The sequence below is a fragment of the Clostridium sp. DMHC 10 genome (assembly GCF_001270375.1).
Classification (GTDB): Bacteria; Bacillota; Clostridia; order Clostridiales; family Clostridiaceae; genus Clostridium_S; species Clostridium_S guangxiense.
Genome location: NZ_LGVB01000016.1, coordinates 1 through 381,259 on the forward strand (window position 1 = coordinate 1; position 381,259 = coordinate 381,259).

At 31.0% G+C, this 381,259-nt stretch carries 350 protein-coding genes, 21 tRNA genes, 3 rRNA genes, 1 other RNA gene, 44 pseudogenes, 2 riboswitches and 9 other annotated features; of the genes and pseudogenes, 195 read left to right on the forward strand and 224 right to left on the reverse strand.

All coding sequences use genetic code 11. The features are described 5' to 3' along the window. Positions 1 to 13 precede the first annotated feature (13 nt). Positions 14 to 151, forward strand: coding sequence for a DUF2127 domain-containing protein (locus AGR56_RS20500; protein ID WP_347460566.1), 138 nt, complete (start codon positions 14 to 16; stop codon positions 149 to 151). 100 nt (positions 152 to 251) lie between these two features. Here the strand turns inward: AGR56_RS20500 and AGR56_RS17315 are convergent, their stop codons facing one another. After that, positions 252 to 1,364, reverse strand: coding sequence for a Ger(x)C family spore germination protein (locus AGR56_RS17315; protein ID WP_053243364.1), 1,113 nt, complete (start codon positions 1,362 to 1,364; stop codon positions 252 to 254). Further along, positions 1,361 to 2,764 (reverse strand): spore germination protein, encoded by a 1,404-nt coding sequence (locus AGR56_RS17320; RefSeq protein WP_053243365.1) that lies wholly within the window; start codon positions 2,762 to 2,764, stop codon positions 1,361 to 1,363. Before AGR56_RS17320 ends, AGR56_RS17315 begins: the two co-directional genes overlap by 4 nt. A 104-nt stretch (positions 2,765 to 2,868) precedes the next feature. Here AGR56_RS17320 and AGR56_RS17325 point away from each other — a divergent pair, with 104 nt between their 5' ends. Continuing rightward, on the forward strand, positions 2,869 to 3,984 hold the full coding sequence (locus AGR56_RS17325) for an endospore germination permease (protein ID WP_053243366.1): 1,116 nt from the start codon (positions 2,869 to 2,871) through the stop codon (positions 3,982 to 3,984). On the opposite strand, the pseudogene AGR56_RS17330 reads toward AGR56_RS17325, so the two are convergent. Continuing rightward, a pseudogene (locus tag AGR56_RS17330) lies at positions 3,975 to 4,752 on the reverse strand (GTP pyrophosphokinase family protein). The gene AGR56_RS17325 and the pseudogene AGR56_RS17330 sit on opposite strands and share 10 nt — an antisense overlap. Before the next feature lie 314 nt (positions 4,753 to 5,066). Here AGR56_RS17330 and AGR56_RS17335 point away from each other — a divergent pair. Continuing rightward, entirely contained in the window at positions 5,067 to 5,723 is a 657-nt protein-coding gene (locus tag AGR56_RS17335; RefSeq protein ID WP_053243367.1) for a hypothetical protein, read from the forward strand. A 258-nt stretch (positions 5,724 to 5,981) separates the two neighbouring features. On the opposite strand, the gene AGR56_RS23610 is transcribed toward AGR56_RS17335, so the two are convergent. The 7 genes from AGR56_RS23610 to AGR56_RS17360 form a co-directional block, all read right to left on the reverse strand. Continuing rightward, positions 5,982 to 6,575, reverse strand: a complete 594-nt coding sequence (locus AGR56_RS23610; protein WP_347460551.1) for an aminotransferase class I/II-fold pyridoxal phosphate-dependent enzyme — start codon at positions 6,573 to 6,575, stop codon at positions 5,982 to 5,984. Then, positions 6,559 to 7,146 carry an aminotransferase class I/II-fold pyridoxal phosphate-dependent enzyme gene (locus tag AGR56_RS23615; RefSeq protein ID WP_347460552.1) on the reverse strand — a complete coding sequence of 196 codons (588 nt, stop codon included), beginning with the start codon at positions 7,144 to 7,146 and terminating at the stop codon, positions 6,559 to 6,561. Before AGR56_RS23615 ends, AGR56_RS23610 begins: the two co-directional genes overlap by 17 nt. Positions 7,147 to 7,174: 28 nt before the next feature. Further along, positions 7,175 to 7,423: a hypothetical protein gene (locus AGR56_RS23620; protein WP_347460567.1), complete on the reverse strand. Its 249-nt coding sequence runs from the start codon at positions 7,421 to 7,423 to the stop codon at positions 7,175 to 7,177. A 13-nt stretch (positions 7,424 to 7,436) separates the two neighbouring features. Next, complete coding sequence (locus AGR56_RS17345) at positions 7,437 to 10,526, reverse strand: ABC transporter permease (protein ID WP_242851586.1); 3,090 nt, start codon at positions 10,524 to 10,526, stop codon at positions 7,437 to 7,439. 2 nt (positions 10,527 to 10,528) lie between these two features. Next, complete coding sequence (locus tag AGR56_RS17350; RefSeq protein ID WP_053243368.1) at positions 10,529 to 11,233, reverse strand: ABC transporter ATP-binding protein; 705 nt, start codon at positions 11,231 to 11,233, stop codon at positions 10,529 to 10,531. Between the two features lie 139 nt (positions 11,234 to 11,372). Beyond that, the gene (locus tag AGR56_RS17355) at positions 11,373 to 11,975 is read right to left on the reverse strand and encodes a TetR/AcrR family transcriptional regulator (RefSeq protein ID WP_053243369.1); all 603 of its coding nucleotides are present in this window, start codon (positions 11,973 to 11,975) and stop codon (positions 11,373 to 11,375) included. Positions 11,976 to 12,093: 118 nt separating this feature from the next. Further along, the gene (locus tag AGR56_RS17360) at positions 12,094 to 12,942 is read right to left on the reverse strand and encodes a putative ABC transporter permease (protein WP_053243370.1); all 849 of its coding nucleotides are present in this window, start codon (positions 12,940 to 12,942) and stop codon (positions 12,094 to 12,096) included. Positions 12,943 to 13,711: 769 nt separating this feature from the next. On the opposite strand from AGR56_RS17360, the gene AGR56_RS17365 reads away from it, so the two are divergent. From AGR56_RS17365 to AGR56_RS17410, 13 genes and pseudogenes are all read left to right on the forward strand, one after another. After that, the gene (locus AGR56_RS17365) at positions 13,712 to 14,773 is read left to right on the forward strand and encodes a phosphodiester glycosidase family protein (RefSeq protein ID WP_053243371.1); all 1,062 of its coding nucleotides are present in this window, start codon (positions 13,712 to 13,714) and stop codon (positions 14,771 to 14,773) included. A gap of 84 nt (positions 14,774 to 14,857) precedes the next feature. Then, positions 14,858 to 15,466 (forward strand): hypothetical protein, encoded by a 609-nt coding sequence (locus tag AGR56_RS17370; RefSeq protein ID WP_157055829.1) that lies wholly within the window; start codon positions 14,858 to 14,860, stop codon positions 15,464 to 15,466. 149 nt (positions 15,467 to 15,615) lie between these two features. Next, complete coding sequence (locus AGR56_RS17375) at positions 15,616 to 15,831, forward strand: hypothetical protein (protein WP_053243373.1); 216 nt, start codon at positions 15,616 to 15,618, stop codon at positions 15,829 to 15,831. A gap of 215 nt (positions 15,832 to 16,046) precedes the next feature. After that, a complete protein-coding gene (locus AGR56_RS23075) occupies positions 16,047 to 16,175 on the forward strand; it encodes a hypothetical protein (protein WP_278279722.1) in 129 nt (42 codons plus the stop codon). Beyond that, positions 16,168 to 16,353 carry a hypothetical protein gene (locus tag AGR56_RS17380; protein WP_053243374.1) on the forward strand — a complete coding sequence of 62 codons (186 nt, stop codon included), beginning with the start codon at positions 16,168 to 16,170 and terminating at the stop codon, positions 16,351 to 16,353. Before AGR56_RS23075 ends, AGR56_RS17380 begins: the two co-directional genes overlap by 8 nt. Further along, on the forward strand, positions 16,316 to 16,639 hold the full coding sequence (locus AGR56_RS23080; protein ID WP_278279723.1) for a L,D-transpeptidase: 324 nt from the start codon (positions 16,316 to 16,318) through the stop codon (positions 16,637 to 16,639). Before AGR56_RS17380 ends, AGR56_RS23080 begins: the two co-directional genes overlap by 38 nt. After that, positions 16,605 to 16,730: a L,D-transpeptidase gene (locus AGR56_RS23085; RefSeq protein WP_278279724.1), complete on the forward strand. Its 126-nt coding sequence runs from the start codon at positions 16,605 to 16,607 to the stop codon at positions 16,728 to 16,730. Before AGR56_RS23080 ends, AGR56_RS23085 begins: the two co-directional genes overlap by 35 nt. A 22-nt stretch (positions 16,731 to 16,752) precedes the next feature. Beyond that, positions 16,753 to 16,911 carry a hypothetical protein gene (locus AGR56_RS22330; RefSeq protein ID WP_242851587.1) on the forward strand — a complete coding sequence of 53 codons (159 nt, stop codon included), beginning with the start codon at positions 16,753 to 16,755 and terminating at the stop codon, positions 16,909 to 16,911. Between the two features lie 355 nt (positions 16,912 to 17,266). Continuing rightward, positions 17,267 to 17,799 (forward strand): annotated as a pseudogene (locus AGR56_RS22335) (phosphodiester glycosidase family protein). A 15-nt stretch (positions 17,800 to 17,814) separates the two neighbouring features. Continuing rightward, positions 17,815 to 18,978 (forward strand): hypothetical protein, encoded by a 1,164-nt coding sequence (locus AGR56_RS17395; protein ID WP_053243375.1) that lies wholly within the window; start codon positions 17,815 to 17,817, stop codon positions 18,976 to 18,978. A 220-nt stretch (positions 18,979 to 19,198) separates the two neighbouring features. Continuing rightward, positions 19,199 to 19,813 (forward strand): site-2 protease family protein, encoded by a 615-nt coding sequence (locus tag AGR56_RS17400; protein WP_157055851.1) that lies wholly within the window; start codon positions 19,199 to 19,201, stop codon positions 19,811 to 19,813. Between the two features lie 188 nt (positions 19,814 to 20,001). Further along, positions 20,002 to 20,637, forward strand: a complete 636-nt coding sequence (gene trmB / locus AGR56_RS17405) for a tRNA (guanosine(46)-N7)-methyltransferase TrmB (RefSeq protein ID WP_053243377.1) — start codon at positions 20,002 to 20,004, stop codon at positions 20,635 to 20,637. Between the two features lie 30 nt (positions 20,638 to 20,667). After that, positions 20,668 to 21,418: pseudogene (locus AGR56_RS17410) on the forward strand (SDR family oxidoreductase). 564 nt (positions 21,419 to 21,982) lie between these two features. Here AGR56_RS17410 and AGR56_RS17415 read toward each other — a convergent pair. Then, a complete protein-coding gene (locus AGR56_RS17415) occupies positions 21,983 to 22,522 on the reverse strand; it encodes a superoxide dismutase family protein (protein ID WP_053243378.1) in 540 nt (179 codons plus the stop codon). 152 nt (positions 22,523 to 22,674) lie between these two features. Between AGR56_RS17415 and AGR56_RS17420 the strand changes: the two genes are divergently transcribed. Further along, positions 22,675 to 22,881 carry an alpha/beta-type small acid-soluble spore protein gene (locus AGR56_RS17420; RefSeq protein ID WP_053243379.1) on the forward strand — a complete coding sequence of 69 codons (207 nt, stop codon included), beginning with the start codon at positions 22,675 to 22,677 and terminating at the stop codon, positions 22,879 to 22,881. Positions 22,882 to 23,284: 403 nt separating this feature from the next. Here AGR56_RS17420 and AGR56_RS17425 read toward each other — a convergent pair whose 3' ends face one another. The 3 genes from AGR56_RS17425 to AGR56_RS17430 all read right to left on the reverse strand — a co-directional run bounded on the left by AGR56_RS17425 (position 23,285) and on the right by AGR56_RS17430 (position 26,497). Beyond that, positions 23,285 to 24,898 (reverse strand): hypothetical protein, encoded by a 1,614-nt coding sequence (locus AGR56_RS17425; protein WP_053243380.1) that lies wholly within the window; start codon positions 24,896 to 24,898, stop codon positions 23,285 to 23,287. Positions 24,899 to 24,939: 41 nt separating this feature from the next. Next, positions 24,940 to 25,068 carry a hypothetical protein gene (locus AGR56_RS23090; RefSeq protein WP_278279726.1) on the reverse strand — a complete coding sequence of 43 codons (129 nt, stop codon included), beginning with the start codon at positions 25,066 to 25,068 and terminating at the stop codon, positions 24,940 to 24,942. 1,033 nt (positions 25,069 to 26,101) lie between these two features. Further along, the gene (locus tag AGR56_RS17430; protein ID WP_053243381.1) at positions 26,102 to 26,497 is read right to left on the reverse strand and encodes a pyridoxamine 5'-phosphate oxidase family protein; all 396 of its coding nucleotides are present in this window, start codon (positions 26,495 to 26,497) and stop codon (positions 26,102 to 26,104) included. A 394-nt stretch (positions 26,498 to 26,891) separates the two neighbouring features. On the opposite strand from AGR56_RS17430, the gene AGR56_RS17435 reads away from it, so the two are divergent. Continuing rightward, positions 26,892 to 27,248, forward strand: a complete 357-nt coding sequence (locus AGR56_RS17435) for a helix-turn-helix domain-containing protein (protein ID WP_053243382.1) — start codon at positions 26,892 to 26,894, stop codon at positions 27,246 to 27,248. Here AGR56_RS17435 and AGR56_RS17440 read toward each other — a convergent pair. The 3 genes from AGR56_RS17440 to AGR56_RS17450 form a co-directional block, all read right to left on the reverse strand. After that, positions 27,243 to 27,800: a nitroreductase family protein gene (locus AGR56_RS17440; RefSeq protein ID WP_053243383.1), complete on the reverse strand. Its 558-nt coding sequence runs from the start codon at positions 27,798 to 27,800 to the stop codon at positions 27,243 to 27,245. The genes AGR56_RS17435 and AGR56_RS17440 overlap by 6 nt on opposite strands. A 520-nt stretch (positions 27,801 to 28,320) precedes the next feature. Beyond that, positions 28,321 to 29,607, reverse strand: a complete 1,287-nt coding sequence (hisS, locus tag AGR56_RS17445) for a histidine--tRNA ligase (RefSeq protein ID WP_053243384.1) — start codon at positions 29,605 to 29,607, stop codon at positions 28,321 to 28,323. A 447-nt stretch (positions 29,608 to 30,054) separates the two neighbouring features. Continuing rightward, positions 30,055 to 30,381 carry a hypothetical protein gene (locus AGR56_RS17450; RefSeq protein ID WP_084757201.1) on the reverse strand — a complete coding sequence of 109 codons (327 nt, stop codon included), beginning with the start codon at positions 30,379 to 30,381 and terminating at the stop codon, positions 30,055 to 30,057. Between AGR56_RS17450 and AGR56_RS20505 the strand changes: the two genes are divergently transcribed. Both AGR56_RS20505 and AGR56_RS17460 read left to right on the forward strand, forming a co-directional pair. Beyond that, complete coding sequence (locus tag AGR56_RS20505; protein ID WP_053243386.1) at positions 30,372 to 30,605, forward strand: hypothetical protein; 234 nt, start codon at positions 30,372 to 30,374, stop codon at positions 30,603 to 30,605. The two genes, AGR56_RS17450 and AGR56_RS20505, sit on opposite strands and share 10 nt — an antisense overlap. Positions 30,606 to 30,670: 65 nt before the next feature. After that, on the forward strand, positions 30,671 to 30,898 hold the full coding sequence (locus AGR56_RS17460) for a transposase (protein WP_053243387.1): 228 nt from the start codon (positions 30,671 to 30,673) through the stop codon (positions 30,896 to 30,898). Between the two features lie 273 nt (positions 30,899 to 31,171). Here the strand turns inward: AGR56_RS17460 and AGR56_RS17465 are convergent, their stop codons facing one another. Then, complete coding sequence (locus AGR56_RS17465) at positions 31,172 to 32,329, reverse strand: pyridoxal phosphate-dependent aminotransferase (RefSeq protein ID WP_053243388.1); 1,158 nt, start codon at positions 32,327 to 32,329, stop codon at positions 31,172 to 31,174. Positions 32,330 to 32,690: 361 nt separating this feature from the next. On the opposite strand from AGR56_RS17465, the gene AGR56_RS20510 reads away from it, so the two are divergent. Continuing rightward, positions 32,691 to 32,846 (forward strand): hypothetical protein, encoded by a 156-nt coding sequence (locus tag AGR56_RS20510; RefSeq protein ID WP_157055830.1) that lies wholly within the window; start codon positions 32,691 to 32,693, stop codon positions 32,844 to 32,846. Positions 32,847 to 33,044: 198 nt separating this feature from the next. Here AGR56_RS20510 and putP read toward each other — a convergent pair. From putP to AGR56_RS17485, 4 genes and pseudogenes are all read right to left on the reverse strand, one after another. Beyond that, a pseudogene (putP, locus tag AGR56_RS17470) lies at positions 33,045 to 34,513 on the reverse strand (sodium/proline symporter PutP). Between the two features lie 254 nt (positions 34,514 to 34,767). After that, positions 34,768 to 35,076, reverse strand: coding sequence for a helix-turn-helix domain-containing protein (locus AGR56_RS17475; RefSeq protein WP_053243389.1), 309 nt, complete (start codon positions 35,074 to 35,076; stop codon positions 34,768 to 34,770). A gap of 238 nt (positions 35,077 to 35,314) precedes the next feature. Beyond that, positions 35,315 to 36,682, reverse strand: coding sequence for an MATE family efflux transporter (locus AGR56_RS17480; RefSeq protein WP_053243390.1), 1,368 nt, complete (start codon positions 36,680 to 36,682; stop codon positions 35,315 to 35,317). A gap of 223 nt (positions 36,683 to 36,905) precedes the next feature. After that, a pseudogene (locus AGR56_RS17485) lies at positions 36,906 to 37,799 on the reverse strand (ketose-bisphosphate aldolase). Between the two features lie 244 nt (positions 37,800 to 38,043). On the opposite strand from AGR56_RS17485, the gene AGR56_RS20515 reads away from it, so the two are divergent. Next, positions 38,044 to 38,181: a nickel-dependent hydrogenase large subunit gene (locus AGR56_RS20515; RefSeq protein ID WP_157055831.1), complete on the forward strand. Its 138-nt coding sequence runs from the start codon at positions 38,044 to 38,046 to the stop codon at positions 38,179 to 38,181. A 33-nt stretch (positions 38,182 to 38,214) separates the two neighbouring features. Here the strand turns inward: AGR56_RS20515 and brnQ are convergent, their stop codons facing one another. Further along, positions 38,215 to 39,567 carry a branched-chain amino acid transport system II carrier protein gene (gene brnQ, locus AGR56_RS17490; RefSeq protein ID WP_053243391.1) on the reverse strand — a complete coding sequence of 451 codons (1,353 nt, stop codon included), beginning with the start codon at positions 39,565 to 39,567 and terminating at the stop codon, positions 38,215 to 38,217. 274 nt (positions 39,568 to 39,841) lie between these two features. Between brnQ and AGR56_RS17495 the strand changes: the two are divergent. From AGR56_RS17495 to AGR56_RS17505, 3 genes and pseudogenes are all read left to right on the forward strand, one after another. Further along, positions 39,842 to 40,292: pseudogene (locus AGR56_RS17495) on the forward strand (YsnF/AvaK domain-containing protein). Between the two features lie 73 nt (positions 40,293 to 40,365). Then, positions 40,366 to 40,878, forward strand: a complete 513-nt coding sequence (locus AGR56_RS17500; protein WP_084757203.1) for a YsnF/AvaK domain-containing protein — start codon at positions 40,366 to 40,368, stop codon at positions 40,876 to 40,878. A 57-nt stretch (positions 40,879 to 40,935) separates the two neighbouring features. Beyond that, positions 40,936 to 41,574: a TetR/AcrR family transcriptional regulator gene (locus tag AGR56_RS17505; RefSeq protein ID WP_053243392.1), complete on the forward strand. Its 639-nt coding sequence runs from the start codon at positions 40,936 to 40,938 to the stop codon at positions 41,572 to 41,574. Positions 41,575 to 41,755: 181 nt separating this feature from the next. On the opposite strand, the gene AGR56_RS22340 is transcribed toward AGR56_RS17505, so the two are convergent. The 6 genes from AGR56_RS22340 to AGR56_RS17530 form a co-directional block, all read right to left on the reverse strand. After that, positions 41,756 to 41,998, reverse strand: coding sequence for a hypothetical protein (locus AGR56_RS22340; RefSeq protein ID WP_242851588.1), 243 nt, complete (start codon positions 41,996 to 41,998; stop codon positions 41,756 to 41,758). Continuing rightward, the gene (locus AGR56_RS17510; protein ID WP_242851589.1) at positions 41,991 to 42,482 is read right to left on the reverse strand and encodes a flavodoxin family protein; all 492 of its coding nucleotides are present in this window, start codon (positions 42,480 to 42,482) and stop codon (positions 41,991 to 41,993) included. Before AGR56_RS17510 ends, AGR56_RS22340 begins: the two co-directional genes overlap by 8 nt. Before the next feature lie 112 nt (positions 42,483 to 42,594). Continuing rightward, complete coding sequence (locus AGR56_RS17515; RefSeq protein ID WP_053243393.1) at positions 42,595 to 43,425, reverse strand: alpha/beta hydrolase; 831 nt, start codon at positions 43,423 to 43,425, stop codon at positions 42,595 to 42,597. 73 nt (positions 43,426 to 43,498) lie between these two features. Further along, positions 43,499 to 43,921, reverse strand: coding sequence for a MarR family winged helix-turn-helix transcriptional regulator (locus AGR56_RS17520; RefSeq protein ID WP_053243394.1), 423 nt, complete (start codon positions 43,919 to 43,921; stop codon positions 43,499 to 43,501). A gap of 148 nt (positions 43,922 to 44,069) precedes the next feature. Continuing rightward, positions 44,070 to 44,489 carry a pyridoxamine 5'-phosphate oxidase family protein gene (locus AGR56_RS17525; protein WP_053243395.1) on the reverse strand — a complete coding sequence of 140 codons (420 nt, stop codon included), beginning with the start codon at positions 44,487 to 44,489 and terminating at the stop codon, positions 44,070 to 44,072. 87 nt (positions 44,490 to 44,576) lie between these two features. Further along, entirely contained in the window at positions 44,577 to 44,933 is a 357-nt protein-coding gene (locus AGR56_RS17530; RefSeq protein WP_053243396.1) for a helix-turn-helix domain-containing protein, read from the reverse strand. Positions 44,934 to 45,111: 178 nt separating this feature from the next. Between AGR56_RS17530 and AGR56_RS17535 the strand changes: the two genes are divergently transcribed. Then, the gene (locus tag AGR56_RS17535) at positions 45,112 to 45,990 is read left to right on the forward strand and encodes a DMT family transporter (RefSeq protein ID WP_053243397.1); all 879 of its coding nucleotides are present in this window, start codon (positions 45,112 to 45,114) and stop codon (positions 45,988 to 45,990) included. Positions 45,991 to 46,486: 496 nt separating this feature from the next. Here AGR56_RS17535 and AGR56_RS17540 read toward each other — a convergent pair. The 17 genes and pseudogenes from AGR56_RS17540 to AGR56_RS17610 all read right to left on the reverse strand — a co-directional run bounded on the left by AGR56_RS17540 (position 46,487) and on the right by AGR56_RS17610 (position 61,710). After that, a pseudogene (locus tag AGR56_RS17540) lies at positions 46,487 to 47,331 on the reverse strand (YitT family protein). A 361-nt stretch (positions 47,332 to 47,692) separates the two neighbouring features. Next, complete coding sequence (locus AGR56_RS17545) at positions 47,693 to 48,055, reverse strand: type II toxin-antitoxin system PemK/MazF family toxin (RefSeq protein ID WP_053243398.1); 363 nt, start codon at positions 48,053 to 48,055, stop codon at positions 47,693 to 47,695. Continuing rightward, positions 48,012 to 48,335: a hypothetical protein gene (locus tag AGR56_RS17550; RefSeq protein ID WP_053243399.1), complete on the reverse strand. Its 324-nt coding sequence runs from the start codon at positions 48,333 to 48,335 to the stop codon at positions 48,012 to 48,014. Before AGR56_RS17550 ends, AGR56_RS17545 begins: the two co-directional genes overlap by 44 nt. A 119-nt stretch (positions 48,336 to 48,454) precedes the next feature. Further along, the gene (gene alr, locus AGR56_RS17555) at positions 48,455 to 49,615 is read right to left on the reverse strand and encodes an alanine racemase (protein ID WP_053243400.1); all 1,161 of its coding nucleotides are present in this window, start codon (positions 49,613 to 49,615) and stop codon (positions 48,455 to 48,457) included. Between the two features lie 123 nt (positions 49,616 to 49,738). Next, a complete protein-coding gene (locus AGR56_RS17560; protein WP_053243401.1) occupies positions 49,739 to 50,377 on the reverse strand; it encodes a germination lipoprotein GerS-related protein in 639 nt (212 codons plus the stop codon). Between the two features lie 51 nt (positions 50,378 to 50,428). Further along, positions 50,429 to 51,924: pseudogene (locus AGR56_RS17565) on the reverse strand (NAD(P)H-hydrate dehydratase). Between the two features lies 1 nt (position 51,925). Then, positions 51,926 to 52,300 (reverse strand): holo-ACP synthase, encoded by a 375-nt coding sequence (acpS, locus tag AGR56_RS17570; RefSeq protein ID WP_053243402.1) that lies wholly within the window; start codon positions 52,298 to 52,300, stop codon positions 51,926 to 51,928. A gap of 443 nt (positions 52,301 to 52,743) precedes the next feature. Beyond that, on the reverse strand, positions 52,744 to 53,097 hold the full coding sequence (locus tag AGR56_RS17575; RefSeq protein ID WP_053243645.1) for a DUF6514 family protein: 354 nt from the start codon (positions 53,095 to 53,097) through the stop codon (positions 52,744 to 52,746). Between the two features lie 271 nt (positions 53,098 to 53,368). Beyond that, positions 53,369 to 53,899, reverse strand: a complete 531-nt coding sequence (locus AGR56_RS17580; protein WP_053243403.1) for a hypothetical protein — start codon at positions 53,897 to 53,899, stop codon at positions 53,369 to 53,371. 750 nt (positions 53,900 to 54,649) lie between these two features. Continuing rightward, positions 54,650 to 56,302, reverse strand: a complete 1,653-nt coding sequence (locus tag AGR56_RS17585; protein ID WP_053243404.1) for a putative ABC exporter domain-containing protein — start codon at positions 56,300 to 56,302, stop codon at positions 54,650 to 54,652. Then, positions 56,289 to 57,023 (reverse strand): ABC transporter ATP-binding protein, encoded by a 735-nt coding sequence (locus AGR56_RS17590; protein WP_053243405.1) that lies wholly within the window; start codon positions 57,021 to 57,023, stop codon positions 56,289 to 56,291. Before AGR56_RS17590 ends, AGR56_RS17585 begins: the two co-directional genes overlap by 14 nt. A 180-nt stretch (positions 57,024 to 57,203) precedes the next feature. Beyond that, positions 57,204 to 57,620, reverse strand: a complete 417-nt coding sequence (locus tag AGR56_RS22345) for an HlyD family efflux transporter periplasmic adaptor subunit (RefSeq protein ID WP_242851613.1) — start codon at positions 57,618 to 57,620, stop codon at positions 57,204 to 57,206. A gap of 71 nt (positions 57,621 to 57,691) precedes the next feature. Next, entirely contained in the window at positions 57,692 to 58,009 is a 318-nt protein-coding gene (locus tag AGR56_RS22350) for a biotin/lipoyl-binding protein (protein ID WP_242851590.1), read from the reverse strand. Further along, the gene (locus tag AGR56_RS17600; RefSeq protein WP_053243406.1) at positions 58,006 to 58,722 is read right to left on the reverse strand and encodes an ABC transporter ATP-binding protein; all 717 of its coding nucleotides are present in this window, start codon (positions 58,720 to 58,722) and stop codon (positions 58,006 to 58,008) included. The genes AGR56_RS22350 and AGR56_RS17600 overlap by 4 nt, the downstream gene beginning before the upstream one ends. An 18-nt stretch (positions 58,723 to 58,740) precedes the next feature. Then, a complete protein-coding gene (locus tag AGR56_RS22355) occupies positions 58,741 to 59,511 on the reverse strand; it encodes an FtsX-like permease family protein (protein ID WP_242851591.1) in 771 nt (256 codons plus the stop codon). Position 59,512: 1 nt separating this feature from the next. After that, positions 59,513 to 61,270, reverse strand: a complete 1,758-nt coding sequence (locus AGR56_RS17605) for an FtsX-like permease family protein (RefSeq protein ID WP_242851592.1) — start codon at positions 61,268 to 61,270, stop codon at positions 59,513 to 59,515. A 209-nt stretch (positions 61,271 to 61,479) separates the two neighbouring features. Next, complete coding sequence (locus AGR56_RS17610) at positions 61,480 to 61,710, reverse strand: DUF3892 domain-containing protein (protein WP_053243407.1); 231 nt, start codon at positions 61,708 to 61,710, stop codon at positions 61,480 to 61,482. A gap of 174 nt (positions 61,711 to 61,884) precedes the next feature. Here AGR56_RS17610 and AGR56_RS17615 point away from each other — a divergent pair, with 174 nt between their 5' ends. Continuing rightward, positions 61,885 to 62,322, forward strand: coding sequence for a MarR family transcriptional regulator (locus tag AGR56_RS17615; protein ID WP_053243408.1), 438 nt, complete (start codon positions 61,885 to 61,887; stop codon positions 62,320 to 62,322). A 378-nt stretch (positions 62,323 to 62,700) separates the two neighbouring features. On the opposite strand, the gene AGR56_RS17620 is transcribed toward AGR56_RS17615, so the two are convergent. The 7 genes from AGR56_RS17620 to AGR56_RS17640 all read right to left on the reverse strand — a co-directional run bounded on the left by AGR56_RS17620 (position 62,701) and on the right by AGR56_RS17640 (position 67,276). Further along, positions 62,701 to 62,955 carry a pro-sigmaK processing inhibitor BofA family protein gene (locus AGR56_RS17620; protein ID WP_053243409.1) on the reverse strand — a complete coding sequence of 85 codons (255 nt, stop codon included), beginning with the start codon at positions 62,953 to 62,955 and terminating at the stop codon, positions 62,701 to 62,703. Positions 62,956 to 63,356: 401 nt separating this feature from the next. Next, positions 63,357 to 63,575 carry a DUF2508 family protein gene (locus AGR56_RS22360; RefSeq protein WP_157055852.1) on the reverse strand — a complete coding sequence of 73 codons (219 nt, stop codon included), beginning with the start codon at positions 63,573 to 63,575 and terminating at the stop codon, positions 63,357 to 63,359. Positions 63,576 to 63,651: 76 nt separating this feature from the next. After that, positions 63,652 to 64,248 carry a recombination mediator RecR gene (gene recR / locus AGR56_RS17625; protein ID WP_053243410.1) on the reverse strand — a complete coding sequence of 199 codons (597 nt, stop codon included), beginning with the start codon at positions 64,246 to 64,248 and terminating at the stop codon, positions 63,652 to 63,654. Positions 64,249 to 64,436: 188 nt separating this feature from the next. Then, positions 64,437 to 64,778, reverse strand: coding sequence for a YbaB/EbfC family nucleoid-associated protein (locus AGR56_RS17630; RefSeq protein ID WP_053243411.1), 342 nt, complete (start codon positions 64,776 to 64,778; stop codon positions 64,437 to 64,439). Between the two features lie 70 nt (positions 64,779 to 64,848). Beyond that, complete coding sequence (gene dnaX, locus AGR56_RS17635) at positions 64,849 to 66,486, reverse strand: DNA polymerase III subunit gamma/tau (protein WP_053243412.1); 1,638 nt, start codon at positions 66,484 to 66,486, stop codon at positions 64,849 to 64,851. A gap of 422 nt (positions 66,487 to 66,908) precedes the next feature. Further along, an RNA gene (gene ffs / locus AGR56_RS19810) (signal recognition particle sRNA large type) lies at positions 66,909 to 67,175 on the reverse strand. 11 nt (positions 67,176 to 67,186) lie between these two features. Further along, a tRNA-Ser gene (locus AGR56_RS17640) sits at positions 67,187 to 67,276 on the reverse strand. A 601-nt stretch (positions 67,277 to 67,877) separates the two neighbouring features. On the opposite strand from AGR56_RS17640, the gene AGR56_RS17645 reads away from it, so the two are divergent. Next, positions 67,878 to 68,564 (forward strand): TIGR00266 family protein, encoded by a 687-nt coding sequence (locus AGR56_RS17645; protein ID WP_053243413.1) that lies wholly within the window; start codon positions 67,878 to 67,880, stop codon positions 68,562 to 68,564. A gap of 212 nt (positions 68,565 to 68,776) precedes the next feature. Here the strand turns inward: AGR56_RS17645 and AGR56_RS17650 are convergent, their stop codons facing one another. The 6 genes from AGR56_RS17650 to AGR56_RS23625 all read right to left on the reverse strand — a co-directional run bounded on the left by AGR56_RS17650 (position 68,777) and on the right by AGR56_RS23625 (position 73,149). Then, on the reverse strand, positions 68,777 to 69,637 hold the full coding sequence (locus AGR56_RS17650; RefSeq protein WP_053243414.1) for an EamA family transporter: 861 nt from the start codon (positions 69,635 to 69,637) through the stop codon (positions 68,777 to 68,779). Between the two features lie 2 nt (positions 69,638 to 69,639). Then, positions 69,640 to 70,062 (reverse strand): helix-turn-helix domain-containing protein, encoded by a 423-nt coding sequence (locus AGR56_RS17655; RefSeq protein ID WP_053243415.1) that lies wholly within the window; start codon positions 70,060 to 70,062, stop codon positions 69,640 to 69,642. A gap of 533 nt (positions 70,063 to 70,595) precedes the next feature. Continuing rightward, positions 70,596 to 71,372, reverse strand: a complete 777-nt coding sequence (locus tag AGR56_RS17660; RefSeq protein ID WP_053243416.1) for an ABC-2 family transporter protein — start codon at positions 71,370 to 71,372, stop codon at positions 70,596 to 70,598. Between the two features lies 1 nt (position 71,373). Next, the gene (locus AGR56_RS17665; RefSeq protein WP_231016962.1) at positions 71,374 to 72,075 is read right to left on the reverse strand and encodes an ABC transporter permease; all 702 of its coding nucleotides are present in this window, start codon (positions 72,073 to 72,075) and stop codon (positions 71,374 to 71,376) included. A gap of 98 nt (positions 72,076 to 72,173) precedes the next feature. After that, positions 72,174 to 72,947, reverse strand: coding sequence for an ATP-binding cassette domain-containing protein (locus AGR56_RS17670; protein WP_347460553.1), 774 nt, complete (start codon positions 72,945 to 72,947; stop codon positions 72,174 to 72,176). Continuing rightward, the gene (locus AGR56_RS23625; protein WP_347460554.1) at positions 72,922 to 73,149 is read right to left on the reverse strand and encodes a hypothetical protein; all 228 of its coding nucleotides are present in this window, start codon (positions 73,147 to 73,149) and stop codon (positions 72,922 to 72,924) included. Before AGR56_RS23625 ends, AGR56_RS17670 begins: the two co-directional genes overlap by 26 nt. A gap of 411 nt (positions 73,150 to 73,560) precedes the next feature. Here AGR56_RS23625 and AGR56_RS17675 point away from each other — a divergent pair, with 411 nt between their 5' ends. Next, on the forward strand, positions 73,561 to 76,056 hold the full coding sequence (locus AGR56_RS17675) for an MBL fold metallo-hydrolase (RefSeq protein WP_157055832.1): 2,496 nt from the start codon (positions 73,561 to 73,563) through the stop codon (positions 76,054 to 76,056). 76 nt (positions 76,057 to 76,132) lie between these two features. Continuing rightward, on the forward strand, positions 76,133 to 77,344 hold the full coding sequence (locus AGR56_RS17680) for a DUF5050 domain-containing protein (protein WP_053243418.1): 1,212 nt from the start codon (positions 76,133 to 76,135) through the stop codon (positions 77,342 to 77,344). Positions 77,345 to 77,472: 128 nt separating this feature from the next. Here the strand turns inward: AGR56_RS17680 and AGR56_RS17685 are convergent, their stop codons facing one another. The 3 genes from AGR56_RS17685 to AGR56_RS17695 form a co-directional block, all read right to left on the reverse strand. Continuing rightward, entirely contained in the window at positions 77,473 to 77,676 is a 204-nt protein-coding gene (locus AGR56_RS17685) for a hypothetical protein (protein WP_053243419.1), read from the reverse strand. A gap of 767 nt (positions 77,677 to 78,443) precedes the next feature. Beyond that, entirely contained in the window at positions 78,444 to 79,022 is a 579-nt protein-coding gene (locus AGR56_RS17690; RefSeq protein ID WP_331000754.1) for a hypothetical protein, read from the reverse strand. Positions 79,023 to 79,204: 182 nt separating this feature from the next. Further along, complete coding sequence (locus tag AGR56_RS17695) at positions 79,205 to 79,696, reverse strand: flavodoxin (RefSeq protein WP_053243421.1); 492 nt, start codon at positions 79,694 to 79,696, stop codon at positions 79,205 to 79,207. Positions 79,697 to 79,859: 163 nt separating this feature from the next. Between AGR56_RS17695 and ytaF the strand changes: the two genes are divergently transcribed. The 4 genes from ytaF (at position 79,860) to AGR56_RS23635 (ending at position 82,691) form a co-directional block, all read left to right on the forward strand. Continuing rightward, complete coding sequence (gene ytaF / locus AGR56_RS17700; protein WP_053243422.1) at positions 79,860 to 80,474, forward strand: sporulation membrane protein YtaF; 615 nt, start codon at positions 79,860 to 79,862, stop codon at positions 80,472 to 80,474. A 131-nt stretch (positions 80,475 to 80,605) separates the two neighbouring features. Beyond that, entirely contained in the window at positions 80,606 to 81,190 is a 585-nt protein-coding gene (locus AGR56_RS17705) for a TetR/AcrR family transcriptional regulator (RefSeq protein WP_053243423.1), read from the forward strand. Between the two features lie 69 nt (positions 81,191 to 81,259). Continuing rightward, positions 81,260 to 81,874 carry an MFS transporter gene (locus AGR56_RS23630; RefSeq protein ID WP_347460555.1) on the forward strand — a complete coding sequence of 205 codons (615 nt, stop codon included), beginning with the start codon at positions 81,260 to 81,262 and terminating at the stop codon, positions 81,872 to 81,874. Beyond that, the gene (locus AGR56_RS23635) at positions 81,825 to 82,691 is read left to right on the forward strand and encodes an MFS transporter (protein WP_347460556.1); all 867 of its coding nucleotides are present in this window, start codon (positions 81,825 to 81,827) and stop codon (positions 82,689 to 82,691) included. The genes AGR56_RS23630 and AGR56_RS23635 overlap by 50 nt, the downstream gene beginning before the upstream one ends. 10 nt (positions 82,692 to 82,701) lie before the next feature. Here AGR56_RS23635 and AGR56_RS17715 read toward each other — a convergent pair. The 5 genes and pseudogenes from AGR56_RS17715 to AGR56_RS22370 all read right to left on the reverse strand — a co-directional run bounded on the left by AGR56_RS17715 (position 82,702) and on the right by AGR56_RS22370 (position 85,852). Next, positions 82,702 to 83,954 (reverse strand): annotated as a pseudogene (locus tag AGR56_RS17715) (4Fe-4S dicluster domain-containing protein). A gap of 59 nt (positions 83,955 to 84,013) precedes the next feature. Beyond that, positions 84,014 to 84,139, reverse strand: coding sequence for a hypothetical protein (locus AGR56_RS23095; protein WP_269144152.1), 126 nt, complete (start codon positions 84,137 to 84,139; stop codon positions 84,014 to 84,016). Between the two features lie 97 nt (positions 84,140 to 84,236). Continuing rightward, on the reverse strand, positions 84,237 to 84,530 hold the full coding sequence (locus AGR56_RS17720) for a CD3324 family protein (protein WP_053243424.1): 294 nt from the start codon (positions 84,528 to 84,530) through the stop codon (positions 84,237 to 84,239). Between the two features lie 211 nt (positions 84,531 to 84,741). Further along, entirely contained in the window at positions 84,742 to 85,245 is a 504-nt protein-coding gene (locus tag AGR56_RS22365; RefSeq protein WP_242851593.1) for a hypothetical protein, read from the reverse strand. Next, complete coding sequence (locus AGR56_RS22370; RefSeq protein ID WP_242851594.1) at positions 85,220 to 85,852, reverse strand: metallophosphoesterase; 633 nt, start codon at positions 85,850 to 85,852, stop codon at positions 85,220 to 85,222. Before AGR56_RS22370 ends, AGR56_RS22365 begins: the two co-directional genes overlap by 26 nt. A gap of 868 nt (positions 85,853 to 86,720) precedes the next feature. Here AGR56_RS22370 and AGR56_RS17730 point away from each other — a divergent pair. The 5 genes and pseudogenes from AGR56_RS17730 (at position 86,721) to AGR56_RS17750 (ending at position 90,426) form a co-directional block, all read left to right on the forward strand. After that, positions 86,721 to 87,109 (forward strand): annotated as a pseudogene (locus AGR56_RS17730) (MarR family transcriptional regulator). A 65-nt stretch (positions 87,110 to 87,174) separates the two neighbouring features. Then, positions 87,175 to 87,570, forward strand: coding sequence for a methyltransferase domain-containing protein (locus AGR56_RS17735; protein ID WP_053243425.1), 396 nt, complete (start codon positions 87,175 to 87,177; stop codon positions 87,568 to 87,570). 2 nt (positions 87,571 to 87,572) lie between these two features. Then, positions 87,573 to 88,073 (forward strand): GNAT family N-acetyltransferase, encoded by a 501-nt coding sequence (locus AGR56_RS17740; RefSeq protein WP_053243426.1) that lies wholly within the window; start codon positions 87,573 to 87,575, stop codon positions 88,071 to 88,073. 694 nt (positions 88,074 to 88,767) lie between these two features. Beyond that, complete coding sequence (locus tag AGR56_RS17745) at positions 88,768 to 89,241, forward strand: MarR family transcriptional regulator (protein WP_198150103.1); 474 nt, start codon at positions 88,768 to 88,770, stop codon at positions 89,239 to 89,241. Between the two features lie 132 nt (positions 89,242 to 89,373). Further along, the gene (locus tag AGR56_RS17750; RefSeq protein ID WP_053243427.1) at positions 89,374 to 90,426 is read left to right on the forward strand and encodes a permease; all 1,053 of its coding nucleotides are present in this window, start codon (positions 89,374 to 89,376) and stop codon (positions 90,424 to 90,426) included. 62 nt (positions 90,427 to 90,488) lie between these two features. On the opposite strand, the gene AGR56_RS17755 is transcribed toward AGR56_RS17750, so the two are convergent. After that, entirely contained in the window at positions 90,489 to 91,706 is a 1,218-nt protein-coding gene (locus tag AGR56_RS17755) for an acetylornithine/succinylornithine family transaminase (protein WP_053243428.1), read from the reverse strand. 343 nt (positions 91,707 to 92,049) lie between these two features. On the opposite strand from AGR56_RS17755, the gene AGR56_RS17760 reads away from it, so the two are divergent. After that, entirely contained in the window at positions 92,050 to 93,807 is a 1,758-nt protein-coding gene (locus AGR56_RS17760) for a DEAD/DEAH box helicase (RefSeq protein WP_053243429.1), read from the forward strand. Between the two features lie 898 nt (positions 93,808 to 94,705). On the opposite strand, the gene AGR56_RS17765 is transcribed toward AGR56_RS17760, so the two are convergent. From AGR56_RS17765 to AGR56_RS17775, 3 genes are all read right to left on the reverse strand, one after another. Next, positions 94,706 to 96,703: a glucose PTS transporter subunit IIA gene (locus AGR56_RS17765; RefSeq protein ID WP_053243430.1), complete on the reverse strand. Its 1,998-nt coding sequence runs from the start codon at positions 96,701 to 96,703 to the stop codon at positions 94,706 to 94,708. Between the two features lie 285 nt (positions 96,704 to 96,988). Beyond that, the gene (locus AGR56_RS17770) at positions 96,989 to 97,789 is read right to left on the reverse strand and encodes a PRD domain-containing protein (protein WP_053243431.1); all 801 of its coding nucleotides are present in this window, start codon (positions 97,787 to 97,789) and stop codon (positions 96,989 to 96,991) included. A gap of 53 nt (positions 97,790 to 97,842) precedes the next feature. Then, on the reverse strand, positions 97,843 to 98,646 hold the full coding sequence (locus tag AGR56_RS17775) for an MBL fold metallo-hydrolase (RefSeq protein WP_053243432.1): 804 nt from the start codon (positions 98,644 to 98,646) through the stop codon (positions 97,843 to 97,845). A 219-nt stretch (positions 98,647 to 98,865) separates the two neighbouring features. Here AGR56_RS17775 and asd point away from each other — a divergent pair, with 219 nt between their 5' ends. The 3 genes from asd (at position 98,866) to AGR56_RS17790 (ending at position 101,019) form a co-directional block, all read left to right on the forward strand. Then, positions 98,866 to 99,945 carry an aspartate-semialdehyde dehydrogenase gene (asd, locus tag AGR56_RS17780; protein WP_053243433.1) on the forward strand — a complete coding sequence of 360 codons (1,080 nt, stop codon included), beginning with the start codon at positions 98,866 to 98,868 and terminating at the stop codon, positions 99,943 to 99,945. A gap of 218 nt (positions 99,946 to 100,163) precedes the next feature. Continuing rightward, positions 100,164 to 100,835, forward strand: coding sequence for a DNRLRE domain-containing protein (locus tag AGR56_RS17785; protein ID WP_053243434.1), 672 nt, complete (start codon positions 100,164 to 100,166; stop codon positions 100,833 to 100,835). After that, complete coding sequence (locus AGR56_RS17790) at positions 100,825 to 101,019, forward strand: hypothetical protein (RefSeq protein WP_053243435.1); 195 nt, start codon at positions 100,825 to 100,827, stop codon at positions 101,017 to 101,019. Before AGR56_RS17785 ends, AGR56_RS17790 begins: the two co-directional genes overlap by 11 nt. A 198-nt stretch (positions 101,020 to 101,217) precedes the next feature. Here AGR56_RS17790 and AGR56_RS20520 read toward each other — a convergent pair whose 3' ends face one another. Further along, positions 101,218 to 101,505 carry a DUF4097 family beta strand repeat-containing protein gene (locus AGR56_RS20520; RefSeq protein WP_157055834.1) on the reverse strand — a complete coding sequence of 96 codons (288 nt, stop codon included), beginning with the start codon at positions 101,503 to 101,505 and terminating at the stop codon, positions 101,218 to 101,220. Between the two features lie 59 nt (positions 101,506 to 101,564). Between AGR56_RS20520 and AGR56_RS17795 the strand changes: the two genes are divergently transcribed. The 9 genes and pseudogenes from AGR56_RS17795 to AGR56_RS17835 all read left to right on the forward strand — a co-directional run bounded on the left by AGR56_RS17795 (position 101,565) and on the right by AGR56_RS17835 (position 109,216). Further along, a complete protein-coding gene (locus tag AGR56_RS17795) occupies positions 101,565 to 101,762 on the forward strand; it encodes a hypothetical protein (RefSeq protein ID WP_053243436.1) in 198 nt (65 codons plus the stop codon). Between the two features lie 298 nt (positions 101,763 to 102,060). Then, complete coding sequence (locus AGR56_RS17800; RefSeq protein WP_053243437.1) at positions 102,061 to 102,252, forward strand: PspC domain-containing protein; 192 nt, start codon at positions 102,061 to 102,063, stop codon at positions 102,250 to 102,252. Between the two features lie 637 nt (positions 102,253 to 102,889). Beyond that, complete coding sequence (locus AGR56_RS17805) at positions 102,890 to 103,435, forward strand: GNAT family N-acetyltransferase (protein ID WP_053243438.1); 546 nt, start codon at positions 102,890 to 102,892, stop codon at positions 103,433 to 103,435. A 113-nt stretch (positions 103,436 to 103,548) separates the two neighbouring features. After that, the gene (locus tag AGR56_RS17810) at positions 103,549 to 104,019 is read left to right on the forward strand and encodes a hypothetical protein (RefSeq protein ID WP_053243439.1); all 471 of its coding nucleotides are present in this window, start codon (positions 103,549 to 103,551) and stop codon (positions 104,017 to 104,019) included. Positions 104,020 to 104,178: 159 nt separating this feature from the next. Continuing rightward, positions 104,179 to 104,970 carry a DUF692 family multinuclear iron-containing protein gene (locus tag AGR56_RS17815; RefSeq protein WP_053243440.1) on the forward strand — a complete coding sequence of 264 codons (792 nt, stop codon included), beginning with the start codon at positions 104,179 to 104,181 and terminating at the stop codon, positions 104,968 to 104,970. 397 nt (positions 104,971 to 105,367) lie between these two features. Further along, positions 105,368 to 106,288 carry an ABC transporter permease gene (locus tag AGR56_RS17820; RefSeq protein WP_053243441.1) on the forward strand — a complete coding sequence of 307 codons (921 nt, stop codon included), beginning with the start codon at positions 105,368 to 105,370 and terminating at the stop codon, positions 106,286 to 106,288. A gap of 11 nt (positions 106,289 to 106,299) precedes the next feature. Then, positions 106,300 to 107,213: pseudogene (locus tag AGR56_RS17825) on the forward strand (ABC transporter permease). Positions 107,214 to 107,223: 10 nt separating this feature from the next. Beyond that, positions 107,224 to 108,234: an ABC transporter ATP-binding protein gene (locus AGR56_RS17830; protein ID WP_053243442.1), complete on the forward strand. Its 1,011-nt coding sequence runs from the start codon at positions 107,224 to 107,226 to the stop codon at positions 108,232 to 108,234. Then, positions 108,234 to 109,216, forward strand: a pseudogene (locus AGR56_RS17835) (dipeptide ABC transporter ATP-binding protein). Before AGR56_RS17830 ends, AGR56_RS17835 begins: the two are co-directional and overlap by 1 nt. A gap of 145 nt (positions 109,217 to 109,361) precedes the next feature. On the opposite strand, the gene AGR56_RS23100 reads toward AGR56_RS17835, so the two are convergent. The 3 genes and pseudogenes from AGR56_RS23100 to AGR56_RS17845 form a co-directional block, all read right to left on the reverse strand. Then, the gene (locus AGR56_RS23100) at positions 109,362 to 109,484 is read right to left on the reverse strand and encodes a hypothetical protein (RefSeq protein WP_278279728.1); all 123 of its coding nucleotides are present in this window, start codon (positions 109,482 to 109,484) and stop codon (positions 109,362 to 109,364) included. 203 nt (positions 109,485 to 109,687) lie between these two features. Beyond that, positions 109,688 to 110,146: a hypothetical protein gene (locus AGR56_RS17840; protein WP_053243443.1), complete on the reverse strand. Its 459-nt coding sequence runs from the start codon at positions 110,144 to 110,146 to the stop codon at positions 109,688 to 109,690. A gap of 27 nt (positions 110,147 to 110,173) precedes the next feature. Next, a pseudogene (locus tag AGR56_RS17845) lies at positions 110,174 to 110,908 on the reverse strand (RHS repeat-associated core domain-containing protein); the annotation flags it as partial. Between the two features lie 680 nt (positions 110,909 to 111,588). On the opposite strand from AGR56_RS17845, the gene AGR56_RS17850 reads away from it, so the two are divergent. Further along, complete coding sequence (locus AGR56_RS17850; RefSeq protein ID WP_053243445.1) at positions 111,589 to 112,107, forward strand: transposase; 519 nt, start codon at positions 111,589 to 111,591, stop codon at positions 112,105 to 112,107. Between the two features lie 867 nt (positions 112,108 to 112,974). On the opposite strand, the gene AGR56_RS17855 is transcribed toward AGR56_RS17850, so the two are convergent. From AGR56_RS17855 to AGR56_RS17905, 11 genes are all read right to left on the reverse strand, one after another. Further along, positions 112,975 to 113,376, reverse strand: coding sequence for a hypothetical protein (locus AGR56_RS17855; RefSeq protein WP_207642184.1), 402 nt, complete (start codon positions 113,374 to 113,376; stop codon positions 112,975 to 112,977). Positions 113,377 to 113,670: 294 nt separating this feature from the next. Then, positions 113,671 to 114,015 (reverse strand): hypothetical protein, encoded by a 345-nt coding sequence (locus tag AGR56_RS17860; protein WP_053243447.1) that lies wholly within the window; start codon positions 114,013 to 114,015, stop codon positions 113,671 to 113,673. 95 nt (positions 114,016 to 114,110) lie between these two features. Next, complete coding sequence (locus AGR56_RS17865) at positions 114,111 to 114,662, reverse strand: hypothetical protein (protein WP_157055835.1); 552 nt, start codon at positions 114,660 to 114,662, stop codon at positions 114,111 to 114,113. Between the two features lie 310 nt (positions 114,663 to 114,972). Continuing rightward, positions 114,973 to 115,428: a hypothetical protein gene (locus AGR56_RS17870; protein WP_053243449.1), complete on the reverse strand. Its 456-nt coding sequence runs from the start codon at positions 115,426 to 115,428 to the stop codon at positions 114,973 to 114,975. A 31-nt stretch (positions 115,429 to 115,459) separates the two neighbouring features. Then, positions 115,460 to 116,365, reverse strand: coding sequence for an RHS repeat-associated core domain-containing protein (locus AGR56_RS17875; protein ID WP_053243450.1), 906 nt, complete (start codon positions 116,363 to 116,365; stop codon positions 115,460 to 115,462). Positions 116,366 to 116,433: 68 nt separating this feature from the next. Further along, the gene (locus AGR56_RS17880) at positions 116,434 to 116,799 is read right to left on the reverse strand and encodes a hypothetical protein (RefSeq protein ID WP_053243451.1); all 366 of its coding nucleotides are present in this window, start codon (positions 116,797 to 116,799) and stop codon (positions 116,434 to 116,436) included. Between the two features lie 558 nt (positions 116,800 to 117,357). Then, the gene (locus AGR56_RS17885; protein ID WP_053243452.1) at positions 117,358 to 118,104 is read right to left on the reverse strand and encodes an acyl-ACP thioesterase domain-containing protein; all 747 of its coding nucleotides are present in this window, start codon (positions 118,102 to 118,104) and stop codon (positions 117,358 to 117,360) included. A 104-nt stretch (positions 118,105 to 118,208) separates the two neighbouring features. After that, positions 118,209 to 118,403: a DUF1858 domain-containing protein gene (locus AGR56_RS17890; protein WP_053243453.1), complete on the reverse strand. Its 195-nt coding sequence runs from the start codon at positions 118,401 to 118,403 to the stop codon at positions 118,209 to 118,211. A 150-nt stretch (positions 118,404 to 118,553) separates the two neighbouring features. Then, the gene (locus AGR56_RS17895; protein WP_053243454.1) at positions 118,554 to 119,840 is read right to left on the reverse strand and encodes an adenylosuccinate synthase; all 1,287 of its coding nucleotides are present in this window, start codon (positions 119,838 to 119,840) and stop codon (positions 118,554 to 118,556) included. A gap of 119 nt (positions 119,841 to 119,959) precedes the next feature. Beyond that, positions 119,960 to 121,156, reverse strand: a complete 1,197-nt coding sequence (locus tag AGR56_RS17900) for a glycosyltransferase family 4 protein (RefSeq protein WP_053243455.1) — start codon at positions 121,154 to 121,156, stop codon at positions 119,960 to 119,962. Positions 121,157 to 121,411: 255 nt separating this feature from the next. Next, positions 121,412 to 122,785, reverse strand: a complete 1,374-nt coding sequence (locus AGR56_RS17905) for an NAD(P)/FAD-dependent oxidoreductase (RefSeq protein WP_053243456.1) — start codon at positions 122,783 to 122,785, stop codon at positions 121,412 to 121,414. 324 nt (positions 122,786 to 123,109) lie between these two features. Between AGR56_RS17905 and AGR56_RS17910 the strand changes: the two genes are divergently transcribed. Then, on the forward strand, positions 123,110 to 123,622 hold the full coding sequence (locus tag AGR56_RS17910; RefSeq protein WP_053243457.1) for a CDP-alcohol phosphatidyltransferase family protein: 513 nt from the start codon (positions 123,110 to 123,112) through the stop codon (positions 123,620 to 123,622). Between the two features lie 225 nt (positions 123,623 to 123,847). Here AGR56_RS17910 and AGR56_RS17915 read toward each other — a convergent pair whose 3' ends face one another. Next, positions 123,848 to 124,393 (reverse strand): NADH peroxidase, encoded by a 546-nt coding sequence (locus tag AGR56_RS17915; protein ID WP_053243458.1) that lies wholly within the window; start codon positions 124,391 to 124,393, stop codon positions 123,848 to 123,850. Positions 124,394 to 124,657: 264 nt separating this feature from the next. Beyond that, the gene (locus AGR56_RS17920; RefSeq protein ID WP_053243459.1) at positions 124,658 to 125,266 is read right to left on the reverse strand and encodes a TetR/AcrR family transcriptional regulator; all 609 of its coding nucleotides are present in this window, start codon (positions 125,264 to 125,266) and stop codon (positions 124,658 to 124,660) included. A 199-nt stretch (positions 125,267 to 125,465) separates the two neighbouring features. Between AGR56_RS17920 and AGR56_RS17925 the strand changes: the two genes are divergently transcribed. Continuing rightward, a complete protein-coding gene (locus AGR56_RS17925) occupies positions 125,466 to 128,132 on the forward strand; it encodes an MDR family MFS transporter (RefSeq protein ID WP_053243460.1) in 2,667 nt (888 codons plus the stop codon). 208 nt (positions 128,133 to 128,340) lie between these two features. Beyond that, positions 128,341 to 129,618, forward strand: coding sequence for a serine--tRNA ligase (gene serS / locus AGR56_RS17930; RefSeq protein WP_053243461.1), 1,278 nt, complete (start codon positions 128,341 to 128,343; stop codon positions 129,616 to 129,618). A 112-nt stretch (positions 129,619 to 129,730) separates the two neighbouring features. On the opposite strand, the gene AGR56_RS17935 is transcribed toward serS, so the two are convergent. Then, entirely contained in the window at positions 129,731 to 130,441 is a 711-nt protein-coding gene (locus AGR56_RS17935; protein ID WP_053243462.1) for an HAD family hydrolase, read from the reverse strand. Between the two features lie 210 nt (positions 130,442 to 130,651). On the opposite strand from AGR56_RS17935, the gene AGR56_RS17940 reads away from it, so the two are divergent. The 13 genes from AGR56_RS17940 to AGR56_RS18000 all read left to right on the forward strand — a co-directional run bounded on the left by AGR56_RS17940 (position 130,652) and on the right by AGR56_RS18000 (position 138,158). After that, positions 130,652 to 130,741, forward strand: a tRNA-Ser gene (locus AGR56_RS17940). Between the two features lie 35 nt (positions 130,742 to 130,776). Then, a tRNA-Ser gene (locus AGR56_RS17945) sits at positions 130,777 to 130,867 on the forward strand. 102 nt (positions 130,868 to 130,969) lie between these two features. Beyond that, positions 130,970 to 131,060 (forward strand) — tRNA-Ser (locus tag AGR56_RS17950). Between the two features lie 33 nt (positions 131,061 to 131,093). Beyond that, positions 131,094 to 131,184 (forward strand) — tRNA-Ser (locus AGR56_RS17955). A 96-nt stretch (positions 131,185 to 131,280) separates the two neighbouring features. After that, a tRNA-Arg gene (locus AGR56_RS17960) sits at positions 131,281 to 131,354 on the forward strand. Positions 131,355 to 131,874: 520 nt separating this feature from the next. Then, a complete protein-coding gene (locus AGR56_RS17965; RefSeq protein WP_053243463.1) occupies positions 131,875 to 132,738 on the forward strand; it encodes an ARMT1-like domain-containing protein in 864 nt (287 codons plus the stop codon). Positions 132,739 to 132,784: 46 nt separating this feature from the next. After that, positions 132,785 to 133,228, forward strand: a complete 444-nt coding sequence (locus AGR56_RS17970; RefSeq protein ID WP_053243464.1) for a hypothetical protein — start codon at positions 132,785 to 132,787, stop codon at positions 133,226 to 133,228. Positions 133,229 to 133,286: 58 nt separating this feature from the next. Further along, positions 133,287 to 134,585: a hypothetical protein gene (locus tag AGR56_RS17975; RefSeq protein WP_053243465.1), complete on the forward strand. Its 1,299-nt coding sequence runs from the start codon at positions 133,287 to 133,289 to the stop codon at positions 134,583 to 134,585. 12 nt (positions 134,586 to 134,597) lie between these two features. Then, complete coding sequence (locus tag AGR56_RS17980) at positions 134,598 to 134,954, forward strand: DUF1232 domain-containing protein (RefSeq protein ID WP_053243466.1); 357 nt, start codon at positions 134,598 to 134,600, stop codon at positions 134,952 to 134,954. A gap of 144 nt (positions 134,955 to 135,098) precedes the next feature. Next, on the forward strand, positions 135,099 to 135,548 hold the full coding sequence (locus AGR56_RS17985) for a GNAT family N-acetyltransferase (protein WP_053243467.1): 450 nt from the start codon (positions 135,099 to 135,101) through the stop codon (positions 135,546 to 135,548). Positions 135,549 to 135,917: 369 nt separating this feature from the next. Further along, entirely contained in the window at positions 135,918 to 136,820 is a 903-nt protein-coding gene (locus AGR56_RS17990) for an NAD-dependent epimerase/dehydratase family protein (RefSeq protein ID WP_053243468.1), read from the forward strand. Between the two features lie 43 nt (positions 136,821 to 136,863). Next, the gene (locus AGR56_RS17995) at positions 136,864 to 137,658 is read left to right on the forward strand and encodes a class I SAM-dependent methyltransferase (protein WP_053243648.1); all 795 of its coding nucleotides are present in this window, start codon (positions 136,864 to 136,866) and stop codon (positions 137,656 to 137,658) included. Positions 137,659 to 137,993: 335 nt separating this feature from the next. Further along, positions 137,994 to 138,158, forward strand: coding sequence for a hypothetical protein (locus AGR56_RS18000; protein ID WP_198150106.1), 165 nt, complete (start codon positions 137,994 to 137,996; stop codon positions 138,156 to 138,158). Between the two features lie 515 nt (positions 138,159 to 138,673). On the opposite strand, the pseudogene argJ reads toward AGR56_RS18000, so the two are convergent. Continuing rightward, positions 138,674 to 139,889 (reverse strand): annotated as a pseudogene (gene argJ / locus AGR56_RS18005) (bifunctional glutamate N-acetyltransferase/amino-acid acetyltransferase ArgJ). Between the two features lie 70 nt (positions 139,890 to 139,959). Beyond that, positions 139,960 to 141,000 (reverse strand): N-acetyl-gamma-glutamyl-phosphate reductase, encoded by a 1,041-nt coding sequence (argC, locus tag AGR56_RS18010; protein ID WP_053243470.1) that lies wholly within the window; start codon positions 140,998 to 141,000, stop codon positions 139,960 to 139,962. A gap of 242 nt (positions 141,001 to 141,242) precedes the next feature. Here argC and argB point away from each other — a divergent pair. Together argB and AGR56_RS18020 are read left to right on the forward strand one after the other, a co-directional pair. Then, positions 141,243 to 142,036, forward strand: a pseudogene (argB, locus tag AGR56_RS18015) (acetylglutamate kinase). After that, a complete protein-coding gene (locus AGR56_RS18020) occupies positions 142,018 to 143,178 on the forward strand; it encodes an aspartate aminotransferase family protein (RefSeq protein ID WP_053243471.1) in 1,161 nt (386 codons plus the stop codon). Before argB ends, AGR56_RS18020 begins: the two are co-directional and overlap by 19 nt. 162 nt (positions 143,179 to 143,340) lie before the next feature. Here the strand turns inward: AGR56_RS18020 and AGR56_RS18025 are convergent, their stop codons facing one another. Then, the gene (locus AGR56_RS18025; RefSeq protein ID WP_053243472.1) at positions 143,341 to 143,580 is read right to left on the reverse strand and encodes a TIGR03905 family TSCPD domain-containing protein; all 240 of its coding nucleotides are present in this window, start codon (positions 143,578 to 143,580) and stop codon (positions 143,341 to 143,343) included. A 165-nt stretch (positions 143,581 to 143,745) separates the two neighbouring features. Here AGR56_RS18025 and AGR56_RS18030 point away from each other — a divergent pair, with 165 nt between their 5' ends. Next, a complete protein-coding gene (locus AGR56_RS18030; protein WP_242851595.1) occupies positions 143,746 to 144,609 on the forward strand; it encodes a YncE family protein in 864 nt (287 codons plus the stop codon). A gap of 37 nt (positions 144,610 to 144,646) precedes the next feature. Here AGR56_RS18030 and AGR56_RS19825 read toward each other — a convergent pair whose 3' ends face one another. Then, positions 144,647 to 144,910: a DUF4364 family protein gene (locus AGR56_RS19825; protein WP_347460568.1), complete on the reverse strand. Its 264-nt coding sequence runs from the start codon at positions 144,908 to 144,910 to the stop codon at positions 144,647 to 144,649. Here AGR56_RS19825 and AGR56_RS23105 point away from each other — a divergent pair. Then, a complete protein-coding gene (locus AGR56_RS23105; protein WP_278279729.1) occupies positions 144,858 to 144,980 on the forward strand; it encodes a hypothetical protein in 123 nt (40 codons plus the stop codon). The two genes, AGR56_RS19825 and AGR56_RS23105, sit on opposite strands and share 53 nt — an antisense overlap. A 239-nt stretch (positions 144,981 to 145,219) precedes the next feature. On the opposite strand, the gene AGR56_RS18035 is transcribed toward AGR56_RS23105, so the two are convergent. Continuing rightward, on the reverse strand, positions 145,220 to 146,785 hold the full coding sequence (locus AGR56_RS18035; protein WP_053243473.1) for an ABC transporter substrate-binding protein: 1,566 nt from the start codon (positions 146,783 to 146,785) through the stop codon (positions 145,220 to 145,222). A 417-nt stretch (positions 146,786 to 147,202) separates the two neighbouring features. Continuing rightward, positions 147,203 to 147,304, forward strand: a riboswitch (SAM riboswitch). A gap of 143 nt (positions 147,305 to 147,447) precedes the next feature. Between AGR56_RS18035 and AGR56_RS19830 the strand changes: the two are divergent. Then, positions 147,448 to 147,904: pseudogene (locus AGR56_RS19830) on the forward strand (PLP-dependent transferase); the annotation flags it as partial. A gap of 201 nt (positions 147,905 to 148,105) precedes the next feature. On the opposite strand, the gene AGR56_RS18050 reads toward AGR56_RS19830, so the two are convergent. The 9 genes from AGR56_RS18050 to AGR56_RS18090 all read right to left on the reverse strand — a co-directional run bounded on the left by AGR56_RS18050 (position 148,106) and on the right by AGR56_RS18090 (position 155,841). Further along, positions 148,106 to 148,372: a hypothetical protein gene (locus tag AGR56_RS18050; RefSeq protein WP_242851596.1), complete on the reverse strand. Its 267-nt coding sequence runs from the start codon at positions 148,370 to 148,372 to the stop codon at positions 148,106 to 148,108. Positions 148,373 to 148,390: 18 nt separating this feature from the next. Then, positions 148,391 to 149,224 carry a PTS system mannose/fructose/sorbose family transporter subunit IID gene (locus tag AGR56_RS18055; protein WP_053243476.1) on the reverse strand — a complete coding sequence of 278 codons (834 nt, stop codon included), beginning with the start codon at positions 149,222 to 149,224 and terminating at the stop codon, positions 148,391 to 148,393. A gap of 1 nt (position 149,225) precedes the next feature. Beyond that, entirely contained in the window at positions 149,226 to 150,071 is an 846-nt protein-coding gene (locus AGR56_RS18060) for a PTS sugar transporter subunit IIC (protein WP_053243477.1), read from the reverse strand. A gap of 39 nt (positions 150,072 to 150,110) precedes the next feature. Beyond that, positions 150,111 to 150,605, reverse strand: a complete 495-nt coding sequence (locus AGR56_RS18065) for a PTS sugar transporter subunit IIB (protein ID WP_053243478.1) — start codon at positions 150,603 to 150,605, stop codon at positions 150,111 to 150,113. Positions 150,606 to 150,616: 11 nt separating this feature from the next. Continuing rightward, entirely contained in the window at positions 150,617 to 151,045 is a 429-nt protein-coding gene (locus AGR56_RS18070) for a PTS sugar transporter subunit IIA (RefSeq protein WP_053243479.1), read from the reverse strand. Positions 151,046 to 151,850: 805 nt separating this feature from the next. Continuing rightward, positions 151,851 to 152,576, reverse strand: coding sequence for an ABC transporter ATP-binding protein (locus AGR56_RS18075; protein ID WP_053243480.1), 726 nt, complete (start codon positions 152,574 to 152,576; stop codon positions 151,851 to 151,853). Between the two features lie 117 nt (positions 152,577 to 152,693). Then, on the reverse strand, positions 152,694 to 153,491 hold the full coding sequence (locus AGR56_RS18080) for an energy-coupling factor transporter transmembrane component T (RefSeq protein WP_053243481.1): 798 nt from the start codon (positions 153,489 to 153,491) through the stop codon (positions 152,694 to 152,696). Further along, positions 153,488 to 154,471 (reverse strand): cobalt transporter CbiM, encoded by a 984-nt coding sequence (gene cbiM, locus AGR56_RS18085; RefSeq protein WP_053243482.1) that lies wholly within the window; start codon positions 154,469 to 154,471, stop codon positions 153,488 to 153,490. The genes AGR56_RS18080 and cbiM overlap by 4 nt, the downstream gene beginning before the upstream one ends. A gap of 209 nt (positions 154,472 to 154,680) precedes the next feature. Then, positions 154,681 to 155,841, reverse strand: a complete 1,161-nt coding sequence (locus AGR56_RS18090) for an aldo/keto reductase (protein ID WP_053243483.1) — start codon at positions 155,839 to 155,841, stop codon at positions 154,681 to 154,683. Between the two features lie 391 nt (positions 155,842 to 156,232). On the opposite strand from AGR56_RS18090, the gene nagZ reads away from it, so the two are divergent. Beyond that, a complete protein-coding gene (gene nagZ / locus AGR56_RS18095) occupies positions 156,233 to 157,462 on the forward strand; it encodes a beta-N-acetylhexosaminidase (RefSeq protein WP_053243484.1) in 1,230 nt (409 codons plus the stop codon). A 490-nt stretch (positions 157,463 to 157,952) separates the two neighbouring features. On the opposite strand, the gene AGR56_RS20935 is transcribed toward nagZ, so the two are convergent. Beyond that, positions 157,953 to 158,240: an aminoglycoside phosphotransferase family protein gene (locus tag AGR56_RS20935; protein WP_053243485.1), complete on the reverse strand. Its 288-nt coding sequence runs from the start codon at positions 158,238 to 158,240 to the stop codon at positions 157,953 to 157,955. 529 nt (positions 158,241 to 158,769) lie between these two features. Continuing rightward, complete coding sequence (locus AGR56_RS18105; protein ID WP_053243486.1) at positions 158,770 to 159,789, reverse strand: LacI family DNA-binding transcriptional regulator; 1,020 nt, start codon at positions 159,787 to 159,789, stop codon at positions 158,770 to 158,772. Positions 159,790 to 159,927: 138 nt separating this feature from the next. Here AGR56_RS18105 and AGR56_RS23640 point away from each other — a divergent pair, with 138 nt between their 5' ends. From AGR56_RS23640 to AGR56_RS18115, 3 genes and pseudogenes are all read left to right on the forward strand, one after another. Beyond that, positions 159,928 to 160,071, forward strand: a complete 144-nt coding sequence (locus AGR56_RS23640; protein WP_347460557.1) for a hypothetical protein — start codon at positions 159,928 to 159,930, stop codon at positions 160,069 to 160,071. Positions 160,072 to 160,106: 35 nt separating this feature from the next. After that, positions 160,107 to 160,886: pseudogene (locus AGR56_RS18110) on the forward strand (L-lactate dehydrogenase); the annotation flags it as partial. 98 nt (positions 160,887 to 160,984) lie between these two features. Further along, positions 160,985 to 161,560, forward strand: coding sequence for a cupin domain-containing protein (locus tag AGR56_RS18115; RefSeq protein WP_053243487.1), 576 nt, complete (start codon positions 160,985 to 160,987; stop codon positions 161,558 to 161,560). A 308-nt stretch (positions 161,561 to 161,868) separates the two neighbouring features. Here the strand turns inward: AGR56_RS18115 and AGR56_RS18120 are convergent, their stop codons facing one another. Together AGR56_RS18120 and AGR56_RS18125 are read right to left on the reverse strand one after the other, a co-directional pair. Next, the gene (locus AGR56_RS18120; protein WP_231017269.1) at positions 161,869 to 162,048 is read right to left on the reverse strand and encodes a hypothetical protein; all 180 of its coding nucleotides are present in this window, start codon (positions 162,046 to 162,048) and stop codon (positions 161,869 to 161,871) included. 15 nt (positions 162,049 to 162,063) lie between these two features. Further along, the gene (locus tag AGR56_RS18125) at positions 162,064 to 162,291 is read right to left on the reverse strand and encodes a hypothetical protein (protein WP_053243488.1); all 228 of its coding nucleotides are present in this window, start codon (positions 162,289 to 162,291) and stop codon (positions 162,064 to 162,066) included. Positions 162,292 to 162,640: 349 nt separating this feature from the next. Here AGR56_RS18125 and AGR56_RS18130 point away from each other — a divergent pair, with 349 nt between their 5' ends. Further along, entirely contained in the window at positions 162,641 to 163,558 is a 918-nt protein-coding gene (locus AGR56_RS18130; protein ID WP_053243489.1) for a type II CAAX endopeptidase family protein, read from the forward strand. A gap of 171 nt (positions 163,559 to 163,729) precedes the next feature. Then, positions 163,730 to 164,383: pseudogene (locus AGR56_RS18135) on the forward strand (DUF4317 family protein); the annotation flags it as partial. Between the two features lie 295 nt (positions 164,384 to 164,678). On the opposite strand, the pseudogene AGR56_RS19840 reads toward AGR56_RS18135, so the two are convergent. Together AGR56_RS19840 and AGR56_RS18145 are read right to left on the reverse strand one after the other, a co-directional pair. Beyond that, a pseudogene (locus AGR56_RS19840) lies at positions 164,679 to 164,906 on the reverse strand (class I SAM-dependent methyltransferase); the annotation flags it as partial. A gap of 116 nt (positions 164,907 to 165,022) precedes the next feature. Continuing rightward, positions 165,023 to 165,765, reverse strand: a pseudogene (locus AGR56_RS18145) (3'-5' exonuclease). Positions 165,766 to 165,934: 169 nt separating this feature from the next. On the opposite strand from AGR56_RS18145, the gene AGR56_RS23645 reads away from it, so the two are divergent. The 5 genes from AGR56_RS23645 (at position 165,935) to AGR56_RS18165 (ending at position 169,400) form a co-directional block, all read left to right on the forward strand. After that, the gene (locus AGR56_RS23645; RefSeq protein ID WP_331000771.1) at positions 165,935 to 166,195 is read left to right on the forward strand and encodes a GIY-YIG nuclease family protein; all 261 of its coding nucleotides are present in this window, start codon (positions 165,935 to 165,937) and stop codon (positions 166,193 to 166,195) included. Positions 166,196 to 166,281: 86 nt separating this feature from the next. After that, positions 166,282 to 166,740 carry a hypothetical protein gene (locus tag AGR56_RS23650; RefSeq protein WP_347460558.1) on the forward strand — a complete coding sequence of 153 codons (459 nt, stop codon included), beginning with the start codon at positions 166,282 to 166,284 and terminating at the stop codon, positions 166,738 to 166,740. A 243-nt stretch (positions 166,741 to 166,983) separates the two neighbouring features. Beyond that, positions 166,984 to 168,501 carry a BglG family transcription antiterminator gene (locus AGR56_RS18155; protein ID WP_157055837.1) on the forward strand — a complete coding sequence of 506 codons (1,518 nt, stop codon included), beginning with the start codon at positions 166,984 to 166,986 and terminating at the stop codon, positions 168,499 to 168,501. Beyond that, complete coding sequence (locus AGR56_RS18160) at positions 168,458 to 169,009, forward strand: PTS sugar transporter subunit IIA (protein ID WP_053243493.1); 552 nt, start codon at positions 168,458 to 168,460, stop codon at positions 169,007 to 169,009. Before AGR56_RS18155 ends, AGR56_RS18160 begins: the two co-directional genes overlap by 44 nt. Positions 169,010 to 169,082: 73 nt before the next feature. Then, a complete protein-coding gene (locus AGR56_RS18165; RefSeq protein ID WP_053243494.1) occupies positions 169,083 to 169,400 on the forward strand; it encodes a PTS fructose-like transporter subunit IIB in 318 nt (105 codons plus the stop codon). Positions 169,401 to 169,772: 372 nt separating this feature from the next. Here AGR56_RS18165 and AGR56_RS18170 read toward each other — a convergent pair whose 3' ends face one another. The 15 genes and pseudogenes from AGR56_RS18170 to AGR56_RS18245 all read right to left on the reverse strand — a co-directional run bounded on the left by AGR56_RS18170 (position 169,773) and on the right by AGR56_RS18245 (position 181,008). Further along, entirely contained in the window at positions 169,773 to 170,129 is a 357-nt protein-coding gene (locus tag AGR56_RS18170; RefSeq protein WP_347460559.1) for a transcriptional repressor, read from the reverse strand. A gap of 17 nt (positions 170,130 to 170,146) precedes the next feature. Further along, on the reverse strand, positions 170,147 to 170,503 hold the full coding sequence (locus tag AGR56_RS18175; RefSeq protein ID WP_053243495.1) for a NifB/NifX family molybdenum-iron cluster-binding protein: 357 nt from the start codon (positions 170,501 to 170,503) through the stop codon (positions 170,147 to 170,149). A gap of 38 nt (positions 170,504 to 170,541) precedes the next feature. Next, positions 170,542 to 170,894 (reverse strand): annotated as a pseudogene (locus AGR56_RS18180) (C-GCAxxG-C-C family (seleno)protein). Positions 170,895 to 170,922: 28 nt separating this feature from the next. After that, positions 170,923 to 171,771 carry an ATP-binding protein gene (locus tag AGR56_RS18185; protein WP_053243496.1) on the reverse strand — a complete coding sequence of 283 codons (849 nt, stop codon included), beginning with the start codon at positions 171,769 to 171,771 and terminating at the stop codon, positions 170,923 to 170,925. Beyond that, positions 171,762 to 172,592 carry an ATP-binding protein gene (locus tag AGR56_RS18190; RefSeq protein ID WP_053243497.1) on the reverse strand — a complete coding sequence of 277 codons (831 nt, stop codon included), beginning with the start codon at positions 172,590 to 172,592 and terminating at the stop codon, positions 171,762 to 171,764. The genes AGR56_RS18185 and AGR56_RS18190 overlap by 10 nt, the downstream gene beginning before the upstream one ends. A gap of 18 nt (positions 172,593 to 172,610) precedes the next feature. Further along, on the reverse strand, positions 172,611 to 172,976 hold the full coding sequence (locus AGR56_RS18195; protein WP_053243498.1) for a NifB/NifX family molybdenum-iron cluster-binding protein: 366 nt from the start codon (positions 172,974 to 172,976) through the stop codon (positions 172,611 to 172,613). Positions 172,977 to 172,998: 22 nt separating this feature from the next. Then, positions 172,999 to 174,351, reverse strand: coding sequence for an FAD-dependent oxidoreductase (locus AGR56_RS18200; protein ID WP_053243499.1), 1,353 nt, complete (start codon positions 174,349 to 174,351; stop codon positions 172,999 to 173,001). Between the two features lie 2 nt (positions 174,352 to 174,353). Continuing rightward, positions 174,354 to 175,184, reverse strand: coding sequence for an Mrp/NBP35 family ATP-binding protein (locus AGR56_RS18205; RefSeq protein ID WP_053243500.1), 831 nt, complete (start codon positions 175,182 to 175,184; stop codon positions 174,354 to 174,356). A gap of 367 nt (positions 175,185 to 175,551) precedes the next feature. Next, a complete protein-coding gene (locus tag AGR56_RS18215) occupies positions 175,552 to 177,099 on the reverse strand; it encodes an ATP-dependent helicase (protein ID WP_053243502.1) in 1,548 nt (515 codons plus the stop codon). A gap of 102 nt (positions 177,100 to 177,201) precedes the next feature. Further along, positions 177,202 to 177,396, reverse strand: a complete 195-nt coding sequence (locus tag AGR56_RS18220; protein WP_053243503.1) for a hypothetical protein — start codon at positions 177,394 to 177,396, stop codon at positions 177,202 to 177,204. A gap of 35 nt (positions 177,397 to 177,431) precedes the next feature. After that, positions 177,432 to 177,668 carry a hypothetical protein gene (locus tag AGR56_RS18225; protein WP_053243504.1) on the reverse strand — a complete coding sequence of 79 codons (237 nt, stop codon included), beginning with the start codon at positions 177,666 to 177,668 and terminating at the stop codon, positions 177,432 to 177,434. A gap of 45 nt (positions 177,669 to 177,713) precedes the next feature. Continuing rightward, entirely contained in the window at positions 177,714 to 178,499 is a 786-nt protein-coding gene (locus tag AGR56_RS18230; protein ID WP_053243505.1) for a hypothetical protein, read from the reverse strand. A 275-nt stretch (positions 178,500 to 178,774) separates the two neighbouring features. Further along, entirely contained in the window at positions 178,775 to 179,203 is a 429-nt protein-coding gene (locus tag AGR56_RS18235; RefSeq protein WP_053243506.1) for a hypothetical protein, read from the reverse strand. Between the two features lie 374 nt (positions 179,204 to 179,577). Then, complete coding sequence (locus tag AGR56_RS18240) at positions 179,578 to 180,000, reverse strand: hypothetical protein (RefSeq protein ID WP_053243507.1); 423 nt, start codon at positions 179,998 to 180,000, stop codon at positions 179,578 to 179,580. 201 nt (positions 180,001 to 180,201) lie between these two features. After that, positions 180,202 to 181,008 carry a S1 RNA-binding domain-containing protein gene (locus tag AGR56_RS18245; RefSeq protein ID WP_231017702.1) on the reverse strand — a complete coding sequence of 269 codons (807 nt, stop codon included), beginning with the start codon at positions 181,006 to 181,008 and terminating at the stop codon, positions 180,202 to 180,204. Positions 181,009 to 181,146: 138 nt separating this feature from the next. Between AGR56_RS18245 and AGR56_RS18250 the strand changes: the two genes are divergently transcribed. Both AGR56_RS18250 and AGR56_RS18255 read left to right on the forward strand, forming a co-directional pair. After that, positions 181,147 to 181,223 (forward strand) — tRNA-Asp (locus AGR56_RS18250). Between the two features lie 23 nt (positions 181,224 to 181,246). Then, positions 181,247 to 181,322: transfer RNA gene (locus AGR56_RS18255), tRNA-Thr, on the forward strand. 235 nt (positions 181,323 to 181,557) lie between these two features. Here the strand turns inward: AGR56_RS18255 and AGR56_RS18260 are convergent. Then, positions 181,558 to 182,544 (reverse strand): ATP-binding protein, encoded by a 987-nt coding sequence (locus AGR56_RS18260; protein ID WP_053243508.1) that lies wholly within the window; start codon positions 182,542 to 182,544, stop codon positions 181,558 to 181,560. Next, positions 182,537 to 183,517 carry a DnaD domain protein gene (locus AGR56_RS18265; protein WP_053243509.1) on the reverse strand — a complete coding sequence of 327 codons (981 nt, stop codon included), beginning with the start codon at positions 183,515 to 183,517 and terminating at the stop codon, positions 182,537 to 182,539. Before AGR56_RS18265 ends, AGR56_RS18260 begins: the two co-directional genes overlap by 8 nt. A gap of 167 nt (positions 183,518 to 183,684) precedes the next feature. Between AGR56_RS18265 and AGR56_RS18270 the strand changes: the two genes are divergently transcribed. The 3 genes from AGR56_RS18270 (at position 183,685) to AGR56_RS22380 (ending at position 186,494) form a co-directional block, all read left to right on the forward strand. Further along, entirely contained in the window at positions 183,685 to 184,917 is a 1,233-nt protein-coding gene (locus AGR56_RS18270; protein ID WP_053243510.1) for a competence/damage-inducible protein A, read from the forward strand. A gap of 589 nt (positions 184,918 to 185,506) precedes the next feature. Further along, positions 185,507 to 186,160: a LacI family DNA-binding transcriptional regulator gene (locus AGR56_RS18275; RefSeq protein ID WP_242851597.1), complete on the forward strand. Its 654-nt coding sequence runs from the start codon at positions 185,507 to 185,509 to the stop codon at positions 186,158 to 186,160. Between the two features lie 22 nt (positions 186,161 to 186,182). Beyond that, a complete protein-coding gene (locus AGR56_RS22380) occupies positions 186,183 to 186,494 on the forward strand; it encodes a substrate-binding domain-containing protein (protein WP_242851598.1) in 312 nt (103 codons plus the stop codon). A gap of 524 nt (positions 186,495 to 187,018) precedes the next feature. Here AGR56_RS22380 and AGR56_RS23655 read toward each other — a convergent pair. The 4 genes from AGR56_RS23655 to AGR56_RS18285 are packed head-to-tail and all read right to left on the reverse strand — an operon-like array spanning position 187,019 to position 189,385. Then, positions 187,019 to 187,828, reverse strand: coding sequence for a carboxypeptidase M32 (locus AGR56_RS23655; RefSeq protein ID WP_347460560.1), 810 nt, complete (start codon positions 187,826 to 187,828; stop codon positions 187,019 to 187,021). A gap of 40 nt (positions 187,829 to 187,868) precedes the next feature. Beyond that, entirely contained in the window at positions 187,869 to 188,492 is a 624-nt protein-coding gene (locus AGR56_RS23660; protein WP_347460561.1) for a hypothetical protein, read from the reverse strand. Positions 188,493 to 188,507: 15 nt separating this feature from the next. Next, complete coding sequence (locus AGR56_RS20530; protein ID WP_157055839.1) at positions 188,508 to 188,669, reverse strand: hypothetical protein; 162 nt, start codon at positions 188,667 to 188,669, stop codon at positions 188,508 to 188,510. A 29-nt stretch (positions 188,670 to 188,698) separates the two neighbouring features. Further along, the gene (locus AGR56_RS18285; protein WP_053243511.1) at positions 188,699 to 189,385 is read right to left on the reverse strand and encodes a hydrolase; all 687 of its coding nucleotides are present in this window, start codon (positions 189,383 to 189,385) and stop codon (positions 188,699 to 188,701) included. A 542-nt stretch (positions 189,386 to 189,927) separates the two neighbouring features. Here AGR56_RS18285 and AGR56_RS18290 point away from each other — a divergent pair. Together AGR56_RS18290 and AGR56_RS18295 are read left to right on the forward strand one after the other, a co-directional pair. Beyond that, a complete protein-coding gene (locus AGR56_RS18290; RefSeq protein ID WP_053243512.1) occupies positions 189,928 to 190,872 on the forward strand; it encodes an ABC transporter ATP-binding protein in 945 nt (314 codons plus the stop codon). A 99-nt stretch (positions 190,873 to 190,971) separates the two neighbouring features. Continuing rightward, positions 190,972 to 192,060: an ABC transporter permease subunit gene (locus AGR56_RS18295; protein ID WP_242851599.1), complete on the forward strand. Its 1,089-nt coding sequence runs from the start codon at positions 190,972 to 190,974 to the stop codon at positions 192,058 to 192,060. Positions 192,061 to 192,404: 344 nt separating this feature from the next. On the opposite strand, the gene AGR56_RS18300 is transcribed toward AGR56_RS18295, so the two are convergent. Then, on the reverse strand, positions 192,405 to 193,346 hold the full coding sequence (locus AGR56_RS18300; RefSeq protein ID WP_053243513.1) for an L-lactate dehydrogenase: 942 nt from the start codon (positions 193,344 to 193,346) through the stop codon (positions 192,405 to 192,407). 259 nt (positions 193,347 to 193,605) lie between these two features. On the opposite strand from AGR56_RS18300, the gene AGR56_RS18305 reads away from it, so the two are divergent. Both AGR56_RS18305 and AGR56_RS18310 read left to right on the forward strand, forming a co-directional pair. Beyond that, positions 193,606 to 194,424: a DL-endopeptidase inhibitor IseA family protein gene (locus AGR56_RS18305; RefSeq protein WP_053243514.1), complete on the forward strand. Its 819-nt coding sequence runs from the start codon at positions 193,606 to 193,608 to the stop codon at positions 194,422 to 194,424. Positions 194,425 to 194,509: 85 nt separating this feature from the next. Then, positions 194,510 to 195,163 carry a PAS domain-containing protein gene (locus AGR56_RS18310; protein WP_053243515.1) on the forward strand — a complete coding sequence of 218 codons (654 nt, stop codon included), beginning with the start codon at positions 194,510 to 194,512 and terminating at the stop codon, positions 195,161 to 195,163. A 288-nt stretch (positions 195,164 to 195,451) separates the two neighbouring features. Here the strand turns inward: AGR56_RS18310 and AGR56_RS18315 are convergent, their stop codons facing one another. From AGR56_RS18315 to AGR56_RS18325, 3 genes are all read right to left on the reverse strand, one after another. After that, positions 195,452 to 195,928, reverse strand: coding sequence for a hypothetical protein (locus AGR56_RS18315; protein WP_053243516.1), 477 nt, complete (start codon positions 195,926 to 195,928; stop codon positions 195,452 to 195,454). Positions 195,929 to 196,172: 244 nt separating this feature from the next. Further along, a complete protein-coding gene (locus tag AGR56_RS18320) occupies positions 196,173 to 196,649 on the reverse strand; it encodes a hypothetical protein (RefSeq protein ID WP_053243517.1) in 477 nt (158 codons plus the stop codon). 31 nt (positions 196,650 to 196,680) lie between these two features. Further along, positions 196,681 to 197,292: an RHS repeat-associated core domain-containing protein gene (locus tag AGR56_RS18325; protein ID WP_084757214.1), complete on the reverse strand. Its 612-nt coding sequence runs from the start codon at positions 197,290 to 197,292 to the stop codon at positions 196,681 to 196,683. 95 nt (positions 197,293 to 197,387) lie between these two features. Here AGR56_RS18325 and AGR56_RS18330 point away from each other — a divergent pair, with 95 nt between their 5' ends. Then, the gene (locus AGR56_RS18330) at positions 197,388 to 197,843 is read left to right on the forward strand and encodes a MarR family winged helix-turn-helix transcriptional regulator (RefSeq protein WP_053243519.1); all 456 of its coding nucleotides are present in this window, start codon (positions 197,388 to 197,390) and stop codon (positions 197,841 to 197,843) included. A 1-nt stretch (position 197,844) separates the two neighbouring features. After that, a complete protein-coding gene (locus AGR56_RS18335; RefSeq protein ID WP_053243520.1) occupies positions 197,845 to 199,317 on the forward strand; it encodes an MFS transporter in 1,473 nt (490 codons plus the stop codon). A gap of 430 nt (positions 199,318 to 199,747) precedes the next feature. Here AGR56_RS18335 and AGR56_RS18340 read toward each other — a convergent pair whose 3' ends face one another. Then, a complete protein-coding gene (locus AGR56_RS18340) occupies positions 199,748 to 200,137 on the reverse strand; it encodes an MATE family efflux transporter (RefSeq protein WP_053243521.1) in 390 nt (129 codons plus the stop codon). A gap of 101 nt (positions 200,138 to 200,238) precedes the next feature. Here AGR56_RS18340 and AGR56_RS18345 point away from each other — a divergent pair, with 101 nt between their 5' ends. From AGR56_RS18345 to AGR56_RS20535, 5 genes are all read left to right on the forward strand, one after another. Then, the gene (locus AGR56_RS18345; RefSeq protein WP_157055840.1) at positions 200,239 to 201,225 is read left to right on the forward strand and encodes a PLP-dependent aminotransferase family protein; all 987 of its coding nucleotides are present in this window, start codon (positions 200,239 to 200,241) and stop codon (positions 201,223 to 201,225) included. A gap of 217 nt (positions 201,226 to 201,442) precedes the next feature. After that, entirely contained in the window at positions 201,443 to 202,048 is a 606-nt protein-coding gene (locus tag AGR56_RS18350) for a DUF4878 domain-containing protein (RefSeq protein ID WP_053243523.1), read from the forward strand. Between the two features lie 380 nt (positions 202,049 to 202,428). Continuing rightward, entirely contained in the window at positions 202,429 to 206,655 is a 4,227-nt protein-coding gene (locus tag AGR56_RS18355) for a hypothetical protein (RefSeq protein WP_053243524.1), read from the forward strand. Beyond that, a complete protein-coding gene (locus AGR56_RS18360) occupies positions 206,639 to 206,977 on the forward strand; it encodes a hypothetical protein (RefSeq protein WP_053243525.1) in 339 nt (112 codons plus the stop codon). Before AGR56_RS18355 ends, AGR56_RS18360 begins: the two co-directional genes overlap by 17 nt. A gap of 11 nt (positions 206,978 to 206,988) precedes the next feature. Continuing rightward, a complete protein-coding gene (locus AGR56_RS20535) occupies positions 206,989 to 207,126 on the forward strand; it encodes a hypothetical protein (RefSeq protein ID WP_157055842.1) in 138 nt (45 codons plus the stop codon). Positions 207,127 to 207,455: 329 nt separating this feature from the next. Here the strand turns inward: AGR56_RS20535 and AGR56_RS18365 are convergent. Further along, a pseudogene (locus tag AGR56_RS18365) lies at positions 207,456 to 208,323 on the reverse strand (LysR family transcriptional regulator). A 136-nt stretch (positions 208,324 to 208,459) separates the two neighbouring features. On the opposite strand from AGR56_RS18365, the pseudogene AGR56_RS18370 reads away from it, so the two are divergent. Together AGR56_RS18370 and AGR56_RS18375 are read left to right on the forward strand one after the other, a co-directional pair. Beyond that, positions 208,460 to 210,190, forward strand: a pseudogene (locus tag AGR56_RS18370) (ABC transporter ATP-binding protein). Beyond that, positions 210,191 to 211,933, forward strand: coding sequence for an ABC transporter ATP-binding protein (locus AGR56_RS18375; RefSeq protein ID WP_053243526.1), 1,743 nt, complete (start codon positions 210,191 to 210,193; stop codon positions 211,931 to 211,933). Between the two features lie 286 nt (positions 211,934 to 212,219). Here the strand turns inward: AGR56_RS18375 and AGR56_RS18380 are convergent. From AGR56_RS18380 to AGR56_RS18395, 4 genes and pseudogenes are all read right to left on the reverse strand, one after another. Continuing rightward, positions 212,220 to 213,913 (reverse strand): annotated as a pseudogene (locus tag AGR56_RS18380) (M3 family oligoendopeptidase). Positions 213,914 to 213,949: 36 nt separating this feature from the next. Further along, a complete protein-coding gene (locus AGR56_RS18385; protein ID WP_053243527.1) occupies positions 213,950 to 214,804 on the reverse strand; it encodes a L,D-transpeptidase family protein in 855 nt (284 codons plus the stop codon). A 104-nt stretch (positions 214,805 to 214,908) separates the two neighbouring features. Continuing rightward, positions 214,909 to 216,339 carry an adenylosuccinate lyase gene (gene purB, locus AGR56_RS18390; protein WP_053243528.1) on the reverse strand — a complete coding sequence of 477 codons (1,431 nt, stop codon included), beginning with the start codon at positions 216,337 to 216,339 and terminating at the stop codon, positions 214,909 to 214,911. Between the two features lie 158 nt (positions 216,340 to 216,497). Further along, positions 216,498 to 216,758 carry an HPr family phosphocarrier protein gene (locus AGR56_RS18395; RefSeq protein WP_053243529.1) on the reverse strand — a complete coding sequence of 87 codons (261 nt, stop codon included), beginning with the start codon at positions 216,756 to 216,758 and terminating at the stop codon, positions 216,498 to 216,500. A gap of 641 nt (positions 216,759 to 217,399) precedes the next feature. Between AGR56_RS18395 and AGR56_RS18400 the strand changes: the two genes are divergently transcribed. The 3 genes from AGR56_RS18400 to leuA all read left to right on the forward strand — a co-directional run bounded on the left by AGR56_RS18400 (position 217,400) and on the right by leuA (position 220,755). Beyond that, positions 217,400 to 217,861 carry a MarR family transcriptional regulator gene (locus tag AGR56_RS18400; RefSeq protein ID WP_053243530.1) on the forward strand — a complete coding sequence of 154 codons (462 nt, stop codon included), beginning with the start codon at positions 217,400 to 217,402 and terminating at the stop codon, positions 217,859 to 217,861. 21 nt (positions 217,862 to 217,882) lie between these two features. After that, a complete protein-coding gene (locus AGR56_RS18405) occupies positions 217,883 to 218,494 on the forward strand; it encodes an O-methyltransferase (protein ID WP_231017689.1) in 612 nt (203 codons plus the stop codon). A gap of 118 nt (positions 218,495 to 218,612) precedes the next feature. Beyond that, positions 218,613 to 218,862: a binding site (T-box leader), on the forward strand. A 225-nt stretch (positions 218,863 to 219,087) separates the two neighbouring features. Then, complete coding sequence (leuA, locus tag AGR56_RS18410; RefSeq protein ID WP_053243532.1) at positions 219,088 to 220,755, forward strand: 2-isopropylmalate synthase; 1,668 nt, start codon at positions 219,088 to 219,090, stop codon at positions 220,753 to 220,755. Between the two features lie 1,327 nt (positions 220,756 to 222,082). On the opposite strand, the gene queC is transcribed toward leuA, so the two are convergent. The 3 genes and pseudogenes from queC to AGR56_RS20940 all read right to left on the reverse strand — a co-directional run. Then, positions 222,083 to 222,751, reverse strand: coding sequence for a 7-cyano-7-deazaguanine synthase QueC (queC, locus tag AGR56_RS18415; protein WP_053243533.1), 669 nt, complete (start codon positions 222,749 to 222,751; stop codon positions 222,083 to 222,085). 20 nt (positions 222,752 to 222,771) lie between these two features. Further along, positions 222,772 to 223,359, reverse strand: a complete 588-nt coding sequence (folE, locus tag AGR56_RS18420) for a GTP cyclohydrolase I FolE (protein WP_053243534.1) — start codon at positions 223,357 to 223,359, stop codon at positions 222,772 to 222,774. A gap of 3 nt (positions 223,360 to 223,362) precedes the next feature. Then, a pseudogene (locus AGR56_RS20940) lies at positions 223,363 to 223,476 on the reverse strand (7-carboxy-7-deazaguanine synthase QueE); the annotation flags it as partial. A 409-nt stretch (positions 223,477 to 223,885) separates the two neighbouring features. On the opposite strand from AGR56_RS20940, the pseudogene AGR56_RS18425 reads away from it, so the two are divergent. Together AGR56_RS18425 and AGR56_RS18430 are read left to right on the forward strand one after the other, a co-directional pair. Then, a pseudogene (locus tag AGR56_RS18425) lies at positions 223,886 to 224,835 on the forward strand (MraY family glycosyltransferase). A 33-nt stretch (positions 224,836 to 224,868) separates the two neighbouring features. Further along, positions 224,869 to 225,792 carry a ribonuclease Z gene (locus AGR56_RS18430; protein ID WP_053243535.1) on the forward strand — a complete coding sequence of 308 codons (924 nt, stop codon included), beginning with the start codon at positions 224,869 to 224,871 and terminating at the stop codon, positions 225,790 to 225,792. Positions 225,793 to 225,856: 64 nt separating this feature from the next. Here the strand turns inward: AGR56_RS18430 and AGR56_RS18435 are convergent, their stop codons facing one another. Then, complete coding sequence (locus tag AGR56_RS18435; RefSeq protein WP_053243536.1) at positions 225,857 to 226,102, reverse strand: AbrB/MazE/SpoVT family DNA-binding domain-containing protein; 246 nt, start codon at positions 226,100 to 226,102, stop codon at positions 225,857 to 225,859. 389 nt (positions 226,103 to 226,491) lie between these two features. On the opposite strand from AGR56_RS18435, the gene AGR56_RS18440 reads away from it, so the two are divergent. Both AGR56_RS18440 and AGR56_RS18445 read left to right on the forward strand, forming a co-directional pair. After that, positions 226,492 to 227,742, forward strand: a complete 1,251-nt coding sequence (locus AGR56_RS18440) for a siderophore synthetase (protein ID WP_053243537.1) — start codon at positions 226,492 to 226,494, stop codon at positions 227,740 to 227,742. After that, positions 227,726 to 228,826 (forward strand): acyltransferase family protein, encoded by a 1,101-nt coding sequence (locus AGR56_RS18445; RefSeq protein WP_053243538.1) that lies wholly within the window; start codon positions 227,726 to 227,728, stop codon positions 228,824 to 228,826. The genes AGR56_RS18440 and AGR56_RS18445 overlap by 17 nt, the downstream gene beginning before the upstream one ends. A 6-nt stretch (positions 228,827 to 228,832) precedes the next feature. Here AGR56_RS18445 and AGR56_RS18450 read toward each other — a convergent pair whose 3' ends face one another. Then, positions 228,833 to 229,348, reverse strand: coding sequence for a GyrI-like domain-containing protein (locus tag AGR56_RS18450; protein ID WP_053243539.1), 516 nt, complete (start codon positions 229,346 to 229,348; stop codon positions 228,833 to 228,835). A gap of 380 nt (positions 229,349 to 229,728) precedes the next feature. Continuing rightward, complete coding sequence (locus AGR56_RS18455) at positions 229,729 to 229,914, reverse strand: (2Fe-2S)-binding protein (RefSeq protein WP_053243540.1); 186 nt, start codon at positions 229,912 to 229,914, stop codon at positions 229,729 to 229,731. Positions 229,915 to 230,159: 245 nt separating this feature from the next. Here AGR56_RS18455 and AGR56_RS18460 point away from each other — a divergent pair, with 245 nt between their 5' ends. The 5 genes from AGR56_RS18460 (at position 230,160) to AGR56_RS18480 (ending at position 235,096) form a co-directional block, all read left to right on the forward strand. Continuing rightward, positions 230,160 to 230,675, forward strand: coding sequence for a nitroreductase family protein (locus AGR56_RS18460; protein ID WP_053243541.1), 516 nt, complete (start codon positions 230,160 to 230,162; stop codon positions 230,673 to 230,675). Between the two features lie 237 nt (positions 230,676 to 230,912). After that, positions 230,913 to 231,025, forward strand: a riboswitch (SAM riboswitch). Between the two features lie 108 nt (positions 231,026 to 231,133). Then, positions 231,134 to 232,192, forward strand: coding sequence for a methionine ABC transporter ATP-binding protein (locus AGR56_RS18465; protein WP_053243542.1), 1,059 nt, complete (start codon positions 231,134 to 231,136; stop codon positions 232,190 to 232,192). After that, the gene (locus tag AGR56_RS18470) at positions 232,161 to 232,841 is read left to right on the forward strand and encodes a methionine ABC transporter permease (protein WP_053243543.1); all 681 of its coding nucleotides are present in this window, start codon (positions 232,161 to 232,163) and stop codon (positions 232,839 to 232,841) included. The genes AGR56_RS18465 and AGR56_RS18470 overlap by 32 nt, the downstream gene beginning before the upstream one ends. A gap of 32 nt (positions 232,842 to 232,873) precedes the next feature. Continuing rightward, the gene (locus tag AGR56_RS18475) at positions 232,874 to 233,701 is read left to right on the forward strand and encodes a MetQ/NlpA family ABC transporter substrate-binding protein (protein WP_231017548.1); all 828 of its coding nucleotides are present in this window, start codon (positions 232,874 to 232,876) and stop codon (positions 233,699 to 233,701) included. A 732-nt stretch (positions 233,702 to 234,433) separates the two neighbouring features. Then, positions 234,434 to 235,096, forward strand: a complete 663-nt coding sequence (locus AGR56_RS18480) for a membrane protein (protein ID WP_053243544.1) — start codon at positions 234,434 to 234,436, stop codon at positions 235,094 to 235,096. Between the two features lie 980 nt (positions 235,097 to 236,076). Here the strand turns inward: AGR56_RS18480 and AGR56_RS18485 are convergent. From AGR56_RS18485 to AGR56_RS18500, 4 genes are all read right to left on the reverse strand, one after another. After that, positions 236,077 to 237,270, reverse strand: coding sequence for a DNA polymerase IV (locus tag AGR56_RS18485; RefSeq protein WP_053243545.1), 1,194 nt, complete (start codon positions 237,268 to 237,270; stop codon positions 236,077 to 236,079). 102 nt (positions 237,271 to 237,372) lie between these two features. Next, positions 237,373 to 238,110: an NAD-dependent protein deacylase gene (locus tag AGR56_RS18490; RefSeq protein ID WP_053243546.1), complete on the reverse strand. Its 738-nt coding sequence runs from the start codon at positions 238,108 to 238,110 to the stop codon at positions 237,373 to 237,375. Positions 238,111 to 238,373: 263 nt separating this feature from the next. Further along, complete coding sequence (locus AGR56_RS18495; RefSeq protein WP_053243547.1) at positions 238,374 to 239,771, reverse strand: aspartate ammonia-lyase; 1,398 nt, start codon at positions 239,769 to 239,771, stop codon at positions 238,374 to 238,376. Positions 239,772 to 240,119: 348 nt separating this feature from the next. Continuing rightward, complete coding sequence (locus AGR56_RS18500; RefSeq protein WP_053243548.1) at positions 240,120 to 242,057, reverse strand: transglutaminase domain-containing protein; 1,938 nt, start codon at positions 242,055 to 242,057, stop codon at positions 240,120 to 240,122. A gap of 185 nt (positions 242,058 to 242,242) precedes the next feature. Here AGR56_RS18500 and AGR56_RS20540 point away from each other — a divergent pair, with 185 nt between their 5' ends. From AGR56_RS20540 to AGR56_RS18510, 3 genes are all read left to right on the forward strand, one after another. After that, complete coding sequence (locus AGR56_RS20540; protein WP_157055843.1) at positions 242,243 to 242,398, forward strand: hypothetical protein; 156 nt, start codon at positions 242,243 to 242,245, stop codon at positions 242,396 to 242,398. After that, complete coding sequence (locus tag AGR56_RS18505; protein ID WP_157055844.1) at positions 242,395 to 243,273, forward strand: DUF5050 domain-containing protein; 879 nt, start codon at positions 242,395 to 242,397, stop codon at positions 243,271 to 243,273. The genes AGR56_RS20540 and AGR56_RS18505 overlap by 4 nt, the downstream gene beginning before the upstream one ends. Positions 243,274 to 243,404: 131 nt before the next feature. Further along, positions 243,405 to 244,274 carry a polysaccharide deacetylase family protein gene (locus AGR56_RS18510; protein WP_084757217.1) on the forward strand — a complete coding sequence of 290 codons (870 nt, stop codon included), beginning with the start codon at positions 243,405 to 243,407 and terminating at the stop codon, positions 244,272 to 244,274. Positions 244,275 to 244,330: 56 nt separating this feature from the next. Here the strand turns inward: AGR56_RS18510 and AGR56_RS19845 are convergent. The 3 genes and pseudogenes from AGR56_RS19845 to AGR56_RS18520 all read right to left on the reverse strand — a co-directional run. Next, positions 244,331 to 244,420, reverse strand: a pseudogene (locus AGR56_RS19845) (IS3 family transposase); the annotation flags it as partial. Positions 244,421 to 244,558: 138 nt separating this feature from the next. Continuing rightward, positions 244,559 to 245,215 (reverse strand): TIGR03915 family putative DNA repair protein, encoded by a 657-nt coding sequence (locus AGR56_RS18515; RefSeq protein WP_347460569.1) that lies wholly within the window; start codon positions 245,213 to 245,215, stop codon positions 244,559 to 244,561. A 70-nt stretch (positions 245,216 to 245,285) separates the two neighbouring features. Next, complete coding sequence (locus AGR56_RS18520; RefSeq protein ID WP_053243550.1) at positions 245,286 to 246,608, reverse strand: putative DNA modification/repair radical SAM protein; 1,323 nt, start codon at positions 246,606 to 246,608, stop codon at positions 245,286 to 245,288. Between the two features lie 445 nt (positions 246,609 to 247,053). Between AGR56_RS18520 and AGR56_RS18525 the strand changes: the two genes are divergently transcribed. Further along, positions 247,054 to 247,557 (forward strand): GNAT family N-acetyltransferase, encoded by a 504-nt coding sequence (locus AGR56_RS18525; RefSeq protein WP_053243551.1) that lies wholly within the window; start codon positions 247,054 to 247,056, stop codon positions 247,555 to 247,557. Between the two features lie 126 nt (positions 247,558 to 247,683). Next, positions 247,684 to 247,941 carry a hypothetical protein gene (locus AGR56_RS18530; protein WP_053243552.1) on the forward strand — a complete coding sequence of 86 codons (258 nt, stop codon included), beginning with the start codon at positions 247,684 to 247,686 and terminating at the stop codon, positions 247,939 to 247,941. 927 nt (positions 247,942 to 248,868) lie between these two features. On the opposite strand, the gene AGR56_RS22385 is transcribed toward AGR56_RS18530, so the two are convergent. Beyond that, positions 248,869 to 249,375: a phosphotransferase gene (locus AGR56_RS22385; RefSeq protein ID WP_347460570.1), complete on the reverse strand. Its 507-nt coding sequence runs from the start codon at positions 249,373 to 249,375 to the stop codon at positions 248,869 to 248,871. Continuing rightward, complete coding sequence (locus AGR56_RS22390; RefSeq protein ID WP_242851600.1) at positions 249,344 to 249,793, reverse strand: hypothetical protein; 450 nt, start codon at positions 249,791 to 249,793, stop codon at positions 249,344 to 249,346. The genes AGR56_RS22385 and AGR56_RS22390 overlap by 32 nt, the downstream gene beginning before the upstream one ends. A gap of 307 nt (positions 249,794 to 250,100) precedes the next feature. On the opposite strand from AGR56_RS22390, the pseudogene dnaG reads away from it, so the two are divergent. Beyond that, positions 250,101 to 251,870, forward strand: a pseudogene (gene dnaG, locus AGR56_RS18540) (DNA primase). Between the two features lie 22 nt (positions 251,871 to 251,892). Beyond that, positions 251,893 to 253,002: an RNA polymerase sigma factor RpoD gene (gene rpoD / locus AGR56_RS18545; RefSeq protein ID WP_053243553.1), complete on the forward strand. Its 1,110-nt coding sequence runs from the start codon at positions 251,893 to 251,895 to the stop codon at positions 253,000 to 253,002. Between the two features lie 376 nt (positions 253,003 to 253,378). Here the strand turns inward: rpoD and AGR56_RS18550 are convergent, their stop codons facing one another. Then, positions 253,379 to 254,017, reverse strand: coding sequence for a hypothetical protein (locus tag AGR56_RS18550; protein WP_053243554.1), 639 nt, complete (start codon positions 254,015 to 254,017; stop codon positions 253,379 to 253,381). Positions 254,018 to 254,128: 111 nt separating this feature from the next. Beyond that, positions 254,129 to 254,914 (reverse strand): Cof-type HAD-IIB family hydrolase, encoded by a 786-nt coding sequence (locus tag AGR56_RS18555; RefSeq protein ID WP_053243555.1) that lies wholly within the window; start codon positions 254,912 to 254,914, stop codon positions 254,129 to 254,131. A gap of 161 nt (positions 254,915 to 255,075) precedes the next feature. On the opposite strand from AGR56_RS18555, the pseudogene AGR56_RS18560 reads away from it, so the two are divergent. Then, positions 255,076 to 255,840, forward strand: a pseudogene (locus tag AGR56_RS18560) (DeoR/GlpR family DNA-binding transcription regulator). Between the two features lie 149 nt (positions 255,841 to 255,989). Here the strand turns inward: AGR56_RS18560 and AGR56_RS20545 are convergent. From AGR56_RS20545 to AGR56_RS18575, 5 genes are all read right to left on the reverse strand, one after another. After that, complete coding sequence (locus tag AGR56_RS20545; RefSeq protein WP_157055845.1) at positions 255,990 to 256,166, reverse strand: hypothetical protein; 177 nt, start codon at positions 256,164 to 256,166, stop codon at positions 255,990 to 255,992. 366 nt (positions 256,167 to 256,532) lie between these two features. After that, positions 256,533 to 256,682, reverse strand: coding sequence for a hypothetical protein (locus tag AGR56_RS20965; protein WP_157055846.1), 150 nt, complete (start codon positions 256,680 to 256,682; stop codon positions 256,533 to 256,535). A 126-nt stretch (positions 256,683 to 256,808) separates the two neighbouring features. Continuing rightward, complete coding sequence (locus AGR56_RS18565) at positions 256,809 to 257,159, reverse strand: DUF2200 domain-containing protein (RefSeq protein WP_053243556.1); 351 nt, start codon at positions 257,157 to 257,159, stop codon at positions 256,809 to 256,811. 447 nt (positions 257,160 to 257,606) lie between these two features. Next, a complete protein-coding gene (locus AGR56_RS18570) occupies positions 257,607 to 258,809 on the reverse strand; it encodes an MFS transporter (protein WP_053243557.1) in 1,203 nt (400 codons plus the stop codon). A gap of 753 nt (positions 258,810 to 259,562) precedes the next feature. After that, positions 259,563 to 260,585 carry an SH3 domain-containing protein gene (locus AGR56_RS18575; protein ID WP_242851601.1) on the reverse strand — a complete coding sequence of 341 codons (1,023 nt, stop codon included), beginning with the start codon at positions 260,583 to 260,585 and terminating at the stop codon, positions 259,563 to 259,565. A 285-nt stretch (positions 260,586 to 260,870) separates the two neighbouring features. Between AGR56_RS18575 and AGR56_RS18580 the strand changes: the two are divergent. Beyond that, positions 260,871 to 261,173, forward strand: a pseudogene (locus AGR56_RS18580) (ECF transporter S component); the annotation flags it as partial. 900 nt (positions 261,174 to 262,073) lie between these two features. Here AGR56_RS18580 and AGR56_RS18585 read toward each other — a convergent pair. Both AGR56_RS18585 and AGR56_RS18590 read right to left on the reverse strand, forming a co-directional pair. Beyond that, entirely contained in the window at positions 262,074 to 263,441 is a 1,368-nt protein-coding gene (locus AGR56_RS18585; protein WP_198150107.1) for a M20 family metallopeptidase, read from the reverse strand. Positions 263,442 to 263,530: 89 nt separating this feature from the next. Then, positions 263,531 to 264,949 (reverse strand): M20 family metallopeptidase, encoded by a 1,419-nt coding sequence (locus AGR56_RS18590; RefSeq protein ID WP_053243560.1) that lies wholly within the window; start codon positions 264,947 to 264,949, stop codon positions 263,531 to 263,533. 540 nt (positions 264,950 to 265,489) lie between these two features. Between AGR56_RS18590 and AGR56_RS18595 the strand changes: the two genes are divergently transcribed. From AGR56_RS18595 to AGR56_RS18615, 5 genes are all read left to right on the forward strand, one after another. Beyond that, positions 265,490 to 265,885 (forward strand): 3'-5' exonuclease, encoded by a 396-nt coding sequence (locus AGR56_RS18595; RefSeq protein WP_278279735.1) that lies wholly within the window; start codon positions 265,490 to 265,492, stop codon positions 265,883 to 265,885. Between the two features lie 234 nt (positions 265,886 to 266,119). Then, the gene (locus AGR56_RS18600; protein ID WP_053243562.1) at positions 266,120 to 266,431 is read left to right on the forward strand and encodes a hypothetical protein; all 312 of its coding nucleotides are present in this window, start codon (positions 266,120 to 266,122) and stop codon (positions 266,429 to 266,431) included. Between the two features lie 214 nt (positions 266,432 to 266,645). Further along, complete coding sequence (locus tag AGR56_RS18605) at positions 266,646 to 267,491, forward strand: tyrosine-type recombinase/integrase (RefSeq protein ID WP_331000778.1); 846 nt, start codon at positions 266,646 to 266,648, stop codon at positions 267,489 to 267,491. 170 nt (positions 267,492 to 267,661) lie between these two features. Further along, on the forward strand, positions 267,662 to 267,841 hold the full coding sequence (locus AGR56_RS20970) for a hypothetical protein (protein ID WP_053243564.1): 180 nt from the start codon (positions 267,662 to 267,664) through the stop codon (positions 267,839 to 267,841). A 170-nt stretch (positions 267,842 to 268,011) separates the two neighbouring features. Further along, positions 268,012 to 268,581 (forward strand): hypothetical protein, encoded by a 570-nt coding sequence (locus AGR56_RS18615; RefSeq protein WP_053243565.1) that lies wholly within the window; start codon positions 268,012 to 268,014, stop codon positions 268,579 to 268,581. 59 nt (positions 268,582 to 268,640) lie between these two features. Here AGR56_RS18615 and AGR56_RS18620 read toward each other — a convergent pair whose 3' ends face one another. Next, positions 268,641 to 268,895: a hypothetical protein gene (locus AGR56_RS18620; RefSeq protein WP_053243566.1), complete on the reverse strand. Its 255-nt coding sequence runs from the start codon at positions 268,893 to 268,895 to the stop codon at positions 268,641 to 268,643. A gap of 237 nt (positions 268,896 to 269,132) precedes the next feature. Here AGR56_RS18620 and AGR56_RS18625 point away from each other — a divergent pair, with 237 nt between their 5' ends. From AGR56_RS18625 to AGR56_RS18635, 3 genes are all read left to right on the forward strand, one after another. Next, positions 269,133 to 269,498, forward strand: a complete 366-nt coding sequence (locus AGR56_RS18625) for a hypothetical protein (RefSeq protein ID WP_053243567.1) — start codon at positions 269,133 to 269,135, stop codon at positions 269,496 to 269,498. Further along, positions 269,491 to 270,090 (forward strand): DedA family protein, encoded by a 600-nt coding sequence (locus tag AGR56_RS18630; protein WP_053243568.1) that lies wholly within the window; start codon positions 269,491 to 269,493, stop codon positions 270,088 to 270,090. The genes AGR56_RS18625 and AGR56_RS18630 overlap by 8 nt, the downstream gene beginning before the upstream one ends. A gap of 115 nt (positions 270,091 to 270,205) precedes the next feature. Continuing rightward, positions 270,206 to 270,685 (forward strand): S-ribosylhomocysteine lyase, encoded by a 480-nt coding sequence (locus AGR56_RS18635; protein ID WP_053243569.1) that lies wholly within the window; start codon positions 270,206 to 270,208, stop codon positions 270,683 to 270,685. A gap of 84 nt (positions 270,686 to 270,769) precedes the next feature. Here the strand turns inward: AGR56_RS18635 and AGR56_RS18640 are convergent, their stop codons facing one another. Further along, on the reverse strand, positions 270,770 to 271,021 hold the full coding sequence (locus AGR56_RS18640) for a hypothetical protein (RefSeq protein WP_053243570.1): 252 nt from the start codon (positions 271,019 to 271,021) through the stop codon (positions 270,770 to 270,772). A 35-nt stretch (positions 271,022 to 271,056) separates the two neighbouring features. Here AGR56_RS18640 and AGR56_RS18645 point away from each other — a divergent pair, with 35 nt between their 5' ends. The 3 genes from AGR56_RS18645 to AGR56_RS18655 all read left to right on the forward strand — a co-directional run bounded on the left by AGR56_RS18645 (position 271,057) and on the right by AGR56_RS18655 (position 272,730). Continuing rightward, positions 271,057 to 271,323, forward strand: coding sequence for a CD3324 family protein (locus AGR56_RS18645; protein ID WP_053243571.1), 267 nt, complete (start codon positions 271,057 to 271,059; stop codon positions 271,321 to 271,323). Positions 271,324 to 271,415: 92 nt separating this feature from the next. After that, a complete protein-coding gene (locus tag AGR56_RS18650) occupies positions 271,416 to 272,057 on the forward strand; it encodes an RNA polymerase sigma factor (protein ID WP_053243572.1) in 642 nt (213 codons plus the stop codon). Positions 272,058 to 272,133: 76 nt separating this feature from the next. Continuing rightward, a complete protein-coding gene (locus AGR56_RS18655) occupies positions 272,134 to 272,730 on the forward strand; it encodes a hypothetical protein (RefSeq protein ID WP_053243573.1) in 597 nt (198 codons plus the stop codon). A 334-nt stretch (positions 272,731 to 273,064) separates the two neighbouring features. On the opposite strand, the gene AGR56_RS18660 is transcribed toward AGR56_RS18655, so the two are convergent. The 4 genes and pseudogenes from AGR56_RS18660 to AGR56_RS18670 all read right to left on the reverse strand — a co-directional run bounded on the left by AGR56_RS18660 (position 273,065) and on the right by AGR56_RS18670 (position 275,170). Beyond that, positions 273,065 to 273,322: a DUF6483 family protein gene (locus AGR56_RS18660; RefSeq protein ID WP_242851602.1), complete on the reverse strand. Its 258-nt coding sequence runs from the start codon at positions 273,320 to 273,322 to the stop codon at positions 273,065 to 273,067. Between the two features lie 25 nt (positions 273,323 to 273,347). Then, the gene (locus AGR56_RS22395; protein ID WP_242851603.1) at positions 273,348 to 273,566 is read right to left on the reverse strand and encodes a hypothetical protein; all 219 of its coding nucleotides are present in this window, start codon (positions 273,564 to 273,566) and stop codon (positions 273,348 to 273,350) included. A gap of 56 nt (positions 273,567 to 273,622) precedes the next feature. Then, positions 273,623 to 274,482, reverse strand: a pseudogene (locus tag AGR56_RS18665) (transposase). A gap of 142 nt (positions 274,483 to 274,624) precedes the next feature. Further along, complete coding sequence (locus AGR56_RS18670) at positions 274,625 to 275,170, reverse strand: lysoplasmalogenase family protein (RefSeq protein WP_347460571.1); 546 nt, start codon at positions 275,168 to 275,170, stop codon at positions 274,625 to 274,627. A 255-nt stretch (positions 275,171 to 275,425) separates the two neighbouring features. On the opposite strand from AGR56_RS18670, the gene AGR56_RS18675 reads away from it, so the two are divergent. Beyond that, a complete protein-coding gene (locus AGR56_RS18675; RefSeq protein ID WP_084757223.1) occupies positions 275,426 to 275,788 on the forward strand; it encodes a Uma2 family endonuclease in 363 nt (120 codons plus the stop codon). Between the two features lie 546 nt (positions 275,789 to 276,334). Here the strand turns inward: AGR56_RS18675 and AGR56_RS22400 are convergent. Next, a complete protein-coding gene (locus tag AGR56_RS22400; protein WP_231016883.1) occupies positions 276,335 to 276,763 on the reverse strand; it encodes a hypothetical protein in 429 nt (142 codons plus the stop codon). A 187-nt stretch (positions 276,764 to 276,950) separates the two neighbouring features. Here AGR56_RS22400 and AGR56_RS18685 point away from each other — a divergent pair. The 10 genes and pseudogenes from AGR56_RS18685 (at position 276,951) to AGR56_RS18720 (ending at position 282,493) form a co-directional block, all read left to right on the forward strand. Next, a pseudogene (locus AGR56_RS18685) lies at positions 276,951 to 277,717 on the forward strand (histidinol phosphate phosphatase). A 63-nt stretch (positions 277,718 to 277,780) separates the two neighbouring features. Beyond that, on the forward strand, positions 277,781 to 278,143 hold the full coding sequence (locus AGR56_RS22405) for a hypothetical protein (RefSeq protein WP_242851604.1): 363 nt from the start codon (positions 277,781 to 277,783) through the stop codon (positions 278,141 to 278,143). After that, the gene (locus tag AGR56_RS22410; RefSeq protein WP_242851605.1) at positions 278,106 to 278,528 is read left to right on the forward strand and encodes an alpha/beta hydrolase; all 423 of its coding nucleotides are present in this window, start codon (positions 278,106 to 278,108) and stop codon (positions 278,526 to 278,528) included. The genes AGR56_RS22405 and AGR56_RS22410 overlap by 38 nt, the downstream gene beginning before the upstream one ends. Then, on the forward strand, positions 278,498 to 278,776 hold the full coding sequence (locus AGR56_RS22415; protein ID WP_242851606.1) for an alpha/beta hydrolase: 279 nt from the start codon (positions 278,498 to 278,500) through the stop codon (positions 278,774 to 278,776). The genes AGR56_RS22410 and AGR56_RS22415 overlap by 31 nt, the downstream gene beginning before the upstream one ends. An 11-nt stretch (positions 278,777 to 278,787) precedes the next feature. After that, positions 278,788 to 279,264, forward strand: coding sequence for a hypothetical protein (locus tag AGR56_RS18695; protein WP_053243575.1), 477 nt, complete (start codon positions 278,788 to 278,790; stop codon positions 279,262 to 279,264). 429 nt (positions 279,265 to 279,693) lie between these two features. After that, a complete protein-coding gene (locus AGR56_RS18700) occupies positions 279,694 to 279,927 on the forward strand; it encodes a hypothetical protein (RefSeq protein ID WP_053243576.1) in 234 nt (77 codons plus the stop codon). A 495-nt stretch (positions 279,928 to 280,422) separates the two neighbouring features. Beyond that, entirely contained in the window at positions 280,423 to 280,887 is a 465-nt protein-coding gene (locus tag AGR56_RS18705) for a hypothetical protein (RefSeq protein WP_053243577.1), read from the forward strand. Between the two features lie 58 nt (positions 280,888 to 280,945). After that, complete coding sequence (locus tag AGR56_RS18710; RefSeq protein WP_053243578.1) at positions 280,946 to 281,332, forward strand: hypothetical protein; 387 nt, start codon at positions 280,946 to 280,948, stop codon at positions 281,330 to 281,332. Between the two features lie 280 nt (positions 281,333 to 281,612). Next, positions 281,613 to 281,897: a transposase gene (locus AGR56_RS18715; RefSeq protein ID WP_053243579.1), complete on the forward strand. Its 285-nt coding sequence runs from the start codon at positions 281,613 to 281,615 to the stop codon at positions 281,895 to 281,897. Between the two features lie 209 nt (positions 281,898 to 282,106). Further along, positions 282,107 to 282,493: a hypothetical protein gene (locus AGR56_RS18720; RefSeq protein ID WP_053243580.1), complete on the forward strand. Its 387-nt coding sequence runs from the start codon at positions 282,107 to 282,109 to the stop codon at positions 282,491 to 282,493. Positions 282,494 to 283,129: 636 nt separating this feature from the next. Here the strand turns inward: AGR56_RS18720 and AGR56_RS23665 are convergent. After that, positions 283,130 to 283,609, reverse strand: a complete 480-nt coding sequence (locus tag AGR56_RS23665; RefSeq protein WP_347460562.1) for a GNAT family protein — start codon at positions 283,607 to 283,609, stop codon at positions 283,130 to 283,132. 154 nt (positions 283,610 to 283,763) lie between these two features. Further along, positions 283,764 to 284,075, reverse strand: a complete 312-nt coding sequence (locus tag AGR56_RS23670; RefSeq protein ID WP_347460563.1) for a hypothetical protein — start codon at positions 284,073 to 284,075, stop codon at positions 283,764 to 283,766. 361 nt (positions 284,076 to 284,436) lie between these two features. On the opposite strand from AGR56_RS23670, the gene AGR56_RS18730 reads away from it, so the two are divergent. From AGR56_RS18730 to AGR56_RS18755, 6 genes and pseudogenes are all read left to right on the forward strand, one after another. Further along, positions 284,437 to 284,877 carry a DUF4230 domain-containing protein gene (locus AGR56_RS18730; protein WP_242851620.1) on the forward strand — a complete coding sequence of 147 codons (441 nt, stop codon included), beginning with the start codon at positions 284,437 to 284,439 and terminating at the stop codon, positions 284,875 to 284,877. A gap of 1,218 nt (positions 284,878 to 286,095) precedes the next feature. After that, positions 286,096 to 286,899, forward strand: a complete 804-nt coding sequence (locus tag AGR56_RS19855; protein ID WP_084757225.1) for an RHS repeat-associated core domain-containing protein — start codon at positions 286,096 to 286,098, stop codon at positions 286,897 to 286,899. Positions 286,900 to 287,171: 272 nt separating this feature from the next. Continuing rightward, entirely contained in the window at positions 287,172 to 287,660 is a 489-nt protein-coding gene (locus tag AGR56_RS18740; RefSeq protein WP_053243581.1) for a hypothetical protein, read from the forward strand. A 1,276-nt stretch (positions 287,661 to 288,936) separates the two neighbouring features. Further along, positions 288,937 to 289,290 (forward strand): annotated as a pseudogene (locus AGR56_RS23675) (RHS repeat-associated core domain-containing protein); the annotation flags it as partial. Between the two features lie 37 nt (positions 289,291 to 289,327). Beyond that, complete coding sequence (locus tag AGR56_RS18750; protein WP_053243583.1) at positions 289,328 to 290,362, forward strand: ATP-binding protein; 1,035 nt, start codon at positions 289,328 to 289,330, stop codon at positions 290,360 to 290,362. A 122-nt stretch (positions 290,363 to 290,484) separates the two neighbouring features. After that, the gene (locus tag AGR56_RS18755; RefSeq protein ID WP_053243584.1) at positions 290,485 to 291,135 is read left to right on the forward strand and encodes an RloB family protein; all 651 of its coding nucleotides are present in this window, start codon (positions 290,485 to 290,487) and stop codon (positions 291,133 to 291,135) included. 69 nt (positions 291,136 to 291,204) lie between these two features. Here the strand turns inward: AGR56_RS18755 and AGR56_RS23680 are convergent, their stop codons facing one another. After that, positions 291,205 to 291,543, reverse strand: coding sequence for an HAD-IIB family hydrolase (locus tag AGR56_RS23680; RefSeq protein ID WP_347460564.1), 339 nt, complete (start codon positions 291,541 to 291,543; stop codon positions 291,205 to 291,207). Next, positions 291,536 to 292,015 (reverse strand): HAD-IIB family hydrolase, encoded by a 480-nt coding sequence (locus tag AGR56_RS23685; protein WP_347460565.1) that lies wholly within the window; start codon positions 292,013 to 292,015, stop codon positions 291,536 to 291,538. The genes AGR56_RS23680 and AGR56_RS23685 overlap by 8 nt, the downstream gene beginning before the upstream one ends. Before the next feature lie 682 nt (positions 292,016 to 292,697). Between AGR56_RS23685 and AGR56_RS22425 the strand changes: the two genes are divergently transcribed. The 4 genes from AGR56_RS22425 to AGR56_RS18780 are packed head-to-tail and all read left to right on the forward strand — an operon-like array spanning position 292,698 to position 295,104. Then, entirely contained in the window at positions 292,698 to 293,285 is a 588-nt protein-coding gene (locus AGR56_RS22425) for a LytS/YhcK type 5TM receptor domain-containing protein (RefSeq protein WP_053243585.1), read from the forward strand. Then, the gene (locus AGR56_RS23110; protein WP_053243586.1) at positions 293,264 to 293,869 is read left to right on the forward strand and encodes a histidine kinase; all 606 of its coding nucleotides are present in this window, start codon (positions 293,264 to 293,266) and stop codon (positions 293,867 to 293,869) included. The genes AGR56_RS22425 and AGR56_RS23110 overlap by 22 nt, the downstream gene beginning before the upstream one ends. Then, on the forward strand, positions 293,847 to 294,338 hold the full coding sequence (locus tag AGR56_RS22430) for an ATP-binding protein (RefSeq protein ID WP_053243587.1): 492 nt from the start codon (positions 293,847 to 293,849) through the stop codon (positions 294,336 to 294,338). The genes AGR56_RS23110 and AGR56_RS22430 overlap by 23 nt, the downstream gene beginning before the upstream one ends. Further along, on the forward strand, positions 294,331 to 295,104 hold the full coding sequence (locus tag AGR56_RS18780) for a LytTR family DNA-binding domain-containing protein (RefSeq protein WP_053243588.1): 774 nt from the start codon (positions 294,331 to 294,333) through the stop codon (positions 295,102 to 295,104). The genes AGR56_RS22430 and AGR56_RS18780 overlap by 8 nt, the downstream gene beginning before the upstream one ends. A gap of 270 nt (positions 295,105 to 295,374) precedes the next feature. On the opposite strand, the gene AGR56_RS18785 is transcribed toward AGR56_RS18780, so the two are convergent. The 5 genes from AGR56_RS18785 to rlmB all read right to left on the reverse strand — a co-directional run bounded on the left by AGR56_RS18785 (position 295,375) and on the right by rlmB (position 297,604). After that, positions 295,375 to 295,450, reverse strand: a tRNA-Thr gene (locus AGR56_RS18785). Between the two features lie 10 nt (positions 295,451 to 295,460). Further along, a tRNA-Gly gene (locus AGR56_RS18790) sits at positions 295,461 to 295,535 on the reverse strand. An 86-nt stretch (positions 295,536 to 295,621) separates the two neighbouring features. Beyond that, positions 295,622 to 296,263, reverse strand: coding sequence for an RNA polymerase sporulation sigma factor SigH (gene sigH / locus AGR56_RS18795; protein ID WP_053243589.1), 642 nt, complete (start codon positions 296,261 to 296,263; stop codon positions 295,622 to 295,624). A gap of 62 nt (positions 296,264 to 296,325) precedes the next feature. Then, positions 296,326 to 296,853: an NYN domain-containing protein gene (locus tag AGR56_RS18800; protein ID WP_053243590.1), complete on the reverse strand. Its 528-nt coding sequence runs from the start codon at positions 296,851 to 296,853 to the stop codon at positions 296,326 to 296,328. Positions 296,854 to 296,857: 4 nt separating this feature from the next. After that, complete coding sequence (gene rlmB, locus AGR56_RS18805; RefSeq protein ID WP_053243591.1) at positions 296,858 to 297,604, reverse strand: 23S rRNA (guanosine(2251)-2'-O)-methyltransferase RlmB; 747 nt, start codon at positions 297,602 to 297,604, stop codon at positions 296,858 to 296,860. Positions 297,605 to 298,146: 542 nt separating this feature from the next. On the opposite strand from rlmB, the gene AGR56_RS18810 reads away from it, so the two are divergent. Further along, complete coding sequence (locus tag AGR56_RS18810) at positions 298,147 to 298,854, forward strand: hypothetical protein (RefSeq protein WP_157055847.1); 708 nt, start codon at positions 298,147 to 298,149, stop codon at positions 298,852 to 298,854. Positions 298,855 to 299,049: 195 nt separating this feature from the next. Here the strand turns inward: AGR56_RS18810 and AGR56_RS20555 are convergent, their stop codons facing one another. Next, entirely contained in the window at positions 299,050 to 299,199 is a 150-nt protein-coding gene (locus AGR56_RS20555) for a hypothetical protein (RefSeq protein WP_198150108.1), read from the reverse strand. 548 nt (positions 299,200 to 299,747) lie between these two features. On the opposite strand from AGR56_RS20555, the pseudogene AGR56_RS18815 reads away from it, so the two are divergent. The 3 genes and pseudogenes from AGR56_RS18815 to AGR56_RS18825 all read left to right on the forward strand — a co-directional run bounded on the left by AGR56_RS18815 (position 299,748) and on the right by AGR56_RS18825 (position 302,612). Continuing rightward, positions 299,748 to 300,442 (forward strand): annotated as a pseudogene (locus tag AGR56_RS18815) (DeoR/GlpR family DNA-binding transcription regulator). A gap of 678 nt (positions 300,443 to 301,120) precedes the next feature. Beyond that, positions 301,121 to 301,815 (forward strand): annotated as a pseudogene (gene pdaB / locus AGR56_RS18820) (polysaccharide deacetylase family sporulation protein PdaB). Between the two features lie 113 nt (positions 301,816 to 301,928). Then, positions 301,929 to 302,612 (forward strand): single-stranded DNA-binding protein, encoded by a 684-nt coding sequence (locus AGR56_RS18825; protein WP_053243593.1) that lies wholly within the window; start codon positions 301,929 to 301,931, stop codon positions 302,610 to 302,612. Between the two features lie 79 nt (positions 302,613 to 302,691). Here AGR56_RS18825 and dapD read toward each other — a convergent pair. Together dapD and AGR56_RS18835 are read right to left on the reverse strand one after the other, a co-directional pair. Then, a pseudogene (gene dapD, locus AGR56_RS18830) lies at positions 302,692 to 303,401 on the reverse strand (2,3,4,5-tetrahydropyridine-2,6-dicarboxylate N-acetyltransferase). Between the two features lie 410 nt (positions 303,402 to 303,811). Continuing rightward, a pseudogene (locus tag AGR56_RS18835) lies at positions 303,812 to 304,232 on the reverse strand (hypothetical protein). A gap of 189 nt (positions 304,233 to 304,421) precedes the next feature. Here AGR56_RS18835 and AGR56_RS18840 point away from each other — a divergent pair. Further along, positions 304,422 to 305,280 (forward strand): annotated as a pseudogene (locus tag AGR56_RS18840) (ROK family protein). Positions 305,281 to 305,585: 305 nt separating this feature from the next. After that, positions 305,586 to 306,047, forward strand: a pseudogene (locus tag AGR56_RS18845) (N-acetylmuramic acid 6-phosphate etherase); the annotation flags it as partial. A gap of 265 nt (positions 306,048 to 306,312) precedes the next feature. Here the strand turns inward: AGR56_RS18845 and AGR56_RS18850 are convergent. The 4 genes from AGR56_RS18850 to AGR56_RS18865 all read right to left on the reverse strand — a co-directional run bounded on the left by AGR56_RS18850 (position 306,313) and on the right by AGR56_RS18865 (position 308,521). After that, a complete protein-coding gene (locus AGR56_RS18850) occupies positions 306,313 to 306,693 on the reverse strand; it encodes a hypothetical protein (RefSeq protein ID WP_053243595.1) in 381 nt (126 codons plus the stop codon). A gap of 13 nt (positions 306,694 to 306,706) precedes the next feature. After that, a complete protein-coding gene (locus AGR56_RS18855) occupies positions 306,707 to 307,000 on the reverse strand; it encodes a hypothetical protein (protein ID WP_053243596.1) in 294 nt (97 codons plus the stop codon). A 333-nt stretch (positions 307,001 to 307,333) separates the two neighbouring features. After that, positions 307,334 to 307,843, reverse strand: a complete 510-nt coding sequence (locus AGR56_RS18860) for a hypothetical protein (protein ID WP_053243597.1) — start codon at positions 307,841 to 307,843, stop codon at positions 307,334 to 307,336. 21 nt (positions 307,844 to 307,864) lie between these two features. Continuing rightward, the gene (locus AGR56_RS18865; protein WP_084757246.1) at positions 307,865 to 308,521 is read right to left on the reverse strand and encodes an RHS repeat-associated core domain-containing protein; all 657 of its coding nucleotides are present in this window, start codon (positions 308,519 to 308,521) and stop codon (positions 307,865 to 307,867) included. A gap of 59 nt (positions 308,522 to 308,580) precedes the next feature. Between AGR56_RS18865 and AGR56_RS18870 the strand changes: the two are divergent. Together AGR56_RS18870 and AGR56_RS18875 are read left to right on the forward strand one after the other, a co-directional pair. Next, positions 308,581 to 309,115 (forward strand): annotated as a pseudogene (locus AGR56_RS18870) (RNA pseudouridine synthase); the annotation flags it as partial. Between the two features lie 12 nt (positions 309,116 to 309,127). After that, positions 309,128 to 310,741 (forward strand): polysaccharide biosynthesis protein, encoded by a 1,614-nt coding sequence (locus AGR56_RS18875; RefSeq protein ID WP_053243598.1) that lies wholly within the window; start codon positions 309,128 to 309,130, stop codon positions 310,739 to 310,741. A gap of 450 nt (positions 310,742 to 311,191) precedes the next feature. Here the strand turns inward: AGR56_RS18875 and AGR56_RS18880 are convergent, their stop codons facing one another. The 3 genes from AGR56_RS18880 to rrf (AGR56_RS18890) all read right to left on the reverse strand — a co-directional run bounded on the left by AGR56_RS18880 (position 311,192) and on the right by rrf (AGR56_RS18890) (position 313,381). Further along, positions 311,192 to 312,571: a sugar porter family MFS transporter gene (locus tag AGR56_RS18880; protein ID WP_053243599.1), complete on the reverse strand. Its 1,380-nt coding sequence runs from the start codon at positions 312,569 to 312,571 to the stop codon at positions 311,192 to 311,194. A gap of 608 nt (positions 312,572 to 313,179) precedes the next feature. Continuing rightward, positions 313,180 to 313,253 (reverse strand) — tRNA-Cys (locus tag AGR56_RS18885). Between the two features lie 12 nt (positions 313,254 to 313,265). After that, positions 313,266 to 313,381, reverse strand: a 5S ribosomal RNA gene (gene rrf / locus AGR56_RS18890). Between the two features lie 435 nt (positions 313,382 to 313,816). Here rrf (AGR56_RS18890) and AGR56_RS18895 point away from each other — a divergent pair. Genes AGR56_RS18895 through AGR56_RS22440 form a run of 3 tightly spaced genes read left to right on the forward strand, consistent with a single transcriptional unit; the run spans position 313,817 to position 315,593 of the window. Further along, positions 313,817 to 314,227, forward strand: coding sequence for a ribonuclease III domain-containing protein (locus tag AGR56_RS18895; protein ID WP_053243600.1), 411 nt, complete (start codon positions 313,817 to 313,819; stop codon positions 314,225 to 314,227). A gap of 44 nt (positions 314,228 to 314,271) precedes the next feature. After that, positions 314,272 to 314,898, forward strand: coding sequence for an FAD-dependent thymidylate synthase (locus AGR56_RS22435; RefSeq protein WP_242851607.1), 627 nt, complete (start codon positions 314,272 to 314,274; stop codon positions 314,896 to 314,898). Positions 314,899 to 314,912: 14 nt separating this feature from the next. Further along, complete coding sequence (locus tag AGR56_RS22440; protein ID WP_242851608.1) at positions 314,913 to 315,593, forward strand: FAD-dependent thymidylate synthase; 681 nt, start codon at positions 314,913 to 314,915, stop codon at positions 315,591 to 315,593. A gap of 558 nt (positions 315,594 to 316,151) precedes the next feature. Here the strand turns inward: AGR56_RS22440 and AGR56_RS18905 are convergent. The 3 genes from AGR56_RS18905 to AGR56_RS18915 form a co-directional block, all read right to left on the reverse strand. Continuing rightward, entirely contained in the window at positions 316,152 to 317,774 is a 1,623-nt protein-coding gene (locus tag AGR56_RS18905) for an IS66 family transposase (protein WP_053243601.1), read from the reverse strand. 89 nt (positions 317,775 to 317,863) lie between these two features. Further along, positions 317,864 to 318,214, reverse strand: coding sequence for an IS66 family insertion sequence element accessory protein TnpB (gene tnpB, locus AGR56_RS18910; RefSeq protein WP_053243602.1), 351 nt, complete (start codon positions 318,212 to 318,214; stop codon positions 317,864 to 317,866). Then, positions 318,208 to 318,447: a hypothetical protein gene (locus AGR56_RS18915; protein WP_053243603.1), complete on the reverse strand. Its 240-nt coding sequence runs from the start codon at positions 318,445 to 318,447 to the stop codon at positions 318,208 to 318,210. Before AGR56_RS18915 ends, tnpB begins: the two co-directional genes overlap by 7 nt. Positions 318,448 to 318,563: 116 nt before the next feature. Here AGR56_RS18915 and AGR56_RS18920 point away from each other — a divergent pair, with 116 nt between their 5' ends. The 7 genes from AGR56_RS18920 to AGR56_RS22445 all read left to right on the forward strand — a co-directional run bounded on the left by AGR56_RS18920 (position 318,564) and on the right by AGR56_RS22445 (position 321,102). Further along, the gene (locus AGR56_RS18920; protein ID WP_157055849.1) at positions 318,564 to 319,199 is read left to right on the forward strand and encodes a hypothetical protein; all 636 of its coding nucleotides are present in this window, start codon (positions 318,564 to 318,566) and stop codon (positions 319,197 to 319,199) included. Positions 319,200 to 319,211: 12 nt separating this feature from the next. After that, positions 319,212 to 319,559 (forward strand): DUF6711 family protein, encoded by a 348-nt coding sequence (locus AGR56_RS18925; protein WP_053243605.1) that lies wholly within the window; start codon positions 319,212 to 319,214, stop codon positions 319,557 to 319,559. Positions 319,560 to 319,610: 51 nt separating this feature from the next. Further along, positions 319,611 to 319,877 (forward strand): hypothetical protein, encoded by a 267-nt coding sequence (locus AGR56_RS18930; protein WP_053243606.1) that lies wholly within the window; start codon positions 319,611 to 319,613, stop codon positions 319,875 to 319,877. Positions 319,878 to 319,895: 18 nt separating this feature from the next. Beyond that, positions 319,896 to 320,039 (forward strand): hypothetical protein, encoded by a 144-nt coding sequence (locus AGR56_RS20560; RefSeq protein WP_157055850.1) that lies wholly within the window; start codon positions 319,896 to 319,898, stop codon positions 320,037 to 320,039. 56 nt (positions 320,040 to 320,095) lie between these two features. Further along, on the forward strand, positions 320,096 to 320,386 hold the full coding sequence (locus AGR56_RS18935; protein WP_053243607.1) for a hypothetical protein: 291 nt from the start codon (positions 320,096 to 320,098) through the stop codon (positions 320,384 to 320,386). Between the two features lie 71 nt (positions 320,387 to 320,457). After that, positions 320,458 to 320,841, forward strand: coding sequence for a DUF1617 family protein (locus AGR56_RS18940; protein WP_053243608.1), 384 nt, complete (start codon positions 320,458 to 320,460; stop codon positions 320,839 to 320,841). A 24-nt stretch (positions 320,842 to 320,865) separates the two neighbouring features. Further along, positions 320,866 to 321,102 carry a hypothetical protein gene (locus AGR56_RS22445; protein WP_242851609.1) on the forward strand — a complete coding sequence of 79 codons (237 nt, stop codon included), beginning with the start codon at positions 320,866 to 320,868 and terminating at the stop codon, positions 321,100 to 321,102. Between the two features lie 83 nt (positions 321,103 to 321,185). Here the strand turns inward: AGR56_RS22445 and AGR56_RS22450 are convergent. The 5 genes and pseudogenes from AGR56_RS22450 to AGR56_RS18965 all read right to left on the reverse strand — a co-directional run. Beyond that, positions 321,186 to 321,501, reverse strand: a pseudogene (locus AGR56_RS22450) (RHS repeat-associated core domain-containing protein); the annotation flags it as partial. Between the two features lie 121 nt (positions 321,502 to 321,622). Then, entirely contained in the window at positions 321,623 to 322,708 is a 1,086-nt protein-coding gene (locus AGR56_RS18950; RefSeq protein WP_053243610.1) for a tetratricopeptide repeat protein, read from the reverse strand. A 20-nt stretch (positions 322,709 to 322,728) separates the two neighbouring features. After that, a pseudogene (locus tag AGR56_RS18955) lies at positions 322,729 to 323,292 on the reverse strand (RHS repeat-associated core domain-containing protein); the annotation flags it as partial. Between the two features lie 210 nt (positions 323,293 to 323,502). After that, on the reverse strand, positions 323,503 to 325,287 hold the full coding sequence (locus AGR56_RS18960; protein ID WP_053243612.1) for a carbon starvation protein A: 1,785 nt from the start codon (positions 325,285 to 325,287) through the stop codon (positions 323,503 to 323,505). A gap of 415 nt (positions 325,288 to 325,702) precedes the next feature. Beyond that, positions 325,703 to 326,131: a PTS fructose transporter subunit IIA gene (locus AGR56_RS18965; protein WP_053243613.1), complete on the reverse strand. Its 429-nt coding sequence runs from the start codon at positions 326,129 to 326,131 to the stop codon at positions 325,703 to 325,705. A 258-nt stretch (positions 326,132 to 326,389) separates the two neighbouring features. On the opposite strand from AGR56_RS18965, the gene AGR56_RS18970 reads away from it, so the two are divergent. From AGR56_RS18970 to ftsX, 3 genes are all read left to right on the forward strand, one after another. Next, complete coding sequence (locus AGR56_RS18970) at positions 326,390 to 327,688, forward strand: hemolysin family protein (RefSeq protein ID WP_053243614.1); 1,299 nt, start codon at positions 326,390 to 326,392, stop codon at positions 327,686 to 327,688. Between the two features lie 672 nt (positions 327,689 to 328,360). After that, a complete protein-coding gene (ftsE, locus tag AGR56_RS18975; RefSeq protein WP_053243615.1) occupies positions 328,361 to 329,047 on the forward strand; it encodes a cell division ATP-binding protein FtsE in 687 nt (228 codons plus the stop codon). Further along, positions 329,037 to 329,939 carry a permease-like cell division protein FtsX gene (ftsX, locus tag AGR56_RS18980; RefSeq protein WP_053243616.1) on the forward strand — a complete coding sequence of 301 codons (903 nt, stop codon included), beginning with the start codon at positions 329,037 to 329,039 and terminating at the stop codon, positions 329,937 to 329,939. The genes ftsE and ftsX overlap by 11 nt, the downstream gene beginning before the upstream one ends. Before the next feature lie 121 nt (positions 329,940 to 330,060). Here ftsX and AGR56_RS18985 read toward each other — a convergent pair whose 3' ends face one another. The 4 genes from AGR56_RS18985 to AGR56_RS19000 all read right to left on the reverse strand — a co-directional run bounded on the left by AGR56_RS18985 (position 330,061) and on the right by AGR56_RS19000 (position 333,657). Next, entirely contained in the window at positions 330,061 to 330,393 is a 333-nt protein-coding gene (locus tag AGR56_RS18985; RefSeq protein WP_198150109.1) for a hypothetical protein, read from the reverse strand. 84 nt (positions 330,394 to 330,477) lie between these two features. Next, positions 330,478 to 331,341: an ankyrin repeat domain-containing protein gene (locus tag AGR56_RS18990; RefSeq protein ID WP_053243618.1), complete on the reverse strand. Its 864-nt coding sequence runs from the start codon at positions 331,339 to 331,341 to the stop codon at positions 330,478 to 330,480. Between the two features lie 15 nt (positions 331,342 to 331,356). After that, entirely contained in the window at positions 331,357 to 332,073 is a 717-nt protein-coding gene (locus tag AGR56_RS18995) for an RHS repeat-associated core domain-containing protein (protein ID WP_053243619.1), read from the reverse strand. A 243-nt stretch (positions 332,074 to 332,316) separates the two neighbouring features. Then, positions 332,317 to 333,657, reverse strand: coding sequence for an MFS transporter (locus tag AGR56_RS19000; protein ID WP_053243620.1), 1,341 nt, complete (start codon positions 333,655 to 333,657; stop codon positions 332,317 to 332,319). Between the two features lie 100 nt (positions 333,658 to 333,757). Continuing rightward, positions 333,758 to 333,951, reverse strand: a binding site (T-box leader). A 1,323-nt stretch (positions 333,952 to 335,274) separates the two neighbouring features. On the opposite strand from AGR56_RS19000, the gene AGR56_RS19005 reads away from it, so the two are divergent. Further along, positions 335,275 to 335,463 (forward strand): hypothetical protein, encoded by a 189-nt coding sequence (locus AGR56_RS19005; protein ID WP_053243621.1) that lies wholly within the window; start codon positions 335,275 to 335,277, stop codon positions 335,461 to 335,463. A gap of 788 nt (positions 335,464 to 336,251) precedes the next feature. Here the strand turns inward: AGR56_RS19005 and AGR56_RS19010 are convergent. From AGR56_RS19010 to AGR56_RS19025, 4 genes are all read right to left on the reverse strand, one after another. After that, positions 336,252 to 337,619 carry an MATE family efflux transporter gene (locus AGR56_RS19010; RefSeq protein WP_053243622.1) on the reverse strand — a complete coding sequence of 456 codons (1,368 nt, stop codon included), beginning with the start codon at positions 337,617 to 337,619 and terminating at the stop codon, positions 336,252 to 336,254. Between the two features lie 546 nt (positions 337,620 to 338,165). Continuing rightward, positions 338,166 to 339,458 (reverse strand): group II intron reverse transcriptase/maturase, encoded by a 1,293-nt coding sequence (ltrA, locus tag AGR56_RS19015; protein WP_053243623.1) that lies wholly within the window; start codon positions 339,456 to 339,458, stop codon positions 338,166 to 338,168. 649 nt (positions 339,459 to 340,107) lie between these two features. Beyond that, a complete protein-coding gene (locus tag AGR56_RS19020) occupies positions 340,108 to 341,406 on the reverse strand; it encodes an IS110 family transposase (protein ID WP_053243624.1) in 1,299 nt (432 codons plus the stop codon). A gap of 535 nt (positions 341,407 to 341,941) precedes the next feature. Further along, positions 341,942 to 343,231, reverse strand: a complete 1,290-nt coding sequence (locus AGR56_RS19025; protein ID WP_053243625.1) for an IS110 family transposase — start codon at positions 343,229 to 343,231, stop codon at positions 341,942 to 341,944. A gap of 780 nt (positions 343,232 to 344,011) precedes the next feature. Here AGR56_RS19025 and AGR56_RS19030 point away from each other — a divergent pair. Beyond that, the gene (locus AGR56_RS19030; RefSeq protein WP_053243626.1) at positions 344,012 to 345,319 is read left to right on the forward strand and encodes an IS110 family transposase; all 1,308 of its coding nucleotides are present in this window, start codon (positions 344,012 to 344,014) and stop codon (positions 345,317 to 345,319) included. A gap of 256 nt (positions 345,320 to 345,575) precedes the next feature. Next, the gene (locus AGR56_RS19035) at positions 345,576 to 346,730 is read left to right on the forward strand and encodes a M20 family metallopeptidase (RefSeq protein ID WP_053243627.1); all 1,155 of its coding nucleotides are present in this window, start codon (positions 345,576 to 345,578) and stop codon (positions 346,728 to 346,730) included. A gap of 823 nt (positions 346,731 to 347,553) precedes the next feature. Here the strand turns inward: AGR56_RS19035 and AGR56_RS19040 are convergent. Both AGR56_RS19040 and AGR56_RS22455 read right to left on the reverse strand, forming a co-directional pair. Then, entirely contained in the window at positions 347,554 to 348,402 is an 849-nt protein-coding gene (locus tag AGR56_RS19040; RefSeq protein ID WP_242851610.1) for a transposase, read from the reverse strand. After that, positions 348,356 to 348,610, reverse strand: a complete 255-nt coding sequence (locus AGR56_RS22455) for an IS110 family transposase (protein WP_242851611.1) — start codon at positions 348,608 to 348,610, stop codon at positions 348,356 to 348,358. Before AGR56_RS22455 ends, AGR56_RS19040 begins: the two co-directional genes overlap by 47 nt. Positions 348,611 to 349,344: 734 nt before the next feature. Here AGR56_RS22455 and lepB point away from each other — a divergent pair. Both lepB and AGR56_RS19050 read left to right on the forward strand, forming a co-directional pair. Beyond that, positions 349,345 to 349,899, forward strand: coding sequence for a signal peptidase I (lepB, locus tag AGR56_RS19045; RefSeq protein ID WP_053243628.1), 555 nt, complete (start codon positions 349,345 to 349,347; stop codon positions 349,897 to 349,899). A 483-nt stretch (positions 349,900 to 350,382) separates the two neighbouring features. After that, positions 350,383 to 350,787 (forward strand): annotated as a pseudogene (locus AGR56_RS19050) (carbamoyl-phosphate synthase domain-containing protein); the annotation flags it as partial. A 289-nt stretch (positions 350,788 to 351,076) separates the two neighbouring features. On the opposite strand, the gene AGR56_RS19055 reads toward AGR56_RS19050, so the two are convergent. Continuing rightward, entirely contained in the window at positions 351,077 to 352,105 is a 1,029-nt protein-coding gene (locus AGR56_RS19055; RefSeq protein ID WP_053243629.1) for an ATP-grasp domain-containing protein, read from the reverse strand. 607 nt (positions 352,106 to 352,712) lie between these two features. Next, a complete protein-coding gene (locus AGR56_RS19060; protein ID WP_031587700.1) occupies positions 352,713 to 353,975 on the reverse strand; it encodes an IS1380-like element ISEnca1 family transposase in 1,263 nt (420 codons plus the stop codon). A gap of 314 nt (positions 353,976 to 354,289) precedes the next feature. Between AGR56_RS19060 and AGR56_RS19065 the strand changes: the two genes are divergently transcribed. From AGR56_RS19065 to AGR56_RS19090, 5 genes and pseudogenes are all read left to right on the forward strand, one after another. Continuing rightward, on the forward strand, positions 354,290 to 355,663 hold the full coding sequence (locus tag AGR56_RS19065; RefSeq protein WP_053243630.1) for an ISNCY family transposase: 1,374 nt from the start codon (positions 354,290 to 354,292) through the stop codon (positions 355,661 to 355,663). A 120-nt stretch (positions 355,664 to 355,783) separates the two neighbouring features. Next, complete coding sequence (locus AGR56_RS19070; RefSeq protein ID WP_053243631.1) at positions 355,784 to 357,202, forward strand: IS4 family transposase; 1,419 nt, start codon at positions 355,784 to 355,786, stop codon at positions 357,200 to 357,202. A gap of 146 nt (positions 357,203 to 357,348) precedes the next feature. After that, positions 357,349 to 358,683 carry an IS4 family transposase gene (locus AGR56_RS19075; protein ID WP_053243632.1) on the forward strand — a complete coding sequence of 445 codons (1,335 nt, stop codon included), beginning with the start codon at positions 357,349 to 357,351 and terminating at the stop codon, positions 358,681 to 358,683. 190 nt (positions 358,684 to 358,873) lie between these two features. Further along, positions 358,874 to 360,210 (forward strand): annotated as a pseudogene (locus tag AGR56_RS19865) (IS3 family transposase). 180 nt (positions 360,211 to 360,390) lie between these two features. After that, positions 360,391 to 361,542, forward strand: coding sequence for an IS110 family transposase (locus AGR56_RS19090; RefSeq protein WP_053243634.1), 1,152 nt, complete (start codon positions 360,391 to 360,393; stop codon positions 361,540 to 361,542). Here the strand turns inward: AGR56_RS19090 and tuf are convergent. Both tuf and nifH read right to left on the reverse strand, forming a co-directional pair. Further along, positions 361,529 to 362,722 carry an elongation factor Tu gene (gene tuf / locus AGR56_RS19095; RefSeq protein WP_053243635.1) on the reverse strand — a complete coding sequence of 398 codons (1,194 nt, stop codon included), beginning with the start codon at positions 362,720 to 362,722 and terminating at the stop codon, positions 361,529 to 361,531. The two genes, AGR56_RS19090 and tuf, sit on opposite strands and share 14 nt — an antisense overlap. 290 nt (positions 362,723 to 363,012) lie before the next feature. Next, positions 363,013 to 363,840 (reverse strand): nitrogenase iron protein, encoded by an 828-nt coding sequence (gene nifH / locus AGR56_RS19100; protein ID WP_053243636.1) that lies wholly within the window; start codon positions 363,838 to 363,840, stop codon positions 363,013 to 363,015. 230 nt (positions 363,841 to 364,070) lie between these two features. On the opposite strand from nifH, the gene AGR56_RS19105 reads away from it, so the two are divergent. Continuing rightward, on the forward strand, positions 364,071 to 364,589 hold the full coding sequence (locus AGR56_RS19105) for a peptidylprolyl isomerase (RefSeq protein WP_053243637.1): 519 nt from the start codon (positions 364,071 to 364,073) through the stop codon (positions 364,587 to 364,589). A 93-nt stretch (positions 364,590 to 364,682) separates the two neighbouring features. Here the strand turns inward: AGR56_RS19105 and AGR56_RS19110 are convergent, their stop codons facing one another. After that, positions 364,683 to 364,886 carry a cold-shock protein gene (locus tag AGR56_RS19110; RefSeq protein ID WP_053243638.1) on the reverse strand — a complete coding sequence of 68 codons (204 nt, stop codon included), beginning with the start codon at positions 364,884 to 364,886 and terminating at the stop codon, positions 364,683 to 364,685. A gap of 380 nt (positions 364,887 to 365,266) precedes the next feature. Between AGR56_RS19110 and AGR56_RS19115 the strand changes: the two genes are divergently transcribed. The 5 genes from AGR56_RS19115 (at position 365,267) to AGR56_RS19135 (ending at position 366,792) form a co-directional block, all read left to right on the forward strand. Beyond that, positions 365,267 to 366,085, forward strand: coding sequence for a DUF2225 domain-containing protein (locus tag AGR56_RS19115; RefSeq protein WP_053243639.1), 819 nt, complete (start codon positions 365,267 to 365,269; stop codon positions 366,083 to 366,085). A gap of 64 nt (positions 366,086 to 366,149) precedes the next feature. Next, a 5S ribosomal RNA gene (gene rrf, locus AGR56_RS19120) occupies positions 366,150 to 366,266 on the forward strand. Positions 366,267 to 366,271: 5 nt separating this feature from the next. Continuing rightward, a tRNA-Ile gene (locus tag AGR56_RS19125) sits at positions 366,272 to 366,348 on the forward strand. Positions 366,349 to 366,351: 3 nt separating this feature from the next. Then, positions 366,352 to 366,427, forward strand: a tRNA-Ala gene (locus AGR56_RS19130). Between the two features lie 155 nt (positions 366,428 to 366,582). After that, the gene (locus AGR56_RS19135) at positions 366,583 to 366,792 is read left to right on the forward strand and encodes an ATP-binding protein (RefSeq protein WP_053243640.1); all 210 of its coding nucleotides are present in this window, start codon (positions 366,583 to 366,585) and stop codon (positions 366,790 to 366,792) included. Positions 366,793 to 367,268: 476 nt separating this feature from the next. Here AGR56_RS19135 and AGR56_RS19140 read toward each other — a convergent pair whose 3' ends face one another. The 11 genes from AGR56_RS19140 to AGR56_RS19190 all read right to left on the reverse strand — a co-directional run bounded on the left by AGR56_RS19140 (position 367,269) and on the right by AGR56_RS19190 (position 371,615). Further along, positions 367,269 to 367,844 carry an IS630 family transposase gene (locus AGR56_RS19140; RefSeq protein WP_053243641.1) on the reverse strand — a complete coding sequence of 192 codons (576 nt, stop codon included), beginning with the start codon at positions 367,842 to 367,844 and terminating at the stop codon, positions 367,269 to 367,271. Then, positions 367,807 to 368,247 (reverse strand): winged helix-turn-helix domain-containing protein, encoded by a 441-nt coding sequence (locus AGR56_RS19145; protein ID WP_053243642.1) that lies wholly within the window; start codon positions 368,245 to 368,247, stop codon positions 367,807 to 367,809. The genes AGR56_RS19140 and AGR56_RS19145 overlap by 38 nt, the downstream gene beginning before the upstream one ends. 476 nt (positions 368,248 to 368,723) lie before the next feature. Further along, on the reverse strand, positions 368,724 to 368,939 hold the full coding sequence (locus AGR56_RS22460) for a hypothetical protein (protein WP_242851612.1): 216 nt from the start codon (positions 368,937 to 368,939) through the stop codon (positions 368,724 to 368,726). A gap of 1,221 nt (positions 368,940 to 370,160) precedes the next feature. Then, complete coding sequence (locus tag AGR56_RS19155; RefSeq protein ID WP_084757237.1) at positions 370,161 to 370,772, reverse strand: IS3 family transposase; 612 nt, start codon at positions 370,770 to 370,772, stop codon at positions 370,161 to 370,163. A 233-nt stretch (positions 370,773 to 371,005) separates the two neighbouring features. Beyond that, positions 371,006 to 371,082: transfer RNA gene (locus AGR56_RS19160), tRNA-Arg, on the reverse strand. Between the two features lie 5 nt (positions 371,083 to 371,087). Next, positions 371,088 to 371,161: transfer RNA gene (locus AGR56_RS19165), tRNA-Gly, on the reverse strand. Between the two features lie 15 nt (positions 371,162 to 371,176). Then, a tRNA-Pro gene (locus tag AGR56_RS19170) sits at positions 371,177 to 371,252 on the reverse strand. A gap of 14 nt (positions 371,253 to 371,266) precedes the next feature. Beyond that, positions 371,267 to 371,342 (reverse strand) — tRNA-Lys (locus AGR56_RS19175). Between the two features lie 5 nt (positions 371,343 to 371,347). Beyond that, a tRNA-Gly gene (locus tag AGR56_RS19180) sits at positions 371,348 to 371,421 on the reverse strand. Positions 371,422 to 371,458: 37 nt separating this feature from the next. Then, positions 371,459 to 371,535, reverse strand: a tRNA-Arg gene (locus AGR56_RS19185). Between the two features lie 5 nt (positions 371,536 to 371,540). After that, positions 371,541 to 371,615: transfer RNA gene (locus tag AGR56_RS19190), tRNA-Gly, on the reverse strand. Between the two features lie 679 nt (positions 371,616 to 372,294). Between AGR56_RS19190 and AGR56_RS19195 the strand changes: the two genes are divergently transcribed. Both AGR56_RS19195 and AGR56_RS23690 read left to right on the forward strand, forming a co-directional pair. Further along, positions 372,295 to 372,370 (forward strand) — tRNA-Phe (locus AGR56_RS19195). 471 nt (positions 372,371 to 372,841) lie between these two features. Further along, positions 372,842 to 373,267, reverse strand: a sequence feature (23S ribosomal RNA rRNA prediction is too short). A gap of 318 nt (positions 373,268 to 373,585) precedes the next feature. Then, positions 373,586 to 374,000 (forward strand) — a sequence feature (23S ribosomal RNA rRNA prediction is too short). A 401-nt stretch (positions 374,001 to 374,401) separates the two neighbouring features. Then, positions 374,402 to 376,740, reverse strand: a sequence feature (most likely nonfunctional fraction of RNA operon). A gap of 592 nt (positions 376,741 to 377,332) precedes the next feature. Beyond that, positions 377,333 to 378,274: a sequence feature (23S ribosomal RNA rRNA prediction is too short), on the reverse strand. Positions 378,275 to 379,120: 846 nt separating this feature from the next. Then, positions 379,121 to 379,397, forward strand: a sequence feature (16S ribosomal RNA rRNA prediction is too short). Between the two features lie 11 nt (positions 379,398 to 379,408). After that, positions 379,409 to 379,541: a sequence feature (16S ribosomal RNA rRNA prediction is too short), on the forward strand. A 449-nt stretch (positions 379,542 to 379,990) separates the two neighbouring features. Further along, positions 379,991 to 381,259, forward strand: a 23S ribosomal RNA gene (locus AGR56_RS23690); the annotation flags it as partial. After that, positions 380,426 to 381,259 (reverse strand) — a sequence feature (mutual gap in cmsearch alignment for this rRNA model is longer than 100). Its footprint overlaps the rRNA gene before it by 834 nt.

A 381,259-nucleotide genomic window follows, 5' to 3' on the forward strand; every position in this document is an offset into this window, starting at 1 on the left:
TATAATATCATTAATTATGTTTATAATATATCAAATTTATAGATATATACTAAATCCTTCTATTGGGCTACTAATACTAACTATTTTTGATGTTATAATGATAATATTAACCTTTATAGAATATAGAAGAATAAAAAGCGCTTTTATCTAATCAGAAGAAGCTATTGATGATAACTTAAAGTGGATAAAATTTAAAGATTTTACCCACTTTTGTCTCGTCATGTGTTTTGCTGGTAATATTCATCGTATTCCTAATAGAATGATGCTGATTTTCCACCTCCCTCAATTGTAACTACTGGTTCAATATTAAGCTGTGTTTTTTGTATCAAATTTTTCCTTCTAATTTTATATTTGTTTTCGAAATCATCCTCAATATTAAATATATCTATACCCTTTTTCTTAAATTTATTAAAAATCTTATTAGCATTATTAATTAAATTTTTATCAGCATTTATTTCTATTTTTTTAATATTTTCTTTACTTAAATTTATCTCTTGCTGACTTTCAGCTATAGATGCCCTTACATTCATTTTCTTAGTTAAGTACACCTTATTTTTATCATAACTTATATCTGTTTTAGTATTATTCCTAAGTACTTCAAGTGAGATAAATTTACTTTTGTTTGTCGGACTTATAACTTCCATTACTCCTGAACTAATTCTGTTAACAATAAAGTTATATGCTTCTGTTTCCGATTTTTCGATAACATCAATCATTTTATCATTTACAAAAACAGCTCCACCATTAAGTTCAACAGAATTTTTATATTTATTTTTCCCATGACTTATGACAGTCATTATACTTGCCCTATCAAGTTCAGTTCTTTGATTTAAAAAATCTGCATATTGAATTCTTACTGCTCTCGCTGAAACTCTTACATTTTTCATCAAGTCATTTATTAGAATACCTACATACTGTTCTTCTTTAAAACCACCTTGTAAAATTTCTTCAACATTTCCTGTATAAACAGCCATATATGGCTTTAAATAAAATTGAGGATTTCTTGTCAAAACATCTATAAATTGCTTAATTCCGGCTCTTGCTGCCTTTTCAGAAAATATTATAGCCTTAATTTGAGTATAATTTATTTCATATCCAGATTGTAAACTTATATCCCTTATTGCCTCAAATACAGTCTTTCCTCTTCCTCTAAATATCAATCTTTGAGACTTTTCACTGCCTTTAGTTAAAGTTCTTTGTGATTCGAATGCCTCTAAATAAACCAAAACATTATTGTCTGGATCTATATCATATACTAAAGCAGTGGCAAAAACAATTTTATCAATATCTCTATAATTAAAACATCCCGTAAACGTAGTAATATAAATTAAAATTAAAAATATAGATAAATATCTTTTCTTCATATGTTATCATCCTTTTTCAATGATTGATTACTTATTTCATCAAGATCACCTCTTAACACTTGATCATCATTTCTAACATCCCTCATTGTTTTTATTGGATATATATAAGGATAGCCCATTGTTTTAAGAGAACCTACATGTGAAATAAATACAAAAAAACCAACATAAAGCCCAGGAAGTCCACAAAATCCCGCAAGTAATGTTATTAATAATGACCAAATAGAAATAGCTCCATATAGTTTTGGAATCAAAAATGATGATATAGAACTAAGTGCTACAACTATGATTGTTATTTCTGATGCTAAGCCTGCACCAACTGCGGATTCACCTAAGATTAAAGCACCAACTATGCTCATTGCCTGACCAACAGGCTGCGGAAGTCTTATTCCGGCTTCTCTTAATATTTGAAAAAACAATGCCATCATAAGTATTTCAACTATTGTAGGAAATGGAACTCCTGCCCTTGAAAGAGACAATCTAAAAATAAATAATGATGGAATCAAAGAAAAATGATAAGTCGTAATTGCAATATACAGTGCCGGCAATAGTAAAGTTATCATAAATGCAACCCACCTTAAAACTCTTGTGCAATTAACAACATATTTATTGAGATAATAATCATCTGCTGCTTGAAAGTTCTCATAAAAAAAATACGGTGCAGTTATTACAAATGGTGTTCCATCAACTATTACTCCAACCTTTCCTTTTAGAATTTTAGCTGCTGCTATATCTGCCTTCTCTGTATAACCAACCGTATCAAATACTGTGCCTCTACTTTTTAGCTTATCTTCTATATAGTTAGTATCAAGAATATACTCTGTACTAATTTGCTTAATTTTATTTTTCACATCATTTACAAGTCCTTCTGGAGCAGTACCTTTTAAATATGCTACAACCACTACTGTCTGTGACTTATCTCCAACCATAACACTTTCAAATTTTAAATTTCCATCTCTTATTTTTCTTCTTATAAGTGAAATGTTATCTACAAAAGCTTCTGTAAATCCTTCTCTTGGTCCTTTTAGAACATTCTCTGTTATTGGTATACTTACAGATCTTCTTACGAATCCTTTAGCCTCACAGAACATCATTCCTTCACAAAAATCACATATTATAACCACATCACCAAGTAATATATGAAGGATTGCATCCCCTTTATCCTTAACATCACCTATAGAAAATGCAAAAAGTGAATTATTTTTAATATCCTCCAAACTCTTAATATTATCTTTATATTCAAGTATTGGAGCTACTATATATTCACTTATAAAATGTGAATCACAAAGATTATCTATAAAAATCATAGTTATAGTTCCATTTTCAGATTCAATAATTCTATACTTTACATCTACATTTCCCTTGAATTTTTCCTTTATATATTTGAGTTTATCTTCATTCATATTTACCACCCAAACTTATTATCCTCTAGAAATTTGAATAATATTCATTGGGTTAGAAAATAATAAATCCATACTGAATTTTTATTGAAAGGAACGTTTCAAATATGAAAAGCCTTAACAAAAATTATCTTATACCAATTATTATAGCGGTCCCAATGCTTTCAATGAAAACATATCCGACAATTATGACAGCACTAGGTGGAAGAGATACTTGGATAGCTGTTATTGTTGCGACAATGCTTTTACTATTATTTTGCTTATTAGTAATAAAAGCATTTAAATGTAATAATCATGATGATGACTTAAAAGCTATATATTGCACTTCTTTAGGAAAACCATTAGGTGTGCTTTTTCTTACGCTATTTGCAATATGTCTAATTTTAACCTTAATCGAATGTTCGTCGGTTGAAGCAAACCTTTTACATGTTAATATCTTATTTGAAACGCCTCAGTGGTATTTTGTCATATTTTTTATACTTCCAACATTATATACTGTCTATAAGGGGGAAGGAGCAATATTATCAGTAACTTTAATTGGAATTCCTCTTATAATGTTATCAGGAATAAACTTATCTTCATTGCTTATAAAATACAGGCATGCTAGGTATCTCTTTCCAATTTTAAAAAATGGATTTGATAAAAATTTGCTTATGTGCTCCTTAAAAGGTTTTGCAATGTATTCAGGATTCGGAATAATATTTCCTATAATAAATAAAATTAAAACAAAAAATAAATTGGCTAAACCTATCTTGATAGGCTTAACCATACTCGCAGAAATTCAAATTTTTACATCTATAGGCCTTTTAATGACATTTTCAGAGAAAAGATTAACTAACATGTATTATCCAAGACTTATACAAACACAACTTATAAATTATTTTGATTTTATTGAAAGCGGTGAATTTTATGTTCTCTTTCAAGTAGTTGGAGGTTGGTTTATAAAATATATATTAACTTTTTATTCGCTGCTAATACTGCTAAAAGGCACCAAACTCGATGGTAAATATACTGTATATATCATAAGTGCCATTGTCTTTGTTTTTTCTTGTATTCTAAGCCAAAATACAGTTACACTTTTTAAGATACTAAATTACTACACATACATATCATTTGCAAATTTCATACTGCTTCCAGCTATAGTATTTATAATTTACATTTCGAAAAGTAAAAAAGTGGCAAACCAAAAACGCTTTCTAAATAGCACAAAGATTTATTTGTGAAGCAATTTTTCAGTATCCTTTAATAAATTATTTAGCTCATTTACCTCTCCTTTTTCAATGAGTAAATTAAGCTTATTTCTAAATCTTGAAGCATCCTTAGCCTTGCCTGTAGATGAAATGAGTGAAATATTATTTATAATGTTAGAAATGAGACTTGATTTTATTTCAAATAATTTTTGAGCATCCATAATTTCATCTTTTATTTCAAGCATTTGCTCATCTAACTGAAAAGCAGCATCTGCAGCCATTTTTAATTTTCCCTTTATATTTTCAGGAATATCTTGTTTATATTTATAATTCAACGAATGTTCTATAGTTGCCCAAAAGTTCATAGCCAAAGTTCTTATTTGTAATTCTGCAAGTATTTCTTTTGGTCCATCTGCCATATTTATTGGATATTTTATAACCATATGATAGCTTCTATATCCACTTTTTTTTTACATTAGCAACATAATCCTTCTCATACATTATCTGCATATCTTTTCTTCCACGTATTATATTAACAACTTTATTTATATCATCAACAAATTGGCACATTATCCTTATGCCAGTTATATCCTCCATTTCATATCCAATTCTATCCATAGGAATATTAAATTTATTGGCCTTTTCAAGTATACTAGAAATTTCCTTTACCCTTCCTGTTACAAATTCTATTGGTGAATACTCGTTTCTCCTCCTATATTCTTTTCTTATGCTTTTAAACTTAACTTTTAGCTCTTCTACTGCCTGCTCATAAGGTATTAAAAAATGCCTTCCACTCAAAATTTTGTCATACAGCTTTCTCCCTCTTAAACAAATATTTTAAATAAATACTAAGTATTTCTACTACGCTTGGTGGTTTGTTACAAGACTTCTTGGCAATTACCTTGACTGGACTTTCACCAGTTAGTATAGTCCAGCTTAGCTGGACGCACAAGCATATGTGCCGCGAGTAAACTTGACATTCTTATAAATGATTGGAACACAGCTGAAGATGAATTAAAAAAATTTCAAGAGCAAGAAATAGAGATTATTGTTGTAGAAAAAAATAATATTTTTATCAAAGTGTAAGAAAAAATGTTTAATATTGGAGGCATTTTATGGAACAATATATTATAAAGGGTGGAAAAGCTCTTCAAGGTAATGTAAAAATTAGTGGAAGCAAAAATGCAGCAAAAGGAAATGTACTAATAAAAAATGTTATTCCAAAGCATTTAGAAGCTATCTCAGCTAAACTAATTGAAATAGGAGTTAATGTTACGGAATTTGATAATTCAATCCATATTAGTGTAGATGGTCAATTAAAACATGCAAATGTAAAAACTTTACCATACCCCGGATTTACAACTGATTTTCAGCCACAAATTACGACTTTATTAGCTATATCTTTAGGTAACAGTACTGTTACTGAAACGATTTTTGAGAGTCGTTTTGGATATGTTAAATATTTAACTTGCATGGGTGCAAATATTAAAGTAGAAAATGGTACAACAGCCATAATTGATGGTGTTCAAAAATTAACTGGTGCTCAAGTATGTGCTTTAGATTTACGTGCTGGTGTTGCAATGATAATTGCAGGATTAGTAGCAGACGGATATACTACTATTCGTCAGATTGACTACATTGAACGTGGATATGAAGGCATTGTTAATAAATTATGCTCTTTAGGTGCAAACATTGATAAAATTCCATTAAATGATAAAAGAGCAATTCAAAAATTTAATTGGTTACAAAGATTCACACCTAAAATTCCGTAGGTACGGAGGAATTTTTTCCTTGCACTACTGTGAGAGTTAAGTAACAATGCTGAAGGAACGATTTAAAAAAGTCCTAATAAATCTTGGTTGAAAAATTGTAAAATGCTTAGATATTTCAATTGTCTGAACATTTTTTCAGCGAGTATAAACATATACGGGGCTTGGGCTTTGCCCATTATCCTTCTTGAACTCAAAGCAAGAACTATTTTAAAATAGCCACCAAGATTTATAGGACTTTTTTAACGCGACGAAGCATTGTTACTTCACAATATCGCTATTTTTTATGTTTTCAATGGCTTTTAAGATGTGCTCTTCATCTTGAACAAGAGCCATTCTTACAAAGCCTTCTCCTTCATCTCCAAAACTGCTTCCTGGAACGACAATAACTCCTGTCTTTTCCATTAAATCTAATGTAAACTTAATAGAAGATTGATACTTTGAAGGAATTCTTGCCCATACAAACATGCTACCTGCTGTCATATCTATATTCCATCCTATTTTATTTAGCCCGTTTATAAGTAAATTTCTTCTGGTTTCATAAGTATTTCTAACAGTATCTATGTACTCCCTTGAACCTGAAAGTGCTTTTGCTGCTACTTTTTGAAAAGGTAAAAACATGCCATAATCCACATGAGATTTTAGTGTTTTAAGCTGCTTTATCATATATTTATTTCCTATAGCAAATGCAATTCTGCAGCCTGGTATACTGTATGTTTTTGAAAAAGAATTAAACTCTATTCCAACTTCTTTTGCACCTTCAATCTCAAGAAAACTGCCGCCAATATTTCCGTCAAATACAAGTTCACTGTATGCATTATCGTGAAGTACAGCTATATCATATTTTTTTTGCAAAATCGACAAGTTCCTCATAAAACTCTCTAGGCGCTATTGACGCAGTTGGATTATTAGGATATGATACAACCATCATTTTAGCCTTTTTAGCCACTTCTTCATCTATTGCATCAAAGTCTATTAAAAAATTATTTTTCTTAAGCAGTGGCATTTTATGTATCTCTGCGCCTGCAAGATATGGTCCAACAGAAAAAATAGGGTATCCAGGATCTTGGGTTAAAACCACATCACCTGGATCAATCATCGATAAAGCAACTTCTGCGAATCCACTTTGAGATCCCAAAAGAGAAGTCACCTCATCTTTTTCAATCTTAACATTGTACCTATTTTTATACCAATCAATAACAGCTAAAATTAGCTCTTCACTATCACTTATAGCATATCTGTAATTCTCAATTTTTCCAGTTTCATATTGAAGTTCTTCTACAACATGTTTATCCGGAGGTATATCTGGAGTTCCAATACTAAAATCAATAACTTCTTTACCACTTGAAATAAGCTCAAGTTTTTTATCATTAAGTTTCGTAAATATAGCAGAAGACAATGCTTCCATTTTTTTAGAACAATACATTTTGTTCTCCCCCATGTATTCCTTAAATTTATTCTGCACTCTTAAGTGATTCTACCATATCTATTTTATCAAATCTATTGTACATTGCCAAATTTACAATAATGGAAAATAACATTGTAAGTAAAATAGAATATACAAAATATATAGGGCTAATTGTTCTCAAAAACATCATCACATCAGTTTCTGCTGTTACAATAACAAAATTCTGAAGAAATATTCCAAAGAATATACCTACTATACTTCCAATAGCCGTAAGTATTATGTTTTCTCTGTATATATAAGCCGCAAGTTCATTGTTGTAGAAACCTAAAAAGTTTTATGGTAGCAAGTTCTCTTCTTCTTTCATTTATATTTATATTTGTCAAATTGTATATTACTACAAAGGCAAGAACTCCAGCAGCCGCTATTAATATAAGTACAACTGAATTTATACTCTTCATGCTCTTGTTGGAATCAAATTGTACATTATTCTTAAAACTTACTGAACCTACATCTTTAATTTTTGATAGAATTTTAGAGGTATTATTTTGTGAATTTGTAGAAGTACTTTTTAGCAGCCCATAAAAGCCATTAAATTTAGCTTTTTCACCTGATATTTTTTTATAGTACTTAGGACTTACATAAATATAATGTTGTATATAATGTTCTGTCACAGCGGATATTTTAACTTTCATGGTCTTACCATTAACCATTACATCAAAAACATCTCCAACCTTTTTTCCTGTAAGTTTCGAAAGCTTTTCTGTAACAATTACCCCATCATCAGAAAGTTCCAGAGCCTTATTTTTTTTGTTAAGTCCTATATACTTGTTTAGTTCATCTTTGTTTTCTGGCACAACCATATACGCATCCATATTGCTTGAATTCTTATTTTTTACAGTTACATTTTTAGAATAAGTGAATAACTCTGATTTTATGTTCGAATCTTCTTTTAATTCGCTTTTTATTTTTTCTTTTTTTGCGTAATCAATTTCATTTTTTAAATTAGTCTGAATATCATATTTATAAATATTAGTGAATTGTTTTTCTACTGCACCTCTTATTCCGCTTTTAAGTTCAAAACCTGTTATCATAAGCCCAGTGCATGCTGCAATTCCTATAACCGTCATAAAAAGCCTTTGTTTGTATCTAAATATATTCCTTGCTGTAACTTTTCTTGTAAATTTTAATCTATTCCATATAAATGTAATTCTCTCAAGCAATATTAACTTTCCTGCTTTAGGCGGCTTTGGTCTCATAAGAGATGCTGGAACCTCTCTTAATTCCTCCATTGTTGATGCTACTGCTGCAACTGTAGTGAAAAATATGGCTATAATAGATGCTTCAACAGCAAGAATTACATTAAATGGTGTTATAGCCTTTGGTATTGCATAAAGAGAACCATATGCATTAATTATAAGCGGTGGAAATAATCTAAATCCAAAAGAAATACCTATTAAACTTCCAATCAAGCTTGCTAATAGTGCATATATAAGATAGTGAGATATTATTGTTCCTTTAGAATATCCCAAAGCTTTAAAAGTTCCAATTTCTATTCTATTTTCTTGAACCATTCTCGTCATAGTTGTAAGACTTACTAATGCTGCAACAAGAAAAAATATTAAAGGAAATGCCTTTCCAATATTGTCTATTCTATTGCTGTCCTGTCTATAGCTCTCATAACCAATATTTTGACTTCTTCCAAGCACATAAAAATCGGGACTTTTAATATCTTTAAGCTTATCCTTATTGTCAGCAATATCTTCTTCAGCATCTTTAAATTTTTTATTTGCTTTAGCTTCTTCTTCCTTTAAATTTTTAGTATTATCATCAATTTCTTTTTGTCCGGCTTCAATTTTATTTTTAGCCTCATCAAGCTTTTCCTGACCTTCCTTTTTTGAAGTTTCAAGCTGAGCCTCAGCATTTGATATTTTTAGTTTATTTGTTTCAAGCTCTTTTTTTCCTTCTTCTAATTTAGCTTCACCATCATAAATTACTGCTTCATTAGCCGCAATTTGCTGTTTTCCTTGACTTAATTTGGCTTCGCCTGCATTAAAATTATTTTTAAGCCCTTCAATATCAAAATAACTGCTTATCTGAGACAGTGACCCATCATTTTTTAATGCATTATATATATCATCAAAGGTTTTTCCATTTATATCATTTTCATAAATTCTATTTAACACGTTATATTGGTATATATATGCTGTATTAGTGGGGTCGCTTTCCAGCTGCTTTTTAGCACCTTCAACCTTTTCTTTAATTGCACTATTTATTGAGTTTGCAGCTTGAGCTTTTCCTTCACTTAATTGTGCCTCTCCATAACTTATCTGCTTTTTAGCTGCTTCAAAACTAACTTTACCATTTTCTATATCTTTTGACTTTAAATTTATTTCCGCCTCTGCGGCTTCAATTTGTTTTTGACCATCTGATATTTGCTTTTGTCCATCTGCAATTTTATTATTAAAAAGTGCTTCATTTTTATTAAGCTCATTCTTCCCATTATAGATATTTTGCTGTGCATCTGAAAGTTTTTTATATCCTTCCTTAAATTGATTATCTGCTTCTTTCTCAGCTTTTTTCAGCTTATCTTCAGCATCTTTTATTTTATTATTTGCGTCATCATATACTTCCTTATATCTTTCTTTATTTAATTTCTTTCCAAGGTTTTTAAGGTCCTTTTCTATATAATTGTTAGCTTCCTTATATTCATCATTGTGCATAAGACTATTCTTTGTTTCATCTTTATCTGTAGTAACATAAACTTCCGTATAAACTTCACTTTTAAAAACCTCTGGAAGTATATAAATAAATCCCTTTACAGAACCATCTCCCACAGAACTAAGCTGCCTTTGAGTTGAAAAATACAGTGGTGATTTTGCCGTTCCTACTATCTTAAATTTATCTTCCTTTAAGCTATCCTTTATATTTGTATCATTTCCAGACTTAATTGTTATTTTATCTCCTATTTTAAATTTATTTTCTTTTAAAAATCTCTCCTCTACAACTACTTCTTTATCATTATTAGGTTTTCTTCCGCTAGTTAACAATAATTTATTCATATTATTTTCTGGAAGAGAATTAATATTTACAACAAGAGAATGTTTATTTTTAACTACTATTTCATCTATTGATTTTGAACCATAAATATCTTTTATCCCACTTACTTTTTTTATTTCAGATATATTATTTTTTGTTATTCCAAGTGTAGAAATAAGTTTAAAATCCATAAAATTAGTTTTATCAAAATAGTAATCTCCAGACTTTTTCATATCAGGACTTGTTGCTCTTACCCCTGCGTAAAAAGCCACGCCAACTGCTATAATTATAACTATAGATAAAAATCTAGAAAATGTTTTATATATGTCTCTAAATAAGTTTTTTAAAAATGTCTTCTTCATAATTACCACTCAATACTTTCTATAGGAACTGGATTATGATTCTTCTTTACACTTTCTACTTTTCCACTTTTTACAGTTATTATTTTATCTGCAATTGGAGCTATTGCAGAATTGTGAGTTATAACTATTACTGTCATATTGTATTCTCTTGATGTGTCTGAAAGAAGTTTCAATATGGATTTTCCAGTGTTATAATCAAGTGCACCTGTTGGCTCATCACACAAAAGAAGTTTAGGTTTTTTAGCCAAAGCCCTAGCTATAGATACTCTTTGCTGTTCTCCTCCTGAAAGTTGTGCGGGGAAATTTTTCATTCTATCTTCAAGCCCAACATTTTTAAGAACTTCTTCAGGCTTAATTGAATCCTTACATATTTCTACTGCTAATTCAACATTTTCAACTGCATTTAAATTTTGAACTAAATTATAAAATTGAAATACAAAGCCAATATCTTCACGTCTGTATTTTGTGAGCATTTTTTTATTGTATTTGCTTATTTCACTGCCATCCACATGTATGCTTCCACTAGTAACTTGGTCCATTCCACCTAGAAGATTTAATATTGTGGATTTTCCTGCACCACTAGCGCCAAGTACAATAACAAATTCTCCTCTATCGATTGAAAAAGAAACATCGTCTACTGCTTTAATTACAACTTCGCCCATAGTATAGGTCTTTTTTACATTCTTTAATTCTATAAAACTATTCATATCTCGCCTCCATCTTGTGAACCATGGTTCTCTTTTAATTGAAATAATAAAGTTTTGTTTTAAATAATAAGTATTGATTTTTACACTTATTTAAAACAAAGCGTCTATAAGTACATATAGATATATTTAAAATAAAAAATTACACCTCCTCACTTTCAACTTTATTTATGATATCACTATAAAAAATTTCAACAAGGTTAAGAATATATTTTCTTACTTCTTCTCCTTCTTTTTTTTCTTCCACAATTACAGCGACACCTTCTATAAGACTCCAAGAAAGGATATATATAATAAAATTATCTTTAAGCCTTTTTTTATTTAGTCCTAATTGATATTCTATGTTTTTAGTAACCGTATTAGTTACATAATCCACAAATGTAGTTTTACAATTCTCATATTTAGACCCTAAACTTTTATTTATAAGCACTGAAATTTCCACGCTGTTATTCTTCATCATATTAACCATTTTATCAATAAGCCAATAACAAATATTTTCTGTGTTATCATCAAATTTAACTTTATCAAACTTCTCCAAATATCCTATAAGATCATAATACACGGATCCTATGAGTTTTTCGTATAGATCATCTTTACTTTGAAAATACTTATAAAAATTTCCTACTGACGTGGATGCATTTCTAACTATATTTCTTATAGACGCTCCTTCATATCCACTTTTGTCAAATTCCTTTAAAGCCTCTTTAAGTATTTTTTCTCTAACCTCATCCTTTAAATACTGCATTAGAAAACCTCCGTTCTCTTTTATATTGTAACGCACTCAAATCGCAGTGTCAATGAATACACAACTTGAAACTTAAATCAGTGCACAATTCACAATGAAGTATGAATTGTGAACCGAATTAAATTTTCTTCTTTAATTCCTCAAGTGCTCCAAAGTATCTTTTTGATTTTATATTTGGAAAAGCCTTAAGAATTCTTCTTTGAAGTATGTGCTTTCTCTCTGTAAGCTTATTGTAGTTGTACCTAAGTTCTCTAATTTCTGCCTTATATTTATTTTTAACTTCAACTATATTGTTTTCATATTTCTGCTTAAATTCAACTGAATTTTCATTATACCTTTTCTTCAATTCTATCGTATTTCTTGCTATTTCTTCTGCTAAAGCATCTGACCTATTTTTCATTTTTATTGATACTTCATCGATTTTTCTAATTCTAACATTCAATTTAAGTACAGTTTCAACTGCCGATACAATATCTACTATAAAACAAATTATCACTATTATTATAAGTATAATTCCCACTAACTCCGGAATAAAATTTACTAAATCATAAACCAATGGATGTACAATTTTAATGACAAAAACACTTGCAATTCCCCAACCCAGCGAAAATTTAAGGCATATGTATCCCTTGAGGTTAAATGGCATATCAGAATAATCCCACCATCTATTATGAAATATCCTTTCTAAAATAAATCCTGTTATATATTCAATAAATGATGTTATAAAAATAGCTCCAATAAATAGCATAATAACATTATTTTTAATGGAACTAAGTAAGATTATGATAAAAACAACTCCAAAGCCATATATAGGACAAACAGGTCCATTTAAAAAGCCTCTATTTACAAACTTTCCAGTATTTAATGCCGCATATGCAACTTCAAGACACCATCCCAAGAAAGCATAAATTGCAAAATAAAATATAAAATTATAAAATGACAAATTAAAAATAATTACACTCCTCATTTGCATCACCTCTTATATAGTGGAAACATTGCGAAACTTAAACTATTTATGTACCAAAATACCAACCTTCAAAGGATTATAGTGCATATATAGTTTGTATTTGAGCTAGTTTCACTATAGATAAACAAGCTAAAATATTTAAATTACCAATACCAAATTTATCCTTACAAACTGGAATTTGTCGAGCTGAGTGAAGGGTTTTAATTCGCCCTGCTCATTAAAAAACTAACTTTTTCACTTATGTGAAAAGTGAAGGGTTTGACATAGCTTTGCTTGTCAAAGGTGAAGGTTTTTGCCACGGCAAAAGGTTAAGGAATATTTTTCTCATTTCTAGCAATGAGGTTTATTATACTATAAATTTTGTTTTTGAGGACATAATCAAATGTGGTACACTAAGACATTATCACTTTTCAATCATATATTATAGCACTTTTTTTTTTATATATAAGTTGATTTATTTTAAAAATATGATAAAATATATCTTGATAGTGTTAATTATTTAACAATCAATTAATCCATGTTTATTTTTATTTTATAGTTATTCTATTTATTATTAAGGTTTTTGAATTTATATATTAAAAAACTTTTAACTATAAATGGAGCTTATCTTTATAAGAGCAGGTTAAAACTGTTCTTTTTTTTATTAAAAAGTTTAAATAAAGGCCTATTAAAAAATTTTAATGGGAATTTATAAAAAAATGCTGTAAAATATAAATTGTATTATATTACTAAAGATGTGAATTAAAATAGAACTACAAGGAGGATACATATGTCTTTAAGCAAATCATCATCATATAGTGGAAATAAAAATTTAAAAAGAAGAAATTCAAAAAAGAAAATAAGCAAAGCTAAATTTATTGCATATTTTTTTATTTTTCAAATATTATTTGGATTCTTAACAGCACCATGGATAGTATACTATGGTCCTTTTAATAACTTAAAAAAAAATATAGTTGGTACTGCAATGAGTACTTTTTCACATCAATTTTTGGCAACAATGTTTTTATCTGATACTAAAATACAAAAAATTTTAAACGGTGATAGTGTAGGAGTTGCTAATTATCAAAATGAAGATTTAAATCAAATTAATGTAAATAAATATGATAGCAAAATAGATTATAAAACCGTTAAGTCAACGGGATTTACAGGCCATGTACTTATAATACATAATCCAACTAAAGTAAAAATAGGGTATTCCTCCAAGCTAGGAATCCAGGGAGAAAAAACCAGTCAAATTGCTAAAAATAATAATGCGATGGCTGCTATAAATGGTGGTGGGTTTCAAGATAAGGGAGCTAATTCAACAAAGTTATGGACTGGAACAGGGGCATTCCCAATAGGTATAATAATAAGCAAAGGTAAAGTTGTATATCCTAAAAGTGCAAATGAAAATCAAAAGTACTATGGGATATCTGGAATAACTAAAAATGGAGTTTTAGTTGTGGGAAATTATACAATAGCTGAACTAAAGCAAAAGGGCATAATTGAAGCTATTAATTTTGGACCAAATTTAATTATTAATGGAGTAGTTCAAAATAGGGATACAAATGGAAATAATATAGATAGCCAGGGATTACAACCAAGAACTGCTATAGGGCAAAGAAAAGATGGTGCTATTATTTTGCTTGTAGTTGATGGAAGGCAGGGTATTCAGCTTGGAGCTTCTATAAAGGATGTGCAAAAAATAATGGTAGAGGAACATGCATATAATGCAGTAAATATGGATGGTGGCGCATCAACTACAATGTATTTTGATGGGCATTTAATAAACAATCCATGCGATAAATTTGGAGAAAGGACAATATCAACAGCAATATATGTTGAAGACTAGAGGTAATCAGAATGAAAGCATCTAAAATATTTATTAAATGGATTATAATATCACTTGTTTTTCAGTTTTGCTCTTTATTTATATTTGGATAGATTTTATTTTTCAAGTGGAGATAATTTAAAAGTAACTGAGGCTAAGAGTGTATATAAGGCAAAGCAAATAAAACCAAATGTAACTATTCCACACGGTGCTGATAATATAAGTCTTTCATCTGACTGCAGATATACAGCTTATTTTGATAATGGAATAATAAAGGTGGTGGATACTAATACAGGCAAGGGCAGAAAATTATCATTTGGTGGAGGAGTTCAATGTTTATCATATAAATGGATTTCAGATAGCAATAGAATGATAATAGCAGAAAAAATAAAGTCTAGTGTCAGTAGGAGTATAAGATTTTATTCATATGATGCCGAAAATCAGCTTAAGGAGGAGATAAAAGACTATAATACTGAAAAAGTAGATTCGATACCGGTTGGTGTGGGTGAAAATCAAGTATCTATGGCAATGTCAACTTTAACTGGTGTTATGTATGCAAAAATTTCATATGCAAATGGATTATCGAGTATTTATAGAATAGATGCAAATGAGACTATGACAAAAATTAATACTGTAGTTAAGAAAATAGGAAAAATAGGAGTGGCATCAAGGATGATCAACTTGTTTATGAAGATGCTACTAATTCTAGAGTAAGAACAAACACAAGTTGTAGAGTTATAGATATTAATGGCAATCTTCAATTTAGTCTTTTAGGAACAGATGATGATAACAACATATATGTAGGAAATAAAATTGGGAAAATAAATAAGATTTGTTATGGTAAACTTGCAGAATCTCAAAATTTGTGGAAGATAGTTAACCTTAATTCTTCATATGATGCCGAAAATCTTAAAATTATTGGTGATGGAAAAATATATTTTGTAGATGAAAATCATGGAAGAATTACAAATGTAAGAAATGAAAATTACTGTACCTATGATGGAAATTTTATAGGAATATACGATGGAAAAATTGCTTCAGTAAGTGATTCGAAATTATTGTTAAAAAATATAAATTAACTTTTATATGAATGTTTCATTTTTGTAACAAGATACATCTAATCTTGACTTAAGTGAGTTTTATAGTTATTATTATATTAATTGTCTGGTATTGTAATAAGTATAATATTTTTTGTATTTTTTTATGAGAAAAATAAATATTTTGTATTTCTTAAGCATATTCATTTATGCTTTGCATATTCATATGTATTACAGGGTTAGGGGGAGTTAATAAATTGGTTAACGAAGCTGATAATAAATACAAGGTAAAAGGAAAAAAAGTATTTATCATACTAAGCGGGATAGTTTTAGTTTCAATTGTATATGTTTCATCTTATTTTTTGGGCAGAACGTTTAATGGTTAATGATAGGTATGTAAGTAAGAATATAAAAGCTAAAACTAATGGCACATATAAAAGTACTGAGGTTGATATTCAAAAGGACAAAAATGTAAAAATAAAAGATATTAAACAGGTTGAGAACGATGGTGTAAATAAAGAAACTGATGATAAAAAAAAGTTTAATTGCTTTAGGACAAGCTGAAAAACCGCTTAAAGTTCAAGTTGACCTAAGCAAGCAAAGGGTTTATGTTTACGATGCAAAAAGTAGAATGGTAGAGGATTTTATATGTTCTTCAGGTCTTGAAGGGTATGATACTCCAAAAGGTGAGTATAGGGTAAAAGAACGAGGATATTCTTTTTATAGCGAAAAATATAAAGAAGGAGCATATTACTGGGTACAATTTATGGGAAATTATCTATTTCACAGTATTCCTTTTGATAAAAATCAGGTGATTGAAAAAGAAGAATCAAAAAAAACTTGGCACTAAAGCTTCTCACGGCTGTGTAAGATTATCTATAGAAGATGCTAAATGGATGTATGATAATATACCAAGAGATACATTGGTTAATATAAAATAGGATTAATTAGAGAGGAAATATAATGGATAAGAAACAAGAAAAAAGGAAAACAGGTAAAAAATCCAAAAAAAAGAAGAAAAGTTTCTTTAAAACGTTTATATTTTTTATAATATTTGAGATTATATTTACTGGACTTACAATTTTGCCATATGGGTTTTACGGACCATTTAAAAATTTTTAGAAACAATGTCGTTTCTATTTTGATGGGAACAGGAACAAAACAATATATAGCTAAACTGTTTTTTAGTGATGCAGAGATAGCACAAATACTAAAGGAACAAAGTAAGGTTACTGCTACTAATGTGAAGAATGTTAAGACTAAGGTTATAAATGTTGATGTGGATAAGAAGACTGGTGTTACATTGATAACAGATATTAAACCAGTATCTGGTGGTAATTATACCAATGCTTATGCACTTATAATATCAGATCCTAAAAGAGTAAAAGTTGGAGTTACAAGTAATTTAGGATATGTTGGACAAACTACTCATGACATGGCAAGAAAATATAATGCTGTTGCCGCTATAAATGGTGGTATGTTTCAGGATACCACAGGAAATGGAACAGGTGGAGTTCCGTCTAATGTTGTTATTTCTAATGGTAAAATTGTTTATCCAACAGATTCTACTAAGCTAGATGATGAAATGAATGACGTTGTAAGTATAGATAAAGATGGAAACATGAAAGTTGGAACAAAGGAATCTCCAAATGAACTTATAGCAAGGGGAGTTACTGAAGCTGTATCTTCAGATTCATATTTAATTAAAGATGGAAAAAATTACATTGAAGAAGGAACTAATATGGTAGGGGCACAACCAAGAACAATTATAGGTCAAAGAGCAGATAAAAGTATAATTTTTTGGTTATAGATGGAAGGCATGGTTTTATGAAAATGGGAGCTACTCTTCAAGAAGCACAGCAGCTTATGAAAGAACTTCAAGCTGTTAACGCTGTTTGCATGGATGGAGGAGGATCTTCAACTATATATTATAATGGTGAAGTAATCAATAAACCATCTAGTGCTACAGGTGAGAGAGCAGTTCCGGACATATTTTATGTAGCACCATAGAAAAGGAGATTTCATATGAGAAAACTTAGAAATTTGATTATATGGATAATTGTTTCTATAATTGTCCAAACTGGTGTACTGTATTATTTTGATAAATACCATTTTAGGAATGCTGGAGATGTTACTTATAAAGTTGTAAAAAGTACTGAAAAAAAGGATGAGGTTATTTCTGTATCTATTCCTAAGGATGCTAAAAATATAACAACTTCATATACAGGTAAATATGCATATTATTATTCTGGAAGTTCTATTTATGTTGTGAATATGTTAACTGGAAAAAGTAATGCAATAAAATTGGGAGTGGATATTGATAATGTATGTATTGATTGGAGCAGTACTAGCGACTCTCTTTTAATGCTTGAACTTGATCCGGATAATTTATTTTTTAAAGTTTATACATATTATCCAGATACAAATAACAAAGAAGAAAATCAGGATGCTGAAAATAAAGCTAGAAAATATTATTTGGGCAAAAATTCAATATTAAACATGAAGCAAAACAATCTTACTACTCTTATTTATATTAAATCTGCTTATAGTAAAAGTTCAACTAAAAGATATATGAGTTCTTTGGACATTACAAATGGAATAAATCAACTGGATTTACCAATAAAAAATATAGGAGATTATTATATTTTTAAGGCCGAAGACAAACTTGCATATGAGGATGAGATTGATAAAAAAGTTTATATTAGTAAGCAACAGAGTAAAGGTGATGTAGAAACTCAAAAGGTACAGATAAGTGGAGTAGACAATTATAAGCTCATATCGGTTTATGATAAGTATATATATGTTGGAAACTTAGTTGATGGCAAAATTGATACTATTTATTATGCGTCTATTGCTTCTCAAAATTTAGGAAGTGATAATCAAAGTAGTAATAGTAAGTATTCAAATATAAAGAGCAGTGATATTTTACCAAATAGAGGAAACAAAAGCGATGATTTTACGGCAGATTGGCAGGAAATTAAGCTAAGGAAACCTATAGATCCAAAGTTTATTAGTATTTCTACAAATACTGGAGATATGCATATTATAGATAATCTTAGAGGTACAGTAGAAAATATCAAAACTAAAAAGAAAACTCAATTTGATGGTCAATATGTAGGGATGTCTGACGATGACGTTGTTAGTTTTAATTCAGATAAAGGTAAACTTATAGAAACAAAACTTAAATAATAGTCTATGTTAATAGGGGCTGTCCAACTAAAAAATTGCGAAGCAATTATAATAGTGAAGGCTTTTAACGAGCAAAATGAAGTTAAAATCCTTCACTTTAATTAGTTCGCAATTTTTTATTTAATCTGATATAATTAATTACATGTATTTTTATATTCAAGCGAGAATGGAGTGATTTGATTTGGATACGTTAAGGCAGATAGCGATTGCAAAGTTACTTATGATGCCAGCAATACTTATAGCTTTTACATTTCATGAGTATGCTCATGCTGTTGTAGCCGATAAATTAGGAGATAAAACACCTAAATTTCAAGGTAGGATAACACTTAATCCATTAGCTCATATTGATTTGATTGGATTTATAATGATAGTATTTGTCGGTTTTGGCTGGGCTAAGCCTGTTGAAACTAACCCTAATGCATATAAAAATTATTATAAGGATGATTTAAAGGTATCAATAGCAGGTCCTTTGGCTAATCTTTTAGTTGCATTTATTTTTGCATTAATAACAGGAGCAATTAATAAGTTTTTACCTTTTAATGAAATTATTATTATAATTTACTTGATGGCCAAATATACAGTTTCAATAAATTGCATGTTTTTTTTGTTTAATTTAATTCCTATACCAGGGTTAGATGGCTTTCATGTTTTAAGAGATTTATTTCCAAAAGCTTTTTATAATATAGCAGATTCGTTATATAGATACCAAATGTTAATATTAATTGCACTAGTTATGCCTATCTTTGGAGGTAATTCATCACTGGCAACCTTTATTATAGGTATACCATCTGAGCATATAGCTAATCTGTTTTTAAGGATAGGAGCACTAATATAGGAGGTTGTGAAAAAAAGGTATTCTATAGGTTTTACTACATCGCACATAAAGCCTTATGAGCGGCCCGTAAAAAAGAATACCTACATTTTTACATCATCCTATAGATTATGTTACCTAAAATTCAAAAGTTACAGATAGTATATTTATATTAGTATTTTAGGCATTAAATATAATAAGGAGAATGATAGATGAGACTTAGAAAAAAAAGATGGGCAAGACCGGAGATGGAAGAAAGCCCATTATGTATAACTAATCCAAGTGAGTACAAAGGAAGATGGAAAGAAGTTTTTAAGAATAATAATGATGTATATCTTGAGCTTGGCTGTGGGCGTGGAGAGTTTGTTTCTAAAATTGCAGCTAGAAATCCAGATAAAAATTTTATAGCTATAGATCTTAAGGATGAGGTTTTAGTTCTTGCACTTAGAAAAGTAGTTGAAAGTGAAATAACTAATGCTATAATAGTGCCTCTTCAAATAGCGTTTATAAATGATGTGTTTGATAAGGGTGAAATAAGCAGGGTATATATAAATTTTTGTAATCCATGGCCTAAGGATAGGCATAAGAAAAGAAGATTAACTCATACCAAATTTTTAACTAAATATAAAGAATTCTTGAGGGAAAGCAGCGAAATTTGGTTTAAAACGGATGATGATGAACTATTTACAGAATCTCTAGATTACTTTTCAGAATGTGGTTTTGAAATAAAATATATTACTTATGATTTACATAAAAGTGATTTTAAAGGAAATATAGAAACTGAATATGAAAAGAAATTTTCAAGCCAAGGAATAAAAATAAAATTTTTGATAGCAAAACTTTTGTAATAAATTTGTAGTTGAAGGATATGATTTCATATGTATGAAGATTTAAAGGGAAAAGTTGCACTTATTACAGGTGCATCAAGAGGAATAGGGAGAAGTATAGCTGTAGAATTATCAAAACATGGGGCTATTGTTATTATAAATTATAAAGATGATGAAAAAGGTGCAAATCAAACGTTAGAGGAAGTAAAACAAAGTGGTGGAAATGGAAGTTTATTTAGATGTGATATAAGTATAAATAGCGAAGTTAAAAGTATGATTGAAGATATTGTGAATGACTTTGGAAAAATAGATATACTTATAAATAACTCTGGAATATCTAAAATAGGACTTTTTATAGATATGGCTGAAAAAGACTATGATGAAATAATGAATGTAAATTTTAAAGGCGTTTATAATTGCACAAGCTATACGGTAAAAGACATGATTAAAAGAAAGTCAGGTTCTATAGTAAATATATCATCAATATGGGGAAGTGTAGGCGCTTCATGTGAAGTTTTATATTCTTCCTCAAAAGGTGCAATTGATTCATTTACAAAAGCACTAGGAAAAGAACTAGCTCTATCAGGCATAAGGGTCAATGCCATTTCTCCTGGAGTTATAGATACAAGCATGAATGAAAATTTTTTTTCTAAAGGAAAAAAAAGACGAACTCATAAATGAAATACCAATGATGAGGTTTGGTAAGACAGAAGAAATTGCAAAGTCAGTAGTGTTTTTAGCAAGCAATGAGGCTTCATATGTAACATCACAGGTTTTAACTGTTGATGGAGGAAGAATATAACGCGCGGGTTTTGTTTTAGCTCATTATGCTTCCAGGGCTAAGATTAACCACTTCTTTGATAGAGAATTTTAGACTTTCAGGTAATACAACGTATATATAGATAGACAACTTGAAACTTTAAAATTGCAATCTCCAAATTTATCCTGATAAACTGGAATTTGTCGAGCTGAGTGAAGGGTTTTAATTCGCCCTGCTCATTAAAAAACTAACTTTTTCACTTATGTGAAAAAGTGAAGGGTTTGACATAGCTTTGCTTGTCAAACCTAAATTAAACTATTAATAATGTTTTTCCAATTTAACTGTCTTGAATTTTTTTCCATTATTCGGTTGCTTTAATGGTTTGTTTGCTATACACTTTTTTATTTTAAAAATATTTCTAACTTTTTTTCTTTAAACTATTGACTATTACTAGCTGGTCTTTCGCATAGCGAAAAACCTTAGTCTTTTAACAAACGAAGTGAGTTAAAACCCTTCACTATAGTGCTCGACAAATTCCAATTTGTAAGGATAAATTTGGTATTGGTAATTTAAATATTTCAGCTTGTTTATCTATATCTATAGAAATTATCTTGCTGCCTGAATAACGCCACATGCTAGTCTTCTACCAGAATTTCCTGCTGGCTGCGTTCTATAATCATCAGGGCTTTCATGTATTATTACTGTCCTTCCTATAATTTGTGGAACCGTAAACTTATTTGTAAAAAATGTCATTCTTGCATAACCATTATTAGAAAAAAGAACTGGAAAATCTCCTGCATGATTTCCATGAGGTTGATTAGTTGGATTCCAGTGTTCTCCCGTACTTGAAAATGGTTGTTGACTATTTCCTACTCTACAGCTCCCACCTTCATGTATGTGAAAGCCAAAAGGTCCAACTTGAGGTCTTCCACCTCCTCCACGTCTATATGGAGGAAGTCCATTAACTTCAACAGAAACTTCAGTTCCTCCACGTACACCCGTAAATGTTACAGTACCTCTAATATTAGGTGCTAGTGGCCCTCCTGTTATATTAGCAACAGCTCTCCTAGGTCTATTACTAATATTCATCTCGCTTCTATATCCATGGTAATTAAAAAAAGGACATTGATATTCAGAAAAATGCATAGTTACCTCCAATTTAATATTACAATTTATATTTTATGTAATTTTAAAAAAAATTGTTACAATTCTAATATTTAAGGTGATACAGCTATACATTACCAAGTATACAATTTCGCAAAAAATCTAAAACTATTATTGATATGGAGGTGTTTTTAATGAGTCACAGACCACTCGTTCCAGGTGCAAGAGGAAAACTTGAAAAATTAAAAGAAGAAACAGCAAACGAAATTGGTATTAGATTTAATGAAGGTTATGGTGGCAATGTAGCTTCAAAAACCAATGGATATGTTGGAGGTCCAGTTGGTGGTTTAATGACTAAAAAAATGGTAGAGGATTTTGAAAAGAAGCTAGCGAAGAAATAATGCTTCGTCGCATTAAAAAAATCCTATAAATCTAAGTGGTGAATTTAAGCGAGTACCTGCTCAGGGTATAGAAGAATAATGGGCAAAGCCCATGCCCCGTGCATGTTTACTCGCTGAGAAAATGCCTAAAAATTTTGTCCATCCACTTATTACTACTCATTTTTGTTCGTTACGCGGAAGCTAATTATAGTTCTAACCTGCTTAATCGAATATCCATAATAAGCAATGGGTGATAGTTTGAGCTACGGAAGTTAAATTCCAACAAATTGAATCATCAGCCCATTTCTTATTATAATAAAAATAAGTGCAGATTACTTAATCAAATGAGATTAAGTGTCTACACTTATAGTACAAAACAATTGAAATATCTAAGTATTTTACGATTTTGGGTGATACAGCCTCATTATTCCTCCTTCAAAGCCATTCCTTCTACATGATGTTTGCCCATAAGCTTATTCTTTTTTCTGTATTCCTTACTTTTAAATATAATATCAAAGTCATAATTCTCAGGATACAATTCCTTTTTATCAATGTAAAGTGATAGCCTCTTTCTGTTTATTTTAATCTTTCTGTTCATTACCATAACTCCATACTCACCTCTGCTGTTTTCTTCCTCACAAATTATTCCCGTTCGTTTCATAAAAGAAATATATACTGAATCACCTATTTTAAAGTCAGGTTCTTTTTTAGCAAGCTTCCTTTCTTCCTCTTTTTTTATTGATGCTTTAAATTCACGGACCTGCTGTTTATGAGCTTCCTTTTCCTCTACATTGATTGCCGCTTTATGAGGTTTTAAATCTGCGTAGCTTTTCTCTTCCTTGTAGGTTACAAAATGTGCTCTCTCAATTATTTTTTTATCCATTCCAAGCCTTAAAGCTATAAGAAAAGCATTGCTTTCCCCAGCTCTTCCTATAGTTAATTTATAAAGCGGTTTTAAAGTGTTTATATCAAATCCCATTGAACCATTTATAAATCCTTCATGCTTCTCTGCAAAACCTTTTATTTCACTGTAATGAGTTGTGGCACATATAGTTGCTCCTTTATCATATAGTTCCTCCAATACTGCAACTGCTATTCCCATGCCCTCTCCTGGATCTGTTCCCGAACCAAGTTCATCTATAATAACCAGATCATTTCTACCTGCGCAGGCTAAAATTGAAATAATATTATTTATATGAGAAGAAAAAGTGCTTAAACTCTGTTCTATACTTTGACCATCTACAATATCCACAAAAACATCCTGAAAGATAGCCAGTTCACTGCCCTCCCCTGCTGGCACATGAAGTCCCGCTTGAGCCATCATTGTAAGCAGTCCAATTGTTTTTAAGGTAACTGTCTTACCACCCGTATTTGGTCCTGTTATAACAAGCCCTCTATAGTCCTCACCTATAACAAAATCCAGCGGCACTGCTTTATCCCCTAAAAGAGGATGCCTTCCTTGCTTTAAATTTATATAATTTCTAGTGTTAAGCTCTACGCTTCTTCCAGATATAACTTTACTGTACTTCCCCTTTGCAAATATAAAATCATAATTTGCCATAGTCTCAATGTTTATTTTAATTTCTCCTTCCATGTAATGCTTATATTGACTTTTTACTGGTATAGCATATCTCCCATCTCTTTGGCTTACCACTGCCTCCTGAATATATGATTTATATTTATCACTTCTTAAAATACTGTCTAATTTACTTTTGATTCTATCCTCTAATATATAAATTTTCTTTCTTATTTTCTGCAATTTACTAGAAGCCTTATCATCTACTGCACCATGAACTATGCATCTTTCAATTTCCTGTCTTATACCATCTAATTCGCAGATAGAATAAGCATAGCCAGATATTGTTGGGGCCGCATATTCTTTATCTTTCATGAATCTTTTAATTTTTGATGTATCACGAAGCAAGTCGGCTACAGCTTCAAGCTCTTCTGGTATTAGAACCCCATCTTTTTCAAGCTTTGATACAATTCTACCCATATCCTTAAGGCTGTTAAGCGGCACACTTGAAGATATATCCACGATATTTCTCGCCTCTGTAGTTTCCTTTAAAGAAAGTCTTATTATTCCCTCCTGAAGTTTAGGCTCAAGCTTTTCAATTCTTTCTTTTGCAATATCCGATAAAGCAAACTTTTTTTTAATTCCTCTGTTATTTTATAAAATTCTAATATTTCTTTTGACTTATTATTCAATTTCTTTTTCCTCCAATTCACTGGTTGAAGGACCTTTTAAGAGTAACCCATTAAAATTCACAGTTCACAATGCACAGTTCACAGTTTATGGTGATTTTCTTCCGCTTTACTACAGAAAATCTAAAACTTATTGCTGCCGCCATTTCAAGATAATGCATTATTATGTTCGCTTTGCCAACGAAGCATCATACCAGTTTTCTATATAATTTTAGATTTATCTGACGAGAGGAAGATAAATCATCCTTCACTGTGAATTGTGAACTAAAAAAGGCTATAAGTAAAGAATTCTTCACTTATAGCCTAGATCTACTATAACCTAAATAAACCTATAAATTTATATAAGCATTTATATGTGAATTTCTTTTAACTAAGTTCATCTTAAAAAATCCATCAACAAATAAACCTAACTAAATAGGCATTTTTTTGAAATTTTTTAAGAATTCAATTTTAATTTACTTAGTTAAAAACCACACTCACAAAAATGCACTTCCTTTTTTTTGAATATAAACTACATTAAATTTAAAATGGTTCATTTATAATTTGATTTTATAATAATTTTTTATAAATTGCAACTTTTAAAACCAAGACTATGTTTTAAATAATTGTGTTTTGTATATTTCTCATTAAAGTATGACATAATATAAGGTGAGTGGATTGCAAAGTTTGTAATCGGCTTAATTATTGTAAATTGTAGATTGTTTACTTAACAAGTGGTTTTGCAGAACTACTTGTTATTTTCTTTTTTGTTTCTTTTTTTATTATCTACGTACAATGCTAATTCAGTGGAAATTCCATCCTTATTAACATTTGTCTATTTCTCATAGCAATGCTTTTCTCCCGCTTATAACAAAAAGCAAGGAGCATTGCAACAATAGATAAAGGTGGGTGTCATACTAAAAAATTGCGAAGCAATCATAATAGTGAAGTTAAAACCCTTCATTTTAATTAGTTCGCAATTTTTTATATTTAGTACGACAGCCCCTGTATCAAACTTATTTATAAGTCATACAAAGACTTTAATTTTAGCTAAATCTTAGAATTTAACTGTATTTGGTCCACCTTTCATACTTGCAAATGTTGCTGTAGCATCCTTTAAATAAAGAACTTCAAATATACCATCATCTACTGAATACATATTTTTTAATCCTGGATTATCTGAAAGCATCTTCTCTTTTGCTTCTTTTCTTTCATCAGCAAAGCAATTTGCTTCTACACGAAGCCATCTTCCATCCTTGCCCATTGCACAAATTTCAACTTTAGGATTCTTTTCAATTTGCTTAAATACCTTTTTAGTGTTATTAGTACAAATATATAGTTTTCCTTCAAACTCAGCTACTGCTCCAAATGGACGAACTCTTGGCTGATCCTCTTCTTCTGTTGCTAAATAAAATACTGGATTATCCTTTAAAAACTTTAATACTTCTTCCACTTTACTTACCCCTTTTCTTTCATGTATGATATAATTTAATCATACATATATTATATTTTGTTACATCAATTTTTAAAAGTACGATTTTTTTGAATACTTAGTATCCTATGAAATACTATAGATAAACAAACTGGAAGTTGACTCAGTTCACAATGAATGATGATTTTTCTCAGCTATGCTTCGAAAAATCTAGAAGCTTAATGTGCGCAAAGCGCTTAAAATATAGTGTTCAGCGCAGCTGACACTATTAAGTTTTAAGGTTTACCTGAGAGTAACGAAAGGTAAATCTACCTTCATTGTGCATTGTGCATTGAGCTAAATTCCAGTTTGCAGGGATAAACTTTGAATTTATACTTTACAAGTTCTAAGTTGTTTATATACGAAAGGAGATCTCATGTTAACACAAGAAGAATTATTTGGAAAATGCCCATATGCAACTGCTCAAAAAATTCTATCTGGAAAATGGGCATTAATTATTTTACACCATTTAAGCGAAGGCACTCTTAGATTTAATCAGCTTCAAAAACTGCTACCAGATATTACACAGGCAACACTTACAAAGCAGCTTCGTACCTTAGAAGAATACGGAATGGTAATTAGAACTGTTTATCCAGAAGTTCCTCCAAGGGTAGAATATAAACTAAGTGACATTGGAAAGGACTTTTCTGTAGTTTTAGATAGCCTTAAACTATGGGGAGAAAAGTACATAAAAGCAGTTAGTATCCAAGCAAGCGGAAGGAAATCATCATAAACTTGTTGAACCTATTCCTAAACTTTGAGCATATAAAGCCATATTATAGAGTGCATATTGAGAACTTAATTCTGTGTGAGATATGCGCTTGTCGGCAACCAAAATCATGATGACTGGTGCATCTTGAAAAATATTACTTCTTTTCAAAGTTCTCTCCATCTTTATTTTGTCTGTTGAATTCATTGCTGGTGTGATTTTCTTCATAAAATTAAAAATTATTTTATGCTTGTAGAATACATTGTACGTCCTTTGAATAAATTTTATACATTCCGTTTCAAGTTCATTAATTAAAGATTGGTCATCAACTATTATTACATCGATGTTATAATTATTCGTTGGGGCATATTTGCTCATTATAGCAATATCCTCCAATATATTTCTCTTAATTGGCTTGTCTTTAAATTTTCTTATTGACCTTCTTGCTTTTAAAAACTCTTTAATTTGTTCTGGCTTTGGCAGTATATCAGCATTAATTTTTTTAGACTCTATATTATCCCATGAAAGTGCCTGTACTGGACAAATTGCAATACATTGAGTACATGTGCTACACAAAAGATTATCTATCGAGACACCTCATTCTGTAACTTTTATACTGTGCGTATGACAGATGCCTTCACATTGTCTGCATCCAATACACTTCTCCTTATTCACAACAACCATATTTTTCACCCTCAATGTTTTACAAAATATCTTACCCAAAACGGAGATAAGCATATTATTGTAACAACCCATATAACATAAAACAAAAACGAATACGAATCAAATAAACCATATAGAAGTTTTTGAAATAATAAAGGATAATTTACCTTTCGCTTTGCTTAGGTAAATCTTGAACTTAGTAGTGCCAGCTGCGCTGATCCATATATTTTGCCCCATGCGTAAGCATCAAGTTTTAGATTTTTCGAAGCATAGCAGAGAAAAATCATCCTTCACTGTACTCTGTACTCCCTACTTTCTACTCTGATTTACAACTTCCAGTTTTTAAGATTAAACTTGGAATTTATTATTTTCCAGTTTCAAGCTGTTCATCTGCATTATGTTCTCAAATTTATTTAATGTTTCAGGAATACAATTATTTCATTTTTATTTTTTCTTGTTCCCCTGTTGCCATATCTTTTACAACAATTTCTCCACTTTTAACTTCATCTTCACCGATAATTATAACTTTCTTTATATTAAGCTTATTTGCATAAGACATCTTCTTTTTAAGCTTGTCATCTTCTAAATATATTTCTGCTTTAGCTCCCTTTTCTTGAAGCATCTTGCATACTTTAGCACAATAAGTAATTGTGTCTCCAATAGGAATTATTAGATATTCTATTGATGAATTGTGTTCATATTTATCTATAAAACCTATTTCCTTTAATACAAAGAATAATCTTGTTATGCCTATTGACATGCCTACTCCTGGAAGTACGCTATCTGTATAGTTTTGTGCTAAGTTATCATATCTACCACCAGAGCAAATTGAACCATAAGACTCATTCCCTTGTAATATTGTTTCAAATACAGTTCCAGTATAATAATCAAGTCCTCTTATGATTTTAAGATCTATTGCAAATTCACTATCCTCTACACCAAATATATTTAAGTAAGTTTTAACTTCTTCTATTTCTTCTACACCTTTATTAAATAACTCACTGCTTACATTAAGTGCTTTAAGCTGAGAAATAATTTCATCGTTAGAACCTTGTATTCCCATTATGTTATTTATAGCTTCACTGTTATCTTTTCCAACGAGCTTTTCTAGTTCGGATAAAAACTCTTCTCTTGTGATTTTTTCATATTTATCTATAAGTATCATAACATCCTGCATGTTTGTAACGCCAAGTGAAGTCAAAAATCCGCTTAATATTTTTCTGTTGCTTATTTGAAGCTTATATGTAGTTAATCCTATTTTCTTGAGAGCTCTTGATGCCATAGCAACTACAAGTGCATCATTTTTTATGCTAAGTTTACCATTTCCAACTATATCAACGTCACACTGATAAAATTCTCTATAACGTCCCTTTTGATTTCTTTCTCCTCTATATACCTTTCCAAGCTGATATCTTTTAAAAGGAAAAGTTAAATCATTCATGTATTGTGCTGCAAATCTAGCAAAAGGAACTGTAAGATCAAATCTTAAAGCTAAATTTTTGTCACCCTTTGTAAGTCTATAAACTTGCTTTTCAGTTTCACCTGCTGATTTTGCAAGAAGTACTTCTTCTTTTTCAATTATTGGGGTATCCATAGGCAAAAAACCATTTTCCTCGTAAACTCCTGTTATTTTTGAAACTATATCATTAAATATTAATTGTTCATTTGGAAGTAGTTCCATAAACCCTGGTAAAATTGAAGGTTTTATTTTATTACCCATTTTTAACACTCCTCTGCTTCAACTTCTAATTTATTTTTTCCTTTAACACAAAAACCATGCAGGCTTATACGTACCTGCATGGTTAACTAAATTATGATTTCATTCTCACAATCACCAGGTAGATACAAGCCTTTAACGTTTATTAAACTTGTATCTACAATTATTTTCGAGACACAAGTCTTCCTAGTGATGATGATGTATTAAAGTTACTACTCTAATCTTAAATGAAACCATAATAATCCTCCTTGTATAATGTAGTCATAACATTCGATAGAAAACTATCATGATTCCTAACGAACATTAAAACTCATATCTTTTAATATATTCGAATAGTTACAAATTATTAAGGCTGAAAGCCTTACAAAGAAGAATATCGGAAAGCCGTGTGCGAGAAAACCGCATGCACGGTTTGATGAGGAGAAGGTGGCGATTCGCCACCGACTTACTCTACATAATCGATTCAAATCCTATTTTTTCGGTAGGATACAATCCGACGGAACATTTTGAACTATTAATAACTGCATTAACAAATTCAACATGATTACTTCGCTGTATAGATAAACCAAATTCAGCAGATATACTAGCTGAAGTTAAGAAGGCTTTATCAAAACGCATTCTTTTAATAGTTTCTATAGTAAATGGATCATAGCAATTTCCCTTACCATCCATTTCGCCGCCTGTAATAATGATGCGAATATTATCTTGTTTTCTTAATTCATCAGCAATGATTATAGAATTTGTAACAACTGTAATAAAAATATCTTTTGGCTTCAAATTTAGCTAATTTTGCAAAAGGCAAAGCAGCAGATTTTGCAGAAAAATACTGGCACTATGATAATATTAAGAAGCTCAGTGAAAAAAAAAGTTTGCTGAAAGCTATGAAAAATGGTGCAAAAAAGAAGGATACCAATTTAGTGAGAAGAAATCAAATGAAATATATCTTCTCGCTAAAAATAGTATCACAACTATGTCCTCTGAGATGCCAACCACCAAAATGATTATCTCAGAAACGGTAAAAGGTATCCATTCGGTTGGAATATCTTTGAACTTAATATTAACATAAATGAAGGAACTTGCAAAGTCACTGCCAGAATATAATGTTGTATCTAATATGAACGGTGTAGGAGAAAAATTAGCGCCAAGAATTATAGCAGAAGTAGGAGACGTAAGGAAATACTATAATCACAATGCGCTTGTTGCATATGCAGGAATAGATCCTCCGCCTTATCAGTCAGGTAATTTTTATGGGACAGAGGATCAAGATATCTTAGAAAAACAGGTTATGAGATAATGAAAAGCATAAAGTGCAGAGTTCCAACCAAAGATACATCAGTGTATGATTATATCATAAAAAAAGAGCGAGAAGGCAAAGCAAAAAACAAGCTAAGATAGTAGATTTGAGCGATAGCGAGTTATTGAAATATCTTAGTATTCTATAATTTTTTTACCTTAGATTTATAGGATTTATTATTAAAAGTGCTTTTATATTGTTCTAGAAGGATAATGGGCTTACGCCCAAACCCAGCGTATGTGTATGCGACGCAGCATTGTTATTTTGCATTATTTATTTTGTTTCTACAAACTCACGGATTCTTTTTACTGCTTCTTTTAGGTTCTCGTCTGAGTTGGCAAAGGAAAGTCTCATATATCCTTCTCCAGATTCACCGAAGGCAGAGCCTGGAACACAAACTACTTTTGCTTTTAAAAGAAGTTCTGTGCAAAATTGTTCTGAAGTTTGTCCAAAGGCTGTTATATCAGCAAAAGCGTAAAAAGTAGATGTTGATTTAAAACATTTTATACCTTTAATAGAATTAAGACCATCTATTAATATATCTCTTCTTCTATAATAATCTTCAACCATTTTTTCACTGCTTTCCATAGGGCTTTCAAGTGCTGTTATTGCGGCATTTTGTATAAAAGTAGGAACACAGGATACGACGCCTCCTTGGAGTTTAGATGCTGCAGCAGCAATTTCTTTATTGGCAATGAGAAAACCTATTCTCCAGCCAGTCATAGCAAAGGTTTTTGAAAAGCTGTTTACAATAATAGTTTGTTCTCGCATCTCTTCAAGATGAGCAGGACTAAAAAATTTATTTTCATCAAACATTATGTGGTCATAAACCTCATCAGATAGTATTATTATATTGTGCTTTTTAGCTATTTCACATATTTTTTTTATGTCATTGTCCTCGATAAAACGCCCCAGTGGATTATTTGGAGAATTGAGTATTATTACTTTTGTTTTTGGTGTTATTGCTTTCTCTATGTCATAAGGATTAAGCTTAAAATCATTATTTTTATCAAGGTGAACAAATACTATTTTTCCATGACTTAGTGCTATTGGGCCTTCGTAATTTGGATAATAAGGCTCTGGAATTATGACTTCATCATCAATATTTAAAGTAGCTGCTAAGGATAGAAAAAGTGCTTCAGATGCACCAATAGTTATAATAACATTTTCATAAGTGTAGCTTGCACCAAGCTGTTTGTTGTACTTTTGAGCTATAACTTCTCTGAGCTCTTTTAAACCAGCATTAGGACAATAATGAGTGCAGCCTTCATTAAGAGCTTTTTTCGCTGCATCTCTAATATGTATTGGTGTTTCAAAGTTAGGTTCTCCAACTGATAAGTTTATAAGGTTGTCATATTTTTGTGCTAGTTCAAACATTTTTCTAATTCCTGATGATGGAAAGTTTTTTGCTGTATCTGATAGATAATTCATTGAATAGTCCCCCTCTAATTGGATAAGTATTTGCGCAATATTAAATGCATGTGGATAATTATGAATGTGAAAAATAATTGTGATTTTATAATTATAATTATATAAAACAGCTAATAAAATGCACATATATTAATTAAATTAATATTTTAAGTAAATTGTATAATGTAAAAAATTAATTGTCAAGCAAATAATTTTTTATTACCAAATACCTTTACTTAGGATTTTTGCACCATCTTGTATATATTCTAGTTTTATAACCGGTAAAACCAATGAATGTGACAATGGACGCATCTAAAGATGGCTTAATCAAACTTATATAAGTTGCCTCTACTTTAATATTTTATTGATATTGGAGGATGATTTGGAATGCCGTATAGAAAGGCAAGCCAGTGAAAGGAGACTCGATTTAGAGTGTTCTGGCAAACAAATTGATAGATTAATATTTAAAGTCATTGATACAGGGACATATGGGTGTGTAAGGAGTTTAAATTATAGAAATAGATTAAAGACTCATTGAAATTTTAATAAAAGAAAATGGAAAGAGTAGATTATAGGAAGACGGATACTTTTGAAAAATTATTAAAAAGGGTAATGGCTACGCCAAAACCCCGTGTATATTTCTGTAGCAATAAACCAAATTTTGGTGACATAATAAAAACAGAAGTTAATTAAGGTTCTAGAAGGATAATGGCTTTCGCCCAAACCCCGCGTAGGTTTACTTTGCTAACCTTTCTTCCATAAGTTTAAATTCGCTGTCAATATCAATAGCAGATTTATGAGTTAAATTGCTTACAATTATTATTGATACAAGTGAAAAAGTAAATCCTGGTATCATCTCATATAAGTATGCGGATAGACCAGAAACAATCCATATTATAACTGTAAGTCCACCAACAATCATACCAGATAAAGCTCCCCACTTGGTCATTTTTTCCAATAAAGGCTGATTAGAAGAACAGGACCAAAGGCAGATCCAAATCCAGCCCAAGCTTGACCAACTATATTTAAAATTGTCTTGTTTGGTAAGTAAGCAAAAACTGTTGCAACAGCAGCAACTCCAACTACGGCAAGCCTGCTAATAATTACTTGTTTTTTCTGAGAAGCCTCTTTATTAAAAAATGTAATATAGAAATCTTTTGTTATGGAACTTGAGCATACTAAAAGTTGAGAAGAAAGTGTACTCATAATTGCAGCTAAAACTGCTGACAGTATAATTCCAGTTATAAAGGGATGAAATAAAATTGCTCCTAAGCGAAGAAATACTGTTTCAGGGTCTTTAAGAGTTATTTTATTTTGAGTAAAGTATACTAAACCTATAAGTCCGCTTGAGATCGCTCCAAGTAAACCTATTGCCATCCAACTTATGCCAATCCTTCTTGCAGATTTCAATTCTTTTGCTGATTTAATTGCCATAAATCGTACAATAATATGAGGCTGACCGAAGTAACCAAGTCCCCAAGCTAGAAAACCTATAATTGATGCGACGCTTGTTCCCTTAAATAGATCAAACAGAGAAGGATCTATATGCTTTACCTTTGCTACGAAAGTTTCAGGACTTATACCTAAATTTAAATATGTTACCATAGGAACCATGATTAATACAACAAACATGAGTGAACCTTGGAAGAAGTCTGTAAGACTTACTGCTAAAAAACCTCCAAAGTATGTATAGATTACAACTATAGAAAGGGTAACTATAACACCAGTTGTGTATGTGAGTCCAAACATATTTTTAAATAATTTTCCGCCGGCTACGACACCTGAAGAAACATACAATGTAAAGAAAACCAAGATTATAATTCCAGATACAAGTCTCAACATATTTGATTTATCTTTAAAGCGGTTTTCAAGAAAGTCAGGAATTGTTACAGAATCATTAGCTAGTTCAGTGTAAACTCTAAAACGCGGAGCTAACAAAAGATAATTAAAATATGCTCCAATTGTTAAGCCAACACCAAGCCATAAACTTGATAGACCTGTTGAGTAAACTGCTCCTGGAAGCCCCATAAGCATCCATCCGCTCATATCACTTGCACCGGCTGATAAAGCTGTTACCATAGGTCCAAGGCTTCGAGCACCAAGAACATAATCTGAAATATCATTTGTTCTTTTGTAGGAATAATAGCCTATTGTGAGTAGAATAATTAAATATAATACAATAGCACTAAATGAAAAGTAATTCATGTGAAATCTCCTTTTTGTCAGTATTAATAAATTTGCATATATATGAATAGTTTATCATATTGAAAATAAAAGAACAAATGTATTTTGTAGAAAAACACCATGTAAGAATATATAATATAAGCAATGTTATATAATGAAATTTTGAAAACCATTAGAATATTCAATATGCTTAATTGGCAATGGAAATTAAATTTTCTTATGGTTTTCAGAATTTTAAGTTTAGATTTTATTTAATGTTCAAAAATATTATTATTTTATGTCCACTTCTCAGCCCATTTTTGAATTTCATCCATAGCTTTTTTAAGATCCTTACCTTTCTCAGTAAGTTCATATTCAATGCGTACAGGCATTTCAGGATATACTTTTCTTATAATTATTCCATGTTCCTCTAATTCTTTAAATCGTTCTGTAAGCATTCTAGCACTTAGAGATGGAATTATTTCTTGTATATCGGAAAATCTTTTAGCACCACTTAATAAAGAACGTATAATTAATCCTGTCCAGCGTTTGCCAAGAATTTCAAATGCAGCTTCAAAATGAGGACATAGATGAATTTTATCCATTAACATCATCCTCCTGTAATTATTTTACCATATTTACTTGACAAAAGTAAGTAAATTATTATATTATACGCCTTTCTAAGATATTATGAATATGGGACTTTAAGTTATATATGTATTGAATTTTAAAATGAAGCAGGCCTTAGTTTTTATTAATAATATAAAATTTATTAATGTTTGTTACAGAGAAAGAAATTGTTTGCGATCTTAGAAGGGTAAGGGGTTAAACCCAAAACCCAGTTTATGTTTCCTTCCCAACTAAATTATTAATCCATTTTTTTGAGGGAATTCTAGGAAGACCAACTATTAATTTCGATACTTCTTCCATAAACACAAAGATATAAACCTGTCCTATAGGAAGGTGCCAGTATAATCCTGCGATGGCCACTAAAGGAACTCCAACAAGCCACATTCCTCCCATATCTAAAAATAAGCAAAACTTTGTGTCGCCTCCACTTCTCAGAATTCCAACTACATTGGTATAATTAAATACTTTAACCCATAAAAATATGCCTATTACATGAAGAATTTGTTTTGAGTACTCATGCACATTTGGTGAAACATTATAAGCATTTAGTAGTATTGGAGCTCCTGTGTAAATGATTACTCCAACAAGTACGCCTATAATTGGATTTATAATTATAAATCTTTTTGCGTATAGAAATGCTTCTTTTTCTTTCTTTTCTCCTATTTTGTTTCCTATCATTATTGCAGCAGCATTACCAAAACCGAAAAAAACCACCATGGAAAGTCTATCTATGGTAGCTGCTATATTTGTGGCAGCTATTACGTCAGTTCCCATGTGTGCATATATTGCAGCATAAACTGTAACGCCTAAGGCCCATATACTTTCGTTTAAAATAACCGGTATAGCTATTTTGAAGAATCTTTTTATAAAGGCAAGTGATAGATCGAACAACTCACTAAAGGAACCTGCAATAGGAAACTTTAATTTGTATACTGTACAAAGCATCATTGAAAATTCAATAAAGCGAGCTATTAAGGTAGCTATGGCTGAGCCATATACTCCTATTCCATGAAAAGCCCCTATTCCATAAACTAAAGAAAAGTTTAGAAATGTATTTATCCCAAGAGCAATTATGCTTACAATCATTGGAGCTTTTACTTGTCCAATACTCCTCAAAATAACAGAATAAGTAAATGAAATACCTGTGACTATGTAACTAAAACATATTATTTTAAGATAATTTCCACCAATATGTACTACAGTTTTGTCTCTAGAAAAAATACCTATTATGTAGTTTGGAATAAGAAGTGCACCCAGCATAAATATACCAGAAACGATTACAGAAGTTATTATACAAAGCCCGAGCACTCTTTTTATGTTAGTTGTATCTCTTTTTCCCCAGTATTGTGAGGTGAAAATTGATGCACCACTTATTACACCAAACAGCACAAGATTTAAAAGGAAGAAATATTGGTTAGCGAGTCCAACACTTGCTATGGAAGTATCACCAAGTCCACCAATAATTATGTTGTCAACTAAGTTAAGAGAAGACAAAATAAAGTTTTGTAGAGCTATTGGAAGTGCCAAAGTTATAGCGGATTTAAAAAATTTCTTATCGAAAAATAAGGAAAGCAAGTTCATATTGGTAACCTCCTCTAAAATATAGACACGTATATCATTATATATAAAAATTAAACAAAAGAATAGTGAATATAAAAAATAATTAGAGATGTTAATATACCAATTTAAACTTTTAGGTGGTTTATCTTTAAATAGGAAAAAAGCTTCTAATTTAAATGTGCTTAGAATATAGAAAAGGAAAGGATAATAATTATCCTTTCCTTGCAATTATATATGATGTTAATTAAGCTCTGTTTACCGAACCAAACAATTCCATTTTTTCTTTAACTTTAGCTTTAATAGCTTCAAAGCCAGGAGCTAATAATTTACGTGGGTCAAAGCCTTTTCCTTGTTTGTCTTTTCCAGCTTCAATGTATTTACGAGTAGCCTCTGCAAATACTAATTGGCATTCAGTATTAACATTTATTTTTGCAACTCCAAGTGATATAGCTTTTTTAATCATATCATCAGGAATTCCAGTACCACCGTGTAAAACTAATGGCATTTCGCTACAGTTTTTTCTATTTCAGCTAAAACTTCGAAGTTTAAGCCTTTCCAGTTTGCTGGGTATACACCATGTATATTTCCAATTCCAGCTGCAAGTATGTCAACTCCTAAATCAGCAATTTTTTTTGCATTCAGCAGGATCTGCAACTTCACCGCCGCCGATAACTCCATCTTCTTCACCGCCAATTGCACCAACTTCTGCTTCAACAGAAAGTCCTTTTGCATTAGCAGCTTTTATAACTTCTTTTGTCTTTTCGATGTTTTCATCTATAGGATAGTGAGAACCATCGAACATTACTGAAGAAAATCCAGCTTCGATTACTTTGAAAGCACCTTCGTAGCTGCCGTGATCTAAGTGTAATGCTACTGGAACAGTTATATTTAAATCTTTAATTAAACCATTAACCATTCCAACAACAGCATGATAACCACCCATATATTTTCCTGCACCTTCGGAAACACCTAAGATTACAGGGGAATTATTTTCTTGAGCTGTTAATAGTATTGCTTTAGTCCATTCTAAGTTGTTAATGTTAAATTGACCAACAGCGTATTTACCTTCTCTAGCTTTTTTTACCATTTCTTTTACTGATACTAACATATATATACCTCCAAAATTATATATTTTCATATATATTTTTTTGAGAAAATACTATATTGAATGAATTTCTCTTTATAGGCTTATTATAATCCAAAATTGTTAAAAAGAAAACAAAAATTTTTGAAATTGGAATAGAATATTACAATATATTAAGTAAAATTCACTATAATGCATATAATTCCTAGGAAAATTTTAAATTTAAAATGATAGTATAATTAAAAATTTAACACATTTACATATTGAAGTAGACAATATAAACTAAAAAATATGGAAGATGAGTCCAAAGGATGAAAAAGGCAGATTTGGAGTTGGAGAGAAAGCCTTAATTGGAACAAAAATAAAAGATATAAAAGAGCCTGTGGAAGTTGGAAGACGAAGTAACAGTTTCCAAACACTGTTACTTCGCCTATAGGATTTTTTATTATATTAGAAAAAATGTCAATTTTTATAAACTTCTTTTTCTGTGGACACCACAAATTATTACTCCTATAAAAAAGCCACAAAAAGCTGGCAATATCCATCCAAATCCATAATCAAAGCCTGGCAAATATAAATGAGCAAAATTGACAACATGCATTATTACCACATTTTTTTCAATAGACTGTGGCAGTGCTTTGCATAAATCAAAAAACGCTGCGATAATTGTTAATCCAGTTGTCCATTTATAAATATCATGCTGTTTATGTATAACTGGAGTTAATAAAGACAATACAATTAAAGTTATTGCCAAAGGATATAAAAACATAAGTACTGGTAAAGAAAATTTAATTATGTTGTTTAATCCAAAATTAGCAATTATAAATGAAAATGCTGTAAATAAAATAGCATAATTTTTATATGGAATTGATTTTGGAAACATTTCGCTGAACATCTCTGAGCAAGAAGTAATTAACCCAATAGCTGTCTTTACACATGCAATTGCTACAATAGCTGCTAGTAATACTGCACCAATAAGACCTAAATAATGCTCACTTACCATGGATAAAATACTTCCTCCATTATCAGCGCGCTTTACGCTTCCTAAACTTGCAGCTCCCATATAAGCTAATGATGCATAAATAATGGACATAAGAACAACACTAACCAAACCTGATTTACATGTTTCAATAGCAACTAAGCTAGAATTTTTAATATCCATCTTTTGTATATTAGAAATAATAATTATAGCAAAAGCTAGAGATGCTAAAGCATCCATAGTATTATATCCATCTAATAGACCAGTAGTTAATGGTTGGGTTATATATTTACCCTGAGCAGCATAGTTGTTTACTTGTCCCATTGGCTTTATAAAAGCAGCAATTAATAAAATTGATAGAAGTATTAAAAAAATAGGAGTAAGATATTTACCTACCCAATCTAAAATTCTTCCTGGTCTTAGCGAAAAATAAATAGTAAAAATAAAAAATATAGATGAAAAAATAAATAATCCCAACTTTAAATATTGGTTAGAAATAAATGGATGAATTCCAACCTCAAATGCAACTGTAGCAGTACGTGGAATTGCAAATAATGGACCAATCGTTAAATATAATAAACAGGTAAATATTTTTGAATAACGTGAGCCAACTGGACTAGTCATATCAAGTAGGCTTCCGCTTTTTGAAATTGCCGATGCGACAATTCCAACTATCGGCAATCCTACACCTGTAATTAAAAATCCGATGGTAGCTGCAAAAGTGTGACTTCCAGCTTCTTGTCCCATCTGTACCGGAAAAATTAAATTACCAGCACCAAAAAATAACCCAAAAAGCAGCGAACCTATTAACAAATTTTGCTTGAAACTTAGTTTTTCTTTCATAAAATAGCCCCCTAAAATGCTTTAATAACATATTTATTCCATACATTATAATACACTTATATAATTTAGTGAAATTCTTTTTTCATTATACAAATATATATAAACCATTTCAACTTCATACGTTTTAGTATAACATCCATTTCATAATTATTAATATATAATTACAGTATGCTAAACCAATCTTGTACACAAAACCCAATTTTAAATAGGATAATATACTTCTTAAGAGGGAAATATATAAAGGAAAGAATTATTGACTTATGGAGGTGTTATTATGAGTATATTAGGAGATATATTTGGAAATGGTGATGATAATAAAAAGGAATCTGACGATGATGATAAAAAAACTTCGTCTTCACAAAGAAGAACTTGACATTGCAAAAAATAACGTTAAAAAAGGTGAAGTAGAACTCGGTAAAGAAATTATAGAAGAACACAAAGCCGTTGATGTTCCTGTAAAACATGAAGAAGTAGTAATTGAACGAAAATCCTTAAACAATGAAGCAAGTGATACACCTATAGGTGACAGCGAAGCTATTAAAATTCCTGTCAGTGAAGAAAAGGTTGATGTAGGTAAGCATACTGTAGTAACTGGAGAAGTTTCGGCTCATAAGCGTGCCATAGAAGATACGGAGCACATAGACGAAACTCTTAAACATGAAGAAGCTCGTATAAATACGGTTGGTGATCCTAACGTAGTGGATGAAGGAACCGATCAACAATAATTACTAAAGAAAAACACCTCTCAATCCAATTTATGATTTGTGAGGTGTTTTTAAACAAATGGAGGGTAAGAGCATGGGGAAAAATTTAGCATCTCAAAATAAAACAACACTTCAAATTAAAGAAGAGCAGCTTGATATAGCTAAAAAATGGATACAAACAGGAGATGTAAAGATTCATAAAGAAGTTTTTTCTGAAGAAAAGAACTTTACTATACCTATTCAACGTGAAGAACTTGTAATAGAGAAAAAATCCATTGCACCAGATACTTCAAAGAGTAAAGCTGCAGAAACACAAGTTATACGAATACCTCTAAATGAAGAACAAGTAGAGTTTTCAAAACACAAAGTTATTTTAGAAGATATCTCAATATATAAGCAGCAAATAGAAGATATTGAACATATTGAGGAAACCTTAAAAAAAGAAAAACCTAAAGTTAAAATTTCTGGTTCTCCAAAACGTCATAAACAAATTAAGTTAAAAATAAAAAATAGCAGCTTTAACTTACTGCTATTCTTTCTATTGATCAGAATCCTCCTTAAATTTCTTGACATAAATCAAAATATAATATACGATTATTTTACATAATGTAACCTTAGTATACAATATGTGTATTATGTCTGTTATTATAGGAGATGCAAGCTAATGAACACTATATATAGAAGAGAACGAGAAAAACAAACAAGAGAAGAAGCTATAATAAATGCAGCAGAAAAAATATTCATCGAAAAAAGTTATAGCGAAGCTTCAATGGAAGCGATAGCAAAAGAATGCGAGTTTACTAGGAAAACTCTTTACCAATATTTCGCTAACAAGGAAGATTTATATTATACAGTTGTAATAAGAGGTTTTACTAGACTTTTAGATTACTTTCAAAAAGAAATCAAAAATGCGAATACTGGCTTTAAAAAACTTGAAAATTTGGGCTTCGCTTATTATAAATTTTATAAAGATTTTCCTGGTACTCTTAACCTTATGAACTATATTGGATATGTTAAATCAAAGAAAGAAAACATGTATAAACGCGAGGAATTTAATAAAATAACAGACTTAGTAGCACAAACTATTGCCAAAATTATTGATGAAGGTAAATCAGATGGTAGTATTCGTACAGATATTGATACCATGAGTGCAACTCTATCTTCTGAATTTTTAACAACTGGCTTTTTTAACATGCTTTCTGTATCTGGTAACACATTTATGAGTCACTTTTCACTTAATGAAGATGACTTTATACGTTTTAATATGACTTTACTCTCAGGTATTTTCCGCAATAAAAAATGATGCAGTTTTGAGGTTTCAAGTGGTTTATTTAAAGCTGCATTGCCTCCCATTTGTGACCCCTTTCTACAGGCATTCCATGTGATGGGAATACCGACTTATTATGTAAGTATACGCTCCCTTTGTAGCATCTAGTGCATAAACATTATCCGTTATTTTCATTTATTTTTATACCCCCATTATTTTATAATAATCCTCTTTTTGAAAGACTTTCATACGTAGCATGTTCTTCCCTATCCTTACATATCAATATTTTCCTTTTAAATATAGGTCTTAAATATAATGCAACCATTAATCTAATAATTAAATTCTGAAAGGGATATTCATTATTATCTTTTATGTCCTTTGTAATTTTGACGCCTAAATCATGTGCCTTTTTTAGTGCTTCTTCATTTTTACAGGTTTTCGTCTCTTGTCCTTCAAACATAGTGCCAACTCCTAAATATCCTGATGCATAAGATCTTTGAAATATTGCAAAACCAAAAGTATCGGCAAGTTTTTTTGCAACTTTTTTTTTTTGCTGCTCCTTCCCCATATGCTGTTGATATTCCTGCACCATACTTTCCCCCAAGTAAAGAAGCATACAGGGTATAAGGTCCTAGACGTTCAATAAAGCATTTCATTATTGCATTGTATTCTGTGGCATATGTTGGAGAACCTAAAATAATTCCATCTGCTTCATAAATAATTTTCCTAATTTCCTCAAAATCATCTGGCAAAGGACACTTTCCTTTAGCTGTGCAATTTAAACAACCTGTACAAAAATTAAGCTTATGCTGAGCTAAAAAAATTTCTTTCACTGATGCTCCCTCTTCTTCTGCACCCTTAAGCGCTTCTCTAACAAGAGTTGCAGTGTTTCCCCTCACTTTTGAACTACTTATTACTCCAACAATTTTAATATTCTTTTTCACTTTACATCTCTTCTTTCCATTAATTCTTATTCTCAAATAAAATAACACACATTGTATATTTACGTTACATATTGTAACCCAAATACACAATGTGTGCAACTACAATTGCTTTTTATTCTTTTAAAAACTTATCAAAATACTTATAAAATTCTTCTTTATTTGCTAAATGAACATTGTGATCTGGATGTGACATTTCACAAGCAATACAATTTGGAAGTAAGGCTTTCATTTTTTCAAACTCTTCATCTGGTATTCCCTCATGACTGCTCGCTCTTATCAACATTGCTGGACATTTTATATCTGGTAATAAGTAGAACCACTCTTTACTATATGCACCATTAGCTGCCATCGCCTGAGAACTAAACATCATCTCGTATCCATCCACAGTTTCAATCAAACTATTCATAAAATATTGATATTCCAAATTTGAACTCGAAGCTTGTTTAATAAAATTCTTTGCTTCGTTTAGAGTTGCAAATGGCATAGGCCAATCTTTTGTAAAAGGATCTATAAGTTTGCTTTCATCCAATGGCAATTCACTTGTTTGGGGACGTCCTGCTGCAGACACATCAAGTATAGCTATAGCCTTTACATACTCAGGATATGTAGCTGCCAAATATCCTGCTACTGCTCCACCCATTGAATGTCCTACTAAAATAATTGAATGTATTCCTAAAAAATCTAGCAATTCAATTATGTCTTCTGCCATTTCTTCAGAAGTATATTTTGATATAGGCTTACTACTAAGTCCATGTCCTCTTTGATCTGGTGCAATAATTCTATATTGTTTCCCATAGTGATTAATAAAATCTTCCCATACCTCTGCTCTTCCCCATCTTCCATGAAGACAGACAATTACTGGTTCCTGTGTTTTTGTATCAAAATAAAACATATCAATATTTTTTAGCTTAGCAATGTTCCTATATATTTTTACTTCTTTCATACTATTCGCTCCATTCATCTTAATTTGATTTTATATCCAACAGTTTTATATCAAATTATTTATTCAAAAAAAATTAAAAATTATTTTTTATTTTTTCTAAAGTTTTAAGTAACTCCTCTCTTTCATCTTGAGAAATATTTCTATACACCGTAGACAATAAATCTTCTGATACTTTATTAAACATAGGCTCTAATTTTCTTCCCTTTTCGGTTAAAGTCACAAACACTACTCTATTATCTTCAGTATCTCTGGTTTTTTGAACATAACCTTGATTTATTAATTTATTTACAAGTGCAGTTATTGTCGACTTATCTTTACCTATTTTCCTTGCAAGTTCATTCATTGTCATTTTCTCATTTTTTAAAAGTGCAAAAATAATGTCACCATGAGATGGTGCGAGTCCTTTTACTCCCCAGCTATTCATTTCATTTACAATAAACCTATTTGCACTGTCCCTTATTTTTGAAATTAGCGATATTATATCTGTTGTTTTCATAAATCATATTATAGTTTTATATCAAACTATTGTCAATATTTATATATAATGAAACTAGCTCAACTACAAACTACATATGCACCATAATCCCTTGTAAATTGGTATTTTGGAACATAATAGTTTAAGTTTCGCAATAGTTTCACTGTAACTATAAAACATCAAAATTTTCCGATTTAAAATTGCTATAAAATCTACCGCTTTGTGCTGTAAACTTCAAAACACAATAATCCGGATCTGTAACACCCTTAGGGTAATACATTTCATCTCCATCGTTCCAAATCATTTCCTTTGACGTTTTATCCTGTAATACTTCCATTGCGCCCTTTAACATTACTCCTCTAAAAAAACGTTTATCAAAAAAATATATACAGGCTTTTGAATTTTTCGTATATTCACTTACTCTCATCGAAGATGTATTAGTAGTAAAATAAAATTCTTTTATACCTTCCCTTTTTCTTGGTTTCAGCATTGCTTTAGTGTTTGGAAAACCTTCCTCATCTACTGAACTAATAATGGAAACTCCAACTTTGTCAATCATATTACCTACAGTTTTTTCTACATTTCTCATTTTTACAACTACCCCCAGCTTTAATGCCTTAATTATATTTTCATATAGCCAGAAAGTAAATTACCCACTTTTTTGTGGGTACCATACTTAGATAAATCCTTTTTTCTTTAACTCATCTTCCATTCCACTTTCCTTCATAAGCTCAATACCTACCTGCTGCATAATTGTTAATGCATCAAGTATTCTTATACCATGCTCCGTAAGAAAATATTCTACTTTTAATGGATAACCATCAAATGTTTTTTTATCAACCATTCCAAATTCCATAAGTTCCTTTAGCTGCTCCAAAAGCATTTTTTGACTTATCCCGTTTATTTCCTTTTCAAGTGAGGATAATGATTTATTTTGACTTTTAAGTTGCCACAGTATAATTGGCTTCCATTTACCACGTGTAATATCGTGAGTAAGTTCTAAAGGACAAGTATATTGTTTTCTAATTTTCATAATAATCGCCCCAATGTTTTTAATATTTATTCTAATTAATTATATAATTTATTTTTGCCATGTACCATAAAATGTAATTATAATTTAATAAAATACAAATATAACGGCTTTAAATTTATGCTATAATATGTTGGGCTTTTTAGAAGCTTCTTATTGCATTCAAAGGGGGACAAGCATTGTGAATAAATACAAAGGAATAGCTTATGCGCTTTTATCATCAACAGCATTTGGAGTTATGCCTATTTTAGCTAGGATCGCATATACTAATGGCTCTAATCCAACTACTGTATTAATGTTTAGATTTTTAATTTCAACCTTAATATTATACATATATTTAAAATTTAGTCATATTAATATCAACTTAAAAAAAGAGCAGACATTATTACTGATATTCATCGGCATTACCGGATATACTATAACAACTCAAGCTTTATTTATGTCCTATAATTATTTAGGTGCAGGTCTTGCAACAACTTTACATTTTATATATCCTGTTGTTGTGTGTATAGCAAGCTTTATATTCTTCAAAAATAAACTCAGTAATAAAAAAATTATATCCTTAATACTTGCTGCAATAGGTGTATATTCATTAGTTGCTTTAAAAAATAGCACTGTAAATATATTAGGAATTTCACTAGCTTTATTTTCTGGTATAGCCTATGGACTTACTCTTATTGCCCTTAACCTAAAATCTATTAGAGCTTTGGACAACAGAATAACTACTATGTATCTTTGCTTGGGTTCAACCATAGGAATGATTCTATGCGGAATATTTAATAACTCTATAACTTTGAATTTTAATTTTAAAATTGTAAGTTGTTATTTAGGAATATCCATAATTTCAACTATACTATCAATAATTTTACTTCTTAAATCCATAGAAATAATAGGCGTATCCTCTTCATCCATACTAGGAACCTTTGAACCTATAGTAAGCGTGTTTTTAGGAATAATATTTCTCAATGAGGAATTATCATTTGCATTATTAATAGGAAGTGCATTTATACTAATTTCTACAGTTATATTAGCAAAAGATAAATCTCCAAGTTCCAATTAACTATATACAAAAGGGGCTGTCGCACTAAATATATTAAGTCATAATTTATAAAAATTGTGAAGCAATAACTAATTTTTTTCGCCTAAAAAGAAGGCGAAAAAGCTAAGGGTGAAGGGTTTTAACTTGCGCTGCTTGTTAAAAGGTGAACTTTTTTACCTTCAGTAAAAAGCTAATCATGACCACCGGCTAAGCCGGTGGTTTGCTCAGCCCTGTAAGGGCATATTACTGGCTGGGCTAAAAGCCCTCTGAATGGTCCGCCACCCGCATACTTTTCCGTGCAGTCGCTAAAGCGACTATTTTTTGTTCTTCTTTACTAAACTCTAGATTAACAACACTACTTCTATTTTAGTTTTCTTAACATCGTCATGTATTTTGTTTTTTGAAGTCAAATGCGCTCTCGCGCAAACTCTAGATTAACAACACTACTTCTATTTTAGTTTTCTTAACATCGTCATGTATTTTGTTTTTTGAAGTCAAATGCGCTCTCGCGCAAACTCTAGATGTGTATATCTTTAAATCCGTTGCCTAGGACCTCTCGGGTATCACTTACGGTTATAAAGGCTTTGGAGTCTGTTTCTTTTATAAATTGCTTGAGTTTTATGAATTCACTTCGGCTGAGTACACAATATAATATGTATGTGTCATTAAGGTATATCCACCTTTTCCTGCAATTACGGTGCAGCCCCTGTCGAGTTCTTCCATTATAAACTTCGATATTTCTTTATTTTTAGGACTTATTACCATAACCTGTTTACATACGTTGAGTCCTTCAATGACAAAATCAATCATAAAACCATTTATTATTACAGAAAGAAGTGAGTACATTCCTATATCTGCTCCCATTGTTACACCAGCAAATAAAGTTACTATAAAATCCACAAGCAGCAGTGACTTCCCTATATCTATATGTAAAAATTTGTTTATTATTTTGGCAATTATATCTGTTCCACCAGTAGAAGCATTTTGATTGAATATGATTCCCATTCCTATAGCTGAAAGAAATGTACCAAAAACTGCCGCGAGAAGTAAGTTTTTGGTTAAAGGTCCATATGGAATAAGTTTATCCATTAAAATTAAGGAACCACTCAGACAAAAACTTGCATATAGAGTTTTAAATCCAAACTTACTTCCTATGACTATCATGGCCATAATAAATAATATTGAATCCATAGCTATCATGAGTACCCCAACAGGAATAAACTTAAAAAAATTATTTATTATTATGGCTATACCAGAAGTTCCACCCGCTGCTATTTTATTAGGTTGAAGAAAAAACTTTATTGACATAGCCACTAATATATCTCCCAAGGTTATAAGTACGAATTCTTTAAACTTTTTCATTAAATCACCTCGTAATATGTGTATATTAAAATTGGCTGAAATATTTAAATTACTTTTATAAAGACTTTCAAGTAATGTTTTTTCAGTGCACAATTCACAATGCACAGTTCACAGTTATGGTTGATTTATCTTTCCTACGTCAGATAAATCTGCAATTTTAAATTCAGCTTCGCTAAATAATTTTTCTATAATTACTCCACCATCATGTTTTAAGATTTTCTGTAGTAAAATGGAAGAAAATCATCCTTAACTGTGCATTGTGAACTGTGCATTGTGCACTGATTTAATTCCATACAAAAGCACTACCCTTATAAAGAATAGTGCTCAAACTATACAAATTTATACTAAAAACAAGCTTAATTTATTCATTTTTTGATAATCCTATACTGACTTCAAGAGCATAATCCACTTTTTCCATATCGCTATCTGTCATATGACCTATTTTTTCCTTGAGCCGTCTTTTATCTAACGTCCTTATCTGTTCAAGTAAGACTACTGAGTCTTTATTAAGTCCATACTCCTCTGACGATATCTCAACATGTGTTGGGAGCTTTGCCTTATTTATCTGAGAAGTAATAGCTGCAACTATTACAGTCGGACTATATTTATTACCAACATCGTTTTGAATTATAATAACGGGACGTATGCCACCTTGTTCTGATCCAACTACGGGACTTAGATCAGCATAAAATATATCTCCTCTTTTCACTATCATTATCGTCATTAGGAAAATCACTCTCCGATAGTATCACTTCATATTGATCTAATTCTTCTAAATAAGAGGATACACCAAACTCAGACATTTCAATATTCATTTTACCCATTTCAATATATCCTCTTTTAATGTCTTCAGCCTGATCAAGCTTTTTCTTCTTCTCTATATATAATATTATTGCTTCTCTAATAAATTCACTTCTTTTTTTTCTATCTTCTTTAAGCGCCTTATCAAACTCACTACAAAGCTTTTCTGAGATGTTTATCACTAATCTCTTCGAATTTGACATACAAAAATTAATACCTCCTAAAAAACATCACAAATATATGTATTTAACTTATTATAATTCAATAATTGTCAATATGTCAAAGGATTTGTTAAACTTTCGTGTACTCCAATATATAGCACTTATATATAGTTCCTTATTTTTACAACCTTCTCATTACTTACATATACTCTTGGAACTCTTTTACTTATCATGCAAATAACTTCATAGTTTATAGTTCCAAGCATTCCAGCTATGTCATCTGCTGTAATAGATTTTCCATTAGACTCTCCCATAAGTATAACTTCATCCCCAACTTTTACATCTGGAATGTCAGTTATATCAACCATACATTGATCCATGCATATTCTACCTACGATATTAGCAAATTCTCCATTAATTATGACTTTATCCTTATTGGAGAGCATTCTTGTAAATCCATCTGCATAGCCTACAGGAAGAGTTGCAATTAAGCTTTTTCTCTTACACTGAAATTTTCTACCATAACTTATGAACTCACCATTTTTCATTTCCTTTATGTGAACCACGTTAGTTTTTAACTCCATAGCAGGTTTTAAACTCAACCTATTTTTATCTACCTCTTCTGATGGATAATATCCATAAATTATTATACCAGGCCTTACAGCTTCAAAATGTGTTTCCGGAAGTTCCATTATGGCAGCACTGTTTGCAATATGTCTTATATTCACCCTTACACCTTTTTTAATAAGTTTATCATAAAACCATTTAAATCTTTCAAATTGAAGATAAGTATACTCTTTGTTTTCTTCATCTGCCGTTGAAAAATGTGAAAATAGTCCCTCAATTTTTATTTTAGGTAACCTGCTTATTTCATATACCTCTTCAACACTTTTTTCATCCGGTATAAATCCAATTCTACCCATTCCTGTATCAAGTGCTATGTGGATTTTTACATCAACATTTCTTTCCTGAGCCATTTTAGATAATTCTTTAGCATAACTTACTGAAAATACTGTTTGCTCTATATTATATTTAAATATATCGTCTCCTATACTAAGAGGTGTATATCCAAGTATCATTATAGGACAATCAATCTTAGATTTTCTAAGTTCAACGGCTTCACTTAAAACCGCAACTGCTAGTCTATTTGCACCATTCTTAAGAATAACTGGTGCCACATCGACTGCTCCATGTCCATAAGCATCTGCCTTCACTATACCTATTATATCTTTACTTCTTGAGCATTCTCTTATTCTCTGCATATTATATGCAATATTATCTAAATTTATTTCTGCCCACACTGGCCTTATATGCCTAAACATTTACCTTCACCATCCTAAAAGCTGCTAATTTTGTACACAAATTTAATGATAACTCAAAGTAATATACATTACAAGAACCACCCATAATTGTATATTTCATTGTATTGGTACTTACAGAGCGTATCACAGCTTAGGAGTTTCAAATAACTTAGTGTTTATGTTATTATTAAGAATAAAATTACTATATCCAATTTCCATCTTTTCTTTATTATTTTCATCGCATATAATCAGCTTGTATGGTTCACTGCTTTTCTCATTTACATACATAACAGCGTATTTTGCATTTCTATTTTGATTTGGTATATCAATTTTAATAAGAGCATATTCAATTCCATTTATTTTCCTTATTGAACAGTTTATATTTTGATTAGTATAAAGCATTCCAATATATTCTCCTATAAAACTAAGTTTATATATATCATCAGTTTCATCATTTTTAACGTAGGCTTTATTATTTTCTTTATCAAAAACATATACCCTGTTCTCTTTATAAACCATGTTTCTCTCTTTATTTATCTCTAATCTGTAGCCATTGCCATATGAATAATATTGTTTGCAAGCATATTCAACATTTTGTTTATCATTCTTAACTGTTATCTTCATATCGCAACTATAGCTTTTAAGTTCTTTAAGATGGTCTATAACATTTTTATCCTTAGAATTTATTGCCCTCAAAAGACAATATGTACTCAATATTGCAGCAGCAACAATTATAATGCATCCACATAAAAACATTTTAAACAGCTTTGTTTTTTCTTTCACCAATACTCCTTATTCAACATTTCTATTACTAAATTCATATTCGCTACAAATCTAATTTATGAATGTTTTTATTGCATATGGTATTTCATTTAATACATCTGAAGCCGTAACACTGAACATTTTTTGAGAAAGATTTTCTCCACAATATCCATGAATATAAGCTGCCATGCAAGCTGCTTTAAGAGGGTGATACTGCTGTCCTATAAACGATGCTATCATTCCTGTTAAACAGTCCCCCATACCTCCAGAAGCCATAGCACTATTGCCAGTAGAATTTATTGCTGTATATTTTCCATCAGTTATAACCGTATTATAGCCTTTAAGCAGGACTATAACATCATATTTACGTGCAAAATTTTGGGCTATTTCTATTCTATTATTTTTTATCCCTTCAACAGATATATTGGTAAGCCTGGACATTTCTCCAAGATGCGGTGTGATCACAATAGGTACTTTTTTGTTTGCGAGCAGAGAAATATTGTCCTTAAGTACATTTATTCCATCCGCATCAATAACAATTGGCACTTTTGATGTACAAATTATTTTCTTTAGCATATCAAGAGTAAATTTATTATTTCCCATTCCAGGACCTATAGCAATTACACTACTCTTCTCTATAGCATTATTAATTCTTTCCTCTTCATCATAAGATATAGTCATTGCTTCAACTAACTTTTCACTTAATATATTTTGAATTTGTTTATATGTACATAGGGTAACAAGTCCAGAACCCGTTTTAACTGCCGCCTGTGTTGAAATATATGCTGCTCCAGAATATCCTGTTGACCCTGCAAAAATCGTAACCTTTCCATAATTACCTTTATGAGAATACTTGTTTCTCCTTACTATACCATTTTTAATTATACTCTCATCTAGTATAAATTTATTGTCACAAAATTTTTCTAATACAAATTCGGGAATACCTATATCTTCTATAACTACCTCTCCAATGTATACGTCATTCCCATATTGTAAAAAACCAACCTTATAAGCTTCAAATGAAACAGTTTTGTTTGCCCTTATACAATTTCCCATTATCAAACCATTATCACTATTTAAACCAGAAGGCGCATCAATAGATAAAATATATTTTTGCTATCATTAATTTTAGAAATCACTTCACTAAATATGCCTTCTATCTTTCTATTAAGCCCTGTACCAAAAATAGCATCTATGATAAGTTCTGATTTTTTAATTGCTTCTTTTAAAATGAATATATCTTCGCTGTTTTTTATATTAATAATATTTAATTTCATATTCTTTAATATATTATAATTGACTTTACAATCACTACTCATTTTTTCAATATTGCCAATCAAAAACACAGTAATATTCTTATTCTTTTTAAAAAGCTGCCTGGCAACTGCTAATCCATCTCCTCCGTTATTTCCAGTTCCGCACACGATGACTATATCTTTCATATCCTTGCCTACATTTCCAGCTACCTTAAATGCAGCATTCTCCATAAGAACTACACTTGGTATCTTTAGTTCATCAATGCACCATTCATCTACTTTTCTCATAGTATTAGCATCTGTAATTCTCAAACTAAAGCACCTCCAAAACTGCATATGCAACAGCGCTGTGCCTATCATGTGAGATGCTTACATGCATTCTGTAATCACCATTTTTTTCTGCAATTTGTCTGGCCTTACCTCTTAAAGTTACAATTGGTTTCCCTAGTGAATTTCTATCAATTTCTATATCCTTTAAGTTAAACCCTCTAAAGCCTGTACCTAAAGCTTTAGAAACTGCTTCCTTTGCCGCAAATCTACCTGCTATATATTCTGCCCTTAAGTTTCTTGTTTTTAAGTATTCAATTTCATTTTTACTAAATAATTTTTCAATAAAATTTGAGTTTAATTCCACTGCTTCCATTATTCTAGCTATTTCTATTATATCTGTTCCAATTCCTAAAATCATAACCTTCACCCCTTAATTGTTTTATTCTGAAGCCGTCAATTAATATAGATAAACAAGCTGAAATATTAAAATTACCAATACCAAATTTATCCCTACAAACTGAAATTTAACTCAGAGTACAGAGTAGAGAGTACAGTGAATGTAGATTTACCTTTCGCTACTCTCAGGTAAATCTTAGAACTTAATAGTGTCAGCTGCGCTGAACACTATGCTTTACGCCATGCGTGAGCATTAAGTTTTAGATTTTTCGAAGCATAGCGGAGAAAAATCATCCTTCACTGTACTCTGTACTCCCTACTCTCTACTCTAATTTAAAATCTATGCACTATACATAATTATAAATAAATTATATATACCAGTTGGCAAAGAGTAAAGTTTTGTAAACATTTACATGAAAATAATTTCAGAATTTCACAATATAAAAAAGGGGAGTAAATTACCCCCTAGCAACTCAAAATATCATTATATACTCTATCGTAATCTGATGTGTATTCATCAATACATTCGCCAATAATTTCTACAAAATTAATTGGTGAAACTATATTTTCATACAAAATCTTAAGAAGATTATGTACCTTGTATCTATCGGAGCTTATATTCTTCACTCCATCATGATCAATATTTACAAGATTTCCATTGATAAAATCTCTTCTTTCAACCTCTATGCCATAAGATTGAATATTCATAATTTCACTAGAATAACTTAAAGACACTTCCCCCTTAGTAAGCATATATTCATACTTACACGTTTTGTCACCTACTTGAATTTCCTTTATCATAGATTCAACTATCTCCATATATCCAACCTCCCTATACTTATGATCAAATATTAACATAAGCGTTTCAAAAATTCTGTCACTTGATGATAGTTGAACCTTTTTTTCATTCATATTATTTTGACACTAATTTTCCTTTAAATTATTTTATTACATTATATTTAATATTTTTCAATGTCCAAAAAACGTTTTTCACCATATATATCCAATTATGCGCATAAAAAATGTCGATTCATTAGTTCATATGTCTTAAATTTCTTTGTAACATTCTATTAACAAACTGTTTCTTATCTTAAAAAAATTTGCACATATCTTCTAATATCAAAATTACCAATACCATCAATGGAGTTTTTTTCTCTTTCAATTCTCTCAAATTATAGTATTTTTCATATTTACAAAATATACTTTTGTTACATTTTATAGTTTTAAACATTTCATTAAATATATTGTAAAATACATTAATAGAATTAATTATAAATCTTCTTTTTTCAGCATCATTTTCACTATGCATGTAATTTAAAATAGTCTGCAAATCTTTGGTTTTATAATATTTGCTCATATAAACAGAATACAAATCCGCAGCAAAATTTCCAATTATTAAAGAATCAATTAAAGATATTTCTTTATCAACATTAAAGATTATACTAAATTCTATGTCTGGATTGCCTTTTCTTATTTCCTCCATAACTTCAATTAACCTTTTATTAAACTCTTTTGTAAAATTTGAATCTATTACATAACAATCTATTTCATTTGAAATTGCTGTTTCCATAAATTCCATAAATTCCTTATTTAAATTTTCTACGTAATTTATATTTTCCATCTTATTTATTTGCGTTCAATAACTAGTAATAATTAATACGCTTTCTCCTTTCGCTTAATAATTTAAGTGAATTATTCCTATAATATTAAATATTTTTGCCATTAAATGCGTTTTATATGCATGAAAAATTCACCTTCTACATATTTTATTTTATACCATTTTATGTTAAATAAAAACATTTGTTTTCCACAATAAATGTTTAAATTAAAGTCTTATATAAATTTTATAATATCATCTCTTTAAATTCTTAACTAATTATCTTTATTTCTTTCTATTCAAAAGTTTCCTAATTTTTGAATGAATTTTATTTACAATATAAAATTAATTTACTACTAATTATAATATTACTAAAGATAAACCATCTGAAAACTTGAAACTTTAAAATTGCAATCTCAAAATTTATCCTTACAAACTGGAATTTGTCGAGCTGAGTGAAGGGTTTTAATTCGCCCTGCTCATTAAAAAACTAACTTTTTCACTTATGTGAAAAGTGAAGGGTTTGACATAGCTTTGCTTGTCAAAGGTGAAGGTTTTTGCCACGGCAAAAGGTTAAGGAATATTTTTTTTTACTGAAGGTAAAAAAGTTCACCTTTTAGCGAGCAGAGCAAGTTAAAACCCTTCACCCTTAGCTTTTTTCGCCTTCTTTTTAGGCGAAAAAAATTAGTTATTACTTCGCAATATTTATAAATCACGATTGAATTAATTTTTGGTGAAACAATCCATTTCAACATAATACTTTATTGTAGCAGCTTACCTCATTTCTATTGCACCAAATAGGCTTTGCATAAAAACGCAATAAACTGCTCCAGTGGCAATTATTCCAATGCAATATACAAGCAATCCCCAAACTATACTGTGAAATAGGAAATATCCTGCAAGTGCTGCAGCTCCACCAGCTGGTGCAAAAACGAGTACATCAAATACTATCATTAAAAAGCCATTTTTTCCATCATCAAAGGAAGGCATAATTAAATTTATCAAAAGTTTATTAAATACTGTAACTATATAGGTTCCCCATAATCCAAGAAGTAAGAATAACACTCCAAATAAATTAGCCTTTCTATTCATAATTACAATAGGAAGTACAATACAAAGGTTTAACACAAAATTCCTTATAAAATCAAAGAAATGAAGTGCGATCATCTTTTCCCATGCCTTACCTGGTATTATAAATAAATACTGCTTTGTTCTTTCATATTTTAATGGAGATATACCCATTCCTCCTGAAGCTACCATGCTAAATGCAACTATAAGATATTCACTTAAAATTTTATCTGAGCTTAAGCTTCTTTCAAAATATGCTACAATCATAGAAACTACAAATGCTAAAACCCAAAATATATACATAATTACATTACTAGAAGTTCTATGATTCACAATACGTGCTTTCCATACAAATGCCCAGGCGCCCTTATATTCAAATTTATCTTTTACCGCCTTTACTTCTTTATTTTTCTCTTTTTTACTTGCCATATCTTGAATATCATCAGCGTTTTGTGATTTTATTGCTTTCTTATTTCGCTCCATAATTTCAATGGTTCCAACCGCTTCTTCATAATAATCTGTAGCAAAATAAACAGCTAAAAAGAAAAAGACAGAGGCAACAATAAATAAAGCTATGACTTTGTATAATGGATTATATTGTGGGAAAAATGGTGAAATCAAAGCATCTTTTGTCCACCCCAGTATTGGAACATTACTGATTACATTGCTATTAATGCTGAAAAATAATCCTTTTAAAATGTCACGTTTATATATGATTGACCCAATCACATATATTCCTGATGCCGCCATACATAAATACACAAAAATTTTAATTAATTTACCTATTTTAAATTTCATGCACATGGAATATATAAAAAACGAAAGTGACTTTAGAAACAGCACTAAAAATAATAATCCAAAAGCAACATAACCAAAGTTGGGTAAATTTAGTTTAAAATATCTGTATCCATACAAAAAATATACAAGCATAAAAAACAAAATCGTTCCAAAACTATTAATAATACTCCTTAACATAGTCCATAAGTATATTGTTCTTGGTTCAATTGGAGACGAGAAAAGATAATTTGCATCAGATATACTAAACTGACTTGGTCTATATTGATTTGCTGCAGAATATATACAATAAAGCAAGACAATTAAAAGTATCAAAGTTACAATTAATAAAATTATGTTGAGCGTGAAATTATTTTTAATTGAAATATCAATAATTTTTCTTTTAACTGATTTCTTATTCGTAAACAAGGGCATCGCAAATATTATTATTGGAAATATATAAGCCCAAGCAGATTTTATTGCTGTAAGAGGATTTGTCATAGTAACTTTTATATAGTTTTTTAATTTTAAAAATTCTATATATGATAAATTTATACAATCACGTACAGGATTATTTCTCTTCATCCTCAGTTACCTCCAAAAATAAATCCTCTAAGGAAGAATCCTCTCCGGCATTAACTTTAAGCCTCAAATCCTCTATAGTCCCCTCCAAAATAAGAGTTCCCTTCTTTAAGACAACTATTCTATCGCAAAGTCCTTCAGCAGTATCAAGCATATGGGTACTAATAAGAAGTGATTTGCCTTCAGCCCTTAATGCCTTAAAAGCATCTTTAAGCTCTCTTATAGCTTTAGGGTCAAGTCCTATTAAAGGCTCGTCTACTAAAAACACATCCGGTTTATGCAAAAGAGCACAGCAAATTGAAAGTTTTTGTTTCATTCCTTTAGATAGATCTCTTCCAAGGATATTTTTCTTATCGTAAAGATCAAATCTCTTTAATATTTCATTTCCATATTCCTGCCAATCATCTATATAATAAGCAAGTGCAATAAATTTCAAATGTTCCCACACAGTAAGCATAGGATATATATCAGGTGTTTCTGGTATATAAGCAAGTTTATATTTTGATTCCTGTTTTATGCTATCTATACCATCTACAAGAACTTTTCCCTTCGTTTTTCTAAGAAGTCCAAGTATGCATTTTATAGTTGTAGTTTTTCCCGCTCCATTAGGTCCCGTAAGTCCAACTATTTCTCCTGCATTAAGATGAAAAGATATACCATCCACCGCTTTGTTTCCTTTATAGTATTTTTTCAAACTTATTACTTCTAATACTTTTCTCTCCATAATTCATTTACTCCTTAAAAAGATATTTTTAAAAAAATCCCGATTGGGCAATATCGGGATTTTAGGGGAGATTGGGAACACAAATAACATTCCCAAGTACATTTTTAATATAGATAAAATTATTTCTGTAAGATAAGTATCGTAAAATCTAAAATTTCTTTATAGGGTAAATAAAAAATTTTATTTCTGTATCTGTACGTCTACATTGTAATTTGGTAAAAGTTTGCCATCGCTGTTATCTATAGATATTTCTACAGGTATATTTGTTTCTCCATTTTGTTCTGTAACTGCTGCATTTGATATGCTAACTACTTTTCCTGTATACTTTGCTGAAGGATTTGAAGTAGGAATTATAGTAACTGCTTTTCCTGCCTGAACATCCTTTATAAATTCTTCTCCAACCTTTGCATCTATATATAAGCTGCCTAAATCTTGAAGGCTAAGTATTTTTTGTTGTGCTGAAACCACATCACCTTTTTTATATCCAAGGTCAGTAACAACAGCATTATCCATATCAGAAACTACATTACTTCCATTCAAATAACCTTTATTTAAAAGGGACTTAAGTGCATCAACTTCTGCTTGTTCAGCAGCTATTTTTGCATCCTGTGCATTTTTTTGATTATTCGTTTGATTTTGGGCATCATTTTTTAAGTCCTTGTCTGCTTCTACGGCCTTCTCTTTAGCGTTATTTGATAATTAAGTTGAGATAAATCTAACTCTAAAAGTTTATCCCCCTTTTTAACTTTTTGTCCCTCTTTGACATTAATGGAATTCACCTTTATAACAGCTTGGGCACCACCATCTATAACTATATTTTCAGTATTGTGGGATTTTATAACACCTGATGCTTCTACATAATTATTGGCAACCTTTTTTGTAGTTTCCTTTGTACCTTGTGTGTTAGATTTTGAACTTCCACATCCAACAGCTGTAACAAGTGTTCCTATAATTATCGCCGTGAGTATTATCTTTGATTTTTTCATCTACTTTCTACCACCTTTCCATCTCTCACATATATTATCCTTTGACCATACTTTGCCGCTTCCTCAGAGTGAGTAACTTGAACTATGGTTTTCCCCTTTTCAAGGTTTATCTCTCTTAAAAGTTCCATTACTCCCGTTCCAGTTTTACTATCAAGGTTTCCAATAGGTTCATCTGCAAGTATTACATCCGGATCATTTATAAGTGCCCTTGCAATGGCAACCCTCTGCTGCTGCCCACCTGAAAGTTCTCTTGGGGTGTGCTTTCTTCTATCCTCTAGACCAACTATTTTTAGTATATCATCAAGCTTATCCCTATAACTTTTAAGTTTTTTTCCGTCTAGTAATATTGGAAGCATTACATTTTCCTCAACATTAAGATTAGGTATTAGATTATAAAATTGAAATACAAAACCAACATCTCTTCTTCTCATTATGCTCTGCTTTTTATCATTCATACTTGAAAGTTCCTTACCGGCTATCTTAACACTTCCTGTAGTTGGTTTATCAAGTCCTCCAAGAAGGTACAAAAGAGTACTTTTGCCAGAACCAGAAGGACCCATTATAGATACAAATTCGCCTTCTTTTATAACAAGATTAATATCTTTTAGAATTTCTACATTCTCATTACCAAGTTTAAAGGATTTATTTAAATTAGTGGTTTCTATAACTGGCTTACCAAGTTTAGGTTGAACTTTTTCTTCTAAAACTTCCATTCTATGCCTCCTATATCTTTATTCATATTTTATAGCTTCTATAATGTTCAATTTAGATGACTTAAGTGATGGAACAATTGCAGCTACAACAGTTATTAAAACTCCAAGTAAAATGCTTGTTCCAAAAACACTACTTGAATAATTCAATTCCATAGGAAAGTTTGCCAAATCAAACATAAATGGCATTATATAAATCATAAGCATTCCACCAGCAATTCCACATAAGCTCCCTATAAGCCCTATTAAAAGTGACTCTACAAATAACATTTTTCTCGTCTGATGTCTACTCATGCCAACAGAAGCATAAACAGCAAGTGATCTTTTTCTTTCTATGAAACTTATAACAAAGTTATTTATTACGCCAAAAGCTCCTATTATAAGTGCCATTATAGGAAATGCCTTAATTATTAGAAGCATTCCGTCATTTTGCTTTTTATTTTCTTCTTCTTGATGTGCTACAGTCTCAATTGTCAACCGCCTAGTTTTAAACCTTTTAGAAAGAACATTTTTCATTTCTTCGGGATCTTTATATGTCTTAATATCTAAAGAAGAACATTGATATAGTTTGAAATCTCCTTTAGCATACTTTTTAGGTACCAACGCCATATTTCCATCTTCCATCATTGTATCAAAGGAACCAACTATTTTGTAATCCTTATTTCCTCTGGTTGTCTTTATGGTAATATAATTTCCAATTTGCTTGTTATATCTTTTCATATTGCTTTTAGTAAGTATTATAGTTCTGCCATCATTGTAATTTTTAAATACCTCATTCTTATCTTGAAGCATTTTAACTTTTGCAAAAATTATCTATTTCATAAGTATTCATAAATCTAATTTGAGTAATAGGTTCTTTATTTCCAATAACCTCAATATTTTGAGATGAATAATCTTCATCAACTTCCTTTATTCCCACTGTATTTTTTACATCACTGATGGTTGAATTGTCTAGTGAGTTGCCATCATCATTATTTACATATAGATCATAGTTAAAAAAGTCATAAGCCTTAACAAGTACCGTTCCTGCACTAGAGCTAACAACATTAATCATAAACAATGTTGATATGCCTATTGCTAGAAGTGAAATATTATTTATCAAGCTTTTATTCTTTCTTAGATTTTTTGCAGCCAAACTGCCCTCATTTCCAAATATAATATTGTATAATTTACTTAGTATTATTACCAAAAGTTCAGTGACATATGGGATAATTATTACAATACCTATAACCGAAAGCACCATGCATACTACAAGTATCATTAAAGATGTGCTGCTATTTAATGAACTTCCTTTTATAGCATTTGGAGTACTAAATGCACCTGCTACAAACACCAATCCTAAAATTAACTTCCATAGTTTTTCTTTTTCAGCATTATCTATAGTATTAAGTACAACATCCTTAACTGACAATCTTGATGATTTGGCTATAGGAACAATAGAACTTAAAAATGAAATAATTATCGAAAATATAAATGCACTTAATAATTGTCCAAAATTATAGCTAACAGAAGGAGCTATAGTTATTCCTTGTGCCATTTGAGATGCAATAAGTTTCATGAGTACCTTTAGTATGCCAATTCCAGCAAGATTTCCTAATATTCCGCCTATTATGCCGTATATTATGCTCTCTCCTACAAGAACCAAACTAGTAGATATCTTTGTGGCACCAATACTTCTGAAGGTTCCTATTACTGGAAGCCTTTCTGTAACTATTACCTTAAACACCGTATATATTATAAATGCACTCATCATTAAAACCACAATCATCATCATTCTAAATGCCATAGTTATTTGTCCAAGTGATTCATCTATCTGTTTCTCATCGATTATTTTTCTTACAGTATAGTGGTTATATGCAGGTGTAAGTTCATCTACAATTTGCTTTATATCATTGGAGTTTGATGCTTTTATATATATTAATGAGACTTCTCCCTTTATGTTATTTATATTCTCAGCTTGCTGCCTTGGAATTATAGCCATCATATTTTCATCGCTTTCCATTCCAAACATGCCCTTATTATCCGCTATGCCAACTATGGTATATTTGTGACTTATGGAGTCTTTACCTACTTTTATAGGAATTTTATCTCCTACAGAAAATCCATATTCATCAGCAGATTTTTTGCTTATTATTACTTTTTCCCCGCTAAATGGCGTAACAGAACCCTTACTATTAAAATCAAATAAGTCCATAAGTTTTATGTCATCATAATTAAAACCTCTTAACATTATATTTCTGTCCTTATCACCATGAGTGTATACTCCATTTGCATCCATTTCTCCAATTGCATAATCAGTTTTACTTTTTACTGTATCAGTTCTTTCCATGCTTAAATATGGTGTTGGAGATTTACTATTTGAATGTATTTCTATATCCGCATTTCCATAATACTGTCTTATAATATCTACATAAGTCTGTTTTATACTAGTGCTCATTCCACTTGATGCAAAAAACAACGCTGTTGATGCCATTATTGAAAAAACCACAAGAAAAGTTCTTAATTTCTTTTCTTTTATATTTCTTAGCATAAATTTAAGAATTATTCCCATTGATTCACCCCATTCCTATTTTATAATTTGTTTTAAATACATGTAATACTTTAATAGTATACTATGCTATAAATAGAATCAATACAATGTCTTTATTATATTAAAAAAGATTGTACTTTCATACTGACTTAAGTAATAAAAATTTATGACTAATGTCACAAAATATAAAAAAAGGATATGCTGTATCTGCATATCCTTTCCCTTTATGCTTAAAAAATTGGCTTATTATCTAGATTATCTCCCTCATTACCATTAGGGTTACTTCTCAAATACTCTCTACCATTCTTTGCCTTACCAACGTTTACACCCTCTATTAAATCATCCTTTGCCATTGTTATTGCTTCGTCTATTGAATATACATTTCCATTATCAAGCATTACGTCAGTTATATCTCCCTGAGGGTTTTTCTTTACTTTTATAACCTTAGATTTATCACTCATGCTAACACCTCACTTATTTTTTTATATTATTTGCATCATGGTTATATATTATTCATTTATAAAATTTTAGACTTTGTTTAAAAAACTTCAATTGACATATTTAATTTTATAATATATAGTTGTATGTACAAACAATACTATTTTTAAAATAAAACTGTGTGGAGAGAAAAAATAATGTCAAATATAAATGAAGTATTATGTGATTGCTTATATTTCTCATGTAATAAGTTATCTAGAACATTAGGAAAAATGGCAGATGAGGAGTTTAGAATTACTGGATTATCTTCTACTTATGCATTTTTAATTAGTATCGTACATGAAAATGAAGGTATAGGCCAAAAAGAAATAGGGCAAATTCTTCATATTACACCATCTACAACAACTAGATTCATTGATAAGCTCGAAAATAAAGGTCTCTTAAACAGAAAAAGTGAGGGTAAAAACTCGTTTATATATTTAACAGATAAAGGACTAGAACTTCAAGCTCAAATTAATAAAGCATGGGAAAATCTTCATTTAAGATGTTTAAATGCCTTAGGTGAAAATGAATATAAAAGCCTCACCAAAATAATTAACAATACATGCAACAAAATAGACTCCTACGAGAAGTAACAATCTTCTCTTTCAAAGTAATGGAATGTATTATTTAGATAAACTGGAAGTTGTGAAGTAATAATGCTTCGTCGCGTTAAAAAAATCCTATAAATCTAAGTGGTTATTTAAAAAAAGTGGTTGCTTTGGGTTCAAGAAGTTTAACAATTTGCCACTAAGATTTATAAAATTTTATTTAAACTATTCCTTCAATACTGTTACTTCGCTAAACCGGAAATGCAAGGTAAATTTTTCTCCGGTTCCCTACGAAAAATACCCTATAATCACCGTTAATCAATAAATGAGTGGACAAGTTCACACCCAAAATTCCGTAGGTACGGAGGAATTTTTTTAATGTTGCAAAGCAGTATTACTTCGCAATATTTATATATTGCTGTTCTAAAAAAACAATTTAAAAATAATTAGAAATATTACTCCAGGAACGCCAAGCACTCCTGCTATAAGTGCAGTAACTATATTTATACCAATTTGAAAGCCAAAATAACTTCCAAATATATTTACAATGAATAACAAAATCGCACCTAAGACACCGTTAATAATTAACTTTATCAAAATCTTAAGAGGCCAAGACAACAGCTTAACTACAATTAAAATGAGTATAATTGCAACAACAAAATAACCTATATACTCCATTCCTCATCCCCCATTATCAAATTATATCTATCTTTTAAATTAGCTAAAATACCTTTAATAGGATTTAACTTATAAAAAATAAGTGCACAATGCACAGTCATAGTTGATTTTCCTCCGCTTAGCTACAGAAAATCTTAAAACTTAAATACTGGTACTAAATTTATAAAATTGCTTATTTATTTCATTAAGCAAAACGGAACATCATTAAGTTTTAAGATTTATCCAACGCAGGAGGAATAAATCATCCTTAACTGTGAAATGTCATTGTGAATTGTGCACTAAAAAAATATCACTTGTATAATCTTGACACTTGCATTTTCAAAATTTCAAATAGTTTATCCCTATAGATTACGTAAGCGTTTAATTAGAGTTTACTTCCCTTAAATATTCGTCGTATCCATTTATTTTAATATCCATTTTTTTGCCTGCATTAACAAATATATATATCTTGATTTGGCTGCCGCTTCTTTATATATAGCATAATCTATAAGTTTTGGATCACTTACTACATCAAAATACTCCGAACACTGCTTCCATTCATGCCTGGCCTCTTCTATAGCTAAAAGTAATTTTTTTTGTTCTACGCTTAAGCTGCTTTTCTTACCAGGTATTTTTTTTATTCATAATAAAAACCTCCCAATTTATATCCTATTAAAATTATAGACATAAATTGGGAATAGTATTCCTATAGTTTATCTAAATTTCTCTTCTTCCTTCAAGAGCTTTTGATAAAGTTATTTCATCTGCATACTCCAAATCTCCTCCAACAGGTATACCGTGAGCGATTCTAGTAACTTTAACTCCAAGTGGTTTCAATATTTTTGATATATACATGGCAGTAGCTTCACCATCTACATTAGGATTTGTCGCCACTATTACTTCCTTTACACTTCCATTCATTCTGCTTATGAGTTCTCGTAATTTTATGGAATCAGGTCCCTTTCCAGACATTGGAGATATTGCTCCATGAAGAACGTGATAAACTCCGTTGTATTCCCTTACCTTTTCCATTGCAATTACATCTTTAGGCTCTTCTACAACACATATCGTGCCCTTATCTCTATTGGGATTTGAGCAAATAGCGCAAGGATCAGTGTCTGTGTAATTTCCACATACAGAACAATATTTAATAGTTCCCCTTGCCTTTATAAGGGCATTGGCAAATCCATCTACTTCGTCCCTAGGTAAATTTAAGACGTATAGTGTAAGTCTTTGTGCAGTTTTATATCCTATTCCCGGAAGTTTTGCGAATTCTTCTATTAACTTTTCAATTGCTACGGGGTAAAGCTCCATAATGCCACTTGCCTTTCTAACTTTAATATGTCAAAACTATAATCATCGCTTTTATAAGTTCAAAGATTTATCCTACGCAAGGAAGATAAATCCTCATTCACTCTACTCTTTATCCTTATTTTTAATATTACTTGTAATTTCTTAGCAAATACGGTTTAAAACTTTCTGGTAATTCCTAAATTTATATATTAGAACATTCCTGGTAAATTCATTCCGCCTGTTAATTTTTTCATTTCTCCTGAAGTTTCTTCTTCTGCTTTATTAAGAGCTTCATTGCATGCAGTTAATATTAAATCTTGAAGCATCTCTACATCATCAGGATCAACAACTTCTGGTTTTATTTTTATATCTGTTATGACTTTCTTTCCATTAACAGTTGCACTTACAGCTCCGCCTCCAACTGTAGCTGTAAATTCTTTATCTTCAAGGTCCTTTTGCATATCTTCCATTTGCTTTTGAAACTTTTGTGCCTGCTTTATAAGATTATTCATATTTCCTCCGCCCATTCCTGGGAATCCACCTCTTGCCATAATTAAAAAACCTCCTATGTTAACTTCAATTATTTTTGTATCAATATTTTATATTTTAACATTTACAAGTTCATTCATCAATAATATCAACATTATCTTCACCAAAAGTTTTCTTTATTATGTCTTCTGCATTTTCAGGACTTGCATTTTTTATATCATCATTACCTTGGGAAGAATATACAACCTTAACTCTGCCATGCAGCATGTTTGAGAATACCTCTTCTACTTTTTTGTTATTTTGAACTTTTTCAAGATGCTGTTTACTAAAGTTATACTGTTTATCAAATCCTATCTGTATAACTCCATTATTACATGCCACAGGATTACCATTACTTAAATGCACACCCATGACCATGTTTCTGTTTGCTCTAAACATTTCTATTGCATCTTTCCAAATTTTTTTAACATCATCTAAGGTTACATCCGTTTTTATTGCAGTATCCTCATCAGCATCATCAGAAGCTTGAATAGGCACCTGCATTTCATTATTAACTTTATTTTGAACCTTAGGTGCTGGTGTTTTTTCATTACCACTATTGTTATTTACTACAATATTTCCACTTTTTATTAATCTTTCAAGTTTGTTAAGTCTTGATAATATAATTTCATTAGATGTATCATATTCAACTTTGCACATTTTTATTATAGCAAGCTCAAGATATATTCTGCTATTACTGCTTTTTCTCGCCTGCTCGTCTGCTTCCTGAAGTATACCTATATAACGCATAGTTTCTTCTATTCTTACTTTCTTTGACTGTTCCTTAACTATGCTTAAATTTTCAGAAGACATATCTAAAACTTCTTCAGGATTTTTACTTACCTTAATCATCATTAAATTTCTTACATGTTCTATTAAGTCCTTTATAAAAATACCTATTTCCTTACCTGAAAAAACAATTTCATCTATAGTTCGTATGCAAGCCTCAACATTCTTATCTATAATACAATCCATAAGTTTAAATATATACTCATTAGTAACAAGTCCAAGCATGTCTAGTACTTTTTCATATTCTATTTTTCCATTTCCTACTGAAATTGCTTGATCAAGAATACTTACTGCATCACGAGCTGCACCATCAGACATCCTAGCTATAAGATTAAGACTTTTATCATCTGCAAAAACCCCTTGAGCTGTAACTATTTCCCTAAGCCTATTAACCATTGCATCTTTTTTTATTCTTTTAAAATCAAATCTTTGGCACCTTGATAAAATGGTTATAGGAAGCTTATGTGGATCCGTAGTTGCAAGTATAAACACAACATTTTGAGGTGGCTCTTCAAGAGTTTTTAAAAAGGCATTAACTGCACCCTGAGAGAGCATATGGACTTCATCTATTATATAAACTTTATATTTAGCCTCGTGGGGTGGATATTGAACATCATCTATTATGTTTCTTATATCGTCTACACTATTATTTGATGCTGCATCAAGTTCCGTAACATCTATAGCCATACCTTCGTTTATTTTTTTGCACATCTCACATTCATTGCATGGTTCACCATCTTTAGGATTAAGACAATTTACTGCTTTTGATAAAATCTTTGCTGTAGTAGTCTTTCCTGTTCCCCTAGTTCCGCAAAGTAAATATGCATGTGCTATTCTATTATTTTTAACCTGATTTCTCAATGTAACAGTAACATGTTCTTGACCTACAACTTCACTAAAGTTTTTGGGCCTCCATTCTCTGTATAAAGCAGTATATGCCACATTTTCACCTTCTATCTATACTATATAATTTAACCGCATAAAATTTTTAAGATACACTTATCAAAGTTTTTCAAATAATTTTTATAAATACTAAGAGTAAAGAGTAGAGAGTATAGTGAATGTAGATTTACCTTTCGCTTCTCTCAGGTAAATCTTAGAACTTGATAGTGTCAGCTGCGCTGAGCACTATATTTTAAGCGCTTTGCGCACATCAAGTTCTTAGATTTTTCAAAGCGCAGCGGAGAAAAATCATCCTTCATTGTACTCTGCTTTACACCTTCCAGTTTGTCAGGGCCAATTTAATATTAGTCATTTCAACCTTTCAAGTTTTTTATCTGTATTTCTTAAGTTTATAATACTACAAAAAAAGATGCCTAGTAAAGCATCTTATGTTATATACAATAAAATTCAATTATTAAATGCTGTGCACCTCGAACTCGACATTAATTTATGAGCGTTACCTTTAAAGTTGGCTCAAATCAGGTTAATCCACGGCACACGAAAAGTTTCACTTACCGCTGCTTCCTTCCGGATCTGACGGGGTTCATGATTTTTCATTGCGTGGGACCCAATTATCAACACCAGCATTTAAAGGGCAGACCCCACAAATCAAAGCCTTATTCAAGGAATTAGACCCTGCTATAGCGGATTGCAGGTACAAGGCACCGCTAACTCCCCGTTTAGCACAGCAAAGATTAAATGGCGGAGAAAGAGGGATTCGAACCCTCGGTAGAGTTTCCCCTACACACGCGTTCCAGGCGTGCTCCTTAAACCACTCGGACATCTCTCCATATATGATTTAATCCTTTATATATTGTATTTTTGCAGAACAATCATATTATACTATTAAAAGAACGCAATTTCAACTATAATAATCTTTTTTTATATGGAAATTATGTAATATAATGAAGCTGATGCGAAACTTCAACTATTTATGTACCAAAGTACCAATCTTTAATGGATTATGGTTCACATATAATTTGTAGTTGAGCTAGTTTCACTATGTATATCAAAATAGAATCAAAATATGTATAAAAAAATTTTTACCTAAAAAAATAGGCTCCTAAACTTAGAGCCATTAAACAAAAATAGGTATAGTTCATTAATATTCATTTTATATCTCTCACCCATAAACTCTCATAAATTCTCATACACTTTTGATAGTTTTAATTCTCTCTCATAAATTCTACATATCATAAATTCTCAAAATAAATGAATTATTAAATTTAAACTATACCTTTTAGTATATAATACCATTATTTCGTAATATTTTCAACCTTCTTTATTATTTTTTATTTAATTTAGCTCAAACTAATATTAAATAATTAAAATCTGGAAATGCATTTATTTTAATCCGTAATTGTATATAATATAACTAAGGAGGGATTTTAATGAGATATGAAATTAAAGGAGATAATTTACCTATTGTAATATGCAAGCTTAATCCTGGTGAAACCCTTGTATCTGAATCAGGTGCTATGGGGTGGATGAGTGATAACATAAAAATGGATACAAATATGAAAGGCGGTCTTTTAGGTGGAATTTCAAGAACAATTTCTGGAGAATCAATATTCCTCAATACATTTACTTGCAAAAAAGACATGGGTATGGTGGCTTTCCCTTCATCATTTCCTGGTAAGATAATTGAAAGACATTTACTATCAGGTGAAAGTATAATATGCCAGAAAAAAAGCTTTCTTGCCGCTGAATCTTCAGTTAAATTAAGTATATTTTTAAAGAAAAAATTATCTACAGGTTTATTTGGCGGAGAAGGATTCATACTTCAAAAAATAACTGGTCCAGGAATAGTATTTCTTGAATTCGATGGCCATGTAGAGGACTATTCTCTTTTAAATAATGACATCCTTAAAGTTGACACTGGCCATGTTGCAATGTTTGATTCTACAGTAAGCTTTGACATTTCTATGGTTAAAGGTGTCAAAAACATGCTTTTCGGTGGAGAAGGATTATTTTTAGGAACTTTAAAAGGACCAGGAAAAGTATACCTTCAAACAATGCCTATTGAAAACCTTGCAGCTAAAATTGGGCAATTTTACAACTTCAAAGACAACAAATAAAAAAACCAGTGATAAATTTAGGATGGTTTTCTTATGCTCACTCCCATATAGGAGAATCAGCTCAACTATTAAATTATAGATATACATGTTCTCTTATAAAAATGAAACAAAATTAAGTTCAAAAGTTATTCATAGCAAAAGCAGAAAAAACTTACCTTAACTTATCACTCATTTTATATTCTATGCTTGTTTAATAAAATAATGCAACTGCATTAAATCAATAAAAGCATTGTTCCAGATATAACTAGCACCAAACCAATAAATGCTTTTCCGGAAAGTCTTTCTTTGAGAAAAACTCGTGAAAATACAATTGAAACAACAATACTCAATTTATCGATAGGTACTACCATACTAGCTTTACCAGTTTGCAATGCGTGATAATAACATAACCATGAAAGGCCTGTTGCAAGACCAGAAAGTGCTATAAACACCCAGCTTTTCCTATCTATATCCTTTATCATGACATGTTTCTTCTGAAGAAAAACAATTACCCAGGCCATAATAAGTACCACAATAGTGCGAATTGCTGTTCCTAAATTTGATTCCACGCCTTGTATTCCTACTTTACCAAGTATAGAAGTTAATGCAGCAAATATAGAAGAAAGAACTGCATAAAAAAGCCATGATTTACCATTAATATCATGCGATTCTAATTCTTTTTTTTGTATCATAAGATAAGTTCCAGCAGCAAACACAACAACACCCAATCCCATAAACAGCGTAGGAGTTTCCCCTAAAAACAGAAAAGCCAGAATAATAGTTAAAATAGTGCTGCTCTTATCAATAGGAGTGATTTTATTTACATCCCCAAGTTGTAGAGCCTTAAAATAGCATAACCAAGATGCACCAGTAGCACATCCAGATAATATTAAGAATACAAGAGTATAATTAGAAATAGCATTAATTGTATGCTGTGAACCCACGACAAATACCATAAGCCATGAAAATATAAGTACAATAATTGTACGAAGCGCTGTAGCTAAATTAGAATCTGTATTTTTTATCCCAATTTTCGCTAAAATAGCCGTCATTCCTGCAAACAATGCTGAACCAAATGCATATAAAATCCACATTTTTACCCCTTCCTTAAATCCCAAAAAATTTTAAACTCCAATTTTTCAACTTCTCTTTGCTGTTTGTAACTAATACGAAGCGAAGCATTCTCAGGAATAGTGATATCCTTCTCAAGGTCTTTTAGTATAATCTTAATATTATTGCCATTTTCCTTTACAGCAGTTATGGTTTCTTCGATTTTATCAAATAAAACTGCAGACTTACCAACAGTATCCTTAGAAACCATGTATAGTTCATTCTGATTTATGTAATTAGTTGAATCTCCAGCTGCAAGCCAATTAATTAAGGCCTCCCTACTAAATCGCCATTCACGACCAATTTTACGAGCAGGGATGTGTTCCTCTCGGAGTAACTTAATTAGGGTTTTTTCACTAACTCCCAAAAATTCTATTGCTTGTTCAAGGTTCAAAATATCATCGTTCATGAAATGAAACTCCCTTCTAATCTTAAGAAGATTATACCGCTAAGCATCATGAAATTCAATAATAACAGAAATAAATTGTGTTTTAGCAGTATATAACATCCATTTAACATTAAATGCCCGATTTTTGTTTTTTAATGAAACTAAAAAATTTTTAACACAAAGGTAACGCGGAAATTTTAATTGATGGTATCATTAAATTCTCTGTGGAAATAAAAAAAGGGGCTGTTGCACTAAAAAAAATTGCGAAGGAATCATAATAGTGAAGTTAAAACCCTTCACTCGTATAATATAGTTGTACCCACCAATAAAGATTAGACCAAATCTACTAACGGATGTTTATAATAATATTTTTACTATTATTCGTATTTACCTAATTCTATTAAGTTCTAAGATTTACCTGAGAGAAACGAAAGGTAAATCCACCTTCACTGTACTCTGCACTTTGTACTCTGTGCTCTGAATCAACTTCCAGTTTGCAGGGATAGATTAGGTATTAGCAATTCAATCTTTCAGCTTGGTTATCTATATTTTTTCTATGATCCTGTTGACTTATATCTACTTAATCCAAATCTAAAAAATCCATAACTGGGAATTAAGAATAGCAAGGATATTATTGGTGAAAACATAAAAAGGATATTTCGGTTTATGTCCAATAAATACAATAGAGGATAATATTGAATCAAGGCCAGTGGAACTATAAATGTTAGAAATTTTAAAATACCATTTCCATACACGGAAAGTGGGTATCGACCAAATTGACGTGCACCATAAGTGAAGATGTTCAAAAACTCCAAGCTTTCCATTGTAAAAAGTGAGCATGCAGCGTTAATGAGAAATAAACCAAAAAACAAAACTCCTCCGCAAAGTATCATAAGACATAGTGTGATAATCTTTTCAAAAGTCCATGTAATAGCACTCATAGGTATTGTATAGAATAGTACGAGTGCAGCCTGCAATAATAAACCAAGTCGCGAAAAATCCATATTAGGCATCAGCACTTGCAATATAATGCTTCTTGGCCTTATAAGGGCGCGGTCAAACTCACCATTGCTAAGCATACGGGGAAATGAAGCTAATCCTCCTCCAAACATTTCTCCAAGTGAAAAAGCCATCATTGTAACGGAAAAGCATAGAAGTACTTGCTGGTAGGTGAAGTTATCTACCGCCTTAATTCGTGAAAAAATAAAATATAAGCCAAAGAACGATGTAAATGATGTTATGAACTGTCCTAATGTAGTTAAAAAGAAAGATACTTTATATTGCATCTGGCTTTTTAGGTTCAAGGCTATAAAATTTAAATATAGTTTCATATTAACCTCCCTGTACAATTACTTTTTTTAGGGTGCGCCGCATAATAAACTGTCCAATGACAAACAGTACTACAAGCCAAAATAATTGAAAGGCAACACCTTTCAAAGTAGCTGTACCTTTAACAGTTCCACTGTATATAATAAGTGGCATATTTTGCATTGCCGCAAAGGGAAGCAGTTTAACAATTGCAAGAATGGGTGCAGGAAAAAATGGTAAAGGTATTATGCCTCCAGATAAAAATGATGTAAAAGCAGTAACTATGATTTTTATACCTCTCTGAGACAGTATATAAAACATTGAAATATACATAAGCATAGCAAATGAAACAACTACGCACAATGCAAGTACTGTTGATAGTAAAAACAGAAGGAATTGTGCCATACCAAGCGGCATGCACATTCTGTACGGCTTTGGCATGATAAGTGCTAAAAGCAGTGAAGGTAGACAGTTAAGTATTGTAAAAGTAATGCGGTTGGCAGCGGACTCACAAAACCAACGGCCATATAAGTTCATTGGGCGGACGAGTTCATAGGCAATGGAACCACTTTCAATGGTAGAATAAATTTCACCGTCTGAAAAAACCACTGCGAAAAGTACTATTAATGTTTGTTGCATCCATATATAAGAAATCGTCTGTGAAAGTTTCATTGGAAAAGTGTTATTGCCAGTGTGATAAAGTGCTGAATATGCAAGTACTTCCATAAGGACCCATAAAAACCTTGTAAGAATTGCTCCAAATGATACAGCACGATATTGTAAGTTGTTTATAAAACGTATCCGGAATACTGATATATACATATTCATATGCTATATTCCTTATAAAGAGAGGCAACCATTTCTTCAGTAGTTATGTCAGAGACTGAAACGTCAAGTAATTCCGTCTGCGTGGCAAAATATCCAATTGCATCTGAGACCTGCACTGCTGATGGATCAAGGGAAATTACAAGCTGTCCTTCACTAGCTTCAGTAATTGTCATTCCTGCACAAATTTTAGGTGCTTTCCCGCGGTATTTTATCACAAGTGTTTTGCGCTCGGATGCATGTTTTTTTAGCTCATCTAGACTTCCATTGAGTAGTATCTTGCCTTTTCCAATTAATAGTATACGATTGGTTAATGCCTCAATATCTTGCATATCATGGGTTGTAAGTATGACAGTTGTGCCCCTTTCAGCGTTAAGCCTCTTAATAAAATTACGCACAGCTATTTTGGAGACTGCATCAAGTCCTATAGTTGGTTCATCTAGAAACAATGTTTTTGGATTGTGCAGCAGAGAAGCAGCAATTTCACAGCGCATACGTTGGCCAAGACTTAAGTTTCGTGCTGGCGTTTTTAATAATTCCCCTAAATCAAGAAGCTCGGAAAGCTCATCCAAATTGGCTTTAAAAAGTTTTTCATTAATCTTGTACATATCACGTATTAATTCAAAGCTGTCAATAACAGGTACATCCCACCAGAGTTGGCTCCTTTGGCCAAATACGACTCCAATTTCACGTACATGAGCTATACGGTTTTTCCAAGGGGTACGTCCATTTATAATACATTCACCACTATCGGGAGTGAGAACGCCGCACATAATCTTGATAGTGGTACTTTTTTCCAGCACCGTTTGGTCCTATATAGCCAACCATTTCACCATCATTAATTGTAAAGGATATATTTTCAAGAGCTTTTACTACTTCATATTCTCTATTGAATAGAGCTTTAAAAGCATTACCGAGTCCAGCATTTCGCTTGGAAACTTTAAAGGATTTAGAAATTTCTTTTAATTCAATCACTTAAACACCACCTTTGTACTCTGATTTCTGTGCTTATTAATTATATAGATAAACAGGCTTTAACGAAAGTTTGCATTTAAGTCTTATTTTATACTACAATAGGTGCCAAAGTAATCTTAATAATTTTTCTAGGTTTTTCATATAATATCTAAATTTTAGTTGACAGACTTGCATTTTTACTATAAGATATAAGTATAAAATAACAGTAAAATAATTAAACTATTGACCAACATGCCAAAAATGGCTAACATAATATGGAAATGCGCCCTTATCCAGCTTGGATAGGGGCTTTTTATATACTTACATGTATTGATTTCAGTGCACAATTTATGTAAGTTAAATGTATCAAAAAGATTTTTAACTAATTTAAAATTTGAAATTAGTAAATAATATATAGGTTAAGGATTGGAAGTGGAAAATTTGAAAATATCATTTTTAGGTGGAGCAAGAGAAGTTGGTGCTAGCTGTATGCTTGCGAGGCTTATGGATAAGAACATTCTTCTAGATTGTGGAATAAGGCAGGGAGCGGCTAAAGATATACTGCCAGACTTTAGTACCATTCAAGAAAATGGTGGTGCAGATATAATCATAATAAGCCATGCACACATGGATCACATAGGGGCACTGCCTTTAATAAGTAAGGAGTATCCCAATGCCAGAATTTATATGAACAACATGACAAAGGATCTTACGAAGGTGCTTCTTTATGACAGCTTAAAAATTATGAACAGCAGAGAAGCTGAAATACCACTTTATGCAGAAAAAGATGTAGAAAATATGATGGGCAAGATTTTTACAATTAATTATCAAGTTGAATTTGAAATTGCAGCTGGTATAAAATTGAGTTTTTATCAGGCTGGTCACATTGCAGGGGCAGCAGGAGTGTATATAACCTCAAAAGAAGGAAGTCTTTTCTATTCGGGAGATTTTTCTATATTTAAGCAGAGGTCTATTGAAGGAGCAAAAATACCTAAGCTTAGACCGGATGCAGCTATATTTGAATCAACCTATGGAAATAAACTTCACAGCAACAGAGAAATAGAAGAAGATAGGCTAATAGATGTAATAAGTGATTGTATTAAAAATAACGGTAAAATGCTAATTCCGGCCTTTGCACTAGGCAGGGCACAGGAAGTTTTACTAATTATAAAAAGTGCCATTAATAAAGGTAAGCTTCCCAAAGTTAAAGTTTATGTTGACGGAATGATAAAAAACATAAATAGGGTATATAAAAATAACCCACTTTATTTAAAAGGGAGCCTTGGCAAGAAAATATTAAGGGGAACGGAACCTTTTTATGATGACAATATTTCTCCTGTAGAGAATAAAGAGGAAAGAGAAAAGCTTCTAGATTCCGAGGAAACAGTAATTATTATATCAAGCTCTGGAATGATGACAGGAGGACCTAGCCAATATTACGGAGAAAGAATAGCAGGAATGGAAAACGGGTATATTGTTATAACAGGATATCAGGATGAGGAAGCTCCGGGCAGAAAACTTTTGAACCTCATAGAACTTCCTAAAGAAGAGAGAACTATGGATATAAACGGAAAAAGTATTCCTGTAAAATGCAGCATAGAGAAGGTTGGACTTTCGGCTCATAGTGATAAGAATGAGATAAAAGCACTGGCTGAGCAGCTTAGCTCAAGAAATATATTTCTTGTTCATGGAGAAGAAAGCGTTATTGAAGGTCTTGCAAGTGAAATAGCTAGTGATGTGATGGGGAGAGTATATGTGCCTAAAGATGGAGAAACAATAGAGGTAAATATAAGAGTTCCTAGAAAGCAGCTAAAAAGACAGCTTGAACATTTATTAAGCCGTAAGGATGAGATTAGTGAAGAAAATGTAGAGGAGCTTTGGAAATTTGTACGTGAAAACTATAATGAAAGACTATTTACTATAGAAGAACTTCTTGTTATATGGAAGGGAAATGCTGTTTTTAATTCTGTGGAATTTGAAAGCATGAAAAACGTTCTTTTAAATTCACCATACTTTGAAAATGATGTTAGAAGATTTTTTATGTTTAAAGCAAGGTCAAAAGAAGATGTAGAAGAGGATCTTAAGCCTAAAGAATTAAAACCAAATGAAATAAATGATTTAATTAGAGAACATTTTAATGGATATGCTTTTAAAAAGATAAGCATTAAATTGGGAGAAAAGAAAGTAATACTTGTTTTTGATTTTCCAAGAGCAGTAAATAAGGATATAAGTAATATTATATCTGATTTTGAAGGTGAATTTGAATGGAAGGTTGAAATCAATAAGGAAACAAATAATAATGCTTTAGAAAATTTAATAAGAACTCTATTTTTAAATTTAACTATAAAGAAAATATCATTTTTGCTTAATGAAAACAAAGTTTTAGTGTTAACTGATGATAAAGTAGAGGGGTTTGAAGCTGAGAAAGAAGAATTTAAGAAGAAAACTGGCTTTGATATAGTTCTTCAAGGCAGTAATAATATAAAAAGCACAATTAATGATAGCTGCGTAATGTCAGCGGGAAACTCACCTATGATGGAGCAAAATGAAGCATTAAAATATATAGATACCTGTTTTCAAGGTGAAAAGCATAAACCTTATAAGAAAAGCATTAAATCTAAAGGAAACCTAGAGCTTAGTTTTATTTCACCTATAATAGGAAGAAAATATGCAGAAAAAATAGGGTCTATTGCAAAAGACATAGGATGGAACATGTCTATATCAAATTCTGTAAACCAAAATGAAGTTATTAATATTGTAGTAAGACTTTGTGTGAAAGAAGGGATAAAGCTAAAGAAGAATCCATCTTTTAATCTTGGCACTATGGAGGTTACTTTGAGTTTAGAAGATGGAAGCAAAGAAGTGTTAGAAAAAATTAAAAGTGAATTTGAGGGAAGTACAGGATGTTATTTAAATACAGCTTTATAAAAATATTTAATATTTTATTACATTTGTAGTATAATAGTAAATGGAAAAAATTTGAATTTGAGGGGGTATAAGTGTTATGAGTAAGATTTCTAAGGTAGCGATGGCTGTTTTTTGTTTAGTATTTTTGAAATCATTAACAGTTCATGCTCAAATAGTAGATAATCAGGTTGTTGGTAAGTATAAGACATGGACTATAAAATTTAGTAAGGCAGTTAAATTTGATGATAAAGTCAAAAATAAAGTTCATGTATTTGATAATAAGCAGGATGATATTAAAGTCAGTGTAAGCAAAGGAAATAGTGACAATGAGATTTTAGTTAGTCCACCAAGTGAAGGATATAGTTTGGGAGAAAAATATACTTTAAATGTACAAAAGGATATTTATTCAACTGATAATAAAAATTTAAGTAATGATGTGAAAATGAATTTTAGTATAAATCAAGATGTAAGTAGTAACGCCAATTTAGTTAACGGTGGGGAGATTGCATCGGATGGAGAATGGCTTTATTATAGTGCCACTGATGGACTTTACAAAATTAAAAGCGATGGAACTGGTAATTTTAAGTTAAGTAAAGATACTGCAAAATATATAAGCGTAAATAATGGCTGGATTTATTTTGTCAATAATGATGACAGAAAAATATACAAAGTAAAATCAGATGGTACAGGACCATATAAAGTATCAGATGTAGAGGTTAAGGAAATTTATGTACAAGGAGATTATATATACTATCATAATTATAATGGACTAGGTGAATATGTTTCTAAAATGAAAGTTGATGGTACTGGTGCCGAGGAGATAGGAAAGAGTGACATATTTGAAGGAGAATTTGCACTAGACGGAAATTATATTTACTGCAATAATGGTGGAACCGTAAGTAAAATTAAGGCAGATGCTGTTTCAGGAGATACGGGTACTACTATTATTAGCAAAGTAAGAGGACCACTGTATATATATGATGGCATGATTTATTATGGAACTAATAGTTCAGATTATATATCAAAATTTAACTTAGGTAGAGCAAATGAGGATGGAACTGGAGCATTAAATTTGAATGTAAAAAACTTAAATTGTGTTAATTTTGCAGGTAACAGTATGTATTATAGTGCAGATGAAAATAGTATATTATATAAGGCAAATTTGGATGGAAGTAATCCAGTTAAAATAGGTCAAGATATTAATAATTTTTATATTTTAGAAAATCAAATTTATTATATAAATAGCAGCGATAATTCATGGTATAAAATGAATTTGGATGGAAGTAATCATATAACACTTGGAAATTAACAAGTTCATTTTTAAACAACGAGCAGCATATTATCATATTATAGTTTAATACAAATTTATTTATATCTGATGTAGTCATTCTAAGTGTATCTACGGAATAAGACATAGGTACGATATTGTTAATTACCCTATAAAATGCTGGTGCAGTTTCTATTGGAAAAGTTCCTCCAGAATAAGCTAACTGCAGCATTAATATTTAATATTTCAATAACACCAAAACTTAAAATTATTGCCTGTAAAGCTACAAGTGCTGAGCCTAGTGTGAATTTTTCAAAAAAACTGTTCAAAAACTTGGACATATCCTCGGAACTAAATTTAAGTTTATTATCCATATTATTGTATCCATTATTTAAAGCATTGTTAAGCTGACCTGTTCCTTGGTTAACGGTCTACAAACCATTCATTAAAGAATTAGAACAGGCATTTAATACCTTTAAACCATCTGTTAGGGTACCTATCTTATCGGCTGCAGTATGTAGTCCCTTTTCTAAGGTTATACTTCCATTATTAGTTGTTTGTAAGCCATTTACTAAAAGTTTTGAATTATTATTTAATGTTCCAATTCCGTTTGTAAGAGTTCCAAGCTTATCAGTGATAGTAGGGAAATGGCAACTATTATCACTAAAGCGATTAAAAATATAGCTGATAATTTATAGACTTGACGCATTTTTGTTTATGAATTAAGTAAGAGGTTGCGTGAGTAAAAGGAATAATGTATTCTTGAACCATAGTAAAAACTTGAGGAGGAAGTAAGTATGATACCAACTAATTGCTAATATTAATTAACCAAAATTAATATGGATTTTCATATTGAGTTTTAAAAGCCTAGTTTTATATAGGCCTATTTATGGATAGACAATATGGAAGGTTGAAAATGATAATGCCAAGTTTATCCTATTAAACTGGAAGTTGATTCAGAGCACAGAGTACAAAGTACAGAGTACAGTGAAGGTGGATTTACCTTTCGTTTCTCTCAGGTAAATCTTAGAACTTAATCGCGTTCTTGATTTCTTCTTGCTTTTTATTTTGCCTGTTGCTTAAACAGTGCTTGCTTTTAGTTCTAGAAGGATAATGGGCTCCGCCCAAACCCCGCGTAGGATTACATTTCTTCACTATTGGAGCAGCTATATTGAAATTGAGGTTGTGTTTGAATATAGTAACCCTCTCTTACATGCCCAACCCAATTTTGAAAAATTGATTTCCAGTCAGTTTTCTTAAAAAATGTTTCAATTGGATTTGCTGCATTAGAATTCCATTCCAATATCAAAAAAGGCCCTGCTCCCACAAACCAAATGCCACTATTTTCAACCTCTACTTCCCTTATTAAAAGCAACGGCAGCCCATATTGATAAGCCATTGCAGGTTCAATTTGTGCATATGGACTTCCTTCCCAAACTATCTGTCCATCAGGATTATTAAGATTGTTTTGAATAACCCTAACCTGTCTCTGTTTTAAATTGAGAGATACCATTCCATAACTAGATAAAATCATCCGACGAATATTAGTTAATGGTGTTTCTGGATATTGCTCTGTAACTGGTAAAGTTCTTGGAAAAAGCAGTGCCTTTCTAATCTGCCTTATTATTTCATCAACAAACTGCTGCTGCACCGTGTTAAGTCTACTTGGATGACTCAAAAACACTGGAATTTTAAACATTAAGTTTGCTGATTCTTTCATTAGTTGTGTAAATTCTGCGGCTTTTTTTACCGTAGCTTTATTTTCGTTTATTGCTTGTGGGTTTACGTTTTTTTTCACTTTATATTTAACGATATCACTATTCATTAATCTCCACCCCTCGTTACATACTATGAAGAAAAAATGAATAGTTTACAAAATCCCTTTTGCTAATACTATATTCATCAATTCAACTTTGGAATTATTACATCATTAATCCATTTTTTAATTTCACTTTTCTTCTCTTCATCATCATTTTTAGGGTCTACAAAATCAATTGCTCCAACTATATTATTATCCTTTAAAACATCTTGCAATTTCATAAAACATTTTTTTGCACCGCCACCTCCATGGGAAGCAAAAAAAGCAATGTTCTTTTGTTTTATTTCATTATCAGAAATAAAAGTATTTATCGGTGGTGCATACGTACCTGCCCAAATAGGTGTGCCAATGAATATTGTGTCGTATTGCTCTAGGTTAGGAATTTTATTTTTCAAGCTCGGCTTTTCCTTAAATATTGCACTTTTTCCACCCCAAAAGAACTTTCTAAATCCTGTTTTAGGAATTTCTTTTTGTGGCTGCAATTCAAGCAAATCACATTTTAATTCTCCTGCAATAAGATTAGCAATAAATTTTGTATGACCCTCCAATGAATAAAAAACTACTAAACTTTTCATTTGATCACCTCATATTAGAAATAACTTTTTTTAAATACATATTATCATTGTAAATAAATTAATCAATATAAATTATACTTTATGTGGTATATTTTTAGCTATATGAACCATAAAAATCAAATATCATATATTATAATGTAACCAATTAATAAGGAAGTAATCTATGATATTAATTTTATCTGCACTGCTATTTAGTTTATCTTCCAATCTAGATAACCTAGTTATAGGCATTGCTTACGGAGTAAAAAACATAAAAATAGGAACATTTGCAAATCTTTTAATAGCTATTGTTACATCCATAGGAACATTTTTATCTATGTCAATTGGAAAATATATTTCAAAACTTTTACCTCACTATGTAGCTAACTCCTTAGGTGCCATAATAATCATTATTCTAGGCATATATTTTATAATACAAAGTATCATAAAGCTTATGAATAATACTAAACAAAAAGAACTTTCTTTAAAGGATATTACTGATATGCTTGAATATGCTGAAACCTCTGATTTAGATAAATCCGGTGACATAAATATCAAGGAAGCTTCATTCGTGGCACTTGGACTAACTTTTAATAATCTTGGTACAGGAATAGCTGCAAGTATAACTGGAGTAAATATCACCTTTACAGTTGCTTTTACCTTTATATTCAGTATTATTACAATTATAATTGGAGAAGTCTTCGGTACTCATGTACTTGGAAAAGTTTTGGGTAAATATGCACCTCTAATTTCAGGCATACTTCTTATAATACTTGGTATTGTCGAATTTATTAATTAGCAATTCTTTATTTTTTAAGAGTCGATACAAGGCTATGAGCATTGTATTAGCTCTTGACATATGTAAAAAAATTTAAGTATACTGTATATAGACCAGTCATTATAATTGCTTTATGAAAGGACTTATATTTTATGAATAGTAAAACTAATTCAAAAGAAAAGATACTTTTAACAGCATCAAAGCTTTTTCAAGTCAAAGGTTACAATGCTACAGGCTTGAACGAAATTCTAAAAGAAAGCGGCACACCTAAAGGTTCTCTATATTATTACTTCCCTAATGGAAAAGAAGAATTAGCGTTAGAAGCTATTAAACTTGCAAATGAAGCCATCACAAATAGATTAAAATTTACATTAGATAAATATAAAAATCCTATTGATTCTATTCAACATCTTATAAAAAATATAATAAATGATTTAAAAAAGGATATGAAGCTTCAGGATTTATCTATAAGCCTAATAGCATTAGAAACTTATTTATCGAGTGAACCCCTAAGAAAAGCCTGCAGTGAAGCTTTTATGGTTTTAGGGACTATGTATGCTAAAAAACTAATTGAAAGTGGTTTTTCTAAGGAAATTGCAGAGGAATTAGGTAACTTTATTCAAATTACAATTGAAGGTGCCATCACAGTAGCAGTTACTGAACAAGATTCTACAGCCCTTTTAACAGTTAGCAATCAAATTGAAATTCTATTAAATAATTATTTAAAAAATAAATAGCTTATTTGTAAGCTATTTTGCAGTTATTATAACAACTGGTCTATATAATTAAAAAAGGAGAATTTATTTATGAGTGAAGAAAAAATCGAAGTTGAAGAAAGAGAAGCCGCGCACTATAATGCAAAAGCTATTATGTTTGTACTTCTCTTAGGAAGTTTCATATCTTTATTTAATGAAACTATATTAAATGTAGCGTTTCCAAAGCTTATGGTAGAAATGCATGTTTCAGCTACCACAGTTCAGTGGCTTACGACCGGATATGTATTGGTAGTTGGAATTCTTGTACCAGTTACAGCTTTTCTTATGCATACCTTTACTACAAAACAACTATATGTAGGCGCAATGTTATTATTTTTACTTGGAACAATATGTGCTGTACTCTCTAATTCGTTTATAACCTTATTAATTTCAAGATTAATTCAAGCATTGGGTACCGGAATGTTAATACCTATAATGATGAATTCAGCGTTAGTTATAACTCCACCTGAAAGACACGGTTCAATAATGGGCTTATGTGTTTCTGTCCTTACTTTAGGTCCTGCACTTGGTCCAACTGTTTCTGGATTACTACTGCAATCTTTTTCTTGGCATTCACTATTTATTTTGTTGATTCCTATTTTAGTTATTTGCATAATTGGCGGTCTTATGTTTTTGCAAAAATACTTCTTCAATAACAAAGCCTAAAATTGATTACTTATCTATAGCATTATCCTCAATAGGTTTTGCAGGGATTATATATGCAGTAAGTTCTGCAGGAACCACAAATATCAGATTTACTGTAATTATTTTTGCAGTTGGACTAATAGCATTAATCTGCTATGAAAAACGCCAATTATCCTTAAAGCAGCCAATACTAGAAATAAGAACTTTCAAACATCCAGTATTCTCAATAAGTATAATTCTAATTATGATAATACAGATGTTCCAATTTTCAATAAACATAATAATACCTTTACTCATGCAAACCGGGCTAAAAACATCGTCTTTCACATCGGCTCTTGTTTTATTACCTGCAATTCTTATTGGTGCTGTGCTAACTCCACTTACTGGCAATATTTATGATAAAGTAGGTGGTAAAATATTAATTCCAGCTGGTTTTACAATTATATTTGCCTTTACCTTCCTATTATCACGAGCCACACCATCAACTTCGATATTGCAAATTACTATTATGTACTGCTTTATAATGGTAGGACAATCTATGACTATGTCACCTACCCAAACAACTGCACTTAGTCAGTTACCACCTAAAAGTAACCCAGATGGTGTTGCAATTGTTAATACTGCTATGCAAATAGCTGGTGCTTTAGGTTCAGCATTATTTGTTGGTATTATGACAGCTTTTCAAAATAGTTATTTAAATACTTCACATAATGAAGTAATGGCTATTTTTAATGGTTTTGAGCATTCTATTGCGATTGCTACTCTACTTATGGCAGTTGGTCTTGTATTATCATTAATGCTAATTTCAAGAAACAAAGCCCAAAAAACTAATAAATAAAATTCATAGTTTAGTCTGATTTACTTAAAAGTTTATCCAAGTATACCGACTTCATTTGTTTACTTGCCATAGCCTTTTTTACAGGTGGAAGCTTCAGTATTGCGGATAAAACTGCCGCCATAGCTCTGTGGCTAGAAAGCGCTTTATTATCAAAAATAAGCTCTTGAAGCTTCCCCTTTTCAATAGCCTGAAGTACAATTCTATGAGTTGTATTAGCTGGAGTTATTATCTGCTTTTCTCTATTTTTAAGATATATAGCCTTCTTAGGGCAATTTCTAACGCAAACACCACAGCCAAGACATATATCCTCATCATTTTTAGCCTTATGCGTTACAGCATCAACCTTCATAGCATCAATAGGACATGCTTTTGCACATTTACCGCATCCAACACAGTTTTCTTCAATAATCTTTGGAATAAATGCAGTAGTTTGAATAGCATTAAGTAGCCAAATTTTTTAATTGCCTGCATCCCCTCACAGCAGCAGCCACAGCAGTTGCAAAGAAAAACTCCACCACTCCTGACATTCTCTCCACATTGAACTAAATTATAATCATATGCCATGTTTAATATATCCAAAGCCTCTGATGCCTCTATTGCCCTACCATACCCATGTTTACTTAAGGTATAAGCACTATTTCCAAAGGTCAGGCAAGTTTCCATAGGTGCGTAACAATCCTTACCTAGATGGTGCATCTTATGCCTACAAAAGCACATACTTACCGTAATAAACCTAGCTTCCTTTATTACATTGCTGGCTCTGTCATAATCCATTATCTCTAGTTCATTTTGCCTTGAAAGAACCCCTTCCTGTACAAAAGCTTTTCCAAACCTAGTTTCCGTTCCTAAAAACAAATCCTTAATAAAATCTTCTTCCACATTTAAATACTGAAAATAAAGCTCTGATAAAGCCTTTTGGTCAATGTCATTCCTAGTTCTCATAAGAGAAAACTCAAAAAATCCTATCATTGGAGGTGGAAGACAGTACTCCTTTTTTTCATCATAATCAATATCCATAAGAATAGCCTTTGAAGCAAGCTTTTGAAGTATATTTTCAGCTTGAACCTCAGTCATTTTCCAAATGTCACTTGCAGTTTTCACAGTAAATGGCTTAATCGGCAGCATAGCTACAAGTCCTGCCTCTTTTTCATTAAAAAGCATACTGAGTATTTTATACAGTGTTTTGGAGGGAGGTGCCCCTTGAGGAAATCTATTAATTCTTTCTTCTAATCTTTTATAGGCCTCTTTGTTTGAAATGTGCATAACTTTACAACCTTTCCTGACACTTTTTATTTATTATACCATTTAAACAAAAACTACAACTATTTTATTCCAAAAACAATTGCAGCACTTCCCTTCTTCCATTTCAATTCTATTTTTTTAAACTCTGAATAACGAAAATCTTCAAATTCTTGATTTTTAGCTATATAATCAGCTTCAATATACATTCCACCCTCGGTTAAGCTGTCATAAATTTTACCATACAGCTTAATATAGCCACTCTACTACTTAATTCATAAATAAAAAAGCTCCATCTAACAAAAATTAGATAGAACCTTCAGTATTCTCATATTTTCTTTTTTTAGAAATAATTTTTTGTATAGTTTTTGGTGATAAATAATAATTTTTCGAAAGACTTTGTACTGATATTCCTTCTAAATAATCTTTATATATTCTATCATTTCTAACCTTAAGTTCTTCTTTACTTTTGGTTAATTCACCCCAGGCCATTTTATTTTCTTCCTTCCTAGGTATATAAATATATTCACCATCTACATATTTTTGAATTATTTCTAATACTTCGTTAGGCAAAATGTCCCTAGCGTTTGCATAGCTCATCTCAATGCTCCTCCTAAATATAATTTTTATTTTAGGATTGAGCAAAGGCTATCTCTTAACTTTAATTTTTATTCATTATGCAATAGCCTCTGCTATGCATAAATAACATGCCCTCCCATAAAAGCACTCCTCCTTCATCTGCACTAAATAAGCTTTGATCTATATATATGATTATAATGCATATTACTAACAAATGTCTAATACCTTTAACCTATATAACATTTCTCCATATATTACTAAGTTTTTTCCCATTTTCCTCGTAATATATATATGCCGACTGCCAATAAGTTCCTATATATTCACGCTGACGAGTATTTACTTCCACAAGTAATTTGTTAACTTTATCTGTTTTAGTCATTCTTATTATATTATATCTTTCTGGAACGCCAGGAATTAAACCACTCTGTCCAACACTTAAAGCTCCTGCCCCAATCATAATCATGTTAGGATTTACATTTTGAGGATTTAAGTAATCCAAGCTTATAATTCTGTGGACATGTCCGTGCATATAAATCTTGAAGTTCTCATTTTGCATGGCATTTGCAAAAGGGATATCATCTCCATAGCTGCCTGCAAGATTCACAGGATGATGTCCTACTGCTATCTTTATTATATCCTCTTTGGGAAGCTGCCTTGAAGCCTTTATTAAACCTTGCGTATCAAAATAGGTTACCTCACGATTAAACTGATCAATTTGTGACGCAGTGTTTAACATAAAAAAATGCTATTTTTTTGTTATCGATAAAATCTCCCATTATAACTTTAAGCTGATCCTTAGGATTCTCAGGAAAAGGAACTCCATACAACCTTTCATATAAATACTTGCTGTAATTTGCAAACTTTTTGTACCACTGTGCATCATCTCTTTTCAAATAATACAAGTCATTTCCAATGTTTGTAACCACCTTATCATTTGGTCCAGGAGTCCCCATAGTTAAATGATAGCTTGCCATAGTAATGTCCCAGCTTAAATCGTGATTCCCGGGTACTATAATTATCTTTCCATATGGTATACCCAGCCTTTTACTGAGCATATCTATAAAATGAAATGCCTTTTCAAAAGACGCTTCTGAATTACCTCGTTCAACAAAGTCTCCGCTGATAACCATATAATCAATATCCCTTAAACTTAAAGTATTTTTAGGATCATCAAAGTAAATTTTATTTAAATCTTTAGTTAAAAGATATACCTCATTTTTTTCATCAATCTCTGTTGTATAATGCAAATCACTTAGATCTAGTATTATTCCTTCATTTTTAGGTGTATTAACACTCTGTTCTTGCATCTGAGCTTTTGTTTTTGTTCTTAATTCATTAACCATATTCTCATCCCCAGTTTTCTTTTATCTGCTCCTTTTCATATTATGTAGAAATGTTTACTATGTTGCTTCAATTATATATAGGTAGACAACTTGAAACTTTAAAATTGCAATCTCCAAATTTATCCTGACCAACTGGAATTTGTCGAACACTATAGTGAAGGGTTTTAACTCACTTCGTTTGTTAAAAGACTAAGGTTTTCGCTATGCGAAAAGGTGAATTTTTTTATCTTCAATAAAAAGCTAAGGTTGATTTTCCTCCGTTTCCCTACGGAAAATCTTTAACGTATTTAAATTATTTATTTTTCGTAGAGAAACGGATATGGAAAAATTCAATCTCAACATAGCTCAAATCAAATCTATTGCTTATGGTAAAAATTACTATTACTAATTTTTACTTTTCAACTTGTTTATCTATATAGATAAACAAGCTAAAAGTTTGAAAATGTAAGTACCAAGATTATACAAGCAATATATCTATAGGAGGCTGTAAAAAAAGGTGTTTTATAGGTTTTACTACACCACGCATAAAGCATTATGAGCGGCCCGTAAAAAAGATCAGTTCTAAAAGAATTAGCTTCTCTAGTAAAAACTAATTTAAGAAGCACATGTAATATAATTTTAGGTGAAGAAAAGCGAAAAATGAGAATAGTAGATATGGTGCTTTTGTTTATTGTTTTTATTATTTCAACGGCGTTTAGATACTGTAAACCATATAATTTACACTTGTCGCACAAGATATCGTAAGGTCCAATCTTGATATATGTTGAGACATATTTCCAACATTCAAAGTTCTGTTTCTAACCTCAGGTATAAAACAGTTGTTGCAAAACACAACTGTTTTATATTACAATTGAATTGAGGTGGTTTTATGGAAAAAGAAGAAAGTAATTATTTACGTGAATTAATTAGAGTATTAGTAAGAGACCTTGGTATTTTAGAAAAATCTGATTCAAATTGTCACGGAGTTACCATGTCTCAGTGCCATGCTATTGTAGAAATTGGTAGAGCAAAGGAAATTTCTTTAAATGGACTTGCTAAGATTTTGAACTTAGATAAAAGCACGATGAGCAGGACTATAAATAAATTAGTAGATGATGATTTGGTAGTTAGAGAAGCACATCCAGAGGATAGACGCTATATTGTTATAAAGCTTACTGATAAGGGCATAAAGGTATTTAAAACAATAGAAGAAAACATGAATAACTACTATAAAAAAATATTTGTGTCTATTCCACAAGATAAAAGAAGAACAAGTAACTAGATAGCTTAAAGATACTTATTGACGTTATACATGGAAATAAATGTTGTTAGGAGATGGTTTTATGAAAGGTGATGTTAAAAAAGAGGTTAAAGAATATTACGGAAAGATAGCAAGTAAAGTCATTAAACAAACAAGTGGAAATTGTGGGTGCACTACATCTTGCTGCTCATATGTAACTAATAATTCGAAGGTGTATACAAAAGATTTCATTGATGGGTTACCTGATGAAGCTGTAAATGCATCGCTTGGGTGTGCTAATCCAGTGGCACTTGGTAATCCGCAAAAAGGGGAGGTTATATTAGATTTAGGAAGCGGAGGAGGAATAGATGTATTTATTTCATCCAAATATGTAGGTGATACTGGAAAAGTATATGGGCTTGATATGACTGATGAAATGCTTGAACTCGCCAATAAGAATAAAGAAAAAATGGAAGTCAAATTAGAAAGGATTGATTAAGAATGGATTATAGTATTCAAGAAATGAAATCTGAAAATTGGGAAGCTGTAGCTAAAATATACATGGAAGGAATTAATACAGGGAAAGCTACTTTTCAGTCAGAGCTTCCAAGTTTTGAAGATTGGGACAAAGGACATATGAAGGTGTGTAGATTAGTTGCTTATGATGGTAAAAATGTACTTGGCTGGGCAGCACTAAGTCCTACTTCAAGTAGATGCGTTTATAAAGGTGTTGCAGAAGTTAGCATATATATAGGAGGAGCTTATAGGGGTAAAGGGGTAGGAAAAAGCATATTAAGCAATTTAATAAAGTTATCAGAGAAAAATGGAATTTGGTCTTTATACTCCGCAATTATAAGAGAAAATAGTTCAAGCATAGCGCTGCATAAAAGCTGTGGTTTTAGGGAGATAGGAATAAGAGAGAAAGTTGCAAAAATGTCGAATGGTATATGGCATGACACAGTTTTAATGGAACATAGAAGTAAGGTAGTAGGGATTGAATAAAGATAAGCAACATGGAAGGTTGAAATTGATTATATCAAGTTTATCACTACAAACTGGAAGTTGTGAAGTAACAATGCTTCGTCGCGTTAAAAAAGCCCTATAAATCTAAGTGGTTATTTAAAAAAAGTAGTTGCTTTGGGTTCTAGAAGGATAACGATCATATACGGGGTTTGGGATGTAATCCCATTATCCTTCTTTAACTTGTATTACGCATATATATTAGCCCAAACCACGCGTATGTTTATACTCGCTATCGCTCAAACAGATTGAAAAATCTAAGTATTTTACAATTTTTGAATCAAGATTTATTAGAATTTTTTTAAACCGTTCCTTCAGCATTGTTACTTCATTCCCACAGTAGTGCAAGGAAAAAATTCCTCCGTACCTACTGAATTTTAGCATAAATCTTTGTATACATTATTTAAGCAATTTATAATCATTTTCATTGTTAAATCTTGTTAACAGTGTATTTTTCGTAGAGAAACGGAGAAAAATACTCCTTGCTTTTCGGGCATAGTGAAGTAATATTGATTCGGAATGGTTTAAATAAAGCTTTATAAATCTTAGATAAACTAGGATTTTGTAATTTTAAGGCTCCAAGTTGCCTATCTACAAAATACTTGTATCATACAAATAAATGTGGTATAGTTATTTTAAAGTAATTAAATCGATATGAATATTGGAAGTGAAAAATATGAAATGTACAAAGTGTAATGAGGTCAGCAATAACTGCTGCATTGATGAAGTTGGAGAAATGATACAAAAGCTTGTAAGGGTGTTTCAACTGTTTGAAAGAGATCAAATAAAAATACATGGCTTTACAACTACTCAATGTTATACATTATTGGAGATAAGTAAATTTGGAAGTCTTTCTATGAATGAAATAAGTGAAAAGATGAACTTAAATTCAAGTACAATGACTAGAATTTTAGATAAGCTTGTGAGAGATGAGTATATTTCAAGATCCAAGGATGATAATGATAAAAGGATCGTTATTGTAAGTCTTAGGGAAAAAGGTATTGAGGCAGCTTCTAAATTAAGTGATTCAGTTAAGGCATATTATAAAAAAATAATTGAAAATATACCTGAAGGCCAAGTTGAGGAAATATTAAAGTCAGTTAATATACTTCAAAAAGCATTTGAGAAAGCTAATCCTAATTGCTGCTAGGATTTAGCTGGATTTTACAATATATTATTTGTATGATACAAATAATATATTTCCAATAAATATAAATTATAAGAATTAATATTACAAAATACTTGTATAATACAAACATTTTGTTTGAGGAGGAATAAAAAAATGTTTAATTTAATTAAAGATACTGCTTTTTATGTACTGCATACTCTTTTACATGATTCTGTCCCATTAGCTTTTGGAATAATAGTTGCATGTGTTCTCAATGTATATGTTGATCCTGAAAAATTTAAGGCATTACTCATGAAACGTAAAAAGGCATCTATTCTGGGAAGTGTAGCTTTTGGAGCATTTACACCGTTATGTTCCTGTGGTACCATGGCTGTTATTGTTTCAATGCTTACCACTATACTTCCTTGGGGACCGATAATGGCCTTTATTACTTCATCACCACTTATGAGTCCAGATTTATTTGTAATGTTATCAGGAATAATAAGTGTAAAATTCGCTGTAGCTTTAACTGCTTCATCCATAATTATTGGAATAGCTGCAGGTAATATTAGTTATTATTTAGAAAAGAATACAAGCTTCTTTGATGATCAAGTGAGGTTCTCTAATAATGAAGCTGCAATCTGTTCTTGTTCAAAGCAAACTAAAAAGATTACTAGAACTAAAATTTTAAAACCAGTTAACCTAAAGAGTTCATGCTGCTCCAAAAATGCAACTAAAGAATATTTGAATGAGACATGCTGCTCAAAAAGTGATAATAAAAATTCAAGCAAATTTATTAAAAAATACAAATTAGATAAGTTATTAAGTGTATTTTTTAATTTGGGAGTTAAAAAAATTTTAGTATACTTTTCTGTTTTTGCTGCAATTGGATATTTGATCAATAAATTTGTACCTACTTCAATAATCGTGTCATTATTTGGAGCAAAAAATATATTTTCTGTTCCACTAGCTGCATTAATAGGCGTTCCTTTGTATGTAAGTGATGCTAGTGCTATTCCATTAATAAAAACATTGATGAATGCTGGTGGCGGTGGTGGAGCAGTTCTTGCATTTATGATTACAGGACCAGGAACAAGCATTGGAGCAATAACTGGAAGTTTAACTATAATGAAAAAGAAAGCTGTATTCTTTTATGTAAGTATTTTACTCATTAGTGCCATATTACTTGGATATTTATATAATTTTTTAATATTTATAGGTTTGTAATTAAAATGGAAAAAGGAAGACTATAATAAGTCTTCCTTTAATTTTGTATTTATAATATAGAATTAATTGATATTAAGTTTTTCATCTAAAACTTTGCAAAGAATTGATATCATATTATCAGTATCTTTTTCAGTTACTATTAAAGGTGGCATTAATCTAATTATTGATGGTCTTGGAGAATTTATTAACAAACCTTCCTTTAAGCATTCACTTACAATTTCACTTCCATTTTCAGTTGGTAAGTCAAAGGCTATAAGAAGACCTTTACCTCTAATATTTTTAAGTTTGTATTTAGAGCTTATTTCTTCTAGTTTAGAAGTTAAATATTCACCTTGAAGCTTAGCATTTTTTGATAAGTTTTTGCTTATGATTTCTTTTACGACGGCTGATCCAACAGCCATTCCAAGTGGTTGAGCTGAGTAAGTTCCACCTTGATCACCTGCTTCAAATATATTTAGTTTTTCCTTGGCCAATAATGCAGATAGAGGATATCCACCACCTATGCCCTTTGCTAGTGTCATAATATCTGGTTCAATACCATAGTATTCATACGCAAACATCTTTCCTGTTCTTCCAAGCCCAGTTTGTACTTCATCAACAATTAGTAGAAGGTTGTTTTCATCACATAAATGCTTTATAGCTTTAAAATAATCAGTGCTTGCTTCATTTACACCGCCTTCTCCTTGAATAGGTTCTAGCATTATTGCGCATGTTTTTGGAGTTATGGCTTGTTTTAATGCGTCTATATCATTTAAAGGAACATGTTTAAAACCAGGAACTTTTGGTTCATATAATTTATCCCATATCTTTTTACCAGTGGCAGACATTGTGGCAAGAGTTCTTCCATGAAAACTATTTATGGTAGTAATTATTTCATATGCTCCATTTAAATACTTTTCACCGTATTTTCTAGCAAGTTTGATTGCTCCTTCGTTTGCTTCAGAACCACTATTAATAAAAAACACTCTATCAAAGCAAGAAATATTTGTAAGTAGTTTTGCAAACTCAAGCATTGGCTTATTGTAATATGCGGGACTAGCATTGATAAGTGTATTAGATTGATTAGTGAGGGCGGTTTTTATTACATCTGGACAATGACCAAGGGAAGTTACAGCCCATCCACCCATAAAATCAAGATAGCATTTATTAGATGTATCCCATAAATACATACCTTTACCGTGTTCCATTATTACATTAGGACGATTTGTTGTAAATAATATTGAATCCTTTGCTTCAGTTAGAAGCTTGGGTACAGAATTTATTTCTTTAGATAAGGACATGAACAACAACACCTTTAAAAAATTATATTAAATGATAAACAATGGCAAAGTTATTATAATGCATAATTATACAATACATTAAATTAATATTCAACACGTAAACTAAATATAACTAATAAATAACCAAAAAAGGGTTGCAAATTTTACTTAAGCGTCATATGATTATAATTCAATATACTTATATGATAGATGAAAGTAATGAATTTGCTATAAAATGAATCACAACACAATTGAAAATAATGAGATTAAATTATAGAAAGAGAATAAAATGTATAATTATAAATATCATAGAATAGGAGAACATAATATTGATATATTAAATGTTTTACATGGAGGAAGATAAATGAAAAAGAATGGGGCACAAAGGGAATTTAAAAAGTTAAAGAGTCAAATTAATCAAATTGAAGAGATTGTATATCACTCGAAACCAGGAGCGCTTATAGAACAAGAAGTTTCCATAAGAAAAAAGTTAAGAAAGCTAAAGGAAATGGAAAGGGAAGGCTTTAGGGATTTTAGGGATGTATATGATAGGTATGAAGAGCTTTTAGAGGAAACATCAAAAAGAATGCTGGAGTATTATAATAAGAAAAATGGTACGGATTTTGATTTTTATGACGTGTTAAGAGGAAATTATAATGCTTTTTTAAACTCAGGATTTATGACAGTACTTACTAAGCATCATATACCAAAGTTAATTGCTAAAGAGTTTGAAGAAAGGTTCCCAGATAATCCTAAAGACGAATATATTGAGACTAGACACATGAAAAGAAAAATTTATATTCATTTAGGTGAGACAAATACAGGCAAAACTTACAATGCTGTAGAACGCCTTAAAACAGCAAAAAAGGGAATATACTTATCTCCTCTTAGAATCTTAGCTTTAGAGAATTTTGAGAAGTTAAATAACGAAGGAGTAGTTTGTGATTTGTTAACTGGTGAAGAAGAAGTATTAAGACCAGGTTCAACTCATGTTTCCTGCACAATAGAAAAGCTTAACTTAATGGAACATTATGATATTGCTGTTATTGATGAAATTCAAATGATTAGCGATGAGCGCAGGGGAATGGCATGGAGTAGGGCACTTCTTGGCTTAAAGTGTGATGAAATTCATATATGTGGAGCAGCTAATGCAAGGAACATATTAGAAACAATTATAAATGACTGTAGGGATGAGTATGAAATAAAGGAATATACAAGAGCAATTCCGCTGGAGGTTGAAAATAAAAGCTTTAATTATAAAGATGTTAAAGCGGGCGATGCTGTTGTAGTGTTTTCTAAAAAGAGAGTGCTGGAGATAGCACAAAATTATTCTAGCAAAGGTATAAAAGTCAGTGTGATATATGGAGATTTGCCTCCAGAAGTTAGAAAAATGCAGTATGAAGAGTTTGTAAATAAAAAAACAAAAGTTTTAGTAACTACGGACGCAATTGGAATGGGAGTTAATCTTCCTATTAGAAGAATTATTTTTGTAAATATAAGAAAGTTCGATGGTGAAGAAATACGAGAATTAACTTCACAAGAAGTGAAGCAGATAGCTGGCCGTGCAGGACGAATTGGTATATATGATGTGGGATATGTAGCTAGCTTGGGAGATACTCAAGATTTTATAAGAGAGAGGCTTGAGACTGCAGATAAAAATATAGAAAGAGCAGTTATTGGACCATCAGATGCAATACTTAAGATTAAAGGATTGCCCTTAAGTGAAAAATTAGCTTTATGGAGTACTAGGGAAGAAAAGCTGAATTATTATACTAAAATGGATATCAGCGAATATATAATAATTTTAGATAGAATAAAGAAATATAAGTTAAGAGAAGAAATACAGTGGAATTTACTAAAGGTCCCCTTTGATGTATCTAGAGAAGAATTAATGAACACATTTTTAGGATATGTAGATGAATTATTTATAAGCAAGCATGATAGCTTATTTAAACCTCAGTGCTTCGAAGGCAATTTGAGTGATTTGGAAATATATTATCAAAAAATAAATATGTATTATTCATTCTCTAAAATATTTAATTTAGAATTTGATGTAGAATGGGTTTATAACAAAAGAAAAGAGGTAAGCGAAGCCATAAATGAGATATTAGTTAGAATGTAGCTATAGATAGACAACTTGAAACTTTAAAATTGCAATCTCCAAATTTATCCTGATAAACTGGAAGTTGATTCAGAGCACAGAGTACAAAGTACAGAGTACAGTGAAGGTGGATTTACCTTTCGTTTCTCTCAGGTAAATCTTAGAACTTAATAGTGTCAGCTACGCTGAGCACTATATTTTAAGCGCTTTGTTTCTCTACGAAAAATGCACTGTTAACGAGATTTTACAATAAAATAAATGCTAAATTGTTTAAATAAAGGATTATAAAGATTCACGTCAAAATTCCGTAGGTACGGAGGAATTTTTTCCTTGCACTACCGTGGGGGTGAAGTAACAATGCTGAAGGAACGGTTTAAAAAAATTCTAATAAATCTTGGTTTAAAAATTGTAAAATGCTTAGATATTTCAATCTGTTTGAGCGTATGCGAGTTATTGAAATTTCTTAGTATTTTACAATTTTTAAGCCTTAGATTTATAGGGTTTTTTTAACGCGACGAAGCATTATTACTTCACAACTTCCAGTTTAGCAGAATAAATTTAGTATTAGTCGTTTCAATCTTTCAACTTGTTTATCTATACAAAGATTCACGCCAAAATTCCGTAGGTACGGAGGAATTTTTTCCTTGTACTACCGTGGGAGCGAATTAACAATGCTGAAGGAACAGTTTAAAAAAGCTCTAATAAATCTTGATAAAAAAATCCTAAAACCCTTAGATATTTCAATCTGTTTGAGCCAAAAGCAAGTTATTGAAACATCTTAGGATTTTAGGATTTTTTATCTTAGATTTATAGAACTTTTTTATTAAAAGTGCTTTTATATTGTTCTAGAAGGATAATAGGCTTACGCCCAAACTCCATGTATGTGTATGCGACGAAGCATTGTTAATTCGCATTCTTTCTACTTAATTGTAACTTCTGCTGCTGTGTTTCCTTGTGATGTCTTTCCTTCTTTTATTTTAATGCCTTCAACAATATTCATGTTAGTAACAATAACAGGTGTAATAGTATTTTTACCTTTTGCCTCTATTGCTGCTTTGTCTATAGTAATAACTTTATCACCTTTTTTAACTTTGTCACCTTGCTTTACATGTGCTATAAATCCCTCACCATTAAGTTCAACAGTATCTATTCCTATGTGAACTAAAAGTTCAAGTCCACTAGTTGTTGTAACTGCAAAAGCATGTTTTGTTGGGAACAATACAGTAATTTCTCCATCTGCCGGTGAGTGTATTTCATTACCAGAAAGTTCTACTGCAAATCCATCTCCTAAAGTTTTTTCAGCAAAAACTGCATCAGGAACTTTTTCAAGAGGAACAATTTCTCCATCTGCAGGACTTACAAGTTCATGAACTCCACTTGATACTTTTTTATCTTCTTCTATTGCTGCTTCATTCTCTGAAGAATCTTCTACAATTCCACCATTTTCAATTATTGCTTTTATACTATCCTTAATACTTTCTGCCTGAGTTCCAAAAACAACCTGAACACTATCACCTGATTTCATAATTCCTGCTGCTCCAAGTGCTCTTAATGTTTTTTCATCTACTGCTGATGGGTCATTTAAGTTAAGTCTAAGTCTAGTAATACATGCATCTAAAACCTTTATGTTATCTTTTCCACCTATAGCTTCAAGGACTTTAGCTGCTTTTGCATTTCCTTTAACATTTATAGGTTTTATCCCCTCTGCATCGTCATCTTCTCTTCCTGGAGTTTTTATATTCATTGCTCTTATTGTGAAGTAGAATACCACAAAGTACAGCGCAAAGAAGGCAATTCCAACTGGCCATATAAGCCATGGGTGACCAGCATATTTAAAGCCCAATACATAATCAATAAAGGATGCTGAAAATGTATACCCAAGTCTTATATTAAGTAAACTTGTAATAACACCTGCTGCAAAAGCTGCAAGCACATGGAATACAAACAAAATAGGTGCAACAAATATGAATGAGAATTCAATCGGTTCTGTTATACCTGTTACGAAAGCTACAAATGCCGCTGAAATCATCATACCCGCTATTTGCTTTCTTTTTTCTTTTTTAGCTGTTGCAATCATTGCTAATGCTGCGCCAGGAAGACCAAACATCAAAATTGGATATTCAGAAGCCATAAAGTGTCCCGCGTTAGGGTCCCCATGGAAATATCTTGCTGTATCTCCAATATAAGTTACACCATTAGAAACAAAATGCCCAAATTGATATAAGAATACTGGATAATAAATATGATGAAGTCCAAGTGGTATTAAAAGTCTTTTTCCAGCTGCATACATTCCTGGTCCAACAGGTGAGCTACTTGCAAAACTTGCAAAATCATTTATCCAACCTTGAACTGGAAGCCATATATTAACTCCAATTATAGCAATGATAACTGCTGCTACGGATGTAATTATTGGAACAAATCTCTTTCCTCCAAAGAAACCGAGCACCTGTGGAACTTTGATATCATGAAATTTATTATATAAAAGTGCAGCTACTAAACCTATTATTATTCCACCAAATACGCTCATGTTTACTGAAGTTCTCGTAACTATGTTACTATATTCTTGAGTAGCCTTAAATGCAGCAAGTGTCATATGTTTAGCCGCTGCAGCAGCCTGAGCTTGACTCGCTGCTGCAGTTGTACTCGCTAAGGTTTCAATTGCCTGTAAAATTAATTGTCCTACTACCGCTGCAAGTGCTGCGACAGCTTCTCCTCCTGAAAATCCTATAGCAACTCCAACTGCAAAAATCATTGGAAGATTACTAAAAATAGCATTACCTGCTTCTGCAATATACGGAATATTAAGAAGGTCTGGCTGACCAATTCTAAGAAGTATTCCTGCTGCTGGTAAAACAGATACTGGAAGCATAAGTGACTTACCTATTCTCTGAAGTACTGCAAAAGTCTTTCCTTTCATATGTTCTCCTCCTATTTTTTAATAAATATTAATTACACATATAAGACACAAATTCTACTATATTTTGTTTTTTAAATTTAACATACGTATATTTAAAAAAAAAAATAATCTAAGAACTTTAATGTATTATATATTTTTAATAATAGTGTTAGTTTTTAGTATTTAAACTATACACTCCTGAGACTTGCATATCTATAAAGTCCAAAAAAATAAAGCACGAGCATAGTCATAATATAATCTTACATTATGAACAAAGCTCGTGCCTAATTTAATAGTAACACTACTTTATAAATCTTCTAATCTTTTAAGATGTAAAGCCAAATAGCCTATTTCATCTTCTGGTACTTTTATAGAAAACAAATCTTCAATTTTCATAGCAACCTTAATTGCTAAATCGTACTCATTATATAATTCTTCTTTTATATTGTCAAGCAAATCATTTCTAATAGTTTTTTTATTAATTACCCTATCTAAAACAAAACTTATATGGGTAACAGTTCTTACATAAGCTAGTGAATCTTTATCTAGTTTCTTTTTTAAAAGTTTTAATATAAGTTCCATTATGTTTCCTATCTTTTTCGTGTATGCAAGTGTATCACTTACTCCCCTTTGCTTTATTGCTGCATTTATATGCATGCATATAAAACCTATTTCATCCTCTGGAAGATTTACCTCAAATCTACTATTTATCATATCTAGCGCTTTTTTAGCCAGCCTATATTCCTTAGGATATAAGGCTGAAATTTCATAAAGAAACGGATTTTCAATTTTAATCCCCTTCTCAATTCTATGAAATGCAAAATTTATATGGTCAGGAAGAGATACATGTATAGCCTCACTAAACTTTACATTAAACTCTTTTTCGCACATTGAAATTATTTCCTCACAAATTCCTATAACTTTACCATCTATATTTTCAATAACTTCATCAAAATTTGTTTTCTTTAAGGACTGTTTAATAAACATGCTTTCAATTCTGTCGTTTGAAATTTTACTACCCTTTTTGGCATTAAAACCTATTGCTTTTCCAACAAGTACAAAATCACTATTCTTGCTTGTAGCTATAACAACATTGTTATTTAACACTTTTTTTTATTATATATTCTTTCATATTTTTTCTCCCTGAAACACTTAACAACTTAAAGATATATTTCTTCAAGATCATCAGGCACTATAATATTTCCATTAAAATAATTTTTTCCTTCTTCTGAATACAAAACTTTTCTATTATCTAAGTTTTCATCTTCAGTGTGAATTAAGACGACATTTTTAACTTCTAATTTTGATGCATTAGTACATGCATCTTTAACCGTCGAGTGATGCTTTTCATATGGTTTAAATTTTTCTCTTTGAGAATACAGACAAAATGCTTCATGCATCAAATAATCACATTTATAAGCATAATTAGTCAAATCTTCGTTAAGTGGTTCATCTCCAAGAAAAACAAGATTTTTTCCACTATTAAAGTTAATTTTAAAACCAAATTGAAGAAGCTTAGTGCTTTTTATATCAAAAAATTCTACCTTCCAATTAAGTACTTCCATATAACTTTCATCCTCTATAGGAACAAATTTAACTCTATCTCCTATGTATTTTGTGAATTTATTTTGCAAAAGCAAATTACTTATAGTTTTTATTATTTCTATATTTTTATTATGACTATATATGTATAAATTATCCTCATATTTTCCGTCTATAATTTTTTGACAAACAGCTCTTATAATCCATACAATTCCCATAATATGATCATTATGTGCATGGGAAATAAACACATTATGAATTTTACTTATTTCAATATTCTTTTTTTCAAGGTTAGAAAGTATAGTATTTCCACCACCCGTATCAACTAAAAAATATTCATCAGAATCTAATATTGCAAAACAAGTATTATAGCACTTTGTTACCATTGCACATCCATTTCCAAGCATAATTATCTTTTCCATTATTATTCACCCCTTGTATATACAATAGCAAAATTAAAGACATAATACAATTTTTTTGATAAATGAAAGCCTAAATGTATCTTTATTTCATATACAAGTTTACAATTATCTATTATAATATAAAAAGATGTGTAAATATAAAGCTGTGTTTTAAATAAGTGTAAAGAATAGCACTTACTTAAGACAAAGTCAAATAAATAAACGTGGAGGGATTCATAAATGAGTACAAAACTAAGAGTGGGTATACTTGGGGCTACTGGTCTTGTTGGTCAAAGATTTGTAACTCTCCTTGAAAATCACCCATATTTTGAAGTTAAATGTATTGCTGCAAGCAAACGTTCCGCTGGAAAAACTTACTATGAAAATGTAAAGGATAGATGGAAGTTAAGCAAACCAGTTCCTGAATACATTAAGAATTTAGTCGTAAAAGACATTTATGAAATAGATGAAATTTGCAGTCAAGTTGATTTCGTATTTTGCGCAGTAAATATGCCAAAAGATGAAATTAAAAAAATAGAAGAAGAATATGCTAAGCATGAAGTGCCTGTTGTATCAAACAACTCAGCACATCGCTTTACTCCTGATGTACCTGTTATTATACCAGAAGTAAATTCTGATCACTTTCAAATAATTGAAAAACAAAAAGAGAGATTAGGAACTAAAAAAGGCTTTATAGTTGCAAAGCCAAATTGCTCAATCCAAAGTTATGTACCTGCTATAAGCGCACTTCTTGATTTTAAGCCAACTAAAATACTTGTTTGCACTTATCAAGCAATATCCGGCAGTGGAAAAACATTTAAAGAATTTCCAGACATAGTTGATAATACAATTCCTTATATACCTGGAGAAGAGCAAAAAAGCGAAGATGAACCACTTAAAGTTTGGGGCCATATAGAAGGAAATAAAATTGTTTCTGTGTCAAATCCAACTATAACTTCTCAGTGTATAAGAGTCGCTGTATCAGACGGTCATCTTGCTGCTGTATTTGTTTCCTTTGAAAACAAGCCTTCAAAAGAAGAAATAATTGAGCGTTTCAAAAACTTTAAGGGTAAACCTCAACTTTTAAATCTTCCAACAGCTCCAGAACATTTCTTAACTTATTTTGAAGATGATTTTAGACCACAGCCAAAACTAGATAGAGATTTGGAAAAAGGCATGGGAATTAGTATAGGGCGACTCAGAGAAGATTCTCTATTTGACTATAAATTTGTAGGTCTTTCACACAATGCACTTCGTGGTGCTGCTGGTGGTGCACTTCTTACTGCCGAACTTTTATATAAAGAAGGATATTTAAAATAGCTAATATTTCATATGGTGGTGTCGCACTAAAAAAATTGCGATCATAATAGTGAAGGGTTTTAATGAGCAAAGAGAAGTTAAAACCTTTCACTTTAATTAGTTCGGAATTTTTTATATTTAGTGTGGCAACCCTTATTTTAACTTTCTGCAATTAATGGCATATAATATATTGAGCAACAAAATTTACTTTTATTTTGTAATTGGGAAGTGTTTTAATTATGCCAATATTGACATTTCAGTCGACTGGTACTACTTTTCTTTCTCAAAGCAATCCAGCAGTAAATCATAGTACAAGTCCTTTGATATATGTAGGTCAATTTTCAGGAGATACAGATAATTATAGAAGTATAATCCAATTTAATATTAGCAACATTCCATTTGGTTATTCTATAAATTCTGCAAATTTATCACTTTATATAGCAAGAAATGATGTTCCTGCATTATCAAAGCAAATAAATGTTTACAGAATTTTAGAAAACTATGATATTAATACTGTAAACTGGAATAATCAACCTCAAATCTACCCCATTGCTGAAGCTTCAACCACAATAACAAATGAAATCGGCACTGTGATCTCCATCAATGTTACAACATCCGTAAAAAATTGGTATAACGGTATCTCTAAGAATTATGGATTTCTGTTAAAAGGTGATGAAACCCAAACTTCCTTAGTTGGTTTTACAAGTGCAAACTACCCAATTAACACTTTTGCTCCTGTTCTCACTATAAACACAAGTAAAGGCACTATAACTCAATATCCTTCAGAGACAATTAACACAACGAACACTCTAACAGGTTCAACCTCTATTCCTCTTGGAACTAATTTCGGAACGTTTTGCTATGCAAAATACTGGAACCTCAAACAACGGTTATGTTACTTTGCAGCTTAGTGCAGATAATACAATTTGGATAGATGATTTGTCACCTGTTATGACTCTCCCTTCTCTTGAACCGGGTCAAAGCATTATCCTAAACACTAGAGGTCATATGGCTTATGTACGTGCAGCAGTTCAATCTGTAACTGCTGGTCAATCAGCCGAAATTACTATTACGCCTAACATTTGGAGTATCTAATATAAAACTATGGGTGTATGTAAAAAACAAACTTTTTTACATGCACCTTTTAAAATGAACTTATTTCATAATATCTATATTGCCAGAACTTACTTTTGTATTTATCTTCTTATAAGGTTTATCTCCAACTTTCGCCCACGCTCTCTTTCCACCTTCATTCTTATTCATGTCAAAATTAGATTTTATATTCCCAGATAATCAGCTTCCATTAAACTCAAAATTCAAATAACTTGGTACACTTAACTTTACATTTCCCGAACTAGAACCTATATTATATTTTAATTTATTTAATTTTATATCAGATAAAAATCTAGTATTTCCAGAGGACTGCTCCACATTTAAATCTTTGTCGTAATCCCTAGGAATATACACATATACTTTTTCATTGAACTTAAAGTTAAACAAATGAAAGTTTACATTTTGAGAATTGAGTTTTATATTTATTATAGATAAACAAGCTGAAATATTAAAATTAAAAAGATGAATTTTTCTAGTATTTTCTACTTAAACTATAGTTAATAAAAAACTAAGGAGAAGATAACTTTATGAGTAGGAAAATGGTTTCAGTAGAAAATTTACATGGGTATACAATGGATGAATTAATTGAATTAAAAAACAAATATAAAGATGTATACTCTTACACAATGCTTTCAGTAGTCATAAATAGATATCAAGGCTTAACAACAAACGAATTATCAAATATATATGATCGGAGAAAAATTTACCTTGCATTTCCGGTTTAGCGAAGTAACAGTATTGAAGGAATAGTTTAAATAAAATTTTATAAATCTTAGTGGCAAATTGTTAAAAGCTTTAGAGATTTCGATTTGTTTGAACGATTAGTGAGTAAACATACCCGGGGTTTGGGCTCTGCCAATTATCCTTCTAGAACTCAAAGCAACCACTTTTTTTAAATAACCACTTAGATTTATTAATTTTATTTAATATTCCAAGATGCTGTTACTTCGCAATATTTATGTATTGAGAAGCAGTTACATATACGTCGGAACTGAATAATATAAATATATTGGTGGTGGTTTTATGACTAAGAAGCTGTATTTATCTAATGATGATAAGAAAATTTGCGGTGTGTGTGGTGGAATTGCAGAGTACTTTGATGTAGATTCTACTATTGTGAGAGTATTATGGATACTTTTTATTATGGCTGGAGGCAGTGGAATAATAGGATACATTATCTGTGCCTTAGTTATTCCGAAAAACAGGTATTATTAGCAGTAAATTGTAAAAGTGAGTTTTCAGAACTAAAAAGCTACATTATTTTTAGTTCTTTTTTATACATAATAATTAAATATATAGTGAAAATAGATTTAAGTTTCACTATATATTATACAAGATTTAATGGTGATGTATAGATAGACAACTTGAAACTTTAAAATTGCAATCTCCAAATTTATCCTGATAAACTGGAATTTGTCGAGCTGAGTGAAGGGTTTTTAATTCGCCCTGCTCATTAAAAAACTAACTTTTTTCACTTATGTGAAAAGTGAAGGGTTTGACATAGCTTTGCTTGTCAAAGGTGAAGGTTTTTTGCCACGGCAAAAGGTTAAGGAATATTTTTTCTCCGTTTCTCTACGAAAAATAAATAATTTAAATACGTTAAAGATTTTCCGTAGGGAAACGGAGGAAAATCAACCTTAGCTTTTTATTGAAGATAAAAAAGTTCACCTTTTTACGTGCATAGCACCGTAAAACCCTTCACCTTTCGCATAGCGAAAACCTTAGTCTTTTAACAAACGAAGTGAGTTAAAACCCTTCACTATAGCGCTCGACAAATTCCAGTTTATCGGGATGAGTTTATATTAGCAATTTAAATATTTCAGCTTATTTATCCATGCATTGGAGGGGTATAATGATATTTTGTAAAACAGAAAGATTAATAATTCGAAGTTTAGAAGAACGAGATAAAAGTCTCATAGTTAAATGGCTATCTGATGACAAGGTTCTTAAGTATTATGAGGGAAGAGATAACCACTTTGATGAGAAAATGGTTGAAGATAAATTTTATGCTAAGGATAGTGATGTAACAAGATGTATAATTGAATTCTCTAATATTCCTATAGGATACATACAATTTTATATTATTGATGAAGATGAACGTAGGGAATATGGATATGAAGAGGTTAAAGATGATATATTTGGTACAGATCAATTTATAGGAGAAACTAGATGTTGGGGACAAGGCATGGGAAAAGAATTAATGAAGGCAATGATTAATTTTTTAATAAAAGAGAAAGCTGCGAGCAAAATAGTGCTAGATCCTCAAGCCTGGAATGAGAGAGCCATTAAATGTTATGAGAAAAGCGGATTTGTAAAAGTAAAAATACTTCCAGAGCATGAATTACATGAAGGGGAATTAAAGGACTGTTGGCTTATGGAATACAAAGTAATGAGATAAGGTTTGTTATAGCTAATAATAAAATTTTTATAAAAAAACTATTAAAATGTACAAATTGGAAAATTGAAAGAGTACAATTAAAGTAATAAAATACGAAGGAGGAATGGATAAACATGTCAGTAGATGCAGTAGCTCAGCTTATGCAGCAAAATGCATTACAAAATTTATATGGTACGAATAGCGGTAGTAATTCAGGTAATGATATTGATTTTTCTACATTGCTTGGGGATGTTATGCAAACTTCAGCTAAAGAGAACTCTACAAGTGCAACAAAAGTGAATGGAAGTACAAAAGTTGATAGTGCTGATACATCATCACAAACGAGTAAGCTGGATGAATTAGAAAAATTACTTCAATTGCAAAGTTTGCAAAGCATGTCAGGTGCATATAATACAGCTGATAGCTTAGGGAGTATTGATGATAGTGATGACGATAGCAGTAGTAGTTTAGGGGTAGGCAATAGTGGTGACTACGGCAATGAAATGATGAATTCTATATTTCAACTTTTAAGTCAAAATCAAGCCAGCAATAGTAGTAATGTAAATGAAACTACAAATGATGCTTTAGCAAGTAATTTAATTTAGAGTTTAAATACAAGGTAAGTTTTATACCTTGTATTTTTTATATATGGAATAGTATAATAATAACATGTTTTGATGCTTGTACAATATTAGGAAAAATGTGTTTTCAATATTTAATAGCATAGAAGCGTAGATATTTTAAGAAGGTAGGTGAATTAAGTTATGTATATAGGATGTAATTGGTCAAAAGAGTTAAGAATGCTTTTAGAAAAGAATGCTGTTAAAGTTGATTATGTTAAATCAGGCGCATTTGGAAACTTTGATAAAGAATTTGAAACTATGCGCTCAATGCGTCCAGTTTTGCTGCATGGATTAGGTTACTTTGAAAATACCGGAATGAAAAATATAGAAGTTATAGATTTTAACCGTGCAAATAACCTTATTGAAAAATGCAATTCATTTCATTATGGAGTTCATCTTGCAATCAGAAATATAGACATGGGTAAGGGGATGAGCGATGTAGCTATATATGAACATTTATCTAAAAATATTAAAATTTTTAAAGATAATTTAAATGTACCACTTCTTATAGAAAATTCTCCAGATACCACTATAGAGCGCAAGAAATACGATTTCTATCCATATTTCACGCCTCAGAGGATTTCAGAACTTAGCGTGAATAATGATGTCTATTTTCTACTTGATATAGCACATGCAAAAATTACGGCAAAAGATCATGGATTAGATGTCTATGATTATATTAAAAAACTTCCACTTGATCGCATTAAAGAAATTCATCTAGCTGGATCAGGTTATAATAAAGATGGTTTTCCAATAGATACTCATCAAGCTATGAAAGATGAAGACTATAAATTATTAGATTGGGTACTTAATTATTCAAAACCTGATGTGGTTACATTAGAATACAATGGAATAAGTGGAGAGAACGAAGAGTTAATTACAAAGAACCTAGAAGAACAACTAAACAAAATAAATAGAATATGTAGAAATTAAGTTTAAAAAGTATAATATGATAAATAGAATGTATTATTAAAAAATAAGTAAAACTAAATATTTAAAAAAATGTGGGTTTATATTATGTATGGATAATAAACCCACATTTTTTAAATATAAAATTGTAAAAAAACCCAGTTGTTGAAAATCATTAATGTGATGGAAATAAGACCATATTGAGAAAAGTATAAAATAATAGTAGGATATAAACGTAACTAATAAATGATTGTTTGTTTTGAATTATTATTAACAAATTAATAACAATTTATTAATAATATTATTAATTGAAAGACAAAAAACACAGATAATAGTTTTTAATTTAAATAAAATTCTGTGTGTACAATATAACTTTTAAATTACAAAATAATACAAAACAATAAATATTTGGAGGGACAAAATGCTCAAATATATTTTAAAAAGACTAGTTTCAAGCATTATTACAATTTGGTTTGTAATAACAGTAACATTTTTTTTAATGCATGCTATTCCAGGAGGTCCATTTACTGGAGATAGAAAGTTACCACCAGCTGTAGAGCAGAATTTGAATATAAAATATGGACTAAATAAACCATTAGGAGTTCAATATGAAAAATATTTAACTGATTTGTTGCATGGGGATTTAGGACCATCTATGACTACGGAGGGACTTACAGTTAATCAAGTTATAGGAAACTCATTTCCATCATCACTAAAGGTTGGAATTTGTGCTATTTTATTTGCACTTTCAGCCGGGCTAATTCTTGGAATAATTGCGGCACTTAAACAAGGTAAATTTTTAGATAATTTATGCATGATGATATCTACTGTAGGGGTTGCCGTTCCAAGTATGATATTAGCACCTGTTTTAATATATGTTTTTGCCGTAAAATTTGGCATTTTGCCAGCAGTAGGATTGGACAAACCTTCAAATTATATAATGCCAGCAATAGCACTTGGATTATACTATATGGCGTTTATTGCAAGATTAATACGTTCTAGTTTAGTTGAAGTTATAAGAACAGATTATGTAAAAGTTGCAAGGGCCAAGGGATTGTCAAAGGGAAAAATAATTTTAAAACACGTGCTTAGAAATTCATTAATTCCATTAGTGACATACCTTGGACCAATTACAGCAGGTTTACTTACTGGAAGTTTCGTAATTGAAAGTGTATTTGGAATTCCTGGAATTGGAAGAGAATTTGTACAAAGTATATCTAATAGAGATTATACAACAACCTTAGGTGTAACTGTATTTTTCTGTGCATTTTTAATAGTTGCAAATTTAATAGTGGATTTATTATACGTTGTTATTGATCCAAGAATTAAACTACATGATTAGGAGGAATATACATGGAATTTTCTAAAGATATGTTTGAAGTTGTACCTAAGGAAGAGAAAAATTCTCAAAAAGTTGAAAGACCCAGTTTGAGCTATTGGCAAGATGTGGTGAGAAGACTTAGAAAAGATAAATTAGCAATGCTTGGTTTGAGTTTTATAATATTAATAACATTAGCTGCAATATTTGGACCGATGCTATCAAAATATAATTATACATCTCAGGATTTGGCTTCGGCTGATCTGGGACCAAGTTTATCACACTGGTTCGGTACAGATAAATTTGGAAGAGATTTATTTGTAAGAGTTCTAGAAGGTGCTAGAGTATCACTTATTATAGGACTTGTTGCAAGTATATTAAGCATTTTCATTGGTGTAATATATGGTGGAATATCAGGATATTTTGGTGGAATTGTCGACAATATCATGATGAGAATTGTTGAGGCAATATACGCTATACCAATGACTATATATGTAATACTTATAATGGTTGTTTTGAAGCCTGGTTTAAAAAGTATAATAATAGCACTTACAATTTCCTTTTGGGTGACTATGGCGAGGATAGTTAGAGGACAAATTATGTCTTTAAGGCAGCAGGAATTTGTTCTTGCAGCAAAGACAATAGGAGCTTCTAACATGAGAATAATTTTGAAACACCTTATACCAAATTGTTTAGGACAAATAATTGTTACATTAACACTTTCAATACCAGATGCAATATTTCAAGAGGCATTTTTAAGTTTTATTGGTCTTGGAATTGCACCACCACTTGCATCCTGGGGAAGCTTGGCATCTGATGCTTGGGAGGATATCAATTGTATCCATATCAATTATTCTTTCCAGCTTTAGCAATTTGTCTAACAATGCTTGCATTTAACTTATTAGGGGATGGACTAACATATGCATTAGATCCAAAAATGAGAAAGTAGGAGGAAGAGTATGGAAAAGCTACTTCAAATTAATAATATACACACATCGTTTCATACACATTTGGGTGAAGTGCAATCTGTAAGAGGAGTTACTATTGATTTATATAAAGGCGAAGCAATAGGAATCGTTGGTGAATCTGGAAGTGGAAAAAGTATAACTATGATGACAGTTATGCAGCTTTTAGACAGCAATGGTGAAATAAAAGAGGGAGAAATTTTATTCGAGGGAAATGATTTAACCAAGCTTTCAGAAAAGGATATGGAGAAAATTAGAGGAAATGCTATAGGAATGATATTTCAAGATCCTATGACCTCTTTAAATCCAGTGCTTACAATTGGAGATCAGCTTAGTGAATCTTTGATTAAGCATAAAAAGATGAATAAAAGTGAAGCTAGAAAAAAAGTTATAGAAATGCTTGGTTTAGTTGGTATACCTAGTCCGGAAAAGAGAATAAAACAATATCCACATGAGTTCTCTGGCGGAATGAGGCAGAGAGTAATGATAGCTATGGCTCTTATTTGTGGTCCTAAACTGTTAATTGCAGATGAACCAACTACAGCACTTGATGTTACAATTCAGGCTCAGATATTGGAACTTATGAAAGATCTTAAGGAAAAATTAAATATGTCAATTATACTTATAACGCATGACTTAGGTGTTGTAGCAGATGTATGTTCGAGGATAAATGTTATGTATGGTGGCGTTGTAGTTGAAAGTGGAAGCTCAAAGGACATTTTCTATAATGCAAATCATCCATATACTTGGGGCCTCTTAAGAAGTATTCCAAATCCAAAATTGGACACAAAGGAAAGACTTAAGCCAATTGAAGGAACGCCGCCAGATTTATTAGCGCCTCCAAAAGGATGTCCATTCGCGGCAAGATGTGATTATGCTATGAAAATATGTTTTGAGAACAAGCCTGAACAATACAAAATTAATGAAGGACATTATTCTAGCTGCTGGCTTAATCATCCTAATGCACCAAAAGTTGAACGTAATATTAAAAGGAGTGAAGGCTAATGGAAAAAAGCAATAATCTTATTGAGATAAAAAATCTCACTAAGTTTTTTAGCATTAATAAAGGTATTCTTTCAACTAAAAAAAGCTATGTAAAAGCAGTAGATGATGTTTCTTTTAATATAAAAAAGGGTGAAACTTTAGGACTCGTTGGCGAATCTGGATGTGGAAAGACTACAACAGGAAGAACTATATTAAAGCTTTATGAACCAACAAGTGGACAAATTATCTATGATGCAAAGATATAGCCAAGCTTAAAAACAAGGAAATGCTTTCATATAGAAGAAAGATGCAAATGATATTTCAAGATCCGTATGCTTCTTTAAATTCTAGAATGACGGTTGGAGACATAATAGGGGAACCAATAGAAATTCATAAGCTAATGGGTAAGAAAGAAAAGCATGAAAGAGTTCAATACTTATTAAATAGAGTTGGATTAAATCCAGACCATGCAAATAGATACCCTCATGAATTTTCAGGGGGACAAAGGCAGAGAATTGGTATAGCAAGAGCACTCGCCGTTGAACCAGAATTTATTGTATGCGATGAGCCTATTTCAGCACTTGATGTATCAATACAAGCACAGGTTGTAAACATGCTTGAAGATTTACAGTCTGATTTGGGACTTACTTACCTATTTATAGCACATGATTTATCTATGGTAAAACATATATCAAATAAAATAGGTGTTATGTATTTAGGAAAGTTGGTTGAAATAGGGGAGAGCAGTGAGCTTTATAAAAATCCATTGCATCCATATACTAAGGCACTTCTTTCAGCTATACCAATTCCAGATCCAGATATGGCAGAAAAGAATAAAAGAATAGTGTTAGAAGGTGAAATACCATCACCAATAGATCCTCCAAAAGGCTGCAGATTTAGTGGAAGATGCAAATATGCTAAACCTGAATGCATGGAAGGTGATTTGGAGCTTAAGGATGTTGGTGGCGGTCACAGGGTTGCATGTAATTTGTATTATAGATAGACAACTTGAAACTTTAAAATTGCAATCTCCAAATTTATCCTGATAAACTGGAAGTTGATTCAGAGCACAGAGTACAAAGTGCAGAGTACAGTGAAGGTGGATTTACCTTTCGTTTCTCTCAGGTAAATCTTAGAACTTAATAGTGTCAGCTACGCTGAGCACTATATTTTAAGCGCTTTGATCCCAGAAAGCTGTCTTCCCTGCTGCCAGGTATAAGTGTAAGAAAGCTGTCTTCCCTGCTGCCAGGTATAAGTGTAGGTTCCATCATTTAGTGGATTTCCTATGGCATCATAGGTTATATTTTTCCATTGTAACTTGTCAGCTTATCCTTCCAGTTTGTATCGCCACAACCGTAGGTTATTTTTTTAGTCAAAAAAACGTCAACAGATACATTTTTATCTACTGACGTTTTATTCTTGTTTTAAAATTAGTACTATATTAAGTTTTTCAGAATTGTCCTCAATTTATAGTCTATGCAAATATAAAAACTACCATATATAAAATTAAAATTAAAGTAATTACTATTAATATAATTTTCATTTTAGCAATTCTTTCTTTGTCTCTTGATTTCTTTACATACATATACCCTGTAATGAAAAAAGACTCAAGTAATATTGGAAATATTATTCCAAAAACATCGAAGTTCATTCCCTTTGACTGCAAATAATACACTATAATTATAGCAATTGACATTATCATCACAATAAAATAAATCAATGTTTTTACAATGTTTTCACGCTTTAAAATTGACATAATTGTGTAAATTAACATTATCAATCCAGCTATTATTCCAAATATAATTACGTATTTGGGCTTACAGTTTCTAATTAAAAATGTTACTACCACAAAAATTGCAATAAATATAAATGGACTTATTTCATCTGATGGTTTATTTATAATATCTATAATTTTTCTAATAAATTCTTTCAATTTTCTCCTCCTAGTAGTTACATTTTACTAATTAACACCTAATTTCTTTTTAAGTTTATAACTTGCAATTCCTGTGACAATCGCAACTGTCCCCATAGCTACCATTGCTGGTACAAGTGTAAGCCCAAGCATCCCAATTCCTATTCCTGAAACAATTCCTATTCCAAATCCCCCTACATCAACAGCCATTGATTTTGCAATATCCCATCCATTATTACTTTGATAATCACTATATAACGAATATCCTGTTGCAGCAATACTAAATACTCCTAATTTTGATTCAATAAATTTAGTTGGACCAACCCAACCTCTATATATTCCGCCTTGCATTTCAAATCCTGGTGCAAATTTTTGACAAGTTACAATCATATTTTTGATTCTAGGTATCTTACTTGTAATCTTATAGCCAGCTGCTTGGTCTGATATTGAGGCAACAGTACCTGTTAAAATGCCACCTACGAAACCACTTGAATTTGATGATGTGCTTTTTGATCCAGGCCTTCTTATCGTACCAGTATTATAATCATATCTATTATTCATTATTGCTAAAGATACTTCCAAATCCTCACCTGTATCATGTCCAGTACCTGAAAATTCTGGCCTATTCCCATCGGCATCTGACATATTTACAGCATTATTTTTGCAATACGAAAACATATTATGTCCCAATAGTTCTCCAGTTTGTCCAACTATTGAATCGGTATTAATAAACCTTCCCCACTCCGGATTATAGCGCCTTGATTGCAAATAATACAGTCCAGTCTCCGTATCATACCTTTACCGAACATACTTTTTTAGGGATTTTTAACTATTAATTCTAACCTGTAAACTATTGATATTACTGAATTTATTCAACTGACTACAGTACATCATTGTTTCAAATCATGAATTTAGCACTGGATGTTTCAAAGGTTTACCTTAAAACAGCTTATTTGCAACAATGATTAAATAAGCTTGTAGCATCATTAGTTTTTCATTCTTCTTAGGATTTTCAAGGGTTTGAGCCTTATTATCTATATTTTTCATTGGTTTTTCTAATGATAATATAATGCTTTTTTACCTATTTAACTCAACTAATTTTATAGGTAAATTATATCATGTTTTCAATACTAGTAACTATTCAGCCATTAACAAAATAAAAGATTACTGATACCATAAATTATAATTCAGCTCTTTACACATACATTAGTTCTATAGTATTATAAACAAGCAAATCTTTTAAACTAATAAAATAGTGGTGACATGTTGCGAGCGAAAAGGAAATATTTAAAGTTTATGCAGAAGGTATTATTTCAGTAGTAAACCTCCATCATCAGATTGACTTAAAAAGAAAACTAAAAGTCTAAGAAAACCTTCAGGTAAAAAGCCTGGTGGTCAACCTGGACATAAATTTTCTACTCTTAAGCAAGTAGAAAAATCCTGATGAAATAATTGAGCATAAAATGGGCGAATGTAGTATATGCAATGCATCCTTAAAGAATGTACTTGTAGAGAGATACATTGTTCGTCAAGTTATAGATTTACCAGAGATAAAAGTTAAAGTTACAGAACATAGAGCAGAAGTTAAAAAATGTGTATGTGGGCACATAAACAAAGCAAAATTTCCAGAAGAAATTACTCAACCTGTTCAATATGGATCAAGAATTAAAACCACTTCGATTTATTTAAACCAATATCAGTTTATACCATATGATAGGCAGGAAGAATTTTTTGAGGATTTCTTTCATCATCACATCAGCAAAGGAACGTTAGTTTCAATAGATAAAACTTGCCATGATGCTTTAGAATCCATTGAATCAAATATTAAAGAGATTCTAAAAAATGATGAAGGAGCAGTTCATTTCGATGAAACTGGTATTTTTGTAAATAAGAAACTAAAGTGGCTTCATGTGGCATCAAATGAGCAATACATAATTATCCTATTCATGATAATAGAGGAAGCAACGCAACTGATGACATAGAAATCCTTCCAGAATTTGAAGGCACTGCTGTTCATGATTCTTGGCGTAGTTATAATAAATATACTAACTGCGACCACGCTCTATGTTGTGCTCATATATTAAGAGAATTAAATAGTATAACAGATTTAGAAAAGCAAAGTTCGGCTGCATCTACTTATGATTGATTTTGGGGGTGGAGTATTTTGAAAAATTTTTTTATTTGTTTTTCATTGAATTCTTTACAGAAATTTTTTTAGTTTACTTTCCCCCTCCCTATTGCCCCTTTGCCCCCAAGTTTGAAAAATTGATAGTATTTTATTTTTTTCTTTCTGCTGCTTTGCCATCTTTGCCCTCTTTTTTTAACTATAGTATTAGTTTCACGTATTATTACGGGATTTAGTTCTGCTATTGAAAAAACGTCAACAAGTATTATTTGTACTTGTTGACGTTCTGTTGTTAGCTTGAATTAACCATTATATCGAGTTTTCATTATCTGTCTTATGTTTTCCTAAATTAGTACTCTAGTTCCTCCTTCTTGGTGTACATTTCGAGGTTCTAGGGCATATCCTATAGCGGAAGGCTTGGACTTACTGTATTATTTAGATTATGCAGTATTTTATGAAATCAACTTTAATTGACAGTTAATTAAAGTGCAAATCCACTTACCTAACCCTATTCTTATGAAGTAAGTAAACTAGTATTTTGCAGCTATTTTTTAATTGATTTAGTTACCACTTGTAACTCCAAGAAATCTTTAATATCTTCACTAAACTCAACTCTGCTTATTCTTTTGATAAGCAAATTATTGAGGTTAAACCCCTTTATAAGCGAAAAATATTATTACCACTATCGCAATCAACGTAAAATATACCATACCAACTATCAACATTATTTTTCTCTTTTTTCAATTCCTTTATTCATAATAAAAATCACTCCAATTATATCAATTAGCAATGCCATAACACCAATAATAATCTTTATTACAATAGCTAACATAACTTTATTATTTTCATGACTGTACATATCCCCAATGTAAATCATATAAGTTATAAACATTCCAAATAACGTTCCTAATACATAGTATAATATCTTTTTTACATTTCTGTCCTTTCTTAAAATTTGAACTAAAGAACCTATTGATAAAATAACTGTTATACAAATAAATAAGTAAATTGTTACATCATCACTAAATAACTTTACTATAAGACTTGTAATTAAAGCTACGCAAATGTTTACCTGCACAGAAAGTTTTGGATTTGTATAGTCATAAATGCTTATTAATTTTTCCATAATTTTATTTCTCATTTTTTCTCCTTATTTTATTGTTTAGGATCATTAAAAATATATCCTTTATTCTATTTCCGCACCATGCTAATGCTCCTGCGCCAATCATACATATTTCTACGGCAAATACGCCTATATCTACAGCTTTTCTTGCATAGCCATACTTAACAATTTATAAAGTTGTCCCACACTTCTATGCCAAATCTTGCTATTACAGGTAAACCAGTAAATCCTATCCAAAAATACATTTCCCATTGAAGCACAATAAAGAAACGGATGATACTTTTACACGGAATATATTTAAAAACCCTTAGATGCGAAAAATAATATTGTAACTATTGCAACAAAAGTAATATATACCATACAAACTGCTAGTATAATTTTTTTCTTTTCTTCATTTTTATTGTTCATTATAAAAAAGAATCCAATAATATCAAGCAATAGTGCTATAACAGAAATAGATATCTTTATTAAATTATCCATAAGCATTTCATTGTTATTATTTCTATATATATTCATAAAATACATCACAAAAGTTGCAAATAATAAAAATAGAGTTCCAACTATATAAGATACTATCATTTTTATATTCCTATCTTTTCTAAAAATTTGTACTACTAATCCCAATGATAAAATAGCTGTCATACACGTCATTATAGAAATTATTACGCTTCCACCAAATACCTTTACTATAAAACAAGTTAATAATACTATAAAAATATTAAATAATATAGAAATTTTTAAGTTTCTATATTCAAAATAGAAATTAATTTTTCAAAAAATTCATCTTTCATTTTTACACTCCTTGTTTTATAAGGATTCAATATTCCTACTGTATCCTTTAAGCTTCCACCTATTGATATAAGTTTACCCAAAGTATCATAAGTATAGCTTACTACCTGCGTTCCTGTACTGTCAATAAGTCCTATTATATCTCCTTGTGCATTTCTTATATAATAGTAATTGTTACCATTAAGATTCATTTTCAAAACATTATTTGAAGTACCATACTGATAATATATAGTGTTTGTTCCATCACTTTCAGAAGCTACTTCATCACCATTTAGGGTATAATTTGTAGTAACTCCATTTACTGTTTTTTGTGTCCTTATACCATCCTCATTATATTTATAGTTTATTGTTTTGCCATTTCCAGACATTCCAGAAAGCTGTCTTCCCTGCTGCCAGGTATAAGTGTACAACCCATCATTTAATAGATTTCCTATGTCATCATAGGTTATATTTTTCCCATTATAACTTGTCAGCTTATCCTTCCAAATTTGCGTCGCCATAGACATAGTTTATTTTTTAGTTAAAAAGAAACGCCAACAAGTAATTTTAATACCTGTTGACATTTATCGCTAATTTTAATTAGTTATCATATAGGAGGATGTGATTAACTATAATTTTACAGTTTATAAAGCCTTATATATCAATAATTACATGCTTCGCTTTTCCATATTTTGATGTATAAAATGGACTTTATCACATTCTCCTATAGAGTTCCCACAAGATACTTTTTAATATATTCCATTGTCCTCACTACAATACACTAATTGACAGTTAATATAATTTATATTAACTATTTATTACAATTTTAAGTTATGCCGGTATTATACCAAGTTTTTTTAATATAATTAAAAGAATCACCGCAATTACACCTATTATGATAATTAATATCATAATTATCATAGTAATGCTTTGTCTCTTATTTGCTTTTTTAAAATAGTTTACACAAGCAACACTGAACATTATTATAACTACTAATGATTCAAATAAAAGAAGGTAATTATCCCAAACATTGTACTGTATAAATTTATTCTGAATAAGGTAATGCAACATCAAACCAATAAATAAAAGAAAAGCAAGTATACTCATAGCAATATGAACTCTTCCATAGTTATTCATTATACTCTCTGCTAAGTACACTATTACACTTAAAATTGCAATAACAAAAAAAATCACTTTAAATTCTATTGGTAAAAAGCTTAAACAAACATATCCTAATATTCCAACAAAAATCAATATTTTTTTCATTAGTTCTTTTTTTTCATTCATCTACACCATATGCTCCTTTCATAAATCAATACTATTTTTTTCCTCTAAAAAATGTATCTTTTATTTTACCTGTAGCCCAATTAACAATTCCACCTATTCCAATTGATACTGCTGTTGCTGCTGCAAAGCCTGCAAGTGTAGGTGCCCATATTTCTGATGTTGCTCCTGCAACTGCCACTATTCCAACATAGCCTATTCCATCCACAATAATCCTTCCTGTAACATCCCATCCATTATAATGAACCCAGTCATATCTTAAATTTAAGAGCAACGATATAGAATTAACAATCCCATACTTTCCAATTGATCCACTAACAGTTACAATTTTAGGAGTTGAGAAAAGAAAATCAATAGGTTTAGTTGCCTTAGATATGACTATTGATGCAGTTTTTCCAACTCCAGAATCTCCGATACAACTTATTGCATTCCCTAATGTACTTCCTAGTGCGTTTGTAACTTTATCAATAGTACTCGTTATACTTTTAGACACAGGTCTGATTATAGTCCCAGTACTATAATCATATCTATTATTCATTATTGCTAGAGATACTTCCAAATCCTCACCTGTATCATGTCCAGTACCTGAAAATTCAGGTCTATTTCCATCGTCATCTGACATATTTACAGCATTATTTTTGCAATATGAAAACATATTATGTCCCAATAGTTCTCCAGTTTGTCCAACTATTGAATCGGTATTAATAAATCTTCCCCACTCAGGGTTATAGTAATTTCCGTAGTCGGATTCTAAAAGATCATCTCCATTTTGCTCATAGATATTAGTTATTAGCTTTTGATTTCCTACACTAACCTCTGTATTTCTTCCTATAGAATCGTACAAAAAGCTGTAGTTAAAGCCATTATGCCATATAGTATCTTGATGTCCATTTATATATTGTAAGGCATATTTTATTGTGATATACTTTGAACTTACCACATTATTTAGATTATACGGTATAATATAGTACCTTGCTACTTATTTATAAATGCCAATCATCTAATTTACTATTTTTTATTACTCATAATAGCCCAAATAAATACAAATATTGTAAGTAAAATAAATAAAATTATAAATATAGGTATAATAATAGGCTTAGTAATTGTCAAATATTGTGGATATTTATATTGTATTAAATACATAATCATTCCATTCGTTAAAAATGCAATTAATAGGTATGCAAATACATGAAAATATATATCTTTATTTTGCCCTTTTTTACTTATACTTATTTTAAAAATAAAATAAGTCATTACAAATAAAAATATTATAAAAATACCCAAAGGTGGTATATGCTCTACTCCAACATATCTTATTATTAATACAACAAATACCCCTACTACTATTTTTAATATTGCATCTTTATTATTCATAATTTTTATACCGTCCCCTTAGTCATATAAATTCAATCATTATCTAATCCTTTTTCCAAATATAGTTTTTAGCTACTTCGCTTGCTACTGTTACACCTGCAACCGCCGTTATCATCCCAGCTAAACCTATCGGAGTAAATGCTAATCCTATTAAAAATGCAGAACCTATTACATCAATTGCACTTCTTCCAAAGGCCTCTGAAGAACTATATCCACTATGGTAATTATCCCATACACAGACACCTGTTAATGCAATTCCGAGGTTGATTTTTCCTCCGTTTCCCTACGGAAAATCTTTAACGTATTTAAATTATTTATTTTTCGTAGAGAAACGGAGAAAAATATTCCTTAACCTTTTTTGCCGTGGCAAAAACCTTCACCTTTTGACAAGCAAAGCTATGTCAAACCCTTCACTTTTTCACATAAGTGAAAAAGTTTAGTTTTTTAATGAGCAGGGCGAATTAAAACCCTTCACTCAGCTCGACAAATTCCAGTTTGTTAGGATAAACTTGGAATTTAGAATTTTTAGATTCTAGGTTGTTCATCCTTATTACTCCTTTAGGCCTTTAAAAATTCGGTCTTTATTAAAGTAAGCTTTTCACCTTCACTATTTTTAATAACATGATCAAAAATATATTTATCTTCTATTTCCTTCATTTGAGTTTGTACAGTTATAGTTTCTCCATAAGAAGTTTCTTTCTCATAAATAACCCTTATGCTGGAAACAGAGCAATTTTTAACAACATCAAGTGGTATGTTTTCAAGCGCCCATGACACATACTTTACATTGTTAACATGTTTATTGGTATCTATATCACTGTATCTTACATCAAAGCTTTTCTCACTGCTTATTTCTGAAGGTAATAAGAGCTTTTCAAATTCAAGCTGCTGGTCATCTTCTACCCTAAGTCCATAAGCTCTATAGATGTCCTCTGGCACCCTACAAGGCCTTCTTCTCTCCGTATTGATTAGAAACCACAGTGAAGTAGCTTCCCCTATTTTCTCACCTTTATTGAAAATCTCAAACTTTCTATATGCATAAAACTTTCTTATAGAATATGGAATTGTTGTTACAGTTATAGTGTCATTATATTCAGGATATTTGTCCATATGTACATTCCACTTGTATACTACCCATGCCATTTTATTCCTCATTAAGTAATCTATTCCTACGCCAAGTTCTTCGCTCTGATATGTAGCCAAATCTCCCAAATAACTCATTATAGAAGTAATATCGGCTTTTTTATCATAATTGACCTCATAAAAATGAATATTATAATCTTTTTTACTAATAATTTTATCCATACAACCACTCCAATATAAAAAATAAGCATTATCAATGCCTTCTAGATAAATTACTTCAACCAGCAAAGTTTATCTTTAATTATAGCATTGATAATGCTTATTTACTATACGGTTTCTTTATTTAATTCTTGCATTATTTCATTTACATCTAGTCCATGAACCATAGCAGCTTCTTCTATAGTTTCTCCTTGAGCTGATGGACAAGCAATACAACCCATTCCAAAACTCATCAATATACGAGCTGCATCTGGATATATTCTTAAAGCTTCGCCAATTGTCATATCCTTAGTTAACTTCATGATACATCTACCTCTTTTCTTTTATTGATGATTATATTATACCCAAGTTTTTTAAGTTGTCAAAATTTATTTTATGGCTTTGCTTTAAATAAGTGTTAATTTTTACAGTTATTTAAAGCAAAGCTTCCTTTACTACGTTTAGCTATCTTTTTATATATCACTTATTTTTATTGTCTGGTCTCTTTTTGCTCCAACGGAAACAATTGATATTTTAGTTTTAGTAAGTTCTTCTATTCTCTTTAAGTATTTCTTTGCATTTTCAGGCAGTTTATCATAACTTCTAGCTTCTGCAACTTCTTCGCCCCAGCCATCAAATTCTTCATATACAGGTTTGCAAAGTGCTAAATCTTCTAAGCTTGCTGGTATATAATCTATAACTTCTCCATTGAAATCATATCCTACGCATACTTTTACTTTATCAATTCCAGCCAAAGTATCTATCTTAGTTATAGCAAAACTTGTTAAACCTGAAACTCTTGCTGCCTGTTTTAATATAACTGCATCAAGCCATCCACATCTTCTTGCTCTTCCTGTTGTAACCCCATACTCGTGTCCAGCTTCTCTTATATGATCTCCCATTTTATCAAATAATTCAGTAGGAAAAGGTCCTTTTCCAACTCTAGTTGTATAAGCCTTTGCAATACCAACAGCACTATCTATCATTCCAGGTCCTATTCCAGTTCCAGGACATACGCCTCCACCTATAGTATTTGATGATGTAACATAAGGATAAGTTCCATAATCTATATCTAAAAGGTTACCTTGTGCTCCTTCAAAAAGCACACTCTTACCTTTTTTAATTTCATCATAAACAATAACAGAAGTATCTTTAACATATGATTTCATTCTTTCTCCATAAGCAAGATACTCTTCACACATTTTTTCATAGTCAAATCCTTCAATACCATATACTTTTGTTAATATAGCATTTTTTATTTCCAGATTTGATTTTAACTTTTCTTTGAATACTTCAGGATGCATAAGATCACAAACTCTCAAACCAGATCTCTCTGCCTTATCTGTATAACAAGGTCCTATTCCCTTTCCTGTAGTTCCAATATCTTTTTTTCCTCTTAACTTTTCACTTGCACCATCTAATGCTCTATGATAAGGCATTATAAGATGTGCTCTATCACTTATAACCAATTTTTCAGGAGTAACTTCAACTCCCATTTTATTTAAATATTCAATTTCCTCGAATAAAGACTTTGGATCTATAACCACTCCATTGCCTATAATATTTAATTTATCATTATATAATATTCCAGATGGTATTAAGTGCAATTTATACTGTTTATCTCCTACTTCAACAGTATGACCTGCATTATTTCCACCTTGAGATCTAGCAACAACGTCAGCTCCTTCTGCAAGATAATCTGTCATCTTACCCTTTCCTTCGTCTCCCCATTGGGCACCTAAAACAATAAATGCTGACATAACAATTCCTCACTTTCATAACAAAAGATTATTTTATTGAAAACTTACCAAAGATAAATATAACATAAAAAATTTATTTTGTCTTTAGTTTTGAATAAAAAATCGAATATTTATTCTCCCTATCCAAATATTGTTCGTAACAAGTGAGAATTGTGGTTGTCGTCTTTTTTTTCATTAAGAACTTCACCATAGATTTCAAAAACTTTCTTTCCAAAGTTCTCTGTAGAATATAATTGAGCCATTTTTTTAGCTCCCATACTCATATGATTTCTAAGCTCTTTATTTGATATAATTGCCTTTATATGTTCAACAAATTCATCCTCGTTTGTATAGGTATATCCAGTTTCTCCATTTATAATAAGGTTTTTTATACATAAATCCCATTTGCACACAACGGGACATCCGCTAGCAACTGCCTCCAGATAAGTAAGTCCCTGAGATTCACTTTTAGATGCTGTAACAAATGCTAATCCAAGCCTGTAGTATTTTTGAACCTCATCAACGTCTATCATGCCAGTGAACTTAACACTTTCTTCTATATTAAGTTCCTTAACCATGTTTTGGAGTTTTATAAGGTATGGTCCTCCCCCTACAATAAGGAGCTTTATATTTGGCATATTTTTTAACACACAGTTAAATAAATTAATGATTTCATCTATATTTTTTTCCTCCGCAATTCTTCCCACATACACTAATATATCATCAGAACTGCTTAAGCCATATTTTTTGAGTAGCTTGCACTTCTCTTCCTTAGATACATTCTTACCAAATTTTCCAATATCTATTCCTGTTGGAATTATCTCTATATCCGTTGATACATCATAACTTATTAGCGCTTCTTTAACTTTTTCCGTAGGCGCTATTATTTCATCGAAAGTGTTACACAATAACCTTATTATTTTCGCCATTGTATTTTTGCGTATTACTTTTCCTTTTAAAAAATACTTTAAATAATCCTCATACATAGTATGATATGTATGGATTTGAGGTATATTTAATTTTCGTTTTATATATTTTGCTACTATCATAGTGGAAAACTCAGTTTGAGAGTGTATTATATCTGGCGACCATTCTACTATATCTCTTATAATTTTATTTCCAAACGGCCGTATAACTTTAGCCTCAGGATATACCCTTACAAATCTGGAATTTAAATAGTATATATCTCCCTCAACATGCTGCTTACCATCATAAGACAAGGTAAGTATTCTAACGTCATTCCCCAATCTTTTAAGCTGCTTATATAAATTATTAACAGAAATTACAACTCCATTTATCATTGGATAGTACGTATCTGTTGTTATTAAAATTTTCATCTTACCCTCCATATTTTTAATTTTATAAATATGGAAACTTCATTAAAATAGCTGCTTAATTTTCCATATATAAATAAAATAAATCACTTTACCTAATAAAATTTATTTGTACCATAATACCTAAAAGCATAGCACTGCGGCACAAATAAATTTCACATTTCAAGTAATTTATCCTCAACAAAATAATTTCACAAAAATAGTATATACCATAATTCTTATATTCATTTAATATATATCTTAAAAATTTCTTAAATATTAATTCTGTTTTCCCGCAAGTAATCTTGCAACATATATTCCACTTGCAGATGCCTGTGATAATGAATGTGTAACACCAGATCCATCTCCAAGTATATATAATCCTTTAATTTTAGTCTCAAGATTATTGTCAACCTCAACTTTAGAATTATAGAACTTAACCTCTACGCCGTAAAGCAGAGTATCTTCATTGGCAGTTCCAGGTGCTATATTATTTAATGCATAAATCATTTCTATTATATCATCAAGTTGTCTTTTAGGTATTACAAGGCTTAAATCACCAGGAGTTGCTTTCAAAGTTGGTATAGTGAAGCTTTTTTCCATTCTTCTTTCATTAGTTCTTCTTCCATTAACTAAGTCACCAAATCTTTGAACTATGACTCCTCCACCAAGCATATTGCTAAGTCTAGCTATAGATTCTCCATATTCATTACTGTTTTTAAAAGGCTCAGTAAAACGGTTTGACACAAGAAGCGCAAAATTAGTGTTACTAGTATGAAGCTTTGGATTTGAATAACTGTGACCATTTACAGTTATTATACCATTTGTATTTTCATTTACAACTTCTCCATGAGGATTCATACAAAAAGTTCTAACCATATCCCCATACTTCTTTGTTTTATAAACTATCTTGCTTTCATATACTTTATCAGTTATATGTTCAAATACCTCTGCTGGAAGCTCTACACGTACTCCAATGTCTACTCTATTGCTTTCAGTTTTTATCTCTAATTTTGAGCATATCTCTGAAATCCACTTTGATCCAGAACGCCCTGTTGCCAATATCAATTTTTTTGATTTAAATGTGCTCTTATCCGTTATTACTTCAAACTCATCATTTTCATTAACTATATCTTTTACTTCAGTATCAAAAAGTATCTCTATTTTTTCATTTAAGTATTTAAAGATATTTCCCATTATAACTACATTTCTATCTGTTCCCAAATGTCTTACCTTTGCATCAAGCAGGTGTAAATCATGCTGAAGTGCTTTACTTTTAAGATCAGAATTATTTGTTGAATAAAGCTTAGCATCTTCTCCCCCCATGCTGCATAAAACCTTATCAACATAATTCATTAATTCCAATGCTTCATTGTATCCTAAATACTTATACAATTCTCCACCGAAATTATTTGTTATATTATATTTACCATCTGATAAACTTCCTGCTCCACCATATCCATTCATTATATTGCAAACCGGACATTGAATACATGTTTTTATCTTCTTACCATCTATGGGACATTTCCTTCTATCTAAGCTGTGTCCCTTTTCTATCATTAGCACCTTTAAATCAGGGTTAATTTTTACAAGTTCGTATGCAGCAAAAATACCACTAGCTCCTGCACCGACAATAATTATATCATAATTCATAAAAAGCCCTCCTAAATATGTTATGCACTACAGTATTAAATTTTAAAATTTTGTACTATACTCGAAAACCAACCTTAACTGTATCCTGTCAATTGTATTCTGTCAACTGATATAATTTCCATAATAACCAGTACACTACAAACTTAATTTTAGTCAAATCCAATCTTCTAAATACTATACTATATAGTGTTATACCTCTAACCATATTATCAAAGCTGAACAATACAGTCAACATTATTTACCAATTCTTAATAGACTTTACTTTTAATATTTTATTAAATATATGTAAATAATATAGACATAAAACAACAAGAGGTGACGATAATGAATGCAGCCAATATTATTACTATTTTTAGATTTATTTTCATTCCATACTTTATAATTGTGTTTTTCTCTAATTCTCCAAACAACATATATTTTTCTGTAATCATCTTTTTTGTTGCAGGTTTTACAGATATACTTGATGGCTATATAGCAAGAAACTTTAATATGATAACCAAACTTGGAACTGTACTTGACCCTTTAGCAGATAAGCTCATGCTAATTACCGTGTTAACTTGCTTTACTATAAAAAATTATATACCTATGTTTATAATAGTAATATTATTAGTCAAAGAATTGTCCATGATTCTTACAGGAATAATTCTCTACGAACAAAACATAGTTATACCCGCTAACGCATTTGGCAAAGTCTCCACATTTTTATTTTATATTTCTATACTTCTTGTTGTTTTTAATAAAACCTTGGGAACAATTTTGTTATATTCTGCTTTACTAAGCACCTTAATAGCCTACGTAAATTACTTTTTTATATTCATGAAGAGAAAACAGATGTAATCATACACGAGGTTTGGGCGAAGCCCATTATCCTTCTTGAACATGATGTTATGCTCTTTCAATCATACACGAGGTTTGGGCGAAGCCCATTATCCTTCTTGAACATAATGTTATGTCTTCTTAAACATCTGGGGGGCTTGTTCAAGTTTTCAACAAAACAAAAAAACGACCGTATCAAAATTCGATATGGTCGTTTTTTAGCATCTTACTAGAGCACCTCATTTTTTATTTAAAGTATCTATTTAACAATCCCTTAAACATTGATCCATGTCTAGCTTCATCTTTGCACATTTCATGTACTGTATCATGAATTGCATCATAGTTAAGTTGTTTTGCGAGTGTTGCTAATTCTTTCTTTCCTTCGCAAGCTCCTTTTTCTGCATCTACTCTTGCAGCAAGATTTTTCTTTGTATCTGCTTCAAGAACTTCTCCAAGTAGTTCTGCAAATTTTGATGCATGCTCAGCTTCTTCAAATGCTGCTCTTTTGTATGCTTCTGCAACTTCTGGGTATCCTTCTCTATCAGCCTGTCTTGCCATAGCTAAGTACATTCCAACTTCTGTGCACTCTCCAGTAAAGTTAGCTCTCAATCCATCTACTACTTTTTGATCAACACCTTTTGCTATGCCAATTTTATGCTCATCAGCCCAACCTTCTGCCTCTTCTTTAACTTCTACAAACTTATCTGAACCAGCTCCACATACTGGGCACTTTTCTGGTGCTGCATCTCCTGTATAAATATAACCACAGACTGTACATTTAAATTTTTTCATTTTAAAATTCCTCCCTTTATCTCTCAATCAAATTTACTTTTTATTTTTACATTTTCCTCTAGATCTATTTCTACAATACTGCTATCATCAAAACTGGTATCTCTAACTGTTACACTGCCTTTAAATTGTCTACCATTCTGCTTTACCCGGGGTTTGGGCTCTGCCCATTATCCTTCTAGAACTCAAAGCAACCACTTTTTTTAAATAACCACTTAGATTTATTAATTTTATTTAATATTCCAAGATACTGTTACTTCGCAATATTTATAAAACCTGTATCATTGCAACAATGACACGTGCACATTCATCTATAAGAACTTCTTTATTCAAATCTGGATTTATATCAAAAACAAGCTCATCTTCAATATTTTCAATAAGAGAATACATCAAAAATGATTGCTCTTTTTCATGTTTTAGTTCAATTCCTGATTTTTTAAGCTGAGCAACAACAGCATCCATCATTATGTTTTTAATACGCTGAAAATACTTCATTACATCATTATCTGTATATACTAGAGACATAAGCTCATCATGATATTTTTTAGGATAAGTAGTATGAAGTTGTATAAAAATATTAAGAATATTCTTTATGGTATTAAAAAGATCTTTGTTTTCCGAAAAATTACCTAGTTCATCAACAATCTGTCCTATATACTCTTGACCATTTTTGTAAAGACATTCAAGAAGTATATTTTTTTTATCTTTAAAATATGCATAAACTGTACCTGTTGAAAGTCCAGCAGTTTTTGCTATTTCCGCTGTGGTTATATTAAAATAACCCTTTTCTATAAAAAGATTGTTGGCTGCTGATATTATTCTTTCTTTTTTCTCTATTGAACGTTTTTGTTTAGGCTCACGGACTGCCTTATCCAACTTTTTCACCTCTAATAGTTTTATAGTTATTTACGTTTTGATTTAATCAACATTTTTAAAATATAGCTTTATTTTAATACAAGAAAAATATGTTGTCAATGAAATATGAAAGTGACTTCATATTTATATTGACATTTAGGAAACATAAAACTATAATATGAACATGAACTAGGTTTCATATTTTGGAGGTGGATATAAAATGAACAAAAAAACTGGTTATATTGGATTTATTGGAATACTTATAGCTGCTTTTCTTGGAGTAATTGATAGTACAATTGTTAATATTGCTCTTCCAAGTATAACGGATTATTTTAAGGTAAGTTTGAATGATACTAGTTGGATAAGTACAATTTATGCTTTAGCATTAGCAGTTTTTATGATTACTGCATCTAAACTTGCAGATCAATTTGGAAGAAAAAAACTAATGGTTATTGGCCTTTTAATTTTTGGAATTAGCTCTGTACTCTGCGGATTTTCTAATTCGTTATTATTTCTTATTGTGATGAGATTTATACAAGGTATTGGAGGAGCTATTATTACACCAATAGTACTTCCAATGGGAATCGAAATTTTTGGAAAAGAAAAGATGCAGATAGTTGTTGGAGCATCTGGTGCTGTAGTTGGTTTGGCAGCTGCAAGTGGACCACCAGTTGGAGGAATTTTAATAAAATATGCGAATTGGCAGTCTGTTTTCTTTGTTAATGTGCCACTTACTGTTATTGCATTAATTTTAATAATGGTTTTTGCAGAAGAATCTTATGATAACACAGTTTCTAAAAATATAGATTGGGTCGGAATGATAATGATAACTGTAAGCCTATTTTGTCTTACTTTTGCACTACTTAAAGGAAAGGATTATGGTTGGAACTCACCTACTATAATAGCTTTGTTTGCAATTTTTGCGGTTTCTCTAATTGTATTTGTTATAGTCGAACTTAAGATTTCTGCACCGATGGTAGAATTTAGTCTTTTTAAAGAACCAACCTTTACAGCATCAAATATATGTTACTTAATAACAGGTTTTGGAATTATGTGTCCTCTTCTTATTTTTAATTATTACCTCCAGAATGTACTTGAATATGATACTCTTAAGGCTGCTTTTATTATGATGAGTGTTTCACTTACAACTATGTTCGCAACGCCAATTGGAAGTATTTTAAGTAAGAAAATTGGTACAAGAATTGTAAATTTTCTTGGTATATTAATTCTTGGAATTGCCACATTTAAACTATCCTATGTGAACGCAGATATGACTAAAGGAACAATGATATTGGATTTAATTATATGTGGAATAGGACTTGGTTTTTCGGTTCAAGCACTTTCTTCATCTGTTAAATTTATTCCTAAAGAAAAAAGCGGAATGGGTTCTGGAATTATAAATGCTGCTAGACAAATAGGAAGTTGTATTGGTATTGCAATACTTGTAAGTATATTAAATAGCAATGTATCTACTGCAAAGGATAATATCAAAAATAATGTGATTTCGTATATAAGCAATAAAAATGAGATAATCAAACCTGTCAGAACAGAACTTATAAAGGTAGTAAATGACAACTTTAAAAATACGGATAGCAATAGAAATACTATATCGCAGAGTTCAATTGAAAAGTCGGTAGAAGATATAATAAAGAATAATAAAAGCTTGTTTTCTAAGAATGCATCCTTTTATAACAATGATACCTTGAAGAAATTATACGATGGAACAAGCATAATTAGAGATGGAGCATCAAAGGCAGCGAATGGTCAGAGTTCTTTAAATAGTGGAATGAAAAATTTAGATAATGGGCTGGATGGAATTTATAATGGCAGTGTTTCATTAAATTATGGATTAGGCACTTTTAATGATGGAATTAGTAAATTAGCAGCAGGAAGTCAAAAACTAGCAGATGGAAGTCAAGGTATAACTGCATTAGTTAATGGAATAACTTGCTTAGATTCTGGCTCACAAAAGCTTATAGGACAGTTTTCATCAAGTGGTGATACAAGTAAACCAAGCTTATATGATGGCATTACTTCTGTTAGTGATGGAACGCAGAAAGTTTCTAGCGGGGTTAACAATTATGTGGCTGCTGTAAATAGTACATTATATATGCTTGTAAAAAACAATGCAGATGCAGCTAAGGTACTTGATGAGTATAGAACTAATCTTAGTAAGTTAGAAAATGATAAATCACAGGATATACAGCAAATAAAAATGCTTTCAAATATGGTAAGCATTTATACCGCGGCAATATCATCTGCAAATGAAAGTGAGTTTGAAAGTAAACTAGCAGCTTCACAAAATGTTGTTTCATCAGGCCAAACTCTTAAAGCTGGAGCAGATAATCTTCAAAATGGAGCTTCTAAAGTTGAAGCACAGTTTAAGGACAGGGGAGCCTTTAAAAGTGGAGTTGCACAACTTGCAGCTGGAGCTCATAAGCTTTCTAGTGCAGCTGCATCACTTACAAAACTTCAAGAAGGAATAGGTACTATTAATACTTCAATTTCAAAGTTAAGTAATGGTTCTTCAAAATTATATGATGGCTCGTCAAATCTAAAAAATGGCATGTATAAGGCTAAAGTTGGAAATGATAAACTTGAAGATGGTTCTAGTAAACTTGTAGATGCATCTTATAAAATAAAGGATGGAACTGAAACAGTAGTAACAAGTATAGGAATGGCTGGGCAAAAAGGTGCGATCCAAAGTGTTATGAATAAGGTTAAAAGTGAAAAGGATGATAAGTTATCGACTGCTTTTAGCAAAACATTTTTAATTTCGTCAATAATAGTAATGATATCTTCGATATTTGGACTATTTACAGATAAAAATGTAAAAATAGAAGATAAGAGTGAGGAATATGATGATAAAGCTTTAAGTAATTTATAAAGGGATATACTGATGGCTTGTTTTATTGCGCAGTTTCAATTGAATTTTTCTGGTATTAGTGATAAACTACTTTATGTATGTAAATATGAGTATTTAGAATGTTTAGTCTTATTACGAAAATATAATATGTCATCAATTTAAGATGGCATATGCATATATAGATGTGGGAGGAGGAAACTATTGAATATGATGTTCAATAGAAATAAGTATGTTAGATTTAAAGAAAATAAGAAGCAATCCTGAAGAGGTAAAAAAATCTCTTTTAAATAGAGGGGAAGATTTTGACGTTTCTGTAATTGACAGAGTTGTAAAACTTGATGAACAAAGAAGAAAAAAATTAGTTGAAGTTGAAAACTTAAAAAGCAAGAGAAATAAGGACTCAGGTGAAATACCAAAGCTAAAAAAAGCTGGCCAAAATACAGATGCATTAATGGCAGAGATGAAAAAACTTTCAGATGATATTAAAAACATTGATGCTGAAGTTTCAAAGATAGACGAAGAAATAGAGTACATAATGCTTAGAATTCCTAATATACCTCATCCAAGTGTTCCAGAAGGTAAGTCAGATGAAGATAATGTTGAAATAAGAAAATGGGGCGAACCTAGAAAATTTGATTTTGAATTTAAAGCTCACTGGGATGTTGGAACAGATTTAAACATACTTGATTTTGAGAGAGCTGGTAAGGTAGCTGGTTCAAGATTCACTTTTTACAAAGGTCTTGGTGCAAGACTTGAAAGATCTGTAATAAACTTCTTCTTAGACACACATGTAGAAAAACATGGATATACAGAAGTACTTCCACCATACATGGTAAATAGAAGCAGTATGACAGGAACTGGTCAGCTTCCAAAGTTCGAAGAAGATGCTTTTAAGGTAGAAAATAATGGATTTTTCTTGATTCCTACAGCAGAAGTTCCAGTTACAAATTTGCATAGAGACGAAATGCTTAAGGGTGAAGATTTACCTGTAAAATATGCTGCATATAGTGCATGCTTTAGATCAGAAGCTGGTTCTGCTGGAAGAGATACTAGAGGGCTTGTTCGTCAGCACCAGTTTAATAAAGTTGAACTTGTAAAATTTGCAAAGCCAGAAGAATCATATGATGAACTTGAAAAATTAACTCATGATGCTGAAGAAGTTCTTCAGATGTTAGGTCTTCCATATAGAGTTGTTAGAATATGTAAAGGTGATTTAGGATTTACAGCTGCATTAAAATACGATATAGAAGTTTGGATGCCAAGTTACAATAGATATGTTGAAATATCAAGCTGCAGTAACTTTGAAGATTTCCAGGCAAGACGTGCAAATATTAAATTTAAAAGAGATCCTAAGGCAAAACCAGAGTTCGTTCATACATTAAACGGATCTGGAGTTGCTATTGGAAGAACTGTAGCAGCTATACTTGAAAATTATCAAAATGAAGATGGAAGTGTAACTGTTCCAGAAGTTTTAAGACAATACATGGGAAAAGATGTAATCCTATAAGAGGTTTGGGCGAAGCCCATTATCCTTCTAGAACTATATTAAACCACAGATAGCTTGGTGAAAAAATATATAAGAAACGACTGCTTTATGTATACAGCAGTCGTTTTTGTTATTAAGAAATTATCTTTAAAATTTTAGTTATGTCTCCATCCCAAATTGCATATTTGCTTGTTACTTCATTGATTTTTCTAGAAAGGTTGCTATGGATATAAATACAATCTAAAAAAGCAGCTTTTGATCCTTCAACATCACACACATCATCATTTCCGACAAAAATACTTTCCTCTTTATTTAAATGTTCATTTTCTATAAGGTAATTAAAAAAAGCTTTATCTGGTTTGCAAATTTCTATATCGGAAGAACTATATAAGCCATCAAAGTAATCATGTATACCCAAATATTTCAGTTCTGGAACTGTAAATTCTCTTTGTCCATTTGATAGCATATATATTTTTTTATTTCTAGACTTTAGTTCATTTAAAAGAGATTTAACCCCTAGATAAAGTCCTATGTATTCTGTAGATAAACTTCTAAATAGCCTCATAGAATAACTAACTAATTCCTTGTCCACATTTACCCTTTTATCTGCATATAATTCTCTAAAAACTAATGGAAGATTTATATCAGGATATTTAGTTTTTGTATTTTCATCAGTTTTATTTTTTACTTTAGTCAAATAAGCTTTTTTCAGTTCATTAGGTTTATAATTAGCTCCATTGTAGCTGTAGAAAAGTGAAAGCTTTTTCCAGAGGTTACTTTTGTTTTCATTGGTATGTATATTTACTAAGGTTCCATATAAATCGAATATAATATTTTTGTACATATAAAACTCTCCTTCGTATTTTCATATATATATAATATCATTATTTAATTTTTATATTAAGAGATTTTGTGAAAACCTTTAAAATTACATTAAAAAGTTTTTAATATAGAATAGATAAATTGATTAGCAAGTATAAATTAATATAAAAAAGTATAAAAATATATTGACAGTATTCATGACAGATGATATAATATAACCTGTCGTGGTCGTGGAAAGATGGTCGAGTTGGTTTAAGGCACCGGTCTTGAAAACCGGCGTGCGGGTGACCGCACCTAGGTTCGAATCCCTATCTTTCCGCCATTATTTTATATAAAAAATTATAAAGTAAAGCACATGGAGAAGTACTCAAGTGGTTGAAGAGGTGCCCTTGCTAAGGGTATAGATCGGGTGACCGGTGCGAGGGTTCGAAACCCTCCTTCTCCGCCATAAAGGAACATATTTATTTATGTTCCTTTATTTTTCGGTTATATAACGAAATAGTATTGACAGTTTTTTTAATTATTGATATAATTCTTATGTTGTTTGTGTGGAAAGATGGTCGAGTTGGTTTAAGGCACCGGTCTTGAAAACCGGCGTGCGGGTGACCGCACCTAGGGTTCGAATCCCTATCTTTCCGCCATATTTTATATAAAAAATACAAAGTAAAGCACATGGAGAAGTACTCAAGTGGTTGAAGAGGTGCCCTTGCTAAGGGTATAGATCGGGTGACCGGTGCGAGGGTTCGAAACCCTCCTTCTCCGCCATAAAACGCCTTTAGTTAGGTGTTTTATTTTTTAATGGAATTTGATTTTTATGCACTATTATGGTAATATAATGGTGTTCGTTAATTTAGCTACTATGCGATAGTACCTCAACTGGATAGAGGACTCGGCTACGAACCGAGGCGCTGCGGGTTCAAGTCCTGCCTGTCGCACTATATCGAATGTTTATAACGATATTGAACGTTCCGTGAATAGGAGTAACCGAAAGGTTGCTCCTATTTTCGTTGTGTAACGAAGAAAACCACTTGCTAGGCAAGTGGAATATGCCGTTGAACAGAAAAAAACTCCTATGTTAAAATAGATGCAAGCATAGACAACCGCAAATATAAAAACATAGACCAGCTAGTAAAAGTCAATAAGCTTTTATAAAAAAATTATTAATAAAAATAGGTATCATAAAAAATCCATTGAAAAATACGAACAATGGAAAATAATTCCTAATTATTTTAGCTGTTAAGCTACTTGCTATATTTTAAGCGCTTTGCGTGCATTAAGTTTAAGATTTTTTGTAGCGACAGCGGAGAAAAATCATCCTTCACTGTACTCTGTCCTCTGTACTTTGTACCCTGAGTTAAATTCCAGTTTAGTGAGATGAATTTGGTATTAGCAATTTTAAACTTTCAGCTTGTCTATTTATAGAAGTAAGTTGTTAGATTTTAGGAGGTTTGGAATTTGAAAATACATGATAAATGCTTGCCATGTGTGGTTAATCAAGCTATTAAAGTGGCGGATATTACGGGAACTCATAAAAAGGAAGAATTACTAAGGGAAGTTTTTACCTATCTAAGTAAAATGGATTTTGAGGTAACGACACCAGAAATTATAGGAGAAATTTTTGACATAATAAAAAAATATATTAATAATCCAGATCCATATAAAGAAACTAGAAATTATTATAATACATTGCTTTTAAAAATGTTACCCAAATTTGAAAGAAAGCTTAAGCAAGCTGAAAATTCATTTCAATTAGCGGTGCGATATGCTATTATTGGTAATATAATAGATTTTAATCCTATTCACAATACACTATTGGAGGATATTTTTGATTATTTCGAAAAAATGGAAGAGGCAAAGCTAGCTATAGATGATTCTAAGGTACTAATGCAAGATATTTTGAATGCAAAGACATTATTGTACTTAGGCGATAATTGTGGAGAAATCTGCATGGACAAGCTTTTTATAAAGAAAATAAAAGAACTGAATTCACATGTTAGAATATTTTTTGGAGTACGTGGTAAACCTGTTGTAAATGATTCTATAGCTGAAGATGCATATGCTGTAGGAATTGATGAATATGCAGAAGTTATAGATAACGGCGATGGCTCTCTTGGAACTGTGCTTAATCGAACAAGTACTGAGTTTAAAGAAGTTTATAAAAAGTCAGATGTAGTAATTGCTAAGGGGCAAGCCAATTATGAATGTTTGAGCGAAGAAAACAAAAATATCTATTTCTTATTAATGACAAAATGTGATGTAATTGCAGAGGACATTGGTGTTGAGGAAAAGAAAATGATTTGCATGAAAAACAGGGTTTAAATAAGAAGTTCAGCGGCTATACAGTAATTAATAGAGGGTGAAAACAATGGAGAGTATCACAGAATTAATTGAAAGCTTATTTTCTAAAGATAATAAAGTTGCATACCAAGCATTACAGATGTTAGAAACTGAAAGTGAAAAATCTAATGCTGTCTATAAGTTTTTTGATAGGTTTGCTGAAATGATTGAAAATAACAATTCGTATATAAGAAGTAGGGGCATTATTTTAATATCTGCTAATGCTAAATGGGATACGGAAAACAAAATTGATGAAATTATAGAGAATTATTTAAAACATATTTTAGATGAAAAACCAATTACAGCAAGACAATGTATTAAGTCATTACCGAATATTGCAAAATATAAATCAAGTTTAGTAGAATATATACAAGAAACTTTATTGAAAGCAGATGTTACAATATATAGTGATAGTATGCAAGCCTTGGTATACAAAGATATTTTATCTACACTAAGACAAATTAAACGCTAAATTTAGAGTTACATAAAAGGCAAAAATTCATTTATAATAAGGAAAGAGGTGGAGGACTATGGAAAACGAAAGATGCAAATTACCTAATAATACTAAGAAGATGATTCTGCCAAATCGCGCAGCTAGTGCAATATACTATGCGTCAAACAAGCGTGATCCGCAGACCATAAGAATTATGATTGTTATGAAAGATATAGTTGATGGTGATATGCTTATACATAGTGTTAAAAAAGCAATGGAGAGATACCCATATTATCATATTGCTGTTGTTCAAAATGACGGTAAATATATTAATATACATAACAGTGGACCTATCGTAGTAAAGCATACTGATAAACCAGCAAACCTTGGCAGCGCGGAAGTAAATTATCATATGATAGCTTGGTCATACAGTGAAAAAAACATCTATTTAGATGCTTCACATGGACTTCTTGATGGAATTTCTATGCTGGAAGTTTTGAAAACAGTACTTTTCTTTTATTGTAGTGAGAAATATGCTATAAAATTATCGCCAGATGGCATTACAACAATGGAAAACAGCATTGAGGATGAGGAATGGCAGGAACCATTTACAGATGACCTAATTTTACCAAACGATGATATTGGCGATTCTTATGAAGCTTATCAGCTGCCCGAAGTTTGGAAAGGAAGTGCCACAAGAATATCATTTCTACTACCACAGGAGGAGTTTATGAATTATGTAAAAAAGTATCATGGAACTCCTGGAATAGTGATAACAACCTTTTTTTCTGAAGTTATTAGGCGGCTATGTGCCGTTGAAAACCTGCCAATTGTTACTACAATGTATGTGAACAGCAGACCTATGCTTGATAGGGATAAAGCGGGAGGATGCTTGGTTACATCGGTAGAACTTCCCCTTACAAAAGAGATGAAAAAATTAGAACTTGGCAAGCGGACCTATGAGTATCGTAAAATGCAGAAAGAAAAAACTTCTAAAGAGCAGATATTAAAGAAAGTAAGCAGACAGGTCAGAGAGTATATAAGTAATGACAGAATTGAAGGACTTCAAGAAAAGCTTGATAAACTTGGAAAAGCAGATTCGGTGTTTCAGGTTGGAACATTTTCAGTAAGCTCAACAGGCAGAGACCCATTTGGTTCAGTTAGCCAGTATATTCGTGAGATTCATAACATAGTTATTCCTACTACTTACCTTATAGAGATGAATTGCGTTAATAATATGTTTACTATTGATTTTCTTCAGAGTTTTGCTTCAACGAGGTACGTAGATGAATTTGAGAAAATTCTTAAGGAAGAAGGAATACCATATATTCGTCAGAAAGCAGAAATTTATAATACTGCCAGTGTTATTTATGACCAGATTGATAAAAGTGTGTAGGAGATTTGAAGGGTGAATTTAAAACATAGAGCACGAAAATTAAAATCAGATATACCTGCTGTATTCATTGCTTTAAGGAAGAAGGAAACACCTGTAATAGCAAAAATTTTTGCAGGTATTACAATTGGATATGCGTTGTCGCCTATTGATTTTATACCTGATTTTATACCAGTTATAGGTTTATTAGATGACTTGATTTTGCTTCCAATATTTATATCAATAACAATAAAATTTATTCCACCCCAAATATTCGATCAATGTAGAATTGAAGCAGAAAATTTATGGGGCAATGGAAAACCTAAAAAGTGGTATTTTGCAATACCAATTATATTAGTATGGATAGCATTAATATTCCTTATTATCAAATAAGTTATATTATAATCAATAAATTTGAAAATAAGATGATGATTGACTGAAGTTGGCAGTATTGTCACCATTGATAGCATACAAATTAATGCTTTGAAGTTTTTAGAGGAAGATCTAGATTCACGTGAATGGAGGATATAATTAATTATGAGAATTATAGAAACACAGCCGAATACACAAGATGCTATTGATTTGATGGAAGAACTATCTAAAAGTTTAAAACTTATAACAGGTGACAGTGGAAAAAGTTCTTTTAATCCAAATGATGTTTGTGTTCCGCGTTCCTTATTTGTAGTAGCATATGATGAAGCTGGTGAAGCCGTAGGTTGTGGAGCAATACGCCCTATAAATGAAGATGTTGCTGAGGTTAAAAGAATGTTTGCTAAGACTAAGGAGCTTGGAGTTGGAAGTAAAATTTTGAGTTACTTAGAAAAGCAAGCACAAAAGCTGGGTTACTCTACTCTTTGGCTTGAGACACGATTGGTAAATAAAAGAGCAGTAGCATTCTACGAAAAAAGAGGCTATTATCGTATTCCTAATTATGGCAAGTATATAAATAGACCTGAAGCGGTTTGTTTTGCAAAGGCTGTGCTTTAAAATAATGCTGATGAGCTTGATGTAGATATTGACTATCCTAAAATTCCTGGAATTAGAGAAGGTTTGCATCAGTATTACGAGATTGAAGAAACCACTGATTTGTGGTCGATGAACTCGGGTCGCGTACAGGCGAAGATTGGGTTTAACATGGAGGAAAAAGATTTATCTATACCATTACTATGATAAAGCAATAGTACAATTTCTAAATCTTTCTGATATACCAATAAAAGAAGCAAAAGCAATATTACAAGACATAAAGATCACTAAACCTAATGCTCAATGTACCAAAAGGTAACCAGAATATATGGGAAGAATTATATAACAAGGCTAAAGAGAAGTAATATAAATAATAATTTCAAGGAGGCTTTTATGAAACGTATATTAGTTACAGGTGGAACCGTATTTGTCAGTAAATATGTAGCAAAATATTTTAAAGCAAAGAATTATGAAGTGTATGTTTTAAACAGAGGCACTAGACAACAAGTAGAAAATGTTAATTTAATATGTGCAGATAGAAATAATTTAAAAGCTTGTCTAGTAAACTATTCTTTTGATGCCGTAATAGACGTATGTGCATATAATCAAAAGGATATTACAAATATATTAGATGCATTAGGCGAGTTTAAAGACTATATATTTATTAGTTCATCTGCCGTTTATCCAGAAACAAATGAGCAGCCATTTTCTGAAGATCAAAAGATTGGTTTGAATTCTATCTGGGGTAAATATGGAGCTGACAAGGTTGAAGCAGAAGAATATTTACTTTCAAGAGTTCCTAATGCATATATTTTAAGACCTCCTTATTTATATGGACCAATGCAAAACCTATATAGAGAGCCATTTGTGTTTGAATGTGCTTTAAAAAATAGAAAATTTTATATTCCTAACGATGGAAAGATGAAATTACAATTTTTTCATGTAGAGGATTTATGTAAAGTTATTGAAAAGATTCTAGAAAAACATCCCAAGGATCATATATTAAATGTTGGCAATGCGGAAGCAGTGGATATAAACACATTTGTTGAATTATGCTATGAAGCGGTTGGAGCTCCTTTAGAAAAAGTATATGTAACTAATCATGATAATCAAAGGGATTATTTTAGTTTTTATAATTATGAATATATACTTGATGTTTCAAGACAAAATGAGTTATTACCAAAACAAAAAAATTTATTTGATGGGCTAAAGGAATCTTATGAATGGTACAAGGATAATTCTTATGAAGTTGCGAGAAAGGGATATATGGAATTTATTAAGCAAAATTTTGAGTAATATAAAGATGAAATTCAGTAATTTAAAGGGGATTGATTTTTATATGGATAAAAAATATACGGAAATAAACTCTCATTTTTTTGACAAATGGGTTGATAAAGGTTGGAAATGGGGACAGCCTGTTAGCCATGAAGTTTTTGAAAAAGCAAAAAATAATGATTGGTCTATGCTGTTAACACCTACTAAACCCGTACCAAAAGAATGGTTTTGTGAAATTAAGAACGCTGAAATATTGGGCTTGGCATCCGGAGGGGGTCAACAAATGCCTATATTTACTGCATTGGGTGCAAAGTGTACAGTACTAGATTATTCAGAAAAACAACTGTTAAGTGAGAAAGAGGTAGCGAAAAGGGAAAATTATGATATAAAAATAGTTAGAGCAGACATGACTAAACCTCTGCCTTTTGAAGATGAATCCTTCGATTTGATTTTTCATCCAGTTTCTAATTGTTATATTGAGGAGGTTGTTCCTGTTTGGAAGGAATGTTATAGGATACTGAAAAAAGGAGGAATTTTATTAGCAGGTTTAGATAACGGAATTAATTATATTTTTAATGATGAAGAGACAATGATAATAAATAAGTTGCCATTTAATCCTTTAAAGAATAAAAAACTATACGAAGATTCAATTAAAAATGATTGGGGAATTCAATTTTCACATACCATTGAGGAACAAATTGGTGGACAATTACAAGCAGGTTTTGTGCTTACGAATATATACCAGGATACAAATGGTATAGGTAGACTTCATGAATTTAATGTTCCGTCTTTTTATGCCACAAGGGCAATTAAAAAAAATGAGATTAGAAAAGTAGGAGATGGATTTATTGGAGTATGAATTTAATTTTATTCTTGACGAAGATGGGTACAAGCAAGCAATTAAAGAAACGCATGAAGTGACAAAAAAATAAAAAAAATAAAGCTATTAAAAATAATATAATTGTTGTATTTATTGAATTAATTGTTTCTATAATAGTTTTTTACTTCTTATCTGGATTTGATTTAGATAAAACTTGCATATATATACTATTACTAATTATAATATTATTTTTATTCTATAGATTAGGGAGAAAAAATAAAATATATTTTTTAAAACAACAAGAGTATATAAATGGTAATCACCACTTGATTATTAATGAAAAATTTATAAAAAGGGAATTAAAATATTGCAGTTTGGAGTATAAATGGCCATTAATTAAAGATGTAGTAATTACAAGTAATTATATTTCTGTAGTAACCTTTGAAGACAAAGTTATGTTTATACCTAGAAATGCATTTAAGGATTATGTTGAATTTAAACAATTTTATAGATTTGTAAAACAGAATATTAATAATTAAAATTATGAGAAATATATATAGACAACTTGAAAGGTTAAAATGACTAATGCCAAATTAATGCTGTTAAACTGGAAGTTGATTCAGAGCACAGAGTACAAAGTACAGAGTACAGTGAAGGTGGATTTACCTTTCGTTTCTCTCAGGTAAATCTTAGAACTTAATAGTGTCAGCTACGCTGAGCACTATATTTTAAGCGCTTTGTCTCCGGTTCCCTACGAAAAATACCCTATAATCACCGTTAATCAATAAATGAGTGGACAAGTTCACACCCAAAATTCCGTAGGTACGGAGGAATTTTTTCCTTGCACTACCGTGGGAGTGAAGTAATACTGCTGAAGAAACGATTTAAAAAAAATTCTAATAAATCTTGGTAAAAAAATCATAAAATACTTAGATATTTTAATTTGTCTGAGCGCAGAGCGAGTTATTGAAATATCTTAGGATTTTATGATTTTTTTACCTTAGACTTATAGAATTTTTTTAATGTTGCAAAGCAGTATTACTTCGCAATCTTTTTAAGTTGTATAACATCCGTTTATTTTAACATATTCGTACGTTAAATCGCATCCCCAGGCAGTAGCACTATAATTTCCATCATGTAAGTCGATTGTTATAGTTGTAGCAGGTTCATTTAAAATTTCAACAGCAAGTTCTTTATCAAATTCTAAAGCAGCTCCTTTGCTGCAGGTTTGCACAGAACCTTTTGAATTAGAAAAGAATATGTCAACATTTTCTGGATTTATATTTGCACCGCTGTAACCAAGGGCACATATTATTCTTCCCCAGTTTGGATCGCTTCCGAAAATGGCTGCTTTTACTAGGCTTGATTTTATAACAGCTTTAGAGCTTATTTTTGCATCTTCTTTAGAAGGTGCATTAAGTACTTTTGTTTCAATTAATTTAGTAGCTCCTTCTCCATCTTTTGCAATCATCTTTGCAATTTCTATATTTAAACTGTGAAGAGCTCTTTTAAAGGAAATATAATCTTCATTTTCTTCATTTATAATAGGATTTTCAAGAGAACCATTTGCAAGTATTATTACAGTATCATTGGTACTTGTATCTCCGTCTACTGAAATCATATTATAAGAATCTTCAACACTTTCCTTTAAAGCTTTGCTTAGCATGTTCTTATCTATGTTCACATTTGTTGCTATGAAACTAAGCATAGTTCCCATATTAGGATGAATCATACCAGAACCTTTTGCCATAGCAGATATTATCGCTTTTTTTTCTCCAAGATAAAATTCAACAGCAACTTTTTTTTTCTATGGTGTCCGTAGTCATTATTGCCTTTGCAGCTTCATTGCCACCCTCACAGGACAATTTACTGCAGGTTTCTTTTATTCCAGGTAAAACTATATCCATTGGCAGCGGTACTCCGATAACTCCTGTGGAACAAACGAGAACTTCTTCTGTCTTTATATTAAGACATTCAGCTATAGTTTTAGCCATGGATAATGCATTTTTGTAGCCGGCACTACCATTGCAAGCATTAGCATTTCCACTATTAATTACAACTGCGTAAGTTTTATCATTCTTTATATGTTTCATATCTAAAAGAACAGGAGCAGCTTTAACTTTATTAGTAGTAAAAGTTGCGGCGGAAACACATGGTTTTTCACTGTAAATTACACATAAATCATTTTTCTTTTTTTTAAGCCCGCTGTGTATTCCAGCAGCTTTAAAATAAGGCACATTGGTTAGAGATTTATCATAAAAAAATTTCATTATCATTCCTTCTTTCAATTTAATAATTATCATTACTTTAAATAAGTGCAAAACTTCATTTCGTAATATTCTATGGGAACATAGGAACTATCTCAAGTCCTGTTTTTTCATTAAGGCCGTACATTATGTTCATGTTTTGTACAGCTTGACCGGCAGCGCCTTTCATAAGGTTATCTATAGCTGATAATACTACAATTTTATTTGTTCTATTATCTATTCTTATTGCAATATCACAATAATTTGAACCTTTAACCCATCTTGTTTCAGGCAATTCATCTATGATTCGTACGAAAGGTTCATTTTTATAAAAATCCTTATATAAATCATATATATCATTAAGTGCTATTTTTTTTCTCAAATTTCCATAACAAGTTGCTAGGATTCCTCTGTCCATTGGAATTAGGTGAGGAGTAAATATTAAATTTATATTGTCTTTTGCAATATATGAAAGGGTTTGCTCTATTTCAGGTGTATGTCTATGAGTTGTGACACCATAAGCTTTTATATTTTCATTACATTCAACATATAAATTGTTTATAGATGCTTTTCTGCCAGAACCAGTTACGCCAGACTTTGCATCAATTATTATGGAACTTTTTTCTACTAAATCATATTTTAATAGAGGAATAAGTGCAAGAGAAGAAGCAGTTGGATAGCAACCTGGGTTTGCAATCAAATTTGAAGACTTAATTTTATCTTTTTCTATTTCAGGCAAGCCATATACAGCTTTAGTTAACAAGTTACTGCAAGGATGATCTATTTTATACCACTGTTCATATGATTCTTTTGATTTTAATCTGTAATCTGCACCTAAATCTATAACTTTTACACCTTTATTAATTGCTTTTGGTACTACTGAAAAAGTTTTACCAGAAGGTAAGGCAGTGAAGAGTACATCTATTTTATCTAAATAGTTTTCTCCTACATCATCGCTGTCTATACACGAAATTTCAGTTATATTTTTGAAATTCCTATATATAGAATAGAATTTGTTGTTGGCATAACTATGAGAAGCCAAAAAAACTATTTTTACATTGGGATGATTTATTAGTAGTTTAGTTAAAACAGCTCCAGCATAGCCTGTAGAGCCAATTATGCCTATTTTAATCATTTTTATCATCACTCCAGTTTTTTTATTTTAAATTGATTATACATAAAAATGATTAATTATTCAATAAATTTTATTAAAAATATTGCATATGAATTTAAAATTATGTATAATTATACATGTTCAATAAATATAAGGTTGGTGTTGTAATGTGAAAAAACGTTGAAAATGAATTAGAAGACCCTTTAGGAAAATTAGAAGAATTTAAAGGCAAAACATTTGTAATTAAATATGGCGGAAGTATAATGAAAAATGAAAACTCAGAAAAGGCTTTTATAGAAGACGTAAAAATATTGAGAAATATGGGTATCAACCTAGTAATAGTTCACGGAGGTGGGCCGGAAATTTCAAAATGGCTTCAAATTTCTGGTGTTAAGAGTGAGTTTGTTGAAGGATTAAGAGTAACTGATGAAAGAGTTATGGAAGTAGTTCAAATGGTTTTGTCGGGTAAAATAAATAAGGACTTATCTCTTAAATTAAATATGAATGATGTTAAATCCGTTGGGTTAAGCGGAGTTGATAATAAAATAATACAAGCACAAAAAAGTATATATACAAAGATGGCAAGAAAATAGATATAGGATATGTTGGAGAAGTTGTAAATATAAATGAAACCTTTATTTTAAATTTAATTAAAAATGGTCAGGTTCCTGTGATTTCACCTATAGGGTGTGATGATGAAGGGAATATATACAATATAAATGCTGATTATGCTGCTTCTTTTATAAGTTCAGCTTTAAATGCTGAAAAGCTTATAGTTCTTACTGATGTAGAAGGTGTATATAAGGATATAAATGATAAAGATAGCCTTATAAAAAATTTACCAATAGATGATATACAATATTATATAGAAGAGGGAGTAATATCAGGTGGAATGATTCCTAAAATGCAGTGCTGCATGAATGCAATTTTAGGTGGAACTAAAAATGTACATCTTATTGATGGAAGAAACAAGCATTGTATAATTAATGATATTGTAAACTATAAGGGCACAGTTATATGCGGTAAGGAGGAAGTAGAATGTCAAAAAGTTATTTAATGAATACTTATGGAAGATTTGATGTTGTTTTTGAAAAGGGCAATGGAACAAAGCTCATTGATTCAAAGGGTGAGGAATACCTTGATTTTGTATCAGGTGTTGCTGTAAATTGCTTGGGGCATTGTAATCCTGTAGTGGTTAATGCGATAAAGAATCAGAGCGAAAAGCTTATGCATATATCAAACTATTATTGGAATGAAAATGCCATGAAGCTCACAGAACTTTTATGTAAAAATTGTGATCATGACAAGGTTTTTTTATGTAATAGTGGTACTGAAGCTATAGAAGCCGGATTAAAGCTTGCAAGAAAATATGGGCTTATACATGGTGGAGAAGGTAAAAAAGAAATTATATATATGAATAATTCTTTTCATGGAAGAACTATGGGAGCACTTTCAGTTACAGGTCAAACTAAGTATCAAGAGAGTTTTAAACCTCTTATAGGTGATGTTACAAGTGTTGACTTTAATGATGAAGAAGACATAAAAAAGAAAATAAGTGAAAAAACTTGTGCGGTTATAATTGAGCCTGTTCAAGGTGAAGGTGGCATTGTGCCTGCAAAAAAAGAATATTTAAAGCTTTTAAGAGAATTATGCGATAAAAATAATGCTGTTTTAATCTTTGATGAAGTTCAATGCGGTATGGGCAGAACCGGAAGTCTTTTTGCATATAAAAAGTTTGGAGTTGTGCCAGATATTGTATGCATAGCTAAAGCTTTAGCTGGAGGTTTTCCTATAGGAGCAATGCTTGCTAAGGATGCGGTAGCGAAAGCCTTTGTCCCTGGCGATCATGGAAATACGTTTGGTGGAAATCCGCTTGCAGCTGGAGTAGCATTGGCTGTAGTAAATGAACTTGTAAATAACGGTGTACTAGATAATGTTGAAGAAAAGAGCCAATATATGTTTGGTAAACTTAATAAGCTTAAAGAAAAATATGATGTTATAAAAGATGTAAGAGGTATGGGACTCTTGATAGGTGTAAGCTTAAAGTGTGATTTAAAGACTGTTATAAATAAATGTTTTTTTAATAAACTTCTTTTGATTACAGCAGGTAAAGATGTTGTAAGGTTTTTACCACCTTTAAATGTAAGTTTTGAAGAAATTGATAACGCTTTAGAAATATTTGAGAAAGCAATCATATAAGAGGTTTGGGCGGAGCCCATTATCCTTCTAGAACTAGATACTTGCTAGAACAGTATAAAAATTATAGATATAATTTTATTTGTTAATGATAATAAAATTAAGGGCAGTAAGTAGTTGTGCACAAAACTACTTACTGCCTGTACTTTTTATATATAATTATTTCTATTTTGCTTCTTCAAGTGCTTTTGCAAGTTGATCAGGACATGAAGTCCCTTTGCCTTTGCAGTCTACTCCTTTAAGTCTTTTTATAACTTCATCTACTGGCATTCCTTCTACTAATTTTGATAAACCTAAGGTATTTCCAGCACACCCTCCAACAAAAGTTAAATTTGTAACTTTGTTGTCCAATATATCAAAATGAATTTCACTTGAACATGTACCATGAGTTTTGTATACGTGCATATGTTATCATCCTCTCGATTAAAAGTATTGCTATAGGCTTTGATTTAAATAAATGTTGATTTTTACACTTATTTAAAATCAAAGCCCTTTTATAAAATATACATTAAAAAAATAGATATTGTCAAGATTACAATAGCAATAGATGTGAGAAATTCATATTATATTATGGTGGAAGGCGGTGAGAAAATTGTGAGTTTTGTTTATATATGTAATTCCGGATCTGATGACGTATCAGTAATTGATCCAGATAGTTTATTGGAAATACGAAGAATAAATCTTAAACAAGGATTGGGGAGGGTAGGCCCTCATGCTGCGTGTAAATACATGAAGGGTATAGTTGTGGCAAATGCGTATAGCAATACTTTAACTTTGATAGACTTTAGTGAAGAAAAAGTTCATAAAGACTATTTTATAGGAATGAGATGCTCTGATGTAAAAATATTTAATAATAATGCATATGTTGCATGCAGCGATTCTAATACTATAATTAGATATGATTTAAAGAATGAAATGATGGAAGAGGCAATTCCATGCGGAGTTTTACCACATAGCATTGATTTCAATGCTAAAAATAAGATGTTTGTGACATCAAATATGTTGAGTTCAGATATTACAACTTTTTATAGTGAAGATACAAATGAAGTAAATAATATCAGAGTAGGAGAGTATCCTACAAAAGCTATTTTTACACATGATGGAGAAAATATTATTGTTAGTGAAAGCAATATAGGTACTGATCATGTTGGAAGTATTAACATAATTTCAGTAAGAAATAAATTATCTGTGTCAAAAATAAAAGTTGGAAAATGGCCGGTAGATATATGGTGCAGCGACAAGTTACTTTTTGCAGTTAATTTTGGTGATGGAACTGTAAGTATAATTAATTTAAAAAATTTTAAAGAAATAAAAAGAATATATTTGGGAGGAATGCTTAGAGGAATAATACAATATAAGAATAAGTTATTAGTAAATGATAATTACAATAATGTGTTAATTGGTTTTGATATACTAAAAAACAAAAAAAAATAGTACCAATAGGTAAAGAGCCTACTGGCATTATAATTTTTTAGTCTTGCGTAAGTAAATTTATGATTTTTGTATATAAATCGGAAGAAGAATTTTTCCATTTTGTGCATAAATCCCTTGCTTGCTTATTTGAAACAACGTTTAATTTAACTTCTATAAGAGTTATATCGCTTTCAATAGCTTTTAAGGTTACAACATAGCTATTTTTGTTTTCGATTGTATAATCAGCAGTAACGCTTATTGCATTCTTTATGTTGTTTAAATTGAGTTTTATGGGTGGACTTCCAGGAAGAGCTATGAGTATTGTTAGTAGTATAGGAAGGTCAATTATAGGTGGTTTTAACAGTGCAATAAGTTTTATAACTTTCGCATAGCGAAAACCTTAGTCTTTTAACAAACGAAGTGAGTTAAAACCCTTCACTATAGTGCTCAACAAATTCCAGTTTGTAAGGATAAATTTGGTATTGGTAATTTAAATATTTCAGCTTGTTTATCTATATAGATAAACCGCTTCAACTATTAAAATTCATGTGCACCATAATGCCCAGAAGATGGCATTTTGGTACAAATAAATTTTAAGTTTCACGGTGGTTTATCTTTATTACTCTCATACTTATTTGTAATAAAGCTTTGACATATCTTCAAATGTATATACTGGAACTAATCCTGCCTCTTTAATTCCACCAATTCTCTTATCAATAACAAGAACTCTGTTATTGCTTAAAATTGGATAGAATACAGCATCATCTTGCATTATTTTTTGTATTTGATTATAAATTTCTTTTCTCTTAGCCTCATCTATTTCAACTCTTCCTTCATTGAAAAGTCTATCTATTTCGGAATTTTTATAATGCATATAGTTTACTTCACTATTCGATGTAAACAATGAGTTAAATGTATCAGGATCAATTCCCATTATATATCCACCAAATACTAAATCGAAATCTGTTTGAACCTTTCTCATCTTTTCACTTAACGCTGTAGAATCCATTCCTAAAAGTTCAACATCGATACCAACTGCCTTTAATTCCTGCTGCACTATAGCTGCTTGCTTTTGCTGCGCCACATTGTTGTTTGTGTAAGCAAGTTTTAACTTCAAACCCTTTACTCCTGCTTTTTGGAGAAGTTCTTTAGCCTTAGTCATATTATAGTCATATTTTTCAGTATCACTAGATTTATATTTACTTTCATTTGGTAAGAAGGTATATACAGGCTGTGCATATTTTTCTGAAACATAAGCTGCATCTATTATTTCTTTTCTATTTAATGCATACAGTATAGCTTTTCTCACATCTTTATTTTGAACTAGCTTAGAGCTTAAATTAAAGTCCATATATGCAACTCTACCCTCACCATATGGTATAACATCTAAATTTTTATTTGATTTTTGTATTTTACTTATATCTGCTGGTTGAACTACAAGTGCATTTAACTCACCTTTTTGGAGAGCAAGTTGTGCAGTATTAGCATCTTCAATTATTCTATATACAACATTTTTAATTTTAGGTTTTCCTAGGAAATAATTATCATTTGCCACAAGTTTCACATATTGCCCTGCCTTATATTCTGCTAACTTATATGGACCAGTACCAACTGGTTTAGCATTCTTAGAGCTTTTTTCTATATTTGCTTCCCCATCATAAATATGTTTAGGCATTATAAATATATCTCCAAGAAGTTCCATTGCTGCTGAACTTACTGTAGGCAATGTAAATTTAACAGTATAATTATCAACTTTTTCAACTTTAACTGGCTTACCATCAAATATTAACTGGCTATATGCCCAGCCCCCATTTGACTCTTTAAGCATTTGATCATATGTAAATACAACATCATCTGCTGTAAATGGCTTTCCATCACTCCACTTTACATTTTTTCTAAGCTTTGCAGTATAACTTAAGTGATCAGCAGAAGGAGTCATGCTTTCAGCTAAAAAATATTGAACTTTATCAGCATTATACATATATAATGGTGAATACAATGCTTTTATTTCTGTAAGTCCATATCTATCGCTTGTAGTAATTACGTTAACTGAATTTCCTGGGTCTCCATCAATACCATAAGTAAAAGTATCAGGTTTTGCTTGTGATGTGCTATTGTTACTTGTTCCGCATCCGCTTAATACTGTTGTTGCAATAAGTAATGCTGAAACAATAGCAGTAATTCTTTTTAGTTTCATTTGTGTTCCCCCTCTTGTAAAAATTCTATCTATTTAATTAAATATTATTTTTCATATTTATTTAATATGAATTGATATAAAAAAAATTTATTTCATACAATTCTAATATGATTAATAATTTATTTACGAGTTAAATTATAACATGTTTTCATCTCATGTCAATTAATTAATTGTTTTTAAATGTTTTTTATAAATATCACTGTATCTTTTGATAAAATTTAAATATTCATTTAATCTTATTTTCCTAGTAATCAAATATGAAATATCAGTTTAGCTCATGGATAAATTATAACATTGTTTCTAATTATGTCAATACAATTTTCAACAAAAAGTTTATTTAATTTACTAGTATTGACATAACTAATTTTAAATTATATAATAGCTTCAACAAATTGTGTTTGAAAATTTAATAATAATTTCTTATCAAGAGTGATGGAGGGACTGGCCCAATGAAATCCAGCAGCATCCTTAATTTTAGGAATGTGCTAAATCCTGCAGTATTATCCTGAAAGATGAGATAAATTTATAAAACTGCTGTTTGCCTTTTTAGATGAAAAGCAGTTTTTAAATTAAGCTAAAAATTGGAGGATATTTTATGGAATTAGATTGCAGAAACTTTTGAGACAAAAGCAGTTCATGGAAGCAGTAATTTTGAAAACCGAACAAATCCTCTTATGAAGATAACAGATATAAGAAAAGTCTCAAAAATAACCAAAAAAAATGATATTTTACTTATAGTAGATAACACATTTATGACACCATATTATCAAAAGCCCCTCAATCTTGGTGCCGATGTTGTCCTTCACAGCGGAACAAAATTTCTTGGTGGACACAATGATACTTTAGCAGGCTTCAGGTTTTGGTTCTATGATATCCTTTTATATAGACAGTAAAGCTACAGTTGAAAAAATACTAGAAAAGGTAAAAATAATTATTTTTGCAGAAAGCCTTGGAGGCGTAGAAAGTCTAATAACTTATCCTGACACACAGGCACATGCTGACGTTCCTCATGAAGTCAAACAGAAACTTGGAGTAACAGACAAACTTTTAAGACTTTCAGTAGGAATTGAAAATGTAAATGATTTGATAAAAGATTTAAGCAATGCTTTATCTGGCTAAAGCAACTATCAGCAGGATTTTCTGACATCTATTTTTCCGGTAAATGCTTTCCTTATTTTATTATATATTTTTGTGATTGCAATTTAATTTACTTTTTAGCAAAAGCTGCCACACTAATTTTTTAGTGTGACAGCCCCTTTACTTTAAGCAGTCATAATTATTCTTTAATCTTATAATATATTAACCTTACTTATTTGTTAATCAACTCCAAAATATGATTAACATTTTTTTGCCATTCCTTATTGCCAAATTAATTATAAGGCATGCTATAACAGAAATTACAGCAATTAAAATGCCAAAAATTCCAAAAGCAAATTTGATTCCAGAATGTGATAATCCATAGTAAGCTATTACAACACCTATACTAGATAAACCCATAACATTTATAGACCATTTAGATAATTTTTTTAATAGTTTACTTTGCATCTCAGCTTCATAAATCATTTGTTTTTTCTTTTCATCTATCATACTAATTCCCCATGTCAATTAATAAGTTAATCCTGGATTAAAGAATCCTACAAGTACTCCAAGAAAAGCTATTATCAAAAATATTAGCATTACTATTGTAGGAGATATTTTCTTCTTTGACATAAGCCACCATGCAAGGATTACAGCGCCTGCTGAAAGAATTTTAGGGAAAACACCATCAAGAGTCTTTTGTAAATCTATAATTACTCCACCACGAGAATTGTACATTTTCAAAGATGTATTAATATTTACCCAAGTAGCAGCAACTGCACCAATTACTATAGTTCCAACCATTATTACAGATTCACGTACGGCAGTAGCTTTTTCTCCAACAACCATCTCAACAGCTTTACCACCCAGCTCATATCCTTTATAATAAGCCCATCTCATTCCAAAAATCATTAAAGCATTCCAAACTATAATATAAAATATTGCTCCTAAAGGAGAACCGCCTGTTGAAAGTCCTAAACCTATACCTAAAAGTATTGGTATCAAAGTACCTACTATTAATGAATCTCCAATACCTGCTAAAGGTCCCATAAGTCCAGCACGAATACCATTTATCATTTCACCATCAATATTTTCATGATTAGCTCTTGCTTCTTCAAGACCAGCTGTCATACCAACAACTAATGTTCCAATCTGAGGTTCTGTATTAAAAAATGCTTTATAAGTTTCCATAGCTTCTTTTTGTTCTTCTTTTGTTTCGTATAAATCTTTAACGATTGGAAGCATTGCACAAAGATAACCAAAAGTTTGCATATGTTCTTGAGAAAAACAAGTTAAATTTCCATAAAACCAATTTCTAAAAGATTTGCTTAAAGCTTTTTTAGATATTTTTTTCTTTTCCATATTATATGTCCTCCTCATCATCATCGTTACCCGTCGCTTTAGCTACAGCCGGTTTTTGCAATTGAAGCATTCTTATTCTATAATTAATTAATGCAAAGAAGATACCTATTATTGCTGCTCCAATTAAGTTAACTTTCATAACTGCTGCCAAAGTGAAGCCTAAAAAGAAGGTTATAAAATCACTTGGTTTTAATACAACCTGTTTTAGTAATATTGCAATTCCTACTGCTGGAAGTAAGCTTCCTACTGTAAATAAAGTTTTCATTGGTATACCATTCATTGGCAATGCTACCTTCATAACTTTAACCATACTAGCACCCATTCTTGTAATAATAAGTGCTGGGATAAAACTACAAATAATGTGAGAAATCCATGGTAATCCCATATCAACTAAATAAAGCTTTTCAAAATCACCCTTATCTACTGCTTTCCATCCTATATGCTGCCATACCAAGTTTATAGTTGCTGTTCCATAAAATAAAACAGTTCCTAAAGTTCCAACTGCTGCACCTAATGCAGTTGCCATTTGAGTTGCCTGCGTAGAACTTGGATTTAAACCCATTCCTTTAATTGCTACTACAGCTAGCGGAATACCAATATAACTGATTGCACGTACATCTGCAGATACAGTTCCACCTGGAGTAACTAACGCAATATACACAACTTGAATTGCCGCACCAACTATAATACCAGTTTGTACATCTCCTAAAATAATTCCAACAACTAAACCTGCTACTAAAGGTCTTCCTAAAGTATAGTTACCAAAAGTAGTACCACCCATACCAGGCATACTTGACAGACATGCGAATAATCCAAATAATGCCGCCTGAATCCAATTTATCTCCATCGTTATTTTTCCCCCTTATTAAATTAAATTTATTAAAAACTATTTAAATCCAAATTGACCCCTAAACTTTTTCCAATTTCCTATTGCTTCTTCTTTAAGGAGAGCAAATTCTACATTATAGCCAGCCTGCATAATACGTTCAAAAGCTTCTGCTTCCTTTTGATTTATAGATTGATTATTTCCTAATTTTACTGTTCCTGGTCTATCGTTGCAGGGTCCTACAATAACCTCTTTAATACCAGGATCAAATTTATCATCCACCAAAATCCTAGACATAAGAATAGGTTCTTTTGTAATTAAAAAATACCTAGTACTGCTTTCCAAAACCTTATCGCATTTTAATTTCCAATGTTCATATGTCCATACAAATGTTTTTTTGCCGCTGGCACTTTTGTAAGCTGCCTTCAATACAGAATTGTTAGCAGCAGCATCATTAACAGCTATTATGCCATCACATGGATACTCTAAAGCCCATCTTGTACATGTTTGTCCGTGTATCATCCTATCATCTACTCTTAAAAATGAAACTGACATTTTTAACCCTCCTAAATATCGTCCTCTTGTTCTGTATCTACCAATTTAAATTCTTTTATTGACTCTGCTGCTGTTTCAAATAACGTTTTCTTTAGCTCTTCCATATTCATAGAATCTTTCATCAAAATTGTTGTTAATACAATAGGCAAGTTCATTCCCCCAATTATAAATGCTTTCGATAACATTTCTTTACCAGCTAATATATTTACAGCTGTAGTCAAAGGAGAACCTCCAATAATATCTCCAAAAAGAATAATTTCGTCTTGATTAGTAACGTTTTCAATAACTGTCTTAAATTTTTCTCCAAATTTATCAGTACTCATTCCATCTTCTAAGCCCTGAAATAATACATCTTTTCTGTCTTTACCCGCAAGCATTGTTAATGCGTTATAAAGTCCTGCTGCAAATTGTCCATGACTTACTAATATTACATATCTCATCTTTTCCCCCCTAACTTAAATATAATTAAGCAATAACTTATATGCATAATTTTAAATTTAACTAAACTCACCAGCGCCAATGAACTTTTACATTTTTAATTTTAATAATATTTTGACTTATAAACACCTATAATTTGTCATCAATATATCATTACAAATGTAATGTCTTATATGACATTTGTAATTGTTTTCACAAAATTGCAGCACAAAAACAGGGTAAAGAGTAAAGTAATAATGCTGAAGGAACGATTTAAAAAAGTCCTATAAATCTTGGTTCAAAAATTGTAAAATACTTAGATATTTCAATTGTCTTGTACTATAAGTGTAGACACTTAATCTCATTTGATTAAGTAATCTGCACTTATTTTTATTATAATAAGAAATGGGCTGATGATTCAATTTGTTGGAATTTAACTTCCGTAGCTCAAACTATCACCCATTGCTTATTATGGATATTCGATTAAGCAGGTTGGAACTATAATTAACCTGCATCTATTTTAACATAGGAGTTTTTTTCTGCTCAACGGCATAAGCCTTTTTTCTTCCACTTGCTTAGCAAGTGGTTTCCTTCGTTACACAATGATGATTTTTCCTACGTTTCTCTACGGAAAATCTTTAATTTAAATCAATAATTTTTCAGCAGCGGAGCGGAAGAAAAATCACCTTAACTTTTGGCTTTAGCCGAAAAATTCACCTTTGACGTGCAAAGCATCGTCAAACCCTTCACTTTTACCAAAGGTAAAAAGTTAAGTCTTTTAACTAGCAAAGCGAGTTAAAACCTTTCACTATAGTTGCTTCGCAATCTTTATATAATATTACAATTTCTTAAAAATTCCTCATCCCTTATAATACTTTCATATTTACCATCTCTGACAATTCTATGGTCCTCAGAAAAGACAATAGCCCTATTGAAAACTCCCTTTATATACTCAAAATCGTGAGTGGCACATATTATAGTTTTACCGCTTTTATTTAAATCATGAAGCAGCTCTCTTATAAATCTCTTTCCTTTCGGATCTATTCCATTCATGGGCTCGTCCAAAGTTATTACTTCTGGGTTCATAGCCAAAACACTAGCAATTGCAACTCTTTTCTTTTCTCCACCACTTAAATTATACGGATGTTCTTCCTTTAATTTATATATGTTAAGGAGCTCAAGGCAATCGCCTACTCTTTTATTTATTTCATTCTCTGGCAAACCCATTTGCATAAGTCCAAAAGCCACCTCCTCAAAAACAGTGGAACAAAAAAGTTGAGCATCAGAATTTTGAAAAACAAAACCCACCCTCTTATGAAATAGCTTTAAGTACTTAGTGTCTTTTAAAGCATTTTCATTTATTTCTGTCTTATCAAATGTGTACTTTCCCTTACTCGGAAAAATAATACCATTTAACAGCTTTAAAAAAGTGGATTTTCCGCTTCCGTTTGGCCCTATTACAGCTACAGCCTCCCCTTCTCTTATATTGACACCTACACTGTCGAGGGCCGTCTTATTTTTATATGTGAACGAAACATTTTCTAGCTTTATCATCAATATTCTTTAGCAAAGAATTAAAAAATTCTTACTAAAACTCACCTCATTTTTTATTCATTTTTCAGGCGCAATCATAAATTTTATCAATATTCCTTTAAAACATAACCCTCTATCTTAACGTTTTAAACAATATATAAATAAACCAACTAATGTCAGTGTTATTATCAAATAAAAACAATCTAATTTTCTAAATTTTAAATTAACTTTTGTGGTATATTCCCCCACAAATCCTCTGCATTCCATGGCTTGAAACATCTCTTCGCTCATCTTATAAGCTTTTATAAACAAATTCCCCATAATACCTGTAAGGTAATTATATTTGCTTGGAGCTTTACCAACAGATCTAAGCTTTAATGCATATAATAAATCAATTGAGTGCTCTCCAAGTAAAACTATGTACTTTATGGTTATATCCATTATCCATATGAATATATCTGGTACAAATAATAATTTTAAAGACTTACTAACTTCACTCCACTTAGTGGTATGTGACATTAGATTCATAAGCAGTATGGTTACTATTATTTTTTGAAACAGCATTAAACTGTTATAAATATTGCCATAAAGCATAGATGGTATTAAAGCAATCAAAGTTATAATAGGAAATATTAAGCTTCTACATAGTATCATTTTTATGATTTTCTTTTCCATGAATAAAAGGTTTGCTAAAGCATACATATCAATTACTAATAAATAGACCTGACTTCTTGAAAGTGATATACATATTATTAATACTATGGTGCTTAGAACCTTTAAAGTTGGATTTAATGAATATATTAACTTATCCCTACTTTTGCTTTGTCTGATAATTGAAAGTGTTTTTATCAAAGAAAAAATACTCTTTTCTATATATGTGCTTTTTTCTTCCTTGGGAACATAAGTATCCTTTACTGAAAGCCATTCTGGAATCATTTATTCTCCTTTTGTTTCCTATTAAAAATTATTTTTGCTAAAACTCTTATAACTGCTAGTATTAATACTACTCCTATTATTGCCGATGCTATATAACCGAAATACTCTCTCATATTTTGAATGCTGTAAGCTGCCATTGGTGAATTAAACTTCACTCCATTTTTCATCCCTTTAGGTACAAATCCCATTAATTTTTGAATTTCATCTGTTCCCCATTCTCCCCAAGCTGTTCCCTTTGCTAAAAGACCCAGTGGAGTTGCTAAAACAAGAATTCCTATTATAATATACAGTGCCTTTGCACTTTTAATTTTTTCATTATATATTATTTCTGGGGAAAACTTTTTTATATAACTATATGCTCCAACAGTTATTATTCCTTCTAAAATTCCAACTACCAATAAATGCGGCACCATCATAGCTGGAATAGATATATTTAGTCCATATGGACTGTACAGCGGTCTTCCAAGAGAATCTTTAAAAAGCAACGGCTGAACACCAAATTCAATTGCTGCAAATAAAGCTGCTGCATTAACAGAAATGTATGCTGCTAAAAAAGCGCCAAGGAATTCGCTCTTTTTGCTTTTAAATAGCCTTTTTATAATTTTAAATAAATAAAAAGCTGTGAAGGGCATTATAAAAGCCATATTAAAGCAATTTACCCCTATTGCTAAAATTCCTCCATCTCCAAAAAACAATGCTTGAATTACAAGAGCTATTGTAACTGCAAAGGTTGCTGAGTATGGTCCTAGTAGAATAGCTACAAGCGCTCCTCCAATAGCATGTCCTGTGGTTCCACCCGGAAGCGGTACATTGAACATCATAATCAAAAATGAAAAAGCTGCTGCCACCCCAAGAAGAGGCATCTTTTGTCTAGTCATTTCTTCTTTGACCTTTATGCTTGCTCTTCTCCATACTGGTACCATTACTGCTCCAAAAACCACACAAGTAGATGGACTTAAATAATTGTCTGGTATATGCACTTACTTAGCCCCCAATCAAAAGAAATTGCATAAAATTTTTAAATTAATAATATTACAAAACTTACAAGTGATTTTTGACAGGAGTAGAGAGTACAGTGAAGGTTGATTTTCCTCCTCTTTGCTGCTAAAAATCTATTACCTTGAAAAATTTTTCGTAGTTCTAATTGAGAAAATACCTTCGCTCTACTTTCTCCTCCTTACCTTTTACTCTATTTAATAAATAAAGCTTTAACGTTTTCTAATTCTTCACGAATTTTAATGCCTTGTGGACAAGCTTTTTCACACTTACCGCATTTTAAGCACTTATCCGCTCTTTCTGATGCAGCTACCCCATTATATATTCTCTTGAGTTCCACTTCCGTTTCTGGAGTAACAAACGTACTGTACTCATTATAGCAAGAAAAGTTCTTAGGAATGTTAACTCCTCCTGGACAAGGCATACAGTATTCACAGCCTGTACAGTTAACTTTTATTCTTTCTTTAAATGCATCTTTAACCTCATTAATTATTTTAAGTTCCTTTTCTGTTAGCGAATTAGGTGCAGCATCACTTGCAGTTTTTATGTTTTCTTCAACATTTTCTTTAATACCCATACCACTTAAAACTACAGATACTTCTGGATGATTCCATACCCACCTAAGTCCCCATTCTGCTGGAGATCGCTTAACATCTGCTTTATCAAAAGCATTTTTAGCCTTTTCTGGAAGGTTTGCAGCTATTCTACCACCTCTAAGTGGTTCCATGATAACAACGCCCAAGCCTTTACTTGCTGCATACCTAAGTCCTTCTGTTCCTGCTTGATTATTTTCATCTAAGTAATTGTATTGAATTTGGCAGAAAGACCAATTATATGAATCAACTATTTCCTTGAATGCATCCACTTTATCGTGGAAGGAAAATCCTGCATATCTTATTCTTCCATCTTTTATTGCTGAATCTAAAAATTCAGTTACTCCTAATTTTTTTAAATTTGCCCAGCGCTCTGCGCTTAAAGCATGTAATAAATAAAAATCTATTCTGTCAGTTTGAAGACGTTCTAATTGCCTATTTAGATATTTGTCCATATCTTCTCTAGTTTTAATTAACCAGCTAGGAAGTTTTGTAGCCAAATTAACTTTTTCTCTATATCCGTCCTTTAGAACTCTACCTACAAATGGTTCGCTTTGTCCTCCTTCTTCTCCTCCAGTACCATGATAAGGATATGCTGTGTCTATATAATTAACCCCTTCATCAATCGCATTACGAATAATTTCTGTAGCTTTTTTCTCATCAATTTTGGTACCATCCCCATCGATAACAGGAAGTCTCATGCAACCAAAACCTAATTCTGAAACTTTTTCATTTGTTTTTCCCAAAGTTCTATACAACATAGTAATTCCTCCCTAAATATTAAATAATCGTTTATACTTTTACTAATATATTAAATTTAAACCTTATAGTATGTCAACTAAATAATTAATCAGATTAAAATCCCTCCTTATTATAATTACTTTTTTTATTTCAATTTACAGTATAATTATCAGTATAATTATTAACAAGAATGCACTTTATTGATACATGGTATCATTTATGATACTAAAGAAATATTTTACTTGTATTAATTTATAATTATCATTATAATTAGCACTAATATAGGAGGTTGTGAAAAAAGGTATTCTATAGGTTTTACTACACCACGCATAAAGCACTATGGGCGGCCCGTAAAAAAGAATACCTACATTTTCACATCCTGCTATAGCTACCTAACAAGAGGTGAATTTGATGAAGATAAAAAGAATATCATTGTTTGCACTAATCTTAACTTTGCTATTTACGTTCGGCTGCAGCAAAAGCATAACTCTAAAAAAAAATAATCAAAACCGAGCTAATAATATCCATAAGCAGCCAATAGATCCAGTTAAGCAAAAATTAAATAACATGACTCTTGATGAAAAAATAGGTCAATTGATTATAGCGGGCATAGATGACTATACAAATAACGAACATTCAAAAGCCTTAATAAATAGTTATCATGTAGGAGGGTTTATTTTATTTGGTCGAAACATTAAAAATGCTGATCAACTATTAGAGCTAATTAATTCCTTAAAAGAAATCAATTCATCAAATAATAAAATTCCTATACTCCTTGGAGTTGATGAGGAAGGCGGCAGAGTTTCAAGAATGCCTTCAGAATTTGTAAGGCTACCATCCAATGGAGCTATTGGTCAGGTTAATAATTCAAACTTTTCTTATAAAATTGGAGAAATACTAGGTCAAGAAATTAAATCCTTTGGACTAAATGTGGATTTTGCTCCTGTTCTGGATGTGAACAGTAACCCTAAAAATCCTGTTATAGGTGATAGGTCCTTTGGCTCTAGTCCTTCTTTAGTTTCTAAATTAGGACTACAAACAATGAAAGGAATACAATCACAAAACATTATACCTGTAGTAAAGCATTTTCCGGGACATGGAGATACCTCAATTGATTCACATGTTGGACTTCCTATAGTATACAATGATATGAAAAGATTGAACAGTTTAGAACTTATCCCATTTTCTGATGCAATCCAAAATGGAGCAGACATGGTAATGGTAGCTCATATACTTCTACCTAAAATTGATTCTAATAATCCTGCTTCATTTTCAAAAACCATTATTACGGATATACTTAGAAAAAGCATGAATTTTAATGGTGTTGTAATTACTGATGACATGACAATGGGAGCAATTGTCAAAAATTACAACATAGGAGAAGCTTCTGTAAACTCACTTAATGCTGGTTCAGATATTATTTTGGTTTGTCACGACTTTGATAAAGAAGTTACTGTTTTAAATGCCATAAAAAATTCAGTTGCCAAGGGTACTCTTTCTGAGGAATCTATTAATGAAAAAGTATATAGAATTTTAAAACTTAAGGAAAAATACAATTTAAAAGATACTAAAACAGCCTCCATTAATGTACAGGAGATTAATAATAAGATAAATAATTTGCTAGGCAATTATATGAAATGAGGCACGGGGTTGGAATTCAATCCTATTATCCTTCCATAACTAAATAAATGAGCCCCGCGTTCTTGATTTCTTCTTGCTTTTTATTTTGCCTGTTGCTTAAACAGTGCTTGCTTTTAGTTCTAGAAGGATAATGGGCTCCGCCCAAACCCCGCGTTCTTGATTTCTTCTTGCTTTTTATTTTGCCTGTTGCTTAAACAGTGCTTGCTTTTAGTTCTAGAAGGATAATGGGCTCCGCCCAAACCCCGGCAGGGCGAATTAAAACCCTTCACTCAGCTCGACAAATTCCAGTTTATCAGGATAAATTTGGAGATTGCAATTTTAAAGTTTCAAGTTGTCTATCTATAAAGATAAACCACCTTGAAACTTGAAATTTGCTTGTAACAAAATGCCGTCTTCTGGGCATTATGGTGCACATAAATTTCAATAGTTGAAGCGGTTTATCTATAGTTCACTAGTTACGAAACTTAATAAAGCTTTTTTCTAAAGAGATCTATAAGCTTTTTTCAATGAGAGATTTTCCAGGAACATTACCGAATTTAAGCATTACTGATGTTCGTGCCACATCTGCCAGTGGGTTTCCTTTTGCTGCAGTCATCCAGTCAATTATTATTGCGTTATCTTTTGTTATTAATATGTTGTCTGGGTGAAAATCTCCATGGCATAATATATTATCATCTGGAAGAGTATCAATATAGTTATATAACTTTTCTTTTATATCATCAGATAATAAATCTACTTTTGATATACTTGACTTAAGCCTATCTGTATACTTAGGCAATTGAAAATCAATTTTTTGCTGAATTGATTTATGTAACTTTGTTAATCTGTGAGCTTCTTTTGATAGTTTCCAGGGGTTAGTTGATAGTACCTTCAGTATTGTTGTTCCATTAATTCGCTCATGGATGATACCGTTTCTATTATCTATTTCAATAAAATCGTAAACTTTAGGACTTGAATTTATCTTTTTATTAATTTCTGAACTACTAGCACTTAGAGGATGGACAGCTTCTAAATTAGCACGAGAAATAAATATAGATGCATTAAGAAAACACGTAGAGCTGATGTCACTTCAAACAATTCCTATTACAAATTATAATTACGAAGAAAATTTAGAGGATATTGTAAATAAAAATGGTTATATATTTTCATTAATGAAGGTACAGCAGATTGGTTGAAAAATATGCTTAGGTTACTTAAAATTAATCCAAACTATCAGCTTGCAATATTAGATAAAATACCTTTTGGAAAAAAACATTCATTAAATTGTGTTTGATGAGGAAATAGCTTTTAATTGTACTGAAAAACTATTACTTCACCTTGCATGAGTCTCTCATTATTAAGGGACCGTCAAATAAAATGGAAGTAGGACTTTCAAGTTTTTGATTGAGCAGGTTAGAAATAAGTTCAATACACTTTCCAGCCATCTTTTCAATGGGTATATCAACTATAGTAATAGGCGGCGTACTAAACTCCGTGTGTTCAGAATCATTCATGCCAATTGCAATTATTTCTATATCTTCCGGCACTTTAATTCCTTTCTTATTAAATATATGAAGAGCGCCTAAAGCTATGCTGTCCGAATTGCAAAACAAAGCCTTTGGCATATTTGTCAGCTTTAAAAGTTTTTTGGCAACCTTTACTCCACCTGCTATTGAATTGTCAGCTTCCAAGATGTATTCAGGTGAAATTTCAATACTATTTTTATAACAGGTTTCAATAAATCCCTTATTTCTATTATCCATTGCAGTATTCAATGATTTAGTAAGTATAGCAGAGGCTTTTTTATGACCTTTTTTAGTAAATAAATTGGCTGCTTTTTCTCCCATTTTGTAGTTGTCAACATTTACTGAGGAGTATTTATCAGATAAACGGTTGAACAAAATTATAGGAAGCTCTGGCGTAGTTGCGTTTAAGTATTCCATGTCTGTAGTAGATATATTAGCTATAATTGCTGCATTAAATATATTATTAGTGTTAATTCCCTTTTCAAGGTGAATAAAGTCAGTTTTATATGGGCAAATTACAATATCAAAGTTATAATTTGATTTAATGATTTCATCCTGTAATCCTCTTAAAAATCTAGATATTATATTAACACGAATATCGGAAGACCAATATAATGCTATTGTAGGGTTGCTTGGTGCATTTTGATTTCTAAGTTTTCTTGCAGAAATATTCGGATGGTAATTAAGCTCTTTGATGGCATTCATAACTTTTTTTTGAGTTTTCTCTGATATTTTTCTCTTAGCTGAATTGCCATTTAAAATTATTGAAACAGTGCTTGGAGAAACACCGGATAATTTTGCGACATCTTTTATGGTAGCCATTTTAATCACTCGTTTCAAATAGAATTAATATATTTATTTTTACATACTTTAAGACAAAAGTAAATAATATTGACTTGGGTACAACGTTGTACTAAAATGAATATAACGTTGTGCGTAAAATATCGATGAGGTGATACCATGAATTTTGTTAAAAATAAACTTGTTGTAGTAGGAGCCGGTATGGTTGGATCAGCTGTACTAAACTCTGTTCTTTCACTTAATCTTTTGTCAGAAGTCGTTATAGTAGATATAAATGAAAAAAAGCATGTGGTGAAGCGTTAGATGCAAGTCATACAACATCCTTTGCATATAGTCCTAATGTAAATGTTAGAGCAGGAAGTTATGAAGATTGCAAGGATTCTCAAATAGTTGTAATAACAGCAGGACCAAGCTTAAAAATAGGTGGCAAGATGGATAGATTGGTTCTTGCAGATACAAATATAAAAGTTATGAAATCAATTATGGAAAACATAACTAAATATACTAAGGATGCTATTATAATTGTAGTAACAAATCCAGTTGATATAGCAACTTATTATTGCCAGCAGTATTTTGGATATCCTAAGAACAAGATTATTGGAACAGGAACACTTCTTGATACTGCACGTATGAGAAAGATTATAGGTAAAAAATTTAATGTGGATAGTAAAAATGTCCATGGTTATGTTCTTGGAGAGCATGGAGGAACTTCATTTACTGCTTGGAGTGGTGTTAATATTGCCGGAATTCCTTTTGATGAACTCGATGCAACTTTTGGTGAGAATAACAACATTGGTAAAGATGAAGTAGACAAAGAAGTTAGAGATGCGGGTATAGAGGTTTTAAAGCTTAAAGGCTATACGAGTGCTGGTATTGCAATGAGCGTAAGTAGACTTGTAAAAGCAATGCTTTTAAATGAAGAAAGTATTTTACCAGTATCATCAACTCTTGAGGGTGAATATGGAATTAGTGATGTAGCTTTAAGTATACCATGTGTTATAACTAATAAAGGAATAGAAAAAAAGCTTCAGGTTCCTCTTAAACAGAATGAAGTTGAAGAACTTAAGCATAGTGCAGAAAGCTTAAAAACAATTATTAATGGATTGAAACTTGGATGAAGTAATATTGTGAAGTAACATTTTTAAGTTGTAGCCTTAACATTTCTAAGCCTTATTGCATATTATGGTTTTGTAACATTATAAAAGGAAGGAACAATATGCATAATAACCACAGGACATATGCGTGCCCTTTTTTCAGTAATGCATCAAGGTATGACGAGGACAGTTTGTATGATGGGTATAGAACCTATCAGTGTCCATATATTCCTTTTGAGGATGAACTGGATGATTATTCAAGATCCAATAGTCCACAAATGCAAAATTGCAATGAAGGACCAATTGCATTAAAAGATTATGGGCCACGGCCTTACGTAGTTAATATTAATGAAGCTACTATACAAAACAAAAATTTTCGTACAGCTTTATGGACAGGAGAACATTTGCAGGTTACCTTAATGAGCATCAATGTGGGCGATGATATAGGGCTGGAGATCCATCCAGATGTTGATCAGTTCATACGTGTTGAACAAGGTCAAGGAATGGTTAAGATGGGGAAAAATAAAAACAGATTAGATTTTCAAGCAATGGTTCAAGATGAGTATGCAATTATGATACCAGCAGGTACTTGGCATAACATTATGAACACAGGTAATGAACCGCTTAAAGTATACTCTATTTATGCACCACCTCATCATCCGCGTGGTACAGTTCAAGTAACTAAGCCAGCTGAGTGAAGAAGTGGATGAAGTAATAGTATTTTGAAACATTAAATAAACTCCATAAATCTAAGATTGAAATTCTCAAAATCCTAAGAACTTTCAATAACTCACTATCGTTCAGACAGATTGAAGGTTCTAAGTATTTTAAGAATTTCAATCAAGATTTATTGGAGTTTATTTAAATTGTTTCTTCAATACTATTGCTTCATTTACAAGCTGGTTTAAGGAAGATTTTCCTCCATTTTATTACGGAAAAGGGGATATACATTTAAAATTAAGTAGGTACAGAGAGACTTTTTACTTGAATCTATAGGATTGCGAATCTAGGCGTAAGCACCTGTAGTTACCAATTTATTTTCTGTGATATTTTTATCTATTTTTGATATAATAACTGCTTGTACCCATAAAATAATTAATATAATTCCAATAATAGTTAATAGAAATGTTTTTAGTACATAAACAGAACCAACTCTAAAGTATGACATGTGGCTTGAATCTTTCATTGGACAACCTCCTTCCTATTTAAAAAACTTCAAATGAACAATTTTATTATTAAAGCAATTTTTAAAGGCTTGAATTAGAGCTGGAGTGACCATCCAGTGCCATCTATCTTTATGGTAATTGAAATAATTCCATTCTTCAATAAATTTAATTTTACTATTATAACTTTTCATTTCTTTTCCGTTTGCTATGCCCCAGTTAAATTTAACTCCAAGTTTGCTTGCAGTATCATGATACTTGCTCATTTTGATAATCGTAGGTGTATAATATAATTTTATAACTGAGATAATTATTACAACGATATTTTTAGCTCCACCATCATATAAATATATTACGATGTGTGGATTGACTTTGTATTTCTAATTATAGCTTTCGTTGCAATACTTATGAGTGGTTTGTAAAAAAGAATACCTATATTTTTCACATGCTCCTATATATTATACTTTTTTATTGTTATAATATTTAAAAACAGATTTATTATAGAAGGCATGTTTGAAACTGTAATTTTTATAATAAGTGTTTTATCATTAATATGGGGGTGGAAGGCTTTAAAAAATCAGGATATATAAATTTTATCTTAGGGAGGAAAGCGTTTTGAAGAAACCAATAAGAGTAAATATATTTTTTCTTATACTTATTTTATTGCAAATTTACGGTGGATATTTATTGAAACCAATTGCTAAAGTTATCAAATTTAATACGGCAAGTCTTTTATTAACAACTCAAATCCTGTTTTTAATAGTGCCAGTTATAATTTATTTAATAGTAACCAGACAATCTATAAAGGAAACACTTAGATTTAATAGATTAAAAATAAGAAGCGCTTCTTTAATTGTTGTAATGGGATTTTTATTTATACCTGTAGCGATGTTCCTTTCTCAAATAACAAGTTTTTTCTTTTACAATAATGTTCAAGATGTCTTTAAGAAACTTCAAAATTTACCTTTGGGATTGATGATTGGACTAGTAGCTCTTACACCAGCTTTGTGTGAAGAAATTACAATGAGGGGTGTAGTGCTTTCAGGATATAATGGCAGCAAAATTTGGAAAGCAGCTCTCATAAATGGATTTCTTTTTGGTATACTTCATCTTAATCCGCCACAATTTTTATATGCTTTTGTTTTAGGAGTGATGCTTGCTTATGTAGTGAGAATTACAAATTCTATTTTTGCATCAATGATTATACACTTTATATTTAATGGGACTAACACTGCAATGAGTTGGGTAGTTATGAGGATGTCTTCTGATGTACTTAAGAAAAGCCAGCAAAATGCAAATAATGTGACTGTGAAAATTATGTCAGTAGTATTTTTAGGTGTGATTTCTGCTATAGCTGTAGTTGCAATAATAACTTTAATGAAAGAACTTATTAAAGATAACAAAGGGAATAATATAAATTTAAGATTAGAAGGTTCATCAGAAGTAATGCTAGTTAAGGATAAAATTATAGCAGCAGTGCCTATTATAATTTCAGTAGTAATATACTTTTTACTTGTGATGAAGAAAATATAAAGCAAAGTAACAATGCCTTGTCGCATTAAAAAAGCCCTATAAATCTAAAATGTACCCTTTGTCAAGGACAATTAAAAAAAAGTCTATACTACATTAATAAGATGATTTCTGTATTGAACAGGAGTCATCTTTTTTAAATTCCACTGATATCTATAGTTATTATAATAGATTAATAATATTGTTCGTAAGGCAGTGAGTGGTGATGATGAAAAAGCTGAGCATTTACTAGGAGAAATTCAAGAAACTCTTAATAATGTGGTAGACGAGCATAATACTGTTAATGGTAAGGATGCTGAACCTTTAAATTTGACTAATGATAATATTCAAGATATTTTAGCTGAAAGCGGAATTCCTGAGGAAATAACGGCAAAAATTGAAAAGGAATATACAGAAGAATTTGGAGATACTCCTCCAGCAGCGGAACACCTAATCGATAAAAAAGTAATTGAAGCAAATAAACAAAAGAAAAAGGAAGAAAGGCTTCAAAAAAAGGTACAGGCATTAGAAGAAGAACTTGAAAAAACAAAGCAAGATGATGTACAAGACTCAGAAAAGGAAACAGCTTTAGAAGTAGAGAATGATTCTACAGTAGAAGTAGATTCTGATTCTAATTTGGAGCAAAACTCTGATGTTGAAGAGGAAGTTAAGAAAGACAGTAGTGAAAATGAAGAAGCTGCTGCTCCGAACTACGATGTTGTAGTTCATGTAAAACCTGAAAAAGTTGATCAAATAAAATCACAAATAATTGACGGAAAGAAATGTATTATTATTCCTATAGATGATGATGAACAAGCTAAAGTAAATGGAGTAGAAACTTTGATCTAATACAGATTAGAGAGTAGAGTGAATGATGATTTTCTGCTTTTGCAGAAAATCTAGAATTTATTGCTGATGTCATTTTAAGATAATACCTTATTATGTTTTTATATAATTATATAGATTTATCTGACGAGAGGAAGATCAACATATACGAGGTTTGGACAGAGTCCATTGTCCTTCTAAAACTATATATTTGTAATCTTTTTTATACCATCACTCTACTCTTTACTCCCTACTCTCTGCTCTAGTTTTTAATTATATCCTTAATCCAATCTTCAGCATGATCCATTGACCATTGTAAATCATCGATGCAATATGCGACTAAGATAAAGCCATTGGTCTTGGCTACTCTTTTTGCTTTCTTTAATGCTTGAATTTTGTCTTCAAAGGTATATAAATGATACATTGGACCAAATACTAAAGTCATGTCAAAAGTATTATCCGAAAATCTCGATAAATCTAAGGCTGTTCCTTGATATGCTTTGACTGTACTACCTTTTGCTTTTAAAGTACATAGATTGTGCTTTACTACATTTTTTTATATTCTAACAAGTATTATACTACAACGGAATATAAAGATTCATGCCAAAATTCCATAGGAACGGAGGAACTTTTTCCTTGCACTATCGTGGAAGTGAAGCATTATTACTTCACAAATTGTCTAGTTTTCCCCATAATATATGCAAGCTTTATTATGGATTTCTCTTCTTCTGACATTTCTCTATTATACATTTTCTCAAACTGGTTTATTAATGCAGCAGTATCGATTTTTTCTTTAGGCTGCGTAACTCTTTTATGAAAATTAGATTCGTAGATACTAGGTTTTATAGCATCATCATAAATATGCTTAAAAACTTCTGCAGTATAATAAGCGTCATTAAAAGCATCATGAAATTCAGCATTATCTTGTATGTTCAAAAGTTCTACAGCTGTTTTTAAACCAACTCTAGATTTATTTGGGGTATTAAGATATTTTGAAGCATACTTTTGAATATCAATGCAGAGTTTAGGAATTGATGAAGTTGATAAATTATAAAAATTTATATTTCTTAGAAGTTCTTTAATATCACCTGTTCCCCAAACACATAATATTGTCTCATCTTTATCAATAAACTTTAAAAAATCTTCATAAACAGGCACAAAGCTTTTGCATGAACTAACTTTATCATTATTTATTTTAGTTAGGCTTTCTACATAAGGATGAATGCTAGGATAAACAGTGGGTTTAATGAGAGCATTAAATTTAGAGACTGTTTCAAAGTTTTCATTAAGCTTTAATGCTCCAATTTGAATAATTTCAAAAGGCAAGTTTAAAGAGTTACTAGATTGAACTTCAGTGGAATCTAGATATTTTGATTAAATTCCAAATCATATATTATATAATTCATGTTTACTCCCACCTTAAAAGAATTAATATATATTATAACTCAACGTTATGTTCATGTCAGTATTTTAAATTATTCTTTGCCCGCTGTTTCAAATTCTTTTAATTATGCGTGTGAAAGGCGTATTCCTATAATAAAATGTAATCAACATTTACCTTTAGGAGGGTGCAGCTTGGAGTTAAAAGAAAAAATTAAAAAATTGCCTTTTTCACCAGGAGTATATTTTATGAAAGATTCGTTAGATACTATTATTTATGTAGGAAAATCTAAAAATTCAAGAAGTAGAGTTGGATCTTACTTTGTAAATTCAAAATCACATTCTTCAAAGGTAATAAAATTGGTGAAAAATATCCAAGCTTTGAAGTTTGCAATGAGCCTAATGATTCTAATGGAAAACTTTACTTTGAACCTTATACTAGCAAAAATACTGTAGAAAAGGCACTATATGGCATAAAAAAACATAGCAAAATCTTGTGTACTAATAGTTCAAAAAAGGCTTCAGGCTGTTTAAAATATTCTATGGATTTGTGTACTGGAATGTGCACAGGGAAGCTTTCCTCCGAGTATTATCTTGCTTTAATGGGAAGAATTACAAAATTAATTGATGGTACTGATTTAACTATTCTTGAAGAAATGGAACAAAAAATGAATATTGCTTTGATAGAGTTTCTAGACAATAAAGAAATTAAATTATTTTTAACAAGGTATAATAAACTAATTTTTAGTGAAAGATATAAGCTTAACGATTTTAATATTGATGAGATAAAGTGTAAAATCAAAAGCAATATTATATCTAGTTTTAGAAGTGTTTTAAAAGAAGTAATTAATATTGGAAAAGATGAAATAGATGAGGTTCATATAATATACAATTACTTAAAAAGTAAGGAAAGTATCTGCAAATATATATCTATTAAAGAACAATGGATTAATGATATAGATAGTTTAAGCATTGATAAAGCTGTTAATAAATTATTTTAGGCAAATTGAAATATAGAGAAAGCTAAAGGTTTAAGTTTGAAAGCATATCAGACACAAAGTTCTAGATTAAATAATATTTTAAATAATTTATAGTAAAATGGGCAAAATTATATTACATTTTTTCCCTATTATTGTGGAAAAAAATTTGAACATTTAGATATAGAATCTTATGTTTAGACGTGTTAATATAATAGCAGACAGAATAATAAAAATAATAAAAAATAGAACTGACCAATATTGGAAGTGATTAAGATTAGCAATAAGGAAAATGTGAAAAAAGTATTGCTTTCTGAATTGATAAGGAGAAAAGAACCAGTTACTGTAACTGAATTATCAAAGATAATAAATAAAACAGGTAGAACAGTTAGAAATTATCTAGACGAGTTAGAAGATGAATACCGAGATAGGAATTTGCAAATTATTAGAAAAACCAACGTAGGTGTATATGTGAATATGGATGAAAAAACTAGAAAAAAATTTAAGAATCTTCTTGATAAAAAAGATACAAAGTTTGTGGAGTATGATAAGTTTTCATCTAAATTTAGAAGGTTGTATATATTAAAAATTTTATTCGAAGATTCTGTGCCATACACCATTCAATTATTTGCAGATGATTTATATTGCAGTAAAGGTACTATTGTAAATGACTTGATTTATGTAGAAAATTGGCTTAAAAAGCGCAATCTTGTTTTAAGAAAGAAGCAAAATCAAGGATTATGGATTGAAGGAAAAGAAAAGGATTACAGAAGGGCTCTTAAGGATTTACTTTCACAAATGCAAGAAGGAAAATACCTGGGTGGAGAAATAGACGAAATTTTAGAAAAACTAGATTATAGAATTGACTTTGTAAATTATAAGAATATAAAGGAAATGTTTCCTAAGTTAGATTTGTTATATATACAAGATATTATACAGCATGCCGAAAAAGAATTGGGATTTTATTTTACAGATCAAGCATTTTTAAACTTAATTACACATGTTGCTATTACTATAGAAAGAATAATTAATAACAGAGCTGTATCGGTTAATAGAGAATTTTTGGAAAGCTTAAGGAAAGAAAGAGAATTTAATGTAGCTGGCTGGGTGGTGAAGCAGTTAAGTGAGAAATTTCACATAAGTTTTCCAGAAGAAGAGATAGGTTATATAGCAATGCATATGTTAGGTGCAAAAATTCAGGAAGACTATAATTCAGATGACTATAATACTTTGCTTGAAAATCAAGATGAAGAATATGTTGATATTGCCGAAGATATAATTTCCGTATCCTCGGAAGTTTTGAATATTGACTTGGCAAAGGATAAAAATCTTTTAACTAGATTAGTATTGCATTTAAGGCCAACTGTAATGAGGTTGAAATATGGTCTTAGACTTACAAATCCCATATTAGAAAGGATAAAGGAAGAATACACCAGCATATTTGGGGCAGCATGGGCTTGTAGCAGCATTTTTGAAAATAAGCTTGGAGTTTCAATTAATGAAGATGAAGTTGGATATATTGCACTGCATTTAGCACTGGCTGTTGAAAATATGAAAAGGAAAATAAGAGCAGTAGTAGTTTGCTCAAGTGGTATAGGCACGTCTCAATTGGTAGCTTTAAGATTAGGAAAAAGTTTTGAAAATTTAGAGATAACTCATATTCTTCCTATAAGTTTACTTACTGATGATATAATTCGGGAATCGGATATAGTAATAACTACAGTTAGAAACATACAGAAGAATGAAAAAAGTTGTTTATATATCTACTCTTGTTACAGAGAGTGATTTAGAAAAAGTAGAAAGTACTTTAAAAAAGCTTAAAAATTCTACGAGAAAGTCATCAGTAAGAAATAATCTTAAGGAAGAAGAACTGGATATTTTCGATGAAAAATTATGCTTTTTAAATAGTGAATTCACAGATTTCAAAGAAGCTATATATCATTATGGAAGTATTATGGAAGAAATGGGTTATGCTAAAAAAGGGTTTTGTAAAAGTATTCTTGAAAGGGAAGAAAAAGGGTCAACTTATGTTGGAAAAGGTATTGCCATTCCGCATGGAGAAAGTGTGTATGTTAATCAATCTAAGGTATGCATTGTTAAATTTAAAGAACCTATAAGTTGGGAGGATAATGATTTAGAATTTATTATTATACTGTGTTTAAATTTTGAAAATATTAGTACTACTAAGAATTTCTTTAAGAATTTTTATACTGTATTAGAGAGTGATAAAACCATGTTGGACATAAAAAATGCCAAAAGTGCGGAAGAAATAATTAATGCTTTTAAAAATTAATGATAGAGCATCAAGGATATAAATTAAATCAATGAGTAGGAAAAGAAAAATAATAAAATAGGAGATGTTTTAAATGAAAATATTAGCAGTAACAGCTTGCCCTTCAGGAGTTGCACATACTTATATGGCAGCAGAAGCACTAGAAAGAGCAGCAAAAGATAAAGGAATAGAAATAAAAGTTGAAACACAGGGTTCAATAGGTATAGAAAATAGAATTACTATGGATGATGTAAAAGATGCTGATGTAGTTATATTAACTAAAGACATTGGTATAAAAGAAACAGAAAGATTTAGTGGATTACCAATTGTTAAGGTTGGGATTAGTGATGTAGTAAAAAAATCAAATCAAATAATTGATAAAGTTGAAGCATATGTAAATAGTAAAAAATAAGATTATTTAGTCATTTAAAATTAACAATGGGGCTGTCACACTAAATATAAAAAAATTACGAACTTAATTAAAGCGAAAGGTTTGTAATTTTTTTAGTGCGACAGCTCATTAACTTAATAAAGGATAATAATTTAAATAATGACAAGCAATAGCAAATAATAAAAAGTAAGTTGAAAAAATCTAATAAATCTTGGTAAAAAAATCGTAAAATACTTAGATAATTTAATTTGTCTGAGCATCTTCTCAGCGAGTAAACATACACGAGGCTTGGGACTTTGCCCATTTTAATTCCTCCCTGCATTTACTGCATAATCCTTTCGAACATAATATTTGAATCATATTATTACTTATGTTATTTTCTTCTTCCACTTTTTATTTAACTTTAGATAAGTCAAAGTTTAAACTTTGACTATCTAAATCAATTATACTATTACATTTAAAACATTTAAAATGAATATGCAGGGGTTTACCACTAAATATTTTCATTTCATAATAACTTATACCATTAATATTTATTTCTTTTACTATTCCGAGTTTATTAAATACCTTTATAGCTCTATAAACCGTAGCAAGTCCTATTTGGTATTCTTTTATTCTCTCGTATATTTCTTTTACATTTAAATGAGTTTTACTATCTAAAATAGTTTTTAACACTATCCTCTTACCCATTGTAAATTTATATCCATTTTTCTCCAAGAGCTTTTTAAAAGATATCAAATCATCTTTCATAAAATCATCCTTTATAATTATTCATTGCAATGTCCTTCATGTTCATGTTCTCTGCAAACACTGCCTGTTGATTCTAATTCACCATTTACATATTTTTGCACTATATCATCGCATGAACCTTCAGCACCAACAACTACTTCAATTCCATTTTCATTAAATAACTGTTGTGCTGTTTCTCCCATGCCTCCTGCAATAATTACATTTACGGCTAATTCCTTTAGGAATACTGGAAGATAACCAGGTCTATGTCCTGGATTAGGAGTAAAATTCTTAATTAATGATTTACCTTCCTCTACCTCATATATTGTAAAACCCTCACAATGTCCAAAATGTCCACTTACATATTTTCCTTCACTTGCAACTGCTATTTTCATTTAAAATTCCTCCTTATATTTTTATTTAAATTTTTATTTTATACTTCTTTTAAAATATCATAGGTATATTCTATTATTTCACTACAAGATACACCTTTTTTCTTTAACTCTAAACATTCAAATGTACCATATTTTTCTTTTACCTTATTCATTATTTCTTTTGTATACTTCTTGATTCATTCTTATTTGCTGCTTCTTCTCTTCCTTTTAATGCTCCTAATGCTATAAGTGATCCTGTAATTGCTCCACAAGTACTTCCTATAGTCATACCTGTACCGAAAGGGCTAGCAATTTGAACAGGAATATTCAATTCTCTTTCTTCATTAAATGCTTTTATAACCGATTCTGCACAATTATATCCTTGCTTATGATATTCTAATACTTTTGTCATTTATACTAACTCCACATCTCGTTTTAATTTAATGCAAACACATCTGCATATTATTCCACATATTTTCAATAGCCTTTTCTGCTATACTATCTTTATAAAAAGTTATTGGCTTTAATTCATTTATAGATTTCATTACGGTATCATCAAATGGAATTTTTCCTACTAAAACCAATTCTTTTTCATTAATGAATTTTTCTATTTCTTTGCTCATATCCTCATTTATGTCGTATTTGTTTATACAAACCATAGTAAAAACTCCAAAGTGTTCACATAAAGCTCCTACTCTCATTAAATCCTCAAGCCCTGATTTTGTAGGTTCTGTAACAACTAAAACTGCATCTGCTCCTGTTATTGATGATATAACAGCACATCCAATACCTGGTGAACCATCTATTATAGTTAGTTTCTCATCTTTATTAAATCTTCTTCCGTTTTTTCTTAAATAAGTTATTAATTTTCCTGAACCGTCACTGCCTATTCCCATTTCTGCTCTAGAAATTATTCCATTATCTAATTCAGTAATAAAGGTATCTGCTGTTTTCTCATCTTCTAGTTTTATAGCACTTTGTGGACACACTAATGTGCATGCCCCGCACCCCTCGCAGATAAATGGATTTATAATAAAGTTTTCTACAGCATGAAACTTACATACACTCTCACATTTTCCGCACTTAGTACAAAGAGCTTCATCTATTATTGCTTTTTTACTACCTGTAAATTCGCTTTTTTCAATATCCTTACCCTCATAGAACAAATAAAGATTTGGAGCATCTACATCACAATCTATTCTTATTACATCTTTAGCAAGTTCAGATAATGCTGTGGCAATGGTAGTTTTTCCAGTACCACCCTTCCCACTTAAAACTGCTAATTCCAATATAGCACCTCCTTTGCAGCTATAGATAAGTGATCAAATATTCTTTTGTGATGCAAATCATCATATAGTATTTCTCCCTTAGAATAAATTACTGCTGTATCTTTACTATAAGGAATTGTACCTATCAATGAAATTTTTTCTTCTCTGCAAAACTTTTTAACTATATTATCACTGCCATCATCTTTATTTATAACTATTCCAAAAGGTATATTATACATTTTCACAAGTTCTACAGCCATTTTTAAATCATGAAGTCCAAATTCAGAAGGCTCTGTAACAAGTATTGCTGAATCGGCATATTTCAAAGCATTTACTACATTACAAGAAGTTCCAGGAGGACAATCAATCAGGTTAATTCCATCTGATAAATTTTTAAGAAGTTTCCTTATAACTGGTACTGCCATAGGTTCACTTATATTTAAAATTCCTCTTTTGCACTTTATATCTCTTGCTGTAGCTTTTTCGATTTTACCTATTTCTCTTTTGTCATAGGTTAAAGCATTATATTTGCATACAATCTGGCACGCTCCGCACCCATGACATAGCTTTTGAAAAAGCATGATATCATCCTTAACTTTTGCAAGAGCATTGAACTGACATACGTTAACGCAAGCTCCACAAGAAACACATTTATTATCATCTATTACAGGATATTCAACCATAACATTTTCTGTTTTATCTACTATAGGCTTTAAAAACAAGAAACCATTTGGTTCTTCTACATCACAATCTATATAATTTGCCTTTAATGCAAGAGCTAGATTAGTTGAAACTGTAGTTTTCCCTGTTCCACCTTTCCCACTAAGTACTGCTATGTTCACTATATACTCATCTCCAATCTAGTGGCTTCCTCCATGATGTGCAGGTCCAGACATTTTTATTTCTTCTAGTTCACCGTTTTTATATTTTTCAAGCACTGAACTTATAGTTATATTCCCACACTTATATGCTTTAATTCCTGCTTTTTCAATAAGCTCAAAAGCATTTGGCCCAAGATTACCTGTAATTATAACCTCTGCTTTTTCATCTATTAATTGATTAGATGCAGCTATTCCTGCTCCACCACTAGCGTTTTGTCCTTCGTTATCTAAAATTTTAATTTCTCCACTTTCAGTATCATGAATTTGGAAATATTCACATCTTCCAAATCTCATATCAAGCAGATTTTCAATAGTTTTTCCTGTTGCTGAAATTGCTATTTTCATTACTATACCTCATTTCTTTATTTTATTTTTTTAAATCCTTTGTTAAAGCATCTAATGCAGCTGCATTTATAGGATATGCAATAGGTGAAGCTGTAAGAAGCGGATGAGTAGCAACCTGGAAAGTATTTAGTTCATTTGCAGTTAATCCTTTCTGTATTGCCAAACTCAATATATTAATCATCTCACCAACGCTTTCCCCTCCAGATATTTGTGCTCCTATAAGTACTCCAGAAGTTTTTATAAATATTAAAGTCAATTCTAATTTACTTGTTTCTGGAAGAGAACCGGGATGTTTATCCATAGTTGCAAACTTTCCTATATTTATTTCAAAGCCCTCTTCTTTTGCTCTTCTTTCTGTAAGTCCAGCAGCTGCAAATGATTTATTAAATAATTTTGTTGAAAATGCACTAATTGTTCCTTTATTTTCTCTTACATACTTTAATCCATATAAATTAGATGCTGCTACTTTTGCTTCCATAGCCGCTGTGGAAGCAAGTAATATTGGAATATTTTTGTTAGTAAAGAAGCATCTCTTTTCAGCACAATCGCCTACTGCAAAAATATCTTTTTCACTAGTTCTCATATATTCATCTACAACTATTGCACCTTTTTCATTGACCATTATACTTGCTTCTTTTGCAATACTTGAATTAGGAACAACTCCCATACCTAAAATAACTGCATCAGCTTTTATTTTTTCTCCATTTTCAAGTTCAACTTCTTCAACTTTATCATTTCCTAATATGCTTTTCACTCTAATACCGGTCTTAACATCTATGTTATTATCTTTCATCTCTTGTTCAGCAGCATCACATATATCATTATCAAATGCCTGCCATAAGCACTTTTCTGCCACTTCAATAATGGTTACATTTTTATTATCTTTTTTTAATTGCTCTGCAAATTCTACTCCAATAAATCCCCCACCTATGACTACTATATTTTGCATATTTCCCAATTTATTTAATATATCATTTAGATAATCTTCATCTTTTATAATTGGAAACACATTATTTAAATTATACCCATTTATAAACTTTGGTATTATTGGAAGTGAACCTGTTGCTATTACAAGCTTATCGTATTTTATCTCTTCATTCTCTGATAAAATTGCAATCTTGTTTTCTTTATCAATTTTTATAACTTCATCTATTAGGAGCTCAACTCCTGCGTTTATAAGCATTGCATCTGGTATTCTATTTTTACTTGCATCCTTTAATGTTCCAAAAACATATGGTATTCCACAAGGAACCATTACTGTTTTATTCTTTCTTACAAGTACTACTCTTTTATCTCCATATACTTTTTTAGCTGTTGTAGCAGTAAGTATTCCTCCTGCACTACCTCCGATTACTAAGATATCTGTGTTAATCATTACTAATCCTCCAAGTCTTTTATTATATTTTTTACTATAGGGTTAAAAATCAATTCAAGACTTTCATTTACGCTTTCATACCAGTGCTCACTTAAATTGCTTATACTATTTAGCATAGGAAGTTCTCCTAATAATTTTAAATCCATTTCCTTTAAAAATTGCTCTGTGCTTTCGCTATTAAAAAGTTTTATTTTTTTACCACAGTCAGGACAAGTTATATAGCTCATATTTTCTATAACACCTAAAATGTTAATATCCATCTTTCTTGCCATATTTACAGCCTTTGATACTATCATAGAAACAAGATCTTGTGGCACAGATACCATAACCACTCCATTAATTGGAATAGATTGCATTGCTGTTAATGCAACGTCACCTGTTCCTGGAGGCATATCAATTATTAAATAGTCAAGTTCTCCCCAAAGAACATTTGTCCAAAATTGTTCAACTACACCCGCAATCATTGGTCCTCTCCATATTACAGGATCATCTTCCTTATCTATTAGGAAATTTAGTGACATGACCTTTATTCCATCATAGTTTTCAACAGGTATCATCATTTCTTCAGTAACCTCAGCTCTTTTACCTCTTAATCCAAGCAGCCTTGGAATACTTGGTCCTGTTATATCGGCATCTAATATGCCCACACTATACCCAAGCTGTTTTAAATGCTTTGCAATGAGTACAGATATTGAAGACTTACCTACTCCTCCTTTTCCACTCATAACACCAATTACATTTTTTACACTGTTTAAAGGATTATTTTTAACCATACAATTATCTTTATCCTTTGAACATCCTTCACTTGATGGACATGTACTGCATTCTCCCATGAAATCATCTCCTAAACAAAATCTAATATTAGCATTTGCCAGTTTCATATTAACTCTTTTTTTAGTTATTGTCAAATGCCAATTATAAAAAAGCATAAAAATGCTTAAAAAACATTCTTATGCTTATCTATAAGTAAGCGTAAAAAATTAAGCACCTAGATAACCTTTCTATCCATTGATAAAATTAAGAAAAATAAATATCAATGGGAGGATAACTATGTCAAAAAAATTAGATAATGTAACCTGGGAAGAATATATTAATAAATTTGAGGATTGTAAAAACCAGATAACTTTAAAGGATTTTTGTTTGGAAAATAAGCTTAAATCTTCTATGAAACTATCTATTGTTATATATTCCTCTGCCATTTCAATAAATTTTTTGTACATCGCTTATTCTGTTGTCAATACTATCATTGTCATATTCCTCATATAAGTAATCTTGATAAAATTGATTGAAGATATACTCTATTTTTTTAGCCGGAGAGGGTATTTTACTAACTTCATCCATAATATAAAAGATATTTTCAATATAGTCTTTTGATTTCTTAGGTTTTTTGATAAGCTGAACTGAATCATAGTTAAAGTTGTAAAATTTGAAAGCCTCATATATGCCTTCGGCTGTTTTAGGTCCTACACCATTGGCCATAGTTATAATTCTAATAAATGATATCCTATTCTTGTTATTATATTCAAACTTTAAAAAAGCAAAAATATCCTTGATATGAGCTTTTTCATAGAATGGTGTGCCTCCATCAACTTTATATTTTATGTGTTTTTTCCTAAAAGCAAATTCTAAATCCCTCATAAGTCTATTGTTTCTCACAAGTACTGATGTTTCTTTTAAATTGTATTTACTATTTATTATCTTATCAGCAATGGCCTCGCCCTGTTGCAGCTCATCCAAAAATCCTTTAATCACTGGTATTACCTTCTGTTTTTGAAAAGGTATCATAATCTTTTTATTTTCTTCTTTTTTTACATTTAGATTTATAGCATTTTCAGCAAGCTTTACAATGCCCGAAGCACTCCTGTAATTGTAACGGATAGTATATATTAAGGCATTTTTATGGTTTTCCTTAAAGCTTAATATATAGTTTATATTGCTTCCACGCCATCCATAGATAGATTGTCCTTCATCTCCAACAACCATCTGATTATTGTTTATATCAATCATATCTATTATGTCTTTCTGGATATAATTCACATCCTGGTATTCATCGCACAAGATATATGGATAAGCAGAATGTATTGTTTCTCGCACTTTTGTACAGCTTACAAGCAGCTTTCTGAAATAAATGATTAGATCATCGAAATCCAGTGAGATAGATTCTTTCTTGAAATCTTCGTATTCCTTAATTATTTTCTCTGTAAGATCTCTACTCCTAGGTAAAACCTTATTATTTCTTAAGAATATATCAAATGACATATCCTTGCTGAATTTATTCCTGTAAAAAGAATATTTTGATAATAATTTAGGAGCTGTAGGAAAATCATTCGGTATTTCATTTTTAGGAATTTCTGATAGTATTTCTTTACGTGTTCTGCCCATAATAGCCTCTGCATCAGACTGATCAAGTATGCTGAACTTATTGTCTATTCCTATTGCTTTAGAGTATCTTCTTAGAAACACACAAGCCATGTGATGAAAGGTTCCTGATATTATTCTAGTATTAATATTATTTCCTACTAGCTTTTGAACTCTTTCTGTCATTTCTTTTGCTGCTTTATTAGTAAAGGTTAGAAGCATGATACCACTAACATTTTTTAATGTCAGGTATGCAACTCTTGAAGAAAGTACTCTGGTTTTTCCACTTCCGGCATTTGCTCTTACACATGCTGATCTATTCAATGGAGCTGTTACCGCTGCTCTTTGGTCTATGTCCAATTCACTTAATAATTTTTCTTCACTAATCATTAATTTTCCCCCATTCTCATATTAAAAATTCTTCGTAAAATACAAAGAAGACTAACTTATAAAGGTTAATCCTCTTTTATTACGATGTAGTTGAAATGCGAACTAAACTTCTTTAACCGTAACAATCTTTTTTACATCCAATATTTCTATAGTTTCTCCACTTGGGAATGTATACTTGTTTCCAACTTTAAAATTTTTATTGTAGTCAGTACCACCAACAATAGTTCCATCTTCTGTTACATTTAAAACCTTTAATCTATTTAGATCATATCCATATGGATTCTTTAAACCAAACATTACTATCCCTCCAATCTTTGAAATGCGTAATAATCTTATTCTTGAAATTTGGCTGTTACAATAACTTTATTCTTACTTCTTGTAACTATAGTTATATCCTCTTTTGTTTCCTTAATATCGAGTTCTAATGCCATACAAGCACCCATTAATGTACCTTTTGTATAAGTGTATGCTTCAGCATTTTCCCTTTGAAAAACAATATTTTTGTATTTTTCTATTACATAATTTTGGACTAATGCTTGTATTAAGTCATTTCTTTCTAAGGCTGTCATCTTATCACCAACTTAACAATATATTCACTGTATTTGAATTGCGAACTACGATAGAAAACAGCCACAGCCTCCAACATCTATTAATTCATAAAAATCTAACTGCTTTCCGCTTTCTAATTCTAGTCTCAAATCCTTTAATGTTAAGTTAATCTTTTCGCCATTTCGTGTTCTCCTTAAAATACTTACGTCTTTGCCTAAATAGGCCCTCATTTCCTGCTCTTTATTTTCATGGAACAAATATAATTTTCTGTTTTTCTCCAGTAAATTCTTAAAATGTCCTATGCCAGCTCTAAAGCAAAAACCCCCGCAGTTGTTATGTGCAAAACCCTTGGTATAAAGCCTAGGTCTTCTTATATAATCTTCCTTCTCTAATATATCCAGCATTTGTGGCTTTGTTAGATAAGGTTCTTCACACATAGGAAATCTAACTTCATATGGCAAATAATTTTTTACTGGTGCAGATCTTCTATGCTCTTCCGTCCAATCTATACCTAAATATAAAATGCAATCTTCTGGCTTGAAATTATCTTTTATCCATGTATTAGCCATTTTCTGCTTTAATAGATGGCTACACTGTGCAATTCTACTATTAGGTAGAAATCTTACGTCTTTAGCAACATCCCAAGGTGTCCTTCCATCTGCCAATTTGACTAATCTTGCACCTAGTTTTTTACTTGTTTCATCTATAAATCTATATAAATCTTCATCTTCCATTTTTGTGTCTGTAAAAAGAAGTATTACATTCTCTTTGCCTTCTTTTTTTACAACTCTTCTAGCTGTAAAGTAACTTCCAATACCGCCAGAATAAAATATTATATGTTTCCTTTCCACATAATCGACCTTCTAAATGCTTTTGCACATTTAGCAAGGTCATTTCCCCAGGCTACCCAAGGATTTATTTTAACTTTTAAATCCGCAACTAATAGGGAAATTTATGCTTAAACTAAACACCTTAGCGGAGCTATTCATATAGGATTGTTAATCTATTGCCCTGTGTAGGCTCACTCCTTGCAACCTGGTTTACCAGGATTGAAAACGTGGAATCTTATTTTTACATTTCATATACTTTTTCCTCCCGAAGGTTCACAATATACTCATAGCAATTATTAAGCCAATCCTCTTGCCTTGTATTGTTTTAAAACATCTTCATACCTTGGAGCATCTTTTTTCAAAAATCCTATTTCTTTACCCTTGGTAACAACCTTTGCCATTCCTTCTGCTGTATATCCCCAATGCGGGCAATATAAACCGCCATAGCCATTATTACCATTTGAAAGTTTTCCTGTTATTATCCACTCTCTAAAATCATTTACCAATCCCCATAATGTACCGCCATGACTAAACTTTTTTCTTCCACTATAATACGGATATACTTTCTCACCTGTATATTCATCAATATAAAATAGCTTCTTGCCTTCAATAAATTTTCCTGTCCTATCTTTGCTTTTCGAATAGAAAAATCTTCTATCTACACTGGCTATAACTTCTATAAGTTCATTTATTTTATTCATTCTCTCTATTTGCTCAGTCTTCATTATTTCATTCTCCTTTCATACTCTAGGTTCACAATATATTCAATATCTATACCTACATGTATAGAATGTAAGCATATTCATACTTTAACTTTGTTGATATATAAGCAAGGTATATAACTATTTGCCTTCCAGATAGTATATTTGATATGCAACCATAAATATCAATGATATACAAAGCGTGTAGTCACGTCATTGACATTTATGAGCATATCAGATTTAAAGTTTTTAGGGCAAATAGCACCCTTATACAAATGCTTTGTATACTTTAAATAATTAGTATAGTTATCATGTCTACAATGCATTATTTACACCTATTTTAATATCATTAAATACTATGAATACTACTATTTTTTTAGGTATAGTTAATATTCAGATTACGTATTCTCATTTTTTGCTATCTTGAGAGCTACTTGCCAATAAGCTTCTAGCAAGTTTTTAGTATTAGTTTGATATTCTTTAAAACCAAACATAGGTGTTCCCTCTAGTTGATAATTTCCTAATGTTATTAAATAATCCCTATTTCCTTCAAGACTTAACATTGAACTTATTTTTTTCTTTGTATTATCTTCAATAAATCTTCTAAGCTGATTTTCTGACATTAATTGAACTAGTTCATCACCAAAGCATTCAAAATCTACATATTTAACTATTTGTGGAAACTTATTTTTATATGATGGATCTTTCCCTGTATAGTCAAACAGATCTATATCCTCCATATTGTCATTTTCCCATTCATTAAATATTCTCTGTATCTCTTTGGGCTGTTTTAAAAATTCTTCTTTGCTTATACAATCCATTTTTATAATTCCACCTTTCATTTCTTGAATTTAGATATAAAAAAAACTGCATATAAGCAGAAAATGCCTACACACAGTTTTGTTAGCCAATTTGACCTAAAATAATTGTTACTAAAAATAGTAAAATAAAAAACTCTTTCTATTACTCTTATATGTTATTTTGATGAATTTATCGGAGGAATTTATAAATTTATAGTTTAATTATCTATTTTGATTTATAGCTCTCATAATGTTCCCATCAATCTTTTTATTCTTGTGATCAATTGCTTTTATTTTAACTACATATCTTTCACCTATATTAGGAGAAAAGTTTGTCCAATTAGGAAAAGGACACAGGCAGGACACTCCATTTATTATATTGAAAAACACACCATATTCCTGAATACCAGTTACAGTACAAAGATATTCTCCACCTTTTGTAAGAGAACCTATTAGATGCCCGTATGGATCTTCTTTTGCATCCTTGATTGAAACTTTAATAATATTTTTTCCCAAGTCTAATTCCTTAATTACGGCTAGTACCTTATCCCCTATCTGAACGTGTTTACTTATATCGTCAATATATCCATAGTCTATTTCATCTATAGGCACTTTGGTTTCTAAGCCATAGCAATCTACCCTGCAATTATCTCTACCAATAGATGTAACCCTAACTTGAATTTTATTACCAACCTTATGCTTTTTTAATTCCAGTGATTTTCTGAGTTCCATAGCTTCCGTTCGTGAAGCAGCTGCTATTTTGTGAGTTTCATCAATCTCTTTAACAATAAAGTCAATTTCTGCCCCTATCATGCTCCTTACAACCCTTTTATCTTCTCTCGATATATTCATATTCTTAAGAGGTATAAGCACCTTAAATACGTCATAGAAGACTACAGCACAATCATGTTCTACACCATCAGCATTTTTGTAAGTTTCTACCGCTGACAGTACTCCTGTTAAAATTTTTCTACTCTGTCTTGAAGCCATAATATCATAAACTTTTGAATTATTATTATTTGTTATCATAAAAACGTCTCCTAGTATAATAATGATATAGCCACTAAGGGCTATTCTTTTCTTCATAAATTTCTAAACTGAGTAACGGAAGAAGGACTTCCTCCTTCATCAGATGTTCGAGCCCTGTAGTGCCCACCACAATATTGCGGCTTGGTAGCTCAGCTGGTTAGAGTGCTGGCCTGTCACGCCAGAGGTCGAGGGTTCGATCCCCTTCCAAGTCGCCAATTTAAAATGAAATAGTACATAAGCTGGCATAGCTCAATTGGTAGAGCAACTGACTTGTAATCAGTAGGTTGAGGGTTCAATTCCTTCTGCCAGCACCAAAACTCTAGAAAGTAATTTCTAGAGTTTTTTGTTTTATACGTAAGTTTTAAATTGCTTAAATATTGCTGCAATCCACATTGAATTATTGATATTCTTAAATTTTTCTTGATTTTTCGGTCAAGTGAACGAATGGTATTTTGGGACGATTTAAATAAAAGCCAATAAATCCTAGAATTTTAATATTTTCATTCTTAGATTTATGGCTTTTATTTAATGTTTTGAAATACTATTAGTTTACTCTTTCATCCTATTTAGATTTTTTTTAACTCTTATATCGTCTCCGTAAAATTTACAAAGAGTAAAATCACCAAATAACCTTGAGGTAATTCTTTCGGAATATATTCTAGATAATCCTTCTAAAGTATGGTTAGAAGATATGACCATTTTCTTTCCAGATAGAAGTTTTCTATTTATTAAATTAAAAACTTCCGTTTTGGAAAAGTCATTTATTTGCTCTGTGCCAAGGTCATCTATAATAAGAAGATCACAGTTTACGATTAAATCTTCTAGCTCAGAGTTGTTTTCAAATCTTATTTTCTTTAGAATATTAAGCAAATCATCAGAGGTTTTGTATATTACAAGATGTCCTTTATCGAGTAAGTCCTTTGCAATACACTGGCATAAGAAAGTTTTACCAGTGCCAGAGTTTCCATAAAAAAGCAGGTTTTCTTTAGAAGTATCAAAAGTGTTTACAAAGTTCAGTGCTCTAGTAAATATTTTTTCTATATTTTTTCTTGGGCTCTCTAACTCATTTTGGGTTTTCCGTGTAGAATAAAAATTTATATCAAAGTTATCAAAATTATTTATAGATAATAATGAGTTTAATTCAGAATCTTTATAGTACAATTTTACGAGGTATTTTTTATAGCAGGAACATTTTTTAGTTTCTATATAGCCTGTATCTTTACATTTTGGACATCTATATTTAATATTTAAATAATCTATAGGATATCCATGTGAGGAAAGTATCTCAGATTTTTTTATTCTTAAGTCTGTAATTTCATCTTTTAAATTTTTGATATAGGTATTTCTATCGACTTTTAAATCCTTAAACATGCTTACTGATAATTGTATAAAAAGTTTTCCTATCTTATTATCTATGTTAATAACTTCAGGAAGTTTTAATGCTATTTCTTCTTTTCTTTTTTTTAGTTCAAATGCTTCTTTCTCACGTATTTTAGAATATATTTTTTCTATTTCTTCAGCATAGCCCTTAATCATTGTTATCCCATCCTAATAATTTTTTCTCTAAATCATCAAAATCGTAATTTCTCTGTTCATAATTATTAAAGTTTCCTTTTGAAGTACTGCTAGGCTTAGACTGTTTAAAGGAACCTTTTTTTGAATCTTTAAGGTCTACATCGGAAACAGTTTTGATTCCTGATTTAAACCAGTTGGTTAAAATTGCATCTATGTATTTAAAATCGGCTTTGTTTATTCTTTCAAAACAAATATCACAGGCTCTTAGTATAACATCTGTAGAAAAGTTATAGGTGGTTATCCATTTATCAAGGATTTTTTCCTGTGGTTTCATTACTTCAGGATCTTTTATTCCAAGATAATTCAATATTTTGCGTATTTTAATCCATTTGTCCTCATGCTTTTTTATATATGTTTGGGCATCTTCTACGGATTTTATATTAGAATCATGCCAATATATAGCTAGTTTTTCTATATATCTATAATCTGTTTTGCCTTTTGAAACACAGTATTGTATAAGCAGCAATATTAACTCTGGAGAAAAATTAAAGTCATTTTGCCATCCTATATAAACCGTCATTTCCTTTGGCGAAAGAGTTCTTCCAAGCAATTTTTCTATATCTTGAAGCATACCTTTTATGGAGTCCTTATTAAGTTCACTCAGCAAATTGACATTTTCGTCTTTTTCTTCAAAATTGTCTACTAAATTTAAAAACTGAATATTAAAGTTACCCTTATTATCTAAAGGAATTAATTTGATTACATTTTCGTCATTCCAATAATTCCATGCATTTATTACATCTGTTTCAAGCAAATGAAGAATTGAAGCCATCATTGATGAATTAATACCTGGCTCACCACAAACGCAATACTTAAGCCCTAACAGATATACTTTAACATACTCTCCACGTGCATTTGGCATATATTTTTCTATAAATATATTGCTTACAGGTGTGATATTATTGGAATTAGCCTTAAACATGAAAGTGCTCATAGTATCGCAACCTTTCCCTAAATGATTTTTATCTATAAGATAATACTATTATATAAAAATAAAATATACAATACAAACTCAAAACCTTAATAAAGATATATAATAAGAATATATAAAGTTTTATAGTTGAACTTATATTATACAATTAAGAAAAGAGGTTAGCAATTATGAAAGCTGAAATATTATGTGTAGGAACGGAAATTTTACTTGGAGATATTTTAAATACAAATGCTCAATTTTTGTCTAAGGAATTGGCTAACATGGGCTTTTCGATTTATCATCAAGCAGTTGTAGGAGATAATGTTGATAGGCTTAAAAAAGAGTTTGAATTTGCCATTCAAAGAGCTGATATAGTAATAACTACAGGAGGGCTTGGACCTACTAAGGACGATTTAACAAAGGAAACTGCGGCTGAGTACTTTGAAAAAAAACTTATTTTTGATGAAGAATCATATGATTTGATTGCTAAATATTTTAATAAATTAGGGGTAGAGATAAGCGAAAATAATAAAAAGCAGGCTTATTTCCCAGAGGGATGTACAATACTTAAGAATGATTATGGTACTGCTCCTGGATGTATAATCAATGAAAATAATAAAATTGTAATACTGCTTCCTGGTCCACCAAGAGAAGTTGAGCCTATGTTTAAAAACTATGTTGTCCCATATCTTAAAAGGTATCAGGAATCCATAATTGTTTCAAAGGTTTTAAGAGTAACTGGAATAGGAGAGGGAAATGCAGCTGAAAGAATTCAAGATATAATGGATAAACAAACTAATCCTACAATAGCTCCTTATGCAAAAGACAATGAAGTTACTTTTAGAATAACAGCTAATGCTAAAACTGAGGAGGAAGCATTAAGGCTAATAGAGCCTATGGAAAGAGAGGTTCGTGATAGACTAGGAGATAATGTATATGGAGTTGATAATACCTCCCTTGAAGAGGTGGTCGGAAAGCTCCTAATAGAAAATAAAATTACAATATCAACAGCCGAATCATGTACGGGAGGATTTCTTGCTGGAAGATTTGTAAATTACCCGGGTATTTCAGAGGTTTTTATGGAAGGTGCTGTAACATATAGTAATGAAGCAAAGATGAATAGGCTTGGAGTAAAGAAGGAGACTTTAGATAAGTTTGGAGCGGTAAGTAGTGAAACAGCAGCAGAAATGGCAGAAGGTATAGCTAAAACCTCACATACAAATATAGGTGTGTCGACTACGGGAATAGCAGGCCCTGGCGGTGGAACTGAAGAAAAGCCTGTAGGACTTGTATATATTGGATTATATATAAATGGAAAAGTTAAAACTAGAAAGCTTAATATTCCTGGAGATAGGCAAAAGGTTAGAAATAGAGTCGTAAATATTGTACTTGATTGGATTAGAAGGGAGTTAATAAAATAGTTTTTTTGTATAAACTTATTTTTACATAAGTTAGTGGATATGTTTAATATGTAAATAATAATATTTGGCTATGGTTTAAATAAGTGCTTTCTTTTTACATTTATTTAAGCTATAGCCAAATATTTTTGTATTCAATGCAGTTTCTGTTATAAAAAATTCTTATAATTACATAAAATTTTAGTAAATTATATAAAAAATTATGTGCTTAATTGATACTGATTTACTATAAATATGCGACCAGTATTAAGTTCTTGTTTGAAAGAATAAATTCATAATGCTAGCTGCATTTTTGTTTAATGCATATAGTTAACTATTGACAGCAGCTAGGTATACTGGTAATATGAAAATATAATTTAGGTTTTTAATATATGTAAATTTTGAAAGTAGTATTACAAGTAAATACTTGAAATTAGGAAGAATATATGTAGGTGCATCAATAAGGATAGAATACTTAAATCAATAAAAAGATATTTTAGAGATAAGTAAATTTAGTAAAAAATTATAAAAGAATTTAGTGCAACTAATAAATATAGAAATTATACTTGTGATTTATTTCTAGACAATTTATTTGAAGAGGAGATTTGTAAAAATGACTACTATTAAAGATATAGCGGAAAAAGCAGGTGTTTCTAGTGCAACTGTTTCTCGTGTATTAAATTATGATGATACGTTATCTGTTAGTGATGAAACTAAAAAGCGTATCTTTCAAGTTGCTGAACAATTGGATTATAAAAAGTACCAAAATAAAAAAAATAAGAAAAGTAACAAAATAGCCATAATGCAGTGGTACACACAGCAAGAAGAATTAAATGACTTATATTATTTATCCATTAGAATGGGAGTAGAAAAGCGTGCTAAGGAAGAGGGCTATGATATTGTTCGGATTTTTCAAAATGATAAATTTGAAATGTCAAAAGATGTGGCTGGAATAATAGCTGTAGGAAAGTTTAGCAATAAGCAAATAAAGAAACTTGGGTCATGGACAAAAAATATTGTTTTTATTGGATCAGATCAGTTATTAAAACGCTACGATTCAGTAACTATAGATTTCAAACAAGCAGTTATTTCTGTATTGGATTATTTTACATCAAATGGATATAACAAAATAGGATACATAGGAGGACAAGAAAAGTTTGGTGATAATTCGGATAGTATTGTAGATGATAGAATTGGTGTCTTGAAATCATATTTAGAGGATAAAAATATTTATTATGAAAAGTATATTTTTATAGGCACTTTTTGAAGTTAATTCCGGATATGAACAAATGAAAGAGGCAATTAAAACTCTTGGGGATGATCTTCCAACAGCTTTTTTTGTAGCTAACGATGCGATTGCAATTGGATGTTTACGTGCACTGCAAGAACAAAATATTTCGGTTCCAGGCCGAGTAAGAATCATAGGGTTTAATGATATAAGTGTAGCTAAATATTTGTATCCACCTCTAAGTACAGTAAAAGTGTATACTGAGGAGATGGGAGAAACGGGAGTAGATTTATTAATAGATCAGTTAAGGTATAATAGAAAAGTCAATAAGAAGATAGTTATGTCTACAGATTTAATTATTCGTGAGAGTTGATTATGTTATAATAAGTAAAAAGTGGTAAAATATCAGTGGTTTGTATAGTAAAATTAACTAAATAAACTGTTGATATTTTTTTTATGCAGATTTATAATATAAGTGTTATTTTATAAGTGGTAAATCAATATTATAAAATTATTTTTAAATTATATATATTTACGAGTAAAACCACTTTTGCGTGCTAATTTATTTATTGTTTCAATTAAAAATAAATCTTTTAAGTGTTTATTTAATAATTGAATTTTTGTATGCATAATGGCATTTTAAACATCCTTCCTTGTTAGACTTTTTTCTAAAATTATATCATATATGCATATTTTTGTTTTTCTTAGGTTGATGGCTATGGGGCTTTGCCCATTATCCTTCTAGAACCCAAAGCAACCACTTTTTTTAAATAACCACTTAGATTTATAGGATTTTTTTAACGCGACGAAGCATTGTTACTTCACAAATTCCAATTTGTCAGGATAAACTTCAAATTTATAATTTAGTATATTTTGCCAAACTTTCTGTCTAAGTATTCAATAAAATATTTTGAAGTAAGCTCTTCTCCAGTAACTTTTTTTTATAAGTTCCGCTGGCTTATATATAGCTCCATATTTATGAATATTATCCTTAAGCCAGTTGTGTATAACATTCAAATTTCCCTTTTCTATTTCCGCATCTAAATCTGGAATATCCTTCTTCATTTTATTCAGGAATTGAGCACCATAAAGGTTTCCAAGTGCATAACTTGGGAAATATCCAAAACTTCCATCTGCCCAATGCATATCTTGTAAAACACCTTCTGCATCATTTGATGGTTCTACTCCAAGATACTCCTTATATTTCTCATTCCATACCTTTGGAAGTTCATCAACAGTTATTTCATCATTAATAAGCATCTTCTCTATTTCATATCTTATTATGATATGTAAGCTGTATGTTAATTCATCTGCTTCAGTCCTTATAAGTGAAGGCTCAACATAGTTAATTCCATCATAAAACTCCTCAAATGATACTCCATCAAACTGTTTAAACATTTTTACTGCTTCAGGATAGAAATATCTCCAGAAGGCTTTACTTCTACCTATTATATTTTCATAGAATCTAGATTGAGATTCATGAATTCCCATTGATGCTCCACGGTTAAGAAGGGTTCCTTGAAGTTCATCAGGTATATCCTGTTCATATATTGCATGACCGCCCTCATGAATACAACTAAAAAGAGCACTTCTAAAATCATTTTCATAGTAAAAAGTAGTTATTCTTACATCCTTATTTCCAAAATTAGTTGTGAATGGATGCATATATTCATCTATTCTTCCTGCCTCTTCATAATCATATTCCATTTTTTTGAGAACTAGCTTTGAGAATTTTTCCTGATCCTTCTTAGGAAAAACTTTTACCAAAGAAATCAATTCTAGGAGTATACCCAGATTTCTTTATTTTATTAAGCACATCCATTATTCCATTTTTCATTTCTTCAAAAAGTTTGTCTAACCTTTCTGTTGTAATTCCTGGCTCATAGTCATCCAATAATGCATTATACTTGTTTCCTTCATAGCCCCAGTAATTGACAAACTTCTTGTTGAAATCTAATATCTTTTTAAGGTGAGGCTTAAATATGTTAAAATCACTTTTGTTTTTTGCTTCTTGCCATGCTGCAAGAGAAATAGAACATTCCTTAGTATATTCTTGATATTCATTATCAGGTATTTTTTTAGTTCTATAATAATCTTTTTTTAAATTATCAATTGTGGAAAGCATAACTTCATCAAGCTCATCTTTAACCCCATCAAAGAAATCAATAAACTTTTTAACTTCTTCCGATGTTTTTAGCTTGTATACCTCCCCAGCTAAATGCCCACTTACACTACTTCTATACTCAACTGCTTTACGTGGAGCATTCACCATATCATCCCACGAAAATACTGCTAAAGCAGAATACATATAGTCAATTTTATTTATATAGCTTTTAAGTTCTTTTATTTTCTCTTCTAAAGTTTCGTTCATACTAAAATTCCTCCCTTACATAATAACGGATTCTGTTTCCCTACAATATCTAGTTGTAAGACATTGACCAAGGTTTCTTGGACACTTTCTACACATACAGTCGCCTACTTTTCCATCACAGTTTTTATCCTTAAATTCTGGACAATGCTTACAATTAGAACCTTCTACTATAATCAAATATTTCACCTTCGTCTATTTCTAAATTATTACCTTATCTCATATTTTTCGCGATAACCCTTCATTTTTTCACTAAAAATTTCTCCATTTGATTCTGGAGTGTAAGTTATTGCATTTGCTCCTGCTTCTATCGTCTCTGCAATAGTTTTTTCGCTTGGTCCACCAGTAGCTATTATGGGGATTTCCGGGAACTGATCTCGTATTTTTTTCACTATATAGGCTGTCTTCTTCGCACCTGACACATTAAGTATTGTTGCGCCAGAATCTATTCTAGCCTTTATATCCTCATATTCAGAAACCACAGTAACAATTATAGGAATATCTATAGTTTCTCTAACGGCTTTTAAAACTTCATTAGGAATAGGACTATTTACAACAACTCCCATTGCCCCTTTAAATTCAGCATCTAATGCAAGATTAACAACCCTTTTTCCTGACGTGAGACCACCACCAACTCCACAAAATACAGGTACATCTGCTGCAAGAACAAGTGCTGCTGTTATAACAGGTTGTGGGGTAAATGGATATACAGCTATTACTGCATCAGCATTATTATTTCTTATGACGGCAACATCTGTAGAAAACAAAAATGATTTAAGTCTTTTGCCAAAAATTCTAATTCCAGTTGCATTTCTGATAACCGGTGGAACTTCAATCATATGACTTCTTAAAATTCCTTTTACTTCAGGCACATACTTGTTGTTTTTATTTGTCATAATTACCACATCCCTCATTATAATTTATATAGTTAACATAGGACAATGTGAAAAAAGGTATTCTATAGGTTTTACTATACCACACATAAAGCCTTATGAGCGGCCCGTAAAAAAGAATACCTATATTTTTCACATGCTCCTATAGATAAACAACCTAGGACCTAAAAATTGCAAGTTCCAAGTTTATCCTTACAAATTCTCATTTAACAGGATACATTTGTACTTATAATTTGTATATTTCAAATGGTTTATCTCTAATCTTTTACTTTTTGTTAGGTGAGTTAATTATAATTATTTTTTATTGCCTTTTCAACACATGTACATTTTTTATTTATTAATTTTTTGTTAAAATATTGAAATTTATATATATGTTATTATTACCGCATATACTATTATACGTTATTCCTGCCCCATTTATATATTTTAATTTTTATTATTCCCCAAAAGCGATTAGATTGACATTCATAAGCTTTATATATACTATTTAATGTATATAAATTTTATTTACCACAATATTCTTTATTAATAAAGGAGGTACCCTCATGGCTAATGTCCTTGAAGTAACTGACATCCATAAAAAATTAGGTAGCAGCCAAATAATAAAAGGTATAAGTTTTTCAGTAAAAGAGGGCGAAATTTTTGGATTTCTAGGTCCAAATGGAGCTGGAAAAACTACCACTATAAAAATGATTGTTGGCTTATTGTACCCTAACAAAGGAACTATAAAGATAAATAATTATGATGTGCAAGCTGAAAGAGAAAAGGCACTTTCCTCTGTTGGTGCTGTAGTTGAAAATCCTGAGTTATATCTTTATCTTACAGGAAGACAAAACTTAGAGCAAGTGGCAAGTTTTTACGATAATATAACTAAAGATGATATTGAAAATATAGGCAACTTAGTCGGTTTAAAAGGTCGGCTAGATGATAAAGTAAAGAAATATTCACTTGGTATGAAGCAGCGTCTCGGTTTAGCTTCTTCTCTTTTAAGTAAACCGAAACTCTTAATCCTTGATGAACCAACAAATGGCCTTGATCCATCTGGAATAATTGAATTTAGAAACATACTAAAAAGAACTGCTAAAGAGACAAATACAGGTATCTTTGTTTCTTCTCATATACTATCTGAAATAGAACAACTTTGTGATACGGTAGCATTCATAAAAAGTGGTGTTATTGAATCCATTGAAAGTCTAAATAAATCAACAATTAATGACTCTAAAACGGAAAATTTTGAAGAATTTATAATTAAGACAACAGAAAAGGATAAATGCAGCGAAAGTTTAAAAAATATTTCCTATATATCAGATTTTAAATTGCAAAGTGAAACTGAGTCTCCTTCAAGTTTTGTTGTAAAGGCAAAAGCTGGTTCAATTCCAGATATAGTAATTGATTTAGCAAAGAAAAATATACGTATAGAAGAAATATACAAAAAACATCAGCAGCTTGAAGATAGATATATGGAACTTGTAAAGGGAGTGAATAAGTAATGCATAAGTTAATAAAAAATGAATTTATAAAACTACACTATAGAAAAAAATTTGTTATTACTATAATAATCTTTGCACTAATTTGCGGTCTTTTTTCTTTTGCATATTCAAAAAGTTCAAAAATATAGCACTCCTGATGCTCAAATAAGCATACTTAATAAATCAAAAACTCAGCTTCAAAACGAAAAAGATTCAACTTCTGATAGCACTAAAAAAGAACAACTAGAGCAATCTATATCTGGAATAGATAGTCAAATCGACCAGCTAAAAACAAGCAAGGCGAGTACTAGCAGCAAGAATTGGAAAGCTAGTTTAAAAAATCAAATTGACAGTTTAAAAGATCAAAAAAATTCTGCAACAGATATATCCTCTGATAATGCAAAGGAAACCTATAACAAGCAAATCATCTTTTATCAGTATTTTATAGACCACAATATAAAACCTCAAGCAAATGGAAGTTTCTCAGCTTTTAATTTTCTTGATTCTTTGTTCAAACTATTGGGTTCGTTATTTATACCAATCATAATCGCTATACTTTCAGCTGATATTGTATCTGGAGAATACACTCCTCCTACCATGAAAATGCTTTTGACAAGACCTGCGTCTCGAAGCAAGATACTCATTTCAAAATTTGTAGCAATACTCGCTTCTTCAATAATAATAATTACCGTGATAGAACTTGTAAGCTACTTGATTATGGGAATAATCTACGGATTTGATAACCCTATGTATCCTGTTTTAGTTGGTACAAAATATACGTCATCGGCAATTAAACTTTCTCAAGATAGCACAGGACTTATTCCTGTATTGGGAAGCTCATATATCATTGCAACCTGGAAATTTATTATTCAAATGTTTTTATTTCAGCTTTTGTATATATTGGCTTGCTGCTCATTATTTATACTATTTTCTACAATTTTAAGAAGCAGCACATTATCAATGACTTTAAGCATACTTGCTACTATAGTTGTAAACATATTATCTTCAATCTCATACTTAGCAAAAGCGACACCATTTTTCTTCTCAACTTATGGCTCAATATCGTCTATTTTAGATAGTTCTATAATTCAATCGACAGGCGTAACCTATATAACACCGCTATTCGGCTGCATATTCTTGATTGTGTTTTCAGCAATATGTTATTCAATATCCGCCTACGTCTTTCACAAAAAGGATATAAACATATAAGAGGTTTGGGCTTTACCCATTATCCTTCTTGAACTATATTAAACCACTATGTAAATAACAACTCAAAACTTAGAATTAAGATATACCCATATAGAGGTTTGGGCTTTGCCCATTACCTTTCGTTTCTCTCAGGTAAATCTTAGAACTTAATAGTGTCAGCTACGCTGAGCACTATATTTTAAGCGCTTTGCGTGCATTAAGTTTAAGATTTTTTGTAGCGACAGCGGAGAAAAATCATCCTTCACTGTACTCTGTCCTCTGTACTTTGTACTCTGAGTTAAATTCCAGTTTATGGCGATACACTTGGTATTAACAATTTTAATCTTCCAAGTTGTCTATCCATACTATTGAATATCCTTTAGTGATTCTTTAAGCGTTTTAGCCGAATTGTGAAGCTGATCTATCTCCTCTTTCTTTAACGGTACCTCTAATATCTGCTTTACTCCAGTTACACCTATAATAGAAGGTACTCCCATATATATTCCATTTACTCCATACTGACCATTTAGTAATGAAGAAGTTGTTAATATAGAATTCTCATCTCTTATAATAGCTTCAACAATTCTCCTTACTGCCAATGCAACTGCATAATAAGTTGCTCCTTTTTTCTTAATAATCTCATAAGCTGCATTTTTAACTTTTTCATGAATATCAAATTTAAGTGAACCATCGCATTTATTGCATGCTACTTTGCAATATTCATTTACGTCCATTCCAGCTATATTTGTAAGACTCCACGTAGCAATTTCTGAATCTCCATGTTCACCCATAATATAAGTGTGAATATTTCTCGCATCAATTCCGAAATGTTCACTGAGCATATATCTAAATCTTGAAGTGTCAAGAACAGTACCAGAACCTATAACTCTTTCCTTAGGAAATCCCGATAATTTATAAGTTATATAAGTGAGTATATCAACAGGATTCGAAACAACAAGTAAAATGGCATTAGGATTATACTTTACTACTTCTGGAACAATAGATTTAAATATATTATAATTTTTAGATATTAAATCTAATCTTGTCTCCCCCGGTTTCTGCGCTGCACCTGCAGTTATAATAACTATATCTGATCCCTTCGTATCCGGATAATCACCAGATTTAACATCTACAGGTTTTACAAAGGCCGCTCCATGTGCTAAATCCATTGCCTCTCCTTCAGCTTTATCTTTATTAACATCAACTATGACTATCTCAGATGCAAGTCCACCGTTCATAATAGCAAAAGCAGTAGACGAACCTACAAATCCGGCACCGATTATAGAAATCTTTGTATTCTTATTCATTTCAATCCCTCCAAATATACTTTATTTTCTCCCAGTCCACAATATTTTATTCGTGATTAATCTTTGTCTTAGTAATATTATATACTAATTAATAATAATTATCAACGAATTTTATATGGATAAGCTACTTTTTGTTTTCATTCAGCAAAGTTGAACATCATTAATTCCTTAGATTTCATGTAGTACATCCATATCACCATATAGTAATGAAATCATATAATATCATGTATGTAATTTATAAATAATTGGAGGCTTTATTATGTCTTTAAAACCAAAAAAGAAAATATTAGTAGTTTCCTTATCCATCGTTTTAATTTTAGCTTTTGCTTTAGGTTATGTTAACTTTTTTAAACCGCAATCTTCTGTATCTACTACTAAAGTAAAGCCTACTAAAGCATTAAAAACCAAAAAAGATTCTTCTACAACTAATTCTTCCACAAGCACTACTGCTAATGAAACAAATACAAGTAAAACTATTAGCTCTAAACCAGAAAAAAATACTACGCCTTCTCAAAATTTATCCTCTACTGTTAAGCAAACAGTTTTACCTAAGCCAGCGCCAGCACAGTCATCAAAACCTTCTAATTCAGTAATTTCTGATAGCAATATAAGAACTTTGCTGTACAACGGAGATATAGCTGTAAGAAACTTTTATTCATCGGCTTATTTTAAAAATTCTAACACTAAAAATCCAATTAATTTAGATAATAAAACTTATAGTGAAATGGTTCCAGCTATAACTAGTTATAACATCCTACAAGACTTCATGAGAAAAAACTATAATTTAAATTCTTACTATACGGAAACCTTTATAAGAAAATTCATGGACGAAACCTTCAGATATATTAATGGTAAATATTATATACTTGTTGGTAACTATGGACTTATGCTTCATTATAGCAATACTTTTAAAGTAGTATCAAAAGTTTCTAACGGAAATATACTCTACCTTAAAATAAGTGACTATGCAGATGGTGATACCTCACCAAGTGTGATGAATGTTGCCTTATACTATTCAGGCAAAAACTGGCTTATTTATAAATTTGATGATTGGGGAATAGCTTCTCTTGCAAATTAGCAAATAAGCTCTGTATATTTTTTCAAATTTATGTTATATTTTATCTATATATAAACTTGAAGGTTATTAGTACGGAGTGAAGAATATGAATAATAAAGATATACTTGCTAAATATATATCAATTGCAGAATTTATTTCAAGCATCCTAGGTGATAATTGTGAGGTGGTAATACATGACATTACCTCCCCCAACAATTCTATAATTTTTATAAAAAACGGCCATCTCAGTGGTAGAAAATTAGGCGGCCCCTTAACAGACTTAGTGTTAAATATAATTCAGAATAAAAGCTATAAAGATAAAAACTTTGTTTCCAACTACAAAGCTATTGGTAATTTTAAGACTTTTAGATCTGCAAGTTATTTTATAAAAAATGATAATTCTGAAATAATAGGTGTCCTATGCATAAACATAGACACAGAGCCTTATAATAAGGTTAAGCAATTAATGGACAGCCTAAGTTTTATATCAACAAATTCAATAGATAATAAAAAGAAAACCCTTGATACACAGGAGCAATTTTATGATAATGTTGATGATCTTCTATATATGATGGTTCAAAAAACAATATCAAAATCTAAAATAGCACCCGATAGAATGTCTTCAGATGAGAAAATTAACATAGTGAAGAGGCTTTGCGATGAAGGCGCATTTAACTTAAAAGGCGCAGTTTCTGAAGTCGCCAAAGCCCTCCAAGTGTCCGAGCCAACCATATACAGATACCTAAATAAATATAAGTAATCATACACGGGGTTTGGGTCTTTAGACCCATTATCCTTCTTGAACTTAATACTATTACTCTCTTAATACACGGGGTTTGGGCCTTTAGACCCATTATCCTTCTTAAATTTAATATTATTACTCTCTTAATACACCATATGGTCATAATTATAGACATATATACATCTGGGTTATTTAAGGTTATGAAAAAAAACCGTCAATCAGTATTACTTTTTTATTGACGGTTTTTGTTAGCTTGAGCACTTAATTTATTTTCTGATCCTTAAGTGCTAATAATATAATCTGCTATTACAATTTTCCTTGATAAAAAGATATTCCATCTCTTTCATCAAAGCCTAATTTTTGAGAAGCTTTAAGTGAAGGTTCTTTTCTAACATACATTTTATAACCAACAGATCTAAAACTTACCTCTCCACATTGAGTTGAAATTATCCACTTCCACTCTATGGTTTTATCTATATATTTGTGATTTTTCGGCTGTCTTGCTTCTTCTCTATAAATAGTGTCAATTTCAATCGACAAATCAGAGGATATGTCAATCTCTAGATCATATACATTTTCAAATACTAGCGTAGTAGGTGCTATCCAAAATTTATAATATGGATTTTTCTTATCTGTTGGTGTTACCCATTTAAATATATAATCAATGTCAAACATCAATTTATAAGCATGTTTTTGAAAAGCCATAGCATAAATACTGCAGTCATGCCATTTCATCTTACTAAAATCATCTTCTGTCAAAATCCACTTTTTCAAATTACTCATTTCTTGAATTTCTCCTCTACTTTAGATTAATAACAATTTATTTAGGAATTTCCCAAGAAAGAGGTACCCTTACCTGGTACTGTTTTATCATGAACATGTGGCATAAGTTCTTTTCCTGTAAATGTACGCATCAAGGTTAGCTTGAATGTACTTTCTAAATTCTATGAAAATGTATCCCTTATTATCTAGTTTTTAATTATAATAAGTTATGTTGTTAGAATACTAGTATTTGTGCAGCTTATTTTTAAGGATGTTCTCTAATTTGTGCATACTCAAGTATAACTTTTTTTGTATAATGAGATGCCTGTTTTTCTAAACCTATATCTGTTAAACGAATGTCATTTATCCACTGAAAATAATGCGTTAATTCATGAGCAATAGACCCCAATATCGCTGCTAGTGCGTCATCCTCTCCCCATTCCTCGGTCATCTGGTGAAAGTCACCAGTAGCAATTTTAATAAATGGTTCATCTATTTTACTAAATGGCTCAAAGAAGGTCGCCGAAACAAATTCTCCATCAGAGGCTTTAATATATGGAGTACTTTTGAAATAAATAACAATCCTAACTGGAAAATAATATTTGCTTCGTATCCAATTTCCAAAGTCAATACATGCTCTTCTAACATTTTTGTCAACATCTTTTTGGAATCTAAACCTTAATCCCATACGTCTCTCTTTCTTACATATTTCCTTATTGTTTTTCCAGTTGGTTTTTTCCAAATATCCATAAACAAGTATTCCTCCATAAAATTTAATATTTTCTGTGCGTTTTTCCTGGCGTATGTTTAGGTAAAGGTTTTGCTCTTCTATTAGGATTATTTTTCCAATTAGGCTTTTTCCTTTTTTGCTCTTTCCTTTCTCTACCTTGCTTCTTTTGATTCGGTCTTGCATAAGGATCTGAGTTTGATTTGGTTTTTGCAAATGAAATGCGACCAACTTTACTTCTCACATATGATATACCCTTGTAAGCGCCATATACTAAGACAACACCTATGGTTATACCTAATACAACACCTCCAATCCCCGGAACAAAATACAATGCATATGCAAAACGCCCATCATTATCAGCTTTATTTACTGAATTATTGTTGCAGTATGCAAACATATTATAATCTAACAAATCTTCATTTGTATCATCTAGCTGGTCAGTATCATCCGCATTAATAAACCTGCCCCACTCCGGATTATAGTACCTTGATTGCAAATAATACAATCCAGTTTCAGTATCATACCTATATCCTCTATACCTATATGGATTTAATACTCCTACTGTATCCTTTAAGCTTCCACCTATTGATATAAGTTTACCCCATGTATCATAAGTATAGCTTACTACCTGCGTTCCTGTACTGTGAGGGAGAATCCCTCAAAGATGTCTCCTACCTCTATACTATAAAAAAGATAAGTTTATAACCAGTTTTATTTGGCTATAAACATATTATACGAGGAGAAAGAGCTATGGATAACAACACTTCAACTCTAATTAAGCTTACTAATGGAATATATAGATGTACTCAGGTTTATCTTGATAAAAGGCTTTGTGAAATTAATCTTACAACGGGAACATATCCATATTTGTTTGTACTTGATCAATGCAGAGGCATAAGTCAAAATGATATAAGTAGAGAATTAAGTGTAGACAAAGCTATGTCAGCTAGGACGGTGAAGAAGCTAATAGAGCTTGGGTATGTAAGGAAGGAAGAAAATAAGGAAGATGTAAGAGCGTACAAATTATATATAACAGATAAAGGCAAGAGTTTGATACCTGAAATTCATAAAATAGTTCAGGAGTGGATTAATATTTTGGTTGAAGGAAATAATGAAGATGAAGTAAAAACATCAATAAAATTTTTAGAGGATGTTTTGAAAAAGGGTAAGGCATATAAAGCGACCTGTTGTAAAAGGAGGAAGTAAGTTGAATAAAAAGGAAAATGAAATATACAAAAAGCGATGGATAATACTATTTACAGTCCTTTCAGCTACCTTTATGGCGACTTTAGATGGAAGTATTGTAAATGTAGCACTTCCTAATATGGCTATAAATCTTAAAGTTGGAATGGCAGGAGTTACATGGGTTGTAACTAGCTTCTTGATAACTGTTGCTGCAACGATTTTGATATTTGGAAGAATTGGGGACATAAAGGGAAAGACTAAGGTATTTAGCTTTGGAGTTGTTCTTTTTACCATTGGTTCCCTACTATGTGGATTTACTAATTCACTTTTGTTCCTTGTCATTGCAAGAGTTATACAAGCAATAGGGGCAGCAGCTACTATGGCAACTAACCAGGGAATTATAACTCAAGTTTTCCCAGCGAATGAAAGAGGAAGAGCACTTGGTGTTCTAGGAACCTTCGTAGCACTTGGTGCCATGGCAGGACCACCACTCGGAGGATTTATTGTTTCTGCATTTAGTTGGGAGTATATATTTTTGATAAATGTACCAATTGGTATAGCTGTGTTTATAGCGACTATAAAGATATTTCCTAAGTCGAATAAAGTTATCAATGAAAAGGTTGATGGACGAGGAGCAGTACTATTCATGATAGCTACAGTAGCTTTCTTTGGGGCAATAGTTCAGGGACAGACTACAGGATATAATAATCCTATTATGATAGCAGCATTTATTGTTGCTCTTGCAGCCTTTGTACTTTTTATTGCAGCAGAAAAGAAGATAGAAATGCCGCTCTTGGATTTAAGTATTTTTTCAAATAGTTTATTCTCAATAAGCATAGTTTGTGCATTTATATCTTTTATAGCAATTAGTGCATCTAACATAATATTACCATTTTATTTTCAAGATACCTTAAAATTTTCAGCAGCAATGACTGGAATATTTATGATAGTATCACCTATAGTTTTATCTGTTGTTGCTCCTTTTAGTGGATATTTATCAGATAAAATAGGTTCAGAAATATTAACACTTATAGGACTTTCACTTACAAGCTTAGGGTTATTTTTAATTAGTAGTTTAAATGAAAAATCATCGGTAATTTTTTTACTTGCCTATATAGTAATAATGACTATAGGAAATGGAATGTTCCAATCTCCTAATAATTCCTTGGTTATGTCTACAGTTCCTAAAAACAAACTTGGAATTGCAGGAAGTGTTAATGCTTTAATTAGAAATTTAGGATTTGTTTTAGGTACTTCTGTATCAACTCTTATTTTATATAGTAGAATGAGTGCTAAGGTTCATCATAGAGTAACTGATTATATAAGAGGTAGAGACGATGTATTTATTTACGGAATGAAATTTGTTTATATATGCGCTGGAAGCTTATGTTTATTTGGTGTTATAATAACAGCCTTTAGGTTGTACAATAGTAAAAAAAACGAAAAGCTTAAGGCTAAAGAAGAAGACGAAGAAATACATGATAAAGTGATTTAATAGAGGGACAGTAAGAAATTATGTAAGTGGCATATATAGCAAATTAGAGATAAAGGATAGAACTAAGCTTGCTATATATGCGAAGTAACAATGCTTAGTCTAAGATTTATAAAGCTTTGTTTAAATTGTTCCTTTTCTCCAACGGGTAGTACAAGAAAAAATTTCTCAGTACCTGCGCAATTTTAGGCGCTAAATAACCTGTATAGTTTTCCAATTGCCTTTAACAAATCTTATGGATACCAGTGATAGCATGAAAAAGGTAAAGATTAATAGGTTTATCCAGATCCAGTATATGCTTAAGCCTGATATTACACATATTATATATGGCACTGCAAGATAAAATACAAATGGAACAGTCATGAAAATAATCATGAGAAAAACAGTATCCCCGGCAGCTTGCAAAACATTTCTTATTATAATTTGAATAGTGTCAAATACAAGCCATATTGATGTGATTTTTATAAGTGGAATAGTGTAGGCTAAAATTTTTTTTATTGCTGCCGCTGTTAAAGAGTGAAATTAAAACATCAGGGAAAAGATTAAATACAATAATAAGAATAATGTTAAATAAAAATCCTAATGTGAGTCCTTTTTTTAGGATTTTTTCTGTGTTATTGATTCTTCTAGCTCCAATTTCATTTCCAACTATAATACCTACAGCAATTCTGATTCCTTGAACAGTCCATACGGACATGCTTTCTATGGTAAAGGCTATGTTTGCACAGGACAAATTAAATTTCCCTGTCATTCCTATTATAAGAAGTAAAAGGGTAAAGTAACCTGTACCAACAAAAAGTTTGCATTCCTGATGGAAGTCCAAAATTTATAAGCTTTAAAGCTAAATTTTTATCTAGGCTGCGGTTTAAAAGCAGTCTGTATTTGTTTTTTAAGGTTTTTCTATTTATTAATAAAAAATATATAATGATACTTATAAAGCAGCTTCAAAACAATCAGGTGTTCTCAAATTGTGAAAATATATTTATTACTACAGGCTCACAGCAGGCACTAAACATATTAGGGAAAATGCCATTTCCTAATGGAAAAAGTAATGTGGCAATTGAACAGCCAACTTATGATGGAATGGTGAAATGCTTAAAGCAAAATAATGTAACTATAATTGGAGTTAATAGGAGCTTTAATGGGCTGGACTTCAATAGGCTTGAAAATGTATTTAAAAATAGTAATGTTAAATTTTTTTATACGGTTTCTAGATTTAGTAATCCTCTTGGTCTTAGTTATACCAAGGAAGAAAAAGAAAAATTGGTTTCACTGGCAGAGAAATACGATGTCTATATTGTAGAGGATGACTATCTTGGTGATATAGAAAGCAATGCTAAATCAGATCCAATATTTTCGTATGATACATCTTCTAGGGTAATATATGTAAAGACTTTTTCTAAGGTTATTCTTCCGGGGTTAAGAATTGCAGTTGCAGTATTGCCAAGTATTTTATGCAACGCTTTTTTGCACTACAAAACCTGGATGGATATAAATACACCAGTGCTTTCACAGGGTGCTCTTGAACTGTATATTGAAAGCGGTATGTTTAATGTGCATGTAAAAAAGATAAGAGATGTGTATTTAAAAAGAATGAGATATCTAAGTGATATTATAAAAAGTAACCATTCACCTTATATAAAATGGCATGTTCCAAAGAATGGCGGTTTTTATGCTGGTTTAGAAATTTTAAATGAAAATAGAAGTAAGGTAGTAGTAAATAATTTATTAAAGAAGAATATAAAATTGTCTGATTTTGAAAAGTACTATTTAAAGGATTTTTTTACAAGTAAAATGCTTAGGGTAAGCGTTGCAAATGCCGATTATAAAAAGATTCAAATAGCCATTCCAGAACTTATACGGGAAATAGAAAAAGTTATGATTTTTAATGAGCCATACGTGGAACTATAAATAATGGGCTTGCCGCTAAAGCTTAGCTGTTAATTGTTATCTTCCATCTATACACTGTATTTATGTTACGCCGGAAGTTTATATTTAAAGGCTATAAATGACACTGAAATTTATTATGATAAGGCATTTAATATAGACTTAAATAATAACAAAGTTCCCTAATTTGCAAATAAAAGGAGTAAAGTGATATACTTTAAAAGAATAAGGGGGACATATGATGAAATCATTTTTAAAAAAATTTATAGGGTTATTAACTTTGTTTTGTTTGCTTATTTCTATAACTGCATGCGGTGGGCAAAAGCCTGATGAAGCTGTAAAAGGATTTTTTGATGCATTAAATAAAAATGATCTTAAAACTGCAGCTGCATTTTTTAATAGCAATGATAAAAAGCTTTCTTATGACAATGAAGATGGAAGCAAAATTATCAAAAAAGTTTTCCCAAAAATTAGATATAAAATTATATCTTCAACTATTTCAGGGAATACAGCTAAAGTAAAAACAAGCATTACAGCACCAGATTTAGTAAAGATAACGAATAAAATGGCCAATGATACGATGCCAACTATTTTTGAAGATGCTATGAGTGGAAATGCAGATGAAAAGAAAGAAAAAAAATTAATCGAGGATTACTATATTAAAAGTCTTTCAGCAAAAAATGTAGCTATGACATCAAATGAGGTTAATATAGAGCTAGTAAAGGATGATAATAAAAAAGAATGGCGCATTAAATCAAGTGATGATTTAGTGAATGCTATAACTGGTAATTTGTCAAAAGCAGTTGATGCTCTTTCACAAAAAACTTCTAGCGATTCTGGAAAATAAAACATAAATTTATAATAAAAGGGGCTGTCGCACTAAATATATTAAGTCATAATTTATAAAAATTGTGAAGCAATAACTAATTTTTTTCGCCTAAAAAGAAGGCGAAAAAAGCTAAGAGTGAAGGGTTTTAAACTTGCGCCGCTTGTTAAAAAAGTTGAACTTTTTTACCTTCAGTAAAAAAGTTAATGATGATTTTCTTCCGTTCCTCTACGGAAAAATCTTTAAATTTAAATTAAAAAATTTTTCTGCAGCGGAGTGCAAGAAAAAAGCAGAATGGTAGACAATTTAAAGGCAGTGTAACAGTTAGAGATACCAGTTTTGATGATAGCAGTATTGTAGAAATAGATCTAGAGGAAAATGTAAATCCGACTGATAGCTTTATGCTTGGCGGAGTAGGGAGTTCTTGCTTAACCGTTACACTTGCAAAAGTTCTCGAAAGTCTAATATTAGAAAATGCTAAAGTATCTGCTAGTTTAGAATTACTTGTTAATGGGAGTTATGAAGATGTACCTTTAGGAAAGTTTACAGTAGATGATATCGACAAAGGTACAAGTAGTAATAACACAGTTAAATTAACATGCTACGATAATATGATATTGCTAGAGCAGGCTTATTTTAGTGATCTAACATACCCTACAGATATAAATAATGTGGCACAGGAGATATGCACCAAGGCAGGAGTTGAACTTGCAAGTACACTTCCAAACATACAGGTAAATAAAATAGAGGGATACACCTATAGAGAAGCTGTTGGATTTATAGCTTCTTTTTTAGGTGGTTTTGCTAGATTTAATCGTGATGGAAAACTTGAAATAACTTCTTATACTGAGAGTGGAATAAGTCTTGATAAGAATGATTACACATCTTCATTTAAGACTAACGCAACCACTTTTGCTATAGGAAAACTTTCTTGTCAGGTTAATGATAATACTATACTTTCAGCCGGAAGCTATGGGAATGAAATTCAATTTAAAAATCCTATAATGACACAAGACCAGCTTAATAGTATCTACAATGCACTAAAGAGTTTGAATTATATGCCATATAGTGCCGACTGGCGAGGTAATCCAGCACTACAGAGTGGTGATAAAATCACTATAACAGATACTAAAGGAAATACATTTAATACACTGGTTATGGATAATAAGTTTACTTATAAAGGTGGGTTATCTGGTCACATAGAAGCTGTAGGAAAAACAGAGACTGGACAGAACTTTAGCAGTTCTGGTAATGTTTCTAATACTGTAGATAGATTGGTTACAGAACAGGCTAATATTAAAGTACTTTTAGCAGATAAAGCCACAATAGAGCAATTGAATGTAACTAATGAGAATGTGCAAAATTTGATTGCTGATAATGCAAAAATTAATAATTTAGTTGCAACTAAAGCCAATATAACAGACCTAAATGTAACAAATGAAAGCGTTAAAAATTTACAGGTTGATAAAGCAAATATAACTGATTTGCAAGCTTCAAATGCAAGAATAAACACATTAGAAGCAAGTACGGCAAATATAAATCACATTCTAGCTGGAAATATTACAGCGGAGAATATAGCAGCGGGAACAATAGCAGCTGGAAGTTCTATAATTGCAAATGGAGCTATAGGAAGCGCTCAGATAAGCGATTTAGATGTAAGTAAATTAAATGCTGGTACTTTGGATACAACTAAAATCACAATAGCTGGTGCTAATTCTAGGTTGCTTATAAAAGGTAATAGACTTCAAGTATTTGCTACAAAAGCAGATAATAGCCTATATGAAAGAGTTTCTTTAGGTGATGTAAATGGTGATGGCTCTGTATATGGTTTTAGAGTACGTGGAGCAGATGGAACAACAGTGCTTTTGGATGAAACAGGCGTAAAGCGTGAGGGTATTACAGATGGGAGCATAAATAATGCAAAGATAGGCTCTGATGCAAATATAAGTGGTACTAAACTGGATATAAATAGCGTTGTTACTGCAATAAACGGTGGAACTACAAGCATACAGGGTTCTAAAGTCTTGCTGAATGGGCAAGGATTAGATGTCCAATTTAGCAATATTACAACTACTGTTAATCAAAAAGCTAATACCACAGATGTAACTAATGCCATAAATGCTATACAGGTTGGCGGTACTAATTTAATATTGAATAGTGATTTTTCTCTTTCAACAGGAAATGTATTTGTGTCAGCTCAAACAATAACTATAGTATCAGATGATACTTATGGTTATTGTTTAAAAGTAGTTACAACAAGTGGAGGTGGAACAAATACAGGCTCATATTTACAATCATCTGTATTGACAACGGGAAATCGCTATTCGTATTCTGCATATATAAAAGCAGATGCAACTACATCTGTATACATGGGTTATCAAGGTAGTGGCACATCTTTATGTAAATTATTTAATGTTACTACTAACTGGCAAAGAATAAAAATCGAAAATGAGTTAGATACAAATAACAATAGAAGTTTACGTTTTTATAGTAGTGATGGAGTTACTTTTTATATCACAAGAATTAAATTTGAACAAGGTACCAAAGCTACAGATTGGTCACCAGCTCCAGAAGATACACAATCGCAGATAGACACAGCAAATTCTAATATAACATCTATCCAGACAACTGTAAGTAGTCATACAAGCTCTATAACTCAATTACAGAACAGCATTACATTAAAGGTAGATACACAGACGTTTACGAACTACCAAAGCACTGTAAATGGGCAAATAAGTTCTATAAACAATACGTTAAGTAGTCAAAGTAGCTCAATATCTGTACTTCAAAATCAAATAACAAGTAAGGTAACCCAGACAGATATAAATACTAGCATTAATAATTTAAATATCGGTGGAACTAATCTAGCTGTTGGATATGGAGTATATACATCTAGTGCACCATTTATATTGTCAGGCACAGCTAAAGACCTATATTATTATTTTTCTTCTCCTTCCAATAGGTTTTATCTTAAAGCAGGTAGTTATTATTTCCATGTAGAATCAGATGGTACTTGGACTATAACTCATGATACAAGTGGTGGAACTGCTTCAAGCCCAAATGTTGTGTTATGGCTAGCTGAATATGCAAATTCAACAACAACAACAATTTCTTCAGCTATAATTCTTACAAATGGTGCTAAACATACAATTACAACATCTGGGTATTATTCATTTAGAGTAAATTGTTATTCAGATGGAACTGCAACCGTAACTCATAATTTCTGGAATTTTCAAATAGAATCTGGAGATAAACTCACTAATTGGTCTCCAGCGCCACAAGATTTTCAAAATCAGATAGACACTACAAATAGTAATTTAAATACAGCAAATTCTAATATAACTACATTAACAACTAGAATAAGCACAGCGGAAAGCTCTATAACTCAATTACAAAATTCTATAACATTAAAGGTATCAACTTCGGATTTTACAAGTTACCAGAACACTGTAAGTAACAATTTTAGCACTACTAATAGCAATGTAACAACCGCACAAAATACAGCTAATACAGCGGTAACAAATGCTAGTACAGCACAGACAGCGGCGAACAGTGCACAGACTACTGCTAATGCGAAGAAAAGAGTATTTACAAGTCAGCCAGCACCACCATATGATGTAGGAGATTTGTGGTCACAAGGCACTTCTGGAGATATGATGGTTTGTAAAACTGGTAGGGCTAGCGGTTCTTATACAGCTACAGACTGGGCTAAAGGCGTTAAATATACAGACGATACAACAGCAAATGCAGTTCAAAGCAACTTAAATACTACTAATAGTAATTTAAGCTCTTTGACAAGTAGAGTAAGCACCGCAGAGAGTAAAATTACAAGTGACGCTATAGTTAACACTGTAAGAACTAGTACAGCCTATATAAGCGACTTGGGACAAAAAATAACATCTGCACAGGCTACTACGATAGCACAAACATCAAGCAATATAAAAATCGGATTTAACGGTATAAGCAATAAAGTCGTAATTGATACGACAGGAATTACAATAAACAACGGTGGCTTTACTATTAAGAATCAATCAAATGCAACAGTATTGTCAGAAGATGCTAATGGAAATTTAACTATGGCTGGTACACTTAAAACTTTACAGGATGATGGTACAGATGCTATTACAATGTCTGATACTAATATATTTTTTCATGATTGGGGGTCTGGTGCTGGAAATAACATTGGAAAGATATATTCTTCTCATGATACTACTAGTCCGTATGCAGCGGGTTATTCAATTGGAGTTAATAGAAACTATAAATTTGGATTGACATATCAAAATCTAGAAACTGATTCATCAGGAAATACTTACACACCACTTTTAGTTCTAAACAATGGTTCTAATAATGGGGGAATAGGCAGAATTGACATGTGGAATGCATATTTATGGAATAGTACCTTAGAGTGGAGGTTTAAATCCACTGCAACCATTGTAGCAAATTCATCTATAAATATAAATCATAATCTTAACAAAATGCCTATGATTACTGCGGTAGGGACTGTTGGGAATATAGTACTCACGTTTTCATATGTTGATGCGAACACAATAAGAATATACAACTATAATAATGGAGGCAGTGGTGGAAACACATGGACAGGAGATATTTATTTTGGTAAGGGGAATTAAAATGGATTTAAATGAAGAACATTATTTAGTCGTAGATTCTACTACAAAAGTTATTTTGTACAGTATGACTAGGCGGGTTTCATTAGGTGCACAACCTTATGCTGTAGAAGGATGTGATGTAATTCAAATATCAGCAGATTTTGCAAGTGAATTTAGCGAAAGTATAAGAAATGGAAAACAATATAAATTAAAAGATGTAAATGGAACTATGCTAGAAACAATGCTGGAGGAATATATGCCCGAACGGGTAATACAGTCTCCAAACTTAGAGAATAGAATAAAAGCTTTAGAAGATGCTCAACTTAGTAATTTAAATATATAGAAGGTGATAGTATGTATTATGATTTTTTATTAAATATGTGGATTATGCGAAGAGTGACAGATATTAATCTTGGAAATGCAGTAAATAAAGGATATATTACAGAAGAAGAAAAGGATAATATTATGGCAACGCCACAGGTTAGTGAATAAATCAAGTCCAGCTAAGAAATGTCAATAAGAAATAAAAAATAATTATTATTTTTATGAGATTAAAAAAGGTTAACTTTAATAAACCTTTTGACTAACTGTCAAATGGATTATTTGTGTTGTTATTTTTTAATAAAATAATTTTTTAAATCAAATTTTATATTACTTGAATTTATTGGAAGCTTACTTAAGTTGATGACATTGCTTGGGCTTTAGCCCATTATCCTTCTAGAACAATAATAAACAACTTTCTTAGGAAACAGTAGCTAACCAAGAATAGTTGCAAATTAGGAACGCGGGGTTTTGGGCTTTAGCCCAAACCCCGCGCAGGTTTACGTGTTTAGAAATAGTTGTAAAAAGTTTTGTCCAGCGGATGAAAGATAACCATTTTTAAGCCATATTGCTGCTAATTGAGTTGATAGAGATTTATTATCAATTTCCTTAAAAATTAAACTCGAGGACCCTATTAATTTTAGTGAGGATTTTGGAACTATAGCAATTCCAAGCCCTGAATTTGCCCAAAGAAGAGATGTTCTTGCATCGTCATTTTTGCAAAAATATAGTTGGTTCAAAATTAGAATCTTCACAAGCTTTAAATATAAGTTTTTCAAATCTTCTATAAAATATTAATGGTTTATTATTCAATTCTACAATATCAATAACTTTACTGTCATTCCAATTTAGTTTTTGCAGCATTGCAGCAACCATAGGTTCCTTTGGCAAGTAAATTGAATTTATACCAGAAGTGTTAAATGGCGTTCTAACAATAGCAATTTCAATTATACCTCTATTCAGTATTTCTAATAATTCATATGTGTTACCTTCATGAATTTCAAAATTTATAAATGGATATTTATCATGAAATGTGTTTAGTCTACTAGTCAAAAGTGATGCTCCAGATGAAGATACAGTACCTATAGATAGAGTCCCATAAGTTCCTTTTTTAAAATCTTTTAATTCATCTACAGTTGATTCTGTTAGCGATAATATTTGCTTTGCACGTTTATAAAGCATAATTCCTGCATCGGTTAATTTAATATGACGACTTCCTCTTTCAACAAGTTTTACGCCTAATTCATTTTCTAAGCTTTTGAGCTGATAACTTAAAGGGGGTTGAGCAATGTGAAGCCTTTTAGCAGCATTTGTTATTTGGCCTTCTTCCGCAATTGTATAGAAATATTTTAATTGCTTAATATCCATAAAAATCACTTCCCATATAAAAAATGTATATGATAGATATATAATATGTATTTTTAATATATCTATACTTTTGCTATAATAATAAACGAAATATGATAAATATTCAACAGAAGTTGATGCTTTAGGAGGTTATGTTTTGTTTAGTTTACTGAAATTTGCAAAGTCGTATAAAAAACAAGTTATACTAGGACCTATTTTTAAATTGATTGAGGCTATATTTGAAATATTAATACCTACAATAATGGTGCTTATAACGGATAAGGGGATACAAAGTAAAAATGTGACTTATATGTTACAAGTAGGTGGCATTATGGTTCTACTAGCTGTATGTGGAGTGGCGTCTTCATTTACTTGTCAATATTTTTCATCTATTGCTTCACAAGGTTTTGGAACAATACTTAGAAATGAGTTGTTCAAGAAAATAGGAACTTTATCATATAATGAAATTGATGATTTTGGAACAGCATCTCTTATAAATCGTATAACTAACGATGTTAATCAAGTGCAGCTTGCGCTTGCAATGTTTATTAGACTCACCATAAGAGTGCCATTTCTGTGTATTGGTGGAATTATAATGGCCATGTTTCTAGATTTTAAACTTTCTGCTGTAATGTATTTATCCATTCCTGTATTTGCGTTTGTGGTATACCTTATAATGAACAAATCTCTTCCAATTTATAAAATTGTACAAAAAAAAATTGGATGGCTTATCACTTATATTAAGGGAAAATTTATCTGGAATAAGAGTAATAAGAGCTTTTTCTAGAATGGAAGGTGAAAAGGTAAGATTTAAAAACTCAAATGAGGAACTTGCACAAACAGCAATTAAAGTTGGAAAAATATCTGGACTGATGAATCCACTTACAAGTATAATAATGAATTTTTCTGTTTTGGCTATACTATGGTTTGGTGGAATAAGAGTAAATAGTGGCGGTATGACAACAGGAAAATAATAGCATATATAAATTACACCAATCTTGTACTTTCTGCTCTTATAATTGTTGCTAACCTCATAGTAATATTTACGAAAGCAGCAGCTAGTGCCAATCGTATAAATGAAGTATTTACGACAGAGCCTAGTTTAGTATATAAAGATGAACTTAATGAACTTAAAGAAAAAAATCAAGAATTAATTGAGTTTAAAAATGTATTTTTTTCATATAAAAATTCCAAGGAATTTGCTGTAAGTGATATATCTTTTAAAATAAAGAAAGGTCAGACAGTAGGTATAATAGGTGGAACGGGTTCTGGAAAAACTACACTTATTAATTTAATTCCTAGATTATATGATGTTACATTAGGTCAAATATTTATAAATGGAATTAATGTGAAAAATTATCGTAAAAGCGAACTTGAAAGGAAGATTGGTTTGGTACCTCAAAAAGCAGTACTGTTTTCAGGAACCATAGCAGAGAATATACGATGGGGACGTGAAAATGCGGATATAAAGGATATTAAGAAGGCAGCTGAGATTGGAATGGCATCAGAATTTATAAATAAGCTTCCAAAAAAATATGATACTCATATTTCTCAAGGTGGTGCAAATTTTTCTGGTGGACAAAAACAAAGGCTTACCATAGCAAGAGCTTTAGTTAAAGATCCTGATATATTAATTATGGATGATAGTTTAAGCGCACTTGATTATGCCACAGATGCAAAACTTAGAAAGACACTAAAGGATAATAATTCTAATAGAATGGCGATTATAATGGTTACTCAGAGGGTAAGTACAATAAAGAATGCTGATTTAATAATTGTACTCGATGATGGAAAAGTAGAAGGCTGCGGAACTCATGAAGAATTAATTAAAAGTTCAAGTGTGTATAAAGAAATATGCAATTCACAGCTTTCAAGGGAGGTTGTGTAGATGAAAAAGAGTACCTTCTCAAGACTTGTAAAGTATATAGGCAAATATAAAGGGTATATGTTATTATCACTAATATGTGCATTAATAAGTAATATACTTATTGCATTTATGCCATTAATAGTTGGACGAGGTATTGACAATATAATAGGTAAAGGAAGAGTTGACTTTACTGGACTAATAAAAGTAATAATTATACTTGCTGTTATTTATATTATTAGTTCTGTCTTTACATGGATATTTACGGTTATTGCAAATATTATAGCGTACAACACTGTAAAAGATCTTAGAAATGAGGCTTTACAAAAAATAAGTACCTTACCTTTAAAGTATTTTGATGAAAATCCTCATGGAGATATTATGAGTAGACTTACTAATGATATGGATGCTATATCTGATGGAGTATTTCAGGGAATAACTCAGTTTTATCCGGGAATTATAACTATAATAGTTTCACTAGTTTTAATGTTTTCATTAAGCGTAAAAATTACGCTTATAATAGTTTTAATGACTCCATTTTGTTTTTTTATTGCTTCATTTATTACAACAAGATCAAATAAAATGTTTAAAGAGCAGCAAAAAACTTTGGGAGAACTAAATGGATATGTAGAAGAAATAATAGGAAATGAGAAAGTAGTAAAAGCCTTTGGATATGAAAAAAGATCTGAGGAGAAATTTGCTGAGATTAATGGAAGACTTTATAAATGTGGTCAGTTAGCTCAATTTTATTCTTCACTTACTAATCCATCTACGAGATTCGTAAATAATATTACATATATTTTAGTTGGTGTTGTTGGAGGAATACTTTCTGCTATAGCAGGACTAAGTATTGGTACAATTTCAAGCTTTTTAACATACTCAACTCAATTTTCACAACCTATAAATAATGTAACAAGTGTAGCGACTCAGCTTCAGGCAGCTTTTGCATCTTGTGAAAGAGTATTTGCTATTTTAGATGAGGTTCCAGAGAAAAAAGAACCAGATAGTGCCGAGAACATAAAAAATTGCCTTGGAAATATAGATTTTGAACAAGTATCCTTTGCATATAATAAAAAGGTTCCTTTAATTAACAATTTTAGTGTAAATGTTAAAAGTGGAAGTACTGTAGCTATTGTAGGACCTACTGGTGCCGGAAAAACTACTATGGTAAATCTTCTGATGAGATTTTATGAAATAAATGCGGGAAAAATTTTAATAGACGGTAAAGATATAGGAAATATTAAAAGAGACAGTTTAAGAAGTCAATTTGGAATGGTGCTTCAAGATACATGGCTTTTTGAAGGAACTATAAAGGAAAATATAGCTTATGGTAAACCAAAGGCAACTTTAGATGAAATTAAAAATGCAGCAAAAGCGGCATATATTCATAATTTTATAAAGAGACTACCTGATGGATATGACACTATTATAACTGAATCAGGGGGGAACCTTTCAGAAGGACAGAAGCAGCTTCTAACTATAGCAAGAGTAATGCTTATAGATCCACCAATGCTTATATTAGATGAGGCAACAAGCAGCGTAGATACGAGAACAGAAATAAAGATACAAAGTGCTTTCCTTTCAATGATGAAGGGACGTACAAGTTTTGTTATAGCTCATAGGCTTTCAACTATACGTGATGCCGATATAATACTTGTTATGAGAGAGGGCCAAATTGTTGAGAGAGGAAATCATGATGAGCTTATAGATAAAGGTGGATTTTATACAGAACTTTATAATAGTCAATTTAAAAATATTGCGAAGTAACAGTATCTTGGAATATTAAATAAAATTAATAAATCTAAGCAGCAAATTGTTAAAATCTTAAGAGCTTTCAATAACTCACTAATCGTTCAAACAAATCGAAATCTCTAAAGCTTTTAACAATTTGCCACTAAGATTTATAAAATTTTATTTAAACTATTCCTTCAAAAATTATTATATCATTAATTTATATTAAAATATATGTATGAAGTGGCATTTTATTATACTAATGTAAAAAAACAAGCTACTGTTTCACTTTAAACAGCAGCTTGCTTGAAGTTTTCATTATTCAAAACTTAGAGTCATCTATACCATCAATCCATTTTTCTACAGGATCAACTATACTTTTTATGCTTCCAGCTTCAAATGGAGAAATAAGCTTTGCACTTTTAACTAATTCTAAGAAAGACTTACTTCCACCTAATTTGCATAATGATACATAGTCTTTCCAAGCCTCATCTCTATTATCAAGAGACTTTTTCCAAAATTGAAATGCACAAAGTTGAGCGAGAGTATAATCAATATAATAAAATGGGCTTTCATATATATGCCTTTGCTGCTGCCAATACCCACCATTTTCTAGAAAATCATTATCTTCATAATCTACATAAGGAAGATATTTTTTTTCGATTTCTCTCCAAGCCTTTTTTCTATCATCCGGCGTCATATCTGGATTTTCATATACAACATGCTGAAATTCATCAACTGCAACGCCGTATGGTATAAATAAAAGTGCATCGCTTATATGGAAAAATCTATACTTTTCTTCCTCTTCCTCAAAGAACAACTTCATCCATGGCCATGTAAAAAACTCCATACTCATAGAATGTATTTCCGCAGCTTCATAAGTTGGAAAACTATATTCAGGTATATTTAAATCCCTACTTGAAAATACCTGGAATGCATGCCCCGCTTCATGAGTAAGTACATTAACATCTCCTGATGTGCCATTAAAGTTAGAAAATATAAATGGTGATCTGTATTTACTTATATAAGTACAATATCCGCCACTGCCTTTTCCTTTTTTACTTACAAGATCCATAAGTTCATTTTCAATCATAAAATTAAAAAACTCTTTAGTCTCATTTGAAAGCTCACCATACATTTTTTGTGCATCTTTTACCATCCATTCTGCATCTCCATGTGGTTTAGCATTTCCTGATTTAAAATAAAACTTAAGATCGTAATATTTTATTTTATCAAGTCCAAGTCTTTTTCTCTGCTTCTCAATGATTTTTTGTGATACTGGAACTATTACCTTTTTAACTTGTTCCCTAAAATTCTTAACCATTTCAGAATTATAATCTGATCTTAACATTCTCTTGTATGCAAGTTCTACAAAATTATTAAATCCAAGCTTTTTAGATATTCTAGTTCTTACCTTTACAAGTTTGTCATATATATCATCAAATTCTTTGCTATTATCTACAAAAAACTTATATTTTTTCTCACTTGCTTCTTTTCTAATCTTCCTATCCTTTGATAAAGTAAATGGAATCATCTGTGAAAGATTTCTCTCTTCTCCCTCATACATTATTTTAGCTGATGCTAAAGTTTTGTATATTTGCTTGATAATTCATTTTCCTCTTTAAGGTCATCTATTACTTCATCAGAAATTGTTGATATTTGATATTCAGCTATAGTAAATAATTGTCTACCCCATTTTTTTTCAAGTTCATCTCTAAACTTTGAATTTATAAGACATTTATAATAATTTGATATTATTCCTTCATATATTGGCATATTTTTATCCCAAAAATTTTGTTCTTCTTCATAAAAAGAATCATTTGTATCAATTGTATGTCTTATGCTTGCAATAGTCATCATAGACTCAATTTCATTTCTTAATTTATTAATTTGTCTTATTATTTCATCTTGTTTTTTAAAACTATCTGCTGCTCTAAATTTCTTAAAAAAATCGTTAAATTCACTCCTTATATCAGCAATACATGGTCTTTTGTATTCGAATTCTTTAAATTTCATTTTCATATCCTCTTTCTTCATACTTTTAATTATGTCTTAATATATCCATATTGCAGTTCCCATAGGCATATTATCATATATATACTTTGCATTTTCTAATGCCAGTCGTACACATCCATGTGATAAAGATGCTCCTAAAGTTCCATCTACAACATTACCATTTATATCATAAAGTATACTATGAAATAAATAATTTCCTTGTATTTGGGTGTAGTATTTACATATAACATTATTCGCTGTTTTGAATGCCGGACCTTTACCTTGTACAAAAAAATGCCCTGTTACTGTAGGTGTTTCTGCTGCTCCAGAGGTGCATGGAAAAGTATTTATAAGACTCCAACCGTGATTACTTCCATTGAAAATATACACACGTTGTTCTTTAAGAGAAGCTATTATTAAATATTTTGTATAACTGCTTAAATCGTTTGAATTTGCAACTCCCTCAGCTGCTGATTTATAGGCTTGCACTTCTTGATTTGAAGCTGGTCCAAGATTAGAATTGCACATTTTATCTGATGTAGGTGTTTCTTTTAGTAATTTCATTGTATTATCAGAAACGGATCCATCCATAGTTACATTGTGTCTATATTGAAAATCCCTTACAGCCCAATCAGTTTGGACCCCAAATTTACCATCATCTGAAACTGGATATCCATAACTAATGAGTTTATCCTGAATATACTTTACTTTTTCCCCTTTAGAACCAACCTTATATACCTCCGGTTTTTTCTCTTCTAGTTTTTTCACTTCATTTTTGGCTTTTTGTTTTTTTGATGCTAAATTTTCAGATTTGACATTATTTTTTAGATTACTTTTTGTATTTGCTGAACATCCACAAAAAGATAAAACAACTAATAAAATTAACACAAAAAAAATATTTCTTTTCTTCATTGTTAAAACCCTTCATCCCTATATAATATAATAAGTTCATATTCCATGAACTTATTATATACTTTTATAAATGTCGTGTAAATACATTTTCTAAAATTTTACATTTATACACTTATACTTACGGAGACATTTAAACATTCTTTATTGTTTTCGAGAACAGGTTTTACACATTCATTTATATAATCTTCTACCTGACCTGATGATCTCCCTGTAAATTTTTTAGGATCTATAATCTCATCAATTTCCTCCTCAGTTAACTTAAACATAGGATTCTTCTTAATTTTATCTATCAAATCATTCGATAATCCTTCCTGCTTTATTCTTTTAGCAGTTTCCATAGAGTACTCCCTTATTACTTCATGTAATTCCTGTCTATCTCCTCCTCTTTTAACGGCTTCCATCATTATATTTTCTGTAGCCATAAAAGGAAGTTCATTTTTAACATGAGAAGCTATAACTTTTTCATACACTACCATATTACTTGATACATTTATATAAAGGTTTAATACGCCATCTAAGGCCAAAAACCCCTCTGCAACTGAAAGCCTTTTATTAGCAGAATCATCAAGGGTTCTTTCAAACCATTGTGTAGAGGACGTTATAGCTGGATTTAAAGCATCTACAATAACGTATCTAGAAAGTGCACTTATTCTTTCTGATCTCATAGGATTTCTTTTATATGCCATAGCAGAAGATCCTATTTGATTCTTTTCAAAAGGTTCTTCCATTTCCTTCATATTTTGAAGTATTCTAAGATCATTGCTAAATTTATATGCGCTTTGGGCAATTTCAGATAGTGTATTTAAAACTATGGAATCCACTTTTCTTGGATAAGTTTGACCTGTAACATTGTATGCTTTCTTGAATCCCATTTTGCTTACTACTCTTTTCTCTAACTCCTTAACTTTACTTTCATCTCCATTAAAAAGTTCCATAAAACTAGCTTGAGTTCCTGTTGTTCCCTTAACGCCTCTTAATTTTAAATTTTCAATTACAAAATCCAAATTCTCAAGATCTATCATTAAATCCTGTATCCAAAGTGTGCATCTCTTTCCAACAGTAGTCAATTGTGCTGGTTGAAGATGTGTAAAGCCAAGCGTTGGTAACGCTTTATATTTAAGTGCAAATTGACTTAAATGACTTATTACATTAATTAGCTTCCTTTTGATTATTAATAATGCTTCCTTCATTATTATTATATCTGTGTTATCTCCAACATAACATGATGTAGCTCCAAGATGAATTATTCCCTTTGCTGATGGACATTGAACACCATAAGCATATACATGGCTCATAACATCATGTCTTACTATTTTTTCTCTTTCTTCAGCTACTTCGTAATTTATATCATCAATATGCTTTTTAAGTTCATCAACCTGATCTTGTGTTATATTGAGTCCAAGTTCCATTTCACTCTCTGCAAGTGCTACCCAAAGTTTTCTCCAGGTTTTAAACTTCATCTCATCAGAAAATAGATAACTCATATCAGCTGAAGCATATCTCCTATTAAGTGGTGTTTCGTAAGCATTTCTCATAATATACCTCCGTACGTAATCTTTATAATTATAATATTCGTTTATAGTATATCATATATTCATTAACAATTTAATATATTTTATTCGTGTTTTTTATATGTATCTTTTAAAATAAAAAACAATGAAAATTAAAATTTTCATTGTTTTTTTATTTTAAACTATTCATCTAATGATTCTATTAATTTAACGATTTCTTCTGCTGCTAATGCTTCATCATCACCAGAAACAATTATTTTAATTGTACTATCCTTAGTTACTCCTAAAGATAAAACACCAATTAAACTTTTAGCATTTGCTTTTTTACCATTGAATTCCATATTAACATCTGATTTAAAGCTAGAAGCCTTTTTTACAAGTAAAGTCGCTGGCCTAGCATGTAAACCAGTTGCACTTTTTACAATAACACTTTTTGTTACCATTTAATAACCACCTCTATATAATTAATTGTTAATTTAGCTTAGTACAGTATAACATAATATGATAACATATTCAATAAAATTTTCACAAATTCCTACTAGTCTATGATTGAAAAGTGATAATGTCTTAGTGTACCACATTTGATTATGTCCTCAAAAACAAAATTTATAGTATAATAAACCTCATTGCTAGAAATGAGGTGAAGCCTTACAAAGAAGAATATCGGAAAGCCGTGTGCGAGAAAACCGCATGCACGGTTTGATGAGGAGAAGGTGGCGATTCGCCACCGACTTACTCTACAGACAGATTGAAATTTCTAAGGCTTTTTAGAATTTGTCCCTAAGATTTATTGAGTTTTATTTAAACTGTTTCTTCAATACCATTACTTCACTAAAAGGGGGAAAGGCAAGGAATATTTTCCTCCGTGCCTACGGAAGATGAGCGATTAATAATTTTTACATAGAAAATGTATTTATTTAGTTCAAGAAGTATGTGAGTTAAACACTTACAACTAACTGCATAGTTATATTCCAAGATATTCTTATTTTATAGTATTTGTAAAAAATTGCTTGAATTATATATCTACATATGATAATATATCGTATAAAGATATAATCGCTACACGATATAAGTGAGGTGGACTATGAATAAAATTGATAAAGCAAGAAAGGTAATAAAATTAAGAAGTGAAGTAGATGGATTAATACATGGTAGATATCATAAGCTTGCAAAGAAGTACAATCTTAGTCTTGAACAATTTCATTTGTTAATTGAACTTGATGAACTTGAATTAAATCTTAGTGATGAAATGTCAGCGCCTACTATAGGTGATATTGCAAAGAATATTAATAATTCTCAAAATACAGTATCTGAGAAGGTAAATAGACTTGAAAAAAAAGGACTCGTTAAAAGAGTAAAAAGCGATGAAGACAGAAGAATAAGCAGGGTAATGCTCACGGACGAAGGAAGAAAGCTTATTAATAATATAAATGAAGAAGCTAGCAGCAAATTCTTGCTTGATTCTATTTCAGCTTTAGAAGAAAGTGACATTGACAATTTGCTAAAGGGATTAGAAAAATTATATAAAAAAATGAGGAGTGAATAAAAAATAGATTTTGATAAAATTATGAATTATATAGAGGACTTGTACAAAAATGATAGCGAAATGGACAGAAAGACTTTTATTGAAGGTACCGAACTTAAAGATTTTATACCTGTTGTTGATAATGATGTTGCAAGAATGCTTAAACTAATTATATATTTAATTAAGCCTAAAAAAATACTGGAGATTGGAACAAGCATAGGTTTTTCAGCTTCTTCTATGGCAAGAGTAGTAAAGGAATATGGTGGTAAGATTGTTACAATTGAATATGATGAAAAAGTAGCACGTCAGGCTGAAGAAAATTTTAGAAAGCAAGGGTTAGATGAAGTAATAGAAATTAAAATGGGAGATGCCAAAACTATAATTCCAAATTTAAATGAAGAATTTGATATGATTTTTCAAGATGTAGATAAAAGACTTTATCCTGTTTTATTTGAAGATTGTATGAAGCTTTTAAAACATGGTGGAGTTTTGGCAGCAGAAGATACCTTGTTTCCTGTACTTGATTTAGAAGAAAGATGGCATAACCTTATAGAGCCTATCAAAGAATTTAATAAACTTGTTGTAAATGATGATAGACTTTTTAGCACAATGCTTCCTATTGGTGATGGTTTTGCAATTGCTATAAAAAAATAATATTTAAACTAATAAATTAATAAAAAATTAGGAATAAAAAATTAAATCATTATTCTTCAGAAAATAAAGTTTACTTTTAAATATGCATAATGTAAAATACAAAATAAGTTAATTAAAGAATATTGCGATGAACAGAAGTATTAGGAATCGAGTGGATTTTCAGAGAGCCGGGTTTGCTGTGAAACGGTAATTTTTAGATTTTGAACTCATCTGCGAGCAGTTGCCTGAATTTTTAAGGTTAAACGGAATTCCACCGTTATAAGGATAGATGGTATAAACTATATTTTTAAAATGTGGAGTGCTGTTGAAAAGTGGGTTTTTAATTTAAACCAATTGGAGTGGTACCGCGGGTTAGCCTCGTCTCTTTATTTTATTTAGAGATGAGGCTTTTTTTATAGAGTAGAGTGAAGGTGTATTTTTTACGAAAAATAATTTTAAATATAAATAGGATAAGTTAAAGAATTTTCTCAATGAAATGGAGGAAATTCAACCTTCACTGTAATCTTACCAAGCTTACTTATAAGATTAATATAATGATAATTTAAAAAATTCAGATTTCTATATAAAATATAAAATAGAGGGAGTGTTTTGCAATGCAGAATGTGAAGTATAGTAAATATCCAAAGGTTGATATCAAAAATCGTGAATGGCCAGATAAGGAAATTGAAAATGCACCAATATGGTGCAGCGTTGACTTGAGAGATGGAAACCAGTCTTTGCCTATTCCAATGAATGTTGATGAAAAAATTAAAATGTTTAAAATGCTTGTTAATATGGGATTTAAAGAAATAGAAGTTGGTTTCCCATCTGCATCAGATACTGAATATAACTTTTTGAGAAGATTAGTTGAGGATAAGCTTATTCCAGACGATGTTACTATACAGGTGCTTTCACAGTGCAAGGAAAATCTTTTAAAGAAGACATTTGATTCTCTTAAAGGAATAAAGAAGGCTATTGTTCATATTTATAATTCTACATCAACGCTTCAAAGGGAAGTTGTGTTTAGAAAGAATAAAAAGGAAATAATAGATTTAGCTTTGTATGGTGCTAAAATGGTTAAAGATTATAGTACAAAATATCCAGATACAAAATTTACTTTTGAGTATTCACCAGAGAGTTTTACTGGAACTGAGCTTGACTATGCACTTGAAGTTTGTGAGGCTGTACTTGATGTATGGAAGCCTACTAAAGATAATAAAGCAATTATAAATTTGCCATCTACTGTTGAAATGTCAACACCAAACGTATATGCAGATAGAATAGAATGGTTTTGTAAACATCTTTCCAATAGAGAAGCAGTAATAGTAAGTCTTCATACCCACAATGATAGAGGAACATGTACAGCTTCAAGTGAACTTGGACTTCTTGCTGGAGCTGATAGAATTGAGGGAACACTTTTTGGTAACGGAGAAAGAACAGGTAATCTTGATATAATGAATATGGCTATTAATATGTATTCTGAAGGCATAGATCCAGAACTTGACTTTTCGGATTTAAATAAAATTGTAGACTTGTATGAAGAATGTACAAAAATGACAGTATCAGAACGTCATCCATATGCGGGTAAACTTGTGTTTACAGCATTTTCTGGTTCTCATCAAGATGCTATAAGGAAAGGACTCCACGTGATGAAGGAGAAAAATGGTACTAAGTGGGAAGTGCCATATATTGCAATTGACCCGCATGATCTTGGTAGAGAGTATGAAGAAATTATACGTATAAACAGCCAATCTGGAAAAGGCGGAACTGCATATATAATGGAAAGTGATTTTGGATTTATACTTCCAAAGTCAATGCATCCTGAATTCGGAAAAATAATAAAAGCTAAATCAGATGAGCTTGGAACAGAACTTACTCCGCAGCAAATATTTGAGTTTTTTAAAGCAGAATATCTTGATAGAAAAACTCCGTATTATCTTAAAAATTATAAGCAACATTCAATTCAGAATGTTGAACAAGATGAAAATACAGTAGATATTGAAGCTGTAGTTTCTGTAAAGGGAAAAGATATAAAAATAGAAGGAATAGGAAATGGTCCTGTAGATGCTTTTTTTAATGCACTGCATTCAAATAATATAAACGGATGCAAGTTTATATCTTATGATGAACATGCATTAAATGTAGGATCACATTCAAAAGCCGTTGCCTATATACAGGTTGAAAATAATGAAGAAAGATACTTTGGGGTTGGAATATCAGATAACATAGATACGGCATCACTTAATGCACTTGTGTGCGCTTTGAACAGATGCTCTAAATAGAAATAATGCGAAGGAATACTGTTTTGCAACATTAAAAAAATTCTATAAATCTAAGATAAAAAAATCATAAAATTCTAAGATATTTCAATAACTTCCTATCGGTGAAACAGATTGAAATATCTAAGTATTTTATGATTTTTTTAAATTGTTCCTTTAGCAGTATTAACTGGCTTTAACAGGAGTTAACTTCGTCTGGATTTTCTAATCTGATTTCCTTTCTTAGTACTTTAATTGTCATAAAATAGCCTCTTTTTAATGAATTATTAGTTTAAATAATAATATGGTAGTAATTTCTTATGCACAATAATTAATTGTTATATAATTAACAATAAGGTTGCAAAAGTTTTGATAAATATAAATTTTGAAAAGATTTTTGCAAAAAATAAATATTAAAAATTGAAGGTTTATTAATAATGTTCGTTCAGAAATATTTTAGATATTTACTTAAGATGTACTAACTTGCGTATAAATGCCAATGAATATAAATTTAGATAAATTTGAATTTAATGAAAAATGAATAATAATATTTAAAATTAACTATTTTACTTCATTTTCTACGTGGGCATATCCGAAACAAACTAATGAGAATAAGTACATTTGTATAAATTGAATATAGCAATATCTTTAATAATGTGTTAATATGTATGTGAACTAAATGATAATGTGATAAAAACAACGTAATTACAAAGACGGTTTTTAATAAAATGATATTTTTTATATATTTAAATAAAAAATTGTTATACTTAAAAATATAGTCGCATATGAAATGATTAAATCATTAATACTAAAATTATGATTAAAAAAATTCAATTGTAAAAACAATTTATTAGGGAGGTATATTTTATGGATTTTAGAATTGAAAAGTGATTCTATAGGAGAAAAAAAAAGGTTCCAAAAGATGCTTATTATGGAGTACAAACATTATAAAATTGCAATCTCCAAATTTATCCTGATAAACTGGAATTTGTCGAGCTGAGTGAAGGGTTTTTAATTCGCCCTGCTCATTAAAAAACTAACTTTTTTCACTTATGTGAAAAGTGAAGGGTTTGACATAGCTTTGCTTGTCAAAGGTGAAGGTTTTTTTGCCACGGCAAAAGGTTAAGGAATATTTTTTCTCCGTTTCTCTACGAAAAATAAATAATTTAAATACGTTAAAGATTTTTCCGTAGGGAAACTGAGGAAAATCAACCTTAGCTTTTTATTGAAGATAAAAAAGTTCACCTTTTACGTGCACAGCACCGTAAAACCCTTCACTATAGTGCTCGACAAATTCCAGTTTATCAGGATAAATTTGGAAATTTCAATTTTAAAGTTTCAAGTTGTCTATCTATAAGTATTTTTTCTTAAATTCTAAATATCCGTGTTTTCTAAGTTTGCAAGCAGGACAGTTTCCACAGCCATTTCCTTTTATACCGTTATAGCAAGTTAAGGTCTCATTTTTGATTATATCAAGTATACCTAGATCGTCAGCCATTTTCCAGGTTTCAGCTTTATCAATCCACATTAGAGGAGTTACTAGCACAAATTGATAATTCATGGCTAAGTTTAAGGTTACATTTAAGGATTTTATAAATACATCCCTACAATCTGGATAGCCACTAAAGTCACTTTGAGAAACTCCAGTAATTATAGTGTTTATACCTTTTTGTTTTGCGAAGATTGCAGCAAAGGTTAAGAATAATAAGTTTCTACCATCAACAAATGAATTTGGCGCGCCTTCTTTTGGTGCATTTTGATCAACCTTTATGTCTGCACGTGTAAGAGAATTTGGCGCTAATTGATTTAAGAGGTTTAAGTCTAAGATGTGATGTTCAATGCCGTATTTATTACAAATTTCTTTTGCACATTCAAGTTCTAGTTTATGCTTTTGATTGTAATTGAAGGAAACAGCAATTACTTCACTGTATTTCTTCCTTGCACCAAATAGGCAAGTTGTACTATCTTGCCCTCCACTAAGAACAACTACTGCTTTGTCTTTATTGATGTTTAATTCCATAATTATTTTCCTTTCATACTTTATCTATAAAGTGTCATTAATCTATTAGCCAAAGAATCATCAGTTTCAAATTTACCTTTAAAGGTTGTGGTAATTGTTTTTGTTCCAGGTTTTCTTATACCTCTTGAAGTCATACAGCCGTGCTCTCCTTCTATTATAACGGCTATGTCTTTTGAAGAAGTTACTTTTTCCATTATTTCTGCAATATCTTTTCCTATCCTCTCTTGAAGTTGAAGCCTTCTAGAAACCATATCGGCAATTCTTGCAATTTTGCTAAGACCAATAAGTTTCCCGTTTGGAATGTAAGCTACCGCAACTTTCATATTGTACATTAAGGTAAGATGATGTTCACAGTGACTAAAAATTTCTATATCTTTAACGAATACTAAATTCTTTGAAGTTTCTAAAACATCAAGATCTTCATCAAAGGTTTTGTCAAACATTTTTGCAATCTCATCATTTGAATATTCCATTCCTTTGAATACTTCTTCATACATCTTTGCGACACGCTTTGGTGTGTCCTTAAGGCCTTCGCGATCAGGATTATCACCAAGTGCTTCTAGAATTCCTCTTATATGTTTTTCAATTGCTTTTTTATCAATTGCCATAATTTAAACACCTCTTTTGTTTGGAGACCATATAATTTTATGAATTTGAATTTGTAGGCTTACTTTATTTAACTTGTTTTATTTTATAAAATCAATAATTATTTCAGAAGAAGGTTGCTATAATAAAAAAAGGCATAAGCCTCCTATAAACAAAAAACCACCTTACAAGGTAGTTAGTAAGCCATGGTTTTGTTTATAGACAGGATGGATTTCGAACTGTCTTATATAATTTCTATTTTCAAATTGTATTGTAAGCTTAATTATTAAATCAGTCAATAGTTAAAGATAAACAAATTTAAAGTATGTTAAAGGTAAAATTGTATAGATGTAGTTATAAGTTTTACTTAGAAAAAATTTTTGTGAAAATTAAGAAAAATACTGATATAATGTATTTAAAGCTTAATTAGGGGAAACCAATGTGGAACTTAGCTTATAAACTATGATTTATGGAAAGATCGAATAGGCATCGGTTATTTATAATTTATAAGCTAATGGTTGAAATGGTTTCCTATAAGGAGAGGTAGATATGAGATATTTGCTTATACTTTTGGTCGGCTTCCTTATTGTATTTATTCTTACACCTTACATGAAGAGGATAGCTTTTAAGATAAATTTGTTGATTTGCCAACAAAAAGAAAAAAACATACAGCGCCGATGCCGCTTCTGGGTGGGGTTGGAATATTCTTAGGATTTTTCTTAGGATGTCTTATATTTATAAGACCTTTTGATAAAAAGTTTTTCTCTATCTTGATAGCAGCAATGTTGGTACTTCTAATAGGATTAGTCGATGATTGGTATAAAACTAAAGGAAAAGAGTTCGGAATTTTGCCAAGACTTATAGTTCAAATAATTGCTGCAACTATGGTATATAAATCAGGAATTGTTTTCCAGGGATATAATAATCCATTTACGCATAATTACATAGTACTCCCTCAATTTTTACAATATTCTTTGAGTGTAATATGGATTTTTGGTATTACAACAGTTATTAATTGGTGCGATGGTATGGATGGTCTTGCAGGAAGTTTGTCAGCTATTTCGGCAACTACTTTATTTATAGTGGCGTTAGTGAAAGGGCAGTCAGATTCAGCTGAAATGTCAATATTATTAGTTGGTGTTACCATTGGTTTTTTACGATACAATAAACATCCAGCTCAAATTTTTATGGGGGATTCTGGAGCAAATTTCCTTGGCTTTATGCTGGGAATAATAGCTCTTGATGGTGCATTTAAACAAACCACAATTATATCTATTTTAATTCCTATTTTAGCATTAGGAGTTCCTATATTTGATAATATATTTGTTATAATAAAAAGGTTTTTAGATGGTAAACCTATTTATAAGGCAGATAGAACTCAAATACATTATAGGCTTGCAGCAAAAGGAATGAATGAAATTCAGGTTTTGAGCTTTATATGTCTTATAAGCACATGTTTGTGTTTACTTTCTATAATAATACTGCTGCTTAAAATATAATTACATAAAATAATTGGAAAGGAAGTTGTTCCATTGATTGACGTATGTCTTTTGGGGTGTGGAGGAAGTTTACCTACACCTTATAGAAGTTTGACTTCTCTTCTCGTCTCATATAATGGAAGAAAGATTTTGATAGATTGTGGAGAAGGAACTCAAGTATCGATGAAGATGCTTGGATGGGGATTTAAAGATATAGATGTCATATGTTTTACTCATTATCATGCTGATCACGTTATGGGATTTACAGGTCTTTTACTTACTATAGCAAATTCAGGTAGAAGACGTCCAATTACTATAATAGGACCTAATGGACTTGAAAAGGTCTTTAGAGGGCTTACTGTTGTGGCACCGGTACTTCCTTTTGATGTTGATTTAATAGAGCTTGATTGCAAGTACGATGACAATTTTGAAGATAAAATTTTTCAAATTGATGATATGACAATAAAAGCAATTCCGGTTGAACATAGCGTTGAATGTATTTCATATGTGGTAAAAGTAGACAGAAAGAGAAAGTTTAGTGTAGAAAAGGCAAAAGAAAATAATATACCAATGAGGTTATGGAAGATTCTTCAAAAGGGTAGCATTATTGAAGAAGAAGGAATTATATATAAGCCGGATATGGTTCTTGGGGAGAAACGAAAAGGAATAAAGATTGCATATTGTACAGATACAAGACCTGTAGAAAAAATTATTGATTTTGTATCAGAGGCAGATCTTTTTATTTGTGAAGGTATGTACGGTGAAGAAGAAAAGGCTGAAAAAGCTGTTTTAAATAAACATATGATTTTTTCGGAGGCTGCAACCATAGCTAAGAAGGCAGAAGTTAAAGAGTTATGGCTTACACATTTTAGCCCGGCCTTGCTTGATCCTGAAGATTATTTGAACAATGCAATAAGTATTTATGAAAATACTTATTTGGGTACTGATAGAAAAATTAAAAGTATAAATTTTGAATAGAAACAGAAGTGGTTTCATTATATAAAACAAGACAAAATAAAAAAGAGGGAAATGCCCTCTTTTTTTATGCGTTAGATTTTAGTTCTTCCAAGCAGCTTTTGCAGATATTTTTACCTTTGTAATTCACAACATCTTTTGCATCTCCACAGAAAATGCAAGCTGGTTGATATTTTTTAAATATGATTTTTTCACCATCTACATATATTTCTAGAGAGTCTTTTTCGGCTATTTCTAGAGTTCTTCTAAGTTCCATAGGGATTACTATTCTTCCAAGTTCATCTACTCTTCTAACTACACCTGTTGATTTCATATTTGTCCTCCTATAAATAAACAAAATTCGACTTATTAATTTAAATTATAACAATTAAAATATAGCCAAGTCAACTTAAATTTGATAAAATTAAAAACCATCTCCTACTCTTTCATTCATTTAGTCATAAATCTACATATTATTCTTACATAATTAAAGCAATTAAAACGTTTGCATATTAATACCATCGTTTTTTACGTGCACAGCACCGTAAAACCCTTCACCTTTCGCATAGCGAAAACCTTAGTCTTTTAACAAACGAAGTGAGTTAAAACCCTTCACTATAGTGCTCAACAAATTCCAGTTTGTAAGGATAAATTTGGCATTGGTAATTTAAATATTTCAGCTTGTTTATCTATAAACAAGTTACAATAACGGAGGTAATCAATATGATATTTAAATCTGAAATTTTTGATAAGCTTCAATTTCTTTTTGAAACTTATAAATTCAATGATCATAATCTTCACTGTATTATACACTTTGATGGTAACATTAATAAAATAGCTTTAAAAAAAGCTTTAGCTATGACCTTAGACGTCGTCCCTATACTAAGCAGTAAATACGTAGAAAATATTAAAGAACCACGCTGGGAGAAAGTAGATAGTTCAAGTTTTAAAGATATCCTAACTTTTGCAAACACTAAAGATGAATTTAATTCATTTATAACGTCAAGAACTAATGAAGCCACAGGTCCTCAAGTAAAGGCTTGTCTGCTTAGTTCAACCAAAGATTCCTTGTGCATACTTATGAACCATATGATATGCGATGCTGCTGGCTTCAAAGATTACCTCTATTTACTGTGCAGCTTATATTCAAATTTATTAAAAAATTCTGACTACACAATAAATTACCTTCTTAATGGGAATAGAAGTATAAATGTTGTAAATAAGCAATTTAACTTTAAAGATAAATTTAAAGCTCTTATGTTTCAAGGAAAAGAAAGTAATGGTTTTATTAATTTGAACTTTCCAATGAGTACTGCAAAAGAAGTTGAACCATTTATATTAACACATGAAATTCCAGAAGATAGATTTTTATCTATTAAAAAATACTGTAAGAATCACAAGGTTACAATTAATGATGTAACTCTTACTGCCTTCTACAGAGCACTTTATAAAATTCTAAATAAAAATAGACTCAGTATATCAGTAGCTGTAGATATGCGTAAGTATTTAAAAAACAAAAATATCAATGCGCTTACCAATCTTAGCGCCACAGTTATTAGCAATCTAACTCTTGAACCTAATGATACCTTTGATGATACCGCAAAAAAGGTTAACGATGACATGAATTTAAAAAAGAAAAATTTTATTGGACTAAATGCCTTCGTTAAAATTTCACTGCTCTTTAAATTATTTAACTACAAGCATGTTAAAAAGTTACTTAAAAATGGTTTTAAAAACCCACAAATAGGCATGACCAATATTGGAATTCTAGATTCTAAAAAGCTTTGTTTTAAAGGCACACAAATAATTAATGCTTATATGTTCGGTTCAATGAAATACAAACCCTACTTTCAGTTGGCCTTGACAAGTTATAATAATATTATGACCTTTACTGTAAACTTATACGGTAATTCAAAGGACAAAGAAAATATAGAAAACTTCTTTATTTTATTGGATAGTGAACTTCCAAAATAAAAAAACAGGAGATATTATTTATGAGAAAAAATATATTGATTGGTTAAGGATTATTTGTATACTTTATTTACTTCCCTTCCACACTGCTAGAATTTTTGATGCTAATGAAGCAAATTATATTCAAGGAAAGTCAAATGCATTTTGTACTACACTAATAAATTCTTCTTTATGGTTTATGCCACTTATGTTCTTACTAGCTGGAATGTCTTGTTACTTTTCGCTAAAAAAGCGCTCCAATAAAGACTATTTAAAAGAGCGCTTTTTGCGTTTGTTTATTCCCCTTATTTTCGGAATAATTATTTTTCTACCACCAGAAGGATACTTTGCATATAAATTTCATTCTAGCAGCACTTTAAGCTTTATAGCCTATTTAAGAAAATTTTTCTTGGTCTTTTCTGATTTAACAGGATACCACGGAAGCTTTACCCCTGGAGCCTTATGGTTTATTTTGTACTTATTTATTATTTCTTTAATTACTTTACCAATTATGAAAAAACTTTCAACACATAATATTAGATTATTTAAAGCACCATTTAAAATACTACTTATATGTATTCCAATTACTGTAGCTTCAGCATTGCCAAGTATAACTGGCAAAAACATATTTGTATATGGAATTTATGTGATTTTAGGTTTTCTAATGGCTTCAGATGATAGTATTCTAGGTATACTTGAAAATCATAAAAACTTCTACCTTATATGCTCAATTGCTGGATATATAATAATTTTCATTGAAATAAATTCAATAGGCTGGCAGCAAGGTTTTAGCCTTCTTGGAATAATTTTTTCTTTAATATATTACTTTACTATATGGGCTTCACTACTTACATTTATAGGTTATGGTAAACGATACTTAAACTTTGAGCCAAGCTTTCTTTCATATCTTTCCCATGCATCCTTCACAATATATATAGTTCATCAAACCTATATTGTTATATTTGCATATTTCATTTTAAAGCTAACAAAGACTTTTATTTTCCAATATATTGTAATTATATCCCTTGCACTTACATCTAGTTTAATAACCTATGAGGTATTAAAAAGATTTAAAGTATTTAGATTTATGTTCGGAATCAAGTCATAGATGTATTTAAACTATAGGAACCCAAACTTCAATATTACTTTGATTATGCTCATCCATTTCTTCACCATATCGTATAAAGTCAAATTTGGCATTTTCATTAAATTGACAACTGGATTCCAGTAACCATTCCTTATAAATATAATCCATGACTGGCTCAAGTGAATCTTCAGATTTACCTTTATATGTAAACACTACATATTTTCCTGCTGGCAATGTTATTGTGCTCATGCTTGGCGAAATTTCTTCGGGCTTTGAAACTTCAACTGCTGCATAATACTCAAATGCTGGAACACTGTCCTCGAATGTAAAATTCTTTGAATAATCATTAAGAGCAACCGTATAATCCATACATACTCTATTTTTTATTTTATTTTTTTCCTTACGAAGCTTGCCCCATAATTGAGGTATTATCTGAAAACCTTCCTTTGTATTACCCATAAACCCAACAAGACTAATTTCTTTATTTATATGTTCTTCAATAAAATCAATCACAAATATAATTGTCTTTATATTGCTTTCCACCTTACTCCCCCTCTTTTCTCCTATATTATCACTTGTAAATTAATAAATCTTCATATTTCTTGCTGTCTTAATTTTATATAAAGGAATATTTTTTAGATAATCCATTATAATATCATTGTTCCTATAAAGCTTCTCACCTAAAATTCCGTAGGCACTAAAATTTTTTCCTTGCACTACCGTGGGAGCGAAGTAACAATGCTGAAGGAGCGATTTAAAAAAAGTCCTAATAAATCTTGGTAAAAAAATCACAAAATACTTAGATATTTCAATTGTATGAGCATCTTTTCAGCGAGTTATTGAAATATCTTAGGATTTTGTGATTTTTTACCTTAGATTTATAGGACTTTTTTAACGCGACGAAGCATTGTTACTTCACCTTTTTACTTTTGTGCTAGTAATTCATCAATTAATTCTTTAACTTCATCTTCACATTGACCACAAGCAGTACCAACTTGAGTAGCTTCTTGCACCTCATCATATGTTGTAGCTCCATTCTCCACAGCCTTCATTATGTCTTCAACCTTAAGATCAAAACATCCACATATTATTTCGTCCTTATCTCTCATTTTAATTCCTCCTTTTAATTACTTGACCCTATAAACCACCGAAATTTATATGCACTAAAATTCATAAAAGTAACATTTTCATGCAGTTTATCTTTAGGGTAATAAATTTATCTAGCATTAATTAGTTTCACCCATTTATTGCTTTAATATGTAGGGTATATAAATTATTATAAAAATTTTAATTATTTAATTAGTTAAGGTTTTATAGTATTATTATTTTAAATACATTGTTTGGAGGTTATACGATGATTGATTTATTAAAGACAAGAAGAAGCATTAGAAAATACAAAGATAAAGAAATTGAAAAAGAAAAAATTGATACGCTTTTAAAAGCAGCTCTTTTATCACCATCCTCTAAAGGAAGAAGACCATGGGAATTTATAGCTGTCACAGATAAAAATTTACTTGAAGGTCTCTCTCAAAGTAGAGAATTTGGAAGTCAATTTTTAAAAGGCGCTCCTCTTGCAATAGTTGTTCTCGCTGATAAAAATATTGACGTTTGGGTGGAAGATGCCTCCATCGCAGCAACTATACTTCATTTAACTGCACACTCAATGGGTCTTGGCTCTTGCTGGGTTCAAGTTCATGAAAGAATGCATACTGAAACTGAAACAACTTCCGATTACATAAAAAAACTTTTAGATATACCTGAAAAATACAACGTTGAATGCATGATATCAATAGGCTATCCTGATGAAGAGAAAAAGGCCTATGAAGATAAAGATTTACTTTATGATAAGCTCCACTTTAATAAATTTTAAAAGTATAGTGAATAATTATTATTTTGTACGCAATTTAGAAATATTGCGAACTAATTCAAGTTAAGGGTTTTAACTTGCCTTGCTCATTAAAAGACTAACTTTTTCACTTATGTGAAAAGTGAAGGGTTTGACGATGCTTTGCACGTCAAAGGTGAACTTTTCGTCTAAAGCCAAAAGTTAAGGTGATTTTTCCTTCTCTTTTTTGTATATTGTTTATAACAAAAAAATTGAATAAAATCCTTATCGAGAGAGACTGAGGGGCTGGCCCGATGACGTTTCAGCAACCAGCGTGTTTCATTTGCATGCAAAGGTGCATAAATCCTGCAGATTAAAATTCTGAAAGATGAGGGAAGGTATTTAATAATAGAACCCTTCCGCTGGTTTTTTTTTATTAATATTGTCCTCTTCTTTTTGGAAGAGGATTTTTTATATCGTGAATTTTGGAAAGGGGGATTATTGTGATTGAACTAAAAAATATAATAAAAGTTTATGAAGATGGAGGCAAAAAAGTTGAAGCTGTTAAGGATGTAAGTTTAGAAGTAGAAAATGGAGAAGTTTTGGGAATTATTGGATATAGCGGCGCGGGCAAAAGTACTCTTGTTAGATGCATAAATTTGCTTGAAAAACCTACTAGCGGTCAGGTTATAGTTGATGATAAAGATTTGACAAAGTTATCCCAAAAGGAATTGAGAAAAGTAAGAGAAAAGATAGGGATGATTTTTCAGCATTTTAATTTAATGGCTAGAAGAAATGTGTTTGATAATGTAGCTTACCCGCTTAAAGGAAAAGGGTTGAATAAAAAAGATATAGCTAATAAAGTAAATAGTCTTTTAGGCTTGGTAGGCTTAGAGGACAAAGCTTTAAATTATCCATCTCAGCTTAGTGGTGGACAAAAGCAAAGGGTTGCTATTGCAAGAGCGCTTGCTAATGATCCTCAGGTTCTTTTATGCGATGAAGCTACTTCGGCTTTGGATCCTGAAACTACTCAATCTATACTAAAGTTAATCAAAGAAATTAATGAAAAGCTTGGACTTACAATAGTTATTATTACACATCAAATGGATGTTGTTAAGGATATTTGCCAGAGAGTAATTGTAATGGAAGAAGGAGAAATTGTTGAAAAGGGAGATATAGTACAAATATTTACTAATCCTAAAGCAAAGATGACTAAAAAATTTATGGCTACAGTATTCCATTATGATAAAGTTTATGAACTCATTGAAGGTAAAGAATTTGCTAGTAAATTTTCAGAAAATGATATAGTGGCAAAGCTATCTTTTGTAGGTTCAAATGCTGAAGAAGCCTTTATTTCTGAAATTTCTAGAAGGTTTAAGGTAGATGCAAATATCATTTCTGGAAATATTGAAATAATACAAGGTACGCCTATAGGCAATCTTGTTGTTAAATTTAGTGGTTTTAGAGAAGGAATTAATGGAGCCATTAAATATTTAAATGGAAACAGTATATATGTGGAGGTGATAAAGTATGGGGAATCTTTTGAACACGATTATGCCTAATGTTGTAGAGCTTTTTCCAGATATGATAACGGCACTTAAAGAAACATTAATAATGGTAGCTGTGTCAGGTGTAATTTCTACAATTATCGGTATACCTGTTGGAGTAGCACTTGTGGTAACACGTCCTAAAAATATACTTGAGAATAAAGTTGTTTATAATATAATTGGTAAAATAATAAATGCATTTCGTTCAATTCCATTTGTAATATTGATTGCAGCAATTATACCATTAACAAGACTTTTAGTTGGAACAACAATAGGTGTTAAGGGTGCAGTAGTGCCACTTGTTTTTGGAACAGCACCTTTTGTTGCAAGACAGATAGAATCAGCACTTTTGGATATTGATAAAGGCGTTATTGAAGCAGCAGAAGCTATGGGGTCTAGTCCCTTTGAAATAATATATAGAGTTTTATTAAAGGAGGGCCTTCCACAAATTATTTATGCCCTTACAATTACTACTGTAAGTTTAATTAGTTTTTCAGCAGTTGCAGGAACCGTAGGCGGCGGTGGACTTGGCGATTTTGCTATAAGATATGGCTATCAGTACTTTAAAACAGATATTATGGTAGTTACAATTATCATTTTATTAATACTTGTAAGTTTAATACAAGGTTTAGGTGAATTTTTATTAAAAAAGTTAAGTCACTAAAAATAAGTTATTTTAAATTAGGGGGAAGAAAAATGAAAATAAAAAGAGTCGCAGCATTATTTTTAACATTATCATTAAGCTTAGGTTTACTATCGGGATGTCAATCAAGTACATTAGCAAATAGTAATAAAAAACAAGTTATTAAATTAGGAATTACAGGCGATGACCATAAAATATGGGATGCTTTAAAAGAGGACCTTAAGAAAGATAACATTGAACTTAAAATTGTAAGTTTTTCTGATTATATAAGGCCAAACGAGGCTTTGAATGACGGGGATATAGATGCAAATTCATTCCAAACCATCGCATATTTTAACAAGTTCAAGAAGGATCATAAATTGGATATTGTATCTATTGGAAATACCGTTTTAGCACCTATGGGAATATATTCAGATAGTATAAAAAAAGTTAAGGATTTAAAAAATGGAGCTAAAATAGCAATACCTAATGATCCTACAAATGGTGGTAGAGCTCTTATATTACTTCAAGATGCAGGCGTAATAAAGTTAAAAGATGGTGTAGGAGTATTACCTACAGTAAAAGATATAGCTGAAAACCCTAAAAATGTGAAGATAGTTGAGCTTGTAGCAACACAAATTCCAAGATCATTAAAAGATGTTGATGCAGCAGCTATAAACAGTGGAGTTGCAGTAGATGCAGGCTTTAGTCCTTTAAAGGATTCAATTTATATAGAAAGTACAAAAAAACCTTCAGTTAAGAACTATTTCAATATAATTGCAGTTAGAAGCAAAGATAAAAACAATAAGGCTTTAAAAAAATTAGTTGAAGTTTATCAAACTGAAAAGGTAAAAAAGCTTTTAAAGGATATATATAAGGGAGCAGAAGTTCCGGCTTTTTAAAAATATTGCAAAGTAACAATGCTTCGTCGCATACACATACGCGGGATTTGGGCGTAAGCCATTATCCTTCTAGAACAATATAAAAGCACTTTTAATAATAAATCCTATAAATCTAAGGTTGAAAAATCATAAAACACTAAGGTATTTTAATAACTCGCTATTGCTCAGACAGATTGAAATATCTAAGTGTTTTATGATTTTTGAACCAAGATTTATTAGGATTTTTTTAAACCGCTTCTTCAGCATTGTTGCGTTGCTACCACAGTGGTGCAAGGAAAAAAATTCCTCCGTGCCTACGGAATTTTAGGTGTGAATTTTGCGGTTAACTAAATTTTTATATAATATATTACATATCACCATTAATTCCTGTTGGTTAACTATGGTTACAGTGAATTTGAAATTGAATAATTATTATTATAACGACATTTCTATTACAAAAATATGCTAAATACAAAATGAAAGTTGATAATTCATAAAAAAAAACTTTAAAATATTAAAAAAATATCATATAATTAATTATGTTTAGCTTTGCTAAGCTAAAAAATAGGCAATTTTAAAAATTGGCGTCATCATTAAGTTTAAGACTTTCTGTAGTGAAACGGAAGAAAGTTAACCTTCACTGTACTATGTCAATTGTACTCTGTACTCTGAGTCAAATCCTATTTTGCCAGGATAAACTTGGAACTTGCAATTTTCAAGTTAATGTTGTCTATTTACAAAGGGGGGCTAATTATGAAAAAAGGAACATTAATTTTTTTAAAGTTATTTATAGGTCTTTTATTGTGTTCTATTGGTACAGTTATGACTATAAATGGAAATTTGGGACTTCAGCCATGGGATGTATTTCATCAAGGATTATCTAAGATGATGAATATAACAATGGGTCAAGCAAGTATAATAGTTAGTGCAATTGTAATTATAGTAGATTATATTGCAGGAGAAAAAATAGGTTGGGGCACTATTTCTAATATGCTTGTTATTGGAACATTCATGGATATTTTGATGTTAAATCACTTATTACCAGTTTTCAACAGTATAGTTCTAAGAGTTATTTCAATTATTATAGGAATGTTATTAATGTCGATTGGAAGTTATATGTACATAGGAGCTGGTTTAGGATCTGGGCCTAGAGATGGTCTTATGGTCGCACTTACTAAAAAAACAAAAAAATCTGTGCTTATAGTTAGAACATTCATAGAGTTGTCTGTACTTGCTCTTGGATATATAATGGGTGGTTCTGCTGGAATAGGGACTGTAATAATGGTTTCACTAATAGGATATTTTATTCAAATAGTATTTAAGATATTTAAATTTGATGTTAATAAGGTGGATCACAGATTTATAAATGATGACATAAAGCTAATGAAGGATATTGTGCTGAAGAAAAGTGCTTGATTAGCGCGCTTATATATAAGGCTTTATGAACTGTCAAATTATAGTTAATCATATCTTCCTATAGATAGACAACTTGAAACTTTAAAATTGCAATCTCCAAATTTATCCTGATAAACCGGAATTTGTCGAGCTAAGTGAAGGGTTTTAATTCGCCCTGCTCATTAAAAAACTAACTTTTTCACTTATGTGAAAAAGTGAAGGGTTTGACATAGCTTTGCTTGTCAAAAGGTGAAGGTTTTTGCCACGGCAAAAAGGTTAAGGAATATTTTTCTCCGTTTCTCTACGAAAAATAAATAATTTAAATACGTTAAAGATTTTCCGTAGGGAAACGGAGGAAAAATCAACCTTTTTGTGCAATACTTCGTCAACAAAACACGCTAATAAATAGTTATTAACCTATTTTATTTCCTCGTCTTTCCCAAAATTCTCTCATCATTACTTATATATAATGACCTGCTGTATTCCTAAGCTCATCGCTTTATATATTAAATAGAATTTCTTCTATTCAAAAGAATTGCTGGTTTACTTAATTCTTCTCTGTTTAATTTTCAAAGTTCAATGTGCTGCACGAGACAGCTTATATATAATATCATGTTTAATTTGCTCTGTCAACACTTTTTAAAATGTTTTTTCAGAACTCATCAATCACTGTCATCTCGCGACGACGTTTAATATAATAACATATCCTTTAATATTATTTGTTTTAAAATAAGCTTTAATGCAGAAGCAATTCATTTATGCTTGTCATATAATCAAAATGCTCCATTTTACGCATACAGATACTCTAGGCAAAGTATATTTGGTTTTACAGCCCATTATTCTTTTATAAGCTAAAAAACCTTTTTTTCAACTGTACCATTAACCTTATTCGTATCTTGGCTTATTATCATTAGCCTCATCGTCTTCCTCTATTAAAATTTTATTATCCAATATCAATATGTCCTTCACATTGCAAATTCAACACATCATAATTAGATATACTAATTTCTTCTTTTTAAAGTAGATAATCTTTTAATAGCAGAATCTCCATATTTTTGCCTTATCAAATCCATGGCTTTGTCTAATGCAATATTTTTTTCATCACTATTATTATCAAATAAGGATATCTGTTTAACTTCGCTATCACACAAACCCGAAAGCTGTACTCCTAAAAGTCTTATAGGTTCTCTCCTCCACATTTCAGAAAATAAAGAATTCGAAGTTTCAATAATATTATTTGTACAATTAGTAGGGTTTTTCAATTTCTTTTGATGCGAATAATTTTTAAAATTATTTGTTCTTATTGACACTGATATAGCTGTACAACATCTACCACTTTTTCTTAGTCTTGAAGAAACATTCTCACAAAGCTCAATTATGACTTTCTTAATTTCTTCTAATTCCGTGATATCACTTGAAAGAGTTGTTGAATTGCTTATAATTTTCACTCCTTCTTCACAGTTGTTAACTGTAGAATTGTCTATTCCATTTGCATATTGCCATACCAATTTTCCATAACTTTTAAACTTACTAACCAAGATATCCACATCAAAGTTTGCAAGTTCACCTATGTTGTGAATAAATAATTTATTTAACTTTTCTTTTCCACTCTTTCCAACCATAAATAATTCATCTACTGGAAGCGGCCAAAGTTTAGCTTTTATTTCCTCCTTATATAAAGTATTTATTTTATCCGGTTTTTCAAGTTCTGATGCCATTTTAGCAAGAAGCTTATTTGTTGATATACCTATATTTACGGTAAATCCAAGCTCTCTTTTTATCCTATTTCTTATAATTTGAGCAAGTTCTAGTGATGTCATTTTACCTATATTAAAGGTTAAATCCATAAAACATTCATCTATAGAATATTGTTCTATTATAGGAGTATACTCCTTAAGTAAATTCATTAACCTCTCGCTTGATTCCTTGTAAACATTAAAAGAAGGCGAGAAAATTAAAGCTTTAGGGCATTTTTTTCTTGCTGAATAAAGGCTTTCACCTGTAATAATTCCATATTGCTTAGCAGGCATGGATTTTGCCAGTACAACTCCATGTCTTGCTGCCTCGTCTCCTCCTATAATAGATGGAATTTTTCTTATATCAACTTTTTCACCTTTTCTCAATCTTTCTACTGCTGTCCATGAAAGAAAAGCTGAATTTACATCTACATGAAATACTATTCTATCTTTTTTCATATATTCCTCACATCTATATAACAGTTTCCAATACTTTTCCTATACTATTACTTATAATTAAATCTGCATCTTTATCATAAGTTATAGAATGCAGGCCCTCTTTTAGATTAGTTTCATAACTTCATTAAATACTTTTCCTATAGAATCATTAATAACTAAATCAGCTTTGTTATCAGCAAAAGTTGTACTTTTATTTATAAGAATAAGATTCTTACCTTTAAAATAGTTTATAAGACCAGCAGCCGGATAAACTACAAGGGATGTTCCTCCTATTATTAAGGTATCAGCTTTAGAAATTGCGTCTACCGCACCTCTAATTATATTATCATCTAAACCTTCCTCATAAAGAACTACATCTGGTTTAACAGTTCCCCCACATTTAGGACAAGTAGGAATCCCTTTAGCTTCTAAAATGAATTTTTCATCATAGAAAGTACCACATTTCATACAGTAATTTCTTAAAACAGAACCATGTAATTCATAAACTATTTTAGAACCAGCAGCTTGATGAAGTCCATCGATATTTTGAGTTACTATAGCTTTAAGCTTACCCATTTTTTCTAATTTTGCAAGAGTTATATGAGCTGCATTTGGTTTTGCTTCTGGGTAAATTAATTTATCTTTATAGAATTTAAAAAATTCTTCTGGATATTTCATAAAAAAAGTATGAGATACAAGTTGCTCTGGAGTAAATTTAATTTTAAGTTTTTCATTCCATAATCCATTTGAACTTCTAAAATCCGGTATACCGCTCTCACAACTACAACCAGCACCACCGAAGAATACTATATTGTTACTATCCCTTATAATTTCAGTCAATTTTGCAATTTTATTTTCCATAAAATAATCATCTCCAAAATACAATTTACTACCTTTATTATGACATAGTTTGTGAAAAATAAAATTACTTAAACATATTAAAAAGTATCAAACACTAAGAATAAGGGTGCTGCATTAGCATAAAAAATATGCTAATGCAGCACCCTTATTCTTTTATATTATATTAAATCATGGGAAATTCTATCATTATTTAAGTATTCCTAATCCTTACACCTAATTAACAACATAAATTTTTGTCAACACTTTTTAACATAGCATACTATTTATCTTCCAATTATACCTGGCTTAATCATTTGAAGAGGATTTATCAAATCATTAATTTGTGCTTCCTTTAAAATCCCCTCACTTAATATTATCTTCTTTACAGATTCTCCTGTCCTTATTGCCTTTTTTGCAATTTTAGCAGCAGAACTATATCCAATATATGGGCAAATAGCCGTAACAATTCCTACACTATTATTAACAAGTTCACTGCATCTTTCTCTATTTGCTGTTATATCCAATATACAATTATTAATGAAGGTATCAACGCCATTTGTAAGTGTTTCTATAGATTGAAATATATTATAGAAAATGACTGGTTCAAAAGCATTTAATTCAAGTTGTCCTGCTTCAACAGCCATATTTACAGTAACATCATTTCCAATTATATTGAAAGCTATTTGATTTATAACCTCTGGTATTACAGGATTTACTTTTCCCGGCATTATAGAAGAACCATTTTGCATAGCAGGAAGATTTATTTCACCTATTCCAGTCCTAGGTCCAGATGACATAAGCCTTAGGTCATTTGCTATTTTAGATAAATTAACCGCACAAGTTTTTATTACTCCAGAAATAGCACTAAAACTATCTAAGTTTTGGGTTGCATCTATTAAGTTTTCTGCCTGATGCAATTCTATCCCAGTAACCTTACTTAAATTAGAAACTATTCCCTTCACATACTTTGTATCCGCATTAATTCCAGTTCCTATGGCTGTTCCCCCTATATTCAAAACTTTAAGTTCTTCTTGAATTTTTTGTATTCTTTTTATGTCCCTTCTTATTACAGAGCTATATGCTTTAAATTCTTGACCTAATGTAATTGGAACTGCATCTTGAAGTTGAGTCCTTCCCATTTTTATTACATCTTTAAACTGATCAGCTTTCTTATCAAAGGCATCACAAAGCTCTCTTAATTTAATTATTACGTTTGAAATTAATTTTAGAGATGTAATTTTCCCAGCTGTAGGTATAACATCATTTGTAGATTGTCCCATATTTACATGATCGTTTGGATTAACAATATCATAATTTCCTTTTTCTCCGCCTAAAATTTCTATGCTTCTATTTGCTATCACTTCATTAGCATTCATATTCATGGAGGTTCCCGCCCCTCCTTGAATTGGATCTATTATAAAGTCATCATAAAAATTACCTTCTAGTATTTCATCACATGCACCTATAATAGCCTGTGAAATGTCTAATCTCAGTAATCCTATTTCTTGGTTTGTTATAGCGGCTGCCTTCTTAACTTGAACAATACTTTTTATAAATTCTACATTAAGTTTAAGTCCTGTGATATTAAAATTATTAGCTCCCCTTAATGTTTGTACTCCATAATAAGCATCTTTTGGAACCTTTTTTTCTCCTATAGAATCACTTTCAATTCTAAAATCCATAAAATATACCCTCCCGTAAATAAAATTGTTTTTTACAATTGAATTTTTTTAATCATAATTTTAGTATTAATGATTTAATCATTTCATATGCGACTATATTTTTAAGTATAACAATTTTTATTTAAATATATAAAAAAATATCATTTTATTAAAAACCGTCTTTGTAATTCAAAGCGCTTAAAATATAGTGCTCAGCGTAGCTGACACTATTAAGTTCTAAGATTTACCTGAGAGAAACGAAAGGTAAATCCACCTTCACTGTACTCTGCACTTTGTACTCTGTGCTTTGAATCAACTTCCAGTTTGTCAGTATAAATTTGTCCTTTATAATTTATCAGTTGTCTCTAACTAATTATCTGCAACCTTAAATGGGCATATAACACCATTTTTTAAATTCTTGCCACTTGCAGCTTTTACTGTATCATTATTAACAACAATATAATATACTCTTCCAGCTGTTAAACTTAAATTTGGTGCAATTTGCACTGAATTACTTGTAAGTTTAGTAACAGTACTTGAAATTACCTGTCCACTTTCAGCATCAACAACCTGAACATTAGAGCTATTTAATGTGCTGAAATCAACATCACTTGAAAATTTAACAGTAAATTTCTTAGTAGTTGCCACATTCATAAGAGTATTCAGCTCTGTAAAAGTGCTATATTTAGTCTTCCATGGTTTATCATTCAATATCTTTTGCCAATCATAAGCAGTTGAATCCTTTGTAAAATTTATCACCTTTGAAGTCTCAATTCCATTTGAATCAAAAGCTATTAAGACAATAGTATATTTGCCATCTTTTATCTTGTTAAGTGCAGAGATATCCTGTGAAAAAGTTCCATCAGAATTTAATCTAAACACTTTAAATCCATTATCTGTAATATCTCCTGAAGTTAAATCTAAAGACTCACCATTAGCATTTTCTAAACCAACTGATAAATATTCAATACCATCTTTATCTGATGCACTCCCTGCTAATGTTGAACTAAACGTATTACCCACATAGCCATCTTGAAAATTGTTGACTGTTATTTGAGAATCTCTTTTTACTGAAATAACACTAGAATATGCTGTTACGTCACCTACTGTAACTTTTATTTTATAATTTCCCTCAGGCACGTATTCTGGAATAAAATACCCACTCTCACAATTATTTTCTAAAATAACTGGAGCATTGTTCAGCATAATGAGATTACTCACTCCATATGTTTGTGAAGCATCGCTGCCATCTTCATGAACTAAAGCAAAATTAATAACTGTATTATCTGAAGTATACGAAGTTTCAACATGTATCATGCCTTTACTCAAAGATATAGAATTTATACTAGACTTTTCACCTTCATTAGAATCAAACTCATTATTGGCTGCTGGATATTTAGTTCTATCCCATTGATGTTCACCATCCGCCGCTATTTCAGAATCAGTTTTATTAAAATAATCGTATTCTACTCTGCCCTTTACATCTGGAACTGGATCATCAAAAGTACAATCTAAATGATACCAAATGCCACCTATCTTAGCCATATTCCATGCATGTCCTACTTCATCCGGTCCATTATTACTTACAACTATTCTCGCATCAATACCTTCAATTGTAAGCATTTTATAGGTCAAAAGTGCATATCCTTCGCAAACAGCAATATGTTTTGTGACAGCATTATAATCACTGTACTTAATATCCTCATCAGGTGAGGTTTCATCATAAGCTACATTTAAAACTATATAATCATGTATTGCTTTTTCTTTCTCCAAATCACTCATACCAGGTTTTATAATTTGAGATAAAATTTGCTTAGCCTGAGAATCTACATAATCGACCTGCGTTTTATCTTCAACATAAGTGTATTTAAGTGATATATTAAAGTCACCATCATATCCACTTCCACTTCGATCCCAACTTGTAACAGAAACTGAATCATAATCATCAACAGGAGGATTGTCCAATAACCCGTCAATTTGATTTGTTAATACATTCACATCATCATTATATGAATATGTTATATGAAGATTAACGTCAGTAATTCTGTTCTGCAGTATATATGCTATTTTACTTTTCAAATCACTGTAAGATGTAACTTCAAAATTAGAAGTTGCATAGTACCTCCTTACTTTAGTCGAAGTATTTAACTTGTATCCAATGTTTGTACTCTTTTTCTCTGAAATCACTTGATAGCTGCTATTGGTATTTGTACTTGTAGTTGCTGCTAAAACATTACCAGGAAAATTCATTATAAATGCCAGTACAGCAATAATAATTATCACCTTTTTACTCTTTACTTTTCTCATAAATATCCCCCATTCTTATTCATATTACCTTATTTAATTTTACTTTGATGTATATATCATATCAAATGGAACAATTTTCTTCAATTTAAAAATGATATTAAGATTTAACTTTTTACTTTTATATAATAAGTGATAAAATATATAGATGTATAATTTATTGCAGTAAATTTTTAGGAGGTGGAAAAATGAAAAGATTTGCCATAGCACTATTGTGCGCTAGTCTTGTAATGTCTACAGGATGTCAAAGTTCTTCATCAAAACCTAAAATTACAACCACTAAAAAATCAGTTGCAAATAATATCTCTGTAAATAACAGTAAAAAAATAATGATTATTACATAAACTTTCAAAAAGCTTCCTATGGAAATGGAAACTCTGTTAGCAATATTGCAAATTACGGTATAGCTACTGAAGACAAAGACTACGTATATTATGCACTCACATCTGGAAATACTGGCATATATAAAATGAGTTATGACGGAAGCAATAAGACCAAAATAATTTCCGATGCAGCTTATTATTTAAATGTAGATAATGACTGGATATACTACAGAAACATATCCGATAATGGAAAGCTATATAAAATAAAAAAAGATGGTTCACAAAAAACTAAAATTTCAGATGATCAAGTTTTCTATGTTAACCTCTCTGGTGATTTTATTTATTATCAAAACGAAGGTGATGGAAGAAAAACCTACAAAATAAAAAAAGATGGAACAGGAAGACAAAAACTAAATGATGTGTATTCCTCGTATATTGCAGTGGTTGATGACTGGATTTACTATGAGAACGAAAACGATGGCAACACCCTGTATAAAATGAAAAAAGACGGTTCACAAAACACAAGATTAAATAACGATAAAACTGTCTATATAAATATAAAAGATGGATGGATTTACTATACAAATGATTCAGATAACAGCTCACTTTACAAAATAAAAATTGATGGTTCAGAAAGAACTAAAATAAACGGAGACGCTTCACACTTTTTAAGTTTAGATGGTGAATACCTCTATTCCAGTGCTGAAAATAGAAACTTCTTATATAAAATAAAAATTGACGGTTCAGAAAAGAAAATTCTTGGAACAGACAGCTCCTGGAAAGCCACAAGCATGAGCATAATAAACAATTTAATATACTATGAAGATACAACAAATAACGAAGTTGTAGACTACACAATGAATTTAGATGGAAGTAATAGAAAAATACTAAACTAGAGTAAAGAGTAGAATGAACGAAAAAGTGAAAAAGTTAGTTTTTTAACTAGCAGGGCGAGTTAAAACCCTTCACTATTATGATAGTGCAACATCCCCTCATTCACTCTACTCTTCAATTAAGGAGGAAATTAATGCCAACACGAAGAAGAAAAAAACATAAAAACTATTTTAAGTTTACTGCTTTTCTAATTATAGTTTTACTTTTAGCAATTGCTGCTTTTACTTTTGCAAATCACAAAAAAAGCTTAAATACCAATGCAAACTCAAAGGCGAAACCAAAAACTACAGCAGTAAAAAAGGTTACGGAAAAACCAGTAAGAAAAGATCCTAATCCAACTAATATACCAGTACTTATGTATCACTCCATAGCTTATGAAGCGGGAAATGACTTAAGAGTGCCAAAAGAAAAACTTAGGGAACAAATGCAAATTATAAAGGACAATGGGTTTACCCCAATAACCTTAGATGAGCTTTATTCACACTTTAATGACAGCGCTGCGCTTCCTCAGAAACCAATTGTAATAACCTTTGATGATGGCTACAAAGATAATTACGAAAATGCACTACCTGTACTTAAAGAATTTGGATTCAAAGCTACTGTATTTGTAATAACCTGTCAGACTGATGACAGCACAGATTTTATGACATCTGCACAGCTTAAAGAAATGAATGCAAATGGAATAGATGTAGAATGTCATACAGTAACACATCCTCATTTAAAAGAACTAAGCTATGATAAACAGCTTACAGAATTAAAAGTTTCAAAAGAAAAGCTTGAAAAAATGCTAAATAAAAAAATAAACTACATTGCATATCCTTATGGAAGCTATAATGACGATACAGTTAAATTAACCAAAAGCCTTGGCTACAAAATGGCATTTACAACAAATGAAGGTCAAGCAAACAAAGACCAAGGAATATTCACACTTGATAGAATGTATATAAGCAACTCAAACAGCTTAGATTACTTCAAGAAACAAATAACTGGTGAAATAAAATAATAAAAAATACCGCACACTTTAAAATGTACCCTTTGTCAAGGACAATTAAAAAAAGTCTATACTACATTAATAAGATGATTTCTGTATTGAACAGGAGTCATCTTTTTTAAATTCCACTGATATCTATAGTTATTATAATAGATTAATATATTTTAAGCGCTTTGCGTGCATTAAGTTTAAGATTTTTTGTAGCGACAGCGGAGAAAAATCATCCTTCACTGTACTCTGTCCTCTGTACTTTGTACTCTGAGTTAAATTCCATTTTGTCTATCTATAGCCGAGGGTTATTTAAATTCCGTTAAGTATTTCCAATAGCGCTTTGGCATATGTGTCATTCTACATTTAGGATTATGGCGACCTTCAATTTCTACGGTGTTATAATAAAGTTTCCACAGCTTTCTAAAATGTTTTTCTTCCTCATTAGGTTCATTAAATTCCATATTTTCTATCGGAATGATAGAAGCCTTATAAGGTTCATATAAAAGTAGCATACTGTGATTTTTATCATAAATTAAGAAATTCTCTTCAGGATATCTTTCACAAAAATGTTGCTTTAAAAGGGGAAGAACATAATTTTGGGGCTCTATTTCTGCTGCAAGACCGCCATTAAAACTGGAAAAACGCACAAAGCCCTTTAAAAGATGACTTTCATTTTTTAAATGCTTAACAGCTTTAAAAAGTGTATTTACAACATCATTGGAAAGCATATTCATAACGGACGGTCCAAAACTATAGCCCATATGCAAAAACATTAAAATATAAAGCTCTTTTTTAGGAAGACAGGTTAAAAAAGAATACTGTATAAATTCTAAAGCTGAATTTCCTATTTTTTTTGGTATGGAGATTAAAACACGGTTTGATTTCTTTGCATCTGTTAATATTTTTTTGGTAGGAAAAAAGCTTACCTGGTGCTCATCTATAAGAGCAATATCTGATGGTATTTCTTTTTTTTTTCATAGCTTTCAAAAACGCAGCAAAGTAAACCTTCAAAGCTTCCGTCATATTCATAAATTAAATTTGACCTGTTAAGCATTTTCTTATATCCTCCTGTAAAAGCAAACTGTTATCGAAAAATGAAAGCTGCTTTGGCGCTTCTTCTGGCGGTAAATTATTTCTAAACATATCTAAGGTTTTGTCTGACATTAAAGAACGCAGAACAGAATCCTCGTTTATTTTAACACCGTAGGAGAGTTTGCCACTGCAGGTTATAAAATATTGGGCGCGCTTAAGTACAACTCCAAGCTTCTTAAGATCAGAAAAATCTAGTTTGACTGCTTTTCTTGTGGTTATAATTCGTTTTGCACTGTTTACTCCTATACCTGGAACTCTAAGGAGAGCTTTATATGAGGCTGAATTTACATCTACAGGGAAGAGCTCCATGTGATTTAGTGCCCAATTACATTTTGGATCTATATATGGATTAAAACTTTGATTATTATCATCTAAAAGTTCACTTGCCTTAAAACCATAAAATCTAAGAAGCCAATCTGCCTGATAAAGACGGTGTTCCCTTAAAAGAGGAGGTTTTGTATGTATTTCTGGGAGAAGGGAATTTTCATTTACAGGCATATAAGCTGAAAAAAATACACGTTTTAATTTATATGTATTATAAAGGCTTTCAGCTAAATTTAAAATTTGAAAATCTGTATCCGGAGTAGCACCTACAATCATTTGAGTGCTTTGACCAGCAGAAACAAATTTTGGAGCATGTTTATAAACTACTATATCTTTAGAATTTTCTTTTATGCGATTTTTAATGTAACTCATAGGCTTTAAAATTGAGTTTTTTGATTTATCTGGTGCAAGAAGCTTTAAACTTTTTTGGGAGGGAAGCTCTATATTTACACTCATACGATCGGCAAGCAGCCCAAGTTCATCTATAAGCTTGCTGTCTGCTCCAGGAATGGCCTTTGCATGAATATATCCAGCGAATTTATATTCATGTCTTAAAATTCTTAATGTTTTGATCATATTTTCACAAGTGTAATCTGGATTTTTTATTACGCTGGAGCTTAAGAAAAGTCCTTCAATATAATTTCTTCTATAAAAATTCATGGTTAAGTCTGCTAGTTCACGTGGAGTAAAGGACGCACGTCTTATATCATTTGAGATTCTGTTTACGCAGTATTTACAATCATAAATGCAGGCATTAGTCATTAATATTTTAAGGAGAGAAATACACCTTCCATCACCAGCAAAACTATGACATATCCCACAAGCTTCAGCACTTCCAATGCCGCCTTTGCTTGCTTTTCTACTAGCTCCACTAGAGGTGCATGCAGCATCATATTTTGCAGCATCTGTTAAAATTTTAAGTTTATCAAAAACATCCATGTAAAACATCTCCCGTAATTCTTGTATATAGATAAATAAGCTGAAATATTTAAATTGATAATATTAATTTAGCTCAATAAACTGGAATTAGAGTAGAGAGTAAAGAGTAGAGTGAAGGATGATTTTCTGCTTTTGCAGAAAAAATCTTAAACTTAATGCTGACGATAGTTTTTAAACTGTATATTTATTTTGCTCAACTCTTTGCTTTTAATCTTTCTAAAATACCTATATAATTTCAAGTATTTATAGTTATAAACGAACTTACGTTCTCAATATTTTGATTATATCATAGAACATGCGTTCGTGTAAATAAAAATTAGGAAATAAATGAAGAGGTAGGTCTTATTGTAAAAATAAGAATATTATTTGCTTTCGAAATTTAATTTAAGTATTATATACATTATATTTTATTTCAAGAAGTGAGCAAGAGAGGAGCAGGTGCATTATGAAAATTATTGAGACAGAAAGATTGTATCTGAGGAAATTAATAATTGATGATAAAAAAGATTTAATGAAAGTTCTTTCTAACCTTGAATCTATGAAATTCTATCCACATCCGTTCAGTGAGAAAGAGGTGGAAAGCTGGATTCAATGGAATATTGAAAACTATAAAAAATATAAACATGGACTATGGGCTGTAATATTAAAAGAGGGTGAGATACTTATTGGGGATTGTGGCATAACGATGCAAAATATTGGTGATGAAACTATACCAGAAATCGGTTTTCATATTATTAAAGAATATTGTAATAAGGGATTTGCAACGGAGGCCGCTCTTGTTTGTAAGGAATATGCATTTAAAGTTTTAAATTATCATGAAGTATTTTCATATACCACAGTACGAAATATTCCATCACAAAAAGTTGCTGAGAAGATTGGCATGCATGTTTACAAATATTTTGAAAAGAATGGTGAAAAACAAATTGTTCAAGTTGCAAATAAAGATTAGTTTGTAATCTTTTTATGAAGCTTTGGCATGTCCTATGCCGAATATTTGAATATTAGTGATTATGTAGTGTATTATTAAATAAATGGACAATTGTAAAATATTGTGTATTAATAAGGAGGTATGAACTTGGGAAATTTATTGGGTTGTATTTGTTATTCATTTTTGGTTATTGTGTTTTTTATTGATTATCTTAAAAACAAAAAAATGTACACGCTTTTGGCAGCGATATTTATATCCATAGTTTTATTTTTTGAAACGCCATTGGCAAGCGGTATTAGTAAAATTGCTAAAAATACATTAACAGTGATAATGTTAATACTTATGGCTACTACTGTGTATTTAATTGTAAAAGAATATAAAGAATATAAAGAAAAGAAAAAGTAAACATGCACGGGGTTTGGGCGTTTTAGCCCATTATCCTTCTATACCATAAGCAAGTACTCGCTTAAAATTATCACTTAATATAAAGAAAAGAAAAAGTAAACATGCACTGGGTTTGGGCTAATATACATATATGCACAATGCAAGTTAAAGAAGGATAATGGGATTATATCCCAAACCCCGTATATGATCGTTATCCTTCTATACCTCAAGCAAGTACTCGCTTAAAATTATCACTTAATATAAAGAAAAGAAAATTTTCAGTGGCCTCAAAAATTCCTCCGTACCTACGGAATTTTAGGTGTGCATGGTGGTAAAGTAGTATCGGGTGAAACAAGTTTACAGGATTCTATAAGAGAACTAAAAGAGGAAATAGGTACTTGCATTAATCCTAATTACACCAAATGATTAAAGAAAAAAGTTTTTATAGATACAGTAATGAATACTTTAAATGCTTATCCAAGTATCTTAATCTGTTATTATAATTTTGATTCACAATCTTCATTAATTGAGCAATATCAAATGGGGCTGTCGCACTAAATATATTAAGTCATAATTTATAAAAATTGTGAAGCAATAACTAATTTTTTTCGCCTAAAAAGAAGGCGAAAAAGCTAAGTGAAGGGTTTTAACTTGCGCCGCTTGTTAAAAAGTGAACTTTTTTATCTTCAGTAAAAAGTTAATGATGATTTTCTTCCGTTCCTCTACGGAAATCTTTAATTTAAATTAAAAATTTTTCTGCAGCGGAGCGCAAGAAAAATCACCTTAACTTTTGGCTTTAGCCGAAAAGTTCACCTTTGACGTGCAATGCATCGTCAAACCCTTCACTTTTCACATAAGTGAAAAAGTTAGTCTTTTAACGAGCAAAGCGAGTTAAAACCCTTAACTCCAATTAATTCGCAATATTTATTAGGATTTTTATTACATTTTCTAATATTTTATAATAATCTCTACAAATTTTCCAGTATTTTGAGGAAATGCCAGATATGATAGTATATATAAATATTCATCTAAATTTAAGTTTTTAACATATTCATAGCTATTTAATGTATTTATAAGTATTTCGTTGTTCCATACAGTTGAATCACGTTTTAAAATTCTTCTTAGAAAATATGATATATCATGGGCGCAAAAATCCATTTTGCAGTTGTCAAAGTCTATAATCCATATATTGTCTAAATTATCAAAGATTATATTTTTATTTACATAGTCTAAGTGGCATAAGCTTTTTCTTAAATTGCCCATATTGATAAAGGAGGAAGCTTCTAATGCTTTTTTTGCAAGTGAAATACAGCTCTCGGAATTGCTTAAAAGTAATTTGGAGAACTCGTCATTTATTTTATACGCAGCATTACAAAAATCTAAAATCTGTTCAAAGTGTTTTTTTGTTGAAAGATCTATTCTATCAAATCCATTTCTTACACTGCTGTTTTCTATAGGAAAAAATTTCGATTAACATTTTATGCATAAGAGCTAAGTTTGTCGATGCTTTAAGAATATCATTAATATCGTCATAGTTGAACTTTCTACCAGTTATCCAAGGCATTAATATAAAAATCATATTATTGTAGGATACAAAACGCATATTGTCACAGGTTGGCAGGACTCTTGTAACTTTTATATTATATCTATAAAGCCATTCCGTGGCTGAATATACGAATAGTAAATCTTCTTTTTTATAATAAACTTTTTTTAAACAATATTTTTGAGTTGGAGAACTTACACAGTATACGGCTCTTTGTTTTTCTGTATCCTTGAATTTTATTTGTTCTAGTTTAGAATCTTGTAAATTATATTTAGAAAGAACAAATTCTTTTATCTTATCATATGGCAGCAATATGCTGGAACTTTTCATATTCACACTTCCTAAAATTATCTTCATTAACTATGATATTAAATATTTTTTTATAATATACATCTAATAAAAGGATTTTAAATATTTGTATAGAATAATTTAATGTATGAAAATGAAAATTCATCACATTATTAGAATAAAATTTACTATTAAATGGGTAAAATATAAGAGATTTGTAGTTGTAAAAGGATATTGATTAATAAATATTTAGTATAAATATTAAATAAAGAAGGAATTAATGATTTTTTGTCGAATATAATCTTGCTTAATTAGAAAAGTTTAATATAATGTTAGGTGGAATGTCTTATTGATAAGTGAAGAGGTTATTCAAAAAATTAAAGATTTAAATGATATTGTGGATATTGTATCTGAGAAAGTAAAGCTAAGAAGATCTGGTCATAATTATTTAGGACTTTGTCCTTTTCACAATGAAAAGACACCATCATTTAGTGTGTCTCAGGAAAAACAAATATATAAGTGTTTCGGATGTGGAGAGTCCGGAAATGTAATAACATTTGTTATGAAAACAAAAAATCTTCCTTTTGTTGAAGCAGTTAAACTTTTGGGTGACAAAGTTAATATTTCAGTTGATACTGATGATGGCAAGCGTAATGAAAGCATAAATCAAAACAATAAGTTATATAAGATTAATGTTGAGGCTGCCAGATACTTTTTTTTCTAATTTAAAATATGATAAAACGGCTAAAGATTACTTTAGAGCGAGAGGTATCACGGAAAATATAATTAGAAGTTTTGGACTAGGTTATGCAAAGAATAATTGGAATGGGCTTTTGTACTATATGAAAAAAAAGGATATTCAGAGTTAGATTTGATAACAGCAGGGCTTATAATACAAAAGAACAATTCTTTTTATGATAGATTTAGAAATAGGGTTATTTTTCCTGTTTTTGATTATAGAGGCAGAGTTATAGGGTTTGGAGGCAGGGTTTTAGATAATTCAAAACCAAAATATTTAAATTCCCCGGAAACTGCATTATTCAAAAAGGGAATAAATCTCTATGGATTAAATTTTGCAATTAAAAATAACATTAATAGAACTTTTATAATTGTGGAAGGGTATATGGATTGTATATCTTTACATCAATATGGTATAAAAAATGCAGTAGCATCGCTTGGAACTGCTCTTACTAAAAGTCAGGCAAAACTTTTAAAAAGGTATGCCAATAAGGTTATTATATCTTATGATGCTGATGCAGCAGGACAAATGGCAACTCTAAGAGGTCTCAAAATATTGAGGGAGGTTGGACTTGAAGTAAGTATAATAAAAGTACCTGAAGGAAAAGATCCGGATGAATTTGTAAGAAATAATGGCAGGGAAGCTTTTATGAAACTTATAGACAATGCACTTCCAATAGTAGATTATAGATTAAAAGAAGCTTTTGAGAGAGTTAACCTTAAGGATAATGAGAGTGTTATAAAATATATTAGGGAAGTTTCTACTATGATTGAGGACTTAGATCCTGTAGAAAAAGATGTATATATAAAAATGGTATCAGAGAAAACGGGAATAAGTGAGCAGGCTATATATGATTTGTTAAGTGAAAAGTCTCAAAAAGATGGCTATAAAATGCATAAAATGGATAATTATGGACAAAATTTATATGTAGAATCAGCATATATTAAATCTGAAAGATCACTTTTAAAAATAATGATACAAAATAGACATATGCTAAATTATATTGTCTCTAAAATTAGCGCCGAAGATTTAATAATGAATAGCCATAAAGAGATATATACAAACATAATAAATGTGGTTAAGGAAAATAATAAACTTAATGAAGAAAGCACACTTAAAATGATTGAGGCTAAATGTAATGATCAAGAAAGTTATTCTGAATGGATTAAAATCGTTAGTGAGAATATAATACTTTCTGAAGGAAATGAAAGAAAACTGATAGATGATTTCATTATAAATATTAAAAAATATAGATTAGAGGAGTCGAAAAAGGAAATTATGAATAAAATAAAGATACTTGAAGAAAAAGGATTGTTTCAAGAAACGCTTGAACTTATAAAAAAGAGAGAAGAAGTACAAAGCAAGTTAAACAATCTGTAATCAACGGAAGGAGGTACAATTAATGAAAAATAAGAATGCTGCTGGTAATAGCGAAAAAAAAGATAATATGAGTCAAAAAAGTGAAAAAATGAAGATAGTTAAGACCTTAATTGACAAAGGAAAGAAAAAAGGAAGCCTTACTTATAAAGAAATAATAGATGAACTTGAAGAAGTTGATTTAAGTCCTGAACAAATTGAAAAAATATACGAAGTGCTTGAATCTGTTGGAATAGAAGTAATTGGCGATATGAATGAAGTTGAGGTTGAAGAGGAAGACCTTGACCTCACAATACCTGAAGGCATTGCCATTGATGATCCAGTTAGAATGTATCTTAAAGAAATAGGTAAAGTACCTCTTTTAGCTCCAGATGAAGAAATAAACTTGGCTCAAAGAATAGAAAAAGGCGATCAATATGCAAAGAAGAAACTTGCAGAAGCAAATTTGAGATTGGTTGTAAGCATAGCTAAAAGGTATGTTGGAAGAGGAATGCTTTTTCTTGATTTAATACAAGAAGGTAATCTAGGACTTATAAAGGCAGTTGAAAAGTTTGATTATAGAAAAGGATATAAGTTTAGTACCTACGCAACATGGTGGATTAGGCAGGCTATAACAAGGGCTATTGCTGATCAAGCAAGAACAATAAGGATTCCTGTGCATATGGTTGAAACTATAAATAAGCTTATAAGAGTATCAAGAAGTCTTCTTCAAGAGCTTGGAAGAGAACCACAGCCAGAAGAAATTGCTAAAATGATGGATATGTCTGTGGATAAAGTTAGAGAAATAATGAAGATAGCACAAGAACCAGTATCCCTTGAAACGCCTATAGGTGAAGAAGAAGATAGCCATTTAGGAGACTTTATACCTGATGATGAAGCACCAGCACCAGCAGAGGCAGCAGCGTTTAGAATGCTTAAAGAGCAGCTTATAAATGTTCTTGATACATTAACTCCACGTGAGGAAAAAGTTTTGAGGTTAAGATTTGGTTTGGATGATGGAAGAGCTAGGACACTCGAAGAAGTCGGAAAAGAATTTAATGTTACAAGAGAAAGAATAAGGCAAATAGAGGCAAAGGCCTTAAGAAAGTTAAGACATCCTAGTAGAAGTAAAAAGCTAAAAGATTATCTTGATTAAAAATTTATTAAGATAGTTTTTATAAGAGTATATTCAAAATAGAAAGGATTCGATATCCTTTCTATTTTCATTGTGTAACGAAGGAAACCACTTGCTAAGCAAGTGGAAGAAAAAAGGCTTATGCCGTTGAGCAGAAAAAAACTCCTATGTTAAAATAGATGCAGGTCTATGAGAGAAACGAAAGGTAAATCCACCTTCACTGTACTCTGTACTTTGTACTCTGTGCTCTGAATCAACTTCCAGTTTATCAGGATAAATTTGGAGATTGTAATTTTAAAGTTTCAAGTTGTCTATCTATAGTAAAAACCTTCAAAAATTAAAAATTCTGAAGGTTTTTCCTCGAATGTTTACATGCACACCGTTAAAAATCTAGCCACTATACTATACTAACTTCAATATTTGATGGAAGTAATTGAAGTTGCTCCTCTGTAACATTTATGTCAGTTATTAAATTATTAATTTGATCAAAAGTAGCAAATCTATATAAACCATCCATACTAAATTTTGAGCTATCAGTTACTAAAACAACTTCTTTAGAATTTTCAAAAATTCTTTGTTTAACTTCTAATTCTCTATATGACCTAGTGCAAGGACCATCTACATGAAATCCATCACAACCAATAAATGCTATATCGGCGTGTATACTTTTAATAGCTTTAGTTGCCAAATAACCAACAAAAGACATACTTTTTTTCCGTAATTCTCCACCAGTTACAATGAGCTGGTTTTTAGTGTTTTCTAAAGCTTGTGCTACAATTAATGAATTTGTAACAATAACTAGATTACTTTTAAGGTTTAATAACTTAGCAATTTGTAGGACAGTAGTTCCAGAATCTAAAATAACAACACCTTTTTCTGGTATCATTTTAACAGCTTTTTCAGCAATTTTAAATTTTTTGTCTATATTTTCTAATAATTTATCATCAAAATGCCTTTCTAAATAATTAGATGATATGGAGGCACAATGGATTTTATTTATGATATTATCTTTTTCTATATTTAAAGGTTTTAACAATATAATCACCACATTCCACAATCAAATTTATAATTGTTTTAAGGAAAGCCCGATTCCCATGCGCTTGCTTGGTAAGTGGTTCACACAAAATCATAGATTTTGGCTCTCTACCTATAAAATAAACTTTTCTATTTCTAAAGCTACTCCATCATTTTGTACTGTATCTGTAACCTTTTTAGCATAACCCTTTACATAATCATTAGCATTTCCCATTGCTATTCCACAGCCTACTGTAGATAGCATTTCTATGTCATTTTTCCCGTCACCAAAAGCATAACTATTTTCTAAAGGAATATCTAAAAAGTCTAGTACTTTTAAAACTCCTGATGCTTTTGAATTTGTTTTTAAATATAATTCAAAGGAACCTGCATCTACATTATGAATATAATCGAAGTTACGATTTTCTAAGGATAAGCAATAATCCACACCCTTTTTATCATTACATAACAATTCGATTTTATATATATCTACTTTTTCAAGATTGTAATTACCTTCTAAATATTTTTTAGGTATACTATAGGAATCATAAAATGAATGCAGCCTTTTATATTCATCTTTAATATATGAATATATTTCTCCCTGCAATATATATTCAATATTAAGTTCTTCCAAATTATATACTAATTCTTTTACAAGTTCTTTCTTAATAGATTCTTTATATATACATTTATCTTTAACTTTTACATATGCTCCATTGGTAAGTACAAAACCATCAAATCCAAAATTACGTAAAGCTTCATTTAGAAAAGCATATGGTCTGCCTGTCGCAATAAAAACATAATTTCCTTTTACTTGCAATTCACGTATAGCCTTTTTTACCCTAGGAGTAATATCTGTCATTCCATTTAAACAGTCTATTAAAGTTCCATCAATATCAAAAAATACTGCCTTATTCATAAATTTCCCTTCTCCCCGCATATGGCTTATTCTTATTCGGTGTAATTTGTTCCTATTTAATATCATTTTATTCCATTTATTCTCATTTGTCAATTAATTTAATTGCATTTTAATATTATGATTGCTAAAATAGAAGTAAATAAGAATAAATTGGAGGAACTATGTTTATTGAAGAAAGACACAAACATATCTTGGATATATTGGAGAGGGATGGGAAAGTATTAGTAAAAGATTTAAGCACACAATTTGAAGTAAGTGAAAGTATGATTCGAAAGGATCTTCAAATTTTTGGAAAAAAATAACTTGCTACAACGAACTTATGGTGGTGCTATTAACATAAAACGTACTATAGTAAATGGTGAAAGTTTATTTAAAAGAGTTGAAAAGAATACAAATTTAAAAGAAATCATTGCAAAAAAGGCATATGAACTAATAAAAAAAGATGATATTATTTTTTAGATGCATCAAGTATTTCCTATCTTCTTGCAAAACTAATTACACAAAATAATACAAACATCACTTTAATTACAAATATGGTTGAAATCTCATCAATGATTAATTTAAATTCGAATATACATGTTATTTTTATAGGCGGAGATTACAATCCTCTCGTAGGCGGAAATATAGGGTCTCGTTCTATCGAACAAATAAAACTTTATCGCTGCACTAAAGCATTTATAGGATGTGGCGGAATAGATCTTCGAGATGGAAGTATTAGTACTTGTGAATCTGAGGATGCTGGCACTAAAAAAGCTATTATGAAAATATCTAAAGAATTATTTCTACTAGCACCAAATGAAAGGTTCAATCTAGATGGAATTTTTAATTTTTCAAATATAACAGATTTCCATAGTATTATTACAGAAACTACACCCAATAATACTATAATGGCTTTACTCGAACAATACGATGTAAATTTAATTTAGAGTTGTGCCATAACTTTACCATACATGTCATACTCAGCTCTAATAACTTCTGGATCACTTGTCTCATGTATTGTCATCGATTTATATCCTATTGGTCTTAAAAGTGTAGCTGGCATTGTCGCAAGATAAGCGCGGATATTCTCTCGCCCCTAAACTAACCTCATTGATTTTTTTGTATGAAATGTTAATTCAAGCAAACCATCAGTTGCAAATAAGTCAGAAAAACTGCTCAAGTCTTTGCTTAAAACCATAGATTGTGCAAGTTCGAAGATTTCTCTTGGGCTTTTGATATCTTTATTTTTTTCATTCACAGTAAGCACCGCCATTTCCCCAGCAAAGAAGCATTATTTGAGGCAGTCAATATTAGTTATAAGCAGCAGCTTACAAAAGAAGCTAAGTCTCTTGTCAATAATACTGATCCAGGTAAAGCATTTTTGATTTTTTTATACACATCATAAAAGATGGTTTTATCAACAAAGCTTTAAAAGATGCTTTAAATGCCGGAATGTCAAACTCTGATGTACTACAAGATTTTCAGTCGCATTCGCCAATCTTCTTACTACAGTCCAACAAGCCAAGGCTGTACGGGAAGATATAGATATAAAAATACCATTAATAAGTGAACTCTAAATGTATATTATAAACAAAATAAAAGAAGAAGAACCCCTGTCATTAGAGATTCCCCTTCTTTTTCATTTATAAAATATTTTTGTACTTTTTCGACAGAATCTTTCAAACCCTATTAATTCCCTTACTGCAAATTTGTCTAACATTTGTTTAATATTCTTTACTGCATTAATATTTACAGTTGGATTACCTTTTATCAGAATAATGTCTGCCATTTTTAGAACTTTAAAATCCTAAATTTCTATTGAACAGTGTATTATTTATAATCCTGGAATTCTAGCTTTTATTGATCAATTGTGATTCTTTTATATATGGAATCAGTGTTTCTTCGTTTTTAATCATTATTTCCGCAAAATCTTATCCATCGCTTTTCCCTTTGCTAACTCATCGATTAGCTTATCCAAATAGCGAATTTCCCGCATAGTTGGTTCTTCAATATCCTCCACTCGGACACCGCAGACCACACCTTTAATCAAAGTACGCAAAGGATTAAGCTTAGGAGCTTCCTCAAAGAAAGTCTCAAAATCTATCTGTTTTTTCAGTTGTGCTTCTAACTCTTCCTTGCTATATCCTGTCAACCAATGGATGATTTCATCGACTTCTGTTTTCGTACGTCCTTTTTTCTCCGCCTTCATAACATAAAGGGGGTAGATACTTGCTACACTCATTGTATAGATATTATGTTTGTTCATGATACACCCTCCCTTAAATGATTTTCTTTATTGCATCACGAAAAATAGTGGGGTTCAAACAAAAATTGCCTTTATTTTTTATTATCCATAATCAACTTATTCTTTTTCAAATTAACATAATCTCACCGAAAAACTGAAATTTAACTCAATGCACAATTCACAGTTCACAATGCACAATGAAGGTAGATTTACCTTTCGTTACTCTCAGGTAAATCTTAGAACTTAATAGTGTCAGCTGCGCTGTATGGAAAAATTCAATCTCAACATAGCTCAAATCAAATCTATTGCTTATGGTAAAAATTACTATTACTAATTTTTACTTTTCAACTTGTTTATCTATATAGCGAAACTATCTCCAAGTTTTAAATTAATAAATATACTTTTGCCAGCATTTGACTTTTGTAAGGTCAGGGTACAATTCACAGTGTACTGTGAACTAAATAAATATTATTGTATAATCTTGGTACTTGCATTTTTTAGTTTGGAGGTAGCTTCATCTTTTTTATTCTTCCAAAAGAAGGCGAATAATAAAGTACATATTAATATAACGGCACTTGATAAATAAAATAACGAATTTAAACCAAACAAATCTGAAGCGACACTTAAAAATACACTTGCAAGGACCATTCCAACGCTATTAGCTGTTCCAAGGAAACCCATCGTGCTTCCCATTCCTACAGTTCGTCCAAGTATAGTAGATAATGCCGATGAAGCTGAAACGAAAGCAGCTGAAACTACAGCGAGAAGAAGCATTAACAAGATCATTAGTGATAAATTGTTTATGTATGGAAATAAAATTAAAAGTAAAGATACTATAATGCCTGAAAATAAAACTAAATTGCATTTATTAAATTTATCGCTGAATTTTCCCATTGGAATTTGTGCAAACCCACCAACAACATTGTAGATAGAAATAAGAAATCCTGTAAATACAAGACTTATACTTTTTTGTGGAGTGAACAATATAAAGAAAAAGCTAATTAGTGTAATTATAAAAGCTGAAGCAATATTGATACTGCTTAATGCTAACAATCTGTGATTTGTAAGTAATTTGCTTGAGGAAATCTTTGTATTTGAATTACTATTTTTGTTCTCAGAATTTAGTGTTTTGCTTTTGTGAAGTGCAATTACAATTAAAAAAGAAATTACTGATAGAGCAAGAGAAACTACAAAACAAGATTTTTTGCTGTAGGCAGAAGCAAGTATAGTTGCAGTTTGAGGTCCTATTCCACTTGCAATTAGATTTGCAGTATTGTAGATTCCCATGTAAAAGCCTTCTTTACCAAGAGGACTAATTTGACCTATATAAGCCATAACCATTGGAAGCATCATTGCAGAAGCTAGTCCATGTGTAAAACGTGCAAAGATTAGAACTGGTATAGTAACCGCAAAACAATAAATAAGTGCTGTAAAAGGGTACATAATAATACTGTATTTAAGAACTGATAAAATCCCTTTTTTGTCTGACAGTTTCCCAATTGGCGTTCCTACAAATAATCTCACAATATAAAGAGCAGCAGAGATTAATCCAATGGATATTCCCGATGCGCCAAGAGATTTTGCATAAGGTGTAAGTATTGCACCTGTTATATAGGTTCCAAAAATAAGTAGAAAAACAGCTATTAGAAGTAAAATATTATCTTTTTTCATTGGTACATCTCCTAAGTAAAAAAAAAAAATTATAAATATTATATCATTTAAGATTAAATACTGCAATAATGGTAAGATATAAGCACATATATTGCTAAAAAAAGTATTCCGATGAGTGGACTTTGATTTTTAGAAAGTATTGACTTAGTCCTTTATGCAGGGTTTATATTTAATCTGAGGTGATTTAAATGAATAACTAAGGAAGTATGTGAAAGGTTAGATATATCTTCTAAAACTTTAAGAATAATAGAAAATTTTAAATCATATACTGAATTTTTAGGATGTACTTTTTATTATGAGCAGTTAAAAAATTTTACCTGGCTTATTGAAATAAAAATGCTAAGGAACAATGCTTCGTCGCGTTAAAAAAATCCTATAAATCTAAGTGGTGAATTTAATCGAGTACCTGCTCAGGGTATAGAAGGATAACGATCATACACGAGGTTTGGGATATAATGCCATTATCCTTCTTTAACTTGTATTACGCATATATATATATTAGCCCATGCCCCGTGCATGTTTACTCGCTGAAAAAATGCTCAGACAATTGAAATATCTAAGCATTTTAAAATTTTTCAACCAAGATTTATTAGGATTTTTTTAAATCGTTCCTTCAGCATTGTTCCTTAGCTCCCACGGTGTATAAGCAAAAAATTCCTCCGTGCCTACGGAATTTTGGCGTGAATCTTTATAGAAGCAGTAAAATTTATAATGGATTATCTAAAAAATATTATTAGTTTATCCTTATAGATTCTAATTTATATATTTTAAATATTTTACTGCAGAGTATCCTTCTACCCCATTTATGCTTATCTTGTACCAATATCCATCAGCTGATATTCCAGTTACTTTTGCATATTGCCCTTCGGTTAACACTCCAAGGATTGAAGTAGTTGAGGAAGGATTTGATCTGATGTTTAATTGATAAACATTATTTACGGTTACATACGTATTATAGGGAACAGATGCTATTAAACTACTATATATCCAACCTGTCTGTCCATTGTAAGTTATATTATACCAGCCAGAGTTTGAAGCTAAAAGTTTTAAAATTGTGTTTTTAGGTATTGTTCCTATAATTGCAGCACTAGTAGAAGGATTTACCCTAAAGTTAGCAGCATAAACTACATTGGAAACTATACCATATGAATCAGAAGTTGGCATAGGATCTGGGGTAGAGCTATCTTCAATTATGTTTACATATCTTCCAGGAATATATCCTAAATTAATTTCATTCATAGTTATAAAGTATTTTTTTGTACCTTGTATTCCACCATAAGTTTGATCTGGTGTAGCTTCATAAGTAAAGGCACCTTGCACTCCATTTTGTGTTCCCCATTTGTCAAATATAACAACATGATCACCTGGCTTGTCTAAAATATCCATGTGTTTTAGATTGCTTAAACTAATTTTAGTAAAATAACTGTTAAATAGTGTAGAAGTTGAAAGCTTATAATCCTTAATGTTAAAAACAGCTTGTACAAAACCCGAACAATCGATTCCAGCAGTTCCTTGAATATAACCATAAGGAGCAGAAGTGTTAACATTCCCAGCAAAAGCGCCATTATCTATTGCATTTAAAAAATTTGTCCATGGAGCTCCAGATGAAGAGGAATCCAAACTATCCAAGCCGCCCCAATTATATGGAATACCTGTCATTGTTGCAGTAGTTACATTTTTAAATTGAGTAGGCTGTGTTACACTGTCTCCGTTAGTAGATGGTAGAATAGAGTTTTTGTTGATTGAGTATGTCCAATTAAGATTTATTATACTCAATGCTCTTTGCTCAGCAGCAGATCTAGTGAGTGAAGTCTGAGTTGCTGCAAACGTTTTTTGTAGAGGTGCAAAAAACAAAAACGGAGGAGATTATAGTTGCAATAATTGTATTTAGTTTTTTCATATATAATGTTCTCCTTTGATTTTTAAAATATTGAGATGATAAATAAAATTATACTAGGAGAAAAAGGATAGTCGCAATATATGGTTAAAGGATAGTATGTAAAATTAAGGATTTATATGAAATAAAATGTACCCATACATTTTACATAATTTGATTTATTTTCAGCAACTCCAATATGGGCACCTTTTACGTTTCTTATAAAGGCCGGTATGGCATACGTTGTAGGATTAGTGGCATATAGAGGTGAATATAATGGAGATAGTATTCTAAACAATATATTTGCATTTGCGCTTGGAGGCATTTTTAATATAGTGGGATATTATTTGGCTGATGTGCTGTTTTATGGAAGCCTTATTATTGCATTTCAACATGTTCCAAGTTCATTAATTACAACCATTATAGGAATAGTTGCAGCGGTTCCAGTAGGAAAAATTTTAAAGACAGCAATTGGCAGTAGAATTTAATTAGGTGGTAGCAGTATTTTTACACATAAATAAATATTGCAAAGTAATAACTAACTTTTTTCGTCTAAAAAGAAGGCGAAAAAAGCTAAGGGTGAAGGGTTTTAACTTGCTCTGCTCGCTAAAAGGTGAACTTTTTTACCTTCAGTAAAAAAGTTAATGATGATTTTGACAGTTAGTCAAAAGGTTTATTAAAGTTAACCTTTTTTAATCTCATAAAAATAATAATTATTTTTTATTTCTTATTGACATTTCTTAGCTGGACTTTATTTCTGTCTACTACCAAATTTAATTAATCTATCGATAGAATAATTACAAAAAGCTTGCATTAACGAGCACAAATAGTTAAATAACATACTTAGCATTGCTAGCTTTTAAAGCTAGTTTAACACCAAAATGAAAACGCTTCAACTTACTAAATCACACAAAATTTAAGATATTTCACACAAAACCGATAGGCCCAAATAAATACTTACACATGTAAAAATAGAACACTATGAATGACACTGTGTTAATAAAAAATTTATTATTTACTTAATTTTAATAGAGCAATTGTTTTATTTTTGTATTCTAATTTATTTAAAACAATGAAAAAAGAGATGTAAAAAGTTATTTAATAACCATTTTTATATCTCTTTATGCATTCCTATACTTGAAATATTAAAATTATATGAATGCCCCAATCTTTCGTAGAGCAACTGAGAAAAATTTTTCCTTAACTTATATCGGTTATGTGAAATAATATCTTCAAATGCAAATTTAAATAAAATTTAATAAATCTTATTTGAAATTCTCAAAAAGCTTAGAAGTTTAAATTCGGCTGATCATTAGCGTATAGGTGATGGTTTAATGTGTTTTGGTATTGGACATTTGTATCTTTCTGTGCCAAGTCTTTCCCTAAATTCACTCTTTGCTTTTTTCTATAAGCTCATGATTTTCAAACAATTCTATACCTGAAAGTGCTAGTACTTTGCTAGCTTCAAGCATTCCCTTATGAAAAAGTTTTTCCTTTCCTTGTGCTACTAACTGCCAGGAATGTCCCGGGGTATCCTTTGCATAACAAACTGTAGTTATTTGAGCAGTTGGAGTATTCCAGCTTACATCTCCAACATCCGTGGAACCAGGCATAACTTCATTGGTTTTTCTATATGGATATACTATATCTATTACTTCCTTATCCCTTATTTTTTCAGCCATCCTTTCAGCTTCACTTCCATAGTAATTGGAAAGTTTTTCTTCATTTACTCTTTTTTCTCTACTACTTAACGTTTCTCTTATCTCTTTTGCAAATTCTATATCATCCTTGTCTACTGCAACAGGTCCAACTTTTTCAAAATTCTTATAAAGCAGCTTATCTAAGGTATCATTAAGAATAAGATTTGAGCTTCCTCTATCAAAAACAATTTCAAGCTCTGTATCTGTCATAAGTGCAGCACCTTTAGCTATATTTACAACTCTATCGTATATTGCCTTTGCATCCTGCATTTTGGGCGCACGGATTTGGTAGAGAACTGCTGCATTAGCTTGCACTACATTTGGAGAAAGTCCACCTCCATCAGTTATAGCATAGTGAATTCTTGCTTCTTGTATAACGTGCTCACGAAGAAAATTTGCACCTACATTCATGAGTTCAACAGCATCCAAAGAACTTCTTCCCAGGTGTGGACAAGCCGCTGCATGGGCGCTTTTTCCATGAAATTTAAAATAAACTTGAAGTGTAGCTAAAAAATTCATAGACCATACAGCATTTTCACTTCCAGGATGCCAGGTTAAAGCAGCATCAACATCATCAAAATATCCCTCTCTAGCTATATAAGCTTTTCCAGATCCACTTTCCTCTCCAGGACATCCATAAAATCTTACCGTTCCTTGTATATTATTTTTCTTCATATAGTCCTTAACTGCAATAGCAGCTGCCATAGCACCAGTACCAAGAGCGTGATGGCCGCAACCATGACCTTTTCCGCCCTTTACAATTGGTTCCTTAACAGGCACGTCTGATTTTTGACTCATTCCATACAACGCATCGAATTCTCCTAGAAATGCAATTATAGGCTTTCCACTTCCATAACATGCGACAAATGCAGTTTTCATATCAGCTATGCCCTCTGTTAATCTAAAGCCTTCTTCTTTTAAGATTCTGCGTAACAGTTCGGAGGATTTATACTCTTCAAATCTTGTTTCTGCAAATCCCCAAATTCTATCACAGACTTTTATATATATATCTTGTTTTTCCTCAATTGATTTTACTATTTCATCAATGCTTTTCATAAGTTCCCTCCACGTATATAGGCTACTACCTCAAATGCTTAAATTACAAACAGTTTAGTTTTACAAGCATTTTGAAAACTCTCTACTCTCTACTCTATTTTGGGTTTTGCCCCATCTGGAATAGGTGAAATATATTCTTCACCGTCAAGTCTTTCTTTAAGTTCTGTTTTTGCTTCGTCTATAAGGCTTTTATTTTCAAAAGCTTCAATTGCAGATAATGCTATTACCTTTCCTGCAAGAAGCAATCCTTTATGACACAATGCTGATTTTCCCTGTGCAACTGCCTGCCATGAATGTCCTGGTGTTCCAAGCATCCAGGTTGAAGTATTACATTGAGCTGTTGGTACAACCCAGCTTACATCTGCAACATCAGTAGTACCAGGCATAGTTTCATTACTTGATTCAAATGGCTTTACAAAATTAGCAACTGGGCTTTGCTTAGCCTTTTCTCTTAATTCTTTACTTAAATCTTTAAGATCAGAAACCTTTTCTTCCTCTGATAATGTACTTCTTAACTCTTCAGCAAATTTAATATCATTTTCATCTACTTTAACCGGTCCAAGCTTTTCTAAGTATTTATACATTACTTTTCCAAGTGTATCATTAGGAATTAAGTTAGAATCTGCACAATCAAATATTATTTCAAACTTTGTATCTGTCATTAGTGCAGCTCCTTTAGCTATATTAACTACACGATCGTATATTTCCTTAACCTGGGAAAACTTAGGAGCACGAAGTAAATAAAGAACTTCTGCATTTGCTTGAACAACATTTGGTGAAAGTCCCCCTCCATTAGTCATAGCATAATGCATTCTTGCTTCTGGAATAACGTGCTCCCTTAAATAGTTAACCCCTATATTCATAAGCTCTATAGCATCTAAAGCACTTCTTCCCAAATGTGGGCAAGCTGCTGCATGTGCACTTTTCCCATAAAACTTAAAATATACCTCGATATCAGCCAAAGAACTTGTACTTGTTATAGCATTTAAGCTATCTGGATGCCAAGTTAAGGCTAAATCAACATCGTTGAAAAATCCCTCTTTTACCATAAAAGTTTTACCTGATCCACCTTCTTCTGCAGGACATCCATAGTAACATATAGTACCTTCAATATTATTTTTCTTCATATAATCTTTTACGCCAACCACTGCTGCAAGTGCTCCTGCACCTAATGCATTATGTCCACAGCCATGTCCATTTTTACCAGCACATACTATTTTCTTTTTAGCTATTCCAGCTTCTTGATTCATATTAAATAATGCATCATATTCTCCTAAAATAGCTATCTTAGGTTTTCCGCTGCCATAAGAAGCTATAAATGCTGTTTCCATGCCACCTACAGATTTTTTTACATCAAAATCTTCTTTGCCAAGTATGTCACAGAGTAAATCAGCAGATTTCTTTTCTTTAAATCTAATTTCTGCAAAGTCCCATATTTTATCGTTAGCTTCAATAAATAAATTCCTTTTTTCTTCTATAATAGAAGATATCTTTTCTATTTTGTTCATAAAATTACCACCAATCCCTTAACATTATGTATAGATAAACAAGCTGAAATATTTAAATTACCAATACCAAATTTATCCACACAAATTGGAATTTGTCGAGCTGAGTGAAGGGTTTTGATTCGCCCTGCTCATTAAAAAACTAACTTTTTCACTTATGTGAAAAAGTGAAGGGTTTGACATAGCTTTGCTTGTCAAAAGGTGAAAGGTTTTTGCCACGGCAAAAAGGTTAAGGAATATTTTTCTCCGTTTCTCTACGAAAAATAAATAATTTAAATACGTTAAAGATTTTCCGTAGGGAAACGGAGGAAAAATCAACCTGGACCTAAAACAGCCGAAGGCAATATATGAGGCTTTCAAATTTTACAACTTTAACTATGATTAGTTCAGCTTATCAAAAAACCTAAGAAATCAAAAGACTATATTGAAATATCTTTTATATTATGGATGAAGTTAGTAAATACCCTCTCCGGCTAAAAAATAGAGTATATCTTCAATCAATTTTATCAAGATTACTTATATGAGGAATATGACAATGATAGTATTGACAACAGAATAAGCGATGTACAAAAATTTATTGAAATGGCAGAGGAATATATAACAATAGATAGTTTCATAGAAGATTTGATCTTAGACAATCAGAAAGATGATGATAAATCGGATGCAGTAACTATTTCTACTGTTCATAGGGCAAAAGGACTTGAATGGGAAAATGTATTTTTACCGTATTTAAACGATGAAATATTTCCATCTAAAATGAGTACAACCTTGGCAGAGCTTCAGGAAGAGCAAAGGCTTTTCTATGTTGCGATAACCAGGGCTAAAAAGAATTTGTTTATTTCTTATGTAGATGCGTTTACTGATGATCCTAAGCAAAACATTCAGAATTCTTCTAGATTTATTAAACAGTTAGATGAAAAATTATTTCAGGCAATGTAATTATGTATAAAAGCAATAAAAACTGGTTAAGCTTAAAAATTAGGCTTAATCAGTTTTTTATTTTTTGCTTAAATTTGTTTAAAAAGGTACATCTTCTTGGACAGCATATTTATATAAATATTAGCGTTTAAAAAAGTGGTGAAATTTATTTATGTACGTTTAAAAATGGTTGATACTTTTATTCTTATATTTGATATAATAAAGTAAAATTTTGAAATGGAGGTATAAAAAAGTATGGGTGGAGGATTAAATACACGTATAAATAACGATATAAGAAAAATAAACAATATTATCGATGAAAATAAATTAAATCTTATAAAACCAGTAAGGTTTTTAAATGATGAAGAGGATAATATTGATGTATTGAATGAAACATATAATGAAGTAATTTATAAAATTTGTGAAGTAATTGGAAGCCTAAAGATGTTCATTACTCCAGCTACTCCTAGAGCAGATGATAAAATAGCAAAATATAAAAAACAGATTGAGGAACTAGAAAATACCAAAATTGAATTGGAACATCTACAAAAAGAGAATTGTAAGTAATTCCTAGTGAGTGTTTATTTTAGGCAAGACTTTCTGAAGGTGTTGCTAAAATTAATATTTTTAAAGTGCCACATAACATAAATTATGTGGCACTTGTGCTGTCCATATGATATAATCACCTTGTTGAGTGCAACATAATTATTATGAAATTAACAAAATGTGAGTGCAACATAATTTTGAAATGTAAAGGTATGGTGATAATATGCAGCAGCTTGTGAATGAATTTAAAAATTATATGGCTAATGAGGGAAAAAGTGAAAATACTATAAAAAGTTATATTTTACATATAAAAGAATATATTAAGTGGTTCCAGGATACGTATGGTTTTGACTTCAATAAATTATATAGAGAAAATGTATTAGAGTATAAAAGTTATTTGATGCATATAAAAAAACATAAAGGTAAAAGCCTTAATGGAAAAACAATAAATGCTAAACTTAGTTCTTTAGGATTGTTAAATAAGTTTTTGATAGAAAATCAGATACAAGAGAATGTTGTAATTAGAGATGATGATATGTTAAAAATACAAACAAACTATGCCAATCCGACAGATGTAAGTAAAGTTGATGTTGAGAACTTTAGACAGAAGATTCTGGAGGCAGGAGACAAAAGATTATATGCAATTGTTACGCTGTTGGCTTATACCGGAATAAGAATTTCAGAAGCTCTTAATGTTAAATTAGAAGATATGAGTTTAGAAGCAAAAGAATTGATTGTGAGAAATGGAAAGGGAGAAAAGCAGCGGACTGTATATTTGAATACAAAAGTCATTAATGCATTAAAAGAATACATTAAAATAAGAAATTCAGTAAGCAACTATATTTTTGTTTCCAGGCAATCGGATAGGGTGGATAGAAGTGTTATAAATAAAGAGTTTAAAAGGTATAGTAATAAAATAACACCTCATAAACTTAGACATTTCTTTTGCACCAATGCATTAGAAAGTGGATTTGCTGTGCACGAAGTTGCTAATTTGGCAGGACATAGTAGTATACAAACAACACTGTTATACACTAATCCTAGCCGAGAGACAATGAAAAATAAGACAGAGTTGTTATAAAAACAAAGAAGGAATGTATATATACATTCCTTCTTTGTTAAAATTTCAATTATATATTATTGGGGTGCAGTAACGTCGGAAAATATTACTAAATTTAAAGCAGAGTTTACAAATACAAATATATGGTATATTATACATGTAATTACATATATTGAGAGAGAAGTGATAATATGAAAAAATTAAACATCAATAAGAAAATAAAAATAGTAATAAGTACATTTTTGATTGCGTTAATAATTATTCCAGTAAATGCATTTGCTGCCACGAACAAAGATGGACAAGTAGTAATAAGAGGAAATGTTATAACTGATCCAACAACGTTATCAATGATTAAAAATTTCCCGAAGTAAAAGAAGATTTAGAAGAAAATACTACTGGTAAATTAGTATCTAGTACAGAAACATATTTTAAATATACACCTAAATCAAATGTTAAAACTAAAAAGTTTTATGCTAGTGCAGCTGAAGCTCAAAAGGATTATATAGTTACAAAATATACTAAACAGCAATATGAAGATGAAATGAAATTAGGAGCAATGGATTATATTGGTGGTCAAGTTGACGGAAATTGTTCATGGATGAGAATGTCGTTAGAAGTATATACTGGTGCGCATGAGGGTACATCTGCTGACTATATGGCATACAATTATTGTTCATGGTTAACTAAACCAATTTTTGCTGGTACTGATGCTATTGGAATATCAACTTCAGATGGATTAATAATATCAAATAGCGGAAAAAGAATGGCCAGATACGAGTATGCATATGACACAGCAGGTATTGATTATGGCTCAGAATCAGGGTATGTTGAGCCTTCTGTACAAATTGATAACGAAGGAAATGGAGTTATGGCAACCTTTAATGTTAAAACATATGGAGCTTCTTATTTAACAGGAGATGTTAATGATTGCATGATTTCAACAGGTGTATCTTATAATAATTCAAATGTTAATAAAGGATGGATAACTGGAAATTATTTACACGAGCAAGTTTCTTTTGGAGGTATAAGTATGGATATACATGGAATACCAAGTGTATCATGGAACCTTTCAAAAGATGTAGATCAAGGTCACGTTTATGTTTCTCGATAAAACATATTAAAAATAGGAGGCAAATTTTTATGAAAATTTGCTCCTATTTTTAATTTACCTTAATAATTTATATCATTTTCAACTTTTAAAAGTTTATCCCAATTATCTTTGTTTTGAGGATCATTACTTATAAAATGTAAATATTTGAAAATAGCTTGTTCTTTTTCTCCAATAGTCTTTAATTTTTCAGTTGTTGTTTTATTAGGGTTTGTTGTTATTAAATACAATTTAGATATTGCATTCATAGAACTTTTTACTTTACCTGGAACATTAGCATAAGAAGTAAACTGTAATATATCTGAAGCTGTATGCAAATTTGAAGATAGCTTTGAAAAATAATAAGTTTTAGTACCTTCGTCTATCTTGTCATAGTCAACTCCAAAACAAGAATCAGCCGCATCTATGCAGGTTATAAATATATCATTTGCATTTCTTTTTTTTGGTTTTGAATAGCAATAGAGTATATATTAAATAATAAACTTAGCACTAATAAGATTATTAATAAGTATTTTTTTTTCACTAAATATCATCCAAAGGCAGAAAGAAGCTTTATGAACAGGAAGGAAAAATTAAGTGTACTATCAATATTAATTATTATAATGATAATTTTAATAACAAGGCAATCTTTATTGTTACACAGAGAAATTAGAAATATTAAGCCTCCCACGATGGAAAATAGGCAATTTGGAAATATGAGTATTTACAAGTGGATGACAGTAAAGAGGCTGGCAAAAAAGCATAATATAAAAGAAGAAAATATTTTTAAAGCTTTAGAAATTAAACCTGAAAAAGGTGATGAAGATATGCCAATTTGGAAGTTGTCGAAAAAATATAATAAAAATCCACAGCAAATTGAAGAAAATTTAATGAAGATAATTTCAAGACATAAGCCTACAGAAGGTAGAATATATGAGTAACTTTACGGAATTATTAATACAATATTTTAGAGATTATAATATATGGTTTTTGAGCATTTTAATGATACTTCAAGGGATTGGAGTTCCTATTGGAATGTCTATGTTAGTAATAGCTTGTGGAGCATTTGCATATGCTGGAGAATTTAATATAGTACTTATTGTATTAGAGGTATGGATTTTTGCGTGGCTTGGTGATTGTGCGGGGTATTTCTTATGGAAAATTATTGGATACAGGCTATTAATTAAGTTTCCTAGATTAAATAGTTATTTTGAACCCAAGATATTAAAAGCACGTAATTATTTGAATAAACATGGAAAATCAGCTGTTTTTTTAACGAGATTTTTAATTTCCCCTATGGGACCATTTGTGAATGCATCAGCTGGTATTGTAAATTATAGTATAGCTGTGTTTAGTTTATTTGCCTTGCTTGGTGAATTTTTTTGGACGGGTATATACATTGGTCTTGGATACTGGTTTGGCGATTCATGGGAGAGCATAGTACCGTTGGTATCTCAGTTTGGTGAAATCATTACATATGCAGCTATTTTATCGCTAATAGTGTATATGTTTATTAAAATCGTTAAAAGGTAAAAATAAGAAATAGATTATGACTTAAAAGAATTTTGTATTAAATAATTTTAATATATAGTACTTGAAAATCATTTTTATAAATGCTACTATACAGGTATGTAAAGGAGGAATTAACATGGAGAAAATTGCAAGTTTTACAGTCAATCATTTAAAATTAAAGCCTGGTGTTTATGTTTCAAGAAAAGACAAGTTTGGTGATGTTGTTATAACTACCTTTGATATAAGGATGACAAGTCCTAATGATGAGCCTGTTATGAATACAGCGGAAGTTCACACTATTGAACATTTAGGAGCAACATTTTTAAGAAATAGTAAGGAATATGCATCAAAAACTGTATATTTTGGACCAATGGGATGCAGAACAGGATTTTATTTGATTTTACATGGAGATTATAAATCCAGCGATATCGTGGATTTATTAAAAGAAATGTATAAGTTTATGGCAGATTTCGAAGGTGAAGTACCTGGGGCTGCTGCAAAAGACTGCGGAAATTATTTGGATATGAATTTATCAATGGCAAAATATTGGGGACATAAGTACTTAACTGAAGTTCTTGAAAATATATCAGAGGACAGACTTAACTACCCAGAATAAGAGATAATTATAGATAGATAAGCGTTAAGTTTTTAGATTTTTCGCAGCGTTAGTTATTTCAACTTTTTAGCTTATCTATCCATATCATGCTATGTTATTAATTGCTACATTTATTTCAAAAGGAAAATCGTAAACTTTCATTTCTATGCAGACTACTTTATCTGCATCTGTTGCAGCAGTAGAATCACCAACTATTCCAATATTTATTAGCACACTAGGGCTTTTTACGTATCTTTCTTTTATGGATAAATTTTCCTCTTTAAAATTAGTTATACCAAGTTGAATTAATGTACTTTTGCTAATACTAAGATAAGAACATATAGACAGGCTTTTCACTTCTAATTTGAAATATAAATTAGGAGCTGAGTTTTGTGAAATATGTTAAAGCAGATGCTGTTTTACCAGATACCTTAGTTAGGAAAATTCAAAAATATGTTCAAGGTGAATATATTTATATTCCTGCTGAATTAAAGAAAAGAAAAAAGTGGGGAGAAAACTCTGGAAACAGGCAATATATAAAGAATAGAAATGAAACCATAAAACGAAGATATAAAAATGGTGACAAAATTACTAAATTGGTAGAAGAGTTTTTTCTATCTGTTCACAGTATAAAAAAAATTATATATGACAAGAAGTAAGTAATTTTTGGATAGGTTAAATTTTTTTTTTTTTAAAATACCTATCCTTTTTTTGTTTTTTGGTATTTTATATATATGAGGTGACTTTTTCCATGGAAAATCAAATTACAATTAATAAGGAATTTATAGATAAACTTATAAATGAAAATTTAGAAAAAATCTTTGGCTTTGCAGTAAAGCGAACAGAAGACAGTGTAGAAGCAGAAGATTTAATGCAGGATATACTTTTAGAGGTCTATAAATCTTATGCAAAAATTAAACATTATGAAGGTAAGGAAGCTCTTTTGGGATGGCTTTGGACTGTAGCTAGGTATACATATTATAAGTGGCTTGCAAGAAAAAATAAAAATTCTGTTATATATATTGAAGGAATAGGGACAGAAAAATTAAAATCGCAAGTTAATATAGATGAAAAAATTATAAAAAATGAAGAATACAACTTCTTGCGAAGAGAAATAAGCCTACTTTCTAAAAGTTATAGGGAAGTAGTGGTAAGTTATTATGTTCATGATAAAAAATGTAGTGAAATAGCAGATGAAATGGACATACCAGTAACAACAGTAAAATGGAGGCTTCACGAAGCTAAAAAAATGTTAAAGGAGAAAATGAAAAAAATGAAGAATTATACAGAAAAAACCTATTCACCTGGAAGATTAACTGTTATCATACAAGGAACATTTATATCTCCATATTCAAATTTTTATTTAAAAGGTCAAATAAAAAAGTTTACTTAAACAAAATATTCTTCTTTATGCAGCAAATAAGGCTGTAAGTATTGAAGATATAAGTATAGAGCTTGGAGTTCCGAGAGTGTACTTAGAAGAAGATATTGAAGCACTTGTAAGTGAAGATATTTTGAAAAAAGTAAGTAAGGATAAGTATAGAGTGAATTTTCTTATACTGTCAAAGGAGAGCCAGAGAGTAATAAAACCATTGTTAAAAGAATGTGCTGAGACTACATCTAAAAATATAGTAGAAATATTAAAAAAATATAATTTGAAATACGTACGGTATGAAAAAGATTTTAAGCGGTTTATGTGGATTATTTTCCCCAAAATGTTATCTGACTTTTTTGAAGAACAAACTATTTACAGTGAAATGCCTATGAGACCCCATGGAAATAAGTGGCGTATGCTTGGTTTTGAAGAAGAAATATTTAAGGAAGGACAAAGAGAATTTACAGTAAGCAAGTATCCTGGAATTGGATTATTAGAAGTTATAAATTATGAGGAAAATGCAAATGAAAAAATGCTTTCAGAAAAGGAAGGTAAACTTTATATTAAAGTTGTAAAAAATGACGTTCATATAAATATACTTAATAAGGATGAAGAAGAAACCGCATATAGGCTTTTAAATAAAAAAATAATTAAAAAGCAAGGAGAAAATTTAAAATCCAATGTTATATAGAAGCTTGGTACAATAAAAGAAGGATACATGGAAGTATTGGATATATAACTCCTCAACAATGTGAGGAGCTATCAAGAAAAATTGCATAAAAAAGTTCGACTTTTTGTGTCTAAAATATTGACATCGATCCATAACTTGATAGTGTCAGCTGCGCTGAACACTATATTTTAAGCGCTTTGCGCGTATTAAGTTTTAAGATTTTTCGAAGCATAGCGGAGAAAAATCATCCTTCACTGTACTCTGTACTTTGTACTCTGTGCTCTGAGTTAAATTCCAGTTTATCAATATAAATTTGGCATTAGTAATTTAATTATTTCAGCTTGCTTATCTATACTTAATTAAGCTTTTTATATATTTCTTTTACATCTTCTAAGCCCTGTATTATCTCTTTTTTCGAAAAATTACATTTAGAAAGCCTATCTTCACTCCAATTATTTATCTCTTCATAAAAAGATACTGCTGTCTTAAAATTTTCCTCTGATTTATTTGCTTCTATTGCTTCAAATATCATATCTTCCGCTTCATTAATTTTACCGTCACTTATGTATTTATTAACCATAAACTGAAGTAAATCATCCTCAGAAACCTTCACCTTGTGATTTACTTCATCGATACAATTACCTATAGCGTTTTTCTTTGAAAAAAACAGCAACCATAAAATCTATAGTGGATTTTATTAATCTCAGTATATAATCATTTTCTTCATTCATGCAATTCACCGTTACCAAAACTATATAAAACTTTATAAGAAAATTATAAAACCTTACTATTTGTTTCTTTCCTACTTCATAATATCCCATTTTGCCAAGGCTACTTTGGTTTATATAACACTCCATAGGCTTTGCTACTTTCTCAGTAGTGGGGTATAACGAATCCCCAATTTAGAAAATCTTTAAAGTGATATTTCCAAACCATATTTTGCAAGATTATAGGCTGCATTTTTATCTTTATCAACTATAAAACCACAACTACATTTATATTTCATCTGATTTATAAATATGTTAAAACCTTGCTCTGCTATTGCCTTTGATAAATGCTTATTTTTCATCATACCAGTTACATTTAAATCCTCCATAACTACTCTAAAAGGTTTGGCTTTCACTATTTTAGAAGTAGCTTGATGTATATGATTTAATCTGATATGTGTTATTCTACTATGAAGTTTTTTAATCTTCTTTTCAAGTTTTGCAATGTTCTTAGTCTTTTGGTAACTCCCCCCTTTTTTATTTAATAAATATTTTGTGTTTGAACTTCAATGCCTACTGAAAGTACCCAAACTCTACCGTTAAAACTTACTCTAGGATTGTTAAACTTTTTTATAATAGTTAAATCTATATTATAATCTGCTTTGTATTTAACTTTTCCTATCTTTTCAAGATTAGCAAAATCATTTTTAAAATGCATTCTATCGTATACTCTATAAAAACTTAACCTTGATTTTTTCTTGCTTTTGAATTTAGGAAATCTACTTCCATTAAAGAAATTTTTATAAGCCTTCTCTAAATCTCTAATGCTTTCTTTAAGAGTTGCATTTGATACTTCATAAAGCCATTTAAAATCATCTGTATTCTTTAATACAGTTAATTCTTCACCTAACTCTGTGGTAGATAGCTTCTTTTTGGTATTTTTATAGTATTTGATTTGCTTATCTAAAGCCCAGTTATAAATAAATCGCATTGAACCAATGTGTTTATACATCAGAATTTCTTGTTCTTGAGTTGGATATAATCTAATGTTTAATGCTTTTATCATTGATATTCACCTCTCTTTCTAAAGATAAAACACCTTGAAACTTGAAATTTATTTGTACCAAAATACCAGTGTCTAAATTATTAGATAAAGCTATTGAGCATTTTCTAAAGTCTACTAGAAAATAGTAGGCTTTTATACTGTTTTATAAAGTCTTGTTAACTGCTGTTTTGCCTCCATAAATTATCCCATACAATGCAATAACATAAGTTGTCCATATAATTGCCTCAGAATAAGGTACTTTTATTGCATAACTCATGCCTATGAAGCTGTCAGAAATAATAAAAAACACCGCTCCAACTGCTGTTTTTAAATATTTTTTCTGATTTTTACATAAAGCTGCCGCCAATGAAGCCATGGTTGTTAGGCATATCCCATAAACAAAAATACCAATTTGTAAACCACCATTATTCTGCATATATCTAAGCTTTAATATCCATAGTACTATTAAAATGGCATAATAAAATACTGCACTTATAAAAAATTCTCTATTAAAAACAATACCATTTTGAGCTCTTATAGTTTTTATATAACCTATTATAAAAATTATATGTGCAATTGCAAACATGCTTCCACCAACCATAAAACCGCCATTAATGAAACCCGCAATTGTTATGTCTCCTAAAAAGCAAAATAGCATTCCCCAAAATATAAATTTACTGTACACACTTTTTTCTTTTAAAAAAAATATATAACGCTGTTATTAAAAAAGTTATACTTATTAATATAACTATATACTTATTCATGTGTTTCCCTTGGCCCAATATTATTCCAACTATAAGCACTAATATTTGAAATATGAATACTAAGCTAATCCTATGATTTTTTAATTTTAACGTCAAAAACATAAATATCACTATCCTAAAAAATTTAAATAAATTGTAACATATAATCCAGTAACATACAATTTAATTATAAATAAATATGTTGTTAAGGATATATCCTTATGCTAAACTATCCTTATATTATACTAAATAGTAAAAATGTAGTTCAACCAGACATCTCCGTTATATGTGATAAAAATAATTTAACTGATAAAGGCTGCACTGGCTCACCAGATATGATTGTTGAAGTCGTGTCACCCTTTAATCTTGCTAGTGATTATATAAGAAAATTAAACCTATATGACCAATATAAAATACGCGAATACTGGATAGTAAATCCAATGAAAGAAACTGTATTAGTTTATAGACTTGATAATGGTACAAATCAGTATGCAGCACCTGAAAGTTATACCTTTAAAGACAAGATAAAAGTTGGAATATACGATAATTTAGAAATTGATTTTAATGAATCAGCCTTAATATAAATGTACACTATGTAAATAATACGAACTAAAAATAGAGTACAGGTGACAGAGTACAAAGTACAATGAAGGATGCTATTTCAATATAGGATTTATATATAATGAACTGTACAAATTTTTTCCTTGCACTACCGTGAGAGCGAAGTAACAATGCTGAAGGAACGGTTTAAAAAAATCCTAATAAATCTTAGTGAAAAAATCATAAAATGCTTAGATATTTCAATCTGTTTGTAGAGTAAGTCGGTGGCGAATCGCCACCTTCTCCTCATCAAACCGTGCATGCGGTTTTCTCGCACACGGCTTTCCGATATTCTTCTTTGTAAGGCTTACAGAAAATCTTTAATTTATTTATTTTTTCGTAGCGAAGAGGAGGAAAAAATCACCTTAACTTTTGGTTTTAGACGAAAAGTTCATCTTTGACGTGCAAAGCATCGTCAAACCCTTCACTTTTCACATAAGTGAAAAAGTTAGTCTTTTAACTAGCAAAGGCAAGTTAAAACCCTTAACTCGAATTAGTTCGCAATATTTTTAAGTTATGAAAATTAAGCCTTACCTACAGGTAAATGATTCAATTCTTCTTAAATCAAGTCCAAAATAAACCCATCTTCTACGCATCCATCTATAGCCAGCGATTGATCTTCGACCTACATAAGTAATATATGCCCAGTAAGCTCTTCCATTAGTTTCCCAGATATAAGTATATTTATATCTGCATATTCTTATAGCTCCAGGATCAACTGCTTTTAAGCTAGGACCCGAAGGTGCTTGCATACTTTTATTAGGAGTATAGGTTGGAGGAGGTCCAGGTGGCATATTAGGCTGCCTAGTTTCATCATCATTTTCTTGCCTCATACCAGAATAAAAAGGGCAGTTAGCTAAAACAGGGCAAACAAAAGGAGCCTTTTCATTGCATTCACATTCATCATTTTCGAATCTCATAGGATCGAAGTTATCATTGTCATTGTAGTTATAATACATTATTTTCTCCTTGCAAATTATTTATGGATAAATTTCATCCCCACCATAATAAATTATGTAAAAAATCAATTAGATGTTACTAAATACATAGTGAAACAAAAAATTATGGTAAATTTATGTGTAGTTTTATCATAACCAAGTTTTCTGTTATAATTAATTTAAACATTGAATTTTGTGAGGTGATATTATGATATTTGATAGCCATGTCCACACTGAGTTTTCTACGGATTCACAACTTAAAATTGAAAGTGCATTAGAAGCTGCTAAAAAACTAAAACTAGGAATTATTTCTACAGATCATATTGATTTAAATTATCCTGAAAAAGGTAAGTTTATTTTGACATAGATAATTATTTTAATAAATATTATAAATATAGGGGTGATAATTATCTAATTGGAGTTGAAATTGGAATGACAGAGGAGTATAGTGATGAAAATAGGAAAATAAATGAAAACTATGATTTTGATTATGTTATAGGATCTATACACTTTGTTGATGGAATTGATATTTATGAAAAAATATATTATAAGGGTAAGGAAAAAAGCAGCACATATAGAAGATATTTTCAAGCTATGATAAATTGCATTAAAACACATGAATATGTAGATTCACTGGCACATATAGATTATATTTGTAGATACGCAACATATGAAGATAGTGAAATATATTATAATGAATATGCGGAGTTAATCGATGAGGTTTTGAAATTTATCATAGATAAAGGAATTGCTCTTGAGATAAATTCCAGAAGGCTTGATAAAGCTTATATAATTAAAAACTTAATACCAATTTATAAAAGATATAGAGAGATGGGTGGAAATTTTGTTACAATAGGCTCAGATGCTCATTATGATAAAAATATAGGAATGAATATTAAAGAGGCCTTTTCAATAGCAGAGGAATGTAACTTAAGGACAGTGTACTATAAAAATAGAAAACCTGAATATATGTAAGAAGTCTTGAGTTTATTATTTTAATAGTTACATTTTGATTAGCCAAGATGGTGGCGATATAAAATGAAAGTAAAAAAATATATAAGAAGAATAATTTTGATATTAATGCTTTTAGTATTTATTACGATTAGCTGTATAGGCATTTATATTGGGAGTATGGTTTATAACCAGGTATGTGAAATAAAATTTAATAAAAGCAATAGTGTTTCATATAATAATTTTAAATCTACTTTTGATTATGAAAGATTTAATTTACTTGATAAAAGTGATGTGACTATACAGTCTAATTTTGGTTATAAGCTTTCTGGAACTTATATAAGAAATTTTTGTAAGAACCAAAAACACTATTATAATTGTACATGGTATAACAGGAAGCAGATGGGAATCAATGAAGTATGCAGACATGTACATAGACTTAGGGTATAATGTGCTTATTTATGATTCCAGATATCATGGTACTAGTGGTGGAAATAATATTTCCCTTGGATATTTTGAAAAGTACGACTTGGATAATTGTGTAAGGTGGGTTAGAAAGCAAAATCCAAATGGAATAATAGGAATTCACGGAGAATCTATGGGAGCAGCTACAGCACTTCTGCATTCTAATATGAATATAAAAGAAAAATATGTATCTTTTTATATAGTGGATTGTCCTTTTTCTGATTTGCCAGAGTTGTTTAGTGATAAACTTACAGAGGAAATGAAAAATCATGGTAAAATAATAGCAAATGCCATAGTATTTTATTCTAGCGTTTATGCTTGGTATAAGCTGGATTTTCATTGTACTCAATATCGCCGAAGAAAGCATTAGATGGAGTTGAAGTGCCTATAATGTTTATTCATGGTGCAGATGATGATTTTATTCCACCATACATGTCTTTGGAGCTGTATATAGAGAAAAAGGGCCCAAAATATTTATATATTGCTCCTAATGCAGGGCATGCCCAATCTTATTTAAAGAATAAGGATGAGTATAAGGCAAAGGTAAGAGAATTTCTTATGAGAAATAAGATAATAGATGATAAAACTGATGAAAGTAAGCCAGTAGAAATGTATTAAAGAGGTTAAGAATGGATAGCGAGGAAAAAGTCTTTTTTAAAAGTTTGTGTAAATTATGTATTTCTAATTATCAGATACTAAATAGTGCTAACCTTGTAAGTGCGCTTATTAGTCAAATTTCAAGGGTAAGAGGTATTGATGTACCTGTTATAGAAGGAATTTTATATGTTGAAATTAAAAATCATAAAAGAAATTATGCACATTGTTTTAATATGTATAAGGGGCAAGTTATAGATGCAACTATATATAGTCATGCGCTTCTTAATAAAAATTTCGAGGGACTTTTTCCATTGTATGTTGTAGGCAATGAACCAGGGCATATAGAATATTCGGTAATATCAGAGGTTTATTTAGATTCACAATTTAAGTTTAAAGAAGATTTTCTTAATGATGTTATATGTAAAGTAAATAATTACAAAGATACTGAGATTAAAAGGTTTGATGAAGTTGAAGATAATAGAAAAAAGAATCTTTTCTATTATAAATAAAATGCGAAGTAACAGTATCTTGAGATGTTAAATGAAAACTATAAATAATCTCTTCAACACTGTTACTTCGCTCCAACAGTGGTGCAAGGAAAAAATTCCTCCGTTCCTACGGAATTTTAGATGTAAACTTGTGCAGCCTATTATATATAAGTTATTATAATGTATTTTATAAAATTAATACGGAATTGCATTAACAGGTGTCTGTGTATGGGATAATTACCATAGTGGATATAGTTCTTCAGAGGCCTTTGGAAGAAGTGCAATTGATGTAATAGGTTCAGGTACGTTAATTGGATTATCACTATTTACTCCAATAGGATTGGGTGGATTATTAGTAGCAACTGTTGTAGTTACTGTAGGCGGAGAGGTTCTAAAGAAAAAAATATATAATTATTAGCAAATCAAATATGAAGTTTATAGGGAGGTAGTATGAGAAGTACAGATAAAATAATTAAATTTATATTAGTATTTAGTATCGTCATGGTGATAAGATATATTGGAATAGAAAATATACCATATTGTGTTATATTATTTATAATATTATCGGGTATACTTTATTTTGTATGGAGTATATTTAGAATAAGAAAAAGTAAAAACAAAGATAAATATTATATAATTTTTGCTCTAAACTTAATTGCATTTTCTATATCAATATTTTTTTAGAGATAATGCCGGTTAAATATAAATTTCTTACTAATTATCTTCTAATACCGACTTCTGTGATCTTTTTAATAATTATGTTAATTTCTGTTATTGCATGGTCTATTGCAAGTAATAAAAAATAATCCAATATATGTTTTGAAATTAAATTATTTGTATAAAAGGATATAAACTTATTATAAATTTTAGCACATATTGTTATAGGTAAATTGGAGTTGTATAAACAATGATAATTATATAAAAACTTGATATGATTTGCATTAAAATAATAAAAAAGCATCAATATGTACTAAAATTACTTATTGATGCTTTTTATAAAATCAACTATTATGAAGAGTAAATATAATTTTATTTTATGTTTAGATATATTTTATAAAGTATAACGTAATTCAATATTATTTATATAGACAAGTAGCCTTATTTTAAATGGTGTTGAATATGAAATTAAACATCAGAATGGTTAATCCAGTAGAAACAATTGTAGAATTTATATAGCGGTTGATTAAAGATAATAATAAGAATTCATCAGGCAGAATAGTTTCTAGTGGAAGTCAAGCAAAAGGTGTTACAAAAAGTGCAGTTGTTACAGGAATTGAAGGTGGAATTAGCTCAGCATTAAGCGATATTCCTAAGGCTGTACCACTAGCGATTAATAGGGCTTTAAGACGTGCTGGACTAGAGTTTATGGTACCAGTTAAAGGAGCAAATGTACTTAGAGGGATAGGTAGTGTAGAGAGAGTAGGAGCAGTAGGTGTCGTATTCACTGGTGCTGCTGTGTGGGATGATTTTCACAGTGGTTATAGCAGTAGTGAAGCATGGGGAAGGACAGGTATTGATGTTGGAGTGTCTGCAACTGTAATATTATTTGGATTGTCTAATCCAGTTGGGTGGACAGTTTTATTTGCAGTTGGAGTAGGTATGACAGCAGAAGTTGCAGAAAATCAAATATGGAAAAAAGATTAATATAAGAATGAAGATATTTAATAAGTTTATTGATACAAATTTATAGGAGATGATTTGCTTGGAAAACAAAAATGTAATAGCAATTATAGTAGCTTTTGTATTAATTGCTATTATTAAAATTATAGGTATAGAAAACATACCTTTTCCAGTCATTATTATTATACTAGTATTGTGTTCGTTAGGAATGTTTTTAAGTGTCATGAAATATAAGGGTAGTAAAAAAGAGAGAGTATATCTATTGATTATGACAATATTATCAGTATTACTATTTAGTGTATTAATAATATGGGTTAGTGTCGACAATAATTACCCTCAAATTTCAAAATATTATAGAAACCTATTTATAGTGTTAATTGCAATTATATTTTTTAGCCTTTTAATAATAGGGGGAGCTAATGCAATTTACAAATATAATAAGGGTTATAAATCAAAAAAACAAAAATAAAATAACACAAAATTATACTAATCATGTCGCTTAAATATATGCTTGAGTATAATATTTTTAGAAATTTAAATATTGAATAGTTAGAAAACAATTTAACTTACTGTATAATTAGAATTCTGCAGTAAGTAGCATCTAAAACCTAGTTGAAATCAAAAATAATCAAGAATCACTACTATGTTAAAAATGCGAGGTGATGCTAGAATATAAATAGTACAAGTTTAATTGAGAAAGTTCCAAATAAAGAATAAAATAGAACTAAGATGGAATGGGGGACTTTATCATGAATAAACAACACAGTAAGCAATTTAAAGAAGATGCAATACATTATTATGAAAGCCATAAGGAACTTGGCCAAAATGGATGTGCAAAGAATCTTGGAATTGGGGAAAGTACTTTAACTAAATGGCTTAGACAATCTCGTGAAAATGGAGGAATCACTGTACGTGGCTTTGGAAATTACTCAAGTGATGATCAAAAGGAAATTTCACGACTTAAGTGTGAACTTAGAGATACGCAGGATGCACTTGATGTGCTAAAAAAAGCTATAAGCATTCTAGGAAGATAACAGAAACTATTTACCTTAAAGTCACTAAAAAGCGTGATGATTTAAACAAGGAAAAACGCCGAGTTTCTGTTAGCGGAATGCTTAATAATTAGGCGTTTCACGTTCGGGATATAACTCTTGGTTACACAGATGCTTATGAAAATTATAAATACAGAAAATAATGATAAAATGTTAGAATTATAATGTTAGGATATTTAGAGGAAAGTGAAATGAATTATGAAAAAAATAATATAATGGCAATTATATTTGTATTTATATCGATGAGCATTATTAAGGTTGTAGGTATAGAAAATATACCTTTTCCTATAATAGTGTTAGCATTAAGTTCTTGCATGGTAGTGGCATTTATAATTGCCTTAAAATATAATTGTAGTAAAATTGAGCGTACATTTCTATTAGTTATGACTACACTAGTAACATTAATTGCTATTATACTAATAACCGGAATTTTCATAGAAAACAAATATCCTCAAATATCAGAAAAGTATAAACCGATAATTGTAACAGTAATTCCAATTATATTTGTTATCTTTTTAATGGTAGTAGTTGCTAATGCAGTATATAAGTTTGGCAATAATAAATCAAAGAAAAAATAGCGCACTTATTATAAAAAAGACTAGGTACGAAGGATAAGGTATACAATTAAAAGTTTATTAAAGCTAACAATAAAATGTCAACAGGTACTAAGGCTACTTGTTGACGTTTTTTTAACTGAAAAAATAATATCACATAATATAATGACTTAGCATAAGAACCCCAAAAACAGTAAATGGAGTCACTACAAATTACACCTTAAATGGTGATGAAGTAACTTCTGAAAGTGATGGAACAAACACTATATATTATCAGTATGGTACAATTTTCAAAGTTCAATGTGCTGCACGAGACAGCTTATATATAATATCATGTTTAATTTGCTCTGTCAACACTTTTTAAAATGTTTTTTCAGAACTCATTAATCACTGTCATCTCGCGACGACGTTTAATATAATAACATGTCTACAATATTAATTTACATATATAAACGTGATTTAATAAATCTATCATGATAAATCAGCATATTTCTTACTTTTTCTCTCTTTTTCCCATAATGATACTCCAGGCATAGGTTATTTCTATTTAATTCAACTTAATTTAACTTTCATAGTAAGTAAGTATGCGAGTAAGCAAAAGAAAACCATTCTAAACTTGCCACATATCACTTATAATTAAATTCGGCATTATTTTGAAATTTAAGAAGACTGAGTATTTATTTTATAAAAAGTTATGTGATCTCTCCATTCACCATTTATATACAGATACTTCTTATTTAATCCTAACTTCTCAAAGCCACATCCAATCAAAACACTTTGAGATTTTATATTATCTACTAAAGTTGATGCTTCTATTCTATGTAATTCCATTTCGTCAAATGCATAATTTAAAACTAGAGAAAGTGCTTGTTTCATCCATCCTTTTCCTTGATAATTTTTATCCATAGAATATCCTACAATTGCATTTTTAAAAACGCCATATGTAATATTTGAGATTTGAACTTTACCAACAAGATCGTTTTCCATATAGATTCCAAAGTTTATTCCTTCGCCATTTAAAAATTGCTTATAATTTTCCATAAGTATTTGCTTTTGCATTTCAAATGTATAAAAGCTTTCTTCCCTACTTGGTTCAAATGGTTTTAAATGTTGTCTATTCCTTACATAATACTCAAACATAGAACTTGCATCATCAGGAGTTAAAATTTTTACATTTATATCTTTACCAGAAAGCCTTAAAATATTTATTCTTTGATTATCATTATAAACTTTATAGTCTATTCCAAATATCAGTTCATTCTTATATATATTTTTTCTACTATGCTTTTATCTACTATCCCTCAAGTTCAAATCCTATATCAGTAAATGGCTTAGTTGCTATTTCTTCATCTACTACGACACTGACTTTATTAAAGTCTTTACTATTAAATAAGAAATCCAAAAAAGTTTTTAAAATCTCTTTAATGCTTTTAAAAACATTTTCTCCTTGCTTATATATTTTTATACGTATACAACAAAACTTGCTGATATTATTTATATCAATTATAAATATTCTTCCTATCGTAATTCCAAATTTATCTGATATTATGTATTCTCCTTTTATTCCGCTTGCTTTTTCAATGATTATATTTTTGCCTTTCAACATATATTAACCCCTGTTTCGTTCATAATAAAGATACATTTTAAATTATATCACATAGTCTCATAATATGATAAAATATATTTAATATAGTCCAAGTTATTTAAACAAGAACCTATAAATTTTGAAAGAAGTGAGGTAATAACATTCATGAAGTTTAATATACGAAAGAGAACAATGTTAACAGTTGTATTGCTTATCGTTTTGTTGTCTTTTTTCTCATATAAAATAGTAAAAATTTTTTAAGGGCCATGCAAAACCATGGATAGTAGCTGATGCAAATGATGCATCGAAAAAATTTATCACAAAAGATACCGTTATAAAGAAAATTCAGCAAAAGCAGAAGCTCATAACAACAGAAGTTGAAATAAATGAAAAAGTTACTATAGATAATAGTTGGGGAAATATAGGAATTTTTAAAAAAATGCAAAACATCTCTTTCACTGGAAAAGGAGTCTACGTAGTTGATTTATCCTTATTAAAATCTTCTAATGTTTCTATAGATTCTAACAACAATATACTAACTGTAAAAATTTTAAAACCAAAAGTAGAATTAGTTACTATCGATGAGAGTAAAACTGTTTATGAAACACCCGAAAAGGGGTTGCTAAGATTTGGAGATGTTAAACTAACACCTGAAGAACATGAAATCATGATAGAAAATGTAAAAAAAGCTATGCGTGAAAAGATGAATGAAAATGAATATTCTAACAAAGCGCTTACTAATTCACAAAAATCAATGGAAAATATCATTAAATCCATTCTAAATAATGATTCTAAATATATCGTTAAGGTTAATTTTTTATAGAAATATACTTATTTTCACTTTGTTCAGTAATTCTTGCTATTTTAAACACATCAAATATAATAAAAACTGCCTTATCAGCAGTTTTTATTATATTTGACTATTCCCTTGATTAAAAACCCTAAGTTTAAAAATAAATAAAACAATAAGTTTGATAGCTGCACCTATTCCCTAGAAAACGTTTACCGCAGACGCAGCTAAAGTAATTGAACTTATTACCACTAACAAGACCCCCACCTTATTACCGGTAATTTAGCCTTCACGACCACACTTGATTGAACCTATATTATTCATTCACCACCCACAAATGAAAGAATAATTTATAAATACTTCAACTCTCAAAGTTTAACCTTAAAAACCCTTAACCTTTTAAGTACTAAATTTATAATCAGTATTTCTGATTACGTTTACATTATATCATATAACTTTTATTTTCTCAATACCTGTTTTCAATTATTTTTTATTTTTCATAATCATAATGACTATTAGTATAGATAGACAGCCTAAAAAGCCAAAATTGCTAATATTAAATTCATCCCGATAAACTAGAATTTAGCGAGGTGATATTGATTTGGAATATTAAATAAAGCTAATAAATCTAAGACGATAAATCCTAAAAATCTAAGATTTATAAAGCTTTATTTAAACCATCCCAAGTCAACATCATCTCACTTAGATCGAAAAAGCAAGGAATATTTTTCTCCGATTCTCTACGAAAAATACAACTGTTAGCAAGATTTAACAATGAAAATGATTATAAATTGCTTAAATAACGTATTACAAAGATTCATGCCTAAAATTCCGTAGGTACGGAGGAATTTTTTCCTTGCACTACCGTGGGAGCGAAGTAACAATGCTGAAGGAACGATTTAAAAAAATTCTAATAAATCTTGGTTCAAAAATTGTAAAATACTTAGATATTTCAATCTGTCTGAGCAATAGCGAGTATAAACATACGTGGGGTTTGGGCTTTGCCCCATAGCCATCAACCTAATTATTCAGTAAACTGAATAATAAATATATTTAGCTTTTTATTATAATGGAAATGATGATTCATAATCATTTCATTATAATATGAAAATTATGACATTAAATTAAATTTAATGCGAACTAAATAAACGGCGACATATAATTTCCAAGTTGCGGTAGCCGAGGGCTTATAATAGTGATGGAACAAACACTATATATTATCAGTATGGTACTTCAAATAATGTTTTGAAAATGAACCTTAATGGTAACAATTACTATTATATAAGAAATGCAGAAGGAGATATAATAGGACTTATTGACGGTACGGGAACGCAGGTAGTAAGCTATACTTATGATACTTGGGGTAAACTTATATCAATAGGTGGAAGCTTAAAGGATACAGTAGGAGTATTAAATCCATATAGGTATAGAGGATATAGGTATGATACCGAGACTGGGCTATATTACTTAAAGAGTAGGTACTATAATCCTGATTGGGGGAGATTTGTTAATGAGGATACAATAGCAGCGGTAACAGGAGATGTATTGTCTACAAATATGTATACGTATTGTGCAAATAATCCTATAAATATGTCAGATGAAGATGGAGATAGACCAATATTTTCAGATTCAATAGCTGATGAAACTGATGAAATGAGGGCAGCTTCACTTGCTTGTATGTCTAGTGTAAATATGAATAGATATGAAGAAAATCAAAACATTCTTTTCTATAAAGAACATACAAACAATGCAAGACCAAGTACAGAAGAAAAACATCAGAAAGGTCAAACACGTAAGCAGAGAGATAGTGGAGGCGAAAAAGGAGATGCAAGGAGACGACCTAACCCTAATAAACATAGAAATCAAAATATTGAAATGACACCTACGTCATTGAAATTAAGTATTAGTGAAAGGGTATTAATGATAGGTGGAGGTGCATTATTAATTGGTGGTACTTTAATTGAGGATGTCGGAACTGGAGGCGCTGGTATAGCTGACGACCCATTTACTTTATCATCAGGTGGAGGTTTAATAATAAGAGCTTTTGATAATTAACCATTAATACTAGTTTTGGAGCAACCAGTGATAAAAATCGCTTGGACATGCTATTCTTAAATTAAACATTAATGCAAATGTAATGATGGCCTGAAAAAACATTAAGTTTGTATTATTATATTAATTGACATAGCAACAAAGAGTTTTTGAAAGTAATGTGAATTAATCAATATTCTTAATAATATTAAAGATATATATTTTATTAAGAATATTGATTTTCTGAAAATTAGAGCTTAATTAATAGAAAAATTATATTTCAGGAGGTAATTATGATGATTAAAAAATTAGATGAATTGAAAAAAAGTAAAAAAATAGCTTCATTTTATACAAACGAGAATAACACAGCTAAATTTTCAGTAGGATATATTGTGGACTATAATGAAAATAACTTTGTAATAGCTATGATTTCGCCTGAGGGTAAATATGATGGATTTGCATTAATGGAAACCAGAAGTATTATTAGAATTAATACAGATAGTAAATATGAAAATAAAATATTAAAATTAATCAAATATCATAAAACAGTACATGAAAATTTAAATTTTAAGGAGGATAATTTTATATTAGAATTCCTTAAATTTGCACAAACACAAGATTATATAGTTTCAATAGAATTATTAAATAGCGGTTTCTATGATATTCAAGGATACATTCAAACAATTAAAAAAGATAGTTGCATTATAAAGCAAATAACTGAGTATGGTGAATATGATGGGATAGGTTTCGTTGAATTTTCAGATATTACAAAAATATGTTTGTAATTCATCTGATGAAATAATTCTAAAGATTTTAAATTTAAATAGTTAAAAAATAATAGATGAAAATATACTATTTTTATTAGTATAAAGTTTATTTAAATTTTTTTAAGTAAGTAGCTGCAAAATAAATATTAAACTTAATTCATTAAACTAAAATAGAATATTGTAGTCTGTAATATAATCAAATACAGCAAGTTTATAACTAGTTTTATGATGCATAATTAGAATAATGCAGTAAGTCCAAAATTGCAACAATAGGATATGCCCTAGAACATCTAAACACACACCTAAAAGGAGTAACAAGAATGCAATCCTAGGGAAGCGTAAGTCAGATAATGAAAACTCTGTACAAAGCCTAATTTAATCTAATAACGAGACACCAACAGGTAGTAAACTACTTGTTGGTGTTTTTTCAGTAACAAAACGTGAAAATCCCGTTCTAAATCCCGTAATAATTCTCGTACAGAAATTGGATAAACATAGGTAACTGCTAAGTTTTCTAATAAAATTCCCGTTTTCCCGTAAAAAAATATTGAAATAAATAATACGCCCCCTTTGTCCCTTAAATTGAATGGAGAGAAATAATAAAAGAGCCTAAAAAACAACGTAAAAACGGGAGATTCAATAAAAAAGCTAGAATTGACAAGGAGATGCGTATTCTCGTAGGTTAACAAGTCACGTGAAATTTCCCGTAATAATACGTGAAGCTAATACTATAGTCAAAAAAAGAGGACAAAGAGGGCGGAGGAGAAGGAAGAGAAAAAAATCCTATCAATTTTCAAAATTGGGGGCAAAGGGGGAATAGGGGATACAGTAAACTAAAAAAATTTCTGTAAAGAATTCAATGAAAAATAAATAAAAAATTTTCAAAATACTCCACCCTCTTTGCCACCTCCACCCCCAAATAAATCATGAGTAATTGATATTAATAGTATTAAAAACATGATATAATTTTCTTAAATAATAAGGTAAATTAAATAGGTAAAAAAGCATTAGATTATCATTAGAAAAAACAATAAAAAATATAGATAATAAGCCTCAAACCCTTGAAAATACTAAGAGAAATGAAAAACTAATGATGCTACAAGCTTATTTAATCATTGCCGCAAATAAGCTGTTTTTAGGTAAACCTTTGAAACATCCAGTGCTAAATTCATGATTTGAAACAATTATGTACTGTAGTCAGTTGAATAAATTCAGTAATATCAATAGTTTACAGGTTGGAATTAATAGTTAAAAATCCCTAAAAAGGTATGTCCGGTAAAGGTATGATACCGAGACTGGATTTTATTATTTGCAATCAAGGTACTATAACCCTGAGTGGGGAAGATTTATTAATACCGATTCAATAGTTGGACAAACTGGAGAACTATTGGGACATAATATGTTTTCGTATTGCAAAAATAATGCTGTAAATATGTCAGATGACGATGGAAATAGACCTGAATTTTCAGGTACTGGACATGATACAGGTGAGGATTTGGAAGTATCTCTAGCAATAATGAATAATAGATATGATTACAGTACTGGTACGATAAGAAGACCAGGATCAAAAAGCAAAAGCACATCATCGAATAGTTCTATAATTTCAACTGGAATATCAACTGCTAAAAGTATAGGTTTTTTTTTTTAAAAATTTTAAAAGTTTTAAAAACGAAACTACCTTAGACATGACTGCAACTTCTATTACGGAACACCCTTATAATTTAATAACTTTTGATGATGGCGAAAAGTACATTAAAACTGCTGCAATTTATGGAGCCAATAACAGCGGCAAAAGTTCTGTGATTGAAGCTTTTGAATTTATGAAAACATGGGTGATGGATTCTTTTAAAAACGCATCTAATGATGAAAACATACCACTTAAGCGATTTGCATTTGATAATAATAGTAAAAACAAACCTGCTGAATTTGAAGTTTTTTTTCGATTTAAAAAAGAAGAATATCAATATGGTTTCTCTCTTGATAATAAAAAAATATATGAAGAATGGCTGTATATAAAAAATAATAATGGAAAGTTTATTCCACTATTCGAAAGGGAAGGTTCAAATATTACCTGTGATTCTAAAAAACTTAAAGGTGCTAACAACTTTATTCCTATGGTTAAAGATAAAACCCTATTTCTTTCTATAATATCAAATGCCAATATTCCTTATGCTAAAGATGTTTTAAATTGGTTTGGTCTTACCATGGTCCTAGATTATGGTAACGTATCATCTGAAAAAGTTTTAAGTGAATTTACACCAGATATCGAAAATATAAATTATCAAAATAAATTATTATCATTCCTAAATGATATTGATATTGATATTAAAGGAATAATTGTAGAAAAAAACTTAATTAATGATAAACCCAAATACAAAATATATACAAAACATTTAATTGAAGGAACTAATAAATATTATAACCTTCCTCTTTCTCAAGAATCCAGTGGAACTCAAAAAATGTTTTCACTATTCTACTTTTTAGAAAGTGTACTGGATTTAGGTTTCACATTGTTCATTGACGAACTTGACTCAAAACTTCACCCACTACTTTTGAGGCGTATTTTAACTATGTTTCATAATGAAAACATCAACAAAGATAGTGGTCAACTTATATATGCAACTCATGATAACTACACCTTAACAAGAGATATATTTAGAAGAGATCAAATATGGTTTGTAGAAAAGGATAAACATGCAGTTTCAAGTTTTATTCTTTAGCTGAATATAAACTTGAAGATGATAAAAAGTTAGAAAAGATGCTTCTTATAATAAAGATTATCTTCTAGGGAAATATGGTGCTATTCCTATACTTAGAGGATATGATATGTGGGGCGATGAAAATGGCAAAGTTAAATAGAGCTGGTCGCAAGCATCCAAGAAAAGAAAATATAAAAACACCTGGCCCTGGAAATTATCTAATTGTAACTGAAGGTATAGAAACTGAACCTAATTATTTCAATGGCATAAAACAGAGAATTGAAAGTTTATTTAAGAGCAAAATTATAGTAGATAAAGTATCTCTCAAGGTAGAAGGGAGAGGACGCTCTACAACATCGCTCGTTAATGAAGCTTTAAAATTGCGCAGCTTAAGTACCTATAGCGAAGTCTGGGTTGTATTTGACAGAGATGAGAATCCTGATTTTGACGAAGCAATACAACTTGCTAAAAAAAATGACCTTAAGGTTGCTTGGTCAAATGAATGTTTTGAACTATGGTTGTCACTTCATTTTCAGAACTTAAATTCAGCAATTTCCGCAAAAGAATATTACCCTAAATTAAATGCTCACTTTAAAAGCAGAAATATCAACAATGGTATTTATAATAAAAATGCTAAAAATATATTTGATGTTACTTTTGATTTTGTTAATGATGCTATAAAAAGAAGCAATACTTTATTTGATAGTTATAAGAATTGTTCTTTGCCTACTAAAATGAACCCCTGCACAAAAGTTCAAGATTTAGTTGAAGATTTAGTAAAGTATATAAAATAGAAACATAAATTCATCTTATGTTTCTATTTTATCTTAACAAACAATTATAAATCTAGATATCATTATATTCTAATTACCCAAGCAAAACTTTTTTATAACTTCTGCCACTCCATCTTCATCATTACTTAAAGTTACAAAATCCGCACATTTCTTAACTTCATCTGGTGCATTTCCCATTGCAACCCCAAGCCCAGCATACTCTATCATATCCATATCATTGTAATTATCACCAGCTGCAAGTATTTCACTCTGTTTTATATTAAATTTTTTTCTAAGAATTTCTATTGCAGATGTCTTCGAAGCTCCTTTTGGCATAATCTCAAGATAAGTTGGCTTTGAAGGATATATATTTAAACTATCAATTTTAAGTTGTTTCTTTAATAGATTTATTTTGTCCGGATCAGCCATACACAAAAATTTTGTTTGATCCCGAATCTTCCTTTTCCCATACTTCAAACAAAAACTCAAAATTAATTACATTTGGAATAATACTCGTTATTTCATACTCTTGTCTTACCCACTCGTCCATTTTTTCTATACACCATTCATCATCTTTGTACAAGCTTACATGAACTCCAAGCTTTTTAGCAACCGTATACACTTCCTTAATGTCTAAAACCGACATATGCTTTTGGAATAGTGTCTCTCCATTTTTATCTAAAACTAACGCACCACTATAGCATATAATTGGTGCTTCTATCTCAAGTTCCTTTTGCAAAAATATTATTCCCTTTGGCATTCTAGCTGAAACCAAGATTACAGGAATTCCTTTTTCATTTACCGCAGCTTTAATTGCTTTCTTTGTCTCCTCCGTAATTTGGTGTTTCGAATTTAATAATGTACCATCAATGTCCAAACATATCATTTTAAAATTTTCCATTTTAATACCCCCATTTATTAGAGTCTACTCTTTACTCTGTATTATAGATAGCAAACGTAAAACTTGAAAATTTCAAATTCTAAATTTATCCTGACAAACTGGAATTTAACTCAGAGTACAAAGTACAGAGGACAGAGTACAGTGAAGGATGATTTTTCTCCGCTGTCGCTACAAAAAATCTTAAACTTAATGCACGCAAAGCGCTTAAAATATAGTGCTCAGCGTAGCTGACACTTTTTTATCTTCAATAAAAAGCTAAGGTTGATTTTCCTCCGTTTCCCTACGGAAAATCTTTAACGTATTTAAATTATTTATTTTTCGTAGAGAAACGGAGAAAAATATTCCTTAACCTTTTGCCGTGGCAAAAACCTTCACCTTTGACAAGCAAAGCTATGTCAAACACTTCACTTTTCACATAAGTGAAAAAAGTTAGTCTTTTAATGAGCAGGGCGAATTAAAAACCCTTCGCTCAGCTCGGCAAATTCCAGTTTGTCGGGATAAATTTTGTATTAGTTATTTAAATAGTTTAGCTTGCTTATCTACATACTGTTATAATACAGTGTCTACGTTTACAAAGAAATAATAGTTGGCTGAAATTACAAAATTAAAACTTTATATGCATAAAATAAGCCTTGATTGACAGGTAGAAATACAATAATATAGAAATGTAGGGGAGATGCAAATGATTTATATAAGATTATTACAAAATATGGCCGTCATAGCGCTTGCTGCATATCTATACAATCAACTTAATTTATTTAAGAACTTTGTAAAAAAGAAACAGAACCTTAAAGATAAAGTAATTATGATTGTATTTTTTAGCACACTTTCTATTCTTGGGACTTATATGGGAATAAATGTTGAAAGAGATGCATTGGCAAATACAAGGCCTATAGGAGCTATAACGGCGGGATATATAGGAGGACCTTTTGTAGGAGCCGCAGTTGGAGTTATAGCTGGAGTTCACAGATATTTCAATGGAGGAGCAACTGCTCTTGCATGTGGTATCTCTACTATCGCAGAAGGAATTATAGGAGGAATTTTTGGAAGGATTTCTAAAAGTGATGAAATTAAACCTAGAAATGCTTTTGTAGCTGGTGTTGCAGCTGAAATAGCTCAAATGATAATTATAATTTTTGTTACAAAACCATATTCGTATGCTATTAATTTGGAGAAGGTTATTGCTATACCAATGATACTTATAAATTCAATTGGAACTGCTATATTTGTGAATATAGTAAAAATGCTATGGATAATTACAACAAATTAGAAGCTATTCAGGCTCAAAAAGCTCTAAATATAGCTCAAAAGACTCTTGAATACACTAAAAAAGGTCTTGACAGTGAAACATCTATAAAGATATCAGAGATTTTATGCAAAATGGCAAATGTAAGTGGTGCTGTGATATCAAGTAAAAGCGGAGTTTTTTCTTATTATGGTGAGAAGATTGATGAAAGTGATTTAAAGCGCAAGATTGAAGAATTTTATTTAAAACCGGATATAAATACATATTTGATTGTAAATGCAGGAAAGAACTATGAATTCTTCTTTGCCCCCATAGTTATAAACAATGAAATTGATGGAGTTATTGGAATGGAACTTAAAAATTCAAAAAGTGCCAATGAATACTTTGTTGAGTTTTTAAGCGAGCTTAGCAGCCTTTTATCTATGCAAATAGAATTATTTAAGTTAAATGAAAAAGTTAGAATTTTAAATGCTTCTGAGCTTAAGGCTTTAAGAGCGCAAATTGAACCTCATTTTTTATTTAACACCTTGAATACTATATCTTCGTTTTGCAGAACGAACCCTTTAAAAGCAAGAGAACTTATAATTGATTTATCAAAATTATTTTAGGCAGTCACTTAATAAGGGAGAGTTTGTAGAATTGGATGAAGAAGTAAAAATGCTTAAATCATACATAGCTATAGAGAAAGCAAGATATGGTGACAGACTTAATGTCTTTTTCTACATAGAAAAGGATATAGAACATTTTAAAATTCCTTCTTTTATAATTCAGCCTATTATAGAAAATTCTATAAAACATGGTGTGCTAAAAAAGACTGATGGTGGAAATGTTATTTTAGTTGCTGAAAAGGAATTAGCTTCTATAAAATTTACTATAAGTGATAATGGTATTGGAATGAAAACTGAAAGGTACCATGAGGTTATAAATAATTGGCCGGGTACCGGACTTAGAAATGTAAATTCTAGATTAAAGCTGATGTATAACAGAAATAAAGGACTTGAAATATCAACTTCTGAGTACAATGGGACAAAGGTCGTATTTACAATACCTATTGAGGAGGCTCATAAGTGTGAATAAAATAAGATGTATAGTAGTTGAGGACGAGATTCCAGCTATGGATGAACTTGAATTTATACTTAATAAGTATGAGGATATTCAGATTATTAATAGATTTTATGATGGAAAAGCTGCTGCCTCTTTTATAAAGAAAGAGATTCCAGATGTGATTTTTCTTGATATTAATATTCCAGTATTAAATGGAATGAAACTGGCAAAAATGATTAAAGAATTTAATGAAAATATTGCTATAATTTTTGTTACTGCTTATGACAAATATGCAATATCCGCTTTTGAATTAATGGCACTTGATTATATTCTAAAGCCTTTCGATGAAAATAGAATTGAAAAAACCATTCAAAGGATAAGAAGGTATATGCAGCTTAGAGAAAATAATATAAACAATATAGAAAACGAAATAGAGCAGATTATAAAAAAGTATAATAAAAACAATATTTCAAATATCAATAAAATACCTTGTATTAATAATAGTAAGATTATACTTATAGATACAAATGATATATTTTTTTGTTATATTATAGATGAAAAAACATGTGTGAAGTTGGACAATAAGGTATATATAACAACAAATTCATTAAGTGAAATCGAAGAAAAAACCGGTTTTTTTAGGACTCATAGAAGCTATCTTGTAAATTTAAATAAAGTTATTGAAATATATTCATGGTTCAATGGAACCTACAAATTAATAATGAATGACAATAATAAATCCGAAGTTCCCGTAAGCCGAGCTCACGTAAAAGAATTCAAAAAAGTTATACACATCTAGAGTTTGCGCGGGAGCGCATATGACTTCAAAAAACCAAAATACATGAATGTGTTAAGCAAAATAAAAATACAATTACTTTTAATAATCTAGAGTCTTACCATGATCTACGTGTCCTATTGTTCCTATGTTTACATGTGGTTTGTTTCTTTCAAATTTTTCCTTTGCCATTTCTGGTTCCTCCTTAATAATAAATGATTCATCAATCTCATGACGAAATCCACAGTTTTAATCATGTAAACTGTTCCTGGTGTATTGTATGTATTTAACCTTTGGAGCCCACGGCCAGATTTGAACTGGTGACCTCCACCTTACCAAGGTGACGCTCTACCTACTGAGCTACATGGGCAATATCCATTTGGAGCGGGAAACGGGTATCGAACCCGCGACACCCAGCTTGGGAAGCTAGTGCTCTACCACTGAGCTACTCCCGCATATTTACGTGAACAAACTACTGAATACTTAATCACGTAACAATTATTTATTTTACTATCAACAATTTTCTTTGTCAATACAAAGCTTATCTTTTTTCGAGGCACTTTTCCAATTTTCTTTTTACCCGCTGAAGAGCATTATCTATCGACTTTGCTCCTCTATCCAAATCGCAGGCTATTTCCTGATACGATTTACCTTCTAAATAATACATAAGTACTTCCATTTCTAAATCAGATAATACTTCACCTATACCATTCTTTATCTTTTTTACTTCTTCTTTACTTATCATAAGTTCTTCTGGATCTGCAACTTTTAGACCAGATATAACATCAAATAAAGTTCTATCAGACTCTTCATCATATATTGGCTTATTTAGGGAAATATAAGTATTTAAAGGAATATGCTTTTGCCTTGTAGCTGTCTTAATTGCAGTTATTATTTGTCTTGTTATGCAAAGTTCCGCAAAGGCTTTAAACGATGATAATTTATTTGGTTTAAAATCTCTTATAGCTTTATATAGTCCTATCATTCCTTCTTGACATATATCTTCTTTATCTGCCCCTATAAGAAAATAAGATTTAGCTTTAGCCTTTACAAAGTTTTGATACTTATTTATAAGATATTCTTGTGATTTTATATCACCTGACTTCGCCAACATAACTATCTCTTCATCTATTTTATCTTCATACACAGCATCAGCATTATTTATAATCGCATCATTATCCAACTATATCCCCCCAAGTATAATTACCTCAATATTGTAATTATATATTAGCATTATTTTATAAGTCAACTATTTTTATCATCTTTTCTAATTTTATCCAAAATCTTAAAAGTATTGTCATCAAGACGATCTTCTATTCTGTTATATCTTTTTTCACTAGCTATTTTTTTTGCTTTTAAGCTTATTTTCCCCTTAACATTTATGACTTCATTGTAAAACTCTATAGATGACATTCTTGTAGAGCCTCTTTGAAAAACAACCTGCTGCTCTAAATTATCGGATGTAACAACGCAAACTTCATACTTTCGTCCAATACTATTTACATATTTCTCTATAAAACTATCTGCCGTTTCCGACTCTTTTGTATATACCACAATTAAATTTTTTGTAACCTTAATTTTCTCTCCAGAATTGCCTTGTATAAGATGAGCATCAAAAACCAAAAAAATTTTGTATCCTTTAAATTCGGAATAATCTATTAAAATTTCAATAAGTTTTTCTCTTGCACTTTCTAAATTTATATTGTTTTTTATACTATTTAGTTCCGCCCAACTGTTTATTACGTTATATCCATCAACAAATATTGTTTTCAAGGTTTTACCCTCTTTTTATTCTCTGTTTAAGAATTTCATACATAATGATTCCTCCTGCAACAGAAGCATTTAGAGATGAAATCCTACCTATCATAGGTATTTTTACAAGAACATCACACTTTTGTTTTGTAAGCTTAGACATACCTTGTCCTTCACTTCCTATAACTAGTGCTGCCGGTCCAGTTAAATCCGTATCAAAACAATATTCCTTACCTTCCATTTCAGCACCATAAATCCATATATTATTCTCTTTAAGCTTATCTATTGCTGAGTTTATATTATTCACCTTAGCAATTCTCATATGCTGAGCTGCTCCTGCTGATGTTTTATAGACAACAGATGTTACCCCTACATTCCTTCTTTTGGAAATTATAATTCCATGAACACCACAAACTTCTGCTGTTCTCATTATAGAGCCAAAGTTATGTGGATCCTCAATTTCATCCAAAATTACTATGAATGGAGCTTCGTTCTTTTTCTTAGCATATTCTAAAATATCCTCAACTTCATAATACTTATATGGAGTTGTTTCCGCTATAACTCCTTGATGTGAATGTGTTTGTGACATTTGATCTAGCTTTCTTCTATCTACAAGCTTAACTGCTATTCCTTTTTCCTTTGCCTTTGCTAAAACAACATTTATTGAGCCTTCCTTTGTACCTTTAGCTACAAACAATTGTTCAATGGTTCTATCACCTTTTAACGCTTCTATTACGGCATTTCTTCCTTCTATTAGATTTTCATTTTCCATTTTTTTCTCCTTTCTAACTCTCTATATAAAGATTGGCACTTTGGAACTTGAAACAATTCACTGTGCACTGTTTCAAATTTAAGTTTATCGGTATAAATCTTATATTCGTAATTTTAGGTTTTCAAGTATTTTATCTATATAGATAAACAAGCTGAAATATTTAAATTACCAATACCAAATTTATCCTTACAAACTGGAATTTAGCGAGGTGATATTGATTTGGGATATTAAATAAAGCTAATAAATCTAAGACGATAAATCCTAAAAATCTAAGAGAATTTAATAACTCGCATACGCTCAAACAGATTAAATTCTCTAAGACTTTTACGATTTATCATCTAAGATTTATAAAGCTTTATTTAAACCATCCCAAATATGTATATTATATAAATATATTACAATTAAGGGGGTTTATAAATAAATATAAAAAAATAACATCAATTTTTTCAATTGCATTAATAAGTTTATGTCTTATTAATGGTAATTCAATTGCACATGCACAAAGTAATGCAATAAATGCAAATAATAATAATATTCAAAAAATGAAAAATATGGTTCACGAGGGAAAAAGTGTACAAGCAATTAGTACAAGCAACTCATATGTTAGAATTACAGACTTAGGTAATGGAAAAAGCCAAATTGATAAATTTAATAAAGGCGGTTACATTAAAGAAAGAACTAAAGAAAAAAATGCTCAGTTATTTGCTAATCAATTAGTTACTGGTCCCCAATCTAATCCTAAGAAAACAACTTGGTTACAAATGTTTACAGAACTTGATACAAATTATAGTGGAAACTATACTGTATATGGATTTTATTCATGGTTAACTGATGCCAATAATAAAAAAACTGATGTTATAGGACTTTCACATGATAGTAACGTTACGTTTGATGATAATGCTATAACTCATAATTATTATTACTGGGATAATACCGAAAATTATCTTAGCGATACATACATGACTGCTAGTTCAAATGGTGCACATTCTGCATCAACTGGATCATATTTTGAATTCCCATTTAACTATTGGGATACCGATGTAAACCATCTACCTTATGGTTTTATTCAAGTATCTGCACATAAAGCTAATTCAAATGCATTAAGAAGTGATATTTGTTTTACTTATGCTCACCAGCAAACCGTGTTTTCAGTTACTCCTACTGTATCTTTTAGCGGATTTAATATAGTTGTAACTCCAACAGATAAATTTGAATCGCCAAATGATACTCTTGATGCTTACTTATATTAGCTATACAACGTTAAAAGTCAAATTTTGTGTTAAGAATAAGATATCGTAATAAATTTTATAAATTAATTATTATATGATCAATAAAAGCAGTAAAGGCTTTATTTTATGAAACTTTTACTACTTTTTATATTTTAGTTTGATGTATTCTCTTGATGTCTGTATATTGACTTCTTAATGCGTGTGTGACGAAATTATTTAATCACAAATAGCATGCTTAATAACCTTTTTAAGCTCTTCCAACTCTTCCTTACTCAAATCTTCTTTATATTTTATAAATCCAGCATCGATTAGAGTTTGTATATTTATTTCCAAACATTTATCAATATCTTTATCTGAAGCTTTCATAAGTATCTCACAAAACATTTTTTCTTAATTATAACAATATTTCAAGAAGAATAATAATGTCCGTATGAACTTAAGCTAAGATGAGAAAGCTTCATTCTATAGACTAGAGGGACGGCAATTTTTGTGTGTAGTTGTCTTGCAGCAAATCAGGGGAAACTTCCCCGATGTGAGTTCTTAAAATTAATATTTAACGATGGACTTCTTAAAATCATAATTTTGCGAAATAATACTGAGACATGTATTTTCAGTATTCATAAGGTATTATCTCAAAATGACGTCAGCAATAAGTTTCAAGGTGGTTTATCTTTAGGAGGTTGTGAAAAAAGGTATTCTATAAGTTTTACTATACCGTGCATAAAGCATTATGAGCGGCTCGTAAAAAAGAATACCTATATTTTTCACATCCTCCTTTATAATAACAAAAATATAATTACTTAAAAATATTGATTTATTACTTAAAAATACTTATAATAAAATTATGAGGTGATTATATGTATCAAGAAGAGAGGCTTCTTAAGATATTAGAGTATCTAAACAAGAATAACAGTATGTCTGTACACACTATTTGTGAAATGTTTGAGGTATCTAGAGATACAGCAAGACGTGATATTGTACAGCTCATAAAGCAGGGGGCAGCCGTCCGAAGTCGAGGGGGTATAAGTCTTCCAGTTTTAAAAAACACAATTAAAAATTACAGGGAAAGACTTGAAGCATATTCTGATGAGAAAAGGAATATTGCCAAAAGAGCATTGGAGTTTGTTTCTGAAGGGGAACATTATTTCTTTGATGTTTCAACTACAGTAAGCTTTCTTTCACAATATGTTGATAAAAATATTACAGTATTTACTCATTCTCTTGATAACATTGAAATACTATCTGAGAAAAAAGATGTATGTGTGTATTCTATGGGAGGATGTCTTAATAAGGAAAATAGATTTTTTTATAATCCGGATTGTATGACTTATATCAATGGAGTTAAGTTTGATGTGGCATTTCTGGGAGCAGCGTCCATAACAAAGGACGGCATTTTTTATGCTGATGAAGAAGATGCTATATTAAAAAGGAGGTTTGCAAAAATTCTTCTAAGGTTATAGTTTTGGCTGACTATGAAAAATTTGATAAGTTAAGCTACTTTAAGGGAATTGATTGGGAGCAAATAGATATGCTAGTTACTGATGGCATGCCACCGGATGAATTTGTTCGCATTATGGAAGCTCAAGACATAAAGATTGTTACTGTGTAATTAAAGATAAACAACCTTGAAACTTAAAATTTATGTGTACCAAAATGCCGTCTTCTGGGCATTTTGGTACACATGAATTCTAATAGTTGAAGCAGTTTATCTATATAGATAGACAACTTGAAAGGTTAAAATGACTAATGCCAAATTCATCCTGTTAAACTGGAAGTTGATTCAGAGCACAGAGTACAAAGTACAGAGTACAGTGAAGGTGGATTTACCTTTCGTTTCTCTCAGGTAAATCTTAGAACTTAATAGTGTCAGCTACGCTGAGTTTTGTATATTTAAATCTTCAGAAGAAAATTCCTCTTTATGACCTTTTATATTTGTAAATGTTGCTCTTCTATTTGGCATTGGTTTCCTCCTTAAAATTTATTATATAAATAGGTTTTACTAATTTTCAATATTCATTCATATATTTTTATTTTGTATATTTAAATCTTCAGAAGAAAATTCCTCTTTATGACCTTTTATATTTGTAAATGTTGCTCTTCTATTTGGCATTGGTTTCCTCCTTAAAATTATTATATAAATAGGTTTTACTAATTTTCAATATTCATTCATATATTTTATTTTAAAGAATAAATTTTATATTGGAGGAGAGCAGTGCATGTAATATTAACAACTAAAAAAGATATAAAGATAATATTGGTTTCAATTTTGGCGGTGATAGGAAGTTTTGTGATTTTTTTATGTATTTATAAAAGTAGTATAGGCGTATTTTTAGGAAGTAATAAAAAATTACCTATATATAATGTAGATACCAGTGATAAAAAAGTAGCTATAACTTTTGATTCAAGCTGGGGAAATGATAATACTTTAAAAATACTTGATGTCCTTGACAAATATAAGGCAAAAGCCACATTTTTTTTAATTGGAAGGTGGTGTGATGAATATCCAAATGAAACTAAAGAAATAGCAAAACGTGGAAATGAAATAGGTAATCATTCTAATAAGCATCCTGACATGACAAATATATCTAAAGCACAAATTGGAGAAGATATTAAAAAAGCTGATGAAAAAATAGCTGCGATTACAGGGAAAAACCTAAAATTTTTAGGTGCCCATCTGGTTCTTATAATAATTCTGTTATCGAGGTAGTAGAGAAAACAAATCATAAATGCATACAGTGGGATGTTGATAGCATAGATTGGAAGGAGCAAGGTAGAGACCTTGAATACAAGCGCGTTATAGGCAAAGTAAAGCCAGGTTCAATAATATTATTCCATAACAATGCTAAATATACACCTGAAAATTTAGATAGAATATTAAAAGAGCTCAAAGGAGATGGTTATAGTTTTGTAACAGTTTCAGATTTGATATATAAAAGTGACTATCATATTGACTATAATGGAAAACAAATCAAAAATAACTAAATCAAAAATAACTATTGAAATTTGACGCAAAATTGTATTATAATGGAAAAGAAGTTCATATTTAATTTTTATTTAGGGGATAGATTTAAATACTAAGGGAAAGAAGGGTTATAATGGACAACTTAATGTTAAATAACAAATTATATCTTGAAGGTGTAGTGGCTTCGAAACTTGAATTTAGCCATGAAATGTACGGGGAAGGTTTTTATAATTTTTATCTTGATGTTCAAAGACTAAGTGATGCAAAGGACAGGTTATTTGTAACTGTCTCAGAAAGACTTATTACAGGTATGAATTTAGATGTTGGAAAGGAAATAATAGTAGAAGGACAATTAAGATCCTATAATAAATTTGTAGATGGAGCCAATAGACTTATACTTACAGTATTTGCGAGAAATATTCAACCTTGCACAGAAAGAAGCAAAAATCCAAATCAGATATTCCTAGATGGATTTATATGTAAAAAACCTGTTTATAGAACTACACCATTTGGAAGGGAAATATCTGATATGCTTTTGGCGGTAAATAGGGCTTATAACAAGTCAGACTACATACCTACAATAGCTTGGGGTAGAAATTCTAGATTTTGTGAGAGTCTGACTGTAGGAGATAATATAAGAATATGGGGAAGACTTCAGAGTAGGGAATATGAAAAGAAAGTATCAGATTCAGCTGCTATAAAGAAAATAGCTTATGAAGTGTCTATATCAAAAATGGAAAAAGTTCAAAAGGAAAATGATGAATTTCAAGAAAATCAAGCAGAAGCTGAAGATGCAATAAATAAAAATGTTATTTAAAGAAATATCTATGGACTTTAAGTTTTGAACAGCTAGAAAATGGACTGTTGCACTAAAAAATGCGACAGTCCATTTTACATTACTTTCTAAGATCATTCATTATTTTAGTTTTATCTTTAGTTTTGTCATCAACTGTTTTTATTATTTTTGCGGGGCTTCCAGCAACAACAACACCAGATGGAACGTCCTCAACAACTACAGAACCAGCAGCTACAACTGATTTGTCACCTATTTTTACACCTTCAAGTATAACAGAATTAGCACCTATTAAAACGTCATCGCCTATTTCGCAAGGGGATTTGCTTGGAGGTTCTAAAACACCAGCAACTACGGCACCAGCACCTACATGTGTTCTTTTTCCAATTTTACCTCTTGCGCCAATTACGGCATTCATATCAACCATTGCATCATCGCCTATTTCAGCACCTATATTTATTACGGCACCCATCATTACAACGGCATTTTTACCTATTGAAACTTTATCTCTTATAATTGCGCCAGGTTCTATTCTAGCATCAATTTTTGTTAAGTCAATTAAAGGTATGGCTGAATTTCTTCTATCTTGTTCTATTCTAAATTTTTTGATTTTATCTTTGTTACTTTGAAGGAAATCTGATACTTTATCACTTTCCCCAAAGATCACATAAAAATCATTTCCACCAAAGCAATCAACAGAATTTGCTTTGCAAGCATCTAAATTTCCATTTACATAAACCTTTAATGGAGTTGTTTTTTTGCATCTTTTATGTACTTAGCAATTTCATATGGGTTTGTTAAATCATAGTTCATTATATGTAGCCTCCTAATAATGTTTCCCTACGGAAAATCTTTAACGTATTTAAATTATTTATTTTTCGTAGAGAAACGGAGAAAAATATTCCTTAACCTTTTTGCCGTGGCAAAAACCTTCACCTTTTGACAAGCAAAGCTATGTCAAACCCTTCACTTTTTCACATAAGTGAAAAAGTTAGTTTTTTAATGAGCAGGGCGAATTAAAACCCTTCACTCAGCTTGACAAATTGTGGTTTGTAAGGATAAATTTGCCATTGGTAATTTAAACATTTCAGCTTGTTTATCTATAAAGATAAACCACTTTGAAACATAGAAATTATAAGTACCAAATGTATCCTGTTAAATTAAAATTTGTAACAGAGTAGAGAGTAGAATTTTATTAGAATTAATTCATAATTCAGCCTTATTTAGCTTTGCTTATATAATCCAAATCCAGTTATAATCAATTTATCCCAATCAGTTTCTTCATCGGGAATCCAATTATGCTCAATATTAAGTTCTTTTAACCAAGCATTAAGACCACTGCTTTTTTTGCTTACATTTGGTGCTTTCCTACCAAAAACTTTCTCTTATCATTTCAAGCAATTCTACTTGTTCTTCTTTTTCTAACTCTTTATTTAGGATTTTTTCTATAGCTTCATGGCATTCTGAATAACATTTATGATCTTCAAGATATATTTCATTAGCTAATAATTGTCTTTTGTTATTTAAAGTATCTCTTACTTTATTTATTTCTTCTATATTTGATAAGTAGTTTCTAGCAATGTTTAGTGCGGCAATATCAGTATCAAGTTTAGTTATGGAGTGTTCTAATTTTTCATTTCGCATTTTAATATCCTCACCTTACGTTTTTTATTAGTCATTAATTAACGACAATAAATAATTATATCATTAATTATTATAAAATGAAACTTTGTAAATTTTATTGACAACGTTTAGACAAGATGGTATTTTAAAAGTGATAGAATTCAATCAATAATAAACAAAAACGAAAATTTAATGGAAGAAGGAATTAATTTGATGTATGGAGCTATTGAAGCTGGTGGAACAAAATTTGTTTGCGCTGTAAGTGATGAAAAATTAAATATTTTGGAAAGAGTAAGCATTAAAACAACAGTCCCAGCAGAAACTATGAATTTGGTGTTTGAATTTTTTGACAAATTTAAAGTGGAAGCGGTTGGCATAGGCTCTTTTGGTCCTATTGATGTAAATAAAAAGTCTAAAACATATGGTTATATAACCAACACTCCAAAAAAAAGGCTGGGCCAACTATGATTTTGTAGGGGCTATGAAGAAAAGATACAATGTACCAATAGGTTGGACTACAGATGTTAATGCAGCAGCTTTAGGAGAATTAAAAAAAGGTGCTGCTGTTGGACTAGACAGTTGTATTTATCTAACTGTTGGAACAGGAATAGGTGGGGGAGCAGTGGTTAATGGTAAGCTTCTTGAAGGATATGGTCATCCAGAAATGGGACATGTATTGGTTAGAAAACATGAAGCTGATAAATATGCTGGAAATTGTCCATTTCATGAGACTTGTTTAGAAGGGGTTGCAGCTGGTCCAGCCATAGAAGCAAGATGGGGCAAAAAAGCATATGATTTAACAGATAAAGATGAAGTATGGGAAATTGAAGCATATTATCTTGCACAAGCTCTTATGACATATACGCTAATATTGAGCCCAGAACGTATTATCTTAGGTGGTGGTGTAATGAAGCAGCTTCAATTATTTCCACTTGTAAGAAAAGAATTGGAAAAGCTTATGGCCAATTATGTTTCTATGCCTAATTTAGATGAATATATTGTACCTCCAGCACTTGGTGATAATGCAGGTATTACAGGGTGTCTATTATTAGCTAAGGACAGTATCTAAAAAAATTAAGCTATGTTTTAAAAGAATGTTCATAAAAATTCATGTCATTAATGAAGTACAATAACTTAAAGTAAAAAATTGCAGGTAAAATAATTTACCTGCAATTTTTTTGAAGTAAATATTTTGGGAAAATTTGTAAAAATGTTATTTTTGCACTATATTAATAATTATAAAGCAATTTAGATAATAAATTGTTAAGAAATAAGCAATAATTTTATCAATAATGTTGACATTTTATTTCATGAATGATAATATAATTATAAAATAAAGTTTCAAAATTATCTAAAAGGGTTTGAGGTGTAGAAATGAATTCATATTTAGAGAGTCTTATCACAGAGCAAGTAAACAGCAGCACTAAAAATATTGATACTATGAGTACAATTGAAATACTTAATTCCATAAATAATGAAGATATTAAAGTTGCCTATGCTGTTAAGAAGGAAATCCCAAGTATTGTTAAGGCTGTTGATATTGTCAGTGAAAAATTAAAAAATAATGGAAGGCTTTTTTATATTGGGGCAGGAACTAGTGGAAGGCTTGGAATCTTGGATGCTTCGGAATGTCCCGCGACGTATAGTACTGATCCAGAAATAGTACAAGGAATTATAGCTGGTGGAAGTAATGCTGTTTTTACATCAATTGAAGGAGCTGAAGATGATGAGGATAAAGGAAAAAGTATTATAAAAGAAAGAGGCATAAATTCAAAAGATGTTGTAATAGGAATAACAGCAAGTGGACGAACTCCTTTTGTAATTGGAGCTATGAAAGCGAAGTACCATACTGATAATATATAGTGTTTGTTCCATCACTTTCAGAAGTTACTTCATCACCATTTAAGGTGTAATTTGTAGTGACTCCATTTACTGTTTCTGGGGTTCTTATGCTAAGTCATTGTATTTATTGGATATTGTTTTTCATTTAAAAAACGTCAACAAGTAGCCTTAGTACCTGTTGACATTTTATTGTTAGCTTTAATAAACTTTTAATTGTATATCTTATCTTTCGTACTTAGTCTTTTTTATAATAAGTTCGCTATTTTTTCTTTGATTTATTATTGCCAAACTTATATGCTGCATTTGCAAATATAACTATTAATAATATTACAAATAATATTAACATTACGCTAATAAATATTGGTTTAAGACTATCTGATAGCTGCGTATAATTATTTTGTATAACAATCGCTATTACAAATATCGTAGAAAGCAATGTCATTAATATTGTCATAATTAGTAAATATCTTCGTTCTTTTTTATCTTCTTTGTATTTTAAAGTAATTACAAATGCTATACCCATGCATAAAAACAATACAATCGCGATTATTGGGAAAGGTATTTTTTCTATACCAATGATTCTAATAATGAATATAAATACAAATACTATTACTATTGCTATAACATTTTTTCTATTCATAATTTTTCACCGCCTACATTTCATATATTACTGCTTTTTCCAAATATAATTTTTCACGCCTTCTGCAATTATCCCAGCGCCAAATCCAATTACAACTGTCCATCCAACTGGAAATAACTAATCCAATTCCAATTACTGCTGCAGACACTCCAACATCAATACCTGTCCTTCCCCATGCTTCACTACTGCTATAACCACTGTGAAAATTATCCCACACAGCAGCACCAGTGAATACGACACCTACTGCTCCTACTCTCTCTACACTACCTATCCCTCTAAGTGCATTTGCTCCTTTAACTGGTACCATAAACTCTAGTCCAGCACGTCTTAAAGCCCTATTAGTCGCTAGTGGTACAGCCTTAGGAATATCGCTTAATGCTGAGCTAATTCCACCCTCAATCCCAGTAATAATCGCACTTTTTCTAGAAGCATCTTAGATTATATTTTATCCATTATAGCTGGTCAGCTTATCCCTCCAGTTCACATCATCACAACCGTAATTTATAGTTTCTTCAATTTAAAAGAAACGTCAACAAATACTACTAGCACCAGTTGACGTTTTATCATTAACTCTAACTATATCTTATACTTACCTACATTTAATTAATTCTTAAACCATTCTTCAATCTTCTTGTAAATTTTAATCTTTATTGATTGATAACTTTTTAATAAATAATTTTTCAAATTTAATTAATAATGTTGCTCCTGATGCAAACAATATCTCATGTGATAATGTCTTATCATCAACTTCCAAAAATTCATCATAAGATAAATCATCAAAACCAACATAAAATTCTTTATTTCTAGAAAGAATATCACCAATTTTATTATAATTTAATGATATTTTTTTTATTTTTGTATAGTCCATTTGCCATGTATTTATTTCATTATTAATGATTAAAGAAATTTTAACTGGATCTTTAAACCCATATTTATCGTGATTAATCTTTATTTCTTTCAATTTATAATCATGAAAATTAGCTTCTTTTTCATATATTTTAAGAAATTTTTTACTAAACCGATATCTAATATTATTGAATACTGCTCTATATTCTTCAGCATTTTTATCCCATTTTTTTTCTGCAATTTCTCTTCTTTCCTTAACACCACAATTAATTTCTTCCCATAATTCATCCGTAAAATATCTCATTTTTATTAAACCTCCATATTACTATGGTACTGGTATTAAATTCCTTGGTGGAATTACTCTTGATCCCTCAGAAATTATCAAATATATAATTAAAGCTTTACCTGACAGCCCAATTATATTATCTTGATTTTGTTGCCATTTTTCATTATTTGCATCCCAATCCCAGCCTTTTCCTAAATCATTCATACGAGCATATCTCAGAGATGAACCTGACTTACTTATCGTACCAGTACTGTAATCATATCTATGATTCATTATTGCTAAAGATACTGCTAAATCATCGCCTGTATCACGTCCAGTCCCTGAAAATTCTGGTCTATCTCCATCCGCATCTGACATATTTACAGGATTATTCTTACAATAAGCATACATATTTGCTGATAGCAATTCACCTGGTGTCGCAGCTATCCCATCCGCATTAATAAACCTTCCCCACTCAGGATTATAATATCTACTCTGCAAGTAATAAAGCCCAGTCTCGGTATCATACCTATATCCTCTATACCTATACGGATTTAATACTCCTACTGTATCCTTTAAGCTTCCACTTATTGATATAAGTTTACCCCAAGTATCATAAGTATAGCTTACTACCTGCGTTCCTGTACTGTCAATAAGTCCTATTATATCTCCTTGTGCATTTCTTATATAATAGTAATTGTTACCATTAAGGTTCATTTTCAAAACATTATTTGAAGTACCATACTGATAATATATAGTGTTTGTTCCATCACTGCTTGGACATGAATACTTCTGGTATAGTGGTTTATGGTAAAAATTTTGAGTCACTTAAATTTAAATGAAATGATAAGGGACAAAAAAATAGAAAAATATTATTTGTCTCTCGTAAAGGGTAAAATAAAAGATGGAATTTATGAAGGATATATACATAAAAATGAGGATTCAAACATATCTGTAGTATTTGATGAAGAAAGAGAAGGCACTAAAAAAATTTCCATGAAGATAAAAAACATAGAAAGCTGTGGATCATTTTCTTTTATTGAAATTGAACTTTTAACAGGAAGAAGTCACCAGCTTAGGGCACATCTTAGTCATTTAGGTAATCCAATTCTTGGTGATGCTAAGTACGGTGAAAAGCAAATAAATGCTTATTTTAATAATAAGTTTGGGTTTGATTTTCAATTTTTGTATGCGTATAAATTAGTTTTTAGGGATTGCCCTGAGAAATTAAGCTACATGGAAAATAAAACAATAGCAGAATCTCTTCCACCTATATTTAAAAAAGTAAAAAAAGATGTGTTTAAATTTTAAGGAGTAAGTTTTATGAAAGAACAGTCTACAGCAAAAGGTTTTGCGATATTATCCATGGCAACGATTCTTGGGAAAATATTATCACTTTTATATTTACCATTTCTAGTAAAAATACTCGGTGGTAATGGAACTTATGGAATATACTATGCGGCATATCAAATTTATGTATTTATTTACGTACTTACAAATGCTGGAATTCCAGTTGCAATATCTAAATTAGTATCAGAATTTATAGTAGTAAAAAACTATAGAGATGCTGTGAAAAGTTTTAGAATGTCTAGATTTGTACTTGTAATAATAGGCTTTTCTATGTCGTTTATATTATTTTTTGCAGCTAGATTATTTTCTAATTTAATGAAAGTTCCACAAGCATATCTTGCAGTAATAGCATTAAGTCCAGCTATATTGTGTACGTCTGTATCATCAGCCTACAGGGGGTATTTTCAGGGAAGAGGCAATATGACGCCGACAGCTATTTCTCAGCTTATGGAACAGCTTTTAAATACAATATTATCCTTAATATTTGCTGCAATGCTTCTCAAATATGGAGAAGCGGCTGCTTGTGCTGGAGCTACGGTTGGTACTACAGTTGGAGCGTTTGTTTCAGCAATTTATCTTATAGTAGCTTATGAAAGAAACAAACATTTCAGAATTCCAAAGGAATATTATGAAAAGCAAACCATAAAGCATACGAACAAGCAAATACTTACTAAAATAGCTAATTATGGCGTACCGATAACTGTATGCGTTGGAATGCAAAATGCAGGAAACTTAGTTGATACATCAATTACTATGTCTAGACTTCTAGCTGGAGGCATAAAATATGATATGGCTAAAGCTCTTTTGGGCACCATTGGAAATTATCAAACGCTTATAAATGTTCCAATTGCAATAATAAGCAGTCTTGCTGTTACTATTTTACCATCAATTTCAGCTTCTGCAGCTATAAGAGATAAAAAAGTTCTTATACAAAAAATAAATTATGCCTTTAGAATATGTTTTTTAATTTCAGTTCCATCTGCTGTTGGACTCTCAATTTTGAGTCTTCCAGTTTATAAACTTATATATCCTATTGAAGGATTTAGACTTATGTTTTATGGTTCAGTTGTTCTTATATTTATGTCTTTAGTTCAAATACAAACAAGCATACTTCAAGGGATTGGGAAAATATATAATGTAACTATTTATTCTATAATAGGTATAATAGTAAAGATATTTGCTGATTACATTTTAGTTGCAATGCCTCAAATAAATGTATATGGAACTGTTGTAGGAAGCGTTTTAGGTTTTAGTACAACTATATTTTTGAATTATAGACTTATAAAAAAATCTATGAAAATAAGAGTTAGAATGTTAAGACATGCAGTAAAACCACTTGTAGCATCAATTATAATGGGAGGGGCTGTATGTATAGTTTATTCTGTGATTAATTTTTTAATGGGTCTTATAATAAAAAAGCCTTATTTAGACAATCTTGTAGCAGTAACCTTTGCTATAGTGGCAGGAGTTTTTGTGTATTTTATTTTCCTTGCACTTATTAGGGGAATTAGAAAAAGTGATTTGAATTCCTTACCTAACAAGATGAAAAGACTTATACCTAAATCGATTATGTCTATAGTGCGATAGTTTATCATATCCTCCTATAAAGATAAACCACCTTGAAACTTGAAAATTATAAGTTGTGAAGTAATAATGCTTCGTCGCGTTAAAAAAATCCTATAAATCTAAGTGGTTATTTAAAAAAAGTGGTTGCTTTGGGTTCTAGAAGGATAATGGGCAAAGCCCCATAGCCATCAACCTAAGAAAAACAAAAATATGCATATATGATATAATTTTAGAAAAAAGTCTAACAAGGAAGGATGTTTAAAATGCCATTATGCATACAAAAATTCAATTATTAAATAAACACTTAAAAGATTTATTTTTAATTGAAACAATAAATAAATTAGCACGCAAAAGTGGTTTTACTCAGTCTTTTAACGAGCGAAGCTAGTTAAAACCCTTCACTCAAATTAGTTTGCAATATTTATAAATTATTATTGAATTAATTTTTAGTGCGACAGCCTCTTAAACTGTTTACTCTAACCCACATAAATTTTGTTTCTTATTTTCACCAGAACGTGCACGAAGTGTAGCTTCAATCTCTTCAAGTGAACGATTGCGTGTTTCAAATACTTTAGAGTGAACAAACCAAATTGCTGCAAAACAAATTAGTCCATAACCAATAAACAAACTACCAGTTCCAAAGTAATTTAATAATGTTGGGAATGTCAATGATACCAACATATTAGCTGCCCAATTGATAACACTACTAAACGAATTACCTAAACCACGAATATTTAGTGGGAATACTTCACCAACCATGATCCACATTACAGGTCCCCAGGTAGCTGAGAAGAAGGCAATATATATAGTTAATGCAATAACACAAATAATTGAAGCAGTAAATGAACCATGAGCGAACTTCATTGAGAAACTCATAACTAGTAATGAAATACCCATTCCAATAGCACCATAAGTTAGCATTTTCTTACGATCAATTTTATCCATAATCACAACAGCTATAGCAGTTATAATAACATTAAATATTCCAATTCCAATATGAGCAAGTAATGCTGCCTGAACTCCAAAGCCAACCTCAGTAAAAATAGTTGGCGCATAATAGAGAACTGTATTACATCCCATAATCTGTTGGAAAATGGCTAAGCCTATACCGATAACTAATGCTGGACGAACAAGTTTACCAAATAGCTCCTTAACTCCACCACTTTTAATTTCAGCTTGTCGCTTAATTTGTATAAGTTCATCTCTAACAGTATCTTCATTATGTTTGTTCATTTGTCCTAATACATCTTCAGCTTCACTAATTCGTCCATCTTTAACTAAAAATCGAGGACTTTCTGGTAATATAAGAGCACCCAAGAAAAGAATTGCAGCTGGAACTGCTGCAAAGCCAAGCATCAAACGCCAACCAATATAAAAACCAGAAAAACTATAGTTAGTTATATATGCTAATAGAATTCCGCTCATAACCATTAGTTGAAATAAACTTGACACAGAACCACGTTTTTTAGCTGGTGCTAATTCTGCCAAGTATGTTGGAATTAAGGCAGAAGAGGCGCCAACTGCAATACCAAGAATAATACGTGATATAATCAATGTCCAAAATTCTGGAGAAAATGCTGATCCAAGTGCTCCTACAAAAAAAATCATGGATGATAACAAAATCAACTTTTTACGACCATACTTATCAGACATAGGTCCAATAATTGCAGAACCAAGAACAGCTCCTAATAATACGGCACTAACAACCCATCCTTGCTGCCATGAACCAAGATGCATTTGATTTTGAATAAATAAAATAGCTCCTGAAATAACTCCAGTATCATACCCAAACAAAAGACCACTAAGTGCACCAAAAATATATACTAAAGAACTATTAATTTTCACTTTCATTAAAACCATCTCCTACTCTTTCATTCATTTAGTCATAAATCTACATATTATTCTTACATAATTAAAGCAATTAAAACGTTTGCATATTAATACCATCGTTATTTTGTTTTAACTAAAACATTGATTATAATTTTTTAATATCTTCAAAGTTCTAGTAAAACGTTATCATTGCATTTAATGTTGTTTATACAATCACCTCTTTTGACAATAATTCTTGCTGCTATTTTAATCAGACTAATTCTATCATTTTAATTCATTGATGAAGTTTACTTTTAGTATTTTTAGTATATCACTTTAAGTAAACTTTTTCAATATACTTTATAAAGTAATTTAATTATCTTAAAAGTATTTTCTATTTACTAACTATAGAACACAGCTAAACTGCTAAAAGCAATCATAATAAGCTTGTAGATATGAGAATTATCAACGTATTCCAATTGCTGTTCTTTATAAAAGTTGTGTGGTCTGAAAGCACCTTATATTTGCAAGCTACTAAAAGTCTACATTGCAAAACACAGTATTGGTTTGCCAGCATAAAAAAATAGCTTATACAGTTAACTCTTTTACAAGTTACTATATAAGCTATTTTTAAAACATTATTATATAATTGGAGGCGCCACCCAGATTTGAACTGGGGGTAAAGGTTTTGCAGACCTCTGCCTTACCACTTGGCTATAGCGCCATAAATAAAATTACCCGGCAACGTCCTACTCTCACACAGGGCCTCCCCTGCACTACCATCGGCGTATTAGTTCTTAACCTTCGTATTCGGAATGGGAACGGGTGTTACAACTAAGCATAGTCACCGGATCAAACTTATTTAGTTTTTCATACTTCTCAGGTGAACCTAAATCCCTCTTAGTTGTAACGCGGGGCAATCCTTATTGCAAATTACAATTTGCTAGATTTCCCGTAAAATGTCATTTAGACATTTTACCAGCTAAGCCATAGTCACCGGATCATATATGTAATTGAAAATACATTGTACTTTCAAAATTGCATAGTAAATTAAGTTTCTAGATTTTTCGAAGCATAGCTGAGAAAAAATCATCATTCATTGTGAACTGTGCATTGTGAATTGTGAACTGAGTCAACTTCCAGTTTGTAGGGATAAATTTGGTATTGGTAATTTAAATATTTCAGCTTGTTTATCTATATATGCATCTTAAGTATGGTATAATCATTTTTAGTATTAAAGATATGCTAGTTAAAGCATGCAGATTAAGATTAAGGAGATAATTTTTAATGGATTTTGAAATTTTTAAAAATAAGTTTTCTAAAGAAAGAGCTAAACAGCTAAATCCATTGGTACTGGCTTTTATTGGTGATGCTGTCTATGAGAACTTTATTAGGATATATTTAGTGGATAAAAATGTAAATATGAACGTACATAAGCTTCATGTAAAGGCTATAGGGTTTGTAAAAGCACATGCTCAAAGTGAATTTATGAAAAAACTTTTAGAAGAGCTTGACGAAGAAGAAGCGCACATATATAAGAGGGGAAGAAATGCTAAATCTGGAACGTCACCTAAGAATGCAGACATACGTGAATATAGAACTGCCACTGGCTTTGAAGCTTTTATTGGATATTTGTACATAACAGAGCAAATGGAAAGATTAAACTACTTTTTGGAGAAGATAATTAATATGGAGTAAAAAGTTACTCATCTATACAAATGTTTTTTAGGGGTGAATTTAATTTGAAGATAACGAATTTTGAAGAAGTAGGTTTAGATAAATTAGAAGAGTGGATAAAAAAAGAAAGAAAAGACAATATAAATAAAGATGATTTAAAAGAACTTTTAAAATATGCAAATGTGTCTTTTGTGTTTGAAGGAATAGATAGAGTTCAAAGTACCCTTCTTTGTGAACTAAAAGCTTCATATGTTCAGCAAAGCCAAAGATATGTTACTATGAAAGAAGATTCCTATATAGTTCCTGAACTTACAGAAGAAGATAATATAAAAGCAAGAGAACTTATAAGCAAAGCTTTTTTATTATACGATAAAATGTCTACTCTTAAGAATGATGAAGCTAAAGGTAGACCAAAGGTTCAAGACTATTTATATGGAATACCTATTGAAGATGCAAGATATATTCTTCCATTAGCGGCTAAAACTAATATTAGTGTAGCTATGAGCGGCGATAAGGTTCTAGATTTATTTTATTTGTTTAATGATTCAAGATATGAAAATATTTTTACAGATATCAAGCGTAAATTTATAAAACTGCTTCCCGATAACCTTGCTTTATTATTAAAAGGATTACGTAAAAAAATAATTATGAAGTTGAAAAAAGCTTTTATAAAGATGAGCTTGAAAAAATAGATAGTAAAAACAATATGATACTTTTAGGTTCATTCAAAAATCTTGATTTAAATGTTGGAGTTGGAGCAATAACAAGTACTCATGCCAAGACACCTTCTGAGGTTATGGAGGTATGGGGGGACGATGCGCTAAAAAAGTCACAGGGGGTAACTGACAGAGTGCTAGGTTATGGACACGATAGTATAGCTGAGCAGGCTAGAACTACCTTTGGAATGATGTGCAGCATGGTTACTTACCATCAGCAAATAAGGCATAGGTTATCTGAGAATTATCGTGAAGAATTGATTGATATTATTAAAGATGTTAATAGGGAAGTGGTTGTCCCAGAAACCGTAAAAAAATCAGCTTTTTATGAAGAGTTTGTGGAGATTGTAAGTGAATTTAAGAATTTTAGATTGCAGGTAGAACAAAAGTATAGTAGCGATATAGCTTTAAGTTTTTTACTGAATTGTGACCAAATCAAACTAGTAATATCTACAAATGCAAGAATAGATGTTAAAATGTTATCAGAGCGAATTTGTTTAAATGCACAATGGGAAATAAGAGAATTATCTACTAAGAAACTTAATGAACTTAGAAAACTTTCAAAAGTACTTTATATAAAAGCACTGCCACCTTGTGTGTACGGAAAGTGCAAAGAGGGAAAATTGACATGTGGTAAACAAATGCTTATGAAGGAAAAGTTTGCGGAATAGTTAACTAGGAGGAGGCGAAAAAAGGTATTCTATAGGTTTTACTACACCACGCATAAAGCATTATGAGCGGCCAGTAAAAAATAATACCTACATTTTTCACATCTTCCTATAGATAGACAACTTGAAACTTTAAAATTGCAATCTCCAAATTTATCCTGATAAACTGGAAGTTGTGAAGTAATAATGCTTCGTCGCGTTAAAAAAATCCTATAAATCTAAGGCTTAAAAATTGTAAAATACTAAGAAATTCAATAACTCGCATACGCTCAAACAGATTGAAATATCTAAGCATTCTACAATTTTTAAACCAAGATTTATTAGAATTTTTTTAAACCGTTCCTTCAGCATTGTTACTTCACCCCCACGGTAATGCAAGGAAAAAATTCCTCCGTACCTACGGAATTTTGACGTGAATCTTTATAATCCTTTATTTAAACAATTTAGCATTTATTTTATTGTAAAATCTCGTATGTAAGCGTCAAAATTTTAGTACCTTTAATATGTTGCAAAACAGTATTAAAATATCCTAGTAGGCAATTTAAAACCTACTAGGATTAATTATTTCTTCTCTTTAATTTTCATATCTTCGGGAATTTTATCAGACCAAGGCATAAGATTCTCTAGAGCTTCACCATCTTTTATATCTATATTTAGTAGATTATCAAAGAGATAAATTAAATACCTTTCCACAACTAAGTTATTAGCCTTGGCAGTCTCAACTATACTATATATGTTAGCACTTGAAGTTGCTCCTTTAGTAGTGTTTGAAAAAAGGAAGTTTTTTCTCCCTATAACAAAAGGTTTAATTGCTCTTTCCGCAGCATTATTATCAACTTCTAGTGATCCATCTAGCAGTACATTTTTTAATCCTGGAAGGTGCTTTTTAGCATACTCAAGAGCTTTACCTAATGGACTTCTTGGAAGAGCATTTAGTATTTCTCTTTCAACGTAGTTAGTGAAATTATCTATAATCGGAGCTAATTTTTCAGCTCTTACTTTAAATCTAATATCATAATAATTTTTCTCACTTGAATAGGTCTCTTTAAGCTCTTTTTCAAGTTTATAAATTTGCTCACAATAATTAAACCCTATTATTCCACGAGAAGTTTTTAGGGCTTCTTCATCTAAGTCTACAATTATATTATGGAAGTATCTTCTTATGTGAGCTAAGCAATATACCCTTGTGGCATTACTAACGGAGTTATACCCGGTATATCCATCAGTTTGCAGAAATCCCTTAAAATCTCCTAGGAAATTCTTAGGACAAGAGCTTGACCTTGTACTCTGATAATCATACAAAATCACTGGTTTTGAATCAGTACCACTCATATATAACCACATATATTTTTTAGAATTAGAATCTTTACCATTATCATTAATAACTTTTAGAGTTGTCTCATCAGCATTAATGTAATTACGGCTAAGCAATTCTTTTTTTATATGGTTATATATTGGCTCTAAAGCCTGTGCGGCAGTCATTGACCAGTTACATAGAGTTTGCCTTGAAAGGGTAGCACCCATCATGTCAAAATAAGTTTCCTGCCTGTAAAGGGGCATAGCGTGCTGATATTTAAGTATAAGAACGTGAGCAATTAGCTCATTAGAAGCCATGCTGTTATAAAAAATAGTTTGCGGAGCAGGTGCTGAAATTATATTACTTTCACCTGTTTCTTTTTCACAAGATTTGCAGGCATAACTATAAGTAACATGTTCCTCAACTATAAGCCTAGCTGGAACATATTTAATAACTTCTTTTCTTGATTTAATTCCGATAGGAATAAGCTCTTCACCACACTCTTTGCAGTTAAGCTCATCACCTTCTAATTTATGTTCAATAACAACTCTTTCTAAATTGGCTAGATTATCTTTTTTTCCTGTATAATTACTTTTCTTAGCTCTTTTATATGTAATTTCTTCTAAAGTAGGCTCTTCAATCTTTGAATCACTATGTTTTTCAGCCTCGTTAAAAAAAGATAGCTGATTAGCATCAACTTGTTCGCTAGATGCTCCAAATATCTTTCTATTTTTATTTGATATAACTCCTTTTAAGAATTCTAACTCATTTTTAAGATTTCTTATTTCTTCATCTTTTGAGCTTAATTCTTTTTCCATTTCCTCAACTTTTTCAATTAATGCTTTTGCTTTTTCATCAAGTTCATTAGTTAAAATTTCGTGATTCATAAGTACCTCTTTAGCTTTATTTGATACATTTATTATACCACAAAACCCCTTGAAAATAAAGGTTTTCAAGAGGTTTTGCTATAAGAATATCAATAATAATTTCCTTGTTTTACAGGTTCAAATTTAGATTTCATCCTGACTTCATAACCTCTTAAAAGCCAGCGTAACTCTTCAACATTTACCTTTAGAGCTTCTTCTGTAGTAGTTGGCCATTTAAAGCGATTAGCTTCTAAGCGATGATAATATAACCAAAATCCTTCATCAAAATGAAGAATTTTTAATTTATCCATTTGTTTATTACAGAAAACAAATAATGCTTTGTCAAAAGGATCTAGCTTAAATTGGTTCTTAACTATCATAACTAACCCATCAATACTTTTCCTTAAATCTGTATAGCCGCAGGCAAGGTAGACTTTTTCTACCTTATCTATATTTAACATCTTAGAGCTAGTTCCTTAATTATTGATGTGATTAAAGCAGCTTCGCTAGTTGGAATAATTATATTAGCATTACCTAATGTAATTTTCACTTCTGCAGAAACATGGGCTTTATCTTCTATATTATCTTGTTTAATATTCAGAGAAACAGCATGAAAAGTAGTTTCTTTAGAATCACCACTGGCTAATCGCCTTTTATGATAATAGAACTGGCTTTTCGAAAGCTTATTTTCCAAACAAAAATCCTTTAAAGTTATCTGGTTTTTACAATCCTCAAATTTATTAATATATTCTTCCCAGGTTACATTATCTAATTTTTTTGAGTTTTATGGGTGGACTTCCAGGAAGAGCTATGAGTATTGTTAGTAGTATAGGAAGGTCAATTATAGGTGGTTTTAACAGTGCAATAAGTTTTATAACATCTCTTCCTAGTAGAGCATTACAATGGGGTCGAGATTTTATAAGCGGTCTAATTAATGGTATAGAAAGTAAAGTAGGGTCTATAGTTAATGCAGTTAGTGGAATAGCTGATACAATAACAAGTTATTTGCATTTTAGTGTTCCAGATGTTGGACCATTAAAAAAATATGAAAGTTGGATGCCAGATTTTATGTACGGCTTAGCGAGTGGAATAAATGCAAATAAAGATATTGTAACTAATGCTATAAATGGTTTAAGCACAGATATGAGCATTGGAGTAAAGACAGCTTCCATACAACAACCCACTTTATCTATGGTTGGGAGTAATAGCACGTCAAAACCAAATGCGAATAGTTCAATTGAAGAATTTAAGAAAGCTATTATTGAGGCTATTATTGAAGCATTAAAAGAGCTTAAACAAAATGATAATGGTAAGTCTAGTAATAATAACGGAAATAGCAATGGGGACTTAATATTTAAGATTAGCGATACTGAGTTTGGAAGAATAGCAATAGCAGCTATAAACAAAGTACAAAGACAAGCTGGAGTAACATTGTTAAAAGTATAGGAGTGAGTAGTAATGGCATTAATTATAAATGGAGTGGCTGTTGCTGCTCCAAAAACATTTCAAGTTGATCTAGTTGATTTAGATAGTGACAGTACGACAAGAAATGCTGCAGGCGTGATTATGCGTGACAGGATAAGACAAATGAGAAAACTAGAATGTGAATGGGGACCACTTACACAAGCTGAAATAAGCACAATTCTTCAAGCAGTAAATCCAACTGGAGTAAGTGTAACTTATCCGGATCCGTATGATGGTGCAGACCAGACAAGAACATTTTATGCTGGTGACAGAACAATTCCTGCATATAACTTTGATAAACAAATATGGCAGGGTTTAAAAATGGATTTAATAGAAGTATAGAGCTTAGAAATAGGCTCTTTTTTGATTTTTTAAAAAGGAATGGTGATAAATATGGATATTAGTACATCAACAAACTTCAACGCAAATATAACTTTAAAAGACGCGAATGGTAATGATACGGTTGTAGCTTATTTGGCTTCTATGTTAGATAGTAATAGTCAGAATTTCAACATAAATGTTAATGTAAGTAATAAAACATTATTTACAACAGCAGGAGCTATAAACACGGTAGGAGAAACAGCACAACAGCAATACACAGAATTTGAAAGTGCAGTAAAAGCAAGAGCTAAAGAGCTTGGATTTACAATATTTGAATAAGAAAGGAGATTGGTATAAATGAATAAAGTTGAAAATCAAGAAGTCAAATTAAACAATGAAGAATTAGATGTCATGATAACAAATCTTATAAATAATATTGATAGATTAAACAAGAGAGTAACCCAATTAGAATTGCAAATTACTAATAAAAATTCTCAGTAAAAATTGAAAGGATTTAACCTCTTTATGTAGAAACATATTGCAAAGGAGGTTAAAAAATGATTGATAAAAATTCAAAGTTTAGTCCAAGTGAAAAGGAGACTTACAGGATAGCAAAAAATTATTGGGATGGGCTTACAAAGAGCAGGGAAAAAATTCTTGAGCATTTAAGCGAAGTAATAAAAAGTAATGCTTCATCTGGCGCATATAGCATTACACAAATGATACCTAAAAAAGATGAAAAATATATAAAGGAAAAGCTTGAAGACGTTGGCTATGAAGTTTTATTCCGAGAAAATCCAAATGATGCAAATATGGATTTTATAATAGTATCATTTAATAAAGAATAATTAACAATAAAAAAGAGCCTAAAGTAAAGGCTCTTTTTTATTGTCTTAAAAGTTAGGAAGGATTGGTATAAATGAGTAAAGTAAAATTAAGTAATAGAAGAATATTAGAGGATAGAGATATATTAGCGGAAATATCAAGAAAGCAGTTGCCTATAAAAGTCAGTTATGCTGTGGCTAAAAATCTTTCCAAGATTAATCACGAGTTGAAAATTTATGATCAAGAGAGAAAAAAGCTTATTGATAAATATGCGGAAAAAGATGAAAAGGGCAAGGTACTTGCAGATGAAAAAGGTCAAGTCCAATTTAGAGATAAAGCTGGATGGGATAAAGATATAAATGAGCTTATGGATATAGAAAACGAAGTAGAGATACACACATTCTCAATGGACCTATTAAATAATTTTAATATCTCTCCAGGTGAACTTATGGCAATGGACTACATGATAGAGGAATAAAGCCTCTGAAAGGAGGTAAACTATATGTACAATGTTACACAAGATTTTTTAAACACAATAAAGCAGAATGGTAGACAATTTAAAGGCAGTGTAACAGTTAGAGATACCAGTTTTGATGATAGCAGTATTGTAGAAATAGATCTAGAGGAAAATGTAAAACCTATACTTTTAGCAGTTGATATTCCAGTTGAAATTATAGAACTATTCGATGATGTGCTTTTGCTTTTTGATCCTGGTCTTCTTATCGTACCAGTACTATAATCATATCTATTATTCATTATTGCTAGAGATACTTCCAAATCCTCACCTGTATCATGTCCAGTACCTGAAAATTCTGGCCTATTTCCATTTGCATCTGACATATTTACAGCATTATTTTTGCAATATGAAAACATATTATGTCCCAATAGTTCTCCGGTTTGTCCAACTATTGAATCGGTATTAATAAACCTTCCCCACTCAGGGTTATAGTACCTTGATTGCAAATAATAAAGCCCAGTTTCAGTATCATACCTATACCCTCTATACCTATATGGATTTAGTACTCCTACTGTATCCTTTAAGCTTCCACCTATTGATATAAGTTTACCCCAAAGTATCATAAGTATAGCTTACTACCTGCGTTCCTGTACTGTCAATAAGTCCTATGATGTACTTGATAGTTCTAACCTAAAAACATAGCTGCAAACACTATATACAATATTAAAAAGATGATTTCTGTTTAATTCAGAAATCATCTTTTTAATATTACATATACTTTTTTAATTTTCTTCTGTAACTTTTAAATATAATTTTTCCAAATGCCATCTTCAGCTGCATATTCTTCATATTGCTGATCTAATTTTATCGCTACTTTAAGATAATCAATTGATATTTTAAAATCATTTAGCTTTACACACACTAATGCTAAATTATAATAAGCATCGGCATACTCTGGATTAATAGAAATTGCTTTTAAAAACATTTTTTTCGCTTCATCAAATTCTCTTATAGCACATAAAAATTGACCTTTCATATTGTATGCTACATCATAATTTAAATCTAACCTTAAAGCTTTATCACAGCATTCTATAGCTTCCTTAAATTTTTTGATTCTTCCTTGTGAATCAGCCTTAAATACATAAACTTCTTTACTTGGCATAATTCTAAGTGAGCTATTAAAACTCTCTATCGCTTCTTTATGTCTTCCAAGCGACTGCAGCGCGAAACCTTTATTCATATATATTGTGCTATTTTTATTATTAACCTCTAAAGCATTATCATAATATATTAAGGATTCAGTATAATTTCCCATGCAATCATAACAATACCCAATGGAATTATATACATTTCCGTAATCATAACAACCAGTTTCTATTACTTTATTATAAATTAAAATTGCCTTATTAAAATCTTTATTTTTACATTTTTTATCAGCCAGTTCTAATAACTTTTTTACTTTATTTGTTACCCTTAAATCATATCCTCTCTCTTCTATAAATGCTTTCACTAACTTTTTTGATTTACCTTCAGCAGTTTTCTCACAAAAATCTGCTTTTTCAATCCACTGAAAATAATGAATTATCTCATGAGCTATAGACCCTAATATAGATTTTCTAAAATCATTAATATCAGCCAAATCAGCTTTATGATTTTTAATTTCTACTCTAATGTAAGGATTATACTCATGATTATCAGGTGCAAAAAATGATGCCCAAAAATCTTGTTTATCCTTTGCCTTGCTTTTAAATTCGTTTCTTACATATACAGTAACACCTATTTCGAATGTATATTTTTTTCTAATCCACCTTGCAAACTCAATAATTATATCCCTTAACTGTAAATCTATATGACTTTCACACCTAATATTCAATCCAGCATAAGCCATTCAATAATGTCTCCTCTCAATTAATAATATTTAGTATGACCTTTTCTTGATGGTGTATGTTTTTTCATTGGTCTATTTGGATTTTTATTGCTTCTAGATTTAAATTTTTTGTTGTTTACTCGCTTTTTTTCATTTACTTCTCGTCCTTGTTTTTTTCTATTGATCCTTCCTACAGGCACATTGTGATTACTTTTACTATTAGTATACATAATTCTCCGACTAGCCCAAGATACAACTTTGTAAGTTCCATATGCCGCAAATCCTATTGCAGTTATACTTAATGCAACTTCTCCAATTCCTGGAACAAAATACAATGCGTATGCAAAACGTCCATCATTATCAGCTTTATTTACTGAATTATTGTTACAATATGCGAACATATTATAATCTAACAAATCTTCATTTGTATCATCTAGCTGGTCAGTATCATCCGCATTAATAAACCTTCCCCACTCCGGATTATAGTATCTACTCTGCAAGTAATAAAGCCCAGTTTCAGTATCATACCTATATCCTCTATACCTATACGGATTTAATACTCCTACTGTATCCTTTAAGCTTCCACCTATTGATATAAGTTTACCCCATGTATCATAAGTATAGCTTACTACCTGCGTTCCTGTACTGCGTCAAACCCTTCACTTTTCACATAAGTGAAAAAGTTAGTCTTTTAACGAGCAAAGCGAGTTAAAACCCTTAACTCCAATTAATTCGCAATATTTATTAATCATGATTTAACAATTTTTAGTGCGACAGCCCCATTTGCATATATTTCCAACCTTGCTCTTTGATTTTTACTTCGCAATATTTTTAGAAGCGTTATTTTTTGGATTATAGTAGTCTCTAACCCATATTTTTATGCTTTCTGTAAGTATTACAACAATCATTATAATAAGAATTATGGATAGGACTGTTAAAGTTATTTTTCCCTGTGGAATATAATTTATAATATTTTCAATAGCAGCGCAAACTGTGGTTGTTCCAACAAAAGCCATTGGAATTATTGTAATAGGCACGTACTTGCCTTTTCCCATTTTGAAAAGTACAGATGTTCCAATAGCAAAAGCTATAGTTGCGAGCATTTGATTTGCTGTACCAAATAGCGGCCATATAGTTGAGATATTTCCAGTATAAAGCAGATATCCCCATGTAACAGACATAAGGCCACTAAAGAATATTACATTGAACCATGAATTTTTATTGCTAAATGGCTTGTATACTTTTCCTAGTAAATCTTGAAGTAAGTACCTTCCTATTCTAGTACCAGAATCTATTGTAGTTAATATAAATAATGCTTCGAACATTATGCAGAAATGATACCAATAAGACATAAGTCCTTTTAAACCAGGAATTTTATAAAATACATATGACATACCTACTGCAAGTGATACAGATCCACCAGGTCTTCCAGCAAGATTTTCACCTACTAAGTGAGATAACATTGGAAGTTCTTTAGGTATCATATTCAATTTTGCAAATAATGCAGGTGCTGAATTAATTGCAAAGTAATCTGAAGTTGGTAAAACTGTTGCGGCAATTAATGCCATAAGAGCTATAAAGGATTCTATAAGCATTGAACCAAAACCTATTGGAAGAATGTCTTTTTCATTGTTTATAAGTTTTGGAGTAGTACCTGTGCTTATAAGTGCATGAAATCCAGATAAAGCACCACAGGCAATTGTTATAAATAGAAAAGGAAATACTTTACCAGGTATTATAGGTCCTCCACCATTTACGAATTTAGTTACGGCAGGCATTTGAATTTGTGGTCTTACGAATATTATACCCACAACAAGTGCGCCAATAACACCTAATTTCATATATGTGCTTAAATAATCTCTAGGTAAAAGTAGCAGCCATACTGGAAGTGCAGCAGCTAAGAAACCATATAGAGCAAGTATTAGAGATAATTGTTTTGCATTAAAAGTAAGTATGTTTCCAAGAAAAGTATCTTTGATTGATGGTCCGAGATAAACTCCTAAAAGTATTAAAAGCATGCCTATTACTGTGGCTTCTGCTATTTTACCAGGCCTTATGAATTTTAAATAAATACCTATAAATATTGCAACTGGTATTGTGAAACCTACAGTGAAAGTACCCCATGGACTATTATAAAGTGAATTTACTATAGGGAGTCCAAGACCTGCCATAGTTATGATAAGTATAAATATTACAGAGATTGATGTTATAAAGCCCATTTTTTCTCCTAAAGTATCTCGTGCAATTTCTGCTATGGATTGTCCATCGTGTCTTACTGATGCAAATAACAACACCATATCATGAACTGCTCCAGCGAGTACACCGCCTATAAGTATCCAAAGTGTACCTGGAAGATAACCAAATTGTGCGGCAAGCACAGGACCTATTAATGGTCCGGCACCTGCAATTGCTGCAAAGTGGTGACCAAGTAGTACCCATTTATTTGTTGGCACATAATCCCTTCCATCATTATGAACTTTTGATGGAACATTTTTTGTTTCATCAAGCACAAGAACTTTTGATGCTATAAAATAACCATAAAGCCTATAACCTATAATTAATACCAATGCACCTATGATTACGAGAACAATTGAATTCATAAAATCACTCCTTAAGTGTATTTTTAATATAGATAAACAGAATGAAAAGTTGAAATTGATAATATCAAGTTTATTCTGCTAAACTGAAATTTGTCGAGCACTATAGTGAAGGGTTTTACGGTGCTGTGCACGTAAAAAGGTGAACTTTTTTATCTTCAATAAAAAGCTAAGGTTGATTTTCCTCCGTTTCCCTACGGAAAATCTTTAACGTATTTAAATTATTTATTTTTCGTAGAGAAACGGAGAAAAAATATTCCTTAACCTTTTGCCGTGGCAAAAAACCTTCACCTTTGACAAGCAAAGCTATGTCAAACCCTTCACTTTTCACATAAGTGAAAAAATTGACAGTTAGTCAAAAGGTTTATTAAAGTTAACCTTTTTTAATCTCATAAAAATAATAATTATTTTTTATTTCTTATTGACATTTCTTAGCTGGACTTGTTTGTTTATATTGTTTAAGCAATTGATTGCAATCAATTATGCTTTGCTTACTTTCATAAATAATTTGTTTTAAAGATTCTTCAGAAATTTCATCGGTTTGTGTAGTGAGAGAAATAACTAAAGATAAATTCATTCCTGAAAGAATATGCAGTTTAGGATAATCCTCTAATAAGGAGATCATTGCTGTGTTAACACTTCCTCCAAAAATATCTGTTAATATGAAGATATTATTTTGATTATATTTTTCTTTAATTGTTTTTTCTACTTCACTTTTAATAGTTGTATGTTCATCTCTATAGGATGAGAAAGCCTCAATCATGGATACATCTCCGATAATCATACTTAGGGTATCTTTCATACCTTTTGCTAGACCACCATGGCTGGCTAAAATAATATATGTCATTACTTAAAACCTCCTTTGCTTTATATTATTAAATATAGCAAGAACCATGCCAAAAAACAGTGGATTAAGGAAAACACTGAAACATCAAGGAATGTAGTGTAAAACAACAGAAAGGCAACACTTTATGATAAAAAATATTAGGTGTTGAAAAAAGTGTTGGTAAATTTGTAGAAAATAATATTTATCATAAAAATTTATTGTTTGAGGTATAAATGGTTAGACTATAAATAAAATATTTGTTTTGTAAGGGGACTACATATGATTATTTTATTGAATATCATAATAGTGTTTCTACTGGTATTTATGAATGGATTTTTTGTAGCAACAGAATTCTCAATGGTTAAAGTGAGAAAATCAAGAATAGAGACACTAGTGTTTGAAGGAAATAAGAATGCAAAATATACTCTTAAAGTAATTAGTAGGCTAAATTCATATTTATCTGCATGCCAGCTTGGAATTACCCTGGCATCTTTGGGATTAGGTTGGATAGGAGAGCCAGCTGTTGCAAGCTTGCTTATGCCTATATTCCACTTGTTTAATATCCCAGATGCTTTAGTGCATTCAATTTCTTTTGTATTGGGCTTTATAGTTATAACAGGTTTTCATATTGTACTTGGTGAACTTGCACCTAAATCCTTGGCAATATTAGGTACAGAAAAAATAGCGATGTACACAGCACTGCCGCTTATTACCTTTTATAAAGTAACTTATCCTATAATGTGGCTTTTTAACCATAGTACAAATTTAGTTTTAAAGTTATTTGGGCTTACTCAAGTAGAGGAGCATGAGGAAGCTCATACAGACGAGGAAATAAAGCTGCTTGTTGAGGAAAGTTATAAGCATGGATTAATAGATCAAACCGAACTTACTTTTGTGGATAATATATTTGATTTTTCAGAGAAAACAGCAAAGGAAATAATGATACCGCGTACCGATATGGAATGTATATTTATTGAAGATTCCTTTGATGAAATAATAGAAACTACTTTAAAATCTCAACTTACAAGGTATCCAGTATGTAAAGAAAGCAAGGATAACATAATTGGTTTCATACATATTAAAGATTTATATAGGCAAAAAATTGAGGGGAATAATAAAGGTATTAAGGATATTATTCGTGAAATTAAATTTGTTCCAGAATCTATTTCAATAAGCGAACTTTTTAAGGATTTTCAAAAAGAAAAAATGCAAATGGCAATAATAATTGATGAGTATGGTGGAACCTCAGGCTTAGTTACAGCAGAGGATATATTAGAGGAGATTGTTGGAGAGATTCAAGATGAATTTGATGAAGAAGAAGGAGAAGAGATAAATAAAACAGAGGATGGTAATTATATTGTTGATGGAAAAGTTATTATTGAGGATATAAATGAGCTTCTTAAAATCAATATTGAAGAGGAAAATATTGATACTATAGGTGGATGGGTTTATTCAAAATTAGATTCGTATCCCCAAGTTAATGATAAGGTTAGCTATGAAGGACATGAATTTATAATACTTAAATGCAATAGAAAACGAATTAGTAAAATATTAATTAATAATACTTCAGAAGATTAAATGTAGATAGACCACTTGGAAGGTTGAAATTGTTAATACTAAGTTCATCTTGATAAATTGGAATTTGTCGAGCTGAGTGAAGGGTTTTAATTGGCCCTGCTCATTAAAAAACTAACTTTTCACTTATGTGAAAAGTGAAGGGTTTGACATAGCTTTGCTTGTCAAAGGTGAAGGTTTTTGCCACGGCAAAAGGTTAAGGAATATTTTTCTCCGTTTCTCTACGAAAAATATAGAAGTAGTGTTGTTAATCTAGAGTTTGCGCGAGAGCGCATTTGACTTCAAAAAACAAAATACATGACGATGTTAAGAAAACTAAAATAGAAGTAGTCTTGTTAATCTAGAGTTTGCGCGAGAGCGCATTTGACTTCAAAAAACAAAATACATGACGATGTTAAGAAAATTAAGATAGAAGTAGTCTTGTTAATCTAGAGTTTGCGCGAGAGCGCATTTGACTTACTTATTAAATGCATTTAAGTCAGATTATGGTGAACGATTCTTAATTAAATTGAAAATTATATGAAGTTTCGCTATAAAATATACTCATATGACAAAAAAGTTAATAATATGTTAAAAAAAACTTTTTTTTATATAAAAAGTATATTGTGGTATAATAATTGTAGTTATGTAAAATAATTTTGTAAAAAAAAGATAAAGATAAGCGGGGAGAAAATAATGATCGAATTTAAAAACGTAAGTAAGGTTTACGGTAATGACGTAACTGCTCTTTCGGATGTAAATGTCTCTATAGATAGAGGAGAATTTGTATTTGTTGTAGGAGCAAGCGGTGCAGGAAAGTCAACTTTTATAAAATTATTGATGAAAGAAATTGAACCGACAAAAGGAAATATAATAGTAAATGATACAGATATTACAACATTGAAAAGAAAGCAAATACCTTATTATAGAAGAAAAATTGGAATGGTATTTCAGGATTACAGGCTTATTCCAACATTAAGCGTATATGAAAATGTAGCTTTTGCAATGAGAATTGTTGAGGCAGGTTCTAGGGAAATAAAAAAAAGGGTTCCTCTTGTATTGTCACTTGTAGGTTTATCCGATAAACATAATGATTTTCCAAATCAACTTTCAGGTGGAGAACAGCAGAGAGTTGCATTGGCAAGGGCTATAGTTAATAATCCTTCATTTCTTATAGCTGACGAACCTACTGGAAACCTTGATCCAGAGACTGCAATGGAAATTGTGAATTTAATAAGCGATATTAATAAAGCTGGTACAACAGTAATTATGGCTACTCATGCAGAGCAAATAGTAAACCATATGAAAAAGCGTGTTATAGCTGTTGAAAATGGAACTATTGTAAGAGATGAACGAAAGGGAAGATATTATTATGAAGACTAGTACATTAAGATTATTTTTTATCGATGCATTAAAAAGTATAAAAAGAAATAAAACTTTGAGTACAGTATCATCAGCAACGGTAGCAGCTACACTTTTTATACTTGGAATTTTATTTTTAATATTGTTAAATGTTAGAAGTGGTATTGGTGATGTTGAATCACAAATACAGGTCCAAGTTTATTTAAAAAATGATATTACTATAGATCAACAGACAGCTATATTAAGCAAAATAACTAGTACAAGTGGTATAACAAACGTACAATTTGAAAGCAAGGATGAAGCTTTTCAAAAGTTTAAAAAGCAATTAGGTAATAAAAATAAGTCATTAGTGGACGGGCTTGATGCTTCAACTACTATGCCAAGTTCATACATAATTAGTTTAGCTAGTCCTACTTATTCATCAGTTGTTGTAAAGGCTTTGGAAAGTAATGGAACACCAATTCCTGGAATAGATAAAATAAATGATGGAAGAGAGCTTGTAAATAAGATTATTTCAATAACTAATACTATAAAATGGGTAGGTATTGTTATATTTTTAATTTTAATTGGAGTTTCACTATTTTTAATAGGAAATACTATAAAGTTAGCAGTATATTCAAGAAGAAGAGAAATAGGTATAATGAAATATATAGGTGCCACAGACTGGTTTATAAGGCTTCCTTTTGTAATAGAAGGAATGATACTTGGTTTTATAGGGTCTATAGTTTCGACTGTAATTGTATATTATGTTTACACAATATTTTATTCTAAAGTATCAAGCAGCTTTATGATGAGTTCACTTATATCATCATCATATGTATGGACATCAATGTCATGGGAATTTATACTTGCAGGAATGTTTATTGGAGCACTAGGAAGTATTCTTTCTATAAGAAAGTTTTTAGAGGTATAACTTAAAAATGTTTTATACTTTGTTTCAGGTAGATGAGTAAGAAGATCATCTGCCTGAAATTTGTTTTATATGGGTGTAAAAAAAAGGGTGCTTATTTAAATTAAAACCTAAATATAAAGTATTAAGTACCATACTGATAATATATAGTGTTTGTTCCATCACTTTCAGAAGTTACTTCATCACCATTTAAGGTGTAATTTGTAGTGACTCCATTTACTGTTTTTTGTGTCCTTATGCCATCCTCATTATATTTATAGTTTATTGTTTTCCCATTTCCAGACATTCCAGAAAGCTGTCTTCCCTGCTGCCAGGTATAAGTGTAGGTTCCATCGTTTAGTGGATTTCCTATGGCATCATAGGTTATATTTTTTCCATTATAACTTGTCAGCTTATCCTTCCAGTTTGTATCGCCATAACCGTAGGTTATAGTTTTTTCAATTAAAAAAAACGTCAACAAATACTATACTAATACCAGTTGACGTTTTGCCATTAACTCTAACTATATTTTATACTTACCTATAAAGATACTGTATTTTAATTAATTCTTAAGCAATTGTAATATTTGCTTCTTTACTTTTGGTTTTTTAACCTCCATTATTGTCCTGCCTTTTTTATCTTTTGTATTTTTATCAGCACCATATTTTAATAAAATTTTTACAATTTCTATATTTCCATTAAGTGCTGCATTAAAAAGCGGTGTCATTCCATCATCATCTTTGGCCTCTATATTAGCTTTGTTTTTTAATAAAATTTCGGCTACATTACTTTTATTCCATACACATGCAATATTTAAAGGCGTACAATTACCAATTTCTTTATTTGTTAAATCTATGTCAATATTTTTACTTATAAAATATTCCACAATTTCTGAATAACCCTCACTTGCCGCTAAATATAACGGTGTAATTCCCTCATCATCTCTTATATCTAACTTTGCGCCATTTTGTTCCAATAACTTTATAATTTCTAAATGGCCTTCTTGTGTTGCAAAGTGGACAGGCGTATAATTTCCAGCGCATCCTTTATTAACATCCACTCCATTTTTTATAAGAAATTTTACTACTTCATATTTTCCAGAGGCAGCCGCATAACCAAGTGAGGCAAAATCTTCTTTTACTACATTATATCCTTTATCAATTAGCATTTTTACAACATCTAAATTTCCTTCAGAACATGCAAGTTCAAAAGGTAAATAACTATTATAAGCTCTTTTGCGTATATCTGCTCCCATAGTTACAAGATATTTGGCTAGCTCATTGTGCCCCTCTTGAATAGCCCATAAAAGAGGCGTAAAACCTTCTTCATCACCTATATTTATATCAACTCCTTGTGTCAAATATCCCTTTACATTTTCAAGTTCTCCATATGCACAGGCTTTAAATATTCCTTTTAAATTGCTCATATATTACTCACCTCTTTAATAATAATAAAAATGATCATGTGAAGAATATCCTTTTGGTGTAGTTCTTTGAGCCTTTGGGACATTAGGATGATAATGCCAACCACCGCCGTGATTTTCTGGTCCACGTGGTTTCCTTCCCTTACCTGCTCTTGTAGCTCGCTGTTTTGCTTCCTTCCTTGATTTACATTTAACCCTTCTAGCTGGTGGACTCTTGCTTCTTATTTTGCTTGCAAAATTGTAGTTTCTTATTCTATTTCTGACGCGTGATAATATCTTATAAGTTCCATATGCTGCAAATCCTACTGCAGTTATACCTAGTAGAACTGCTCCAATTCCTGGAACAAAATACAATGCGTATGCAAAACGCCCATCATTATCAGCTTTATTTACTGAATTATTGTTACAATATGTGAACATATTATAATCTAACAAATCTTCATTTGTATCATCTAGCTGGTCAGTATCATCCGCATTAATAAACCTGCCCCACTCCGGATTATAATATCTACTCTGCAAGTAATAAAACCCAGTTTCAGTATCATACCTATATCCTCTATACCTATATGGATTTAATACTCCTACTGTATCCTTTAAGCTTCCACTTATTGATATAAGTTTACCCCAAGTATCATAAGTATAGCTTACTACCTGCGTTCCTGTACTGTCAATAAGTCCTATTATATCTCCTTGTGCATTTCTTATATAATAGTAATTGTTACCATTAAGGTTCATTTTCAAAACATTATTTGAAGTACCATACTGATAATATATAGTGTTTGTTCCATCACTTTCTACTACGCTTGGTGGTTTGTTACAAGACTTCTTGGCAATTACCTTGACTGGACTTTCACCAGTTAGTATAGTCCAGCTTAGCTGGACGCACGAGCATTAGCGAGTTATTGAAATTTCTTAGAATTTTTAGAATTTGCCCCTTAGATTTATGAATTTTATTTAATGTTATGAAATATCATTACTTCACATTATTTCATCTAGAGATTTTTGTTTTGTTTCAACTCCTAAAACGGCAATAACAAAAGCTACTAATATAAGTATAATTGCAAGTGTTATAAAAACAATCTTGGTATTATAATTTTTGAGTATCCATGCAACTCCATAAGGACTAAATATAGTTGCAAGTCTTCCCATGGCATTGCAAAATCCTGATCCCCTCATTCTTACATTGGTAGGAAATAATTCGGGAACATAGATGGCAAGACCAAGTGTAAGTAATACATATATAATTACAGTTAATAAAAATCCTATTACTAATATCATCCACATGATATTTTGTAAAGCATATGCATATCCAAGTGCACCAGCTGCAAGCATAAATATAGTTAGACACCATTTACGTCCAAATTTATCTACAATAAAACTGCCAATTAAAGCTCCAAGGGGTGCACCTACCATCATTATAGTTGTATATCCCAAAGACTTGGAAACATTTATGCCTTTTCTTAAGAAAAATGTAGGTGCCCAGCTTACAAAAGTATATATTAAAGTATTTATTGCAATTAGAACTATACACCCCACAATAGTTCTTGCAATCATATTTTTGCTGAATAAATCATAAAATTTTCCTTCATACTTATTTTTACCTTTTCTTATAACACGAGGTTGAGATATAGAATTACCTAATTCCTTTTCTGCTTCATTGTAAAATATATCGACCACAGCTTGTGCATCTTTTTCCATTCCCTTTGATTCGTACCATCTTGGAGATTCAGGCATACTTTTTCTAAGATACCATACAATCAAAGAAAATATCCCTACAAATACAAACATCCATCTCCATCCAAATCTAGGTATTATAATATATCCTAGAAACGCAGCTGCTGGAGTAGAACAGTTTGTTATAAGAGAAAGCATGGATACCCATTTTCCCCTTGTCTTTGACGGTACAAATTCTGCCAGCAGTGCATATCCTGTAACAATTTCAGCACCAAGTCCAATCCCCATTATTCCTCTACAAACTATTAAAAAAATCATACTAGGAGAAAATGCTGCCACAAGAGATGCTCCTCCAAATATTAAAAGATTTAATTGATAAGAGAATTTACGTCCTAAACTATCTCCCAAAAATCCAGTAAGCAGCGAACCTATTAAAAGTCCTAAAAAAGTTACAGAGATAAACATAGCATTTAAGCCAATATTTGACCATCCACTTTTTAATAACACTCCTAAAACTCCACCTGCTAAATATACATCGAAACCATCCAAAAATATTCCAAGCCCTATAAGCCATAGCATCTTATAATGTAATTTAGATACCGGAACGTAATCCATTTTTTCAGAAATATAATCAACCGCTTCCATTAGAATACCTCCATTTAATAAGCACAAAATTAATTTAATATATAATTTCACTGGCCAGTAAAAATTATTTTCTAAAATCAAGCATAAAAAATAGACCTTTCCATGGGCGAAAGGTCTATCGCGGTACCACCCAAATTTATCACTCAAATGATTTAACGGCTTTGCCGGCATGATCCTACTGATTTCAGATTGCAATTTAAGGGTGAGTTTCAATATAATATAAATGTGTTTTTTCATCATACGCACTCTCTTTAAAGTATATTTATATTTACTTGTCCCTATCATCATTTTTAAAATATTATTCTCTTCAAGTTTATTTTGTATTTTACTTTACGTCTTTACAAAAGTAAACCAAGTTTTCCTAAAAATAATGATTTTGTTTTTTATCACCGTTTTTTTATTAATTTATTATTTTAAGTATTTGTTTTTTACATCAATTCTAAAATTTAATTTCTTATCTTTGCTTAAATTATTATATAGTGAATGTGGCATATTTATAAATTGTGTAATATTTGCTATTACAAGATAATTATAAAATTAGACATAAAAACAGGGTGCTGGTAACACCCTGTAGTATACAACTCAGTTGTTAAAGACAACTGGCATAGCTTAAAATTTAATGTTTTAAAAAGTAGCCATTACCAATTGCGCAGGTGGGCTACTTTTTTATGTTCTTTATTAGCACGACAATTAAGTTTATCAATGCTATCAAAAAAGATAGAGCAGAAAAAACTACTATAAACATCTCGTACATATGCATCACCTCCCTTATAAAAGAGATAGCAATGCCAGTTGCCCACGCACAACTATATTGAATTGTATGTAAGTAGTTTAACATAATAAGGTATCCTGTATCAATATAATTTTATCAAGTATAAAGGCATATAGAACAAATATAATAAAAAATATTATAGCTATACTAATAAAAACAAAACACATTTATAAGGCTAATATGTGGCTTTAAATACATACCTGAATTGCTTGGAATTCAATGCTTTCAGCGTACAATAAAATAACACAACAATAACACAACCGAATGCGAAAACCGTATTTTTTAAATGAACTGTACATTGCCATATAAAGCATAAATACAGATAAATGGCCAGTTATAAAACTAAATAAATTATATAAAAACGTGCCTTTACGAATCTGGAGGTCGTTGGTTCAACTCCCTCTGGGCGCACCAAATAAACATATAAAATAAGGCATTGCGTAAGGCTGATAGTAGCTTATCAGCCTTTATTTTTTCTTTTCCTGCACTTTATTCCCGCATTAAGCAAATAAATCATTTTTTCATAGCTTGATCTTACTTTTAACTTATCCGTTTTTTAAATTTTTCCCGTTCTTATCTATATGAGATTACTTCCAAACTAAAAAATACAAATATCAAGGTTATACAAATAATACTTGTTCAGTTCACAATTAATAGCTAAAGATGTTTTTACATATTTACTATACTCTGAATCAAATTTAAATTTGGAATTTATAATTTTAAAGTTCCTAAAAAAGAGTAAAAGTATGAATAATAGAAAAAATAATATAAATGCACTTATGTATTCTCATATATTACATAAAATGTTATAATAGAGTAAAAAAGCTTGAGATAGATATATATGTATGGATAAGAATCGATTAAAATTATTCGGAATAAAAAGAATAATACTTATAAGACAAATAGATAATTGGTCAAAAGGAAAAAGATATATTGCCAGGACGTTATTTAGTAAATACCTAATATATGAAGAAGATACTAAGATAGTATCAATCTATAGACTTAAGGGATATAAAAGAGCAAAAGTAGTGTGAAACATACCCTAAATAGCATTGCCGCATTGCTATAAAAAATATGCCAATGCGGCAGTGTTTTTTAGGGATATATATATAATATTGCTAAGTATAAAAGCGTGATTGTTTTAAATCTTAGAAAAATAATAAACTGTTGCTCGAAACCCATACATGTATACTTGTCCTAGAGTGTCTATATGTGAAATAGACAGCATTTTAACTACATAATAAGTATAAATAAGATGCTTTAGTATAACGAAATATTTTTAAATAAACAATATAAAAAACATGTTATTATGTTAAACGTTGTTGCAAGATGACATTGATTAATGAGTTCTGAAAAAATATTTTAAAAAGTGTTGACAGAGCAAATTAAACATGATATTATATATAAGCTGTCTCGTGCAGCATATTGAACTTTGAAAATTAAACAGAGAAGAATTAAGTAAACCAGCAATTCTTTTGAATAGAAGAAATTCTATTTAATATATAAAGCGATGAGCTTAGGAATACAGCAGGTCATTATATATAAGTAATGATGAGAGAATTTTGGGAAAGACGAGGAAATAAAATAGGTTAATAACTATTTATTAGCGTGTTTTGTTGACGAAGTATTGCACAAAATTAACCATCATAATTTAAATAATACTTGATGTATAAGATTAAACTTTTTATATTTTAAGCGCTTTGCGTGCATTAAGTTTAAGATTTTTTGTAGCGACAGCGGAGAAAAATCATCCTTCACTGTACTCTGTCCTCTGTACTTTGTACTCTGAGTTAAATTCCAGTTTGTAGAGATAAATTTGTTATTAACAACTTAATTCTTTCACATTGACCTTCCGAATCTTTCGTCTAGCATAAAAGAAAATACCTACCTGTCCAATTCCGGCCAATGCCCAAGTAACCGGGTAACAAGCAAAAAGCACAACCTCTGTATGATGCCAAGTAAAAATTGTAGCTAGCCAAAGAATTCGCATAAGGCAGGCACCTACTAGTGTGGAAATCATAGGTGATATAGAATATCCCATGGAACGGGTCAACCCTGGATACACGTTCATCATACCGCAGGTGAAATATGCAACCATCATGATATTAATACGCAAAATGCCAAGCTTAATGACCTCTGGATCAGATGTAAAAATTCCAAGCAGTTGTTTTCCAAAAATCACTGTCGCACCACCTAAAAGAATCCATGTAGCAAAAATTAATACTGTACACACTTTTGCAATAGTATCAATTCGATTATATTTCTTTGCCCCCATGTTCTGTCCAGTAAAAGAAATTGCTGCATTATAATAGGCATTCATTGTTGTGCCGACATAGTTTTCAACATTGCTTGCAGCTGCACTAGAAGCTACCATAATAGATCCAAAGGAATTAACTGCTGATTGGATTAGTACATTTGAAATAGAAAACAATAATCCTTGCATTCCTGCTGGCAAACCAATTCTCACAATGTCCTTTAGCTTATGCTTATCAATACACATTTTACGTGGTATAAAACGTATAGCTCCCTCACATCTGCATAGACAAACCATAATAAGTATCACTGAAATATACTCTGAAATTACTGTGGCAGATGCCACGCCAGCTACCCCCATATTTAGTACAATCACAAAAAAAAGATTAAATATTACGTGTATTGTACCAGCAATGATAAGATAGTACATTGGACGACGGCTATCACCTACAGCACGTAAAATAGCTGCTGCAAAATTGTATACCATGTTAGCAGGCGTACTGATAAAGTATATTTTCATGTATATTGTAGACAGCCCGATAATATCCTCTGGAGTACCCATCATCTTAAGAAGTGGCTTACAAAATATAATGCCTATAACCATGACAGTAAAGCCACCAATAATACTTATGGCAATAGACGTATGAACAGATCTACTTATATCAGCTTTACGCCCTGCACCACAATCCCGAGCTACAACAACAGTGGTACCTACTGATAACCCCATAAATAAAGTTATGACAAGGTTAATAAGTGAACCTGTTGCTCCTACTGCTGCTAATGCCTTGCTGCCAGAAAAATGTCCTACCACCACCATATCAGCAGTATTGAACATCAACTGCAATATATACATTGCCATAATCGGCAAAGCAAAGATAAATATTTTCTTGAACAACGGGCCGTTGCACATATCTATGTTACGATTTTGAGAACTCATTATGACATCCACTTCCTTTACTTTTGTTGTTTTGAGCTAAATTTATTTATTAAATGGATATACTTAGTATATATAGACAGCTTGAAAGTTTAAAATTAGCTCTACCAAATTCGCTCTGATAAACTGGAAGTTGTGAAGTAATAATGCTTCGTCGCGTTAAAAAAATCCTATAAATCTAAGGCTCAAAAATTGTAAAATACTAAGAAGTTTCAATAACTCGCATACGCTCAAACAGATTGAAATATCTAAGCATTTTACAATTTTTGAACCAAGATTTATTAGAATTTTTTTAAACCGTTCCTTCAGCATTGTTACTTCACCCACACGGTAGTGCAAGGAAAAAATTCCTCCGTACCTACGGAATTTTGACGTGAATCTTTATAATCCTTTATTTAAACAATTTAGCATTTATTTTATTGTAAAATCTCGTTAACAGTGCATTTTTCGTAGAGAAAGTGGCGAATCGCCACCTTCTCCTCATCAAACCGTGCATGCGGTTTTCTCGCACACGGCTTTCCGATATTCTTCTTTGTAAGGCTTTCAGCCTTAATAATAAGCTAATTTTTCCAACTTGATATTAATAATACTTCTAACTTTACTACTACGTGTATGTTTCATTCTTATTTGATGTTTGTTATTATACCACGCAATCAACTTATCCATAATATGAAAATCAATTTTGACCAATTGTCTTGGTGCATACTTGAGTCTATAATAGTTTCTAAATCCAACTATTTTCCTGTTTAACTTTCTAATTATTTCATACATATTCATTTTAAGAGTAGCACGACTTTCAAACACCTTATTTACTTTTTCTCTCATGCTTTTCATTGCTTTCTTTGTTGGTATCTGTATCATCGTGTAGAATCTCTCGCCCTTTCTGTTTTCTTCTAGGCTTCGCCTATGATGAAAACCCAGAAAGTCAAAGCCTTCTGTACCTTTCCATGTATTAACGAACTTTGTTTTCTCTGGATGAAGCTGTAGTTCTAGTTTCTCAAATATTTTAGTTACTGCTTTATGTGCATGTTCTACTTCTCTCTTTGTTCTTGATATTATAACAAAATCATCAGCATATCTTACCAAAGTTCCCAGATGTTTAAATGTTTTATTCCAAATTCTATCCAGATAATTTAGATATATATTTGACAACAAAGGGCTAATGACTCCTCCTTGAGGTGTTCCCGTAACATTAATTTTAATGTTACCTTCTTCCATCACTCCAACTTTGAGCCACTTCCTTATAAGTTTCAATATCCTCTTATCAGATATTTTCATCTCTACTAACATCATCAACTTATCATGGTTGATATTATCAAAATAACCTACTATATCGGCATCAAGTACCCAATTTCCAAATTTATTGCAACTATTTCTTATGACCTCTAATGCCTGATGTGCCCTTCGTTTTGGTCTAAAACCATAAGAATGCTCTTTAAAGTCTGCCTCAAATATAGGTTCTATGACTATCTTTGTTGCCATTTGCACTACCCTATCTTTTATTATAGGAATCCCAAGTGGTCTTTTCTTTCCATCTTTCTTTGGAATATAAACTCTTTTAACAGCTTTAGGTTTATATTTATCTTCTATCAACTCATGCTGTATTTCTCTTATGAATTTCATTTCTCCATATTCAACAATATCATCAATATAAACACTATCTATTCCTGCTGACCCTTTGTTAGCTTTTACTTGTTTCCATGCTTTAAGCAGTATATCAATCCTATATACTTTGTCGTACAATGCATGAAATCTTCGCTTATCATTTACTTTGGCACTTACATATAGTTTTCTCTGAAGTTCTCGAACTTTATCTATGGTGTTGTTAGCTTTCGCATTCACTCATTCTTACCTCCTTTAAAAACTTGAATAAAGTAGAGTTCCTTTCCTAAATAAAGTTTTGTTGTCTTTATCATCTTTGGTACTATGAACTCCTCCGACTCCTTCTTTGCTAAATTACAATTTCACCTCTGGCTTATATGCATTATTTTACGGCTTTGCCGTGCAAAGGAAGGTCTCTCCAGTTCCGAACTATACTTTTAATACATGTCGTTTCCCATACGCCGAAGGATTCTTTGACAGTGCTGTCCAAGTTCTTCCTGTCTTCCATGGTCTTCGCTAAATGCTCCCTAACTCAACTTCCTTTTGTTCTCCTAAAAAAAAATTCAAGGAGTCCTCTCTAACGACGCGGCAGAATTCACTTAATGTTACGACCTGTATTATCACAAAGAAAAGCCAACTTTTCAGTTGACTTTACCCACGCTTCAAACCCAGTATTTCTACTACGCTTGGTGGTTTGTTACAAGACTTCTTGGCAATTACCTTGACTGGACTTTCACCAGTTAGTATAGTCCAGCTTAGCTGGACGCACAAAAAAGTGTATAGCAAACAAACCATTAAAGCAACCGAATAATGGAAAAAAATTCAAGACAGTTAAATTGGAAAAACATTATTAATAGTTTAATTTAGGAAGATAGCCTGTACACAATATCTAAGAAGCTTTTTCAATAGAATTAGCTAAAAACATTTTATTGTGGATTTTAGGTTCTCTAATTTCATAAGGTGTTTGATCTCTTAGTATTGAAAATATGTAATTTAATATTTTGTGCATAATTGCACAAATGGCTACTTTCTTTTTCTTACCGTTTAAGTTGATGTTTTTATAGTTATATAGAATACTATTTGTCGGAATACCTTTTTTAGTTTTTCTAACAGATGCAAGAGCTGCTGCATATAAGGCTCTTCTTCCAAAGCGTGTGCCACGCTTTGACATTTTATTTTTATTTCCTTTAAACTTTCCAGACTCGCTTACTGATGGATCTATACCAAAAAAAGCAACTAGTTGCTTAGACTTATTAAACCTTTGGAAATAACCAATTTCACTCATGATTGTAACAGAACTGATAAATCCTAAACCAGGAAGTGAAAGTAGTAAATCAATATCTTTTCTAAATTCTTTTGGAGTGTTATCGCTCTTTACAGTGTTTTCTATTTCATTTAATAATGCAGATATTTGCTCATTTAGAGTGTTTATAATTTTCAAACTGATAGTCACTGTTGTTCTTAATGTATCAGTACAAAAGTTTATTTGTGAAGCATCTTGAGCAACGGATAAAAGTTTTGTATAAGTATTTTCACACCAAGTAATTCCTCTATATGAAGTTTTTTTTAGTATTTTAATAATTTCATCTTTGGGTGCATCAATAATATCTTTAGGTGTTGTATACTTAGACAAAATAGTTAATGAACTTACTTGAGAAATATCAGAGAAAACAGTATTATAGCCTGGAAATAATATTCTTAAATCTGATGATAGTTTTTTCTTATATTTAGAGCAACTATCCACAAAGCCATAATAATCACGACAAAGTGATTTGATGGCAAAGATATTAACATCTAAATAATCAGACATTTTAATATTTTGATATTTTCCTATTGTTGCAATAGAAAGTGCATCTTTTTTATCATTTTTTACTTTTCTTATTCCAAAATTTTTGTTACTATTAGTAATGAGTGGATTCATAACAAATGCTTCAAATTTGTTATGTTTTAGAAAGTGGAAAAGAGTTAAGTGATAAACACCAGTGGATTCCATGAACAATACTGGTTTTAGGGAGAACTCTTCTTCCACTTTTCTCATTTCTTTAATTAAGTATGAGAATCCTTTAATGTTATTGGTAATCTTGAATGCCTTTCTATAAATGTCACCATTAGGTGCAAGTATTGCGACCATAGAAAAATCAGCAGAAACATCAATGCCTGCAACAGGCAAACTAAAAAATTTTGACATAATAAATATCTCCTTTTCAAATTTAATGAAGATAGAATAGAGTATCCATACAAATCAGCAAGAAAATATCCTCGTTTGTGACACGAGTAATTCTTCCATAGGAAGAAACTCAACCAGCTAAACATTTAATTCTCACTGATGGAATGATACGCTTTTTCACGGGTATAGGAACTCTAAATGAGTCCGCCCAAGTGAAGTACATCTAACCTCTATACAGGAGATATTATATAATGATTTAAACAATAATCAAGCAACTTCCTGATGGAATTTACTATAATTTGAAAATAGACTTACTAAGGATATTTAATTTCCAGATATGAATTAGGTAAATACGAATAATAGTAAAAATATTATTATAAACATCCGTTAGTAGATTTGGTCTAATCTTTATTGGTGGGTACAACTATATTATACGAGAAAGCAATCTGGTAATATGTCAAGATAATTTTTAAAAGGTTTTGATATGTTTTTCTTAAAAAAGGGTGCACAAAATAAACATCCGGATTCTTTTGCAAAAAATCGAATGTCTGTTCGCCTAGATATGGAATTCGGTGTCTAAATTTTCACCGGTGTACAATTGGTTTTTGACCAGCAAACCAAAAACGAGTCGTACGAATTTACGAGATGTCAACGCGAGTGCTCTTTTGTGCTGATGTTTCGGAACTTCGCTGTATTTTTTAGCGTAGTAGTCCCGATACTCAGGAATGTGTCTTCTGACACTGTTGGCGGCTTCACCAAGGTAATAACGCAGATAAGTATTTCCAGCTTTCTGCATATGGGTGTCTTCTCCATCAAATTCACCAGATTGATTTTTTGACCAAGTAAGGCCAGCGTACTTGGCTAAAGCATCGGATGAATGAAAAACATTTATATCGCCAATTTCAGCAATGATTCCAGCGGCAAACACAGGACCGATACCATCAATTGATTTGAGAATGGTAAGTGCATTGGGATGCATGCCTTTGATTGTTTTTTCAATGGCATCATCAATAGCCTTGATTTCTTTCTTAAAAGTATCGATACAGTTGAAAGAACTTGCCAGAGAGATGTTTAAAGGCTCATAAAGGCATTTGTCAAGACGATAGGAATCCCTTGCAGCTTTTTTCAAAAGCTCAGTAGTTTTTGAAATATCTGTAATCCTATTCCTGCTTTTTTCAGCGATGAATGTAAGCAACTCTTCTTCAGAAGCATCCATAATCTCCTGAGGAGATAAATATTCTGTAAGGATAGCAGATGAGGTAGCACCATAAATGTTGCTAAATGGCTGATTCTCACCGCTAAGAAGCTGTAATTCGCTGAATTTGAGATATAGGTTGGAGATCATATATGTTTTCTCCCTGGTAATGCATTCTGTCAGATGCAGGCGATGTCTTGTAAGGCGCTTTAAAGCCAGGAACTGGCTGCCACGCCAAGGCTGTGTTTCGATTAAACCAGCTCTTGCAAAATCAGCGATAATAAAGGCATCCAAAGGATCTGTTTTAACCATAGCAATAAAAGCTTTCCTATAGTTAGCTGTCATTTTAGGATTCAGACAGAAAACGTAAGGCTTAAATGGAAGCAGTATTTCGCAAGTAGAAAGATGGTTTGCTATGTGAATACTATAAACAGAAGTTGATTCCATAGCAATTACAATAGTATTCAGATCAGAGTGAGCAACCATACAATCTTTGATTAAAGCAGAGAGTTCATCTGCACCAGGCTGATTGTTGGAGAAAGAAGTTTGAATATATTTATTTTTATAAAAATCCATTGCATAAACAACATTGGATTTGGAACTGACATCAATACCGACAAACAAAGTAGACATAAAGTTAATCTTTAACATGATATCACCATCCTTTCCGATTAAGTATTTTTGAAATCTGAAGCAAAAGGTTTATCCTGGGCATAATGTAGTGACCGCAACCTCGCGTAATCAGCATGCACCCTGCCAGCTTTTTTGCTGGAGCTACGGCAGGGGATGAAACATCTGTGTTAGCGGAATGTGCCACATTAACCAGGCTGAAAGCTTTAAAAGCAGACACAACAAACGTTGGCTGAAAGGAGAAGAAGCAGTGCCTTCGGACATCAGACTCTGCTGATATCATACCACAGGATAATCTTTATTGAATATATAAATATTAATTGTATAGATGAGAATAGGATGAGGGAGAATCCCTCAAAGATGTCTCCTACCTCTATACTATAAAAAAGATAAGTTTATAACCAGTTTTATTTGGCTATAAACATATTATACGAGGAGACTCCTAGTATAATAATGATATAGCCACTAAGGGCTATTCTTTTCTTCATAAATTTCTAAACTGAGTAACGGAAGAAGGACTTCCTCCTTCATCAGATGTTACTTGTATAATTTAATACGTCTGACGGTTCCTTATAGACTCCAGACTTTTCATAAAGTATAATCTTCAACGATAGGACAAATAATGTTCGCCTCCTTGGGAAGTCAGTTACTACTGATCTATACCTGTGATTAAGTCAATTAGTCCATTCAATGAGGTTTTATGATTAGCTGGTTGGGAGCCTCAGGCTATACCCGTATCACATGCTAGGATGTGTACTCATTGCTTGGAAATGGATTCCTATCAGAAAGGAGCTATCGCTCATGTCAAACATTATTAAATATAATTTATTTATCTCCGTTGGGATTGATGTTGGTGCAGACTTCAGTTGGATGTCTATTGCCCTTCCCAACCAAACATTTGTAGGAAAACCTTTTAAAATCCTACATTCTGATTTAAATTCCCTTGCTATTGCTGTTTCTAAAATAAAAGAAGCAGAAGAGCTGTATTCTTTGGAAAGTCGCATTTTCCTAGAATCCACGGGAATTTATCATTACCCACTCTTCTGCTATCTTCGTGACAATGGATTTAACACCAACGTTATTAATCCTATCATCACTAAGAATAGCACAAACATTAACATCAGAAAAGTACATAATGACAAATTTGATTCAAAAAAAGCTGCCTTAATTGGTTTAAAGCCAGATTTAAAAGTTTCTCTTATGCCATCAGACCTCGCTCTTGATTTAAGAAATTTATCAAGAGAATATTATGACCTGATGGATAATCGCTCTGCTTATGTGAATAAATTGCAGAGTGAACTCCGAATGGTTTTTCCACAGTATTTGAAAATTTTTTCTAAAATAACTACAAACACAGCAATGACATTGCTTGAGAAATATACATCTCCAGATGCCTTTTTAGCAGCTCCAAAAGATGAAATAGTAAACTCCATACGTCTTACTGCACGCTTTGGACCTAATTATGCTTATACTAAATATCATTCTATTATCCAAGCTGCTAATGATGCTCTTACTTTTGGACATGCTGTAAGTAGTAATTTTAAGCGCATTCGTTTATACATAAGCTTCATTAGAAAGTATGATGAAGAGATTTCTTCAATACTCTTAGATATGCATACACTTATCGATGCAAACGAAGGTACTAATTTTGTTAAACAAATTCACTTAATTGAATCATACAAAGGTGCAGGTTTTCTTTCTGCTGTAAGTCTAATGGGAGAAATCGGAGATTTCTCTGCATTTAAGTCACCTAAGCAGCTTTTTGCTTACTTTGGTTTGGATCCAGCAGTAAAACAATCTGGTAAATTTAATGGTACACAAATCAGTATGTCAAAACGAGGTTCTCCAATTGCAAGAAGAGTTATCCACACTATGGCTTTAATCAGCATCAGCAAAAACAAAGATGGTTCTGCCAAAAATCCTGTACTTCGAGACTACTATATTTTGAAATGTAAGAGTAAACCTAAAATGGTAGCTCTAGGAGCTGTTATGCATAAAGTTTGTAACATTGTATTTGCCATTCTTCGTGATGAAAAAGAGTTCAAAATCATAACACCAGAAGACCACCAAAAGAATTACCGCAAAGCGAAATACGGCTTCGCTGCGTAGTATAATTCCATAACCAAATTTTATTTTTTGACAGTTAGTCAAAAGGTTTATTAAAGTTAACCTTTTTTAATCTCATAAAAATAATAATTATTTTTTATTTCTTATTGACATTTCTTAGCTGGACTTAAGATTATATATTTATAACTACAAATTTACACAATTTAATTATATAATAACTATACAAAGAAACTTTTGCCTTAAATTTAAAAAATTCTTTTATTTTATTATTAAAATTTAACTAGGAGTGATATTATGGATGAACAAACGAAAAATATTTCAAAATTTTGTAGACGCAAACCGTGAGGAAATGATTGACCTATGGAAAACCTTAGTTAACATAGAAAGCGGTTCGCATAACAAAAAAGGAATTGACACTATAGTAAATAAACTAAAGACTATTCTTGAAGATGAAAACTTTAAAACTGATATTCTTGATTTTAAAAATGCTGGTGCATCATTGATTGGGAAATCTACATATGAAAACAGTAAAAAACCTATTTGTCTCACGGGCCATATGGATACTGTATTTAAAGACAGCGCTATAGAAAAAAATCCTTTTAAAATTGAAAATGGCAAAGTCTATGGTCCTGGAGTTGTAGACATGAAAGGTGGAATCGTAGTTTTAATTTATGCAATTAAAGCCCTAAATTCTATCAATTACAAAAAAAGACCAATAAAAGTTATACTCATAGGCGATGAAGAAGTTGGACATGCCAATTCTAATTTAAGTGAAGTACTCCCAGAAGAATTTAAAGAATGCTACGCAACATTTAACTGCGAAACCGGTAGAACTGATAACGCTATAGTCATAGAAAGAAAAGGTTGTGCTTCTTTTATACTTGAAGTCAGGGGAATTGCTGCTCATGCTGGAAATCAGTATGAAGAAGGAAAAAATGCAGTTTTAGAAATTTCTCATAAAATTATAGATATTCAAAACTTAACAAATATAGCTGAAGGAACAACCTTAAATGTAGGCATTGTAAATGGAGGAACTGCTGGAAATGTGGTGCCTGAACATGCTGAAGCTATGATAGATGTAAGATTTTTAAAAGAAGATATGCTGCCTAAAATAGCCAAGGAACTAGAAAACATAACAAAAAAAACTTACGTTGAAGGCACAAAATCTCAATTAAAGCTTGAATCTGTTATGCATCCTATGGAAGTTATTAATGGTACGAAAGAATTATTTGAGGTTGTAAGGAAAACCTCATTAGAACTTGATTTAAAGGAACCTTATGGGAAAACAGTAGGCGGCGGTTCTGATTCATCTTTTTCAACAATGGTTGGAGTACCAGCTTTATGCGGTATGGGTGCTCAAGGTATGTATCAACATACAAATAATGAATTTGGATATTTAGAATCCTTATTTGAAAGAACTAAGCTCCTAGCTTCAAGTATTTTAAACCTCTAAACCTTATTTTTATCACATTTGACTCCTTTATTCATATGTATAAAGTTTAAGGGAGTTTTTCATGTCAAAATCACAATATGCATATAAAAATTATACTAATTCATATTCTTAGCACAAATATTGATAAGTTTAATTGTAAATATTAAAATATAATAGTACAAATACCTATATATCTTAATCTTCACCATAGTAATATAAAAAAATTAATATTTTTTTATATTATTTTTTGAATTTTTTCATTTATATTTTTACCTTTGATTATGCATAATTGATAAATTTATTACTTTTTGCTTTTCTATTAATTGAATATTTTATTCATTTAAGAAATATCCTTCATATTTCTTAATAGTTATTTTCTAATATTACCCCCAATATTTTTTTACATTTTCATTTTATATCCTTCTAAAGATATTTTTTTATTATATCGTTAATAATATCAAATAACTTTTTCTATTTATCATTCATAATATGTATATATTAATTCAATGCATTATGAATAAAAAAAATTATTAATAAAAATAGGTATCATAAAAAATCCATTGAAAAATACGAACAATGGAAAATAATTCCTAATTATTTTAGCTGTTAAGCTACTTGCTTTGACTTATTGTTTAGATACATTTTTAAATGTATCTTGGGTCACGTAGTTCATACTCTTTTTGACTTTTAAGAACAGAGAATATGTAATTAATTAGTTTATGCATTACTGCAACTAAACCTACTTTTTTACTTTTACCATTCATATTCTCATTATAGAAATTAAGCAGAACTTTATTTATAGGTTCACCGTTTCTATTCTTACGTATGGACGCTAACGCGACAGCTATAAGGCCCTACGGCCTATTCTGGTGCCTCGTTTAGACATGACATTTCTGTCACTGTTAAACTTACCAGATTGGCTAACAGAAGGATCTAAACCAAAATAAGCAACTAGGTGTTTAGGTTTAACAAAACCTTTAATATTGCCGATTTCACTCATTATTGTGATGGCAGTTAGTTTACCAACGCCTGGTATTGAGTAAAGTAATTGTACATTTTTCTTAAATTCATCAGAAATTCTATTGCTACTCATTAATAGATGAATTTCATTTAATAGATTTTGAATTTGTATCTCTAATGATTCTATTACAGCAATAGTATTAATTATTTTTACAAATAGACTTGGTGATTTAAGACCGATGTAGGCAGCTTCTTCAGCAGCATTATATAGCTTGCTATAAATTTTTTCACTATGTGCTAGTCCTTTTCTAGAGTTGATTGAAATGATATTAATAACTTCATCTCTATCAGTATTTAAAATAGCTTCAGGGCTAGAATACTTTTTTAGTATAGCTATTGACGTTTTACCAGCAATATCTGAAAAAACAGTGCTGTAACTAGGAAATATAACTCTTAAATCAGTAGAAAGTTTCTTTTTAAATGTAGATTTGCTATCAGTAAATTTATAGTAATCTCTGCAAAGAGATTTTAAAGTGTAAATTTCAACATCAAAATTAGAAGAATATTTAACATTTTGAAATTTACCTATATTAGCAATGGTTAATGCATCTTTTTTATCATTTTTCACTTTTCTTATGTCACCATTCTTGTTACAATTAGTAATGAGTGGATTAAGGATACATGTTTCAAATGTATCTTTTAGAAAAGTGGAAAAGAGTGAGATGGTATACACCAGTAGATTCCATGAAAATTGCTGTTTTCATGTTAAACTCTTCTTCCGCTTTTTTTATTTGATCTACTAGGTAATCAAAACCATTTCTACTATGCATAATCTTAAAAGGCTTTCTATAAATTTCACCGTCAGGTGCTAGTATAGCAACTACTGAAAAATCTGATGATACGTCAATTCCAACTGTTGGTCTATAAAAAAATTTACTCATATATATTATCTCCTTTGTTTGTGAGATAGAATAGATATTCCATTTCTATCAGTAATTTTGTAACCTTGTTTGTGACACAGGTAATTCCCGAAGGGAAACCTAACCAGCTAAACACAGAATCATCACTGATGGAACGATACGCTATTTTACGGGTAATAATGACTCTTAGAGTCATTTCCCAGGAGGATTACATCTATCTTCTATTCAGGAGATATTATACAATAATATTTATTGGTTTGGCTTCCCATTAGGAAAATAGAAAACTAAATTTAGATAAGAATATATAGCCTAGATTGGTTGTAACTATTCGAATATATTAAAAGATATGAGTTTTAATGTTCGTTAGGAATCATGATAGTTTTCTATCGAATGTTATGACTACATTATACAAGGAGGTAATGCAATTCATATATGTAGGTCTGGTATGTGGACTCCGCCATGGTTGATAATAAATTCTATGAATTTTGTTACGGAGTAATAGGAAACCATATAATTAAGTATTGTTCTAAGAGGAATTGGAACATAAAAAATATGACATTGTCAGAAAAACTAGATTATTTATATTGTTCTTAGCTATTAAAAAAGTCGTATAATAATCAAGTAAATATATTTGATTATATATATACCACTTCAATTAATAAAATTTATGTGCACCAAAATCTCAGAACACAGCATTTTTAGTACAAATAAATTTTAAGTTTTAAATGGTGTATATTAGTAAAGGGTGAATTTTATTGGAAAAAAATCAGAAAAAAAGTAAAGGTAGAGCAGCAGAAATAAGAGATTACGCAATATCTATAGGAATTGCAATTGCAATAGCATTTTTGTTTAGAAGTTATGTATTTGCTAGAGCAAATGTAGATGGACCTTCTATGATGTCTACTCTTAAAGATAAAGATGTAATATTCGTTGAAAAACTATCTCTGTATTCTAAAAGTATAAAAAGGGGTGAAATAGTAACTTTTGATTCAGGGAATCCTACTCATGATACTTATGTAAAGAGAGTAATAGGGATTGCTGGAGATGATCTAGAAATAAAAGATGGTAATGTTTATAGAAATGGAGAAAAGCTTAAGGAATCTTATTTGAATCCCGGCATGAAAACTTTAGGAGGAAGCTTTCTTGGTGTAAATAAAAAATATAAAGTTCCAGAAGGATACATATTTGTCATGGGAGACAATAGGACGGTAAGCTTGGATAGCAGATATTTAGGTCCAATTTCACTTAAGGCACTGAATGGTCATGTTATTTTAAGAGCATATCCTTTTAATACTATGAAGATATTCTAATAATAAAATTTTAAATATTATTGACATAAGTATTAAATAATGATATCATATATAAAAGTAAGAAAAAATTTAATACCTTTAATGATTGGTCCAGAGAGGCTAAGAAGGATTTGAAATTAGTTTAAAATTTTGCTTAAAGTGTATACTTTTGTACGTTAAGCCTTCTTTCTGGAGAAGGCTTTTTATTATACATTTTTATTGCAGAGATAGGAAATAATGGGTTACGTTCCAATATATTTTTGTGGAATGTTTAGTTGTTCAAACCTTCTTAGTTATATTAAGAAGGTTTTTATTTTATACATTGTTGCATAAATATGAGTAGAGAAATTAATAAGCAGTAATGCGTAACATGGCTTAAATATTGCAAAAAAGCATTGACAGTAATTTAAAATGTGAGATAATATATGTATAAATATAAGAATAAACGTATATTTTATTAAAGAAATTAATTGTAAGTTTAAATATAAAGAAGAGGTGTATTCAATGAAAGGTATATTATACTTAGAAGATGGAACTGCTTTCGAGGGAAATGGATTTGGAATGGTTGGAACAGAAATTGGAGAACTAGTTTTTAATACTTCTATGACAGGATATCAAGAGATATTAACAGACCCATCCTATGCAGGACAAATAGTAAATATGACTTATCCGCTTATAGGCAACTATGGAGTAAGCAGCTTTGAAAATCAATCCGAGAAAGTTTATGCAAAAGGATTTGTAGCAAAGACAATATGCAAGACGCCATCAAATTATAAGAGTGAGAAAAGTATAGATGAAATGTTAAAGGATATGGAGGTAGTTGGAGTTTATGGAGTAGATACAAGAAGTATTACTAAAAAAATTAGAAATACTGGAGTTATGAAATGCGTGATTTCTAATGAAGTATTGGATATATAACTCCTCAACAATGTGAGGAGCTATCAAGAAAAATTGCATAAAAAAGTTCGACTTTTTGTGTCTAAAATATTGACATCGATCCAAGGCGAAGCAATACTGCTGAAGAAACGATTTAAAAAAAATTCTAATAAATCTTGGTAAAAGAATCATAAAATACTTAGATATTTCAATCTGTCTGAGCTATAGCGAGTTATTGAAATATCTTAGTATTTTATGATTTTTTTACATTAGATTTATAGAATTTTTTTTAATGTTGCAAAGCAGTATTGCTTCGCAATATTTATAAATATATTTGGTCCCAATATCTCAGCATCTTTGTACCCCATTTTATATCTAAAGCTGGCAATGGCAGGCCATAAGCTAATTTCAAAGATACTTCAAGCATATTTATACCAGCACCGAGATTAGCTACCAGGGAACCGGATACTCTTGGGTTTATTTCTATAAGCTTAGGTTTGCCATTACTTGAATACTTAAACTGTAAATTTATGTTGTAGGAAAGGTTTAAAGTTTTAATTATTCCTTTCGATATATCGATAATCTCATCATTTTTTTCTATAATGGATTTGACTGCCACACCCATGGAAGTTTCCACTCTTTGACGGGGAATGCAGATAATTGTTCTGCCATCTTTGCATACACAGTCTACACTGTATTCAGTGCCAGGCAGGTATTCCATAATTATGATATCCGGTAATTTATTATATTGTTCTAATTGACTTTTTAGAATTTTCCAGGATATTTTTGCAGTGCTTGGCCTTTCACTTAATATATCTAATTTTTCATTGCTTACTATGCGAAAGCCTTTGCCGCCTTCTGATGATGCAGGTTTCATGCATATAGCTTTGGCAGGATATCCTAGTTCAAATATAGCACTTTCTATTTCTTTTAATGTAGCTGCATGTCTATATTGAGGAATAAAGCTATCTCCAGAAAAATAGTCATATAAATCAGCTTTATTATTGGCAATACCGAGTTTGTGAGTATCTGAAGTTATAATTGCTTTAACACCTAAATTATTGAACAGTGATATATTACTGGATAATGGAACTAGTTCATCTCCGTATTGAGGTATTAAAGTAGTGATTTTTTCCTTTTCGCATATAGCTTTAATGCTTTCTATATAATTTGGGTCATCACCACATGGTACAACATATCTTTTACCTGTTATGGCAAAGCCTAAGGAATCCTTGTTTTCTCTATCAGCTGTAACTATATCTATATTCATATGTTTAATATCTTTCAGCATTTTTAAATCTGATACAGTACCCATACTATCTGATATTGTCCATAATACTTTGATATTCATATAGATTCCCTCCTATATTATGCATTAAAAGCATATTTTTGTAATAATAATATTACCTTTTATGTATATTTTTATATGTTTTAACTAATAACTATTTACTTAAAATAAGTATCATGTAAAATTATAATTAATAATAAGTATATTACTAAATTTAGAATTATTCATCACGAAATTTATAAATATAGATAGACAACTTGAAACTTTAAAATTGCAATCTCCAAATTTATCCTGATAAACTGGAATTTGTCGAGCACTATAGTGAAGGGTTTTTAACTCACTTCGTTTGTTAAAAGACTAAGGTTTTCGCTATGCGAAAGGTGAAGGGTTTTTACGGTGCTGTGCACGTAAAAGGTGAACTTTTTTTTTTTTTTTTTTTATCTTCAATAAAAAGCTAAGGTTACCTAAATTCCACGTGCATTTTTTATTAGCTTAAAAGAACACTATTTCACGAAGAATTTAAACTGATACTCCCACATTGTAACATTATTTACCACCACCTTTCAATCTTTTTCAATAAATTATTGATTGCAACTTTGGAGTAAAGATACTTATTAAACCCTGCAAGTTATCCACAGAGCAACACTCGATTTTCAAGATGATATCTTTATTATACCAGACATTTTTCATACACTTCCTTGTACGGATAGTTTTCTGACAAATTCATAATTACAGTTCTTGCGGTTTTAATGATTTTGGCTGCAAGAAATACATACTTCAAACGAAAGGTCTTTATTTGCTGTCTGTATTCTGAAGGCTCTAAGGAATCAATCTTGAACAACAAAAACAGGTTATATGAAAGCATCATCATTTGAAACACCGCTTCATTTGCCCAAAATGATTTAAGTAAAAGATGACCCACCGCCATGTCGTATTTGGCTTCTTTAATATAGTTCTCAGCATTGCCACGTTTTTCATAGGATATAACTACTTTTTCAGAAAGCAATGTAGTGTTTGTCACAAAGAAAAAGTATTCGTACTCAGAGCCTTCTAAAAGTGATATTTGTGCTCTTTCTTTTTCTGGTTTCAGTACGCGAGACACAACAAACCTTCTGTCTTTCTCCCAGTTATCTAATTTTGTAAACAGTTCTGTAGTTTCTCTGCCTTCTTCACCTTTAACGAATACAACCGATGAATTCGTTGCTTGGGATGCAAGCGTAGAATAACTTTTGGCTTTAATTAAATATTTGCAACCAAGAGATTCTATCGTTTCAATAATTTTTTCATCAAAGTAGCCACTATCCATTCGAAATAAAATCTCTAAATCATCTGTTTTGATGTTGGCTACTATTTCTTTGATCATTTCAGATGCACCGTTAGCTGTGTAAGTATTGCCACTTCTTACAAATCCGGTGACGTAGGCTTTTAATTCGTCGCAAAATGCAAACTGGATATTGTAGCATCGGTTTCCTAGTTTCTTGGGATTATATCCTTTTGATGCACCTTCTTGATGACCTTCTACGTTGATTACACTACTATCAATATCAATCGTAATGGATGTCAATTTACTTTTAGTGAGCAGTTTTTTAAAGACTTTAAAATTAATGTCTCTAAACATTTGTGTTGTCTTAAAGGTGAAGTTTCCTAAAAATCGTGACACTGTTTCAGGTTCTTTTACGGAAATATCAAATTCATTAACGAGTGGATCATTTTGAAGGAGCTTTAGACGTTCTAGCTTGTCTATACCAATAAAGTGACCACAGATCATCGTCTTTATATGATTCATCTTGATTTTATTTGTGGAGTCATTATCAAATACGAGGTCATCTTCAACTAGATCAAAAATCTCATTACTTTTTGCGTTCTCAAGGAGAAGAAAAAGACCTGCATTTGATGTTAGATTCTTAGCTGTGAAATCAATTTTATTAATCATAATTTAAACCCCTTTTTCTGCTGCTTTTGTTACTATTATTGTACCATATATCGACTCATAAAAGCTGATAATTCAACACATTTTTGAGCATTTTTCTTTCACCCAATGGGTGAAAGCTGAATTTTGAAGGAACGTATATTTATCAATGCTTTGAGGGTGGTTTATAAAGTACTGACGTAGAATCTCAGTATGATTGAAAAGTGATAATGTCTTAGTGTACCACATTTGATTATGTCCTCAAAAACAAAATTTATAGTATAATAAACCTCATTGCTAGAAATGAGGTGGACATAATCAGAAAGGTGATACTAACAATGAATGAAAATGATAAATATACAACTATAAAAAAATTAATAGAAACAAATGGTTCTAAACAAAGGGCCGCTCTTTATCTTGGATGTTCTGTTAGACACATTAATCGTATGATTAATGGTTATAAGAAATATGGAAAAAGTTATTTCATCCATGGTAATAGAGGAAGAAAACCCTCAATTGCTCTTGACGCAAAAATTAGGCAAACAATTCTTGATTTGTATCGTACAAAGTATGAAGGCGCTAACTTTACTCATTTTTCTGAATTACTAAAAAAACATGAGCATATTCAGGTTTCTGCTAGTACCATCAGAACTATACTTATGGATGAATTTATCCTATCGCCTAAAGCTAAACGTATCACAAAGAAAAAGACTAGTGAATATTTGAATGAACTCAAAAAATCAGCAAAATCGAAAAAAGATATAGCTAACGTTCAAAATACCATTATTGCAATTGAAGATGCCCATCCAAGACGTCCTAGGTGTGCTTATCTAGGCGAAATGTTGCAAATGGATGCTTCGATCCATTTGTGGTTTGGTCAACAAAAGACTCAACTACATATTGCTGTAGATGATGCTACTGGTGCTATTATGGGTGCATATTTCGATTCACAGGAAACTTTAAATGGATACTACAATGTATTACACCAAGTACTTACAACATACGGTATTCCTTATATGTTATTTACCGATAGACGTACTGTATTCGAGTACAAAAAGAAAAAATCACCTTCTATCGAAGATGATACTTTTACCCAGTTCAGTTATGCTTGTAAACAATTAGGCATTGAACTTAAAACCAGTAGTGTTGCACAAGCTAAAGGGCGTGTTGAAAGAATGTTCCAAACCCTACAATCACGCCTCCCATTAGAAATGCGACTGGCAGGCATAGCTACACTTGAGGAAGCTAACGAATTCTTAAATCACTACATAAAAGAATTCAATGCTCAGTTTGCATTACCTGTTGATAATATCAAATCTGTCTTTGAAAAGCAACCTTCTAAAGAAAAAATTAATCTAATTCTTGCTGTACTCAACAGTAGAAAAATAGATAATGGTAGTTGTTTAAAGTTTAATAAAAGATATTATCTTCCGGTAGATAAAAATGGACATGCTGTTTATTATCATAAAGGAACCTCTGGTATTGTAATTAAAGCATTTGATAACAATCTGTATTTTTGTGTGAATGAAAAAGTTTATGCTTTAGAATCAGTACCTGAACGAGCTTCTTTATCTAAAAATTTTGATTTTGTAGATAAGCCTAAGGTTCCAAAGAAGCACTACATACCACCTATGAGTCATCCTTGGAAGCAGGCTTCATTTGAACATTATTGCAGCAAGCAATCTCATAGACAAAAAGAAAACATAGCATAAATCTATAAATCTATTTTCTTAAAAATTGAAGATTTTTAAGGTTTATTTGTCATACCTTAAAATAGTTTTATACCATCAATAAAGCACCAGCAAAAGCTGGTGCTAATAATTAAAACCATTATGCATACAAAAATTCAATTATTAAATAAACACTTAAAAGATTTATTTTTAATTGAAACAATAAATAAATTAGCACGCAAAAGTGGTTTTACTCAAAGAAAAGGTAAGTTAAATGCCAAAAAATTCGCTTCATTATGCATATTCAAGGGTGAAGATTTATGTTTAACTGCTTTATCTTCATTATGTTCTAGATTATCAATAGAATACTCAATAGATATATCTTCAGAAGCACTTAACAAACGCTTTAATTCAAAAGCTGTAGAATTTATATCATCAATATTTCATGAAATGCTCAAATTACAAAATAAAGCACTAGAAAATAACCAAAATTTTTTCAAAACACATTTCAATAGAATTAAAGTATGCGATTCTACATCATTTAAGCTTCCAGAAAAGTATCATAAAAGGTACAAAGGCTCTGGTGGCAGTTCTACAAAATCAATGGCTAAGATTCAACTTGAGTATGATCTTTTATCTGGCGGAATTACTCATTGTGATGTAACTAACGGAATAGATAGTGATAATTCATATCTTAGCAGCTTACAAAAAGATATCAAGCCCAATGATTTGTGCCTAAAAGATCTTGGATATTTTAAAATTACTGATTTGGAAACAATAGATGAAAATCATGCTTTCTTTATATCAAAATTGAAGAATAATATAAATGTATATATTAAAAACGAGAATCCTGATAAGTATAAAAATGGTAAGATTAAAGAATCAACTTTGTATAAAAAAATAGATATCAAGAATTTAATTCACCAGTTACAAGCTGGTGAAACAATTGAAATTCCTGATATCTACATAGGAAAAAAGCAAAAAAATTATAGATTAATTATAACTAAATTAACTGATGAAGACAAGCGGAAAAAGAAGGCAAAGCATGATAATGAAGTTAGAAAACAATTAAGAAAACCTAATGATACGAGTGAATTATGGTTAGGTATTAATGTCTATATAACAAATATTTCACCTACAATATTAGATACAGAACATGTTCATGAAATATACTCTTTGAGATGGCAAATAGAAATTATGTTTAAAATATGGAAATCACTTTTTAAAATACATTTGGTAAAAAAGGTGAAAATAGAAAGATTTCAATGTTTCTTGTATGGAAGATTAATAGCATTAATCTTAAGTTCTTCTCTAGTTTTCACTTTAAAAAGTATTATTCATGAAACAAAAAATAAAGAAATAAGTGAGTTCAAATCATTCAGTGTTGTGAAGGAACATTTTAATAAATTAAGTAAAAATATTTTTAAAGGTGAACTAGCTTTAGGTAAGATTTTTAACAGTATTTTAAAGAATATATTGCGGCGTGGAATCAAATCAAAAAGGAAGGAACGAAAAAGACCTAGTTTAATACTAGAAAATATAAAGTTTAACAAAGATGACATTAAAAAGTTGGCAATTTAGTTTTAGATTATAAGCCCTCGGCTACCGCAACTTGGAAATTATATGTCGCCGTTTATTTAGTTCGCATTAAATTTAATTTAATGTCATAATTTTCATATTATAATGTTTTTATATGTTATATTTAAAGCAAAAAGGAGCTTCTTCTGATGGTAAAAAAACATGAGAGAATTATGTTAGTCTTTAAAGAAATACAAACAGGGGAAACTAAAAAAATAGGCCAATTAAAAAAACAAGCATTTACAAGAAATAGAAAACTAAATTTTCAGGATTTAATGAAATACATCATATGCAGGAAAGGATTAACTACAACTATGGAAATTGATAATTATTATGAAAATATAGGTAAAAAAGATGATGCTGTTACAAAGCAGGCATTCTGTAAACAAAGATTAAACTTAAATCCAGAAGTATTTGTTTACTTAAATAAACGTCATGTTAAACGTGTATATGATGACCCTAATTATAAGCTTTATAAAGGTTATATAATAACTGCTATTGATGGTACGGTACTCGAAATACCAAACACAGAAGAACTGAGGCAAACCTATGGATATTTAAACCCAAATAAAGATGATGTAAGAAAAATGGCTCGTGCTAGAGCCTCTGGCATTTATGACATTGAAAATAATATAATGATTGATGCAATTATTGAGAAATACAGAACCTCTGAAAGAGTTTTAGCAGGATCTAATATTTATAATGCATTAGAAACATTAGGAGATGATAGAAAAATCATTACTATTTTTGATAGAGGATATTTTTCTACAGAGATGTTAATGTTTTTATTAGAGTGTCCTATTAAATTTCTATTTAGACTTCAAGGAAATACTTTTAATAAAGAAAGAAATTCAATGAAAAGCGATGATGAAATTGTTGAATTTAAAACAAATGGTAATAGACTGGCGTATATATCAGATAAGTATCTTAGGCAAAAAGCTTCTATGCTTAAAGCAGTTTCATTAAGAATGGTTAAGATTAAGCTAAATACAGGTGAATACGAATATTTGGTTACAAATATTCTAAAAGAGGACTTTAACACTGAAGAAATAGGCGTTTTGTATTCAAAACGTTGGGGTATTGAAACAGCTTATGACTTAATTAAAAATAAGCTTCATATTGAAAATATTTCAGGTAAAAAACCAATAATAGTTGAACAGGATTTTTATGCTCAAATGTTGTTATTTAATTTGATTCAGGATTTAAAAAATGATGCTAACTATATTGTAGATGAGAATAAAAATAAAAAAGGAAAATTAAAATATTTTTATAAGGTCAATATGAATATATTAGTTGGCAAGTTTAGAGAATATATAATTAAAATGGTTATAGAAGAGGACACAATAAAACAAGAAGCTATGCAGACAGATATGATGAACGAAATCACAAAAAATTTAGTTCCAATTAGGACTGGAAGAAGTAATCCACATATAAAATATAAAGGTAGAAATAGGTATATGCAAAACATCAAGCCCAATAGTTAAAAAGCAAAAAGATTAATATGTAAAAATAATCCATTTAACTTGAATAATTAAATGGATTATTTGTGTTGTTATTTTTTAATAAAATAATTTTTTAAATCAAATTTTATATTACTTGAATTTATTGGAAGCTTACTTAAGTTGATGACATTGTTTTGTGTATAATAAGATAAATAACATTAGGAGAATGCAAATGAGTAATAAAATATTTACAAAAAAAGAATTAGAAATATTATATAAAAATAGATATGTTAAGAATGTAAGTGAGAAAGGCATCACCTATACTGATGAATTTAAGAACATTTTTATTACTGAGAACGAAAAATGAAAACTTCCAAGGGAAATTTTCGAAGAGTGTGGTTTTGATATAGATATACTTGGAATTACACGAATAAAAGCATCAGCAGGCAGATGGAGAACTTCTTATAGAAATAATGGTGTATCTGGATTAACTGATACCAGAAAATTGAACTCTGGAAGAACAAGTGAGAAAGAACTTTCGATAGAAGAAAAATATAAACGTCTTAAAGCTCAAAATAACTTGCTTAAAGCGGAGAATGAATTATTAAAAAAAATTCAACATCTAGAAAGGAGGCTGAGCAAGAAGAAGTAAATTTAGCCGCAAACAATAAATTTGTTATTATAAAATCAGTAATTGAAAAATATAAACTTAAAAATATGGTTAACTATTTATGCAAAATAGCTGAAGTATCTAGATCGGGATATTATAACTATTTTTCATCCAAATCACACAATTCTAGAGCACAACGCGATAATAAAGACGAGTTGCTTAGAGATAATATTTTGAAAGCCTATAATTTTAAAAATCGTAAAAAAGGAGCTAGACAAATTAAAATGACATTAGAAGGTCATTTTGATATCGTATACAATTTAAAATGTATTAGAAGGGTAATGAAAAAATATGGTATTGTCTGTCCAATTAGAAAAGCCAATCCATACAGAAGAATGATGAAAGCAACAAAAGAACATACTGTTTTGCCAAATATTCTAAAGAGAAATTTTAAGCAAGAGATGCCAGGTAAGGTATTGTTAACAGACATAACTTATTTATTTTATGGCAAGGGCAAAAAAGCATATTTATCAACAATTAAAGATGGATCTACAAACGAAATATTAGCCTATAATATATCTGATAGTCTAACACTAGATATAGCAATAGATACGCTATACAAGCTAAAAAACAATAGGAAAGTAAAATTAGATAAAGATGCATTTATTCATTCAGATCAAGGAGTACACTATACCAGTCCAAGATTCCAAAAATTAGTTAAAAAGTACAAGCTTGCTCAATCAATGTCAAGACGCGGTAATTGTTGGGACAATGCTCCACAAGAATCTTTCTTTGGACATTTTAAAGATGAGGCATATATAAAACAATGCGAAACATTTGAAGAGTTAAAGAAGGAAATTAAGCAGTATTTAATCTATTATAATAACTATAGATATCAGTGGAATTTAAAAAAGATGACTCCTGTTCAATACAGAAATCATCTTATTAATGTAGTATAGACTTTTTTTGGCTGATGATTCAATTTGTTGGAATTTAACTTCCGTAGCTCAAACTATCACCCATTGCTTATTATGGATATTCGATTAAGCAGGTTGGAACTATAATTAGCTTCCGCGTAACGAACAAAAATGAGTAGTAATAAGTGGATGGACAAAATTTTTAACAAAGGAGTTGCTATTATGATTAGCATTGGTATAGATGTTTCAAAAGGCAAAAGTACGGTTTGTATTAGTAAATTACATCGTGAAATTTTGAATAAACCTTTTGAAGTTAAACACTCTTTAGAAGAGCTAAAAAAGTTAGCTGACAAAATTATAAGTTTTGATGAAGAAAGCAAGGTGATTCTGGAAGCAACAGGGCATTATCATATTCCAGTAGTATCTTATCTACAAGAAAGAGGGATTTTTGTTTGCGTTGTTAATCCTATGCTTATGAAAAAGTACGCAAGTATATCTATTAGAAAAGGCAAAACAGATAAGTTAGACTCAAAAACAATCTCAAAATTTGGTTTAGACAATTGGTATGAATTAAGCAATTATAAAATAGAAGAAGATACATATTATGAACTTAAAACTCTTTCAAGACAATATTTTCAGTTTATGTCCTTAAGAATAAAACTTAAAGTAATGCTTTCAAATCTTTTAGACGAAACAATGCCAGGCATTGCAGGGCTCCTAGCTTCAAATTCAACTAGCTTTGCAAAAGACAAGTTATCAGACTTTGTTCAAAAATACTGGCATTATGATAATATTATTAAATTAAGTGAAAATAAATTTACTGAAAGCTATAAGAAATGGGCAAAAAAAGAAGGATACCAATTTAGCCAAAATAAAGCTCATGAAATATATATTCTTGCTAAAAATAGTATCACAACTATGCCTTCTAAGATGTCAAGCACAAAAATGATCATCTCAGAAACTATAAAGGGAATCCATTCCACTGGAATATCCTTAAATCTAATATTATCACGAATGAAGGAACTTGCCAAGCTGTTACCTGAATACGATGTTGTTTTAAATATGAATGGTGTAGGAGAAAGATTAGCACCAAGAATTATTGCAGAAATAGGTGACGTAAGAAAGTACTACAGCGCAAAGGCTCTTGTGGCTTATTCAGGAATAGATGCACCACCTTATCAATCGGGAAATTTTAATGGAAACAACCGAAAAATATCAAAACGGGGATCAAGATATCTGAGAAAAACAGGTTATGAGATAATGAAAAGCATAAAATGCAGAGTTCCTATTAAAGATACAGCAGTGTATGACTATATAATAAAAAAAGAATCAGAGGGTAAGGCAAAGAAACAAGCTAAAATTATTCTAAAATAGTAGTAACAACTCCTGAACCTACTGTTCTTCCGCCTTCTCTTATTGCAAATCTTAAGTTTTCATTCATTGCTACTTTTGTTATTAATTCTACTGTCATGTCTATGTGGTCTCCTGGCATTACCATTTCTACTCCTTCTGGTAATTGGATTGTTCCAGTTACGTCTGTTGTTCTGAAGTAGAACTGTGGTCTATATCCGTTGAAGAATGGTGTATGTCTTCCGCCTTCTTCTTTCTTTAATACGTATACCTGACCTACAAACTTGTGATGTGGTGTTACTGATCCTGGTTTTGCTAGTACCTGACCTCTTTCGATGTCTTCTCTTTGAACTCCTCTTAACAATGCTCCGATGTTATCTCCTGCCATTGCTTCATCTAGTAACTTTCTGAACATTTCTACTCCAGTTACTACTACTTTTCTTGTTTCATCGCTTAATCCTACGATTTCTACTTCGTCTCCTACGTGCAATACTCCACTTTCTACTCTTCCTGTTGCAACTGTTCCTCTTCCTGTGATTGTGAAGATATCTTCTATTGGCATTAAGAATGGCTTATCTGTTGCTCTTTGTGGAGTTGGGATATACTCATCTACTTGTGCCATTAAGTCTTTTATTGGCTTTATTGCTTCTGCATCGTCTGGGTTCTCTAATGCTTTTAATGCACTTCCTACTACGATTGGTGTATCGTCGCCAGGGAATCCATATTCATTTAATAACTCTCTTACTTCCATTTCTACTAAGTCGATTAATTCTGGATCATCTACTTGGTCTGCTTTATTTAAGAATACTACTATATATTGTACTCCAACTCTTGATGCTAATAGTATATGCTCTCTTGTTTGTGGCATTGGACCATCTGCTGCACTTACTACTAGTATTGCTCCATCCATTTGTGCTGCTCCTGTGATCATGTTCTTTACATAGTCAGCATGTCCTGGACAGTCTACGTGCGCATAGTGTCTGTTTTCTGTTTCATACTCAACGTGTGCTGTGTTGATTGTTATTCCTCTTTCTTTTTCTTCTGGTGCTTTATCAATTTCATCATATTTGAAAGCTTTTGCCTTTCCTTCTTTTGATAAAATTGTTGTGATTGCTGCTGTTAATGTTGTCTTACCATGATCTACGTGTCCTATTGTTCCTATGTTTACATGTGGTTTGTTTCTTTCAAATTTTTCCTTTGCCATTTCTGGTTCCTCCTTAATAATAAATTAAGTTCTAAGATTTACCTGAGAGAAACGAAAGGTAAATCCACCTTCACTGTACTCTGCACTTTGTACTCTGTGCTCTGAATCAACTTCCAGTTTGTAAGGATAAATTTGGTATTGGTAATTTAAATATTTCAGCTTGTTTATCTATAATATATATAGTGAAACCATTTCAACTATTAAAATTCATGTGCACCATAATGCCCAGAAGACGACGGCATTTTGGTACAAGTAAATTTCAAGTTTCAAGGTGATTTATCTTTAGCAGTTTATATTGCCTGTTCTACTAACCCATGTGTCAAAACTATCTCTTCAAGTCTCCTTTGTGTCATTGGCTTTGGAATCACAAAATTTTTATTTTTTTCTATTGCCTCTGCCAATGACCTATACTCATTTGCTTGATTTGACTCTGGAGAAAATTGTATTACAGTTTGCTTATTAATCTCTGCCTTTTGAACTACATTATCCCTTGGTACAAAATAAATAAGCTGTGTACCTAATTCCTCTGCAAATGCCTCCAGCAGTTCCTTTTCGTTGTCTACCTTTCTGCTATTGCATATAATTCCACCCAATCTAACTCCGCCCTTATTAGCATATTTTTGTACTCCCTTTGATATATTATTTGCTGCATAAAGCGCCATCATTTCTCCACTAGCCACAATATATATTTCTTTTGCTTTACCTTCACGAATTGGCATAGCAAACCCACCACAAACAACGTCACCTAAAACGTCATAAAAAACATAATCCAAATCTTCTGTATATGCTCCAAGGCTTTCAAGCATGCTTATAGACGTTATAATACCTCTCCCAGCGCATCCTACTCCTGGTTCAGGTCCACCCGATTCTACACATCTAATTCCATTAAATCCTCTTTTCATTAAATAATTTAAATCTACATCCTCTCCTTCTTCCCTCAAGGTATCTAAAACCGTTCTCTGTGCAAGTCCACCTAAAAGCAATCTTGTAGAATCAGCCTTTGGATCACAGCCTACTACCATAACATTTTTTTCTCTTTCAGATAAGCCTGCAGTCAAGTTTTGTGTTGTTGTAGATTTACCTATTCCACCTTTTCCATAAATAGCTATCTGTCGCATAATATACACTCCTCCTAAATTTATTTGCCTTTATAGATAAACAAGCTGAAATATTTAAATTACCAATACCAAATTTATCCTTACAAACTGGAATTTGTCGAGCACTATAGTGAAGGGTTTTATTTTATTTAACGAATGAACTTGAAGAAAAATAATTTTATGGATATATATTTCCTTATTTTGATATAATAATTAAATATATATTTTATTTATAAAATGGAGGTAAAATAATGAAAAATCCAATAGTTACAATTGAAATGGAAGATAAAAGTAAAATTGAAGTTGAATTATACCCAGATATGGCACCTAACACTGTAAATAATTTTATTTCTTTAATAAATAAAGAATTTTATAATGGTACTATATTTCATAGAGTTATTCCTGGATTTATGATTCAAGGTGGAGATCCTGAAGGAACAGGAATGGGTGGACCTGACTATTCTATAAAAGGTGAATTTTCTTCTAATGGTTTTAAAAACGACTTGAAACATGAAAAAGGAGTTATATCTATGGCAAGAACTTCATATCCTAATTCAGCAGGTTCTCAATTCTTTATAATGGCTGAGGATGCACCACATCTTGATGGAGATTATGCTGCTTTTGGAAAAGTAATTTCTGGAATAGAGGAAGTGGATAAAATAGTTTCTGTAAAGAGAGATTATTCAGATAAGCCTTATGAAGATCAAAGAATAAAGAAAATAACTGTTGACACTTTTGGAAAAGATTATCCTGAACCTGAAAAAATGTAATTTAGGTAAGCTATGTTTTAAATAAAATAACTTCATGCTAGCTGCATGAAGTTATTTTAATCTTAATGTATATGGTTTATATATTAATGTAAATTATAATTTTACAACATTAGCTGCTTGAAGTCCTTTTGCGCCTTCTTCAACATCAAATTGAACTTTATCGCCTTCATTAAGATTTTTTCTTCCAGTCATGCCTTGAATTGCAGTGTAATGAACAAATACGTCATTCTCTCCTTCAACTGCAATAAAACCATAGCCTTTTTCTGAATTAAACCATTTAACTGTTCCTGTTTTCATTATATCCTCCTAAAACGACACATAATTATTGATATATTAACTATACATCTGTGTGCCCTAATTACAATTTTATTATAGCATAAAATTATACATAATAAAACTCTACCAATATTTATTACACGATAATAGTAAACGACATAATTTTTCTATTTCACAATTTTATTATACAAATTTATCAATAATTCAAATATTATAATGGATTATTTTTTCAATGTAATTAAATATAAAATTATATACATATAGAAAATACTGAACTCCTATCAAAAACTTGTGTCATATAAATTATTTTTTGTTATAATAATATTATGCATTATTAAACATTTTTGCATGGTAACTTAAATAAATTAACTATTATGTAATCCATTTGATGAGGTGATTTTGTGGACAACAATATTAATACAAAGAATGAAATTGATCAATCAATTTATTTATATGATAAAACTGTAACTTGTCCTGTTTGTGGAAATGTATTTAAGGCAAGATCTGTAAAAAAATCTTCTTATAGAATTTTAAAACAAGATAGTGATTTCTTTTATGAATATAAAAATATAAATCCATATTTTTATGATGTTTGGTTATGTAATATATGTGGATATGCTTCCATGAAAACTGATTTTAATAAAATAAGAGAATCACAAAAGCAGCTTATTATGGAAAAAATATCAATGAAATGGCATGCTAAAAATTATCCAGAAGTCTACAATATAAATATAGCCATAGAAAGATTTAAGATTTCTTTATTAAATTATGTAACACTAGATGCTAAAAGCAGTAGTAAAGCAATGAACTGTTTAAAAATTGCCTGGATGTATCGTATGCTCGGAAATTCTAAACTTGAGACTTCCTACATGAAAAACTCAATTGATGAATTTAACAAGGCATATTTTAATGAGATGTTTCCAATATACGGCATGTCAAAATTTGCTATGATGTATTTAATTGGTGAATTAAACAGAAGAGTTGGTAATAATAAAGATGCCTTAATCTGGTTTGGAAGAGTACTAGGTGAAACGAACGCTCCTCAACGATTAAAAAATAAAATTAGAGATCAAAAGGATTTAATAAAATCCACATCAAAAAACGATTCTGATTTAGAAGAGCATCATGATCCGAACGATGAAAAGAAAAAAAAAGTCTTTTTTCAAAATTTTTCTAATCCCCCTGTTCAGTTTATATTTTATTATACGAATATTTTATAAAGAGTAAAATATATAATTCGGAGGAAAAATTATGTTTTTTAAAAAAAAAAGTTCCACAAATAAATCTTCAAATTTGCAGATAGTTGTAACACCCGTTCCCATTCCGAACACGAAGGTTAAGAACTAATACGCCGATGGTAGTGCAGGGGAGGCCCTGTGTGAGAGTAGGACGTTGCCAGGTAATATGGATCTTTAGCTCAGTTGGTTAGAGCAACCGGCTCATAACCGGTCGGTCCGGGGTTCGAGTCCCTGAAGGTCCACCATTTGGGGGATTAGCTCAGCTGGGAGAGCACCTGCCTTGCACGCAGGGGGTCAAGAGTTCGAATCTCTTATTCTCCACCAAGTAGATAGCAGCTTTATAGCTGCTATTTTTTTATAAGCAATTTTAAATAAAGTTTTGATTGGGTAAAAGATTAGTGTTAAAGGAACGATTTAAATAGATTTATTAATTTTATTTAGCGTTTATTCAACACTATTTTTTTACCTTTTGTCTATCTATGGCTACAATACCAAAAGACCTTGAAAAAAATATGTTTGAACCTTTTATTTGTGGTGATGAATCAAGAACTACGAAAAATGGAAGTGGACTTAGTCTTAGTATATGTAAAAAAATTATTGAAAAACATCAAGGGATTTTAACATACAAGAATTCAAATTATAATTGGAAATGCCTAATTCTTATTTTAAAACCTTATTTTAAAGTGTAAACTATGCCATGAGTGTCAATATGCAAAAAAGAGAGAAAAATAAAGAAAAATGTTATATTATAATGAAGGCTTTAGTAAATCACGATTTTCTACACAAATTAATATTATAAACATGTTATTATATTAAACGTCGTCGCGAGATGACAGTGATTGATGAGTTCTGAAAAAACATTTTAAAAAGTGTTGACAGAGCAAATTAAACATGATATTATATATAAGCTGTCTCGTGCAGCACATTGAACTTTGAAAATTAAACAGAGAAGAATTAAGTAAACCAGCAATTCTTTTGAATAGAAGAAATTCTATTTAATATATAAAGCGATGAGCTTAGGAATACAGCAGGTCATTATATATAAGTAATGATGAGAGAATTTTGGGAAAGACGAGGAAATAAAATAGGTTAATAACTATTTATTAGCGTGTTTTGTTGACGAAGTATTGCACAAAATATAGATAAACAAGTTGAAAAGTAAAAATTAGTAATAGTAATTTTTACCATAAGCAATAGATTTGATTTGAGCTATGTTGAGATTGAATTTTTCCATAAATGATGCTAAATTAACAAATAACTCATCAATACAAACTCTAGAGCGAAGCTTAAATAGGGATCTTTTGATTTTGTTCCATATATTCTCCTGAGGATTTAACTGTGGAGAATATGGTGGCAGATATATTAGTTCTAATCGATCAGTATGATTCTTTACAAACTCATTAATAGCTTTAGATTTATGATTTTTAGCATTATCTAAAATAACAAAGATTTTTTTATTTTCGTTTTTATCAAGTAGTCTTTCTAAAAAAACAATAATTTTAGATGAATCAATAGAGACGTCATAAGAATAACAATCAACAATACTATCAAATTGAGAAGATATTTCGGTAGCACCAACCATGTTAAGTCCTTTATGTGAGCCGTTACGCTCTATTGCAGGGGCCTGGCCCTTTGAACTCCAACTTTTATAGTTGTTGGATTCGTTTCTTATATAGGTTTCATCTAGAGCGTAAATAATTGAATCAGTAGAATTTTCTACAGTGCTGAGTAGTTCTTGCATTTTTTTTAAAGGTCATTTGTTTTTCAACATCTCCAAGAGATGGCATATATTGACCTCTTTTATAGGTGTAATTATTATTTTTAATGACTTGCCTTATCCATTCGCAAGAATATTTTATACCGAATTTTTCATAAATAATATCGACAAACATAGCAATAGTCCATGTTGAAGATTGAAACCCATAATTCTCAGGGTTTTCATTTTCAATTAAATTCTTTAGGGTCTGAAGCATTTCATCTGTAAAGGTTCCTTCGGAACCTCCACGATTATCTATCAGTGCATCGAGACCTAGAGAATTCCATTTATGAATGTAATCAATTATGGTCGCTACTGATTTATCATATATATTTGATAATTCGTTTGTTGTTAAGCCTTGATATCTATTTATGACTACTGAAAGCATTGTGTAAGAGTATACATCTTTATATTTGTTTTTGTAAGGTCATAAATATAATAAATTATATTTATGAACCTTACATAGGATCCGTTTACACCTTCCTGCTTAATTTATGAATTATACTTAGAATTTAATAAGCCTCTAATTATAGCCTCTTCTTGTTTTTGTGTTATTGTTCCATTGTTCACAAGTACATCAAATTTGCGCTTAAAAAGTACATTTAAATTACTAATACGCTCTTTTTTACAAGAATCAAATAAATTTTGCACTGCTGTCTTTTGATTTTTATTTATTATTTTCTTATTTACTAAAGTATCAAGTTCATTATTAAAAGAAATTTTAAAGTTTTTGCCACTTTTCTTAGAAGCTAAAAATGCTTGCTTTATGTAGGACTCCTGAGTTTTAGTTATAGTTCTATTTTCAACAAGAGCATTTAATTTATTTTTAGAACATTTATGATTTTTTTCATGGATTGATGAAACTCATCGGATTTTATCAAAATTTAGTACAGCGTCTTCTTGCTTTTTATTTATAACATTATCATTTGCCAGTTTATCTAAGCGAGATTTATAATCATGATGCTTATGATTTTTATTCATAATTGTACTTCCACTAATTGAAGTAGTGCTTTTAACAGATGAAGCATAGGTAGACTTGTAACCTGCATTTAATAAAATTGAAATATTTAGAGCAGTCAAGGCACCTATAATTTTAATATTTTTTTCAACATTTTATATACCTCCAAAATAGATTTACTTATTTATAGTCTGCCAATTTTTCAAATAATTATAATATTAATTTAAAAATATATCTAAAACCATATGTAAATAAGAAAGAAATACTTTTTCCTCTATAGCGGTGCTTTTTATTACAATATTGAGCATATGTTCGAGGTAACTTTAGAAAACTTAAATAAAAATAAAAAAAAGCAAATATACCAAAAGTATATAAGCTTTAACTTCTATATAAAGTTCAAAAAATAAAATGGCTCCGCGAAAAGGATTCGAACCTTCAAACAATTTTCAAAGTTCAATGTGCTGCACGAGACAGCTTATATATAATATCATGTTTAATTTGCTCTGTCAACACTTTTTAAAATGTTTTTTCAGAACTCATTAATCACTGTCATCTCGCGACGACGTTTAATATAATAACATGTCTACAATATTAATTTACATATATAAACGTGATTTAATAAATCTATCATGATAAATCAGCATATTTCTTACTTTTTCTCTCTTTTTCCCATAATGATACTCCAGGCATAGGTTATCTCGACAAACTGGAATTTAGCGAGGTGATATTAATTTGGGATATTAAATAAAGCTAATAAATCTAAGATGATAAAGCTTTATTTAAACCATCCCAAGTCAACATCACTTCACTTAGCCCGAAAAAGCAAGGAAAATACACATATTGGAGTTTAGGCGTAAGCTCATGTGATTCATGAACAAAATGTTATGTACTTTCTATAATTCGATTCTCTACGAAAAGCACACTGTAAATGATATTTTACAATAAAATAAAGGATTATAAAGATTCACGTCAAAATTCCGTAGGTACGGAGGATTTTTTCCCTTGCACTACCGTGGGGGGAAGTAACAATGCTGAAGGAACGGTTTAAAAAAATTCTAATAAATCTTGGTTCAAAAATTGTAAAATGCTTAGATATTTTAATCTGTTTGAGCGTATGCGAGTATAAACATACGCGGGGTTTGGGCTTTGCCCCATAGCCATCAACCTAATTATTCAGTAAACTGAATAATAAATATATTTAGCTTTTTTATTATAATGGAAATGATGATTCATAATCATTTCATTATAATATGAAAATTATGACATTAAATTAAATTTAATGCGAACTAAATAAACGGCGACATATAATTTCCAAGTTGCGGTAGCCGAGGGCTTATAATTTTTTATGCAATTTTTCTTGATAGCTCCTCACATTGTTGAGGAGTTATATATCCAATACTTCCATGTATCCTTCTTTTATTGTACCAAGCTTCTATATATTCGAATATTGCGAGTCGTGCAGTATTATAATCGAAGTAATGGGCTAAATTAACTTCTTCCTTTTTTAAAGAAGCATGAAAGGACTCAATACAAGCATTATCATAAGGACAACCTTTGCCACTAAAAGAATGGGTTATAATCTTAGTATTAGCAATATATTCTTCAAATGCAGAACTTGTATATTGACATCCTAAGTCGCTATGTAGTATTAATGGTTTTGTTGGTTTCTGAAGTTTTATAGCATTTTTTACCGCTTGTAAAGCAAGGGTAGTATCAATGGATTTTGACATAGAATAGCCTATTATTTTTCTGCTATACAGATCCATAACTGAAGCTAAATAACACCACCCATCTTTGATGGTGTGGATATAGGTTATATCGGTTACCCATTTCTGATTTATAGCAGTAGTATTAAAATCTCTTTTTAATACATTTGTTTTTTCTGGGATCTTCTCTTTGTTTGTCATTGGTCTGTATTTCTTCGTTATTATAGATTTTATGTTTAATGATTTCATTAAAACGCTGAGTTCTTTTTACACTAATATTAATGCCTCTTAATTTTAAACATTTATTTATTTTTATTGCTCCATAGCGATTTTTACTTTTTTTGTGAATATCAATAATATACTTTTTTATTTTTTTGTTTTCCAGCGTTCTCTTACTGGGCTGCTTAAGTAAGTACTTGTAGTACGAACTTCTAGACACTTTAAGAATCTTGCACATTAATTTAATATTGTGATGTTTTTTATGGTGCGTTTTAAGGGATTCGAACCCCCGGCCCACGGCTTAGAAGGCCGTTGCTCTATCCAGCTGAGCTAAAAACGCATACTTGGAGCGGGTAGAGGGAATCGAACCCTCGTGACTAGCTTGGAAGGCTAGGGCTCTACCATTGAGCTACACCCGCATATTTTGTTGTTTATGGTCGGGGTGACAGGGATTGAACCTGCGACCTCATGGTCCCAAACCACGCGCGCTCCCATCTGCGCCACACCCCGGCGAATTTGAAATATGGTGCGCTATCAGGGACTCGAACCCTGGGCACCCTGATTAAGAGTCAGGTGCTCTACCAACTGAGCTAATAGCGCATATTTGGAGCGGGTAGAGGGAATCGAACCCTCGTGACTAGCTTGGAAGGCTAGGGCTCTACCATTGAGCTACACCCGCATTGGTCGTTATGATATAAGTCATCATAACCTTTGTATGGTGCGTTTTAAGGGATTCGAACCCCCGGCCCACGGCTTAGAAGGCCGTTGCTCTATCCAGCTGAGCTAAAAACGCATACTTGGAGCGGAAGACGAGATTCGAACTCGCGACGTTCACCTTGGCAAGGTGACGCTCTACCACTGAGCCACTCCCGCATATTTTTCTTTTATTGGTGCAATCATATATATTTGATAATTCGTTTGTTGTTAAGCCTTGATATCTATTTATGACTACTGAAAGCATTGTGTAAGAGTATACATCTTTATATTTGTTTTTAATTCAATTAATTCATCCATTGTATACCCATGTAAATTTTCTACTGAAACCATTTTCCTACTCATAAAGTTATCTTCTCCTTAGTTTTTATTAACTATAGTTTAAGTAGAAAATACTAGAAAAATTCATCTTTTTAATTTTAATATTTCAGCTTGTTTATCTATAAAGATAAACCACCTTGAAACTTGAAATTTATTTGTATAATCTTGCTTTTATTTTTACATGAAATATACAAATATCATTTAGACTCTGAATTTTAAGAAAAACACTTTAGACAGGTTAACATGCTATTTCAAATCTCTAGTCTCCTTTCCCACTCCAAAATTCCGTAGGTACAAAGGAATTTTCCTTGCCTTTCCCCGTTTAAAGTGAAGGAATAGTTTAAAAAAATCCAATAAATCTTGCAAAAAAATCGTAAAATACTTAGATATTTCAATCTGTTTGTAGAGTAAGTCGGTGGCGAATCGCCACCTTCTCCTCATCAAACCGTGCATGCGGTTTTCTCGCACACGGCTTTCCGACCTGTGTGAGAGTAGGACGTTGCCGGGTAAAATACGTGGCCAGATAGCTCAGTCGGTAGAGCAGAGGACTGAAAATCCTCGTGTCCCTGGTTCGATTCCTGGTCTGGCCACCAAAGCTCAAGCTTTTGCTTGAGCTTTTTATTTTTTTGTTTAGCTTTATTAGATAACTATATTGATAAAGGATAAAAGTAATGAATGCCAGTAAGTGTTTAGAAGATAAAGAGATTATTGTTTCGGGTTTTATGAACAAAATAATAAGGTTAATGCTAGTGAGATTTAAAATGATGATTGTCGCAAAAATAAAATACTAAAATAAACTATTCCTAGAGTATCTATATAAGAAAATTTGAGATAAATGCAAAAAATAAGAGTATTACTAGAATAATTTGCGTAAATGGATGATAACTTAATATTATTGTTTTAATAATATGTTATTATATTAAACGTCGTCGCAAGATGACAGTGATTAATGAGTTCTGAAAAAACATTTTAAAAAGTATTGACAGAGCAAATTAAACATGATATTATAAATAAGCTGTCTCGTGCAGCACATTGAACTTTGAAAATTAAACAGAGAAGAATTAAGTAAACCAGCAATTTGGGAGGTGGTCCTCCCAGCTTCCCACAAGGTTTCACGTGTCTCGTGGTACTCTGGAGTAGATCGGCTTTTTTCTCTTTTAACCTACAGGACTGTTACCTTCTATGGTTTCACTTTCCAGAGATATTCGGTTAAGATATTAAGCATTGTGATCTATCCGCAACCCCGGAAACAAGTTTCCGGTTTGGGCTCTTTCCTTTTCGCTCGCCGCTACTAAGAAAATCGATTTTTCTTTCTCTTCCTCCGGGTACTTAGATGTTTCAGTTCCCCGGGTGTGCCCCTGTATACCTATGAATTCAGTATACAGTTCATGATGTTAATCATGAGGGTTTCCCCATTCGGAAATCTCCGGATCACAGGCTATTTGCGCCTACCCGAAGCTTATCGCAGCTTATCGCGTCCTTCTTCGACTTCTGGTGCCAAGGCATTCACCATGTGCCCTTTGTAGCTTGACCTTTAAAGAATATATTTCGAAAAAATATATTATATTAAATCAATTACAAAGTTAAACTTTGCCTTAACTTAATTTATTAAAATAACTTTACTTACTATGCAATTTTCAAAGTACAATTGTACTTTGAAAATTGCATAGTAAGTAAAGTTATTTTAATAAATTAAGTTAAGGCAAAGTTTAACTTTGTAATTGATTTAATATAATATATTTTTTCGAAATATATTCTTTAAAGGTCAAGCTACAAAGGGCACATGGTGAATGCCTTGGCACCAGAAGTCGAAGAAGGACGCGATAAGCTGCGATAAGCTTCGGGTAGGCGCAAATAGCCTGTGATCCGGAGATTTCCGAATGGGGAAACCCTCATGATTAACATCATGAACTGCATACTGAATTCATAGGTATACAGGGGCACACCCGGGGAACTGAAACATCTAAGTACCCGGAGGAAGAGAAAGAAAAATCGATTTTCTTAGTAGCGGCGAGCGAAAAGGAAAGAGCCCAAACCGGAAACTTGTTTCCGGGGTTGCGGATAGATCACAATGCTTAATATCTTAACCGAATATCTCTGGAAAGTGAAACCATAGAAGGTAACAGTCCTGTAGGTTAAAAGAGAAAAAAGCCGATCTACTCCAGAGTACCACGAGACACGTGAAACCTTGTGGGAAGCTGGGAGGACCACCTCCCAATTGGGAGGTGGTCCTCCCAGCTTCCCACAAGGTTTCACGTGTCTCGTGGTACTCTGGAGTAGATCGGCTTTTTTCTCTTTTAACCTACAGGACTGTTACCTTCTATGGTTTCACTTTCCAGAGATATTCGGTTAAGATATTAAGCATTGTGATCTATCCGCAACCCCGGAAACAAGTTTCCGGTTTGGGCTCTTTCCTTTTCGCTCGCCGCTACTAAGAAAATCGATTTTCTTTCTCTTCCTCCGGGTACTTAGATGTTTCAGTTCCCCGGGTGTGCCCCTGTATACCTATGAATTCAGTATGCAGTTCATGATGTTAATCATGAGGGTTTCCCCATTCGGAAATCTCCGGATCACAGGCTATTTGCGCCTACCCGAAGCTTATCGCAGCTTATCGCGTCCTTCTTCGACTTCTGGTGCCAAGGCATTCACCATGTGCCCTTTGTAGCTTGACCTTTAAAGAATATATTTCGAAAAAATATATTATATTAAATCAATTACAAAGTTAAACTTTGCCTTAACTTAATTTATTAAAATAACTTTACTTACTATGCAATTTTCAAAGTACAAGCGCGGCAACTGGTACACCAGAGGTCAGTCCATCCCGGTCCTCTCGTACTAAGGACAGCTCCTCTCAAATTTCCTTCGCCCGCGACGGATAGGGACCGAACTGTCTCACGACGTTCTGAACCCAGCTCGCGTGCCGCTTTAATGGGCGAACAGCCCAACCCTTGGGACCTACTTCAGCCCCAGGATGCGACGAGCCGACATCGAGGTGCCAAACCTCCCGTCGATGTGGACTCTTGGGGGAGATCAGCCTGTTATCCCCGAGGTAGCTTTATCCGTTGAGCGATGACCCTCCCACGAGGAATCACCGGATCACTAAGCCCGACTTTCGTCCCTGCTCCACCTGTATGTGTCGCAGTCAGGCTCCCTTCTGCCTTTGCACTCTTCGCGCGGTTTCCAACCGCGCTGAGGGAACCTTTGGGCGCCTCCGTTACTTTTTAGGAGGCGACGCCCCAGTCAAACTGCCCATCTAGCTATGTCCCGTGGCCAGTTTCATGGCCTCCGGTTAGAATCTCAATACTGTCAGGGTGGTATCCCAAAGATGGCTTCTCGCTACTTATGCCAGCATACTCTCTCCTGTACAGTCCACCACTCCTTTCGGTATGACTTCTGCCCATACAGGATGCTCCTCTACCACTCGTACGAAGTACGAGTCCACAGCTTCGGTGTTAGATTTTAGCCCCGGACATTTTCGGCGCAGGATCTCTTGACTAGTGAGCTATTACGCACTCTTTTAATGTATGGCTGCTTCTGAGCCAACATCCTAGTTGTCTTAGAAATCCCACATCCTTTCCACTTAATCTATACTTGGGGACCTTAGCTGGTGGTCTGGGCTGTTTCCCTTTTGACTACGGATCTTATCATTCGCAGTCTGACTGCTGCACTAATAATATCTGGCATTCGGAGTTTGATAGAGTTCAGTAACTGTTGTCAGCCCCTACCTCATTCAGTGCTCTACCTCCAGTATTCATATGCAACGCTAGCCCTAAAGCTATTTCGAGGAGAACCAGCTATATCCGAGTTCGATTGGAATTTCTCCCCTATCCACAGCTCATCCCATGGTTTTGTACGAGTGGTAGAGGAGCATCCTGTATGGGCAGAAGTCATACCGAAAGGAGTGGTGGACTGTACAGGAGAGAGTATGCTGGCATAAGTAGCGAGAACTAAGTGAGAATCTTAGTGGTCGAAAATCTAAGGTTTCCTGAGGAAGGTTCGTCCGCTCAGGGTAAGTCGGGACCTAAGCCGAGGCCGAAAGGCGTAGGCGATGTACAATCGGTTGATATTCCGATACCACCAAACGACGTTATCAGAAATGGGATGACGCAGAAGGATAGGATGTGCACACTATTGGATGTGTGTCTAAGCACTGAGGGTGAATAAGCAGGTAAATCCGCTTATTCTTAAGCCTGGGGTGTTACGGGGAAGGAAATTTATTTCCGAAGTATCTGATTTCATGCTGCCAAGAAAAGTCTCTATCGAGGAGTTTGGTGCCCGTACCGCAAACCGACACAGGTAGATGAGGAGAGAATCCTAAGACCATCGGAAGAATTGCTGTTAAGGAACTCGGCAAAATTGACCCCGTAAGGGACCTTAGCTGGTGGTCTGGGCTGTTTCCCTTTTGACTACGGATCTTATCATTCGCAGTCTGACTGCTGCACTAATAATATCTGGCATTCGGAGTTTGATAGAGTTCAGTAACTGTTGTCAGCCCCTACCTCATTCAGTGCTCTACCTCCAGTATTCATATGCAACGCTAGCCCTAAAGCTATTTCGAGGAGAACCAGCTATATCCGAGTTCGATTGGAATTTCTCCCCTATCCACAGCTCATCCCATGGTTTTTCAACACCAATGTGGTTCGGCCTCCACGGAATTTTACTTCCGCTTCACCCTGTCCATGGATAGGTCACTCGGTTTCGGGTCTACAGCATGCAACTAGTCGCCCTATTCAGACTTGGTTTCCCTTCGGCTCCGCACCTTAGGTGCTTAACCTTGCTGCATACCGTAACTCGCTGGCTCGTTCTACAAAAAGCACGTCATCACACTTAAATGTGTTTTGACCGGTTGTAGACACACGGTTTCAGGTTCTATTTCACTCCCGGGACCTTAGCTGGTGGTCTGGGCTGTTTCCCTTTTGACTACGGATCTTATCATTCGCAGTCTGACTGCTGCACTAATAATATCTGGCATTCGGAGTTTGATAGAGTTCAGTAACTGTTGTCAGCCCCTACCTCATTCAGTGCTCTACCTCCAGTATTCATATGCAACGCTAGCCCTAAAGCTATTTCGAGGAGAACCAGCTATATCCGAGTTCGATTGGAATTTCTCCCCTATCCACAGCTCATCCCATGGTTTTCAACACCAATGTGGTTCGGGCCTCCACGGAATTTTACTTCCGCTTCACCCTGTCCATGGATAGGTCACTCGGTTTCGGGTCTACAGCATGCAACTAGTCGCCCTATTCAGACTTGGTTTCCCTTCGGCTCCGCACCTTAGGTGCTTAACCTTGCTGCATACCGTAACTCGCTGGCTCGTTCTACAAAAAGCACGTCATCACACTTAAATGTGTTTTGACCGGTTGTAGACACACGGTTTCAGGTTCTATTTCACTCCCGGGACCTTAGCTGGTGGTCTGGGCTGTTTCCCTTTTGACTACGGATCTTATCATTCGCAGTCTGACTGCTGCACTAATAATATCTGGCATTCGGAGTTTGATAGAGTTCAGTAACTGTTGTCAGCCCCTACCTCATTCAGTGCTCTACCTCCAGTATTCATATGCAACGCTAGCCCTAAAGCTATTTCGAGGAGAACCAGCTATATCCGAGTTCGATTGGAATTTCTCCCCTATCCACAGCTCATCCCATGGTTTTTCAACACCAATGTGTTCGGGCCTCCACGGAATTTTACTTCCGCTTCACCCTGTCCATGGATAGGTCACTCGGTTTCGGGTCTACAGCATGCAACTAGTCGCCCTATTCAGACTTGGTTTCCCTTCGGCTCCGCACCTTAGGTGCTTAACCTTGCTGCATACCGTAACTCGCTGGCTCGTTCTACAAAAAGCACGTCATCACACTTAAATGTGTTTTGACCGGTTGTAGACACACGGTTTCAGGTTCTATTTCACTCCCGGGACCTTAGCTGGTGGTCTGGGCTGTTTCCCTTTTGACTACGGATCTTATCATTCGCAGTCTGACTGCTGCACTAATAATATCTGGCATTCGGAGTTTGATAGAGTTCAGTAACTGTTGTCAGCCCCTACCTCATTCAGTGCTCTACCTCCAGTATTCATATGCAACGCTAGCCCTAAAGCTATTTCGAGGAGAACCAGCTATATCCGAGTTCGATTGGAATTTCTCCCCTATCCACAGCTCATCCCATGGTTTTCAACACCAATGTGTTCGGGCCTCCACGGAATTTTACTTCCGCTTCACCCTGTCCATGGATAGGTCACTCGGTTTCGGGTCTACAGCATGCAACTAGTCGCCCTATTCAGACTTGGTTTCCCTTCGGCTCCGCACCTTAGGTGCTTAACCTTGCTGCATACCGTAACTCGCTGGCTCGTTCTACAAAAAGCACGTCATCACACTTAAATGTGTTTTGACCGGTTGTAGACACACGGTTTCAGGTTCTATTTCACTCCCGGGACCTTAGCTGGTGGTCTGGGCTGTTTCCCTTTTGACTACGGATCTTATCATTCGCAGTCTGACTGCTGCACTAATAATATCTGGCATTCGGAGTTTGATAGAGTTCAGTAACTGTTGTCAGCCCCTACCTCATTCAGTGCTCTACCTCCAGTATTCATATGCAACGCTAGCCCTAAAGCTATTTCGAGGAGAACCAGCTATATCCGAGTTCGATTGGAATTTCTCCCCTATCCACAGCTCATCCCATGGTTTTTCAACACCAATGTGTTCGGCCTCCACGGAATTTTACTTCCGCTTCACCCTGTCCATGGATAGGTCACTCGGTTTCGGGTCTACAGCATGCAACTAGTCGCCCTATTCAGACTTGGTTTCCCTTCGGCTCCGCACCTTAGGTGCTTAACCTTGCTGCATACCGTAACTCGCTGGCTCGTTCTACAAAAAGCACGTCATCACACTTAAATGTGTTTTGACCGGTTGTAGACACACGGTTTCAGGTTCTATTTCACTCCCGGGACCTTAGCTGGTGGTCTGGGCTGTTTCCCTTTTGACTACGGATCTTATCATTCGCAGTCTGACTGCTGCACTAATAATATCTGGCATTCGGAGTTTGATAGAGTTCAGTAACTGTTGTCAGCCCCTACCTCATTCAGTGCTCTACCTCCAGTATTCATATGCAACGCTAGCCCTAAAGCTATTTCGAGGAGAACCAGCTATATCCGAGTTCGATTGGAATTTCTCCCCTATCCACAGCTCATCCCATGGTTTTCAACACCAATGTGTTCGGCCTCCACGGAATTTTACTTCCGCTTCACCCTGTCCATGGATAGGTCACTCGGTTTCGGGTCTACAGCATGCAACTAGTCGCCCTATTCAGACTTGGTTTCCCTTCGGCTCCGCACCTTAGGTGCTTAACCTTGCTGCATACCGTAACTCGCTGGCTCGTTCTACAAAAAGCACGTCATCACACTTAAATGTGTTTTGACCGGTTGTAGACACACGGTTTCAGGTTCTATTTCACTCCCATGTCTGGGGCTACACACGTGCTACAATGGTGGGAACAAAGAGATGCAAGACCGCAAGGTGGAGCCAAACTCAAAAACCCATCCCAGTTCGGATTGTAGCTGAAACTCGCCTACATGAAGCTGGAGTTGCTAGTAATCGCGAATCAGAATGTCGCGGTGAATACGTTCCCGGGCCTTTGTACACACCGCCCGTCACACCATGAGAGTCGGCAACACCCGAAGCCCGTGAGGTAACCTTTTGGAACCAGCGGTCGAAGGTGGGGTTGATAATTGGGGTGAAGTCGTAACAAGGTAGCCGTAGGAGAACCTGCGGCTGGATCACCTCCTTTCTAAGGAGTCGACGTAGAAATGTAATTTCTACGAAGGTATACTTTTCTTCTCTGTTTAATTTTGAGAATTCAATATTCTCTTTTGTACTTTGAAAATTGCATAGTAAGTAAAGTTATTTTAATAAATTAAGTTAAGGCAAAGTTTAACTTTGTAATTGATTTAATATAATATATTTTTTCGATGTCTGGGGCTACACACGTGCTACAATGGTGGGAACAAAGAGATGCAAGACCGCAAGGTGGAGCCAAACTCAAAAACCCATCCCAGTTCGGATTGTAGCTGAAACTCGCCTACATGAAGCTGGAGTTGCTAGTAATCGCGAATCAGAATGTCGCGGTGAATACGTTCCGGGCCTTTGTACACACCGCCCGTCACACCATGAGAGTCGGCAACACCCGAAGCCCGTGAGGTAACCTTTTGGAACCAGCGGTCGAAGGTGGGGTTGATAATTGGGGTGAAGTCGTAACAAGGTAGCCGTAGGAGAACCTGCGGCTGGATCACCTCCTTTCTAAGGAGTCGACGTAGAAATGTAATTTCTACGAAGGTATACTTTTCTTCTCTGTTTAATTTTGAGAATTCAATATTCTCTTTTGTACTTTGAAAATTGCATAGTAAGTAAAGTTATTTTAATAAATTAAGTTAAGGCAAAGTTTAACTTTGTAATTGATTTAATATAATATATTTTTTCGCGAAAAAATATATTATATTAAATCAATTACAAAGTTAAACTTTGCCTTAACTTAATTTATTAAAATAACTTTACTTACTATGCAATTTTCAAAGTACAAAAGAGAATATTGAATTCTCAAAATTAAACAGAGAAGAAAAGTATACCTTCGTAGAAATTACATTTCTACGTCGACTCCTTAGAAAGGAGGTGATCCAGCCGCAGGTTCTCCTACGGCTACCTTGTTACGACTTCACCCCAATTATCAACCCCACCTTCGACCGCTGGTTCCAAAAAGGTTACCTCACGGGCTTCGGGTGTTGCCGACTCTCATGGTGTGACGGGCGGTGTGTACAAGGCCCGGAACGTATTCACCGCGACATTCTGATTCGCGATTACTAGCAACTCCAGCTTCATGTAGGCGAGTTTCAGCTACAATCCGAACTGGGATGGGTTTTTGAGTTTGGCTCCACCTTGCGGTCTTGCATCTCTTTGTTCCCACCATTGTAGCACGTGTGTAGCCCCAGACATGTACGAGTGGTAGAGGAGCATCCTGTATGGGCAGAAGTCATACCGAAAGGAGTGGTGGACTGTACAGGAGAGAGTATGCTGGCATAAGTAGCGAGAACTAAGTGAGAATCTTAGTGGTCGAAAATCTAAGGTTTCCTGAGGAAGGTTCGTCCGCTCAGGGTAAGTCGGGACCTAAGCCGAGGCCGAAAGGCGTAGGCGATGTACAATCGGTTGATATTCCGATACCACCAAACGACGTTATCAGAAATGGGATGACGCAGAAGGATAGGATGTGCACACTATTGGATGTGTGTCTAAGCACTGAGGGTGAATAAGGCAGGTAAATCCGCTTATTCTTAAGCCTGGGGTGTTACGGGGAAGGAAATTTATTTCCGAAGTATCTGATTTCATGCTGCCAAGAAAAGTCTCTATCGAGGAGTTTGGTGCCCGTACCGCAAACCGACACAGGTAGATGAGGAGAGAATCCTAAGACCATCGGAAGAATTGCTGTTAAGGAACTCGGCAAA

Bases quoted from the DNA above. Each gene is read 5' to 3' on its own strand.
- AGR56_RS17315 (WP_053243364.1), bottom strand. From the start codon at position 1,364: ATGAAGAAAAGATATTTATCTATATTTTTAATTTTAATTTATATTACT.
- AGR56_RS17320 (WP_053243365.1), bottom strand. From the start codon at position 2,764: ATGAATGAAGATAAACTCAAATATATAAAGGAAAAATTCAAGGGAAAT.
- AGR56_RS17325 (WP_053243366.1), top strand. From the start codon at position 2,869: ATGAAAAGCCTTAACAAAAATTATCTTATACCAATTATTATAGCGGTC.
- AGR56_RS17335 (WP_053243367.1), top strand. From the start codon at position 5,067: ATGGAACAATATATTATAAAGGGTGGAAAAGCTCTTCAAGGTAATGTA.
- AGR56_RS23615 (WP_347460552.1), bottom strand. From the start codon at position 7,146: ATGTATTGTTCTAAAAAAATGGAAGCATTGTCTTCTGCTATATTTACG.
- AGR56_RS17345 (WP_242851586.1), bottom strand. From the start codon at position 10,526: ATGAAGAAGACATTTTTAAAAAACTTATTTAGAGACATATATAAAACA.
- AGR56_RS17350 (WP_053243368.1), bottom strand. From the start codon at position 11,233: ATGAATAGTTTTATAGAATTAAAGAATGTAAAAAAGACCTATACTATG.
- AGR56_RS17355 (WP_053243369.1), bottom strand. From the start codon at position 11,975: ATGCAGTATTTAAAGGATGAGGTTAGAGAAAAAATACTTAAAGAGGCT.
- AGR56_RS17360 (WP_053243370.1), bottom strand. From the start codon at position 12,942: ATGAGGAGTGTAATTATTTTTAATTTGTCATTTTATAATTTTATATTT.
- AGR56_RS17365 (WP_053243371.1), top strand. From the start codon at position 13,712: ATGTCTTTAAGCAAATCATCATCATATAGTGGAAATAAAAATTTAAAA.
- AGR56_RS17380 (WP_053243374.1), top strand. From the start codon at position 16,168: ATGGTTAATGATAGGTATGTAAGTAAGAATATAAAAGCTAAAACTAAT.
- AGR56_RS23080 (WP_278279723.1), top strand. From the start codon at position 16,316: ATGATAAAAAAAAGTTTAATTGCTTTAGGACAAGCTGAAAAACCGCTT.
- AGR56_RS22330 (WP_242851587.1), top strand. From the start codon at position 16,753: ATGGATAAGAAACAAGAAAAAAGGAAAACAGGTAAAAAATCCAAAAAA.
- AGR56_RS17395 (WP_053243375.1), top strand. From the start codon at position 17,815: ATGAGAAAACTTAGAAATTTGATTATATGGATAATTGTTTCTATAATT.
- AGR56_RS17400 (WP_157055851.1), top strand. From the start codon at position 19,199: ATGATGCCAGCAATACTTATAGCTTTTACATTTCATGAGTATGCTCAT.
- trmB (WP_053243377.1), top strand. From the start codon at position 20,002: ATGAGACTTAGAAAAAAAAGATGGGCAAGACCGGAGATGGAAGAAAGC.
- AGR56_RS17415 (WP_053243378.1), bottom strand. From the start codon at position 22,522: ATGCATTTTTCTGAATATCAATGTCCTTTTTTTAATTACCATGGATAT.
- AGR56_RS17420 (WP_053243379.1), top strand. From the start codon at position 22,675: ATGAGTCACAGACCACTCGTTCCAGGTGCAAGAGGAAAACTTGAAAAA.
- AGR56_RS17435 (WP_053243382.1), top strand. From the start codon at position 26,892: ATGTTAACACAAGAAGAATTATTTGGAAAATGCCCATATGCAACTGCT.
- hisS (WP_053243384.1), bottom strand. From the start codon at position 29,607: ATGGGTAATAAAATAAAACCTTCAATTTTACCAGGGTTTATGGAACTA.
- AGR56_RS17460 (WP_053243387.1), top strand. From the start codon at position 30,671: ATGAAGGAACTTGCAAAGTCACTGCCAGAATATAATGTTGTATCTAAT.
- AGR56_RS17465 (WP_053243388.1), bottom strand. From the start codon at position 32,329: ATGAATTATCTATCAGATACAGCAAAAAACTTTCCATCATCAGGAATT.
- AGR56_RS17475 (WP_053243389.1), bottom strand. From the start codon at position 35,076: ATGGATAAAATTCATCTATGTCCTCATTTTGAAGCTGCATTTGAAATT.
- AGR56_RS17480 (WP_053243390.1), bottom strand. From the start codon at position 36,682: ATGAACTTGCTTTCCTTATTTTTCGATAAGAAATTTTTTAAATCCGCT.
- AGR56_RS20515 (WP_157055831.1), top strand. From the start codon at position 38,044: ATGAGTCCAAAGGATGAAAAAGGCAGATTTGGAGTTGGAGAGAAAGCC.
- brnQ (WP_053243391.1), bottom strand. From the start codon at position 39,567: ATGAAAGAAAAACTAAGTTTCAAGCAAAATTTGTTAATAGGTTCGCTG.
- AGR56_RS17500 (WP_084757203.1), top strand. From the start codon at position 40,366: ATGGGGAAAAATTTAGCATCTCAAAATAAAACAACACTTCAAATTAAA.
- AGR56_RS17505 (WP_053243392.1), top strand. From the start codon at position 40,936: ATGAACACTATATATAGAAGAGAACGAGAAAAACAAACAAGAGAAGAA.
- AGR56_RS22340 (WP_242851588.1), bottom strand. From the start codon at position 41,998: ATGTTTGAAGGACAAGAGACGAAAACCTGTAAAAATGAAGAAGCACTA.
- AGR56_RS17515 (WP_053243393.1), bottom strand. From the start codon at position 43,425: ATGAAAGAAGTAAAAATATATAGGAACATTGCTAAGCTAAAAAATATT.
- AGR56_RS17520 (WP_053243394.1), bottom strand. From the start codon at position 43,921: ATGAAAACAACAGATATAATATCGCTAATTTCAAAAATAAGGGACAGT.
- AGR56_RS17525 (WP_053243395.1), bottom strand. From the start codon at position 44,489: ATGAGAAATGTAGAAAAAACTGTAGGTAATATGATTGACAAAGTTGGA.
- AGR56_RS17530 (WP_053243396.1), bottom strand. From the start codon at position 44,933: ATGAAAATTAGAAAACAATATACTTGTCCTTTAGAACTTACTCACGAT.
- AGR56_RS17545 (WP_053243398.1), bottom strand. From the start codon at position 48,055: ATGACGATAATGATAGTGAAAAGAGGAGATATATTTTATGCTGATCTA.
- AGR56_RS17550 (WP_053243399.1), bottom strand. From the start codon at position 48,335: ATGTCAAATTCGAAGAGATTAGTGATAAACATCTCAGAAAAGCTTTGT.
- alr (WP_053243400.1), bottom strand. From the start codon at position 49,615: ATGTTTAGGCATATAAGGCCAGTGTGGGCAGAAATAAATTTAGATAAT.
- acpS (WP_053243402.1), bottom strand. From the start codon at position 52,300: ATGATTTTAGGAATTGGAACAGATATAATAGAAATAGCTAGAATAATG.
- AGR56_RS17575 (WP_053243645.1), bottom strand. From the start codon at position 53,097: ATGGAGATAGTTGAATCTATGATAAAGGAAATTCAAGTAGGTGACAAA.
- AGR56_RS17580 (WP_053243403.1), bottom strand. From the start codon at position 53,899: ATGGAAAATATAAATTACGTAGAAAATTTAAATAAGGAATTTATGGAA.
- AGR56_RS17585 (WP_053243404.1), bottom strand. From the start codon at position 56,302: ATGAAGAGAAATAATCCTGTACGTGATTGTATAAATTTATCATATATA.
- AGR56_RS17590 (WP_053243405.1), bottom strand. From the start codon at position 57,023: ATGGAGAGAAAAGTATTAGAAGTAATAAGTTTGAAAAAATACTATAAA.
- AGR56_RS22350 (WP_242851590.1), bottom strand. From the start codon at position 58,009: ATGAAAAAATCAAAGATAATACTCACGGCGATAATTATAGGAACACTT.
- AGR56_RS17600 (WP_053243406.1), bottom strand. From the start codon at position 58,722: ATGGAAGTTTTAGAAGAAAAAGTTCAACCTAAACTTGGTAAGCCAGTT.
- AGR56_RS22355 (WP_242851591.1), bottom strand. From the start codon at position 59,511: ATGCTTCAAGATAAGAATGAGGTATTTAAAAATTACAATGATGGCAGA.
- AGR56_RS17605 (WP_242851592.1), bottom strand. From the start codon at position 61,270: ATGGGAATAATTCTTAAATTTATGCTAAGAAATATAAAAGAAAAGAAA.
- AGR56_RS17610 (WP_053243407.1), bottom strand. From the start codon at position 61,710: ATGAGTGATAAATCTAAGGTTATAAAAGTAAAGAAAAACCCTCAGGGA.
- AGR56_RS17615 (WP_053243408.1), top strand. From the start codon at position 61,885: ATGTCAAATATAAATGAAGTATTATGTGATTGCTTATATTTCTCATGT.
- AGR56_RS17620 (WP_053243409.1), bottom strand. From the start codon at position 62,955: ATGGAGTATATAGGTTATTTTGTTGTTGCAATTATACTCATTTTAATT.
- recR (WP_053243410.1), bottom strand. From the start codon at position 64,248: ATGGAGCTTTACCCCGTAGCAATTGAAAAGTTAATAGAAGAATTCGCA.
- AGR56_RS17630 (WP_053243411.1), bottom strand. From the start codon at position 64,778: ATGGCAAGAGGTGGATTCCCAGGAATGGGCGGAGGAAATATGAATAAT.
- AGR56_RS17645 (WP_053243413.1), top strand. From the start codon at position 67,878: ATGAGATATGAAATTAAAGGAGATAATTTACCTATTGTAATATGCAAG.
- AGR56_RS17650 (WP_053243414.1), bottom strand. From the start codon at position 69,637: ATGTGGATTTTATATGCATTTGGTTCAGCATTGTTTGCAGGAATGACG.
- AGR56_RS17655 (WP_053243415.1), bottom strand. From the start codon at position 70,062: ATGAACGATGATATTTTGAACCTTGAACAAGCAATAGAATTTTTGGGA.
- AGR56_RS17660 (WP_053243416.1), bottom strand. From the start codon at position 71,372: ATGAAACTATATTTAAATTTTATAGCCTTGAACCTAAAAAGCCAGATG.
- AGR56_RS17665 (WP_231016962.1), bottom strand. From the start codon at position 72,075: ATGGAAGTACTTGCATATTCAGCACTTTATCACACTGGCAATAACACT.
- AGR56_RS17670 (WP_347460553.1), bottom strand. From the start codon at position 72,947: ATGTGCGGCGTTCTCACTCCCGATAGTGGTGAATGTATTATAAATGGA.
- AGR56_RS17680 (WP_053243418.1), top strand. From the start codon at position 76,133: ATGAGTAAGATTTCTAAGGTAGCGATGGCTGTTTTTTGTTTAGTATTT.
- AGR56_RS17685 (WP_053243419.1), bottom strand. From the start codon at position 77,676: ATGGATAATAAACTTAAATTTAGTTCCGAGGATATGTCCAAGTTTTTG.
- AGR56_RS17690 (WP_331000754.1), bottom strand. From the start codon at position 79,022: ATGAAAGAATCAGCAAACTTAATGTTTAAAATTCCAGTGTTTTTGAGT.
- AGR56_RS17695 (WP_053243421.1), bottom strand. From the start codon at position 79,696: ATGAAAAGTTTAGTAGTTTTTTATTCATTGGAGGGTCATACAAAATTT.
- ytaF (WP_053243422.1), top strand. From the start codon at position 79,860: ATGATATTAATTTTATCTGCACTGCTATTTAGTTTATCTTCCAATCTA.
- AGR56_RS17705 (WP_053243423.1), top strand. From the start codon at position 80,606: ATGAATAGTAAAACTAATTCAAAAGAAAAGATACTTTTAACAGCATCA.
- AGR56_RS23630 (WP_347460555.1), top strand. From the start codon at position 81,260: ATGAGTGAAGAAAAAATCGAAGTTGAAGAAAGAGAAGCCGCGCACTAT.
- AGR56_RS23095 (WP_269144152.1), bottom strand. From the start codon at position 84,139: ATGTATATTGAAGCTGATTATATAGCTAAAAATCAAGAATTTGAAGAT.
- AGR56_RS17720 (WP_053243424.1), bottom strand. From the start codon at position 84,530: ATGAGCTATGCAAACGCTAGGGACATTTTGCCTAACGAAGTATTAGAA.
- AGR56_RS22365 (WP_242851593.1), bottom strand. From the start codon at position 85,245: ATGTTAAACACTGCGTCACAAATTGATCAGTTTAATCGTGAGGTAACC.
- AGR56_RS22370 (WP_242851594.1), bottom strand. From the start codon at position 85,852: ATGGTTAATGAATTAAGAACAAAAACAAAAGCTCAGATGCAAGAACAG.
- AGR56_RS17735 (WP_053243425.1), top strand. From the start codon at position 87,175: ATGAAAGGTGATGTTAAAAAAGAGGTTAAAGAATATTACGGAAAGATA.
- AGR56_RS17740 (WP_053243426.1), top strand. From the start codon at position 87,573: ATGGATTATAGTATTCAAGAAATGAAATCTGAAAATTGGGAAGCTGTA.
- AGR56_RS17745 (WP_198150103.1), top strand. From the start codon at position 88,768: ATGAAATGTACAAAGTGTAATGAGGTCAGCAATAACTGCTGCATTGAT.
- AGR56_RS17750 (WP_053243427.1), top strand. From the start codon at position 89,374: ATGTTTAATTTAATTAAAGATACTGCTTTTTATGTACTGCATACTCTT.
- AGR56_RS17755 (WP_053243428.1), bottom strand. From the start codon at position 91,706: ATGTCCTTATCTAAAGAAATAAATTCTGTACCCAAGCTTCTAACTGAA.
- AGR56_RS17760 (WP_053243429.1), top strand. From the start codon at position 92,050: ATGAAAAAGAATGGGGCACAAAGGGAATTTAAAAAGTTAAAGAGTCAA.
- AGR56_RS17765 (WP_053243430.1), bottom strand. From the start codon at position 96,703: ATGAAAGGAAAGACTTTTGCAGTACTTCAGAGAATAGGTAAGTCACTT.
- AGR56_RS17775 (WP_053243432.1), bottom strand. From the start codon at position 98,646: ATGGAAAAGATAATTATGCTTGGAAATGGATGTGCAATGGTAACAAAG.
- asd (WP_053243433.1), top strand. From the start codon at position 98,866: ATGAGTACAAAACTAAGAGTGGGTATACTTGGGGCTACTGGTCTTGTT.
- AGR56_RS17785 (WP_053243434.1), top strand. From the start codon at position 100,164: ATGCCAATATTGACATTTCAGTCGACTGGTACTACTTTTCTTTCTCAA.
- AGR56_RS17795 (WP_053243436.1), top strand. From the start codon at position 101,565: ATGAGTAGGAAAATGGTTTCAGTAGAAAATTTACATGGGTATACAATG.
- AGR56_RS17800 (WP_053243437.1), top strand. From the start codon at position 102,061: ATGACTAAGAAGCTGTATTTATCTAATGATGATAAGAAAATTTGCGGT.
- AGR56_RS17805 (WP_053243438.1), top strand. From the start codon at position 102,890: ATGATATTTTGTAAAACAGAAAGATTAATAATTCGAAGTTTAGAAGAA.
- AGR56_RS17810 (WP_053243439.1), top strand. From the start codon at position 103,549: ATGTCAGTAGATGCAGTAGCTCAGCTTATGCAGCAAAATGCATTACAA.
- AGR56_RS17815 (WP_053243440.1), top strand. From the start codon at position 104,179: ATGTATATAGGATGTAATTGGTCAAAAGAGTTAAGAATGCTTTTAGAA.
- AGR56_RS17820 (WP_053243441.1), top strand. From the start codon at position 105,368: ATGCTCAAATATATTTTAAAAAGACTAGTTTCAAGCATTATTACAATT.
- AGR56_RS17830 (WP_053243442.1), top strand. From the start codon at position 107,224: ATGGAAAAGCTACTTCAAATTAATAATATACACACATCGTTTCATACA.
- AGR56_RS23100 (WP_278279728.1), bottom strand. From the start codon at position 109,484: ATGATGGAACCTACACTTATACCTGGCAGCAGGGAAGACAGCTTTCTT.
- AGR56_RS17850 (WP_053243445.1), top strand. From the start codon at position 111,589: ATGGGCGAATGTAGTATATGCAATGCATCCTTAAAGAATGTACTTGTA.
- AGR56_RS17855 (WP_207642184.1), bottom strand. From the start codon at position 113,376: ATGGAAAAATTAATAAGCATTTATGACTATACAAATCCAAAACTTTCT.
- AGR56_RS17860 (WP_053243447.1), bottom strand. From the start codon at position 114,015: ATGACAGCTATTTTATCATTGGGATTAGTAGTACAAATTTTTAGAAAA.
- AGR56_RS17865 (WP_157055835.1), bottom strand. From the start codon at position 114,662: ATGGCGACGCAAATTTGGAAGGATAAGCTGACAAGTTATAATGGGAAA.
- AGR56_RS17870 (WP_053243449.1), bottom strand. From the start codon at position 115,428: ATGAATGAAAAAAAAGAACTAATGAAAAAAATATTGATTTTTGTTGGA.
- AGR56_RS17880 (WP_053243451.1), bottom strand. From the start codon at position 116,799: ATGAATAATAAAGATGCAATATTAAAAATAGTAGTAGGGGTATTTGTT.
- AGR56_RS17885 (WP_053243452.1), bottom strand. From the start codon at position 118,104: ATGGATAAAATTATTAGTAAAAAAGATTATAATATTCATTTTTATGAG.
- AGR56_RS17890 (WP_053243453.1), bottom strand. From the start codon at position 118,403: ATGAAGTTAACTAAGGATATGACAATTGGCGAAGCTTTAAGAATATAT.
- AGR56_RS17895 (WP_053243454.1), bottom strand. From the start codon at position 119,840: ATGTCAGCATTTATTGTTTTAGGTGCCCAATGGGGAGACGAAGGAAAG.
- AGR56_RS17900 (WP_053243455.1), bottom strand. From the start codon at position 121,156: ATGAAAATTTTAATAACAACAGATACGTACTATCCAATGATAAATGGA.
- AGR56_RS17905 (WP_053243456.1), bottom strand. From the start codon at position 122,785: ATGAATTATGATATAATTATTGTCGGTGCAGGAGCTAGTGGTATTTTT.
- AGR56_RS17910 (WP_053243457.1), top strand. From the start codon at position 123,110: ATGAATGCAGCCAATATTATTACTATTTTTAGATTTATTTTCATTCCA.
- AGR56_RS17915 (WP_053243458.1), bottom strand. From the start codon at position 124,393: ATGAAAAAATTTAAATGTACAGTCTGTGGTTATATTTATACAGGAGAT.
- AGR56_RS17925 (WP_053243460.1), top strand. From the start codon at position 125,466: ATGAACAAAAAAACTGGTTATATTGGATTTATTGGAATACTTATAGCT.
- serS (WP_053243461.1), top strand. From the start codon at position 128,341: ATGTTAGATTTAAAGAAAATAAGAAGCAATCCTGAAGAGGTAAAAAAA.
- AGR56_RS17935 (WP_053243462.1), bottom strand. From the start codon at position 130,441: ATGTACAAAAATATTATATTCGATTTATATGGAACCTTAGTAAATATA.
- AGR56_RS17970 (WP_053243464.1), top strand. From the start codon at position 132,785: ATGGAGAGTATCACAGAATTAATTGAAAGCTTATTTTCTAAAGATAAT.
- AGR56_RS17975 (WP_053243465.1), top strand. From the start codon at position 133,287: ATGGAAAACGAAAGATGCAAATTACCTAATAATACTAAGAAGATGATT.
- AGR56_RS17985 (WP_053243467.1), top strand. From the start codon at position 135,099: ATGAGAATTATAGAAACACAGCCGAATACACAAGATGCTATTGATTTG.
- AGR56_RS17990 (WP_053243468.1), top strand. From the start codon at position 135,918: ATGAAACGTATATTAGTTACAGGTGGAACCGTATTTGTCAGTAAATAT.
- AGR56_RS17995 (WP_053243648.1), top strand. From the start codon at position 136,864: ATGGATAAAAAATATACGGAAATAAACTCTCATTTTTTTGACAAATGG.
- argC (WP_053243470.1), bottom strand. From the start codon at position 141,000: ATGATTAAAATAGGCATAATTGGCTCTACAGGCTATGCTGGAGCTGTT.
- AGR56_RS18020 (WP_053243471.1), top strand. From the start codon at position 142,018: ATGTCAAAAAGTTATTTAATGAATACTTATGGAAGATTTGATGTTGTT.
- AGR56_RS18025 (WP_053243472.1), bottom strand. From the start codon at position 143,580: ATGCACGTATACAAAACTCATGGTACATGTTCAAGTGAAATTCATTTT.
- AGR56_RS18030 (WP_242851595.1), top strand. From the start codon at position 143,746: ATGGTGGAAGGCGGTGAGAAAATTGTGAGTTTTGTTTATATATGTAAT.
- AGR56_RS23105 (WP_278279729.1), top strand. From the start codon at position 144,858: ATGTTGTTTAAATTGAGTTTTATGGGTGGACTTCCAGGAAGAGCTATG.
- AGR56_RS18035 (WP_053243473.1), bottom strand. From the start codon at position 146,785: ATGAAACTAAAAAGAATTACTGCTATTGTTTCAGCATTACTTATTGCA.
- AGR56_RS18050 (WP_242851596.1), bottom strand. From the start codon at position 148,372: ATGATAGATGAAAAGAAAAAACAAATGATTTATGAAGCTGAGATGCAA.
- AGR56_RS18055 (WP_053243476.1), bottom strand. From the start codon at position 149,224: ATGGAAAAGAAAAAAATATCTAAAAAAGCTTTAAGCAAATCTTTTAGA.
- AGR56_RS18060 (WP_053243477.1), bottom strand. From the start codon at position 150,071: ATGGAGATAAATTGGATTCAGGCGGCATTATTTGGATTATTCGCATGT.
- AGR56_RS18065 (WP_053243478.1), bottom strand. From the start codon at position 150,605: ATGTCAGTTTCATTTTTAAGAGTAGATGATAGGATGATACACGGACAA.
- AGR56_RS18070 (WP_053243479.1), bottom strand. From the start codon at position 151,045: ATGAGATATGTAATATTAGTAAGTCATGGACAATTTGCAGCAGGACTT.
- AGR56_RS18075 (WP_053243480.1), bottom strand. From the start codon at position 152,576: ATGATAAAGCTAGAAAATGTTTCGTTCACATATAAAAATAAGACGGCC.
- AGR56_RS18080 (WP_053243481.1), bottom strand. From the start codon at position 153,491: ATGATTCCAGAATGGCTTTCAGTAAAGGATACTTATGTTCCCAAGGAA.
- AGR56_RS18090 (WP_053243483.1), bottom strand. From the start codon at position 155,841: ATGTTGTATAGAACTTTGGGAAAAACAAATGAAAAAGTTTCAGAATTA.
- nagZ (WP_053243484.1), top strand. From the start codon at position 156,233: ATGAAGATAAAAAGAATATCATTGTTTGCACTAATCTTAACTTTGCTA.
- AGR56_RS18105 (WP_053243486.1), bottom strand. From the start codon at position 159,789: ATGGCTACCATAAAAGATGTCGCAAAATTATCCGGTGTTTCTCCAAGC.
- AGR56_RS23640 (WP_347460557.1), top strand. From the start codon at position 159,928: ATGAATTTTGTTAAAAATAAACTTGTTGTAGTAGGAGCCGGTATGGTT.
- AGR56_RS18115 (WP_053243487.1), top strand. From the start codon at position 160,985: ATGCATAATAACCACAGGACATATGCGTGCCCTTTTTTCAGTAATGCA.
- AGR56_RS18120 (WP_231017269.1), bottom strand. From the start codon at position 162,048: ATGAAAGATTCAAGCCACATGTCATACTTTAGAGTTGGTTCTGTTTAT.
- AGR56_RS18125 (WP_053243488.1), bottom strand. From the start codon at position 162,291: ATGAGCAAGTATCATGATACTGCAAGCAAACTTGGAGTTAAATTTAAC.
- AGR56_RS23650 (WP_347460558.1), top strand. From the start codon at position 166,282: ATGGATTTGTGTACTGGAATGTGCACAGGGAAGCTTTCCTCCGAGTAT.
- AGR56_RS18160 (WP_053243493.1), top strand. From the start codon at position 168,458: ATGAAAAAAGTTGTTTATATATCTACTCTTGTTACAGAGAGTGATTTA.
- AGR56_RS18165 (WP_053243494.1), top strand. From the start codon at position 169,083: ATGAAAATATTAGCAGTAACAGCTTGCCCTTCAGGAGTTGCACATACT.
- AGR56_RS18170 (WP_347460559.1), bottom strand. From the start codon at position 170,129: ATGAAAGATGATTTGATATCTTTTAAAAAGCTCTTGGAGAAAAATGGA.
- AGR56_RS18175 (WP_053243495.1), bottom strand. From the start codon at position 170,503: ATGAAAATAGCAGTTGCAAGTGAAGGAAAATATGTAAGTGGACATTTT.
- AGR56_RS18195 (WP_053243498.1), bottom strand. From the start codon at position 172,976: ATGAAAATAGCAATTTCAGCAACAGGAAAAACTATTGAAAATCTGCTT.
- AGR56_RS18200 (WP_053243499.1), bottom strand. From the start codon at position 174,351: ATGATTAACACAGATATCTTAGTAATCGGAGGTAGTGCAGGAGGAATA.
- AGR56_RS18205 (WP_053243500.1), bottom strand. From the start codon at position 175,184: ATGGGAGAATGCAGTACATGTCCATCAAGTGAAGGATGTTCAAAGGAT.
- AGR56_RS18215 (WP_053243502.1), bottom strand. From the start codon at position 177,099: ATGATTAGTGAAGAAAAATTATTAAGTGAATTGGACATAGACCAAAGA.
- AGR56_RS18220 (WP_053243503.1), bottom strand. From the start codon at position 177,396: ATGTTTGGTTTAAAGAATCCATATGGATATGATCTAAATAGATTAAAG.
- AGR56_RS18225 (WP_053243504.1), bottom strand. From the start codon at position 177,668: ATGACAGCCTTAGAAAGAAATGACTTAATACAAGCATTAGTCCAAAAT.
- AGR56_RS18235 (WP_053243506.1), bottom strand. From the start codon at position 179,203: ATGAAGACTGAGCAAATAGAGAGAATGAATAAAATAAATGAACTTATA.
- AGR56_RS18240 (WP_053243507.1), bottom strand. From the start codon at position 180,000: ATGGATTGTATAAGCAAAGAAGAATTTTTAAAACAGCCCAAAGAGATA.
- AGR56_RS18245 (WP_231017702.1), bottom strand. From the start codon at position 181,008: ATGATAACAAATAATAATAATTCAAAAGTTTATGATATTATGGCTTCA.
- AGR56_RS18260 (WP_053243508.1), bottom strand. From the start codon at position 182,544: ATGATTAAGGGCTATGCTGAAGAAATAGAAAAAATATATTCTAAAATA.
- AGR56_RS18265 (WP_053243509.1), bottom strand. From the start codon at position 183,517: ATGAGCACTTTCATGTTTAAGGCTAATTCCAATAATATCACACCTGTA.
- AGR56_RS18270 (WP_053243510.1), top strand. From the start codon at position 183,685: ATGAAAGCTGAAATATTATGTGTAGGAACGGAAATTTTACTTGGAGAT.
- AGR56_RS18275 (WP_242851597.1), top strand. From the start codon at position 185,507: ATGACTACTATTAAAGATATAGCGGAAAAAGCAGGTGTTTCTAGTGCA.
- AGR56_RS22380 (WP_242851598.1), top strand. From the start codon at position 186,183: ATGAAAGAGGCAATTAAAACTCTTGGGGATGATCTTCCAACAGCTTTT.
- AGR56_RS23655 (WP_347460560.1), bottom strand. From the start codon at position 187,828: ATGGAATATGATTATGAAGAGGCAGGAAGAATAGATGAATATATGCAT.
- AGR56_RS23660 (WP_347460561.1), bottom strand. From the start codon at position 188,492: ATGAACGAAACTTTAGAAGAGAAAATAAAAGAACTTAAAAGCTATATA.
- AGR56_RS18285 (WP_053243511.1), bottom strand. From the start codon at position 189,385: ATGACAAATAAAAACAACAAGTATGTGCCTGAAGTAAAAGGAATTTTA.
- AGR56_RS18290 (WP_053243512.1), top strand. From the start codon at position 189,928: ATGGCTAATGTCCTTGAAGTAACTGACATCCATAAAAAATTAGGTAGC.
- AGR56_RS18300 (WP_053243513.1), bottom strand. From the start codon at position 193,346: ATGAATAAGAATACAAAGATTTCTATAATCGGTGCCGGATTTGTAGGT.
- AGR56_RS18305 (WP_053243514.1), top strand. From the start codon at position 193,606: ATGTCTTTAAAACCAAAAAAGAAAATATTAGTAGTTTCCTTATCCATC.
- AGR56_RS18310 (WP_053243515.1), top strand. From the start codon at position 194,510: ATGAATAATAAAGATATACTTGCTAAATATATATCAATTGCAGAATTT.
- AGR56_RS18315 (WP_053243516.1), bottom strand. From the start codon at position 195,928: ATGAGTAATTTGAAAAAGTGGATTTTGACAGAAGATGATTTTAGTAAG.
- AGR56_RS18330 (WP_053243519.1), top strand. From the start codon at position 197,388: ATGGATAACAACACTTCAACTCTAATTAAGCTTACTAATGGAATATAT.
- AGR56_RS18345 (WP_157055840.1), top strand. From the start codon at position 200,239: ATGATACTTATAAAGCAGCTTCAAAACAATCAGGTGTTCTCAAATTGT.
- AGR56_RS18350 (WP_053243523.1), top strand. From the start codon at position 201,443: ATGAAATCATTTTTAAAAAAATTTATAGGGTTATTAACTTTGTTTTGT.
- AGR56_RS18355 (WP_053243524.1), top strand. From the start codon at position 202,429: ATGCTTGGCGGAGTAGGGAGTTCTTGCTTAACCGTTACACTTGCAAAA.
- AGR56_RS20535 (WP_157055842.1), top strand. From the start codon at position 206,989: ATGTATTATGATTTTTTATTAAATATGTGGATTATGCGAAGAGTGACA.
- AGR56_RS18375 (WP_053243526.1), top strand. From the start codon at position 210,191: ATGAAAAAGAGTACCTTCTCAAGACTTGTAAAGTATATAGGCAAATAT.
- AGR56_RS18385 (WP_053243527.1), bottom strand. From the start codon at position 214,804: ATGAAGAAAAGAAATATTTTTTTTGTGTTAATTTTATTAGTTGTTTTA.
- purB (WP_053243528.1), bottom strand. From the start codon at position 216,339: ATGAGAAATGCTTACGAAACACCACTTAATAGGAGATATGCTTCAGCT.
- AGR56_RS18395 (WP_053243529.1), bottom strand. From the start codon at position 216,758: ATGGTAACAAAAAGTGTTATTGTAAAAAGTGCAACTGGTTTACATGCT.
- AGR56_RS18400 (WP_053243530.1), top strand. From the start codon at position 217,400: ATGAATAAAATTGATAAAGCAAGAAAGGTAATAAAATTAAGAAGTGAA.
- AGR56_RS18405 (WP_231017689.1), top strand. From the start codon at position 217,883: ATGAATTATATAGAGGACTTGTACAAAAATGATAGCGAAATGGACAGA.
- leuA (WP_053243532.1), top strand. From the start codon at position 219,088: ATGCAGAATGTGAAGTATAGTAAATATCCAAAGGTTGATATCAAAAAT.
- queC (WP_053243533.1), bottom strand. From the start codon at position 222,751: ATGGAATTAAACATCAATAAAGACAAAGCAGTAGTTGTTCTTAGTGGA.
- folE (WP_053243534.1), bottom strand. From the start codon at position 223,359: ATGGCAATTGATAAAAAAGCAATTGAAAAACATATAAGAGGAATTCTA.
- AGR56_RS18435 (WP_053243536.1), bottom strand. From the start codon at position 226,102: ATGAAATCAACAGGTGTAGTTAGAAGAGTAGATGAACTTGGAAGAATA.
- AGR56_RS18440 (WP_053243537.1), top strand. From the start codon at position 226,492: ATGATATTTAAATCTGAAATTTTTGATAAGCTTCAATTTCTTTTTGAA.
- AGR56_RS18455 (WP_053243540.1), bottom strand. From the start codon at position 229,914: ATGAGAGATAAGGACGAAATAATATGTGGATGTTTTGATCTTAAGGTT.
- AGR56_RS18460 (WP_053243541.1), top strand. From the start codon at position 230,160: ATGATTGATTTATTAAAGACAAGAAGAAGCATTAGAAAATACAAAGAT.
- AGR56_RS18470 (WP_053243543.1), top strand. From the start codon at position 232,161: ATGGGGAATCTTTTGAACACGATTATGCCTAATGTTGTAGAGCTTTTT.
- AGR56_RS18475 (WP_231017548.1), top strand. From the start codon at position 232,874: ATGAAAATAAAAAGAGTCGCAGCATTATTTTTAACATTATCATTAAGC.
- AGR56_RS18480 (WP_053243544.1), top strand. From the start codon at position 234,434: ATGAAAAAAGGAACATTAATTTTTTTAAAGTTATTTATAGGTCTTTTA.
- AGR56_RS18485 (WP_053243545.1), bottom strand. From the start codon at position 237,270: ATGAAAAAAGATAGAATAGTATTTCATGTAGATGTAAATTCAGCTTTT.
- AGR56_RS18490 (WP_053243546.1), bottom strand. From the start codon at position 238,110: ATGGAAAATAAAATTGCAAAATTGACTGAAATTATAAGGGATAGTAAC.
- AGR56_RS18495 (WP_053243547.1), bottom strand. From the start codon at position 239,771: ATGGATTTTAGAATTGAAAGTGATTCTATAGGAGAAAAAAAGGTTCCA.
- AGR56_RS18500 (WP_053243548.1), bottom strand. From the start codon at position 242,057: ATGAGAAAAGTAAAGAGTAAAAAGGTGATAATTATTATTGCTGTACTG.
- AGR56_RS20540 (WP_157055843.1), top strand. From the start codon at position 242,243: ATGAAAAGATTTGCCATAGCACTATTGTGCGCTAGTCTTGTAATGTCT.
- AGR56_RS18510 (WP_084757217.1), top strand. From the start codon at position 243,405: ATGCCAACACGAAGAAGAAAAAAACATAAAAACTATTTTAAGTTTACT.
- AGR56_RS18520 (WP_053243550.1), bottom strand. From the start codon at position 246,608: ATGGATGTTTTTGATAAACTTAAAATTTTAACAGATGCTGCAAAATAT.
- AGR56_RS18525 (WP_053243551.1), top strand. From the start codon at position 247,054: ATGAAAATTATTGAGACAGAAAGATTGTATCTGAGGAAATTAATAATT.
- AGR56_RS22390 (WP_242851600.1), bottom strand. From the start codon at position 249,793: ATGAAAAGTTCCAGCATATTGCTGCCATATGATAAGATAAAAGAATTT.
- rpoD (WP_053243553.1), top strand. From the start codon at position 251,893: ATGAAAAATAAGAATGCTGCTGGTAATAGCGAAAAAAAAGATAATATG.
- AGR56_RS18555 (WP_053243555.1), bottom strand. From the start codon at position 254,914: ATGAATAAGGCAGTATTTTTTGATATTGATGGAACTTTAATAGACTGT.
- AGR56_RS20545 (WP_157055845.1), bottom strand. From the start codon at position 256,166: ATGGCGGTGCTTACTGTGAATGAAAAAAATAAAGATATCAAAAGCCCA.
- AGR56_RS20965 (WP_157055846.1), bottom strand. From the start codon at position 256,682: ATGGCAGACATTATTCTGATAAAAGGTAATCCAACTGTAAATATTAAT.
- AGR56_RS18565 (WP_053243556.1), bottom strand. From the start codon at position 257,159: ATGAACAAACATAATATCTATACAATGAGTGTAGCAAGTATCTACCCC.
- AGR56_RS18570 (WP_053243557.1), bottom strand. From the start codon at position 258,809: ATGAAAAAAGATAATATTTTACTTCTAATAGCTGTTTTTCTACTTATT.
- AGR56_RS18585 (WP_198150107.1), bottom strand. From the start codon at position 263,441: ATGAAAAGCATTGATGAAATAGTAAAATCAATTGAGGAAAAACAAGAT.
- AGR56_RS18590 (WP_053243560.1), bottom strand. From the start codon at position 264,949: ATGAACAAAATAGAAAAGATATCTTCTATTATAGAAGAAAAAAGGAAT.
- AGR56_RS18600 (WP_053243562.1), top strand. From the start codon at position 266,120: ATGGGTGGAGGATTAAATACACGTATAAATAACGATATAAGAAAAATA.
- AGR56_RS20970 (WP_053243564.1), top strand. From the start codon at position 267,662: ATGAAAAAATTAAACATCAATAAGAAAATAAAAATAGTAATAAGTACA.
- AGR56_RS18615 (WP_053243565.1), top strand. From the start codon at position 268,012: ATGAAATTAGGAGCAATGGATTATATTGGTGGTCAAGTTGACGGAAAT.
- AGR56_RS18625 (WP_053243567.1), top strand. From the start codon at position 269,133: ATGAACAGGAAGGAAAAATTAAGTGTACTATCAATATTAATTATTATA.
- AGR56_RS18630 (WP_053243568.1), top strand. From the start codon at position 269,491: ATGAGTAACTTTACGGAATTATTAATACAATATTTTAGAGATTATAAT.
- AGR56_RS18635 (WP_053243569.1), top strand. From the start codon at position 270,206: ATGGAGAAAATTGCAAGTTTTACAGTCAATCATTTAAAATTAAAGCCT.
- AGR56_RS18650 (WP_053243572.1), top strand. From the start codon at position 271,416: ATGGAAAATCAAATTACAATTAATAAGGAATTTATAGATAAACTTATA.
- AGR56_RS22395 (WP_242851603.1), bottom strand. From the start codon at position 273,566: ATGGAGTGTTATATAAACCAAAGTAGCCTTGGCAAAATGGGATATTAT.
- AGR56_RS18675 (WP_084757223.1), top strand. From the start codon at position 275,426: ATGCTAAACTATCCTTATATTATACTAAATAGTAAAAATGTAGTTCAA.
- AGR56_RS22400 (WP_231016883.1), bottom strand. From the start codon at position 276,763: ATGTATTATAACTACAATGACAATGATAACTTCGATCCTATGAGATTC.
- AGR56_RS22405 (WP_242851604.1), top strand. From the start codon at position 277,781: ATGAAAGTAAAAAAATATATAAGAAGAATAATTTTGATATTAATGCTT.
- AGR56_RS22410 (WP_242851605.1), top strand. From the start codon at position 278,106: ATGAAGTATGCAGACATGTACATAGACTTAGGGTATAATGTGCTTATT.
- AGR56_RS18695 (WP_053243575.1), top strand. From the start codon at position 278,788: ATGGATAGCGAGGAAAAAGTCTTTTTTAAAAGTTTGTGTAAATTATGT.
- AGR56_RS18700 (WP_053243576.1), top strand. From the start codon at position 279,694: ATGAGAAGTACAGATAAAATAATTAAATTTATATTAGTATTTAGTATC.
- AGR56_RS18715 (WP_053243579.1), top strand. From the start codon at position 281,613: ATGAATAAACAACACAGTAAGCAATTTAAAGAAGATGCAATACATTAT.
- AGR56_RS18720 (WP_053243580.1), top strand. From the start codon at position 282,107: ATGAATTATGAAAAAAATAATATAATGGCAATTATATTTGTATTTATA.
- AGR56_RS23665 (WP_347460562.1), bottom strand. From the start codon at position 283,609: ATGTTTGAGTATTATGTAAGGAATAGACAACATTTAAAACCATTTGAA.
- AGR56_RS23670 (WP_347460563.1), bottom strand. From the start codon at position 284,075: ATGTTGAAAGGCAAAAATATAATCATTGAAAAAGCAAGCGGAATAAAA.
- AGR56_RS19855 (WP_084757225.1), top strand. From the start codon at position 286,096: ATGAACCTTAATGGTAACAATTACTATTATATAAGAAATGCAGAAGGA.
- AGR56_RS18740 (WP_053243581.1), top strand. From the start codon at position 287,172: ATGATTAAAAAATTAGATGAATTGAAAAAAAGTAAAAAAATAGCTTCA.
- AGR56_RS18750 (WP_053243583.1), top strand. From the start codon at position 289,328: ATGACTGCAACTTCTATTACGGAACACCCTTATAATTTAATAACTTTT.
- AGR56_RS18755 (WP_053243584.1), top strand. From the start codon at position 290,485: ATGGCAAAGTTAAATAGAGCTGGTCGCAAGCATCCAAGAAAAGAAAAT.
- AGR56_RS23680 (WP_347460564.1), bottom strand. From the start codon at position 291,543: ATGGCTGATCCGGACAAAATAAATCTATTAAAGAAACAACTTAAAATT.
- AGR56_RS23685 (WP_347460565.1), bottom strand. From the start codon at position 292,015: ATGGAAAATTTTAAAATGATATGTTTGGACATTGATGGTACATTATTA.
- AGR56_RS22425 (WP_053243585.1), top strand. From the start codon at position 292,698: ATGATTTATATAAGATTATTACAAAATATGGCCGTCATAGCGCTTGCT.
- AGR56_RS23110 (WP_053243586.1), top strand. From the start codon at position 293,264: ATGGATAATTACAACAAATTAGAAGCTATTCAGGCTCAAAAAGCTCTA.
- rlmB (WP_053243591.1), bottom strand. From the start codon at position 297,604: ATGGAAAATGAAAATCTAATAGAAGGAAGAAATGCCGTAATAGAAGCG.
- AGR56_RS18810 (WP_157055847.1), top strand. From the start codon at position 298,147: ATGAAAAATATGGTTCACGAGGGAAAAAGTGTACAAGCAATTAGTACA.
- AGR56_RS20555 (WP_198150108.1), bottom strand. From the start codon at position 299,199: ATGAAAGCTTCAGATAAAGATATTGATAAATGTTTGGAAATAAATATA.
- AGR56_RS18825 (WP_053243593.1), top strand. From the start codon at position 301,929: ATGGACAACTTAATGTTAAATAACAAATTATATCTTGAAGGTGTAGTG.
- AGR56_RS18850 (WP_053243595.1), bottom strand. From the start codon at position 306,693: ATGAATAGAAAAAATGTTATAGCAATAGTAATAGTATTTGTATTTATA.
- AGR56_RS18855 (WP_053243596.1), bottom strand. From the start codon at position 307,000: ATGGTACCAGTTAAAGGAGCAAATGCACTTAGAGGGATAGGTAGTGTA.
- AGR56_RS18860 (WP_053243597.1), bottom strand. From the start codon at position 307,843: ATGAGATATTTTACGGATGAATTATGGGAAGAAATTAATTGTGGTGTT.
- AGR56_RS18865 (WP_084757246.1), bottom strand. From the start codon at position 308,521: ATGAACCTTAATGGTAACAATTACTATTATATAAGAAATGCACAAGGA.
- AGR56_RS18875 (WP_053243598.1), top strand. From the start codon at position 309,128: ATGAAAGAACAGTCTACAGCAAAAGGTTTTGCGATATTATCCATGGCA.
- AGR56_RS18880 (WP_053243599.1), bottom strand. From the start codon at position 312,571: ATGAAAGTGAAAATTAATAGTTCTTTAGTATATATTTTTGGTGCACTT.
- AGR56_RS18895 (WP_053243600.1), top strand. From the start codon at position 313,817: ATGGATTTTGAAATTTTTAAAAATAAGTTTTCTAAAGAAAGAGCTAAA.
- AGR56_RS22440 (WP_242851608.1), top strand. From the start codon at position 314,913: ATGATACTTTTAGGTTCATTCAAAAATCTTGATTTAAATGTTGGAGTT.
- AGR56_RS18905 (WP_053243601.1), bottom strand. From the start codon at position 317,774: ATGAATCACGAAATTTTAACTAATGAACTTGATGAAAAAGCAAAAGCA.
- tnpB (WP_053243602.1), bottom strand. From the start codon at position 318,214: ATGTTAAATATAGATAAGGTAGAAAAAGTCTACCTTGCCTGCGGCTAT.
- AGR56_RS18920 (WP_157055849.1), top strand. From the start codon at position 318,564: ATGAGTATTGTTAGTAGTATAGGAAGGTCAATTATAGGTGGTTTTAAC.
- AGR56_RS18925 (WP_053243605.1), top strand. From the start codon at position 319,212: ATGGCATTAATTATAAATGGAGTGGCTGTTGCTGCTCCAAAAACATTT.
- AGR56_RS18930 (WP_053243606.1), top strand. From the start codon at position 319,611: ATGGATATTAGTACATCAACAAACTTCAACGCAAATATAACTTTAAAA.
- AGR56_RS20560 (WP_157055850.1), top strand. From the start codon at position 319,896: ATGAATAAAGTTGAAAATCAAGAAGTCAAATTAAACAATGAAGAATTA.
- AGR56_RS18935 (WP_053243607.1), top strand. From the start codon at position 320,096: ATGATTGATAAAAATTCAAAGTTTAGTCCAAGTGAAAAGGAGACTTAC.
- AGR56_RS18940 (WP_053243608.1), top strand. From the start codon at position 320,458: ATGAGTAAAGTAAAATTAAGTAATAGAAGAATATTAGAGGATAGAGAT.
- AGR56_RS22445 (WP_242851609.1), top strand. From the start codon at position 320,866: ATGTACAATGTTACACAAGATTTTTTAAACACAATAAAGCAGAATGGT.
- AGR56_RS18950 (WP_053243610.1), bottom strand. From the start codon at position 322,708: ATGGCTTATGCTGGATTGAATATTAGGTGTGAAAGTCATATAGATTTA.
- AGR56_RS18960 (WP_053243612.1), bottom strand. From the start codon at position 325,287: ATGAATTCAATTGTTCTCGTAATCATAGGTGCATTGGTATTAATTATA.
- AGR56_RS18965 (WP_053243613.1), bottom strand. From the start codon at position 326,131: ATGACATATATTATTTTAGCCAGCCATGGTGGTCTAGCAAAAGGTATG.
- AGR56_RS18970 (WP_053243614.1), top strand. From the start codon at position 326,390: ATGATTATTTTATTGAATATCATAATAGTGTTTCTACTGGTATTTATG.
- ftsE (WP_053243615.1), top strand. From the start codon at position 328,361: ATGATCGAATTTAAAAACGTAAGTAAGGTTTACGGTAATGACGTAACT.
- ftsX (WP_053243616.1), top strand. From the start codon at position 329,037: ATGAAGACTAGTACATTAAGATTATTTTTTATCGATGCATTAAAAAGT.
- AGR56_RS18990 (WP_053243618.1), bottom strand. From the start codon at position 331,341: ATGAGCAATTTAAAAGGAATATTTAAAGCCTGTGCATATGGAGAACTT.
- AGR56_RS18995 (WP_053243619.1), bottom strand. From the start codon at position 332,073: ATGAACCTTAATGGTAACAATTACTATTATATAAGAAATGCACAAGGA.
- AGR56_RS19000 (WP_053243620.1), bottom strand. From the start codon at position 333,657: ATGGAAGCGGTTGATTATATTTCTGAAAAAATGGATTACGTTCCGGTA.
- AGR56_RS19005 (WP_053243621.1), top strand. From the start codon at position 335,275: ATGGATAAGAATCGATTAAAATTATTCGGAATAAAAAGAATAATACTT.
- AGR56_RS19010 (WP_053243622.1), bottom strand. From the start codon at position 337,619: ATGAGTTCTCAAAATCGTAACATAGATATGTGCAACGGCCCGTTGTTC.
- AGR56_RS19020 (WP_053243624.1), bottom strand. From the start codon at position 341,406: ATGTCAAAATTTTTTAGTTTGCCTGTTGCAGGCATTGATGTTTCTGCT.
- AGR56_RS19025 (WP_053243625.1), bottom strand. From the start codon at position 343,231: ATGTTAAAGATTAACTTTATGTCTACTTTGTTTGTCGGTATTGATGTC.
- AGR56_RS19030 (WP_053243626.1), top strand. From the start codon at position 344,012: ATGTCAAACATTATTAAATATAATTTATTTATCTCCGTTGGGATTGAT.
- AGR56_RS19035 (WP_053243627.1), top strand. From the start codon at position 345,576: ATGAACAAACGAAAAATATTTCAAAATTTTGTAGACGCAAACCGTGAG.
- AGR56_RS22455 (WP_242851611.1), bottom strand. From the start codon at position 348,610: ATGAGTAAATTTTTTTATAGACCAACAGTTGGAATTGACGTATCATCA.
- AGR56_RS19055 (WP_053243629.1), bottom strand. From the start codon at position 352,105: ATGAATATCAAAGTATTATGGACAATATCAGATAGTATGGGTACTGTA.
- AGR56_RS19060 (WP_031587700.1), bottom strand. From the start codon at position 353,975: ATGATTAATAAAATTGATTTCACAGCTAAGAATCTAACATCAAATGCA.
- AGR56_RS19065 (WP_053243630.1), top strand. From the start codon at position 354,290: ATGAATGAAAATGATAAATATACAACTATAAAAAAATTAATAGAAACA.
- AGR56_RS19070 (WP_053243631.1), top strand. From the start codon at position 355,784: ATGCATACAAAAATTCAATTATTAAATAAACACTTAAAAGATTTATTT.
- AGR56_RS19075 (WP_053243632.1), top strand. From the start codon at position 357,349: ATGGTAAAAAAACATGAGAGAATTATGTTAGTCTTTAAAGAAATACAA.
- AGR56_RS19090 (WP_053243634.1), top strand. From the start codon at position 360,391: ATGATTAGCATTGGTATAGATGTTTCAAAAGGCAAAAGTACGGTTTGT.
- tuf (WP_053243635.1), bottom strand. From the start codon at position 362,722: ATGGCAAAGGAAAAATTTGAAAGAAACAAACCACATGTAAACATAGGA.
- nifH (WP_053243636.1), bottom strand. From the start codon at position 363,840: ATGCGACAGATAGCTATTTATGGAAAAGGTGGAATAGGTAAATCTACA.
- AGR56_RS19105 (WP_053243637.1), top strand. From the start codon at position 364,071: ATGAAAAATCCAATAGTTACAATTGAAATGGAAGATAAAAGTAAAATT.
- AGR56_RS19110 (WP_053243638.1), bottom strand. From the start codon at position 364,886: ATGAAAACAGGAACAGTTAAATGGTTTAATTCAGAAAAAGGCTATGGT.
- AGR56_RS19135 (WP_053243640.1), top strand. From the start codon at position 366,583: ATGGCTACAATACCAAAAGACCTTGAAAAAAATATGTTTGAACCTTTT.
- AGR56_RS19140 (WP_053243641.1), bottom strand. From the start codon at position 367,844: ATGCAAGAACTACTCAGCACTGTAGAAAATTCTACTGATTCAATTATT.
- AGR56_RS19145 (WP_053243642.1), bottom strand. From the start codon at position 368,247: ATGCTTTCAGTAGTCATAAATAGATATCAAGGCTTAACAACAAACGAA.
- AGR56_RS19155 (WP_084757237.1), bottom strand. From the start codon at position 370,772: ATGAAATCATTAAACATAAAATCTATAATAACGAAGAAATACAGACCA.